This window comes from Phycisphaerales bacterium (assembly GCA_016716475.1).
GTDB lineage: Bacteria > Planctomycetota > Phycisphaerae > UBA1845 > Fen-1342 > JADJWG01.
This window is the reverse complement of record JADJWG010000001.1, coordinates 173,014-634,386: the sequence shown is the minus strand read 5'-3', so window position 1 is coordinate 634,386 and position 461,373 is coordinate 173,014. Positions and strand designations below refer to the sequence as shown.

At 64.8% G+C, this 461,373-nt stretch carries 383 protein-coding genes, 9 tRNA genes, 2 rRNA genes, 2 other RNA genes and 6 pseudogenes (2 of these 402 cut by a window edge); 212 read left to right on the top strand and 190 right to left on the bottom strand.

All coding sequences use genetic code 11. The annotated features are described in order from the left end of the window. The 3 genes from IPM18_02740 to IPM18_02730 all read right to left on the bottom strand — a co-directional run. Positions 1–275 carry the 5' portion of a Coenzyme F420 hydrogenase/dehydrogenase, beta subunit C-terminal domain gene (locus tag IPM18_02740; GenBank protein MBK9118506.1) on the bottom strand. 1,198 nt of this gene lie to the left of the window's left edge, so the window shows 275 of its 1,473 coding nt (coding positions 1–275); the start codon lies at positions 273–275; its stop codon lies off the left edge, out of view. A gap of 12 nt (positions 276–287) precedes the next feature. Then, positions 288–842, bottom strand: a complete 555-nt coding sequence (locus IPM18_02735) for a methyltransferase domain-containing protein (GenBank protein ID MBK9118505.1) — start codon at positions 840–842, stop codon at positions 288–290. A gap of 184 nt (positions 843–1,026) precedes the next feature. Beyond that, positions 1,027–1,983, bottom strand: a complete 957-nt coding sequence (locus tag IPM18_02730) for a glycosyltransferase family 2 protein (protein ID MBK9118504.1) — start codon at positions 1,981–1,983, stop codon at positions 1,027–1,029. Positions 1,984–2,165: 182 nt separating this feature from the next. Here IPM18_02730 and IPM18_02725 point away from each other — a divergent pair, with 182 nt between their 5' ends. After that, a complete protein-coding gene (locus IPM18_02725) occupies positions 2,166–4,367 on the top strand; it encodes a hypothetical protein (protein MBK9118503.1) in 2,202 nt (733 codons plus the stop codon). On the opposite strand, the gene IPM18_02720 is transcribed toward IPM18_02725, so the two are convergent. The 4 genes from IPM18_02720 to IPM18_02705 all read right to left on the bottom strand — a co-directional run bounded on the left by IPM18_02720 (position 4,322) and on the right by IPM18_02705 (position 10,123). Beyond that, positions 4,322–6,379, bottom strand: coding sequence for a glycosyltransferase (locus IPM18_02720; protein ID MBK9118502.1), 2,058 nt, complete (start codon positions 6,377–6,379; stop codon positions 4,322–4,324). The two genes, IPM18_02725 and IPM18_02720, sit on opposite strands and share 46 nt — an antisense overlap. Next, on the bottom strand, positions 6,376–7,740 hold the full coding sequence (locus IPM18_02715) for a methyltransferase domain-containing protein (GenBank protein ID MBK9118501.1): 1,365 nt from the start codon (positions 7,738–7,740) through the stop codon (positions 6,376–6,378). Before IPM18_02715 ends, IPM18_02720 begins: the two co-directional genes overlap by 4 nt. Before the next feature lie 111 nt (positions 7,741–7,851). Beyond that, positions 7,852–9,102 carry an ABC transporter ATP-binding protein gene (locus IPM18_02710; protein MBK9118500.1) on the bottom strand — a complete coding sequence of 417 codons (1,251 nt, stop codon included), beginning with the start codon at positions 9,100–9,102 and terminating at the stop codon, positions 7,852–7,854. Then, positions 9,092–10,123, bottom strand: coding sequence for an ABC transporter permease (locus IPM18_02705; protein ID MBK9118499.1), 1,032 nt, complete (start codon positions 10,121–10,123; stop codon positions 9,092–9,094). The genes IPM18_02710 and IPM18_02705 overlap by 11 nt, the downstream gene beginning before the upstream one ends. Positions 10,124–10,415: 292 nt before the next feature. On the opposite strand from IPM18_02705, the gene IPM18_02700 reads away from it, so the two are divergent. The 7 genes from IPM18_02700 (at position 10,416) to IPM18_02670 (ending at position 16,169) form a co-directional block, all read left to right on the top strand. Continuing rightward, positions 10,416–10,751, top strand: coding sequence for a SoxR reducing system RseC family protein (locus IPM18_02700; GenBank protein ID MBK9118498.1), 336 nt, complete (start codon positions 10,416–10,418; stop codon positions 10,749–10,751). Next, a complete protein-coding gene (rsxC, locus tag IPM18_02695) occupies positions 10,748–12,139 on the top strand; it encodes an electron transport complex subunit RsxC (protein ID MBK9118497.1) in 1,392 nt (463 codons plus the stop codon). Before IPM18_02700 ends, rsxC begins: the two co-directional genes overlap by 4 nt. Positions 12,140–12,222: 83 nt before the next feature. Beyond that, entirely contained in the window at positions 12,223–13,371 is a 1,149-nt protein-coding gene (locus IPM18_02690; GenBank protein ID MBK9118496.1) for an RnfABCDGE type electron transport complex subunit D, read from the top strand. Positions 13,372–13,396: 25 nt separating this feature from the next. Further along, positions 13,397–13,990, top strand: a complete 594-nt coding sequence (locus IPM18_02685) for an FMN-binding protein (protein MBK9118495.1) — start codon at positions 13,397–13,399, stop codon at positions 13,988–13,990. Continuing rightward, positions 13,990–14,610: an electron transport complex subunit RsxE gene (gene rsxE, locus IPM18_02680; GenBank protein MBK9118494.1), complete on the top strand. Its 621-nt coding sequence runs from the start codon at positions 13,990–13,992 to the stop codon at positions 14,608–14,610. The genes IPM18_02685 and rsxE overlap by 1 nt, the downstream gene beginning before the upstream one ends. After that, positions 14,610–15,245, top strand: coding sequence for an electron transport complex subunit RsxA (locus tag IPM18_02675; protein ID MBK9118493.1), 636 nt, complete (start codon positions 14,610–14,612; stop codon positions 15,243–15,245). The genes rsxE and IPM18_02675 overlap by 1 nt, the downstream gene beginning before the upstream one ends. Before the next feature lie 42 nt (positions 15,246–15,287). Beyond that, entirely contained in the window at positions 15,288–16,169 is an 882-nt protein-coding gene (locus tag IPM18_02670) for an RnfABCDGE type electron transport complex subunit B (GenBank protein ID MBK9118492.1), read from the top strand. Between the two features lie 33 nt (positions 16,170–16,202). Here the strand turns inward: IPM18_02670 and IPM18_02665 are convergent, their stop codons facing one another. From IPM18_02665 to IPM18_02565, 21 genes and pseudogenes are all read right to left on the bottom strand, one after another. Further along, on the bottom strand, positions 16,203–16,793 hold the full coding sequence (locus IPM18_02665; GenBank protein MBK9118491.1) for an NADH-quinone oxidoreductase subunit I: 591 nt from the start codon (positions 16,791–16,793) through the stop codon (positions 16,203–16,205). A 94-nt stretch (positions 16,794–16,887) separates the two neighbouring features. Then, a complete protein-coding gene (gene nuoH, locus IPM18_02660) occupies positions 16,888–18,249 on the bottom strand; it encodes an NADH-quinone oxidoreductase subunit NuoH (GenBank protein ID MBK9118490.1) in 1,362 nt (453 codons plus the stop codon). A 67-nt stretch (positions 18,250–18,316) separates the two neighbouring features. Continuing rightward, positions 18,317–19,918, bottom strand: coding sequence for a (2Fe-2S)-binding protein (locus tag IPM18_02655; GenBank protein MBK9118489.1), 1,602 nt, complete (start codon positions 19,916–19,918; stop codon positions 18,317–18,319). Between the two features lie 50 nt (positions 19,919–19,968). Continuing rightward, positions 19,969–21,423: an NADH-quinone oxidoreductase subunit NuoF gene (gene nuoF / locus IPM18_02650; protein ID MBK9118488.1), complete on the bottom strand. Its 1,455-nt coding sequence runs from the start codon at positions 21,421–21,423 to the stop codon at positions 19,969–19,971. Between the two features lie 29 nt (positions 21,424–21,452). Next, positions 21,453–22,025, bottom strand: coding sequence for an NADH-quinone oxidoreductase subunit NuoE (gene nuoE, locus IPM18_02645; GenBank protein MBK9118487.1), 573 nt, complete (start codon positions 22,023–22,025; stop codon positions 21,453–21,455). A gap of 109 nt (positions 22,026–22,134) precedes the next feature. After that, positions 22,135–23,394, bottom strand: a complete 1,260-nt coding sequence (locus IPM18_02640) for an NADH-quinone oxidoreductase subunit D (GenBank protein ID MBK9118486.1) — start codon at positions 23,392–23,394, stop codon at positions 22,135–22,137. Positions 23,395–23,585: 191 nt separating this feature from the next. Further along, positions 23,586–24,125 carry an NADH-quinone oxidoreductase subunit C gene (locus IPM18_02635; protein MBK9118485.1) on the bottom strand — a complete coding sequence of 180 codons (540 nt, stop codon included), beginning with the start codon at positions 24,123–24,125 and terminating at the stop codon, positions 23,586–23,588. Positions 24,126–24,156: 31 nt separating this feature from the next. Then, positions 24,157–24,759 (bottom strand): NADH-quinone oxidoreductase subunit NuoB, encoded by a 603-nt coding sequence (nuoB, locus tag IPM18_02630; GenBank protein MBK9118484.1) that lies wholly within the window; start codon positions 24,757–24,759, stop codon positions 24,157–24,159. Beyond that, positions 24,750–25,199, bottom strand: a complete 450-nt coding sequence (locus tag IPM18_02625; GenBank protein MBK9118483.1) for an NADH-quinone oxidoreductase subunit A — start codon at positions 25,197–25,199, stop codon at positions 24,750–24,752. The genes nuoB and IPM18_02625 overlap by 10 nt, the downstream gene beginning before the upstream one ends. 90 nt (positions 25,200–25,289) lie before the next feature. Further along, positions 25,290–26,039: a tRNA (adenosine(37)-N6)-threonylcarbamoyltransferase complex dimerization subunit type 1 TsaB gene (gene tsaB / locus IPM18_02620; GenBank protein ID MBK9118482.1), complete on the bottom strand. Its 750-nt coding sequence runs from the start codon at positions 26,037–26,039 to the stop codon at positions 25,290–25,292. A gap of 228 nt (positions 26,040–26,267) precedes the next feature. After that, the gene (locus IPM18_02615) at positions 26,268–29,993 is read right to left on the bottom strand and encodes a hypothetical protein (GenBank protein MBK9118481.1); all 3,726 of its coding nucleotides are present in this window, start codon (positions 29,991–29,993) and stop codon (positions 26,268–26,270) included. 290 nt (positions 29,994–30,283) lie between these two features. Further along, positions 30,284–31,669 carry a type II secretion system protein gene (locus tag IPM18_02610; GenBank protein MBK9118480.1) on the bottom strand — a complete coding sequence of 462 codons (1,386 nt, stop codon included), beginning with the start codon at positions 31,667–31,669 and terminating at the stop codon, positions 30,284–30,286. Beyond that, positions 31,669–33,120, bottom strand: coding sequence for a prepilin-type N-terminal cleavage/methylation domain-containing protein (locus IPM18_02605; protein MBK9118479.1), 1,452 nt, complete (start codon positions 33,118–33,120; stop codon positions 31,669–31,671). The genes IPM18_02610 and IPM18_02605 overlap by 1 nt, the downstream gene beginning before the upstream one ends. A gap of 14 nt (positions 33,121–33,134) precedes the next feature. Then, positions 33,135–34,205: a prepilin-type N-terminal cleavage/methylation domain-containing protein gene (locus IPM18_02600; protein MBK9118478.1), complete on the bottom strand. Its 1,071-nt coding sequence runs from the start codon at positions 34,203–34,205 to the stop codon at positions 33,135–33,137. Between the two features lie 913 nt (positions 34,206–35,118). After that, positions 35,119–35,262: pseudogene (locus IPM18_02595) on the bottom strand (prepilin-type N-terminal cleavage/methylation domain-containing protein). A 4-nt stretch (positions 35,263–35,266) separates the two neighbouring features. Continuing rightward, positions 35,267–36,295, bottom strand: a complete 1,029-nt coding sequence (locus tag IPM18_02590) for a type II secretion system protein (protein MBK9118477.1) — start codon at positions 36,293–36,295, stop codon at positions 35,267–35,269. Between the two features lie 78 nt (positions 36,296–36,373). Next, positions 36,374–37,630: a type II secretion system F family protein gene (locus IPM18_02585; GenBank protein MBK9118476.1), complete on the bottom strand. Its 1,257-nt coding sequence runs from the start codon at positions 37,628–37,630 to the stop codon at positions 36,374–36,376. Positions 37,631–37,798: 168 nt separating this feature from the next. Continuing rightward, complete coding sequence (gene tadA, locus IPM18_02580) at positions 37,799–39,541, bottom strand: Flp pilus assembly complex ATPase component TadA (GenBank protein MBK9118475.1); 1,743 nt, start codon at positions 39,539–39,541, stop codon at positions 37,799–37,801. 124 nt (positions 39,542–39,665) lie between these two features. Further along, positions 39,666–42,506 carry a hypothetical protein gene (locus IPM18_02575; GenBank protein MBK9118474.1) on the bottom strand — a complete coding sequence of 947 codons (2,841 nt, stop codon included), beginning with the start codon at positions 42,504–42,506 and terminating at the stop codon, positions 39,666–39,668. Positions 42,507–42,768: 262 nt separating this feature from the next. Continuing rightward, positions 42,769–43,107 (bottom strand): hypothetical protein, encoded by a 339-nt coding sequence (locus IPM18_02570; protein MBK9118473.1) that lies wholly within the window; start codon positions 43,105–43,107, stop codon positions 42,769–42,771. 48 nt (positions 43,108–43,155) lie between these two features. Continuing rightward, positions 43,156–43,482, bottom strand: a complete 327-nt coding sequence (locus tag IPM18_02565) for a hypothetical protein (protein MBK9118472.1) — start codon at positions 43,480–43,482, stop codon at positions 43,156–43,158. A 182-nt stretch (positions 43,483–43,664) separates the two neighbouring features. Between IPM18_02565 and IPM18_02560 the strand changes: the two genes are divergently transcribed. The 3 genes from IPM18_02560 (at position 43,665) to IPM18_02550 (ending at position 45,368) form a co-directional block, all read left to right on the top strand. After that, complete coding sequence (locus tag IPM18_02560; protein ID MBK9118471.1) at positions 43,665–44,234, top strand: sigma-70 family RNA polymerase sigma factor; 570 nt, start codon at positions 43,665–43,667, stop codon at positions 44,232–44,234. Positions 44,235–44,322: 88 nt separating this feature from the next. Next, positions 44,323–44,820, top strand: coding sequence for a zf-HC2 domain-containing protein (locus tag IPM18_02555; protein MBK9118470.1), 498 nt, complete (start codon positions 44,323–44,325; stop codon positions 44,818–44,820). Next, positions 44,817–45,368 carry a periplasmic heavy metal sensor gene (locus tag IPM18_02550; GenBank protein ID MBK9118469.1) on the top strand — a complete coding sequence of 184 codons (552 nt, stop codon included), beginning with the start codon at positions 44,817–44,819 and terminating at the stop codon, positions 45,366–45,368. The genes IPM18_02555 and IPM18_02550 overlap by 4 nt, the downstream gene beginning before the upstream one ends. Before the next feature lie 145 nt (positions 45,369–45,513). On the opposite strand, the gene IPM18_02545 is transcribed toward IPM18_02550, so the two are convergent. Beyond that, on the bottom strand, positions 45,514–45,987 hold the full coding sequence (locus IPM18_02545) for a hypothetical protein (GenBank protein ID MBK9118468.1): 474 nt from the start codon (positions 45,985–45,987) through the stop codon (positions 45,514–45,516). Positions 45,988–46,591: 604 nt separating this feature from the next. On the opposite strand from IPM18_02545, the gene IPM18_02540 reads away from it, so the two are divergent. From IPM18_02540 to yacG, 3 genes are all read left to right on the top strand, one after another. Beyond that, on the top strand, positions 46,592–49,078 hold the full coding sequence (locus IPM18_02540; GenBank protein ID MBK9118467.1) for a glycosyl transferase family 36: 2,487 nt from the start codon (positions 46,592–46,594) through the stop codon (positions 49,076–49,078). Positions 49,079–49,183: 105 nt separating this feature from the next. Then, positions 49,184–49,489 carry a hypothetical protein gene (locus IPM18_02535; protein ID MBK9118466.1) on the top strand — a complete coding sequence of 102 codons (306 nt, stop codon included), beginning with the start codon at positions 49,184–49,186 and terminating at the stop codon, positions 49,487–49,489. A 10-nt stretch (positions 49,490–49,499) separates the two neighbouring features. Continuing rightward, the gene (gene yacG / locus IPM18_02530) at positions 49,500–49,703 is read left to right on the top strand and encodes a DNA gyrase inhibitor YacG (protein MBK9118465.1); all 204 of its coding nucleotides are present in this window, start codon (positions 49,500–49,502) and stop codon (positions 49,701–49,703) included. A gap of 29 nt (positions 49,704–49,732) precedes the next feature. On the opposite strand, the gene ffh is transcribed toward yacG, so the two are convergent. Further along, the gene (ffh, locus tag IPM18_02525) at positions 49,733–51,160 is read right to left on the bottom strand and encodes a signal recognition particle protein (protein MBK9118464.1); all 1,428 of its coding nucleotides are present in this window, start codon (positions 51,158–51,160) and stop codon (positions 49,733–49,735) included. Positions 51,161–51,220: 60 nt separating this feature from the next. Next, complete coding sequence (locus IPM18_02520; GenBank protein MBK9118463.1) at positions 51,221–52,456, bottom strand: PP2C family protein-serine/threonine phosphatase; 1,236 nt, start codon at positions 52,454–52,456, stop codon at positions 51,221–51,223. A gap of 331 nt (positions 52,457–52,787) precedes the next feature. Here IPM18_02520 and IPM18_02515 point away from each other — a divergent pair, with 331 nt between their 5' ends. Next, positions 52,788–53,588: a sugar phosphate isomerase/epimerase gene (locus IPM18_02515; protein ID MBK9118462.1), complete on the top strand. Its 801-nt coding sequence runs from the start codon at positions 52,788–52,790 to the stop codon at positions 53,586–53,588. On the opposite strand, the gene IPM18_02510 is transcribed toward IPM18_02515, so the two are convergent. From IPM18_02510 to IPM18_02495, 4 genes are all read right to left on the bottom strand, one after another. Continuing rightward, the gene (locus IPM18_02510) at positions 53,536–53,976 is read right to left on the bottom strand and encodes a hemerythrin family protein (GenBank protein ID MBK9118461.1); all 441 of its coding nucleotides are present in this window, start codon (positions 53,974–53,976) and stop codon (positions 53,536–53,538) included. The two genes, IPM18_02515 and IPM18_02510, sit on opposite strands and share 53 nt — an antisense overlap. A gap of 244 nt (positions 53,977–54,220) precedes the next feature. After that, positions 54,221–55,372, bottom strand: coding sequence for a bifunctional diaminohydroxyphosphoribosylaminopyrimidine deaminase/5-amino-6-(5-phosphoribosylamino)uracil reductase RibD (ribD, locus tag IPM18_02505; protein ID MBK9118460.1), 1,152 nt, complete (start codon positions 55,370–55,372; stop codon positions 54,221–54,223). Next, complete coding sequence (locus IPM18_02500) at positions 55,372–56,214, bottom strand: DUF1571 domain-containing protein (protein ID MBK9118459.1); 843 nt, start codon at positions 56,212–56,214, stop codon at positions 55,372–55,374. The genes ribD and IPM18_02500 overlap by 1 nt, the downstream gene beginning before the upstream one ends. Positions 56,215–56,291: 77 nt before the next feature. Continuing rightward, on the bottom strand, positions 56,292–57,737 hold the full coding sequence (locus IPM18_02495; GenBank protein MBK9118458.1) for a hypothetical protein: 1,446 nt from the start codon (positions 57,735–57,737) through the stop codon (positions 56,292–56,294). A gap of 390 nt (positions 57,738–58,127) precedes the next feature. Here IPM18_02495 and IPM18_02490 point away from each other — a divergent pair, with 390 nt between their 5' ends. Both IPM18_02490 and IPM18_02485 read left to right on the top strand, forming a co-directional pair. Then, a complete protein-coding gene (locus IPM18_02490) occupies positions 58,128–58,928 on the top strand; it encodes a PEP-CTERM sorting domain-containing protein (GenBank protein ID MBK9118457.1) in 801 nt (266 codons plus the stop codon). Positions 58,929–59,490: 562 nt separating this feature from the next. Next, positions 59,491–60,525, top strand: coding sequence for an acyl-CoA desaturase (locus IPM18_02485; protein MBK9118456.1), 1,035 nt, complete (start codon positions 59,491–59,493; stop codon positions 60,523–60,525). Between the two features lie 53 nt (positions 60,526–60,578). On the opposite strand, the gene IPM18_02480 is transcribed toward IPM18_02485, so the two are convergent. After that, positions 60,579–61,352, bottom strand: a complete 774-nt coding sequence (locus tag IPM18_02480; protein MBK9118455.1) for a DeoR/GlpR transcriptional regulator — start codon at positions 61,350–61,352, stop codon at positions 60,579–60,581. Between the two features lie 141 nt (positions 61,353–61,493). On the opposite strand from IPM18_02480, the gene pduL reads away from it, so the two are divergent. From pduL to IPM18_02400, 16 genes are all read left to right on the top strand, one after another. After that, complete coding sequence (gene pduL / locus IPM18_02475) at positions 61,494–62,294, top strand: phosphate propanoyltransferase (protein MBK9118454.1); 801 nt, start codon at positions 61,494–61,496, stop codon at positions 62,292–62,294. Positions 62,295–62,324: 30 nt separating this feature from the next. Next, positions 62,325–62,624, top strand: a complete 300-nt coding sequence (locus IPM18_02470) for a BMC domain-containing protein (protein ID MBK9118453.1) — start codon at positions 62,325–62,327, stop codon at positions 62,622–62,624. Between the two features lie 31 nt (positions 62,625–62,655). Beyond that, positions 62,656–62,925, top strand: coding sequence for a BMC domain-containing protein (locus IPM18_02465; protein MBK9118452.1), 270 nt, complete (start codon positions 62,656–62,658; stop codon positions 62,923–62,925). A 48-nt stretch (positions 62,926–62,973) separates the two neighbouring features. Then, a complete protein-coding gene (locus IPM18_02460) occupies positions 62,974–64,149 on the top strand; it encodes an acetate/propionate family kinase (GenBank protein ID MBK9118451.1) in 1,176 nt (391 codons plus the stop codon). A gap of 12 nt (positions 64,150–64,161) precedes the next feature. Continuing rightward, a complete protein-coding gene (locus IPM18_02455) occupies positions 64,162–64,437 on the top strand; it encodes a BMC domain-containing protein (protein ID MBK9118450.1) in 276 nt (91 codons plus the stop codon). A gap of 27 nt (positions 64,438–64,464) precedes the next feature. Then, a complete protein-coding gene (locus tag IPM18_02450; protein MBK9118449.1) occupies positions 64,465–64,800 on the top strand; it encodes a EutN/CcmL family microcompartment protein in 336 nt (111 codons plus the stop codon). An 86-nt stretch (positions 64,801–64,886) separates the two neighbouring features. Beyond that, positions 64,887–66,368, top strand: coding sequence for an aldehyde dehydrogenase (locus tag IPM18_02445; protein ID MBK9118448.1), 1,482 nt, complete (start codon positions 64,887–64,889; stop codon positions 66,366–66,368). 96 nt (positions 66,369–66,464) lie between these two features. Next, positions 66,465–66,734, top strand: a complete 270-nt coding sequence (locus tag IPM18_02440; protein MBK9118447.1) for an ethanolamine utilization protein EutN — start codon at positions 66,465–66,467, stop codon at positions 66,732–66,734. Further along, positions 66,731–67,372 carry a hypothetical protein gene (locus IPM18_02435; protein ID MBK9118446.1) on the top strand — a complete coding sequence of 214 codons (642 nt, stop codon included), beginning with the start codon at positions 66,731–66,733 and terminating at the stop codon, positions 67,370–67,372. The genes IPM18_02440 and IPM18_02435 overlap by 4 nt, the downstream gene beginning before the upstream one ends. A gap of 54 nt (positions 67,373–67,426) precedes the next feature. Then, entirely contained in the window at positions 67,427–67,738 is a 312-nt protein-coding gene (locus IPM18_02430; GenBank protein MBK9118445.1) for a carbon dioxide concentrating mechanism protein CcmL, read from the top strand. A 2-nt stretch (positions 67,739–67,740) separates the two neighbouring features. Further along, a complete protein-coding gene (locus IPM18_02425) occupies positions 67,741–68,931 on the top strand; it encodes a hypothetical protein (protein MBK9118444.1) in 1,191 nt (396 codons plus the stop codon). Continuing rightward, positions 68,928–70,259 carry an SLBB domain-containing protein gene (locus IPM18_02420; protein MBK9118443.1) on the top strand — a complete coding sequence of 444 codons (1,332 nt, stop codon included), beginning with the start codon at positions 68,928–68,930 and terminating at the stop codon, positions 70,257–70,259. The genes IPM18_02425 and IPM18_02420 overlap by 4 nt, the downstream gene beginning before the upstream one ends. A gap of 42 nt (positions 70,260–70,301) precedes the next feature. Further along, positions 70,302–70,880 carry a BMC domain-containing protein gene (locus tag IPM18_02415; protein ID MBK9118442.1) on the top strand — a complete coding sequence of 193 codons (579 nt, stop codon included), beginning with the start codon at positions 70,302–70,304 and terminating at the stop codon, positions 70,878–70,880. A gap of 100 nt (positions 70,881–70,980) precedes the next feature. Continuing rightward, positions 70,981–72,057: a hypothetical protein gene (locus IPM18_02410; protein ID MBK9118441.1), complete on the top strand. Its 1,077-nt coding sequence runs from the start codon at positions 70,981–70,983 to the stop codon at positions 72,055–72,057. Positions 72,058–72,110: 53 nt separating this feature from the next. Next, positions 72,111–73,067, top strand: coding sequence for a prolyl oligopeptidase family serine peptidase (locus IPM18_02405; GenBank protein ID MBK9118440.1), 957 nt, complete (start codon positions 72,111–72,113; stop codon positions 73,065–73,067). Between the two features lie 64 nt (positions 73,068–73,131). After that, a complete protein-coding gene (locus tag IPM18_02400; protein ID MBK9118439.1) occupies positions 73,132–73,536 on the top strand; it encodes a hypothetical protein in 405 nt (134 codons plus the stop codon). A gap of 53 nt (positions 73,537–73,589) precedes the next feature. On the opposite strand, the gene IPM18_02395 is transcribed toward IPM18_02400, so the two are convergent. From IPM18_02395 to IPM18_02385, 3 genes are all read right to left on the bottom strand, one after another. After that, positions 73,590–75,023: an extracellular solute-binding protein gene (locus IPM18_02395; GenBank protein MBK9118438.1), complete on the bottom strand. Its 1,434-nt coding sequence runs from the start codon at positions 75,021–75,023 to the stop codon at positions 73,590–73,592. A gap of 95 nt (positions 75,024–75,118) precedes the next feature. Further along, positions 75,119–75,970, bottom strand: a complete 852-nt coding sequence (locus tag IPM18_02390) for a carbohydrate ABC transporter permease (GenBank protein ID MBK9118437.1) — start codon at positions 75,968–75,970, stop codon at positions 75,119–75,121. Continuing rightward, a complete protein-coding gene (locus IPM18_02385; GenBank protein ID MBK9118436.1) occupies positions 75,967–76,917 on the bottom strand; it encodes a sugar ABC transporter permease in 951 nt (316 codons plus the stop codon). The genes IPM18_02390 and IPM18_02385 overlap by 4 nt, the downstream gene beginning before the upstream one ends. Before the next feature lie 129 nt (positions 76,918–77,046). Here IPM18_02385 and IPM18_02380 point away from each other — a divergent pair, with 129 nt between their 5' ends. Beyond that, entirely contained in the window at positions 77,047–79,278 is a 2,232-nt protein-coding gene (locus IPM18_02380; protein MBK9118435.1) for a right-handed parallel beta-helix repeat-containing protein, read from the top strand. 92 nt (positions 79,279–79,370) lie between these two features. Here the strand turns inward: IPM18_02380 and IPM18_02375 are convergent, their stop codons facing one another. Together IPM18_02375 and metH are read right to left on the bottom strand one after the other, a co-directional pair. After that, positions 79,371–79,703 carry an RNA-binding protein gene (locus IPM18_02375; protein MBK9118434.1) on the bottom strand — a complete coding sequence of 111 codons (333 nt, stop codon included), beginning with the start codon at positions 79,701–79,703 and terminating at the stop codon, positions 79,371–79,373. Between the two features lie 301 nt (positions 79,704–80,004). Further along, positions 80,005–84,153: a methionine synthase gene (gene metH, locus IPM18_02370; protein MBK9118433.1), complete on the bottom strand. Its 4,149-nt coding sequence runs from the start codon at positions 84,151–84,153 to the stop codon at positions 80,005–80,007. Between the two features lie 39 nt (positions 84,154–84,192). On the opposite strand from metH, the gene IPM18_02365 reads away from it, so the two are divergent. The 4 genes from IPM18_02365 (at position 84,193) to IPM18_02350 (ending at position 87,677) form a co-directional block, all read left to right on the top strand. Next, positions 84,193–85,149 (top strand): tetratricopeptide repeat protein, encoded by a 957-nt coding sequence (locus tag IPM18_02365; protein ID MBK9118432.1) that lies wholly within the window; start codon positions 84,193–84,195, stop codon positions 85,147–85,149. 71 nt (positions 85,150–85,220) lie between these two features. Continuing rightward, positions 85,221–86,351, top strand: a complete 1,131-nt coding sequence (gene tgt / locus IPM18_02360) for a tRNA guanosine(34) transglycosylase Tgt (protein ID MBK9118431.1) — start codon at positions 85,221–85,223, stop codon at positions 86,349–86,351. Continuing rightward, on the top strand, positions 86,348–86,704 hold the full coding sequence (gene yajC, locus IPM18_02355) for a preprotein translocase subunit YajC (GenBank protein ID MBK9118430.1): 357 nt from the start codon (positions 86,348–86,350) through the stop codon (positions 86,702–86,704). The genes tgt and yajC overlap by 4 nt, the downstream gene beginning before the upstream one ends. A 25-nt stretch (positions 86,705–86,729) precedes the next feature. Beyond that, positions 86,730–87,677: a DUF58 domain-containing protein gene (locus IPM18_02350; protein ID MBK9118429.1), complete on the top strand. Its 948-nt coding sequence runs from the start codon at positions 86,730–86,732 to the stop codon at positions 87,675–87,677. A gap of 30 nt (positions 87,678–87,707) precedes the next feature. On the opposite strand, the gene IPM18_02345 is transcribed toward IPM18_02350, so the two are convergent. The 3 genes from IPM18_02345 to IPM18_02335 all read right to left on the bottom strand — a co-directional run bounded on the left by IPM18_02345 (position 87,708) and on the right by IPM18_02335 (position 92,953). Beyond that, on the bottom strand, positions 87,708–90,497 hold the full coding sequence (locus tag IPM18_02345; protein MBK9118428.1) for a hypothetical protein: 2,790 nt from the start codon (positions 90,495–90,497) through the stop codon (positions 87,708–87,710). A 113-nt stretch (positions 90,498–90,610) separates the two neighbouring features. After that, positions 90,611–91,837, bottom strand: coding sequence for an ABC transporter permease (locus IPM18_02340; GenBank protein ID MBK9118427.1), 1,227 nt, complete (start codon positions 91,835–91,837; stop codon positions 90,611–90,613). A 6-nt stretch (positions 91,838–91,843) separates the two neighbouring features. Continuing rightward, positions 91,844–92,953, bottom strand: a complete 1,110-nt coding sequence (locus IPM18_02335; protein ID MBK9118426.1) for a hypothetical protein — start codon at positions 92,951–92,953, stop codon at positions 91,844–91,846. Positions 92,954–93,162: 209 nt separating this feature from the next. Here IPM18_02335 and IPM18_02330 point away from each other — a divergent pair, with 209 nt between their 5' ends. Further along, a complete protein-coding gene (locus tag IPM18_02330) occupies positions 93,163–94,350 on the top strand; it encodes an undecaprenyl/decaprenyl-phosphate alpha-N-acetylglucosaminyl 1-phosphate transferase (GenBank protein MBK9118425.1) in 1,188 nt (395 codons plus the stop codon). On the opposite strand, the gene IPM18_02325 is transcribed toward IPM18_02330, so the two are convergent. The 6 genes from IPM18_02325 to IPM18_02300 form a co-directional block, all read right to left on the bottom strand. Beyond that, a complete protein-coding gene (locus IPM18_02325) occupies positions 94,347–94,754 on the bottom strand; it encodes a hypothetical protein (GenBank protein ID MBK9118424.1) in 408 nt (135 codons plus the stop codon). The genes IPM18_02330 and IPM18_02325 overlap by 4 nt on opposite strands. Before the next feature lie 41 nt (positions 94,755–94,795). Then, positions 94,796–95,257, bottom strand: a complete 462-nt coding sequence (locus IPM18_02320; GenBank protein ID MBK9118423.1) for a hypothetical protein — start codon at positions 95,255–95,257, stop codon at positions 94,796–94,798. A 19-nt stretch (positions 95,258–95,276) separates the two neighbouring features. Next, positions 95,277–96,611: an RHS repeat-associated core domain-containing protein gene (locus IPM18_02315; protein ID MBK9118422.1), complete on the bottom strand. Its 1,335-nt coding sequence runs from the start codon at positions 96,609–96,611 to the stop codon at positions 95,277–95,279. Positions 96,612–96,668: 57 nt separating this feature from the next. Further along, a complete protein-coding gene (locus IPM18_02310) occupies positions 96,669–97,397 on the bottom strand; it encodes a hypothetical protein (GenBank protein ID MBK9118421.1) in 729 nt (242 codons plus the stop codon). A gap of 113 nt (positions 97,398–97,510) precedes the next feature. Then, on the bottom strand, positions 97,511–98,797 hold the full coding sequence (locus tag IPM18_02305) for an RHS repeat-associated core domain-containing protein (protein ID MBK9118420.1): 1,287 nt from the start codon (positions 98,795–98,797) through the stop codon (positions 97,511–97,513). Between the two features lie 279 nt (positions 98,798–99,076). Next, on the bottom strand, positions 99,077–100,216 hold the full coding sequence (locus tag IPM18_02300; GenBank protein MBK9118419.1) for a 3-deoxy-7-phosphoheptulonate synthase: 1,140 nt from the start codon (positions 100,214–100,216) through the stop codon (positions 99,077–99,079). Positions 100,217–100,618: 402 nt separating this feature from the next. Between IPM18_02300 and IPM18_02295 the strand changes: the two genes are divergently transcribed. Next, the gene (locus tag IPM18_02295) at positions 100,619–101,953 is read left to right on the top strand and encodes a 2-oxo acid dehydrogenase subunit E2 (GenBank protein MBK9118418.1); all 1,335 of its coding nucleotides are present in this window, start codon (positions 100,619–100,621) and stop codon (positions 101,951–101,953) included. A gap of 135 nt (positions 101,954–102,088) precedes the next feature. Here IPM18_02295 and IPM18_02290 read toward each other — a convergent pair whose 3' ends face one another. Next, positions 102,089–102,379, bottom strand: a complete 291-nt coding sequence (locus tag IPM18_02290) for a hypothetical protein (GenBank protein MBK9118417.1) — start codon at positions 102,377–102,379, stop codon at positions 102,089–102,091. 7 nt (positions 102,380–102,386) lie between these two features. After that, positions 102,387–102,674 (bottom strand): hypothetical protein, encoded by a 288-nt coding sequence (locus IPM18_02285; protein ID MBK9118416.1) that lies wholly within the window; start codon positions 102,672–102,674, stop codon positions 102,387–102,389. 302 nt (positions 102,675–102,976) lie between these two features. Between IPM18_02285 and lpdA the strand changes: the two genes are divergently transcribed. Then, the gene (lpdA, locus tag IPM18_02280; protein ID MBK9118415.1) at positions 102,977–104,398 is read left to right on the top strand and encodes a dihydrolipoyl dehydrogenase; all 1,422 of its coding nucleotides are present in this window, start codon (positions 102,977–102,979) and stop codon (positions 104,396–104,398) included. A gap of 31 nt (positions 104,399–104,429) precedes the next feature. After that, entirely contained in the window at positions 104,430–106,253 is a 1,824-nt protein-coding gene (locus tag IPM18_02275) for a hypothetical protein (protein ID MBK9118414.1), read from the top strand. Between the two features lie 9 nt (positions 106,254–106,262). Here IPM18_02275 and IPM18_02270 read toward each other — a convergent pair whose 3' ends face one another. Continuing rightward, positions 106,263–107,612, bottom strand: coding sequence for a C1 family peptidase (locus IPM18_02270; GenBank protein MBK9118413.1), 1,350 nt, complete (start codon positions 107,610–107,612; stop codon positions 106,263–106,265). A 177-nt stretch (positions 107,613–107,789) separates the two neighbouring features. On the opposite strand from IPM18_02270, the gene rnpB reads away from it, so the two are divergent. Continuing rightward, positions 107,790–108,168: RNase P RNA component class A (rnpB, locus tag IPM18_02265), an RNA gene on the top strand. 87 nt (positions 108,169–108,255) lie between these two features. Here rnpB and IPM18_02260 read toward each other — a convergent pair. Together IPM18_02260 and rpsU are read right to left on the bottom strand one after the other, a co-directional pair. Beyond that, positions 108,256–111,138, bottom strand: a complete 2,883-nt coding sequence (locus tag IPM18_02260; protein ID MBK9118412.1) for a sodium-translocating pyrophosphatase — start codon at positions 111,136–111,138, stop codon at positions 108,256–108,258. Between the two features lie 318 nt (positions 111,139–111,456). Then, the gene (rpsU, locus tag IPM18_02255) at positions 111,457–111,648 is read right to left on the bottom strand and encodes a 30S ribosomal protein S21 (GenBank protein ID MBK9118411.1); all 192 of its coding nucleotides are present in this window, start codon (positions 111,646–111,648) and stop codon (positions 111,457–111,459) included. A 202-nt stretch (positions 111,649–111,850) separates the two neighbouring features. On the opposite strand from rpsU, the gene kdsA reads away from it, so the two are divergent. Continuing rightward, positions 111,851–112,672 (top strand): 3-deoxy-8-phosphooctulonate synthase, encoded by an 822-nt coding sequence (gene kdsA / locus IPM18_02250; protein ID MBK9118410.1) that lies wholly within the window; start codon positions 111,851–111,853, stop codon positions 112,670–112,672. A 182-nt stretch (positions 112,673–112,854) separates the two neighbouring features. Here kdsA and IPM18_02245 read toward each other — a convergent pair whose 3' ends face one another. Both IPM18_02245 and trxA read right to left on the bottom strand, forming a co-directional pair. Continuing rightward, positions 112,855–113,622 carry a 16S rRNA (uracil(1498)-N(3))-methyltransferase gene (locus tag IPM18_02245; GenBank protein MBK9118409.1) on the bottom strand — a complete coding sequence of 256 codons (768 nt, stop codon included), beginning with the start codon at positions 113,620–113,622 and terminating at the stop codon, positions 112,855–112,857. 37 nt (positions 113,623–113,659) lie between these two features. Further along, positions 113,660–113,995, bottom strand: coding sequence for a thioredoxin (trxA, locus tag IPM18_02240; protein ID MBK9118408.1), 336 nt, complete (start codon positions 113,993–113,995; stop codon positions 113,660–113,662). A 298-nt stretch (positions 113,996–114,293) separates the two neighbouring features. On the opposite strand from trxA, the gene IPM18_02235 reads away from it, so the two are divergent. The 3 genes from IPM18_02235 to rsfS all read left to right on the top strand — a co-directional run bounded on the left by IPM18_02235 (position 114,294) and on the right by rsfS (position 117,858). Beyond that, positions 114,294–115,901, top strand: a complete 1,608-nt coding sequence (locus tag IPM18_02235; protein MBK9118407.1) for a DUF1800 domain-containing protein — start codon at positions 114,294–114,296, stop codon at positions 115,899–115,901. Between the two features lie 31 nt (positions 115,902–115,932). Beyond that, a complete protein-coding gene (locus IPM18_02230) occupies positions 115,933–117,219 on the top strand; it encodes a DUF1501 domain-containing protein (protein MBK9118406.1) in 1,287 nt (428 codons plus the stop codon). A gap of 180 nt (positions 117,220–117,399) precedes the next feature. Further along, complete coding sequence (gene rsfS / locus IPM18_02225) at positions 117,400–117,858, top strand: ribosome silencing factor (GenBank protein ID MBK9118405.1); 459 nt, start codon at positions 117,400–117,402, stop codon at positions 117,856–117,858. A 173-nt stretch (positions 117,859–118,031) separates the two neighbouring features. On the opposite strand, the gene IPM18_02220 is transcribed toward rsfS, so the two are convergent. The 4 genes from IPM18_02220 to IPM18_02205 form a co-directional block, all read right to left on the bottom strand. After that, on the bottom strand, positions 118,032–118,712 hold the full coding sequence (locus tag IPM18_02220) for a hypothetical protein (GenBank protein ID MBK9118404.1): 681 nt from the start codon (positions 118,710–118,712) through the stop codon (positions 118,032–118,034). After that, positions 118,709–119,116 (bottom strand): hypothetical protein, encoded by a 408-nt coding sequence (locus tag IPM18_02215; GenBank protein MBK9118403.1) that lies wholly within the window; start codon positions 119,114–119,116, stop codon positions 118,709–118,711. The genes IPM18_02220 and IPM18_02215 overlap by 4 nt, the downstream gene beginning before the upstream one ends. A 453-nt stretch (positions 119,117–119,569) precedes the next feature. Then, positions 119,570–120,013, bottom strand: coding sequence for a hypothetical protein (locus IPM18_02210; protein ID MBK9118402.1), 444 nt, complete (start codon positions 120,011–120,013; stop codon positions 119,570–119,572). A gap of 285 nt (positions 120,014–120,298) precedes the next feature. Further along, entirely contained in the window at positions 120,299–120,673 is a 375-nt protein-coding gene (locus tag IPM18_02205; GenBank protein ID MBK9118401.1) for a hypothetical protein, read from the bottom strand. 358 nt (positions 120,674–121,031) lie between these two features. On the opposite strand from IPM18_02205, the gene IPM18_02200 reads away from it, so the two are divergent. From IPM18_02200 to IPM18_02170, 7 genes are all read left to right on the top strand, one after another. Then, positions 121,032–121,745, top strand: a complete 714-nt coding sequence (locus tag IPM18_02200; protein ID MBK9118400.1) for a hypothetical protein — start codon at positions 121,032–121,034, stop codon at positions 121,743–121,745. A gap of 648 nt (positions 121,746–122,393) precedes the next feature. Then, positions 122,394–123,716 carry a hypothetical protein gene (locus IPM18_02195; protein ID MBK9118399.1) on the top strand — a complete coding sequence of 441 codons (1,323 nt, stop codon included), beginning with the start codon at positions 122,394–122,396 and terminating at the stop codon, positions 123,714–123,716. After that, the gene (locus tag IPM18_02190; GenBank protein MBK9118398.1) at positions 123,671–124,261 is read left to right on the top strand and encodes a hypothetical protein; all 591 of its coding nucleotides are present in this window, start codon (positions 123,671–123,673) and stop codon (positions 124,259–124,261) included. Before IPM18_02195 ends, IPM18_02190 begins: the two co-directional genes overlap by 46 nt. Before the next feature lie 61 nt (positions 124,262–124,322). Then, positions 124,323–125,411 (top strand): cation transporter, encoded by a 1,089-nt coding sequence (locus IPM18_02185; protein MBK9118397.1) that lies wholly within the window; start codon positions 124,323–124,325, stop codon positions 125,409–125,411. 235 nt (positions 125,412–125,646) lie between these two features. Further along, positions 125,647–126,201 carry an LOG family protein gene (locus IPM18_02180; protein ID MBK9118396.1) on the top strand — a complete coding sequence of 185 codons (555 nt, stop codon included), beginning with the start codon at positions 125,647–125,649 and terminating at the stop codon, positions 126,199–126,201. Positions 126,202–126,320: 119 nt separating this feature from the next. Next, positions 126,321–127,187, top strand: coding sequence for an amidohydrolase family protein (locus IPM18_02175; GenBank protein ID MBK9118395.1), 867 nt, complete (start codon positions 126,321–126,323; stop codon positions 127,185–127,187). A 139-nt stretch (positions 127,188–127,326) separates the two neighbouring features. After that, positions 127,327–127,968, top strand: a complete 642-nt coding sequence (locus tag IPM18_02170) for a hypothetical protein (protein MBK9118394.1) — start codon at positions 127,327–127,329, stop codon at positions 127,966–127,968. Between the two features lie 91 nt (positions 127,969–128,059). On the opposite strand, the gene IPM18_02165 is transcribed toward IPM18_02170, so the two are convergent. Then, the gene (locus IPM18_02165; protein ID MBK9118393.1) at positions 128,060–128,269 is read right to left on the bottom strand and encodes a hypothetical protein; all 210 of its coding nucleotides are present in this window, start codon (positions 128,267–128,269) and stop codon (positions 128,060–128,062) included. A 275-nt stretch (positions 128,270–128,544) separates the two neighbouring features. Here IPM18_02165 and raiA point away from each other — a divergent pair, with 275 nt between their 5' ends. Continuing rightward, positions 128,545–128,865 (top strand): ribosome-associated translation inhibitor RaiA, encoded by a 321-nt coding sequence (gene raiA, locus IPM18_02160; protein ID MBK9118392.1) that lies wholly within the window; start codon positions 128,545–128,547, stop codon positions 128,863–128,865. Between the two features lie 8 nt (positions 128,866–128,873). Here the strand turns inward: raiA and argS are convergent, their stop codons facing one another. Both argS and IPM18_02150 read right to left on the bottom strand, forming a co-directional pair. Continuing rightward, positions 128,874–130,820 carry an arginine--tRNA ligase gene (gene argS, locus IPM18_02155; protein ID MBK9118391.1) on the bottom strand — a complete coding sequence of 649 codons (1,947 nt, stop codon included), beginning with the start codon at positions 130,818–130,820 and terminating at the stop codon, positions 128,874–128,876. Between the two features lie 9 nt (positions 130,821–130,829). Then, positions 130,830–130,985 (bottom strand): hypothetical protein, encoded by a 156-nt coding sequence (locus tag IPM18_02150; protein MBK9118390.1) that lies wholly within the window; start codon positions 130,983–130,985, stop codon positions 130,830–130,832. Positions 130,986–131,157: 172 nt separating this feature from the next. On the opposite strand from IPM18_02150, the gene IPM18_02145 reads away from it, so the two are divergent. The 7 genes and pseudogenes from IPM18_02145 to IPM18_02115 all read left to right on the top strand — a co-directional run bounded on the left by IPM18_02145 (position 131,158) and on the right by IPM18_02115 (position 136,716). After that, positions 131,158–132,588, top strand: a complete 1,431-nt coding sequence (locus IPM18_02145; GenBank protein MBK9118389.1) for an aldehyde dehydrogenase family protein — start codon at positions 131,158–131,160, stop codon at positions 132,586–132,588. Between the two features lie 221 nt (positions 132,589–132,809). After that, positions 132,810–133,190, top strand: a complete 381-nt coding sequence (locus tag IPM18_02140; GenBank protein ID MBK9118388.1) for a hypothetical protein — start codon at positions 132,810–132,812, stop codon at positions 133,188–133,190. 31 nt (positions 133,191–133,221) lie between these two features. After that, a pseudogene (locus IPM18_02135) lies at positions 133,222–133,668 on the top strand (hypothetical protein). A 29-nt stretch (positions 133,669–133,697) separates the two neighbouring features. Next, positions 133,698–134,303 carry a hypothetical protein gene (locus tag IPM18_02130; GenBank protein ID MBK9118387.1) on the top strand — a complete coding sequence of 202 codons (606 nt, stop codon included), beginning with the start codon at positions 133,698–133,700 and terminating at the stop codon, positions 134,301–134,303. A gap of 35 nt (positions 134,304–134,338) precedes the next feature. Then, entirely contained in the window at positions 134,339–135,148 is an 810-nt protein-coding gene (locus IPM18_02125) for a hypothetical protein (GenBank protein MBK9118386.1), read from the top strand. Further along, entirely contained in the window at positions 135,145–135,429 is a 285-nt protein-coding gene (locus IPM18_02120; GenBank protein MBK9118385.1) for an HNH endonuclease, read from the top strand. Before IPM18_02125 ends, IPM18_02120 begins: the two co-directional genes overlap by 4 nt. A gap of 492 nt (positions 135,430–135,921) precedes the next feature. After that, positions 135,922–136,716, top strand: coding sequence for a hypothetical protein (locus tag IPM18_02115; GenBank protein ID MBK9118384.1), 795 nt, complete (start codon positions 135,922–135,924; stop codon positions 136,714–136,716). A 25-nt stretch (positions 136,717–136,741) separates the two neighbouring features. On the opposite strand, the gene IPM18_02110 is transcribed toward IPM18_02115, so the two are convergent. Beyond that, positions 136,742–139,069 carry a CotH kinase family protein gene (locus IPM18_02110; GenBank protein MBK9118383.1) on the bottom strand — a complete coding sequence of 776 codons (2,328 nt, stop codon included), beginning with the start codon at positions 139,067–139,069 and terminating at the stop codon, positions 136,742–136,744. A gap of 477 nt (positions 139,070–139,546) precedes the next feature. Between IPM18_02110 and IPM18_02105 the strand changes: the two genes are divergently transcribed. From IPM18_02105 to IPM18_02090, 4 genes are all read left to right on the top strand, one after another. Next, positions 139,547–141,226 carry a sigma-70 family RNA polymerase sigma factor gene (locus IPM18_02105; GenBank protein MBK9118382.1) on the top strand — a complete coding sequence of 560 codons (1,680 nt, stop codon included), beginning with the start codon at positions 139,547–139,549 and terminating at the stop codon, positions 141,224–141,226. 190 nt (positions 141,227–141,416) lie between these two features. Beyond that, positions 141,417–141,758 carry a winged helix-turn-helix transcriptional regulator gene (locus tag IPM18_02100; GenBank protein MBK9118381.1) on the top strand — a complete coding sequence of 114 codons (342 nt, stop codon included), beginning with the start codon at positions 141,417–141,419 and terminating at the stop codon, positions 141,756–141,758. Positions 141,759–141,789: 31 nt separating this feature from the next. Continuing rightward, positions 141,790–142,251: an SRPBCC domain-containing protein gene (locus IPM18_02095; protein MBK9118380.1), complete on the top strand. Its 462-nt coding sequence runs from the start codon at positions 141,790–141,792 to the stop codon at positions 142,249–142,251. A 94-nt stretch (positions 142,252–142,345) separates the two neighbouring features. Beyond that, positions 142,346–142,831, top strand: coding sequence for a DUF1579 domain-containing protein (locus IPM18_02090; GenBank protein MBK9118379.1), 486 nt, complete (start codon positions 142,346–142,348; stop codon positions 142,829–142,831). 130 nt (positions 142,832–142,961) lie between these two features. On the opposite strand, the gene IPM18_02085 is transcribed toward IPM18_02090, so the two are convergent. Beyond that, entirely contained in the window at positions 142,962–145,820 is a 2,859-nt protein-coding gene (locus IPM18_02085; GenBank protein ID MBK9118378.1) for an insulinase family protein, read from the bottom strand. A 197-nt stretch (positions 145,821–146,017) separates the two neighbouring features. Between IPM18_02085 and IPM18_02080 the strand changes: the two genes are divergently transcribed. Continuing rightward, positions 146,018–148,066 carry a beta-galactosidase gene (locus tag IPM18_02080; GenBank protein ID MBK9118377.1) on the top strand — a complete coding sequence of 683 codons (2,049 nt, stop codon included), beginning with the start codon at positions 146,018–146,020 and terminating at the stop codon, positions 148,064–148,066. 19 nt (positions 148,067–148,085) lie between these two features. Here the strand turns inward: IPM18_02080 and IPM18_02075 are convergent, their stop codons facing one another. Continuing rightward, complete coding sequence (locus IPM18_02075) at positions 148,086–149,837, bottom strand: SpoIIE family protein phosphatase (GenBank protein MBK9118376.1); 1,752 nt, start codon at positions 149,835–149,837, stop codon at positions 148,086–148,088. 256 nt (positions 149,838–150,093) lie between these two features. On the opposite strand from IPM18_02075, the gene sucC reads away from it, so the two are divergent. Genes sucC through IPM18_02060 form a run of 3 tightly spaced genes read left to right on the top strand, consistent with a single transcriptional unit; the run spans position 150,094 to position 153,354 of the window. Then, positions 150,094–151,254, top strand: a complete 1,161-nt coding sequence (gene sucC, locus IPM18_02070; GenBank protein MBK9118375.1) for an ADP-forming succinate--CoA ligase subunit beta — start codon at positions 150,094–150,096, stop codon at positions 151,252–151,254. Between the two features lie 42 nt (positions 151,255–151,296). After that, positions 151,297–152,778 (top strand): bifunctional heptose 7-phosphate kinase/heptose 1-phosphate adenyltransferase, encoded by a 1,482-nt coding sequence (locus IPM18_02065; GenBank protein ID MBK9118374.1) that lies wholly within the window; start codon positions 151,297–151,299, stop codon positions 152,776–152,778. A gap of 9 nt (positions 152,779–152,787) precedes the next feature. Next, complete coding sequence (locus IPM18_02060) at positions 152,788–153,354, top strand: SIS domain-containing protein (protein ID MBK9118373.1); 567 nt, start codon at positions 152,788–152,790, stop codon at positions 153,352–153,354. 88 nt (positions 153,355–153,442) lie between these two features. Here IPM18_02060 and IPM18_02055 read toward each other — a convergent pair whose 3' ends face one another. The 3 genes from IPM18_02055 to trpB form a co-directional block, all read right to left on the bottom strand. Beyond that, the gene (locus IPM18_02055) at positions 153,443–154,480 is read right to left on the bottom strand and encodes a hypothetical protein (GenBank protein MBK9118372.1); all 1,038 of its coding nucleotides are present in this window, start codon (positions 154,478–154,480) and stop codon (positions 153,443–153,445) included. Between the two features lie 282 nt (positions 154,481–154,762). Next, a complete protein-coding gene (locus IPM18_02050) occupies positions 154,763–155,185 on the bottom strand; it encodes a hypothetical protein (GenBank protein ID MBK9118371.1) in 423 nt (140 codons plus the stop codon). A gap of 326 nt (positions 155,186–155,511) precedes the next feature. Beyond that, positions 155,512–156,723, bottom strand: a complete 1,212-nt coding sequence (gene trpB, locus IPM18_02045; protein MBK9118370.1) for a tryptophan synthase subunit beta — start codon at positions 156,721–156,723, stop codon at positions 155,512–155,514. A 250-nt stretch (positions 156,724–156,973) separates the two neighbouring features. On the opposite strand from trpB, the gene IPM18_02040 reads away from it, so the two are divergent. Continuing rightward, positions 156,974–158,464, top strand: coding sequence for a hypothetical protein (locus IPM18_02040; GenBank protein ID MBK9118369.1), 1,491 nt, complete (start codon positions 156,974–156,976; stop codon positions 158,462–158,464). Between the two features lie 157 nt (positions 158,465–158,621). Here the strand turns inward: IPM18_02040 and IPM18_02035 are convergent, their stop codons facing one another. The 3 genes from IPM18_02035 to IPM18_02025 form a co-directional block, all read right to left on the bottom strand. Further along, entirely contained in the window at positions 158,622–159,965 is a 1,344-nt protein-coding gene (locus IPM18_02035; protein MBK9118368.1) for an alpha/beta hydrolase, read from the bottom strand. After that, the gene (lipA, locus tag IPM18_02030) at positions 159,925–160,842 is read right to left on the bottom strand and encodes a lipoyl synthase (GenBank protein MBK9118367.1); all 918 of its coding nucleotides are present in this window, start codon (positions 160,840–160,842) and stop codon (positions 159,925–159,927) included. The genes IPM18_02035 and lipA overlap by 41 nt, the downstream gene beginning before the upstream one ends. Positions 160,843–160,925: 83 nt before the next feature. After that, positions 160,926–161,858, bottom strand: coding sequence for an MBL fold metallo-hydrolase (locus IPM18_02025; GenBank protein MBK9118366.1), 933 nt, complete (start codon positions 161,856–161,858; stop codon positions 160,926–160,928). 217 nt (positions 161,859–162,075) lie between these two features. Here IPM18_02025 and nrdR point away from each other — a divergent pair, with 217 nt between their 5' ends. From nrdR to IPM18_01995, 6 genes are all read left to right on the top strand, one after another. Continuing rightward, the gene (nrdR, locus tag IPM18_02020) at positions 162,076–162,585 is read left to right on the top strand and encodes a transcriptional repressor NrdR (protein ID MBK9118365.1); all 510 of its coding nucleotides are present in this window, start codon (positions 162,076–162,078) and stop codon (positions 162,583–162,585) included. Next, complete coding sequence (locus IPM18_02015; GenBank protein ID MBK9118364.1) at positions 162,582–163,178, top strand: hypothetical protein; 597 nt, start codon at positions 162,582–162,584, stop codon at positions 163,176–163,178. The genes nrdR and IPM18_02015 overlap by 4 nt, the downstream gene beginning before the upstream one ends. Before the next feature lie 377 nt (positions 163,179–163,555). Then, positions 163,556–165,625, top strand: a complete 2,070-nt coding sequence (locus IPM18_02010; GenBank protein MBK9118363.1) for a fused MFS/spermidine synthase — start codon at positions 163,556–163,558, stop codon at positions 165,623–165,625. A gap of 479 nt (positions 165,626–166,104) precedes the next feature. Then, positions 166,105–166,731 (top strand): protein-tyrosine-phosphatase, encoded by a 627-nt coding sequence (locus tag IPM18_02005; protein ID MBK9118362.1) that lies wholly within the window; start codon positions 166,105–166,107, stop codon positions 166,729–166,731. A 90-nt stretch (positions 166,732–166,821) separates the two neighbouring features. Then, positions 166,822–167,685 (top strand): endonuclease/exonuclease/phosphatase family protein, encoded by an 864-nt coding sequence (locus tag IPM18_02000; GenBank protein ID MBK9118361.1) that lies wholly within the window; start codon positions 166,822–166,824, stop codon positions 167,683–167,685. A 176-nt stretch (positions 167,686–167,861) separates the two neighbouring features. After that, positions 167,862–168,401, top strand: coding sequence for a hypothetical protein (locus IPM18_01995; GenBank protein ID MBK9118360.1), 540 nt, complete (start codon positions 167,862–167,864; stop codon positions 168,399–168,401). 7 nt (positions 168,402–168,408) lie between these two features. Here the strand turns inward: IPM18_01995 and IPM18_01990 are convergent, their stop codons facing one another. Both IPM18_01990 and IPM18_01985 read right to left on the bottom strand, forming a co-directional pair. Then, entirely contained in the window at positions 168,409–168,834 is a 426-nt protein-coding gene (locus IPM18_01990; protein ID MBK9118359.1) for a hypothetical protein, read from the bottom strand. Between the two features lie 950 nt (positions 168,835–169,784). Beyond that, on the bottom strand, positions 169,785–170,177 hold the full coding sequence (locus IPM18_01985; protein ID MBK9118358.1) for a transposase: 393 nt from the start codon (positions 170,175–170,177) through the stop codon (positions 169,785–169,787). A gap of 60 nt (positions 170,178–170,237) precedes the next feature. Here IPM18_01985 and IPM18_01980 point away from each other — a divergent pair, with 60 nt between their 5' ends. Continuing rightward, positions 170,238–171,062: a class I SAM-dependent methyltransferase gene (locus IPM18_01980; protein ID MBK9118357.1), complete on the top strand. Its 825-nt coding sequence runs from the start codon at positions 170,238–170,240 to the stop codon at positions 171,060–171,062. A 31-nt stretch (positions 171,063–171,093) separates the two neighbouring features. Beyond that, positions 171,094–171,843, top strand: a complete 750-nt coding sequence (locus IPM18_01975; GenBank protein ID MBK9118356.1) for a ThuA domain-containing protein — start codon at positions 171,094–171,096, stop codon at positions 171,841–171,843. 63 nt (positions 171,844–171,906) lie between these two features. Here IPM18_01975 and IPM18_01970 read toward each other — a convergent pair whose 3' ends face one another. The 4 genes from IPM18_01970 to IPM18_01955 form a co-directional block, all read right to left on the bottom strand. Then, positions 171,907–172,419, bottom strand: coding sequence for a type II secretion system protein (locus IPM18_01970; protein ID MBK9118355.1), 513 nt, complete (start codon positions 172,417–172,419; stop codon positions 171,907–171,909). A gap of 23 nt (positions 172,420–172,442) precedes the next feature. Beyond that, positions 172,443–173,786 carry an HD-GYP domain-containing protein gene (locus IPM18_01965; protein MBK9118354.1) on the bottom strand — a complete coding sequence of 448 codons (1,344 nt, stop codon included), beginning with the start codon at positions 173,784–173,786 and terminating at the stop codon, positions 172,443–172,445. Positions 173,787–173,968: 182 nt separating this feature from the next. Next, the gene (gene purH, locus IPM18_01960; protein MBK9118353.1) at positions 173,969–175,741 is read right to left on the bottom strand and encodes a bifunctional phosphoribosylaminoimidazolecarboxamide formyltransferase/IMP cyclohydrolase; all 1,773 of its coding nucleotides are present in this window, start codon (positions 175,739–175,741) and stop codon (positions 173,969–173,971) included. Between the two features lie 124 nt (positions 175,742–175,865). Next, positions 175,866–177,185, bottom strand: coding sequence for a PQQ-binding-like beta-propeller repeat protein (locus IPM18_01955; GenBank protein ID MBK9118352.1), 1,320 nt, complete (start codon positions 177,183–177,185; stop codon positions 175,866–175,868). A 256-nt stretch (positions 177,186–177,441) separates the two neighbouring features. Between IPM18_01955 and IPM18_01950 the strand changes: the two genes are divergently transcribed. Further along, positions 177,442–178,215, top strand: coding sequence for an OmpA family protein (locus tag IPM18_01950; protein ID MBK9118351.1), 774 nt, complete (start codon positions 177,442–177,444; stop codon positions 178,213–178,215). A gap of 152 nt (positions 178,216–178,367) precedes the next feature. On the opposite strand, the gene IPM18_01945 is transcribed toward IPM18_01950, so the two are convergent. Next, complete coding sequence (locus IPM18_01945) at positions 178,368–179,264, bottom strand: sigma-70 family RNA polymerase sigma factor (protein ID MBK9118350.1); 897 nt, start codon at positions 179,262–179,264, stop codon at positions 178,368–178,370. 132 nt (positions 179,265–179,396) lie between these two features. After that, a complete protein-coding gene (gene maf / locus IPM18_01940) occupies positions 179,397–180,035 on the bottom strand; it encodes a septum formation protein Maf (GenBank protein MBK9118349.1) in 639 nt (212 codons plus the stop codon). A 68-nt stretch (positions 180,036–180,103) separates the two neighbouring features. Between maf and IPM18_01935 the strand changes: the two genes are divergently transcribed. Together IPM18_01935 and IPM18_01930 are read left to right on the top strand one after the other, a co-directional pair. After that, complete coding sequence (locus IPM18_01935) at positions 180,104–181,012, top strand: deoxyribonuclease IV (protein ID MBK9118348.1); 909 nt, start codon at positions 180,104–180,106, stop codon at positions 181,010–181,012. 74 nt (positions 181,013–181,086) lie between these two features. Next, a complete protein-coding gene (locus IPM18_01930) occupies positions 181,087–181,860 on the top strand; it encodes a TIGR00730 family Rossman fold protein (protein MBK9118347.1) in 774 nt (257 codons plus the stop codon). A gap of 77 nt (positions 181,861–181,937) precedes the next feature. Here the strand turns inward: IPM18_01930 and IPM18_01925 are convergent, their stop codons facing one another. The 7 genes from IPM18_01925 to IPM18_01895 all read right to left on the bottom strand — a co-directional run bounded on the left by IPM18_01925 (position 181,938) and on the right by IPM18_01895 (position 190,906). Beyond that, complete coding sequence (locus IPM18_01925; protein ID MBK9118346.1) at positions 181,938–183,755, bottom strand: sensor histidine kinase; 1,818 nt, start codon at positions 183,753–183,755, stop codon at positions 181,938–181,940. Next, positions 183,755–184,483 carry a response regulator transcription factor gene (locus tag IPM18_01920; protein MBK9118345.1) on the bottom strand — a complete coding sequence of 243 codons (729 nt, stop codon included), beginning with the start codon at positions 184,481–184,483 and terminating at the stop codon, positions 183,755–183,757. The genes IPM18_01925 and IPM18_01920 overlap by 1 nt, the downstream gene beginning before the upstream one ends. 109 nt (positions 184,484–184,592) lie before the next feature. Further along, a complete protein-coding gene (locus IPM18_01915; protein MBK9118344.1) occupies positions 184,593–187,301 on the bottom strand; it encodes a cation-transporting P-type ATPase in 2,709 nt (902 codons plus the stop codon). A 123-nt stretch (positions 187,302–187,424) separates the two neighbouring features. After that, positions 187,425–188,303 carry an SDR family oxidoreductase gene (locus IPM18_01910; protein ID MBK9118343.1) on the bottom strand — a complete coding sequence of 293 codons (879 nt, stop codon included), beginning with the start codon at positions 188,301–188,303 and terminating at the stop codon, positions 187,425–187,427. Positions 188,304–188,660: 357 nt separating this feature from the next. After that, positions 188,661–189,449 carry a hypothetical protein gene (locus tag IPM18_01905; GenBank protein ID MBK9118342.1) on the bottom strand — a complete coding sequence of 263 codons (789 nt, stop codon included), beginning with the start codon at positions 189,447–189,449 and terminating at the stop codon, positions 188,661–188,663. Continuing rightward, positions 189,446–190,159 (bottom strand): PilZ domain-containing protein, encoded by a 714-nt coding sequence (locus tag IPM18_01900; protein ID MBK9118341.1) that lies wholly within the window; start codon positions 190,157–190,159, stop codon positions 189,446–189,448. The genes IPM18_01905 and IPM18_01900 overlap by 4 nt, the downstream gene beginning before the upstream one ends. Before the next feature lie 3 nt (positions 190,160–190,162). Next, positions 190,163–190,906, bottom strand: coding sequence for a hypothetical protein (locus IPM18_01895; protein MBK9118340.1), 744 nt, complete (start codon positions 190,904–190,906; stop codon positions 190,163–190,165). 497 nt (positions 190,907–191,403) lie between these two features. Between IPM18_01895 and IPM18_01890 the strand changes: the two genes are divergently transcribed. The 3 genes from IPM18_01890 to IPM18_01880 all read left to right on the top strand — a co-directional run bounded on the left by IPM18_01890 (position 191,404) and on the right by IPM18_01880 (position 193,683). After that, a complete protein-coding gene (locus IPM18_01890) occupies positions 191,404–191,832 on the top strand; it encodes a PEGA domain-containing protein (GenBank protein ID MBK9118339.1) in 429 nt (142 codons plus the stop codon). 51 nt (positions 191,833–191,883) lie between these two features. Continuing rightward, positions 191,884–192,792: a uracil-DNA glycosylase gene (locus tag IPM18_01885; protein MBK9118338.1), complete on the top strand. Its 909-nt coding sequence runs from the start codon at positions 191,884–191,886 to the stop codon at positions 192,790–192,792. Positions 192,793–193,005: 213 nt separating this feature from the next. Beyond that, positions 193,006–193,683, top strand: a complete 678-nt coding sequence (locus IPM18_01880) for a response regulator transcription factor (protein ID MBK9118337.1) — start codon at positions 193,006–193,008, stop codon at positions 193,681–193,683. A gap of 16 nt (positions 193,684–193,699) precedes the next feature. On the opposite strand, the gene IPM18_01875 is transcribed toward IPM18_01880, so the two are convergent. From IPM18_01875 to IPM18_01860, 4 genes are all read right to left on the bottom strand, one after another. Beyond that, positions 193,700–195,148, bottom strand: a complete 1,449-nt coding sequence (locus IPM18_01875; GenBank protein MBK9118336.1) for a cation:dicarboxylase symporter family transporter — start codon at positions 195,146–195,148, stop codon at positions 193,700–193,702. 93 nt (positions 195,149–195,241) lie between these two features. After that, the gene (locus IPM18_01870; GenBank protein ID MBK9118335.1) at positions 195,242–195,670 is read right to left on the bottom strand and encodes a VOC family protein; all 429 of its coding nucleotides are present in this window, start codon (positions 195,668–195,670) and stop codon (positions 195,242–195,244) included. 79 nt (positions 195,671–195,749) lie between these two features. Continuing rightward, positions 195,750–197,012 (bottom strand): phosphoribosylamine--glycine ligase, encoded by a 1,263-nt coding sequence (purD, locus tag IPM18_01865; protein MBK9118334.1) that lies wholly within the window; start codon positions 197,010–197,012, stop codon positions 195,750–195,752. Positions 197,013–197,031: 19 nt separating this feature from the next. After that, on the bottom strand, positions 197,032–201,204 hold the full coding sequence (locus IPM18_01860) for a protein kinase (protein ID MBK9118333.1): 4,173 nt from the start codon (positions 201,202–201,204) through the stop codon (positions 197,032–197,034). A gap of 179 nt (positions 201,205–201,383) precedes the next feature. Here IPM18_01860 and IPM18_01855 point away from each other — a divergent pair, with 179 nt between their 5' ends. From IPM18_01855 to IPM18_01830, 6 genes are all read left to right on the top strand, one after another. Continuing rightward, positions 201,384–201,689, top strand: coding sequence for a hypothetical protein (locus IPM18_01855; protein MBK9118332.1), 306 nt, complete (start codon positions 201,384–201,386; stop codon positions 201,687–201,689). Positions 201,690–202,048: 359 nt separating this feature from the next. Continuing rightward, positions 202,049–202,993 carry a hypothetical protein gene (locus IPM18_01850; GenBank protein MBK9118331.1) on the top strand — a complete coding sequence of 315 codons (945 nt, stop codon included), beginning with the start codon at positions 202,049–202,051 and terminating at the stop codon, positions 202,991–202,993. Between the two features lie 353 nt (positions 202,994–203,346). After that, positions 203,347–203,420: transfer RNA gene (locus tag IPM18_01845), tRNA-Arg, on the top strand. Positions 203,421–203,773: 353 nt separating this feature from the next. Further along, positions 203,774–204,391 carry a type IV toxin-antitoxin system AbiEi family antitoxin domain-containing protein gene (locus IPM18_01840; protein ID MBK9118330.1) on the top strand — a complete coding sequence of 206 codons (618 nt, stop codon included), beginning with the start codon at positions 203,774–203,776 and terminating at the stop codon, positions 204,389–204,391. Next, a complete protein-coding gene (locus tag IPM18_01835) occupies positions 204,384–205,379 on the top strand; it encodes a nucleotidyl transferase AbiEii/AbiGii toxin family protein (GenBank protein ID MBK9118329.1) in 996 nt (331 codons plus the stop codon). Before IPM18_01840 ends, IPM18_01835 begins: the two co-directional genes overlap by 8 nt. Positions 205,380–205,468: 89 nt before the next feature. Further along, positions 205,469–205,723, top strand: a complete 255-nt coding sequence (locus tag IPM18_01830; protein ID MBK9118328.1) for a hypothetical protein — start codon at positions 205,469–205,471, stop codon at positions 205,721–205,723. A gap of 319 nt (positions 205,724–206,042) precedes the next feature. On the opposite strand, the gene IPM18_01825 is transcribed toward IPM18_01830, so the two are convergent. Next, positions 206,043–207,239: a DUF1343 domain-containing protein gene (locus tag IPM18_01825; GenBank protein MBK9118327.1), complete on the bottom strand. Its 1,197-nt coding sequence runs from the start codon at positions 207,237–207,239 to the stop codon at positions 206,043–206,045. 168 nt (positions 207,240–207,407) lie between these two features. Here IPM18_01825 and IPM18_01820 point away from each other — a divergent pair, with 168 nt between their 5' ends. Continuing rightward, the gene (locus IPM18_01820) at positions 207,408–210,032 is read left to right on the top strand and encodes a serine hydrolase (GenBank protein ID MBK9118326.1); all 2,625 of its coding nucleotides are present in this window, start codon (positions 207,408–207,410) and stop codon (positions 210,030–210,032) included. Between the two features lie 139 nt (positions 210,033–210,171). Here the strand turns inward: IPM18_01820 and IPM18_01815 are convergent, their stop codons facing one another. From IPM18_01815 to IPM18_01805, 3 genes are all read right to left on the bottom strand, one after another. After that, complete coding sequence (locus IPM18_01815; protein ID MBK9118325.1) at positions 210,172–212,037, bottom strand: GNAT family N-acetyltransferase; 1,866 nt, start codon at positions 212,035–212,037, stop codon at positions 210,172–210,174. Positions 212,038–212,101: 64 nt separating this feature from the next. Then, complete coding sequence (locus tag IPM18_01810; protein MBK9118324.1) at positions 212,102–214,264, bottom strand: acetate--CoA ligase family protein; 2,163 nt, start codon at positions 214,262–214,264, stop codon at positions 212,102–212,104. Between the two features lie 263 nt (positions 214,265–214,527). After that, positions 214,528–215,970 (bottom strand): COX15/CtaA family protein, encoded by a 1,443-nt coding sequence (locus IPM18_01805; GenBank protein MBK9118323.1) that lies wholly within the window; start codon positions 215,968–215,970, stop codon positions 214,528–214,530. A gap of 208 nt (positions 215,971–216,178) precedes the next feature. Between IPM18_01805 and cyoE the strand changes: the two genes are divergently transcribed. The 5 genes from cyoE to IPM18_01780 all read left to right on the top strand — a co-directional run bounded on the left by cyoE (position 216,179) and on the right by IPM18_01780 (position 220,737). Continuing rightward, a complete protein-coding gene (cyoE, locus tag IPM18_01800) occupies positions 216,179–217,243 on the top strand; it encodes a protoheme IX farnesyltransferase (protein ID MBK9118322.1) in 1,065 nt (354 codons plus the stop codon). Beyond that, on the top strand, positions 217,230–218,354 hold the full coding sequence (locus tag IPM18_01795; protein MBK9118321.1) for a DUF3179 domain-containing protein: 1,125 nt from the start codon (positions 217,230–217,232) through the stop codon (positions 218,352–218,354). The genes cyoE and IPM18_01795 overlap by 14 nt, the downstream gene beginning before the upstream one ends. Positions 218,355–218,400: 46 nt before the next feature. Continuing rightward, positions 218,401–219,741 (top strand): RHS repeat-associated core domain-containing protein, encoded by a 1,341-nt coding sequence (locus tag IPM18_01790; GenBank protein ID MBK9118320.1) that lies wholly within the window; start codon positions 218,401–218,403, stop codon positions 219,739–219,741. Positions 219,742–219,877: 136 nt separating this feature from the next. Next, positions 219,878–220,510, top strand: coding sequence for a hypothetical protein (locus IPM18_01785; protein MBK9118319.1), 633 nt, complete (start codon positions 219,878–219,880; stop codon positions 220,508–220,510). 50 nt (positions 220,511–220,560) lie between these two features. After that, the gene (locus IPM18_01780) at positions 220,561–220,737 is read left to right on the top strand and encodes a hypothetical protein (GenBank protein ID MBK9118318.1); all 177 of its coding nucleotides are present in this window, start codon (positions 220,561–220,563) and stop codon (positions 220,735–220,737) included. An 87-nt stretch (positions 220,738–220,824) separates the two neighbouring features. Here the strand turns inward: IPM18_01780 and IPM18_01775 are convergent, their stop codons facing one another. The 3 genes from IPM18_01775 to IPM18_01765 are packed head-to-tail and all read right to left on the bottom strand — an operon-like array spanning position 220,825 to position 222,061. Then, the gene (locus IPM18_01775) at positions 220,825–221,091 is read right to left on the bottom strand and encodes a transposase (protein MBK9118317.1); all 267 of its coding nucleotides are present in this window, start codon (positions 221,089–221,091) and stop codon (positions 220,825–220,827) included. Beyond that, on the bottom strand, positions 221,061–221,381 hold the full coding sequence (locus tag IPM18_01770) for a transposase (protein MBK9118316.1): 321 nt from the start codon (positions 221,379–221,381) through the stop codon (positions 221,061–221,063). The genes IPM18_01775 and IPM18_01770 overlap by 31 nt, the downstream gene beginning before the upstream one ends. Beyond that, a complete protein-coding gene (locus IPM18_01765) occupies positions 221,375–222,061 on the bottom strand; it encodes a transposase (GenBank protein MBK9118315.1) in 687 nt (228 codons plus the stop codon). Before IPM18_01765 ends, IPM18_01770 begins: the two co-directional genes overlap by 7 nt. A 46-nt stretch (positions 222,062–222,107) precedes the next feature. Between IPM18_01765 and IPM18_01760 the strand changes: the two genes are divergently transcribed. The 5 genes from IPM18_01760 (at position 222,108) to alaS (ending at position 231,219) form a co-directional block, all read left to right on the top strand. Further along, complete coding sequence (locus IPM18_01760) at positions 222,108–223,742, top strand: hypothetical protein (GenBank protein ID MBK9118314.1); 1,635 nt, start codon at positions 222,108–222,110, stop codon at positions 223,740–223,742. Positions 223,743–223,766: 24 nt separating this feature from the next. After that, positions 223,767–224,510 carry a hypothetical protein gene (locus IPM18_01755; protein MBK9118313.1) on the top strand — a complete coding sequence of 248 codons (744 nt, stop codon included), beginning with the start codon at positions 223,767–223,769 and terminating at the stop codon, positions 224,508–224,510. A gap of 72 nt (positions 224,511–224,582) precedes the next feature. Further along, positions 224,583–224,843, top strand: a complete 261-nt coding sequence (locus IPM18_01750) for a hypothetical protein (protein ID MBK9118312.1) — start codon at positions 224,583–224,585, stop codon at positions 224,841–224,843. A 580-nt stretch (positions 224,844–225,423) separates the two neighbouring features. Further along, positions 225,424–227,739 carry a choice-of-anchor L domain-containing protein gene (locus IPM18_01745; GenBank protein ID MBK9118311.1) on the top strand — a complete coding sequence of 772 codons (2,316 nt, stop codon included), beginning with the start codon at positions 225,424–225,426 and terminating at the stop codon, positions 227,737–227,739. Between the two features lie 591 nt (positions 227,740–228,330). Next, the gene (gene alaS / locus IPM18_01740) at positions 228,331–231,219 is read left to right on the top strand and encodes an alanine--tRNA ligase (protein ID MBK9118310.1); all 2,889 of its coding nucleotides are present in this window, start codon (positions 228,331–228,333) and stop codon (positions 231,217–231,219) included. 62 nt (positions 231,220–231,281) lie between these two features. Here the strand turns inward: alaS and IPM18_01735 are convergent, their stop codons facing one another. After that, positions 231,282–233,924, bottom strand: a complete 2,643-nt coding sequence (locus IPM18_01735; protein MBK9118309.1) for an OPT/YSL family transporter — start codon at positions 233,922–233,924, stop codon at positions 231,282–231,284. Positions 233,925–234,317: 393 nt separating this feature from the next. Here IPM18_01735 and IPM18_01730 point away from each other — a divergent pair, with 393 nt between their 5' ends. The 6 genes from IPM18_01730 (at position 234,318) to amrB (ending at position 242,313) form a co-directional block, all read left to right on the top strand. Further along, entirely contained in the window at positions 234,318–235,040 is a 723-nt protein-coding gene (locus IPM18_01730; protein ID MBK9118308.1) for a YbjN domain-containing protein, read from the top strand. 38 nt (positions 235,041–235,078) lie between these two features. Next, positions 235,079–235,924, top strand: coding sequence for a diaminopimelate epimerase (locus IPM18_01725; protein MBK9118307.1), 846 nt, complete (start codon positions 235,079–235,081; stop codon positions 235,922–235,924). A gap of 175 nt (positions 235,925–236,099) precedes the next feature. Next, complete coding sequence (locus IPM18_01720; GenBank protein MBK9118306.1) at positions 236,100–238,073, top strand: hypothetical protein; 1,974 nt, start codon at positions 236,100–236,102, stop codon at positions 238,071–238,073. A gap of 54 nt (positions 238,074–238,127) precedes the next feature. Continuing rightward, the gene (locus IPM18_01715; protein ID MBK9118305.1) at positions 238,128–239,342 is read left to right on the top strand and encodes a flippase-like domain-containing protein; all 1,215 of its coding nucleotides are present in this window, start codon (positions 238,128–238,130) and stop codon (positions 239,340–239,342) included. Continuing rightward, positions 239,339–241,111 carry a hypothetical protein gene (locus IPM18_01710; protein ID MBK9118304.1) on the top strand — a complete coding sequence of 591 codons (1,773 nt, stop codon included), beginning with the start codon at positions 239,339–239,341 and terminating at the stop codon, positions 241,109–241,111. The genes IPM18_01715 and IPM18_01710 overlap by 4 nt, the downstream gene beginning before the upstream one ends. Then, the gene (gene amrB / locus IPM18_01705; protein ID MBK9118303.1) at positions 241,108–242,313 is read left to right on the top strand and encodes an AmmeMemoRadiSam system protein B; all 1,206 of its coding nucleotides are present in this window, start codon (positions 241,108–241,110) and stop codon (positions 242,311–242,313) included. Before IPM18_01710 ends, amrB begins: the two co-directional genes overlap by 4 nt. Positions 242,314–242,547: 234 nt before the next feature. Here the strand turns inward: amrB and IPM18_01700 are convergent. Both IPM18_01700 and IPM18_01695 read right to left on the bottom strand, forming a co-directional pair. Then, a tRNA-Val gene (locus tag IPM18_01700) sits at positions 242,548–242,621 on the bottom strand. A 102-nt stretch (positions 242,622–242,723) separates the two neighbouring features. Then, complete coding sequence (locus IPM18_01695) at positions 242,724–243,869, bottom strand: glycosyltransferase family 4 protein (GenBank protein MBK9118302.1); 1,146 nt, start codon at positions 243,867–243,869, stop codon at positions 242,724–242,726. 172 nt (positions 243,870–244,041) lie between these two features. Here IPM18_01695 and IPM18_01690 point away from each other — a divergent pair, with 172 nt between their 5' ends. Further along, positions 244,042–245,223: a glycosyltransferase family 4 protein gene (locus IPM18_01690; protein ID MBK9118301.1), complete on the top strand. Its 1,182-nt coding sequence runs from the start codon at positions 244,042–244,044 to the stop codon at positions 245,221–245,223. Positions 245,224–245,351: 128 nt separating this feature from the next. Here IPM18_01690 and IPM18_01685 read toward each other — a convergent pair whose 3' ends face one another. Continuing rightward, positions 245,352–246,245, bottom strand: a complete 894-nt coding sequence (locus IPM18_01685; GenBank protein ID MBK9118300.1) for a hypothetical protein — start codon at positions 246,243–246,245, stop codon at positions 245,352–245,354. Positions 246,246–246,587: 342 nt separating this feature from the next. Here IPM18_01685 and IPM18_01680 point away from each other — a divergent pair, with 342 nt between their 5' ends. The 6 genes from IPM18_01680 to nadB all read left to right on the top strand — a co-directional run bounded on the left by IPM18_01680 (position 246,588) and on the right by nadB (position 255,539). Further along, positions 246,588–248,285: a discoidin domain-containing protein gene (locus IPM18_01680; GenBank protein ID MBK9118299.1), complete on the top strand. Its 1,698-nt coding sequence runs from the start codon at positions 246,588–246,590 to the stop codon at positions 248,283–248,285. 156 nt (positions 248,286–248,441) lie between these two features. Further along, the gene (locus tag IPM18_01675; GenBank protein MBK9118298.1) at positions 248,442–250,121 is read left to right on the top strand and encodes a tetratricopeptide repeat protein; all 1,680 of its coding nucleotides are present in this window, start codon (positions 248,442–248,444) and stop codon (positions 250,119–250,121) included. Positions 250,122–250,546: 425 nt separating this feature from the next. After that, entirely contained in the window at positions 250,547–251,725 is a 1,179-nt protein-coding gene (locus tag IPM18_01670; GenBank protein MBK9118297.1) for an ATP-binding cassette domain-containing protein, read from the top strand. A gap of 164 nt (positions 251,726–251,889) precedes the next feature. Beyond that, entirely contained in the window at positions 251,890–253,233 is a 1,344-nt protein-coding gene (locus tag IPM18_01665; GenBank protein MBK9118296.1) for a replication-associated recombination protein A, read from the top strand. Continuing rightward, positions 253,230–253,805 (top strand): 5-formyltetrahydrofolate cyclo-ligase, encoded by a 576-nt coding sequence (locus IPM18_01660; GenBank protein MBK9118295.1) that lies wholly within the window; start codon positions 253,230–253,232, stop codon positions 253,803–253,805. Before IPM18_01665 ends, IPM18_01660 begins: the two co-directional genes overlap by 4 nt. A 51-nt stretch (positions 253,806–253,856) precedes the next feature. Further along, positions 253,857–255,539 carry an L-aspartate oxidase gene (gene nadB / locus IPM18_01655; GenBank protein ID MBK9118294.1) on the top strand — a complete coding sequence of 561 codons (1,683 nt, stop codon included), beginning with the start codon at positions 253,857–253,859 and terminating at the stop codon, positions 255,537–255,539. Between the two features lie 214 nt (positions 255,540–255,753). On the opposite strand, the gene IPM18_01650 is transcribed toward nadB, so the two are convergent. Beyond that, positions 255,754–256,686: a carbohydrate ABC transporter permease gene (locus tag IPM18_01650; protein MBK9118293.1), complete on the bottom strand. Its 933-nt coding sequence runs from the start codon at positions 256,684–256,686 to the stop codon at positions 255,754–255,756. Next, on the bottom strand, positions 256,683–259,130 hold the full coding sequence (locus tag IPM18_01645) for an extracellular solute-binding protein (protein MBK9118292.1): 2,448 nt from the start codon (positions 259,128–259,130) through the stop codon (positions 256,683–256,685). Before IPM18_01645 ends, IPM18_01650 begins: the two co-directional genes overlap by 4 nt. Before the next feature lie 251 nt (positions 259,131–259,381). On the opposite strand from IPM18_01645, the gene IPM18_01640 reads away from it, so the two are divergent. After that, entirely contained in the window at positions 259,382–261,853 is a 2,472-nt protein-coding gene (locus IPM18_01640) for a hypothetical protein (protein MBK9118291.1), read from the top strand. A gap of 108 nt (positions 261,854–261,961) precedes the next feature. After that, positions 261,962–263,556, top strand: a pseudogene (malQ, locus tag IPM18_01635) (4-alpha-glucanotransferase). 99 nt (positions 263,557–263,655) lie between these two features. On the opposite strand, the gene IPM18_01630 reads toward malQ, so the two are convergent. From IPM18_01630 to IPM18_01620, 3 genes are all read right to left on the bottom strand, one after another. Continuing rightward, positions 263,656–264,081, bottom strand: a complete 426-nt coding sequence (locus IPM18_01630) for a hypothetical protein (GenBank protein ID MBK9118290.1) — start codon at positions 264,079–264,081, stop codon at positions 263,656–263,658. 38 nt (positions 264,082–264,119) lie between these two features. Next, positions 264,120–265,403: a DUF362 domain-containing protein gene (locus IPM18_01625; protein ID MBK9118289.1), complete on the bottom strand. Its 1,284-nt coding sequence runs from the start codon at positions 265,401–265,403 to the stop codon at positions 264,120–264,122. Between the two features lie 192 nt (positions 265,404–265,595). Further along, the gene (locus IPM18_01620) at positions 265,596–267,806 is read right to left on the bottom strand and encodes a hypothetical protein (GenBank protein ID MBK9118288.1); all 2,211 of its coding nucleotides are present in this window, start codon (positions 267,804–267,806) and stop codon (positions 265,596–265,598) included. 221 nt (positions 267,807–268,027) lie between these two features. On the opposite strand from IPM18_01620, the gene IPM18_01615 reads away from it, so the two are divergent. Further along, complete coding sequence (locus tag IPM18_01615; GenBank protein ID MBK9118287.1) at positions 268,028–268,975, top strand: carbohydrate kinase; 948 nt, start codon at positions 268,028–268,030, stop codon at positions 268,973–268,975. Positions 268,976–269,012: 37 nt separating this feature from the next. Here IPM18_01615 and IPM18_01610 read toward each other — a convergent pair whose 3' ends face one another. The 3 genes from IPM18_01610 to tilS form a co-directional block, all read right to left on the bottom strand. After that, on the bottom strand, positions 269,013–270,026 hold the full coding sequence (locus IPM18_01610; protein ID MBK9118286.1) for a hypothetical protein: 1,014 nt from the start codon (positions 270,024–270,026) through the stop codon (positions 269,013–269,015). 71 nt (positions 270,027–270,097) lie between these two features. Beyond that, positions 270,098–271,441, bottom strand: coding sequence for a hypothetical protein (locus IPM18_01605; protein ID MBK9118285.1), 1,344 nt, complete (start codon positions 271,439–271,441; stop codon positions 270,098–270,100). Next, positions 271,438–272,946, bottom strand: a complete 1,509-nt coding sequence (gene tilS / locus IPM18_01600) for a tRNA lysidine(34) synthetase TilS (GenBank protein ID MBK9118284.1) — start codon at positions 272,944–272,946, stop codon at positions 271,438–271,440. The genes IPM18_01605 and tilS overlap by 4 nt, the downstream gene beginning before the upstream one ends. 208 nt (positions 272,947–273,154) lie before the next feature. Here tilS and IPM18_01595 point away from each other — a divergent pair, with 208 nt between their 5' ends. Genes IPM18_01595 through IPM18_01585 form a run of 3 tightly spaced genes read left to right on the top strand, consistent with a single transcriptional unit; the run spans position 273,155 to position 276,571 of the window. Continuing rightward, positions 273,155–274,606 carry a PDZ domain-containing protein gene (locus IPM18_01595; GenBank protein MBK9118283.1) on the top strand — a complete coding sequence of 484 codons (1,452 nt, stop codon included), beginning with the start codon at positions 273,155–273,157 and terminating at the stop codon, positions 274,604–274,606. A 45-nt stretch (positions 274,607–274,651) separates the two neighbouring features. Beyond that, positions 274,652–275,497, top strand: a complete 846-nt coding sequence (locus IPM18_01590; protein ID MBK9118282.1) for an outer membrane lipoprotein-sorting protein — start codon at positions 274,652–274,654, stop codon at positions 275,495–275,497. 48 nt (positions 275,498–275,545) lie between these two features. After that, positions 275,546–276,571, top strand: coding sequence for a UPF0104 family protein (locus tag IPM18_01585; protein ID MBK9118281.1), 1,026 nt, complete (start codon positions 275,546–275,548; stop codon positions 276,569–276,571). Here the strand turns inward: IPM18_01585 and IPM18_01580 are convergent. Then, positions 276,556–277,290 carry an HAD-IIB family hydrolase gene (locus IPM18_01580; protein ID MBK9118280.1) on the bottom strand — a complete coding sequence of 245 codons (735 nt, stop codon included), beginning with the start codon at positions 277,288–277,290 and terminating at the stop codon, positions 276,556–276,558. The two genes, IPM18_01585 and IPM18_01580, sit on opposite strands and share 16 nt — an antisense overlap. 165 nt (positions 277,291–277,455) lie before the next feature. On the opposite strand from IPM18_01580, the gene IPM18_01575 reads away from it, so the two are divergent. Continuing rightward, positions 277,456–279,762 carry a hypothetical protein gene (locus IPM18_01575; GenBank protein MBK9118279.1) on the top strand — a complete coding sequence of 769 codons (2,307 nt, stop codon included), beginning with the start codon at positions 277,456–277,458 and terminating at the stop codon, positions 279,760–279,762. 96 nt (positions 279,763–279,858) lie between these two features. On the opposite strand, the gene IPM18_01570 is transcribed toward IPM18_01575, so the two are convergent. After that, entirely contained in the window at positions 279,859–280,974 is a 1,116-nt protein-coding gene (locus IPM18_01570) for a methyltransferase domain-containing protein (protein ID MBK9118278.1), read from the bottom strand. A gap of 194 nt (positions 280,975–281,168) precedes the next feature. Here IPM18_01570 and IPM18_01565 point away from each other — a divergent pair, with 194 nt between their 5' ends. Further along, positions 281,169–281,771, top strand: a complete 603-nt coding sequence (locus tag IPM18_01565; protein ID MBK9118277.1) for a TetR/AcrR family transcriptional regulator — start codon at positions 281,169–281,171, stop codon at positions 281,769–281,771. An 81-nt stretch (positions 281,772–281,852) separates the two neighbouring features. Here IPM18_01565 and IPM18_01560 read toward each other — a convergent pair whose 3' ends face one another. Further along, positions 281,853–282,626, bottom strand: coding sequence for a PEP-CTERM sorting domain-containing protein (locus tag IPM18_01560; GenBank protein ID MBK9118276.1), 774 nt, complete (start codon positions 282,624–282,626; stop codon positions 281,853–281,855). Positions 282,627–283,082: 456 nt separating this feature from the next. After that, positions 283,083–283,526: a hypothetical protein gene (locus IPM18_01555; protein ID MBK9118275.1), complete on the bottom strand. Its 444-nt coding sequence runs from the start codon at positions 283,524–283,526 to the stop codon at positions 283,083–283,085. A gap of 348 nt (positions 283,527–283,874) precedes the next feature. Between IPM18_01555 and IPM18_01550 the strand changes: the two genes are divergently transcribed. The 3 genes from IPM18_01550 (at position 283,875) to IPM18_01540 (ending at position 287,738) form a co-directional block, all read left to right on the top strand. Then, the gene (locus tag IPM18_01550) at positions 283,875–285,077 is read left to right on the top strand and encodes an MFS transporter (protein MBK9118274.1); all 1,203 of its coding nucleotides are present in this window, start codon (positions 283,875–283,877) and stop codon (positions 285,075–285,077) included. An 82-nt stretch (positions 285,078–285,159) separates the two neighbouring features. Next, on the top strand, positions 285,160–286,110 hold the full coding sequence (locus IPM18_01545) for a DUF362 domain-containing protein (protein MBK9118273.1): 951 nt from the start codon (positions 285,160–285,162) through the stop codon (positions 286,108–286,110). After that, positions 286,107–287,738, top strand: coding sequence for a 4Fe-4S binding protein (locus tag IPM18_01540; protein ID MBK9118272.1), 1,632 nt, complete (start codon positions 286,107–286,109; stop codon positions 287,736–287,738). The genes IPM18_01545 and IPM18_01540 overlap by 4 nt, the downstream gene beginning before the upstream one ends. A gap of 66 nt (positions 287,739–287,804) precedes the next feature. Here IPM18_01540 and IPM18_01535 read toward each other — a convergent pair whose 3' ends face one another. Next, positions 287,805–289,508: a trypsin-like peptidase domain-containing protein gene (locus IPM18_01535; protein MBK9118271.1), complete on the bottom strand. Its 1,704-nt coding sequence runs from the start codon at positions 289,506–289,508 to the stop codon at positions 287,805–287,807. A 193-nt stretch (positions 289,509–289,701) separates the two neighbouring features. Between IPM18_01535 and IPM18_01530 the strand changes: the two genes are divergently transcribed. Continuing rightward, entirely contained in the window at positions 289,702–291,045 is a 1,344-nt protein-coding gene (locus IPM18_01530) for an L-lysine 6-transaminase (GenBank protein ID MBK9118270.1), read from the top strand. On the opposite strand, the gene IPM18_01525 is transcribed toward IPM18_01530, so the two are convergent. Beyond that, positions 291,034–291,882, bottom strand: a complete 849-nt coding sequence (locus IPM18_01525; GenBank protein MBK9118269.1) for a hypothetical protein — start codon at positions 291,880–291,882, stop codon at positions 291,034–291,036. The two genes, IPM18_01530 and IPM18_01525, sit on opposite strands and share 12 nt — an antisense overlap. Before the next feature lie 395 nt (positions 291,883–292,277). On the opposite strand from IPM18_01525, the gene IPM18_01520 reads away from it, so the two are divergent. From IPM18_01520 to IPM18_01485, 8 genes are all read left to right on the top strand, one after another. Next, on the top strand, positions 292,278–293,216 hold the full coding sequence (locus IPM18_01520) for a hypothetical protein (GenBank protein MBK9118268.1): 939 nt from the start codon (positions 292,278–292,280) through the stop codon (positions 293,214–293,216). 296 nt (positions 293,217–293,512) lie between these two features. Beyond that, complete coding sequence (locus IPM18_01515) at positions 293,513–294,538, top strand: hypothetical protein (protein MBK9118267.1); 1,026 nt, start codon at positions 293,513–293,515, stop codon at positions 294,536–294,538. Next, positions 294,501–295,682 (top strand): galactokinase, encoded by a 1,182-nt coding sequence (galK, locus tag IPM18_01510; GenBank protein MBK9118266.1) that lies wholly within the window; start codon positions 294,501–294,503, stop codon positions 295,680–295,682. The genes IPM18_01515 and galK overlap by 38 nt, the downstream gene beginning before the upstream one ends. A 10-nt stretch (positions 295,683–295,692) precedes the next feature. After that, positions 295,693–296,712: an anthranilate phosphoribosyltransferase gene (gene trpD, locus IPM18_01505; GenBank protein MBK9118265.1), complete on the top strand. Its 1,020-nt coding sequence runs from the start codon at positions 295,693–295,695 to the stop codon at positions 296,710–296,712. Positions 296,713–296,835: 123 nt separating this feature from the next. Then, complete coding sequence (locus IPM18_01500; protein ID MBK9118264.1) at positions 296,836–297,672, top strand: TraR/DksA C4-type zinc finger protein; 837 nt, start codon at positions 296,836–296,838, stop codon at positions 297,670–297,672. Between the two features lie 100 nt (positions 297,673–297,772). Then, a complete protein-coding gene (locus IPM18_01495; GenBank protein MBK9118263.1) occupies positions 297,773–298,534 on the top strand; it encodes a signal peptidase II in 762 nt (253 codons plus the stop codon). Between the two features lie 44 nt (positions 298,535–298,578). Then, positions 298,579–298,653: transfer RNA gene (locus IPM18_01490), tRNA-Pro, on the top strand. A 383-nt stretch (positions 298,654–299,036) separates the two neighbouring features. Continuing rightward, positions 299,037–299,258, top strand: coding sequence for a hypothetical protein (locus IPM18_01485; protein ID MBK9118262.1), 222 nt, complete (start codon positions 299,037–299,039; stop codon positions 299,256–299,258). A gap of 125 nt (positions 299,259–299,383) precedes the next feature. On the opposite strand, the gene IPM18_01480 is transcribed toward IPM18_01485, so the two are convergent. Continuing rightward, positions 299,384–299,466: transfer RNA gene (locus IPM18_01480), tRNA-Tyr, on the bottom strand. A gap of 184 nt (positions 299,467–299,650) precedes the next feature. Beyond that, positions 299,651–300,118, bottom strand: coding sequence for an SsrA-binding protein SmpB (gene smpB, locus IPM18_01475; protein ID MBK9118261.1), 468 nt, complete (start codon positions 300,116–300,118; stop codon positions 299,651–299,653). 74 nt (positions 300,119–300,192) lie between these two features. Between smpB and IPM18_01470 the strand changes: the two genes are divergently transcribed. The 3 genes from IPM18_01470 to IPM18_01460 all read left to right on the top strand — a co-directional run bounded on the left by IPM18_01470 (position 300,193) and on the right by IPM18_01460 (position 303,766). Then, positions 300,193–300,825, top strand: a complete 633-nt coding sequence (locus tag IPM18_01470) for a sigma-70 family RNA polymerase sigma factor (GenBank protein MBK9118260.1) — start codon at positions 300,193–300,195, stop codon at positions 300,823–300,825. Positions 300,826–300,834: 9 nt separating this feature from the next. Further along, a complete protein-coding gene (locus IPM18_01465) occupies positions 300,835–301,497 on the top strand; it encodes a hypothetical protein (GenBank protein MBK9118259.1) in 663 nt (220 codons plus the stop codon). A gap of 97 nt (positions 301,498–301,594) precedes the next feature. After that, positions 301,595–303,766: a hypothetical protein gene (locus tag IPM18_01460; GenBank protein ID MBK9118258.1), complete on the top strand. Its 2,172-nt coding sequence runs from the start codon at positions 301,595–301,597 to the stop codon at positions 303,764–303,766. 81 nt (positions 303,767–303,847) lie between these two features. On the opposite strand, the gene IPM18_01455 is transcribed toward IPM18_01460, so the two are convergent. From IPM18_01455 to thiL, 3 genes are all read right to left on the bottom strand, one after another. After that, positions 303,848–304,051: a hypothetical protein gene (locus IPM18_01455; protein ID MBK9118257.1), complete on the bottom strand. Its 204-nt coding sequence runs from the start codon at positions 304,049–304,051 to the stop codon at positions 303,848–303,850. Between the two features lie 149 nt (positions 304,052–304,200). Continuing rightward, on the bottom strand, positions 304,201–304,692 hold the full coding sequence (tsaE, locus tag IPM18_01450) for a tRNA (adenosine(37)-N6)-threonylcarbamoyltransferase complex ATPase subunit type 1 TsaE (GenBank protein MBK9118256.1): 492 nt from the start codon (positions 304,690–304,692) through the stop codon (positions 304,201–304,203). Further along, complete coding sequence (thiL, locus tag IPM18_01445; protein ID MBK9118255.1) at positions 304,689–305,639, bottom strand: thiamine-phosphate kinase; 951 nt, start codon at positions 305,637–305,639, stop codon at positions 304,689–304,691. Before thiL ends, tsaE begins: the two co-directional genes overlap by 4 nt. A gap of 202 nt (positions 305,640–305,841) precedes the next feature. On the opposite strand from thiL, the gene IPM18_01440 reads away from it, so the two are divergent. From IPM18_01440 to IPM18_01420, 5 genes are all read left to right on the top strand, one after another. Further along, the gene (locus IPM18_01440; protein ID MBK9118254.1) at positions 305,842–307,332 is read left to right on the top strand and encodes a DUF1570 domain-containing protein; all 1,491 of its coding nucleotides are present in this window, start codon (positions 305,842–305,844) and stop codon (positions 307,330–307,332) included. Between the two features lie 102 nt (positions 307,333–307,434). Then, positions 307,435–308,190, top strand: coding sequence for a CPBP family intramembrane metalloprotease (locus IPM18_01435; GenBank protein MBK9118253.1), 756 nt, complete (start codon positions 307,435–307,437; stop codon positions 308,188–308,190). A 137-nt stretch (positions 308,191–308,327) separates the two neighbouring features. Further along, the gene (locus IPM18_01430; protein ID MBK9118252.1) at positions 308,328–309,314 is read left to right on the top strand and encodes a hypothetical protein; all 987 of its coding nucleotides are present in this window, start codon (positions 308,328–308,330) and stop codon (positions 309,312–309,314) included. 98 nt (positions 309,315–309,412) lie between these two features. Then, the gene (locus IPM18_01425) at positions 309,413–310,000 is read left to right on the top strand and encodes a hypothetical protein (GenBank protein ID MBK9118251.1); all 588 of its coding nucleotides are present in this window, start codon (positions 309,413–309,415) and stop codon (positions 309,998–310,000) included. Positions 310,001–310,103: 103 nt separating this feature from the next. Further along, positions 310,104–310,199: transfer RNA gene (locus IPM18_01420), tRNA-Sec, on the top strand. Between the two features lie 59 nt (positions 310,200–310,258). Here IPM18_01420 and IPM18_01415 read toward each other — a convergent pair. Beyond that, on the bottom strand, positions 310,259–311,680 hold the full coding sequence (locus IPM18_01415; GenBank protein ID MBK9118250.1) for a DASS family sodium-coupled anion symporter: 1,422 nt from the start codon (positions 311,678–311,680) through the stop codon (positions 310,259–310,261). Here IPM18_01415 and IPM18_01410 point away from each other — a divergent pair. The 5 genes from IPM18_01410 (at position 311,679) to IPM18_01390 (ending at position 317,151) form a co-directional block, all read left to right on the top strand. Beyond that, on the top strand, positions 311,679–312,143 hold the full coding sequence (locus tag IPM18_01410) for a heavy-metal-associated domain-containing protein (protein ID MBK9118249.1): 465 nt from the start codon (positions 311,679–311,681) through the stop codon (positions 312,141–312,143). The genes IPM18_01415 and IPM18_01410 overlap by 2 nt on opposite strands. A gap of 42 nt (positions 312,144–312,185) precedes the next feature. Then, positions 312,186–312,551, top strand: coding sequence for a metal-sensitive transcriptional regulator (locus tag IPM18_01405; GenBank protein ID MBK9118248.1), 366 nt, complete (start codon positions 312,186–312,188; stop codon positions 312,549–312,551). Positions 312,552–312,733: 182 nt separating this feature from the next. Beyond that, positions 312,734–315,037: a copper-translocating P-type ATPase gene (locus IPM18_01400; protein ID MBK9118247.1), complete on the top strand. Its 2,304-nt coding sequence runs from the start codon at positions 312,734–312,736 to the stop codon at positions 315,035–315,037. A 105-nt stretch (positions 315,038–315,142) separates the two neighbouring features. Then, positions 315,143–315,913, top strand: coding sequence for an FAD-dependent thymidylate synthase (gene thyX, locus IPM18_01395; protein ID MBK9118246.1), 771 nt, complete (start codon positions 315,143–315,145; stop codon positions 315,911–315,913). A gap of 35 nt (positions 315,914–315,948) precedes the next feature. Continuing rightward, positions 315,949–317,151 (top strand): hypothetical protein, encoded by a 1,203-nt coding sequence (locus IPM18_01390; GenBank protein ID MBK9118245.1) that lies wholly within the window; start codon positions 315,949–315,951, stop codon positions 317,149–317,151. Between the two features lie 41 nt (positions 317,152–317,192). Here IPM18_01390 and IPM18_01385 read toward each other — a convergent pair whose 3' ends face one another. The 5 genes from IPM18_01385 to IPM18_01365 form a co-directional block, all read right to left on the bottom strand. Next, positions 317,193–318,680, bottom strand: a complete 1,488-nt coding sequence (locus IPM18_01385; protein ID MBK9118244.1) for an adenylosuccinate lyase — start codon at positions 318,678–318,680, stop codon at positions 317,193–317,195. A gap of 7 nt (positions 318,681–318,687) precedes the next feature. Further along, positions 318,688–319,875: an aminotransferase class I/II-fold pyridoxal phosphate-dependent enzyme gene (locus IPM18_01380; GenBank protein MBK9118243.1), complete on the bottom strand. Its 1,188-nt coding sequence runs from the start codon at positions 319,873–319,875 to the stop codon at positions 318,688–318,690. A 328-nt stretch (positions 319,876–320,203) separates the two neighbouring features. Further along, positions 320,204–322,006 (bottom strand): hypothetical protein, encoded by a 1,803-nt coding sequence (locus tag IPM18_01375; GenBank protein ID MBK9118242.1) that lies wholly within the window; start codon positions 322,004–322,006, stop codon positions 320,204–320,206. Then, positions 321,951–322,568, bottom strand: a complete 618-nt coding sequence (locus tag IPM18_01370; protein MBK9118241.1) for a hypothetical protein — start codon at positions 322,566–322,568, stop codon at positions 321,951–321,953. Before IPM18_01370 ends, IPM18_01375 begins: the two co-directional genes overlap by 56 nt. 75 nt (positions 322,569–322,643) lie before the next feature. Then, a complete protein-coding gene (locus IPM18_01365) occupies positions 322,644–323,558 on the bottom strand; it encodes a 23S rRNA (adenine(2503)-C(2))-methyltransferase RlmN (protein ID MBK9118240.1) in 915 nt (304 codons plus the stop codon). A gap of 783 nt (positions 323,559–324,341) precedes the next feature. Between IPM18_01365 and IPM18_01360 the strand changes: the two genes are divergently transcribed. Next, the gene (locus IPM18_01360) at positions 324,342–325,880 is read left to right on the top strand and encodes an OFA family MFS transporter (GenBank protein ID MBK9118239.1); all 1,539 of its coding nucleotides are present in this window, start codon (positions 324,342–324,344) and stop codon (positions 325,878–325,880) included. Between the two features lie 96 nt (positions 325,881–325,976). Here the strand turns inward: IPM18_01360 and IPM18_01355 are convergent, their stop codons facing one another. Then, positions 325,977–326,867 (bottom strand): type II secretion system protein, encoded by an 891-nt coding sequence (locus IPM18_01355; GenBank protein MBK9118238.1) that lies wholly within the window; start codon positions 326,865–326,867, stop codon positions 325,977–325,979. Positions 326,868–327,107: 240 nt separating this feature from the next. On the opposite strand from IPM18_01355, the gene IPM18_01350 reads away from it, so the two are divergent. Further along, entirely contained in the window at positions 327,108–327,674 is a 567-nt protein-coding gene (locus IPM18_01350; protein ID MBK9118237.1) for a hypothetical protein, read from the top strand. 37 nt (positions 327,675–327,711) lie between these two features. Continuing rightward, on the top strand, positions 327,712–328,884 hold the full coding sequence (locus IPM18_01345; GenBank protein ID MBK9118236.1) for an AGE family epimerase/isomerase: 1,173 nt from the start codon (positions 327,712–327,714) through the stop codon (positions 328,882–328,884). Positions 328,885–329,037: 153 nt separating this feature from the next. Here IPM18_01345 and IPM18_01340 read toward each other — a convergent pair whose 3' ends face one another. Next, positions 329,038–333,018 carry a PQQ-binding-like beta-propeller repeat protein gene (locus IPM18_01340; protein MBK9118235.1) on the bottom strand — a complete coding sequence of 1,327 codons (3,981 nt, stop codon included), beginning with the start codon at positions 333,016–333,018 and terminating at the stop codon, positions 329,038–329,040. 799 nt (positions 333,019–333,817) lie between these two features. On the opposite strand from IPM18_01340, the gene IPM18_01335 reads away from it, so the two are divergent. Continuing rightward, on the top strand, positions 333,818–334,096 hold the full coding sequence (locus IPM18_01335) for a hypothetical protein (protein MBK9118234.1): 279 nt from the start codon (positions 333,818–333,820) through the stop codon (positions 334,094–334,096). A gap of 76 nt (positions 334,097–334,172) precedes the next feature. Here IPM18_01335 and IPM18_01330 read toward each other — a convergent pair whose 3' ends face one another. From IPM18_01330 to IPM18_01320, 3 genes are all read right to left on the bottom strand, one after another. Continuing rightward, positions 334,173–335,939, bottom strand: a complete 1,767-nt coding sequence (locus IPM18_01330; protein MBK9118233.1) for a hypothetical protein — start codon at positions 335,937–335,939, stop codon at positions 334,173–334,175. Positions 335,940–336,352: 413 nt separating this feature from the next. Beyond that, positions 336,353–336,643 carry a 30S ribosomal protein S20 gene (rpsT, locus tag IPM18_01325; GenBank protein ID MBK9118232.1) on the bottom strand — a complete coding sequence of 97 codons (291 nt, stop codon included), beginning with the start codon at positions 336,641–336,643 and terminating at the stop codon, positions 336,353–336,355. Positions 336,644–336,667: 24 nt separating this feature from the next. Then, complete coding sequence (locus tag IPM18_01320; GenBank protein ID MBK9118231.1) at positions 336,668–338,137, bottom strand: hypothetical protein; 1,470 nt, start codon at positions 338,135–338,137, stop codon at positions 336,668–336,670. A gap of 265 nt (positions 338,138–338,402) precedes the next feature. On the opposite strand from IPM18_01320, the gene IPM18_01315 reads away from it, so the two are divergent. Beyond that, positions 338,403–338,837, top strand: coding sequence for a response regulator (locus tag IPM18_01315; GenBank protein ID MBK9118230.1), 435 nt, complete (start codon positions 338,403–338,405; stop codon positions 338,835–338,837). Between the two features lie 131 nt (positions 338,838–338,968). Here the strand turns inward: IPM18_01315 and IPM18_01310 are convergent, their stop codons facing one another. From IPM18_01310 to pgmB, 6 genes are all read right to left on the bottom strand, one after another. Beyond that, positions 338,969–339,886, bottom strand: coding sequence for a hypothetical protein (locus IPM18_01310; GenBank protein MBK9118229.1), 918 nt, complete (start codon positions 339,884–339,886; stop codon positions 338,969–338,971). 117 nt (positions 339,887–340,003) lie between these two features. Next, positions 340,004–341,827, bottom strand: a complete 1,824-nt coding sequence (locus IPM18_01305) for a hypothetical protein (GenBank protein MBK9118228.1) — start codon at positions 341,825–341,827, stop codon at positions 340,004–340,006. After that, entirely contained in the window at positions 341,787–342,980 is a 1,194-nt protein-coding gene (locus tag IPM18_01300; GenBank protein MBK9118227.1) for a hypothetical protein, read from the bottom strand. The genes IPM18_01305 and IPM18_01300 overlap by 41 nt, the downstream gene beginning before the upstream one ends. A 380-nt stretch (positions 342,981–343,360) precedes the next feature. Then, positions 343,361–347,530 (bottom strand): hypothetical protein, encoded by a 4,170-nt coding sequence (locus tag IPM18_01295; GenBank protein ID MBK9118226.1) that lies wholly within the window; start codon positions 347,528–347,530, stop codon positions 343,361–343,363. A 92-nt stretch (positions 347,531–347,622) separates the two neighbouring features. After that, on the bottom strand, positions 347,623–348,579 hold the full coding sequence (locus IPM18_01290; protein MBK9118225.1) for a hypothetical protein: 957 nt from the start codon (positions 348,577–348,579) through the stop codon (positions 347,623–347,625). 99 nt (positions 348,580–348,678) lie between these two features. Next, complete coding sequence (pgmB, locus tag IPM18_01285; protein MBK9118224.1) at positions 348,679–349,365, bottom strand: beta-phosphoglucomutase; 687 nt, start codon at positions 349,363–349,365, stop codon at positions 348,679–348,681. 519 nt (positions 349,366–349,884) lie between these two features. Here pgmB and IPM18_01280 point away from each other — a divergent pair. Continuing rightward, positions 349,885–350,841 (top strand): sigma-70 family RNA polymerase sigma factor, encoded by a 957-nt coding sequence (locus IPM18_01280; GenBank protein ID MBK9118223.1) that lies wholly within the window; start codon positions 349,885–349,887, stop codon positions 350,839–350,841. Positions 350,842–350,972: 131 nt separating this feature from the next. Here IPM18_01280 and IPM18_01275 read toward each other — a convergent pair whose 3' ends face one another. The 3 genes from IPM18_01275 to IPM18_01265 form a co-directional block, all read right to left on the bottom strand. After that, a complete protein-coding gene (locus IPM18_01275) occupies positions 350,973–351,371 on the bottom strand; it encodes a hypothetical protein (GenBank protein MBK9118222.1) in 399 nt (132 codons plus the stop codon). An 85-nt stretch (positions 351,372–351,456) separates the two neighbouring features. Further along, positions 351,457–352,788: a B12-binding domain-containing radical SAM protein gene (locus tag IPM18_01270; GenBank protein ID MBK9118221.1), complete on the bottom strand. Its 1,332-nt coding sequence runs from the start codon at positions 352,786–352,788 to the stop codon at positions 351,457–351,459. Then, the gene (locus IPM18_01265; GenBank protein ID MBK9118220.1) at positions 352,785–353,162 is read right to left on the bottom strand and encodes a hypothetical protein; all 378 of its coding nucleotides are present in this window, start codon (positions 353,160–353,162) and stop codon (positions 352,785–352,787) included. The genes IPM18_01270 and IPM18_01265 overlap by 4 nt, the downstream gene beginning before the upstream one ends. A gap of 380 nt (positions 353,163–353,542) precedes the next feature. Here IPM18_01265 and IPM18_01260 point away from each other — a divergent pair, with 380 nt between their 5' ends. The 3 genes from IPM18_01260 to IPM18_01250 all read left to right on the top strand — a co-directional run bounded on the left by IPM18_01260 (position 353,543) and on the right by IPM18_01250 (position 357,801). Further along, positions 353,543–354,151 carry a sigma-70 family RNA polymerase sigma factor gene (locus IPM18_01260; GenBank protein MBK9118219.1) on the top strand — a complete coding sequence of 203 codons (609 nt, stop codon included), beginning with the start codon at positions 353,543–353,545 and terminating at the stop codon, positions 354,149–354,151. 231 nt (positions 354,152–354,382) lie between these two features. Continuing rightward, positions 354,383–354,874 (top strand): hypothetical protein, encoded by a 492-nt coding sequence (locus tag IPM18_01255; protein ID MBK9118218.1) that lies wholly within the window; start codon positions 354,383–354,385, stop codon positions 354,872–354,874. Between the two features lie 119 nt (positions 354,875–354,993). Continuing rightward, positions 354,994–357,801: a serine/threonine protein kinase gene (locus IPM18_01250; protein ID MBK9118217.1), complete on the top strand. Its 2,808-nt coding sequence runs from the start codon at positions 354,994–354,996 to the stop codon at positions 357,799–357,801. Positions 357,802–357,831: 30 nt separating this feature from the next. On the opposite strand, the gene IPM18_01245 is transcribed toward IPM18_01250, so the two are convergent. Next, on the bottom strand, positions 357,832–358,437 hold the full coding sequence (locus tag IPM18_01245) for a septum formation initiator family protein (protein MBK9118216.1): 606 nt from the start codon (positions 358,435–358,437) through the stop codon (positions 357,832–357,834). Positions 358,438–358,551: 114 nt separating this feature from the next. Between IPM18_01245 and IPM18_01240 the strand changes: the two genes are divergently transcribed. The 10 genes from IPM18_01240 to IPM18_01195 all read left to right on the top strand — a co-directional run bounded on the left by IPM18_01240 (position 358,552) and on the right by IPM18_01195 (position 371,406). Further along, the gene (locus IPM18_01240; protein ID MBK9118215.1) at positions 358,552–359,391 is read left to right on the top strand and encodes a pantoate--beta-alanine ligase; all 840 of its coding nucleotides are present in this window, start codon (positions 358,552–358,554) and stop codon (positions 359,389–359,391) included. Positions 359,392–359,503: 112 nt separating this feature from the next. Further along, positions 359,504–360,706, top strand: a complete 1,203-nt coding sequence (locus tag IPM18_01235) for a prolipoprotein diacylglyceryl transferase (protein ID MBK9118214.1) — start codon at positions 359,504–359,506, stop codon at positions 360,704–360,706. A gap of 99 nt (positions 360,707–360,805) precedes the next feature. After that, positions 360,806–361,216: a DUF1844 domain-containing protein gene (locus IPM18_01230; protein ID MBK9118213.1), complete on the top strand. Its 411-nt coding sequence runs from the start codon at positions 360,806–360,808 to the stop codon at positions 361,214–361,216. A gap of 52 nt (positions 361,217–361,268) precedes the next feature. Beyond that, on the top strand, positions 361,269–362,336 hold the full coding sequence (locus IPM18_01225) for a hypothetical protein (protein ID MBK9118212.1): 1,068 nt from the start codon (positions 361,269–361,271) through the stop codon (positions 362,334–362,336). Between the two features lie 69 nt (positions 362,337–362,405). Beyond that, positions 362,406–363,218 (top strand): MotA/TolQ/ExbB proton channel family protein, encoded by an 813-nt coding sequence (locus IPM18_01220; GenBank protein ID MBK9118211.1) that lies wholly within the window; start codon positions 362,406–362,408, stop codon positions 363,216–363,218. Positions 363,219–363,253: 35 nt separating this feature from the next. After that, positions 363,254–363,745 carry a biopolymer transporter ExbD gene (locus IPM18_01215; GenBank protein ID MBK9118210.1) on the top strand — a complete coding sequence of 164 codons (492 nt, stop codon included), beginning with the start codon at positions 363,254–363,256 and terminating at the stop codon, positions 363,743–363,745. Then, a complete protein-coding gene (locus IPM18_01210; GenBank protein ID MBK9118209.1) occupies positions 363,742–364,197 on the top strand; it encodes a biopolymer transporter ExbD in 456 nt (151 codons plus the stop codon). The genes IPM18_01215 and IPM18_01210 overlap by 4 nt, the downstream gene beginning before the upstream one ends. 60 nt (positions 364,198–364,257) lie before the next feature. Further along, on the top strand, positions 364,258–366,981 hold the full coding sequence (locus IPM18_01205; GenBank protein MBK9118208.1) for a hypothetical protein: 2,724 nt from the start codon (positions 364,258–364,260) through the stop codon (positions 366,979–366,981). Positions 366,982–367,146: 165 nt separating this feature from the next. After that, complete coding sequence (uvrB, locus tag IPM18_01200; GenBank protein ID MBK9118207.1) at positions 367,147–369,219, top strand: excinuclease ABC subunit UvrB; 2,073 nt, start codon at positions 367,147–367,149, stop codon at positions 369,217–369,219. A 237-nt stretch (positions 369,220–369,456) separates the two neighbouring features. Continuing rightward, positions 369,457–371,406 (top strand): hypothetical protein, encoded by a 1,950-nt coding sequence (locus tag IPM18_01195; GenBank protein ID MBK9118206.1) that lies wholly within the window; start codon positions 369,457–369,459, stop codon positions 371,404–371,406. A gap of 107 nt (positions 371,407–371,513) precedes the next feature. Here the strand turns inward: IPM18_01195 and IPM18_01190 are convergent, their stop codons facing one another. Continuing rightward, positions 371,514–372,044, bottom strand: coding sequence for a hypothetical protein (locus IPM18_01190; protein MBK9118205.1), 531 nt, complete (start codon positions 372,042–372,044; stop codon positions 371,514–371,516). Between the two features lie 226 nt (positions 372,045–372,270). On the opposite strand from IPM18_01190, the gene IPM18_01185 reads away from it, so the two are divergent. The 11 genes from IPM18_01185 (at position 372,271) to IPM18_01135 (ending at position 379,522) form a co-directional block, all read left to right on the top strand. Then, positions 372,271–372,342, top strand: a tRNA-Thr gene (locus IPM18_01185). Between the two features lie 142 nt (positions 372,343–372,484). Continuing rightward, entirely contained in the window at positions 372,485–373,717 is a 1,233-nt protein-coding gene (gene tuf / locus IPM18_01180) for an elongation factor Tu (GenBank protein ID MBK9118204.1), read from the top strand. A 38-nt stretch (positions 373,718–373,755) separates the two neighbouring features. Further along, complete coding sequence (rpmG, locus tag IPM18_01175; GenBank protein MBK9118203.1) at positions 373,756–373,923, top strand: 50S ribosomal protein L33; 168 nt, start codon at positions 373,756–373,758, stop codon at positions 373,921–373,923. Positions 373,924–373,959: 36 nt separating this feature from the next. Next, positions 373,960–374,032: transfer RNA gene (locus IPM18_01170), tRNA-Trp, on the top strand. 91 nt (positions 374,033–374,123) lie between these two features. Continuing rightward, positions 374,124–374,591 (top strand): preprotein translocase subunit SecE, encoded by a 468-nt coding sequence (gene secE / locus IPM18_01165; protein MBK9118202.1) that lies wholly within the window; start codon positions 374,124–374,126, stop codon positions 374,589–374,591. Continuing rightward, positions 374,588–375,262 carry a transcription termination/antitermination factor NusG gene (gene nusG / locus IPM18_01160; GenBank protein ID MBK9118201.1) on the top strand — a complete coding sequence of 225 codons (675 nt, stop codon included), beginning with the start codon at positions 374,588–374,590 and terminating at the stop codon, positions 375,260–375,262. The genes secE and nusG overlap by 4 nt, the downstream gene beginning before the upstream one ends. Positions 375,263–375,327: 65 nt before the next feature. Then, complete coding sequence (gene rplK, locus IPM18_01155) at positions 375,328–375,777, top strand: 50S ribosomal protein L11 (GenBank protein MBK9118200.1); 450 nt, start codon at positions 375,328–375,330, stop codon at positions 375,775–375,777. A gap of 144 nt (positions 375,778–375,921) precedes the next feature. After that, positions 375,922–376,620, top strand: a complete 699-nt coding sequence (locus tag IPM18_01150; GenBank protein ID MBK9118199.1) for a 50S ribosomal protein L1 — start codon at positions 375,922–375,924, stop codon at positions 376,618–376,620. A 4-nt stretch (positions 376,621–376,624) separates the two neighbouring features. Beyond that, positions 376,625–377,173 carry a 50S ribosomal protein L10 gene (locus IPM18_01145; GenBank protein ID MBK9118198.1) on the top strand — a complete coding sequence of 183 codons (549 nt, stop codon included), beginning with the start codon at positions 376,625–376,627 and terminating at the stop codon, positions 377,171–377,173. Between the two features lie 152 nt (positions 377,174–377,325). Further along, complete coding sequence (gene rplL / locus IPM18_01140; GenBank protein MBK9118197.1) at positions 377,326–377,730, top strand: 50S ribosomal protein L7/L12; 405 nt, start codon at positions 377,326–377,328, stop codon at positions 377,728–377,730. A gap of 379 nt (positions 377,731–378,109) precedes the next feature. Then, positions 378,110–379,522, top strand: a complete 1,413-nt coding sequence (locus tag IPM18_01135) for a family 10 glycosylhydrolase (protein ID MBK9118196.1) — start codon at positions 378,110–378,112, stop codon at positions 379,520–379,522. Positions 379,523–379,721: 199 nt separating this feature from the next. Here IPM18_01135 and IPM18_01130 read toward each other — a convergent pair whose 3' ends face one another. The 15 genes and pseudogenes from IPM18_01130 to IPM18_01060 form a co-directional block, all read right to left on the bottom strand. Beyond that, complete coding sequence (locus IPM18_01130; protein MBK9118195.1) at positions 379,722–381,143, bottom strand: hypothetical protein; 1,422 nt, start codon at positions 381,141–381,143, stop codon at positions 379,722–379,724. Positions 381,144–381,555: 412 nt separating this feature from the next. Then, positions 381,556–382,053 (bottom strand): hypothetical protein, encoded by a 498-nt coding sequence (locus IPM18_01125; GenBank protein ID MBK9118194.1) that lies wholly within the window; start codon positions 382,051–382,053, stop codon positions 381,556–381,558. A 141-nt stretch (positions 382,054–382,194) separates the two neighbouring features. Continuing rightward, entirely contained in the window at positions 382,195–382,686 is a 492-nt protein-coding gene (locus tag IPM18_01120; protein ID MBK9118193.1) for an HNH endonuclease, read from the bottom strand. 290 nt (positions 382,687–382,976) lie between these two features. Further along, positions 382,977–385,082, bottom strand: coding sequence for an AIPR family protein (locus tag IPM18_01115; protein MBK9118192.1), 2,106 nt, complete (start codon positions 385,080–385,082; stop codon positions 382,977–382,979). Beyond that, complete coding sequence (locus tag IPM18_01110) at positions 385,082–386,143, bottom strand: PD-(D/E)XK motif protein (protein MBK9118191.1); 1,062 nt, start codon at positions 386,141–386,143, stop codon at positions 385,082–385,084. Before IPM18_01110 ends, IPM18_01115 begins: the two co-directional genes overlap by 1 nt. Then, positions 386,079–388,898 (bottom strand): Z1 domain-containing protein, encoded by a 2,820-nt coding sequence (locus tag IPM18_01105; protein MBK9118190.1) that lies wholly within the window; start codon positions 388,896–388,898, stop codon positions 386,079–386,081. Before IPM18_01105 ends, IPM18_01110 begins: the two co-directional genes overlap by 65 nt. After that, complete coding sequence (locus IPM18_01100; GenBank protein ID MBK9118189.1) at positions 388,882–390,261, bottom strand: ATP-binding protein; 1,380 nt, start codon at positions 390,259–390,261, stop codon at positions 388,882–388,884. The genes IPM18_01105 and IPM18_01100 overlap by 17 nt, the downstream gene beginning before the upstream one ends. Before the next feature lie 10 nt (positions 390,262–390,271). Beyond that, positions 390,272–391,498 (bottom strand): annotated as a pseudogene (locus IPM18_01095) (ISL3 family transposase). A 416-nt stretch (positions 391,499–391,914) separates the two neighbouring features. Continuing rightward, complete coding sequence (gene vsr / locus IPM18_01090) at positions 391,915–392,358, bottom strand: DNA mismatch endonuclease Vsr (GenBank protein MBK9118188.1); 444 nt, start codon at positions 392,356–392,358, stop codon at positions 391,915–391,917. Further along, on the bottom strand, positions 392,358–393,926 hold the full coding sequence (locus IPM18_01085; GenBank protein ID MBK9118187.1) for a DNA cytosine methyltransferase: 1,569 nt from the start codon (positions 393,924–393,926) through the stop codon (positions 392,358–392,360). The genes vsr and IPM18_01085 overlap by 1 nt, the downstream gene beginning before the upstream one ends. Next, positions 393,923–394,213 (bottom strand): HTH domain-containing protein, encoded by a 291-nt coding sequence (locus IPM18_01080; protein MBK9118186.1) that lies wholly within the window; start codon positions 394,211–394,213, stop codon positions 393,923–393,925. The genes IPM18_01085 and IPM18_01080 overlap by 4 nt, the downstream gene beginning before the upstream one ends. 249 nt (positions 394,214–394,462) lie before the next feature. Beyond that, positions 394,463–395,281: a DUF1738 domain-containing protein gene (locus tag IPM18_01075; protein ID MBK9118185.1), complete on the bottom strand. Its 819-nt coding sequence runs from the start codon at positions 395,279–395,281 to the stop codon at positions 394,463–394,465. 469 nt (positions 395,282–395,750) lie between these two features. After that, positions 395,751–397,508, bottom strand: a complete 1,758-nt coding sequence (locus IPM18_01070; protein ID MBK9118184.1) for an ATP-dependent helicase — start codon at positions 397,506–397,508, stop codon at positions 395,751–395,753. Beyond that, positions 397,493–399,232: an AAA family ATPase gene (locus IPM18_01065; protein ID MBK9118183.1), complete on the bottom strand. Its 1,740-nt coding sequence runs from the start codon at positions 399,230–399,232 to the stop codon at positions 397,493–397,495. The genes IPM18_01070 and IPM18_01065 overlap by 16 nt, the downstream gene beginning before the upstream one ends. A gap of 12 nt (positions 399,233–399,244) precedes the next feature. After that, the gene (locus IPM18_01060; protein MBK9118182.1) at positions 399,245–400,522 is read right to left on the bottom strand and encodes a DUF2130 domain-containing protein; all 1,278 of its coding nucleotides are present in this window, start codon (positions 400,520–400,522) and stop codon (positions 399,245–399,247) included. 560 nt (positions 400,523–401,082) lie between these two features. On the opposite strand from IPM18_01060, the gene IPM18_01055 reads away from it, so the two are divergent. Continuing rightward, positions 401,083–401,760, top strand: coding sequence for a hypothetical protein (locus IPM18_01055; protein MBK9118181.1), 678 nt, complete (start codon positions 401,083–401,085; stop codon positions 401,758–401,760). A 167-nt stretch (positions 401,761–401,927) separates the two neighbouring features. On the opposite strand, the gene IPM18_01050 is transcribed toward IPM18_01055, so the two are convergent. Both IPM18_01050 and IPM18_01045 read right to left on the bottom strand, forming a co-directional pair. Next, positions 401,928–402,878 carry a replication protein gene (locus IPM18_01050; GenBank protein ID MBK9118180.1) on the bottom strand — a complete coding sequence of 317 codons (951 nt, stop codon included), beginning with the start codon at positions 402,876–402,878 and terminating at the stop codon, positions 401,928–401,930. A 12-nt stretch (positions 402,879–402,890) separates the two neighbouring features. Beyond that, positions 402,891–404,597, bottom strand: a complete 1,707-nt coding sequence (locus IPM18_01045; GenBank protein MBK9118179.1) for a recombinase family protein — start codon at positions 404,595–404,597, stop codon at positions 402,891–402,893. Positions 404,598–404,949: 352 nt separating this feature from the next. Here IPM18_01045 and IPM18_01040 point away from each other — a divergent pair, with 352 nt between their 5' ends. Both IPM18_01040 and IPM18_01035 read left to right on the top strand, forming a co-directional pair. After that, positions 404,950–405,210 (top strand): hypothetical protein, encoded by a 261-nt coding sequence (locus tag IPM18_01040; GenBank protein MBK9118178.1) that lies wholly within the window; start codon positions 404,950–404,952, stop codon positions 405,208–405,210. A 171-nt stretch (positions 405,211–405,381) separates the two neighbouring features. Next, positions 405,382–406,548: a Fic family protein gene (locus IPM18_01035; GenBank protein ID MBK9118177.1), complete on the top strand. Its 1,167-nt coding sequence runs from the start codon at positions 405,382–405,384 to the stop codon at positions 406,546–406,548. Between the two features lie 174 nt (positions 406,549–406,722). Here the strand turns inward: IPM18_01035 and IPM18_01030 are convergent, their stop codons facing one another. From IPM18_01030 to IPM18_01015, 4 genes are all read right to left on the bottom strand, one after another. Further along, positions 406,723–407,121: a hypothetical protein gene (locus IPM18_01030; GenBank protein MBK9118176.1), complete on the bottom strand. Its 399-nt coding sequence runs from the start codon at positions 407,119–407,121 to the stop codon at positions 406,723–406,725. A gap of 237 nt (positions 407,122–407,358) precedes the next feature. Beyond that, positions 407,359–407,847, bottom strand: a complete 489-nt coding sequence (locus IPM18_01025; protein MBK9118175.1) for a site-specific DNA-methyltransferase — start codon at positions 407,845–407,847, stop codon at positions 407,359–407,361. Between the two features lie 233 nt (positions 407,848–408,080). Further along, complete coding sequence (locus tag IPM18_01020; GenBank protein MBK9118174.1) at positions 408,081–408,329, bottom strand: hypothetical protein; 249 nt, start codon at positions 408,327–408,329, stop codon at positions 408,081–408,083. 56 nt (positions 408,330–408,385) lie between these two features. Then, positions 408,386–408,589 (bottom strand): hypothetical protein, encoded by a 204-nt coding sequence (locus IPM18_01015; protein ID MBK9118173.1) that lies wholly within the window; start codon positions 408,587–408,589, stop codon positions 408,386–408,388. Positions 408,590–409,103: 514 nt separating this feature from the next. Here IPM18_01015 and IPM18_01010 point away from each other — a divergent pair. Continuing rightward, positions 409,104–411,716, top strand: a complete 2,613-nt coding sequence (locus IPM18_01010) for a relaxase domain-containing protein (GenBank protein MBK9118172.1) — start codon at positions 409,104–409,106, stop codon at positions 411,714–411,716. Continuing rightward, on the top strand, positions 411,706–412,110 hold the full coding sequence (locus IPM18_01005; protein ID MBK9118171.1) for a hypothetical protein: 405 nt from the start codon (positions 411,706–411,708) through the stop codon (positions 412,108–412,110). The genes IPM18_01010 and IPM18_01005 overlap by 11 nt, the downstream gene beginning before the upstream one ends. Positions 412,111–412,119: 9 nt before the next feature. On the opposite strand, the gene IPM18_01000 is transcribed toward IPM18_01005, so the two are convergent. The 3 genes from IPM18_01000 to IPM18_00990 form a co-directional block, all read right to left on the bottom strand. Beyond that, positions 412,120–412,332 (bottom strand): hypothetical protein, encoded by a 213-nt coding sequence (locus tag IPM18_01000; GenBank protein MBK9118170.1) that lies wholly within the window; start codon positions 412,330–412,332, stop codon positions 412,120–412,122. A gap of 191 nt (positions 412,333–412,523) precedes the next feature. Then, positions 412,524–415,718, bottom strand: coding sequence for a protein kinase (locus IPM18_00995; protein ID MBK9118169.1), 3,195 nt, complete (start codon positions 415,716–415,718; stop codon positions 412,524–412,526). A 2-nt stretch (positions 415,719–415,720) separates the two neighbouring features. Continuing rightward, the gene (locus IPM18_00990; protein MBK9118168.1) at positions 415,721–416,311 is read right to left on the bottom strand and encodes a sigma-70 family RNA polymerase sigma factor; all 591 of its coding nucleotides are present in this window, start codon (positions 416,309–416,311) and stop codon (positions 415,721–415,723) included. Between the two features lie 816 nt (positions 416,312–417,127). Here IPM18_00990 and IPM18_00985 point away from each other — a divergent pair. From IPM18_00985 to IPM18_00950, 8 genes and pseudogenes are all read left to right on the top strand, one after another. Then, positions 417,128–417,454, top strand: a complete 327-nt coding sequence (locus IPM18_00985; GenBank protein MBK9118167.1) for a hypothetical protein — start codon at positions 417,128–417,130, stop codon at positions 417,452–417,454. Beyond that, positions 417,451–418,302 (top strand): ParB/RepB/Spo0J family partition protein, encoded by an 852-nt coding sequence (locus IPM18_00980; GenBank protein MBK9118166.1) that lies wholly within the window; start codon positions 417,451–417,453, stop codon positions 418,300–418,302. Before IPM18_00985 ends, IPM18_00980 begins: the two co-directional genes overlap by 4 nt. Positions 418,303–418,440: 138 nt before the next feature. Beyond that, positions 418,441–419,937, top strand: coding sequence for a hypothetical protein (locus IPM18_00975; protein MBK9118165.1), 1,497 nt, complete (start codon positions 418,441–418,443; stop codon positions 419,935–419,937). A 74-nt stretch (positions 419,938–420,011) separates the two neighbouring features. Next, positions 420,012–420,602, top strand: coding sequence for a hypothetical protein (locus IPM18_00970; protein ID MBK9118164.1), 591 nt, complete (start codon positions 420,012–420,014; stop codon positions 420,600–420,602). A gap of 24 nt (positions 420,603–420,626) precedes the next feature. Continuing rightward, positions 420,627–420,794: a hypothetical protein gene (locus IPM18_00965; GenBank protein ID MBK9118163.1), complete on the top strand. Its 168-nt coding sequence runs from the start codon at positions 420,627–420,629 to the stop codon at positions 420,792–420,794. Positions 420,795–420,951: 157 nt separating this feature from the next. Further along, positions 420,952–421,668: a J domain-containing protein gene (locus IPM18_00960; protein MBK9118162.1), complete on the top strand. Its 717-nt coding sequence runs from the start codon at positions 420,952–420,954 to the stop codon at positions 421,666–421,668. A 233-nt stretch (positions 421,669–421,901) separates the two neighbouring features. Continuing rightward, positions 421,902–422,354, top strand: a pseudogene (locus IPM18_00955) (recombinase family protein). Positions 422,355–422,732: 378 nt separating this feature from the next. Beyond that, positions 422,733–422,897: pseudogene (locus IPM18_00950) on the top strand (recombinase zinc beta ribbon domain-containing protein). 473 nt (positions 422,898–423,370) lie between these two features. Here IPM18_00950 and ssrA read toward each other — a convergent pair. From ssrA to IPM18_00930, 4 genes are all read right to left on the bottom strand, one after another. Then, positions 423,371–423,725: a transfer-messenger RNA gene (ssrA, locus tag IPM18_00945) on the bottom strand. Between the two features lie 189 nt (positions 423,726–423,914). Continuing rightward, positions 423,915–424,367 carry a hypothetical protein gene (locus IPM18_00940; protein ID MBK9118161.1) on the bottom strand — a complete coding sequence of 151 codons (453 nt, stop codon included), beginning with the start codon at positions 424,365–424,367 and terminating at the stop codon, positions 423,915–423,917. 87 nt (positions 424,368–424,454) lie between these two features. Beyond that, positions 424,455–424,985 (bottom strand): hypothetical protein, encoded by a 531-nt coding sequence (locus IPM18_00935; GenBank protein ID MBK9118160.1) that lies wholly within the window; start codon positions 424,983–424,985, stop codon positions 424,455–424,457. A 93-nt stretch (positions 424,986–425,078) separates the two neighbouring features. After that, positions 425,079–425,711: a sigma-70 family RNA polymerase sigma factor gene (locus IPM18_00930; protein MBK9118159.1), complete on the bottom strand. Its 633-nt coding sequence runs from the start codon at positions 425,709–425,711 to the stop codon at positions 425,079–425,081. Positions 425,712–425,886: 175 nt separating this feature from the next. On the opposite strand from IPM18_00930, the gene IPM18_00925 reads away from it, so the two are divergent. From IPM18_00925 to IPM18_00880, 10 genes are all read left to right on the top strand, one after another. Further along, complete coding sequence (locus IPM18_00925; protein MBK9118158.1) at positions 425,887–426,606, top strand: hypothetical protein; 720 nt, start codon at positions 425,887–425,889, stop codon at positions 426,604–426,606. Positions 426,607–426,727: 121 nt separating this feature from the next. Then, positions 426,728–427,369 (top strand): hypothetical protein, encoded by a 642-nt coding sequence (locus IPM18_00920; protein ID MBK9118157.1) that lies wholly within the window; start codon positions 426,728–426,730, stop codon positions 427,367–427,369. A gap of 392 nt (positions 427,370–427,761) precedes the next feature. After that, positions 427,762–427,835: transfer RNA gene (locus tag IPM18_00915), tRNA-Ile, on the top strand. 160 nt (positions 427,836–427,995) lie between these two features. Next, a tRNA-Ala gene (locus IPM18_00910) sits at positions 427,996–428,068 on the top strand. A 294-nt stretch (positions 428,069–428,362) separates the two neighbouring features. Further along, a 23S ribosomal RNA gene (locus tag IPM18_00905) occupies positions 428,363–431,195 on the top strand. A 153-nt stretch (positions 431,196–431,348) separates the two neighbouring features. After that, positions 431,349–431,457: ribosomal RNA gene (gene rrf / locus IPM18_00900) — 5S ribosomal RNA — on the top strand. Between the two features lie 82 nt (positions 431,458–431,539). Continuing rightward, a complete protein-coding gene (locus IPM18_00895) occupies positions 431,540–432,328 on the top strand; it encodes an alpha/beta fold hydrolase (protein ID MBK9118156.1) in 789 nt (262 codons plus the stop codon). A 7-nt stretch (positions 432,329–432,335) separates the two neighbouring features. After that, positions 432,336–433,547, top strand: a complete 1,212-nt coding sequence (locus tag IPM18_00890; protein MBK9118155.1) for an aminotransferase class I/II-fold pyridoxal phosphate-dependent enzyme — start codon at positions 432,336–432,338, stop codon at positions 433,545–433,547. A 662-nt stretch (positions 433,548–434,209) separates the two neighbouring features. Continuing rightward, the gene (locus IPM18_00885) at positions 434,210–435,400 is read left to right on the top strand and encodes a hypothetical protein (protein MBK9118154.1); all 1,191 of its coding nucleotides are present in this window, start codon (positions 434,210–434,212) and stop codon (positions 435,398–435,400) included. Between the two features lie 302 nt (positions 435,401–435,702). Further along, entirely contained in the window at positions 435,703–436,182 is a 480-nt protein-coding gene (locus tag IPM18_00880; protein ID MBK9118153.1) for a hypothetical protein, read from the top strand. Here IPM18_00880 and IPM18_00875 read toward each other — a convergent pair. The 4 genes from IPM18_00875 to IPM18_00860 all read right to left on the bottom strand — a co-directional run bounded on the left by IPM18_00875 (position 436,179) and on the right by IPM18_00860 (position 438,193). Continuing rightward, positions 436,179–437,156, bottom strand: a complete 978-nt coding sequence (locus IPM18_00875; GenBank protein ID MBK9118152.1) for a hypothetical protein — start codon at positions 437,154–437,156, stop codon at positions 436,179–436,181. The genes IPM18_00880 and IPM18_00875 overlap by 4 nt on opposite strands. 188 nt (positions 437,157–437,344) lie before the next feature. Beyond that, positions 437,345–437,581: a hypothetical protein gene (locus IPM18_00870; protein ID MBK9118151.1), complete on the bottom strand. Its 237-nt coding sequence runs from the start codon at positions 437,579–437,581 to the stop codon at positions 437,345–437,347. After that, positions 437,554–437,904 (bottom strand): hypothetical protein, encoded by a 351-nt coding sequence (locus IPM18_00865; protein MBK9118150.1) that lies wholly within the window; start codon positions 437,902–437,904, stop codon positions 437,554–437,556. The genes IPM18_00870 and IPM18_00865 overlap by 28 nt, the downstream gene beginning before the upstream one ends. Positions 437,905–438,037: 133 nt before the next feature. Beyond that, positions 438,038–438,193, bottom strand: coding sequence for a hypothetical protein (locus tag IPM18_00860; protein ID MBK9118149.1), 156 nt, complete (start codon positions 438,191–438,193; stop codon positions 438,038–438,040). Positions 438,194–438,213: 20 nt separating this feature from the next. Here IPM18_00860 and IPM18_00855 point away from each other — a divergent pair, with 20 nt between their 5' ends. Beyond that, the gene (locus tag IPM18_00855; GenBank protein ID MBK9118148.1) at positions 438,214–438,915 is read left to right on the top strand and encodes an SOS response-associated peptidase; all 702 of its coding nucleotides are present in this window, start codon (positions 438,214–438,216) and stop codon (positions 438,913–438,915) included. A gap of 117 nt (positions 438,916–439,032) precedes the next feature. On the opposite strand, the gene IPM18_00850 is transcribed toward IPM18_00855, so the two are convergent. The 7 genes from IPM18_00850 to IPM18_00820 all read right to left on the bottom strand — a co-directional run bounded on the left by IPM18_00850 (position 439,033) and on the right by IPM18_00820 (position 444,365). Further along, entirely contained in the window at positions 439,033–439,233 is a 201-nt protein-coding gene (locus IPM18_00850; protein ID MBK9118147.1) for a hypothetical protein, read from the bottom strand. Between the two features lie 353 nt (positions 439,234–439,586). Continuing rightward, positions 439,587–440,417, bottom strand: coding sequence for a hypothetical protein (locus IPM18_00845; protein ID MBK9118146.1), 831 nt, complete (start codon positions 440,415–440,417; stop codon positions 439,587–439,589). Positions 440,418–440,419: 2 nt separating this feature from the next. Then, on the bottom strand, positions 440,420–441,259 hold the full coding sequence (locus IPM18_00840; protein ID MBK9118145.1) for a ParB N-terminal domain-containing protein: 840 nt from the start codon (positions 441,257–441,259) through the stop codon (positions 440,420–440,422). A gap of 15 nt (positions 441,260–441,274) precedes the next feature. Continuing rightward, on the bottom strand, positions 441,275–441,664 hold the full coding sequence (locus tag IPM18_00835) for a hypothetical protein (GenBank protein MBK9118144.1): 390 nt from the start codon (positions 441,662–441,664) through the stop codon (positions 441,275–441,277). An 87-nt stretch (positions 441,665–441,751) separates the two neighbouring features. Next, positions 441,752–442,168, bottom strand: a complete 417-nt coding sequence (locus tag IPM18_00830) for a ParB N-terminal domain-containing protein (protein MBK9118143.1) — start codon at positions 442,166–442,168, stop codon at positions 441,752–441,754. 2 nt (positions 442,169–442,170) lie between these two features. Then, positions 442,171–443,691, bottom strand: a complete 1,521-nt coding sequence (locus IPM18_00825; protein ID MBK9118142.1) for a recombinase family protein — start codon at positions 443,689–443,691, stop codon at positions 442,171–442,173. Positions 443,692–443,897: 206 nt separating this feature from the next. Continuing rightward, positions 443,898–444,365 carry a winged helix-turn-helix transcriptional regulator gene (locus IPM18_00820; GenBank protein ID MBK9118141.1) on the bottom strand — a complete coding sequence of 156 codons (468 nt, stop codon included), beginning with the start codon at positions 444,363–444,365 and terminating at the stop codon, positions 443,898–443,900. 133 nt (positions 444,366–444,498) lie between these two features. Here IPM18_00820 and IPM18_00815 point away from each other — a divergent pair, with 133 nt between their 5' ends. Next, entirely contained in the window at positions 444,499–444,774 is a 276-nt protein-coding gene (locus tag IPM18_00815) for a transposase (protein ID MBK9118140.1), read from the top strand. Between the two features lie 157 nt (positions 444,775–444,931). Further along, positions 444,932–445,258 (top strand): transposase domain-containing protein, encoded by a 327-nt coding sequence (locus tag IPM18_00810; protein MBK9118139.1) that lies wholly within the window; start codon positions 444,932–444,934, stop codon positions 445,256–445,258. A 164-nt stretch (positions 445,259–445,422) separates the two neighbouring features. Here the strand turns inward: IPM18_00810 and IPM18_00805 are convergent, their stop codons facing one another. From IPM18_00805 to IPM18_00785, 5 genes are all read right to left on the bottom strand, one after another. Continuing rightward, entirely contained in the window at positions 445,423–446,283 is an 861-nt protein-coding gene (locus tag IPM18_00805; GenBank protein MBK9118138.1) for a metal ABC transporter permease, read from the bottom strand. A 24-nt stretch (positions 446,284–446,307) separates the two neighbouring features. After that, positions 446,308–447,114 (bottom strand): ABC transporter ATP-binding protein, encoded by an 807-nt coding sequence (locus IPM18_00800; protein ID MBK9118137.1) that lies wholly within the window; start codon positions 447,112–447,114, stop codon positions 446,308–446,310. A gap of 31 nt (positions 447,115–447,145) precedes the next feature. Beyond that, positions 447,146–448,129, bottom strand: coding sequence for a zinc ABC transporter substrate-binding protein (locus IPM18_00795; protein MBK9118136.1), 984 nt, complete (start codon positions 448,127–448,129; stop codon positions 447,146–447,148). Positions 448,130–448,158: 29 nt separating this feature from the next. Beyond that, a complete protein-coding gene (locus IPM18_00790) occupies positions 448,159–448,461 on the bottom strand; it encodes a CopG family transcriptional regulator (GenBank protein ID MBK9118135.1) in 303 nt (100 codons plus the stop codon). Between the two features lie 105 nt (positions 448,462–448,566). Beyond that, on the bottom strand, positions 448,567–449,025 hold the full coding sequence (locus IPM18_00785; GenBank protein MBK9118134.1) for a transcriptional repressor: 459 nt from the start codon (positions 449,023–449,025) through the stop codon (positions 448,567–448,569). Positions 449,026–449,304: 279 nt separating this feature from the next. Here IPM18_00785 and IPM18_00780 point away from each other — a divergent pair, with 279 nt between their 5' ends. From IPM18_00780 to nadD, 5 genes are all read left to right on the top strand, one after another. Continuing rightward, positions 449,305–449,721 (top strand): hypothetical protein, encoded by a 417-nt coding sequence (locus IPM18_00780; GenBank protein MBK9118133.1) that lies wholly within the window; start codon positions 449,305–449,307, stop codon positions 449,719–449,721. A gap of 50 nt (positions 449,722–449,771) precedes the next feature. Next, entirely contained in the window at positions 449,772–450,449 is a 678-nt protein-coding gene (gene tmk / locus IPM18_00775; GenBank protein MBK9118132.1) for a dTMP kinase, read from the top strand. Next, positions 450,436–451,641 (top strand): DNA polymerase III subunit, encoded by a 1,206-nt coding sequence (locus IPM18_00770; GenBank protein MBK9118131.1) that lies wholly within the window; start codon positions 450,436–450,438, stop codon positions 451,639–451,641. Before tmk ends, IPM18_00770 begins: the two co-directional genes overlap by 14 nt. Before the next feature lie 410 nt (positions 451,642–452,051). Then, complete coding sequence (locus IPM18_00765) at positions 452,052–453,008, top strand: sigma-70 family RNA polymerase sigma factor (GenBank protein MBK9118130.1); 957 nt, start codon at positions 452,052–452,054, stop codon at positions 453,006–453,008. 151 nt (positions 453,009–453,159) lie between these two features. Next, the gene (gene nadD, locus IPM18_00760) at positions 453,160–453,786 is read left to right on the top strand and encodes a nicotinate (nicotinamide) nucleotide adenylyltransferase (protein MBK9118129.1); all 627 of its coding nucleotides are present in this window, start codon (positions 453,160–453,162) and stop codon (positions 453,784–453,786) included. 27 nt (positions 453,787–453,813) lie between these two features. Here nadD and IPM18_00755 read toward each other — a convergent pair whose 3' ends face one another. Beyond that, positions 453,814–455,283 carry an MATE family efflux transporter gene (locus tag IPM18_00755; GenBank protein ID MBK9118128.1) on the bottom strand — a complete coding sequence of 490 codons (1,470 nt, stop codon included), beginning with the start codon at positions 455,281–455,283 and terminating at the stop codon, positions 453,814–453,816. 490 nt (positions 455,284–455,773) lie between these two features. Between IPM18_00755 and IPM18_00750 the strand changes: the two genes are divergently transcribed. The 3 genes from IPM18_00750 to IPM18_00740 all read left to right on the top strand — a co-directional run bounded on the left by IPM18_00750 (position 455,774) and on the right by IPM18_00740 (position 461,190). Next, positions 455,774–458,146 (top strand): hypothetical protein, encoded by a 2,373-nt coding sequence (locus tag IPM18_00750; protein ID MBK9118127.1) that lies wholly within the window; start codon positions 455,774–455,776, stop codon positions 458,144–458,146. Between the two features lie 111 nt (positions 458,147–458,257). Continuing rightward, the gene (locus IPM18_00745; protein ID MBK9118126.1) at positions 458,258–459,184 is read left to right on the top strand and encodes an ABC transporter ATP-binding protein; all 927 of its coding nucleotides are present in this window, start codon (positions 458,258–458,260) and stop codon (positions 459,182–459,184) included. Between the two features lie 122 nt (positions 459,185–459,306). Beyond that, a complete protein-coding gene (locus IPM18_00740) occupies positions 459,307–461,190 on the top strand; it encodes an ABC-2 transporter permease (GenBank protein MBK9118125.1) in 1,884 nt (627 codons plus the stop codon). Positions 461,191–461,239: 49 nt separating this feature from the next. On the opposite strand, the gene IPM18_00735 is transcribed toward IPM18_00740, so the two are convergent. Next, positions 461,240–461,373, bottom strand: partial view of a hypothetical protein gene (locus IPM18_00735; protein ID MBK9118124.1) — the end only. It continues 637 nt past the right edge of the window; only the last 134 of its 771 coding nucleotides appear in the window; its start codon lies beyond the right edge, outside the window; its stop codon occupies positions 461,240–461,242.

Genomic DNA, 461,373 nt, shown 5'->3' with positions numbered 1-461,373 from the left:
GATCCGATCAGGGGGTGCTCGGGTTGGTGGCCGTGCAATACGTGGTTCAGGGCCGGGAAGTCGACGTAGCGGCCCGAGCATCCGGTGTAGCATTCGGCGTTGCAGTCCGCACACGCGTCGGTGCGTTGTGGCAGACAGTCGCCGAGCAGGTCGGGCACACTCAGCGCACCATGCGGGCACGCTCCGATGCAGGTCCCGCAGCGGGTGCACAGGCCGGCGTCGATGACCTCTGCTTTCAGAAGCTGGAAGTAGTCCACGGCGATGAATCCCAGCACCAGCGTGGCGGCTCAGGCCGGCGACGCGGGTGGTTTGCGACAAAAGTAGAACTGCCGAATGCCCAGCTCCCCCAGGGGCGTGCGTCCGAGCCAGCGGCCGAGAAATTCGTCCGCGGGCGCCAAGGCATCGGGGATGACTGGCAGAAACACCGTTCCGCGGTGTTCGAGTAACGTGAAGCCGGTGGCGCGTAGTTGGCGCTTGACCTGCCAGGACCACGGGAAACGGTGTGGGCCTTCACCATGATTCTCGAAAAACGTTTCGTAGAGGCGCAGCAGGGGTTCCGCCGAGCGCGAGGGGCAACTTAGAACCAGCTCACCGCCGGGCCGCAGGGCTCGATAGAGTTCGGCCAGAAACCGGGCCGGCGCCGGGCAGTGCTCAAGGGTCTCGAGCGAGAGGACCGCGTCATAGGCGCCGGACTCGACCGGTAGCGTGGAGAGGTCGGTCTGGTGAAAGGTCTCGCCGGGAAACCGCCGGCGGGCCTCTGCCACCATCACGGCCGACGCCTCCAGATGGAGGAACTGACCCTGGGGAAAGCGGGCGTGCAGATAGGGCACAGCTTCGCCCATCCGCGCCCAGATGTTCAGGAGGCGCGGCGCCGGGCCGCAGGTGAAGTAACGCAGCCCGTGGAGGAAGCGCTGGCGGTGGCCGTAGCCGATTTTCTCGTTGGCGCGGTCGTAGATCTCGCCGACGCGGTCCCAGTGATCTCGGACAGCGTGGATCGTGAACCCCGGGTCGGGCAGCGGTGCCGGATCAGAAGCGGTCATGGAGTTCTCGGCGAATCGCTGCCACCTGGTCGACGAGCAGCGCCATCATGAAGATCATGATGCCGCTCAGTCCGAAGATGACGGCCGTGGTCGGCACCGCGAGGCGGAAGAAGGCGAAGTTGATCCCCGTCATGAGCACGGCGAGAACCAGCAGCAGACCGCTGACGGGCAGGAACACGCGCAACGGGTCGAACAGGACGGTGAGGCGCAACATGAGCATCAGGGTCTGGGGTCCGTGAACGAGTTGCCGGACCGTGCTCACGCCGGCGCGTTTGCGCACATCGATCGGCACCCAGTGGATGCGCCAGCCGCCCTTGAGTGCGACGAACGTACTGGTCGTGGAGAAGGAGAAGCCCTCCGGCATGAGGTGCAGGTACCGCAACAAGCGCTCGCGGCGAAAGATGCGCAGGCCGGAGTTAACGTCGGGAATCTTCTGCTGAGCGAGGAAGTCGGCAAAGACCTGCAAGATTTTCTTCCCGGGGCGCCGGGAGTTGTCGACGTGCGATGTGCGCGTCCGGGCACCGACGACAAGGTCGTACTCCGGACAGGCCCGGAGCAAGGCCGCGACATCCTCCGCGGCGTGCTGCCCGTCACCGTCACAAAACAGGATGTACGGGCGCGAGACTGCCAGCACCCCGGTCTTCAATGCGGCGCCATAGCCGCGGTTCTGATCGTGACGCACGACCCGCACACCGGAAACCGCGGCTGCGAGTGCCGCGGTCCGGTCGGTCGAACCGTCATCCACGACGAGCACTTCGGCGGCCGGAAAGGCCCGCCGCAGGTTGGTGAGCGTAGCACCGATCGCGAGTTCTTCGTTGTAGGCGGGCACGATGATGCTGGTCGCCGCTGCGGCGTCGGGGGTCAACACAGCGGGGTCATTTTCATTCAACGCCTCAGAAGGTGTTCCGGAGGGTGTGGTGCTGGCGGGCGGTTGAGCGGTCATCGCGAGTCCATGACGATCCGGGCCGGAAGGAGTACAAGTGCCCTTACCCTTGGCGCCGAGCGATGATAAGAAGCTCTACCGAGAGCGTCAAACCGATGGCGCCGGACGGCGACATCGCGTAGACTTGGGGCGGGCTCGGCACCGCGGGTGCTTCGGAAGAACGGAACTTGTCGCAGGGCTCGATGCGGAACGCCACAGTACATAAGACGACCCCAGGCCAACGCGATACGGCCATTGCGATCGCCATCGCGTGCCTGACTGGAGTCGCGGTGCTGCTGACGCTCGCCGGACACGGTGCCGCTGAGTTCATCGGAGCACGCAGCGCTACAGCGTGGTTCCTGCTGGGCGCGGTGCTGGCAACGGCCGCGCTCACCGGGTGGGTGTACGTGGTGCTGCAGCGACGCGCGCGCCAGGCGGAATGCGCATGGGCAACTGCGTGGTGGCACGGCATTGTGTTGCTCGCAGCGGTGGGCTTCTACTTCGCCGTGCCGCTGCCTTCTGCGTTTCCGCCACAGGCAGCGCAGGTCGTGACGCTCACGGCGACCGGGGAGCATGTTGCTGAGTCCAGATCGGCCGAGGTGTGGCTGTTCGGGCTGGACCACGGGGAGCGACGCGTCTCCCTGCGCGGCTTCGAACCCGGTATCGGCTGGGAGGTGCGGGGGCGTGCGCTCGTGTCGTACCGAAATCAGCCGGCGACGATCGTATGGCGCGGCTACCTGCGGCCAGAGAGCGAACTGGTGTTAAGGCGGCACGCATGGTCGGGTGGTGTGCGGATTGCAGTGGACTCCGAGGTTCGGACGCTCGATCTTTACGCGCCGGAATCGTCGGAGGTGCGCATCCCGATCGGAGCGGGCCGTGCGCCGAGCGCCGCGTGGCAATTGTCTGTCGCAATGGCCGACATCTGGCTGCTCAGCATTGCCCTGTGGCTGGTTGGGGCGTGTCTGCTGGTTCGCCCGGATACCGCCGGGACAAAGGAGCCGCCGCGGTGGTCGTGGCTGGCCTACGGCGCTCCGGCGACGATCCTCTGGAGTATGTACCTGATTGCGTTCTGGCCGGGATGTCTGACCCCGGACTCGATTGCGCAATGGGACCAGATGTTGTCCGGGAACCTGCTCGATGATCATCCGTACGTTCACACCCTTACGATTTGGTTGATCACGCGCCTGTGGTTGTCACCGGCCGTGGTTGCGATGGTGCAAATTGGAGTAGCCGCGGCCGTGGTGGGGGTGGCGCTGCATGTGTTCCGGAAGGCAGGGGTCCCGGCCTGGGCATGTTGGGGAGCGGCTTGGTTGTCGGCGCTGGCGCCAGCGCAGAGCATTTTGGCGGTCACGTTGTGGAAGGACCTTTTCTTTTCCGCTGGGCTCACACTGCTCACGGTGCTGTTTGCGTTCGTGGCGGTGCAGCAGGGGCGTGCCCTGCGGCGCATCCCCGTGCTGGCGGGCCTCGTCCTGGCGGGGTTACTGGTCGCGTTGTACCGGCACAACGGGTGGCCGGTGGCGCTCGGCGCACTCGTCCTGCTCGCACTGGTGTATCGTCGCTCCTGGCCGCAGATGGTGGTCGTACTTCTGCTCGTGGGTGGCACTTGGTATGCGGCCAAGGGTCCGGTGCGTGCAGCGCTCGGCATTGCGCGGAGTCCGCTCGGCATCGAACTGCTGATGATGCACCATGTGGCCGCGCATGTGGCGGCCGGGACGACGACGGAGCCCGAGCGGGCGGAGATGACGGGGCTGTTTCCGGACTTTGACGAATGGCCGTACCGCGCGGACACGAGCCGGCCGTTTCTGTACGGCCACGCCCGGGGGATGGAAATCATCGGCCAGAATGCGGAGGCGATCCGTCGGGTCTTCTGGAGCACGGCAGCACGACGCCCAGATGTGAACCTGTGGCACGTGGTGCGGAATGCGGCACTGGTGTGGCGTGTGCAAACACCGCCGGGAACGCTCTATCCCATGTCGCCGGTGTGGCGGGATGGTCAAGAGTTACGGTATGTCGCGCGCAATACTGCCGACCTGCGTGAAGCTTCGTTGTCGCCACAACTGGCAAAGTGGCTGGCGCGGCAGGGGCAGTGGCAGGAAAGTACGTGGTTTACGGCGGTCTGGTGGCGGAATGCGTTGTGGCTGTACATCGCCCTGCTGGCGGTGGTGCTCGCAGCGCTGCGGCTGGCCGACGTGCGCCTGCTCGTGGTGGCGCTGCCGGTGCTGCTCAACGCCGCCATCCTCGTAGCAGGTGTGCCCACGAACACGCACCGTTACGCCTTCCCCGCCACGTGCATCGGCATGTTGCTCGTGGTTTGGCCGCTGTTGGCGCGGCTGCCACGTACCAGGGTGCCGCCGCAAACTCAGGACACGGACGCCGACGAGCGCGCCAGGCATGCGTCGAAGTAAGCGGCGAAACGCTCGGCCTGGTGGCGCCAATCCCAGGACTGGATCGCCGTGAGATTTTCGGCCGAAAGGGTTCGAAACAGGGTGGGGTTCGCGACCAGGCGACGGAGTGCATCCTGCAATGCCGAGATGGAACGCTCCGGCAGGATGAAATCGCGCTGTTGAGAGCCGAAGGCCTCGGGAACCACGCCGACATCGGTGGTAATCACCGGGACGCCACAGGCCATGGACTCCAGCACGGGATTCGGTGTGCCCTCGATCTTCGATGTGCAGACGTAGACGTCGATAGTGCTGTAGTAGTGCACCATTTCACGGTGCGGGATCATCGGACCACCTTCGGCGCGATCCGCCAGTTGGAGACGTACGGGCAGGCCCTCCGCAATCAGTTCTTCCACGGCCGGTCGCAGGATGGTCTGCACGCCCTTGAAATCTTCGAGCTCGGACGACCACTTGCTGTTTCCGGTCCAGCCGATCACGATCTCACGCTGACCGATGTCGTCGAAGCGCTCGGAATTCAAAGGGTAGAAGAGTTCGAGATCGACGCCGTCGGGCAGGACGGCCGCGGGACGGGGGAAGTCGGGAATGGCCTCGTAAATGCGTTTCAGACGCTCAGAGCCGACGTAATAACTGTTGACCACGTTGCGGTAGAGCGCCGCCCGGGCGCGCAGGGCCGCCGGCTCGAGGTGCAGGTGGTCGTAGATGCAGGTGGAAATGAGCTTGTCGCGGATGTTGCGCTGCAGGAAGTCGGCATGACGGCCCCCCAGGTATTCGACGTAGACGCGGGTATGCGGCTGTTCAAGCAGCGTCAGGTACTCGCGCCAGAACACGTGCACGAGGTCGCACTCGCGCGCCATCAGGAAGACATGCACCACGTTGTCGACGACCGCGGTGGGAATGACCAGAAACTCGTAGCGGTCGCTCAGGTGCCGGCAGAGCTGCTGGGAAATGTTCCAGAAGGCCCACCAGTCGGTGTCGGTGATGAGAGCGATGCGCGGTTTGCGCGCCACGGTAGCCGGGACGGGGGCCGGCGGTACAGGCACGTCTTTGGAGAGGCCGAGTTCGGCGTGCCGCGCGGCGAGCCAGGCGTCGACACCCTCATTCCACACTTTCATGTAGTGCTTGGTCTCGAGGTACTCGGCCGAGCGCCGCAGGACTTCCCGGGAGAAGCGTCGGCGTTCGTAACTGCGGTCGTCCTCGGTGTCCGGCGGGGGGTGGTCATGCACGAGCGCGACGCAGGCGGTGTTGCCTACTTTCAGGCCGTGGCGGAAGAGGCGAATTGAGAAGTCGATATCCTCAAATCCAACGAACATGCCCTCGTCATAGCCACCGACAGACTCGAAGGTGGCGCGTTGGATGACCGACGCCCCGCCGAAGAGGAAGGTCGACAGGAACGGTCCGGTCGGCGTGGCCTCGGGTGCGCCTTGGCGATAGGCCGAACCGGCGCCGATGGTCAACGCGCCGCGATCCACACCCGGGTAGAGGTGGCCACCCTTGGCGAAGAGCGTGCGGCCGTCGCCATCGAGCAGCGGGAGGTTGAGAAAGTGGCATCCGAGGATGGCGAGGTCACGCTGAATTTCGGTGAGCGGGTTTGCCACGAAGTAGATGTCGTTATCAAGGCACAGCACCCACTCGGTATGGACATGATCCATCGCACGATTGCGGCCGCCGGCCACACCGTAATTGTTACCGAGCTCGACGAGACGGGACTGAACGGGTAGCGCCCGCAGGCCGTTGCGCAGCGCTTCCAGCTCCTCGGCTTCCGAGCCGTTGTCAACCACAAGCACCTCGCCCGCGAAAGCGGAGAGGTGTTGACCGATCGACTGGAGCAGGCGCAAGGAGAGTTGCGCCCGATTGAGCGATATGAACGAGATGGTGAGGTTGCGGCCGTTGCGGCCGATATTGGGGCCCTGGGGCTTGTAGGCGTCGGCGGCCAGCAGCCGGTGATTGGGTTCGTACACGTAGGCGAACGTGCGAAGTCCGGGGATCAGTCCGTGGTGGGGGTCGGGGATACTCATGGAGTGGTCGAGTCTCCGGACAACGTCCGGCCGCGTAACCGACGCAGGATGTAGCCGCCTGCCCGGCGCAGCAGGTAGTAGGGTGAGGTCAGCAGCAGGCGTCGCGCGCGGGCGAGTTCGGACTCGAGGTTGGCGATGTGGGTACGCCACTCGGCGATGATCGTGGCCCGGTACTCCGCCTCGGCGGAGGCGGCGTTGCGTTGCTGTTCGAGATCGGCCGCGTGCATCTGGAGTGCATGGAGGGCCGTGGCCTGGGCTTCGGCCGCTCGCCCGCGCTCAAGAATCTGCTCGCGGATGTATTCGTTCTCGGCCTGTACCGCCGCGCAGCGCAGGCCCTGGTGACGGACCTCGCGTTCGAGCTGCTCGATGCGGTATTCGGCTTTGCCGACGGCCTCACGGTAGCGTTGTTCCCGCTCGGTGACTTCCTGCTCGCGGCGCAGGATTTCGGCAACTTCGCTCTCGTATTCGCGCAGTCTTTCGCGAGACAGCGCCAGGTCGCGACGGGCGTCGAACAGCTCGGACCGCAGGGCCACCGTCTCATCGCGCAGACTCTCGACCTGAGCGCGGCGGTGGGCCTGTTCGCTCGCATCCATCGAACAGGCGAAGAGGGTGGCGGTCGCCCCGGCCGCAGTGTCCTCCGGACCCCACAAGCCGAGAAAGTAACTGCACGTCCCCCAACGCACCTGCTCCTCGGTCGGCACCAGCAAGGCGTTACCAAGGGAGCGTGCTTCGAGCAGCGTGCGGACGGGCTGGTTGAGCCGCCCGAGCATGCGATCGTCGGGTGCGAGGTTCACGTAGCCCGCGACCGGTGTGCCGAGCAGGTACGAGCGCGCCGGACCGAGTACGTCTTCGGCCACCCGGCGGAATTCATCAAACGTATATTTACGTGTGTGAAAGGGGTTGTGTTCGTCCGGTGTGCGATAGTACCAGTGATCGTTGGGGCAGGAGAGGATCAGGACACCCTCCGGCCGCAGGAGTTGCTTGAGAATCACGAGTACGCGTGCGGGGTCGCGCAGGTGTTCAAAGGTTTCGAGTGAGACGATCAGGTCGAACTGACCGGGACTGAAGAGGGCCGGAAGGTCCTCGGCGGCGTGGCAGTGGTAGGTGATCCGCGGAGAGCTGAAGTGGCGCCGGGCGCTATCGATCGCCTCCGGTGAAATGTCGACCCCATGCACTACAGTGGCGTCCCACTGCTCGGCCATGAGGTAGGCGCCGTAGCCCTGGCCGCAGGCGATATCCAGGACCTGGTGCCCGGCGCAATGCGCCCGGGCGAGCAGGTAGCGGTTGAGATGGATGGCGGCCTCGATCGCCGTGTGTTTCTGACCGGCGTCGAAACTCAGGCGCTCCATGGCTGTGGACATACTGACCTCGCAGCGGGCCGCGCTTCAGGACGGCTCGCCCGGAACTCGGATCGAACCCGTCGGACATTGTCGGACACGCGCGCTGGGCCGACAAGGGTACGGTGGGGTGCTTCACCGGACTTGCTGTTGCGCATCCGGCAGGGTTCGCACCAGCCACTGCTTCGGCAGATCTACCAGCCCCACGGCTTGGAAGCGGTCGACCACGCGGAACGCACACACATGCTTGGCATCGGCGAGGATGCCGAGCCCGCGGTGGTCATTGATCGCGATACGCCACTTGTACTCGCCCGCGAGCAACTGAATCCGCGGGAAACGGACGATGACTTCGCCGGCGGGCGCTGCCGCATAGGGTGGCAGGCCCTCCATCAGCGTCGTGGTGCCATAGATGTAGAAGTCGTCATGGCGGTAAAGATTCACGACGAAGCTGATCTCGCTGGGAAAGGCGGTATCCAGCGCGACGTATCGCATGCGGAGCTGGATGTCCTGCCCGCTCTGCACCTCGGTCAGGCGCTGGCCGGCCGGGTTTTCGAGATGCACTTCCGTGATGCGGAAAGGTTGGCCGGGTGGGGGCGGCGGCGTGGCGGGTTCACTGGCGCCGTCGGTCGGGGTACGGCTGGCCGCGTTGACGCGCTCCATATCGGTGATGTACCGGTCGATGACTTCTTCGGCCTTACCGTAGGCGACGCGTTCGCCGCCGCGCAGGTAGATGGCGCGCTGGCAGATCGATTTCACCAGGTACGGATCATGCGAGACGAAGAGGATCGTGCAGCCGGAGTCGCGAATCTTGTAGAAACGCTCCACGCATTTCCGCTGGAACGCGGCATCACCGACCGCGAGGATTTCATCGACGATCAGGATTTCGGGATCGACATGAATCGCGACGGAGAATGCGAGCCGCGCGTGCATGCCGCTGGAGTAGGTGCGCACGGGCTGGTCGATGAAGGTGCCGATGTCCGCGAAGGCCTCGATGGCGGCGAAGCGCTCGTGGATCTCGTGATCACGCATGCCCAGCAGGGCGGCGTTGAGGTAGACGTTTTCTCGCCCGGTGAACTCGGGATTGAAGCCGCTGCCCAGTTCGAGCAGCGCGGCGACGCGGCCCCGCACCGACAATTCCCCGGTCGTGGGGGTCACCGTTCCGCAGATAAGCTGCAGCAGCGTCGATTTGCCGGCGCCGTTGCGTCCGATGATTCCCACGGTCTCGCCGCGGTAGACCTCGAGGTCGACCCCGTGGAGAGCCCAGAACTCCTGGTAGTAATTCCGCCGGCCGCGGAACAGCATCTGCTTCAGCCGGTCGATCGGCCGGTGATAGATGGTGTACGCCTTGCCCAGTCCGCGGGCGGCGATCACGCAGTCAGAGGACATCGGCGAAGCCCTTGCGGGTCTTGTTGAACCACATGAAGCCGAGCCACGCGACCCCCCACGCCAGCCCGGTGTGAAACAGCAGCGCCCGCCAACTCGGCCACACCCCTTTGAAAAGAGCGCCCCGGGCCTCTTCAATGGCCACGGCGAACGGGCTCAGCTTGTACACGATGTGCACGATTCGGGCCAGCCGACTGGGGGTCGGCGGCTCCGGCACGACGGCGTGCTCGATCCCAGCGGCGGTGTCGGCGGGGGCCTCCGCCGCTGGCACGGGCGGCGGCACCTTTCCGACGCGATTCAGCAGCACCTCGAGCGGATAGAAGACGGGGTTCAGGTACATCACGATCATCACGAGCACGGGGACGAACTGCTGAAAGTCACGCAGATACACGCCGACCGACGACAGGAACCACGTGAGCCCCAGGGTCAGCAGGATCAGTGGCAGCAATGCGAAGGGGGCGGCGATCGCGGTCAACGGTGGGATGCCGACGAAAACCAGGTACCCCACGAGCAGCGCGACCGAGCTGACCGCGGCATTGAAGAGCGCGACCAGCAGCGTAACCCAGGCGATGATCTCCAGTGGAAAAACAACCTTCTTGATGTAGGCGACTCGCTCGATCATCAGCCCCGGTGCGCGGTTGACGCACTCCGCGAACACGTTGAACAGGATCAGCCCGGTGAACAGCACGATCGCAAACACGCCCCGACCTTCGACAGGCACATCCCAGCGCAGCCCGAAGATCACCGAGAATACAAAGGTGTACACGGCCAGCAGCAGCAACGGCACGATCAGGGACCAGGTGAGTCCGAGGATCGAGCCACGGTAGCGGGTTTCGATCTCACGCGTCGCCAGGCGCTGGATCAGGCGCCGCTCCCGCCAGCCGCAGGTGAGCACCTCGAGCGGGTTGCACAGGATGCGACCAACATATCGGGCGGGTTGTCCGGCGACGGCCATGGAGTCGATTTCCTTCCGCGTGGCCAGCCCGAGACCGGGGACAACCGGGGCGGCACGCCAGCCGGTCATCGGTCCGCAGGTCAAACTGGGCGGCGGACACGGTGCCCACAGACCGCCCGGCGCGCCGGCCGACGGCGGCGGGCAGCGGTCGGAATCGTAGGGGGCGCAGGGGTCAGGACGCAAGCGTAAGGGGCATACACGGATCGCCCGCGGCGCGCAAAACCGGTGCGCGGCTTGACAAGTATGGCACACTTCCGGACAATGCTATCCGATAGGTGCTGATACGTCGCAGGTGTGCTGTGAAAAATTGCACAGCACATGGCGAAGGCCCGCCGAAGGCGTTGGCCGGTGAGGTTGGCCCATGAGGTTTCTCGAGAATTTCGGGCAGGGCTGCGGCAACTGCCACCATGGGGAGGGCTGCGGTGTCGACGTCGAGGCGGCCCGTGACGTGGATCTGGAGTGCCGCACGCAACATGGTGTGTCCCTGGCGCTGGCTACAGCACTTGTCTTCATCGTGCCCCTGGCGGCCGCATTGGCAGGCGCCTGGTGTTTGCCTTGGCTCTCACCCGTCTTGGGGGAGGTCGAGCTTGCCACGGCCGGGGGTGCGGTGGCCGGCTTCCTGATCGGCGTGGGGGCGGTTCGATTCCTGTTCCGGTGGTTCCGGCCGCGGCCGGTTGTGACGGAGGCGACGGAATGATCGCCACGCTGATAGAACGGTTGTCAGGGCTGAAGGCCTTTCCCCGCGGAATTCACCCGCCGCATCGCAAGCATTATTCGGAGCACGTGCCGATTGCGCTCTTCGAGCCACAAGGCGAGTTGCTGATCCCGATGTCGCAGCACTTGGGACCACCATGCCTGCCGATCATCAAGGCGCGCGACGAGGTGACCTACGGGCAGAAGATCGCGGAAATCGACCACCCCATCTCGGCACCGATCCACAGCTCCGTGACGGGTAAGTCAGGTATGGTTGCGGTCACCTTGCTGCCCGGGCCCGGTGGACGGCGGTGTGATGCGATCCCGATTACGCCCGCGGCCGAGGGGGCCGTACCGCCGGATTTCCTGGCAACCTTCCTTGACCGCAACTGGGACGGTGTGGAGCCCGCATCGTTCGACCCGGAGCTGATTCTCCAGCGCATCCGTAACGCGGGCCTGGTGGGCATGGGCGGAGCGACGTTTCCGACGTACTTCAAACTGAAGCGCAACCCGGCCCAGCCGGTGGATACGCTCGTGCTCAATGGGGCGGAATGTGAGCCGTACCTGACCGCAGATCATCGGCTGATGCTCGAGTGTCCGGAAGCGATTGTGGTGGGCATGCAGCTCGCGATGCACGCGGCCGGCGCGACCCGTGGGATTATTGCGATCGAGCAGAACAAGCCGGATGCGATTGAGGCGCTGCGCAAGGTAAGCGCCGGGCGCCCGGGACTGGAAGTGGCCATCTGTGCAACGAAGTACCCGATGGGCGGCGAACGGCAACTCATCCCGGCCGTAACGGGGCGGGTTGTGCCGAGCGCACCCAAGGGGCTGCCGCTCAACGTGGGAGTTGTGGTGATCAATGTCTCGACCGCCCACGCAATCGCCCGGGCCGTCGTGCATGAGGCCCCGTTCACGCATCGCGTGGTCACGGTAACGGGTCTGGGCGTGGAGCGGCCGGGCAATTTCCTGGTGCCGATCGGCACGAAGTTCTCTGAGCTGATCGAGCGGGCGGCCGGTGGTGTGACGGCCGCAGCCCTGAAGGTGCTCGCCGGCGGGCCGATGATGGGGCCGACGGTGCCGAACCTGGACGTTCCGGTGACGAAAGGGGTGGGCGGCATCACCGTGATGATCGAGGAGGAGACGGCGCACTGGCACGAAGGGGCCTGCATCCGCTGTGGCCGGTGCATCGACAACTGCCCATTGTTCCTCTCGCCGACGAAGATAGCGCACGCGATCAAGCACCGCGAGTACCAGCTCGCGATCGACTTCGACATGCAGGCCTGCTGTGAATGCGGCTGCTGCTCGTACGTTTGTCCGGCCCAGATCCCGTTGGCGCAATACATCCGGGCCGGAAAGAACCAGTGGCGCCAGATCCAGATGACCAAAAAGTAAAGTTGCCGAGTGCGGCCGGTGGCGGCGCGGGGCGGCGTTCGCTGACCGGTGACGGGCTGCCGCAGCCCGGGAAGGATCCGCAGATGAGCGAAACACCGGTTCCGGCCAAGCCGACGGCCCTGCCGATTCGTGCGGACGGCCCGCGTGGCTTCCTGGTGAGTTCACCCCCGCACGTCGCGGCGGGGGATACGACGCAGCGCATCATGTTCGATGTAGCGCTGGCGATGCTGCCGTTGCTGGCCGCGGCGATTCTGTACTTTGGAATCGGGGCACTCGTCCTCGTGGTGGTGACGACGGCGGGTTGCCTTGCGGCCGAGGCGGCGGGCAACTGGCTGCGCGGCCGCAGCCAGGCCTCGCTGGTCGACGGGTCGGCCCTGGTAACCGGGATGATTCTCGCGTTCTCGCTGCCGCCGGTGCGCGAAGGTGGTCTGAACTACTACATGGGTTTTCTGGGCGGGGCGGTGGCGATCGGGTTGGCGAAGTCGGCCTTTGGCGGCCTGGGGAACAACCTGTTCAACCCCGCCATGGTCGGTCGGGCGTTCCTGATGATCTGCTTCCCGGCCGCGCTGGGCGTCTGGACGGAGCCAGGGACGGGCCGGCTGATCGGCGACCCGAACATCGACGCGATCACGATGGCCACGCCGCTCCAGATCGTGAAGCAGTCCAAGCCGGAGTATGTTCCACCGAGCACGGGCGATCTGTTCGTCGGGAAGGTGGGCGGCTGCATTGGCGAGACCAGTGCGCTGGCAGCATTACTCGGCGGCTTGTACCTCGTCCTGCGACGGCGCGCGGACTGGCGCCAGCCGGTGTTCGTCCTGCTGGGTGTGCTCGCGGTCACATTGGGCGTGTATGTCGTGTGGCCGGGGGAAGTCGACGCGAAACTGCTGCCGGCACTGGCGGAAGCGAACGCGGCCGGCGAGCTGGCGTTCCGGTCAGGGCTGGGTTTGGCGGATACGTTGCGGATCGCGTGGACCGGCGCGGGCTACCAGTTGCTAAGCGGCGCCCTGTTATTCGGGGCGTTCTTCATCGCAACGGATTACGTGGGTGCGCCGGTCAACCCGCTGGGGCGTATCCTTTTCGGCCTGGGTGTCGGCGTATTGATTGCGGTGATTCGGCTATTTGGGGCGTATCCTGAGGGGCTGATGTTCGCGATCCTGATCATGAATGCCCTGACACCGCTGATCGAGCGGGTGACGACACCGACACCGTTTGGTGGGCATGTGAAGGCGTAGATGAGTTGAGAAAGGCGGTTACGCCGTGCAGAAGTTCATGCGGGAATCGTGGTTGGTCCTGGTACTGGGAACGGTCTTCGCCATGTTGCTGGCGGGCGCCCAGGCCCAGCTCCAGCCGCTGATCGATCAGAACCGGGCGGCGGTACTGAGCGAAGCGATTGCGGAGGTTGTGCCGGCGATGGACGCGGCCCGACCGCCGGAGAAGCTCGTGGTGGACCGGAATGACGTCTACCGGTGCTTCGACTCCAGTGGCCAGATCGCGGGTTACGCCGTGCGGGCTTTCGGGCCGGGGTTCGTCGATCGCATCACGCTGGTTGTGGGATTGAGCCCCGAACTCGACCGTGTGCTGGGTGTGCGGGTGATCGAGCACAGCGAGACGCCCGGCCTCGGCACGAAGATCAATCCCGGCTACCCGTTTCCGGAGCAGTTTCGCGAAAAGGGTGCCGACGTAAAGCTCGTCGTCGAGAAGCGTCCACCCCGGGCCCCGCAGGAGGTCGAAGCGATTACGGGCGCGACCTGGTCGAGTGTCTACGTCACCGACATCGTGAATGACGTCAACCAGCGCGTGCGCCCGGCCCTGCAGGCGCTGCTCGCGGCCGAGCCGGAAGGGAGCCGTTGATGCCCGCCACCACGACTCATTTCCAGCAGTTTCGCAGTGGGCTGCTCGACAACAACCCGGTATTGGTGCAGCTCCTCGGGATGTGCCCGGTACTGGCCGTGACGAGCAGCGTGGAGAATGGCCTGGTGATGGGGGGCGCCGCGACGTTCGTCGTCGTGATGTCGAACCTGATCACGAGTCTGCTGCGCAAGCTGATCCAGCCCCATGTGCGCATTCTCGTCTTCACGCTGACGATCGCGACGTTCGTGACCATCGCGGACCTGGTCCTCAAGGCATTCGTGTACGACGTGGCGATGAAGCTCGGGGCGTTCATCCCGCTGATCATCGTGAACTGCATGATCATCGCGCGGGCGGAAGTCGTGGCGATGAAGAACGGGGTGGCGCGTTCGCTCGCCGACGCCTTCGGCATCGGCCTGGGCTTCACGGGCGCGCTGCTGATTCTGGGCGCTGTGCGGGAACTCCTGGGGGCGGGCACGCTGCTCAACTTTGCGGTGCTGCCGGCGAGCTTCGAGCCGCACAAGTGGATCATCATGATCCTGCCGCCGGGGGCCTTCCTCACGCTGGGCGTGATCGTCGGGGTGGTGAACTGGCTGCGGCAGCGCGGCCGGGGAGGTGCGTAATGGACCTCGGGCAGATGGCGGCCATCTTTCTCGGTGTCGTGCTGGTCAACAACCTGGTGTTGTCGGGTTTTCTCGGCATCTGCCCGTTCCTGGGCGTGTCGCGGAAGATCGACATGGCCTTCGGGATGGGCTGCGCGGTGACCTTCGTGATCACCGTGGCGGGTGCGGTGACGTGGACCATCATGCACGGCATCCTCGAACCGCTCAGTGCGCTGCTCTTCCGTGACGCGGCGGGTGAGCCGATCCGTACCGGGCTGAACGTGCTGCAGTACGTGGCGTTCATCATGGTGATTGCTTCGATGGTGCAGCTCGTCGAGATGTACCTGAAGAAGTTCTTCCCGCCGCTGTACACCGCGTTGGGGGTCTTTCTGCCGCTGATCACGACGAACTGCGCGATCATGGGCGCCTGCCTGTACATCTACATGAAGCCCGAGACGCAGCCGTTCATCAACGCACTGACGTACGCCTTCGGCGGCGGGATCGGCTTTACCATTGCGATCGTGATGATGGCGGGCATCCGCGAGCACCTGCGCTTCAGCGATATTCCCAAGCCCCTGCAAGGGGCTGGCATCACGTTGCTGACCGCGGGGATTCTCGCGCTGGCGTTCGGCGGCTTCGCCGGACTCGGGAAGTAGGCCGCAGGCCGTGGCCCGCGCGGCCGCGGAGGAGTGTGTCGCATGTTACTGACCGTCGCCATGGCCGCGGTGATTCTTTTCGCCCTCACGCTGGTCTTCGCGACCCTGCTGGGGATCGCCAAAGACAAACTGCGCGTGGACGAGGACCCGCGCATTGCCGAGGTGAACGAGGCGCTGCCGGCCGCGAACTGCGGTGGCTGTGGTTTCGCCGGCTGTGCAGACTTCGCCAAGGCGGTGGTCGAGCAGCGCGTCGCGTGCAGCGGTTGCCCGGTAGGCGGGTCGGAAACGGCCACGCGCATTGCCGAAATCCTCGGCGTGGAAGTGATCGAGACGGCCCCGTACCGCGTGGTGATCAAGTGCGGCGCGCGCACCGAGGACAAGCTCGGGGGCGTGCAGTATGACGGTGTGCGGAGCTGTGTCGAGGCGAACGTGGTCGGCACGACGCAGGCGTGCGTTTACGGCTGTCTCGGGTACGGGGACTGCTGCACGGCCTGCGACTTCGATGCGCTGCATATGCAGGCGGGGCGGCCGGTCGTCGACTACGACAAATGCACCGGCTGCGGTGCATGTGTGACGGCCTGCCCACGCGACCTGATCGAGCGCATCCCGTTCAAGCAGGAGCGCATGCTGGTCGTGGCCTGCAACAACCACGAGCCCGCCAAGGCGGTCAAGGCCGTCTGCAAGGTCGGGTGCATTGGCTGCAAGATGTGCGAACGGCTGGCGAAGGGCATCTTCGTGGTGACGGACAACGTGGCGCACATCGACTACGAGACGTACACGGGCGCGGAGACGCCGGAGATCCAGAAGGTGCTCGACAAGTGCCCGGCCGAGGTGCTGGTCTACTTCGGTAAGCCGCGCCCGGAGCAGGCGGAGCCGGAGGCCGTCACAGAAGGCGCGTCGGCGGAGCGGGAAGCCGAGGCCTGAGCGGACGTGAGCCGGTGAGGTTGGCCGAAGGGATTAAACCTTCCGCGTGGCGTTCGGCTGGCCGACTTCCTTCGGCTGGCCGCCGGTCAGGCCATAGTCGGTCACCGGCGGGTTCTTCCGCGGCTTGGCGTCCCTGGTCATCTCGAAGACGTGCAGGAGCTTCTCCTTGTCGAAGATCAGCTCCTCGCGCGTGCGGCCGACAAGTTCGTAGTGCGGGGTCAGCTCGATCGCATCGACCGGGCAGGCCTCCTCGCACATGCCGCAGTAGATGCAGCGCAGCTCGTCGATGTCGAACTTGACGGGGTACTTCTCGCGATCGGGCCAGGGGCTCTCGCCGGCCTCGATGTGGATGCAGTGGGCCGGGCAGGCGGTGCTGCACATGAAGCAGGCCACGCAGGCGACGCGGCCGTCCGGATCCTTGTTGAGCCGGTGCACGCCGCGGTAGTTCTCCGTGCGGACCAGCCGCTTCTGCTCGGGATACTGGGTGACGGTTTCGTGGCGCCGCTTGACGTTGAAAGTGTGACGCAGGGTGGTACGGAGCCCGTCGAGGATCTGCGGCAGGTAGAGCCGCTCGGCGGGCGTCAATTGCGGGGGTTCGAGAACGACGATGTCCTGCTCACGCATGCCTGCACCTGTCTGCTGCGGGGGCGCCGAGCGCCGCGAGTCGCTATCCTGCCGGGGCCGATCAGACGCCTGATGCGGCCCGTGTCCTCTGATCCTAGCGCGCTGCCGCCGGCCGCACTTCCGGGGTGGGCAGGTCGGTTTGCCGGCCGGTGACGGGACTCCCGGCCCGGGCGACGACCAGCAGGGTGATGACGATCGTGAGGAGGTTGACGCCCAGCGCCGCCCACCAGACGCGCTGGAGGTTGAATGCGACCAGGACTGCAATCAGCGCCACGAGGAGGATGCCGATCGGCACGAGTCCCTGCCACGTGATCCGCATGAGCTGGTCAAAGCGGAAGCGCGGGATCGTCCAGCGGATGAACATGAAGAAGGCGATCAACACGGTGATCTTGGCCAGGAAGGCGCCGAACTTGATGAGCATCGCCCACCAGCTCACGTTCCAGGCGGTCGGCTCGATCGTGCCGTCCGGCAGAGTGGAGTAGAAGGACACGAACGGGAGCGGGGCCCAGCCGCCGAGGAAGATGGCTGCGATGAAGGCGCTCGCCGTGATCATGTGGGCGTATTCACCCAGGAAAAACAGGGCGAAACGCATGGAGCTGTACTCGGTGTGGAAGCCGCCGACGAGTTCCTGCTCGGCCTCGGCGAGGTCGAACGGGGCCCGGTTGCCTTCGGCAAACGCCCCGATCAGCAGCAGCAGGAACGGCACTGGGTAGAGGAAGATGTACCAGATGCCGCTGGCGGCCTGCTGGTTCACCATCTCGTCCAGTCGCAGCGTGCCGGTCGCGAGCAGCATGCAGAGCAGCGCGAGGCCGATGGGCAGCTCGTAGCTGATCATCTGGGCGGTAGCCCGCATGCCGCCGTAGAACGAGTACTTGTTGTTGCTTGCGTAACCCGCGAGCACGATGCCGTAGACCCCCAGCGATCCCACCGCCACAATCCACAGCACGCCGATGTTGAGCGCTGCGGCCTGCGTGCTCAGCGGGGTGGCGCTGGCCGGCATCCACGGCCACACGACGTAACCAGCCCACGGGATGATCGCGAAACCGAGCAGCGCGGTGATCATCGCTACGATCGGCGCGAGGGTGAAGATCGGCTTGTCGACGTGGTGCGGTGTGATGTCTTCCTTGAGGAAGAACTTGAGACCGTCCGCGATGGGCTGGAGCCAGCCCCAGTAGCCGACGCGGTTCGGACCGTGCCGGTCCTGGGTGAAGCTGGCGATCTTCCGTTCGGCGAGAATGCACACCGCGCAGCCGTTCAGGATGATGAACAGCATCGTCCCCATCACCACGAGCGGGAACCAGAAAGGATCCGCGAGAACCTGCTGTACGACGGACCACTGGACGAGGGTCCAGATGCCCACCACGGTGGCAGCGGGGCCCGCGACAACGACGAGGAACAGCAACAGCAGCGGGCTGCGGAGGGTTCGTTCCACCCGGTTGACTGTCAAATCCATCATGATGGCTCTACTTGTACCGCGGGGGTGGGGCGGTGTTAAGGGGGCCAAAACGGTTGCCGCCGCCGACTCAGTGAGCGTGCTCGGGCAGCGGGCGCGGTTCGAAAACATCACCCAGCGCGGGGACCGCAGCAGCCACGCTGGCACGCACCTTGTGCGATCGGAAGAGTCCCTCACCGCCGGCGAGCTCGAAGAGGAACTGGCCGTCCGGCTTGACGCCTTCGAGCGGGGGGATGGCCCGGTCGAAGGCCTGTAGCAAGCCGTCGCAGTTCATGAAAGTGCCTTCCCGCTCCGCCCAGGAGGCCGCGGGAATCTGGACCGTGGCGCTGGCGTCGAGACCCGAGGGGAAGAGGTCGTGCACGGCGAGGAAGGGAACCTTCCGCAGCGCCGTCACCGCCCGATCGTCCACCCACGCTTCCGGGTACCCGGCCGTGACGTACGCGGCCGCGACCTGGCCCTCGACCGCGCGGCCCAGGAACTCGGCGAAGGTGGACTGCGGTCCGCCGAAATGGGCGAGCACGGTCTCGATGCCCCTCCGGTTGGGGCACTTCTCGGCCATGATCTTGAAGCCCTTCGGGAAACACCGGTCCTGACCGGTGACCGGGACGTGACCGAGTACGAGGGTGGCCTGCGGAGCAAGGTCGCGGATGAACTGGGCGAGCAGCCAGGCCTCTTCACAACTCAGCATCGGACTGAGTACGGCGGCGACGCGCGCTCCACCGTCGCCGGCGGCCGCCTGCTCGATCCGGGAGCGCAGCAGGTCGGGCAGCGCTTCCCACGCCACCGGGGCGAGCGCCGTGCCGTTCCGGGTACGCGGCTGGGACAGGCGGTCCGCGCGATAGATGAATTTCCAGCCGAACCGGGCTTCGTCACTGATCCACCATTCGTTGACGCGCTCGTTGAAGCGCGGCCGGATGCGGTGAATGCCCTCGGCGTTGTGGTCGATCCAGATGGTCTGGCCCCGACTGTCGACCGGGCTGACGGACTTGGCGTGCTTCAGCAGCCAGACGCGCTGCTTGAAGAGGAAGCCCTTGTCGAGCAGGGCGCCGACCGGGCAGAGATCGACGACGTTGCCCTGGAGCGCGTTCGCGAGGGGCGCACCGGGGAAGACGTCGATCTCCCCGCGGCTGCCGCGGTTGATGACCTTGAGCTCGCCGGTTCCGGCGATCTCGTCGGTGAAGCGGACGCAGCGTGAGCAGAGCACGCAGCGGTCCTGGTAGAGCAGGGTGTGCGGGCCAATGTCCTTCTTCGGGTTCTTGTACTTCTCCTCGACCATGCGGGAAGTGGCGGGTCCGCCGGACTCGGTGTAGTCCTGGAGGTAGCACTCGCCGGCCTTGTCGCAGACCGGGCAGTCCAGCGGGTGGTTGAGAAGGTAGTACTCCATCACGTGCTTGACGTTGTCGCGGACGCGCTCCGTATTGAAGCGGACCTCCATGCCGTCCTTCACCGGTGTCTGGCAGGAGGGGAAGAGCTTCGGCACCCAGACGAGCTCTTTCGTCCGGGGGTCGGGCATCTTCATCTCCATGAGGCAGAGGCGGCAACTCGCGACGATCGACAAGCCGGGATGGTAGCAGTAATGGGGAATGTCCTGACCGGCTTCGAGGGCGGCCTGCAAGACCGGGATGTTCTCCCGGCAGGCAACTTCCTGTCCATCGATGATGATCTTCGGCATGACTCGCGACTGCCTTGTGTGCTCGCTGGAGGAGCGGCCTGCACAGAACGCTAGTGTGCTGCGCCCGCGTACTTCTCCGGATGATAAAAAGTCCCGCCCGTCGGAGCGACGGCACGACCTTGCAGGATCGGCAGGTCGTAGGCAGCGGGGTTGATCCGTTGGATGTATTTCGCCGCGGCGTCCGGCGCCTGGGCGGCGATGTGGGCCTCGAACTCGCGGCGGAACTTCTGGACAAGAGTGCGGAGCGGCCACGCGGCCCCATCCGGCAGGCCGCAGATGCTCATCCCGGGCATCATGCCCATGTTGCGCGTGATCTCCTCGATCAGGTCGAGGTCGAGCACCCGGCCGGCCCCGGCGCGGATCCGTTCCGCGATGCGCTGCATCCAGGCGGTCCCCTCGCGGCACTGCGTACACTGCCCGCAGGATTCGTGGGAATAGAACCGGGCGACGTTGCGCAGGACGTCTCGCATATCCGTGTCTTCGTTCACGACCACCAGGGCGGCCGTGCCGAGCCCCAGCAGGTCGTACCGCCGCACATCGTCGAAGTCGAGCCGGCAGTCCAACTCGTCGTAGTCCCTGGCAAGCTCGACCTGGCCGGCCTCGGGGTGGCGGGGAAAGATGTCGCCCCGGATCACACCCATCGAGAGGCCCCCCGGGAAGACCGCCTTCACCTTCCGTCCGCCGCGCATGCCCTGGCCGAAATCCTGGCCGTAGATCAACTCGCGGACGCTGACTCCCAGCGGGGCCTCGTAGCAGCCCGGACGGTTCACCGGGCCGCTCACGCAATACATCTTCGGGCCTTTGGAGTTTTCGGTTCCGATTGACAGCCACCAGTCGACGCCACGCGTCAGAATGTGCGGCAGGCAGGCCAGCGTCTCCACGTTGTTTACAACGGTTGGCTGGCGGAAGGCGCCCTCGACGGCGGGGAAGGGCGGCTTGATACGGGGCCAGCCACGCTTGCCCTCCAGACTTTCGATGAGTCCGGTCTCTTCCCCGCAGACGTACGCCCCGGCGCCGCGGTGGATGTAGCACTCGAGGTTGTAGCCGCTCCCGAGGATGTTCTGTCCGAAATAACCGGCGGCATAGGCCTCATCCAGGGCCTTCTGCAGGATGTGGAACTGCTCGGTGAACTCGCCCCGCATGTAGATGTAGGCCACCGTCGTGCGCGTGGCGTAACCCGCGATCAGGATGCCTTCGAGCAGCATGTGCGGGTCGGTTTCGATCGTAATGCGGTTGCAGAAGGTCGGCGGTTCAGACTCGTCGGCGTTGATGCACAGGTAGGTGACCTTGCGATCCTTCGGCAGAAACGTCCACTTCACGCCGGCCGGAAAGCCCGCGCCACCGCGGCCGCGCAGGTTCGCTTTCTTCACCAGCTCGACCAGCTCGTCCGCGGTCATCTGGAGCGCTTTGGCTGCGCCGGTGTAGCCACCGGCCTGTTGGTAGACCTGCAGAGAGGTGCTGTTGGGCACGCGGTAATGACGCATCAGGACGGGTTCGAAGGCCATGATGGCTTCCTCTCGCGGGGTACGGCCGGTCAGGCCTGGACCGGTCGGTCGTAAAGGTCGCTCCGCGGCATTGCGAGCTTGTCGTTCTGCGGGTCGGCCAGCAGCTTGTCGAGTTCCTCGACCCGTACACACTTGTGCATCTTCTCGTTGATCTGAAGGCAGGGGGCGTAGTCGCAGGCCGCGAGGCACTCTTCGGTCATGAACGACCACTCGCCGTCGGCCGTCGTTTCGTGGTCCCTGATTCCCAGCTTTTGCTCGATGGCGGTCTGCAGGGCCTGGCTGCCCAGCAGTTCACACGTCAGCGAGCGGCAGAGCACGATCGTCTTGCGCCCCTTCGGGTGCGTCCAGAAGTGCGTATAGAAACTCACGACGTCGAGCACGGCCGCGGGCGGCACCTCCAGCAGGCCGGCAATGTCGCGCATGGCCTGGATTGAGACATACCCGAGCTCGTCCTGCGCGATGTGCAACGCCGGCAGCATGACCGCCCGCTTGGTTGGGTAACGGGGAAAAAAGGAGCGGATCTTCTCCTGTGCGGCCGCGCTGAGGGCGGGACCGAGGTGACCCTCGGGAACGGACTTGCGATCGAGAGTCTGCCAGCTCACATCCATCTCCATCGTGCCGCGACCCGCTCGTCAGGTCGAACCACATGCCGGCGGCGCGGCGCGGTGCCGGCACGGGTCGTGCGCCAAGGGTTGGTGGGGCGATGCGTGCTCACCGATCCAGCTCCGCGGCGATGATGTTGAGACTGTTCAGCACGGCCGGCACGTCGCTGATCTGGTGGCCAACGATCATGTGCGGGAAAACCTGGTAGTTGATGAAGCTCGGCGGGCGTGTGCGGGCCCGCCAGGGAACATTCGTGCCGTCGCTGACAACGTAGTACCCCAGTTCGCCGTTCGCCGTTTCGTTGGCCGCATACGCCTCCCCGAGAGGCGGTTCGAGACCACGGTTGGTCATGACCTTCTCGAAATGGTGGATGAGACCCTCGATCGAGAAGTAAATCTCGCGCTTGTCGGGCAGCGTCATCTTCTGAGCGGGCAGTGCGTTGATCGGCCCCTCCGGGATGCGGTCGAGCAGTTGCTCGAGGATGCGGCAGGACTGGCGGATCTCCTCCATGCGGATCATGAAACGGGCGTAGACGTCGCCGCCGTACGCGATGGGCACCTGAAAGTCGACCGCCGGCGCGCCCCGGCCGTCCCAATTGTCGGCGTAGCAGAGGTACGGTTCATCCTTGCGCACATCGCGCTTCACACCGCTGGCGCGGGCGACGGGGCCGGTCAGCGACCAGTTCACCGCGTCGTCGTGCGAGATCATGCCGATCCCTTTGGTTCGCTCGATGAAGATGCGGTTGCGAAGCAGCAGCGCCTCGATGTCCTTCAGAGCAGTCGGCACCCGTGTGCGCAGGAATTTGCGCACGCGTCCGGGCCAGCCGGTGGGAATGTCCTGCGCCAGGCCGCCGACGCGCGTGTAGCTGGGATGGAAGCGCGAACCACTGACCTCCTCGATGAGGTCGTAAAGGAATTCGCGCTCGTTGAATCCGTAGAGGAAGGCCGTCAGGCCGCCGAGGTCGAGCCCGCTCACGCCGACGTTCAGGAAGTGATCCTGCAGCCGGCCCAACTCGCACAGGATCGTGCGGATGGCCTTGCAGCGCGGCGTCAGTTCAAGGCCGAAGAGCTTCTCGACGGCCATGTGCCAGGCGATGTCGTTCGAGATCGGGCAGACGTAGTTCATCCGCTCCACGACGACGACGTACTGGTTGTAGTTCAGGTGCTCGCCCAGTTTTTCAAAGCCGCTGTGCAGGAAGCCGATGTCGGGAATCACGCTGACGATCCGCTCCCCTTCCAACTCCATCACCAGTCGCAGCGTGGTATGGGTGGCCGGGTGCTGCGGGCCGAAGTTGAGGGTCCAGCGGTCTTCGCTGCCGGCCTCACGCGTGAGAGTCGTCGGTTTGCCCAGATCGTATGAAACGGACATTGCAGCATCTCCGCAGGTCGCGCCTGCTCTCTCGATGCGGTCACGCACACGCGCTGCTTCCCGAAGCCGTCACGCCGGTGGTGGGCCGGGCTACGACACCCGCCGTCCCTCCAACTACCGCTGGGGTTTCGGCTGGCGGTGCGGTAGATCGCAGCCGACCGACGTTTCCGCCGGCCGGTAACTTGCACGCCTCACGCACTCTCGCGCGTGATGACCTCGAAATCTTCGCGCTCCCCTTTTCCGTGCAGGGGGTAGTCCTTGCGCAGGGGGAAATCCTTGAAATTCTGCGGCAGCAGGATGCGGCGCAGGTCCGGATGCCCTTCAAATCGCACGCCGAACATGTCCCACACTTCGCGCTCCGGCCACTCGGCCCCGCGCCAGAGACCGGTCACGCTGGGCACGGTGGGCTGCGGGTCGTTCACGAACACCTTGAGCCAGAGCCGCTGGTTGTGCGTGTGGCTGAGCAGGCAGTAGGTCACTCCGAAGCGGTCCTCGCACGCCGGATCGGGGTAGTTCAGGTAGTCCACGCACGTCAGGTCCGCCAGTTGCTCAAAGCGGCAGCGGGGATCGTCATACAGGAAGCGCGCCACCGCCAGCAGGTGTTCTGCCGGAACACGCACACAACACTGGTCCGACCCGCGCCCGTCGAGGTACGTCACCAGCGGCTGCCCCGCGAGTCCCAGTTCGGGGAAGCGCTCCTGGAGTGCCGAGATCACATCGCCCGTCGCCATGTTCCACCTTCTACTGCCTGCCGCTCCGGAATCAGTTGCCGAAGCCCGCGCCCAGTTCGACCTGCGGCTGTCGCGCCGGTTGCACCGTCAGGCCCAGCCCACGGCCACGCTCGGCGCTCGACTTCACGCCGTCGGCGCTGACGATCTTCTGAATCAGCATGATGCCTTCGAGCAGGGTTTCCGGCCGCGGCGGGCACCCCGGCACGTACACGTCCACCGGCAGGAACTGGTCGATGCCCTGCACGACGGCGTACGTGTCAAACACTCCGCCGGTAGAGGCGCAAGCCCCCATCGAGATCACCCACTTCGGCTCGGTCATCTGCACGTAGATCTTCTGCAGGACGGGCATCATCTTCATGGCGACGCGGCCGGCGCAGATCAGCAGGTCGCACTGCCGCGGCGTGAAGCGCATGGCTTCGGCGCCAAAGCGCGAGATGTCGTACCGGCTGGAGGCGGTCGCCATCAACTCAATGCCACAGCAGGCCGTGCCGAAGGGCATCGGCCAGAGACTGTTGCGTCGTACCCAATTGATGCCGTGCTTCTTGATGAGATCTGTCGCCGCATCGAGTCGCGAGAGCGTCACGTCGCCCGGCAGGTCCGCATTTGTCAGCTCGGCTGCACGCTTCAATTCCATTTGAACACCCCGCGGCGCCACTCGTAGACAAAGCCGACCAGGAGCAGCGCGAAGAAGATTCCGATCGCCGTCAGCATGTACATCGGACCGTAGCCCGCCGCCGCCATCTGACCGGCCCAGGCCGCGTGGGCGCTGCCGGCTTCGGCGTGCAGGCGGGGAGCCAGGACGCCCCAGGGGTAGAGGAAGACGATTTCCACGTCGAATATCAGAAACAGCACCGCGATCAGGTAGAATCGGACGCTGAACCGCCGACGGGTATCGCCCATCGGCTCCATGCCCGATTCGTAGGTCGCGTTCTTCACGGGGCCGGTGCGGCGCGGCCCGAGCAGCAGACTCGCGACCACCATCCCGATGGCCAGCACGGTTGCCACGAGAAGCAGCAGCCCGGCGTGGGCGTAGCCCTCGGATGCAAGCGGTGTTGTTACAAGTGTGGCGAGCATCATGTGCCTGAGTCTATGCGGCGCAGCCGGTACCTGCAACGCGCGCACCAAGCGCGAAAGGATTGGCGCCCGACGGGCAGCCGGGGACGGCTACGTTCCCTGGTTTCCGGTGGGGTTGCGCCGGGCCCGCGCCGTGGCCCGCCGCTGCTCATAGACCTCCTCGCACTCCGGGCGGCGGAGGTAATCCGGCAGGATTTCCTGCCCTGTGCGGTAGCGCCCGGCCGCGGCTTCGGCCAGCGCGAGGGTCAGCAGGGCTTCGGCTTGCGGGCCCCAGGTGCTCACGGGCAGGAGGGCTGCGCCGCTCTCCACCAGTTCGCTGGCGTGCCGCTCCAAGCCCTCCCCGAGCACGGCGTCACCCGGAATCAGCCGGCTGCGCCAATCGGCCCATGGCAGTAACGCCGGTGGTTCGGTGGCGGTGAGCATGCCTTCCGCGGACGCTGTGTAGCAGGCCGCGAAGACCAGGCCTTGGCGGGCGTCGAGCAGTACGCGGAGTGGTGTGCCCGGGCGTGTGTGTGGCAGCGCATTTTGTGCAATGACTGCCAGGGTCGAGACCGCGACGACACGGCACCCGGTGGCCAGCCGCCACAGGCGCGCCACGGTCGCACCGATGCGTAAACCCGTGAAGCTGCCCGGTCCCGCGGAGTAGCACAGTAGTTCGATGTCCACCGGGCGGGCCCCGACGTCGCGCAGCAGGGTGGCGATGGCCGGGAAAAGCTCAGCGGCGTGGCGCTGAACGGGGGACAAGGCCCGCGTCAGCACCGCCCCGCGACCGGTCCGCAGGGCTACCCCGCCGGCCCGGGTGGAGGTTTCGATCGCCAGGATGCAGGGGGACACGGACACGGGCGAACTCGCGACGGTCACCGGAAACTGGGCACACGAGAACAAAGGAACAGGGTAGCCACGGTGAGGCGCGGCGGCCAGCGAGGCCGTGCGGGTGTGTGTTGCGTGCGGTCCCCTCCCCAAAAAGGACGCGACCGCCGGCCAGCGCAGCCAACGGTCGCGTGTCGCGTGCGGTCCCCTCCGTTTGCAGGGAACCGCGCGCCACAGGAGGCAGAGAGCTCGGAGCGCCTACTGGTCGAACCGCGTGTTGAAGTACGACACCTGCCGGGCCCCGATCGCCTGCGGCAGGCCGTCATTCTGAAGCACGACGAACTCGTCCACGATGCCATCGTTGTCGCTGTCGCGCTCGATCACGCGCGGCAGGGTGTTCGTGCGGTCGAGCGTGACCTGCACCCGTACGCTGGCCTGCGGATTCTCGCGATCGTACAGCGTGGTATACACGGTGAACACGTTGCTCCGCGTCGTCAGGAACAGCGTGTCGAGCAGCATCAGGCGGCTGACGGCCTTGAGATAATCGCCGCCCGCGATCGGGCCATAGGTCAGCAGGGCTCCCTGCTGGTCCTTCTCGTAGCCGTCGATGCCGATCACGTTCAGCAACTCGCCGACGGTGAGGAAACCGCGCGCCGCCGTGGAGGGTGGCAGGCCGCTGTCCCGCAGGTTCGGATCATCCGGATCGTACGTGGCGCCGCGGATCGGACCGTAGTTCACGCCGGTCTGGGCCTGCGCCCGGTAGCCATAGAGCGAGTAGCCGCGCGCATGGGCGTACGCAATCCGGCCGTCGGGCACGCCGTCCTGCGTATCGAGGGCGGAGGCATACTGCATGCGATCGCGGTACGCCGCCGCGGCCTGCGCCAGCACTGGTCCCAGACGCAGCCCCTCGCCCGAACCGAGCACGAGCGGGGTGCGCGGGAAAGTGAAAGCTTGCAGCGCCGGGAAGCGCGCCTGCCCGTCATACCCTTCGCCGGCCAGAATCCCGGAATCAGGATCCCAGAACCACGGCGGGATGACCTGGTTGTTCGGCAGGTTGAAATTCAAAGGCAGCCGCGCCGTCGGATCAAACGGCCGGGCGGCCGGGCCGACCATCGGCAATTCGGCGAGCACGTGCCACGGGGCGACGTTGATGTCGATCCGGCCGGGGATACGGTACGGATCGACGCGCTGATTCGTGTAGCCCCCGTCTACGTCGAACAGCGTGAAGGTGTCGTGCACCAGCATGCCCCAGGGTACCCGGTCGTTGCCGATGAAAGTCCCTGATGCGGGTTCCTGCCGATTGTCGAGCACCGGCATGAAGCCGAAGTCCGCCGGATAGACGGGGCCGCTGAGGCCGTTCTCGTTGCCGTAATAGTTCTCCAACAGCTCATACAGCAGCTTCGGGGCGGGATGTTGGGCCACACTGCCGCCGTCGACCGTGATGATGTGCGATACCCGCGGCACAAGGTGGAGAAAGCCGAGCGTCGGGAAAGACGCCGGGCGCCACGCGCCATGAATCGGGATCGGACTGAGACCCGCGTTCATCGTGTACAACGGGATGCTCGGGCCCGGGGTTGCATTGGACGGCAGGCCGTCGATCGCGTTGCCATGGCCGGTCCCCAGCGCCGTGGCCGGCCCAATGGGGGCGCTCGCCGAGGCGTTGAGATTGAGGTTGTCCGGCGGGAACGCGACGACCATGCGCCAGCGCGCGGGTCGGCCCGCCCGCTGCCCGAGCCACGGGTCGAAGCGCATGTCACGCCGCATGTCGAGTGACCACTCGATCTGCGGGTCCACTTCGGTATCGGGGATGTTGGCATCGCCCGAGCGGAGCTCCATCTCGTCGACCTGGTACCAACCGTCGTATTCGGGCAGCAAGGTGCGGAGCGATTCGGCCTGCCGCCACAGCTTCACCCGGATGCGCGCCCCGGCGTTCCGGTAGGGGATCTCCTCGGAGATGCGGCCGGCAACGTTCGGCAGCGTGTCGAAGAACGTATTCGAGGTGTTGTTCACCGCGAGTACGACGAACGAGCGGCCGGGCATCCGCGTTGCGGGCAGGTGCTCGCTCAGCCGGTGCAAGCGGGTGAACTGGGGGCGCTCGCCGATGGGGTCGAACTGGTCGTTGATGCTGATGGCGTAGCGCGTCAGGTCGAGCTGCAGGTCGGTCGCCGTGGAACCCGGCTGGGAGTCGTAGGGGTTGTACAGCTCGAATGCGAGGGCCACCGCCGGCCGGACCGTCTGCGTCGGGCCGTCGGACGAGGAGGTTGGCTTGTTGTAGACGACGACCCGCGAGATGAAGGGCTGCGGCGTGTAGCCGACGTAAACGTGGTTCCCGCGGATGGCATAGGGCGCGTCGGGGTGGCCCGCGTTGTCGCGCGGGGCGGCGAAGGCGAGCGTGTTCACCGCCAGCATGGCGGCGTGCTGCACGCGGGCATTGCCGGTACCGACAAGCGTCTTGAAGCTCGTGCTGTTGTGCCCTTTCAGCATCTCGTGGTAGTAGCGCAGCAGGTCGCGCGTCACCTCGAGCCCGTCGTAGGCATTGTCGTTGCTGGCGATGAAGCGCGCATTGCTCGCATTGAATGCATTTGCCAGGCGCCACAGCGGGAACTTCACGGTCCCGGGCCGCAGGGAAGGCGGCAGGCCCAGGAGCGTGTCCTGGGCATAATTGGACGGAAAGACCCGCGCCAGCTCATCGCTGTAGTTGTACAACGTGAAGGCCTGCCGCGCGGCGTACTGCGCGCGCGGATTCGCCAGCCCGGTGCGCACGTAGCGGTTGTAGCGGTACGGATCGACCGCCGCCGCGGCGGCCCAGGCGATCCAGTCGTCCCCGCTCGCCAGGTTGAAACGCTGTGACGGCTCCGGCCGGCCACCGTTCCGGAAGACATTGAACGTGTACGGATAGCGATTCTGCAGATCGAGCAGCGCTTCCGGCACCAGCTCATCCCGCGCCGGCGGCAGCATGCCGCGACCGCGCAGAATCGGTTCAATCGCCTCGGCCGAGCGGTGCATGTTCAGCAGTTGCAGGTCCGTGAACAGCGTGCCGCCGTCGCGCGAATTGCGCAGCCAGTCGAACATGTGGCCGGTGAAGCCATAGTTCCACTGCGTCGACAGCGCGCCGATGTTGAACCCGCCAGGAAACTGCGCGCGGGCGGCATCGGCGGGACCGGTGAGTTGCAGCATGCCGCCGTGGGGTACGACCCGCACCGGCACCACGAGCTGCGCCGAGCGGTCGAACTGCCGATAGCGCAACGTCATTTCATCGACGTTGACACTCGGATTCGGGTTTACGTTGATGCGCGCCGGGTCAAGCCCGCTCGCCGTGGCGAGCCGGCCGGCGATTGCGTTCACGATCTCCGTCGCCGGGGCGGAACCCGCGAACAGGGCATCGGGAATGCCGTCGCCCGTCGCATCCATCTCGGGATAGCGGGCATTGCCGACGGCGTCGGGGCTGGGGCGGTTCGCGGCGAGCAGGTTGCTGGCATCGCCCGGGCGGGCGAGCACTTCCGTCCATGGTTCGGAGGTGCCGGTGCGGCCGATGTTCCGCATGAGGTCGGACGTGCGACGGGCACCACCGGGCTCTGCGGCCAGACTCGTCACGGCACCATAGCGCATATCCTCGGGGTACAGAGGCCCATTCAGCCGCCAATCGCGCGTCGGGTTGCGTACGGGCTCCGGTGCGGCACGCCACGGATCGCCGACGAGCACCTTCGTGTTCGAATCGATCGCAAATTCATACGCGGGCGTCTGGTGGTAAGCGCGCCCGATGACACCGGCACCCGGCTGACCGGCGGGACCGCGGATGTGCGCGGCCACGAGGTCCACCACGCCCTGGGCCATTTCCTCAACGCGGTCGCCGCGGGCGCTGAGGCGCTCCCGCTCGCGGTCGAAGAACGCGAGGAGGATGTAGGCCGAGACGATGACGAAGAGCATCGCGAGGAGCCCGACGATCATCAGCAGGACCGTGCCGCGGCGGCGAGTAGGTTTCACGAACAACTGCATGCGTCACCTGAGCGGGGGCGGCCGGTGCCGCCAATCCTAGTGCTGTTCGCCTGCCAATTTGCTCGGGCGGGCACCCGGCGGGGTAGCAGGCCCGCGCGGGCAACCGACCTTACTTCTACAGCGCTGCATTGTGAGCAGGAGGGTCAAGGTCCAAAGTTTCCTGCACCAACCTTCTGCAACGTCTTGTATTGAACTGACTTGTGATTCGGTGCGGCGAGCCAGCAGGGCCCGGCCCCGAGCGGCGGGGACCGCCCGCGGGTCCGAATTCCACGTTCCGATCACTCGAACCTGTGCACGACACTGCGGACGATGGCTTGTGATGGGTCGAGCCGACCACGGGCATCGACTACCCGCACTGTAATGCGAAGTGCATATGGCCAAGTCCGGATAATACGCTGCTCCAAGGCCCCGTCCGGCGAAGTATGGGGCGCCTCGGTCTGCTGGTCGAGTCGGCCAAATTGCAGCAAACGATTCAACGGCCGACCGTCGCTCCCACGTTGCGCCGCAATCAGCAGTCGATTCTCCTCACTGTCGGGTACAAAAACGTAGGTACGGTCGGGTTCGATGGACATCCAGCGCGGCATATCCGATCGGCGGCTGTAATTCTCGTTGTTCGGCCGGGGGGAGGAATAGACCACGCTGTTCCGCGGATCCTCGGGCATGAGGAACTCGACCTGGAACCAGGCACAGCCCGGCAGCATATGGACCGCGAGATTGCTCTGCAGCTCGAGCGGGACTTCGTCGAGCACGGTCGCGAAGTGGCGATTCCGCCCGGGGTTCGTGTCGACATACATCAAGCGGTCGAACTTCTGCTGAATGAAGGTCCACTCGGACGGCGTATACGGGTCGCGCAGGGCGCCATTCCGGCCGAAGACGGGTCCCAGCTCGTAGTTGAGCATGGGCAGGTCGAAGTCGAGCACATCGCCCGGCAGATTGTTCGTTGCGGCGCCGAGGGACAACCGCTCGCGGTCGCCGGCGTTGTTGACGATCGTCTGGTTGAAGGCATAACGAAGAATTGTCGAGCGCCGCGCCAGGTGCCACTGATTGGCCGGCAGCGGACTCGGCGTGTTCTGTGGCACGCTCGCGATGTGCTCCAGACTGCCGAGATCCGGCCAATCGTAATTGCTGCCGTTCCATTGGGCTTGGCCGCGCGCCGCATGACCGTAGACCACGAAGTTCGGCGCAAACCGCACTCCGTTGAGATAGGGGTCGTTTGCGTCCGCATTCAGCGCCGGTGCCTGCGACGCCAGCGGGCGCTGCGTGACGAAGGCGAGTAGATCGATGCGCGGGTCGCTGTACTGGGCGTTCTCGACGGGGTTGTAGGCCGGGTCGTAGCCCTCCGCCAGACTGCGGTTGCCAACGAGCTCCCGGTAGTAGCGACCGGCTTCGCGATCGGCAGCCGTAAGGTAGGCCGCCTGTTTGCGGCCGTGCAGAATGAGCGGGCCCGCGGCAGGATCGACGTGCCGCAGGTCTTCCTGGATCTGGCGCAGGAACTGGCGCGTCCAGTTCTGCACTTCCGAATAAGCGGCGGCCTGCGAGGCGGTCCGTGTCGTGACCGCAAAGACGGTGGCGACGGCCGTCATGGCGATCGTCAGCACCGCGAGCGAGACGAGCAGTTCCACGAGTGTGAATGCCCGGCGCATGCCACTTCGGCCGGCAGCCATCAGGGGACCTCCCGCAATGGCACGACGCGCCGGCCCCAGGCGACGATCGGCGAGGTATCGGGGTAGACGGGACTGTTGTTGCGGAACTCGGTTACCGCCGGCGGAATGATCCAGACCGGCCAGTTGAGATTCGTTGCACCCTCGGCCTCGTTGATCCACGGATAGAAGCGGTTGTTGCGGACGACGATCTCCCAACGGTTGCCGGCGGTCAGTTCGCGCCGTGTGACCTCGTAGATCGGCAAGACATCCGGCGCGTGGGGGACAAAGCCCGCCAGTTGGATCTCCGTGCCGGGCGACGCGTCGAGACTCGTGGGGTTGCGGTCGTTCACCGCGGGGATGAGCAGACTCCCGGGCGGGATGAGGTCGCCGATCGCGCGGCTGGCGATGAACTTCAGTTCGGGCGGCGGGTTGTTGGCGAGCGCATCACGCGGGGCGCGGCTGGCGCCTTCGTAGAAAGACGATGGCGGAACCGGCAACTGCTGAAAGGTCACCAGCCACGGCGTCGGGGCGACGCTGCCACCGTCCGACAGGTAGTTGGTGTTCATGTTCGTGCCGGCATTCTGCGGCGCCTGGTGCAGGAACCGGGATTCCTGACTCGGGAGGCGGGCCGCCACCACCACCACTTCGTACAAGGTGGGGTCGGCACCGCGCGCGTAGGAGACGCGGCGATAGAGGGCGGTGTAAACGATACGACGCTCATCGAGCGCCTTGCGCGTCTCCGCCCCGGCGGGCCAGCTTCCGCTGGAGGACGTCGCCAGCACGGGACGACGCTGGTAGATGTTGGTGTTCCAGGAAGTTGTGAGGGCCGCGTTGGCCGGCCACGGATCGGCCGGCACCGGGGGAAACACCGTAGCCACACAGGGCAGCGCGGCGCCCATCCAACCCTGGAAATCAACCTCGCGCAGCCACTGGCTCGAGGGTGAAGGGGTGAGTCCGACACTTTGCAGCCACCAGCGGGCCGCGATCTCGTTGCACAAGAAGTTGTTGCTGTACGGGCGGTACTCGTCGCCCGGGTTGCCGCCGCCGAGCCCGCCGCGGATGCTGTGCACGAAAATGGGACGAACCTTCAGCAGGGGTTCCCACCAGCCCTCGCGCGGGGCCCATTCACCGGCGGCAACCGGGTTGCCCTTTGCATCGATCAGTCGCCCGTTCGCATCGCGCGGCTGGAAGATGACGGGTACCCGGATGGGGTTGTCATTGTGGTCGAGTACCGTGCGATGCAGCACCAGGTTCTGTGCCAGCAGGTCCAGACCGTGGTCCACCGCGGCCTGACCTTCGGCCATGTTCACGGTCTCGCGCGTGTAGCGAATGCCCAGCGGCAATGCCGCTCCGATGACCAGCAGACCCATCGCAAGGATTGCCAGCGCAATCATCAGTTCAGCCAGACTGAAGCCAGACCGGCTGTGGCGGGCACGTCGCCGCAGTTTTCTATCCAGCGCATGCGGCTTCATGTCCAGCAACCTCTTCAGCTCGGGCGCCGTGCGCCCGGCAACAGGCCTCCGCTCAGACGGTGGACCAGGTAGGGTCGCCCATCCTCGCGCAGGTAAGACTGGCGCGCGGCGCCGTCGGCCCCCGCGCCCAGCGCGGCGAACGGTTCACGGCGATACGTCACCACACCCGAGAAGCCGTACCGCATGTACGGAGGTCCACCCGGGTTACGTTCGAACATGTCGTAGCCCTGCTCCACGTTGGGGAACGGGGCAAAGGCATTCAAGGCATACGGCTGCGGCAGCCCGGCCCGGACTCCGATGTCGGGTGCGACGACGATCAGGAAGTCGTCAGCGTTGAGAAAGTCGCCGCCGTCGGTGTTGCCACCGTCACGATCCGCGCAGAAGCGAAACTGGTTCACCTGCCCGTTCAGCACAAACTGGGCGCCGCGGTTGGCGAAGGTGCGATAGCCGCCGGCCCGGTTGCCCACGGCGCCTGCTACTCCGACCGCCTCGATCGGCGCCGCCCACACGTCGGCCGGCATCCGGGTGACCCCGATCGTGTCCCCTGCGACTTGGGCGCGTTCAAAGTGCTCGCGGAATTCGATCGCGAAACTGCCGGTGCGCTCGATCTCGGTCGTGCCGACGTAGCGGTAGAGCGCCAGCATCTGCCGCGCGCCGCCCCCGTCGGCCTGCTCCTCGGGTGAGGCCCAGTTACCCGGGAAGAAGCGCACGGCTGTCATGGCCTGGTCCGCCTGGGCGAGGTAGAACGCGCGGGTCGTCATCCCGTTGATGAGCTGCTCGGCCTGCGTGCGGCGGGCCTGCTGGCCCATGGCGCTGAGTCCGGGAATCGCAATCGCGAGAATGAGGACAATGATCGCCAGGACGATCATAAGCTCGACCACGGTGAAGGCCCGCGAGAGCGAGGGCCAGGCGACGAAGCGCCCAGGGGGTCGACTGACGGCCCCCCCAGGGCCGCCAGGGTACGAACCCACGGAGGCAAAAAATGAGGGCCTGGCCTGGCCGCGGTTCCGCGATCCCAGCGCTGAGATCAGGGCCGGCTTGGAGCACCCCTGGGCCTTCGTCGCCTTGTTCCCTTTATGATCCAAACGTTGACTCCGTATCCGCTTACGCTTCGTCGACCCTATTGTAGAACCTGCCACCTGTCCGGTCGGTCACCCCCTACGGGATGTAGCCGTAATCCTCGGACCGCAACCCGTTGTTCCAGCCCGCCCGAGCCCGCACCCAGCCGGCGTTGGCACGCCCAACCCCGAGCATCTGCCCCGTGACCGCGTTCACCGACGCCACCGGGTGCGGCAGGGAATCCGTCCAGATCTCCTGGCCGGCGTACTCCTGCAACGCTGTGTCGGCGTTTGAGGCGCGCAGGGCGACTTCGTACTGTTCGCGTGTAATGCCCTGCGAGCGCAGCACCGGCATTCGCTCAGCGACGCGCCAGCCCGGGCTGCCGTTGGGTAACAACGCGTATTCGAGCCGGACATACAGCAGGTAGTCGAGCGGCACCCCCCACGCATCGTGCAGCCCGAGTACGCCGACACGCGCGTCGGTGGGATCGCCGGCCTGCGTGTTGAAATACTCACCGGCCGGCAGTCCGGTCACCAGTGGGCGCTTCGCATCGTCGGGTACTTGGGCGAGCGTCTCGGGGGCGAACACACTGAGATAGGCCCAGAGGGCGCGGATGTCGTCGTTGCGGCCGTCATTGCCGAGGATGACTGGTGCGCCGGTGGGCAGAGTCAGGTCGCGACGCAACCGGTCCTGAAGCGTGTAAGGCCCGGACCACAGCATCGTCAGCGGCTCGACTGCGCCGCGCACGTGCGTTGGCAGGGCACCGCCGGCCAACTGGTAGGGTGGGTAAGCGCCGAAGGTGCTGTTGTTATGCCGGTCGTAGATGTCCCGCAGCGGATGCACTTCGGCGAACTGGTCGATGGCGAGCTTGGTGCCGCGCATGATGTTGCGCGTATAGTTCGAGCGCTGCACTCCCATGAGCTGCGTGCCGACGATTCCGACCATCGCGACCAGGATCGCGATGATGGCGATGACGACCAGCAATTCGATCAGGGTGAACGCGCTGCGCCGTCGCACCGGTCCACGGACCGGTCGGGCCGACCGGGTTCGAAGCTCGTCAGGCGTTCGCTGAGGCGCTCGCATGGGCTCACCGCGCGTCCGGTTCGAAGTTCGTGATATCGTCCTTGGAGCCGAAGACGCCGTCGGGGCCCGCCGTGATCAGCAGATAGCCCTCTGCCCGTTGTGGCTGGAAGCGCGCCTTCACATTGCGGTCACGGATGTAGCGGGCAAAGCTCGGTTCTGTGAGGTCATCCTGCGCCGCATTGGCGCCGGTCGGCAGGTTCACCCACGGCAGCCGGTGCCGGCCGCCATCCGGATCGTCGAGCATGAGGGTGTACTCACCCGGGCTCGACCCGCTGGGCCGGTTGCCCGGATTCAGCAGCGCCCAATTATCCTCGAGGTAGAAGATTGCGCGGGCATCGGCCTGCCGGTCACGTGCGGCCATGTTCCGGCCACCTGCGGAGGCGCGGAAATAGAGAATGGGTTGGCCGAACGAATCGAGGTACATGGGGTACTGCCGGACAGCCGTGACGCCGGCGCGCAGCTCGGCGGGCACGCGGAAAGTACCGTTGGTTTCCCCCGGAGGCGTCAACGGGATGCCGGAGGGATCGATGTACATGAACCGCGTGTGAACGGGCTCACCGGCGCGGGCATGGCCTGGCGGGTAGAGGGCGTAGGCATTGCTGTCGCGGGCGGCCTGGTTGCCGCTGTTGCTGCCGCTGGCCCGGGCCCAACTGGCCTGGCCGAGCTTCGGGAAGCCGGGCGTGCCGAGCAGGTCCGCGCCGGAGAGCGCCCACACCAGCAGGCCGGCCCCGCTGATCGAAATCGGCTGGTTGGTGAAGGGGCTGGTGACACGTCCGACACCCATGCCGGAGTCCTCGTCGCCGTCGGAGTAGGAGGGCGGGAAAGTTCCGCCGATCTTCTGCTCCCCGCGGAAGGCCTCGAGCCCGGTTTGCAGGGTCTGGAGCGAACCCTTCGTCTGGGTGTTGCGGGCAGCGCGGCGCGCGGCGCCGATCGTCGGCACCAGGATGCCGATCAGCAGGGCGATGATTGCGACCACTGCGAGAAGTTCCACGAGTGTGAAGGCCCGCCGGGGGGCCGTTCTGTTTCGTTGCATGTGCACAGTCCTCATGCTGCGGTGCCGCCCCGCGGGGCGGTCCGGTCCATCCCTTCCCACGCGCCGCACGCGCCGCGCCTAGCCCATCACCGACTGGATCAGCGTAACCAGCGGCAGGAACAGGGCGACGACAATGAATCCGACGATGCCGCCCAGCGCGACCACCATGATCGGCTCGAGCAGACTGACGAGCGACGCCACGAGCACGTCGACCTCGTCGTCATAGTTGTCGGCCACCTTCATGAGCATCTTGTCGAGTTCGCCGGTCTCCTCGCCGACGTCCACCATGTTCACGACGATCGGATCGACCGTCTTGGAAGCCCGCAGCGGGTTCGCAAAGGAATCGCCCTCGCGAATCGAATCATGCACGCGCTGGAGCATCCGGGCATAAATCTCGTTGCCGCTGGTGGCCTTCGTGATCTTCAGCGCCTCGAGAATCGGGACACCGGCCGCGATCAGCGTACCCAGCGTGCGGGTGAAGCGGGCGATCGACGACTTGCTGACGAGCTGTCCGAGGACGGGAACCCGGAGGGTGGCCACGTCGACGGCGTAGCGGCCCGTCTCCGACATGCGGATCACCTTGAAGATCGTCACGAGAAAAATCGGGGAGAGGGCGATCACAACCCAGCCGGGTGGTGTTCCCGTGGCAAACCACGCCGAGAGGTCGATCAGGAACTGCGTAACGCCGGGCAGCTTGGTGCCGAAGTCGGAGAAGATCTCGTTAAACTTGGGCACCACCTGCACCATGATGAAGGTGACGATGCCCATCGCGATGAAGATGACGACGCTCGGGTAGATCATCGCGCCGATGATCTTGCGCTTCAGTTTGGCGGCCTTCTCCAGGAAGTCCGCCAACCGCTGCAGAATCACGTCGAGCACGCCGCCCGCTTCACCCGCCGCCACCATGTTGCAGTAGAGCCGGTCGAAGGCCTTGGGGTGGCGACTCATGGCTTCGGAAAGGGTGGCGCCCCCTTCGACATCCTCGGTCACCTGCTTCAGGCAGCTCCGGAGCATGCCCGGCTTCTGCTGCTGCTCGAGAATGCGAATGCTTCGCAGGATCGGCAGGCCGGCGTCCTGCAGGGTCGAGAGCTGTCGGGTGAAGGCGGTGAGCTGCTTGGTGCCGACCCAGCCCAGACCGGTGCCGGCCGCTTTGCGCTGCCGCGGGCCCCGGCGCGCTTGGGCGGCCCGCTTGCGGTCCATTTTTTCCACGACCTTGGTCGGGAAATAGCCGAGCCCGCGGACACGGGAAACCGCCTCCTCCTTGGACGGGGCCTCAATCTCGTCCTTAACCTCCTGCCCGGAGGAATTCAGTGCTTCGTACTTGAAAACGGGCATGCTCAGTCTCCCAGCGACTTACACGCACTCTATCCGCGCGGCCCGGAACCGCGCACGGACAGATACTCCTGTCGCCAGACATTATCTCCGGTACCAAGTGGCCGCCCATCTGCACCGTAAAGTTCAGACGGCGTGATTTCAAGCGTTATCGGACGTCTGGTCGCGTTCTCAGGCCATGACTTCTTCGGCGAGCGTTTCCCGCACAATCTCGTCGATGGTCGTGATACCGTCGTAGAGCAACATGAGGCCCGCCTCACGCAGGGAGCGCATGCCGCGCTTCCGGGCTTCCTGCCGGAGAAGCTGCGTCGAAGCGTGCTTCATCACCAGTTCGCGCATGTCGTCGTCCATCACCATGATCTCGAAGATGCCGCGTCGGCCACGGTAGCCGGTCTGGTTGCAGTACTCACAGCCACGCCCATAGAAGAACGTCCGACCCGCGATTTCCTCCGGTCGCAAACCGAGTTGCATGAGTTGCTGCTCGGTCGGTTCGTACTCTTCTTTGCAGTTCTCGCAGATCTTGCGGACCAGCCGCTGCGCTACGATGGCTTCCAGGGTCGCGGTGAGCAGGAAGGGTTCGAGGCCGAGGTCGAGCAGACGGGCGATCGAACTGGGGGCGTCGTTGGTATGGAGCGTGGTGAAGACCAGGTGGCCGGTGAGAGAGGCCTGCACGGAGATCTGCGCCGTTTCGATGTCGCGAATTTCACCGACCAGGATGATATCGGGATCCTGCCGCAGGAAGGAGCGCAGGCAACGCGCGAAAGTCAGCCCGATCTCGGAGCGAATCTGGCACTGGATCATGCCATCGATGTCGTATTCGACCGGGTCCTCGCTCGTCAGGATCTTCACGTCGACGGTGTTGAGCTCACGCAGTGCGGAGTAGAGCGTAGTGGTTTTACCGGAGCCGGTCGGGCCCGTCACGACGATGATGCCGTGGGGTTTGCCGATGAGCTGCCGGAAGATGTTCATTTCCTCGTCGCGCAGACCGATCTGGGCGAGGTCGAGGTTGACCTGGCTGCGGTCGAGCACGCGCAGCACGACGCTCTCGCCGAACATCGTGGGCAGGATACTGACGCGCAGATCGACCGGGCGGCCTTCGACGAGCAGTTCGATGCGGCCGTCCTGCGGCATGCGGCGCTCGGCGATGTCCAGGTTCGACATGACCTTGACGCGGGATGAAATGGCCATGGCGACGTGCTTGGGTGGCGGCATCATCTCGAACAGGACGCCGTCGATGCGGTAGCGCATCTTGTACTCGTCCTCGAATGGTTCGAAGTGCACGTCGGAGGCCTTGTCACGAATGGCCTGGAGCAGCACGAGGTTGACCAGCTTCTTGACACCGGCACTCTCAGCGGCGTCTTTGAGTGTTTCGAGATCGATGCTCTCACCGCGATTGGCAAGCTGCTGCACGCTGTCGTCGGCCCCGAGCTCATTGATGACGTCGGTGAGACTGAGTGCGGCCTCTTCCGGGTAGTACCGGTTGAGGGCTTCGGTCATGTCTTCTTGCGTAGTGATGCGCGCGACGACGTTGAAACCCATCAGGGTTTTGAGGTCGTCCGTGGCGTGAAAATTGTCCGGGCTGGCGAGCGCCACGCCCAGCGTGTGCGTATCACGGTCGTATTCCGTGGGGACGACGCGGTAGGCATGGGCCATTTGCGCCGGCACCATGTTGATCACGCTTTGTTCAATATCGATGTCGGCGAGGCGAATCGACTCCATCCCTACCTGGGCCGCGAGCGCCCGGTGGACGTCCTCCCTGGCAACCACGCCCATTTCGACCAGCAACTGGCCCAAAGGACCCCGCCGCTTTTTCTGCAGTTCCAGCGCCTCGGAGACCTGGGCGCGTGTCACCTTACCCATCTTGATCAGAATGCGACCGATCGGACGGCCGCGAAGTGACGAGATGGGTGGCATTCCGGGTTCAGGCATACAGCATGTCTCCCGCTGGTCTGAGAGGCATTATACGAGCCCATCCAGTCGGCACAAATCCATGGCGACCGGCGGTCGCCGAAAGTCGCAGCCCGACTGCAAGGTCACATCAGGTAGGTGACGACGAGGTTGTAGGTGGTACGGCCGACCGCAAGGCGCGGTAGTAGGCCTCCAACAGCTCCTCGTACTCAGGGGGGAGGTTGGCCTCAGCCGGTCGGGTGCGCTCGACGGGTATGTCGCCTTCGGCCGGGGCGACAGCGCGAGAGAGGTCGGCATGTACGCCGCGGCCGGCTTGGCGTGCTTCGGTGCCGAGCTCGGTAGTGTGTCGTAGATGGCGCGCCACATTGGCCTCGCGCGCTTGAATCGCGAGCACGTGCAGGCGTTCGAGGCGTCGCAGGAAGGCCGCGGCGCGCTCGGCCGACCAACCGGCCGCGATGAGCTGGTCCGTCGTCGGTGGATCACCGCGGTCCATGCGGTCGAGCAGCTCAAGCACTGCGGCCCGCCCCGTATCGGGGGTGTCGCTGGCGGTGGGCTCGCGTTCCGCGGGTGGGGCGAGGTTGTCCGGCGGAGGCGTGGGGGGCGTGGTATCAGGCGGCGCGGGTGTGTTGGTTCCGTCGGGCCGTGGTTCCGTGGCGCCACCGCCGCCCGCCGAGGTTGGGGTGCCGTCCTCTGACGCAGTTCCGGGTGCCGGGTGGCTGCCTTCGCCTGGCGGAGTTTCCGGTGGCGAAACCGGACCAGGGTTTGTGGTGGCATCATCGGGTACTGGGTTGGGCTGTGGGGACGGTGCGGGGCTCGCGGGTTCCGGGACATCGGGGGACGGCACCTGGCCTGGAGTCGCTGCCGCAGACGATTCCTTGCTGGGGTCCGAGGGGGTCTCGTTTGTGGTTGGCGCTGGTGCGCTTACGGGCGTGGCATCTCGTTCGGCCGGCTCGGCCGGGCCGTTCGGCTGGGGCAGTTCCGTGGGACCCGGGGTCGCCGGGCGTTGATCGTCCGGCTGATGGGCACGGCTGGCATCCTCGGCTTCGTTACCATGCTCCTGGACGAACTCGTCGAGCGCGGCATCGAAATCGGGCTCTGCCCCAGCAGCGCCCGCGCCGTCGCCCTGCTCATTGCCGCTTTCGGGTGCCGGGTTGGGCGGCTCTGTAGCGTCACCCTTGTCCTCTGGCGGCGAGTCCTCGCCCGTCGGTTCATCGGGTTCACCACCCGAGGATGCCTGCTTGGAATCGTCTGTGCGCTCCGGCTGAGCACCCGTGCCGACGGGATCTTGTCCCGTTCCAGCGTCCGAGCCGTCGCCATCCTCCACAGACTCGGGCCCGTCGGGACCGGCGTCGTCGGAGTCCACAGCGGGCTCCGCTGCTGCGCCGCCAGGGTCGCCGGGCTGCGTGGCCGCGGGTTCGATCGCGCCGGACCGCACGAGTTCATACACGTCTGTCGCGGTGGTCTGCGGGGCCGGACGCCCGTCGGGCAAGTGCCGATTGTCTACCGCTTCGAACCACGCCCGCGCCACCCCATCCTCGGGCAGCGGCAAATCGGCCACGCGCACCACCCCGCGCACGCGGGAGGCAAGTTCCGATGTGACGGCGATGCGGGTCCGTTGACCATCGCGCTCCAGCACGAGATGGACCGCCGCGCCGACATCATCGCTCGCGGTGACCGTGATCTCGGGGAATGTACTGACGTCGATGACCCCCGCAGGGATCTGCTCCGCAGTGGGCGCGACGACCGCGATGGCCGGCGGCAGATCGGCCACAACGTGGATGCGTTGCTCAGCAGTGTAGCCCACATAGTCCCAGGTGTCGCGAAACTCGATGGTGTAGTCGGAGCTGGCGCGCAGGAACAGGGTGGCCTCAGCCAACGCGGAATCTTCCACCTCAACCCGCATGCGCGTCCGCGTCTCACCGTCGGCGCCACGCATGCGGACGATGGCACTCGCCAGGGGGGTGTTCGCGGTCAGGCGCAGGCGGACGGTAGATCCGGCCAATGCCGTGAAACTCCGCGTATCGGGTTGGGCCGCCGGCCAACCGGTGTATGCAGGTGGCGTGACCGTCATTTCCAGTGCCACCAGATCGGGCTGCGGATGAACACGCACCGTGCCCGCCAGTGCTGCATCGCCCGCCCGACACCGGAAATGGACATCGCCCTGCACCTCCACCGGGGCGAGGACGAAAGACCAGGTGCCATCGTCCGCGGGCTCCGTGGCGCGGCGCGTTCGCAGGACAGAGCCCTCCGGATCGAGCAGATCGAGCTCAACCGCGGTGACGGGTTGGCCCCGCACCGCGAACGCCAGCTCAAGCGGTTCGCCGACGTGCGGACCATCGGCCGGCGTCGGGCGCAGCCACTCGATGCGGGTGGCCGTCGGTGCGGCGACCTCGGCGCCGAAGAAGCGCGCCAACGACGGAGCGGCCGGTTTGGGGGCGAGCAGGAGGTACAGAGTCCACGCCGCAGCTACGAGCGTGGCAAGGACCGCGGAGCGGCCGGTGAAGCCCCAGGTGGAGCGTCCCGGGAGGTCATGGTTCACGAGGTCCCGCGCAGCTTGCAGAAGGGCGGGCTCGATGGCATAGGTCACACGCTCGTCCGCGCGCAACAGCACCGCGTTGACCAGCGAGTTATGCCGGATGTCGGCGGACCGCTCCAGACTCTGGGCCAGGAAGACGGGATTCCAGCGCCACCGGCAGGTCCGCAAGAGCGCGGTACCAACCGCGAGGATGATGGCGCCGGCCCAGAGCAGCAGACTGCCACGTAAGATGGCGTGCGGCCAGCCGCCCGGCAGCAGGTGGTCCCCCGCAACCATGACGAGTGGCCACGCGGCCGCGAGGATCGCCCCCTGCATGCAGAATGCCAGAAACCACTGCCGTCGGAGCGTCTGGCCATGTGCGGCCACAACGGCTCGGAGAGCGGCATCGTGCTGCGCGGAGACAGCGGCTGGCCCGTGCGGGGTGGCAGTGAGCATGTCAGAGGATTGTAACCTGCGGGCAAGGCCGATCGACGGTCTTTCTCGGAGACGGCGTGCTGACTCGATAGAATAGGGCCCGGATTCGACGAGCCCGCGCCGCAATGCGGTGATTCGGTGAATGAGGCGATGGGTGAACGAAAGAAGGCGGGCTACCCGGCTTGAACGTCCACCATCCTGCGGCGCTGGTGGGTAAACACCTGTGCCGGCACGGCAGTTGCTCCTGCCGTGCCGGCACTGAAGCTGTACCTGACCAGCGTAACTAACGCCCGCAAAGGCGCACGGTCACCCGCTGCGCGACGAGTATGTCGTCGACGAATTGTCCACAGGCGGCGACGGTCTGCCCAACCACGAGGTCGCCAAACGCAATGGAGCGGCCATTGCGCTGCAGCCAGGTTTCCGCGGTCACCTGGACAGTGGTGGCTTCGATCGTGAATTGCAGCGTGGCGGCGTCAATCGCCGTGATCACACCCTCGATGCGCGTCCCGTTGCCGGGACCGTTGCAGCGCCCATAGCCACGGCCGCGCCCGAGTTCAGCAGCCAGCCCAAGCTGGGTGCTGAGCACAAGGGCAACTACAAGTAGGCAGCGTGGATTCAACATGTTGTCGACTCCTTCCCTTGTCTGCGTGGAATCGCGCGCGGCATACGCCTATCCACCGTTGCCGCAGCTACCGTCCTGATACTGGTTCTGCGTGCCGCCCCCCTGACCGTTCGAGCCGTTCGGCGTGGACGACCCCGGACCCGGTCCATTGCCTGGAGCGCCCCCGTAGCCGTACTGGTTCCCGTCACCGGTGCCAGTGCCATCCTGGAGCCGGAGCTGTTGCCTGATCTGGAGCAAGTCCCCCACGCCCGCCGGGTTCGGGTTTTTGGCCGTGAGCAAAGTCTTCGCGGCGGACGAGAGGTTCTCCATGTCGCAGCCCGCGGTGAGCAGGAGCACGGCAGTGGACAAAAGTGCAGGCAGAATACAACGCTTCATGAGAGTCTCCTTGTGACTGGGCCCGCGCTGCACGGCTGCCGGTCGCTACGAGCTGTCCGGATGCTTGCGGTGTCGAGTTGCGGGCCGGACAATAAAAACCACTGCCCGTTCAACGCCGCAGCTCAGAGAATTCCTGCGGTTCAAGATTTGAGGCATAACGAAAATTCTGGAAGCGGGTATTGATGATACCGGGCGGCTCCGAGTCCGAGCACTGTGACGATGCTGCGGATGAAGCATTGATCGCTGCGGTGGCGCTTGGGGACCATGCGGCGCGCGAGGCGTTGGTTGCGCGGCACCGGCCGCGCGTGGTTCTGCTTGCATACCGCTTCACGGGCCGCTGGGATCTTGCCGAAGACCTCGCCCAGGAAGCGTTTCTGCGGATATTCCGGGCCGCGGCAAGCTACACTCCGCAAGCCCGCTTCAGTTCCTGGCTGTACCGTCTGGTCGCCAACCTGTGTTGGGATCAGCGTCGGCGAATGGCGCGTGAAGTACGGCGTCTCGCCCGTGCAGCCCAGCAACGTTCCGGGACAGTCGCTTTATCTGACCTCGATGCTTTTGAGCGCGCCGAACGTGTCCGCTTGGCCGTGGCAGCGCTGCCCGCTCGTCAACGCCTGGCAGTTGTCCTGCATCGCTTCGATGGCCTGTCTCACCGCGAGATAGCGGAGGCATGCGGTTGGACCGAAAGCGCCGTCGAGTCATGTCTCGTACGGGCCTACGAACGTCTCCGGAAGCTGCTCTCTGACCTGGAATGACGAGCGCCAACCCGGGCGGCCGGAAACGGCCACCCGCGACCGCAGGTAGATGACGTCGAACGGCGTATTACTACTTGGAGTAGTGCCGATGGAGCATCTTAGTGAGTCCGACATCATTCGATTCGTCGCCGGTGAGCTCGACCCGGTGCGCAGTGCTGCGGTACGGGCGCATCTTTCGGCGTGCGCTGCGTGCGGTAACCGCTGCCGGGCGCAGAATGAGCTCTGGGCGACGCTTGGTGCCTGGCAGCCACCTGTGCCCGTGGCAACCAGTACCTGTCCGGTGGAGCGTGCGCTGCGGATAAGGCCGTCGTTGATAAGCATGCATCCCACGGCCGCATGGCGTGCCGCTGCCGCCTTACTGATCGGAATCGGTCTCGGCCATGGCACCGCCTGGTGGTTGGCACCTTCCCGGCACTCTGTGATTGAGCAAGAGCCGGCACAGGATGCAAAAGCGATGGCGGAGGAAGCTGCGCTGGCCATTGGCGTTGAAGTTTATGAGCGTCCTACGGCGGCCGGGCTGTACACCACGCTACTCAATTTGCATGCTGCCGGGGATGAGTCGGTCGTTGCCGAGGAACACTCATGAACCGGTCGAGCATCCTGTATTCAACGCTACTACTCCTCTTCGGGGGCGCGGGTAGTTTCTGGGCGACTTCTGCCTGGCAGGAACGTCAAGACCACCAGGAGGTCTCATCCTCTGAGGAACTGCCCGATTCGCCCCTGACCGCCTGGCTGCAACTGAGCCCGGAACAACTGGCCGCCATGGCAGGGCCGTATGCGGAATTCGTGGCGGAGCGCAAAATCCTCGAGGAAGAGCTCTCACGCGAACGAAAGAAGCTGGCGGAGCTGTTCGAGACTGATACGGCGTCCGATGCAGAAATCCTCGCCCAGGTGGACGCTGTAAGCTTGGCACATGTCAAGCTCGAGCGGCGCGTCGCAGAGCATCTTTTGACGCTGCGTCCGCACCTGACGTTGGACCAGCGTGCTCGCCTGTTGGGGCGCTTCGCGGAGGGTGTACGTTTATCCGAGGGTCAGCGCTGGCGACACGGGCGTAATGAGGAATCGACCAGTGAGCGGGGTGGTGGACCTCCGCCCGGCCGCGGTGGCCGTGGACGCTACCGCGGGGCTGAGTAGTGCATGCTGTTGTGGGTTCAGAGTGAGTCGCAGAGCGCGAGTGTGCCGTAGTGCGTCGATCGCGTGTTCAATCGTCACTGGTGACATGGTCGTACTTGGTGAGGTCGATTACGACCGATCCTCCGCGGTAGTGAAGCGCACGGTTTCAAGGTGCTGCTTCTTGGGTCACCGGCACCCGATCAGGATCGTGCCGCACCACCTGTCCGACCACCCGTGCCGGCTGCTGCTTCGTATCCAGGTCGAATGCCAGGATCACGCCCTGCCGATACGGCCAAAGGGGCTTGTGCACCTTGATCCCTGACTCAAGCGTCGGCCATGAATCCCAACACACGAAAACCAACGTCGGGTTGGGCCAACTACCCTGTTCGACGGTAACCACTTCGAACCGTGCCACAATCCACGAATACTGCCAGTCGCCGCGCGTTCTCTTCCAGAACTCATCACACCCTCGAAGTGACGCTACGACGCGCGTATCTCCGGCTGCGACGCGGTCAAAATACCAAGGCCAATGATCCGGCAGCGCAGCATTTACGGTCGGCCAGGGTCGGGGTGGGTATGGCGGCCCGCTCGAACGGCATCCCGCCATCACCAGCAGGGTGCCTGTAACTACTGTGGTCATCAGCACCGTCTGCAACTTGTAACCGCATGGAAATACGACGTGCATTGCGAATCTCGCTCGACATCCAGTCCCTCCGGCATGCTCTTGGATGCCCTGGTCCCCGGCCGGGTTCCTGCGTAAGGCCAGATATTGAGTTTACATCGAGCGAACGGTCATGCTGTCGGTCGAGTAGATGCAGACGTTGGGCTCAGGATCTCCGGTGCTCGACATCCCACGTCACCACTCATCTCCATCCGTCGACACAGCCCATGCGCTCCTTGGGGGATCGCGGGACACCCGCCCCATCTCCGTGTTCCGCTTTCATAACAATCTCGTCCATGCGATTGTCCACGACCGCATTTTCCTTACATACACGAGGCCGAGGCAGGATTCCTCTGGCGCCTGCGTGTCGGTCTGGGCGAAGCCCCGGGGGGTGTTGATGAATACAGGGTTGATTCTTCGGAGTGCAGTGGTTATCCTGAAAGCGCTTTCAACGCGCCTGCGGAAAGTGGAGATAAGTAGGTTACTCGTGGGTGATCTGCTGGAATGAACCGGTTTATGCTCTGCACGACAGGCCCGCCACTTTCGCGCATGCTTGAAGAACCGTCTTGGAAGGATCGCTCGAATGACCTCCGCCAACGTCGTTCCCGCCGGTGTACGTGCTGAACGCACCGGTTTTGCTCCGAATCCCTACGGCTATTTCACGCCGGATGGGCGTGAGTTTCGCATCACCGACTGGCGCACACCACGCCCGTGGGCCAATATCATTGCTAATCCGCGTTTCGGACTGGCTGTGAGCCAGACGGGCAGTGGTTTCACCTGGGTCGACAATTCGCAACTCGCGGTGCTCACACGCTGGCAACAGGATCTCACGGCAGACTGTTCGGGGAAGTTTCTCTACGTCCGGGATACGGAGAGCGGCGCTGTATGGTCCCTGTCGCCGGCGCCGACCTGGCCGCGCTATGACACCTTCGAATGCCGTCATGGCTTGGGTTACACGCAGTTCGTGACCGAGTTGGGGGGCATTCGAGCGACCTGGACGCTGTTCGCACACGCGACAGACACGGTCGAACTGTGGCGCGTGGAGCTTGAGAATCGCACCGAACGGCCGCGGCGGCTTGAACTGACCGCCTACCTGGAGTGGAATTGCGGTGTGCTCCCGTCGCCGCGGCGGGAGTTTCACAAGCTCTTTCTGGAGAACGCCTTCGACGCCGAACGGCGCGCGATCTTCGCCTGGAACCATATGTGGGAAGTGCCTTCGGCGCGCTTCGGGCACTGGAACACATCCTTCCCTTACGTGACCGCTCTGGGTAGCACGGAACCGGCCCTGTGGGCGCAGGGGGAGAAAGGAGCGTTCACGGGGCGCTACGGCGACCTGCGAAATCCGGAGGCTTTGTCCGCCGACCAGTGGCAGCCGGAATTCGGTCGACACGGCGATGCGATTGCTGCGCTGCGGAGTGCGGTCGAGTTGCGCCGCGGGGAGCGCCGCACGGTCGGGTTTGCGCTGGCGGTGGGCTCTTCCCAGGAGACGGCCGCGGATTTACTGGATCGGTCGCTGGATGCTGCCCGCATGGATGCGGAGTTGAGTCGTGTGCAGAACCAGTGGCGGGAACTGCTTGCGACCCAGCGGATCGAGACGCCTGACGTGTCCGTCGATGCGCTCACCAACGACTGGACCCGCTACCAGACAATTTCCGGACGACTGTGGGGGCGCTGCGGGTATTACCAGCAGAGCGGCGCATTCGGCTTCCGCGATCAGTTGCAGGATTCGCAGGTCTGGCTGACGATCGACCCGCAGCGCTGCCGCGAGCAGGTGCGTCTGCACGCCGCGCACCAGTTCACGGATGGCTCCGTCTACCACTGGTGGCATCCGCTCACGGAGCAGGGCCACGTCACGAAGATGACGGACGACCTGTTGTGGCTGGCATTCGTGACGGCCAATTACATCCGCGAAACAGGCGATCTGACGATTCTCGCGGATGAAGCGCCCTATCTGGATGACGCACGTCCGACCCCACTGGTGGACCACGTGGAACGAGCATTCGCACGGGTCGCGCAGCGCACCAGCTCACGCGGCCTGCCTTTCATCGGTGCCGGTGACTGGAACGACGGCCTCAGCGCCGTTGGTCTTCAGGAGCGCGGCGAGTCCATCTGGCTTGGGCAGTTCCTGGCAGGGCTGCTCGCGGATTGGGCAGAGATCTACCGCCGCATCGGCGAGCCCGGCACCTTTACCGGAGGGGCGGCGCAGGCCCAACAGCTCTCCCCGAGCGTACCGCGGGAGCGCGCCCTGCAACGAGCGGCGGAACTGCACCATCAGCGGGCGGCACTCCTGGCGGCGCTGAACCACCATGGCTGGGATGGGGAGTGGTACTATCGCGCTACGTTGGATGATGGCAGCAAACTTGGCAGTGCCGAGAACCGCGTGGGACGGATTTTCCTCAATACCCAGACCTGGGCGATTCTCAACGATATCGCGTCGCCGGACCGCGCGCGGCAGTGCTGGGACGCCGTCTGTAAGCACCTCGTTACCGACGCCGGCGCCCTGTTGCTTGCGCCAGCGTTCGACCAGCCGGTCAGTGCGATCGGCTACATCACGCGCTACGCTCCCGGGCTGCGCGAGAATGGTGGCGTTTACACGCATGCCGCCACGTGGGCGATCGCCGCGGCCGCCAAAATGCGGGATCATGAGCAGGTGGGGCGGCTGCTCCAGGCGATCAATCCGATGCGCAAGGACCCGGAGCGCTACTGGGCCGAACCGTACGTGCTGCCGGGCAATGTCGATGGTCCGCAGTCGCCGCATCATGGCCGGGCGGGCTGGACGTGGTATACGGGGTCGGCACAGTGGTTGCACCGCATCGTCACGCAGTGGGTGCTGGGGGTGCGGCCGGAGTGGGACGGGCTGCGTTTCGATCCGGTGCTGCCGGCCGACTGGGCCGAGGCGTCGATGACGCGTTTCTGGCGTGGCAGCACCCTGCACATCCGAATTGAGCGGGCGGCGGGGCTGGCGGCCGGGCAGGTGGAGGTGACGGTTGACGGGACGCGGTTGGCGGGTGCGGTGCTGTCGCCGCCGCCGGCCGGTGGGACGCATGTCGTGCAGGTGCGTATTGGCTAGCAGAGCGGTCAGGACACGGAAAACTAGATTTACTTGCACTGGTCGGCTGCGCGGGCTATACTTCCGGTCAGGGCCGCCGGGGTGCGGCACCACGGAGGATCTCCGATGCCGTCCGGTGGATTTCAATTGCCTGAGCTGATGTCGCCACGGGAGGCCGCGGCATGGTTTCGTCGCTCACCGTCGTGGCTGCGGCGGCAGCGCGACCTGGTGCGGTTCCCGAACGAGTCGGCCCAGCCGCTCTACCACGTCGCGTTGTGCCGGGCATACGTCCTGGGGGTGGTCAGTGGGATCTGCGGGGCAGAGCTGCGACGCCTGCAACTGGCGGCGCTGTCGGTCGCCTGCGGTGTCGCGGTTGGGGAGACGGGCGCGTTGGCGGAGGGGCCGGCTTGCGATTCTCGGGCGCGCGACTAAAAATCTCAGCATGGCGAGCTATCCCTGTGCAACTTGCGGCCACCCGGTGGAGTACGAGGGGGCGCTGCCTGCGCGATTCCCATTCTGCTGCGAGCGCTGCCGAATGGTCGATCTGGGCAAGTGGTTGCGCGAGGAATACGCGATCGATCGGGATCTGACGCCAGAGGACCTGGCGGAGTTCGGGGAACGGCTGCCGCCCGAGTTGCGGAAGTAACCAGGCGGCAAAGCGGGACGGCCCGAGGTTCAGCGGCGGCGGCGGCGTTTTTTGTCAGGCCGCTGGGGGTTGTAGCGCGTCGATCCCTTCTTCACCTTCGGCATGGTGCCGCCGGTCAAGGCGCCCATCTGACCGAGTTGCTGCATCATCTTCAGCTTGCCGCCCATGCCTTGACCGGCCATCAGCTTCATCATGCCGCGCATTTCGCGGAACTGCTTGCAGAGCCCGCTGACTTCCTGCTGCTCCACGCCGGCCCCGCGGGCGATGCGGCGGCGCCGCGAGGCCTCAATCAGGTCCGGATCCTTACGCTCGCGCGGGGTCATCGAGTGGATGATGCCCTTGACCCGGTTGAGCTCTTCCTCGGGCATGTCCAGTCCTTCCAGGGCCTGTCCCATGCCGGGGATCATCTTCATGATTGACTTCATCGACCCCATGTTGCGGATCTTGTCGAGTTGGACGAGGAAGTCGTCGAGCCCGAACTGGCCCTTGGCCATCTTCTCCTGCTGGGCCAGGGCCTCTTTCTCGTCGAACTGCTGCTGGGCCTTTTCGACGAGTGAAACGATATCGCCCATGCCGAGGATGCGCCCGGCGATGCGCTCGGGGTGGAACTCCTCGAGCGCGTCCAGCTTCTCGCCGACGCCGATGAACTTGATCGGCTTGCCGGTGACGGCCTTCACGCTGAGCGCGGCGCCACCCCGGGTATCGGAGTCGAACTTCGTCAGGATGGCGCCGTCCAGTTCGAGCCGCTGATCAAAGGACTTTGCGGTATGGACGGCGTCCTGCCCGGTCATGGCGTCGAGCACGAGATAGATCTGGTGCGGGCTGGTGGCTTTCGCAACCTGCGAAATTTCCTCCATCAGCTCGTCGTCGATCGCCAGGCGACCGGCGGTATCAAGGATGACCACATCACGGTCGAGCTTGCGCGACTGGCTGACCGCGTTACGGCAGACCTTCACGGGGTTCTGGTGGTCTCGCTCGGTGTACACCGGGACGCCCACCTGCTGCCCGAGCACTTCGAGCTGGTCGATGGCCGCAGGACGCTTGAGGTCGGCCGCAACCAGCAGCGGCTTCTTGCCGCGCAGCATGCAATAGCGGGCCAGTTTGGCGCAGGTGGTGGTTTTGCCCGAGCCCTGCAGACCCGCCATGAGGATGATCGTCGGCGGTGTGGAAACGAACGGGATGCGCGTTTCGATCGGGCCCATGAGCCGTACCAGCTCATCATGCACGACCTTGACCATCACCTGCTCGGGCCGCAGGGTGCTGATCACTTCCTGGCCGAGCGCTTTCTGAACGCATTCGTCGCAGAACTTCCGCGCAACTTCGACGTTCACGTCCGCTTCGAGCAGTGCCGTGCGCAGCATGGCCATCGCTTCGCGCACATTGGCTTCGCTGATCCGGCCGCGCCCGCGCAGACTCTGGAAGACGCCCGCCAATCGATTGCTGAGAGCTTCAAACATGCCGGTAGTGTAGGCCGCGGCGCGGGGGTGCTCAATGCGGTCGGGTGCGTGAGACGGCGGTCAGACCGGCGGGCGCTCTGGGAGGGGCCCGGTCAACGGGAAGGGGGTGGCGGTACCCATCTCGACCACCAGCAGGGTCATGTCGTCGTGGGGGTGCAGCGAGCCCTCCCGGCAGGCGAGAAACTCGCGCGCGCTGCCCACCAGCTCGGCGGCCGGGAGTTTCGCCCAGGACAGCAGGTACGGGCTGAAGCGCGGCATGTCACCGTCGGTTCCGGGAGTGAGCAGGCAATCTTCGATGCCATCGGTATACAGAACGAGTTTCTGCCCCGGGGAGAGCGTGAAGCTCGTTTCCTCGAACTCGACCGGGATATCGGCAATCCCGAGCAGACTGCCGCTGGAGCGCAGCTCACGTACCGCACCGTCGGTGTCGACCAGCAGCGGGTATGGGTGTCCACCCCGCGCGAGGCGGCATTGGCCCGTCCGAGTGTCAATCGTCAGGTAGACGGCCGTCACGAACTGCGCGTTTGGCAGCTTCTGGCGCAGCAGGCAACGGTGCAGATGGTCCAGTGCGGCTGACGGCGGCACAACCACGTAGTGGTTGCCCGTGATGCGCTTGGTCACAAGGGCGTAGCGCAGGAACATCGTCAGGAGGCCGGCGGCGACACCGTGTCCCATGGCATCCGCGAGGAAGACCCCGACGGTGTGCTCGTCGATGCGGAAGACATCGTAGAGATCACCGCTGACCCAGGTGGCGGGCTGGAAGACGAACTCGAAGTGCAGCGGACCGACTTCGGGCAACTCGCGCGGCATGAAGTCGCGTTGCAGCCGACCCGCCATGCGCATTTCCTGGTCAATCTCGCTGAAATAACGGTTGAGCTGCTCACCGAGCCGTTGCAAGTGCGTCAGTTCACGCTCGAGGGCATGCACGAGTGGACTGTACTGCACGAGTGTCCCGACCTTGCCGGCAATTTCGTCAACCGAGGCATCGGCGGCGACCCATTCGATCAGGGGGCCACCTTCGCGCCGCAGCGCTGGATCTCCGCCGCAGACGACGGTCGCCACGTGCGTACGCACCAGTTCGCGCAGCACGGGTGTGAGCGGGGTTGCTTCCGCGCTGTGCTCGCGGCCCAGTAGGAGGACGGCCACGTCGCTGCCGGCACGGGCAGTCGCGATTTGACCCGCGTCCCGGGCAGGTACCGCCAACGGCGCAAGGCCGCATTGCGCGAGCCGGGCGGCGAGTGCGTTACTTTCGGCACCACCACCGTCGAATAGGTATACGCGCGGCGCTTGTGACATGGGCAGCGGAGAGTTCGGCTCGCACGTAGATCGGCAGCGTGATCTCCAGATCGCGCCTTCACCGGCGGGAGCGCGAACCGGCTCCCATATGTGCCTTCGACGTGATCGGGGGGCAGCTTGATTGCAACCCCCGGGTGGAACAGGGCGTCTCATAAAGTGGGCGACAGTCGGCACGCCGGTGATGCGAATGAGTGTGCCGTACCTGGTGAGCTGGCCGCGCAGGGGCCAGGCCCCCTACGGCGCAGGGTGGATGACGAGATGGCGGGACTCGCGAGCTGGGCAGTGGGCTCCTACACTCACCGCGGGGTGTGCCCCCCAGCAGGAGGATCGCATGCAGATCAAGTTCGTGAAATCGCTCTGGGGCTATGAGCCCGCCGCCGCCACGCTCGAGCAGAAACTCGCCCGGATCCGGACCGCGGGCTACGACGGGGTCGAATGCCCCTGCCCGGAGGTTTCCGCTGCCGAGTGGCAGGAGCTTTGTGCGCGGTACGGGTTGACGTATGTCGGCATGTTCTTTGTGGACGACATCGCCGGCTACCGGAGAGAGCTGGAGCGGTTGGTGCCCTACCGACCGGTGTGTGCGACCCTGCATGCCCTGCGTGACCGCACGCCGTTTGACGAAGGTTGCCGCTTTCTCCGCGAAGCGGTCCGGATCGAGGCGGATCTGGGCGTGGCGGTGGCTCACGAAACGCATCGCGGCCGCATGTTGTGCAACCCCTGGCAGACGTCCGCATACCTCGAGGCCGTGCCGGAAGTGCAGATCTGCGCCGACTTCAGCCATTTCTGCAATGTCTGCGAATCACTGCTCGACAATATGCAGGACTTTCTCGAAGTGATGATCCCCCGCGCAATCCACATCCACGGGCGCATCGGCTGGGAGGAAGCCGCGCAGGTGAACGATCCGCGCGCGCCGGAGCATGCACACCGTGTCGCGCGCCACGAGGAATGGTGGGACGCGATCCGGGCTGCGGGCGCGGCCGTGGGACGCACCCAGCTTACCTTTGACCCGGAATTCGGTCCGCCCGATTACCTGCCGACGCTCCCGTGGACCCGGCAGCCGGTAACGGACCTGTGGGAGATCAGCTTGTGGATGGCCCAGCGGATGCGGGCGCGCTGGAGCAGTGCGACGTAGGCGTTGGAACACAGGTGGCTAGCTTCGAGTCGCATTCCTGAATGTGCTGCACGACCCAGTTGCGGAGAAAAGCGAGTGTTTCGGACTCGATGCTGCCTGCGTTGCGTTGCATGCGCAGCTCGAGGTCCAGGATCTTGTGTTCAAGATTGCGGTGCTCAATGGCATGAGCTTCGTAACCCGGGTACTGGGCCGAGCGCATGAAGTGTTCTTCGTTGCGGAAGTGCTGGACGGCGTGGCGCACCAGTTCACGCAGGATGCGCTCTTGAACATGCAGCGAGCAACCCTGCGTGATCGCGTCGTGCAGTTTGCTCAACTGCGCAAAGAGCGCCTGGTGCTCACGGTCAAACCGCAAGATGCCGATCGAAAGCGTTTCATCCCATGCGAACAACGGCCTGAATCCTCCACGGACTTCAATCCCGTTGCAGCCCTGGACCCCCGGGCTGCACCTGAAGCCCAGATCGGCAGAGTGGCCGCGCTTCCTGAGAGCCACCGGGCGTAATTGCTCCCGGAACTGATAACAAATGAATTCCAAGGGTACGGCGTTAGACTCCCTGGTGCGCGCGGTGGCAGTGGATGGCAGGTTTCGCTGGGGGTGTTTCGCAGGTTTCACAACGACCGAAGCGCGCCTTGGCCTAACACATCTGGAGTCCGTGTTCGGCGGCGCGCCGCGGTTGGAGTCGCCCCTGCACCAGCCACCCGTGGCCGAGCCGGCGCCATGTTGGTGGGCTCGCGAAGCGCTGCGCATCGGCCACGGTCGCGACACCCTGGCCGCCCACCGCACCCGGGGCCCCGGCTCCGCCCAGCAGCAACGGGGCGAAGTATGCGTGCAGCTCGTCGGCCCAGCCACCATCGAGGAAGGTGCCATGGACGGCACTCCCGCCTTCCACCAGTACGTTGGTCATACCTGCTTGGCCACAGGCGTCCAGCACCGCGCGCACCCCCACTCGGCCACGGTGCAGAGCCACCCGCGTGACCCGACAGCCGAACTTTTCAAGCTGCTGTTGGCGCGCCGGGCTGGCATTGCGGCCGCAGAAGACCCAGGTCGGGGTTGCTGCTGCGGTCCGTACCAACTGGCTGCGCAGCGGCGTCCGCAGATGCGTGTCGAGCACGATGCGGGTAGTGCTGCGCCGCGGACGTACGAAGCGGCAGGTCAGCAGGGGATCATCGCTGAGCACCGTGCCGACACCGACGATGATGCCGTCCATGTTCGCACGCACGCGATGCGCGTGTTGGCGACAGTGTTCATCGCTGATCCAGCGGCTATCGCCCCGGTGCGTGGCGATGCGGCCGTCGAGTGACTGGGCCCACTTGAGGATGATCCATGGCCGGCCGGTGCTGACACGCTTGAGGTACGGGGCATTGAGCGCCGCGGCCTCCGCCGCACACAGGCCCACCTCCACCGTGACTCCCGCCGCGCGCAGCGCCGCGCATCCACCCCCCGCCACACTGGAGAAGGGGTCCGTGATGGCCGCGACGACACGCTGGATCCCCGCCGCGATGAGGGCGTCGGTACAGGGCGGGGTTTTGCCGTGGTGACAGCAGGGTTCGAGTGTCACGTACGCGGTGGCGCCGTGGGGATTCACCGCGCAATGGCGCAGGGCCTCCACCTCGGCATGGGGCCCCCCGAAACGCCGGTGGTAGCCCGAGCCGATCCGCTTCCCGCCGCGCACCAGCACGCAGCCCACCATGGGGTTGGGTTCCACGAAGCCCCGACCGCGCCCGGCGAGCGCAAGCGCGTGCCGCATCCATGCTTCGTCGGAGGGAGTAGAACGCGGCTTCGGCATCAGGAGGCCTCACCGCCCCGTCCCTTGCGATCGCGCTGTTCGCGCTCCTGCGGCAGCAGGAAGTCGTTCTCCGTCAGGCGCACCGTGGTGTCGAGTTCGGCGTACGTATAGGACGCATCGAGCTGGCCATTGGCCAGGCGCAGGACGGTGCCGAGTGGCAGATCCGTGGCGACGTCGATGTAGAGTTCCTGGGTCGGTACGGGGAACTTGTTCGGGTTGTATTCCAATCGCAGGCGATGAGCGCGCCGCCCGGTGCCGGCGTGGGTCACGACACCCTCGTACACAAGCAATCCGTCGTCGCGCGCGGCGGTGAAAGTGGCGAGCGTACGTTCCATGAGCAGCTCGAGGCCGAAGTCCGTGACAGGGCGGCGGGCCTCGCCGAACATCGCGGGCACGTTGACCGCCACCCGGTTGACCTGCGGCGGGGGCAGCAACGGTGGCGACCAGCGGCGCGTCACGAAGCGCACCTGGTCATCGAACTGCCCGCGTACAAAGACACTCTCGCCGTACTTCACGTCTTCGTCGAGCCACTTCATGCGAACGCTGAAGGGTGCGCGGCGGAACCAAACCTGGATGCGCTCCGGGGGCGTCAGCGTGCGCAGCAGGCCGCGTCGCTCCTGCCGCGTGAAGACCAGCGTGTACTCCGCCAGCCCAGTGCAATTCAGGTACACGGTGCGCAGGTAGGTGCGGGGGTCGCGCCGCACCACCTCCGCCCGCTCTTCGGCTTCGGCCGCAGTGAGCTCCGTCGTGATCGGACGCACCGGCTCGGGTGCGGTCCCACGTTGTGCACACCCCGCCAGGCAACTCAACGCCGCCCCAACCACTGCGATGACAAGCCGCATGTCTGCGTCCCGTACCTTTCCACTGAGGAGGAACATGAAACCCGCGAACCAGGTGCAAGAGTACCGCTTTCTGGCGTTCACCGCGCGGGTGCGGCGGCCCGCTCCGGTGGCAGCGGCCGGAGTCCGGCCGGCGCGCGTCGCGGAGATGGCGGTGCGGGTTCGGCGACCAACTCGCGCGCCAGTCGTAGTGGGCCGTCCTGGTCGGGTCGCCAACAGAACCACACCCCGCGTATGCGTCCGTTGCGGTCCACTACGCGAACGAGCGGCGCGAGTCGATGGAGATCCGCGTCGGTGAGGCCGTCGGCCCAGAGCAGTGGCCGGGCCCAGATCTGCTCCAGGTCCGGCGCGCACTGCGCCGCCGTGGGCTGCATCTGCTGGGGATCGCGGTGGATCGCGTAGCCCAGCACCTGCACGTCACGCTCGCGCAGCGCTCCCAGTGCTGCGAGAGCCCGTCGAGACGCCCGCCCCTCATCCCAGCAGATCTCCAGGACCACCCCGCGCCGGAGCTCTTCGCTCGTACGTGCCTTGCCCGCCAGGTCCGGGAGGGTCCATGGTCGCACTGGAGTGCCCGTCCAACGCTGGACCAGCCCGGCGTCTCGCACGATTGTGTTCTGCTCGCGGTACAGAGCGGACCGGCGCGCCGAGGCCAGCTCCGCCAACGGGGAGCCGTCGGCCGCGTCTGTGTCGGAACCGAACGCGGCCCAGATTCGGTCGAGCTGTGCGAACGTGGTGGCACGCTGCTCGGGTTGCGTGAGGAGTTCACGCAACAACCGATCTTCGCTTCGCCAAGTTTGAAGCAATCGGTCTGCTTCGCGCTGGCGGCGTTCAGCCCACGCGGGTGTCTGTCGTCGTGTGCCGATCAGGCGCCAGGTGTGACGTGTCGTTGTGCCGGTGCCCTCCGTGAGCCAACTGGTGCCTGAGATGGCCTTCTGCCCGTCCCACGCAAACTGTCCTCCGCCGACGGTGCCACCGGGGCCGCAGGTGGATTCGGTCATGCTGAAGTTGATCTGCGTTGCTTCCGGGGCTGTCACTTCACGCGCGCGCTCATAGCGATACTCGTAGCCGCGCACGTCCATGGCGGCGCCCCACGCGGTCGTCAAGCCGCCTGCGATTGGAAGGGGGGGCAACACCTCCAACAAGTGGGCGTCGGGCTCGAGGCGCGCCGCGAGCTCCGGCGTCACGGTGTAGCGGCCGGCGGCATCCATCTCGAGCAGTATAGCCCCATGCAGCGCGGGGAGGTTTCCGGCGGCCACCCGGTGCCAGTCAACGAGCATACGCAGGCGGTCCCCGCGGCTGCCCAGGCACCACACGCGCACACGCGTGTTCTGGAAACCCGCGCCCGACGCGACTGATTCAGCAGGGACCCCGGGTGGGTCAGAAACGGCCCGGTGCTCATATACGAACAGATCGCCAGATTGCAGGGCGTAGCGCAAGTCGCTCGCAGTCGCGGCAGCGCCGGTGATTGCGAGAAGCACAATCGAAAGCAGCCGGCGTGATTCGAGAAGCCCGCTGGGGGAGGTCACGGGAGCGTACGTGGGGCAATACGCTCTTCCTGAGTCCAAAGGTGGAAGCATGGTGGTGGTAGCGTAGCGTCGGGACGGAGTGGTCGCACGGGCAGCGGCGGGCGCGGGCCGGTTTCTGACGATTGGGGTGGTGGTGGTCGTGCCGGTGCCGGCATTCCCAAGAGGCCGCCAGGGGATGACGTTGCAGGGCGTGGGTGTACCGGTAGTTTTCGGACCATGCGCGCGGCGTTTCGTAATGGCAGCATTTGTATTGAGTTAACTAGCGGATGTGGCTATGATGCAGGGTAGTCGAGGCCGTCCCACGAGAAAAAACACGTCAACAAGGGCCTGTGGCGGCTCACGTGGATCGATGGCCGACAATCTCAGGGCTACATTCACAGGAGGAGTGACATGAGAGGACTTACTCGGAACGTGGGCATGACCGTCGTGCTCGCTGGTGTGCTCGTGCTGAGCGCCAACGCCAGCATCTACAGCACGAGCTTCGAAAATCCGCCGTTTGCGCTGGGCAGTATCGCCACCCAGGACGGCTGGGTAAACGGTTCGAGCTCAGGAAACTCGCAGGCGATCCAGAACAGTTTTGCCCGGACCGGCGCGCAGAGTCTGAAGTGGGACAACAGCGGCGCGCTCAACAGCTTCTACAGCGTGCGCCGATCGTTCGACGGACAGAATGGTGCGATCTCCCCGGCCACGCCGCTGGAGATTTCAGCGTGGGTGTATGTCGATCAGAGCTCCGGGTTGGACCGCCTGTACGGCGTGTACGCGGTAAACTCAGGCGCGGGAACGCTGGGCAGTACGAATCTCGGACTCACCATCAGTGGCAATGGCACCATTCGGGCCGGCACCTCGTGGTCCTCCACGTACTCGGGTGTGGGCGTGTTCACCGATCCGCGACTGGTTGGCAACTGGGTCAAGGTTGTCCTGACCTATGATGGAGTGGGTGGCGGCGCGGCGGTCTACGATGCCAGTCTCACCGAGATCTGGTCGGCCCCGTACGCCGCGGTGAACCTCGTCAACTCGAATGGCGCCGGGCTCAACTCGTGGAATATCAACCTCGGTGCGGATTATAACGGTACGGTGGCACGCGCCGGCATCGGCTATCACGATGACCTCCAGGTCCGCGTGGTGCCGGAACCGTCCAGTATCCTCGCTTTCGGCGTGGGTCTGGTACTGCTGACATTGCGACGCCGCTAGTCCGGATCTTGTCGAAGAGTGCATCGACTCGCCCTCTTTCGTCGCTACGTGCGGCCAGAGAGGGCGTTTTATTGCGCGCGGGCTTGACCTGGGACGTTTGTGTTAGGCCTAACCTGCGACGGCCTGGCAGGGTAGGTGGAACATGATCGACGAGTACCGACGACCAAACCCCTTGCATGGCGGGCAACACGGCGCTAGCATCCGCGGCTCGTAGCGGAAACAAGCCCGTGTTCGCCTGTTTGTCCGCAGCCAGTGCTGCGGAGGACGAACCGGACGACCGGGAGGGGTTGCCGCCTTGACATCCGGGAATGGCGGTTGAGTCCTGAACTCCCCCCCGGAACCGAAGAGGTACCTGCCACTTGCGGCGGGTAGCGTTCCGACGGTCCAGTACACACGAGGTACCATGACGCTGACAAACGGCGCTACGGAGGGCAACGGCGGAACCGCTGCGCTCGCCGGCCGGCCACGTTTTGCCGGCCGCGATCCTTTTCGGGTGGCACTGCGTGGGCGAGTCGACGGGTACTTTGCGAGCCAGGGCTGTCGGCCCCGGGATGCGGGGCGGATGTATGCGAAGTCGGTCATCGTATTTGTGGTGGTGATTGCGGCCTACAGTGCGCTGGTATTCGGGGGACCGGTGTGGTGGGTCGCGTTACCGATCGCGGTATTGCTCGGGCTGGCGGTGGCGGCGGTGGGTTTCAACGTACAGCATGACGGCAGCCACAAGGCGTACTCGGAGCACGCCTGGGTGAACCGGCTCGCGGCGCACACTCTCGACCTGCTGGGTGGCAGCTCGTACATGTGGGCCCGGAAGCACAACGCGATCCATCACAGCTTCACGAACATCACGGGGCACGACGACGACATTAACGTGGGGTTTCTCGGGCGCCTGTCACCCCACCAGCCGCGGCTCTGGTATCACCGGTTCCAGCACCTCTACCTGTGGGTGCTGTACGGATTTCTCGCGGTCAAGTGGCACTGGTACGATGATTTCAGAGATGCACTTCGTGGGCGCATCGGTGTTCACCAGATCCCGCGCCCCCAGGGGCAGGCGCTGCTGATGCTGCTCACCGGCAAGCTCGTGTTCTTCACGTTGGCACTGGGGGTGCCGATGCTGTTTCATCCTTGGTGGCTGGTGCTGGCGTTCTATGGCCTCGTGTCGTTCGTGCAGGGGGTGGTGTTGAGCGTCGTGTTCCAGTTGGCCCACTGCGTCGAAGAGGCCGAGTTTCCACTGCCGGCCACCGCCGACGGCCAGATGGTTTCAAGTTGGGCTGCGCACCAGGTGGAGACCACGGTTGACTTCGCACGGCAGAACCGGCTGCTCTCGTGGTACGTGGGTGGACTCAACTTCCAGATCGAGCACCACCTGTTCCCGCAAATCTGCCACGTGCATTACCCGGCCCTCGCTCCGCTGGTGGAGGAAACCTGCCGGGAGTTCGGTGTGCGTTACCGCGCGCACGCGACACTGCGTGCAGGCATCGCTTCGCACTATCGCTGGTTGCGGCGGATGGGGCGCCCGGCGACGGACTTGGCGCCTGCGCCGGTGACGCCTGTCTTGACACCACCGATCGTCGCGCCGCCCCCCAGCGCCATCGCCTGATCCGCAACAGTTAGGCGAATATCCGCATGCGCGGGATCATGCCGCGCTGAATGCTATACGCGTGGAGCGCGTTCGACTTCGAGGCCGGCCGCGCGCAGGGCGATGAGAAAGCTCTCCTCGGCGTCGGCGTCTGTGAGCACGACGTCGACCTCCGTGAGTGCGGCCAGTCCGACCACCGCGCGGACGCCGAGCTTGCTGTGGTCCGCCAACAGGAAGACCTTGTCCGCGCGCTCCATGAGTTGCCGTTTCATGCGGGCCTGCTGGTCGTCCACCTCGCTCAACCCCCGTTCCAAATCGATCCCGCGTGTGGACATGAACAGCTTGTGAATATTCAGCCGTTCGAGGCCGTGCTCCGCGAGCAGACCGGTCCAGGAGCGCGAGCGTGGATCGAGCATTCCTCCGGTGGATACGACGCGGGTATTCGTGGAAGTACTGAGAGCGGCCGTCGCAACCAGCGAGTTCGTGACCACGGTCAGAGGCCAGTCGGGAAGGCGGCGCGCCAGTTCAAAGACCGTCGAACTGGCATCTAGTCCTATAATATCATTCTCGGAGATGTAGTTAAGAGCGTGATGGGCGATTGCGACCTTCAATTCGAGGTTGGCAGTTTGACGGACTTCAAAGGGTAGATCGCGACTGCCGCCGGCGATAGCGGTGGCGCCACCATGAGTCCGCACGAGGCGACCGGACTCTTCCAGCTTCTGCAAATCCCGCCGGATGGTCTCCTCCGTCACATGCAGGGTTTTCGCAAGCTCAGAAACGCGCACGGATTCCGCTTGGGTGAGCAGTCCGAGGATGCGGCGGTGGCGCTGGGGGGGCAGTAATGCCATGGCTTCACCCATGGGAGCAAAAAACCGGGTGTTCTTGGATTCCACAGTTGACTATGCCCGTTTATAGTGTTATTTATTGTTTTTATCAACGTATACACTGCGTATTTCTGTGTTTTGAATCCGATTATCTTTGGAAGCACCATGACGGCCCGTGTCTCACCACCCCTGCTGGAGATCGACCGCGACCGTGTTGCGCGGATTGTCGCGGACGTGGTTCGCGATCGGCTGGGGGTGCGGCGGCGCGCAGAAGAGCCGACGACGGAACATCGGCCGGTGGCGGGCGTTTGCCCGCCGCCGCGCGAGGGGATGGCGGTGAGCCCGGGGTCCCAGCGCAGGCCGGGTGCGCGTCCACTGGTCGTGAACATCTCCGTGCGGCACATGCACATCACACAAGAGCACCTGGAGATTCTGTTCGGACCTGGGGCGGAGCTGACACCGTTGCGGTGGCTGTATCAGGAGGGTCAGTTTGCAAGCGCGCAAACGGTGGACCTGGTCGGTCCGAAGCGGCGCATGCTGCAACAGGTCCGGATCCTGGGTCCGGTTCGGCCGGCGACGCAAATCGAACTGGCGTTCTCGGACGCGATTCTGTTGGGGATAGATGTGCCGGTACGGATGAGCGGCAAGATCGAGGGCACGCCGGGCTGCATCCTGCTCGGACCGCGCGGACACCTCGTACTGGAGCAGGGTGTGATCCGGGCCCAGCGGCATGTACACATGGCGCCGTCCGATGCGGCGGATTACGGGGTAGCACACGGCGCCGGGTTGGATCTTGTGATCGAGCACCCGACCTGCGGTTTGCGCCTGGGCGGGGTGATGGTGCGCGTCGATCCGCGCTTCAAGCTGGAAGTGCACCTGGATTCGGATGAAGGCAATGCGTGTGACTTGCCGGGTGCAACGGGCGTGCGGCTCGAGCGCCCCGCACACGGCAGCGTGGTGGAGTAGTCGCCCCGACATGGCGACAGGAGAACTGTGATGGCGGCGATAGCGGCATTGGGCATGGTGGAGACGCGCGGACTGGTCGCGCTGTGCGAAGCGACGGACGCAATGTTGAAGACGGCCGACGTGGAGCTGCTGGGGTGGCGCAAGGTCGGCAAAGGACTCGTAACGGCCTTTGTCGCGGGCGAGGTGGCGGCCGTGAAGTCCGCGATTGCGGCTGGGGAAGCGGCGGCAGCCAAAGTCGGTGAGGTGACGGCGACTCACATCATTCCGCGACCCCACGAGGAATTGAGCGGGCTGTATCCGGAGACGAAAGTGAAGCGGGGCGCCAAGTAGGCCGCCCACCAGGCGCCATGGGAGCAGGAACATGCAGGAATCACTTGGATTCATCGAGACGATCGGCACCAATGCGGCGGTGCGCGCGACGGATGCGATGTGCAAGGCGGCGAGTGTCCAACTCGTGCGGCGCATCGAGATCGGCGGGGCGTACGTCACGATCATCATCAAGGGGGATGTGGGCAGCGTGAAGGCCGCCGTTGATGCTGGTGCGGAGGCGGCCCACGAAGTGGGCGAACTGGTCGCGGCGCACGTGATCCCCCAGCCCCACGCCGCGTTGCTGGCGACATATGGCGAGTAGACCACGGGGCACACCGGTGGGATGGCGCAGCGCCGGCATGGTAGGGCCATGAACATCCTCGTGGTCAACATCGGCAGCACCTCGTTCAAGTTCCGCCTGTTCGACATGGCGGATGAGCACGTCATTGCGCAGGGGGCGATCGAGGGGATCGGCCGGTCCGAGGCGCAGGTCGCACTCTGGTGCGGTGCCGGGACTGCTGAGCAGGGCGTGGCCCGTGTCGCCGATCAGGCGGCGGCCGTTGCGCACTGCCTGGCGGCGCTGCAAGGGTGGCAGTTGCGAATCGATGCGGTCGGTTTCAAAGCTGTGCATGGTGGCGACTTGCCAGAAGTCGTACCCGTGTCGCCGGAGGTGCTGAGGGTCATGGAGACTTTCGCCGACGCGGCGCCGGCGCACAACCCGGCTTACGTGGCGGCGATGCGGGCCTGCGCGGCGCAGGTGCCGGGCGTGCCGCTGGTGGCCGCCTTCGAGACCGGCTTTCATCGCACGATTCCCGCGGCTCGCACGACCTTTGCGATTCCGCAGGAATGGACGGAGGCGTACGGCGTGCGGCGCTATGGCTTTCATGGGGCCTCGCACCGCTATGTCGCGGAGTACTGTGCGCGGGAGTTGGGGCGTGCGGACCTCCGCATCGTGTCGTGCCACCTGGGCGGCAGCAGTTCGGTGTGTGCCCTTGCAGCGGGGCAGAGTATGGCGAACAGTTTCGCGCTGACGCCGCAATCGGGATTGCCTCAGAACAACCGCGTGGGAGATTTCGACGCGTACGCGCTGCTGACGCTCCGGGCGCGCACGGGCCTGGATCTTGACACCCTCCTGGCGCGGATGGCGCGCGAGGGCGGGCTGCTGGGCATCAGCGGCGTGAGCAATGACATGCGGGAGGTGCTCGCGGCGGCCGCGGCGGGACACGCCCGGGCGGCGCTCGCGCGGGATGTATTCGTGGAGAGCGTGCGAGCTTACCTCGGATCGTACCTGGTGGTGCTCGGTGGACTCGATGCGCTGGTGTTCACCGGCGGCATCGGAGAACGCTCGGCGGAGATTCGGGCGCGAGTGTGTGCCGGGCTGGCATTTCTTGGGATCGAACTGGACTTGGAGCGCAACGCGCAGGCGCAGCCGGATGCGACGCTGTCGCGCGACGGTCTGGCGGTACGCGTGCTGGCGATTCGAACGAACGAAGAGTTGATCGTGGCACGACAGACGCGGGCGGTGCTCGCGGCGGTGGCCGCGTAGAAGGAGCAAGCGATGGCGAAGCAGGCGCTTGGATTGATCGAGACGCGCGGCCTGGTGCCGGCCGTGGAGGCCACGGATGTGGCACTCAAGGCGGCGAACGTGAGCTTGGCGGGCTTCCGCACGCCGGGGTCAGGATTGGTCAGTGTGGCGCTGGTCGGAGACGTGGCGGCGGTGCGGGCGGCCACGGAGGCCGGTGCGGCCGCGGCTGCGCGACTCGGCGAGGTGCTATCTGTCGAAGTGCTTTCGCGGCCGCATGATGAGATCGACAAGCTGGTGCCCGGCAAGTAGCGCCGCGGGGCGTGAAGGAGCAGCGTGATGTTCATCGGCAAGGTCACCGGCCACGTGGTGACGACGCAGAAAGAGCCGGCCATGGCGGATGCCAAGCTGCTTGTGGTTGAAGCCTACAACGCAGCCGGGGCTGGCACGCCCGGGCTGCGTGGCACGGGCAAGGTGCTCGTGGCGATCGATGCGTTGGGAGCCGGTCTCGGCGAGTTTGTGCTCGTGACGCAGGGCAGCTCGGCGCGCTTGTCGGAGCGCACGCGGCAAATGCCGGTGGATGCCATTGTGATCGGGCTTGTTGACAGCGTACGGTTGGGCGAGCGCGTGCTCGGGCGGGCGGAGCTCGACGAGAGTCACAAGGGGCCGAAGTGACGGGCGCAACCAGCAACCTATGCTTCTACTCCTTGCACTTCGTGTGCATGGTGATGTGGGTGCGGGTGCGAATCTGCAGGTGAACCATGCGAAGTGTTGACGGCACGGTGAACGAGGCACTCATCGCGGACGTCGTAGGTGAGGTCCTGCGGCGATTGGGTACAGATGCGCGGGGGGTGGGTGAAGTGCGCGAAAGGATTTCTTCTCCGGCGGCTGCCGCAGCGAGTGGAAAACAGGCGGCAGTAGGTTCATTCGGCGTGTTCTCTGGGGTGGATGCCGCGGTGGTGGCGGCGGGCCTGGCGCAGCGGAAGTTGGCACAGAGCCCGGTCGGGGCGCGGGCCGCGGCCGTGGACGCCATCCGGGCGGTACTGCGGCGCGACAAGGAGGAGCTTGGCCGCCTGGAATTCGAAGAGACGCGCATCGGCCGGCTGGCTCACAAGTTTGAGAAGCTCGATCTGGCGGCATCCGTGCCGGGGGTCGAGCTGTTGCGGACCGAGGCGACCAGCGGCGACCACGGGCTGACCGTCACCGAGTTTGCGCCCTACGGCGTGGTAGGTGTTGTGACGCCCGTCACGCACAGCGTGCCGACGCTGGGATGCAACGCCATCATGATCGTGGCCGCGGGTAACGGGCTCGTGTGCAACCCGCATCCGAATGGGGCCCGGTGCGCGGTGGAGGCGACGCGGCGGTTCAATCAGGCGATTGTCGAGCAGATCGGCATCGACAATCTCGTTTGCACGATCGCGAACCCGACGCTCGACACCGCCGGTGAGATATTCAAGCACCCGCAGATCCAGATGCTCCTGGTGACGGGCGGGCCGGGCGTGGCGCGGGCGGCGCTGGCGAGCGGCAAGCGTGCCGTCGTGGCCGGGCCGGGGAATCCGCCGGTGGTGGTGGATGAGACCGCCGACCTCGACAAAGCAGCCCGTGGCATTATCCAGGGGGCCGGCTACGACAACAACCTCCTGTGCATCGGGGAGAAGGAAGTCTTCGTCGTACAGGCGGTGGCCGAACCGCTGCTGGCGGCGCTCGCGCGGCACGGGGCGCACCGGTTGTCGACGGCGCAGATGGATGAGCTGGCGACCCGCGTTCTGCATCGCGATGAGACGACCGGCCACTGGCATGCGCGAAAGGAGTACATTGGTCAGGATGCGGCGGTACTTGCGGAGGTAATCGGTGTGCGGATCGACCGCGCGGTGCCGCTGCTGTTCGGGCCTGTGGACGAGCGAAATCCGCTGCTGCCCTGCGAGCAGATGATGCCGTTGTTGCCTGTGCTGGCGGTCCCCGACGTGGCCACAGCGATTGCGAAGGCGGTGCAGTACGAGCACGGCTTCAAGCACACGGCGATGATCTGGTCGCGGGACGTGGAAACGCTGACGCAGATGGGGCGGGCGTGTGATACGACGTTGTACGTGAAGAACGGGCCGTGCATGGCCGGGTTGGGTGTCGGCGGGCAGGGCTATTGTTCGTTCTCGATCGCCTCGCCCACGGGCGAAGGCGTGACGAGCCCGCTGTCCTTCACACGCTACCGGCGGTGCGTGATGGTGGACAGTCTGCGGATTTTCTGAGAGTGCGTGCGGCGCTGAGGGGTGGCGCTGGGCTGGACAGGTGAACGCTGGCAGTGGTGTTCCTCGGGGAACAGCCGGGTGCGCGAAGGAGTAGATGTGTTACTGGGACGTGTCTGTGGACATGCGACTTCGACGGTGAAGCACGCGTCGCTCGCGGGCGTGCGGCTCGTGCTCGTACAGCCGGAGCGGTCACTCACGGTCGAGCCGCTGCTGGCGCTCGACCGGCTCGGCGTGGCGTCCGGTGACCAGGTGGTGATCAGCAGTGACGGCCCAAGCGCGCGGGAGTTCGTGCACGATGCGACCTCGCCGGCGCGCTGGACCATCGTCGGCATTGTGGATCCGGTGCAGAGAAAGTGGGCACGATGAAGCGGTCACTGGTGACGGTAAAGACGCTGACGGCGCAAATGCGCGCCCAGGGACGCATTGAACTGCCGCCTGGTGCGCTGATCACCCCCGCCGCGGCCGACTGGTTGCGCGGCACGCGTACACCGGTGCAGCCCGCGCCCGCCGCCGAGGTGACCGTGGACGCCGGGCCGCGGGTGAACGTGGTGGGTGACGCGGCGAACCCGGTCGTGTCGATGCTGTTACCCGCCCTGGAGCGGCGGCGCAATGTGCGCTTCCTGCCGTGCCACGGCCACATGACGGGACTGCTGGCCGCGATCACCGTGGCGAGCGAAGACCTGGCGAAGTGCGCGCAGCGGCGTGCGATCGCGTTGCTGCGTGACGGGGCGATCGTGAACTGCGTGGCGAACCACCAGCTGGGCGTACGTGCCGCGCTCGTCACCCGGCCGGCGGCTCTGTACGAACTGATGCGCCGGTTGGGGCTGAACTTCCTGATCCTGGAGACGGAGCGGCTGGCGGTACGACAGATGCAGGCGCTGATGGATACGTTTCTCGACGGGGAACTCGGCCAGGAAGCGGTGATTGCGGATGTCCTGGACGGCCGGAGGCCTGCACCGACGCCGCACATCGCAGGGCCGCACACGGAGCGCGTCGTATGCTGACTGCGGAGCGCGGCAGACCGGGTCCTGCGGCCGACACCTGCGGGGAGTACTGACATGCGAATCGGCGCAGTGATCGGCACCGTCACACTGTCGCACCGGCTGGAGAGTTTGGCCGGTGGTCGGCTGCTCCTCGTTCAGCCCTTGGGCGCGCCCGCGCTTGCGCTTGCGGGTGCGGGCGCGGCAGTGGCTGAAGCGCTGGTGGTTTATGACGAGTTGAACCCCGGACTGGGAGCGCGTGTCGCGTTCAGCGAAGGCCGTGAGGCGGCGATGCCGTTTCACCCGCGACCGGTGCCGATTGATGCCTATTGCGCCGCGCTGCTGGATGCCGTGCAGATCGAACGGGTGGGTGTGGAGGAGCACGCGTGATGGTGGAGAAGTCCCTCGACTGCAAGCTCGCCCGGATCAAGGCCGATCCGGCGTGCCGTGATTTCATCCTCGCGGATGCGAAGGATGCCGACATGGCCTTTGGCATCGCGGCACCCGGCCGCAGCCCGGAAATGCACACCCACGAGGGGCGTTATCGCAGCTTGGCGGAATACCGCGAGTGTATACGGGCCGTCGTGCAGCAGGGGCTGGTGGACATCATGCTGATGTCAGCCCACACGAACGCACTGCTGACGATCGAGGAGCGGCTGTTCGATAATTCGCCCATCACACCGGCCGCCCGGGCGAATGACACGAGTGACATCCATGTGGTACGTGGCGGCGTTTATCCGGCGCAGCCCTCGTGGCCGTTCCAGACAACCACGATCGACCACATCCAGTGCGGGCGGGTGGAGTGCCAGGACGAGGAGCGGGTGCGCGGCGCAAGTCTTGGACTCTACAGCGTGACCTTCAACAACGACCTGGCACTCGACCAGGCGACGCTGGCGGCCTACAAGGCCTTTCGACTGGAAGCTGAGCAGAAGGGCTTCCGCCACTTTCTGGAGGTCTTCGATCCCAACGCGCCGCAGAACGCGCTCGACCCCGCCCGTGTCGGAGCATTCGTGAACGACATGATTGCCCGCATGCTCGCGGGTGTGCCCCCGGCGGGGCGCCCGGTGTTCCTGAAGATGGTGTACCACGGGCCCAGGTTCACCGAGGAACTGGCCGCCTATGACCCGACACTCGTGATCGGGGTGCTGGGCGGGTCGGCGGGGACGACCTACGACGCCTTCAAGCTGCTCGCCGAGGCCCAGAAGCATGGTGCCCGTGCGGCACTGTTCGGCCGGAAGATTAACAACGCCGAGCACCAGCTCGCGTTCGTGGCCATGCTGCGGCACATCGCGGATGGCGATCTGACGCCCGAAGAAGCGGTGCATGCCTATCACGGCGTACTGGAAAAACTCGGGGTGCGCCCGCACCGCGCGCTCGCGGACGACTTGCAGCTCACCGACGCGACGATGAGCTACGGCGGGGCGCGCGGCCGTGTGACGGTGCCGGGCTCCCGGCCGGGCGGGAATGGCGTGGTCCGACCCGCGCCCGACAAGCTCGACCGGCCGGTCGTGGCGGCCATGAACGGGGCCGAACGGCTGGCCTACTTCCGGCAGCGGATCCGCGGCACGGGGGACGGGCGATGAGTCTGAGTGCGCCGCAGAAGGCAAAACGGCTGGCGCGCCTCGCCGGGCACGGTGTCGTCGGTGCCGGCGGCGCGGGTTTCCCGGCGCATGTGAAGCTCGCGGCTGAGGCGGAGTGCATCATCCTCAATGCAGCCGAGTGTGAGCCGCTGCTGCACAAGGACAAGGAGGTGCTGCGGCACTTCACGGACGAGGTACTGGAGGGCCTGCGACAGGCGGCCGAATTGGTCGGGGCACGCGATCTCGTGGTCGGCGTGAAGGGCAAGTACGAGGATGTGATTGAACACATCACTCCGCGGCTGCCCCCTGGGGGCCGCATCGTACCGCTGACCGACAGTTATCCGAGTGGTGACGAGTTCATTCTCGTCTACGACGTGACCGGGCGGGTGGTTCCACCGGGCGGGCTGCCGTTGGCGGTCGGATGCGTTGTGATCAATGTCGAGACCGCGTTGAATATCGCCGCGGATGTTCCAGTGACGACGAAATTCCTGACGGTCGCGGGTGCCGTGCAGACGCCCTGCACGGTCCGTGTGCCGGTGGGCATCACCTTTCGCGAAGTGGTTGCGCTGGCGGGCGGCGCGACGGTCGCTCAGGCGCGGCTGCTGAGCGGCGGCGCGATGATGGGGCAGGCGGTGGCGTGGGAGGATCCGATCCCGAAAACTTGTGGTGGGCTGCTGGTACTGCCGCAGGACCACTTCCTGGTGCGGCGGTATGACCTCCCGTGGAAAGCGATCGCTCAGATCGGCGCGAGCGCCTGCGATCAGTGTTCGTTCTGCACGGAGTTCTGCCCGCGCTACCTGTTGGGTCACCCGCTTGAACCGCACAAGGCCATGCGCGCGCTCGGGTTCGTGGAGAATCTCGAGCCGCAGGTCCTTGGCACCCAGTTCTGCTGTGAATGCAACCTGTGCACCATGATGGCTTGCCCTGAGGATCTCGACCCCAAGAACGTCTGCACGCACAACAAGCGGGCGCTGGCGACCGCCAAGCAGAAGTGGCAGGTCGATGCGCACCCCTACCGTGCAGCACTGCACCTGGACAACCGGCGCGTGCCGATCAGTCGGTTGATTCACAAGCTGGGACTGCGGGGTTTCCGCAACGAGGGGCCGCTGGTGCCGAGTGAACTGCACCCGGTGCGCGTGCAGTTGCCCCTGAAGCAGCACGCGGGACCCCCGGCGCGACCGGTCGTAGTGGACGGGGATCGTGTGCACGTGGGTGATTGTGTCGCGGAGCCGGCCGCGGGAGCGCTCGGCGCTACTGTGCATGCGTCGATCGGTGGTGTGTGCCGGGTGCTGCCGGATCGGATCGAAGTTATGGCTGCCCCGGGGCACTGACAGCATCCGATGTGGGCCGCTGTGCTCGAACGGAGCCCGAAGATGATCGAATCGGTCGCGTTGCTCGAACTTACCTCGATCGGCTATGGCTTCGTCGCACAGGATGCGATGCTGAAGGCCGGCGACGTGCGGCTGCTGCTGGCGCGGACGATCTGTTCTGGCAAGTATTTCATCGCCATGACCGGGCGCGTGGCGGAGGCGACGTCGGCGGTGGAGGCGGGCATCGCGGCGATTCCCGATGGCCTGATCGACCACGCCGTGATCCCGCGTGTGCATCCGGCCGTGTTTCGGGCGCTGGGCCAGGCGGTCGAACTGACGGTGCCGCTCGCGGGCGGAAAACAGCCCGAGATTCCGCGGGCCCTCGGCATTGTCGAGACCTTTTCCGGTGTCAGCGTGCTGGAGGCGGCCGACGCGGCTGCGAAGGCCGGGAACGTCACACTGCTGCGAATACACCTCGCCATGGCGCTCGGTGGCAAGGGCTACCTGCTGATAGCGGGCACTGTCGGAGATGTGCAGGCGAGTGTCGCGGCCGGGGCGGAGGTGGTACGGCGCAAGGGCCTGTTGGTCTCAGCGGTGACCATCCCGGGACCGTCGCGCGAGCTGTTCGCGGAATACATCTGACGAACGCAGCGGCCCGCGCATGCCTGGGAGGGGTTCGGTTACGCCGGGGGCGCGGTATCCTCCCGCGCGGCGGATCGTCCGCCTGGAGGAACGGCTGCACATGACCGCTTCGCGTGACCGTCTGCTCGCCGCGCTCGAACGCCAACAGCCCGACCGACTGCCGATGATCGACCTGACCTACTGGCCGGAGACGCTCGAGCGCTGGAAGCTTGAGGGTTATCCACCCGGCGCCGATCCCGCGGAGTACTTCGGTCTCGACCGGCTCGTCTGCATCAACGACCTGTTTGATCCCTCGTTCGGACTGCCCGAGCGCACACTCGAAGAGACGGTCGAGCAGCGCATCTACGTCGATCGCTACGGCAAGACGATGAAGGAGTGGCGCACGGCCACCAGCCCGCCGAGCATCCTGGCGCCTGCCCTGCGGACACCGGCAGAGTGGGTGGCGCTGAAGTCACGGCTGACTCCGGGCGATGACAAGTTCAACAATCCAGAAGCCGAGCGGCAATACGCGGCTGCGGCGGAGGCGGGGGAGTTCCTGGCGATCACGCCGGCTGAGCCGTTGTGGTTCGTTCTGGAACTGACGATGGGCTTCGAGTTGGGGCTCGTTGGGGTGGTGCGGCAGAAGGCGCTCATCGCGGACATGGTGGCGACGTACACGGACTACCTCGTCGCCATGCTGGATCGCACGTTGGCGCGCGGGTACCGCTTCGACGCCCTGTGGTTCTGGAGTGACCTGTGCTATCGCAATGGGCTGCTGCTGTCACCGCGCAGCGTGCGCGAACTGGTGCTGCCGCACTGGGTGCGGCTGGGGTTGTGGGCGCACGACCATGGGATGAAGTTCATGTTCCACTGTGATGGTGACGTCGGGCAACTTCTGCCGTTGCTGCTGGAAGCGGGGCTCGACGCGATTCATCCGCTGGAGGTGCGGGCGGGGAACGATGCCCGTTCGTACAAGCGGCTGTACGGCGACCGGCTGTGCCTGATCGGCAATATCGACGCGGACGTTATCGCGACGAACGACCGGGCGGCGATCGCGGCCGAGGTGGCGGCGAAGGTGCCGGTGCTGGCCGAGGGCGGCGGATACATCTACCACATCGACCACTCGGTGCCACCGACGATCTCGCTGGAGAGCTACCGGTACCTGCTGGAATGCGTGCGGCGACATGTGCCAGCGTGAGCCGGGACAAGGTACCCGTTTCATTGGGGCGCGGAGCAAAGTGGGAGCGTGACATGGCCGCATGGTTGTTGGGGCTGCGGGTGTGTGGAACCGGGGATCCGAGGCGACGGGTACCGGCCAGTATGCCTTGCTTCAGTGTCCTGTTGCTCTTTCTGTCCGGGTGCGCGCACACCCCGTGTCCGGTCTTACAGTCTGCGGCGATTCGGCGTGAGACCCTGACGCTCGAGTCGGGCGGGCCGCGGGTGGTCATCCAACTCGCCTATCGCCCCGGGATTGTGGCGCGGCACCCGTCGATCCTGATGATGGGGGCACTCGCCCCTGATGAACTGCCGGAGTGGAGCGCGGACCTGGTCGATGCAGGGTTCATGCTGGTGGCCTTCACCGTGTACCACGAGCCCGACCCCGACCCGACCCGCCGGCCGGTGTGGCTGTTCTGGGATCAGCGCTTCGCCCATGGCTATACGCTCGGTGGGCAGCGCGCCCCGGTCGATGCCGCCCGCGTGATGGATTTCCTCGCGCAGCGGCCGGATGTGCAGCCGGACCGGTTTGGTTGGTTCGGCAGCTCGTCGACGGGCATCCCCGGCCTGGCAGTGGCGACGCGCGAGCCGCGACTGGCGGCGGTCGTGGCATTCGTCAGCACCGGTGCGTACCGCCAATGGTTCGAGACGTGGCACACGAACGGGCTCTGGCAGGGGGTGACGCCGGAGCTGTGGCCGGAGACGGAGGAGCTGCTGCACGAGCACGATCCGATCCGGCGGGCGGCGGCAATGTACCCGTGTGCAGTGCTGCTGGTCTGTGGCGCCGAGGATCCGATCGTCGATCCTGACACGGCGCGGGCGTTCTTCGCTGCCGCCCGGCCGGCGTACGCGGCCGATCCGGAGCGGTTGCGGTTGGTGGTCTACGAGGGTTTTGGGCACAACCTGCCGGTGGACGTGGTGCGGATGTACGCGGAGCACTGGTTCCGGATGTACCTGCAACCGCAGAACGCCGCACCCGTAGCGGGCAAGTGAATGCGCGGCGTCACAAGAAAGCAGGAGGGCGGGCGAATCAGCATGGGAAGGGCACCCAGCGCTGGTGGCAATCCTGGGCGGCGCACTGCTGGTGTTCGTGCTGTATCTCCTGTGGTGCTTGCCGGGCTTGCCGGTTGGCGTGCGGGGCCTGGCGCTGCTGCTGGGGCCGTGGTTCGGGGGGCTGATCGCGGGTACGCGCGGACCGCGGCCGGTGTTCCAAGGCGCGGCGGCGTGTGCACTGGCCGTATTGGCGTGGATGGCGGTGGGCGCTTGGCGCGCCGGTCCAGCCGAATCACCCTGCGAAAGCGGCACCTGGAGCGAGCTTGCTGCGGTGACGGGTGAAGCGGCTGCGACGGTGATGCTGACTCTGTACGCGGCTGGGGCTGGCGCACTGGCGGCGTGGTACCAGTCGCGTGGGGGGAGTGCGAATCACCCCGGGGCGCCCGGAGACCACCGGGAGACGGAGTGAATCAGCTCACGGCCGGCTTCATGAGCTGAGTGCGTTTGTCCCACTCACCGCCATTATCTCGAGTGGCGGACCACGGCCGGTAAACCGCGCGCGGCGCGGTCGCGGTCGATGATCGCGTGCGTGGCCCGGACGGCTTCGTCGAGTGCTGCCTGCGGCGACTTCTCCCCGCGCACCGCGTCGATGATGGCGCGCGTGATCTGGGCCTCCAGGTCGGCCTGGTAGGGTGCGAGCACGAGGAAGCCCGGCCGCTCGCCCGTTTGCGGGTCCGGCGTGATCGCGTATTCCAGCCAGGCCGCACGGTCGGCGAAGCGCTCCGGCGGCATGGGCGGGACGAGCACGGCGCGGCGGCCACCCTCGGCCGCGACGGTGCCGGCCGTGCTGCGGAATTCATCGGACCGGATCACCGAGAGCCGCGCCGGGGGCGCGACGCGCAGCATGTTCCAATAGGTCAGCGATTGCTCACGGTCGGTGAGCCAGCGGATCATGCGCCACGCCATCTCCGGGTTGCGGCTGTGAGCGCTGATGCACCAGATTACGGAGCCGCTGATCACGGCGCGGCGGCGGTGGCGCGGCAGCGGAGCGATGGCGAAATCGAGTCCGGGGTTGTCGAGCTCGATGTTCGGTGCGCGCCAGCTCCCGTCGAGCAGCATCGCCAGCCGCCCGACCTTGAAGAGCGCATCCGGACCACTGGCAGTGTCGGCCATTTCGTAGGAGCGAATCGGGGCGTTGCGCGGCACGAGCGTGACGATCAGCTCCAGCGCCTCGACTCCTGCAGGGGTGTTGATCAGGGCGGTGGTCTGGTCTGGATCCCAGGCCACGGCGCCGGCCTGGTAGAGAAAGGTGAGGAACGGCCAGGCCCACAGATCGAAGGCGATGCCATTCTGCGTGACACGGCCGGTTGCATCGGTGAGCGTCAGCAGGCGGGCGGCGCGGCGGAGGTCGTCCCAGGTCCAGTCGGCGTGCGGGTAGCTGAGCGGGTCGTCGGGGTGAGCGGCGTTGTGGGCGTCGAAAAGCGTCTTGTTGTAATACAACCCGTACTGGGCATTGTCCGAGGGCAGGGCGTAACGCACGCCGTCGATCGCCAGCGCGTCCCAGAGCTGCGGAAAGTAGTCGGTCTGCTCCTCAAGGGTGAGGCCGAGAACCGGGTCCGCGATGTACTCATCGAGAGGTCTCACCATGCCCTTGGAGACCATTGCGTGGTAGACGTTGATCGGTGTGCGCATGACGTCGGCGCCGCGACCGACGGCGTGCCAGGCCTCGTACTTGGGGATGACGTCGTAGTAGCGCTGGTAGTTGACCGCCAGGCCGGGGTGGCGGGCCTCAAAGCCGCGGGCATAGTGATCTTCGAACAGCAGATCCTCGAATGGCATGCCCCAGACGGTCATGAGGAGCTCATGCGACGGGTCGCGTAGTGTCCGCTGCCAAGGCCAGAGCGCCGCGGCCGTTCCGAGGATGATGACGATCAGCAGTGTGTGACTGGAGCGCATGGCGGTTCCTGTTGGAGATCAGTCCCTTTCCGCGCAGCACGTGCCGGGGGCGCGTGCCACCACGCGTGCAGTGCCGGGACGATTTCGGACCATGATCACTCCTTCACGCCCGTCAGCGCGATGCCCTGCACAAACGCGCGCTGGAAGATCAGAAACACCACGATCATCGGTACGGTGATGATCGTGGCGGCCGCCATCTGCATCGGCCACGAGTCCCCGTACATGCCGCTCGCCAGGGCTGCGACCGCGAGCGGCAGTGTAGCCATGCGGTCGGAGTCAATCACGATCAGCGGCCAGAAGAACGAGTTCCAATGCGCCATGAACGTGAAAATCGCGAGCGCGCCGAGCGCGGGGCGCACCGTCGGAAGCACGATATACCGGAAGAGTTCGAAGTCGGAGAGGCCGTCGAGCCGACCGGCGTCGAGCAGACTGTCGGGCACGCTGATCATCGCTTGCCGCAGGTAGAAAATGCCGAAGGCGGACGCCAGGAACGGGACGATCAGCGCCTGGTAGTTGTCGACGTAGCCGAGTTGCACGCAGAGGATGTAGACGAAGATGAAATACACCTGGTACGGCAGCATCAGCGTGGCGAGCGTCAGTCCGAAGAGAATCCGCCGGCCGGCAAAGCGCAGCTTGGCGAACGCGAACCCCGCCAGCGCGTTGTGGAGCACTGAGACCACCGTGACCACGACGGCCACCAGCACGCTGTTGAGGTAGTAGCGGTCGAGGCGCGCGGCCTGCCACGCATCCACGTAGTTGCCCCACTGCCACGAGCCGGGGGCTCCCGGCGGCAGCCAGCGCGGGGTCTCGGCGATGGCCTGCGTACGCGTCTTCAACGATGTGGAGACCATCCACGCGAACGGCAGCACCATCGTCGCGGCCCCGGTGTACACCAGCACATGCACCAGCAGCCGGGTGAGACGGGCGGGTTGGCGTGGCCGTGTCATGCCCGCCCCCCCCGGCGTTCGCGCCGCTCGCGGAGCCACCACAATTCGAGCACCGTGATGACGGCGGTCAGCGCCAGGATCACGGCGCCGATCGTGGCAGCATAGCCCATCCGGCCTTGGGTGAATTCGCGGTAGAGGTACAGGTTGAGAACATCCGTCCAGTTCTGCTGGGTGCGTCCGATCATGACGTAGACGACGTCGAAAACCTGCAGCGCGCCGATCATGCCGGTGATCAGCAGGAACACAGTCATCGGACGCACCGTTGGCCAGGTGATGCGCCACAGCGTCTGCCACGGGCCGGCACCGTCGACGGCGGCGGCGTCATAGAGTGCCCGCGGGACGTTACCGATGGCGGCCAGGTACAGCACCACCGAGAAGCCCAGACCGCGCCACACGGAAACCGCGATGATCGTGGTCAGCCCCCAGGGACTGTTGCCCAGCCAGTTGGGCAGGGTCAGTGTGATGCGTTCGCAGGGCCAGCCGAGCGCATGCGGGATATTCAGCAGCCGTTCCAGTGGCGGCAGCAGCGGTTCGACGGCGTGGTTCAGCAAGCCGGCATCCGACGGTTCCAGCACCCACCGCCAGATCAGTCCGATCGCCACGATCGAGATCACCATCGGCAGGAAATAGAGGGTACGCATCAACGTCCGGCCCACGAACCATTCGGCATGGAGGGCCGCGGCGAGGGGAAACGCGAGAATGACGGTCAGAGGCACGGACAGGGCGGAGAAGATCAGCGTATTCCGCAGGGCGAGGTGCAACGTCGGATCACGGCTGGCGGCGATGAAATTGCTCAGCCCGACAAACCGTGGCGGCGTGCCACCACTCCATTCAAAGGCGCTGAGTGCCAGACCGGCCACCGTGGGCAACGCGGTAAAGAGAAACAGGATTGCCAGCGGGAAGGCGACAAACCCCCAACCGGAAACGGATGGCCTGCGGGGATTCAACACGTGCTCCGGCCGGGGAGAAAAAAGCGAGCCCGAAATCGTCCGGGAGCCCGCACAATTTGAACCGCTTCAGTATACTGCCCAGAGTGGCATCTGATGCGGGGAGCACAACCCACTGGATGGTGTCGTATGCTGAAGATCACTGTACTGCTCTGGGCCGCGACAACGGCGACCGTAACGGACCTGCCCACAATCACCCTGCGCGCGGATGACACGCGGATCGATCAATCCTGCCGCATCGAGATCCCTGCGGGAGTCGTGCTGCAGGATGCAAACGGCGACGGTGTCCTGCATATTGTCGCGTCTGACATTGTGATCGAGTTTGCTCCCGGCGCCCACCTGCGCGGCGCCGCGCACGACGCCGATCCGGATGCCTACGAGGGCTTTGGTATCCGGATCGTCGACCAGCGGAATGTAACGATTCGCGGGGCGCGACTGAGCGGATTCCGGGCGGCCATCTGGGCGACTGCCGCCCCGGGGTTGGTCCTGGAAGACATCGACGCCTCCGATAGTCGCCGAGCGCGACTGTTTTCGGAACGGCTGATGGAGGCCGGGCAGGACTGGCTGCGGCCACACGACAACGACGACAACACCTGGCTGACTCGGTATGCCTCCGCCCTTTACATCGAGGACTCGGATGAGGTGATCGTCCGCCGGTGCCGCGTCTGGCACAGCCAGAACGCTCTCTGTCTGGACCGGGTGAATGGCGCCCGGATCTACGACAATGACTTCTCATTCAACTCGGGGTGGGGGCTCGCCTTGTGGCGGTCGAACCGCAACGTCATCTCGCGGAATGCGATCGATTTCTGCGTGCGGGGGTACAGCCACGGGGTGTACAACCGCGGGCAGGATTCGGCGGGGATCCTGGCGTTCGAACAGAACAGCGACAACATCATTGCGGAGAACTCGGTCACACACGGGGGCGACGGCTACTTCGGCTTCGCCGGGCGGGAAGCGATGGGGCAGGTCGATCCGCCGAGCACGGACTTCGATTACAAGCGGCGCGGCAACAATGACAATCTGCTGATCGCGAATGACTTCTCGTATGCCCCGGCGCACGGGATTGAACTGACGTTCTCGTTCGGGAATCGCTTCTTGAACAACCGCATTGTCGAGAACGCCATCTGCGGCGTATGGGGCGGCTACTCGCAGGATACGTTGATCGCCGGAAATACTTTCGAGCGGAACGGTGACATGGGTTACGGGCTGGAGCGCGGCGGTGTGAACATCGAGTTCGGTCGCGGCAACCGGATCATCGGCAACGTGTTTCGCGACAACTACTGCGGTGTCCATCTCTGGTGGGTGCGGCGCGGGCGTCCCATGTCCGGGCCGTGGATCACGGCGAATCTCACCGGCTCAGACGGCAACCTCATCGCGGGCAACACCTTCGAGCGTGACCGGCTGGTGTTCGACCTGCGCGGTGACGGCGAGGTGACGCTCGGTGCGAACAAGCTGGTAGAAATTGGAGAGCGCTTGCAGGCGACGCCTGAGACGCGCGTGCGAGAGGATGCCGAGGCGGCCCCACCGTCGTTCGAGGTCCCGGATTACCCGGTCTTCGGCACGACCCGTCCGGTGGGTGCGCGGCCGGAGCTGCGCGGGCGACAGAACATCATCATGACCGCGTGGGGGCCGTGGGACCACGTCTCACCGCTGGTGCGGCTGGCCGAAGATCGCGGCCGGGCGCACTTGTATGTATTGCACAACATCCCCGCCGACGCGCGTGTGACGGTCAGCCCGGAGAACCTGAAGGTGACGCGGGAGAGCGGATTGTCCGCAGACGGCATAGCGCCCGCGGGGACCATGGTGCGCGTGGAGTCCGCAACGGATGGTGTGTTTCCTTACACGCTGCGCGTAGCGGCAGGCGACCTGCGCATCGAGCAGCGGGCGACGCTCTTGGCGACGACGTGGCAGGTGGAGGTGTTGGCTTCCGCGGCGGACAGCGAGACCGATGCGAATTGGCGCGACGTCGCCGAGGGCTTCACGGTGCACCGCAGCGCGGTATCGCCGCTGGAGTTCGTGCGGGTGCTGCCGTCGGTCACGGACAACCCCGATCTGAACCTGCGGCAACGGCGTGCGGCGCATCGCTATGCCCTCGTGGCGCAGACCCGGCTGACGCTTGAGCCCGGTGCCTGGCGTTTCGAGGCCGTCAGCGACGAGCCGGTGCGCATTCGGGTGGACGGCGAGCTGGTGGTGAACAGTTGGGAACGACACTGGGGTCCGCGGCGTTCAACGGGTGTGCTGCAAGTCACGGAACAGCGCAGGGTGGAAGTCGTGGTCGAGCACTTCCAGCGCGAGCGCCTTGCGATCCTGTCGATCGGGGTCGTTCCGGAGGAGCAGTCCGTCGCAAAGGGGCAGGAGTAGCGGAGCGGATGGCAGGGGGGCTGGACTGAACCATAAAAAAACGAGAGGCCACCGAAGCGGCCTCTCGTGTTCAGTTCAGGTCGGTTGCCGGCCTACCAGCGGCGTCCGCCGCCACCGCCGCCGCCACCGCCGTAACCACCGCGGCTGCCGCCACCGGAGCGCCCACCGCCACCACTCTCCTTCGGCTTGGCCTCGTTGACGGTCAGGGAACGCCCCTCGTGCTGCTGGCCGTTCAGCGCGGAGATGGCCGCCTGGGCCTCCTCGCTGGAGCTCATCTCGACAAAGCCGAAGCCCTTGCTGCGGCCGCTGTCGCGGTCGGTGATGACCTGAGCCGACTCGACCTGGCCATGGGCGCCGAAGAGTTGCTCGAGATCCGAGCCCGTGACCGAGTAACCGAGGTTTCCGACATACAATTTCTTGCCCATGCACATTTCTCCTGTCATGGCGCTGCTGACCCGCATAGATTTCCGGGTCTTCCGAATCGGGCCTACAGTGGCCCTGAGGTAGGAGCAGGCGATAGTGGCAAGAAGGGGGAAGAGCTTTCTTGGGGGAAGCCGTTGTCTTTCAAGCCGGTCGTCAGATCCACCTAAGTAGTCAAGTGTACGCCTTATGGCGGCGAAAGCAAGGGGATTGTGGAGAATTTCGTGGTGCCTGCCGCGCACATTGTGCGCGTGCAGTGGGCGACCTGCTCACGCGCCCCCCTTTGGCGGGCCGAGCCCGCGCTGGCTACCGCACGTTGAAATAGCGCGCCTCCGGGTGATAAGAGATCATCGCGCTCGTTGATTGCTCCGGATCGAGCTGGAATTCCTCACTCAACGTGATGCCGATCCGCTCCGGCCGCAGCAGCTTCATCAGTAGTACCTGGTCCTCGAGCCGCGGACAGGCCGGGTACCCGAAACTGTAGCGACTACCCTGGTACCCTTGCTGAAACAGCTTGCCGAGATCGCGCGCGTCGTGCCCGGCGGCACCCAGTTCAATCCGCACCTGCTTGTGGATGTACTCGGCCAGTGCCTCGGCCAGTTCGACGCCGAGGCCATGCAGGAAGAGGTACTGCTGGTACTCGTTGCGCTCGAACCATTCACGCGCTACCTCGCTGACACGCTGGCCGGCCGTGACGATCGAGAAAGCCACCACATCCACCGAGCCGCCGCTCCGCGGTCGCCAGAAGTCGGAAAGACACCAGTAGGGTGCCTTCTGCTGACGTGGGAAGGTGAAGCGCCCCAGTTCCGGTCCGTGCAGTTCCGGGCGATCCAACTCGAGGGGCGGCGGCTCGTAAATCACGAGATCGTCGCCGTCGGAGTTGCACGGCCAGTAGCCGTAGACCGCCTGCGGTCGGAGAATCTCCTCGCGCTCGCAGCGTTCCACCAGGTTGCGGTAGATCGGCCGTATCTCGCGATCGACATACCGTTTCCAATCATCCGCAGCGCGGCGTTTCTTGCGGAAACCCCACTGGACCTGGAAGAGCATGGTTTCGTTGACGTAAGCGAGGGGGGCCTTGAGTGCGATGCGCTCCAGCACGCGCGCGCCCCAGAAGGGGGGCCGCGGCACCGGCAGCGTGTGACCCAGAACGGAACGGCGCGGCTCGGATACAGGGCGGCCGGTGTCCGCTGCCGCTTCCTCCGCAAGAACGGCGGCCCGTGCGGCGACCTCGGCCGCGGCGCGCTCGGCGGGATCGACCGGTTCGCTTTCGACCGGTGCCAGGCCGTAGCGCTGCTCAGCCAGCACCCGGATCTGCTGAGGGGTTGGAACGTCGACGGGCGCTCCATTTTCACCTCCGCCCGCTGAGACCCCCGGAACCTCGGCGGTGGCCACGATTTCGGCCATCAGGTTGAGGCCGTCGAAGGCATCCTTGGCGTAATACAGCGGACCGCGATAGACCCGCCGCAAGTCCTCCTCGACGTAACGCCGGTTGAGGGCGGCACCGCCCAGGATGACGGGCACCGTGATGCCATGCTCGTTGAGGACCAGCAGGTCTTCACGCATCACGACGGTTGACTTCACGAGCAGACCGCTCAACCCGATGGCGTCCGCGCGGTGCTCTTTCCAGGCCGTGATGATGTTGTTGATGGGTTGCTTGATCCCCAGGTTGTAGACCGTGTAACCGTTGTTCGTGAGCAGGATATCGACGAGGTTCTTGCCGATGTCGTGCACGTCGCCGCGGACGGTTGCGAGGACGATCTTGCCGCGCGAATCCCCGTCGACCCGCTCCATGTGCGGTTCGAGGTGTGCTACGGACGCCTTCATCGTTTCGGCGCTTTTGAGCACGAAGGGGAGCTGCATCTGTCCGGATGCGAAAAGCTCACCGACGACCTTCATGCCGGGCAGCAGGAACTCGTTGATGATGTAGAGGGGCTGGTACTTCTGAAGGGCCTCATCCAGATCGGCACCGCAGCCCTGTTTGACGCCGTCGATGATGCGCTGCTTGAGGCGCTCTTCGACCGGCAGGCCGGCAATGGGTGCGCGTTCGGCGACCTCCTCGCCTTCGGCGAAAAGCCCGATGAAGCGCTCCAGCGGATCCCCGTTATCGCGCCGGTCGTAGACCAGGTCGAGGGCCGCCTGCCACCGCTCGGCGCTGATCTGGTTGCGCGGCATGATCTTGCCGGCGTGCACGATCGCAGCCGTCAGGCCGCGGCGGCACGCTTCCGCGAGAAACACCGAGTTTAGCACGACGCGCGCTGCGGGTGCCAGGCCGAAGCTGACGTTGCTCACGCCGAGGATCGACTGGCAGCGGGGGAACTTGGCCATGATGCGCTCGATGCCCTCGAGTGTCTCGAGCGCGAGCCGGCGATCCTCCACATTACCCGTCGTGATCGGAAAGGTGAGGCAGTCGAAAAAGATGTCCTCCTCTGCAATCCCGTACCGGGTCGTCAGCAGGTGGTGCAGCCGGCTCGCGATCTCCACTTTGCGAGCGGCCGTCTTCCCCATCGCTTCGACCGGGTCCTCGTCGATCGTGAGCGCCACGACGGCCGCGCCGTACTGCCGCAACAGTTTGCAGATGCGGGCAACCTTCTGCTCCCCGTCTTCCAGATTGACGGAGTTGACAATGCATTTGCCGCCGGCGAGCTTCAGCCCGGCCTCGAGCACCTCCGGCTCGGTGCTGTCGAGCATGAGCGGAGCGTTCACATCACTGCCGTACTTGTCGATCACGCGCTGCATATCGGGCACGCCGTCGCGGCCGACATAATCTACGCAGACGTCGAGGACGTGGGCGCCTTCGCGCAACTGCTCCTGCGCCAGCTCGACCAGCGCATCGACGTCGCCTTCCACCAGCAGGCGTTTGAACTTTCGTGAGCCGTTGGTATTGCAACGTTCACCGACGATCAGGAAGCTCGCCTCCTGCCGCAGCGGTACAGCGGAATAGAGACTTGTCACCGCGGGCTCGCGATCCAGAGTCCGGGCGCGTGGCCGGGCATCGCGCAGGGCTTCCGCCAACGCGCGGATGTGCGCCGGTGTCGTTCCGCAGCAGCCGCCGACAATGTTCACCCCGTCGGTGTGGACGAACTCAACCAGCCACCGCACCATCTCGGACGGGGTGAGCGGGAAGTGCGGCCGGCCGTCCACGACCTGCGGTAACCCGGCATTGGGCAGTACGCTCAGCCGGCGGCTGCAGGACCGCCCGAGATAACGTACGTGGGCACTCATCTCCTGCGGGCCGGTCGCACAATTGAGGCCGATGACGTCGACTTCCGGAAACGCTTCGAGCGTCGTGACGGCGGCCGCGATGTCCGTCCCCATCAGCATGGTGCCGGTGGTTTCCATCGTGACCTGCGCCATGAGTGGCAGGCGCCGGCCGGTCTCCTCAAAGACGGCGCGGGCGGCCTGGATCGCCACTTTCGTCTGGAGAATGTCCTGACAGGTTTCGATGAGCAGGAGGTCTGCGCCGCCGTCGATCAGACCGCGCATCTGTTCGTGATAGCTCGCCAGCAGGGTGTCGTAGTCGATCTGGCGAAGGGAAATCAGCCGTGTCCCTGGTCCGACGGAGCCGGCCACGAAGCGTGGCCGGTCCGGTGTGCGAAAGGCGTCACAAGCCCGCCGGGCGATGCGGGCGGCCTGAACGTTCAGCTCATAGGTACGTTCGGCCAGGTCGAACTCGGCCAGCACGATGCGGTTGGCGCCGAAGGTGTCCGTCTCGACCACATCCGCGCCGGCTTCGAGGTAGCTGCGGTGAATCTGCTCGATGCAGTCCGGCCGGGTTTCGACGAGGATCTCGGTGCAGTTCTCCAACCCGCGGTAGTCGGACAGGGGCAGATCGAGAGCGTGGATGCTGGTACCCATGGCGCCGTCGAAAATGACGATACGCTGGTCCAGCAGGGCGAGAAACTCGTGGTGCGGATCTTTCACGCGGGATGGCTCCCAAAGGGTGGTCGGTTTGCACAGGGGCTGGGGCGGCACTGTCCATGGTTTCCCAGCGCCCGGCGGCAAACTGCGGGCGAGGGGCTTGCGGCCCGATTCAGGAAGTCTATTATAGTGGGTTTGCAAAACCTGATGCAATCCAACGCCCAACCTGCCGTCTGGTGGAGGCCCGACCCCATGACGACCGAGACCGTCGATCTGGCTGCCTTCTTCGATCAGCCCAACCTCGATTCCGCGGCGATTGACCACTACGCGGACGCTGCTCACGTATCGTTCCAACAGCGGGAGCGATTTGAAACCCTCGTCACGGAATACGGGGTGCGGGTCGAACAACAGCAGGGGGATCCCCTCCGGCTGGCACTCGGCCTCGTGATCCTCGGCAAGTTCGGCCGAGCGCTGGAGGTCTTCGCGACTACGCCGGCCTCGCGGGAGCGCGATTTCTACGCTGCACACGCCTGTACCGCCGTCGGCCGCTGGGACGCCGCCATCGAACACTTCCGCCAGGCGGCTCGCCAAGGGCATGAAGCCCTCGCTATCGACCTCCAAATTGCGGAGGTGTTGGTGCAGGCCGGCCGGCTCGACGAGGCGGCCAAGCTGATCGAGAAGCATGCCCATGCCGGGCAGGACCGGGCAGACTGGTACGTGGCGAGCGGCTTCCTCGCCGAAGCCCGTGGCGAGCGGGAAGCGGCCTTGGGGGCGTATGAGCGGGGCCTGACACTTGCACCGGATGATCCGGCGGTCTTCTTCCGCGCGGCCCGGGTGTATGACCTGTGCGGCGAGGATGCGAAAGCCCTGCAGTTGTACGACCGTCTCACGCGCCGCCCGCGTACCCACATCAATGCGCTGCTCAACGCCGCCGTGATCTACGAGGATCTCGGGCGTTACGAGGAGGCGGTGCACTGCCTTCGTCGCGTGATCCGGGCCTATCCGAACCACACGCGGGCGCGGCTGTACCTGAAGGATGTCGAGAGCTGCATCGAGATGGTGATCGACGACGCGGTCGAGCGTCGTGATGACGTTCGCACGCGCCTGCTTGATACGCCCTTGAGCGAGTTTGAACTTTCCGTGCGGGCGCGGAACTGTCTCAAGAAGATGAACATCCGGACGGTGGCCGAACTTGTTCAGCACAGCGAAGCCGAGTTGTTGGCGTACAAGAATTTCGGGGAAACCTCGCTGACCGAGATCAAGGCCCTGCTGACGAAGAAGGGGCTGCGCCTCGGCCAGCAACCGGATGAGGTCATTTCGCCGGATTTGGTACCCGAACCGGAGCCCGAGCCGGTTGTGCCCCTGCCGCCTGGGCAGGCCGCGGTCTTACAGAAGCCCGTTTCCGAGTTGGAGCTTTCGGTCCGGGCGCGGCGTTGTCTGCAGCGGTTGAACATCCAGACGCTCGGTGACCTGGTGACATTCTCTGAGCAGGAATTGCTCGCCACCCGGAACTTCGGCGTGACGTCGCTGAACGAAATCCGCGCCCGGATCGCCGATTTTGGGCTCGATCTCGCGACGAAGCGGCCGGAATAGCGGCGGCATTCATCCGGGGGCCGGCCGTGCGGGTTGCGGTCCGCGGGACCGGGTGGTAGCGAAGGCGGCCCGTGCGCGACGGCTTCTCGTTCACTCTCACCCACACCTGCGGAGCGGCCCGAGCCGGGCTGCTGCGCACGCCGCACGGCGAAGTAGCCACCCCCGCGTTCATGCCGGTTGGCACGCGGGCAACCGTGAAAGGGCTCACGCCGGCGCAGCTCGCTGACACCGGCACGCACATCGTGCTCGCGAATACATATCACTTGATGTTGCGGCCGGGGGCCGAGGTGGTGGCGGAACTGGGCGGGCTGCATCGGCTCATGGGGTGGGACGGCGTCATCCTGACGGACAGCGGGGGTTTTCAGGTCTTCTCATTGGCCGATTTGCGGCAGATCGACGACGACGGTGTGCGGTTCCGCTCGCACATCGACGGGACCTGGGTGCATTTGACCCCTGAACGTGCCATGCAGGTGCAGAACCAACTGGGCGCCGACATCATCATGGCGTTTGACGAATGCCCGCCGCTGCCGGCCGCTGCCGCGGGATTGCGGGCGGCGGTCGAGCGCACGGTCGGGTGGGCGGTGCGCTGCCGGACTGCGCATGGTCGGCCGGACCAGGCCTTGTACGGCATTGTGCAGGGTGGCCTGGAGGTCCCGCTGCGGCGCGAATGTCTTGAGCGCCTGGTCACGCTCGGCTTCGACGGCTATGCGCTGGGTGGGCTTTCGGTGGGTGAGCCCCCGCCCGCGATGCACGCACTCCTGGCTGAGTTCGCCCACGAACTACCGGCCGACCGGCCGCGTTATCTGATGGGTGTCGGTACGCCGCGCGACCTGGTCGTGGCGGTTGCGGCCGGCATCGACCAGTTTGATTGCGTGCTGCCTACGCGAAACGGGCGGAAGGGATACGCGTTCACGAGCGTCGGTCCGGTTCGGCTGCGCAACCAGGTGCATCGCAACTCGTCCGAGCCGCTGGACCCGGCTTGTGCGTGCTATTGCTGTCAGCGGTTCACGCGGGGCTATCTGCGGCACCTCGTAATGGCGGGTGAGGTGCTTGGAGGGACGCTCGTTTCACTGCATAATATCGCATTCTACCAGTCGCTGATGCGGGCCCTGCGCGCCGCGATCGTAGCCGGCGCGCTGCCCGAGTGGCAGCGGGCCTTTGCGGCAGGTCCGCTCGGAGCCGAGATAAAGGAAGACGAATGATCGCCTGGTTTACGATGCTCGCTCAGTCCGACACCGGCTCCGCCCAGCCGGGCGCCAGCGGGACGGACATGTTCCTGCGCATGTATCTGCCGCTGATCCTGATCTTCGTAGTGTTCTGGTGGATCATGGCGCGGGGCAAGAGCAAGGAGCGTCAGCGTTACGAGGCGATGCTCAATGCGCTGAAGCGCAACGACAAGGTGCAGACCATCAGCGGGATCATCGGGACGGTCGTGGAAGTGCGCGACAGCGAAGTGGTACTCAAGGTCGACGAGACGACCAACACCAAGATGCGTTTCAACCGCTATGCGATCAAGGAAGTGATCGGCGAATCGGCGGGTGAAACCGGCCGCTGAGGCCACCGCGCGCCGGGAGCTCTGCTTGAATCCGCTCGCGCAGTATCTCGACCCTGCCCTTGTCCAGCAGATCGGCCGGCTCGACCTCCAGGCCCGCTGCATCGTCGAGGGCTTCCTCGCCGGGTTGCATAGCTCGCCGCTGACGGGCTTCTCCGTCGAGTTCAGCGAGCACCGCCGCTATGTGCAGGGGGACGATCCACGGCTGATCGATTGGCGCGTCTTCGGCCGTACCGATCGCCTCTTCGTCCGCACCTATCGGGCGGAAACACACCTTGCCTGCCACTTGTTGGTGGATGTGTCCGCGAGCATGGGCTACGTCGGTCCGCTCGGACCGCAGGCCCGCTCCTCTGGTCCGCGGGCGGTGTCCGCCTGGCCGCAGCCGCCTGCGAAACTGATGTACGCGAGTCAGCTTGCCGCCGCGCTCGGCTACCTCGTGACGCGCCAGCAGGATGCCGTCGGCCTGGCCCTGCTGGGTGAAGGTCTGCAGCGCTTCATCCCGGCCCGGACGCGCAGCGGCCACCTGGGCCGGCTGCTGGCCGCGCTGAGCGCGGTGGTCCCACGGGGCACGACCGGACTGGCCGGTGGTGTGCATGCCGCTCTGGAGCAGATTCCGCACCGCGGTCTGGTGGTGGTGCTCAGTGACCTGCTGACCGAGCCGGAAGCGGTGCTTGCCGCGCTGCACCATGTGCGTTTTCGCGGCCACGACCTGATCGTGATGCATGTGCTCGATGCCGCGGAGACGCAGTTCCCCTTCGAGGGTACGCTGCGGCTCGAGGATCCCGAGACCGGACAAACGCTGATCGCTTCGGGTGAGGCCGTCCGCGCCCGTTACTGCGCTGCCGTGAAGGAGTGGCGCACGGAGTTGCGCGCTCGAGTTCACGCCCTGCGCGCGGATTATGTGCCGCTCGACACGGCGATGCCGTTCGACCGGGCGCTCGTCGAATTTCTCCAGCAGCGCAGTCGTAGACTCTGACGGCCTTGCCGCCGTCGGTGTCACCCGCGCTTAGTCCGGGAGACGGAACCGGGGACCTCCGGCGCGCTCGCGACCGTCATCCGGCGCCAGACGCACGCGCAACTCCATGGGACCGGACTGGGGGTTGAACGTGACGCTTTCCGCGTCGAGTGCCAGGGCGTCGGCACCCTCCAGCCCAGCCACTCGCCGACCCGCGACGCGGACGAACAGGCGGATGCGTTCGGGCGGCTGCCGGGTCGGGGGCACGAGCCGGACCCGGCAGGTGTCGCCGTCGCGCTGCCATCGCACGGAAACTTCGCCGAAGGCGGTCGGGGCGCGCTCGATCGTCACGGGTTCCGTGGTCGCGAGCCAGCCCTGCGGCAGCGCCGGACCGAGGTGCAGTTCGGTGCCGCGCTCGCGTACCAGCATCATGCGCAACAGGCGGAGTTGCTGCGTTCCTGAGTAGAGGTGCGGCATCGTGGGTGTCGGCTTACCGGTGGTGATCTGAGTGACCTCCACCCCGGCGTAGGTCTCACGACTCATGCCGTGCGCCAGTGTGCCATACCATCCCAGCAGAACACGGCGCACGTCGCCACGGTCGAGGCAGTGCAACCAGTAACCGTAGGTGTACGCATGGTCGATGCCTTCGTCGAACTCGCACATCCCGAGGATCAACCCGCCGTGCCGCTCGAGCGCGTTCGCCACCAGGCGTGCCCGCGGATCCTCGGCCGGCAGAAACTCCGTCTCGAGCAGCATTGCCGCGACAAGCCCGTAGTAACCGCCGGCGCGATAGCCAGTGCTTTTCAGAATACGCTGCGTGTCGGGTTCCATCGGCAGCCACAGATGGCCGTCGTGCTCCACGACCGCGGCCTGCATCGATGCGAGGATGTCCTGACGGTAGCGGGCCGCTTCCGCCGTCGCGGTAGCGGCCAGCTCGGTGTTCCCCGCCGCTTGCAGCAGCGCTGCGCCGTGCTCCAGGCCGACGCAGCAGTACGCATTGGCGTAGTAGTTGTACGTTTCGTCCGCATAGTCCGCGTAGGGTCGATAGCGGATCAGGCCCCGTACCAGTGGAAGGGCTGCCTCCGCGGAAGTCGGCCGGCGGGCCTGCTGAATCCAGGCGCACATGCGTGCGACGTCGGGCGCGACGCTCCGTGCCCACTCTACATCGCCGGTCAGGCGAAAGTGCTCGTGCAGTGCGAGCAGCAGCGCGCCGTGATCCGGCAAACCGTAGCGCACCGCGAACAGTCCGTCCGGCCGGATGCGACTGACGAGACCGCGCAGGTAGCGTCGGGCGTCATCGTGCCGCCCCCAGAGGTCGAGCGCGTGGCAGTACAGCGCCGCGCTGTAGCCGAAGGGCTCCTCATAGAAACCTGAACCGTCGTGCGGCGTCGGTCGTCCGTCGATGGTGTCCACGATCAGGGCGTTGTAGATCAGCCAGGACCGGTGCGCCGCGTTCACGCGTGCTTCGGGCGTCACCAACCACAGACCCGCTGACAGCCATTGCGGCCAGAATTTCTCGGCCTCGGCGAGCCGTGCGGCATACGCATCGGGCGTAATCCATTCGATAGGGCTCAAGAGGGGGCTGGGGATCCGGGCGGCGAGTGTGGTGGTGGCGCCGGGCTGGAGGGTGATCTGCACCGGATCAGTCGCGAAGCCGAGGTCCGCGGGGCGCGTCGCGACGCGCGCCTCGCTCGCGGAGGCCGCTGTGCCGAGGTGGGTAATCTCCCAGCGCACGAGTGCGGCCAACGGAGCGTCGATCGAGAACCCCTCCGACAAGCCGAACGCGGTCTGCCGCACCTCGAAGTCGCCTGCCCGGCCGGTGGATATGACGACCGGCAGGTACTTCCCGTGCAGGTGTTTGCTCTCCGGCGTGGTGTACAGCCGATCCGGCGGTGTGCCGAGTTCGAGAAACGCCGTGCGACCGGTTTGCTCCCAAAGGTCGCTTTCATCGGCGAGCTGAATCGTGCCGTCGTATTCGATCCCGATCTCGAAACGGTGCTCGGGTACACCGGAGGATTCGCGTGGTTCGCGGATCGGTCCGAACAAAGCTGCGACGGCGGCAAAGTCCGGTTCCGCATCGCGCGCGAGGAGCGCGGCTCCGAGCGGATCGGCGCTCTGCTCCGCTTGTGCGCGGCGTTCGGAAGCAAGGATCTTCTGGTGTGTCGGCGGTGTGGCGCTGACGCTCACGCGGCAAATCCACGACTCCGCGAAAACCCCGCGTTCCCCGTAGTCCGCGTTGAGATGGGGCTGATCGGTGCCCGTGCCGTACCCCTTGCCAACGATGAGCAACTCCGGTGGTCCTTGCAGGGTCGCCGGGCGGTCGATGAGCAGCAGGAGGCGTGGGTCCGCGTCACCGCGGTCAGGGGCGGCGAGGAAGCGGAGGCCGTCCTCGGCGAGCTCAATGGCGACGTGGTGCCAGGAGTCGTACGGGCAACGCTCCAGGTCGAACTCCTGCCGTTGGCCGTGCGTGGTCACACAGGCGTAATAGCGCCCATCCCCGCGTGTGATTACGGCGAGCTGGCACCAGTCACCCGGCCCCCAGTAGAGGAACAGAGCGTTCGCCCAACTGATCCCATTGCCAGGCTTCAGCACGGCCGCCGCCCGGATCAGGTCACACCCCAGGGGCCGCTGGAGGTGGGCGTAGGTGTTCTCCGCGGCGTGAATGCGGACCATGCCGTCCACGAGGGTCAAGCTGTTTCCATCTGACACATCGGTGCGCCACGCGGGCGCCAGGGTGTCGCCGTCGAACTCATCGAGCAGCGGTAGCGGGATGGGCGTGGCGGCATCAGGCATGACTTGCCCGGTGACCAGGAAGAATGACAACAGAGTCCACGTGAACATGCGTTATCCTTGGGCAGGGCTGTGCCAGTGCACAGCGAACCGGTCCCCGTTGATCCGTGTTGGCGGCAAGGTGCGGGCAGGGCATCATGGGAGCTTGCGACGGCACGGCGCCGTTACTCGTGGCGCAGCGCATCCACGGGATCCAGGCGGCTCGCCTTGAATGCCGGGTACAGTCCGCTGACGACGCCGACGATCGTCGCGGTGGCGAGCGAGGCGATGATCACGGTCGAGTTCACCTCGGTCTTGAAGTCGAGCAGTTTCAGCACGCTTTGCATGATGTCAGCGAACATCCAGCCCAGCAGCAGGCCCAGCCCGCCGCCGAGCAGACTGATCACCAGCGCTTCGATCAGAAACTGAAGCAGGATATCACTGCGGCGCGCGCCCACCGCCATGCGTACACCAATTTCGCGCGTCCGCTCGGTCACGGAAACCAGCATGATGTTCATGATGCCGATGCCGCCGACGAGCAGACTGATACCGGCGATGCTGTAGAACACGACGCGCAGAATCAACATCACCTGGGTGATGTTCTGCAGCGCTTCCTCCTGGTTCAGGATGCGGAAGTCGTCCGCCTGCCCCGGGCGGATGCCGTGCGACCGGCGCAGCGAGCGCTGCACGTTCTTCTGCATCTCCGCCAGCCGCTCCGAATCGGACACGGCGATCGTCAGTCGGTTCAGCCATGGGCGGTTGAAGAAGCGCCGCAGGCCGGCCTCGATCGGGATAAAGACCGTCTGGTCGGCGTTGAGGAAACCGAGACTGCCGCGGCGCTCCATGACACCGATGATGCGGTAGCTCACGTTGCCCACGCGAATCGTCTGCCCCACCGCATCCGCGCCGCCAAATAGTTTTTCCGCCACCTTGGAGCCGAGCAGGGCCACCGTGGCGTCCGGATTGGTGACCTCGCTCGGGGCGAAGATGCGCCCGCCGGTCTGGGGCTTGTATTCGTGGATCTCGAAGTAGGCGGCCGACGTTGCGAGGACCGTCGCCTCTTCCGTCTTCTGGAAGTACCGCACCGTGGCTGCGCCGATCGCCTCCGGTGCAACACGGTCGAGGTCCTCACCCAATTCGCGCAGCAAATGGTCGATGTCGCTCATCTGCAGCGTCTGCGCCATTCCGGCCGATTGACCGCCCACCTGCACCTGTTCGGGAAATACGAACAGCACATTGGCGCCCAGCGAGCGAAAGCGGCTGAAGATGTCCTTGGACGCACCCTCCAGGATGGACATGGCCGCGACCACGGACGAGACGCCGATCAGTACCCCGAGCGTGGCCAGGAGCGAGCGCAGGAAGTGCGAATCGAGACTCCGCAGCGACGTCATGACGAGGCGCAGGTAGAACATGCGTTCCTAAGGCCGGGTTTTCCCGCGGTGCCTCCCGGTCGCGCCGCGCCAGCCCCCCAGCAGCGCGAGCCCGGCGAGCAGTTCGAGTCCGAGCATGCCGCACAGCGGCAGGGCGGGGAACAACGGGGTCGGTGGCTCGAACGCCGGGGCCCCCTGGGGGGCGCCGCGCTCCGCTTCAATTGCGTTCACGACGCGGGCCGCGCCGTCGCGATCCATCGCGCCTTCGAGCACTTGCATGACCGCTTCCAGCGGTAACCCGACGATCGCAACGACGCCGGCGCCGCCCGGTTGGTTCGTCAGGCGCGCGGTGACGGTCGCTTTCAGGCGGAAGGGCGTGCCCACCGTCGCGGTATAGTTGTAGTTCAACGCGATACGCGGAAACACGAACACGCGCAGTACGCCCAGGCGGGCGTCGAAACCGGCCAGGTTGAGGTCGAACACACCACTCGTCGGCATGCGCCCGGTGGCGGTGATGCTGACGCCGCGGTTGGGCTGCCCCGTCACCCGGTAGGCGCCCTGAAAGACGGTCTCGCTCGCCTGCCCGTCCTGTTCCTTCTCGATCTGCACGTCGAATACGATCTCGGCGCCCGTCAGGTCGCCCACGTGCGTGTCACCGAAAACGGCGAACGCGCCATCGAGGTACAATCGTCCGGTGGCGCGGGCGCTTGTGCCCACGGGGGCCAGCCCGAGCTCACCGAAGTTGTGCACGATCGCGCGCGTCTCAACAAGGGTGGCCTCTCCGACGTAGTTCACATCCTCTTCGAGACTGTTGAGTGCGATGCTCAATGCGAATTCGGCTGGGTTGCCGCTTGCGAAAGTCGTCGGATCGGCAAACTGCGCTGCCACCGCCGCCGCCGTGACCGCCTCCAGGTTCAGTTCACGCAAAGCGCGTTGCACCGGCAGCGGGCTCTCGGGAAAGCTGCCCGCCTCGCTGAGCGTGCGTTCCGTGACGCCGGCGGCGACGCGCTCCAGGCGCACAGCGACCGCCCCCGAGACGCTGACCAACTCCGCGGCGGCCGGTGCGCCGATCAGCAGCGCCAGCAGCAGGGCGTGCGGAAATCGCTGTGTCGGCCGGGCGGCCGACCGACGGGTGGTGGGCGGATTCCACGGGAACATCGCAGTTCTCCTTCGGCGCGGGCTGTGCGGAGCGGCGCTCGGCCCGCTGACCCCGCCAAAGGATAGGCCCGCCACGCTGCCCAAACAAGCGGTCCGATACCTGCTCCGGGCGACCCCCGCGCCGGCCGGGAAGTTTGGATGGTTTACCCCCGACCCGGCTCTGGCTCGCCCTTTCCGTCACCGCGCCCGCGGCTATACTTCCGGGCATCATGCACGCGTTTCTAGCTCTCCTGCAGCAATACCAGTATTTCGCGCTGCTTGCCTTTGCCGCGGCCGTGTTTCTTACGCCCGTTGCGATGCGGTTGGCGCAACGCTACGGGGTGCTCGATATCCCCGACCAGGTGCTCAAGCCGCATGCCCGGCCGACGCCCTATCTCGGGGGGACGGCCATCGCCGCGGCTTGGGCGCTGACGCTGACGGCCGCCATGCTGGCCGGGGTGGTGGCGGACTGGCACCGGTTGTTGCCGATCCTGCTGGGCGGGCTGGCGATGTCCGTCCTCGGCCTGGTGGACGATGTACGGCAGGTCTCGCCGAAGATCCGGCTGCTGGTGGGGACGGTCATCGTGCTGGTTACGATCCTCGCGAGCCAGGCCGGTGTGCGCGTCGCGGAGGCCCTGTTACATGGGGCGCGGACGGTGACCGGGTGGGAGTGGCTCGTCGTGCCGGAACTGGTCGGCGTGGTGCTGTCGGTGGCGTTCGGCGTATTCATCGTGCTGGGAGCGTGTAACTCCGCCAACCTGATCGACGGACTGGATGGGCTGTGCAGCGGGGTGACCAGCATCATTGCCCTCGGCTTTTTCCTGTTGGCGTCGCACCTGGCGGTGTGGGAGTACAGCGCCACGGGGGACCCGCTGCGGCTCATCCTGGCCACCGCGATGTTCGGCGCCGCGCTCGGCTTTCTTCCGTGGAATTTCAACCCGGCGAAGATCTTCATGGGGGATGCGGGCAGTGTCCTGCTGGGCTTCAACTGCGGCATGCTGATGCTGCTCTTCGCCGAGCGCCCGGGTGTGCTGCGCTGGTTCCTGGGCGCGCTGGTGATCTTCGCGCTGCCGGTCTTCGACACGGCCCTGGCGATGTTCCGCCGCTGGCGGGCGGGGCGCTCGATCTTCGAGGGGGACCGCAGCCATTTCTACGACCAGCTTGTGCAACGCGGGCTCAGTGTGCGGCAGACAGTCCTGGTGTGCTACGCGCTCGCGATTTTCTTCGCGGCCTGCGGCCTGCTGGCGATCTGGATGCACGGTGGTGCGCCGGGCGAGGCGGGCCCCGTGATCCGCACGCGCTACCTGGTGTTGCTGTATGTTGGGCTGGCGGTCGTGTCGGCGACCGCGGCCTGGCGGGCTGGGCTCACGAACCCCGAGGAGCGTAAGGGGCGGCGCGCGGACGAGTCCCAGTCCTAGCCCGGGTGGAGGCGTGGCGGTGGCAGTCCGCCGATCGTCCCGGCCTGCTCGAACAGCCAGGCCGACGCCCGGCCGCCCTGCGACCCGCCCAGGCCCGCGAGGTCCAGGCCCCAGGACAGCGCCCGCAGCGGCTCGTCCGGCTCGGCCGCCAGGATGTCGAACTCCAGCAGCATCCGCCACCCCGACCAGAGGAACCGGCGATCCAGCGACGGAGTACCCGCCCAGCCGCTCGCCTGCTCGTCCCACGGCGTCACGGTCTTCCGCACCCGCCGCCAGGATGAATCATACCCGAAATCCACCTGGCTCATCCCGGCCGCCTCCGTGCCCGCGATCGGCCGGGCCGCCACGAGGCGGTTCTCGGCATCCCAAGGAACTGCAACCGGTCGCCGCGGCCGCCACCTCATCGTTTCACCCACCTCGGCTCGCTTGCGGAACCACACAAATGCTATCCAGTGGATGCCGGAATCATGCTCTGGAGGTCCTCTGCGAACATCAATAGAGCATGTCGGACAACCAACACGCCCGTGAAGGAGGCGCGAAAGCCCGATCCAAGCGCTTCTGCGAGAGGTCCTCCGCGACTCGAGGGGAATGCTGGCCAAACTACATCTGCCTGAATCTCGAACCACTCTCGCGTGCCGGGGACGCCCCGCACGCGCACGATCACCGCTCCTTCGGCATCGGACAGACATGCTTCGCCTACCAGTGCGCGCGCTAATGCCGCAGACTGTCGCCTGAACTCTGAGACCGTCTCGTCGGTTGCATGGAACTCGAGGGCGATCGCGCCAGGCATAGGGCACCGAATCTCCGCGCGCACGCGCACGATAAGATCGTCGCGCATTACCCTCTCGATTGCGAAATCCAGCTTTGCCGGTGCGTCAGAGTATTCACCGTGTAGTTCAATCGACATGGGCATCTCCGAGGCCGACTCAAGGCGGGGGTGGCTGTTCATAAGCTTTGCCCATTCCCGTGCGATGTGCCTTAATGCACATGGTACCACTTCGAATAGTGTGGCAGCAATTGCAGCATGAGATCGTATACATGCGCGCCACACTCGCTTCCGGATATCCGCGCACGGTGATAAAATTGACCCAGCAGTAGTACACGGTACCTGACGATCCCAGACGTGCGCAGAGAGTTGATGGACCTCCGGGGCGGCAGTTTGCGCTGATCGGACGGCTCTTTTGCGCCTCCTGTGCGGCTTTCAGAAGCACGACGGGCTCCGGCGTGCTGTGGCCCGTGCAGTACGGCCACGAAGGGTGTCTGCTCTTGCATAGCACACGGCAGCACCGGCGCGCCGCTTCTCGTGCAGCGGACTTCGTAGCCTCCACAGCCGCTTGTGCCGCCGCCCTTAGGGCATCGTCAATTGCCTGCCGACATGGAGGCGATGCCAGACATGCGGCTAGGGTGAGCCCGAATGATGCGGCGACGGCTTGGGCCGTTGTCAATGCCGCACCGCCAACAATCACAACCGGCACTGCTCGTCCGTCCGGATCATACAGCCCCGCAGGGCCGTTCAGGGCATATACAAAGAGATGAAGCCCCCCCTCCTCCTCAATCGGATCCCTCGTCAGCCACCGCCCCATGCTCGCGGAGTACGGCCGGAAGAGCCAATTTCCCAGCCCCGTTTCATCGTCCCACTGCTTCGTGCTGAAGCGCCAGGCGTTGTCGGCGGCGTAGTCGCCCTGGGCCTTGGTCACGCCGCCGTAGGGGTCGTACTCGTAGCGGGCGGCGAGCGCGGCCCCGGGCTGCTGGGCATCGTGCGACCAGTCCACCACCTGCCCCACGTTGCCCAGCGCATCGTACAGGTAGACGTAGTCCACCGGATCGGCCGGCGACGGCCCGCCGCTCAGGTCGTACTGCCGCACGGCCAGCAGCCCGCCGATCGTGCCCGCAGATTCGAGCGAGTTCACGGCGCCGTTCAGACCCGCGAGGTCCAGGCCCCAAGTGAAACTCCGCAGCACGGCTTCCCCGCCGCTCGCCGGCACGTCCGTCTCCAGCAGCATGCGCCAGCCGGACCAGAGGAACTTGCGGTCCAGCGCCGGCGCGCTCGCCCAGTCGCTCGTCTGCGCGTCCCACGGCGTCACGGTCTTCCGCACCCGCCGCCAGGACGAATCATACCCGAAATCCACCCGGCTCATCCCGGCCGCCTCCGTGCCCTCGATCGGGCGCACCGTCACGAGCCGGTTCTCGCCGTCCCAGTCGTAGGCGACCGAGGGACCGGTCCAGCCGGCGGCCGTACCGTAGCCGGTGATGTCGGACACCGTGACCACGCCGTCGCCGTTGAATGCGCGGGTGCCTGCAAGGCGTACGTGGCGGTGTCACGGAGGCACCTGGTGCCCTGGACGGTTAGCATTATGTTGCCGCTCTTGGTCGTGACGCCGCAGCGCGATCGTGTCAAGCACTTTCTGCGCAGCACGCGAGACTTCCGCATCAGCTGATCTCGTCGCTTGCTCAAGGAACGTAATCGCCTTCGCGCGATGAGTTTCGATCTCAGCGAGTACGCTTGCTGCCTCCACTGCGTGGCGATCGGCTGCTCCAAGCCGCGCCACCAGATGATCCAACGCTCCGTCCTCCTCTCTCAGTGACCAGATCTCCATGCCTGCGAATACTCTTACCCATGCGTGTTCACCGGCTGCCGCGACAAGAAGCTCCTCGACTGCTTCGCTTAGCAGCCCCATGCGCGCCTGCTGCTTCCCCAGCGTAAGCCGCGCGGCTGGATGCTCAGACTGCTCCAACAAACAGACCATCCTGTCGCGGTAGCGCTGACTCAGATCAGCATCTTGTTCGCCCAGAAGATAATCCCATACCAACCATTCCGTGAAGTCGATCTCATCCACGTGATCACACACGTACTCTAGGTACTCGCTACTTTCGAGAAGCAACAGTATGTAACCAATGGTCTGCCGGCGTTGTAACTCCCGCGTGCTACGGAGAATGCCGACGAGATTCTCGCGCGACGAAGCAAAATCCTGTGCCCGGAGACGCGCATTCACGGGGTGGGTGGCGAATCGGCCGCCAATATCACTTACGCTGATTAGAGTTGTCATACGCAACTCGGAATCAAGCGGGTCGCGTGCCTCACACCCACCGCCGCAGCCCGTGCACCAAAGGGCCGCGACACAAGCGAGAGCAAGTACTGACCAATTGTAGTCTCGCGTCGTCATGGACAATCCTCGCAACATGCGTTGAGTATCTGCGCATTGAGTCCATCCGGGCGTTGCCCAGTTAGGAAGACATTCTCGACTTCGCTTGAGACTGTTGTCGCTTGACCCTCTGCCGACAGAGTAGCCGTACCAATCACATTCCAGAAAGTAGTTCTCCGTTTGCAGTCGACGGTGAATGTCATACGAGCGTTTGATGTGTAGCGGAGGTCGAATGGGATGATACTGTAGAGCTCGTTGACGAAATCCCAGAACCCGCGAGGAGCGCGCCCCATATCTGTTGACACAACGCCGTCGATTGTTCCGATTACGTAGCCGCGTTTTCGTATCAGGTCATCGCGCGTGTTGCACGCAGTTACGATGTCACTGCCGCGAAGCAGCTTTCGGTAGCCCTCAAAGACCGTCTTTCCAACCCATCCAATCCAAACGCCCATGATCTGATTCTGGATGAGATGCTGCGCTGCCTTGAGTCGGTAACCCGCCATTTGCTCCGGTGTGTATCGCCCCTGAGCGATGTTGGCGCGGAACGCATCCTTGGACACCCATTTGCCCGTCAGGACGTCGCGAATCTTGCTGCCGCGACCGCTCGGATCGATCACAAACCACCGGCGACCGTCCGTATCGACGTAGAGCGTAACCTCGTTGCTGAGAAATGCGTACAGATTCAGGCCGCCAGCTTCTTCAATTGGATCCTCGCTCATCCACCTCCCGATCACGGCGTCGTAGTACCGGAATCCCCAGTACCCCAGCCCCGTCTCATCGTCCCACTGCTTCGTGCTGAAGCGCCAGGCGTTCTCGGACGCATACGGACCTTCGGCCTTCGTCACGCCGCCGTAGGGGTCGTACTCGTAGCGGGCTGCGAGCGCGGCGCCGGGCTGCTGGGCATCGTGCGACCAGTCCACCACCTGCCCGACGTTGCCCAGCGCGTCGTACAGGTAGACGTAATCCACCGGATCGGCCGGCGACGGCCCGCCGCTAACGTCGTACTTGCACACGGCAAGCAGCCCGCCGATCGTCCCGGCCTGCTCGAACAGCCCGGCCGATGCCCGGCCACCCTGCGACCCGCGCAGGCCCGCGAGGTCCAGGCCCCAGGACAGCGCCCGCAGGGGCTCGTCCGGCTCGGCCGCCAGGATGTCGAACTCCAGCAGCATCCGCCACCCCGACCAGAGGAACCGGCGATCCAGCGACGGAGCACCCGCCCAGTCGCTCGCCTGCTCGTCCCACGGCGTCACGGTCTTCCGCACCCGCCGCCAACCCGAATCATACCCGAAATCCACCCGGCTCAACCCGGCCGCCTCCGTGCCCGCGACCGGCCGTCAATCACCCGCTGATCCTTCCGACCGTTTTGCAGAATGAGCGGGAAGGACTATGCTACTCCCCAAACCACGGCCGGGCGTGCCGGGCGGTGCCTTGTGCGGTCGGCCCGGCTTCCGGGTAGCATACACCGTTTCGACGCCGGCCGGCGGACCCTGTGCCGACGGATCCGGCGCCCCGGACATCCGAAGCGAGACCCGGCGGCACCGCGGCCACGCGTTCGTGGATCTGCGCGGGTCGTCAACGGGCGGCTAGGGTGCGAGCCGGCGGTGCCCTTCGCGCAGCAGTCGCTCCGTCTCCTCCCACCCGATGCACTCGTCCGTGATTGACACGCCATGTTGCAGTTTGGTGCGGTCACCGTCGAGCTTCTGACTGCCAGGGAACAGGTGGCTTTCCAGCATCGCGCCGATCAGGTGCGGGCTGCCTGCCAACCGCTGCTCGATCACGCTCCACCACACCTTGTGCTGGTTCTGGTACTTCTTGTCCGCGTTGGCGTGGCTGCAATCGACCATGACCGCCTCGGGCAACCCGGCCGCGCGCAGCGCCGCTACGGCCTCGGCGACATGGGCCGCATCGTAGTTTGGGCCGCTGCGCCCGCCTCGCAGGATGATGTGGCCCCACGGGTTGCCGCGCGTATCGATGACGGCGGTCATGCCGTTCTCGTCAATCCCGAGGAAACTGTGGGAGTGCCGCGATGCCGCGAGCGCATCGAGTGCCACCTGTAAGCTTCCGTCGGTGCCGTTCTTGAGGCCGACCGGCATCGACAGACCACTGGCCATCTGCCGGTGGGTCTGCGATTCCGTCGTCCGCGCTCCGATCGCGCCCCACGACACAAGGTCGGCGGTGTACTGCGGGATGATCGGGTCGAGCATCTCGGTGCCCGTACCGAGTCCAAGCTCCGACACATACAACAGAATCTTGCGGGCGCGCCGGATCCCGGTCTCCATGTCGAAGGAGCCGTCGAGGTGCGGATCGTTGATCAGGCCCTTCCACCCGATCGTCGTGCGTGGCTTCTCGAAGTAGACCCGCATGATGATCAGCATGCGATCGGCGAGATCGTGTGCCAGCACCGCCAGACGGTCGGCATACTCGCGGGCCGCATCATCGTCATGGAGCGAGCAGGGGCCCACGACGACCAGCAGCCGCGGGTCCCGGCCGGCAAGGATGCCCTTGATCGCTTCGCGTGATTCCACGATTGTGCGATTGGCGGCCACCGTCATGGGCAGGTCGCGCTTGATGTGCCGAGGGTACACCAGGGTTCGCGTGCGGATGACGTTGAGATTCTGCGTGGGCTGGGTGATGCTGGGCGTCGGCTCCTCGGGCCACTGGCCGACCGAATGCCGTACGCTGCCGCCCCACCCGCCGCCACGACGTCTCGCAAGTTCCCGCATGACAACTCTTTAGCGCGCGGGCGTCACGGCCCGACCCACACAGGTCGGCGGCCGCGAAGGGCCCGCTGAACGGTATCCAGCCCCACCATGACATTATGCGGTGGTAGCGGGCCGGGGCCAAACAAAAATCTTTCAATCGTTTCGGACCATACGGGCATGAGGGTAATGACGCGCACTGCCGGGTGGCCTCCCTTGCCCCCCGACCTCCGATCCTCACCGCCCTTGTGACCGTCCCGTCTGGCTTCTGAGCTGCTGGCGGGTCCCCCCGGCCGGTGGGAATTTCGCGCGGGAGCGATACAATGCCCGGTCTTCGGCTTCCGGGTCTACCTGCCCCGCCGGGCCGGTCGGTCGCGATGCGGCCCACCAGGCCCCGGGCGCGATCGTTGAAAAGGGACGCAGCAGATGTTCGAGTTCAAACTTCCGGATTTGGGCGAGGGTGTCCACGAGGGGCAGGTCGTCAACGTGCTGGTCAAAGAAGGTGACATAATCGACGAGTACCAGCCCATGCTGGAGGTCGAGACCGATAAGGCCGCCGTCGAAATTCCCTCCCCCAAGGCCGGAACCGTATCCAAGGTTCATGTCGAGCCGGGTCAGACCGTCAAGGTGGGCCAGGTGCTGCTTGCCATCGACGATGGCGCCGCAACCAAGACAGGGCAGAAGGGAACCCCGGCCGAGCCAACCGCGAAGAGCGCCAAAACTCCGCAGGAAACAACGGCCCCGTCCAAGGCCGGCAAGCAGGAAGCCCCGACCAGGGAGCACGCTAAAGAAGAGCCGCAGGAAGCCCCAGCGAAGTCCGCTCGGACAGCCGTCACGCGCTCTTCCGACGAGCCGGTCGCAGCCGCCCCGGCCGTACGGAAACTGGCCCGCGATCTCAAGATCGACATCCATCTCGTCACTGGAACGGGTCCGAACGGCCGTGTCCTGAAGGAGGATGTTGAACGCTTTGTCCAGGAGGGTGGGACGGCTCCGGTGGGCGCGTCGGCGGGGTCACCCGGCCTGCCCGCCATCGACATCGAGCTACCCGACTTCAGCAAACATGGGCCGATCCGTCGTGAAGCCGTGCCGCAGATCCGCAAGACGATTGCCCGCCAGATGACGAGGGCCTGGCTGACCGTGCCGCGCGTGACGCACTGCGACACGGCGGACGTAACGGAGCTGGAGCGCAATCGTAAGCAGTACAATACCGCAGCGCGCGAAGGGCAGGCGAAGCTCACCATGACGTCGATCGTCGTGAAGGCCGTCGCGGTCGCCCTCCGGTCGTATCCCAACGTGAACGCGAGCTACGACGCGAAGACCGAGGAGATCATCTACAAGGACTTCGTGAATCTCGGTATTGCGGTCGATACTCCCCGTGGGCTGGTCGTGCCCGTGTTGAAGGATGCAGACAAGAAGTCGCTGCCGCAGATCGCCATCGAGCTTGGTGACATCAGCGACCGGGCGCGGAGTGCGAAATTCGAGGTGAACGATCTGCGCGGTGCGACCTTCAGCATCACGAATGTCGGCGCACTTGGCGGAACGTACCTCACCCCGATGGTCAACACGCCCGAGTCGGCGATTCTGGGGCTCGGACGGGCGAAGCTGGAGCCGGTCGTCCACGACAACCAGATCGTGCCGCGGCTGATCATGCCGCTGTCGCTCTCCTTCGACCACCGCATCATCGACGGCGCCGATGCCGCCCGCTTCACGACCGATGTGATTCGCTCGCTGGAAAACCCGCTGCGGCTCATCAGTCTGTAGTCGCGGAGGTGCAGGGCGTTCGGTAGAGACGTGGTGGCTGGCTGCGGTTGCCGGCGGCAACGCACTGAATACCGCAGGGTGTCCGCCGCATGTGCGCAGCCAGTCCGCACGTGATGGCCTGCTACAAGCGCGCCGTCACTCCTGCCCCTCTTTCCACATCGCGTGCAGGACACCCACAACCACCTGCGTCGCGTCCGCCGGAGTCTGCGGATTCGCCTTCTTGAACGGCTCATGGTGGGAATTCAGCAGGAGCGCGTCCGCACACATTCCCGCCTGCGCCAGGACGTAGAGGTGAATACCCACCACGCGCCCCTGTCCGTCGACAAGGTACTCGGGCAGAACGGCGTAGTCCGTGTCGATCGGGTGTGCGGTCAGCCAGGCCTGGAACTCGGCGAGACTGTCGCGCAGCATCTTCGCCTGGTTCATGCCCGGTTTACCGCTGAGCGGGGATCTCCGCCTGGCCGACAGTCACCGCGCCGAACTGCTCGGAACGCAGGTACTCGGCGAGTGTCTGCGCGGCCGCTGTGTCGTAGCCACCCTGCCGACCGTCGCGCAAAAAGGCGGGAAAGACCGTGAAGCTGGTCGTACCGAGTTGCTCATGCAGCTTCGCATGCGCACCATCGTCGACCACGCCACCGCAACCACCGAGGATGAATGCCGTCGCGCCTGTGAGCAACAGCAACAGGCCACCGGTAGCCGCCACCATTTTCCTGGATTTCATCCGTGTTCTCCCATGAGGGGGTAAGGGGACCGGTATCAAGTATGCCACGAATTCGCACGGGTGGTGTTGGAAGGTGTGCGACGAGTGTAGAAGGTGATTCAGGGGGCCGGGCGGCTGGGTATTCAGATGAGCGCGCCGGCCCCCCGGTCGATTTCCGCGCTGCTGCCGGAAAGCACGCGGCGCGCGCCCTCTGCCGCTCCGCGACCTTACACGGTACCATGCCCGGTCCACCGGGCGGGGTGGGCCGGATACCGCGGCCGCCACGGGCATTGTCCCACGAGAACGGCGGCCTTCACAGGAGGATGAGCGTGGTAGTTGGTGAACTCACGGAACAGACAGACCTGCTGGTCATCGGTGGTGGTCCGGGTGGCTATGTGGCGGCGTTTCGGGCGGCCGACCTGGGGCTCGAAACCACCATCGTCGAAACGAACCCGCTGCTTGGGGGCGTTTGCCTCCGCGAGGGCTGCATCCCGTCAAAAGCACTACTGCACGTCGCTCACCTGATCGACAGTGCTGCGCACGCGCGTGATTTCGGCCTCAAGTTCGGCGCGCCCGAGATCGACCTTGCGAAGCTGCGCGGTTGGAAAGAAAGCGTGGTTCAGAAACTCTGCGGCGGAGTGAACCAGCTCGCCAAGGGCCGCAGTGTTCGGATCATCCAGGGCACTGCCCGTTTTGAGGATTCCAAGACGGTGCGCATCGAAGGCGGCGAAGTGAGCCGCCTGAAGTTCAAAAACTGCATCATCGCCAGTGGTTCACGCCCCAAGCGCCTTCCGGAGAAGCTCCTCGCGGCGGATTGCGTGATTGACTCGACCGGTGCGCTCGCACTGAGCCATGTGCCGAAAACGCTGCTGATCATCGGGGCCGGTTACATCGGCCTCGAACTGGGACAGGTCTACGCCGCACTCGGCAGCCAGGTCACCGTGATCGAAGCATTGGACCGCGCGCTCGCGGGTGCGGACGAAGATCTTGCCCGGCCGCTGCTCCAGCGCCTCAAGAAACAGTTCGTGGCGCTGCACACCGGCGTCAAGCTGGAGGGCGCCCGGCGTATCGGTGACGAGATTGAAGTGCGCTACACCCTCGGCGGAAAGACCGAGACGCAGCGCTTCGCACAGGTACTCGCATCGGTGGGGCGCCAGCCGAACACCGACCGGCTCGGTCTCGAAAACACCAAGGTGGTCGTTACCGAGCGCGGCTTTATCGAGGTCGATGAGCAGCGCCGTACGGCCGACCCGAAGATCTTCGCCATTGGCGATGTCGCGGGCGACCCCATGCTCGCCCACAAAGCCAGCCGCGAGGGCATTGTCGCGGCCGAGGTGATCGCCGGCCACAACACCGCCTTTGACGTGCGGGCCATTCCGGCGGTGGTGTACACCAGCCCGGAGCTCGCGTGGTGCGGACTGACCGAGGCCGAGGCGAAGGCCGCCGGCAAGGACATCAAGGTCGGCAAGTTCAATTGGGGCGCGTCGGGCCGCGCCATCGCGATGGGCCGGGCCGAGGGCCTGACCAAAATCGTCGCGGATGCTACCTCTGGCCGCATTCTGGGGGTCGGCATCGTCGGTGAGCACGCCGGCGACCTGATCTCGGAAGCGGTGCTCGCGCTCGAGATGGGTGCAACCGCCGAGGACATCGCGCTTGCCATTCACCCGCATCCGTCCACCTCGGAGACGGTCATGGAAGCGGCCGAAGGCGTGCTTGGCAGTGCGATTCACATGTTGAAAAAATAACCCACTGCACAGCAACAAGGAGCGCCTGAACGTGGGAACGTGGGTACGAGGGTACGAAGGGGCGCGACCTTTGCTTCTGCGGTGCCCCGCCGCACTGCCGCTTTCTCTGGCGGTTGCCGCAGCCCTTTGGGCAACCGGCTGCGAAACAACCGGTCCCGTATCGACCGACGGGGACGGGGCGGGTGGGGTGCGCCTCTCGCCGCGCCTGCAGCGGATGCAGCGCTATTATCCCGACTTGGCCGGTGGTCGCTTTATCAGTCTGGCGGATTTTGAAACTCCCGGTCAGGAGCTGCTCTTTCGCACGGTCGACGTTCACGGCGCCGACACGAACACCCAACCCGCGCTCTCCATTCTCCGCAGCCGCGACGAAACCGGCGCCGGCGGTCTCAAGGCCATGCTACGGCCGGGCGACATAGTAAGATTTGACGGGCGACGTTCGCGGGAATTGGCCCTGGTGCGGGACTGGCAGGCCTACCCGCTGCTGATCGCCAGCGTGTTCAGCCCGGCGGAGGGCGTACTTCTGGCAGTCGGCATCGAGAGCGGCAGCACCAGTGTGTTGCGGTGGGAGCAGGTCGCGCGGCTCGCGAACGGCTGGAACCTGCTGCGCATCGATGTCGCCTCGGTTGGGGCGCGCATCCATCTCACCGATGTGCGTGCCATCACCTTCCACTTGCCGGAAAGCACGCAGGACACGGACCTCTACATCGACGACGTCGTGCTCGCCGACAACACGACCGACCGCAGCCCGGTAGACACTACCGGCGGCGGGTTGTACGCCCGGGAACGCGGCCGCCGCCTGTATGTCGGCTTGCGCGACCGCTTCGAAATCGGCTTTCTCGATGGCCGCATCGTGGAGTGGCGCGCCGGCGGTGAACCGCGCAGCACCCGCGGTGCTCAATTTGTACAATCCGAGAATCTCGCCGACGAGGACGGGCTCGGACCGCTGCCATTCGTCGTGGGACCGGCGGAGTTCACGGAACCCCAGCCGCGGGCAGTCTTGCCCAGCCCCACGGTGGCCGAGTGGTGGTCGGCGCTCGATGCGCAACAGCTTGTGGAGGCGTCCGCTTTTCGAGTAGTGGTCGCGGGCGGTCAGCGCGCTGACACTACTGAAGCGGCTACCGGCGGTCACACCTGGCGCTACGTCATTTACCCTTGGGGCAGTGTCTATGTTGAAGTGACCACGCGCCTTGCGCCGGAGGCGTGGGCCCCGCCCTCACTGGGCTATCTTGTATCCGTTCCCGTGGAGCAGGGTTTCCGCTATGTTCCGCCGCCTGGTGCCGGCCCGGCCGTCGAGTCGACCCAGTTCGTACTTTTCAGCCGGCCCGGCCGTGACAAGGCCGACCTCCTCTGGACCTGGATGCCCGACCTCGGCCGCCAGCGCGCCTGGCCGGATCCCGCGGCTCGGCGAGTCCGCGTGGTTGCCGGGATACTGCCCGCCGATGACGAAGTGCGAAGCACGCACCTGCTGCGAATCTGGCCCTGGGACATCGACGATGCCCCCGAAGCGGCAGGGCTCGCGAGTGATTACCGCACGCCGGCTGAACTGCCGGTGCGCACCGGTCGCCTGGTGACGGATGCCTCGGGGGATCAGGACGGCGATGGATTCAACGAGGCCGAAGGGTGCTACGAGCTTGCCCCGGAAGGGGGCGTCCTGCGGGTGACTTTCGAGCCCGGCCGACACGTGCGGTTCGATCCCGTGCTGCGTGTGCATGAAACGGCCCATCGTCGCTGCTGGGTTTACGCCCGCGGGCGCGCCGTCGACACAATCGGTCGCGATGCAGCAGGCAATCTCCTCATCTGGCTGGAGCGTACGATTTCCGCACCGCTCGCCATCGAGGTCCACCTCGGAGAGTAGCGCTCGCGCCTAGCCCGCCAGCGAGCCCATCGGGTCCCACGCCGGCAGCACGATCGGCTCCTCCTCGAATGCGGCGCGCAACTCGTCCGGCAGGTAGCGCCGGTGCGCGGCGATCTCGAACATGTGCTCGTCGAACCAGGAGTCATTCATGATGAAGAAGCCTTTCTGTCCGAGCTCGTCGCCCCAACTGTTCTCCACCCGCCAGCGCCGCGGTCGACCATCGACCACGTCCACGCCGGTGAACAGCATGGCGTGGTTCATGGCCGTCTCGTGATACAGCAGCCGCTCGGCCTTCGTCAGTGAGAACGTGGTGTTGTAGACGCCCGCGAAATCGAACAGCCGCTCGTCCCACAAACCCAGGTCGCGGCGCATCATCTTGCCGGTGTCGCAGCCAAACCAGACCGGTTCACCCTCGACGATGGTGCGCTGGGCGATTTCCTTCATCAGGGCGATGTCCACGTTCAGATACTTGACCCTCCCGCCGCCGACTACATTGCCGAGAAACTCGACGGTGTAGGTGCGGCCCATCGGGCTCGTCGGGCGGGGGTCATGCACCAGACACACGTACTCGTCCAGCGGCAGCTTGACGTAGCGCTGGGCGAAATCACGCGGCGTCAGCTCCCCGTCGCGGTGGAAGCCGCGGTCCTTGTCCTGCCATTGCCACAAAAAACGCTCGGGCGGCGTACCGAGGTGAATGCAGAGGATGCGGTGCACGGCCGCGAGAATCCCATCCTTTTCAGTCCGCAACCCAGCCGTGTCCGTGCCGGCCGCGTGGGCGTTTCGCAGCGTGCGAGCCCCCTCGCGCAACTTCGCGAGCAGCGTGAGGTTCATCTGGCGCGTATCGGAGGAACTGTGCGTTTCGGGCATGAAGACCTTTGGGCACACCCCATGCTTCTGCACGACATTGACGAACATGTTCCATTGCCCGCCATCGTCAAGCGGCCGGTCGAGCAGGTAGGCGACGGTGCGGTCGTCGAGCGGACGATCGGCGGTGGTGAGGATGGCTTCGAGGAAGTGGTTGGCCCGCTCCAGCTTGTCCCAGAACAGCGTGAAGTTCTGGCTGAATTCAAAGTTCTTCACATTGAGCTGGCGCAGCGCCCCGGCGCGGAACAGGTTGAGGCCCGCGAACATCCAGCAGCGCCCCGACATTTTCTGATTCGTCGCCTCCCAATCGTCGAGCAGGTGGGAGAAGCTGTGATCCATCGTGGTCACAATGCGGCGGTCCAATGCCACGTCGACCACCGGAACCTGCGTCACCGCGTTCTGGGCGCGGCGGGCGGCCGGGTCGGCTTCGAATGCGGCAAAGAGCGCATGAATGCGGTCGGGTGTTAGCGCGGCCACCGGGTCATGCAGCAGCATGCGGTACTCCTCAGCAGGGGGGTTCATGTCGTTGCGGCATTGTACGGGATCAGGGCGGGGACACTCCTGGAATCATGGTCACACGAGAGGATTGCGCTGGGGGGTGGCGCCTCCAACAGGCGACCCGGTTGAACCCGTCCACGCAGCCCTGTGAAACGTGGTACAATCTGCCTGCGTGGAGTGGGCCAGGCGACCGCCGGAGTGCCTCGCGCACACCGGAGGAAAGTCCGAACTGGACAGGGCACGGTGGTGGCTAACGGCCACCGGGCGCGAGCCCAGGGAAAGTGCCACAGAAAACACACCGCCGACGTATGGCGCTGCGGCGCCGTGCGGGCAAGGGTGAAAAGGTGCGGTAAGAGCGCACCGCGCGACTGGTGACAGTCGTGGCAGGGTAAACCCCACCGCCAGCAAGCCCAAATAAGGGGCGATGAGCCGGCCCGGCTCGCTACCCAGCCCCGGGTAGGGTGCACGAGCCCGTCGGTAACGGCGGGCCCAGATGAATGGTCGCCACCCGCTCCGGCGGGGACAGAATTCGGCTTACCGGCCCACTCCGCGTTTCTTGTCTTGCCTGTTCATCCCGCGCAATACAGCGGCAGGCCGCGTCAAATGACGCAACCTGCCGCGTGTGCCAGCTTGCGCTGCGCTACCCGAGTTGCAGCCACTCGCCGATCTGCGGCGCGTATTTCACGATCAGGCCTGCGAATACGACCGACACCATGCTCATCAGCTTGATGAGGATGTTCAGACTCGGTCCCGAAGTGTCCTTGAACGGATCGCCGACGGTATCACCCACAACGCCGGCCTTGTGCACCTCACTGCCCTTGCCGTAGATGATCGTTTCCGGGAAGCCCGCGGCCACCGCCTGCTTCGCCCGGCTCACCAGTTCCGCCCGGATGTTCTGCGGCAGCCGCTCCTGCACCGCCGGGTCATTGATGACCTCCACGGCCGTCAGTTTGCCGAAAGTTTCGATCAACTTTTTCGCGTTGTCCCAAGCACCACCGGCGTTGGCCATGAAGATTGCGACCGCGAAGCCGCTCGTCAGGCCGCCGACCAGCAGGCCCATCACACCCGGCACGCCCAGCACCAGTCCAACCGCCACCGGTACCGCGATCGCCAGCAGCGACGGCACGATCATCTCGCGCTGCGCCCCTGCCGTTGAAATGGCCACGCAGTCCGCGTAGTTCGGATACCGCTGCCCATCGACGTCCACGCGTCGTGGCCAGTTGTCCGGATTCTGCACGAAGGCCTCGTCCTTGCCGCTGTTCCGCAGGTACTGGCGGATCTTCTCGAACTGTCGCCGACACTCGATCATCATCCGGTTGGCTGCGCGGCCCACCGCCTTCATCGTGAGGGCGCAGAACAGGAAAGTCAGCAGCACACCGGCGAAGGCGCCGCACAGCACGCGCGGATTCATCAGCGTCACGTTGTAGAAAGTCATGAACTGCTGCATGGACGCCTGCCGCACCGGTACGAGCTTCAGTTCCGCATCGCTACCCGGCAACGGCGTGAGTCGCACGTAGCCGTCCTCTTTACCGAGTTGGTGGCCAAGCGGGAGCCGTGTCCGGCTCTCCTTCATCGCTTTCATCTGGTCCAGGGCCTTGTCGGGCAGTTCGTCCATGTTCAGGATCATGTACGCCTTGAACGCGCCGATCTCATTGCCGACGCCGATCCGGCTCGCGAACTTGCCGTGCCCGATGTAGAGGGCCTCGTCGGGCACCGGCCGTGTGAATTCGCTCGCCACGACCGCCCGCGACTCGAGCAATTGCCCCGTGCGCACCTCCTCAATGTACGCGGCCAGCAACGCCAGCGCCGTCAAGGCCGCCGAGCCGATCGCGAAACCCTTGCCGGTTGCCGCGGTGGTGTTGCCGAGCGAGTCGAGCGCATCCGTCCGCTTCCGGACTTCGGGCCGCTGGCCCGTCATCTCCGCGTTCCCACCGGCGTTGTCCGCAATCGGTCCGTACGCATCTGTCGCCAGAGTGATGCCGAGTGTTGCGAGCATTCCGACTGCCGCAAAGCCGACACCGTAGAGCCCGAGCATGAATTCACTGGCACCCCCGGCGAGGACGAACGCCGCCATGATCGCAATGATGATGGTCAGCAGCGCCGCCCAGGTGCTCTTCATGCCCTCGGCGATGCCCGCAATGATGATCGTGGCCGGGCCGGTGATGCCTTGCTCGCTGATCCGCTTCGTCGGGCTGTAGTCGTAGCTGGTGTAGTATTCCGTGGCCTTGCCGATGATCACGCCCGCAAACAGGCCGCTCACCATCGCCAACCAGATGCCCCACCATCGGACCGTGTAGAGTACTTCTTCGCCTTCTTTGACTTCGATGTTGCCCAGCAGCAGCCAGCACACCAGCGCGCCGGCCACCGCGATCATCAGACTGCTGCCGTTGATGCCGCGATTGAGCGCGCCCATGAGTTGGGCCATGTTCGCGCCTTCCTCCGTCCGCACGAGGTAGATCCCCGCGATGGACAGCAGGATGCCGATTCCCGCCAGCAGCATCGGTGCAGCCAGAAAGCGGATCGCCGCCTCCGCCTGACCCGCGCCGCCATGTCCAAAGAGCGCGGCGGCGGCCGCCACGCCGAGCGCTGCCGTGGCAAGGATCGAACCCGCATACGACTCGTACAAATCCGCGCCCATGCCGGCCACGTCGCCGACGTTGTCGCCAACGTTGTCCGCGATGGTGGCCGGGTTGCGCGGATCGTCCTCCGGGATCCCCGCCTCGACCTTGCCGACCAGGTCCGCGCCGACGTCGGCCGCCTTGGTGTAAATCCCGCCACCGACGCGCGCAAACAGCGCTTGTGTTGAGGCCCCCATGCCGAAGGTCAGCATGATGACCGTGATGTCGTTCAGCGAGAGCGCACGCGCGAAGTAGTACAGACCGATGAACCAAGCTGTAATGTCAAGCAGCGCGAACCCCACCACCACGAGCCCCATCACGGCCCCCGCACGGAAGGCCACGCGCAGGCCGTCGTTGAGACTCTTCCGGGCGGCCGCGGTGGTGCGATTGCTCGCCAACGTCGCGGTGCGCATGCCGAGGTAGCCGCACAGGCCGCTGAAAGCCCCGCCAGTCAGAAAGGCAAACGGTACGATTTCATTCTGTACACCCAGCCCGTAGGCCATCCAACCCAGAATCGCCATCAGCGCCACGAATACGATGGCTACGACGCGGTACTGTCGCCACAGGTACGCCATCGCACCCTCACGCACCGCATCCGCGATCTCGATCATCTCGGGGTCGCCCGGGTCCGCGGCGCGCACTTCAAGGTAGAACTTGCGCGCGTAGACAAGCGCCACGATCGCCGTAATCGGCGCCAGCCACCACACCCAAGGGATCATCGGGCGTGCCAGCTCTTCAGACATGGCGTGCGCGTCGATATCACCATTGGTCGTGACGACTGGTGCGGTCGGCACGGTCTCCGGCTCCGCCTGCGACCAGCCGCGCTCCGGCAGCCACAACAGCGCGGCACCCACACACAGGAACCACAGGAACGTTGAGCATCCAGGGCGAGACCATCCAGACACAGCCGACTCTCCTTCGGCGGCGCGGGGCCATTCGGGGAAGCGCACTCCGCAATCACCTGCCCGTGCCGTTGCGACTCACGCGCCACGTCGCATAGCCGGGCAAAAGTCGCCGGACAGTAACGGATATCATTAGCGAAATAAAGGTTTTGCCCGCCCGGTTTTCATTGCGACGTGAAAAATTATGCGCTGTGAAGCTCGTCACAATTCTCTTGCTGCCGAACCCCGCCCCCCTTGCCTGCGCAAAAAAAGAAGCCAGACTCAGGCACACTTAGGCCCAAGTCTGGCGGCATGATATCGTGATTGGCCAGCCGTCCCCGCCTAGAGCAGCAGACTTTCCTTTGCAATGCGCTTCATCGACTTCCGGGTCTTCCGGCGGCGGCGCTCCGAGGGCTTCTCGTAGTAGCTGGTACGCTTGATATCCCGTGTCAACCCCTCTTTCTCACAGAGCTTTTTGAACCGGCGCACCATCTGCTCGACCGACTCGTTCCCGCGCACCTTGACCCGAATCATGCACACCCAGCCTTTCGAAGGGGCGGACTCCCTGCCGCCCCACCTGCGTCGCTATGACGAACCCACTATCCGAGATCCGGATCATACCCTCACTGCCTATACCCGGCAAGCGCTCCGCGGCCATGTCGCGAAGCCCGGCACGCCAGGCGCGAACCGCCCGTGATGGGTGCCCCTGAGCGGACCCATCCGGTACACTGCGGCCATGTCCAACCCAACCACCGCTCTCGTCGGCGAACACCGTGTCGGCCCAGGTCAACCCCTGTTGCTGATCGCCGGCCCCTGCGTCCTCGAATCTGAGGACCACGCCCTGTGGCTTGGCAGTCAGATCGCAGCGATCGCGCAGCGCCTTGGGCTTCCCTACGTCTTCAAGGCCAGCTTCGACAAGGCCAACCGGTCCAGCGTGCATTCATTCCGCGGCCCCGGCCTCGACGAAGGCCTGCGGATTCTGGGGCGCGTGCGGGCCGAACTCGGTGTGCCGGTGCTCTCCGACATCCACGAACCCCACCAGGCCGGCCCCGCAGGCGAGGTGCTTGACGTCCTGCAGGTCCCCGCATTTCTCTGCCGCCAGACAGACCTCCTGCTGGCGTGTGGCCGCGCGGGCCGCTGTGTGAACGTGAAGAAGGGGCAGTTCCTCGCGCCGGAGAAGATGTCCCTGGCGGCTGAGAAGGTCCGTGAAACCGGCAACCCGAACGTGCTCCTGACCGACCGTGGCACGTTTTTCGGCTACGAGCGACTGGTCAATGATTTTACGGGACTCAGTGTGATGCGCGCCATGGCCCCCGTGGTATTCGATGCCACCCACTCGGTGCAATATCCAGGCGGCATTGGTGCTGTCACAGGGGGCCGACGCGAGTTTATCCCCCTCCTGGCGCGGGCGGCCGTGGCTGTGGGCATCGATGGGCTGTTCATGGAAGTGCACGAGGATCCGGACCACGCCAAAAGCGACGCGGCTACGGTATGGCCGCTCCAGGAACTCGAGACGTTGCTCGGGGACCTTCTGCGTATCCACAGCGTACTGAGCTGATTTTTTGGGTACCTAAGACTCTGAAACGAAAGAAGTAAAGAGATTTTTTGCAAATCGATTGATCAAAAAGATTTGCCATACCGCACCATTTGAGGTACTCTTTGATTGTAAGGGACGGAGGATGGTCGTTTCGACGACAGTCGCGTGTGCCTGCTCCGGGGTGTCAAAGGGCAGAGGCGAGCTTAGGGCTCGCCTTTTTCATGCGCTCGCACGTTCGTCCAGGCCGCCCACACTGCCGCCACAAGCGTTGCGGCCGTTTCGACACGCAGGATTTGCGCCCCTAGTTGGACCGTCGGCACCTCTGCACATCGCGCGAGCTCACACTCGGCCGGGCTGAATCCACCTTCCGGACCGATGAGCACACCGCCGTGCGGCTCGGTCAACGGGAAGTTGTGCAACCAAGTCAAGAATGGTTCTGCCTCCGGTGACGGGACGGCCATCGCAAGGGCGCCAGGTGCTACAGAGGCGAGAATCCTGGGCAACGTTGCACCGACTCGGATGTCCGGTACCCACGCCCGCTGACATTGTTTGCAGGCCGCAATCGCCGTCCGGTGTAGTTTTTCGACGTGTTGCGGACCGGTGCGAACAACGGAACGCTCGAAGTCAACCAGGATCAGCGCAGCCACCCCGAGCTCCGTGGCCTTCTCCACCAACCACTCCGGCCGGGCTCCCTTGCAAGCCGCCACGTAAAGAGTCAAAGCAGGGACGGGGTAGGGGATTGCCCTCCGCTCCACGAGGGTAACCGCAACTAAACAACGCCCCTTACGCCGTGCCGAGTCGCCGGGGGCCGACTCGAGCAGGCCGGTAGCCGTCTGTCCCCGACCGTCAAAAAGCACCACCTCCGCCCCATTCCGCAACCGCAAGGCATGCAGCGCGTGGTGTGACTCGGCGGCCTCGAGCACGACCCGCTGCGCGGAGAGATCGTCACAATAAAACCAAGGAGCCGCCATGCGGCGATCCCCGCCCCCCCCGGTCGGGCTGCAATGGCTAGCCGGCCAAGTGGGCTTTGAGCGTCTCCTCGTATTCCTTCTTGTGCTTGGCACCAATGATGCGGGCGACCTGTTCACCCTTGTGGAATACGAGAACCGTGGGAATGTTGCTGATGCCGTACTGGGCGGCGAGCTCCTGCGCAGTATCCACATCGACCTTGCCAATTTTCGCCTTACCTTGGAAAGATGTGGCGAGGTCGTCAATCACGGGTGCCAGCATGTGACACGGCCCGCACCACGTCGCCCAGAAGTCGACCAGTACCGGGACATTGGACTGCAGTACCTCGGCCTCAAAATTATCCTGGTTGAATGTGAGGGTGTTTGCTCCGGCCATTCCTGACTCCTGCGTCTGGCCTGCGTGGGGGCACGCAGAGGGTTGCTTTATCGGAGATAAGTGCGTGACCCGCGATTGTATTCCGCCCCTCCGACAGGGTCAAAGGACGGGTCTTCATTGTGGGTCACCGCCAATGTCGCTGCCGGGCCGGGCAATAGGGTCTCCGCGGCGCACGTTTGGCTCGGCAGACCGACGTACACGCAACACCGCACCGGGTCCGTAGTTTTTTCGGTTTTCGCTTCCCAGGCGCCCGTCAGCGACTACGCTTTTTTTGAGGCACCTGCGTTCGAGGGTTGCTATGCTTCATCCCACCCGTGTGATTCTGCCGATCCTGCTCGCGGTGGCCGCAGCATATGGGCAGGGCGGCTTCCTGCAACCACTCCCCCGGAACCAGTGGGACCGCGCCGCCGCCACGCATCTGCTCGCGCGGGCCGGTTTTGGAGCGACCCCCGAACAAATCGAGCGCTGCTACGCGCTGGGACTCGAAGGCGCGGTCGACGCACTGCTCAACTACGACGCACTGACTTACACGCCGCCCCCTCCGGAGCTTCCGTCGATCATCCGGCAGGCACCGGGGCGGACGATCGTAACCATGAACCCCGAGCAGCGCCGTGAAGCTGCGCAGGAACGAATCCGCGCGGAGCGCATCGGTCACCAGGAAATCCGCCTCTGGTGGTTGGAGCGCATGATTCAATCGCCCCGGCCGCTCGAAGAGAAGATGACGCTCTTCTGGCACGGTCACTTCACCAGCGGGGCGCGCGAAGTGCGCCGGGCCCAGTTCATGCTCGAACAGAACGAACTCCTGCGACGCCACGCCCTGGGGGACTTCCGCAGTCTGCTTCTTGGTATCAGTCGCGACCGGGCCATGCTCGTGTACCTCGACAATGCGCGCAACCGGCGGCAACAGCCCAACGAGAACTACGCCCGCGAACTTCTGGAGCTCTTCACCCTCGGGGAGGGGCAGTACACCGAGGCCGACGTGAAGGCCGCGGCCCGTGCTTTCACCGGCTGGACCTTCGACGACGACGGCTTCGTGTTCCGCCGCGCCCAGCACGACGACGGGCCCAAGACGTTTCTCGGCAAGACCGGCCGCCTGGGCGGCGAGGACGTCATTGACCAGATTCTGGCACACCCGGCATGCTCGCGCCACCTCGCCCGCAAGCTCGCGGAGTTCTTCGTGACGCCACAGCCCGAGCGCGAACTGGTGGAGCGACTGGCGGCCCAGCTGCGCCGCCACAACTACGCACTCAAGCCGGTGCTCCGTACGCTCTTTCTCAGCCGCGCGTTCTACGCACCCCAGGTCCGCGGTGCGCTCGTCAAGAGTCCCGTCGAACTCATCGTCGGGACCGCCCGCCGCCTCGGCGTACCCATCGAGCGCCTCCGTGATGCGGAGCGGACACTCGCAGCGCTCGGCCAGGAACTGATGCAACCACCGAACGTGAAGGGTTGGAACGGCGGCTCGCACTGGATCAACACGGCGACACTGCACCTGCGCTACAATGCGATCGGTAACCTCATCCAGGGCGACGGTGCTGGGCGCCGCCCCGCGCGGCCGGCTGCCCACGATGAGGATCTCGCCGACGATGAGAGCCCGGAAAGCACCATGGCCGGGCCCGGCATGCGTGCCGGCGGCGCGGGGGGACGCTCGCGGCTCACCGCCGGACACCAGACCGCGTACGATCCCCTTTCTGTGCTGAAGGCCCGCAACCTGACCACGCCCGGTGAAATCGTGGACTTCTATTGCGCACACCTGCTGGCCCGCCCCCTCTCAGCCGCGAAGCGCCAGGCCCTCATGGACTACCTCGATCAGGAAGGCCGCTTTCACGTCGCGGCTCGCGAGGCCGCCACCCAGATTCGCCAGATGATTCACCTGTTGTGCAGCACGCCCGAGTTCCAGATGCACTGAGCCCCGGCGGCCTGCGCAGCGGAGACCCGTCATGGTTCCCGACTCGATCTTTACGACCCGCCGCGACTTTCTCTCCGGCAGTCTGCGCTTGCTCAGCGCCTCGGCCACCCTCCCGCTGTTTCTCGGGCAGACAGCGAGTGCGCTACCGCAGACCGCCCCCCGCCGTGGGCGGGAGGATTCACAGCGGGTTCTGGTCGTGGTGCAGCTCGCGGGCGGCAATGACGGGCTTAACACCGTGATTCCCTATGAGCACGAGCTGTACTACCGCTACCGCCGCCAGCTCGCGGTGCCGCGCAACGACGTGCTCGCGCTGGCGAACGGCGTCGGTCTGCACCCGTCCGCGGCGGGACTGAAGGCGTTGTACGACGTCGGGCAACTCGCGATCGTACAGGGCGTGGGCTATCCCAACCCGAACCGCAGCCACTTCGTAAGCATGGACATCTGGCACACGGCCGATCCGCAGCAGCGCCGGACCCAGGGCTGGCTCGGGCGCTACATGGATGCCTGTTGTGCCGGCAGCGACCCGCCGGCCCCGATCCAGGGCATCGCCCTGATGCAGGAAGCCCCACTGGCTCTGCAGGGCGACACGTTCACCGCGCTCGCGTTCAGCAACCCCGATGAACTCGTGTGGCGCGCCGGGCGGCGCGATCCGCGTGCCCAGGCCACCTTTGACCAACTCAACAACCGCACCGGCGACATCCCCCAGGATGGTCCGCAATTGGCCCGCTACCTGCAGCGCACCGCGCTCGACGCGCAGCTCGGTGCGGACCAGATCCGCTCCGCCGCCGGCAACACGCGCATCGGTCGCGCACCGCGCGGCCCAGGTGGCAACCCCCTCAGCGCGCAATTAGCGCTGGTCGCCCGGATGATCCAAGCCGACCTGCCGACACGCATTTACTATGTGTCCCTCGGTGGGTTCGACACACACACGGGCCAGGCCGGCCGCCACCGCACCTTGCTCCAACAACTCGGCGATGGGCTGCAGGATTTTCTCGATACGCTGGCAGAGGCCAAACTGCTCGACCGTGTGCTAGTGCTCAGCTTCTCCGAATTCGGCCGACGCGTGCAGGAGAACGCCAGCGGAGGGACGGATCACGGCGCGGCTGCACCGGTGTTTTTGTGCGGGTCCAAGGTGCGGCCGGGGCTGCACGAGCCGCACCCCGACCTCGCGAAACTGGACCGCGGCGATCTCGCGTTTGGCGTCGATTTCAGGCGCGTGTACGCGACGATCCTGCGCGACTGGCTGGGCCTGCCGCCGCGCGACCTCTCGAAGGTGATCGGGACGGGCTACGCTCCGCTGCGGCTGCTGAAGGCCTGACGCCTGGGTGTAGTGCGCACACAACACGGACGATCGCCCGCAAGTCCCCGTCCGGGAGCAGGGCTCCGTCATCCGCCCCCTGCGCCATGGGGTGCGGCGCCCTTCCGCCGCGGCGTGCGTTCCTGCCCACCGCACAGAACAGGATTGGCTCGCCCGGCCCGCAGCGTCTAGAATGCCCACATGGAAAGCGTGGACTGGCTGAATCCCGACTTGGCAAAACCGCGGAGCGACACAGCGCCGGAGGCGCCCCCCGCGCTCGCGCACGACGATGCTGAGGGCTTTGCCGTCCATGCCGCCCGCATTGCGGCCGGCAACCGGATCGAGAACGTTGTGGTCCTCGATCTGCGAGGGCTGAGCACGCTGGCCGACTACTTCGTGATCGGCACCGGGACATCGAATCGCCAGATGCACGCCGTGCTCGACGACATCCGCGTGTTCGCAAAACGCGTCGGCCGCCGGCACTTTTCGTCCGCCGATACTGCCACCAGCACGACTTGGGTACTCGCCGACTACGTCGACGTCGTCATCCATCTATTCGACGATGACCACCGGGACTACTACGACCTCGAGGGGCTCTGGGGCGACGCGAAGTCAGTGCGCTGGGAGCCGGAGAACACGGACACGGGGAACAACCCCTAGCAGCCCTGGCAGAACTCGCTTTCTGCGGGCGGCGACGCCACAGCGCGCGGCACCGCTGACATGGGCCGACTGCGAGATTTGTGCGGCAGGTACTCGTGGCGACAAGGCCAACGCCCGCGCCAAGCGTGCAGATCAAGCAGATCGAATTGCACAGGCGCTCCCAAGTATCCCAGTCAGAATCTTTCATGCAGCGCGACACAGCGGCCTGAGCCCGGCTCTTGGAACAATACAAGCGTGCCACCATTTGTTGCGCCCAGAGCGAGAACCACGGGGTGCTCAAGCGGCCGAATCCGCTTCCACGAGGAATATGCAAAGCTCGTCCAGGCCGGAGAGCCGAAGATGTCGAGCGCCTGCGCCCAGCTCCCGCCGGCAGCTTTCCAGCGGTGCACTAAGTAGCTGTCGGAGGTGGGTGGGTGCGCCTGCACGAGTGCCTGAAGTGCGGCCGCGTCGGCCATGAATTCGATGATCAGCACGTGCTCACCCGGACCGCCCAGATAATGTCTCCAGATGCGCACGTCGTGAACGCCGTTCGGGGGCGCCATCTCGAACGCCTCGCGGAAGGCCCAATCCGGACCCACACCGAAAAAAATCCCGGTGGTCACTCCTACTACCATCGCCGTCAAAACGCGCACGACAAACCGCGGCTTGAACACGCACAAGAGGTAGTCGACCACCAAGGCGGCCAGCGTCGCCGGGAAGATCACGAAGCACCAATTGTTTGTAACGAACAACGCGCACACGGCAGCGATCAGGCCTGTCAGCAGGCGCAGCACCCCGGACACGAACCATCCATGCGACGGCAGGCGCGGCGGTGACTCGGTGATCAAGATGGGACCGTCAGCGTCAGTCGTCATGCTTTGCTCTCTATCAACTTCAATGTGCTAGAGAGCGGCGTACCGCACTCCGGACACCGCCCGCTGACGTTGCCGGTTAGGTCGTAGCCGCAGGCCTGGCAGTGGCCGGACAGGGGTTTGCGAAACGGCCCCCACCAGAGACCGCGAGCCGCCCAGGCCACCACGACAAACGCGATGGCCAGCGGTGTACCCACGTCCCACGGCGTACGCTGCCAGGCGTTGTATGCCATCCCGATCGCCGCCAGACCGACAAACGGTGCATGGACCCACTTCCACGAATTTCGTGTGCGGCGCAAGAAGGCGAGTCCGGTCAGCATGCTCGCAAATCCGACGCAGTGGATCGTGATGGCGACCTGAAGCCGATCCTCCGGGCTGTAGGAAGCGAGCGCTCCCATCGCTGTCATGACTGCTCCGAGCAGCGAAGATCCCCACAAGGTGAGAGGCACGAATCGTGTAGTCGCGCCACGTTTCATGACCTGTCCTTGCACTTCACGAAGTGCGTATCAGGTACCGGGCACCGCCCACTAACGGCCAGATTGTAACCGCAGCATTTGTAATCACCCGTCTGCAATAGTTGCGGTGGGGAGGGGGGGGAGTTGGCCGGTTTGCAGGTAGGTTCGCTGGGACTGTCCGATGGTCCTCTGCGAGTCGTGGCCGTGGCTAAGCTTTGCTCGAATGTGAACGGCGGAACGTTTCAGAAGGTGAACAGATCGTTGCCCGACCGCATGCCGGGACGGCCGCTTTACCCAACTCACAAACGCCGGCGGGCAGGAGCGATGGGTGAGGGCATTCGGTTGCCGTGCGGAGGTAGTGTCAAGTCCTGTGTAAATTGAATCTGGGGCATCCGTCACGTTCGTTCACGCCGCATGGGTCTTCGCCTTCGCCTTCACCTTCGTCTTCACCCGGCGGTTCTTTCCTTCCGGCAGCGGTATCTGGGCACACGGTGCCGCCTCGTGCCGCCAGTTCTGCGACAGCCGCATCAGCACCTGATGCACCGTACACGCCGCCTTGGTCTCCTTGAACCGCTTGGCCGCGTTCGTCCGCAGCCGTACGCCCGCAAACGGCGACTCGATCACGTTCGTCGTCCGCAGGTGGACCAGTGCGGCTCCGGAAACGCGTAGAACGTCAGGCAGCGATCCAGATCGTCCCCAGACAGTCCGCCGCCCGGTCAGCCCGCCCGACGGAAGTCCGCGATCACACCGGCCGCCAGCTTCCGCCGCCACCTCACTTTCCGCCTGCCAGATCGCCCGCAGTCCGGGGTCGCTCTGCTCGGCCTTCGGCAGCTTGTCGAGCACGTTCATCGTCTTGTGATTCGTGCAGCGCTGCTGGGCCGAGTTCGACTCTGCTCGTTCACCGCCGCCCACAGCCCCAACGCCCCGTCCGCGATCCAGCAGCCCGGCTGTTCAGACCCCGCTGCGGCAGTCCTTAGCAACTCGCCCCAGCTCCGCTCGCGATACCCCTCCGCGCGCGAGCAAGTGCTTCTGCCCCTCCGTATCCGCCCGATCAGCACCATCAGGCAGGCTTTCCGTACCCAGCCCGGCCTCAGGTAAATCCCGTCCGCCCAGATATGACGAACTTCCGGCCGCTCAGTCCTGCCGGTCGAACGCCGCGTACTCGACGCGGAACCGCTGGTCAGCCGACTGATCGTGCTGGGCGACAGCGCGTCGTCCCCGCCAGCAGCCGCAGGCCCGAAGTCCCGCGTCGCCAGGCCTTCGATGAACAGCCGCATGAACGTCTCCTCGATCGTGTCGCTGCGACGCTGGTACTGCGCACGATCTTCGATTCGAACGGCCCGCCCGGCGGGATGTCCGCACCCGCGGGACCTCCAGCGGCACCGTGCCGCTGCCCAGCGTCAGCCGCCGCGGCGTGGTCCCGTGGTAGCCGCGGAACTCGCCCTGTCGCTGATACCGGTCGCGCTGGAGGTAGACGTTCACCTCGTCCTCCAACGCCGCCAGCAGCATCTGCCGGGCCCCCAGCCGGGCCAGTTCCTCGACCGGTCCCGAACCACCTGCACGGCCTCGTCCGCCCCGCCTCGTCCCGCCGCTTGACGCTCGATCCTCGTCCGGTTGTAGTAGCCATCGGGCTCCTCCTGGGAAACGACTCTCGTTTCAAACGCACCAGCAGGATGCCCCACGTTCTCAATTTCCACAAGATTTCAGGCTACCTCGCCGTGCGTGAGGTGGGCCCACAATCAGACTGTGTGTGCATGGACCATTGGGGACACAGTTGGTATCTTCCAGCATGTGGGGTCGGTGGGACGACCGTCGCAAGTCACCGGGCGGGTAAGCGCGGTGAAGCTCTAACAGAAGGAGGAAGGGTGTGGAAACTCTACGTCGATTGGCACTGCCGGTAACGGTCTGCATGTTTACTGCTTATCCTGCTGCTGTTGCGGGGATTGCATCCGTGGCGCCGGACAGCACTGTAGTGGCCGCGGTTGGCACCGTTCCATACGATCCGTCTCCCGTGGGTGGGATACTCATTGTGGCTCCCCCGGCGCTGCCATACGCGGAGACCATGGTGTTGACCAAAGGGGGGAACACGATGGAGGTGGGCGTAGGCATCAGTTACACCGGACTTCGCATTGATTTCAATAGCATGCTGAACGCTGCGCAGGGCGATGCGAGCTCGCTAGGTAGTATCTTCTTCACTGTGGATCGCCCCACTCCGATCGCGTTGCGCGGGCAGTTTACGGGACAGGGGGCCTTGGATATGACCCAAGGACTTCTGTTCCAGGAGAATTCGCAAACGTTGTTCGAGCAATTGAGCTTCAACCTCGGTGCAGCAAACACAACCCTGAATCTCGGCACAGTGGATGGGCCGTTCGGGTACGTGGTGGGATCTTTGGCGCATACGCTTTTGCCCGGACGTCTGTACGAGATCGGATTCATCTTGCAGGCGCTCAAATACCCGGGTGGGGGCGGTAGTGCTGTCGGTTACTTTGAACTGGTAGTCATCCCTGCTCCTGCGGCAGTGTGGCTCGGAGTCCTCGGCCTAGCTGCAATCGGACGACGTTACCGCCATGCTGCTTATTGACGGGCGCCGAAGTAATAGAACAACGCTTTTCCATGGCGGTGTGGACGCATTCGGCTTGGTAGAAACCTTGGGCCGTTGCGAATCGGCAGGGAGTGCTTCACAGGTAAGATCATAGCAAATCGTTCATCACCGAGCGTGTGCCATTGCCGCCGGTGGCACAGTGCCTTGCTCTTGTAGTCCTTGTTCAGAAACCCGCGGGATTCAGATCCGGGCTTTATTGCCGGGCAGGAAACAAAGTTGGGTGGGGTGGGCGCCGGAATACCGGCGCCCGCCTCTTCGTCCACCGCGAAAGTCTAAAGCGCCGTTGAAACCGACCCCTGGCCACTATGGAAAAGCGGTCAGGCGTCTTTCCTCCCAATCACGGTGTCCTATTCACCCAGTACGTTGCTCCCCCGCGCCGTCCAATGACAGCCCGGCGATGGTGGACCTTGGCCGCGCGCTTGTCACGGTCCTCACAAGAGCGCACCGCCATCGGCCATTGAACGGATGATGTTGCAAGCCCGCGTGGCTCAGTCATACAATGCCCGGGGAACCAAGCCCCATGACACCCAGTGCTCATTGGGTAGGGCGACAGCGCCTCGGTTTGCTTCCGGTGAAGTCGGGCGCGGGGACGAGCGTTCGATCGTAACCCTTATGTAAGGGATGCACATGGGCGGAAAGCACAGTCGCCCCGTTCTTGGGGCGGCGGGACTCCTCGTGACGGCCGTCGCGATCACGTCGGCGCAGCAGGTGCCACCACCGAATCCTGCAGCACCCGTCGACTACCTGGCGTGGCTCAATACGGGTTTCACGCGCAACCTCAAGGAGAACGCGGCCGAGAGCTACCAGGCGGCGGCCACCGCGCTCCAGGATGCCGACGAGTTACGCGATGCCCTCAACAACCATCCCAAGAAGTGGACGGAAGCCCAGCGAACTACCCTGCGGGCCTGGACCGCGGCAAACGCGGGTGCGCTGGAGCGGTTCTCGGCAGCAACCGGGCTTGAAAAGTGCTATTTCATCGCGACATCCCGAGATGGCTCCCTGCGGGGTGTCCAATTTCCGGCGCTGGGACGGTTCCGGCAACTCGCTCAGGGCGCGACGATAAGGGCGCGGTTGAACCTCCTCGAGGGCAAGCCGGAAGGGGCTGTTGAAGACACACTCCGAGTCCTGGCGCTGGCGCGGCATCTCGAGGAACAACCTTTCCTTCATTTTGCCTTGCTCGGGGCAGGTTTGCGCGGCTTGGCGTATGAGACGCTGTTGCTGATTCCGGAACTGGCACCTGAACAGGTGGACTTTACGACGATCACTGCACGCCTGGCGCGCGAAGACCCCGAGCTGCGCACCTGGCAACGCGCGCTGACCATCGAGAAGGTGACTCTTTGGGATCACTTCCAGCGTAATCTTTGGGACGCTGACGGCGACGGGCTTTTTGAAGAGCTGCGCGATCCTGCCCCGACCGCCGCCGGTAAACCCGCGCACATCGTGCTCGACCCGCCTCGTACCTTAGAGCAGTTGCTGGAACCAGTGAACGCGTGGTATGCGCGCGTGGATGAGTTGTTCGCCAAGCCGGACAACGTGGCGGTGGTCGCGCTGGCAGATCGTCTGAAAGAAGACTGGGACACCATCGACGGCGGTGCGCTGAGTGAACTTGGCATGGGCGTGATACCACACGCGACGGTCGCACGCTTTGAAGCGGTGGGCTGGCGACGCGGCACGCACCTCGTACTGCACCTCCACACCTACCGCGCCCGGACGGGTGCTTGGCCGCGCGCCTTGAGCGACTTCGCGCCACGCGAGGATACGGCGCTCTCCCTCGATCCTTTTTCGGGGAAGGCGTTCCGCTACGAGCTGCGCGACGGTGAGCCCCTGCTGTACTCGCTGAGTCGCAATGGCCGGGATGACGGCGGAAAGCCGAGTGACAGCACCGCCCAGTCCCAGCGAAGGACTTGGAGATCAACTGGCGACTTCGTTTTCTGGCCGCCGCCACAGTGACCCCCGTGTGGCAGCGCATCGGCCCTGACACCCTGATCTTTCGCACCAGCCCCGGCTGGTACGTAATGGCAGTCGGGGTCCTTTTCATCGCAATCGCGCTGTACCTGCTCACCCAGTATCCGCTCTTCCCGCCCCTCGAACCGCCCCGTGACAGCCGGGCAATGACGGACCTGTGCGGCGCATTACCCGTGGCGGCACTCTTCGCCAGCGTCGGCTTGCTGTGCGCCTTCGGTCATTTCGGCTTCATCATCGACGCCCGTACGCGGACAATCCGGAAGTGGTGGGGCCTCGGCCGGCCACTCTGGCACCGTACCCACGCGCTCACTGGTTTCAACCATGTACGCATCGGTTGGAAGCCACCACGCTACTCCTTTGTTGGGGAGCAATCAATGTTCCTCGTGTCATTGGGCGGGTTGGGTACCGGCCGCGGGCGGGTACTCAGACTGGTGGCCTGTGCCGACGAGCAGGCAGCGCGCCGCCTTGCGGCCGCAATCGCGCGATTGCTCGACCTCGTCCTGTGCGACGACACAGGGTGTCCAAGGTAACCATGGGGCGCGCGGCTGGCCACGTATTCGCACCCCCGCTCACCGGCGTTATCATCCCGTTGTGAACGCGCATGCCCGCGAAGATCCGAACGGCGCCCAACCCGCTGTCGAACCGTGGCCACCTCCCCTGGGCGCAACCCCACGGACCCCCGACCAGTTGCGCCGCCGGGCCGTCCTCCTCTGCGTGCTGACAACCACGGTGGTGGCCGTGGTTGAACTCACCGTGGGTTGGTGGTTCGGCTTGCTGAGTGTCTTTGCCGAGGGTCTCCACACGGCCGCCGATCTCGCGGATTCGTTGGTGGCGCTGGTACTGGTCTCCCTGGCCGCCCGCCCGCCCGACCGCTGTCACCCCTTCGGCCATGGCAAGTATGACAGTCTCGCCGGCATCATCGAAGGCTTCTGTGTCATGGGGAGCGGTCTCTGGGCGGGGGTCATGGCGGCGCGGGCCCTGCTGGGCATCGCCGTCTGGGAAGCCAACCCGTCGTGGGTCGCACTGGTGGCGATGGGCGCCGCGAGCGTCGCCTACTGGTTTGTCTCGGGCTTCGTACTGAGGATTGCCGTCCGGACCGGCTCCCCGGCCGTGTATGCCGAGGGTGTCCATCTACGCACACACGTGTATGTCACCGGTGGGGTGCTGGCGGCATTAATCGTATCGGCGAGCGCCCGAGCGCTGGGTTGGTACGCGGCGCCTCTGATCGACCCCCTCGCGGCCCTGTTGCTCGGGCTGGTGCTGATCGGCATCGGTGCGCGGGTCGTCCACAAGGGCTACCGCCAGATGCTCGACGCTTCGGTTCCGCCCGCGGACCATGACCGTATTGTCGCGTGTCTGAGTGAGTTCCGGCACGAGTTTGTTGAGGTGCATGCGCTGCGCACGCGCCAAGCGGGTATAGATCGTCATGTGGACATCCACCTGGTCGTGCGGCCGGGTGCAACCGTTGAGGCGGCCCACGATCTGGCACACCGCATCGAGAACCGGATTGTCACCACCTTGCCGGGTACCCGCTTCCTCGTGCATGTTGAACCCGCTACGGCGGAGCTGCTGCGCGGCTACGAAGAGCGTGGCGGCACCGGCGTCATCATCGAGGCGACAACCGGACAACCCGCGCCGGAGGCCAGCCATCACCGCTACCCCGACGCCCACGGCTCGTAAGGTGCGGCGTAAGTGTCTTCATGAGCCGCAGCACCAGTAAAGAGTGCGACCGGGATCGGCATGATTACCGCCCACGGGGTTGCGCGCGAGTCATCATGCCCGACTGCACGTGCACGGGATCTGCCTTGGCAACCGGTGTGGACGCCGTTTACACTGCCCGGCAGCTTGGGGATAGCACGGCGGCTTTCGTCCGCATTACCCCAGGTACCATCGAGCCCAACCCAACGGAGCCCCCGTGCGACCCCGACGCACCGTCACCATCTTCGGCAGTAGCCGCCCCGTACCCGATTCGCCCGCCTACCAGGCGGCGTACGAGCTCGGGCGGACTGTGGCCGAGGCCGGCTGGGCAGTTTGTAACGGCGGCTATGGGGGGACCATGGAAGCCAGCGCACGCGGGGCCCGCGAGGCCGGTGGCCACACAATCGGTGTGACTTGTACGGCCCTCGGTCGCCGTGGCGGTCCCAACCGCTTCATTTGCGAAGAAGTTACGACCCTCGACCTTTTCGTTCGGCTACAGGAGCTTATTCGGCGCGGCGACGCCTATGTCATTCTCCCCGGAGGAACCGGCACGCTGGCCGAACTTGGCCTGGTCTGGGAGCTCGTCAGCAAGCGGATGGTGCTTCGGCCGTTGCCGCCGATCCTGCTCGGGGATTACTGGTGGGGGGTCGTGCAATCTGTACATGAACTCGGTGACGGTGTTGCACCTATTGTGGTTGCGTCACCGTCCGACGCAATCAGTCGTATCCGTGCGGCTTGGGCGGGTGACGAATATCCGTCAGTCACGGCTTGACGGCGCAGCGCTGCGGTTGCTAATCTAACCGCAACATTTAGCGGAAAGCCCCCAGGGCGGCGGCGCGACTCGGCGCGGAGTGCGCGTGGCCATACCCTTGGTGGCTCGTGAGTTCACAGATGATTGTTGACTGCCACACGCAGGTTTGGGATCCCAGTACGGAGTTTTCGCGGGTTGCTGCCGCACCACCTGTGGAGGCCGATGAGGAGCGCCATCTGGAGGCCTCAGACCCGGTCGACAAGTCGATCGTGCTGGCCTTCAAGAGCAACTATCTCGGGGCGGAGATTCCCAATCGTTTCGTATCCGAATATGTCCGGCGAAACCCCGCCAAGATGATTGGCTTCGCCGGTATTGATCCGACGGACCGCGCGTGGCGCGACGCGCTGCGCGAGGCCCAGGAAGACCTGCAGCTCAAGGGGGTGCTTATTTCCCCGGAGATGCAGAACTTCCATCCGAGCAGCACGGCTGTGATGAAGCTGTACGAGGAGTGCATGCGGCGGGGCATGCCGGTCGTGTTTGAACAGCACCATCGCAACCCGGTCGGCAAGCTGGAGTTCGCTGAGCCCATGCTACTCGACGAAGTAGCGCAGGAATTCCCCGATTTGCGCATGGTGATCAGCCGCATGGGTCATCCATGGGTCGAACAAACCGTGGTTCTGCTCGCCAAGCATCGGCATGTGTATGCCGATGTAGCCGGCCTGCTGCCCCTGGCTTGGCGGTCGTACACGGCGTTGCTGGCGGCGCACGAGTACGGTGTCATGGAGAAATTGCTGTTTGGCAGCGACTTCCCCTATCGTTCACCGGCCGCCTGCATCGAGGCGCTGTACTCCGTCAACCAGTTCTGCCACGGCAGCAATCTGGCACCGATCCCGCGGGAGCAGCTTCGGGGCATTGTCGAGCGGAATGCGCTCGACCTGCTCGGAATTCAGGGATCGGCAACACCGGCTCGTCCGGCCCGCAGTGCGATCTTTGCAGATGATGAGTAGGCCGGATGACCTGCTCAAAGGCCAGACGGGCGAGCCGTAGGGGTTGTGCATGAGGGATCGACCGAATATGTGTGAGCGCAGCACCGCGAGTCCCTCCCGCCCTCCATTCCCATCCCGTTCCATCCCCCTCGTAGTGCCGTTGCTCGTGTTGCTCCTGTGGGGTTGTGCGGCTTCGGAAGTGCGGCTCGTCTCCTACCTCGATCCGTATTTTCCCGAGACTTATGAGTTGCGATTCGACGAGGTCGTGTACTGGCAGAGCGCCACGGGCGATCTGCACATCGTGGCCGTGCGGGTGCCGCCAGGTCGACGCGGCGCAACTCCGGCCGAGGAGCCGCCGGTCGATGGGGCAGCGGGGTCATCCGCCGGTATGCACGACGACGTCGTCCTCGTGGCGGATGAGAATGCGCCAGAAGCTGGAGTCCTGGCATGGCCGCCGGCGGGCGAGGTAGCGCATTACCTGTCGCTGCGCATGTTCTGGCGGCCTCAGCCGGGAAAAACCCCTGCGAACTCGACGACCATGAATGTGATTCTGCAGTACGTGGTTGCGGGACCGACGGGGGCGCTGGCGTACACGGGGACGGGTTTCGCGTACCCGGAGGGCGACGCGGGTAGAACGCTGCGGATCGCACTGGAATCCGGCCGTTTGCAGCTCGAAGCGCGGAGCGGAGACCTGCGCGACGGGCTCGGCAATGTGCGCATCACAGGCCAACTTCTCGCGCGCCACGACCGCGCGCAAGCCGCGAGCTGGCTGCGTGAAGCGGAATTGCATGCGGGCAGGTAATGTGTAGGCCCCCACTCGGACACAACCGCCCACCCGCGCGCCGACCTCGGGCGCCGGTCTGATTGGTTTCACCGGCCTGCGATGGTTCTCATTACCGCACCTTGAGATTGAAAACGGCCAGTAGTCCCCCGGCCGCCATCAACGTCGCCAGGCCGAGCACGAAGGTGAAGAGCATGGCTGGGTGCTCCAGGAACGGCAAATGCACCAGCAGGGGGAAGCTCATGAGGCCGAGACTCCCCACACCGGCGATCACGAAGCCGGTGTAGAACCAGCGCTGCCGTGTCAAGGAATTCGTCTCCATGCCGCACCTCCTGCGGTTTGCCCGCGCCGGGCCCGGATCGCCCGTGCTTTGCTGCGCCTGACCTCTGGAACGCTTCATTGCCCGGGTATTCGCAGCGTAGCCACCATCCTTCCGCGGTTGCCGTTACAAGTTTCTACGGGGATTGGAAACGGAGGTCGCAAGGGGGGTTGGGAGGGCGGGGGGAGGGCGGCGGCCGGGGGGCCCCGCAGGCCTCTTCGCCCCACACCGCTTCTCCGCCCCTACAATCAGGGAGTCTCTGTCACGAAGGAGTCTCCATGGACCTGCACATCGTCGCGCGTAACGTGGACCACGCCGCCCCTCTCCGCCAGTACGCGGAGGAGAAGCTGATTTCGGCCACGGAACGGTTTCGTGAAAACCTGCTCGCAGCCACGGTTCGACTCGAGGATGAAACCGGTCCCGCGAAGGGCGGCGTCGACAAGGTCTGTCACATCGAGTTGAAGCTTCGCACCGGTGAGATCAGGATCAAGGAGCAGGGCGAGGATTTCTACGCGACAATTGACGTTGCACTTGACCGCCTGCGGGCAGCGCTGAGCCGCGAAGTGTCACGCGCGAAGCGCGGCATCGCCGAGGGTTAAGCCCGGCGCTACATGCGCTCGACAACCGGGATCCCGAGCAGTCCCAAACCGAGTCGCAGTGCGCGGGCTGTGAGGTCGCACAGGCGCAGACGGCTGGCGCGGAGCGGGGCCTCCGCCTGTAGCACGGGGCAGGACTCGTAGAACCGCATGAAATGGCCGGCCAGGTCATACAGGTAGCCGCACAACGTGTGCGGCAGCAGGTCGGACGCGACCGTCTCGATGGCGTCGGGAAGCCGCGCGAGGTGCAGAGCCAGTGCACGCTCCGCCACATCGGCCAGCATGAGCGTCGTGCCGGGAGCATAGGGATCGACGTTGCCGGCCTCGGCCAGGGCGCGGCGGTAGATCGACCGGATGCGGGCATAGGCGTACAGCATGTAAGGTGCCGTGTTGCCCTGCAGCGCGAGCATGGTGTCCCAATTGAAGACATAGTCGCCGTTGCGATCGCGGCTTAGGTCGGCGTATTTCACGGCGCCGATTCCGATCCGGTGTGCAACGAGTTGCCGCTCGTCGGCGGGCAAGGCGGCGGATTCGTCGCCGCCGGCAGCCCGCTCGTCGAGCAGCCGAAGGGCGCGGGCCACGGCTTCATCGAGCAACTCGCGGAGCTTGACGTTGCCCCCCGCGCGCGTCTTGAGCGGTTTGCGGTCGGGACCGAGGACGGTGCCGAAGGTGACGTGCTCAATGGAGACTTCGGGGGTGATCCAGCCGGCCGCGTGGGCGGTCGCTCGCCACATGTCGAAGTGCAGTTTCTGGCGGGCATCCGTGACGTAGATGATGCGCTCTGCACCGACCCCGCCGGGGAACCGTAATTCCTGGATCCGATAGCGCACGGCGGCCAGGTCGGTCGTCGCGTAAAGATACGCGCCGTCGGACTTCTGAATGATCAGTGGCAGGATCTCGCCATCAGGATTCTTGAATTGTGGCGTGCCGTCGGCGTCGTAAAGGAACACACACACGGCGCCCTGGTCGTCGCGGACTTCGGCCCACGGGGCACCGCGGCTGTGCGGCTCGACCGTGGGCGCTGGCAGCGTACGGCGTAGCTCGGCGATCAGCGGCGCCAGTCGGTCATTGTAGAAGCTCTCGCCGCGCACCTCCTGCGGATCATCCGCCCGCAGCAAGACACCCAGTTGTGCGTAGAGCACGCCGACCGCGTCCAGACTGACCTTGCAGATCATTTCCCAGAGTTCACGGGCCTGCGGATCGCCCGATTGGAGTGCCGTCACGGCGCGGCGCGCTTCATCTGCGAACGTTGCATCCTCGGTGAAGCGCGCCTGGGCCGCGCGATAGTCACCCTCGATCTCTGCCAAGACATCGTGGTCCGATGCGGGAGTTGGCAGCGGGTGTTCGCGGTACCAGCGGATGAGGATGCCGAACTGCGTCCCCCAATCCCCGATGTGATTCTGCCGGATGACCGTATGCCCCTGAAACCACAGCACGCGCGCAAACATGTCGCCGATGATCGTGCTGCGCAAGTGCCCCACGTGCATCTGCTTGGCGATGTTCGGCTGCGAGTATTCGACGACGATGCGGCGCGGATGTGTGACCGGGTCGATACCGAAGCGGTCGAACGACGCGCTGCCGGGATCGTACGCACGTCCTGTGATGGTCTCAGGTGGCGCCGCCGGAGACGGAGGCACGGTGGATAGCAGACGCGCCAGGAATTCGTCGGCCAGCCGCAGGTTGATGAAGCCCGGTCCGGCGATCTCGAACGCTACGGTGATACCAGCGGCGGCGAGCGCCGGCGCCACCGCTGTGACGATGCGCTCGGCAACGTCGCGCGGCTTGGCACGCAGCTCCTTCGCCAGCGTCATGGCCGCATTGCACTGGTAGTCGCCGAATTTCGGGTCACCCGCGGGGCGCAGCAGGGCCTGCGCAGGTGCAACCGGCCGGCCCGAGACCTCGGCCAGGGCGTCTGCGAAGTGCCGCGCCAGGCGGTTCAGCAGCGAGTCAAAGCCCATGCAGGGAAGTTAACTCCGATCGGCGGAGCGCAGGATGCCCTCGGTCAGCCGCAGCGAGCCGCCGATGATATCGCCCACCTGGGCGACGGCCCGCTCCGTGAGGGGTACTCCGAGCAGAAACGCGCACAGCGCCGCACCCCAGGCCCGCAATTTGTCGAAACGCATACGAATCGCTCCTAGGTCGGATCCGAGTTCGCCGCCATACCAGCAGAGTATCCCCACAAGCATCGCGCGGCAAGGTCGGGAGGAGCGCAGGTGCGACCGGGGCTGCACGCGCGCGGCAGTCCGTGCCGGCCCGCCGACGCCGTATGATTGGAAACGGCATAGGAGGTATGCGATGCTGCGCGAAACCTATCCCTGCTACGTCGCCGGCCGGCCCGAAACAACCGGCGCCGAGCTTACCGTCACGAACAAGTACTCCGGGGCGGTCGCGACCCGCGTCACCCGCGGAGACCGCGCCACGCTGGAGCGCGCCATCACCGCGGCCTATGAAGCCCGTGCCGCAGCGCGCCGGCTACCCGCCTGCGCGCGACAGCAGATCCTCCAGCACATCGTCCGCCGCGTAACCGAGCGGCATGAGGAGTTCGCCGGGGCCCTCGCGATCGAGGCCGGCAAGCCGCTGCGTGACGCGCGCGGCGAAGTCACCCGGCTGGTTGACACGCTCCGCATCGCCGCCGAGGAGGCCGTACGCATCGGCGGGGAGTGGCTGCCGCTGGACATCAGCCCGCGGGCGGTCGGCTACCAGGGCCTCGTGCGGCGCTTCCCGGTCGGCGTGTGCGCGTTCATCACACCGTTCAACTTCCCCATGAACCTCGTCGCCCACAAGATCGGCCCGGCGATCGCGGCCGGCTGTCCGTGGGTGCTCAAGCCGGCTTCGGTCACACCCGTCGGCGCGGTGCTGCTGGGCGAAATCCTCGCCGAGACGGATTGGCCGCCCGCGGCGTTCTCCATCGTGCCGTGCGCCGCGGCCGACGCCGGCCCGCTGGTGGCCGACCCGCGGATCGCACTGCTGAGCTTCACCGGCTCGGCCGATGTCGGCTGGACACTGCGGTCGCAGGCCGGCCGCAAGCGCGTCGCGCTTGAGCTGGGCGGCAACGCGGCCTGCATCGTCGACCGCGGCGTGGACCTCGACCACGTCGCCGAGCGGCTGACCTTCGGGGCGTTCTACCAGTCCGGCCAGAGCTGTATCAGCGTGCAGCGCGTCTTTGCCCACCGCGAGATCTACGACGAGCTGCGCACGCGCCTCATCAAGCGGGCCGCGGCGCTGCGCATGGGCGACCCGCTGGACGAGGAGACATTCCTCGGGCCGCTCATCAGCGAGATGGAGGCCCGCCGCATCGAGCGCTGGATCGGGGCGGCGGTCGCGGCCGGGGCGCGTGTGCTCTGCGGCGGGCGGCGGGAGGGGGCTTTCGTGGCGGCGACGTGGCTGGAGAACGTCGACCCGCGGCAGAAGGTGAGCTGTGACGAGGTCTTTGGCCCCGTGGCGACGCTCACGCCGTTCGACGACTTCGCCGCGGCCGTCACCGCCGCCAGCGACAGCGAGTTCGGCCTCCAGGCGGGCGTGTTCACGCGCGACCTGCACCACGCGCATTACGCCTACGAGGAGCTGGAGGTCGGCGGCGTGATCCTCAACGATGTACCCAGCTTCCGCGTCGACAACATGCCCTACGGCGGCGTCAAATCCAGCGGCCTCGGCCGCGAAGGCGTGAAGTACGCGCTCGAGACGATGACCGAGCGGAAGCTGATGGTCTTACGCGACGCGCGGTGAACAGGGAGCATCGGCGTCCCGGCTGGGGTGGGACAGGCAGCTTGCCGGTGATTGAGACGGGTGGGCCAGGCATCTGTTCGGTTACGGGTGAGGTCGGCATCCGGCAGGCCCGGCGGTGCGCCCGCGCGGCGCAACTCCCCTCCCTTGCAGGGAGGGGCCGGGGGAGGGTGGTGCGGCGAAACTTTGTTGACGCCTCGCCGTCTGTGGGGCATCCTGTCCGCATGGCTCGCAAGCAGGGGAAACCCGCCGCACCGTCCGCCGACACGCCGCCCGCGCCCGCCGCCCCCGCCGGCCGGCCGTCAGCGCTCGTGGACACCCGCATCATCTACTGCGGCGACTGCCTGGAGCAGCTCCGCAAGCTGCCCGCGGCGTGCGTCGATCTCGTGTACATCGACCCGCCGTTCAACTCCAACCGCAACTACGAGGTCTTCTGGGGCGAGGCCAAGGAGAAGCGCGCCTTCGAGGACCGCCACGCCAGCACCGCCGCCTACATCGACACCATGCGGCCGCGCTGCGTCGAGCTGGCGCGCGTGCTCAAGAAGACCGGCAGCTTCTACTACCACTGCGACCGGCACGCCTTGCGACGAATGTCGCTGAGGTGACAGCCAACTTTGGTCCCGAGGGTTAATCCTCATGCGGCGAATGGCAAGCAACTCCCCCAACCCGAAGACCGAACCACTGAACCGCTCCCTCAGCGCCGCCAAGTCGGCCAAGCAGGACGAGTTCTACACCCAATACGTCGACATCCAGAAGGAAGTCGAAGCCTACCTCGAATACGACCCGAACACGTTCAAGGGCAAAGTCGTCTACTGCAACTGCGACCGGGTAGGCGAAGCCTCCCGTGACCCGTTCGAGAGCAACTTCTTCAAGTACTTCGCCGCCAACTTCAACAAGCTCGGCCTCAAGCGGCTCATCTGCACCAGCTACGACGGCTCGCCCCTCGCCGGGCAGATGACGCTCTTCGACGAATACAACGGCGGTGAAAATGGGGGCAACGGCCACCGCAAGAAGCCCAAGGCCATCGCCGTCATCGTCGACCGCGTGAAAGACGAGTACGGCGACGGCGCCGCCAACGTGACGGCACCGATTTCTAAGAAAGGCTGAAAATAATGTCGACGACTTCCGGATCGAGCAACACCAAAGACGTCTTCGACGCCGCGAAAGCGATTGTGGCGGCGCTGGACGGGATGACAAAGGAGCATCAGACACTCGCGATAAAGTTCGCGGTTGAGACGCTTGGGTTGCAATCACCGACAGCGGCGGTATCGCCGCCAACATCTTCGGCGTCTGCGGCTGCAACAACCGCGACAACCCCGTCGGGTGGAGTAGCGCATTCGACAGATATCAAAGCATTTACTGTTACGAAGGCGCCGAAGAGCGATCAGCAGTTTACCGCGGTCGTCGCCTACTTTTATCAGTTTGAGGCAAAGCCCAACGAACGAAGGGACACGATAGACGCGGAGGTTATGAAGGAGGCTGCCCGTCTTGCGGGGCGTCCGCAAGTTCAGCGCTGGAGCATGACCCTTACAAACGCAAAGAACGCCGGGTACCTCGATTCAGCAGGTGACGGAAAATACAAGCTCAGTTCAGTCGGAGAAAATCTGGTCGCGATAACGTTGCCAGACAATGGCGGCGCACCTGCCAAATCAAGACAGAAATCCAAGGCCAAAACACCTCAGAGAAAGGCAAAAAAGACAACGAAGAAGGTCAAGTAAGTCGCGGCTCCAGTGATTGAAAGGAGTTCGCGCTCATGCCAACGGTTTGCGATGCTCTTGACGCCGCAATCAACGAAGCCACAGCCGCCGCCGCCCGCGTGCGCAAGATTACATCTCTGCAAGTGCGCGTCGTTGACGATGTCGCCATGCTCAAGGCAACCGCCCAGACATGGTTTAATACTCACCGTCCCGTGGTGACTTCCGGTGCGCCAAGCGTTGACCTCAAGGCAATAGACCAGCCGTTCACCGCCGTGCTTGACGCGACCGCGAAACACGCTGTGAAGAACACGTACCTCGTGGCACTCAAAGATGCGAAGGCGGCGCTAATCACTGCCCGCGCTGCGGCGCTCGTTGCTCCCGCGTCTGTTCCCGTTGCCATCACCGACGACCTCGCCCCGGATTTCTCGCCCTTGGCGGGAAATCAGCAGATGCGAGACATTCTCACCCGCCGCTGGCATGAGTGCGCGAATTGCGTCAAAGCGGACGCGCACCTCGCTGCCATCGTGATGATGGGCGGCTTGCTGGAAGCGCTGTTTGTCGCACGCGCGAACAAGATGACCGACAAGTCGCAACTCACATCGGCCAAGAACGTGCCAAAGGACAAGACTACGGGCAAAACGACCGAAATCGATAAATGGATGCTTGACTCGTACATCAAGGTTGGGCATGAGCTCAACTGGATCACAGAGTCAGCCAAAGATGCCGCAGACACGCTCAAAGAGTATCGCAACTTCATCCACCCGGCGAAGGAACTGCGCTATGGCGTCACGCTTGGACTCAACGATTCGTCGATGTTCTGGCAGGTTACCAAGGCGCTCGCAAGACAACTCCTATTGAGCGCATGAGCCTCGGCGGTTCGACCGCCAAGAAGCTGCCCGCTGTCCGCGTGTTCGACGAGAAGACGAAGAAGGTCGCGTACAACAAGCAGACGCAGGCGGTGAAGGGCAAGAACAAATCCAACTGCCCGCTGTGCGCGGTGGGCGACAACGCCAACAAGGCCCGCATCTACAAGCTCGACGAGATGGACGCCGACCACGTTTCGGCGTGGAGCAAAGGCGGCGATAGCTCCGCCAAGAACTGCCAGATGCTCTGCACCACCCACAATCGGACCAAAGGCAATCGGTAGCGGGAAGCGTGGGTTGGTGTTCCTTCGCAGGCCACCATCCGGCTGCGGGCGGCTAGATCGCAAACACCGCCCGCCTGGGGGCGCCGCGCGCCGCTCCTTGGGTCGAGTGTCTGCCCGCGGCGGGCAGAGTGTCGACCCTTGCTGGGAAACGGATCCGTTCCCGACGCTTGTGGACGACACCACTCCCAAGGGTTGTGTCGGAACCCATCCTCATAAGGGGCGCGCTCCTGGCGGTCCGGGTAATGTCCATGGGATCTCCGAGAGTACGCACGGACCCGCTCCGGCCGTGGCTGTTACTCCGGCAGCGCTGTCCACGGCCCGTTGCGCTGGTCGCGTGGGTTACCCGAGAGAAAGAGAAGCTGGCGGCGCGGTCCTCGGCGGCACAGAATTGGGAAATTCCGTCCCGAGCGGTTGAACGGCCGGGCTGGTGGTATGGCGGACCCCGGCGGCGGTCCCGCCGGGCGGGTGAGGGTTCCCGTGTTCAGCGGGCAGATGATCTCCGGGCCTCGCATCGGTGTGCTCCTCTCCGAGGAGCTCGCGTGGTTGCGGGCGCACCGTGAGGATCCGGACAAGAGCCGCAGGGAGGAGTTGTGCGGCTGGTTCGTCCTGTGGTGGGCGGTGTTTGCGCCGGAGGTGGTGCGGAGCACGGCCGGCGCGGACCTGGCGGCTTTGTGTGCCGAGTGGGATCTGCGCGACGAGTACGATCCTGCCCGCTGGCGGCACACGGTGTTGCCCGCGACGGCGCAGTTTGTGATGTCGGGCGAAGCACAGCACCTCGCACCGCTACACGCCGGGCTGGACCATCCGGATGCGGAGTTGCGCACCCTCTCGCTCGCGGCGGCCGCTTTCGTGGGGCCGCGCCTGCTCGTCGCGGCCGCGGACGTCACGCATCGTCTGCGGCACAACCTGGGAGCACTGCATTCCGTGCCCGAGTCGCTGGGCGTGGCGCTGCTGTTGGACGGAACCGCCGAAGAGAAACGTGCGCTCCTGAGGGGCTGGCTGTTCAGCCGGAAGTTGTGCGCACCGGCCACGGACGAGTTGCGGGCGCTGCTGGCGGGTCGACCGTTGGGGAACCCCTGTGCCGAGCGGTTTCGGTCGTTGGAGCGGTACGTGCTGCTGAGGGCGCTGACGATGGTGCCCGGGGCGCCGGGAACCACCGCGGAGCCGGGCGCAGCGCGGCGTGCGGAGCCGCCCGCGTCACAGGCACAGGCGGGTCCGACGTTCGATCAGCTCTGGGAGCAGTTACGGCAATACGCGCCGCTCCGGGCGGAACTCGGCCTGGAGTGAGTGTTCGGGTGCGGCCACGCCGGCGTTACGGGCAGACCATCGCGGCCTTGATGCGCGCGATGAAACCGCTGAGGTCGGCGAAGTTCACGGTGCCGTCGCCATTCGTGTCGCCGTGGAGCCACGGGCAGGACGAGGACCAGTGGTCCGGGCTGCCGGCCTTGAGCGCGGCGATGAACGGTGAGATGTCGGCGAAGTTCACCAGGCCGTCACAGTTCAGGTCGCCGGGGCAGGGCACCGGCGCGCCGTCGCAGGAGAGTGCGTGGTAGGAGCCGGGTGTTCCGATGTCACCCGTAGTGGCGGCGAAAGAGCCGAACGCATCCGCGAGTGCGGACAGTTCCCAGGCGTGGACGTCGTTGAGGCCGAGCGCTTCCCGGCAGGTCTGGCCACTGCGGTTCTGGGTCCGGATGCTGCCGGGGAAGACCTGGTCGCCGTAAGCGAGCCGGTCGACCAGCACGCCGTCCGCATCATAGAGGTTGAGTTCGTCGTTGCGACCGATGTTGTGCCCGCTCACGCTGCCGAGTTCCCCGACAATCTTGACTTGTGGCCCGAGTCCCCAGGCGGCACGGAAGCTCTCGGCCGGGCTCTCCGTGAGCACGACCGATTCGCCCGGTTGCACGAGCCCAAAGGCGCTGAGGTCAAACGCGCCCGGGTTGCCGTGATCGTCGTCGAAGCTCCAACCGGTCAGGTCGACCGGCTCGTTCGAGCGATTGGTGAACTCGATGAATTCGCCGCTGGCACCCTGGTACATCCACTCCGTGATGCGCATGCCGCCGGTCGCTCCGAAGGTGTATTCAACATAGAGCGGGTCCCACTCGGTGCGCTCGGGCAGGAAGGTGAGCGAGGCGTAGGCGTTGGCCGCGGTGGCCGCCACGTAATACGCGATGCGTTCGCCGCCCGAACCGACCACGGGTAGCGGGGCGGTGTAGGTATCCGGCTCCAGAAGCACCATCGGTGTGCGGGCATACGGGCTGGCGGGATTCGGCCGATAGAAGAGCTCGACTTTCGCCACAGCGCTGCCGGCGGGAGTAACGTGGGCCGTCACCCACACCTGGGTACCCGGCTCCGGCGTGGCAATAGAGGGTGTGACCCCATCAATCGTCGGACCGGTCGCGGTGAGTTCCGCGTTCAGGTTCAGAAAGGTCACGCGCTGGTTGACGAACTGCTGCAATCCGATGACGTTGCCACCGGCCAGCCCGGCGTAGGGCATGTTCACCGTGCTGGTAAAGTTGTTCTGGAAGAGCGTGTAGGAGTACAGCTTCTTGGGGTCGGCTTCGACCGCGGGTGCGATCAGGTTCCGCAGCGCGGTGAACTGGGGCTCGAAGTAGTCCCAGCGGAGAGCGCGTCGCGCGGTGCGATAATGGGCCATGTAGCGCTGACGCAGCTCGGGCACCGCGAGCACATGGTTCAACACGGGTTTATTGAGGGCCGTGAAGTTGCGGGTCACGGTCCAGGTGGTTTGGGTGAAGGTCTCGTTCGCGTCGCGCTGCAGGAGGTGCATGCGTCCGTCGAGCGGGTCGCGGTACGCCATGAAATCCGCACCCTTGTTGATGTAGCTGTCATCGTCCGTCAGCAGATTCTCGAGCACGACCGACCAGATGGAAGGGTCGATGGCGAAGAGGGTGTCAATGTTCGACCAGGTCGCCAAGGGCTCGTTGGTCACGGCGTTGCAGACCGCGATCAGCGCGCCCCAGGGGTCTTCCAGCCCGCCGTCGTTCTGGATCTCGTAACCGGAGTAGCCACTCGGGGAGCTCCCGTTGTAGCGGAGTCCCGGGCCGTTGGGATTGTTCGCACACTTGATGCGCAAGCCGTCGGCATCCGTAAAGTACCGGCTGAGCATCGACTTGTTCGGTTGCTGGACATTGATGTATACGCCCCAGTTCTGCCCATTGAGTGAGAGCAGAACATGGTTGGCGCGGGGGTTGGGGATGAACTGTGCCACGTAATTGTTGTAAACAACTTCGCGGCAGAACGTCGGATCGCGGAATCCGTTGTTGAGGTTGAGCGTGGAGTAGCCCATCAGATTCTGATTCTCATCCACCGCGTCCAGCCGCACCTTGAGGGAAAACTTCTCCGAACCCGGAGGCAGACCGATGTACGAGGTGTTGCCGCGAATTCGAACGCCCACATTGGGGTAGGTGATCCCCTCCACTTCAAGATCCGCGAGTATCTCCGTTTCCGATGTGTAGTTCTGCCTCAGCAACGACAGCCAGTTGGCATCATGAAACGTGATGTTGAGCGTGCGTAGCACGGTGGTGTCGTACAGGTCCTGGGCCGCGGTAAACGGTGGCCCGGCCAGAACGAAGAGCGTGAGCGGCCAGAGCAGGCCGCGGGCGGAACACGGTGACGATGGCACGGGAACTCCTCCGGAGGGCTCGCGGTAAGTTCGGGGCTGCGGAATTCCCGCGTGCGAGCCGTGCGGGCTTCCAGAGCGCGAGACGTTGCCCGAAGGGAATTATTGCAGGGTGGGGGGCCTCAATTCACATGGCTGCTTTTGTAACTCAATTCTGACTGCACATGCACGGGGTTGTAGCTGGAGAACACAGTTATAGGACGAACGAGGCGCCACTTGGACAGTGGAATGGCCCCGGGGGCGGAAACATGTTGACGTCGGAGGGGATGCGCCGAAGAATATGGGATGGAGCGCGGTGTCGTGATCGCCAAAAAACCGGTCACGGAACCCCACTCGCCGAGAATGATTCGAGGCAACTGCGGTCGGTCGAGCAGAAATTCTCGACTTTCATCCTAGTCCTTCTGGCATCATGCCGGCCGGACCGAGTTGCGGGATCGAAGCTGTGCCCGCGCGCTCGTTTTCGCCAGGAGGTGACTGTCCATGGACCGGTACCACTCGCCCGCCATTGCAGATCTGGCCCAGCAGTTGCTGCGTGGCCCCAAGCGGCTGCGGCTCCGCCAGTTGTTGGGCATTGACTTCCTGCTCACGCTCCTTGAGAACGACCACGGCTACCCATTCGATTTCGTCTGCCAGGCCCTGACCGGGTACCGCCCGAAGGACGGCAGCGTCATCCTGATGGGTGAGGAACTGCTTGGCGATCTCGTGCTGCTGGCCGAGAATCTGAGTGACGATGCCGGCTTGGCGGTCGAGAGCTGGCGCGGGGCGGTGTACACTGTTTCCGAGTTGGCCGCACGGTTTGATGTCAGTACGAAGACTATCTTCCGGTGGCGGCGGCGCGGGCTGATCGGCTGGAAATTCCGCACGCAGGGCGATCCGCGGCCGCGACTCCTCTTCACAGAGTGCAGCGTTCGGCGGTTCGTTTCTCAGAATACGGGGCTGGTGAGTCGCGGCAGCAACTTCTCGCAGCTTACGCCGGACGAGCGTCAGGCGATCGTTGCACGAGCGAGTGAACTGGTGGCGGCGGGGCACCGCACGGTCAACGCCGTCGCGCGGGAGATCGCCAGCGGGACCGGCCGTGCCGTCGAGACGATTCGCCTGATTCTGAAACACTACGATGAAACCCATCCCAAGGCGGGGATCTTCAACCGTCCACTGCTGGATGTGGAGGTCGACGACCAGCGTCTCGCGGTGTGGGAGGCGTATTGCGACGGGGCGACGGTGGAGGGGCTCGCGCGGCGATTTGAGCGGCCGGTGGGCTGGATCTACCGAGCCGTGACGCAGATGCGGGCGCGGGAGCTGATGGCCCGGGCGATCGAGTATGTGCCGAGCGACGAGTTTGATGCGCCCGATGCGGAGGAGCGCATTCTACACACGGAACCGGGCGAGCCGCTGCGCCAGGCGCTGTCACGCAGTGAGCGGCGCGTGCCGGAGGCGCTGCCACCCTATCTCGCGAACCTGTTCCGTATCCCCTTGTTGACGCGGGCGGGTGAGCAGACGCTCTTCCGGCGGATGAATTACCTGCGCTACCGGGCGGCCCGGCTTTCGGCGGCGCTCGACCCCGAGGCGGCGACGGCGCAGGAACTGGACCACATAGAGGATCTGATTGCGCAGGCCGAGGCCCTGAAGAACGACATCGTGCAGGCCAACCTGCGACTGGTGGTCAGCATCGCGAAACGGCACCTGAACGGGCAGCACGACATGTTCGAGCTGATCAGCGATGGGAATGTGTCGTTGATGCGGGCGGTGGATAAGTTTGACTACGCGCGCGGCTTCAAGTTCAGCACGTATGCTTCTTGGGCCGTGATGAAAAACTTTGCGCGGTCGATTCCGGAGCAGCGGCGGCACCTGGAACGGTACCAGACCGGGTGGGACGAAATGCTCGAGACTTTCGGGAGCGCCTCCCAGGTCGAGGAGGAGTCGGATCACCTGCGGGCGCTGCGCGGCACGGTCGGGCGCATGCTGGCAGCGCTCGACGATCGGGAGCAGGTGATCCTGCGGCAACGTTACGGCCTCGACGGTGGGGGTGTCCCGCAAACGCTGGAGCAGATCGGGCAGCGGTTCGGCGTGTCGAAGGAGCGCATCCGGCAGCTCGAAGCGCGGGCCATTACGAAGCTGCGCGGTGAGTTTGAGTCGGACGTGCAGCAGTTGCTGGGGGCCTAGGTTGGTGCGACCTCCAGGCCCTCGTCAAGCCGCGCCTGCGCATGGGCGTGGCCCGGGGGCGCGTGCTGACCAAGGGCAGCGGAGGGGCAGGTGCAGCCATGGCGGGCCTGTGTACGGCATGCGCCGCGCGCTGGTGGTGAGCACCCAATTGCGTCCTTGACGTATTCTCATATGGGACTATATTAGAAGTATGCCGCGGGCCGCGACAACGACGGATGTCTTCAACGCGATTGCCGAGCGTCGGAGGCGCGAGATCATCGCACTGCTGGCGGTGCGGGCGCGGGCGGTCGGCGACTTGGTCGACGCGCTGGGGTTGCCGCAGCCGGCCGTCTCGAAGCATCTGGGTGTGCTGCGCAAGGTTGGCCTCGTGCGGGTGAACCGCGCGGGACGCCAGCGTGTATACACGTTCGATGCGGAGGTGCTGAAGCCGGTGCACGACTGGGTCAAGACCTGCGAACGGCTTTGGAGCCAACAGCTTGATCGAGTCAAACATCGGGCTGAGCGTCGGGCGGCGGAACGATTGGAATCCTGAGGGCTGATGGGGGTGGGCTGGAGGAAGGACAATGTGGACGGACACCGCGGGGCCGGCGTTGAGCACGCTGCATATCCACCGCGAAGTGGAGATCGCCGCGCCGCCGGACATTGCGTTCGAAGCGCTGTTGGAAGAGTTGGGGCCCGCGGGCGAGATGCCCGACGGCCAGCCGTTTCCGATGAAGATCGAGCCGTGGCCGGGCGGGCGCTGGTACCGCGACCTGGGCGCTGGCCGCGGGCACTTCTGGGGGCACGTGCAGGTCATCAAGCCACCGGGGCTGCTGGAGATCTGCGGGCCCCTGTTCATGTCGTATCCCGCAATTTCGCACGTGCAATACCGGCTGACGGCTGAAGGGGAAGGGACGCGACTGCGCTTGGTCCACCGGGCCATGGGGCAGATTCTGGACGAACATCGGGAGGGTGTCGTGACGGGTTGGGAGTACGGTTTGGGGCGTGTTCGCGAAATCGCGGAGCAGCGACAGGGGCGCCGCTGAGGGTCAGGCGCCTGGAGTTTCATTTCGGGCAGTTTGCAGAGGCGCGGCGCGCGGCCAGCCGCAAACCAATCTTTGCGTGAAGGGAGACAGCACGATGATGGTTGAACCGCTGAAGGAACACGCGTGGTTGCAGAAGTTCGTGGGAGCGTGGAGTTACGAGGGGGAGGCGTTCATGGGGCCGGATCAGCCGCGTGCAAAGTTCACCGGGCGGGAGAGCGTACGGTCGGTCGGTGGGCTGTGGATCGTCGCGGAGGGTCGCGGCACCATGCCGGGCGGGGGCGTGGGGACGGCGCTGCTGACCGTCGGGTACGACCCTCAGAAGGAGCGGTTCGTCGGCTCATGGGTTGGGTCGATGATGGCCAGCATGTACGTCTACGAAGGGCGCCTGGACGAGTCCGGCACGGTACTGACGCTGGAGGCGGAAGGGCCGAATTGCGTGGACGAGGGCAAGACCGCGAAATACCGGGACATCTACGAGTTCAAGAGCGCTGACGTCCGGATGCTGCGGTCGGAGATGCAGGGCGCGGACGGCCAGTGGCAGGAGTTCGTACGCGCGGAGTACCGGAGAAGCTCAAGCTGACTTCGGGAGCAGGGTGAACCGGGAGGGCTCCGGCGCCGGCCGCGCCCCCCGGGCGTACAACCGCTCCCTCGCGCCACCCCCCCCCGACGGGGGCCGCGGCGCGCCGACCGGTCTACTCTTGCCTTTGGCGTCAGTCGGCGGGGGCCGGTTCCAACTCGGCCTTTGGCTCCGCCGGAGTTGCGGCTGTTTCGGGTACGGCCGTGACGCGGAACTGCCGCGCTGACGTGTAGTACTTGCGGAAGGTGTCGCGCACCTGCTCCGCGGTGATGGCCTCGTAGGCGGCGGGGATGTTCTTCAGGTCCTCGAGTCGCCCTTTGTGCAGATCGAACGCGCTCAGGCGGTCGAACCAGAAGCTCGGTTCCTTGAGTTGCTGGTCGAGCGAATTCAGCGTCTGTCGCAGGGCCGTGGCGAGCTCCTCGGCGCTCGGACCGTCAGCCGCAAAAGCGGTGAAGATCTTCTCGACCTCGGCCACGACCTCATCGGTCTTGGCGGGGTCGCACGGTGCCCCGCTGAGGAAAGAGCCGGCATCGTGGTAGACCGGGTCGGGGCTGTGGGATGCGCTGATCGAGTAGACCAGCGCCAATTCCTCCCGCACGCGCTTGATCAGCCGACTGTCGAGCGTGTTTTGTGCAAGGTTGAGAGCACGGACATCCGCGATGTTTTGCGCGTCGGCCGCGACGAAGCCCGTCAGCGCGAAGCCCTGCGGGGTAATGGTGTCGACGCGTACGTGCCGTACGAGTGGTCCCGGCCCACGGTCGCGCAGGGTGCGCAGGGGCTCGAGGTGTTCGGCCGTTCGCGGCCTTTCGCCGAGGGATGCCACGTAGGTTTCGAGCAGCGGGAGGACCGTTTCAAGGGGCACTTCGCCGACGATCGTGACTTCCAGGGGTGCAGAGCGGGCGATGCGGTGGAACCATTGCTGCGCCGCTTCCAGCGTCAGCGCTTCCACCTGCTCGACCGCAGGTAGCAGGATGCGGCGCGGGTCGCCGCCGCTCACCGCCTTGACGAACGTTTCAAGAGCGACGAACTGCGGCATACGGCGCGCCATGGCGAACTGCTGCAAGATCTGTTGGCGCGTGTTGTCATAGGCACTCTGCTCGAGCTTACCGCTGATGAGCAGAGCATGGGCAAGCTGGAGACCGAACTCGAGATCCTGTGGTGAGCCGCGGAGGGTGACCCGCAGGTGGTCGTTGGCCGGGGCGGCGCCGATGGCGATGTTGCGACCGGTCATCAGATCCTGGAGCGCGGACGAATCAAGCCGGTCGGTGGCGGGTTGGGCGAAGAGCCGCGACGCGAACAGCGTAATGCCGGCGTTTGCGGACGTCTCCTCGATCTGACCGCCGGCCAGCGCGAAGCTGACGAGCACGAGATCTTTCTTGTAGTCCATGAAGCGGTAGTGGAAGCGGACGCCGTTGGAGAGCCAGCCGCTGACGATCTGCAAGTCCTCGTCGCGGGTGGTCTCGGTAACCTTGCCGGGCACCGGCGGTTGGGCAAGCAGACTGTCCGCCGCGGCGACATCCGCAATCTGCACCGTGCTCCGCGCGAAGGCCGCGCGCGCCGCGGCGAGCACCTCGTCCTCCGCCGGCAGCTTGATCCCGTCTTTCTCCGGCAATGTGACCACGTACGCGAAGGCCTGGGGGGAGTAATGCGCCGCGAAGGCGGCGTTGAGCTCCGCGAGCGTGATCGTGGGCAAGAGCTTCTGGAGTACGTCCAGCTCCTGCTCGGCGGAGAGCACCGGCTCACGCGTGTTCACACCGGCCAGGATGCGGAACAGCAGGCCGCGGGCGTTCTGCGTCGGTTCCTTGCGGACGGCATCTTCGGCGCCGGAGAGTACTTCCCGCTGACAAAGGTCGAATTCACCGGGCAGGAAGCCGTGCTCGCGGGCACGGCGGATCTCGAGGATGACTTCCGCGAGCATCTTCTCCCAGGCGTCCGGTTCGCCCGTGGCCGAGCCACTCACCAGCACGGCGTCGTTCAGGAAATCGCCGACGGACACCTGCGCGGTGCGATAGGCGGCCTCGCCGCGCTGGACGCGCTGCGACAGGCGTCGATTGAGCATCCAGAGTGCCAGTCGGTCCACCAGCTCGACGCGGGCCTGTGCGATTGTGGTGGTCGGCTGACGACCCGGGTGCAAGGCATACAGGTCAACATTGCCCTGGGCGTGCTCCGGGTCCGTGATGATGAAGGCCCGCTCCGTCTCGAAGGGCCGCAAGCCGGGGCGCGCCTGATCTGCCGCCGCGACGGTCGCCTCGTATTGGCCGAACCACTTCTCCAGCAGCGGCAGGTAGGGCTCCGGCTCGGCATCGCCCACGAGAATGACAGTGATGTTCTGTGGCCGGTACCACGTGCGGTAGTACGCCTCGAAACGGTCGCGGTCCGCATTCTCGATGACTTCCCGTTTGCCGATCGGCAGGCGCTGGCTGAGGTGTGAACCGGCAAAGACCCGCTCGATGAACTCATCACGGATGCGCTGCTGGGCACTCATGCCGGCCCGCAACTCGGAAAGCACGACGCCGCGCTCGCGGTCGATCTCCGCCGGCAGCAGCAGCAGGCGGAAGGCGTAATCGCTGAGGACTTTCAGAGCGTCCGCCACCTGCGGTTCGGTGGCATCCGGCAGGAACAGCATGTAGGCCGTCTGATCGAAGCCGGTGAAGGCGTTGAGGTCGGGCCCGAACTGCATCCCGATGCGCTCGAAATATGGCACGAGTTCGCCCGGTGCAAAGTGTTCGGAGCCGTTGAAGGCCATGTGCTCAAGGAAGTGTGCCAGGCCGCGTTGCTCCTCGGTCTCGTTCAGGGAGCCGGAGGCCACATGCATCATCAGGGCCATGCGACCAGGTGGGTTATCGTGCTTGCGATACTTCCAGGTGACACCGTTCGCCAGCTTGCCGGAAAGAATCCGGGCGTCGCTGGGAAGCGGGTCGGCGGCGAATAGGGGCATGGCGATGGCCAGCGTGGCCAGCCAGACGAGCGGACGAATTAGGCGGGTCTTCATGGAAGCGCTGTTCCTGCTGCAGGGGAGAAGCTGCGGGGATGAATGGTGCCGCGCAGGAGGACCGAGACGTCTCGGTCGGACTCCCTGTCTCCCATCCGGGCGCGGAGTATACTCATGCCTTCACGGTCGCCCCGGGGTCGTGTACAAGATGCGACAAAACGGTGCAACGGTGGTGGCGGGGTTGACAAGGAGCGGCGATGCCAGTGGTGCAGATTCAGAACGGGGCGTACCAGGTAGGTTCAGAGCGCGTCCCGCTGTTCGCAGGGGAGGTGCATTACTGGCGGCTCCATCCCGCGCGCTGGCGCCGTGTGCTCGAAGCGACGCAACGGCTCGGAGTTCGTGTGGTCGCCACCTACGTGCCGTGGGAATACCACGAACTCGCGCCTGGCCAATTCGACTTTACCGGCAGCACGGAACCGCCGCGCAACCTGGTTGGTTTCCTGGAGCTGGTGCAATCGCTGGGTTTCTGGGTCCTGATTCGTCCAGGACCATTCATCTACTCCGAGTGGACCAATGCCGGCGTGCCGGATCGTGTCGTACGTCTGCCGCGCATCGGGGAGTCGTATCGGCGCGAAGCCCGCGTGTGGATGGCTGCGGTGACGGCCGCATTGCGGCCCTTCCTCGCGACGCAAGGTGGCCGCATCCTGTCCTGGATGACCGATAACGAGATGGACATCTTCTCGCACTGGTTCGAGGATGAGAGCGGGCTCAATGGGAGGCCCGTGCCGGGTTTCTTCCACGACTTCCTCCGCAGTGCCTATCGCGATGTGGCGGATCTGAACACGGCGTGGGGCACGGCATATGCCCGGATCGAGGATGCGCAGCCGTACGCGGTACGACTGAACAGTTTCGACCCGCAGGGGTTGACGCGCCACAAGGACTACTGGCGGTTCCAGCACTGGGCCACGGCGGAGGGCTTGCGCTGGCATGCGCAGACCTACCGCGAACTGGGGGTCGACGTGCCGCTGGTCGCAAACTATTACCCCGGGGGTGACGTGCAGAACTGGCGCGAAGTGGCGAAGACCGTTGATTACACCGGCATCGACTGGTATCCCCGGAACGAGTTCGGTGGTGAGCCGGAAGAGCACCGGCTCTTCCTCGACACCTGCCGCTACCAGCGCGTGATCTCGACCCTGCCACACGTCGCGGAATTGGAGTGCGGCGTCTGGCACGGCTACCACGAGTATGTCGGCGTACTTACGCCGAATCACTACCGTCTCCTGGCCACGTCGCTGCTGATCGCGGGCGTGCACGGGTTCAACTGGTATATGCTGGTCGGGCGCGACAACTGGTACTACACGCCGATCAATGAGCGTGGTGATGTGCGGCCGGAACTGGGCGATGTCTTACGGCAGTTCCACGCGCTGGCAGCGGAGATCGATCTGCCGACACTCCGCAAGTGCACCGACACCGCGGTGATGCTCGAACCGTTGCAGGTTCCGACGGACCAGGCGTACGCTCGCAACCCGGTACTCAGTGCGCTGCATGCGGCCGATGTGGATTTCGAGTTGTACGACCCCGAGTTGGGGCGAATCGAGCGGCCGTTGCTGTACTATTCCGGGGCCGACTGGCTGGCGACACAGTCGCAGCAGCGACTCGTCGATTATGTGGAGCGGGGCGGCACGCTTGTGCTCTGTCAGCAGTTCCCACAGCGGGATGAGCGGTTCAGGCCGCACAATGGCTTGGAAATCGCGCCACCGGATCGCATCCTCTCGCCCTTGGGCAAAAAAGTCGCGGTGGAACTGGGAGCCGAGCGGCCGGAGTCGGATGGCGCGGTGTGGGTGTGGGATCGGCCTCCGGGACAGCCGGTCTGGGGCACGCAGACGGCCGGTCAGCAACAGGCCGTCGAGAACGCGGACAAGTGGATGACCGGCTACATCGGGAAGCGCTGGGTGTGTGGGTATGTGGAGCCGCGGGGAGCCGGGCGCGTGCTGATGCTGGGTGTGCCGATGAATGCGGCGATCGTCCGGGCCGTGCATCGCTGGGCGGGTGTGCCGCTGTTTGCGCAGGCGGAACTGCCGGGGGTAACCACGGCGCTCTATTCCACGGCGGGCTCTTGGGTGCTCGTGGCAACGAATCTGAATGCGGCCGAATCCGGTGTGCGTGTACGGATGGAAGGTGTGCCGCTGCCGGCCGAGGTGACGGTGCGGGACTTGTGGACGGGCACCGAGGAGCGCATGGCTTCTGCCACGCTGTACGTGCGGGTGCCGCGACGCAGCGGTGGCACATGGTGCATTACACCCTGATGCGTCACGTCCGCGGCGGTTACGTGCGCGGGGGGCGCAGCCGTACGGCGACGAGCGTCAAATCGTCGGACTGCTCTGCCAGCCCGACGAACCGCCGTATGTCCCACACGATATTCTGCAACAGTTGGGACGGGGCGTGCGCGCCATAGCTCCGCAACGCGTGCCAGAGGCGTTCGCGGCCGAACTCCTCCCCGTGGAAGTTGCGGGCTTCGATCGCGCCATCTGTATACAGCAACAGCAGGTCGCCGGGCAGCAGTGCCATCGTGTGCTCGCGATAGGGTACGTCGCGGCGGATGCCCAGCACGAGGTCGCCCTCCTCCGCCGGGAGGATCTCACCGGCGCGCAGGATCAGGAGCGGCTCGTGTCCCGCGCTGGCGTAGGTTACACATTGGCGTGCCGGGTCGATCGCCGCTAGCAGCACCGTCATGAACTCACCCGGCAGCGTGTCCCGCTCGATCTGGCGGTTGAGACGTGTCAGTAGTTCGCCCGGACCACCGCAGGTTTCGGCCATCGCCCGCAGGGCACCGCGCGCGGCGGACATCAGCAGCGAAGCAGGCACGCCCTTGCCGGCCACGTCCCCGACCACCGCCGTGAGCCGTCCGTCGGGTAATGTCAGAAAGTCACAGAAGTCGCCGGCGACCTCGTAGGTCGGGTCGAAGGAGACCGCCGTCTCGAGTGCCGGGTGGCGCGGCGGTGGCACGCGGATCATGCGTTCCTGCAGATCGCCGGCGAGCTCGAGCTGCCGCTGCATGGTCGCGTTGCGCAGGCGCTCGTCGACCAGTTGCGCGTGCACGACCGCAGTCGCGGCCTGGTAGGCCACGGCGCGCAGCAGGTCGCGTTGAGCTTTGCGAAAGCGTCGCCGCGTGTGGGTGTATACGCGGATCAGCCCGACCGGATTGCCACGGTAAATCATGCCCGCGGTCAGCATGCTGGCGATGCCGGCGCGGCGCATCTCGTCGGGGTAGAGCACGCGCGGGTCGCTCGGGGCATCCTCCACGTACACGATGTGACCGCGCAGGGCCTCGTCGCTGATCGTGCCCGTCGTGCGCGTGACGAGCCCTTTTTGCAGGTAGTCGTGGGGCAGGCCATGCACGCTTTGGAGCGTGAGCTCCTGAGTCCGGGCGTCGTACAGTCGAATCGTGCAGTAGGGGCAATCCATCACGCGGGCTGTTTCCAGCACGATGCGGTCGAGCACTTCCTGCAGGTCGGCCTCACCGGTCAGCAACTCGGCGATGTCGCCGACCAGTGCCACCTCATCCGTCATCGCCAGCAGGCGCGACTCCCGGCGACCCCACGCGGCCAGTTGCCGCGCCCCCCAGCGGGCCGTAATCACTTCGTGGGCTGCGCCGCCGCGATCGAGCGTGGGCAGTTCTTCCCATGCGGCACGGAGCCGCGCGAGCGTGATACCGTGGGTGGGGTCGGGTGGCGTCCAGTCCTCGACCGGCGGCAACTCGACCCGGTACTCGCCGACACCGACGTAGCCGGCCTCATGCTCGTCGATGTAGATCGGTGCAACGACGTACCAGACCCCGTGGCTCTCCACGAAGGCCACGTGTCCCGGCGGATCGTGGGCCGGCACACGCTCGAGTTGCAGTGGCGCCGGCAATTGCGTGAGTACGTGGCCCGTGAGCCGCGCGAACTCGTTGTTGCTGCGCGTGGACACCAGCAAACGGCCGTCGTCGTCGTAGAGACAGACGCGGACACGCCCCGTGCGGGCCATGCCGCTGGCGAAGTCTTCGAGGGCTGAGATGTCGATGATCTCGCGCAACATGCCGAAGTCCGATCTCCGGGTAGTCCCCGTCCAACGGGTCGCCCCGCCGCACGGGAGCGATGGAGGCCGGATTATTGCGGCAGAGTGAGGCGGGGAACAGGGCCGGGTTCGTGCTCAGGTGGCAAAGGGACCCAGCGCCGGTCGTGTCCGACGGCCCACGAGGCCGCGTTGCTTCAGTTTCCCACGTTCCGCGGCTGCGGTAGACTGCCCGGGCGGCGGCGGCTCGTGGTCGCGCCATTGATGGGAGCAAGTCCGCATGAAAGTGCATGAATACCAGGCCCGGGCGCTGCTGCAGGCGGTAGGCGTCCCCGTTCCGCCGAGTGAAGTGATTGAGCGCCCCGCGCAGGCCGCGGAGGCCTTTCGCCGTATCGGTGCCCCGACGGTCGTGGTGAAGGCCCAGGTACATGCCGGCGGCCGCGGCAAGGCGGGCTATGTGAAGCTCGTCCATTCCCCGGAAGATGCCCAGGCGCATGCGGCCCGAATGTTTCGTGAGCCGATGGTTTCGAAGCAGACCGGACCCGAGGGCATCCAGGTCCGCAAGATCCTGCTCGCGGCGGCGGTCGATATTTCGAAAGAGTATTACGTCGGCGTGGTGCTCGACCGGGCGCGGCGGGTTCCGGTGCTGATGGCCAGTGCCGAGGGAGGGGTTGAGATCGAGGAGGTGGCCGCCCGTAATCCCGAGGCCATCCGCAAAGCGTGGTTCCATCCACACCTCGGCCTGCGCTCATTTCAGGCAACCGGCCTGGCGGCGGAGATCGGTCTGACGGGTGCCGCCGCCAAAGCGGCGGCAGACATGATGATGAAGCTCGCGAAACTGTTTCTGGAGCAGGACTGCTCGCTGGCGGAAATCAACCCGCTGGTGCAGACGCCGCAGGGTGAAATCCTGGCAATCGACGCAAAATTCAACTTCGACGATAACGCGCTTTTCCGCCACCCGGACCTGGAGGCACTCTTCGACCCGCACGAGGAAAATGCGGCCGAATTGCAGGCCAAGGAGCACAATCTCAGCTACATCGCGCTGGATGGTAACATCGGCTGCCTCGTGAATGGGGCCGGCCTGGCGATGGCGACGATGGACATCATCAAGTTGCACGGTGGCGAACCGGCGAATTTCCTCGACGTCGGTGGCAGCGTGACGCCGGAGGGGGCGGTGGAGGCCTTCCGCATCATCCTGGCCGACGCACAGGTGAAAGCCGTGCTGGTGAACATCTTCGGCGGCATCGCGCGGTGCGATGTGATCGCCGATGCACTGATTCAGGCCGGACGCGAGGTCGGTTTCAAGGTGCCGGTCGTGGTGCGGCTGGAAGGGACGAACGTGGAAAGGGCGCGGCAGATGCTCAAGGAAGCCGCAATTCCGCAGCTCAAGCCCGCCGCCGACCTGACGGACGCGGCCAGGCAGGTGTGCGCGGCAGTGTGAGTTTACACGTTGCCGTCGCGGCCCCGAAAACTGAGAACCACAATGCCCACTGACCTGCTGCAACTGGTGGAACGCTTCCCCGGCCAGCGCGTCCTGCTCGTCGGCGATTTCATGCTGGATCGCTATATCTTTGGTGATGCCGAGCGCATCAGCCCCGAAGCCCCCGTGCCCGTCCTGCGTGTCATCGAGCGCCAGGACCGCGTGGGCGGTGCCGGCTCGGTCGCGCTGAATGTGGCCGCGCTCGAGGCCAAGGTAACGTGTTGCGGCCTGCTCGGGCACGACCCCTTCGGAGACCGGGTCGAGACTGCCCTGCGCGACGCCGGCGTCGACACGCGTGGCCTGCTGCGCGTCGATGATCGTCCGACGATTACGAAGACCCGGCTGGTCGGTCTTGCGGAGCATCGCCACCGCCAGCAGATCCTGCGGGTCGATGACGAGATCATTCGTGCGCCGACCCCGACCGACGAAAGCCGTCTGTGCGCTTTTGCCGCCGGCGCCGTAGCGCAGGCCGATGTCGTCTGTCTCGAGGACTACGCCAAGGGTGCGCTGGCGCCGGCCGTCTGTGCGGCCGTGATCGCCGCGGCTCGGCAGCACAATCGGCCGGTACTCGTCGATCCGGCTCGCGGGCCGGTCTGGGAACGCTACCGCGGCAGCACCCTCATCACCCCCAACCGCGCCGAGTTCGAAGCCGCCTGCGGCCGCCGTGTGGCTGACGAGGAACTGCCGGCGGCTGCGGCTGAATTGCTGGCGCGCTACGACCTGGCGGCGCTACTCATCACGCTTGGGCGTGACGGGGCGATGCTTGTTCGGCGCGCAGGGGGCGCTGAGCGTTTTCCGACTCGGCCGCGCGCCGTTTATGACAATACCGGTGCGGGTGACGCGGTGCTGGCGATGGCGGCGGTGGCAGTGGCGGCCGGGGCCACCTTTGAGCAGGCGACGGTGCTGGCGAACATCGCCGGCGGGCTGGAAGTGCAGAAGTTCGGCTGTGTTCCGATTGCTCGAAAGGAAGTGCTGGACGAATTGACCCGCTCGGCCAGCCGGGCGCGGGGCAAGCTGCGGTCCCTGCCGGAGTTGCAGGCTGAGCTCGATGCCCGGCGGCAGCGCGGTGAGACGATCGTGTTTACAAATGGTGTCTTCGACCTGCTGCATCCGGGGCACGTTGAGCTGCTGCAGCGTGCCAAGGACGAGGGCAGCGTGCTGGTCGTCGGGCTCAACAGCGATGTTTCGGCCCGAGCGCAGGGTAAAGGTGACGACAGGCCGATCCGCACGCAGATCGACCGCGCGCGCATGCTCGCGGCCCTGGAGGTGGTGGATTACATCGTCCTGTTCGACGATCCCTCGGTTCGGACGCTGGTGGCGGCCTTGCGTCCAGAGGTACTCGTCAAGGGTGGCGACTATGCGGTGGAGCAGGTTGTAGGGCACGAGATCGTCCAGGCGGCCGGCGGCCGCATCGTCGTGGTGAACTTCGTGGACGGCTTCAGCACCACAGCCGAGCTGGAGCGCATCCGTCGGGTGGGTGGTTGAGGAGTGGCGATGGTCCGTGATTGGGCAGCGGTGGTGGCGGAGCATCAGCGGGTTGTTGCGGAGCTGGTCGGGTTCGGCACCGCACTCGATGCCATCGTGACGGCCATCACAGAGTGCCTGCGGTCCGGAAGTCGCGTGTACACTTTCGGCAATGGCGGCAGCGCGGCTGATGCGCAGCACATCGCGGCTGAGCTGCTCGGGCGTTTCAAACAGGAACGGCGGGCGCTCGCGGCCCTGGCGCTGACGACGGACAGCTCGACGCTGACAGCCATTGCGAACGATCTTGGCTATGACCGGATCTTTGCACGGCAGCTCGAGGGGCTGGTGCGGCCGGGGGATGTGGCGTGGGCGCTGAGCACAAGCGGCATGTCGCCGAACATTCTGGCCGGGGTGCGGGCGGCCAGGGAGCGCGGGGCGACAGTGATCGGATTTACCGGCGCGCGCGGTACGACCCTCGCGGCGGAGTGCACGCATGTCTTCTGTGCCCCCCATGTTTCCAGCGACCGCATCCAGGAGATGCACCTGCTCGCTTACCACTACGTGTGTGAACGCGTGGAGGAGTTGCTGAAGGAATAGGCCGCCAGGTGGGCTCGGAGTGCGGTGGGGCGTTGTAGTGTCACCTGCTACAGGGAAGCCAACCGACCGATCTGCCCCACTTGCTCGGCTAGCCCCATGACCACGCGAAGCGGTCCTTGAAATGGTGGTAGAACAGGCCGATGGCGCGCATCGTGACCACCGTCAGGAACACCGCTACCATGTTGATCACCACCAGTTGCAGCACCCCTCCGTCGATCATTTTATTGAGGGTTGACGCCACCAGCATGGGCGCGAAGTACGTCAAGTAAACGAGCCCCACCAACACAAGATAGGGCAGTGCCACACGCAGGACGGTTCGCAGCATCAGGTCTACTCGCAGCAACGCCGCGAAGCCACCCACGGCGACAACCAGCACCAGCAGTGGGTAGAACATGAGACCCACCAGCAGTGTCACGACCGCTGCCAATCCGAACGGGCTGGCGGCGCTCGCAAAAAACACCTGTACGAGGCCGTCGTCGGCACCTTCCAGTAACTCGCTGGCGGTCGAACCTGCTGCGAGACCGAGTGCGACCAATACCAGTGGAGGCAGGAAAATGACCGCCCAGACGGCGAGCATCTTGAGGAGCGGAACGATCACATCGCCGACCAGACCCTCCGTCAGGGTGAGTGCAGGCAAATCCTCCTCGCGTCCCGCTGCGCCGTTAACCGCGTTCAATTGGAACGAGTAATACCAGCCAGTGCAGATCAGGTACCCCGGCAGGGCGAAGCACAGCCCGAACATTCCGATGAAATCACCAAGACACACGATGAACAGAACCACCAGCACCGTCACCAGATCGTGGAAACGCAAGGGAAACGCCGCCGATCGCCCCACATCACGCCACCAACCCCCCCAGGCCTGCTTTAGCGGTACCAGGTCACCCTGGGGCTCCCGGGCTGCGTATTCCAGTGTTTGCGTCGGGATGGCCAGCGGTGGAGTGGCCGCGTCGGCGCGTGGGTTGGCCGGCGCCAAGGCCGCCGCGCCACGCTCGCTTCCCAGCAAGTCGTCGAGCGAGAGCTGTTCACTGCTGTCCGCGATGGCATGGGACCGTGCGGTGGGCGGGAGGTGCGCATCTCCAGTGCCTTGCACCGTGCCACCGGAGGACGGAATAACCGGCAGGCGCATAGTCGCTCCGCACGTTTTGCACCGGATGCGCTTCCCACTGGCAGTGACGGGCACCTCGTACTTCTGCGAGCACTTCGGGCAACGAACCTTTGGCATGCCGCACCCCGCGATCAGATTCTGTGTCGATCGAATCTCCCACTGCGACGAGGGTCGATCCAATCTCAATTATGGCCGTAGTGCGGACGAATCACCATTGCAATTCGGGTCTTGGTTTGTAATCACAAGAGGAGCATCGGCCCCCACGAACCGGCGGGCGCGCGGCCCCCGCCGCGCACCCGGCCGTTACAGCGCCTGCCGGCCGCGCCGTCCACGCAGTTGCCAGACGGCTACCACGCCCACCGCCAGCAAGAGCAGGGGCGCGGGCTCGGGCAGGCGGAGCATGCCGGCTGGCAGCCCCATCTCGTCTTCCGCGTAGGCGATCGTACGCCGTGCGACGCGGCCACCGTGTGCCTTGGCGCTTCGCAGCCAGCCACGACCGAGTGCCACGGAGTTCACCGCCTCGCAGGCCGGTGCCAATGGCCCGCCGACCTTACCGTCACCGCACAAGGGCTCCTGTGCCACGTTGCTGGTATTCCACAGCGCGGGCCAGTTCGCCGAGGTGGTGTGGATGGTTCCCTCGATGCCGGGTTCTGCAGCGGCGAGCAGTGTGGCCGTAGTGAGCGCTGCCAGCGTCGCCAGCGAAGACACAGGGGCCCATGTTCGCATGGCCGGACCTCGTCGGCTACCCGCCACTTCACACCGTGGCGCCCCGGCAGCACCGTGCCGTGGGTTGCGCGCACCGGGCTCCGTGAGCCGCCGAGCAGCGGGCATCCAGTGGAGGATTCAATAGGAGTTCCCCCGAAGGCAAACGCGCTGGGCTGGTCCGCGAAACACCCGGGACCAGCACGGCAAGCCGCGCTCCTATCGGCCCAGGCCGAGCCCGGCGGCCACTTGTGCGGCGGACTACTCGTGTAGCTGCTCAGAAACGGCCGCTCATATCGGGTCTGGGAGCAGCGGCGTCCTGCGCCCGGATGCTCATGTGCGGCTGTGCGCTAGGCGCCGATGGTCTGTCCCCGCAGCCGTGCCACCTCGACGCAGTCCTTGTCTCCGCGCCCGCTCAGGTTGATGACCAGCAGCGCGTCTTTCGGCAGAGTCGGTGCGATCTTCACAGCGTGAGCCACCGCGTGGGCGGTCTCCAGTGCTGGAATGATCCCCTCGGTGCGCGATAGCAGTTCAAAGGCGTCGAGCGCTTCTGCATCGGTGGCAGCCACATACTCGACGCGCCCGCTCTGGTGCCAGAAGGCGTGTTCCGGACCGACGCCCGGATAGTCCAGTCCCGCGGACACGGAGTGTACCGGCAGCGTCTGCCCATCCTCGTCCTGCAGCACGATCGTGTGCATTCCGTGCAGCACCCCTGGACGGCCACAGCTCAGCGTGGCCGCGTGGCGCTGTGTACCGATTCCATCGCCGGCGGCCTCCACCCCGATCAGCCGCACACCCGCGTCCTCGATAAAGGGATGGAACATCCCCGCGGCGTTGCTGCCGCCGCCCACACATGCCACCACGACATCCGGCAGCCGACCGCAGCGCACCCACATCTGTTCCCGCGTCTCGCGGCCGATGATGGCCTGGAAGTCACGCACAATGGTGGGGAAGGGGTGCGGTCCCATGACGCTGCCGATAATGTAGTGCGTCGTTTCCACCGAGGCCATCCAGTCGCGCATGGCCTCGTTGATGGCATCCTTCAGTGTCCGTTGGCCGCTTTCCACCGGCACGCACTCGGCTCCTAGCAGACGCATGCGGTAGACGTTGAGGGCTTGTCGCCGTACGTCCTCCGCGCCCATGTAGACGCGGCACTGCAGGCCGAGCATCGCACAAGCAGTGGCCGACGCCACACCGTGCTGACCGGCGCCGGTCTCGGCGATAACGCGTGCTTTGCCCATCCGTTGCGTGAGAAGTGCCTGCCCGAGGGTGTTGTTAATCTTGTGCGCGCCCGTGTGGTTGAGATCTTCGCGCTTGAGGTAGATGCGTGCGCCGCCGAGTTGGTCGCTGATCCTGCGTGCGTAGTAGAGAGCACTCGGGCGCCCGGCATAGTGCGTCAGGTACTCCTGGAGCTCGTCCCAGAAGGTCCGATCATTCCGGGCTTCGGCGTACGCCTGCTCAAGTTGCTGGATGGCCTTCATCAGGACTTCGGGTACGTATTGGCCGCCGAACGGGCCGAAGCGGCCGGGCGGGCTGGGGGTGGAAGCGGTGGTCGCGTGCATGCTGAGGTTCCTCGGGCGCCGCCTGGCGCTGCGTGCCATTGTAGTCGCGGTGTGCCGGGCGCGCGTGCACTGCGTTCGGTCGTAGGCGAATCTTCGCGGATTTCGTTGCGGCTGCTGTGGTGGTGCGGTAATCTGAACGAGACCTGCCACGGGCACGATCGCATTGAACTCGGAGTTCGCCCGGCACGCGCGGAGGCCGCCGTGGCAGCATGTCCCCATTGCTCCGGTACGGGGCTAAGGAGGTAAAAGGATGAGGATGCATTGGCACCGGTCCGTCGCCCTTTGGGCTGCGCTGTGCAGCGCAGCGGTAGTCAGCGCGGACATTCAGATGGATTGGATCGTCCTGAGGGGCCAGCCGGTCACCGATGAGATCTCGGTGACGACGATCGACAACCTGTCGGTCAACAGCCACGGTGAATGGGTCGTCCATGTGAACACCACCCCCGGCGCTGTCCGACACATTCTGCGCGGCTATCAGTTCGGGCCGTTCTTCTCGTACCTGGCGGGTGGCACACCGCTTTCGGCACCCCCGGGCACGTCGATCAGTACCGTGTTCCAGGCGCTCGAGCTCAACGACAACGGCAACATCGGCTGGAATTTCTCGCTCACCGGTGCCGTGACGACCTCGACGGATTCCGGCATCTTCCTGAACACGACGCTCGTGATCCAGGAGAGCGACATCTCCCAGGCGCCGCAATTCACCCCTGGCACGCCGTACATCGGCTTCTTCCGCCCGAAGATCAACAATCACGACGAGTTCATGCTGATGGCCAGCGTGGATGATCCGGCGATTGCAACGACCGTCGATCGTGCGCTCGTACTGGTTCGCAACCCGACTGGCGCCTTCACCGAGCAGGTGATCTGGAAGGAAGGCGACATCCTGCCGGGGCAGGTCAATCCCGTTGCGGACTTCAACACCGCCGAGGAGCAGTGGGGCTTCAATGACAACGGCGACGTGCTTTTCTGCGCCACGCCCATGAATGCGATTTACCTCAACGATGTCCTCTTGGCGCAGCCGGGGATGGATTCCCCGGTCGCGGACCGACCGTACAACCTGACCAACAGTCGGCCGCGTGGTTTGAACAATCACGGCGACTGGGTGCTGCGGGCCACCATCACGGGCGATACGGCCACCAACGAGATTCTCGTCAAGAACGGAGCGGTGGTCGTACAGAAGGGGGATTCGTTCCCGGCAATCGCCCCGTATGAAATCACCAGCTTCGGCGGCACCACCTCACCGCTGCTCATCGACGACCTCGGCAACATCTACTGGTACGGTATCTGGAGTGATCCGGACACGGCCCGCAACGAGGGCTGGTTCCGCAATCACGAGCTGATCATCCGCAAGGGTATGACCTTCGGGGCCGTGCCGCTCACCCTGCTCCGCGCCATCCAGGCCGGCTTCGCAATCAGCGACAATGGTGAGTGGATGATTGCCCGCGGCCAGCTTGAAGGCGGCCTGGACGTGGCGCTCCTCGTGCGTTTCCCGCTGCCCGCCCCGGAGAATTGCCCGGGTGATGCCAATGGCGACGGCGTGGTGAATTTCGCCGATATCTCGCCGTTCATCGCCGCCATCAAGGCCGGCAGTGCATCCACCTGGACGTGCGACCTGGCGGCCGGCTTCGGCCCGTACCTCAACAGCGATGCGAATGGCGATGAAGTGGTGAACTTCGCCGACATCTCGCCCTTCATCGCCCTGCTGAAAAACCCGCCGGATCCGTGTGTGAGCGTCTGCCCGTAGTCAGCACACCGGTGGATCTGCTCTACCGGCCGGTCGCGCCTGCGAGTGCAGGACGCGACCGGCCGGTCGCTTAAGCACTACTCTTGGGGGTTGCGGCGCGGATGGAAGGCGACGCGAAGGGGGGTGCAAGGGCGGTGGTGGGAAGCTGGGACCGAGATCACTGCCCCAGGGGTTGCAGGCGGTAATAGAAATTGCGTTGCAGACCACGACACTGCTTTTGCGCGGCATCGCTGTCGGCCTCGTCGTCCGGCACGCCGCATTCCGCGCGCCAGTCGCCCTGGTCGAGCACCGCCTGGATGTCGGCCAGTACACGCGGGCTGCGGCTGTGGTAGAGATGGCCGAAGAAATCGCGGTCGAAATCGGTCACATCCACGATGTCGACGCGCTGCAGCAACTGGAGATCCGTGTGGGGTAGATCACGCTGCCCGATACGATCAAACCCGTTCAGGTGGCTGGAGAGATTCAGGGCGCGGTCACTCCGCGAGATGTAGAGGGTCAAGCGCTCGGCCGCGACGAGCAGTGATGGCAGGTAGTCCCGCTCGAAAATGTCCGCATCGAGGTCGCCGGCGGCGAGAATGATCTGGCTGAATGGTCGGCCGCGCCCGTCGGCGGCCTCCGCGCTGGCAAAGGGGAGCCAGCCAACCCGCGTCAGGTAGTCGCGGATGCTGCGCACCACGACGCGCGCCCCCATGCTGTGAGCGCACAGGTGAATACGCTCCGCACCGCTATCGCGCACGAGTTGATCGAGGAAATCAGCGAAGTATGGTGCGGTCCATTCGGCGTTCGCGCCATCCACCAGGTAGCTCAAGACCGAGCCCTGTGTCGACCAACTGTACACGATCGGCACACCGTCAAATCGGACGTCATGGGCGACCTGGGCCGCGGTTTGGATTGTCTCCTCGAAGGTGGTTGCAAAGCCATGCACGAGTACGGCGACCTCGCGTCGTGGTGAGTGTGCAACGCGTTCGCGGAGACGCTGCCAGAACGCCTCTGCGTCGCGGCCGCGCCGGGCATCGTGCAGCACCGTCACGGACTGGAGGACAACGGCTCGGCGGGGATCCCCAGGGCCGAAGCCGTGTTCCACGAGGCGACCGCGGTAATGCTCTCGAGGGATACTCACCAAACCATAACCGTACGAAAGCCGCCGTCCGCGCTGCGGGCCGAAATCCGGCCGGTCCCGCTCAGGCCGTGGCTGTCGGTCGGTCGCGAACAGCACTTCGACTTCTCCGAACTCGGCATCCGGGCCCGGCATGGTGCCGAGGGCGGGGGGAATCTGCAACTCAAACTTTTCGCGCGGGTAAGCGCTGCAACCGACGAGAAGCAGGGCGAGACCCCAGAGCGCGTGTGCAGGGTGATTCAGGCGCCGGCCCACTCGGGGGCCGCGGTAGCAGTGGCAGAGCAGCCCCGTGAAAGGGTGCGGTTCCGGAGCGCTGGCCGGTGTTTGCGGATCGCAGCGGTGTTTAGAGCGTGGGACCCGCACGATCCCCATCGGTCTGGTCATAAAGGGTCTCGGCAAAGTAGCTGCTGCGTACGAACGGGCCGCTGGCCACGGCAGCAAAACCCAGTTCCTTCGCAGCAGCACCGAGCTGATCGAATTCCTCGGGGGTGTAGAACCGCGCGACAGGCGCATGCGCATCGCCGGATGACGGCTTGAGATACTGCCCCACCGTGAGCAGGTCACAATTCACGCTGCGCAGATCACGAAAAACCTGCAGCAACTCCGCCGGTGTCTCCCCCAGACCGACCATCACGCCGCTTTTGGTCTTCAGGTCGGGGCGCAGCAGCTTGGCCAGACGCAGAGTCTCGAGGGAGCGCGCGTATTTCGCCTGCGGGCGCACCACCCGGTGGAGTGCCGCGGTGGTCTCGATGTTGTGGTTGAAGACCTCGGGTGCGGCCGCGGCCACCGTGCGGACGAGCTCGGGCCGGGCCTTGAAGTCGGGTGTCAGCACCTCGATGGTGACCTCCGGCAGGCGTGCCCGCACCGCCGTGATGCACTCGGCAAAGTGCCCCGCACCCTCGTCCGGCAGGTCATCCCGCGCCACCGAAGTGATGACCACATGCCGCAGGCGCAGGTGCTCCGCAGCTTCTGCCAGCCGCTCCGGCTCCCGCGGGTCGGGGGGGTCCGGCTTGGCGGTGCTGACCGCACAGAATCGGCACCGGCGCGTGCAGCGGTCACCGAGGATCATGAAGGTGGCCGTGCGGCGTGACCAGCACTCGGTCAGGTTCGGGCAGCGCGCCTCGACGCAGACCGTGTTGAGCTTCAGGCCGTTGATCAACTTGCGCGTCTGGAGCATGGCATCGCCGGCCGGCAGTGGGCGTTTCAGCCAAGGTGGCAGGCGGCGCTCACGCTCCGAGCGCTGTACCAAGGGCAGGGGCATCGTACTCATGCCGCGATTGTAACAAGCCGGATAAGCAGTGGCGACGGACGGCCGGGTTCAGCCGGGGTTTCGTGAGTATCCGGTCACGGTTGCTCGTCACCCGCGCCCGGCGGCAGTCCGGCGTCCGGCCCCATGGTCCGGCGGCGGCCTCGTGGTCGGTGCTCCATGAGAAAACTGACGCGCTCGCTGTCCTGCTCCCCCAGTTCGCGCAGCAGTGCCCGGCGCGCCGTTGCCAGCGCGGTTCGTCGAGACAAGTGAATCAATACGATGCGCTCGTTATTCAGCCGGGCCACCACTGCGCGCAAATCACTGATATGAAGGTGGTTGCCGGCGCGTGCCCGGCGACGGTCCTCGCCCTCGATGAACGTGCATTCCAGCAGCAGTATGCGGGCGTTGCGGACGTAGTCCAGGGCGAGAAAGTCACCCGGAGCCGTGTCACCACAGTAGGCCACCAGCGGGAGCTCGACACGACGCGTAATCTCGACGCCCTGCCGTTTAAGTTCAACCAATTGCGGCCCGGCGAGTTGCTGGTATTCGTCGATCAGCTTGTGACGGACCTCGATGGCCGCGTAGCCCAGCCCATCCACGCGGGACCCGTCATGGCGCCGGCAGGGGTGATTCACCAGGAACGGGCGGACAACGAGGTTACGCCGTAATTCGACATCCACACCCGGTTCGGCGGGATACAGATTGGCAGGGGGTTCGTGGCCGTCGATGTCCGCCCAGACGCGCAAGAGCCGCTGAATGGGTTCGAGCAGCGGCGCGGGTGCGTAGAGTGATCCGGGACGGTTGTCGATGAACATCCGCTGGGAGAAGTAATAGGCCACACCGGCGGCGTGATCCATGTGTCCGTGGGAGAGGAACACATGGTCCACGGCGAGGGTTTCGCGGGGTGCGCGACCTAGATCAAAGGTCAGGTTGAGCTCGGGGGCGACGACAAAGGTCTCCTCCCCGGCCAGCGAGGAGCCGACGAGGCGAAGGTCGTCGTGCACGAATTCGGCCAAACGGGGCGCCATGGGGCTGCGAGTTATAACGAGGGCCGTCACGAAAGTCTCGTAAATCGACGGATAATGTTTGACACCCTCTATCTTGTAGTTTAAACTTCCCAAAGTAACAACCTGTTGGGCATCATGCTCGGAAGCAAGGTGCCCGGCCGGTGCCGGCGCATGGCCGAGGACCAAGTGGGTCCGGCGGGCAGTGCGGTCGGTCAAGTCAAGCGGGAAACGGGACCCGATGCGGTGTCCGTTCTGCAAGGAAGACAACGACAAGGTGATCGACTCGCGGTCGTCGGACGGCGGGCGATGCATCCGGCGTCGGCGGAAATGCCTGCAATGTCGGCGGCGCTTCACGACGTACGAGCGCGTCGAGGACTCGATCAAGCTGGCCGTCATCAAGCGCGACGGCTCACGTGTGCCCTACGACCGGAGCAGCATCCAGAAAGGCATCGTGGCAGCGGCGTACAAGCGGCCGATTTCCTCCGTGCAGATCGAGCAGGTCGTGGATGAGGTGGAGGAGTACGTCGTTTCGACCTTTGAAAAGGAAGTATCAAGCCAGACCATTGGTGAGAAGATTGCGGAAGTGCTGCGGCGAGTGGACAAAGTCGCGTACGTGCGGTTCGCCAGTGTGTATCGGCAGTTCGAGGATGTGGGCGAGTTCATCAACGAGGTGCAAGACGTAATCGAGCGGTCGGCCAGCGACATTCCCGGTCAGCAGGACCTATTTGAAGGGGAAGCGGGCCAGTGAGAAGCAGCAAGAACATCGTGGTGACGAAGCGTGACGGCACCCTCGAACGGTTCCATGTTGCGAAGCTGACGAACTGCTTGGCGCAGGCGATCGGAGCGCATGCCTACGACGAGCGCCTGGCTGGCCCGTTGGCGCGGGCGGTGGCCATGCATCTCGTCGACTGGCAGGAGCCGTCGCCCCCCACGACGAGTTACATCTACCACTGTGTGCGCACCGTATTGCAGCAGACTGGGTTGAGCGAGGTGGCGGATGCACTCGCGGACCACCGCCGCCTGCGGCGCATGCGTCGCAGGCGGATTCGCGTGATCGAGCCCGGTCGGCCGGGGCGCGGCGAAGCGTGGAACAAGAGTGCGATCGTGGGCACGTTGCAGCATCGTTTCGGGCTGCGGCACGCGGTCAGCCGCTTCATGGCCGGGCGAATCGAGGCGCAGATTTTTACACTGGATTACCGGGTGGTGACGCGGCCGTTCCTCGCGGAATTGGTTCGGAACGAAGTCTTGGCGTGGGGCCTGGCGGACGAACAGGTATTACAGGAGAACCCGGACTCCTGCACGCGGTCGCCGGACCCGAACGCGGTATCCGAGGAGAGCTGAAGCATCCCAACGAAAGTCGCGGCAGTGCGAACGCGATCCTGAGTCGCGCCACGGCTGGAGTCGCCGTTCGCCGCCGCGAAGTCGCCATGATGGCCATGGGCCCGATCGTGAACATGGATCGTTTTGCCTGCGTGGTGAGTCACAAGATTCGCTGTCGCAGGTCGCGGCGGGCCCGCTGTTAAATCTCCGTTCCCCCGAAAGGGCGAGTCGAGTCCCACCTACGCCCAAAACTCGGCTCGCCCGCTCCTTTGGATCACCTGGCACGCGGTCCCCCGCCCTCGCGGTCATGCAGTTCGTCACAGGCCGCGTTGCCCGGCGCGCCGCGGACCCGTACACTCGCCGCACTCGAGCGCCCCCGACAAGACGAGGATCTCGATTTGCGTCCGCTCCACGGCTATGCCATTGCCATTTCCACCGGGGCCTTCCTGCTCTTTCTCGTTCAGCCGTTGATCGGCAAGTACGTTCTGCCTTGGTTTGGCGGTGGGCCAGAGGTCTGGAGTGCCTGCCTGCTCTTCTTTCAAACGCTGCTGCTCGCAGGTTATACCTATGCCCACCTCAGCGCTCGTTACATCCCTCCGGCCTGGCAGGCCCTGGTCCACTTCGTCTTGCTTCTGGCTGCCACACTTACCCTGCCAATGATCCCCGCGGCCCACTGGCAGCCGCCGGACAGTTCCCTTCCGATCCTGCGCATCCTGTTGCTGCTCACCGCGACCATCGGTCTACCCTACTTCGTACTGGCGGCCACATCCCCGTTGATGCAGAGCTGGTACACCCGCACATACGTCCAAGCGGTACCGTACCGACTGTACGCCCTTTCCAACGCGGCCTCGCTCGCGGCACTGGCATGCTACCCTTTCCTGCTGGAGCCGCTGCTGCCCCGGGTACAGCAGGCCCACGCATGGTCGCTTGGCTGGGGGGTCTTCGCGCTTGCATCGGCTTACTGCGCTTTCATGATGTGGCGCAGCACGGTTCGCGGTTCGATACCGGCCGCACCAGGCCGAAAGGTGTCTGCCTCCCAGGCGTCAGACGCACAGTCGGTCCTCACCGCCGCCGCGCGGCTGCTCTGGCTCGGATTGCCAGCCGGCGCAACGACCGTGCTGCTTGCGACCACCAATGTAATCTGTCTTGATCTGGCTGCGACTCCGTTCCTGTGGCTGCTGCCGTTGGGACTGTACCTGTTGTCGTTCATTCTGTGCTTCGATCATGAGCGCTGGTATGCGCGAAGGTACTTCCTGGGCGTGTTCATCGTGGGTGTGCTTGCCGCGCTCTGGCTGGTGGCCAATCCGGGGGTGTTGCCGATCGGCGCACAGATCGTGATTCATCTGGGCACGCTGTTCGCATGCTGCATGGTGTGTCATGGAGAACTTTACCGGCTGCGGCCGGCCGCGAGCGGCCTGACGGCGTACTACCTCACAATCGCGGCGGGCGGCGCGCTCGGGGGCCTGTGTGTAGCGGTGTTAGCGCCGCTGCTCCTCAGCAGCTATGTCGACCTGCACCTTGGGCTGCTGGCATGCGGCTTGTTCGTCCTGCTGGCCGACCGCAGCCCGGTACTGCGTGAACGGCGGATCTGGTACGGGGCGCTCATCGTGGTGGCGGGTCTGGGGGTTGCGCTGGTAGAGCAAGGTGTGCTCGGAACCCGGCACCGCGATGTACTCGCGCAGGTCCGGAACTTCTACGGCGTCCTCGCGGTGAAGGAGCGCGACGCGGGGAATCCAGTGTTGCATCGCCGCCTGCTGACGCACGGAACCACGATTCACGGAGTGCAGTTCCTCGCGCCGGAGCGCCGCGCTGAAGCGACGGCCTACTACCGTCCGGACAGCGGCGTCGGGCGCGCGTGGACGCACCTGGCTGAGCGGCCGGCACTGCGCGTTGGGGTGGTTGGGCTGGGTGTGGGCACACTCGCCACGTACGGGCGTGCGGATGACCTGCTGCGCTTCTACGAGATCAACCCGGAGGTGACGCGGCTCGCGCATGCGTACTTCACCTACCTGGCGGACACGGCCGCGGCAGTGGAGATTGTGCATGGGGATGCGCGTTTGAGTCTGCAGCGCGAGCCGGCCCAGCATTATGACTTGTTGGCGCTGGATGCCTTCTCGAGCGACGCGGTACCGCTGCACCTGCTGACGCGCGAGGCGTTCGAGCTCTACCTGCGTCATCTCGCGGACGACGGTATTCTGGCTGTGCACATCTCGACGCAGTACCTCGATCTCGAGTCGGTTGTGCTGCGTCTGGCGGACCATTTCGGCTTGTCGGCGGCATTGATCATCTCGCCGGGTGACGAACTGCGGGCTCTGCAATCGTCGAGCTGGGTGCTGATGGCGCGGCGTGCAGAGTTGCTGGAGGCGCCGCTCATCCGCACCGCCGTCGTGCGACCGCCGCGGGACTTCCGCCGTGTGTCCCTGTGGACGGACGACCATGTGAACCTCTGGCAGGTGCTGGGGCGTTGAGGCCTCGCACAGGCCCGGAGAGCCCCGCGAACGAGGGCATCTCGCTGTAAATTCGGTGTTAATCTTGCGCAAGGCGGGCTTTGCGCAGGCCATCCGCGTTTTTCGAATTTCATGCTGCGCTTGTGAATTGCGTTTTACGCATGTCCTTATGAGGCCCGGGGATGTGACCCGTCGGCCCGCGCCCCAGCGGGTCGACGGAGCACAGGGGGGTGCGTCCGTTGCGGGGCGGGCTCTCTCGACCGCGAGAGAGCCCGCCCAGGTTGCCCTGCCCATCTGGACTGTGCACTCACAGGCCGCTGCCTACACTCACGCGCACTGTGTGGTTGTACGCGGCGCCCCGTGCGCCGGCCCACGGTATCCTGCCTGATCGCCGGAGTGCTACGCTGATGTTCGGTTTAACAGTTGTATTCGCTTGGGCGAGTTTCGTGCCGGGTTGCGCACTGCCGGACGACTCGTCAGGCGCAGAGGTGGCCAGGACCATGTATCCAGCGCTGCAGAGCTTCCTATCTGCCCGCGGAGGCGAATTCGACCAGATCTCCGTCCCGCGCCAGGAACGCCTTCGTGAATTCGCGCGGGAGATCACGCGCCAGCTCACGAGCGGGGAACCCGGCCGACTCAACTTCATCTGCACGCATAACTCGCGGCGCAGCCACATGGCGCAGCTTTGGGCCACGGTCGCGGCCGCCCACTTCCATGTAGCACGGATCCACACTTACTCCGGCGGCACCGAGGCCACCGCATTCAACCCACGCGCCGTGGCAGCGCTGCAACGGGCGGGGTTCCAGGTGGTCCGAACCACGGAGGATGCAAACCCGATCTACCATGTGCGGTTCGCCGAAGAGATTCCCCCGCTGACGTGTTTCTCGAAGGTCTTCGATCAGGCCCCCAATCCGCGGGAGAACTACATAGCCGTCCTGGTGTGCTCGGAGGCGGACGCGAGTTGCCCGGCGGTTGCAGGCGCATCCACCCGCATCGCACTGCCCTACGACGATCCGAAAATTGCCGATGACACGCCGGCCGAGGCAGCCCGTTACGATGAGCGCTGTGCACAGATCGCCCGCGAAATGCTGTTCGTCTTCGCCGAGATACACGCTGCGCGGCAATGAGCAGGGCGGCACAGCGCGCGCTGGCCGCTCGCCCGCGGGACCGCGGCATGCTACGCTGGGAGAAGGACGGGGGCGTGCGGAGTGACGGACATGCGCTGTATCCCTGGCCTGCTTGGCCTGTCCTTGGCGGTACTGGCGGGTTGCCAGGCGGCAGCGCCCCTCACCGTGTTGTGCTTCAATATCCGGTTCGACAATCCCGCGGACGGTCCCGATGCCTGGTCCGAACGCCGTGGGCAGGTCTTTGACTTCCTGCACGAACGTGACCCGGATCTCTGTGGCCTGCAGGAGGTGCTCATCCGGCAGCGCGACGAACTGGTTACCGCACTGCCGACCCACGACGTCGTCGGTGTCGGCCGTGACGATGCCGCTGTGCAGGGCGAGTTTGTCCCGATTTTCTTCCGGCGCACACGCTTCGATCTGCTTGACCACGGCCACTTCTGGCTCAGCCCCACCCCGGACGTGCCCGGCAGCCGCGGCTGGGATGCGGCCATTACGCGCATGGCGACCTGGGTACGGCTGCGCGACCGGGCAGCCGGGGGACGAGAGCTCTTTGTCCTCAATACGCATTTTGATCACCGCGGACCGGAATCACGATTGGAAGCGGCCCGCTTGCTGCGGCAGTGGGTCGAGGCGCGCGCTGGGGCACCGGTCATCTTGCTTGGAGATTTCAACACAGCTTCCGATTCGGCCCCATATGCGACCCTCGTCGGTGGCCGGGACACCGCTGCCGGCGCGACGCTCCTGCACGACCCGTTTGTTGTGCTGGGCTCGCCCTTTGCGCAGCTCGGCACTTTTCACGCCTTCGACGGCCAGCCGCGGGGCGGGCGCATCGATTGGATCCTGCATACGGTGCATTTCGAGGCGACGACGGCCACGATTGACCAGCGCTCCGTGGATGGGCGCTACCCGTCGGATCATTTCCCGGTCGTAGTTACACTACAGTGGCGACCGTAAGCAGGGGTGGTGCACTCCGGCGATGACGGTCCCACGTGGTCACCTAGTTTCCGTGCTGGATGGCGGTCCTTGAGCGCCGCTGCGGAGCCGCAGTACTCTGCATGCCCCGGTTGGGGATTGTTCCGGAATTTTCGTTCCGTAGTGGGGCCGCCGTCGTAGCCCGCGGGAGTGTGATCATGCGAAACCTCGGTTGGTGGGTGGGCATAGCGGTATTCGGAGCCGGGACCCTGGCCGTGGGATGGGCGGGTGTGGCGGCTGACGGGCAGCAGGCGCCGGTAACGCAGCCGGTCACCAACGCGAGTCCGGCCGCCCTGGCCGAGCTGGAGTCACTGGGTTGGCTAGCGGGTACCTGGGAAGGCCCCTATCGCGACGGAACGTGGGAAGCGGTTTACTCCAGCCCGGCCGGTGGCGAGATCGTCAGCGCGAACAAGGAGATGGCCGGCGGGTGCGTGCGGATGTTTGAGTTTGAGCGTTTCCGGGTGGTGGGGGCCGAAGTAGCCATGACGCCGTACCCCTTCGGGCGTCCGATGGGTGACTTCCATCTCCGTGAGCATGAGCGCACAGCGCGACGGGTGGTGTTCGAGAACCCGGAGAATGACTTTCCACGGGAGATCCACTACGCACGACCCGCGGACGATACGCTGACGATTGAGTTGGTGGGAGAGCGCAGCGGGGAGCCGGTGCGGCTGGGCATGACGCTGAAAAGGAAGCCCTGATTGATGGTCAGGATTCGCGTGGTGCAGGCCCGTCTGTACGTTCGACTGGGGCGGGTACGGTGTCACCTTCCTGGGTTGAATCCCGCGTGATTCGCACCCGCAGCGGCACAACCGTCCGATCCGCGTAAGCGAGCCCGACGATCTCGGCCAGGTCTCCGACGCGGACCTCGGCGAGCGTGGCAGCGCGGTTGTTGATCGTGATCTCGCAGTCATCCGGAATCCGCTGCGTGAGCAGGGTGATCGTGTGGCCCTTTTGTGGGTGGATGAACTGGATCTCGCCGGTCCGTGTGGCGACGTCGAGCTTGGTGATGGTGGCCTCGGGTACCGTGTACTCTCGGGCCCCGAGCGATTGAGAGACAAAAATGCCGGCCCAGGCCACGATGAGCAGTGCCAGGGCGGCGAGGATGATGTAGCGGGGTGACGTAAGTTTCACCAGGGGATTCCGTTTACGGCCATCAGAGTTCCCCCGACCAATGGCAGCCGGGAGAGCGCAGGATCTAGGGAGTGATGATCCACGGCTGCGCGCGTTGCGTCAAGCCGATAGGGGAGGTGCTGGCACCGTGGCCGGGGTACGATGGCGATCGCGGGTGTTTGCGTGGGACGGTGGGGAGCACGCGCCGTCCCGACGGAAAGGGCAACCGGATTGAACGAACTGCGTATCTACAAGAGGTAGTGTCAAGTCCTGTGTAAATTGAATCTGGGGCATCCGTCACGTTCGTTCACGCCGCATGGGTCTTCGCCTTCGCCTTCACCTTCGTCTTCACCCGGCGGTTCTTTCCTTCCGGCAGCGGTATCTGGGCACACAGCCGCCTTCAAGTGCCGCCAGTTCTGCGACAGCCGCATCAGCACCTGATGCACCGTACACGCCGCTCTTGGTCTTCTTGAACCGCTTGGCCGCGTTCGTCCGCAGCCGTACGCCCGCAAACGGCGACTCGATCACGTTCGTCGTCCGCAGGTGGACCAGTGCGGCTCCGGAAACGCGTGAACGTCAGGCAGCGATCCAGATCGTCCCCAGACAGTCCGCCGCCCGGTCGTAGCCCGCCCGACGGAAGTCCGCGATCACACCGGCCGCCAGCTTCGCCGCCACCTCACTTTCCGCCTGCCAGATCGCCCGCAGTCCGGGTCGCCCGGCTGCTCGGCCTTCGGCAGCTTGTCGAGCACGTTCATCGTCTTGTGATTCGTGCGCGCTGGGCCGAGTTCGACCTGCTGTTCACCGCCGCCCACAGCCCCAACGCCCCGTCCGCGATCCAGCAGCCCGGCCGTTCAGACCCCGCCCAGTCCTTCAGCAACCGCCCCACCCGCGATACCCCTCCCGCGCCTCTGCCCCTCCGTATCCGCCCCGATCAGCACCATCAGGCAGGCTTTCCCGACCCAGCCCGGCCTTCAGGTAAATCCCGTCCGCCCAGATATAGACGAACTTCCGGCCGCCCGATCCTCCGGTCGAACGCCGCGTACTCGACGCGGAACCGCTGTGCAGCCGACTGATCGTGCTGGGCGACGGCGTCGTTCCCCAGCAGCCGCAAGGCCGCTCGAAGTCCCGCGTCGCAGGCCTTCGATGAACAGCCGCATGAACGTCTCCTCGATCGTGTCGCTGCGACGCTGGTACCGCACGATCTTCGATTCGAACGGCTCCGCCCGGCGGGATGTCGCGCACCCGGGGACCTCCAGCGGCACCGTGCCGCTGCCCAGCGTCAGCCGCCGCGGCGTGGTCCCGTTGCGGTAGCCGCGGAACCCGCCCTGTCGCTGATACCGGTCGCGCTGGAGGTAGACGTTCACCTGTCCTCCAACGCCGCCAGCATCCTGGGAAACGACTCTCGTTTCAAACGCACCAGCAGGATGCCCCACGTTCTCAATTTCCACAAGATTTCAGGCTACCTCATCTACAACGAATGGGCCCAACTGTACGACGTGGCATTCTCCTGGGATGTAACCGCGGAAGTCGCGTGGCTCGTGCAGCGCCTCACGGCGGGCGACCGTGTGCCGGTTGTACAGATTCTGGAACCGGCCTGCGGGTCGGGGCGGCTCTTCCCGGCGTTCGCGCGGCATGGCATCGAGATCGTGGGCATTGAGCGGTCACCGGTGATGGCGGCACGTGCGGCCGCACGCATGCGCGCCCTGGGACTCCCGCCGGCCGAGGTCCTTGTGGCCGACATGGCGCGGTTTGAACTGCCCCGGGGGGTTGACGGCGCGGTGTGTGCACTGGGGTCGCTGAAGTACCTGCAAAGCCGCGATGCGGTTCTGTCGCACCTGTACGCGGTGGCGCGACACATGAACGCCAACGCGCGCTACCTGGTGCAACTGGACCTGATGGACACCGGGGTGTCAGTGGACTACGCCGTGAGCGACTGCACGACATGGGAGGCGGAAGTCGATGGCTTGCGCGTGCGAACCACGTGGCGCTACGTATCATTCGATGCCGGCAGTGGCCGACAGACGGAACGTTGTCGCTTTGAAGTACTCGCCGGACCCGGTGCGGGTCAGGTCGTGGAAGAGGAGCACGTCCTGCGTGTGTGGAGCTGGGAGGAATGGGGGGCGCTGGTGGCCGCGTCGCCCTTTCGGCTAGCGGGCGTGTATGATGGACAGGCCGGGTACGCGCCATTGCCACTCGATGCCCGGATCGAGCGCGCGGAGCGTGTGTGGCACGAACTTGTTCTGGCCTAGGCGCCCCGTCCGGGTGCCGACGGAGAAGACCATGAGCACGAAGAAGTTGCAGGTCCTGGTGTGGGATGAGAACCCGCCGCATGCGCCCAAGGCACTCTATCCGCACAGTCTCCGGGGAGCGGTGGCGGACGGGCTGCGGGATCTGGGCAGCGAGACGCTCGATGTCCACACCGGCCACCTCGACGAGCCGTACCAGGGGCTGCCGAGCGGCGTACTGCACGACATCGACGTGCTCGTGTGGTGGGGTCATGTACGGCACCGGGAGGTGGAGGATGCGCTGGCCGAACGCATCGCCGAACGCGTCTGGCACCATGGCCTGGGCTTTGTCGCACTGCACTCGGCGCATTACGCGAAGCCCTTTCGAACGGTGCTGCGCTGCACGGGCCATCTCAAGGGGGGGTGGCGCGAGGATGACCAACCCGAGGACATCCGCGTGTGTGCGCCACACCATCCAATCGCCCAGGGCATACGGGATTTCACGCTCGCGAAAGAAGAGATGTACGGTGCTCCGTTCGACGTGCCGCCGCCAGGCGTCGTGGTTCTACAGTCGTACTTTCCGGCTGGGGGCGAGTACTTTCCATCGGGCATCGCGTGGACGGTCGGTGATGGGATCGATCCGCAGTTCGAGTCGGGGCCCGGTGGTGGTGTCGGGCAGGGTACCGGTGCCGGCCGGGTGTTCTACTTCCGCCCGGGGCACGAGAGCGTGCCGACGTACTTCAATACGGATGTGCAACGCGTGATCTACAATGCTGTGCGATGGGCGGGCAAGGCGGAGGGGTAGCGGCCCGTCGGCAGCCAACGATCGCCCTGCTGCCGCGCATGGAGGGGCCATTCGGATCAATAATCAATAGGTTGCAAACGGTCGTCCGGCCGTATCAAGAGCGTCCGTGTCCGCGGTGATCATGCCCGTTGTCGGGTTGTAGCGCCACCCGGCCGGTTGCGGATCAGCAGGGTGCTCGGCGCCTCCCGCGATGCGCACGTGGTTGAGGTTCGGCAGCGCTCCGACTGGACACGGCGGTACTCCGTCGCGCAGGTACGGCCCGTAGCAGAAGCGCTCGCTGCGTTGTTCAGACACAATGCCGTCCGCATCGGTGAAACCCAGCAACTGGGCCGCAAACGTCTCCGGTGCTCCGGCCGGGTTGCGACCATCACCTCTGGTCGCGGGAAAGGCGTCGTGGTCCTGGTAGTAGCGCTCGATGGCGATGCGGAGTACCTTCAGGCGTTCGCGCAGCAGGGCGGCATCATCCGGCCCCTGCGCGGCGCGCCCAAAACGTGGCAGTGCGAATGTGGCTACCAGACCCAGTACGGCCAGTGCGATGAGGATTTCGACGCGCGACCAACCGGTACCGTGAAACATGGTGAGCTCTCCTGCGGTCTGCGTCAGACGCGGCCGCCGTGTACGACCGGCGGGCCGTCAACGGACGCGGCCGGCGTTTCGAACAGGTGGCCGAAGCGCGTCTGGAATGCGAGCGGTTCATCCTGGCGGCAGCGGTTCAGCAAATCGAGGAAAAGCTGGGTCAGTTCCGGGTCGGTCACAGTCCCGCTGCCCGTGCGTAACAGTTGGAGTGCGTCTTCGTATGAGAAGGCCGCCCGGTACGGACGTGCTGTCGTCACCGCGTCGAAAATATCCACCAGGTGAATGATGCGCGCTTCGAGCGGCACCTGGTCGCCGCGCAGTCCCTCGGGATAGCCGCTGCCGTCATGGTTTTCATGGTGATAAAGCACCGCGTCGAGCACGGGCTCAAAGCGTGCCACCGGTTTGAGCACCTCGTATCCGATGCGCGTATGGGTCTTCATCAGCTCAAACTCGGCCGGCGTGAGTTTGCCCGTCTTACTGAGAATTTGCTCGGGAATCCCGATCTTTCCGACGTCGTGCAGCAGACCCGCCCATTCGAGTGTCTGAAGCTGGGCGCGCGGCAGTCGGAGCGCTTCCCCCATCATCTGGGCAAAGCTGCCAACCCGTTCCGAGTGCCGCGAGGTATAGTTGTCCTTGGCATCGATGGCGTTGACCAGCGTGCAGACCGTTTCGACCGCCGACCGTTGCAGGTGGCGTACCAGCAGGATGTGACCAAGCGCCTGCCCTCCGTAGCTCAGCACGGCGTCAGCCGCCAAAACATCACTGTCGTCGAAAGGGGGTGCGTTTGCAGGCCGCAGCAGAATCAGTACGCCGGGTTCCACATCGGCGCGCGGCAGGGCCCCAACGAGGGCGTGAGCGCCACCCAGTGCCGCGGCCTGGTCACCCGTCAGTGGCGGCGCCAGTACACGTCGGGCGCGTCGGACGGTTTCGACGTGCGGCCCCAGCGCCGCCCGCACGCGCCCCGGCGGTAAGTCCCACCCGCAAACCTCACCATCCAAACCGAACTTCCGGCAGCAACCCGCCCGATCGACGAATGCCACCGACGCCCGCAGCAGCGCCGCGAGTCGGCGAAACAGCAGTGTCTCGAGTGCATCGGGCTCCTGGCGATCAGCCATCTGGGTGCTGATCTCGAACAGCAGACTGAGTTGCTCCTGGCAACGCTCCATCTCGCGTGCCAACCAGCGCTGCTGCGTGTCCACCTGGCGCAGTTGGGCCGCCCAGGCCGCCGGAGCGTGCTCGCGTGGCGGCTGCCCGGTTGGGGACGGTTCCCCGGTCGGCGCCTGGGTATTGTCGGTGCGATCGAGCATGGCGCCGGCCAAGTCCCCGATGTTGCCACTCGGCTTGGCCAGCCACCAGCGGCCAGCCATCGGTTGTATCGCTCGCGGCCGGGTGGGGCTTCATGTGTGCGGACCAGACGGGGCTGAGGTGCGCATGCGGGTTGAATCTGGGACGTCCGGCCCGTGCGCGGTCGGATAATCGAGCCCCGCGGCGCGCGGGTGGCAACTGCGGGGCCGCGCCGCGCGGGTTGCCTGTGCGGAGTTGGGGTGAATCAGTGTCGAAAATGCCGGGTGCGCGTGTAGACCATCGCGACGCCGCGCGCGTTGCACACTGCGACGGTGTCCGCATCACGCTTGCTGCCGCCCGGCTGGATCAGGGCCGTGATACCGGCAGCGATGAGGATTTCCGGACCATCCGCGAAGGGAAAGAATGCGTCCGAGGCCGCGACGGCACCGGGCAAGGCGTCGGCGTGGCCATTTTCCCGGGCGAGCCAGGTTGCGAGGCGGCAGCTCATGACGCGACTCATTTGACCGGCGCCATTGCCGAGCAGGGCGCCGGCGCGGCAGAGGGTGATGGCGTTGCTCTTGGTGTGCTTGTTGATCAGCCATGCGAGGCGCAGGTCGGCCCACTCGCTGGCGCTCGGGCTGCGCTCGGTGGCGACCTCCCATTCCGCCTCATGGAGTCCCAGCGCATCTGCTTCCTGCGCGAGGACACCCCCGGCGATGGATCGAAGCAGCGGCAGCGTGGACAGGGGGGTGGTCAGGTCGCCCACGGGAAGCAGCCGTACGCGGCGTCCCCAATCCTTGGAGGGGTTACCGGCCCGCTCGCCTCGGATCACCTCCAGCGCCTCGTTGGTGAACGATGGCGCGAGCCACACCTCAACAAAGAAGCCACCGGGGGCATAGGCGGCTCCACGGTCCTTCAGCGGCTTGCCGAAATGTCCATAGGTCTCAAGCACCAGCGCCGCGAAGTCCGCCTCCACTGGAAAGTTGACGGCCAGGATGCCACCCATCGCGGCGTTGGGGTCGCCCAGATAGGCCCGCCGATACGCCTCGATCGCTGTCGGTGCGACCCCCACACCGCACGCATTGGTGTGCTTGACGAAGACGCAGGCGGGCTGCGGTGCAGTTCCTGCGGTTGCGGTGGTGTGTCCTGGCGTCGCGCGGGTCAGTTCCGCGCACAGGCCGAGCGCAGCGTCCGCATCGAGGTAGTTGTTGTACGAGAGTTCCGTTTCGGACTTCAGCAAGCGGGCCGGATGTGCTGTATCCAGAGGAGTATCCTGCGGCAGCAAACTGAGAGTGCGCGGCGCCTCTTTGCATTCACACGGTCGGAGGACACGCGCGGCCTGGTGCGGATTCTCACCATAGCGCGGCCGGTCCCACACGTAGAAGGGGAATTGCTCCACCTCCTTGTCCGATTCGAATGCGGAACCCAGGTAGCGCGCGACCGCCGCGTCGTACGACGCAACCTGTTGAAAAGCCCGCGCGGCATATGTACGCCGCAACCCGGCCCAGCCCTCCACGGTCATACTGCCGTCGCGCAGCGCCTCGACCGCGAACTTCCGGTCGGCTGGATCAGTGAGTACAAGCACATGTTCGTGGTTTTTCGCGGCGGCGCGCAGCAGTGTGACCCCGCCGATGTCGATCATCTCAAGGGCTTGGGCCAGGTTGCAGCCCGGATCAGCGACGGTGCGCTCGAAAGGGTAGAGATCGACGATTACCAGATCGAGTGGTGCGATACCGTGCGCGGCGAGCTCGGCCAGGTGCGCCGGGTCATCGCGGTTTGCGAGAATCGCGGCGTGAATATGGGGATGCAGCGTTTTGACGCGGCCGCCGAGGACCTCGGGGAACCCGGTCACTTGCTCCACCAGCGTGACGGCCAGGCCGGCCTGACGCAGTAAACGAGCGGTGCCCCCGGTTGAAACCAGTTCGACACCGAGATCCTCGTGCAGGATCCGGGCGATGTCCTCAATACCAGTTTTGTCCCATACGCTGAGCAGTGCCCGCCGTATGGCGGGGACTCCGGAGCGGACCGTAGCTGTCATCCCTTGACCCTCGTTGCTGCGTGCGGGTCTACCCCTAAATAAAGCACGGCCCTCAACCAGGCGCGCCCCAATTGAAGAGCAGTTTCGGTCGCTGCCCGGCGATGGGATTGAACCCGTGTGACCGTCAGTTTCCTGCCGGACCGCGAAACTCGCGCGAAACCCGTGAGCGACCGCCCACCGGTGTACCGGTCCGCGTCGTTTCGAAGGGGTCGGTCCCGAGCGCGGGCGGTTGCGCCGGCGGTGCGGGGGGTGGCTCGAGCATTCGATCTGTCTGGCGAGCTTCGGTCCCCAACGCAGTCAGCAGATCTTCCTGCGAGAGTGGCGGCAGGCCGCGTGGCCGGGCACAAAATAGCCGGCCATCGGGTGACGCCAGGAAGAGGGTCTGGGCGTCGGCTGCGGGCAGTCCGAACCGAAAGCCCGGAACCGGTACCGATCCGGATAGAATGCCATCGCTCAAGTTCGCCCGCAGCAGGCGTTCGTCTCCGGAGAGCGCAAACAACTGGTCGCGATGCACCGTCAAGGCATAACGGGCCTCTGGCAGGCGCCACCGGACCCGGTCCTCCACCACAGCGATCGTTTCACCCTCGATAGCGGCCAGACCGTCAGCACTCGTGAACTGGAATAACACGCGCTCGACGGGTGGTGTTGCCCGTGAGAATGTCGGCACGACCGGGGCCTCTTCGAGCGGGCCGGCGAGGCGCGCCCGCCAGCGCAACCGGCCGAAGTTGGGGTCGAACAGGTACAACGAAAAATCACGGCTGGCGACATAAACGCCTTCTTCCCGTGCAACGAGCGGGGCGACGACGGAGGAAAGTGTGCTGGCTGGACCAGACCAGCGGGCCGTCTTGTCGACCGCGCCGCCCGCATAGATGCGGCCCGCATCGTTGGCGAAAAACACCTGGTCACCGAAGACCGCCGGGGTCGAGGTGATCGAGTCCTCGACCAGTGCCCGCCAGCGCATCAGCAGCGTTTGGCTGTCGAAAGCATACAGTTTGCGGTCGAGTCCGCCGACGTAGAAGAGCCGGTCACCGTAGGCCGCCACACCCGTGCTGCCGGCGAAACCGAGGTCGCGGCGGGCGAGCGGCTGGCCGGATACTTTCTCATAGAGCTGGAACTCGAAAGGAGTCGCGAAGACTACCCGATCACCGACATGCGCCGGGCGGCGGTGGTCGTACCCCGCGCGGGTAATCGGGCGCAACCAGCGCAACAGGCCGGTCTGGGCGTGTACCGAGAAGACGTAACCGTCATTCGTGCCGATGTACAGGTGATCATCAACGAGAAAGCCCTGCGTGACCCGCTGGCCGGGCTCGAGCGGGAGCTGCAACTGCCAGTATTTCACCAGCCCGAGACCATGCAGGCCGTCGGAGGGGATGAAATCCTGCTGGGCGAGCGCGGCGGGCAGCCCTACGGCGAGCCAAAACGAAACAAGCAATGCCTTGCGCATCGTGGCCTTCCCGGTTGGGTGGCGGGACTCACCAAGGAACCGATCGATCGCGCGGCGCGACCCGGTCTCGACCCCGCCAACCTGTCTGCGGAGGGTAGTATACCGTCGGGTCTGCCGTCAACTGCAATCCGCAAGCCGTCTTGCGTGCGGCGCGCGGGCGACATATCCTGCGGGCAGCGCGGGCGGAGCCCGACCGCGCCCGGTTTCCCGGGCGTCGCAGGCATGGTGGCCATCGATGTTGATGAAGGAGAACACGATGAGGATGGCGCGGCGAGTTGTGTTCGGAACGGTGGGCTTGGTGGGGCTGGCGTTGCTGGTGGGCTGCGGCCCCGGTCCCGACGCCGGGCGTATCGAGTATCTGCAAAGCGAGGTTTTCCGCCTCAAGAATGAGAACGATCGACTGGCGGCGGAGAATGCAGACTTGCGCGCGCGCTATGCGCAGGCGATTGCACAGCGTGATGCGGCGCAATCTCAGCTCGCGCAGCTCCAGGCAGAGTTGGCCAACCTGCGCAGCCAGGAACGCCCGACCGAGACCGACGGTTGGACCGAGATGGGTGACTTTGCCTGGCAGGATGTCGGCTCTGACTTCCTGTTCGACTCGGGTCGGGCAACCCTGAAGCAGGAGGCCCGGGCCCGCATTCAGCAGTTGGCGCGCGACCTCCAGACACGCTATGCCGATCGTCTGGTGATTCTCGTGGGTCACACGGACACCGATCCGATCCGGCGCACGGCAAACCTGTGGGAAGACAACCTGCACCTGAGCTGCGCCCGATCGATGACCGTATTCCGCGAGTTGCAGCGACTGGGTGTGAGCCCCATCCGCCTGATGGCAGCGGGCCAGGGTGAGCATAATCCGCGTGCGTCCAACGCGAACGCGGCCGGTAAGCAGCAGAACCGCCGGGTGACGTTCCTCGCAGTACCGATGCCTCCGACGACGACCGGCACCGGCCTCCGCGGACCCGTCACGCTGCCGCCGGAGAGCGGTGGCGGAATTGAGACCGCACCGAGCGACAACGTCATCATCAAGTAGCGGGCACCGACCGGGCTGCGCCGCGCGTCCGCGGTGCTTCCGGGGGGGAACAGGCGGGCGGCCGTGCTGTGCGCCATGGGCGTGCAGCACGGCTGACTTTTTGCGCTCCCAGGGTGGGCTGAGAAACAGGGTGGGCTGAGAAACTACGTCGGCTAGAGATACTGCTTGACGTGCTCTTCGAGCTTCCGCTTGGCCTCGCGCTCGATCTGCCGTACACGCTCGCGTGTCAGGCCGACCTCCACGCCGATTTCCTTGAGTGTCATGCGTTTGCCCTTGCGGTCCGTGAGGCCGTACCGCAGCTTCAGCACCAGCGCTTCGCGCTCCGTAATGCGGGCGAGCATGTTGCGGACGAATTCATCGTCGGATTGCGAGAACAGCGCATCAAACGGCGGCGGAGTGCGGGTGTCCTCGAGCGCTTCGTTGAGGGTGTTCTCTCCATCCGCGGTCGCGGTTCCCTGCACGCGCGAGGTACAGGCGCGGATGGCCATGGAGATGGCCCGTGCCTTGCGCGGCGTGATCTTCATGTGCTCGGAGATTTCCGCCACCGAGGGCGGGCGCTTGAACTGCTCCTCCAGTTCCCGCATGGCCAGGCGCATCTGCCCGATCTGCTCCATGAGGTAGCTGGGAATGTGGATCATCTGCTGTGAGCTTTGCACCGCGCGGCGAATGGCCTGGTCAATCCAGTAACCCGCGTAGGTGCTGAAACGTGAGCCCACCTCGGGATCGTACCGGTCGACCGCGTTCATCAGGCCCACGTTGCCCTCGTTGACGAGGTCTTCCATCGGCAACCCGCGATTACGGAAGTGCTTGGCCACGCTGATGACGAGTCGCAGGTTGGCCTGGGCCATCTGGTCACGGGCGGCGTTCGAATCGCGTTGGATGCGTTCGTATTCCCGCACCGAGATGGTTCCGGCCGCCAGGCGCACCTCGGCATCGGCCCGTGCCCGGATGCGATAGGCGAGTTCGCGCTCTTCCTCGGCTGTCAGCAGCGAAAACTGCTTGATCTGCTTGAGGTAGTCGCCCAGCGCTGAGTCGAGTTTCGAAGCCATGACACCATCCACGGACATCTGGTCCGCACAGACACCGCTGTTGCAGCCCCCACGGGGATATCGGCTGGGCAGCGGAGCCCGTTCATCTGCTCTGTATGATATCCGTACGAGGGGATCGCGGACCAGCCATTATCAGCCGCGCGCGGTGGAACGCGCGCCCCGCGCGGCGGCGGTCGGATCTACGTCCGAATTGCGGTGGGGGATGCCGGCGACCGTCAACAGGCGGGCAAGTCGCTCGAGCGGCAATCCGACGACATTGGAGAAACTGCCTTCGTAGCGGCATACGAGCCGGTCACCGATGTCCTGGATGCCGTACGCGCCGGCTTTTCCGGCCCAATCGCCGCCCCGCAGATAGCTTTCGCGCAGGACTTCGTCGTCACGCATCCAGACGCGCGTCTGATCGGCCTCCAGCAGCCGCTCTGACGTTGGTTCCAGCCGCACCAGGGACACGCCGGTAATGACGTCACTGGGTTCGTGCGCCTGCCGGATGAGCATCCGCCGGGCCTCGGCTTCGTCGGCCGGTTTGCCAAACAGCTCATCTCCACAGACGACGAGCGTGTCGGCGCCAAGCACCCACTGGTCGGGATAGCGTTCGGCCACACGGCGGGCCTTGAAATAGGCGAGCGCCTGCGCCCAAGTGCGCGGCGTCGAGCGCGCCGGCCGGCGCGTGGGTTCCGGCAAGGTGCAGGGCGCGACGTCAAACTCCGTCACGAGCTGCGCGAGCAGCTCCCGTCGGCGCGGACTGGCAGAGGCAAGAATGAGCGTAGCCATCTCGACGCTCCTGCGCCCCGTCGAGTGTCGATTGACCGGTGGCGCGGATCGCAGTACGAACAAGTCCCATGACGAACACCCGCGTAGATTCTAGCACCAAGGGGTCCGAATCCCAACGGCACCGCTTCGGTGCCCACCTCTCCATCGCCGGCGGGATGCAGAACGCTTTGCGTGCTGCCCAGGACGCCCGCATGGCGGTCGTGCAGGTCTTTGTCAAGAATCAGCGGCAGTGGCGCGGAGTGCCGCTCAGCGCTGAGGATGTGGCTGCCTGGCACACCCTGCGGAACGCACCCGGATTCGGACCGATCATCGCGCACGCTACCTACCTCATCAATCTGGCCTCGCCCGATCCGGTGCTCTGGGAGCGCAGTGTGACCGCTTTCGCGGATGAAATGGACCGCTGCGACCGGTTGGCGATCGCCGGACTTGTGGTGCATCCGGGCACGCCCACGGACGGAGACGTCGCCGCCGGGGTGCGGCGGGTGGCGGCCGCGCTCGACCGCCTTCATGGCGAACGGCCGAAGCAGAGCGTTGAAGTCCTGCTCGAAACCACCGCGGGCCAGGGGCAGACGCTCGGACGCCGTTTTGACGAGTTGGGCGCGATTCTCGCGGCGCTGCGGCACCCGGAACGCGTTGGCGTGTGTGTGGATACTTGTCATGTTTTTGCAGCGGGTTACGACCTGCGTACCCAGGACGGCTACGCGGCCATGCTTGCGGAGGCCGAACTCAGTGTGGGGCTCCACCGGATCCGCTGCTGGCATTTGAACGACAGCAAGGCGGATTGCGGGGCGCGCGTGGACCGGCACGAGCACATTGGCAAGGGGTTCCTCGGCACACGCGGCTTTCGCCACCTGCTCCACGATGCGCGTTTCATCGGACTTCCGATGATTCTTGAGACCCCGAAGGGTACGGACGCGCGCGGCCGCGACCTGGACCGCATCAACATCGAGCGTCTCAAGCGCATCGCGCGACGCTGACCTGCCGCCCGATCCAGTTGTGACTAAACTTGCACATGGCGACGTAGTGCGGACCGCAGTTGAGGAGTGCCACCATGACGCAGAGCCCGCTTCCGTTTCGTAATCCGGCCGAAGACACCTGGCGCATCTTCCGCATCATGGCGGAGTTCGTCGAGGGTTTTGAGGTGATGGCCCCGGTGCGGCCCGCGATCTCGATCTTCGGCTCGGCCCGCACCGATCCCGGTCATCCCTACTACCAGCTTGGTGTGGATTGCGGCCGCAGAGCGGTGGAGCGGGGCTTTGCGGTGATCACCGGCGGCGGCCCCGGCATCATGGCCGCCGCGAACCGGGGTGCCGCCGAAGCCGGCGGGCAGAGTATCGGCTTGAACATTGCGTTGCCGCACGAGCAGGCGCCGAACCCGTATCAGAACATCGCGCTCGACTTCCATTACTTCTTTGTCCGCAAGGTGATGTTCCTGAAGTACGCCGTCGGCATGATCTGCCTGCCCGGCGGCTTTGGCACACTGGATGAGTTCTTCGAGACCTTGACACTGGTGCAGACGGGCAAGGCCCCGCCCATGGCGGCGGTGCTGGTGGGGCGCGAATTCTGGGGGCCGCTCGACAACTGGATCCGGCAGACGTTGCTGGAAAAGTACGGGAATATTTCCCCGGGTGACGAACAGCTCTACCAGATCACCGACGATCCGGATGAAGCCGTGCGCATCGTGGCCGACGCATACGAAGCGGACTGCCGTGCGCGGGCCGCAAGGGGTGAACCATGCCCGGAGTGGCAGCGTGCCATGGAGGAGCGCATGACTGCCGAGGGCACGGTCTACGGTGTGACGCCGAAGAAAACGCGCGAGGGGTAACGAGAAAGTCCGCGTCGCCCGACCGCCTGGCGGGGCGCATCCGTCCGCGCCCCCGACGCGCGCGGGGCGGTTCCGCGTCACTTCGACCGTCTTCGCGGCAACTCCAGTTCAAAGCACGCGCCCTCATGGGCATGGTCTGTCACGAGGCGCAGCTCACCTCCCAGGCGCCGCGCCAGTCGGCGGCTCAGTGCCAGTCCGAGGCCCACGCCCGGTTTCGCCTCAGCCGCCGCAGACGCCGACTTGTGGAACGGGCGAAACAGTCGATTGCGCTCCGCCCGCGGCACGCCGGGACCATGGTCGCGGACGGCCAGCCGGACGTGTTGCTCGTCCGCAGAGCTTTCCACGTGCACCCGTCGCGCGGGACCAGCGCTCGCATACTTGCAGGCATTGTCGACCAGGTTGAAGAGAATCTGCTCCACGGCGAGCGGATCAACACACACTGCAGCGTGCTCCACGCCGGTTGGCAGGCACAACTCGACAGTCAGCCCGGCCAATCCGGCGCGCTCTACCAGGCGCGGACGCATGCGCTCGAGCAGGGTCGCGATGTCGATCGTCTCCTGCGTACGGGCGGTTCGGCCGCGCTCCAATCGGGCGTAGGCGAGCACGTTCTCAACGAGGTGTGAGAGTCGGCCGGCCTCGGCACGGAGTGTTTCCAGGTATTCGCGGCGGCGCTGCTCGTCGGGGATCAGCCCGCCAGCGAGCAGTTCGGTATAGAGCTGGAAGGTTGTCAGAGGCGTGCGCAGTTCGTGCGTGACCGCTGACACGAAAGCGGCGCGGCGCTCGCTCAGTTGTACCACTCCGACCACGAGCCCCCCGACCGCGAGCAGCGCGACGACAATGCCGCTCCACACCGCAACGAGCATGAGCCCGGTGGAGGACGGGGCGGGAGGCAGTGCCACGGCCAACGGTCCGGGTTCGAGCAGTACCGGCAGCGTCGCGAAACGCCGGCCGCTGGATTGCCCCGTGGCGGTGGTAGTGCGCGGCGCTGGCACCAGCGAAGCCGCGGGGAAGAGGTCTGCGATCTCATCGCGCAACGTGTCCGCCAGGGCCGGCCAGCGGAGCCAGCAGCCCTGTAGCACGGGACCGCCTGGAAACTGCACGCGCCGTACAAGCAGCAGCTCATTGTCCAGCCATACTGCGGTGAGGGGTACGGTGAGGACAGCGCCGTCGGGGTTCCCGGCCGTGCTGCGATTAACAAACGTGTTTCCAAGGTCCGATTGGAGGATGTTGTAAACCGTCCGGTCGCGCGCCGCCTGTTCCCGGACGCCCGCGGCACGCTGCGCCTCGAAGTTCTGCGCCACAACCTGCTGAGGGCCGGCGGTCTGCCCGGTGATCTCTTGTTGCTGCTGGACCGGATTCTGCAGCGCAAGCAATGGCGCCGCCTCGTCCGGCAGTTGCGCGCTGAGTGCTGCGTAGGTCACACGCGGACGCAGGTCATCGAGGTCGGCGCCGGCCGACGAGATCGTCTTCTGCGGGGCGTAGTTGCTCTCCGCGAGTGCGCGTGCGGTGCCCGCGGGCACTTGTGGTGACCGCAGAGCGTCATTGGCATCCAGCTCAAAGTGGAGCCGTATGTAGCGCGATGCGAGCCCCAGCAGCGGCGACGGCCGCAAGACTTCCACCGGAGCACCTTCGTGGTCAGCGGTGGTGACCTGCTCACGCACGAGCGGGACATAATCTGCGGGTGGGCGCGCGTTTTCCTGCGCCAACAGCGGGACCACCAGCGAATCCAGTCGCCAAAGCGCAAGCCGCACGTGCTCCTCGAACTGCGCTTCGTTGCGGGCGCGACCCACGGCTTTCTCGAACCGCAGGACGAGCACACTCTGCCACGCGACCAGGCCCACAAGCACGACCGCGCAGGTTCCCAGGATCCCGAGGGTGAGTCCTGGCCGATTCATCACGGCTCCTCACCGGCAGGGGCGTCGGCTGGTGTACGCACTGCCAGCTTGTAGCCCAGTCCCCGCACGGTCACGATCACGCGCGGCTCTGCGGCATCGTCGCGGAGCTTCTCGCGCAGGCGGGCGATGTGCATGTCAATGGTGCGTGTTGCCAGGCCGCGCGGGTCGAGGCGCCAGACGCGTGCGAGAATCTCATCACGCGAGAGCACGCGGCTGGGGTTCTCAGCGAGGTAGCGCAACAGCTCGCACTCGCGCTCGGAGAGCTCCACCACCGCCCCATCGGCGAAATGCACCTCGCGGCGTGCCAGGTCTACGGCCGCGTTGCCGAGGTTGAAGTGGCTGACGGCCTGCGGGCGCTCCGGGGAACGCCGCAGGACGGCAGCGACGCGCGCGAGCAGTTCCTGCACGCTGAATGGCTTGACAACATAGTCGTCAGCGCCGCGGCGGAAGCCGGCGAGGCGGTCGGACTCGTCGCCGCGCGCGGTGAGGATGATGACGGGGAGGGTCGGTCGCAGCGTGCGCAACGCGGCGAGGATGTCGAGTCCGTCACCGCCGGGGAGGACGAGGTCGAGGAGCAGCAGGTCGAATTCGGCATCCACCGCGAGTTGCCGACCGGTGTCGCCGCGGCCCGCTTCGAGCGTCTCATAGCCCGCGATCTGCAAAGCATCGACGACGCCACGGCGAATGGCGGCGTCGTCCTCGACGACAAGTACGCGCGGTGGGGGCATCGGCTGGGCTCCAAAGGGAAAAGCGCCGGGCGGCGGCGCTTCCACCAACCTAGAGGATACCGCGCCGGGTTGACCTCGTGCGTAACAGCGGCGCAACGGGGTCGTGGGCTCACGCTGTCCCGCGGCGGCGCATGATCCACTTCTCCAGCTCCACGATGAACAGGACCGTCACGGCCACAGCGATCAACAGAAGCCAGTGCCGGAGCGCCAGCGGTTCCGTGCCGAAGAGCTGCTGCATGAACGGTGCGTAGGTGAACAGGATCTGGAACAGCACCACCAGCCCGATTGCAAGCAGTACCGGACGGCTACCGAACAGCCCCCGCGCATTCAGTACGGGCGCGAAGATGAAGCGTGTGTTGAGCAGGTAGAACGCCTCGAACATGACCATCGTGTTGACCGCCACGGTCCGCGCCAACTCCTCGGTGGCACCCTGGGCCTGCAACCACGCGAACATGCCGAACGTGCCAGCGCACATGATTACCGACACCAGCCCGATCCGCCACAGGAAGTACGCGCTCAGCAAGCCCGCGCGCGGGTCCCGGGGATTCCGCTTCATGACCTCCGCCTCGGGTGGTTCGAACGCCAGCGCCAAAGCGAGTGTCACCGCGGTGATCATGTTGATCCAGAGCACCTGCACTGGTGTCAGCGGCAAGGCCAACCCCAGCAGAATCGCGAAAAAGATCGTCAGGGCCTCGCCGCCGTTTGTCGGCAGGATGAAGAGGAGCGCCTTGCGGAGGTTGTCGTACACCGTGCGCCCTTCTTCGACCGCGTGTGCGATGGAAGCGAAATTGTCATCCGTGAGCACCATTTCGGCGGCCTCCTTGGAGACCTCCGTACCCTTGATGCCCATCGCGATGCCGACGTCCGCGCGCTTCAGCGCCGGCGCATCGTTGACCCCGTCGCCCGTCATGGCGACGACCTCCCCGCACGCCTGGATCGCCTCAACCAGCCGCAGCTTGTGCTCTGGGCTCACACGCGCGAAGACCTCGACGTCAGCGGCTGCTTTCCGCAGATCATCCGGCGCAAGCTCGTCGAGCTGCTGGCCGGTGAGTGCGTGCTCTCCGTCACCGATCCCCAGCTCACGGCCGATCGCGCGGGCGGTCAGCGCGTGGTCCCCCGTAATCATCACGACGCGAATACCGGCGGCGTGACATTGCCGGACGGCTGCGATGGCCTCCGACCGCGGCGGATCGATGATCCCGAATAAACCGAGCATCGTCAGCCCGTGCTGCACCTGCTTGAAGTCCAGCGAGTGCTGCTCGGGCTGGGCGACACCGCGGGCGATGGCCAGCACCCGCGTGCCGCGGGCGGCCAGCCGGTCGGCCTCCGCCTGCCAGAACGCGGCGTCAAAATCCTGCTCGCCGTCTGGTCCAATCTGCCGCGCGCACATCTCGACCAGGCGCTCCGGACCGCCCTTCACCAGCACGAGCGCACCACCCGCGGGGTTACGGTGCAACGTGGCCATGAAGCGATTCCGCGACTCGAACGGGATCGCGTCGCGCGTCTCCCATCGGCGGCGCTCCGTTGCGGGGTCGAGGCCGGCCTTCATCGCCAGCGTCAGCAGCGCCCCCTCCATCGGGTCGCCCTCCGATTGCCAGGCGCCGTCGCGCTCGATGACATCTGCATCGTTGCACAGCGCCCCGGCGCGCAGCAGTTCCTGCATGACCTCCGCTGAGCTCTCGGCGGTCTGCCCCTCACCGGCCCGCACCGCGCCTTCCGGGGCGTACCCCACACCGGTGATCTCCCACTCTCCCGCACGCGTCACGACCCGCGTCACCGTCATCTCGTTGCGTGTGAGTGTCCCGGTCTTGTCCGAACAGACGACGGTCAGCGCGCCGAGCGTATCGACTGCCGGCAATCTCCGGATGATGGCATTCCGGCGGGCCATGCGTTGTACACCGATCGCCAGCACGATGGTCATGATGGCCGGCAGCCCCTCGGGTATCGCGGCCACCGCCAATGCGACTGCCGCCATGAACATTTCCACCGCCGGCGTCCCGCGCGCGAAATAGCCCAGCGCGAACGTCAGCGCCGCAAACACCACGATGACCATCGCCAGCACATGTCCGAACTGACCCATCTGCCGAATCAGCGGGGTGGTGATCATCTCCGTCTGCGAAACCAGCGCGCTGATCTTGCCGATCTCGGTTGCGTCCCCCGTCGCGATGACCATGCCCTTGCCCGTGCCGCTCGTGACCAGCGTCCCGGAAAACGCGACTCCGTGCCGGTCGCCGACGGTCGTCATCTCCGGCTGGGCGGCGGTGGCTTTCTCTGCCGGCACGGATTCACCCGTCAGCATCGCCTCATCGATGCGCAGCTCGCGCACCTCCAGCAGCCGCAGGTCGGCCGGCACCTTGTCGCCGGACCGCAGCACGACGATGTCCCCCGGGACCAGGTCTTCCGCCGGCACCGTTTGACGCTGCCCGCCGCGCACCACTGTCGCGTTCAGCGACAGCATGCGACTGATGGCCTCGAGTGCTTTCTCCGCCTTGCCTTCCTGTACGAACCCGATCAGCGCGTTGACGACTACCACCGCAAGAATGACGCCCGTATCGATCCAATGCTGCAACAGTGCCGTGGCGAGCCCCGCAATCAGCAGGATGTAGATCAGCACATTGTGGAATTGCTGCAGGAAACGCTGCCAGGCAGGTGTACGTTGCGGTGGTCGCAGCCGGTTGGGGCCGTAGGTGCGCAGCCGCGCGGCGACATCCTCCGCGGACAGTCCTTCGAGACTCGTTGCGAGCTGTTCGAGGGCGGCTTCCGGGGCGAGTGTGTGCCAGGTGTTGTTGTGCTGTGATTTCTGCGTCGACATAGCCATGACTGCCCCGCTTGAGTGAGTAAACACACGCTACCCCCGATATCAATCCATAGCGCGCCGGTGCGATGTCGGCAAGTTGGACGCACGGAAATCCACTGTCATCGAGCGGCCCGGTGCGTGGGATCAGGCGCCCTGTTTCTCTGCATTGGCACGGTCGTCTGACACCAGGCGCGGCGGAACCGCAGTGCCCGCCAGCAGGCCGCCGTCCACCGTGAACTCCGCGCCGGTTGTGTAAGCCGACTCATCGGCCGCGAGGTGAACTGCGAGCGCCGCGACCTCCTCCGGCTGCCCGAAGCGTTGCAGCGGTGTATCGCGCGTGTACTCGGCCATCCGTGCGGCCCGGTCCGGTCCTGCACCCAAAAGCGGCTCCCACATGGGTGTCAGAATGGCCGCCGGTTGAATCACGTTGCACCGGATGCGCAGGCCCTGTTCCGCGCAGTACAGCGCGACCGACTTGGTATGGTTGCGGATGGCGGCCTTGCTCGAGGCGTATGCCACCGCACCAGGAATGCCGACCACACCCGATCGTGAGCCCAGGTTGATGATGGAACCCGTCCCGTTGCGACGCATCGCGCGGATGCCGTAGCGGCAGCCAAGAAACACGCCATCGAGGTTGGTCGTATGGACTTCCCGCCATGCGGCAAGAGTCGTATGTTCGGGGTCCTGCGGTGCCGTGCGCTCTTCAAACCCCGTGATGCCGGCGTTGTTGACCAGAATGTCGAGCCGGCCGTGCTGTGCGAGTACCGCCGCAGTGACGCGTTCCCAGTCGTCTTCGTGGCGCACATCCAGCCGGGCATATTGTGCCGTGGTGCCGAGTTCGGAAGCCGCAGTCGCACCCATACTGTCGCGGATGTCCGTGAGCCACACCATGGCGCCCTCGGCGGCGAAGGCGTGGGCGATGGCGGCGCCGATGCCGCGCGCGGCTCCGGTGACGAGCGCGATCTTGTTCATCAAACGTGGTGGACGTGCGGTTGATCGTGGCTCGGGATTCAAGACGGACATCAGCGCGCTCCTCGTAGTAGAGGGTTGGGTACGTTGTCCGACCGCAGCCAGTAACCAGGGGGAAGGGAATTTATCGCGGGATACCTGGGCAAGATAGTACCGGGAGTGTTCCCGGAATTATGGGGTGGATCAGCAGAAGTGTGATGACCATGAAAAAAGGGCCCCAGATGAGCATGCGGCTACATCCGGTGACCCTTGCGCTGGGATGGGCTATCAAGGCGTTCCACCCCGTTAAACAATCGGCCAGCTCGAAGGTGTCGCCGAGCGTGGTAAAAAAAGGTCCTGCCGCATGGGTATTCCCGCGGCAGGGCCGATTGAGCTTCTCCTTGGTGGTTATCGGGCGATTCGTGTGGTGCCTCAGTGGTCACTGGCCGGGCGCCGGCTTGCGGCCCATTGCAGCCGATGCAGCCGCTGCACCGCGCTGGCCAGCCGTTGCAGCACGAGGCGACCGTCCACCGTCACCTCCAGACCCACGAATTGCAGTGCGACGCTCAGCATGCCGAACTGCTCCGGCCGGGCGCCGCGATAGTGGGCATCCACCAGGATGGGGGGGCGGCCGTCGGGCAGTTGAAGTTCAACCCCGAGGGTCAGGTCCTCGCGCCAAGTGGGTGCCTGGGGTTGATAGAGTCTCACCAGTGTGCCGCCACACGACAAATCGAGCAATTCGCCGGGCACAACCTCCAGCGCGTTGCCCTGTGCGGTGGCCCGGGCCGCAACACCTCCGGGCCACATGCTCGCGAGTAGTGTGGTTTCCGGGGGGATCGGGGTACGCAGGTAAGCGCGCCGTTGCAGCTCGGTCATGCTTTCGGGCCAGCGGTAGCGGACTGCCGGCACGCGCTGCTCGTTCTCGAGCGTGAAGTGCCCACGGGCTTCAACGATCGTGCCGAACAGCAGTTTGCGGCTCTTCTGGCGGAAACTCACGCCGACGTACTGACCCGGTGCCACCTCGGGCAGCGGCTCATCCTCGGCAGGGTGATGGTCGAGTACAAAATACTGCCCGCGCGCATCACGCTCCAGGAAGCGCGCCTTGAAGGTGTGCCACTCGGGCCCGCATTGGAGTGTGAGGACAGCGAGAGCACGCTCCTGGACCGCGCGGTCAAAAATTGCGGCCGTGTCGGGTGGTGCGAGTATGCGTCGAGGTCTCATAGCTCTCCTCCCCGCTCCGAGAGTCGGGCGGCTTCGTCATCGATGGCGGCGGCAATTCGCGCGACGGTCCCCTCATGGCCTTGAGAAACAAACTCCAGGCCGACGATCATGTGGCCCTCTTCGCCGCAAGGCGTCTTGCTGCAGACGGCCGCGGGCAGCGTGAAGAGGTCACTGCACCACGGAAGTACGAACTCGATTTGAAGCTCATCACCGATGAGAAGAAGATCGTCGAGTTCCCGGCTCACCACGCGGCATCCCAGCCCCTGTGGACCGATATTGGCGAGAATCGCGACATAGGGCGGGTGCTGACTGCCGAGCGTCAGGCGGACCGGTACGGGCTCGGTCGGGTTGCGGCGAGCGAACCGGCGCCGGTTGGCGACCTGGATGGCGCTGGGCACGGCCAAGGTCAGTCGGCGCGGCACGCGGGAACTCTGCACTTCGAGGAAATACGAGGAAAACATGCAAAGTTGGCCGCTCAGGATGGTGCGCACATCGCACATGGCGCCGACGAGGAGGTCGAGGGCGGGCACGTGGTCGCAGTCATGCAGGTCGATCTGGAGGGCCTCGTCCTGGCGCCCGGCCAGCGTGCCCCAGAGCAGTTCGCTGCACTGCTCGGGCCGTGGCTCCAGTTCCAGTTTGGCACGGGTATGGACGGCTTGCGCCAGGACGCGCGCCGCCTGTCGGGCCGTAAGGTCGAGTACAACGACCATCGACTATGCTCCTTCCCGCCGGGCGGCTCGCAAAGCCGCGCGGCTGGCAATGAACTCGGCGATCGCGTCTAGTTGTTGACGGTGCGGGGTGGGGTCCTCCCCGGCAATGAAGCTGCCGCCGAACGAGGTCTCGCTCGTGGCCGGGTTGTGTCGCACATGGGCGATTCGCACCACGAACTCGAAGCGCCGGCTGAGACCGGGCAGATCGAAGCAGGTCCAATACAGCGCGCCACGCTGAATGGTCATGGCGGACACGCCCCGCGCCCGGGCACTCAGTCCACCGAAGGAGATGTTGCTGAGTTCGGCCGCAATGTGTCGGTGGTCGTCGGCGACACTGGTACACTGCAGCGGGACGGGCGTGGGGCCGCCCAGCACGAGGCGATTGCGCCGCCGTTCCTCCCGGCGCTCCACCCGCAGCGGCAGGGTCAGCTTCAGGGCTTCGATATCGCCACCGCCAGGGGCGAGGTGCCACACGCGGCCGCAGGTCTGGCTGCGGAAACCGAGTGTACGATTGTCCCAGGCAAAGAGGCCGTGGACAGGCGTACCGTGCACCGTAAGCGGTCCGAGCCCGGTCGTCGGCCACGTGACCAGCAGGCCATCGGGCTCGAGCGCCAGCAGCGTGCCTTCGATGGCGCGGCCCTGCGACTTGTCGGCCGGCAGCAGGAGGACGCGCTGGCGCATCGCGCAGGCCCGTTCAAGCACCTCGAGTTGGGTGCGGCGTCGAGTGAGTGTGAGCGTTGCGGGCATGCGTCCTCCTTCTGTACCGCACGTTCCGGTGGTGCTTTCGTCCCGCGGTTGCGCGGACTTGACTCCGCAAGCCCATTGCGGACAGGCCGGACGTTCGGGGGAGCGTCAAGCGGAGTATTCGAATGGCTGCAGGTGTGGGCAAGTCGAACGGGGTTGAGGGTGTGCACTATCGGAACCCATGCCGCGCGTCCCGAAAGATGCCGAATGCATCGGAGTGAGCGAAAGCCGGAACGGACGCAGATGCAACTCGGACGCGTCGTGCCCACGCGATGACAGCCGGTGTAATGCGGGTCGCAGAGGGCTGGAGGTCCCAAGCGCTATGGCGCACTGTTACGTGATAATCAGCGCGCGCGTCGCCATGATCCCCGGTGCTAGGCGGATAACGGCGTGCTGCCGGGCTGCGGATATGACGCCCACGCACTTGGCCGGTAGAATGCCGGCGCCGGAGTGGACGCGCGCGCGGCCCACCGGTTTACGCGCCACGAGAAGGACTCGGCATGATCGGAACCACGCGCGGCAGGCGAATCTGGACTTTCGCGGGGATGCTTTCCACGGGGCTGATCTGCACGGGCTGCGTCGAGCGGATCGGGCGCATCGACACGCGGCCGTCGGGAGCGTTGGTCTTCGTCAATGACGAGGAAATCGGGGCCACTCCGGCGCAGTTCAGTTTCACCTGGTACGGTGACTACGACCTGGTCTTTCGCAAGCCAGGTTACGAGACGTTGAAGACGAACCATCGCCTGGAAACGCCATGGTGGCAGTACCCACCGGTCGATTTCCTGGTGGAGTGCCTCTGGCCGGGGATGATTCGGGACGTACACGATTTCCCGGTCTACGAATTGCAGCCGGCGCAGCAGCCGACGACGTCCGATCTGGTAGAGCGGGCCGTCGAGTTGCGGTCGCAAGCCGGGGACGAGGCCCCTTGAAGCGTGTTTGCGGGTGGCCCATTGAAGCGCAGGAGCGCCGTGGCAGTGGATATGCAATCGGAAGCCCTTCGAAACTGGCTCCGTAACGAGCAGCGGCTCGGAATACCGCTTTACCCGCTACCGGCTGACGAAGCGTCCCGCCGACTGCGGGCCCTGCTTGGCCACTCGTGGTCGGCTCCTGTTGCCGAGGCCGTGGCTACTCCGCAGCGCAGCAACGGGCAGGGGCAGCCGGGGGCGGTGCCGCCGCCCGCGCGGATCTCCGGCGGGAGAACGGCCGGTGGCAGTGCGGGGGGACGCATCGGAGTGGTGGATGACGTGGATCTCCCGCCTTTGTGTACGCGGGAACTGAGCGTCTCGGAGGCCGCGGCCGCGCTCCAATCGCTGGACGAGGGGCTTGTTCGCGGGTGCCGGAAGTGCCGACTGTTCGAGGGCCGTACGCAGACGGTCTTTGGAGTGGGTCGGGTTCGCCCGGAGCTTGTGTTCGTGGGCGAGGGACCCGGGGCCGACGAGGATGCGCAGGGCGAACCGTTCGTGGGCCGCGCCGGCCAGTTACTCACGCGCATGATCGCCGCGATGTCGTTGACGCGCGACCAGGTCTACATCTGCAATGTCGTCAAGTGCCGCCCTCCCGGCAACCGCACGCCCGAAGACGATGAGATGGCGGCTTGCAGTCCCTACCTGTTCAGGCAGTTGGCGATTCTACGGCCGAAGGTCATCGTCACGCTGGGTCGACCGGCGTCGCAGACGCTGCTGTCCACCAAGACCCCGATCGGAAAGCTGCGTGGAGTCTTCCACGACTTTCCGCCACCGGAACTGGCGGCTTTCGGCCTGCCCGTAGCGAAGCTCATGCCGACATTTCATCCGGCGTACCTGCTGCGCAATCCGCCCGCGAAGAAAGAAGCGTGGGAAGACTTGCAGCAGGTGATGGGCCTGCTGGGACTTCAAACGCCGCCGCGCTAGGTTTCGTTTCGCGTAGGGTGAGGGTGGCCGAGCCATTGCCTTGGTGTGCTCGGGGGCGGCGTTCGCGAGAACGAGGAGTACACCAGCACAGGGGGAAAATACCCACTCGCGTTCGAGCATCGACATGTTATGCTCGTGAATGGTTGGAGAGCGCGGGCAGCGGCCACAAGGCGGTCCTGAGTTGGTCTGCCGGCTCTCCATGGGGGTCTGGTCATGTCGACAGACACGCAGGAAAACCCAGCCCTATCGTCGTCGGACCGCGCCGGACCGCTCATTCAGATTGTGGCGCGCCATGCGCTTGATCGGGCGGCCTATCGGGTCCTGCTCGCTGCGTATGGGCAACCGTGGGTGCTGGCCGACGCGGATTTCGGCGCACCACAGAACCGGCCGACGCCGTGCGGCCAACCGCAAGTCGTCATCTGCATTGTGGATGCGCCGCGGGCGGAGGCGCTGGAAGTGCTGGAGCGCATCCGGCGGCACCATCCCGAGGCCCGGCTGCTGATTGTCTCCGGCGCGACGGATGCGGGTCACATCTCCTGGTGGAGCGGCTGCGCGCTCGATGGCTATGTACCGAAGGATGTCGAACCGCAGGACCTCTGTGCCGCCGTTTGCGCCTTGCTCAGGCGCGAGACCTGGTTCCCGGCGCACATCCTGTCGCTGCTGGAGCATGGTCGGCGCACCGCAGCCCACGCGGCGCGCCTTTCGCGACGCGAGGCGGAGCTGTTGCCGCTGCTGGCGCGCGGCCTGGCACTGCGTGATGCGGCGGAGTTGATGGGCATCAGCTACAAGACCGCGGATTCCTACCGTACAGGACTGCTGCGTAAGCTCGGGGTGCGTGACCGGGTGGAGCTGGCGCGCTACGCGATCCGTCATCACCTCGTCGAACCCTGAGCCGCACACGCGCGGCTCAGGCCAGTGGGGGACCACTGGACCCATGCTCCAGCCGGTCGACCACGATGGCACCGACCGCGTCGCCGAGGACATTGGTCGAGGTACGGAACATGTCGAGCACGGCATCAACCGCGAAGATCAGCGGGATGTAGTAGATCGGCAGGTTGACCGCGTTGGCGACGATCACCATCGTGACGAGGCCGGCGTTGGGTACGGCCGCGGCGCCCACCGAGGCCAGGACAGCCGTGATGAAGATGAGCAGGGTAGTCATGGCGGTCATGGTGATCTGTACATCGTCGAGCCCGCCGAAGATCTGAATCAGAAAGATGATTGCAACCCCTTCGTAGAGCGCGGTGCCGTCCATGTTCATGGTAGCGCCGAGCGGCAGCGAGAAGTTCGCCACCTTGGGCGATACGCCGAGTTTGCGGGTGACGCAATTGATCGTCACCGGCAGGGTCGCTGCGCTGGACCGCGTCGAGAACGCGATCATGTAGGCCTCGCGCAGGCCCTGCCAGAGACGGCGCGGACCAATGCGACCGACCAGCGCGCAGATCGCGAGCAGCAGCAGAATGTGCAGCCCGATTCCGCCGATGACTGTCGCGCAGTACCAGCCCAGACTGACGAACACGCTCGGGCCGGTATCGGCGACCAGCTTGGCCACGATGCAGGCGATCGCGATGGGGGACACGGACATGAGCCACTGCGTGATCTGCATGATCACGCCGTTGAGCCCCTGGAAGAACTGCACGACCGGCTGGGCGGGGGCGCCAACGAAGGAACACGCGATGCCCAGCAGCAGCGCGAAGCAGATGATGCCCAGTGCATTCGTATCAGCCAGTGCGGCGAAGGGATTCGACAGCATCGGCGCCAGGATGTCGTTAATGAAGATCTCCCCGGGAGTCCGCTGTTCGGCGGCCCGGATGGCACGTTGCTGTGCTTCGTAGCGCGAGCCCTCTGCGCCGGCCAGTTGCCGCTGTCCCCGCAGCCAGGCGACGTACTCGGGACGCGGGGTGCCGGCGCCGTCGAGGGCCCGCTGACCACTGATGTCCGCATAGCGCTCCCGCAGCGTGGACTGCTCCGACAGGGCCCGGTCACGGGCCTCCTGGGAGGCGGGACGTTCACCTGGGCGGATGATCAGTACGGCCGCCAGACCGATGCCGACCGCGAGGGTGGTGGTCAGCATGTAATAGACCAGAGTCTTCCAGCCGATCGAGCCGAGTTGCCGCAGGTTCGGCAGACTCGTGACCCCCGCCACGATGCTTGCAAGGATCAGCGGCGCGATGATCATGCGCAGCAGGCCCATGAAAAGCGTCGGCCCGAGCAGGTCGAGTGTCCACAGCACCGGACCATGCCACGCGGGGGGGGCCGTGCCGGACTTGGCTGCGACTTCCGCAACTTGCCAGAGCCCGAAACCCACCGCCACACCTGCCAGCATGCCGAGGAAGATGAGGTTGTGCAATTTCATGGTACGGCCGGTCCTCCCGGTCGGTGGCCTGGTCATCAGACAGGAACGTGCCTGGTCGCGCGCGGCCCGTGGCACGCAGACCCTGGCGAGCAGTCAGGTTACTTCCGACGCGGTGTCGAGCGCGCGGTCGTCCTCATCCTCATCGAGTTCGAGCAGCTCAAACAGGTTGCCATCGGGATCAGCGAGCGTGACGATGCGCAGATTCTGGTAGCTTTCGATGTCGTCGACCTGTCGGCCGCCGTGCTCGATCAGACGCACGAGTGTCTCGTCGAAGGTGGTCGTGGTAATGTCGAAGCGGACAGTCGGATATTTCGTGCTCGGGAGGCGCTCGCCCTGCGGCCAAGGTTCGACTGGGCCGAGCAGCCGAATGGAAGTGCCGCCGTCGGGGAAGTTCAGCCGTGCATAGCCCGCATGGGTGCTGACTTCCTTCTCAGCCACTTCGAGCCGCAGGCCATCCGCCCAGAATCGCAGGGCAAGCGTGAAGTCGCTGACGTAGATGTGGATGTCACCGATGAACAGCATCGCAGCATCCTCGTACGGGGACGTGAATGTAACCGCGGAAGCGGTGCACGGGAAGGAGTGTGGTGGAAACGCGGCGCCCTCAATCGGCCGCGGGCTGTCCGATGTCCGTGCGGAACTGCGCACCATCGAACTGGATACGGGCGACCGTCTCGTACACGCGCGTGTGTGCGGCCGAGAGCGTATCGCCCAGCGCCGTTACACCCAGCACACGGCCGCCCGCGGTGACGAGTTCGGAGCCGCGCTTCGCAGTCCCGGCGTGGAATACGATGACGTCGTCGGTGGGCTCCGGAATGCCGCGAATCGGCACGGCAGGGGTAGAGACATCCGGGTAGCCGGCCGCAGCCATCACCACGCACAAGGCCGGTCGTGGATCCCAGCGCACCTCGACTTGTTCGAGCTGGCCGGTGACTGCGGCCTCGAGCAGGTCGAGCAGGTCGGATTTCAGCCGCGGGAGGATGACCTGAGTCTCCGGATCACCGAAACGGCAGTTGAATTCGAGCACCTTGGGGCCCGCGCTGGTCACCATCAACCCGATGTAAAGTACGCCGCGATAGGGCATCTCCTGCCGCACAAGGCCGTCCAGTACGGGTACCAGGATCTGTGATTGCACCTGTTGCACGAGTGCGTCGGTGAGCACCGGTGAGGGTGAGAACGCCCCCATGCCACCGGTATTGGGGCCCGCGTCACCGTCTCGGAGGCGCTTGTGATCCTGGGCGGTCTCGAGCAGGTACGACGTGTGGCCGTCCACGATTGCCAGCAGTGATGCCTCGCGCCCGAGCAGCCGCTCCTCCACCACGATCTGCCGGCCGGCCGCGCCGAACTGACCATGCACCAGCATCTTTTCCGCTGCGATGAGACCATCAGACGGATCTTCGCAGACGACGACCCCCTTGCCCTTGGCGAGTCCGGCGGCCTTGATGACTACGGCGTCGTCGCGTGAGGCGATGTACTGCTGAGCGAGCTCGAAATCGTCGAAAATGCGGGCTTCGGCCGTCGGTACGGCATATTGGCGCATGAGCTGTTTGGCGAAGGCCTTGTTGGATTCCAGTTCCGCCGCTGCCTTGCACGGGCCGAAGATGCGGTGACCCGCTGCTTCAAACGCGTCGACCAGGCCCCCGGCGAGCGGATCTTCCGGGCCGACGATCGTGAGATCGATTTTCTCGCGGCGCGCAATCTCGAGAGCGCGGGCGATGTCGTTGACATCGCCGCGCACATTCGTTCCCAGCGCGGCCGTGCCGGGGTTGCCTGGCAGGATGAACAACCGCCCCAGCCGGCGCGAACGGCGCAGAGCGTGGCACAGGGCGTGCTCACGGCCGCCCGAGCCGATCACGAGAACATCCATGCAAACTCCTTCGAAACAGCTACCGCGGCGTGCTGTCATTCCGAGTCGGGCGGACCGGGACGGCCGGTTCCGGGCTCTGCCCGATCAGCATTGCGAGCCGGTAACGCGCCCAATTCGACGGCCATGCGTCGCGCGCCAAGTCTACACAGCGTTGGTAGTGTACCGCGGCCGTCTCTGGCTCGCCGCGCAGTCGGGCCAGTTCACCGGCGAAGAAATGCTCGTCGTCCTGGTACAACAGCGCCCTTTGCCCGACGGCGGCGACAATGCTGTCGACGGCTGCGGCGAGCGCGCTGTCTCGTTCGATGCCCGTGATGCTGCGGGCGATCACGCTGGCAAAGGTCGCCGCGACCAGATCCGGTTTACGCCCGCGCGCGTCGGGGTCGCCAATCCGGAGCGCGACGCGACGGGCTTCCTCGAGGCGGTCACTGGCCAGCAGCGCCGCGACACGCTGAAGCGCCACTGTGGCCGCACGCTCGGCATCAAAATCATCGAGCAGCAAGACCGCCGCGTAGCTCGCCTCGGCGCGGGCGGCGTCCCCCGCGAGATATTCGCACTCGGCCAGGCGCAGTCGGCTGAAAGCGTCGAGGCCGAAATCGGATTCGGCGTCGGCTGCCCGAAACCAGTCCAGCGCGAGGGGGAAGCGTTCGCCTTCGTAAGCCGCGTGTGCGAGGCGTGTGGAAATGGCCGGTGTGGCATGGGTCAGCGCGGTTTCCCACCACAGCGGCGGAATTGCAACCGCCGGGCGCCGCAACGCGGCTTCGAGCACGGCCACCTGGGCCTCGTAACCACGGGCCGGGGCCTCATGGGCCAGGTCCGTTGCCGCCCGCCACGCCGTCGCGAATTCGGCTTGGGCCAACGCGCCGGAGACCTGCGTCTCGCGCGCGTAAGCGCGGTTCCGCTCAATGACGTCGTCGGCTTCGGCGAACCGGACCTCGAAGATACTGCCGGCCTCTTCGATCAGCAGGCCGTCATCGGTGCGGCCAAACCACGCGGCCAGGGGCCGCGGGCCGGCCGCGGGCTGTGACCACGCGGATAAAGTTTCGCCGTCGACCGGGTCGATCAAGCGGATCTCGCCGGTGACCTCACGCACCAGGAGGATTTCGTCCCGCGGGTTGAAGGCGAGCGCGCTCACGGGTGCGTTCAGTGGGATGCGGTGCTGCACCTCAGAGGTGGCGACGGCAATGATGCGCAGCACGTTGTCCTCGCAGGCAACGGCGAGATGCGCGCCTGAGCGACTGAAGGCGACGCGCACCGGAACCCCATCCAGCGAGAGCCAGGGTGTCGTCGGTGCGCCTCGATCCGCCAGGTGTTCGGGGTCTGCACGCAGCAGGTGACCGTTGGAGCGTACCACCAGCAGGTCGTGCGAATCGGGGAAGAACGCGAGCTCGCGCACCGCGGCACCGACAAAGTCTATGGGGCGCGGTTCCAGCGCTGTGGCGTCGATCTCCTCGCTTTCAACAGGCCAGCGGCGCAGCGCGATCTGCTGTTGATCGCCGAGGGGGGTCCGCGCAAGCAAGGCCAGCAAGCGTCCATCATGACTGAGCGCGACCCGTTCGGCCGCCATCAGCCGTTCGTGTGACCAGCGCAGCGTCTGGAGGGCATCAAGCTGCGCATCCCAGAGGCGGATGGTAGTGCGGTCGCGGACGACGGCCCGAGTGCCGTCCGCACTGACGGCGAGGGATGTTTCCCCGCCGCCGAAAAGTCGCGGCCGCAGCAGGGTCCGGGGGGGTTCGGAAGCGTCAGCACGGACCGCGACGACCCAGTCGCGCGGCAGGGCCAGGAGTGCCAGCATTCCATTGGCGGACACGGCCCAGTCGTTTGCGACACTCGCCTGGATAAGGTGGCGCTGGGCGGTCTCGTCCGGCCGTGACCAGTAAGTGACCGAGGTCGCACCGTCGAGCGTCAGCACGGCGCTGCGTTCCGGTTGCAAACTAAGCTGCTGGAGACCCGGGGTACTGTAGCTCCACCGGCCGATCTCCACGCCACCGCTGAAGACTGCGAGCATTCCATCCTGGCGGCCCACGGCCACCGCCGAGACGCCGCTGCGCAGATCGAGTGTGGTCCAGCCCGGCTCGACATCCTGGAAGCGCGTCCAGCGGTCCAGGGCGAGATCGCCGGCGAGCGCGACGTAGAGCGCATCCGCCAGCACGGCCAGCACCTGCTCGCCATCAAACCGGACTGCGATAGCCGGCACGTTGCCGCGCCAGACCAGTTCGGAGCGTTGTGCGTTGGGGTCGTTCAGGCGTACCCATTCGACCCCCGCGGTTGTGATGACCGCGAGAGCACCGCGGATGGGGTCGTAGTCGCTGAGGGTTGCTCGCGAGACCGGGGTGCCGCCACGGTAGTCGGAATTCGGTGTGTCTGCCACGTTTCCCTGTAGCAGCACCGCACGACTCTCCTCCGGTTGCGGGCCGAAGATGAGCGCCCGGCGTCCCAGCAGCAACGCGACCCGCGCACCCCCGTCGAGGGCAAACACGGACTGCGGGGTCGAATCGAAAGGGAGGTGAACGGTCAATTGTGGCGCGAGTTCTCCCGGCCGCCAGACCCGCACCCAGCGATCGCCGACGGCTGCAAGCGTGCCGTCGTCGCGCAGGTCGAGAAGCTGTACGGGTCCGGGGACGTGCACGGCGTGCAGCGTATGCCCGTCCAGCAGTGAACGCACGACGATCGTGCCAGGGGTCGGGCAGACCGCTGCGAGGGTGCCGCCGCTCGCGAGGCGCGTAGGTCCGTGGGACTCAAAGGCGAGGCGCTGGGCACCGTTGTCCGGAGTCTCGAGGTAATAGCGCCGCAGAGCCCAGGTGGCGGCCGGTCCGGGAGCGACCTCATAGGCCTGCCAGTAACTGTCGCGTGCTTCGCGGAAGTCTCCCCGGACCAGGGCGAGGTCGCCGCGTTGAATCTGCTGTCGCACGAGGGCGCGGCGCAGGCGCTGCTGGGCACGCATCGCTTCCTGAAATGCGCGTTCCTGTGCGAGCGCCAGGTCGCGGGCTTCAGCGGTGCGCGCTTCGGCCTCGCGGGTCTGCGCGTCGGCGCGGCTGCGGGCCTCGCGCTCGGAGGTGAAGAGCGCGGCAAACGTGATCGCGAAGCCGATCAGCATGCAGACAATCAGCGCAGCCGTGGCCGCTTGCAGGCGGTAGCGCCGCAACGCCTTGCGGAACATGTAGAGGCCACTGGCGCGCTTGGCCTCGATGGGTTCACCGTTGAGTCGGCGTCGCAGGTCGAGTGCGAGTTCGCCGGCGGTCTGGTAGCGCCGGGCGGGCTCCTTCTCGAGGGCTTTGACGAGGATCGTGGCGACCTCGTCGTCGAGCGCCAGACGCGGGCCTCCCACGACCGAGCGTGGGTGGACCGGGTCATCGTGGGCGATGCGGTTGAGAACTTCACCGAGCGGCCCATCGACGCTGTAGGGTGGGCGGCCGACCAGCGCGTCGTAGAAAATCACGCCGAGCGAGTAGACATCGCTGCGGACATCCACGTCGTGGTGGCCGGCGGCCTGCTCAGGCGACATGTAGGCCACGGTGCCGATGAGCTGTCCGCTGATGGAGAGTACCTGGACCGTGGACTCGCCCGTGTGCATGGACTGCACGGGCTTGGCGAGGCCGAAATCGAGGATGTGCGGTTCGCCCGCTTCGTCCACGAGGATGTTGGGGGGCTTGAGATCGCGGTGAATCACGCCACGCTGGTGGGCGAAATTGACCGCCTCGGCCACCTTGGCAAACAGCGCCAAGGAAGCTTGCAGAGACAACCCGCGCTGGGCCACGAAACGATCGAGCCGCAGGCCGTCGATGAACTCCATCGCGAAGTAGTAGCGGCCGAGACTCAGACCCGAATCGAGGATGGTGACGATATTGGGGTGCCGCAGGGAGGCCGCCAGCTCAATTTCACGTTCGAAACGGCGCCGGGAGGACTCGCCGGCGAAGGGCCCTTCGAGCAGCACTTTGAGCGCCACTTGCCGCTTCGTGCCAAGTTGCAGAGCCCGGTAGACGACACCCTGACCGCCGCGGTGCAACTCACCGAGCAGGGCGTAGCCCTCGATTTGCGGGCGCTCCAGGCCGCTTGTGGTGTAGTCCCCGGGAGTTCCGGAATTATCCGAGACGCGCGTCGGCTCATCAGCATGCGAACCACTGCCCGTCACAGGTCCGTGATCCGCGGCGGGGGCACTTTGCGGCTGATCGGTGTTGTCGGGTGTCGTCGTCATCGTTTGGCAACCAGGGACCCACGGGTGCTCAGACCCGCGCGACAGGTGAAGGATTGTACCCGCCCGGCGCGGTGCGGCTGCGGCGGAATCCATTCCGCGCACACTTGCCGTTCGCCACGCCGGCGGGCACAATGGAAACCTAGGAATCAGTGCACTCCTTGATCCTCGTGAGGTAGCCCATGGCCCGTAAACCCCAGATCAACTTCCAGGTCGACGAAAGCATGAAGCGCCTCTACGAGGAGGCCCGTGTGGCGGGCCACTGGGTCACACGCTGGTGCGCTGCCGGGCTCCTCATGATGGTCGAGCGCCCCGAGTTGCGGGTCGACGCATTGAAGCGTTTACGCGACTGGGAACTGGAGTACGGGTCCGCCTCCGAAGACGAGATTCGTGACTTCGTGCAGGGCGCCGAAGACGCAATGCAGCGTGCTGTTCTAAATAGTCGGCGAGCCCCAAAAGCTCGGCCGGGCCGATCAAAGGCAAAATGAGCGTGATCCGCCCAATCAGCGTGTCGGGCTCGTAGGGTGCGGGTGTGAGGCGATTGCTCTGCGTACGCGATGCCATGGGGCACCTCCTGCGCCGGCCGCGGTCAATGCCGGCGCGCACACGCCGACCCTGAGCGGCGAATGTTCGGGCGGCACGCCCTCCTTGGCGTCCGATTCCGTGGCCAGCCACGCCCGAATTCATGGATCCGGTGGGAAGCATTCGCAACCGCGAATCTGCCTTCAGTGTACGGTTATTGTTAGGTATTGTCAAGGTACATTTTCGTCGCGGGGGATGCGTCCCCGGCGTTTCACCCGCGTAGCATCTACCGGCGGGTGGGCGCCCCGCGCGGAGCGACCGAATCATGGCTGTAGCGACGGCTTGGCGACGGCTGCACACGAAGTCACGGTGGGTGCGCTGGCCACTGAAAGCACTCACGTTCGCGATTGTCCTGTTGTTTGTGCTGTATCCACGGATCGATCTTCTGCCGACATTTCTCACGCGGCTCGCCAACCTCGAACGTGTCCTGGAGCCGGACCACCCCTACATCGTGGCGCTGGCGGCGGAAATCCGCGCGGAATTGCCGGCCGACGCGGGTGTGGCGCAGGTCACGGCCGTGGTGGAGCGGGAGGTGGTGCGGCGGGTCCCGTATGCCTTCGACTGGGAGACATGGGGTGTGATGTGTTTTGTGCCCACGGTCGCGGAAGTGGTTGCGTTGGGTCGGGAGGATTGCGACGGCCGGGCAGTCGTCGCGGCGTCCGTACTGCGTCACCTCGGTTATGAAGCGTGGCTGGTTGCGGATCTCAAGCACATGTGGGTGCGGGCACGGAAGCCCGGCGCCGACGGGCCCGCGCGCGAGCTGATGGGGGCTGGCGCGGGAGAAGTCACGTTGGCGAGTCCCGCTCCGACCGAGGATCGCACCGTCTGGCACCTGACCTGGGGTGCTTTACAGAATCTCGGTCGCGGGCTGACCTTCGGGATTGCCGTGTTTCCGCTTGGCAGGGAGTTGGTCTTGCTGGTGGTGCTGCTGTTGCTGACCTGGCGGCCGGGGGTGGGGGCACCCAGCGTCCTGCTCAGTGCCGCCCTGGGGATCGGAGGCCTGCTCGCCCTGCGGCTGGTGGGCGCACTGGCCGAACTCACGCCCCTGATCCTCGCTGCACAGTGGGCCGGGGCGGCGGCGGTTCTGGCCGGGTGGCTTTGGCTGGCGTGGGCCCCTGCGCGTGCCCCAGGCACCTTGGAGGCGTGCATCACGATCGAATCGCAGCCCGCGCCGGCGCGACAGAAAACGGTTTCGCATACGCCGCCCTGAAGCGGTGTTGATGAAGGCAAAGAGGTCGGTTGGAGTCTTCTTTGGAGAGTCATGGCGCTGACCGTTGCGCTGGGATGGGAGTGGGCGGTCGAGCAGGGCATGGACAGCGTTACCTTCCACCTCTACCCTGATTTCAGCGGCACTGCCCGGTTTGTTCGCAGGTTTACGAACGCAGCAGGTCGACTGGAGCGGGTTTCGTGGGCTGCTGTTGAGTGCGTTTTGCCAGGACGACCACCGGACGCGAACCGCCTGCATCGAACTCCATCGAGTGGAATCCGAGGCCACTTCCGGTGACCGTGGCCGGCGAGTCGGTAAAGGCAGTAGTTTCGCAACTTACTCTTGTGCATGAATTTGCGCCCGTAGCTCAGCAGGATAGAGCAGCGGTTTCCTAAACCGCAGGTCGGAGGTTCGAATCCTCTCGGGCGCGTTTCACTCTCTCTCGGGGAATTCGCTGTAACGCTCTTATTGGCGCGCTTGGCAGCGTGATTGACCGACTTCACGGCGGTCGCGATCAGTCGCAGCGATTCACGATCGAATTCACCCGCAGCACCGATTGCAGTCGTCACCATGCCAGTCTCCTTTGTGACCGCCGCCGACTGCCGGCTGAGCGGACGCAAAGAGACCGGCGTGGACTGCTGTTTTTTGTCAGGCGTCCAGCGTGGACCGCGAAAGCTTGAAGGCTGGGGGTGGGGAGGGCCAATTATCGGGACTTGAGGATTTCCGGCCCTTGACTCTGTAAGAAAAACAGGGTATTTTTTCTTACACGACCGAGGATGCACCGTGCCGCAAAGCGTTGAAGAGAAAGCAGTTAAGCGGATTGAGCGGGAGGGACCCGGATGGGCGTTCTCGCCGAATGATCTCGCGCCGCTCGGAAGCCGTGCGGCGATTGACCTCGCATTGCACCGCCTGACCCGAAAGGGACGAATTCGCCGGGCGATTCGCGGCGTCTACATTTACCCGCGCCAAAGCGAGCTGCTCGGCAACGAGCTTGCCCCCGACGTGGACCAGATCGCGCGCGCACTTGCGCGCAAGTTTGGCTGGCGCATCCAACCGAGCGGAAGCGCCGCCCAGAACATCATCGGCCTATCGACTCAAGTGCCGGCATCGTTCGACTATCTGTCGGACGGGCCGGATCGTGCGTACCAGGTTGGAAAGAGCAAGCTCCAATTTCGACACACGGCTGCAAAGCAGATCAACCTCAAGCTGCCCGAGAGCGCACTCATCGTGCAGGCGCTAAACACGATGGGGCAGGAGCGGCTCACACCCGTCATCAGACGTAAAGTGCGCCAATGGCTTGCACCGGAGCGGCGTTCCGCCGTGCTTTCAGACACCAAGTTCGTCACCGGTTGGATCTACGAGGCCATCCGCGGGATCTGCGCGGAGGACGATGATGGATAAGATCGCTCGGCTTCCCGCGGAGCAGCGACAAGAGCTGTTTGGTGCAACGGCCACGAACCGCGGTTTGAACCCGGCCATCGTCGAGAAGGACTTCTGGGTCTGCTGGGTGCTCCGCGCGCTGTTCACCGACGACGCCATGAAGAAACGCGTCGTATTCAAGGGCGGCACGTCGCTCTCGAAGGTCTTCGGCCTGATCGACCGGTTCTCCGAAGACATCGACCTGGTACTCGACTGGCGGCTCTTCGGATTCGGCCAGAGCGCCACTGACCCATGGCAGCAATTTACGTCAAAGACACAGCGCGAGCGCTTCAACCGCCAGGTCAACGAAGCCGCCGCCACGTACATCGCTAGCACACTGCTCGCTGATCTCGCAGCGCTGTTACAGGTATGTCCCGGCGTGCTCCCCTCGCTTGACCCCGATGCCCCGCACGCCGTCAATGTGGCCTATCCGGCGGCGTTTTCAGAAGCGTATCTGCGGCCGATGGTGCGACTGGAGATCGGCCCGCTCGCGTCCTGGATTCCGTCGCATCCTTACACGATCCGCCCGTACGCGGCCGACGAGTTCCCGAACGTGTTCGAGCAACCTGATTGCCCGGTTGTCGCCATCGATGCCGAGCGCACGTTTTGGGAAAAGGCGACCATCCTCCATCAACAAGCTCACCGTAGCGATCTGATGCCGTTGCGATACTCACGGCACTACTACGACATGCATCGACTCGCGCTGAGTGCAGTGCGCTCGGCGGCCCTTCGCGACTTGCAGTTGCTCGCGGATGTCGTCGAGTTCAAGCAGCGGTTTTATCCGAGTTCCTGGGCGCGCTATGAGGATGCGAAACCCGGGACGCTTCGACTCGTGCCGGCGGACGAGCGTCTCGCCGAGCTTCGACGCGACTATCGCGACATGCGCCAGATGCTCTTCGGTGATGTGCCGGAGTTTGATGAGATCGTGGTCTCCCTTCGCGAGCTGGAAGCGACGATCAACCGTCTTTGAACGGTTTGACGTCGTCCAGTTTTTCTGCGACAAAACTTGACATGCTGCGCGGGTCAGCGAGGGCAAACGCAAAAGTGATGAGCGCCACGATGGCAATGCAATCACGATTCCGGCTTGGCCGGACGATTACGCCGAACGCTTTCGAGCGTCTCGGCCATAGCGGCAAACTGTCGAGCAAGCGCGAGCAGTGCGATGCGGCTTGCGGGGTCGAGTGTCTGCCAGAGTCCACTCAACTCCACGAGCTGATCGTCGATTCCGGCGTGCTGCTCGGTAAGGGTATCTCGGCTTGCGTCGCAAGTTCCGCTATCATCATTCGTTACGTTCGACTCAAGCGGGCTTCCTAAACCGCAGGTCGGAGGTTCGAATCCTCTCGGGCGCGTGGCTCTGGCGGGCCCAGTTCATTCCGCCGCGAAAGGTAGGAGACAGGGTGTCACCGCCGATGAGGCCGTTGGGGTGTCTCCGGCCGGTGGATGGCTCTCGCGAAACCCAGGCGGCGCTGCTGGCAGAGCGTCGGTGGAAACGGGTCGTGGCCAGGGAACTGCGGAAGCCGGAGAGCATGAAATTGCGACTGCGATATCTGCCGTGGCCGGAGGAGCGAAACCGTTATTCCGACCTGGCGACGAATGTCGCACTACGAAGGTAACAGCTCACTCGCGACCCGGGTCAATAAAGCAGGTATTTCTCCCGCTGTGCGCGGAACTGCTCTACACCGCTGTTCCACACCGCGAGGATTTCGCTCAACGGCCGTCCCGCCTCGAACAGCTTACGGATCTCGTCGGTCCCGCACACCTTGTCGAACATGTCGTCGCGCTTCGCCCCAAACCAGCTCTTCTCCGGGTGCTGCGTGCGCACCGCGTCCATGATGTGGAACTGGATCGGCGTCAGGGCCACGGCGTCGCGGTCTGTAAACAGGATCTGCACGCCGCCGCACGTCTCCTTCGCGAAGCGGGCATAGTACGGTTGGAAATAGGCCGGTCGGAAGTACACCCCCGGAAGTCGCCGCCCGTTCAGGTCGTCGGCGAGCCGGCGGGCATCGATCCACGGCGCGCCAGCCAGTTCGAACGGGAGCGGATACCCCACGCCCTCGCTGAGCAGGTGTAGTTCTCCCATGATCCCGGTGGCGGCGTAGTACAGGGCCGTCTCGGACCGCGGCACATGCGGCGAGGTCGGCACCCAGTTGAGGCCGGTTTCGTCCCACCCCATGTCGCGCCGCCACCCTTCCATCGGAATGACTTCCAGTTCACATTGCACCCCGCCGGGCAGCCAGCCCTCCCCGTTGATCATCCGTGCCAACTCGCCCACCGTCAGTCCGTGCACGTAAGGAATCGGCAGATGCCCCACGAACGATTGGAATGTCAGGTCGAGTGGCCGTCCTTCCACACGCTGGCCGGTCAACGGGTTGGGCCGGTCCAGCACCACGACCTTCTTCCCATGTTCCGCAGCGGCTTCCATCACCACGGCGAGCGTGCTGATGTAGGTGTACGACCGCGAGCCGATGTCCTGGATGTCGAACACCAGCACATCGACATCCGCGAGCATTTCCGGGGTGGGCTTCCGCGTGCGGCCATACAGCGAATAGACGGGAAGGCCGGTCGTCGTGTCGCGCGCATCCTCGATCTTGTCGCCGGCGGGAACCTCGCCACGGACCCCGTGCTCGGGGCCGTATAGAGCCACCAGCCGTACGCCGGCGGCCTGATGCAGCACATCGACGGTAGCGCGCAGATTGTTTGTCACACCGGTCGCATTGGTGACGAGGCCGATGCGCTGATTCTGCAAGGGTGTGAAACCACGGGCCGCGAGCACGTCCACCCCGAGCCGTATGCGTGCCGGGGGGGCGCCGGTCGGCTGGGCCGTGGCCATGCCGGGCAGGATCAGCAACATGCTTACGACAAGCCCACCCGCGCAGCGTCGCCGAAACGGAAGGGGAAACGTGGTCATGTCCGGACTCCTCCTGGGCGAACGCTCGACGCGCTTCGGAGCGGTCGGTATCGTCGTTCGGTCGAATTCACGCACAAAGGGTAGCCGACCATGGACCGTTTGACGACAGGCACAGTCCTGCTGGCGACCGCGCTGCTCCTGCCCACGACGGGCAAAGCCGCGCCGCAGCCAGGGACCCCCGAAGAGCCCACCGTGTTGGAGCAAGCACAAACCCTGATCGACGCCGGCCGCTTTCGTGACGCGGAAAACCTCCTGCGTCCACTCCTGCGGAACCCCGAAGAACCGGTGGTGGATGACATCGCCGTGGCGCTTGAGGTCCTGCGCCGTATCCGCCTGGACTATGCCCTCGCCCCCGAGGCGCTGCTCGAACGAATCCGGCGGAGTGTGCCGGACGCGACCGCTGCCGACATCGAACGGTGGCGCGCCAGCGGCGCGCTGCAACACCGAGAGATCGACGGGCAGGTGCGGTACTTCGGGCGCGAGCCCGGCAACCTGTTCCGCTTCACGCCGGAGGCCGCGGCGCGGCGCACCCCCGTGCCGCCACCCGCGAGTGCGAAGTTCGATTTGCCGGCGCATCTGGCGCGCCTGCTTGTGGCGGCGCGTGACGAGCGCGGGTTATCGGATCGCCCGAACCGGCAAGCCGGGCTGACGTATCCTGTCCACCACCGCGTGACCTACGAAGTACGTGTGCCGGAAGATCATCCACGGGTGAAGCCCGGCGCCCGGGTGCGTGCGTGGCTCCCCTTTCCGCAGGAATACGGGGCCCAGACCGCGGTCCGGCTCATTCGCTCGGAGCCCCCCGGCGCCACGGTGACGCCCAACGGAGTACCGCACCGTGCCGTCTATTTCGAGCACACGCTGGCCGCCGGGGCGCCGGCGCGATTCCTGGTCGAGTTCGAATACACGATGCATGCCCAGGTCACGGACCTCGACCCGGCGCGGGCCACTGCGCCGGATGAGCGCAGCGCTTTGTACCGCGAATACACCGTCGCGCGCCCGCCGCACATCCTTTTCACTCCGGAAGTGCGTGCCCTCGCCGCCGAGTTCAGCCGCGCAGAGCCCAACCCTCTGCTCCGCGCCCGGGCGATCTTCCGCTGGGTCGCACAGAACATCCCATGGTGCGCCGAGATGGAGTACAGCACGATTCCCAGTCTGTCCGCGAAGGGGCTCACCGCCCGCCGCGGGGACTGCGGCGTCCAGGCGCTCGTCTTCATCACCCTGTGCCGCGCGGCGGGTATCCCGGCACGCTGGCAATCGGGTTGGCAGACGCTCCCCGACGACTGGAACATGCACGATTGGGCCGAGTTCTACATCGAACCGTGGGGCTGGTTGCCGGCCGACCCGTCGTACGGACTGCAAACCCACCCTGACCCGGAGGTGCAGGAGTTCTACTGCGGACGGCTCGATCCCTACCGGCTGATCGTGAACCTTGACTACGCCTGCCCGCTGACTCCGGAGAAGACGAGCTTCCGAAGCGAGCCGAACGACTTTCAGCGTGGCGAGATCGAGATCGACGGCCACAACCTGTATTTCAACGAGTGGCGCTGGAGCTTCGCCGTGGAAACCGAGCCGCTGCTTGGCGGCTTCGGGACCCTGGAGGAGCTGCTCGCGGCCAGGGTCCCGGCGGCCCTGCGCGCGGGCGGCATTTCCGGTGCCGTCGTCGCCGTGGGGCAATCGACACCGACCGGTTTCCGCACCTGGCAGCGTGCGTACGGTCATCTCGCGCGGGAGCCCGAACTCGAAACCATGCCAGAGGACGCGGTGTTCGATCTCGCTTCACTCACGAAGCCGATCGCCAGCGGAACGTCGCTGCTGCGCCTCGTCGAGCAGGGGCTTGTCGACCTCGATGCCCCGGTGAGCCGTTACCTGCCCGACTTTGCGGGTGAGTACAAGGACACCGTTACCGTTCGGCAGTTGATGTCACACACCTCCGGGCTGGTTCCCTATCTGGATGCCGACACCCGCAAGCGGCTGCAGGAGGAAGCCGGCTTTCCCTGCCCCGATGCGACGCGGGTCGCCATCCGGCAGTACCCGGCCGGGCGGCGCCCGGGCGAGGTGGTCGTCTACAGTTGCCTCAACGCGATCCTGTGCGCGGAGATTGTCGCCGCGGTCAGCGGGCGCCCATTGGACCTGTACTTCGAACAGGAAATCGCCCAGCCGCTGGGCCTGTCCAGCACGCGTTTCTGCCCGCCGCCGGAGTGGGGTCCGCGGCTCGTTCCCACGACGCGCGCGGCGTACGGTCGCGGTCCCGGCGGCTTTCTCCGTGGCCAGGTACACGACCCGGTCGCTGCGCTTCAGGGCGGCGTCTCGGGCAATGCCGGCTTATTCGGCAGTGCCGCCGACCTCGCACGCTTCGCACAAATGCTGCTGAGTGGCGGGGAACTCGACGGCGTGCGTATCCTGCGACGGGAAACACTCGCTGAGGCGACGCGGGTACAGACGACCGGTCTTCCCAGCGTCAAGGGCACACCGGATCGACGCGGCCTGCTCTGGGATCTCTACCTGCCGCTGCCGGAGAGTCCCGGCCCGCACGCGCCAAGCGCGTTCGGCCACACGGGCTACACGGGTACGGCCCTCCGAATCTACCCCGAGCACGGTACCTACGTGATCGTCCTCGCGAATCGGGCCCACCCGGACGACAAGGCGACCGTGGAGGCATTGCGACAGGCGGTGTGGAGTACCGCCATTCGTACGCTCATGGACGCACCGCGCTGAGTACCGTGCGCCGCGGGTCCCGGATCGGCTTCGAGTGCTGCAAGCGGGGCAGCGCGCAGCTCCTGTGAGAGTGGCACTGAACCGCGACGCATCCCGCCCCGGTTCGGGTTCCGGTACGCCGGTTCCCGACCGCGGCGCGCTACTCCCGAATGTGCATCACCACGCGCACCACGTCGCCTTCGTTGATCGTCTCGACCACGAAGCCCGAGCGGTGGAAGATCTTCAGCATTCCGCTGTTCTCGACCAGCACGTAGGCGTGGAACTCCGAAATGCCGCGCTCCCGCGCGATCTGCACCAGCCGGTTGAAGAAGTATGTCCCGAGGCCCTTCCGCTGCCAGTCGTCGCCCACGGCGAAAGCGACCTCGGCCGAGCGTCCCTGTGGATCGGCCATGTAGCGTCCGACCCCCACGACGCGCTCGTCGCCGGGCTCGCCGACCAGTGCAATGATCGCCATTTCGGAGTCGTAGTCGACCGTGCAGAACACCTGCATCTTGTTGTGCGGCATGGACTTCAGCGCGGCATGGTAGCGTAGGTACTTGGTCTGCTCGCTGAAGCGATAGAACATGTCCCGCATCTGCGGCTCGTCGTCGGGCCGGATCGGGCGGGCGAAAATCTTCGAACCGTCGCGCAACGTCACCTCTTCCTCGTATTGTGTCGGATAAGGGGACTGCACCGGTGGCATGATCTGGTTGGGGTACACGATGTGGCGGCGTTTCGCCGCATGCAGCAGTTCCGCGCGGTAATCGGGATGCGCGATGCTGATCAGCGACATGGCGCGCTCACGCATGTTCTTGCCGTGCAGGTAAGCCACGCCGTATTCGGTCACCACGTAGTGCACATCGCCGCGCGTGGTGATGACCCCCGCCCCTTCCTGCAGGGTCGCGACGATGCGCGAATGCAAACCTTCCGGCGTGTCGGCCGTGCTGGGCATGGCGATGACCGGCTTGCCGCCCTTGGCGAGTGCCGACCCGCGGATGAAGTCGGCGTGCCCGCCCAGTCCGCTGTAAAGCTGCTGGCCGCGGGAATCGGCCACGACCTGCCCGGTGAGATCGACCTCGATGGCCGCGTTGATCGCGACCATGTTGTCGTGTCCGCTGATCACGAACAGGTTGTTGGTGTATTCCGACGGATGCATTTCAATGGTCGGGTTGTTATCCATGAACTCGAAAAGCTCATGGCTGCCGGCCGCAAAGCTGGCGACAATCTTGCCGGGGTTCTGGGTCTTGTACTTGCCGGTAATGTTGCCATTCTTGACGAGCGTCAGCACGCCGTTCGACATCATCTCGGTATGAATGCCGAGATCGTGCTTGTCCGTCAGCATCGCCAGGACGGCGTCCGGAATCCGGCCGATGCCGAGCTGGAGCGTGTCACCATCGTCCACCAGCCGGGTGAGATTGGCGGCGATGCCGCGCATCACGTCGTCGGGTTCGCCGAAGTCCGGCCATTCGAGCAGGGGCTCGTCGTGCTCGACGAGACAGGTCATGTCACGCACATTCAGGTAGCAGTTGCCGTGGGCGCGCGGCATGTGGCGATTGACCTGCGCCACGACCACGCCGGCGGTCTCCACGGCGGCCTTGGCGATGTCGACCGATACGCCGAGACTGCAGTTGCCGTGGTCATCGGGCGGGCTGACCGTGACGAGCGCGACGTCGATCGGCAGGCGCCCGGTGCGGAACAGGTTCGGAACCTGCGAGAGGAATACGGGGGTGTAGTCGGCCCGCGCCTCGTTGACGGCATGGCGCAGACTGTTGCCGATGAAGAAGGCGTTCGGCCGGAAGTTGTGCGCGATACGCGGCTCGGTATACGGCGCCACGCCCAGCGTCAGCACCTGCACCAGTTCCGTATCCGTGAAATTGTCGGCCAATTCCGCCATCGCCCGCACCAGTGCCTGGGGTTCACCACAGGCCGAGCCGATGAAGACACGATTCCCCGGGCGAATGCGACCGACGGCCTCTTTCGCCGTGACGAGCTTGTCGGCGTACCGTTCACGCCACTTATCCGACATGACAGCGTTCTCCCATGTGCCGCGGCAGCCAGCGGCCACCGCGGCAGAATCCGCGTTCGCGGGTCTACTCCGTAAGAATCAGGCGGGCGTCGGCCACCGTTGCGCCGGAACCCTGTGCGTATACCATGAGCGGGTTGATATCGAGTTCCTTGATGCGCGGGTGGTCGGTCACGAGTTGCGACAAGCGCAACAGGCACTCGGCGACCGCGACCTGGTCCGTGGCCGGCTCCCCACGGAAGCCCTCCAGCAACTTGTGTGACCGGATGGACCGCACCATTTCCTGCGCGACGTTTTCACGCAGGGGAGCCAACCGGAAGGCCACGTCCTTGAGCGCCTCGGTGTAGATACCGCCCAAGCCGAACATCAGCAGCGGCCCCATGTTGGGATCGCGCGACATGCCGAGAATGATCTCCTTGCCCTTCGGCAGCATCTGCTGTACCAGCACGCCCCAGATCTCGGTCTGGGCCCCCATCTTGTTCTTGACGGTGGCCACCATCTCCTCAAAGGCCGTCTGCACCTGGGCCGCGTCGGCCAGCTTCAGCCGCACTCCGCCAACATCCGTTTTGTGCAGGATCTTCGGGCCGCAGATCTTCAGAACGACCGGGAAACCCAGCTCGGCCGCGTAACGGGCCGCCTCGTCCGCCGTGCGCGCCAAGTGGTACTTCACGATCGGGAAGCCGTAAGCGCGGAAGACCTCCAGCGCCTTCAACTCGACCAGTGTCGTACGCCCGGCGGCGAGTTCCTCATCCAGGATTTTCGTAACCGCGGGGGCATCGACGTCGTTGAAGCGTCGATAGGTAAGGTGCGGCTGACGGGCCCACTCGGCAAAGCGGCACTTGGCCGCCATGGCCCGCATCGCATCTTCCGGGAAGGCATAGGCCGGCACCCCGCTCTTGCGCAGCAGCTTCACGCCGGCGTCCACGTCCACCAGCCCCATCAGGCAACCCACGATCGGCTTCCCGCAGAAGCTCTTGGTCTCGCGAATCACGTCTGCGATTTCGGTCACGTCGGTCATCGTCTGCGGCGTCACGATCACCATGATCTGGTCGACGTTCTCATCTGCGGAAACCGCATCCAGCGCCGCCCGGTAGCGGTCGTGCTTGGCGTCCCCGATCACGTCGACGGGATTCTTCAGCGCGGCCGTGGGCGGCAGCGTGTAACGCAGCGACTTGAGCGTGTACTCCTGGAAACGCGGCAGCGTCATGTGATTCCGGATGCACGCATCCGTCGCCATGATGCCGGGGCCACCCGCGTTCGTAACCACCGCGGTGCGCCGCCCGTGCGGGAGCGTCGGGTCCACGAAGACCTCCGCACAGTCGAACAGTTCTTTGACGGATTCCACCCGCTGGACGCCCGCCTGTCCGAGCACGGCCTCATAAACCTCATCTGAGCCCGCCAGGGAGCCCGTGTGGGAGGCCGCTGCGGCCGCACCTTCGGACGTGCGCCCGGTCTTGATCGCAATGATCGGCTTGGCGTTTTGGCCGTGCGTGATGCGATGGCAGGTTTCGATGAACTCCTGACCGTGCGAGAGCTCCTCGACGTACATCAGGATGGCCTTGGTGAAGGGATCCGACGCGAGCGCAAGCAGCAGGTCGGTTTCCTTGACGCCGGCCTTGTTGCCGAAGCTGACAAAGCGCGAAAAGCCGATCCCGATGCCCTTTGCGTAGTCTAGCAATGCCGTACAAAGTGCCCCGCTCTGCGAGATCAACCCGAACGGACCCGCTTCCGGCATCCCGCGGCCGAAGGTCGCGTTCATCTTCACATCCGGCGCTGTGTTGATTACGCCAAGACAGTTCGGACCCACGATGGTCAGGCCGCGCTCCGCAGCCAGGGCCTTGAGATTCTTCTCGCGCGTGACACCTTCTCCACCCACCTCCTTGAAACCGGCCGAAATCACGACGAAGTGCTTCGTGCCGCGGTTGGCCATCTGCTCGACCACGCCCTGTACGGAGGGTGCGGGAATCACCAGCACGCCGAGGTCGACGACGTCCTCGATTGCTTCCGGAGACCGCACGCAGCGGTTGCCGAGAATGGCCTTGGCCTTGGGGTTGACCGGGTAAATCACGCCGGTATAGCCGCCTGCGATCAGGTTCTCCATGATCGCATTGCCGACCGAACCGGTCGTGCGCGAAGCGCCCACCACCGCGATCGAACTTGGGCAGAACAACGGTTCCAGGTCAATATTGGGGGTTGCGGTGCTCTGGGGTTCATGCGCAATCTGGGTCATGTCATACAACTCCTGCGGTTCCCGCCGCGTTCCACGCTCCAGCCGTGCCGCGGCCGCAAAGCTGGAGCGGGCAGCATCCAGGTGCGGACGGTGGGTTTTCTCGGGCAGTCGTCGCGGCGACGCTGTCCATGGCAGACCGGCGAGCATGGCCGACCAGCCACGAAGAAGATAAGAGTATACCCAATTCCGTTATGTTGCAAAGTCCGGGCCCGGATTTCGTCCCACCGCCCCCGCCGGCCATCCTTCCGGCACCACGGCGCGCCTTACGCAGTTATTGCGCTCGGCTGCGGCCGGGCGACCCGGTAGTTCCACAGCAGGATCAGCACGGCGAGTCCCAGCAATGCCGCCGCCGTGACCTGGTGCAGCGTGGTAATGCTGACGTCAAGCGCGGTCGGCTCGGTATGGGCTTCGTGGTTGGCCGTCACGACCAACGCCAGCACACCCAGCACCACCTGCACACCCGCCAACCACATCAGCAGCACACCCAGCCGCCGAATACCCGCGAAACCGCGGTACAACCCCCAGGCGCGCACGCCCACCGCCAGCGCCAGCAGTATGACGACGACCGCCAGCGTAATGTGGATGTGCAGGGCGGCCTGACCGATGCGCGTCAGTGTCGCAACGTCCACACTCAGCCCGTACTCGAACCGTTCCAGCGTCCAGGTGAAGTGCCGCACCAGCGCTCCGAGCACGAGTTGCACGATCAGCAAGATCACCAAGGCGATCCCGAACACGCGGTCCGTGCCCGCGAAGGGTGATGCTTGCGGCTGCGGTGCTCGGTGCCACATTTGGGACCGCAACAGCGCCGCCGCCACCAGCAGCGCGAACACAATCTGCCCGAAGACACCATGAACGATCGCCAGCACGATGCTGGGTCGCAGGTCGCTTGGGTCAGCGCTCAGCGTCAATACACCGGTCACACGCAGACCACCCAGCACACCCTGCCCGACGACAAGCAGGAACGTCCCCCACAGCCACCAGTGCAACCATTTGCGTTGCTCCGTCAGGGTCGCATGTAGCGCCATCACCAGGACACTCAGTCCTACCAGCGAACCCAGCAGCCGGTGCGCGTGCTCCAGAAAGATGCCCCCCGTCATTCGCGATAAGGGGTACAGGAACATGTTGTACCCCTCCGTGTTCGGCCAATCCGGCACAGCCAACCCTTCGTCGTAGCCCGTGACGAGCCCTCCCGCGGCCAGCAGCACGAAAGTCGCCACCACCACCACGGCCCCGAAACTACCCGTCCAGTCCACCTGCTCCTGGGTGGACCGGAGCCGTCCGACCAGGGCTCCCAGCGCCGCCAGCAGCATCGCACCGGCCAGTGTTCCCGGGACCCAAAGCACCGCGCCCATTCGAATCGCGCTGGGTGTGTCCCCGCCGATCAAGCTCCCCACCACCAGCAGGTTGATCAACCCCGTAATCATGCCCGCCCAAACCGCCCCGCGCACCCCCTTACGGCTGAATCTCCCAAAGAGGAAACCGCCCACGAGCTGCAAAAGAACCAGCAGGAAAAAAAGCACTGGCGCCGGCAGCGCATCTCCGAACAGCCGCGTGAAATACGCCACCGCCCACATGGCCACCGCGGTCCCGAAACCCACCGCGAGGATGTCTGCATGTCCGGCCGACGGAGCGGGAATCCGACCTGCAACCGTGGCGTAAGGTAAGGGCTGTTCGACCGTTGCCGAAGTAGTGGGGGTACGGGTCATTGCGGGTGTCCAGAACTCCACGGGGGTAGGATGGGATTCCGGGACGTATACGAACGTCCGGCCGTTGCGGAAGGATAGTCGCCCGCGCTGCTTGGCGATACCGCGGCACCGGGCGCCGCTCCGCAAACGGCGTCCAACCCGCTCCCCAGTGCCACCGCCGTCGACTACAATCGGGAACATCTGCAACCGTGTGTACGGGAGTGCTTTCTTGTCCGACCCCACCGCCACCGTGCGTATCGACACCGGGTCATCCGCCGACGCGCCGTGCCGCGCCGCCCTGACGGTGCCGATCTGCCTCGAACTCAGCAAGGCCCGTCTCAGTCTCATGGTCGCGGTCAGCGCCGGCGTGGGGTTCATCCTCGCCAGCGGTCCGAGCATCGCCTGGGGGGCCCTCGGCTGGACCGTACTCGGCACCGCCTTATCCGCTTTTGGCGCCAATGCCCTCAACCAGTGGATCGAAGTCGAGCGTGACGGTCGCATGCAGCGCACCGCCGCGCGTCCCTTGCCCGCCGGCCGTGTCCGGCGCGGCAGCGCCCTGCGGTTCGCCCTGGCCTGCGGCCTCGCCGGCCCGCTGATCCTGGCGGTAACTACGAATGCGGCCGCCGCCGGTCTGGCGCTGGCCACGTTGCTCATCTACGTCCTGATTTACACGCCCCTCAAGGTGCTCTCGCCGCTTAATACGCTCGTAGGTGCCATCGTCGGCGCCTTGCCGCCGCTGATCGGCGCTGTCGCGGCCAGCGGCGTGATCCCCACTGCCGGGTGGGTACTCGCGGGCATTCTCTTCCTCTGGCAGATTCCACATTCGCTCGCGCTCGCCTGGATGTACCGTGCGGATTACGAGCGCGGCGGTTTCTGCATGCTCCCCGTGCTCGATCCCTCCGGCCACCTCACCGGCTGCGTGACGGTGATCTATTCGCTGCTGCTGCTGCCCTTGCCGTTGTTGCTCACGCTGTACGGCGTAACCGGGCCATTTTTCGCCGTCGGGGCACTGCTACTCGGGCTCGCCTTTCTGGTTTGCGGCGTTGTGCTGGAGCGCGCCCGCTCCGCCCCCGCTGCCCGCCGCGTCTTTCTCGCGAGCGTGCTCTACCTGCCGCTGCTGCTTGGCTTGATGGTTGTCGATCGGCAGGTACAACCGGCGTCCCCCGGCCCGAGTTCGCCCGGCTCGCCCCGCGTTGAGCGGCGCGCACCCGATGTCACCGCGGCTGAGGTCGGCCCGCTGGCGAGCGACATCGTCATCGGCCGACTTGAGGAGGCCCGCCTTGCCCGCGCCTGACCCGGCCGCCGCCCCCCTCCCACCCCGCCGCCTGCTCGATTTCTGGAGTGGGGGCTGGGTGCTCGCGCTCGCCGCCATCGTTTGCATCCTCGTCGTGATTCAGTGGAGCCAGCGCGCGCTCCAACGGCCGACACTCATCGGCGACGGCCGCCATGTCGCCTCGTACGGTTTCGACCTCACGACCTGCCTGCTGCCCCGCGACGAGCTCGTCGCGGCCGGCTTCTCGAAGGACCGCATCGCCGCGCTCGTCGATCCCCACGTACTCACGATCGAGGAAGCGCGCGAGTTCTCCCGTGACCTCCGCAAGGCGCAGCACCAGAAGTTCCTCGTCCCCACCGATCGCGTCATCGGCGTCGTCGTGAACGGTGCGGCCCGTGCTTACCCGCTCAAGCTGCTATCCTGGCACGAGGTCGCCAATGACACGCTCGGCGGCCGCCCCATCGCCGTCACCTACCACCCACTCTGTGACAGCGTCGTCGTCTTCGACCGCCGTGTCGGCGCGGAGGTGCTCGAGTTTCGCATCAGCGGCCTGCTCTACAACTCGAATCAGTTGCTCTACGACCGGCGCGCCGACCCGACCGAGGAGAGTCTCTGGAGCCAGCTCCAGTTTCGTGCCGTCACCGGCCCTGCCGCCGCGCGCGGCGCCACGCTGGAACGCATCCCTGCGGTGGTGGCCCATTGGTCCGACTGGGAAGCACAGCACCCGGACACCACCGTCCTCGACATGGTGCGCACCCAGGCCAAGCTCTACAAGCGTTCCTACCAGCCATACTTCGACTCCGCCGACGTGATCTTTCCCGTCACCCCGTTGCCGCCGGCCGGTTCGCGCGCCCCGAAGGACCCGGTGCTCGCGGTGTTCACCACGGACGGCTGGCATAGCGTCGCCCTCGCGGAGATCGCCGCGCACGCAACGGCCCGGGGCGAAGATGGTGCCGCCCGCTGGGCCACCGAGCTCGGTGGCACACCGGTCCACCTGCACTACCGGCCGAAGCCGGCCGTCGCCTGGGCGACCGCGCCTGATGGCACCCCGCTGGATAGCGTCTCCGCCCTGTGGTTCGCGTGGTACGCTTTCCACGAAGCAGCGATTCTCTCCTCCACTCCGGACCCATAGAGGAACGGCCCCGGAGAGATAGGATTTCGATTGGGGATCAGCCGGGTTGAGCCGGGTGGATTTCGGGTATGATTCATCCTGGCGGCGGGTGCGGAAGACCGTGACGCCGTGGGATGCGAACACGAGCAACTGGGCGAGTGCGCCGGCGCTGGATCGGAAGTTCCTGTGGTCCGGCTGGCGACTGCTGCTGGAGACGGACGTGCTGGCGAGCGGCGGGGAAGCCGTGCTGCGGAAGTTCACCTGGGGCCTGGACCTCGCGGGTCTGAATGGCGCCGTGAACTCGCTGGAGCAGGCCGGGACGATCGGCGGCCTGCTGGCGGTGCGGAAGTACGACGTGAGCGGCGCGCCCGAGCCCGACGATCCGGTGGACTACGTCTACCTGTACGACGCGCTGGGAAACGTCGGGCAGGTGGTGGACTGGTCGCAGCCGACCAATCAGGCCGCCGCGGCCGTCGTGGCGCACTACGAGTACGACCCCTACGGCGGCGTGACGAAGGCCGATGGCGCGTACGCGTCAGAGAACGCCTGGCGCTTCAGCACGAAGCAGTGGGACGATGAGACGGGCCTGGGAAATTGGCTCTTCCGGCCGTACTCCGCGAGCATGGGGCGGTGGCTGACGAGGGATCCGATTGAGGAGGAGGGCGGAACGCACTTGTACCAGTTTGGCGGCAATCGTAGTATCAACGCGATTGACGCCTCAGGCCTCACCCACGAGGATCGGTGGATTCCGGAACCAAGCCTGGCTGCATACGGCGGCGGACCAACGCTCGGAGACCTCTTCACAGACACCCGATTTCCGAACTGCCACAGCGAGCGATGGGAATTTCGTCTTGACTCCCCCAGCGGCCGAGACAATTGGCTCATTTCACTGCTCAAGCAAAAGCTGTCAGAGCGCCTTCGCGTGCGATTGCTGTTCCAGAAGCGGGAATGCTCGTTCTGCTGTCCCGCCGGTACCCTTCATGCTGGACAATGCCGCTTTAGTAGCTCCGAGTCTTGGTCGCTTGCCGTGGAATTGCGCCATATACCGCCCGGTGTCGGCGACTGGGCTTATGGCTGGACTGCATCAGCGGGCGTTTCAGGCAGTGTCGGGATTCTTTGGGACGGGTGCAGCGATACCCGATCGGGCTACGGATGCATTGAGGGAAGGGGCTGCGTCGGGGGCATGCTTCGTGGCAAAGGGCCCGGACTCGTTGTAGAGGGCATAGTCGAGGGCTGCGTGATAGTCAAATTGTGCGCGGCGTCGGACGGACGTGTGACGATCCAAGTGTGTAGTAGCGCCCGTGCGGTCGGTCGCGGTGAGCTACTAGAGTTCTTCCGGTATTCTCACACCTTCGAGCGATATTGGTGCTCGAGTCCACGCCAGCTCGCCGCAATCGGTGGCACATAAATCAGGGTTGCAGTGAGATTCCCGTGTGGCGAGCGACGCGTCGTGCGAACTCCTTCATGTTGGCGCAGGTTGCTCACGAAAAATCTGGATGTCTCGAAGACTACGACCTACAGAGTCGTAGAGAAGGGGCTCCGAAATGCCCTGGCTGCCGGGCGCAATAGAGTTCTATATAAGCGGTGCATGGCACATCGCAGGCGTGGCGGTCGGTGCCATCGGGATCATCGTGGCGAAGCACTCGCAGATGAAGGCAGCGCGAGTCCTTCGTGAGCGTGGTGCCGCAGGGTTCATTCGCACGCGCACTGGTAAGCGAGGTGTTCTTGATTCGGTGTGCATACGCCCTCACCTCGGGATGAGTGCCTTTCTTCTCGGGCTTGCTGCGGGTAATCTTGCGGCACTCGCCTTTGACGATGCAATTGGGCCCGAGCCAATCGTCATTGCGGTTGCGCTGAGTGCGGCGCTCCTCATTGCCAACACTAGGTGGAGCATCGAGATAACGCGGCGAGACGGATACTACGTGGTTGAGTCTCGCAGGTTGCTCGGCTCGTGCGTGCAACGGCGAGCCGTCGTCGTGGGTTGCACAGTCCAATTCAAAGTCGCCGAAGTCGTTGATGGCGATGCAATGGCGGTGATCCTCAAGGTCATCGCAGACGATCGCGCCCCTATCGACCTGATCTCTCACGATAATCCATTTTACCTGTGGATGCCACCGTTGGATGACCTGATTCGAGCACTGGCGCGAACATTTAACGATCGCTACGGAGGCGTCTAGCCCCTGAACAAGCGTGAATTCTTTCTTTCGGGTACAATGACCGCAACGAGTTGACCGATTCCGACCGCGGCGACGATGTCTGGGGCTATGTGTACGACCCGGTCGGGAACCGGGTCACGCACGAGCGGCAGTACCGCGACGACCAGGACCAGCTCGTCCAGCTCGCGATCGGCTACGTGGCGAATGCCCTGAACCAGTACGAGACGGCCGCGATCAGCGGGAGGTAGTGTCAAGTCCTGTGTAAATTGAATCTGGGGCATCCGTCACGTTCGTTCACGCCGCATGGGTCTTCGCCTTCGCCTTCACCTTCGTCTTCACCCGGCGGTTCTTTCCTTCCGGCAGCGGTATCTGGGCACACAGGTGCGCGCCTTCAAGTGCCGCCAGTTCTGCGACAGCCGCATCAGCACCTGATGCACCAGGTACACGCCGCTCTTGGTCTTCTTGAACCGCTTGGCCGCGTTCGTCCGCAGCCGTACGCCCGCAAACGGCGACTCGATCACGTTCGTCGTCCGCAGGTGCGACCAGTGCGGCTCCGGAAACGCGTAGAACGTCAGGCAGCGATCCAGATCGTCCCCAGACAGTCCGCCGCCCGGTCGTAGCCCGCCCGACGGAAGTCCGCGATCACACCGGCCGCCAGCTTCCGCGCCGCCACCTCACTTTCCGCCTGCCAGATCGCCCGCAGTCGCGGGGTCGCCTCGGGCTGCTCGGCCTTCGGCAGCTTGTCGAGCACGTTCATCGTCTTGTGATTCGTGCAGCGCTGCTGGGCCGAGTTCGGACTCTGCTCGTTCACCGCCGCCCACAGCCCCAACGCCCCGTCCGCGATCCAGCAGCCCGGCTCGTTCAGACCCCGCTGCCGGCAGTCCTTCAGCAACTCGCCCCAGCTCTCAGGCTCTCGCGATACCCCTCCCGCAGCGCGAGCAAGTGCTTCTGCCCCTCCGTATCCGCCCCGATCAGCACCATCAGGCAGGCTTTCTCCGTACCCAGCCCGGCCTTCAGGTAAATCCCGTCCGCCCAGATATAGACGAACTTCCGGCCGCTCAGATCCTGCCGGTCGAACGCCGCGTACTCGACGCGGAACCGCTGTGTCAGCCGACTGATCGTGCTGGGCGACAGCGGCGCGTCGTTCCCCGCCAGCAGCCGCAAGGCCGGCTCGAAGTCCCGCGTCGCCAGGCCTTCGATGAACAGCCGCATGAACGTCTCCTCGATCGTGTCGCTGCGACGCTGGTACTTGCGCACGATCTTCGATTCGAACGGCTCCTGGCCCGGCGGGATGTCGCGCACCCGCGGGACCTCCAGCGGCACCGTGCCGCTGCCCAGCGTCAGCCGCCGCGGCGTGGTCCCGTTGCGGTAGCCGCGGAACTCGCCCTGTCGCTGATACCGGTCGCGCTGGAGGTAGACGTTCACCTCGTCCTCCAACGCCGCCAGCAGCATCTGCCGGGCCCCCAGCCGGGCCAGTTCCTCGACCTGGTCCCGAACCACCTGCACGGCCTCGTCCGCCCCCGCCTCGTCCCGCCGCTTGACGCTCGATCCTCGTCCGGTTGTAGTAGCCATCGGGCTCCTCCTGGGAAACGACTCTCGTTTCAAACGCACCAGCAGGATGCCCCACGTTCTCAATTTCCACAAGATTTCAGGCTACCTCATCAGCGGCGGCGCCCCGGGGAAGGCGAAGTACTATCATGATGAAGACGGCAACCTGACCATGATGTCACTCGCGGGCGACATGAACTGCGACGGGGTCGTGAACTTCGCCGACCTCTCGCTGTTCACCCAGGCGATCAAGTACTTTGCCGGCACCGAGACGTGGCCGTTCACCTGCCCGGCCCTCAACGGCGACCTGAACGGTGACGGGACCGTGACCACCGCGGACCAGTCGATGTTTATCGCGGCGATCACGGCTGGCTGGACCGGACCGGCCACCGCCTATGATTGGGACGCCGAGAACCGGCTCGTGACGGTGCGCCCGATCGAGGGCACGGAGGCGGCCGGGACGAGCCGGGTGGATTTCGTGTATGATTCGTCCTGGCGGCGGGTGCGGAAGACCGTGACGCCGTGGGACGAGCAGGCGAGCGGCTGGGCGGGTACTCCGTCGCTGGATCGCAAGTACCTCTGGTCCGGCTGGCGGCTGCTGCTGGAGACGGACGTGCTGGCGAGCGGCGGTGGAGCCGTGCTGCGGAGTTTCACCTGGGGCCTGGACCTCGCGGGCCTGGGTGGCGTGGTGAACTCGCTCGAATCGGCCGGGACGATCGGCGGGCTGCTGGCCGTGCGGAAGTACGACGTGACCGGCGGTCCGTCGCCGGCCGACCCGGTGGACCACGTCTACCTGTACGACGCCAACGGCAACGTGGGGCAGGTGGTGGATTGGTCGCAGCCGGCCGGTCAAGCGTCCGCCGCCATCGTGGGCCACTACGAGTACGACCCCTACGGCGGCGTGACCAAGGCCGAAGGCGCCTACGCTTCTGAGAACACCTGGCGCTTCAGCACGAAGCAGTGGGACGACGAGACCGGGCTGGGGTACTGGGGGTACCGGTACTACGAGCCGGTGTTCGGGAGGTGGATGTCGCGGGATCCGATAGAGGAACGCGGAGGCCTGTTACTCTATACGTTTGTGTCAAATCGTCCCGTTGGAGGCATCGACGCTCTCGGTCTTATTGATAGTGTTACGATGTCCGCGCCGAAGATCGTACTTACGAGCAGCACCATCGCCGAAGGCGCTGGACTCCTCGGCATCGCGCCCGAAGTCGCCTTAGGACTAACCTTCGCATACCTCCTTGCGGAGCAGATTCGCCGCGCGGCGGAAGTGCGTGATATTACGCTTCGGCGTATCCCGCCAGCACCCTGCAACTGCCCATGTGCGGCCCGCTATTGGCCGACAACGCTAGGAAGCTGGATGTTGCTTGTAACTCCCGGAAAGGACTGGAAGACTTCGACCTTCATTAACCACTTGGCGGCAGCGCTGCACCAGCAGCAGTTTGGCACTGCTGCGCACATCGCAGTACTGAATGCAGCGCGCTCCCAGATTGGCGAGCCGCCCCTCACTAGAGCTGATCACTATACGGAGACGCTGGGCTACTGCAATGGCCTTCGCAACGGATACCAGGCTTTGGCGAAGTGTCTGAGGAACAATTTCAACTGCTCTACGCAGTGGGGCACGCAATGGGAGCCGCTCTGGCAAGTTACCCAGGATGCCGCCCGTATATGCCAGCAGCTACGCCGAAAGGCCCCAGGACCCTGACGCGATCATTCATGGAGCCAGTCTGTGACTCTCGAGCAGATCACATCCGATCCGACGATCCGGCGAGCTGCTGCATTGACGACCGAGGATGACTGGAAGACGATGGACTTGCGCCAGCTGTGCGAGCTCCTAAACAGCTATGCGTGGGAGCGATCCGTATGGGCAGTTGCGGCGAGCATTCAGCGGCTGCTCATGCGGCAGGGCGATGCCACGGTCCTGAACTACTTGCATCCGCATCTATTGGTCAGTGTACAATCATGGCTGACAAACGAGCACGCTGTACCTGCCGCAATTGAATCGACGCTCGCCCGAGGCATCCTGAAGCTGAACGATCAATTGGCCGAAGTATTTGGAGTCGCGTCGCGCGGACTCGTCGGGGCATCGCTACTGCTTTCGCGGGATGCCGAACTTCTGCGCGCAACCAGGTATGCAACAGCGTCCTGCGAGTTCGGTCTTGGGGCGCTGTTGGAGGCGTGTCGCGCAGCCGAGCAAGCGCCACCCGTGGAATCGCTGTACGGTGAGGAAATGCTTAGAGCATCAGGAATTCCTGCATCCTTGGATCGGCGGCTCGACCCGGTCGCGGCGGTCTTCTGTATTGCAGAATATATGCCGTACCTCCGTCATATCGAATGGTACGACCTTCGACCAGTTGGACAGTACTCGGCACTATGGCATTTCGATCTTGGGTTGGTGTGTAAGCGCCTGACGGAGGTTGAGCGCGCTGCGGTTCTCAAAGCGCTTCCACTCGTAGGTGAACTCGCCGATTGACGAGGCAGGCGGGTAGGTGGGCTGCGGTACTCCGCTGCCCACCGTTCCGCCGCAACGAGGTGCGAGGGTGTGATGTCCGAATATCGACGGATGTTCCAACCCGGCGGCGTGTTTTTCCTCACGCTGGTCACGTTTCGCCGGGAGACGCTGTTTGCCGACTCGCAGTCCTCGTTCTTTGCTTGGCGGCGGCGGTTGCGGGGTGCTACGGGCTGCGATGAGGTGCGGCTTGCGCCGGCGGCGCATGCCCCGTCCGCGGACACGCGGTCCGGGGCCCGACGCTACCTGTGGCACCTGTGGCGTGCCCTAGAGGCGGGTGCCGTGTTACATGAATGAACCCTCTGCGAAGTTAGACAGGCGGGCACAGGCATGATATCATTCATGTAAGCTCTTACCCACACAAAACATCAGCGCCTTACATTGGGGCGCTCGGGTCAAGAATACAACCTTCGGCGGTTCGGTCTCATGCGATGACCGCGCCAAATCACGATCATCGACTGCATCTTTACCAGCCGGGTAGCCCACTGGGACTCGACACATGGATCCCCGTGCGGTTCCGGGATCACGGGGACAGTCCGGACCCTGGTTGCGATGGAGGGCGGCGTGCGCAGTGCGGCGAAACGGTTCGTGACGCGCGCGCTCCGCTGGACGGGGCCGGACACGCCGGCGGGCACTGGCTACGAATGCGTGAGTGCCGGCTTTGCAGGCGACGTGGACCTGTCTGTCAGCGCTTTTGTCGCGTTTGCGTACTTAGTGGGGATGCAGTTGACGAAGCACTGCACGCGCACTGGTTGAAAAATCACCAGCAGTGGCCGGCGACTGCATATGCAACGAACTACGGCATCTGCGTGGGGAATCACAACAGAACAGCCGGGGGTGCGGCAATCATGCATGCCAATCTCAAAGGAGAAAACTCATGGATCCGTTCCGCAGCATCTGTTCTCGACGCGCTCCATGTCCGACAAGGACATGGTTCTACACCAGAACCATCCTTATTTCGATTATTCTGCTTACGCAACCGGTGCAAGCCGATCCCCCGCCGACGCGCCCGGCCATACCACCAGGTGGGGATAACAGCATTCCGCACGCCGAGGGGACCCGAGCGCTCACCACACAAGACCTCAACGCCGGACTGACCCCCGCGAATCTCGTCACGGCACTACTTGGCCCCGGTGTCGTCGTCTCGAACATCACATTCACTGGTGCAAATGCAGCGGCTGGCACGTTCAGCGGCGGCACGGGGATTGTTGGATTCGAAAGCGGCATCATCCTGAGCAGCGGCCGCATTGCCTTCGTAGGCGGACCGAACACGCAGGATGATGTAAGCGGTGTTCATGCGGGGCTCGGCGATCCTGATCTGAACGGGCTGATTCCGGGTTATACCACATTCGACACGTGCGTTCTGGAATTCGACTTTCAGTGTACCTCTACGCAGACCATCCAGTTTCAGTATGTCTTCACTTCAGAGGAGTACAATGAGTGGGTCGATTCGTCATTCAACGACGTGTTCGGCTTCTTTCTGAACGGGGTTAACATCGCCCTGGTTCCCGGCAGCCAGGGAATGCCGGTCAGCATCAACAACGTGAATTGCGGCAACCCATTCAACCCACCCGGCGGCAGTTACTGCAACCTCTTCATCAACAATGATTGCGATGACATTCCGCCGGGCAGTTATCCTTGCAGCGGTGCCCGTGATACCCAGATGGACGGATTGCTCGTGGTCCTGACGGCCACCGGCACGCTGAACCCGGGTGTCAACCACATCAAGCTGGCAATCGCGGATGCGGGTGACCAGGTACTCGATTCGAACATGTTCATCCAGGGGCAGAGCTTCGTATGCGGGAGCCCAAGCGGCGCCTGCTGCGACACCAACACGCTCCAGTGCACTGACAATGTTCTGGAAGTCAACTGCCAGGGTCCCGGGCAGGTGTGGACCATCGGGTTGAATTGCGATCAACTGAGCCCGCCCTGTCCAACTGCAACCCAGCCCGATGGGAAGGACTGCACCAACCCGATTCCGATCACCGCACTGCCGTACTACGATACCCGTACGACGAGTGACAAAAGCAATGATTACACCGATACATGTCTCGGCAACTACGACAACGGGAAGGATATACTCTACGAACTCACGATTACAAACACACAGTGCGTAGACATTACTGTGACTGGTGCAACGCCGCAGGATAACTGGATTGGCGTAGCGGTGGATACCCTCTGCCCGCCGGACGCATCGTGCTACGCGCTGGCGACGAGCCAGGGATCCGTGGCGACCATCAGCAATCTGACCCTGGTACCCGGCATGTACTATCTGATGATCGACCGCTGGCCGCAGGGGGATGACAAGCTGGATTACACGCTGAGCATCACAGACTGCTCCGGCGCGCCGACGGGCGCCTGCTGCAATCGCACCACGCAGGTCTGCACCGAGAACGTCCTGGCGGCCAACTGCATGGGGCCAGATGAGGTGTGGAGCGTCGGCATGTCCTGTGGCGATCTGGATCCACCTTGCGCAACGGAGGTTGATCCGGACGGTCAGGATTGTGAATTCCCGCTCTATATCACAACAATACCGTTCGATGATGTCAATACCACGTCCGACAAGAAGGAAGACTACTCCAACACCTGCCTGGGAGTCTATGATGACGGAGATGACATTATCTACGAGATCATCCTGACCAGCGCCCACTGTGTCGACGTGACGGTGACAGGGGCCACGGCGGTTGATCACTCCATCGGAGTGATGGTGGGCAACGTATGCCCGCCGGGGCTCTCTTGCCTGGCCTCTGCGAGCACGACGGGAACCGAAGTAGCCATCCGCAACCTGTCGTTGTCCCCTGGTACTTACTACCTGATGATCGATCGCCGGCCCGACGACGAGGGTTATGCGATCCTGAACTACCGCCTCAGCATTGCGGAATGCCCGGCGCCAGCGGGCGCCTGTTGCTTCCCGGGCGGCCAGTGCGCGGAAGTGTCTGAGGAGGACTGCACAAACGCCGGTGGCCTGACCTGGGAAATGGACGCTCTGTGCTCGCCCAACCCATGCGTGGTCGGCGATGGAGACGGCGACGGCGTTGTGGGCCTGGCGGACTTCACCTTGCTGGAGGACTGCCTGACCGGACCAGGTAACGGCCCGGTCGACAACGGGTGCAGGGCGTTCGATCTGAACTGGGACGACGACGTTGATTTAAGCGACTTTGCCGGCTTTGCAATCGCCTTCACGGGCTCGTAGGAGCACGGCGACTTTGGTGTGATTCTCCAGGTCCCGTGCAACCGATCGCGGGCAGGTGTGTTCCAGCGGTGTCCCTTGTGAGGGCAGCAGGGCGGTTTCACGGCCTGACCAAGTTCAGTTTCTCGGGGTCCTGCCGCCCGCCCGGCCTGCGGTGGCAGTACCTGCGTGTTGTATGGCCACGGTGATTCTGTGAGGACTCGATTCGGTCCGAGCACTCTATTATCGGTGTTTACCAAGATTCTCACTGGCAGTCAGTTTGGCCGGCAAGCCGCAGCGCCACCAGTGGCTCGGTCGGCCAACTGTTTCAGGACCCGCACGGATGGGCCTGTGCACGCTGAGTCGGCCGCGTTCCAGCGGTCTATGATGGAGTGACAGGCAGGACGCTTGTCGGACTCCTTCGCCTGACGTGCCAGGCAGACTTTCGCGAACCGGAGCAAAGGCCAGTCACGGAAACGTGGCCGGCCTTTTCTCTTGCGCCTTCGCCCACGGCCCGGACCGGGGGTTCAAAATCCGCCCGCCGAACGTAGAATCCGCCATTCGGCCCGCCGCGTGCGCGGCCGCAGCACCTGAAAACCATGCAGGACCGCCGCCGTGTCGAAAACCGCCGCCGAGATTCGCCGCGAGTTCATCGAGTTTTTTCAGCAACGTGGACACGAATTTGTGCCCAGTGCACCGGTCGTGCCGCATGACGATCCGACGCTGCTGTTCACGAACGCCGGCATGAACCAGTTCAAGCCGCTTTTCCTGGGACAGGCCACCGCGACGTCCGCATTCGGCCGGCTCAAGCGGGCGGCCAATTCGCAGAAGTGCATTCGCGCCGGCGGCAAGCACAACGACCTCGACGACGTCGGCCACGACACCTACCACCACACCTTCTTTGAGATGCTCGGCAACTGGTCCTTTGGCGACTATTTCAAGGTCGAAGCGATCACGTGGGCCTGGGAGCTGCTCACAAAGGTCTGGGGCATGGCGCCTGAACGCTTGCACGCCACGTATTTCGGCGGTGACGCCGACGAGGGGCTCGCCCCCGACGAGGAAGCCCGCGACCTGTGGCGCGCGTTGTTGCCCGCGGAGCGCATCCATCCCGGAAACAAGAAAGACAACTTCTGGGAGATGGGTGACACCGGCCCATGCGGCCCGTGCAGCGAGATTCACATAGACCTGACCCCCGACCTCAGCGGCGGGGGACTCGTAAACGCGGGTGATGCACGCGTCATCGAAATCTGGAACCTGGTGTTCATCCAGTTCAACCGCGGTCCCGATGGGAAGCTCACGCCGCTACCGGCCAAACACGTGGATACGGGCATGGGATTCGAGCGGGTCGCCGCCGTGCTCCAGGGGCGCAAGAGCAACTATGAAACTGATGTGTTTGCGCCGATTTTCTCCGCGATCCGCGAAGTGACCGGTGCGCCGGCTTACACCGGGGCGCTGCCGACCGACCCCGGCGTCGACCCGGCACGCGCACTCGTCGATGTGAGCTACCGCGTCATTGCCGATCACATTCGCACGCTGACCTTCGCCATCAGCGACGGCGCCGTTCCGGACAAGGAGGGGCGCGGCTACGTCCTGCGGCGCATCCTGCGCCGCGCCGTGCGCTACGGTTGGCAGTACCTGCACGTCCATGAGCCGTTTCTCTATAAGCTCGTGCCCGCGGTTACGCACGTGATGGCCGACGCTTTTCCCGAGCTCCGCGCCAGGCCGGGCGAGGTGATCGCGGTCATCCACGAAGAAGAGGCCTCATTCGGCCGCACACTTGAACGTGGGATTGCGTTGTTCGAGGAGGCCGCGGCGAACGCCGAGCAGCGTCACGCCGCCGTGGTGCAGGGCGTAGATGCCTTCAAGCTCCACGACACGTACGGCTTTCCGATCGACCTGACCGAGATCATGGCTGCGGAGCGCGGGCTGCGGGTCGACATCGGTGAGTATGAGCGGCTCATGGAGGAAGCCCGCGCGAAAGCCCGCGCCGGCGGACGCGATGACACGCGCGAGTTTGTCCATCTGCCGCAGGAAATCCTGAGCCGCATCCGCCCGACCGACGATGCCGCGAAGTACACCCACACACGCCTGGCCGCGCAGGTGACCGGCATCATTCGTATGACGCCTGAGGGTGTACCCGTTCTGCTTGGTGCCGGGGAAAGTCTGCGGCCCGGCGATCGGGCCGCCGTCGTCACCGACCACACCTGCTTCTACGCCGAGGCCGGTGGTCAGGTCGGGGACCTCGGCGAGATCGTCGCGCCCGGCCTGCGCTTCGAGGTGGAAGACACCCAGCGGCCCGGCCACTACGTGCAGCACGTCGGCACCCTCGTGCAGGGCGCACTGGTCCCGGGGGCCGCGGTCGAGCTGGTCGTCGACCCCAAGCGTGCGGCGATCATGCGCAACCACAGCGGCACCCACCTGCTCAACTGGGCCCTGCGCGAAGTGCTCGGTGAACACGTCCAACAGAAGGGCTCACTGGTCGATCCCGACAAGACCCGCTTCGACTTCTCCCACCCGCGGCCCCTCACACCCGAAGAGCTCGACCGCATTGAGCAGCTCACCAACGAGCAGATTGCCCGCGATTTACCCGTCTATGCCGCGGAAGTGCCCCAGGAGGAGGCCCTGCGAATCCGTGGACTCCGAGCGGTCTTTGGTGAACGCTATCCCGACCGCGTGCGCGTCCTTTCCATCGGTGCACCCGTCGAAGAGCTCCTGGCCGATCCGGAAAGCGCCGCGTGGCGCGCCTACTCGATCGAATTCTGCGGCGGCACCCACGTCGCCCGCACCGCCGAGATCGAGCACTTCGTCCTGACGACCGAGGAGGGCATCGCGAAGGGTATCCGTCGCATCGTCGGCCTCACCGGCGCACCCGCCCGCATCGCGGCCGAAATCGGCCAGGCGCTCGAACAACGCGCCGTCGCCCTGCTGGCCGGGCCGCCGTCGGAAATTCCGGCCGGGCTCGCGGAGCTTCAGAACACGCTCCAAACGGCCACGCTGACGGCCAGCAGCCGGGTTCGGCTGCGCGCGCAGGTGGCCGCGCTTCAGCAGGTTGTGAAGCACGAGCAGAAGTCCGCGGTGGCGGATGCGGCCGGTGTCGTGCTCGCGCGCGTCGCGGAGGTCGTGTCCGAGGCGGAGCGCATCAGCGACACGGCCATCGTCGTCGCGGAGTTCCCCGACGTGCCGCTCGAGGCGCTGAAAACCGGCGCCGATGCCATCAAGCAGCGTTGCGGTTCGGTGGCAATCCTGCTCGGCGTGCGCGTGGCAGCCACGGAGGAGCAGCCGGCGAAGGCGCTGCTGCTCGCCGCGGTGACGCCGGATCTGGTTCCGCAGGGTCTAAAGGCGGGCGACCTTGTGAAAGCCGTCAGCGGACACGTGGGCGGTGGTGGCGGCGGATCGCCGACCATGGCACAGGCGGGCGGCAAGAACCCAGACGGTGTGCCGGCGGCGCTGTCCGTGGGCGCCGCGTGGTTGCGTGAAAAGCTGCGGGCCGGACGCCCGCAGTAACCGGCGTTGCCGTGCGCTCGCGTGCCCGGCAACGCTCGGTATTCCGATCAGAGCTTATCACGCTACGCGGTCCCAAGCAGGATATCGCGCACGCCCAGCGATACCGCGGTCAGCGTTTCACCCGCGACGATGCCCGCACAGATCACCGTCAGGAAGCGCGCCGACCAACTCTTGAAGCACTTCGACACAATCAGGCCCATCAGTCCGCCGATGAACATGGTCGTGCCATAGTCGGCCGGCACGACCAGGGCGAGCCCGAGACTCGCGGCGCTGGGCACCGCGAGGTGGTACTTCTTCGGCACGAGCTTCTCGGCGATCGGCAGCACCACGCCCGCAGCGGCGGCGATGAGGATTGCCGGGACGACGCCTGGCGGCAGCGCTGCGAAGCCGATCATGAACAGCTCAGCGACTGCTTTCCATGTCGCGACGGCCGGGGCCGGCCACTCGGGCGTCATGAGCATTTCGCTGGGATTCGGCACAAGCACCAGATAGATGGCGGAGCCCGCGACGGCACCGGCAAAAGCACCGGCCGTCTGGGCAAACACCTGCCACTTGGGTGATGCTCCGAGCAGCATGCCGCACTTCAGATCGTGCAGCAGGTCGGCGCACTGGCTGGCGGCGCCGCCGGTGACGTTGGCGGCCATCAGGTTGGGCGCAGGGTTACCGGGCACAAGCGCCCCGAACAGCAACTGCGTGACCTTGCCCATGGCGCCCACCGGCGTCACGCTCGTTTCGCCCGAGACGCGCGCTGCGACCAGGGCCAGCACGAACGTCAGCAGCACGCCGAGCGTCCCCACCCACAGCATGATGCCGAAGAACGAGTATTGCAGCCAGACGGACAGTCCCAGCGCCACCACCAGCATCACCACGAACCAGTTCCGCGCCACCTCACCCGTCTCGACCCGCGGACCCTCCGGCGCACGGTGGCCGAAGCCCGTCATCGCCGCCAGGACGGAGCGCCACGAGAACGAGAATGATACGAGTGCCGAAACCACCATCAGTGTGACGCCCGGCCAGAGCAACCATACGACCATGTCGTTGTAGGAAGGTTGAGCTGCTCTGATTTCTGTGCCTCCCCGCAGGGCAGTGAGGGTTGCCTGCCAATCCGGCGCATCGTCACCTAACCAGGCCTTGGCGGCCTCCCAAGTCTCCTTGGTGGGGCTTCCATGAACCCTCAGCGCGTGCTCGGCTTCGAGGAATTCGAAATGCGTGGTCAAATCCGCCGGCACGGGCTGCGGTGGCACAAAGTCGCGCGGGCTCAGACTTGCGAGTTGCTCAAACGCCGAGCGGAACTTCTCCGCTGCCGCCGCCCGGCCGATATAGTCGCGACCCTCCACCAGCCAGCCCCACGTGTCCTCCATCCAGCCCAGCGGGGATGTGCGGCTGTGGACCGTGATGTACTCGTCGAGGTTGGCGAGAATCCGGTCGCGCTGCTCCGCGGGGACGGGCCCGTGCGCTACCAGCTTGCCGCCGGTCTTATCGAAGGTGATGCGGCCGCCGTCCGGACCGCCGATCACGAAGTCCTTCGGCCAGCGCGGCAGCGGGGCGGTGCGCATGCTGCGCCGCGTGGTGGTGTACGAATGCGCGGCGACCAGGGCGTTGCGCTGCTCCTCGGCAAAATGCGACGCGATATACAGCCGGTCGATGGCCTCGCGGAAAAAGGGATCCGGGTGCAGCGCCCGCAGCTCTTCCAGTTCCGCGGACGTCATGACGCCCGCATGCACCAGTGCTCGTCGGCCCGGGTTGTACTTGAGATAGCCCTCCGGCTCGGACTTGAAGTCGGTAGCCGGCTCAAGGCCCGCGGGAACGATCGGGAAGGGATATGAGGCGGCCAGCCGGATCGAACCATTCGAGATCAGCGGCGGCGCGAGGAAGCCGTACGCCACAACGCTGCCGATCAGCAGGGAGAGGCAGGCGCGGAATCCGATCAGCGCGCCCACGCTGTAGAACAGCGCGGTCGGCTGTAGTCCGAAGCCCAGGTGTGACGCCTTGAAGCCGCCCAGTTGAAGCTCACCCATCTTGAGCAGCGCTTGGAACTTCGCCGCCGTGATGGTCCCGGCATGTTCGTAGAATTTGATGCCCCCCGCCAGTACGGCGGCCGCCGCCAGTGTGCCCACGCGCACCAGCGCCTCGCTGCCTTTGGCGTACATTTCGCGCAGCGTTTCCGCGCTCGCGATCCCGAAGGCGAACGGGAGCTTGTCCACCAGCAGCATTTGACGCCGCACGGCAATGCCGACGGTGATTCCGACCAGCATGACCGACATGCACCACAACGCCAGCCAGTGCCAGTCGAGCGTCGGCTCGTGCGTGATCATCGCCAGCGCAGGGATCGGTGCCACCAGTCCCGCCGAAGACACCGCGGCGCCGGACGAGCACGCCGTCTGATTGATGTTGTTCTCGAGGATACCCCACGGGCGGACGCGCCGCGCGGTAGCGTGGTGGAGCATCATCCAGAAGCCGTAGCTCAGCAATGCCGCCGTAATGGACATGTTGAAGCCCCAGCCGATCTTCAAACCTGCGTACACATTGCAGGTGGAGAGGATCGCGCCCAGGAACATTCCCGTCAGCACCGCGCGCAACGTGAGCTGCGGCGAGGTCAGGTCGAGCGGTGCCGGTGCGTCGTGACTCGGCGGCGGAGCCGACTCAGCTTGCGACTGCGTTGATGTATCCGTGGTGGGGGGCGAAGAATGGGGTGGTTGTGCCACTTTCTTACTCCCGGCAGACAATTGTGCTGTGCGTTAGCGCTTGCGGCTGTCGGAGAGGGCCCGGTTCGGGCGATGCGGCGCGCGGTAACATCCTACCGAACCTCCGCGACCACGCGGGCGGAGGCGTTGCGCAAAGCGAGGCCCCGATCCTGTGGTTGGGGCGAATGGTACGAAAGGGTCGGCGTGCGCGTCAACCGTGCTCGACTCACACTGCTCGGATTGTGCTTCTGAAGCGTGGTAAGCAGTGTGTATAAAAATGGTTACGCTGATGTAGAACCAGCGGAGCACGCCGCCGCTCCGCTTGACCCGCGCGCCAACGGGGCTAGACTACTGCGTGAGCTGGTAGTGCCTTAATTTCAGATTCAGCGGGCCCACGGAGCCCACTTGGGACTCATGCCTCCATTCGCGCAGGTCACCGTGTTCGTGCTTTTGCTGGTGGCCGGCACCTACGTGGTCGTGCGATTGGTCGCGCACCTGCTCAGCAGATCGCAGGTCCGCCGTCGCCGGTCGAGCCGGTCTGAAGGCCGACGTGGACCGGTGGTGCCAGCGTTGGCGCGCACACCTGCGGCAAGTGCCGCGGTCGGAGCCCAGGCGGCGAATGGGGCCACGCGCTCGCCGGGTGTGGCGGAAACAGGACGCATCGTGAGCAGCACGAACATGATCATGGAGTTGGTCCGCGGGTATCTGGATGCGGACGAACTCAACTACCGCGTGGACGAGGACCACGGCGCGGTCGAGTGCGGCTTCCGTGGCGAGGCGGCGCTCTATGCCCTGCGCATTGCCACGGCCGGCGAACCCGTCACGCTCGGCGTGATCGTGCGTGTCCCGCTGGTGGTGCCGGAAGCCCGCCGCGCTGCCATGGCGGAGACCTGCACGCGCATCAACCACGGCCTGTTGCTCGGGGCGTTCGATCTGCATATGAGCGAAGGGCTGTTGCGCTTCCGCAGCAGTGTCCCGATCGGGGACGGGACGCTCACACGCGACCAGTTTTCACGTCTGCTCTACACTTCCATGGCGACGGTCGACCGTTACTTCAAGGCCTTCGCTCGGCTGCTCTACGGGGATGACCTCTCACCGGCCGAGGTTGTGGCCGAGATCGAAATGGCGGACGACTAGGCCCTCCGGGCCCGGCGGAACGGAGTCGCTGCATGTCGCTGCGCTTCATCAAGATGCACGGGCTCGGCAATGACTACGTCTACATCGACATCTTCGAGCAGCACGTCCCACATCCGGCAGACCTCGCGCGCCGCATGAGCGACCGCCACCGGGGCGTAGGGAGTGATGGCCTGATTCTGATCGCACCGCCGCTCGACAAGAGTGCCGAAGCGCGGATGGAAATGTACAACGCGGACGGCTCGCGCGGGCGCATGTGCGGTAACGGAATCCGCTGCGTCGCGAAGTACTGTTGGGATCACGGACGGGCACGCCGCAATCCGCTACGCATCGAAACCGACGCCGGTGTGCTTACGCTCGTGCTCACACTCGATGCCGAGGAGCACGTTACTGAGGTGCGCGTCGATTTAGGACCGCCGATCCTCGTGCCGGCCGATATCCCGGTGGCGCTACCGGTCGAGCGTGTCGTAGATCACCCGTTCGCGCTGGATGAACATACGCTTGCGATGACCTGTGTGTCGATGGGTAATCCGCATGCGGTGTTCTTTGTCGAAGACCTCGCGGCTGTTCCCCTGGCGCGCTGGGGCCCCCAGATCGAGCGCCACGCCCTTTTTCCACAACAGGTCAACGCCCACTTCGCGGAAGTTCTGCGGCGCGGTCACTTGCGCATGATCACATGGGAGCGCGGCAGCGGTATCACCCAGGCGTGCGGAACCGGAGCGGCGGCGGTCTGCGTAGCCGGTGTGCTGACCGGGCGCAGCGAGCGGTCCGTGGAGATTGACCTTCCGGGCGGCCGGCTGCACCTGGTGTGGGACGAGGTGAGCGGATCGGTCCTCAAGACCGGCCCAGCCACCGAAGTATTCCTCGGGGTGTGGCCGGGACAATAAAGGCAAATGGCCCTGGGGGGGCCGCCGCGCGGTCCGCTTGACGCCCGCACGACACGCTCCCATTGTCTCGACCATGCGCCGAGCCGCCCCGCAAACTCCGCCCCCACTGCCAGTGCCCGGGCCGGATCTATGGCCTGCTTGGGCAACCTGGCTCGTGCCGTGTGGGGGGGCTGGGGTGATCCTGGCCGCACTTGCGCCGTTCGCGTTGTTTGTGGCGTTGTACGATAGTGCCGGTGCCGTCATCGTTCTGGCCGCGGCGGCGGGGTGGGGTGCGTGGCCGGCGCGGTGGTTGCTACGGAGGTCGGAGTTCACACGCCCACAGGCGTTTTGTGTCGCGCTGGCGCTGGGCCTGGGCGTCCTCGCAACGCTGGTGCTGGCGGTCGGGATGTTGGGCTGGTTGCGCGCGGCAGTGGGCTGGGGCCTGGTGGTCGGTGGCGCCTTGTTGGGCATCGGAGCGCTTCGCCAGTCCGCCCGGAGTCAACCGCGCGGCGCGGCGCTACCTTCCCCTGCGGGCGAGCCCCGTTCTGCCGTCCTCCTGCGCGGCCTGTTCGCGCTGCCGCTGGCCGTGCCGCTAGCGATCGGGTTGTTCGGGGCGACGCTGCCGCCAGGGGTGTTGTGGGCGGGCGAGGGCGGCGGATACGACGTGCTCGAATATCACCTCCAGGGGCCACGCGAGTACTTCGACGCCGGCCACATCCATTTCCTCCCCCACAACGTCTACACGTCCTTTCCGCAGCAGATGGAGATGCTCTACCTGCTGTTGATGCTGTTGCATGGCGACCCTTGGAGTGCGGCGATTCCGTCCCAGTTGCTGCATCTCACCTGCGGTCTGCTGGCGGTCAGCGCGCTCGCGGCATTCAGCCCGGCCGGCTGGGGCCGCTGGGCAGTCGTTTTGTGTACCGCATCGGTTCCGTGGCTCGCCTATACCGGTGTGCTGGCCTACGTCGAGAACGGGATGTTGTTCTTTGGAGCGGTGGCGGGGGGGGTGCTGTGTGTGATGCTGCCCGAACGCGCTGGTCCATCGGCGGCAACCGCGGCGCCTCCTCTGCGCCTGTTGTTCGTGGCCGGGCTCTGCGCCGGCTTTGCGGGTGGCTGCAAGTACACAGCGCTCGTGCTGGCGGCGATCGCGGCCGCCGTGGCGTGGGGGTGCGCGGCGCGTAGCCGGCGGACGATGGGCTTCCTGGTGTTCGTGTGTGGTGCCGCGTTGGCCTTTGCTCCCTGGGCGGTACGAAACAGCGTTTTCACCGGCAATCCGGTCTACCCCTTCGCCTACAGCGTTTTTGGCGGGACTGCGTGGAGTGCCGCGCAGGATGAGCAGTGGCAGCGCGGGCACGCCGTGCAGGAAGGTGGGGGCACGCTCGCGGTGCGGCTTCAGATCGCCTGGCGGGAGCTGGTCACCGCGCCGCAGTTCGGCGGCCTCATTTTCGCGGCCGGGCTGCTCGCGACCGGGGTTGCGCGCACCCGCCGGACCGTCTTTGCAAGTGTGTGGGCGCTTTTCATGATCCTTGCGTGGTTGACCTTGACGCACATGCCAGGTCGCTTCCTCGTGCCGCTGCTGATCCCCCTTGCATTCCTCCTCGCCGAGGCCACGACACGATTCTCAGGTCCGCCTGGAGCGCGGCCTCACCACGCCCGCATCGGAGCGCTGGTCGTGCTTGCGGTCGGCCTGGCGCTTTATCACGGCGTTTTGCTCAGCCAACTGTTTGCGGCCGAGCAAGCGCGCTGGGAACGTGGCCTGCAAACGCCGCTTCGGTCGCTCGTGGGTCAGACCAGCTTGCTTCGCGAGGTACACTGGCTGAATCGGGCCGTACCGCCCGACGCGCGCGTCCGGCTGATCGGCGAAGCCCGCATTTTCTACATCCAGCGGGCCGTCGACTATGCGGTGGTGTTCAACCGCGATCCATGGGTCACCGCGGCGGCCGATCTTCCCGCGGCGGATGCGATCACGGCCCTGCGTGGCGGGGGCAGTACACACGTGGTATTCTCATGGGACGAAATCGACAGGTTGCGCGGCACGTATGGCTTCCCCGAGCATGTCACGCCCGCTTGGGCGGACGCCCTGGAGCAAGCGGGCTTGGAGCGGATCCCGCTTTCGGCTGAAGCATTCCCCGCTGGCGTGGCGGTCTACCGGTTACCGCCGCGCGAATAGTGTGGACCTGCGGCGAGCGCCCCGCCTGGTTCCTGAATCTTTGAGTACCTCCGTATGAAGAAACGCCGCTCCTGGCTGCTGTCAACTATCCGGCTGGTCATCTGTATTGCCGCGATCGGCTACCTCGTCTACAGCGTGCCGTGGCATGACCGTGTCCGGCTGGGCCATGCCGACGGACCGCAAGTGCGCCTGCTGACGGAGGAGCCGGGCGGCTTCCGGGTGCAGCATGACGGCCGGGAGGTGGTGCTGTCCGCGACGGAAGTGCATCACGTCCAGGATGCGGCCGGCCACCCCGTGCCCGACATCGAACTTGGAATTCCCCGCGTGGTCCGCAGTACGCACCTGGGGCTGGCGCTGACAGCGATCGCGATCTTCGGTCCGGTCTGGTTCCTGCAATCGTTCCGTCTCGTGCTGATGGTGGGTCTGCAGGGTGTGCGACTGCGCTATTGGGATGCAGTCAAGCTCACCTTTGCAGGCAATTTCTTCAACTTCGCATTGCCCGGCAGCACCGGGGGGGATCTCGTCAAGGCCTATTATCTTACGCAATACACCCATCAGAAAGCCGAGGTCGTCACGAGCATCGTGTTGGACCGCATTGTGGGCATGGTTGGCATGTTCACCATCGCGATCGGAGCACTGTTGCTCGCGTGGGATGCGGCCGCTTTCGGAGATCTGCTGTTGCCGCTGGCCGTGGTGGTGCTCGGTCTGGTCGGTGTACTCGTCACTATCTTCAGCCGTCGGCTGCGCCGTGCGCTGCACCTCGTCGATCTGGTTCGCATGCTGCCGCTGAGCGAGCTCATCCTGCGTATCGGTCGGGCGGCGACAGCACTGGCGCGCCATCCCTCCCGCGTTCTCAGCGCCTACGGCGTCACGCTTATCATGCAGGCCATCCTGATGTTCAGTGCCACCGTGATGGGCTACGCGCTGGGAATGCAGGGCAGTGTGCCGTACTTCTTCGGTTACGTGGCGATCGGCTTCGTCGTCGGCGCCGTGCCACTCGCACCGCAGGGCATTGGCATCGTGGAGGTCGCCTACGTGCGATTCTTCACCCTGGGTGGTATCAACACGGCTTCGCAGGCCGTCGCCCTGGCACTGGGCGTCCGGCTCATCCAGCTCGTTTGGGCCATCCCCGGGGTGCTGGTCCCACTGCTCGGCGCGCATCGGCCGCGCCCGGAAGAACTCGCAGCGCTCGAAGCCGAAGCCGCTGACGCTGCCGCGGCCCTGGAGCGCTCCGCCCCGCGGGGGGACTCGGCGGAGGCGACCCTATGACGCCCGCACCCGTGCGCGTGCCGCGACTCTGGGAACTGCCGCTGGCCGGGCTTCTGCTGGCGGGCTTGATCGCCGGACTGCACGGCCCGACCCTGAACGACGGCTTGTTCATGGACGACTACGCGCACTTCCGTCAACTGCGCGAAGCCGGCTGGTCGTTGGCGGAGCTCTCGGCCGCCTGCCGCCTCGAGCTGGTGGGTGGGATCGCCGAAGTCTGGTGGCTTCCGGAGACCACCCTGCGGTTCTTTCGGCCCGTGTCTTTCGGACTGCTCAAGCTCACCTATGAGCTCTCCAACTGGAATCCAGTCGCAGCGCACGCCATGTCGCTGGTATGGCACTGGGCGGTCGTCATGCTGCTGCTGGCTCTGCTGCGGGGTGTGCTGGGGCGCTTGTGGCTCGCCTGGGCGGTGGCGGCGATCTTCGCGGTACACCCTGGCCATGTGGCCACCGTGCAGTGGATCGCCTGCCAGACCGAGTTGATGGTCACCTTCTTCGCACTCGGCGCCACGCTCTGCTTTGCCCGCTTCCGTGGCTGGCCGGGCTTCGCGCAGCCCGCAGACGCCGGCCGCGTCCGGCAGGTGCTGTGGCTGGGCGCTGCGCTCCTGCTCTTCGCGCTTGCGCTTGGTTGTCGCGAGAACGCTATCATGCTGCCCGTCGTGCTCGCGGCCGTCGAGCCGGCTCTACGTTTTCGGCGGAAGATTGCGGCGTTGACCGCTTATGGTCTGCTGGGCGCCGTGGCACTGGGTTATCTTGGGTTGCGCACGGTGATCCTCGGCGGCGTCGAGCTGCCGCCACCGCCCTACGTGACACCGCCAACCGACCCCGGCTTCCTGCGCTTCATCGCGGACAAATTGCTTTACTACCTTTTGGGCGAGTTCTTCGTCGCACCGATCATCCCCATCGGCGGCCTGCCTTATCTTCAGGAACGACCGCTGCTGTTCTATTCCGCGGCGGCGGCGGCCCTGCTGTTCGTCGGTGTGACGGCCTGGCGGTACCGCACGCGTATCGAATTGCTCGGTCCCGTCTGGTTGGTTGCGTTCTTTCTCCCGCTCCTGCCGGTGTTTGCAGCGCCGCACCACCTCTACCTGCCGGGGGTCGGTTGGGCGCTGATTGCGGCGGTGGTCTTCCGGCGCATTGGTGGTTTCAATCTCCGCGGGGGTGCGCCACCGACATGGCGGCGGCGGGCGGTGCTTTGGTTCTGCCTCGCCGGCACCGGCGGCGGCTTTGGAACTTGGACCTACTACAGCAGTCTTGTGCTTGACACCGGCGCCGAGGTCGAGGATTGCGTGATATCGGAAATCCTCCGCGCCCCGCGGCCGCTACAGAATGGTGACACGCTCTATATTGGCAACCTGCCGCTGTTGGCCCATTACGTGAAACTCGGCATCGAGGAGCGCACCGGACTGCGTGACCTGCGTGTGATTCCGCTTACCTGGTCGCCGCGGTTGCTCGGGCTGGTCGGAACTTTCACCCAGACCGAGTTGAAGCTGCATGATGCCCACACGCTCGAAATTCACGTCAGCGACGACCGCTACTTCGCCGATGTCCTCGGCCGGCTGGTACGCACTTCGACCGGACCCTTGCCGGACATGGTCGATCGCACCGCCGACCTCGGTTTCCGCGTCGAGGTACTCGAGCGTGATGCGCTCGGAATTCGCGGACTCCGCTTCCATTTTGACCGGCCGCTCAATGCGCCGGACATCCACGTGTTCTGGGGTTCCCGCACGGTCTGGGCACTGCAGCTCGACCTCAGCGCGGTGACGCCATGATGCCCGAGACCGTTCTACCCGCACTGCGGCCGGTCGAACTGCTGCCGATCGAGGAATCCGCGGGTGAACCGCGCCTGCTGGTGCACGACCCGGTTCAACTCGGCCCGCATCCGCTTGCGGTGTCGTTCGCGGGTGCTCTCATCCTGCCCTATCTGGATGGACGACACACGGTGGCCGATGCCGAGGCCGGCTTTCTGCGACAAACCGGGCAGACCCTGCCCCGGCCGGCACTCGGCGCGCTGCTCGCAGCACTCGATGCCGCTTTGCTGCTTGACAATGAGCGCGCCGCGCTCGCCCGCGCGGAACGCCGTGTGGTTTATGCGGCGGCACCGACGCGCGACAGCCGCGACCGCGATCCTGAGGCGAGCGAGCTCCGTGCTGTGCTGGCAGCCATCCTGTCGACCGGCACGGCGGAACCGGTGGCTCACTTGCGCGGCCTGATTACACCGCATCTCGACTACCGCCGCGGTGCTCCGTGCTACGCGGACGCCTATGCGACACTTGCCACCGCCGGGCTCGCTGAGCGCTATGTCATTCTCGGTACGAACCATTGCGGCGAGAGCGCCGCGGTGGTGGCGACGGAGAAAGATTTTGAGACCGCCCTCGGCCGTGTCACGACCGATCGGACATTCCTCGCGAATCTCGAGCGGCGCGTCGGAACATCCCTGCGGACCTGCGAGTCGGACCACGCCTCTGAGCACTCGATCGAACTGCAGGTGCACTGGCTTCAGCACCTGCATGGTTCCCGGCCATTCGAAATCGTACCGCTATTGTGTCCCGATCCGTGTGGTCCGACGGGGACGAAACCGGCCGACGGCCACGGACCGGATTTGGCGGTGGTGGCGGCGGCGCTCGGAGAACTGCGCGCGGACGATCGGCGGTACACAGTACTCATTGCGGGGGCGGATCTGAGCCATGTGGGGCAGCGTTTCGGAGACCAGGAACCTACCACGGCAGCGTTCCTCGCGGAGGTCGCGCACCGCGATCGCGAATTGTTGAACCTGCTTTGCGGCGGGCCGGCCGAGGACTTTCGCACTGCGCTGGCCGCGACGGAGAACCCGACGCGCATCTGCAGTGCCGGTTGCCTCTATGTCCTCCGCCACGCGCTGCCTGCGAGCGACATGCGGATCCTGCGTTATCACCAGGCCGTGGATTACGAGGCGGAAACCCACGTCACCTGCGCGGCGGGCATCCTCACGTAGACCATGGTCGAATCACCACGGTCTGCGTCGAATGTTGCAGCCCTCTCCGCCCCCCCCATTGAACGGCGGACACTACGGCACTTTTCCGGTGGTCGGTGACCGAGATTCCGAGCGGTCGAGGCATTGCAACTGCCCAGCGGTGCACTGTGCGTCCGCGCAATCAACGTGAACTTGCAGTCGCCCCCTATTCCGGGCGTGGTCTCAGAAGCTCTTTGTTTACAAGCACTTCTGAAATGGGCGGCAAGGGACTCGAACCCCTGACCCTCTCGGTGTAAACGAGATGCTCTAGCCAACTGAGCTAGCCGCCCGCGCTCCACAACCCTCTACTGCCGGCTGTGGACTCTGCTGGGGACATCATAGCGGCACTCGGCCGCAGTGGAAATCTGCCCATCTGCCTCCCATGCAATTTGTCAATGGTCCAGGCCGCTGCGCTGCCGGCTGAGGAGCTCGCGATAGCAGTTCATCCAGGCATCCCACACTTGCCGCTGGTCAAAGTTCTGCGCAACCCACACGCGACCTGCCGCTCCCAGCCGGGTGCGGAGGGCCGCATCCGCGAGAATCTGCTCTAGTGCGGCGGTGAGGGCCGGCACGTCGTGCGGTGGCACACATAGTCCCGTCTCGCCTGGCCGCACCGCGTCGCGGCAGCCGGTGGCCGTCGTTGTTACGACTGGCAACCCGAGGGCCGCGGCTTCCAGCAGAACCATGCCGAGCCCTTCCCGGTAGCTGGGCAGTACGATCACATCCGCGGCCGCCAGGTACGGCACCGGGTCTGCCTGCCACCCCACGTGGTGGACGCGGGGCGAGGTCGAAAGATACTCGATCACCTCAGCCGGCGGCCGGTCATGCGCTTCGTAATCGCCCACCATCAGCAGTGTGAATTCGCGGCCACGCTCTTCGAGGTGACGTGCGGCGGCGACCAGCTCTCCCAGGCCCTTGTCACGCGTAAAACGGCCCAGGAAGGCGAGCGTTACCGTTGGGGAGCGGATGCCAAGTTGTGCGCGGATTGCGGCGCCCGCTGTCCTCCGGTCCGGGTGAAATCGCGCCAGGTCGATTCCATTACAGCTCCCGGCACCAAGCACCCGAATCCGCTCCGGTTGCACCAAGCCGTCAGAAATGGCCTGTGCGCGCGCGGACGGTGATACTGCGAGAGTAACGTTGGCAAGGCGGCAGGGCACCCCTGTCGACCAGCGCACCAGACGGCCGGATAGGCCCGATTTCCCCTCGTAGGCGAGACCGTGGAGAATATGGACAATCGGCCGCGTACCCGCCAGGTGTGCTGCGAGAGAGCCGACCAGCGCGGCCTTTGGTGTGCCGACTTCGACGAGATCGAAGCGCTCGCGACGCAGGAAGCCAGTGATGGTCCAGAGCGCCCTTAGGTCGGTGGCCGGTGTGATGGCCCGCGTGAGTGGAGCCGTCCAGAGGCGCACGCCACGAGCCCGGATGGCCGTATCAAGCTCAGAGGGCGCACATACCACGGTGATGTCGAAGCCGTGCGCGCGCAGGTACTCGAGTCGATCGCGGTAGAGCACCTGGATGGAACTGCCCACGGTCGTCATGACGCAAAGTCGTACCGGGCGCGCCGCCTCATCGGGCGGAGGCGTGGTGGCAGGATGTGCCGAAAGGGTCATCGTGGTGATAGACTAGCGACCGGCCGGGTCGTGGGAAACGTGGAATAGGCACGATCTCGCCCGCAGGGTCTCGGGCGGGTTCACGGCATGGAGCAGCGGCGTGCGTGTGCTGGTAGCCCTCGAAGCCCGCTTTCATCGCACGCTCGACGGCGCTATCTGGTCGCCGGAGGCGTTCGACTATGGCTTCTGGCGGCGATATCTCGGAGTCTTTGAGCAGGTGGCCGTGGTGGCGCGCGTGCAGGATGCGGCGGCGGCACCCACCGGCAGCCGGCGGGCGGACGGCCCGGGTGTGAGCTTTATCGCAGTGCCGTATTTCGTAGGGCCCTGGGAGTATGCGCACCGGCGACTTCGCGTACGACGGGCCATCGCCGAGGCGCTGCGGCCCGGAGATGCGGCCGTGCTCCGCGTACCGGGGCAGGTGGGCGGCGTGCTGGAAGGGTTGTTGCGGGCGCGGCGGCAGCCATTCGGGGTGGAAGTGGTGGGGGATCCATACGAGGTCTTCGCGCCCGGTGGCGGGGTACGGTCGCCGCTGCGCCCCTGGCTGCGCTGGTGGGTGCCACGTGTCTTACGGCGGCAATGTGCAACGGGGTGCGCGGTGGCGTATGTGACGGCGCGGACGCTCCCGGAGCGTTACCCGGCCGCCGCTGGGGCCTTCGTGACGACGTACTCAAGCATCGAACTGGACGATGAGGCGTACGTCACAGTTCCGCGGCCCGTCCGGGCAACTGGGTCGTTCGAACTGGTCTTCGTGGGATCTTTGGAGCAGCTCTACAAGGGTCCGGACGTGCTGATCGACGCGGTTGCAGCGGTGGTGCGGGCCGGGCTGGATGTGCGTCTGACAATGGTTGGGGACGGGCGGTATCGACCGCAACTTGAAGGGCAGGTGCGTCAGCACGGGATCACGGGCCGGGTACGGTTTGCAGGACGGCTGCCGGGCGGGGCGGCGGTGCGGGCGGTGCTCGACCTGGCTGATTTGTTCGTGCTGCCTTCGCGGACGGAAGGTCTGCCGAAGGTGGTTCTGGAGGCCCAGGCGCGTGGGTTGCCGTGCATCGCATCGGCGGTTGGCGGAATTCCGGAATTGCTGCCGGAGGCGGACCTGGTTCCAGCAGGGGACGTGGCGGCGCTGGCGGCGCGGATTCGGGATGTGCTGGGAGATGCGGAGCGCCGGGCGCAGATGGCGCTGCGGAATCTGGAAGTAGCGCGGCGCTATCACCGGCAGGTGCTCGACGAGCGTCGGCACGCGTTTCAGGAGGCGGTTTGGGCGGCAACTTCGTCGCCGTAGGTGGAAAGAAGCGAGGGAACGCCGCGGCGCCCTTTGGCACCGCGGCGTTCCCTTGTGAGATTACAGCCACGGCCGCACAGGTGTTATCCGAGTGCGACCCGGCGGTCAGCATTTCGAGCCATTGCCTGTTAGGCCATCTGTTCCACGTGGCGGCGGAGGCGGGCGATCAGGCCGAGTCCCAGCGCGCCGAGCAGCACCGCGCCGGGGGCGGGGATCACAGACCGCACCAGCGAATCCGTGTACACCCCGTCGCGGTCCTGGACGGACGCGATCACCAGGTCACCAGGCCGAGGCGTCAGTCCTCCGAACCCACCGGCCGTGCGATCCAGCAGCGAGACATTGAGCAGAATCTGCCAACTGAGCACATGCCCCAGGGTGGTGTCGTATTCCCAGATCACGCGCGCGACGCGCTTGTCCGGCGCGCTGGTGCCGTTGCGGCTGATGTGGTTGTCCTTGTCAAGCAGCATCAGTTGCCCGTTGTTGCCTGTCCAGGTCGTGTCGGTATCCTGCGAGAGCAGCGGATTCGTCGCGTGGAAGTAGCCCGAGGTGCGGACAAAAACGCCACCCGTACCTGCAAGTGCGGTGCTTGCGGCGCCGTTGCCGGCGCCCGGCGCGATGGTGCTGGTGGAGAACGTCGCGGCGCTCGTGCCGAACTTGGCGATCAGCTTCGGTCCAAGGGCCTGTGACAATTGGGAGTTGACCGAATTGCCACTGATGCTGCCCCAGCCGGCGCTGGCCGCCGAGATGCCCGTGAACACGCCGCCGATACCCAGCACGGTGTCACCTGGCAGCCATGAGTAGCCGCCGTCGGAAATCGCCAGGTTCGAGCCGTTGGCGACATGGATCGCGCTGCTGTAGATGTTGTACCCGTAGTTCGCAGTGCCGCGCGAATACACACCGTTCGCGAGTGAGTGGCCGTGCAGTGTCCACCCATCCGCCACCGGGTTGCCGGTGACGACGCCGGCCGAGGCCGACGCCACCAGCGCAGCGACTAACAAGGTTGCTCCGAGAAACTTCCGCATTGCTTCTTCTCCTCACTGGGGGTTAATAAAACTTGCTGGTTTGCACTCCACTCCGAGAACGAATCCGCCCGCTCTGAGGGGGGGTAAAGTTGTTCAAATGCCAACTGCAAATCTACCCGAGCGTACTCGCCGACCATCGTGGGCTCAAGAAGTATCTACTGGATTTTCGCTTGATCTTCGTCACTTGAGATTCCCCGCGCAGACGCGCGCTGCAATCCGCCAACTCACTTGGTTTTTTCGGACCTGTCGGCAGCGTGCGGTAGAGGTTACTTCGACGATCAAGCCGGCACCGATACAATGCGCGCAGGAAGGATCGTTCCATTCGGTGATACAGAGGAAGCGATGCAAACCAGCAAGGCCGTGTGTACATCGGGTCGCGCCTTGGGGGCCGCCGCGGTTCTCCTGCTTTTCATCAGCCCGGTGAACACCGTGGCCGAATCCCCCTGGCTCTACGGCATTCACTGGTACGGCGACCCGGCCGCCGCCAATGTTGAAGCCATGACCGGTGGCAAAGGCATCTGGTCGCTCGAAACCGTCCTCACCAACAGCGATTTCTGGTGGGGGCCCGTCTGGCAGCGCGACAATCGCTTCCATACCGCCGTCTCCCGTGGGCATACCTTGATCGTGCGTGTGCAGCGCAACTGGGGCGAGAACATCCCCTTCACGCAGAACCTGACGCAGTACCTCGTGGATGTGCAAACGGCCGCGCAGCAACTCGCAAACGTCGCCCACATCTGGCAGGTCGGCAATGAGCAGAACATCCTCGATGAATGGGGTGGGCAGGTCCTTTCGCCGGCCGAGTACGTGCAGCAGTACCGCCAGATACGTAACGCTCTGCGGGCCGTGCCGAGTCCGTTGGGACCGCAGATCGTTCTGCTGGGGCCGGTGTCGCCGGGCGGCGTGATCCCGGGCGTGCGGCACATGGATGGCAACGCGTACCTGGCGGCGATGTGCGACCTGCTGACGCCCGACGAGGTCGACGGCTTCGCGATCCATGCGTACGCCGCGCCCTGGAACGATGCGACGATTTCACGAGGTGAGCTGCAAGCGGGCTACATCAGCCAATTGGCGGTCATCCGCAGCCGTGGTTTCGGGGACAAGCCCGTATACCTGACCGAGTGGAACCGTGGCGTGAACGTCGGCAACGCCGCGAGCGAAGCCGCCAGCGCCCAGTTCCTGCATGGCGCCTTCGCGGATCTGCATGCGTGGAACCAGACGGCCGGCGCGCATCCGATCGTTACGGCCAACTGGTTCATCTACCCCTATGATGCCGGCGCCTGGGCGCAGTACTCGATCGAGTACCTGCGCACCATCGGCCCGCCGGGGCCGAACAATGACCTGTGGGATGCCTTCCAGTACGCCTGCACCCTGGATTACCCGGCCGGCAGTTCCACGCCTTTGTATACCCCCGCCATGCTGCCCGGATTGCCGTCGGGGCAGAACATCAGCGGCAGCGCGGTCGCCGTGGCGACGGATTCGGGGGACGGAATGAAGGCCATTGACGGCGTGATTTCGTCGGCGAGCCGCTGGATCTCGAACTCGCTGCCCGTGCCGCACTGGCTGCGCCTGGATCTGGGTCGCCCCCGCGTGCTGAACGGATTCGTCGTCTACCACACGAGCGCAACGGGCGATTCCCCGGTGTTCGACACCGAGGCGTTCATGTTCCAGACCGCGGACAGCCCGCATGGGCCGTGGCAGATTCACAGCATGGAGTACAACCGCCCAGCGCAGGCGAGCACGGCCCGCACTTTCATCACGCCAGTCACCGCGCGGTTCGTCCGGCTGGTCATCAACGACGCTGGGCTGGACAACCTGACGCGCATCGCGGAATTCGAGGTTTATGCGACCAACCCGGCAGGGGACTACAACGGGGACGGCACGGTAAATGCGGCCGATCTCGGACTGCTGTTCTTCTGCCTGCGAAGTCCGGATACGCCGTATGTCCCGGGGCACTTCTGCCTGGCGGGGGATACGGACGGCGATCATGACGTGGACCTCGCCGATTTTGCAGTGATTCAGGTGATTTACGATCTTCCGTAATCGGGGTGTTCCGAGCGTTGTTGCCCGATAAGGGCTCATCGCAAACCGGCGGCGCACGTCGAATGGTCAAGTCATCCCCGATGGGGGCTTGTTTCCGCGACAGACATTTCACACCCTTTCCGGGTGGGGTCGGTGTGCCCCGCACGGAGCGTCCACATGATCGTCGTGGGTACAGCCAGTTCGACCGGCAGCGCTGGTTGGGGCGCTCCGACCACCGGCTCCCCACTCAGCCGGGCCTCCACGTCCGGTAAGCGCACCAGCCCCTTTACGCCCGCGACCCTCGTGCGGTTCGACGGCCAGGGGATCGCGGCGGACACGCTCGGAGGCAAAGTGGATGTGTTTGCGGGGCTACGCCAGGCGGTGCATGGTGGTGTCGCACCGGCGGACACACCTGCACATCCACAGGCCGCTGCCCACGGTCGTGCCTTGAAGGCGGGCTTCGAACGGCTGGAAGGGGGCGATGCAAGTGGCGCTGCGCAGGTATTTGAAGCCGTACTCGCGGAGAACCCGCGCCATGCGGTTGCCGTCCAGGGGTTGGGGCACGTGGAGATGAGCCGGCGGCGGTACGCGGAAGCGGAGCGACTGTTCCAGAAAGCACACGCGATGGACGGGCAGGCGGGGTACGACCATGACGTCCGCAATGCGCGGATACTCCAGCGCAGCGACGAGGACGTGTTCCGCCAGGCCCGCGCGCTGCTCGCGGCACCGGCTCAACAGCAGGAAGGGGTGCGCCTGCTGGTCGCCTTGACCGAGCGCAATGGTGAACACACCGCGGCGCAGATCGCGCTCGGAGATGCGCTCCTGAGACAGGGCGATCCGCTGAACGGACTGCTGCAATACGGTAATGCGGTGCGCAGCGCACAGCCGGATCAGCTTCGCCAGCTCGAAACGAAGCTGACCGAGCTTGCGCGGCGTTCGCAGAATTCGGCGTTTCTGCAGCAACTGGTTGGCCGGATCTACCTGCGGCAGACACGCTTCGACGCGGCGGCTACGGCATTTCAGCAGTCGGCGCAGCAGGCGGGTACGGAAGCGGGGGTGCGTCGCGATCTCGCAACCGCGTACGTCGGGCTCGGGCGAGAGGCCCTGGAGCGCGGCGAATTGGCGCGTGCTCACACACATCTGAACCGCGCCCGCGATCTCGACCCCGGCTACGCCGAAGCGCGCCGCGTACAAGGTGAAACCTATCTCGCGCAGGCGGAGCAGCAGGCCACGCGGGGGCGCTACGACCAGGCAGCGCAGGAGTACCGCCGCGCCGCGGACTTGCTGTCCGGGGCGCCGGAAACGCTACGGGCACGCGTGGCCCGGGGTGCGTACTCCGCCGGACGCGTGCTGCAATCCCGCCGGGAAGCGCGCGCTGGGGAGATCAACGCCGAGCTGGTGGCGTACCAGGTGGCGTACGACATGGCGCGCGACAACCGCACCTATAAGGAGACGCTGGCGAACGCCCGTTTGGCGCAGGGCGAGCAGCTTGAAGCGCGCGGCAAGCTCCGCGAGGCGACGGCGGCGTACCTGCGGGCGGCGGACCTGTATCCGCAGCAAGCGACCTATCGCCAGCGCGCGATCGACACGCTGGTCGTGTTCGGCACCCAGCAACAGGCCCACCTGTTCTTTGATAACGCCGTGGATGCGTTTCGGCAGGCGTTCCGACTCGATCCGCAGAATGCTGCCCTGCGGCAGCAGCTCGCATCGGCTTACCACGCGCGGGGGCAGGACCTGCTGGAACTCGGCCGGACCCCTCTTGCCAGAAGCGACTTCCGGGAAGCGCTGCATCTCTTCCCCGACAACGAAGCATATCGTGCGAGCTACCTGTTGGCCGGCGGCACGGACGGCGCGTAGCGGACCGAGACCCGTGTGCCGCGGTATGCCGCCGATTGGGGACAGGTGGGGGCATGTGCAGACCGTGCTCGGAGGGGTATTGACGGCCCGTTACGTGTGTCCGGCGGTAAAAAACGGGTGGCGGCTGTACTGCACAGCCGTCCACCCAGAGATGATTCGTCGGCTCCGCCACACCCCGTCGGCGACTTCGGGTCGCCCAGCTCGGTGGCTGCCACGGCCGAATCACACCAAGCATGCGAAATAATTGGCGGCTGTGGCAAGTCACGAATGCCGGTTTTCCGCGCCAAAGGAGCCCCCGGCAGCGCCCCCGGAGCTTGGGGGAACAGACCGGTCGGGACTCGTCTTGCCCAAGGGGCGCAGGCCCCGTATATTCGAGGCATCTGCAACAGCTCGGCTTTCATTGGTGTTTCGTATGTGAGGCAGGCATGGCCGAGGTTCGGCTCTCCAACGTCACCAAGATTTATCCCGGCGAAATCAAGGCCGTCGACAGCATCAATCTGCTGATCCAGGACCGCGAGTTTGTCGTCCTTGTCGGCCCCTCCGGTTGCGGCAAGAGCACGACACTGCGGATGGTGGCCGGGCTCGAAGACATCACGGCCGGTGAGATCCGCATCGGCGACCGGGTCGTCAATGGCGTGGCCCCGAAGGATCGCGACATCGCGATGGTCTTCCAGAACTATGCCTTGTACCCGCACATGACCTGCTACAAGAACATGGCGTTTGGTCTGCTGTTGCGCCGGAAGTACGGTGCGTGGGACAACCCGCTCGGCTTCCTCGTGGCCAACGGGCTGTGGCGCAAGGCCCGCGAAGAACGCCGCGACATCGATCGCCGCGTGCTCGAAGCGGCCGACATCCTCGGGATTCGCGAGTTGCTCCAGCGCCGCCCCCGGGCGCTTTCCGGTGGCCAGCGGCAGCGCGTGGCCGTGGGGCGGGCGATTGTCCGCAATCCCAAGGCATTCCTCTTCGACGAGCCGTTATCCAACCTGGATGCAAAACTACGGATCGGCATGCGGGCCGAGATCAAGCGGCTGCATCGCAAGGTACAGACCACCACGGTCTATGTGACCCACGATCAGGAAGAGGCGATGACACTCGGCGATCGTGTCGTGGTGATGAAAGACGGGTTGATCCACCAGGCCGCATCACCCTACGACGTGTACGAGCGCCCCACCAATCGCTTCGTGGCCGGCTTTGTCGGGACACCGCCGATGAACTTCCTCGCCGGGCGCCTGGAACGTACTGGAGACGCGCTGCACTTCAATGACGGGGCCTGCAAGCTGGCGATCGCCCCCGCGCACCGTGAGCGGCTCGCGCCGTTCGTAGATCGCGAGGTGGTGATGGGGATCCGCCCGGAGGCCCTGCAACCCGCCGGCGGACAACCGGCCGACCAGGTGCTCGACGTGCAGGTCACCGTAGTCGAGCCGCTGGGCGACCGCACGGACGTGTATTGCGGTACGCCCCGCCATGAGCACCTGATCGCCCGCATCGATGCCCGCAGCCGTGTGGACGAAGGCGCGCCGGCGCGCCTCCATGTCGATATGCAGCGCGCGCACTTCTTCGAGCCGGGTGAAGACGGCCGCAACCTGACGCTCAACGGGCAGTAGCAGCGCGCCCCAGACACCCTCTCGCCTTCGGGTTGTGGTCGGAAGAGAGCCCTGCTTCCGCAGTTACGCGATCCTCCCCCACTCCACGAGTGCGGCGCGGTTCCAGCATTGCCTCAAGACTGTCGTAAGGGCCGCACGTGTCGGACTCGCTATACTGTGCGGTCATGGACCTGTTTGCCGACCAGCGCGCCGCGGCATTTCACAGCGTCGAACCACTTCCGGTGCGGATGCGCCCCCGTACACTCGACGAGTTTGTGGGGCAGGAGCACTTTGCTGCACCGGGCAAGTTGCTGCGGCGCCTGTTGGAAGCCGATCGGCTCACCAGTGCGATTCTGTACGGGCCGCCGGGGAGCGGCAAGACGACCCTCGCACGTCTGATCGCCACGCAGACCCGGGCGGAATTCACGACGCTGCATGCGGCCGAAGCCGGCGTCAAGGATGTCCGGCTCGTGCTCGAGGCGGCCCGCGCGCGGCTCACCGCCAAACGGCAGCGGACCGTCCTGTTTCTTGACGAAATCCACCGGTTCAACCGCGCGCAGCAGGATGTACTCCTGAAGGATGTCGAGGAAGGGGTGCTGGTCCTGATCGGCGCGACAACCGAGAACCCTTTCTTCGCGGTTAATTCGCCACTCATTTCGCGCAGCCAGGTCTTTGAATTTCGGCCACTGACACCGGAGCAGCTCGTGACACTGTTGCGCCGCGCGCTCACGGATGAAGAACGCGGGCTCGGACGGACCGGGGCGACCTGCGACGAGGAGGCCCTGCGATTCCTGGCGGAACGGGCCGACGGTGACGCCCGGCGCGCGCTAGCGGGGCTGGAGGTGGCGGTGCTGTCGCAGACCCGCGCGCCCGCGAAGGCACCGCACGTCACGCTGGAAGTAGCTGCCGAGTCACTCCAGCAGAAGGCCATTCATTACGACGGCGGGGATACGCACTACGATGTGGCTTCGGCGCTGATCAAGAGCATGCGCGGCAGCGATCCGGATGCGACCTTGTACTGGTTGGCGCGGATGCTCGAAGGCGGGGAAGATCCGCGTTTCATCGCCCGTCGCATTGCGATTTGCGCCTCCGAGGACGTCGGCAACGCCGACCCGCAGGCGGCCGTACTGGCCGCCGCAGCGTTGCAGATCACACAGCTTGTGGGCTTGCCGGAGTGCGAGTACGCGTTGGCGCAGGCGGCGGTTTACATCGCTTGTGCCCCGAAATCGAATGCGGTGACCCTGGGCATTCATGCCGCCCGGGAGGACGTGCGGAACGGGCTGACGCTGCCGGTGCCGCCGCATCTGCAGGATGCGCACTACCCCGGCGCGGCGCGCCTTGGGCGGGGCCAGGGGTACATCTATCCGCATACCGATCCGCTGGGTTGGGTTCCGCAGGACTACCTCGGTACACACAAGACGTATTACAATCCGACGACCCGTGGCCACGAGGCGCAACAGGCGGCAGCGCTGCGGGCGTGGCGCGCGGAGTATGCCCGACGGGCGGCTGACGAACGAGCGAAGCGTTGACCGTGCGGAAATCCATCCTGCGTCAGGAACTGCGCCAGCGCATGGCGACCCTGGGGTCCGAGGTGCGCGCCGCGCGCTCAGCGGCCGCTTGTCGGCTGCTTTGTGCCCAAGACGAGTATCGGCGGGCCGATGTCGTGATGCTGTTCCTGGCCGGTCCGGAGGATGTCGATGCGCGGCATGTCGCCTTGCAGGCCTGGGCGGACGGCAAGACGGTACTCGCCCCCCGCGTGAGCTGGGACCAGCGACGCATGATGCCGGTGGAGATTCAGTCGCTGGTCAGTGGCGTTGAGGCCCGCGCCATGGGGATTCGTGAACCGGTCGAAGGGATGCCGGCCCCCATCGCCGACATCGATCTTGTCGTGGTGCCGGGGCTCGGCTTTGACTCCGCCGGCAACCGCCTTGGCCGTGGGCGCGGCTTCTACGACCGTTTCCTGTCGCACCCGGAGTACCGTGGGGTCTCGTGTGGTCTGGGGCTCGAGGAACAGGTCGTCGAAACGATCCCGGTCGGACCGTCGGATGTTCGCATCGACATGCTGGTGACGGACGTCACCGTGCGGCGATTCAGTGCCTGAGCAGCACTGCGGGGTGAAGCCGGTGGAGTGCGGTCGCAGGCGGAAAGTGACATGAGCAGTACCATCGGTCGACGGCGCTACCTGACGAACTTCGAGCCCCACCGCGTGCCGCATCTTTTCGCCGACACGCTGGTCATTGGCGGGGGGCTGGCGGGTCTGCAAGCTGCGCTCCTGGCGGCCGAAGCCGGCGACGTGCTCGTCGTTACGAAGGACCAGGCCGAGCAGTCCGCCACGGCTTACGCGCAGGGGGGGATCGCGGCCGCCCTGCAACCGGGCGACACCCCCGCGGAGCATGCCCGCGATACGCTGGCGGTGGCCTGCGGGCTGGCCCACGAAGAGGTGGTGCGGAGCGTGGCAGCGGAGGCCCCGGCGGTCATCGCGGCCCTGGCCCAACTCGGGGCGCGTTTCGATCACGAGGGTGCGGCACTGGTGGCGGGGCGCGAAGGGGGCCACTCGCGGGCGCGGATCGTCCATGCCGAAGATGCCACCGGCCGCGAGATCCTGCGCGTGCTGCTGGAGCGGGTGCGCGCGCATCCGCGCATCCGGGTCTTTGAACGCTGTTTCGCGCTGGATCTCCTCACCCATGCCGGGCAGGGCGTGGGCACGGTCACTTCTCACCCGAAGTATGGTCACCAGATGTTCTGGGCGACGACCACGATCCTCGCGAGCGGCGGCTGCGGGCGCGTCTACCGTGAGTCCACCAATCCGCCCGTTGCAACCGGTGACGGTCTCGCGATGGCCTTTCGAGCCGGCCTGCGGTTGCGCGACCTGGAGATGATCCAGTTTCACCCGACAACGCTCTATGTCGCTGGTGCGGCCCGCGCGTTGATCAGCGAGGCCGTGCGGGGCGAAGGTGCCTATTTGGTGCATCGTGATGGTCGACGGTTCATGGCCGCGTACGATGAGCGCGGTGAACTGGCCCCGCGCGACATCGTGAGCCGCGCCATCGTCGCGGAGACCCGGCGCGTGCAGGCGCCCTGCGTCTTTCTCGATGTCCGCCACTTCACGCCCGGGCACTTCGCGGCGCGGTTTCCGAACCTGGACCGCCTCTGCAAGCAATTCGATCTCGATCCGGAGCGCGACCTCATTCCCGTTCGGCCGAGTGCGCATTACTGCGTCGGTGGCGTCGTGACGGACGCGTCCGGGCGCACGTCCCTGCCGGGGGTGCTCGCCTGCGGCGAAGTCGCTTCGACGGGGCTGCACGGCGCCAACCGCCTGGCGAGCAATTCACTGCTCGAAGGACTCGTCTTCGGCCGGCGTGCCGGAACGCTTGCTGCGGAGCGCGCTTCCGCGGCCGATCGTCTCCAACGGCCGCTGCCGATCAGCCACCTCCTGCCGCCGTCACCGCGCACGGAGCTCGACCTGGGGGATGTGCATGACAGTCTTACGAGCGTCATGTGGCGCAATGTAGCGGTCGAGCGGAGCGGAGATCGGCTGCGCGAGACCATCGAGATTCTCTCACTCTGGGCGCGCTACACGATGGATAAGGTGCTGGACGAGCCCAAGGCCTGGGAAACGCAAAACCTGTTGACGGTGGCCTATTGCATTGCGATGGCCGCAGCGACGCGTTGTGAGTCACGTGGCGTGCACTACCGGGTGGACTTCCCGCAGGCCAGCGCGGCCTGGCGCTGCCATGTGGACCTCGTGCGATCCGACGACGGCGTACAGGTGTCGACCAGCCCGTTGGGTTCACAGAACCCAGACCCCAATCCGTCGTCCCCCTTAGGCACGTAACCCGTGGCAGGCCGGCCACTGTCGCGGCGTCAGAACCTGCCGACCTGCAGTCGCCAGCCCGAACGGCCGCATAGCATGAGTTGAGCCGAGCAGATTGACCCGATGGGACTGAACCGAGTTGCGCCCTGAGCCAGATCAATCCTCTCGGCGGCGGGCACGGATGCACACCCCACCCTCCAGTAACTGCAAACCGCGCCCGGGCTCCACTCCTCGTCTACCCCTTCACCCCGCCGAGCGCCAGGCCGCCGACCAGGTGCTTCTGGGCGACGAAGAACAGCACGATGCAGGGTAGCATTGTGACAATGCTCGCAGCCATCAGTAGGTGGACCTGGTTCACACCGCCGTACTGATTGCGGAATGAATTGAGCGCGAGTGCGAGCGTGTAGTTGTGCTCGCTGTGCAGATAAATCAGCGGGCCGAGGAAGTCGTTCCACGCGAACATGAAGGTGAAAACCGCGGTCAATGCGATCACCGGCCGGCAGAGCGGGAGCATGATCTGCCACCAGATGCGGAGATGGCCACAGCCGTCCACGCGGGCGGCCTCGACCAGCGCCTCGGGAATCTGCGCAAAGAACTGTCGGAAGAGGAAGATGTAGAAGGCGTTGCCGAAGAAGGCGGGGACCCACAGTGGAAGCAGTGTGTCAATCCAGCCGAGTGCGCGGAAGAGAATGAAGAGCGGGATCATCACGACCTGCGCCGGCAGCATCATCGTGGCGAGCATGAGGATGAAGAGCGGGCCGCGGCCGCGAAAGCGGAGCCGGGCGAAGGCGTAGCCGACGAGACTGCTCGACAGGACCTGGCCGACCACGCAGAGCGTCGTCACGAGCACGGTGTTCGCGACGGCGTCGAGGAAGCTGTACCAGCCGCGGGCGCCCATCTGCTGCAGCGCGAGCGGGTAATTCGTGAAGTTGCCGAAGTCGGGTATCAGCCGGAAGCCCTCGGTACTGACCGTGGCGCGGGCGGCTTCGGCGGGACTGGCAAAGCTGACCACGAGCATCCACCAGAAGGGGAACAGCAGCACGACCGCGCCGCCCATGAGGAGGGCGTAAACCAGGACCACGCCGGTGCCTCCGGGGGAAAGCGCAGGGGGCGTGGTCGCCCTGGGCAGTGGCGGCAGCGGCCGGGCCATGGGGAGGTGCGCGCTCATTTGAGGGCCTCGTAGTAGACGAAGCGGCGACTACCGCGCATCACCAGCAGCGTCAGGCCGAGAATGATCAGCAACAGCACCCACGCCAGGGCGGAGGCATAACCCATCTCATGGTGTACGAAGGCGCTCTGGTAGAGGTAGAGCACGTAGAACAGGGTGGCGTCGCCCGGGCCGCCGCCGGTCATGATGTAGGCCTGTGTAAAGACCTGGAACGACCCGATGATCGCCATGATGGTGTTGAAGAAGATTACCGGGCTCAGCATGGGCAGCGTGACGTTGCGGAAGCGGCTTGCGCGGGTGGCACCGTCGATGCTTGCGGCCTCGTAGAGTTCCTGCGGGATGCCCTTCAAGCCGGCGAGATAGATCACCATCGTGCCGCCCAGCGTCCAGAAACTCATCAGTGCGAAGGCCGGCGGCCCGAACCACGCCGCATCCTTGTCGAGCCACTGCGGTGCATGCACGCGCGGGACCACCGTGGCGACACCCTCCGCGTTGAGCACGGTCTGCGCTCCGAGGACATCAGTCAAGCGCGCATCCAGCCACGCCAGCGGGGGTCCGAGGTATTGGTTCAGCAACCCGAAGTCACCGTCGAACACCCAGCGCCACAGGATCGCGACGCCGACGCCGGCGAGTACGCTCGGCAGGTACCAAGCGCTGCGAAAGAAGCCGGAAAGGCGCACTTCATTGTTCATGAGGACGGCGGAGCCAAGCGCCAGCAACTGACCCATGGGGACCGCAAGCAGGGCGTAATAGCCGGTCACCCGGAGACTGATCCAGAACTTGGGGTCGTGCCAGGCCTCGGCGAAGTTCCCCCACGCCAGCCAGCGGGCCTCAGTGAGGGGCGTCAGTCCGCTCCAGGCGGAATACGCGAGCAGCAAAGACAGCACGATGGGCCCGAGCAGGAATAAGGTGAAGCCCAGTACCCAGGGACTGACCAGGGCGTAGCCCCACAACTCTTCGCGCATTCCCGCGGGTCCCGGGCGCCGCCGCCACCAGATCACCGTGGCCAATACCGCCAGCAGCAAAACAGGCAGCGTGATGCCAAGCGCAAGTTTCCTCCACGGCATGGGTTGCAGGTCGGTGCGGTGCAGCGGCTTGGCCTGTTGCCGCAGCCATTCGTCCTCAAGTCGGCTGATCGCCTGGGTGAGTGTGACCCCCCCCGTGCGCAGGGCTTCATCGAGGCGGTTCTGAAGCGAACTCTCGAATTGCGGGTTCACCGGCCAGGGCAGCGGCTCGGCATACTCCGCTTGTGAGAGGAAAGCCGTGTCGCGAAAGGGTGGCTGGGTCGGGTCGATGAAGGCATCGCTGTAAGCTACGGCGCGCAGGGTTGGGATGGCCAGGCCGAGGCGCGCGGCCTGATCCTGACCGTCGGCACCACAGAGAAATTTCACCAGTTCCCAGGCGGCCTCAGGATGCTCGGACTGGCGAGCGATCGACCAGGACACCGTCAGGACCGTGTTCGCCCGCTGGGTACCGCGCGGTAGCGGGGCGAAATCCCATTCGAAGTCGTCAATCTTGCGGTACTGCGGAACGACCCAGCGGCCGAATGGTCCCGCCATGCCGACGCTGCCCGTCAGGAACGCGCTTTCGCCCTGTGCGACCTGGCTGCGCCCGCTCGTGAGCGTACGGTCTTCCTGGAAGCGCCAACTTATGATCTGCTCGAGGGCGCGCATCGTGGCCGGCTCTCGCAAGAGCGAGATTCGGAGGTCGGACGTGGCGATTTCCGCCCCGTAAGTATGCAGATAGGTCCGGAGCATGGCCGGCCATGTCACGAACTCGGCCCCCGTGATGCCGGGCAGTTCCGCGAGACGGCGGGCCGTGGCGGCAAATTCGTCCCACGTCCAATCATCGGTGGGCTCGGGCAGGTGGGCCTGTTGAAAGAGGGTCTTATTGTAATAGAAACCGATGGTTGTGAAATCCTTGGGGATGCCATACAGCGGGCCGGACCCATTGGCGGTACCGTCGAAGCGGAAGGCGGCCACGGTCGCGGGGAAGAAATCGTCCAGGGTCAGCGTGGACCTTCCGGCGGCGCGATCCTCCGCGATCAACGGTTCGAGAGGCAGCAACAATCCGGGTTTACAAAAGCTGCCGAGCCGCTCGTATCCCATGTAGAACACGTCGGGAGCGACGCCGGCCGCCATCATGGTCTGAAGCTTGGTGTAGAAAGATGCGGAGTCGCCCGGGTTGATGCGTTCGATGCGGATGTGCGGGTGCTCGGCTTCGAATCGCCGCAGCAAGTCGGCTACAATCTGGTCTTCGAGTGGCCCAGCGCCGCCGGCCCAGTGCATGATCCGCAGGACGATCTGTGAGTCGGAACCTGGGGAGATTCGTAAGGGGCGCGTCGCGACCCAGAGCACCGACCAGAGTAGAATCCCGGCGGTGAGTACGGCCAGTGTGAGTCGCAGAGCTTGGCCGATCGAAGAAGCAGCTTGGGTCTGGTTCATTTCGGAAAAGACACCGCGCGGCGGTGCAAACTCAGGGTACGGACATGTCGAGCTACGTTCTGCCTGGAAACTCGCGCTCAGACTCTGACAGGCATGATAGCAGCAAGCGGGACGGACGGAGACCCATCCCTGCCGCTGCGCGTGACGAATTGCCCGTCCTGGACCTGTGTCCCCCGAGGCCCGCTTCCGCGCCACCATACACCGGTTCGAGGAGTTCTGTCGGGACGACCCCCAGCCCGCACCCTCGCTGGATGGTGGGGCTCGCCCTGTTGCTCGTGGCGGCACCCGGCTGCGTGGCAGCGCTCCCCGCCGTGGATGAGTGGCCGCCGGCGCCGGCGCTCGTGCTGGAGCGCGAGAGCGATCCCGGCAAGTTGCCGCCCTCTGTTACAGCCGAACCCCTACCCGATGGCCGCTGGCGGTGTATGTTCCGTTTCACCCCGGGGCCTGGGCCGCGACAGGTGGCATTGGCAGGAACTTTCAACGGATGGAACCCAGCAGCCACGCCATTCACCGGACCGGACGGCAATGGCCGCTGGTCGGCGACGATCGAACTGCCGAGTGGGCCGCACTTCTACAAGTTTGTTGTGAACGGGACGGATTGGCGGCCGGATCCGGAGAACGCCGATGGCGAGCCCGATGGTCACGGCGGGCGTAATTCGGCGCTACGTCTGGGGCAGGTGGCGAACCTCACCGCATCGCCGGCAGTGCTTGGAGATGGGGTGATCAATGCCCTCGCGCTCGAGCACCGGCAGGATACGCCGCTGTACTTCCAGCGGACGTCCGACCATGAGCTACTGTTGCGGCTGCGGACGCTCGTCGATGATGTGGAAAAGGCCGCTGTTTCGGTACAAGGCGGTGGACTTTTTGATATGACGATGGTCAAGACGGCGGCCCCATTTACGTGGTGGGAGGCCCGTGTTCGCTTGCCGGAGGTGACCGCGCAGCCGCCGGTCGCGGCTGACGGTAAGGAGCCGGGCGGCTATCGTTACGCCTTCGTGTTACAGGACGGAGAGCTGCGAGCAAGTTCGCCGCAGACATACGGAGTGCCGCTGGTGGCCGACGCAATATTCAGAACGCCGGATTGGGCGAAGCATGCGGTCTGGTACCAGATCATGCCCGATCGTTTCCGCAATGGAAACCGTGCGAACGATCCCGACCCGGTGCATCCCTGGACCAGCGAGTGGTTCAAGCTGCAGCCGTATGAAGAAGCGCGGACCGGGCAGACGTTCTACAATTGGATCGTGTTCGACCGGCTGTATGGCGGCGACTTCGACGGGCTGGAGGAGAAGCTGCCGTACCTGAAGGAACTGGGCGTCAATGCATTGTACCTGAATCCGGTGTTCATCGGTGACAGCCACCACAAGTACAACGCGACGAATTATCTGCACATTGATCCCGCCTTTGGCCCGGGGGATGACGACTACGAGGAGATCGCAGCGCGCGAGGATCTGCGCGATCCTGCGACGTGGGAATGGACCCGGGCGGACCGCCGGTTTCTCGCGTTTCTGAAGGCAGCCAAGGCGCAGGGCTTCCGCGTCATCATCGACGGGGTGTTCAACCACGTGGGTACGAAGCATCCCGCGTTCGTGGATGTGCAGAAGCGCGGGCGTGCTTCGCGCTACGCGGACTGGTTCAATGTCACGAGCTGGGAGCCGTTCGAGTACACCGGGTGGGGCGGTTTCGGGGCGCTGCCGGAATTCCGCAAGACGGCCACCGGGCTCGCGAGCGAGTCGGCCAAACAACACATTTTCGATGTGACGCGACGCTGGATGGCGCCGGATGGAGATGTGAGCGCGGGGATCGACGGCTGGCGGCTGGATGTGCCGAATGAAATTCCGATGCCGTTCTGGGTGGAGTGGCGTGACCTGGTCAAGGCGATCAACCCTGACGCTTACATCGTCGGCGAGATCTGGGACCGGGCGGACGCGTGGCTCGACGGCCGGCACTTCGACGCGGTGATGAACTACACCTTCGCACGCGCGGTTGTCGCGTGGGTGTTCGATCGGAAGACGAGCATCTCGGCCAGCGAGTTCGACCTGCGACTGCGCGAGCTGCGGCTGGCGTACCCGCACGAGGCGACACTGGTTCTGCAAAACCTGATGAACAGCCACGACACGGACCGGATTGCGTCGATGGCCTTCAATCCGGACCGCGCGTATGACCATGCGAATCGCGTGCAGGACAACGGTCCGAACTACAACAACGCGAAACCGGATGCGGAGGCGTATGCCCGGGCGCGGTTGGCTGCGCTGTTACAGATGATCTACATCGGTGCGCCGATGGTGTATTACGGCGATGAGGTGGGGATGTGGGGCGGGGATGATCCGACCTGCCGCAAGCCCATGCTGTGGGAGGATCTGCAGCCGTATGAAGCGCCGGAAGAAAACTACGTGCTGCGCCCGCAGCTTGAGCACTACCGGCGGATTATTGCATTGCGCAAGGCACACCCGGCCCTGCGGACGGGCAGCGTGCAAACGTTGCTGGCGGATGACGACCGCAATGTCTGGGCGGTGCTCCGCAAGGATGCCGATGAGCAATTGATCATCGTGGCGACACCCGCAGCGCAGGCGCAAATGGTCGAGGTGCCCGTGCAGCCGAACGCGCCGCGCCGTTGGCAGGGTGTCTTCGGCACGGAGGAGACCCTGGAAGTCGTGGACGGCAAGCTGCGGCTGAAGGTTCCGGCGCTGGGTGGCATCGTGCTGCATGCAGCGACGCCAAAGTGACTGGCACGGATGACATGCTCGGCGGTCGTTGTCATACGCGATGTGGCCAAGGAAGTGGGCCGGCAGCGGACGAGGATCCGTCACATTGGGGGTGAGTCAGGCGGCACGATGAGCAAACGCCCGACGGGCTCGGATTCCGCGCGTGGGAGGAAGGGCCGATATACCCTGAGTGACCGCGCCGCCGGCCTACTCCTGCACCCCACCTCTCTACCAGGGGGCTATGGCATCGGCGACCTCGGCCACGGGGCGCGTACTTTCGTGGACTTCCTGCATGCGGCCGGATTGCGGTGGTGGCAGATGCTGCCGACGCAGCCGCCCGGACCGGGAAACTCCCCGTACAGTGCCACCTCGGCATTCGCAGGCAACCCGGCACTGCTGGCGCTCGAGCCCCTGGTCGAAGAGGGCTTGCTTGTGCGGCGCGAACTCCCGCCGGTGCCCCGTGGGCATGCCGACCGGGTGGATTTCCGCCTCGCTGCCCGGCTGAAACGCCCGGCATTGCGTGCGGCGTTTGCGGAGTTCTGTGCGAATGGTGGGGCGGTGAGCACCGCGTATCGGCTTTTTGGTGAGTCCGCAACCGCGTGGCTGTCGGACCATGCTGACTATGTCGCCATCGGGCGATCGCAGCGTGGACGGACATGGCTGCAGTGGCCCATGGGGTTGCGGGCGCGGCGCGCGGGTGATCTGCGCGTGGCGCGCGCGCGGCTGGCGGAAGCGATTGGGTACGAGACCTTTCTTCAGTACCAGTTCGATCGACAATGGCGGACACTGCGCGCGTACGCGCATGATCGTGGCGTCGGTCTGATCGGGGACATCCCGATTTTCGTCGCGCATGACAGCAGCGACGTCTGGTCCCAGCGCGCGCTGTTCGATCTGAGGCCGGATGGGCGACCTCAGACGGTCTCGGGTGTGCCGCCGGACCTGTTCAGCCGAACCGGGCAGCTTTGGGGCCATCCCCACTACCGGTGGGCGCGGCATGTTGCGACGGACTTCACCTGGTGGGTGGCGCGATTCCGCCGCCTGCTGGACCACTTTGACGCGGTCCGCATCGACCATTTCCTCGGCTTCAAACGCGTTTGGGCGGTTCCCGGTGGGGCGCGGACGGCGCAGCGCGGCCGGTGGGTCGCAACCCCGGCGAGGCGCTGTTTGCCTCTCTCCGTCGGAAGCTCGGCCGCCTGGAGATCATCGCGGAAGATCTTGGTTTGCTGACCCCGGAAGCGGCCGCGCTCCGGGATCGCTGGGGATTTCCGGGCATGCGGCTTTTGCACTTTGCGTTTGGTGAAGATGATGGTGGAAGGTACCACCAGCCACATGCGCACCCACGGAACGCGGTCGCGTATCCCGGCACACACGACAACGATACGACGGTGGGTTGGTTCAAGGAGTTGCGGCGCGCGTCGCGGCGATCGCGCGGCGAGCCGCACGGGAGCGCGCTCAGCGCGTTTCAGCGCCTGTTGCGGTACGTGGGTACGCGGGGGGCAGAAATCCACTGGGACGTGATCCGGCATGTGTTCCTGTCGCCCGCAAACACGGCCATCGTGCCGGTGCAGGACGTGCTTGGGCTCGACGAACGCGCCCGGATGAACATCCCCGCGACACCCCGCGGCAACTGGGCGTGGCGCCTGCGACCGGGGCAACTCACCGCGCGTCACGCAGCGCGGCTGCGAGCATTGGCGGAGGCCTATGACCGGAGCAGGCCGGTGTAGGAAATCGGATATCCGGGAACGAAGCTTGCCTCGGCGCAGGTCGCAGTCGGGTGGAGAGCTACAGAGGCAAGGGGCGCCGTTCGGCCAGATGTGACCGCTTCAATACAACGGATGTACCAGAAAACGCCCGCTGTCGGCCGGATCATAGTAGGCCCAGGGGGGCTGACGGTTGGGGTGGTCCCAGCACTCGCCCGTATCACAATCGATGCTGAGGATGGTGCGGCCGGAGTGTATATCCACGATCCAGGCGCGACAGCGTGTGGCGTCGAGAATGGCCTCGTAAAGCGCGTTGTCCGAGCCGCGGGCGTCACAGTCGAGGAGGACATGGCCGTCGGCCTCGGTGCAGCCCAGCGCCAGCCGGCGCGTGGGGCGGCCGAAAACCGACGTCGTACGCAGCTCGAAAGACACGCTGCGCTGACCGGCGCAGAGTACGCCATCGCGTTCGGAAGACTGCGTGTTGGACCAGGACGCACATCCGGACAGGACCAGGACACACAGGGCGATTGCGGCAGCGCGCCAGGGCATGACGAGTTCTCCATGGGGGGGACCACCGTCCCTTGGCTTCACGAGTGGCTCGGGGCGGACACGACCTTGCGCCGGCGGTTGCTGAACTCCGGTGCCTCGCGCACACACGTGCCAAGAATTTGCAGCGACTTGGCAAACGCGGTCCAGCCGGTGCGCGTCAGCTCGGCCGGGTTCAGGCCCACGTTGGGATAACCTTGCTCGTCGGCGATCACCTGCTCCCAGTTGCGGAAGAGGCGGCCCCACGGGCTGTCCAGCACTTCGGCCATCAGTTTTCTGGCTCGCGTGGGGTACCAGAAACTGTCGTGATATATGACGCTTGCGATGTACGCCCATGGTGCGAGGATCGTCTTCAGCGACCACTCTATGGGTTTCTTGAGCGGCCCCCAATAGATTTTGTGCTGCATGCTGCTGGCAAAGGTCATCTTCTGATAAGGACCGGCGAAGTGCCAGTTCTCGGCGGCCGCGGCGGTATCGCCGACGATCTCGATTTCACGCGGGTCGCCGCATCCGAGGCCGGCCTCGTGAGCAAGGCGGATGAACTTGATCGAAAGGGGATCCAGCCCCATAAGCTTGGCGGCGACGGCATCAATCGCAACCTGGTCGGCGCTGGCGAGCAGCACGTCTTTCGTGTAGGGCACCATGCAGCGCGGACCGGGGCCATCCCCGGCGAAGGTGCCGTCCATCACGGCAAAGACACCGCGGTGGATCTTCTTCTGGATCATGAGCAGGTCGACCAGCGTTTCGTGAATGACCGGATGTGTCCAGTGGCGGCGCTCGTTCAGGAGTCCGCCGAATGCGTTCTTCATCGCACCGGTCGTCGTGGTGAACACATGCGTCTTCACGGTCGGCAGGTGGATGATGTTCTCGCCGAGGAAGCGCCGCGGAATCATGAAGCCGTCGGGATAAACCTCGTTGAGGCAGAGGAATTTCTTGGTGAGGTCGCCGACGGCATCCTGGATACGGATCCAGTCCTCCCCTTCATACAAGTGGACGTTGCGCAGGCCGTGGGCTTCGAGCACGTGGATGTGCTTGTTCTCGCGCTCTCCGAGGTGGGCGTCGATGACCACCGTGCGGTTATGGCAGCCGTGGAGGAGTTGGGGGTTGTAGCCGTCGCGCAGCATGGCCCGAATCACACCGTCAAGCTGCCAGGGCGTTGTGCTGCTGCCGGGAAAGAAGAAGTGCCACGAGATGTTGATCTTGAGGGCGGTGTCGGCGTCTCGAGCAACCACGTCCTGGTAGCCGGCGAGGTTCATCAGTTCGTGATAGTCCCGCAGCACAGTGGCCGGGGTGGTCTTCAGCAGGGCGACCTTGGCTTTCGACATGTTCGCTGGGGCTCCACATGGGGATGTCCGCGATGACCCGTTCGTGGGATAACGCAGGCGCGGATGGGATTGTAGGGGGCGATCCGTATATGGGACAGGACCACCCGCGCGGGTCGGTGGCACGGGAGCCCCGCCGGTCAGGCGATGCCATGACCCGCTCCACGCAGAGACACGGACTCCGGTTGTCCCGTGCTACGGCACGGTTACACAGGGTGGGACACTGCCCTTGATCTGGGCGATGAAGCCCGAAATGTCGCCGAAATTGACCAGCCCGTCGCCAGTGAAGTCACCGTTCTCGTACAGGCAGACGCCGTTATCCGGATCGTACTCCCAATCGGCCGGATCGGCGGTCTTGATGGCCGCGATGAAGAGCCCAATGTCTGCAAAATTGACGAGGGTGTCACAGTTCATGTCGCCTGGGCATAGATTCTGAAGCGGGGGCACGACCGTGAGTCCGGCGACGTCCCAAGTCTCGTCGGCCTGGAGGACGCCGAGCGCGGTCACAGCGCCGGAGACAGGGTTGATCGTATAAAGATGGCTCGAGACCTCGAAGAAGTCGTTTCCTACCTGCCGAAAGCCCTGCAGCGCTGCGTAGAGTGTGCCGTCCGGTGCCCAGTCCAGCCCGGCTTCGAATTGCGTTTGGAAGCTCACGCCCGTGAGCGTCTTGCGACTCAGGATCGTGTTAGTTGCCAGGTCGAACTGCACCAGCTCGGTTGAGAATGAGCCGAGAATGCGCGTTGCCCAGACCTGCCCCGGGGGGAAGGGCAGGTCCGTCCCTGCCGGTACGACGGCCAGCCCGTTGATGGCTGGCAGATTCAGGAAGTCGTGGATATTCAACACTGTGCCGGTGATGGGATCGGCTTCGAGAATGCGACCGAGCGCGCTGGTTGTGCCGCCAATGAAGACAGTCTGGCCATCGACGCTGTAGGTGAAGCCGGCAATGCCGTTGCCGAGGTAACCGGTGCTCTCGATCAGGGTTTCGTCACCGACGAGAGCGAGTGTCCGCAAAGCATTGGTCAGGTTGTCGTACCCCAGCAGGTGGTCCGTGCCCGGTCTGTAGTCGAGCCCGCCCCAATTGAAGGGATCCGCGCTGACAATCCCCAACAGTCGCACCGTGGCCGGTGCATCCGCCCGCAGTGAACCCAGGCGCCCGCGGACGATGCCTGCAGCGTTGAAGAAGCCGCTGTCCTCGAGGATGAGCAACTCGTGGTCAGCCGAGCGTCCCCCCGTAAGCAGCCCGGTTTCTCCGGAGGTTTCCGCTGGGCGGGCCGCGCCCCGCATCAGTGCGAGCGCCTCGAGATCCTGCTCGGCCACCGCACGCGGCAGGGCAAGCCAATCTGCCGTCGGCAGTGGACCGTCCAGGCCGCGCTCGCGGGCCACGTCCGCCGAGGTGATCCCAGGGGCCGGGTCGCCGGGGTGGACCGGCCGTAGATCGATCAGCGCGGCGCGCACGGCCTCAGGATCGACGATGTCGGCCAGGGCCCGGTCACCGGGCAGCGTGACCCGCTCGATGAAGCGCATCTCGCTGCCGGAAAACTTGGTGCTCAAGACCGTCCCGTCACGCGAGAACTCATGCACGCCGGAATTGGAAGTGCACAAGATGTTGCCGTTGCCGAGCTCGATGACGCCGCGGAAACCGCTCAGCCCGGGTGGCGTGTACTGGGCGAGCAGGGTGCCGTCGGCCGTGTACTCAGCAATATAGCCGCCGCTGAAGACGGCCACGAGAATTGTGCCGGTGGCGGTACGGTTCAGCTGCTGGGGAAAATTCGTGCCGAAGGCAAAGACTTCCGCGAAAGAGCCGTCCAGCGCGAAACGGGCAATGTAGTTATTGATGTCATTGGCGACGAGAATCTCGTCCGCAAGCACCAGCACATCGAACGGGCCGTCGAGCCCCCCTTTGCGCATGAAGGCGAAGTCGTCGAGCTTGGCGCCCGTCTGCGCCGCAAAAGTCAGCACATTGTTCTTCGAGCGCGCCAGCACATTGCCCGTCCCGCTGTTGGTTACCAGCACGTCACCCGCGGGGGAGATGTCGATCCCGCGGATGTTGCTGAGCACGAGCGCGTCAAGCGTTCCCGCATTGCTGAAGATGCCGACGAACTGGTTGTCGAAGGTGAATTCCGCCACCAGACTGCGCAACTGGTCGGCCACAAGCAGCGTGCCCCAGGGCGAGCGGATCGCGTTGAGCGGGCGGTTGAAGATCTGCACGCCGTTGACGCTGCCGGGGTCGGTGATGAAGTTGGGGTTCAGCAGCGTGCCGTCGTGCGGATCGAACGCCATCACGCGTCGGTTGTTCGATGTGGAATCCGGAATCAGCAGCACATCCGCCGCAAAGAGCGGTGCCACGGTGATGAGCAGCACGACACCGGCCAGCCGCCGGGGGTTGGGACGCTGCGCGCTATACATGCTTCACCTCCTGCTTCCTGGTAAACCCACCTGAGGGCGAAACATCATCGTAGAAGATGGACACGCGCGGGTCAATCAGAATCTGGCCGGTGCGCACTGCCATTGCGGCGTGGAACATGGCCACCCTGCCACGTGAGCCCCGCGTTGATCCGTTCGGGCGTGCAGGGCCGGGAGCGCATACCATCGGACGTAATCACCGCAGTGTTTCCAGGAGGACGAACATGGTACTTCCCCAGCATGCAATCCCGACCGGGGAGGATTCCCGGCCGCTCGTGCTGGGGATCGGTGAAGTGTTGTGGGATTGCTTTCCCCATGCGCGTCGGCCGGGGGGCGCGCCGGCCAACGTGGCCTATCACGCTCGACAACTCGGCCTTGACGGCCGGGTGCTCTCGCGGATCGGTAACGATGCGGATGGGGCCGCGCTGCGTGCTTACCTCGCCGTGCAGGGCCTCGATGTGGCGACGTTGCAGTGTGATCCGACACATGCCACCGGTACGGTGACCGTGCACACCGACCACACCACCGGCCCGGCGTACACCATTCACACCGCCGTCGCCTGGGATGAGCTGGAGTGGACGCCGGAGTGGGAACACCTCTGTGCGGTTGCGCAATTCGTGTGTTTCGGCACCCTCGGACAACGCAGTTTGCGCAGTCGTGCGACCATCATGCGGGCGCTCGAGGTGGCCGCAGGTGCGACACGCGTCTACGACGTAAACCTGCGACCGCCATTCAACGCGGCGGACGTGGTGCGAACGTCGCTGGCGAGCGCGGACGTAATCAAGCTGAATGATGCCGAGGTCGCGCCGGTCGCGGCTCTCTACGGCCGGGAAAACGCGTCCCCGGCGGAATTGTCGGCCGCGTTGTTAGCGCAGCCGCGGTGCCGGTATGTGTGCGTCACGCACGGCGCCGCGGGTTGCACGGTCTACACGCGAGCGGGCGCGGTGGCCGTTCCTGGCCTGCGTGTGCGCGTGGCGGACACGGTCGGATCGGGGGATGCGTTCACGGCCGGTTTCATCTACGGCCTGTGGCGGCGCTGGTCGACGGACGCAACGGGGCGGTTCGCGAACCTGATGGGTGCGCTGGTGGCCAAGCACGCCGGAGCCATGCCGTCGGTGAGTGCTGCGCTCGGGCGCCTGGTGCAGCGTATCGAGCGTGAAGCCGTGCGTTGAGACGGCCCACGACCGAGTCGGATGGGCGGCACGCGGTTCAACCGCGAGGTGTTGACGACGGCCCTGCGCCCCGCGTTTCAGCCGGTTTCGTGATCTCGAGCAGCCGCACGAGCGTGTCGGCCCGACAGCCGCGGGCACGGGCCTGTAGCAGCGCGGTATGCGCTGCCTCTACCGCGCCGGCCTGGAACCGGAAGAAGCCGAGCAGGAACCACTCGTCCCCCGTGGCTGAGTGGCGCGCCGTCACACGTTCGGACAGCGCGTCGATGTGGTCGGTGAACTCGTCGGGATCGGGGTAGTAATCGGCCAGTTCGAGCCGCAGCAGTGCCAGGCGCGGCTGCAGTTCCAGGGCGCGCAGGAGGGCTTCGGCGGCTGCGGCATCATGGCCGAGCGCCACCCGCGCCTGGGCGAGATGCAGACGCGCGACCGGGTCACCGTGATTCAACTCCGCGGCCAGCGCAAACGTCACGAGCGCTTCGCGATACTCCCCGGCGCGAAGCTCCGCGACGCCGTCCTGGTTGGCTTGGGCATTGGCGGACAGCAGGCGCTCGCCACGCCGCTCGAATTCGACCATGCCCCGCGCCTCGGCCTCGCCCGCGCGGCGCTCCTGACGAGCGGCGCGCTGCAAGGCACGCCATTGCCGTACGGCGTTGGGGTTGTTCAGGTCAAGAAACACGAAGTGCCGAACTTGCCGACTGCGACCCTCCGGCCAGTACGCATCCATGAGTCGATAGGCGGGGATTTGCGGTACGCCGTGGCGCCATTCGACCATGCGCTGGGCATCGTCCAGGGTGGCGAAGGTGTGCTGCTCGGAATCCCGCGGAGTGAGCACGGAGAACTGGGGCTGCTCATCAGCGGCGGCGGGGGGGCGGGCGGCCCGCACAACGAGCACCGCCGGCCGCGGCGGCATAGCGTCGGGCTGCCCGGTGGGGGCGGCGCGCGTCGTAGGCCCGTCGGGTTCGCGCTGAGGTTCACCGGCCATGGCAGGAAGAAGCAGGGAAGCGGCGCAACCGAGCGCCCCGAGTTGTCGCAGTATGCGCAGCAACGGGCCCATCGCCATACCTCCCATGACCGCCGACCGCCGACCACCGCGACCCCGTGGTGCCCGGCCGCGTCGCGCCCGAATTATACCCCCGGCGGGCGCGGGCGTGACGATTCGCTCGGTCGATCGTCCGGGCCGCCTGCCAGAGCCGCGTGGTGGTTCACCCACTGCGGCAGAAGACGACCGATTGCCAGCGCGCCCGCGATCGCCAGCAGCGGCATCAGAGGCACACGGTACCGCACACTGCCGATGTACACACAGTGCAACAGCGTGAAATAAACGGTTGGCAGCCAGACCAGCAGATGCAGCGTGAACTGCGCCGGCCAGCCGGAGGATCCGCATTCGACCTCAGCGGGCGTCCCGGCGCTCGTACGCGGGCGGCGGCTAGTGAGCAGCAGTGCCGCGAGTGCGCCGCCGACCACCACGAGCGTGTAGCCGGCGCCAACCCACCCCTCCGGAGCGTTGCTGTGTTCGGCCACGTTGGGAAACGGGTTCCACGTGCGGAGGAGTTTCCACCCGGCAAGTTCGAGTGCACGGACCGGGTTGGAGCGCACCTCCGCGACCGCCAGGGCGCGCAGGCGGGCATCGCGTTCGAGTTCACCCAGCGCAGCGAGGTCGGGCATGTGCTGGAGAAATTCCTGGTTGCTGCTGCCGTCGGCCTGTGGACCGAGCGCATCGTAAAGCGTAATGCCGCCGTTGGCTGACAACCACGCATAGCCACCGAGTACGTTGTGATTGCGCAGGCCCCATGGCAGCAGGGCCGCCACCAGGAGTACGGGGCTGAGTGCAAGCGGGAGGACCAGCCGGGGGGACCACCCGGCACACCACCAGGTGACGAACCAGAGCGCAGGTAGCCACAGGGCCGCGGACGGGCGACACATCAGGGCGAGCACGCCCCAGGCAGCGACACCCAGCGCGTGCGGCCAGAGCGTTTCTTGCAGCCGGGCAGCCGCAACCAGGCGCCAGGCCGCGAAGGTCAGCATGACGGCGGCCAGTGTGAACAACACCTCGGTCAGCAGCAGATTGGCAAAGAAGACGCCGTAGACGTCGCCCGCCACAAGCAGCCCGGCGGCAACTCCACAGCGTGGTCCGGCAGCCGCGGTCGCAAAACGCGCCGCGGTGAGCGCCGTCAGTGTGCCGAGAATCGCCTGCGCATGGCGCGCCGCCAGCATTCCCGCGGCGCCGGCCCAGGCGAACGGTGCGAGAAACAATGGATAGGCCGGCATCCGTGGGGCATGCAGCCCGTTGTCAGTCACGAACGCGCCCCTGGTCATGAGATTGGCTGCGAGTTGCCAGTGCACGCGTTCATCGTCGAAATAGAAAGTGCCCCCACCGTGCTTCCAGACATTTGCCTCCACCCACCCGCTGCGCAACAGGAGGGCGATCGCTGCGATTGCAATCAGCCAGTGGGGGCTGAGCCGCCTCACGCCAGAGGTCTCGCAGCGCCGGTCAGCGGCGAGAGGGTGAGGCGCAGCGCGCGGGTGGTTTCCGGCGTGAGCTTCGCGCGTTCATCCATGCGGAAGGGCATCACCCACAACGGACCCTGCTGGTCACAGAGAATCCCCGTCCGGGCGCGTAACTCCGGATCGACCTTCTGCTCCCCAAAGAAATCGCCCACCGACTTCGCACCGGGAGCGCCGAGGGGGTGGAAGCGATCACCGTCCTGCCGACCACGCACGAGCAGTGGCGGCCGGAGCTGGGCCAGGTCAAACCACTCTTCGTGCCGGTTTCTCTTCGCGCGCACCTCGGCGAGCGTCTCCGGGCCGACGTCACGTAACTCGGCACACAACACCTGGCGCAGTACGGGCAGCGAGGTGATCCCCGGGCAGGCCACGAAGATCGTGCCGAGCTCCGGTGCGGGCTCCGGATCGGACTTTGGACGGAACTCGAGCCGATCGTATTGCTTGCGGACGATGACCGGTCCCGGCAGGTGAATCTCCTTGCCACTGCCCGGGTCCTCGGCGAGCTTCAAGACCGATTCGATGTGCTGAAAGCTCAGGTCCTGTTCGCCCTCCACGATGCGGCCGAGCACGCGCCGCACGACTTCGGCCTGGATGATGCGCTGCTTGGTGAGAAACGCACGCGTGTTGAGCACGATGTGCCGGGGCCGTTCGGAGATCACGAGCGACTCGAAGGTGCGCCGCGCGGAATCTTCCAGGTAAGTGCCGAGCAGGCGGGCATGTTCAGACAAGCGTAACAGGGCTTCGGACACCTGCGGATTCAGTTGTTCCGCGAGCAGCGGCATGACCACGTGCCGGATACGCCCGCGCGTGAACTCGGACGAGCGGTTGGTGCTGTCTTCGCGGATGTGGAGTCCGCGGGTGCGGCAGAGCTCCTCGATCTGGGCGCGACGTTGTCCCAGCAATGGGCGCACCAGGCGGATGTAACTGTCCGGCTGAATAGGGCGGATATCGTGGATACCAGCCAGCCCGCGAAGGCCGGTGCCGCGGCAGATGCGGTGGAGGACGGTCTCGGCGTTGTCGTCGGCGTGGTGGGCGACCGCGACCAGTTCACTGCCGGTTTGCAGCGCAGTGCGCTCGAGGAATTCGTAACGGCGGCGGCGAGCCACCTCTTCGGTGGACCCGCCCCCACTCGCGACCTCTCCACGAATGTCCCCACGCTCCGTCGTGCATGCCAGGCCGAGGGTTTCCGCCTGCTGGGCGACGAACTCGGCGTCGGCGTCGGCCTCCGCCCCCCGCAGACCATGGTGAAAGTGGGCACAGTGCAGTTTCCAGCGCAGCCCGTCGCGCTGACCGAGCGCCTGGAGGGCGTGGAGCAGCAGAGTGGAATCTGCACCGCCGGATACGCCCACGACCCAACTCGCCCCCGCGGTACGGAGGCCGCGGACTTCCAGCCAGTGCTGCAATTCGCTGAGAAAAGCGTCCCAATTCACGGTGCGGCGAGTATACAGAATCGACCTTGCGGGGAACAAGGGAAAACATGCTCGGGATAGGCGCAGCCGGCGCCGGTGTGGACCGCAGCTTCTGCATGTGGGGCACCATACTCAGCTCGCGGCTCCGGTCGGGACGTGGGAAGTTGTGGGTAGGTGTGCCCGGCACGGTCGGGATCGTCTACAATCGCGGGACCGGTCCTGGGAGGCCGGAGGTACAGACACGTTCGGGTCCATTCTCGGAGCGATGATGACGCTGACAAAACGCGCCGTCGAACGCCGCCTGTACGGCTGGATGTCGGCCGCGACCGTAGTTGCTTTGCTGGCGGGCTGTCAGTCCGCCCCGGTTCGCCCCCCCGCGGAACCGTCCGCGCCGGCCAAGCTTACGGCCGAGCAGCGGCAACTCAACGTCGAAGCGTTCGATGTGGTCTGGAACCGCGTGAACACCATGCATTTCGATCCCGACTTTGGCGGCCTCGACTGGCAGGCCGTCCGGGACGAGTACCGACCGCGCGTCGCATCGGCCGAGACCATGGACGAGGCCCGCGGCCTGATGAACACGGCCCTAATGAAATTCGGCATGAGCCACTTCGCCGTGCTGCCGGGCGAACTATTCAGGCGTACGGCTGCGCCGGCCGAGCGGGACGAGTCTGGTGCCGCGCGCCCCGAAACCGGCACAGCCGCAGCGCGCCGCGAAACGACCACGGGCGACGGCGAGGAAAGCGATCTGGAGGATGGCGAGCTGGGCCTCATCCTGCGCGTGTACGATGGGGAGATCCTCGTCGTCGACGTATTGCCCGAATCTCCCGCGGCTGAGGCCGGTGTGAAGCCCGGCTGGGTGGTGACCGCCGTGGATGGGCGGTCCGTTCGCGGGTTGGTGGAACGAATCGAAATGCTGGATGACGGTGGTCCGGGCTATCAGCTCACCGCGAGCCGCCTTGCCACCAACCGGGTAACACGACGGGTCGGCCAGGGTGTTCGTGTGACGTTCCGTGTGGGGGACGATGCGGAGGTTGAGTACGAACTGATTTGTGCGGAACGGCAGGGTACGCCGACCAGCTTCGGCTATCTCGAAAATCTGCGGCTGCGCATTGAGACGCGGCGCTTGGCAGGCGACATTACTTACATCGGGTTCAATTGCTTCTTTGACCCGCCCTTGCTTTTGAGTGGGGTGGAGCAGGCCCTCAAGGACTGTGACCCCTGCGCCGGCATCATCCTGGACCTGCGTGGCAACCCCGGCGGCATCGGCGGACTCGCGATGGGCATCACGAGTTGGCTGATCAGTGGGGAGAGCAAGACGCTGGGCACGATGCGGACCCGCGGCTTCACTCTGAACTTCGTGGCGTTTCCACGCCCGCGCGCGTTCCTGGGGCCGCTGGCGATCCTGGTGGACGAGTGCAGTGCATCGACAGCCGAAGTTCTGGCCGGCGGGTTGCAGGATCTGGGGCGGGCGCGGATCTTCGGGGTGCGCACGGCCGGAGCCGCGCTGCTGTCTGTGATCGAGTCATTGCCCAATGGTGACCGTGTGCAGTTGCCGATGGCCGATTATGTTTCGGCCGGTGGGGCGCGGCTCGAGGGGCGCGGCGTGCTGCCGGATGAGGAAATCCGGCCGACTCGGGCCGCGTTGCTGGCCGGGGAAGACCCGGTCGTGACCGCCGCCGTGGCTTGGCTACAGGCCCAGAGTAGCGCTGCTGCCAATTGATCGACAAGGGGCAGGGATGTTCAGAACTCCAGAAAGGAATTCTTGATGAAACGGCGATGTTGTCAGGTTGGGATGCAGGGAATGATGCTGGTGGCACTGGCCGCCGTGCTGGCGCCGGCTGCCGCGCAGGACGCCCGCCCGGCGGAGGCCGCGGAAAAGGCGAAAAAGGCCGAGCAGATCATCGACAAGTGGATCGAGGCCCAGGGTGGCCGAGCTGCGCTCGAGAAGATCAAGACTCGCGTCACCAAGGCGAAGTTCGAAGTGGTGGGGATGGGGATGACTGGCCAGATCACCACGCAGGAGGCGCAGCCGCACAAGCAGCGCGTCGAACTCGACATGGCCGGCATGGGCAAGGTGCTGCAGGGCTCCGATGGGGAGTTGTTCTGGGAAGTTTCCATGATGGGACCGCGTATCGTCGAGGGTGCGGAGCGGGATTTCCAGAAGCGGCTTTCGGGCATGCATGCTGAGCTGCGTTGGAAGGATCTCTACGAGAAGGCGGAGTATGCCGGCGAAGAGGACGTCGAGGGCCAGGCGGCCCACAAGGTCGTCATGACGCCCAAGAACGGTCCTGCGGTCACGCAGTATTTCGACAAGGACAATTACCTTCTGCGGAAGGTGGAGTTGACAGCGCCGACGGCCATGGGGGATCTGCCCATGACGATGCGCTTCGAGGACTACCGCCGCGTCAATGGCCTGATGATCGCCCACAAAGTCACGCAGACGCTGCAGAACGTGCAGAGCATGACGCTGACGCTCGAGAGTGTCGAGCACAACGTCGACCTGCCGGCCGATACATTCGCACTGCCGCCGGAGATCGTGGAACTCCAGAAGGCGAAGGCCGCTGGCAAGGACTCGAATTCGGACGCAGAAACCAAGCCCGAGGCGGAATAGCGCCGGCGCGGGTGCCTGTGGGGGGCGCCCTCCTGCCGGGTTCGAACCATGAAGCACGGCCTGTCCGATGGAGCGCCGACAAAAACAGACCGGCGGCCGGAAGCTGTACCCCAGCGCTCCGGTCGCCGGTTTTCGCGCGCACTGGGTACGGCACTGGCGGTCCTGCTGTTCGGCGGTGCTGTCTGGGTACTGCAGCGGGAGCTGCGCGATCTGCGCATCACCGATCTGTATGACCACCTGCGCACGCTGTCGGTATTGCGGGTGGGGGCCGCGCTGTTGGCGGGTGTCGCTGCTTATGTTGTCCTGACGGGGTACGATGTCCTGGGCTGGATGTACGCCGGCCGCCGCTGGCGTTATCCACGCCTGGCATTCACCTCGTTCATCGCCTTCGCGCTCAGTATGAATCTCGGTTTTCCGCTCGTCACGGGCACAGCGGTGCGGTACCGCCTGTATACGCCGCTTGGATTCGGCCCGCTCGATCTGACCCGGCTGGTTGCCATACTGGCCGTGACTTACTGGCTGGGTTTTCTGTTGCTCGGGGGGGTGGCTCTGCTGCGGACGCCGGGCATGCTCGTGCAAGCGGCGCACTTGCCCACGGAGTGGGTGTATGGACTGGCCTTGCTATTCCTGCTGATCGTGGCAGTCTACGTCGGTTGGTGCTTCGCGAAACGACCGCTGCATTACCGCCAGTGGGAGTTTCGCGCGCCGCAGCCGGCGCTGCTCCTCGGACAGGTTGCCGTGGGTTGCGGGGATTGGTTGGCAGCCGCGGCGGTATTGTACTGGGTGCTTCCGGCTGATGCGGGGCTCAGTTATGCGGGTGTGCTGGTGGTGTTTCTGCTCGCTCAGATGCTCGGGATGGCCAGCAATGTCCCCGGTGGCTTGGGGGTGTTTGAGGGAACGGTGCTGGTGCTGCTGGACGGCTGTGTGACGACGGGCGCGCTGGTGGGGGCGGTGCTGCTCTACCGGGTAATTTACCTGCTGGCCCCGCTGTGCGTTGCACTCGCGCTGTTGGGGTGGCACGAGATGAGTGGTCGGCGCCGGGGGGCGTCGTGCGCAGTTCACAGCCAGCCGTAGTGCCGTAAGCCCTCGCGGATCCCCGCAGCGTGTTTGGCGCGGGCGTGGTAGATGTGGGGTTGTTTCTGGCAGGCCAGTTCCGGGGACGCGTTTCCGACGACGATCGCCCGGAAGCCAAGGTCCGCGCGCATCATGTCCAGGTCGTTGCCGGTATCACCGGCCGTGATCACGGCGTCGGCCGGCAGTTCCCACGCGCGGGCGAGGTAACGCAGGGCCTCGCCCTTGCCGGCCCGGGCGGGGATCAGATCCAGATACTCGCCGGCCGAGTGAATCACCTTTGCCTTGAGACCGTGGGCCGCCAGGCGCCCGCGAATCTCCTGCAGGCGGGGCGCCACCTGCGTATCGAGGTGATAGCTGCATTTGAAGGGGGATTGCCATTCGTCGGCTTGCGGCCGCGCCATGGGTATGTCACGCATGAGCCGGTGGATCGCGCCGTGATTCCAGCCGCGCCCGATCACGCGCTGCCAATCGGTGTCGAGCACGTAGCGACCATCCTGCCAGGTGAAGATTTCCGTACCGACCATGCAGAGACAGGCATCCGCTTGGTAAGTCCCCGGCTGTCGGGCGAAGTATGCCTCGATCGAACGCAAGTGTCGCCCCGTGGAGAAAGCGACCGCGATACCGGCGGACCGCAATTCCTCCCAGAGGGACCTCATAGCCGAGTCATCGCCGAGGAAGGTGCCGTCGAGGTCCGTCGTGAGCAGGCGTTGGATCGGCATGGTGGGTTTGCGTCGCTCCTGATTTTCCGGGTACGGAAAGTCTTCATGATGACAATTCCGCGCAGGGGCTGCAATGGCTGAGAGCACCGCTTGCGGGCCCGTAGGTCGGACAGGATACTGCCGTGGACCGGTGATCCGGGGTGCCGGTCGCCTGGGGAACTTAGGATGGCTGCCCAGCTACCGCTGCTCATCGCGTTCGGGCTGCTTTTCGGGACGGGGAATGGCGACCCCGCTACTCCCGTGCTTCGCCCACAGCCGTTCGCGATTACCGTCATGGATTCCGAAACCGGTCGTGGCGTGCCGCTGGTCGAGTTGACTACGACATACGGCCTGACATTCATCACCGATAGCGCCGGACGCATTGCGGTCGATGAACCGGAACTGATGGGGACGCGGGTGCACTTCTCGATCCGCTCGCACGGGTACAGCTTCCCGGCGGACGGGTTCGGCATAAGGGGTTCTGCGCTGGAGATCGTTTCCGGCGGCGCGGCCCGCATTGCCGTGATGCGGACGAACCTTGCAGAGCGGCTCTACCGCGTGACCGGATTCGGAATCTACCGCGACAGCGTGTTGCTCGACGAACCGGTACCGGTGGAGCACCCGTTGCGCAATGGCCTCGTCACCGGACAGGACTCCATTCTCGTGGTGGACTATCGCGGGCAGCGCTACTGGTTCTGGGGTGATACCGGCTGGCCGGCCTACCCGCTGGGGAACTTCGGAATGTCCGGCGCCGTGACACCTCCACCGGGCCCGGAACTCGACCTCGAACACGGCCCGAACCTCCGGTATTTCGTCGATGACCGTGGTTTCAGTCGTAAGATGGTGCCCCTCGAAGAGCCCGGGGCCGTGTGGGCCGGTCCTTTCATGGTGGTACGTGATCCACAAGGTCAACCAGGCCTGTTTACCCCGTTCTCACGAATGCGGTCGCTTGCGGAGCGGCTCGAGCTGGGACTGCTGCGCTACGATGACCAACGTGAGATTTTCGAGCGCGTGGCTACTTGGGATCAGAAGATGCCGGCTGCACCGACCGGGCACGTGCTGCGCCTGGCGGGCCCGCAGCCGGACTCTGAGCAGCATTTTTACTTCACTACGCCTTTTCCGGGACTGCGCGTACCCGCGACCTGGGATGCGGTGCAGGAGCCGGCGGCGTACGAGGGGTTCACCTGTTTTGCGGCCGGTGCCCGATACGATGAAACAACACCCGCGGAAGAGCGTACGCTGCCTCCGGTGGAGCGCGACCCCACGGGAAGCGCGAACCTGGTGTGGCGACCGAATACGGTGCCGTTGACCGTGAAGTTGCAGCAGCAACTGGTGGAGGCAGGTACGCTGCACCCCGCAGAACGCGCGTTTGTCTTGCGCGACGTGGAAACGGGCCGGGAGATCACGACCCACGGTGGCACGGTGCGCTACAACGCCTATCGCCAGCGGTGGGTCATGGTCGCACTGGAGATGGGCGGAACGTCGCTGCTCGGTGAAGTTTGGTTCGCGGAGGCGGATACCCCGCTGGGTCCGTGGGCGTACGCACGGAAAATCGTGTCGCACGACGACTACTCGTTCTACAACGTGATGCACCATCCGGGGTGCGACAGCGCGGATGGCCGGCGCATTTACTTTGAGGGTACGTATACAGCCATGTTTTCGGGGGCGAAGACACCGACCCCGCGTTACGACTACAACCAGGTAATGTACGCCTTGGCGCTGGACGACCCGCGCCTCGTGCTGCCGATACCGATTTATGCAGAGTCTTTGCCGGACGGCAGCGTGCGGTATCACGAGCGTGCTTCGGTTTGCCGTGGTGTGACGGGAACGCTGCGCGTCGCGCTATTCGTTTTGCCGCCTACGGCGTCCGTACCGGAGGGCGTGCTGCTCTATGCCGCGCCGCTTGAACCGGGCCGCACGGCCGAGCGGCTGACCTTGGATGAAAATGTGGAAGGAGCTCGACCGCTGGGTGTTGTGGCGCCCCGGAGGCCGGCTGCGGATCGGCGACCCGCCCGGCGGTACTGGCATCTGCGCTTGGCGGGCATGGAGTCGGTCGGCGGTACGTACACCGTCTGGCTCGCGCATCCCGATAGCGACATTGCAGAGGCGACCAACTCGGTGTCACCTGTCGGGCGTCAACCCCGCACCAGGGTTGAGCAGGAGCACTGGGTTCACGATGAGGTGCGGCTGATCCTCGCTGTGGAGGGGGCGCGCTTTGCGCTCACCGGGACATTCCACGAGGGCCGCATCAGCGGAGAGTGGCAAGGCCTCACAGCCGGCGGCGCGCCTGGCGGCACCCGCGGCCGCTGGGACGCCGAGCCGGCGATGGAGCCCTTGCATCGGACGCTGCGCGGTGGATTGCGCGAGACGGTGCTGCCGGGCGGGGCGGATACGGCTGATCCACAGCGTGTTCGTACCTGGGAGAATCCCTACGGTGAACGCGTCTGGCCGGCGGAGTGGTTCCTCCTGCGCGAGGTCGGCGGACTGGAGTGAGTCGCGCGGGCGGCTCCCGTTACCTTTGGGCACGCGCTGCCCGCCGCCCGCGCTCCAAGCAGGCTCACTCTGCTCCGCAGCAGCGTTGCCATCAATCTAGGATGGATAAACGACGAAGTAGGCGTTGATGAGGTCGTGTTCCAGACGCGTCTTCTCGATCCGCTCGAAACCGGCCTCGCGCAGCATCTTTTCCGCGAGCTGTTCGCCCCAGGCCGCGCCGAGTCCGGCACCGCCCTGCGCGAGCGAAACCGACATGCAGTGCATGCAGGAGATCGTGTAGACGAGCGTGGCCAGTTCCCGCCCGATGTTCTCATGCACATGGCTCGAACCCGCGATATCCTGCATCAGAAACACACCCTCCGGCCGCAGTGCGCGCCGCACGTTGGCGAGCACCTTGGCCGGGTCGCGTTGGTCGTGGATCGCGTCGAACGCGGTAATCAGGTCGAAGTGTGCTACGGTGTCGATCTGAGATACGTCACGGACGGTGAGCGTGACATTCGGCAGCCCAGCGGCCTGCGCGGCCTGTGTACCGGCTGCGACCGCGTCCGGACAAATGTCGTAGCCGACAAAACGGCTGCGCGGAAACTGCTGCGCCAGCAGAAGCAGCGCGCGGCCCTGCCCACAGCCGATGTCCAGCACATCGATCCCGGCTTCGAGCCGCGCGCGTAAGTCATCGACCAGCGGCAGTATGTGGTCGAGCAGAGCGGCAACGGTCGTCTGCGCACTTTCCTCGGCCATCACATCGTGGAAACGCGGGTAATCTTCGTAGGGGACGCCCCCTCCGTGGCGGAAGCAATCGACAATGCGGCTCTCGACCGAACCAAGGACGGCGATCCACTGCATCATGGCGGACATGTTTGCAGGAGTGGCTGTGCGCGTGAGGCGGGCAGCGTGCTCCGGAGGCAGGTGATACGTCTGCTGACCCGGGTCGTACTCGACGATGCCGCCCGTGACCAGGGCGCCGAGCCACTCGCGCACGTAGCGCTCCTGCAAGCCGGCCGCCTGGGCAATTTCGGCTGGCAGTGCGGGCGGCAACTGTGCCATGGTGTCGAAGAGTCCCGTGCGGTGACCGATGCTGAGCATCAGGGCCAGGGCAGACTCGTTGATGGTGCCTACAAGCCGCTCCGTGAAGCGTTCCAGGCGGGCTTGGTCGAGCGCCGTGGCGGGCGTCGCCGCAGGCGCAGCGCGGGTGGGGATCTCGTTTCTGAGCATGGGTTGATTTCCTCTTCGGCCTTGGACACCCAACACCTGGGTGATACCTCTTATACTTACTGACCGGTAAGGATATGTCAAGTTCAAATAGACTAATTTATTCGCGTGATCGGTTCCACATGATGTTCAATGGGTATGATATTAATATACAGAACGGTCATGATGCTACCTGAGCTATTTTGCAGGAGGTTGTCGTGCCTGCCAGTCGCCGTGACGAGTTGATCCAAACTGCCCTGCGCGTGTTCTATCGCGATGGTTTCCGTGCTACGGGGATCGATGCCCTCCTCAAGGAGGCCGGCATCTCGAAGATGACGCTCTATCACCACTTCCGCTCGAAGGATGAACTGGCGTTGGCGGTGCTGCGCCGCGAGGACGAGCAGGAGCGGAACGCCCTGATCCGCGAGGTGGAGCGCCGTGCAAAGTCCCCCCGCGAGCGGCTGCTGGCCGTGTTCGACGCGCTGACGGATTGGGTGCTGCATCCGGATTTCCACGGGTGCATGTTCATCCATGCCGCAGTGGAATATCGTGATCCCGATTCACCGGTGCGACGGACGGCGGTAGCGCACAAGGAATTCCTGCATGCCTACCTCCGTGCCTTGGTCCAGGAGGCGGGCTATGCCGATGCGGATGAACTGGCGTTGCGCCTACTCGTGCTGATCGACGGGGCCGTCGTTCTGGCGTATGTCGTGGGCGCATCAGATTCGTGCCGGTTGCATGCCGCCCGGGCGATGGCTTCGGCCAAGGGCGCCGCCGCCGAACTTCTCTGCACGGCCAAGCGCGTTGTGGTCACAGGATAGCGCCAAGTGACACCGGCGACGCGGTTGCTGTTCGCCCGCGCGTCACCGGTGTCACTATCTTTCCTGAAATCAATCCTCCATTCAGCGGCCACGGCGCCGCAGTCCAAGCAGGGCACCCAGTCCGAACAGCGCAGCCGTCGTGGGTTCGGGGATGATGGTGCCGAGGTTGACGCCGAGCCCGTCGCCGGAAGTCTGGTCGATATGAACCGTAAGGGTGCTCACCGCGTCGTCGATGCGCACCAGTGCAAGGCCGGTATTCCACCAGGGGTTGGCTCCACCCGGTCCGCTGACCGAATTCATCATCGTGAAGCTGCCCGCGCTGGGGGTGAAGAGTGTCGGGCCGAAGTTCTGGGCACCCGTCCAGTCACCGAGATGTGTGCCATTCTGCAGCACGGTTGCGACCGAAATGGTATTAGCGGGATTCTCGCCGGGGTTGGCGTCACGGCGGCCAAGGCCCTGCACGCCGAGGATCAATGTGCCCGCCGGCACGGTACCGGGGAACGTGTAGGTCACCGTCCATGTCGAGATCGGCAGACCGGAAACGGCCAGGTTGGTGCGCCCGAGTGTTTCCTCGGGTGTCCAGGCATACGTATCACCGGCAAAGGCGACCGAACCGCCACTCAGCGCTGGGACGGAAACGCGCGCCTCGTTGAAGTCCGGATTGGCGGAATACGTCATCTGCACGGTGCCGATCCCGGGCAGGTTGTAGTTGCCGGCGAAAGGCGGGGCCGAACCGAAAGGTGTCGGCGCGAGTGACATCCAGTTGACGTTGTAGTTCGCCGCGACAGCGCTGGATACGACACCGACGAGAACCAGACCCAAGCACACGACCATCCGACGGCGACGAGAGTTCATGCTTTGCACTCCTTGCAGGTACGTGGACCGGAGACCCGCACAGGCGGGACTCGACCGGGCACCACCGCGCGGCGCTACACGCACCGCCAGGGGTCCTACGGTGTATCCGTCACGAGTGGCGGAATCTCCACCCGGCGCCGGAATTTTGCGTGGCTTCCGCGACGTACAGTGAATGACTTGGCAGGCAGTACCAGGTGGATCTCTGGCCGGCGCACAAGACCTGGCGTTGTCCCGTGAACCTTATGCGGTCCGACCTCGACGTGCTGGGACCGACCCGTCTGCTGAGTACGACGGAACCTGGCCCAAGTTCGCAGTACGGTGTGGTGTAACCCGTCAAGATCAGGTGTGGTTGTGCGAAGGGGCGACCGCACAACCGCGTACCATTCGGCACGATACGCATGGTATCGTGCCTGCGACTGGTGCCACGCAGTGGTGCGGTCGCGAATCCTCGCTCGTTTATCTTCGGACGCGACCGATCACGCCTTGGAGATCACCGTAGGTCTCCTCCAGTTCGGCTGTGTCGGTTCCTAATACCCACAGCCCCATCGGACTGAGCCACTGGGCATCCGTCTTGATGCGGGCCATGTCATTGGTCGGCGGGATCTTGACGATCACGCGTGTGCGGTAACGTTCCTTCTCGCTGCCGTGCTGCGTGTACATCCAGCCCGTGCGCATGTACCCGCTGTCCTTGTCGAGGTATTCGATGTCATGCTGGAGTGCAATGACATCGGCGATCGACTGCCACGCGCCATCGCGCGTGAGCTCGGGGCGAAACTCAACCACCCGCCAGTCCGCTTCCGCCGTACGGACGAAGCTGGACGGGGCGCACCCGAGCAGCGCCGCCAGACAAGCGCCACCCGTCAAGAGGACCGTGAGGGGACATCGTGCGACTCTCATCATGAGCGTCTCCTCCGCTACAGTGTTACCCCCGTTTTTTGTGCACGTGAACGCGCTGGCCTGCGCAGGCACAGGGCTTGCACACCTACGAAGTTCAAGGTGCCGTGATTCATCAGACGACCTGACGGAGGCCATAGATCGAGTGCGAGATCTTCCCGCCACCTTCATTACATGCGCGGAAACTCGTAACGAAGCGCAATACTCCCCCAAAAAACAATTCCGCGCGTACCGGGGAGCGGTGGCGACTCATTCCTTCACGCGTGAAAAGTGCTGCACCGGCCACCATGCCCGGGTTCCCACCTTTTTGACCGCCCCGCTGCGTTGCCCCTGACGAGCGGCTACCATGCCTGCATGCCGCCGCTGGCCGCCGCTGCCATCATCGTGTTCTGCGAAGGTCTTGTGCTCTGGTCGGTGTTTCCGATCCTGAATTTCTACTGCGCAGAGCTGGGCGTTCGTGAAACACACATCCTCCCCTGGGTCGGCGTGCTCCTCATGCTGCAGGGCGGACCCAAGATCATCTCGAATCCGATCTTCGGCCGCCTTTCGGACCGGATCGGCCGTGGGCCCCTGATGGCAATCGCCAGTCTGGGCAGCGTGAGCGCTTCCATCCTCTGGGCGCTCGCACCGAATGTGTACTGGCTTGCCGCCTCGCGTGCCGTGGCCGGCATTTTCGGGGCCCAGGCCGTGCTGGCCTCGGCTGTGGTCGCGGACCATGCGGCGCCCGAAAAGCGCGGCATAGGAATGGGTATGATCGGGGCGGCGTTCGGTTTGTCGATGGTGCTGGGGCCGCTCTATGGGGGGCTTGTCAGCGAGTATCTGTCCTTTGCGGCGGTGGGTTGGATCGGGGCCGGGATCCAGTCGGTCGCAGTACTGACCGCTGTGACCGCGTTATCGTGGAAGCCCGTCCACCAAACGGTGCGCGTCTCCGGATTGGTACCCTCACGGTCGCTGTGGGCTCTGCCGGGAGTCCTGCCGCTGCTGGCGGCGACGTTGTTCATTACGCTTGCATTGGCGCAGGTCACGACCACGTTCCCTGAGTTCAGTCGGAAGGTCTACTCTTTCTCGCCGCAGCAGTCGGGCTACGCATTCGCGATCCTCGGGTTGATCGCCAGTCTCGTGCAGGGCGGCGGCCTGCGCCTGCTGCTGCCGGCCTTCGGAGAGCGCCGCGTGGCGCTGGCCGGATTGTTGATGGTCGTGGTGAGCATGCTGGGGATTGCCGCACAACCGCAGGTAGTGCTTTTGTGGCTATGCCTGCTGCTACTGGGCGTCGGGATTGCGCTTGGGACGCCAACCATCACTTCGCTGATCTCGCAGTGTGTCGATCCGCAGCGCCAGGGGGCAGTGCTGGGTCTGCACCAGGCGGCAACCTCGCTCGGACGCACTCTGGGAGCCGGGCTTGCGGGGGCTGCCGCCGCCCTCCACCACGCCACGGCACCATATTACGCCGCTGCGGTCCTGACCCTCATGGGCGCCGTCCTGCTGACGCAGTTCCGGACACCGGTGGCGCGCACCGTCGATGGCAAGCCGGCCACTGAGACCCTGCTGCCTGAGTGAGCGTTTTTTCCTTGCATCTCGAGGCCCGTGAGGGCAAAATACCCCCACTGGATACACATATCTCCTTTTTGGAGGCACTTGCATGTCCGCACCTACCCGTCGCGAGTTTCTGGCACGTTCCGCCGCACTCGGCGCGGCCGCACTCCTGCCGCGTTTCGCGCTCGGTCAAGCTGCGGCTCCGCAGGCCGCCACGGCGCCCGCGACCACGTTGCCGCCTGATATGACGATCGCGCGGTGGGGCGGAACGGAAGTTCCGACGGACCTACCCGTGAAGCTGGTTCGCGAGGCGCTGGGAGCGCTGGGTGGCATGGGGCGCTTCGTACAAAAACAGGCCGTCGTCTGGGTCAAGCCGAACATCGGCTGGAACCGCAAACCGGAGTTCGCCGCCAATACCGATCCGCAGGTCGTGGGCGAGATCGTGCGCCTGTGCTTCGAAGCGGGTGCGAAGACAGTGAAGGTGGGTGACTTCACCTGCAACGAGGCGCGGGCATGCTACGAAAACAGCGGAATCGCGCCGGCCGCGCGGGCGGCCGGTGCCCAGATCGTCTACCTCGACAAGAGCCGATTCCGGGACATGACCATCGGTGGGCGCCGCTTGAAGGAGCACCCGGTCTACCCTGAGATCGTGGAATGTGACCTCGTGGTGAACGTGCCGGTGTGCAAGCACCACGGTTCGACGCAGGTTACGCTCGCGATGAAGAACTACATGGGGGTCGTGGAGAACCGCGGTTTCTTCCACCAGGACCTGCCTACGACGATCGCGGATATCACGCGCTTCATGAAGCCGCGGCTCTCCATCCTGGATGCCGTGCGCGTGCTCACCGCCCGTGGCCCGACTGGCGGTCGCCTGGAGGATGTGAAGACCTTCAACACCGTAGCAGCGAGCGTGGACATTGTGGCGCTCGACGCCTTCGGAAGTGAGTTACTCGGGCACGATCCGGCGAAGATCGGCACGGTGGCCATGGGGGCCGAATACGAACTCGGTCGCATGGACTACCGTGCACTGCAGCTGAAGGAATTGCAGGTCGCGTGAGCCGCTTCCGTGTCCGCACACCCACGGTTCGCCTGCGCCGCACGGTGCAACTCCTCGTGTTGGCGTTGTTCCTCGCGGTCGTGTTGGCGGCGCGGCCGCAACCGGGGCAACGGCTCCCCGTGTGGTTGGAGTCCTTTTTTCACCTGGACCCGTTGATCCCGGTGGTGACTGGGCTGGCCGCCCATGCGGTGCAATGGGCGTTTCTGCTGAGCGTGGTCACCGTGGTGGTGACCGTGCTGCTGGGGCGGGTTTTCTGTGGCTGGTTCTGTCCACTGGGCACGGTCCACACCCTGGTCGGCCGCTTGTTCGAACGGTGGCGCCCGGCGCGGCAGCGCGAGCACTGGCACCGCGGGCAGCTCGCCAAGTACTACGTGCTGGCGGCCCTGCTCGTGCTGGCGCTGTTCGGCGTGCAGTGGCTCGTGCTGCTCGACCCGCTTGTGATCCTGTATCGCACGCTGACTGTCGCCTTGTGGCCCGCGGCGCAGGGAGGTGTGGAGAGTACCGCCACCGCGATCTACCAGGCGGATCCCGGTGTCGGCACGTGGCGCGTGACGTCCGTCACTGAGCCGGTGTACCGCACCGTGCGTGACTTGCTGTTTGTGAAACAGCAGCAGTCCTTCCCGAATTCCGGCTTCGTGCTGGGGTTCTTCCTTTTCATCACCGGTCTCAACTTCGTGCAGCGCCGCTTCTGGTGTCGCTATATTTGTCCGCTCGGAGCGCTGCTCGGGTTGCTCGCTTGGCGCCCGTGGCTCGTGCGCAAACTCGATACGGGTGCGTGCAACCAGTGCGACTTGTGCGGCCTGACGTGCCACGGCGCCGCCAGCACCGGCCCGGGCACCGGCTGGAAACCGCAGGAGTGCTTGGGCTGTCTGAATTGCACTTCCGCCTGTGCGGCCGGGGGGTTGAAGTTTCGCTGGGAGTTGCCATGGCGGCACGGCCTGGCGCCGGAGCGGGTCAACTTGTCCCGGCGTGGTATGTTGGAGGCCGCTGCGGGTGGCGTGGTCGCGGCGATGGTGTTGCGCGCGTCGCCGCAAGCGCGCGGGGCAACCTTTCACCCACTCTTGCTGCGACCGCCAGGGGCGGCGGATGAGGCGGACTTCCTGGCGCGCTGCACGGCTTGCGGGCTGTGCATGAAGGTCTGTCCGACAGGTGGCTTGCACCCCACGCTGTTCGAGGCCGGGTTGGACGGGCTGTTCACGCCGCGCCTGGTTCCCCGGATCGGTTACTGCGACTACGAGTGCAATGCCTGTGGTCAGGTCTGTCCGACAGCCGCGATCAGACCATTACCTTTGGCCGAGAAGAAGGCCGTACGCCTTGGGTTGGCAGCGTTCGATGTCGGGCGATGCCTGCCGTATGCATACGGCAGAAACTGCATGGTATGCGAGGAGCACTGCCCGGTGCCGGACAAGGCCATTTACTTCGCACCCGTGACTGTAACCGGTCGCGACGGCGTGCCCACCGAGCTGCTGCGCCCGCACGTGGACCCGGCGCATTGCACGGGCTGTGGCATCTGCGAAAACGTGTGCCCGTTCAAGGATCAACCGGCGATCCGAGTGACCAGCGCGAACGAGTCACGCCATGCCGCCAACCAGCCCATCCTTGGTAGCGGCAGCGGTTACCCGTTCTAGGTCCGCGCCTCTGATCGGTTGATCGCGCGGTGCGCGACCGGCACAGGGTGCCTGCCCGTCGCCGTGCTAGCGTCGATCGCCGCGGATTACGACAATCTTCCGATCGCCGACGCCCTCCTCGATCACCAGTTCAATCTCCTTGTTGCGGGGCACCGCCGCGAGGATTTCCTGCAACTCGCCCACGGTGCGGACCGGCTGGCCATTGCACTCCGTGATGAGGTCGAACTGCTCGATTGCACTCGAGCGGGCGCCGTTCGCGTCGAGTCCCCAGACCACAACACCGCGGGCTTTGTCCGAGTGGCCGATACCGTACAACTCACGCAAACTCGGCCGGAACGTGCGGGCCCAAACGCCGAGTTCATCCACGCGACGGCCGCTCTCGCGCGCGTTGAAACGCCCGGCGGTGAGGTCGGCGGGTTGCAGCCCCATCTCGACCGTCAGCTCGAGTTCCTGTCCCTCGCGCAACAAGCGGAAGCGCGCGCGCTCCCCCGGCGTCAGGTCGGCGACGAGTGTGCGGAAGCGCTCGAGTCCCGTCACGGGGATGTTATCAATGGCGAGGATCACATCGTCGGGCTGGAGGCCCGCCGCGCCGGCCGGAGCGTCGCGCATCACGCGATCGACGATCACGCCGCGTACCTGTGTCAGGCCGAAGACGTCCGCGTCGGCACGGGCCACGGGCACCGGCACGATCCCGAGATAGCCACGGCGGACTTGGCCGGAGTTCTTGAGTTGCTCGGCGATGCGGCGCGCGCGGTTCGACGGGATCGTGAACGCGATGCCGGCGTTGACACCGTCACCGCGTGTGGCGATCGCGGTATTGATGCCGACGACCTCGCCGCGCAGGTTGAGCAGGGGCCCGCCGGAGTTTCCGGGGTTGATGGCGGCGTCGGTCTGGATGAACTCCTGGTATTCGATGTCGATCATGCTGCGGCGCGTACGGCCGACGGCGCTGACAATGCCGTGGGTGACGGTTTGCTGCAGGCCGAACGGCGAGCCGACGGCCAGCACCCAGTCGCCCACTTCGAGCTCGTCGGAATTGCCGAAACTGAGCGCGTGCAGATCTTCCGCCGCGATACGGATGACGGCGAGATCGGTCTTTTCGTCCGAGCCGACCAGTTCCGCGGGGTATTCACGATCATCCCACAACAGCACGCGGATTTCGGAGCGGCCGTCGATGACGTGGTGGTTGGTGAGAATGTAACCGGCTGCATCAATGACGACACCGCTGCCGGACGCCGGTGAGCGGAACCAGCGACGAAATGTGGGCGGAAGCTGCTCGACATCGTCCTGCTCCCACAGGTCGTTGAGCTCCTGAAGCTGGCGCGGTGTCAGGGCATCGATGAGCAACTGGTCCAGGGCCTCGTTACTTTCGCGATCGGTGCCTTCCTTCAGCCACGCGTAGATCTGCTCACGCGGTGCAAGCTCGGCGCCGTTGGCGCGTTGCTGCGTGTCCAGCAGTTCGGCGTAGTAGCGGAAGCGCGCGTCGCGCTGGCTGCTGTTCATGGCGGTGGCCCGACTGCCGCTGACGGCGATATGCACCACGGCCGGTCGGGCGACATTGGACACCAGCTTGAACGCCCGCGATACGGCGTGCACCTCCGGCAACTCCGCGTGCAGCTTGGCGAGGTCTTCACTGCTGGCCTGGATGCGCCCGCGCTCGACGGCGTACGCCAGCCGCGAAACGATCCGATCGCCGGTGAAGATCGCGGCCACGAGCAGGGCCGCCGCCGCCCACCAGGTCAGCGGCAGCCGCGAATTCGGTCGGGTCATCAACGGAACTCCTTACCGGACCTGCCCGCGTGGTCGCCGCGTGGCTCGGCCCTCTCCTATTATTGGCTGCCGAAGTCGTGTTGCGCAAGAACCGACAATCGGGACAGGCGGGGGTTCCGCTGCCGGACGGATTTCGGCACAATGCAGGGTCCGGCGGAACGATCGGCCGGCACCAGCGACAGGAGAACGCTTCATGGCCCTAACGCCCGTCCACTCCGCCGTATTGCCCCACGAAGCCCTTGATGTGCTGCGGCGTCACCTCCGCGTGGATGGCTTCCCGATCGTGCTGGATCTCGAAGGGAGCCGCGGCAGCCGCATCCGGGACGCAGTCACGGGCGTCGATTACCTTGATTTCTACTCCTATTTCGCCTCCTACCCGATCGGCTACAACCACCCGCGGCTCCACGACCCCGATTTTCACGCCCGCCTGCTGCCGGCGGCCATCACCAAGCCCGCCAATTGCGACATTTATAGTGTCGCGTATGCCGAGTTTGTACGCGCGCTGGAGGAGGTCGGCGGGCTGCCCGGCATGGAGCACTTCTTCGTGATCGACGGGGGCGCGCTGGCGGTCGAGAACGCATTGAAAGTCGCCTTCGACTGGAAGGTCCGCCGCAATCTGGCCGCCGGTCGGGGGGAACTCGGCCACAGAATCATCCACTTCCGACAGTGTTTCCACGGCCGCAGCGGGTACACGCTTTCGCTGACCGATTCGCATGATCCGCGCAAGACGATGTACTTCCCCAAGTTCGATTGGCCCCGCGTGCTCAATCCGAAGATCAATTTCGCCCTCGCCGAGCCGGAACGCACGGCGGATGTGGTGCGCCGGGAAGCCGAGTCCCTGGCCGCGATCCACGCCGCGCTGGCAAAGTATCCGCATGACATTGCGGCCGTCATCATCGAGCCGATCCAGGGCGAAGGCGGAGACAATCATTTCCGCCCGGAATTCCTCCGCACGCTGCGAACCCTTTGTGACCAGCACGAAATGCTGCTGATCTTCGATGAGGTGCAGACAGGGTTCGGCATCACGGGGCGCATGTGGGCTTGTGAGCACTTCGGCCTGCAACCGGATGTGCTGTGCTTCGGGAAGAAGATGCAGATTTGCGGGCTGATGGCCGGGCCCCGGGTGGACGAGGTGCCCGACAACGTCTTCCAGCTCGGCTCGCGCATCAGCTCGACATGGGGCGGCAGTCTCGTGGACATGGTCCGCGCGACGCAACTGCTCCGGATCGTGCAGGAGGAGGATCTTGTCAACCATGCGGCCGAGAGTGGCAGCTATCTGCTGGAACGGCTGCACGAGCTCGCTGCTCAACATGCCGCGGTGGCAGGGGTGCGTGGCCGTGGACTCATGTGCGCGTTTGACCTGCCTGACGGCGAGTATCGGAAGCGGGTCATCGACGCGTGCTTCGATCGCAAGATGCTGATTCTGCCATGCGGTGAGCGCACGCTGCGTTTCCGTCCGGTGCTCGATGTCGAGACCGCCGAGCTCGATCTCGGGATTCACATCCTCGATGAGGTGCTCCAAGCGCTATCCGCCTGAAGTGTTGTATTCATCCGGAGCCGGGGCGGTATCCGAAGAAGGGGGGGCCTGCACCCCCGGGACATACGCGCCGGGCAGGTGCGGCTGAGGATCGAACCCCAAGCCGGCGGCGGCGTAGCGCGCGGCGAACTCGGGCAGATTGCCTGCCGTCACGAGATGCGTGGGAATCGTGCGATTGGTACCGGCGGCCTCGGGCCGGAGAGTCAAGGCAACTGCAAGTTCGGCGACCACAGCGCCCACTTCCGTATCCAGCGGTCCGACCAGTGCGGCAGCCATGCCCGGCTGCTCGGGTGTGCCCAACTGGGCCCACAACACGGGAGCGGCCGAGAGCGTAGCAAAGCGGAAGCCCGTGTTGATCTCACGAAGCTCGCGCAGCCATCCGGGCGGGGCGTGCAACCACGGGGCCGGATCGAGTGTCACAAGAACACCGCAATGCCGGAACAGGTCGAGGGCCTCCGCGATCACCTGCATCTGGGCCTCGATACTGTCGCCCGCGTGAAACTCGCGCAACAGTGTGAGTGTGGCCGACCGCTCGGCCGATCGAAACCTACGGTGGGCCTGCGTGGCGACGGGGCTGACACCTTCACTGTGTACGAGCACGTAACTGCGGCGCTCACCGGCGATCTCCGCCAGCGCGGCACCGAGTTGTTCGGCGGCCAGAGCGACTTCAATCTGCACATGCCGCGTGGCTCGGGGGTCAGGTGCTTCCGGCCCAAAGGTTACGGTGAGGGCGCCGCCTTCCTGCAGTCGCCGCAGGGCATCGTCTGCGCTGGTTGCGTTCTCGACGTACAGGCAGATCACCGCCGGTTGGCGGCGGATGGCGGCGTCGACCGCCACAGCAAAGTCATCAGCCGCCGGTCCGGCAGGGCTTAGAAATTCGGCGTGGAGCAGGGGGGCCCGCTCCAAGGCCGCCCGGGCGCCGGCGTGGATGCCCGCTGCTTGTGCATGGCCCGAATAAGGTCCTATAAATACAATCTTGGAGCCCCTTTGCTGAGAGAAAGAGGGCTCTTTCCGGTCACAGGCCGCAGTGGTGAGGAATGTCAGCAATCCACAGACGAGCCATCGGTGCCAATGCGGCGTAATAACCCCGCAATTGTGCTTGGGGTGGTTGGGCTGCCGGTGGGCGTAGATCATTGAGTCTCCGTGCCACCCCGATTTGCCGATGGCGGTATAATAACGCAGGAGTGTCGCGAGGGAATTCTCGCGCCCAGTCAGCGATTCGGAGGCAGGCGATGCGCGCAGCACTTCTGACGAGCTTGTTGTTCAGCGGTCTGATGGTCGTGCCCGTGGCGTGGTCGCAGACGTCAACGACTACCAACAGTACGACAACCAATTCGACTACTGACAAGGCCGACCCCGCGACAGGTACGCCGTCCGAAAACGTTGGTGGTGGCCGCATCTCCGCGCGGGCACCAGGCACGTGGGTACGAAATGCCCTGAATCGCCACAGCGAGTTGCACGCGGACCGACTGGGCAGCGCGCGCAACGGCGAGGCCAGTCAGGAATCCCAGCAGCGCTTCGGGACAGGGAGTGGGACGGGCACTACCACCTCCGGTTCAGGGCTCGATCTCCTGAGTCTCGCGTCAAACTTTCTCAGTGGCGGCGGGTTGCAGTCCCTGACCGGTACGGGCGGTCTCGGCAGTCTGCTCGGCTCTCTCACCGGCACCGGCAGCACGCAGACAGGCACCGCGCAAAGCGGTAGCACAATCGACCCGACGACCGGACTCGACACCAGCGGCATGACACCAGCCGAACTGGCGGCGTTTCAGGAACTGCTGCGCCTGCAGCAATCCCAGGGCAGTTCGCAAAGCACGCTGAAGACGATCAACACCACCGGCACGGTGGAGACCAAGGTTGCTGACCGCGCGCAGACCACCCAGCAGCAGACTGAAACACCTTTCCGCATTCGCTGGTCGAATGCGATGCTACAGACGCTCTTCACCTCGTTGGCGGTCGGCTTGCAATCCAATGCCTTCATCGAGGTGCTCAAGGACGCGCTGCGTCCGATCATGTTGCCGCCGGCCAATACGGATAACACCAATGGCACGGACAACGGCGGCACGGGTGGCAATGGGAACAACGGTGGCTCGAACGGCGGGGGCAATGGCGGCGGGATCGAGGACCTTCCTCCGACCAACCCGGGCAATAACGATGGTGGTTCGACGTTATAGCCAACGTGCCCCAGTGCAAGAAGAGTGCGCGAATCTGGCCACATCCCGGATGCCCCATGGCACTGTGATGGGCAGCACATCTGAAGTGTTCGTTCGTACGGCCTGACATTTCCGGCCGGTCGACAAATCCGAGTTGCGGGCGTTGCCTTCGCTGGACTATGCGTGCGCGCAGCCCGATGGATGGAATGTGGCCGGATGGGGCCGTGGCCCAGTAGCCAACCAGGCGAGCCCCGCGCTGGCGCCTCCTAGTTTCGTAGTGCATCCGGCGCGCTCCTGCGAGGTGTCCCATGCTTGACATGTCTGTGGGAACCGTGAAACTGCGGCGGGTGGCGACTACGGTGCTCGTGGTGACGCTGCTTGGTGCCGCGGGGGCCTGCATCCTTGGGGTCGTGGAATGGATCGGCCATGGTAACCGGGGACTGGGCCTGGCGCTGGCGGGCAGCGGTCTCGCATGTCTGCTGTTGGGGGTGCTGCTGTATTGCCAGTTGCTGCTGATCCTCAAGTTTGTGAGCTACTGCTACCGCGCCTATGACACGCTGTTGGAGTCCACTGACCTGCTGCGGCGGCAGGAGACCCATGTGCGGCTGATTGCCGACAACAGTTCGCTCTCGGACTGGGCCAAACGGCTGGTCTACCGCGAAAAGGATTATGAGTTCGTCCGCGATACGATCCAGAGTGCGCTTGTGCGCCAGGATTGGGAACTTGCCGAGCATCTGATTCGCGATCTGGGCGAGGAGCTCGGCTACCGCGATGAGGCGGCCTATCTCGACGAACGGCTGGAGGAGGCCCGCCGGTCTACGACCGAAGAACGGGTGGCAGCGGCTGTGCATCGCTTTCGCACGTTGTGTGGAGAGCGGAAATGGAGCCAGGCACAGGCAGAATTTGAGCGCATGGCGCGGCTGTTCCCGGACAGTAGCGCCATTGCCGATCTACCGCAGGAGCTGGAGGAGTGGCGCAGCGAGGTGAAGCAGCAATTACTCCGTGAATATGACGAAGCCGTCCGCCACCATGACATTGACCGTGCTCACGCTCTGCTCTACCAGCTCGACCAGTACCTGGTGGCGCAGGAGGCCGAAGCCCTGAAGGAATCGGCCCGCGGGGTGTTCAAGGCCCGCTTGGAGCGACTGAAGACCCAGTTTACAATGGCGGTTTCGTACCGCCAGTTGCCCCGCGCGATCGACACCGGGCAGCAGTTGGTGCGCGAGTTCCCTAACAGCGGCTACGCCCAAGAGATTTCCAAGCTGCTTCCGATTCTCCGGGAGCGCGCCAAACGACAGAGCGGACATGCCACAATCGCCACTTCAGGGGTCGTCGGTTCATGAGGCCTTCGAGCATCATTTCGCCCGGCCCCCCAGCGTGCTGGCCCGCGCCCCGGGGCGCGTGAACCTGATCGGAGAGCACACCGACTACAACGAGGGCTTCGTGCTCCCCATGGCCCTCGAGCAGAACACTTGGGTGGCGGTAGCCCCGCGTAGGGACGACCGGCTCCGTGTGGTCGCCATGAATATGGCCGGCGCCTGTGCGGAGTGGCCGCGGGATGCCTGGCAACGCGAAACCCTCCCGACCTGGACAGCGTACATCGCTGGAGTCGCCGTGCATCTGCAACGGCGGGGCGCCGTGGTGCCGGGGGTGGATGTACTGATTGCGAGCGATGTGCCGGTCGGGGGCGGTCTGTCGAGTTCCGCCGCGCTGGAGGTGGCCACCGCACTGGCACTGGGTGCGCTCGCTGAGGCCATCCCGGAGGGGACGGACCTGGCGGATCTGGCCCGGGCTGTGGAGCACGAGTTCGCGGGTGTACCGTGCGGGATCATGGACCAATACGTCAGTGTTCTTGCACAAGCCGACCACGCCTTCCTGCTGGACTGCCGCAGCCGCACATGGGAGCACATTCCACTGCGACTGGGAAGTGCCGTTGTCCTGGTGATCAATTCTGGTGTTCGCCACTCACTTGCGGCCGGAGAATACGCGCTCCGACAGACGCAGTGTCGCGCGGCGGTCAGCTATTTCCAGCGCCTTGATCCCAAGATTCGTGCTCTGCGCGACGTATCTGTGGGCTTGGTGCCCGCGCATGTGGAAGCACTGCCGCCGGAGGTCTTCCGGCGGGCGCGCCACGTCACCACCGAGGATGTCCGGACCCAGGCCGCGGCCCGCGCGTTGCAGGCCGGGGACCTCATCACCCTCGGCCGGCTGATGGTCGCGTCGCACGAATCCCTGCGGGATGACTACGAAGTTTCGTGTGATGAACTCGACCGGCTCGTAGCGATTGCGCGGGCCGTGCCGGGGGTCTATGGCGCACGCCTGACCGGGGGCGGCTTCGGTGGCTGCATTGTCGTGATTGCGGAAGAAGCGGCGCTTCCCGCGATTGAATCCGCAGTTCGCACGCAGTACGACGCGGCGGGTTTCGGCCCGGCTCATCTTACACCAACCCGCCCCGGCCCGGGCGCTGCGCTGGTGCACTGCGATTGAGGAACTGCGCATGACCCTGTCGGAAGTGCTGAGCCATCTGATTGCGCGCCGCGACCTGACCTTGACCCAGGCGCGCGAGTTGTTCGAAGCCCTCATGAACGGTGCGCTGGACGAGCCCGGCATGGCGGCCATCCTGGCGGCACTCGCCACCAAGGGAGAGGCCGTCGCCGAGATCGTGGGCGCCGCCGAAGCGATGCGCGCGCGCGTGACTCCGGTCCGCGTGCCAGCCGGTGTGCCGGCGATCGACACATGCGGTACGGGTGGCGACGGCCAGCCGGTCTTCAACGTCTCCTCCACGGTCGCGATCGTGGCCGCCGCCGCCGGAGCCGTCGTCGCAAAGCATGGCAATCGCAGCAACGCGCGACCGAGCGGATCGGCGGAGGGCTTGGCCGCGCTGGGTGTGCAGGTGGAGGCGGAGGTCCCCGTCCTGGAGCGCTGCCTCGCCGAGGCCGGGGTGGCGTTCCTGTATGCGTTGAAATTACATCCGGCGATGAAGGCGGCCGCCCCGGTGCGACGTGCCCTTGGCGTGCGGACGATCTTCAATCTCGTGGGCCCCCTGACGAACCCGGCCGGAGTGCGGCGACAACTGCTGGGTGTGAATCGTCCGGAACTCGTGGAAACGATGATCGGCGCACTGCGAAACCTGGGTGCGGAGCGGGCCATGGTCGTGCATGGGCTCGACGGACTCTGTGACCTGAGCTTGTCCGGTCCGAGTCTCGTAGGACGCTGGGATGGGCACCAGGTACGGGTTGAAACCGTGGACGGTAGCGTCATCGCGGCACCACCGATTGCGACCGAGGAACTGTACGTTGCATCGGCCGACGAGAGTGCAGCGCGGATCCGGGCTGTGTTGGCGGGGATGCCGGGGCCGGCGCGAGAAATGGTAGTCTTCAACACGGCTGCGGCGTTGTGGGTGGCGGGACTCGCCGAGGGCTGGGATGATGGCGCAGCTCAGGCACGGGCGGCGATCGATGCGGGCGCAGCGCAGGCCACGCTGGAACGCTGGATTCGGGTCTCGCACGGGACTTAGCGGTTTGACAGGCACGGGGGAATCGCTATAATTGATGGGCTCGGATAGCTGTTTCAAGTTCCAGCGCCACAAGGGATTAGGTGTGGCGAGGACTAGCCCGTGCGGGCTGTCGGGAGCGTGGCGGTGGCCAAGAAGACCACGAAGAAAGTGGGTCCAGCGGCAGGCGCGAAGGGCGGCAAGAGCGCGAAGCGCTCGGGAGCGCCGGGTGCCACTCCTGCGAAACGCAGCAGCCCTGCCCGCCCCAAGGCCGTCAAAGCCAAGACTCCTGCAAAAGCAGCTCCTGCCAAAACGAAAAGTAGCCCGGCCCGCGCTAAGGCGGCGAAAAAGGCCGTGAAGCCCAAGCTCACGGCCAAGCCCCACGCTTCCCCGGGAACCCAAAGCAAGGCCGCCAAGGCAGTTGCCCCCAAAGCCGCCGCCAAGCGCGTGGCCAAACCGAAGCCGGCTCCGAACAAACTCCGCGCATCGCGGGAAGCAATTCCTCCGAAGAAGATCCTTCCGCCGCCGGTGCCCCACCTCGATGAGGAGGCCGATGGCGATGAAGAAATCGTACTCGCCGCGCCGGTTGAATCGCCCCTGACGAGTCGCGAGCGCGAGCAGTTCCGCCAAATGCTGCTCGAGAAGCGCGCGGAAATTCTGGGGAACGTCACTACGCTGCATCGCGAAGCCGTCAACAAGGATCGCGCGGATGCTGCCGGGGACGTTTCCGCGATGCCGATTCACATGGCCGACATCGGCTCGGACAACTACGAGCTCGAGTTCACCCTGGGGCTGATCGAAGGGGAACGCGCGATCCTCCGCGAGATCGAAGAGGCCATCGAGCGCCTCGACAAGGGAACATACGGCGTGTGTCTCGCGACCGGAAAGCCGATCGGCCGAGCGCGGCTGAAGGCCAAGCCGTGGGCGAAATACTGCTACGAATACACCTTGGCCCAGGAAAAGGGCCAGATCCGCAGGTTCTAGTTTCTTGGCTGATCCCACTTCGACGATCCCGCCGCAGGCACCGGAGGGTGGCGCCGCAGGTTCTGCGAGAGCCGCCCAATCCACAGCCGGTGCGTCCACCTTGGAAGGTAGTGCGATTCGACACCCGGGGGCGCATGTGGTCCTGTGGCTGGTCGCGGTGGTCGGCTTGGCAACCGATCTGATTTCGAAGGAGTGGGCGTTTCACACGCTGCGGCAGGGCGGTGACGAGGTTGTGATCCCACACCTGCTGGAGTGGCATACGACTTTTAATCCCGGCGCGCTCTTCGGGATCGGCCAAGGTCAGACGGAACTCTTCCTGGTCGCGTCCGGGCTGGCGCTGCTGCTCGTGCTCTGGATGTTCTGGCAGAGCGGCCCGCGGCAATGGCTCGTGCATATTGCACTCGGCGCGATCGTTGCGGGGGCGCTCGGCAACTTCTATGACCGCGTCTTCGTACGTCTTGTGCCCCAGGTCGTACTGACGGCCAACGGTCCCATGCCACTGTATTTCGAGGTCCGCGCGGAGCCGGAGAATGGGGTGCTCGTGCTGACGGAGTATCCCGCCACGGCCGAGTCACTCGTACGGCATGTGTCGCTGGAGCGGCAGGACGAACTTCCGCGGCCGGTGGGCTACGTGCGTGACTTCATCAAGATCCCCACGCGCTGGTTCGGGGGCCGCGAATTATGGCCATGGGTTTTCAACGTAGCGGACATGCTGCTGGTGGGAGGCGTCAGCGTGCTGGCGCTGCGGATGCTGCTGGAGCGAAAAGAGCAACCGGTGGTGCGGGCGGGCGCGCCTGGTGTACTGTTGAGTCGCGATCCCGAGCCGGGGGACCACGCTGGGCCGGAACGGGAATCATCTTGACCGCCAGGGACGTGCGGCCTATGGTGGTACCTTGCTGGATACGCCGGGGCGTGGCGCAGTCTGGTTAGCGCGTCTGCATGGGGTGCAGAAGGTCGCAGGTTCGAATCCTGTCGCCCCGACTTTTGCTCAAAACGAGCCCTCCGGCCAGCAGGTCGAAGGGCTTTCTCTTTTGTATACAAAGAGTTACGTCGCTCAGAGTGCGGTTCAAACTCACCGCGTCGAGGATCTCGCGCCGCGTGGCGTAGTTTGAACCGCGCCAGAGATCGATCGCGCGCTGGGCGAAATCGAAGAGGGCCATGGCCCGGTTGATGGCCCCCTTGTCCAGCCGCGTGACCCCCTCCAGGGCCTCGGTCACCCGGGCCATGTCACCCTTCAGGTCGTCGGATTTGGCCCGCAACGTGGCCTCGTCGATCGTGCCGGCGAGGTACGCATTGAGCAGCCGGTCCTGCATGTTCTGGACTTCGCTCAGCCGCTTCGTGAGCTGCGCGGTCTGCTGCGCCTGGTGCGACGCGAGGTCCGCGAGGATCAGGGTGAGCGTCTTGCAGATCAGGTCGCGAACGCCGCCGGGGCCGATGCGCAGCGTCGCGAGATCGGCCAGGATGGCCTCTTCGACGTCGGTCTCACGCCAGCGGAGCCGCGGATGGCCCGGCGGCGGGGCGTTGTTGGCGCAGCGATAGTAGACGTGCTCGTTGACGCCGCCGTCCTTCAGACCATTCACCACTAGCGCAACCAGTACGGCGGCATGAATGCGCAGGGATGGCCACGGCCACAATGAGGTCACTTAACTGCACGGCATCGCACATTTCAGAATGTGGCAGTAAGTGCTGCAGGGGGGAGGATTTGTGATAGTGGGCGCGGCTGGATTCGAACCAGCGTAGGCATACGCCAACGGGTTTACAGCCCGTCTCCTTTGGCCACTCGGACACACGCCCGTAACAGCTCCGAATCGGCCGGTGGCTGACTCGGGCCGCCGGCGGTGCCACCGTAAGGCGCGGCGGCACAGCGAACGACGAATAGTAGCTATTTCACCCCTGGGCTGCAAGGCGGAGAGCGGCAGCGGGCGCACCGCGGGACGTGAAGCAGCGGGCACCGTCGAGGTCAAGAAAACCGACGCGATCAGCGGCGGCGGCGGAGTTCGCGGTCGATGTCGCGGCGCTCGTCCCGCTGGCGGATCGTATCGCGCTTGTCGCCATGAGTCTTGCCGCGGGCAAGGGCGAGCTCGATCTTGAGCGTGCCGCGCTCGTTGAAGTACATTTCGACCGGGACGATGGTCAGACTCTTCTGCGTAACCTTGGCAGCCCATTTGCGTAATTCGCGGCGGTGGAGCAGGAGCTTGCGGGGCCGGGTCGGGTCGTGTTGAAAAGAAGGCCCGGCATGGGTGTACGGCTGTATATTGCAGCCGATGAGATAAAGTTCAATCCCGCGGAAGTGGGCGTAGGCCTCTTCGAGTGAAGCCCGGCCGGCGCGGACGCTCTTCACTTCGGTGCCGAGCAGTGCGATCCCGGCCTCGATGGTTTCAAGCAGGTCGAAATTATATCGGACCTTGCGATTGAGGATCCGAGGTGGTGGTGGACGGTCAGCCATAGGGAAGGTAAATTTAGAGAGCGGCGGTCCTTGCTGCAACTGTCCGGGGTGCTGTTGGTACAAGGTGGTGGCGTTTGGAATTCGAAGCGCATGAGTTGGCGAGCCCGATGGCCAGGACCGACGAAACGCGGCTGGTGCAGCGCGCCAAGCGTGGAAACGCGGACGCCTTCCGGCAATTGGTGGAGGCGTACAAGGACCGCCTTTTCTCGTTTGTCTGGCGGATCATCCGCAACCACCACGAGGCCGAGGACATCTGCCAGGCGGCGTTCGTGAAGGCCTACGAAGCACTTCGGAGCTATGACGCGAAGTACGCCTTCAGTACGTGGCTTTTCACGATCGCGTATCGCCTGTGCCTGAATCACCTGCGGAAGCGCAAGACGGTCGGCACCGAAATCGACTTTGCCCGTGTGGACGGGCGGGCAGAGGATGTGGCCAGCACCGTGGCGAACACGGAAGAGGCCCGGCGGATGCGCCAGGTCATCTGGGCGGCCGTGGGCGAATTGAAGCCCCAGCAACGCGCCGCGGTGGTGCTTTTCTACCGCGAGGGCCATAGCTGTGAAGACATCGGCTTGGCACTGGACATCCCGGCCGTGACCGTGAAGAGCCACCTGCATCGTGCCCGGGCCCGGCTGCGGGAGCTGCTGAATGAGGAATTGCTTGGCCACGCGGGTGTGATCCGGTTTCTCCAGGACGAGCGGCATGCGTGAGTGGAAGATATGAACTGCGTGGACTGTGAACAGCTATTCGACGCCTACCTGGACGGCCAGTTGGCTGGTTCGTTGCGGTTGGAGTTCGACGCGCACCGGCTGCGGTGTACACGCTGTCAGCAGCAGTTGGCGCTGTTGGAGTCGCTGGGCAGCGTTCTGGCGACTGACAGTGAAGTCCCGGTGCTGTCGGGAGACTTCACGGATCGCGTGATGGCCCACGTACAGCGGCCGCGCCGTTTCCTGCGGCTGCCGTTGCGGACGACGGTGGTTTCTGCGGCGATCGTGCAGGCGGCGGCGGTGCTGGGATTTGCGGTGCTGTGGAATCGTCCGGGTGGGTCACCGGCGCAGAGCGGGGCGGGGGCGTCGACACGGATCACGGATGTCGTATCCCTCGAGCAGGCCGTGGATCCGGAGTATCAGGCGATCCATGAGCTGATCGTGCGTGGTGTGGAAGAGTACGTGTACGACATGCACGCCGCGGGTCAGAAGGTCACGATGGACCTTGCCAATCTGGCGCGGTACCTGAACATTGCACTCCCGGAAGATGTTGCCCGTGAGACCACGCGCTTCTCGACAGCGGACCCGTGGCAGTTGCTATGGGGGCCGCTGCAGCCGCAGCAAGCCCCTGAGCCGGCACCGCCGACGGGTGGCGATCAACTCATCTCGCTTTGATTCAAGTTTTGTGGGCATGGTTGGCGGCGCAGCAAGACGCGCTGCGGCAGGCGCAGCGCGTCGGGTTGCGGACGGTGGTTCCTTGCTGATTGACAACATGCTACGTAGCCGTGGGGCCGTGACCGGCACATTCCGGCGGGAGTGCAACCACGGAGTGGCCGTGCTTCTGGGGGCGGTGTGTGCAGTGGGGCTTGGGGTGGGCGCAGTGCCGACATGGGGGCAGGGCGGTCTGGCCGACCGGGTGCCGGCGGATGTCGGGTTGTATATCGAATTGCGAAACGCGGCGGACCTGATCGCCCCGCTGGTGGAGCCGGAACTATGGCTGAGTGTTGCCGCCTTGGCGGGGCAGCCGGCGAAGCTGCCCGACACCGTGCAATGGCAGGAGCGGGTTCGTCAGACACTGGGCATGATGCCAGCGCAGGCCGTGCAGGTGCTGTTCGCGCGGGAGGCGGCCTTTGCGGCGGCGTCGCTGCGTGATACGCATGATGCCGTGATCCTATGCCGGCCGAGCGAGGCACCCCGCGACCTGGTGGCGCGCTGGAATGCCCAACCGTTACCGATGGCGGGACGGACGGCGGTATACCGGTTGCCCAACAACGTCGGCGTAGCGGTTCACGATGAACTCCTGGTGTTTGGGGATCTGGCAGCGCGGGGTTTGTTCGAACGCGTCGTAGCACGGCTGGATGGGGCCGAGGGGGTGGCGCTGGCGGATGACGAGGTCTTTCGCCGGTTGAGTGCGCGGGCGCCGCGGCGATCGGATGGCATGCTGTTTGCGCGCACGGGTGCGCTGGGTAGTCCGCTGGTCACCGTGGGTTCTGACCCGGCGGAGCCGAGCGGGGCTGACGCTGCGGCTGTCACGCAGCCCGCCACGGCACCTGGGGTGGCAGAGTCCGCCGCCACCGCGCCGGTGCCGGCCACGGGTACGCCGGCGTGGCCGGATGTGCCACGCATACTGCGTGGGTCGCGGCATTTCCTGCTGGCCCTGGAGCGCGATGGGGCGTTGCTGCGCATCAGTGCGGTCGGCGATGGGGTAGTGGGGGTGCGGCCGGCTGACCATGGGCTGCGCACAATCACGGCGAAGCTGCCTGAGCGTACCCTGTTGTCGTGGGCTGGACGACTGGACTTGGCGGCGCTCGCAGCGCGGGCGCTGGAATTGCCCGAGGGCAGCGTGCTGCGCGTGGCGTACGAAGTTCATCAACGTCCTGGCACGGTCGAGCGACTCACGGAGGCCCTGGACGCCTCGGTTTGCCTCGCTGTGGGCGTGGTGGCGCCGGGGGGACGTACGCTCGCGGCGCCGCCGGTGCCGGCGGTCGCGGCGATTCTGGGTACGCGTGACGCTGCGACGGCGGAACGGGCCTGGAGCGATCTCTTTCACCACTCACTGGCGGTTTACCGGTTGCTGGCACTGACACTGCCGAATTCTCCTTCCGTCCCCGATGTGGAAACCCTGGTATTTGATGACGTGCGGGTCGAACTGCTCAATCTGAGCTTTGTGTTGGGACCCACCCCGGATGCGACGGCGCTGGGAGAGTTGCACTTATGCTGGGCGATGCACGAGGGGGCGCTGATTGTCGCCTCACATGTGGACTGGTTGCGGCAGATCGTACGAGCGCGCCAGGGGCACGGCGCAACGCTTGCGCCTGTGCTGGAATTGGTACGTGGCGGCGCCGCAGGCCGAGAGGAAACCGTCATCACTGCGCAACTGGGACCGGTGGCGGATCTCGGTCAGATGTGGATCGAATGGCTGAACCGAGTGGCGCCAGCGGTATTGCACGAAAACTGGTGGCGGAACTACCAACCCGGGGGGGGCCAGGTTTCGCTCGGCGTGCAGGTCATCGTCGATGTTGAGCAGCGCCGCCTGCGCATACATTCGGTCCATCCCGGGGGACCGTCGGATGGCGTTCTACGGACCGGTGATGCGATTGTTGGGATCAATCGGGTGCGTTTCGCAACGGACGATCCGGTGCGGGAAGTGCGACGGGGCCTGGCGCTACGCCCCGATGCGCGGTGGGTCGATCTACTGGTTGAGCGCGAACGGCGCGTGCTGGCGCGGCGCGTGCGTCTGCCCTTTGTCGATCCGGTGGAAACGCTGCGGCGTCTGATTGCTGCGGGTTCGCTTCTTCAGCGGGTCGTTTACATCGACGACGTACCCGATGCATCTGGGAGTCGCGGTCAACTCACGCTCGAGATGCGACAGGGGGCGAAGCCACTGATCGACTTCGGGCAACTCGGAGTGGACCCGGGGGACGGTCAGCCCACGAAGGAATGAGGGCGGAATCTGACGTGCAGGAAGCTCCCGCGCGGCTGCGGACGACCCCCTCCGATCGGTTATACCGCAACGCGGCCGTGCTTAGGGAATGTAATAGCGTGTCAGGCGGGTGGACTTCTTGTTCATGATGACGAGGTTCACGTCATCACCGAGCGCCCGCAGGTCGATTTCCATCCGCTGTGTGGCGTCGGCCCAGTTCTCCGCACCGGTCCGGGTCATCGTTGCACAGCCCGTGAGGAGCGTTGCACCCGCGGCCAGAAGCCCGATCAGAAGCCAATTTCGCATAGGTCACCTCGTACTGCCGTGGGAGTCCGATGCACGCCTCGGCTCCGATGGAGGGGCCCACCGGCCACTCATGTGTTTAGTTTTGACTGAGCAAGGTGACCTGTCAACCGGCTGCGGAGCGACTCGTGGGTCGGGGGACGGGTGGGCTGCTACGACTGTGTAAGTTCCCACCCCGCGCACAGCTCGGTAAGCCGACGAGCATCAGGCCAAGCCACAACCGCCTGACGGGTGCGGTCGGGCATGTGCCCCAGCGCGATGCGGCAGGCCTCGGGCGGGATCAGTTCGGGCACGCGATCGGCCCACTCGATTGCAACCGCACCGAGCGGATCCTCCCGCAGGTCTTCGAAACCAAGTGCGACCAGTTCGTCGGCCCCACTGAGTCGGTAGGCGTCCAAGTGGTACAGCCGGAGTCGTCCGAGGTATTCGTGTACCAGGACATAAGTTGGACTTGCGATCGGCTCGTCGGACGGGACCCGAATGCCTGCGGCAACGCCCTTGATCAGGTGTGTCTTGCCGGAACCCAGCAGGCCGGTGAGGGCGAGGACGTCACCGGGTTGCAACAACTCACCGATGAGACGTCCCAGGCGCAGGGTGGCGCCGGGGTTGGGCAAGACCAAGCTCCATGCCTGATCCACGGTCACCGGAAATGCTCCCAGCCCATTTCAGCGACGGGTGTGGCGCGGCCATCGTGTTCGATGAGTTGGATGCCCTTCCCAGTCACGCACCGGCCGATGGGGAGTAGTCCCAGTGCTCGACAGGAATCTGAATCTGCAGTGGGAGGCAGGGCCAGCAGCAGTTCGAAGTCCTCGCCGTCGTGCAGGGCGTGTTCGCGCGGTGTTCGATGATCCTGTGCTGCGAGTGTGTGGGCATCTGCATGTAGGGCACAGTCGAGTTCGGTGGCCACCAATTCGGCGCCGCAGCCGGAAGCTTCGAGTAGTCGGCCGAGGTCGATGGCGAGGCCGTCGCTGATGTCCATCATGGCGGTCGGGTGCAGGTAGCGGGCGAGCTCAGCGGCCAGGGTGACACGCGGCTCGAAGGTGAGATGCCGACCCAGGATCGAGCCCCCGAGTGGGCCGCTGACCCAGAGCAGATCGCCGGGGCGCGCGCCATTGCGGCGCACGGGTGAAACATCGTCCCATGGGGTTGCGAAGACTGTGATGCTGATGACCGCGGGGTGGGTCCAACTGTTAGTGTCACCACCGACGATAGCACAGCCGAACTCGTGACCAAGGTCGGCGATTCCGCGGTGCAGATCGAGAAAGGACCCCGGGGGCAGGTCGCGCGGCAGGGCGACGGAGCAGAGGGCGGCGACGGGACGCACGGCCATGGCGGCACAATCGCTGAGGTTCACGGCGAGCGCCTTGCGACCGATGAGCTGCCAGGGGTGGATACGGGTGTCGAAGTCGACCCCATCCATCACGGTATCGACGGTGGCCAGGAGCATGGGCTGAGCACAGATCTGGGCCATATCGTCGCCAAAGGGGATCTCGGACGCCGTCTGGGCGGGTGTCCCTGAATAGAGGAGGTCGCGGAGGGCTTGGACGAGGGCCCGCTCGCCAGGCATGTGCGCGCCGGGCGGTGGGATCATGGCACGATCTGTGGAGGACTCGGTCACAGGCAGCTCGGTCGGGGCAGGCGGGTGCCGTCAGTCGCGGAACCGTTGTGCGATTTTGGTTGCATGCGGAGCAAACACCGCAATAATGATATACGAAGCTATCCCAGGTCCGCATCCGGATCTGGAGGTGGCGTGTTTCACGAAGAATCAGCAGTTCGATGCGACAGGTGCAACGATGAAATGGATGCTCTGGGGCGGCGGGCGGATGGCCTTGGTTGTGGCACTGATGCTGTGCATGCCGATGGTGGTATTTGCCCAGAGCAAGGAAGGGGACTACCGCATCCGCCTGCATAGCGGTCGGATTGTCGAGGGGAACGTCACAGAACGCCAGGACGGCACGCTCGAAGTGACCACGAAGCATGGCATCATGGTCATTGTGAAGGCGAACGAGATCGCGGAACTGGTGCCGCTGGGCCAGGTCCACCGGCCGGATCGGACCGTCGTGACCCGTGACCCGGCGGGCGCGTCAACGGGTGCGGCGGAGCGGGCGCGTGCGATTACCGACGAGGAGATCGAAGAGATTCTCTCCGGCATCGTTGCGCTGGTGGACGAGAGTGAGGGGGCGCGCGACCCGCGCGACCTGCTGGCGCCGTTGCCGGTCGATGAAGATTCGGTCCGCGACATGATGCTGAAGGCGGGTTATACGTGGAAAGAAGGCGTTCCAATCGAGCAGCAGGATAACCTGCTCGTGAATGAGTACTACGTGATGCTGTACACCGGGGCACGGGATTCGGCGCGGCAGCTCCTGGGGCGGCTGAACACGGTGTGGCGCTGGAACGCGCGGTACATGTCGATGCTGGAACTGCCGGTGCACCAGCCGGAGTCGAAGCTGGAAATCTACTTCTTCGGCACCTACAAGGAGTTTGAGTCGTACTCGATGTCGCGCGGCAGCCCGGTTTCGCCGGGTGTCCTGGGTTACTACAACCCCGAATGGAACCGTTCGCACTTTTACGATCTGATGACGTGGCCATTCATCGCCCCGCTTGTGGAGCAATTCAAGAATCCACAGATTCCGTGGCGCGAGCGACAGTATGTGCAGAACCGCATTCGGCGCTACGTCGAGTACGGCAACCAGGGCACCGTCCAGCACGAGATCGGTCATCACATTCACTTCAATATCGGCCTGTTCCCCCGGGACGGTCTGAAGCGCGAAGCGAGCATCCCGATCTGGCTGGTCGAAGGCACAACCATGATGTTCGAGGTGCCGCCGGGCGGTGGCGGGGCCAGTCTCGGGGCGATGAATCACGAGCGGCTGTTCCAGTTGCGGCAGATGTTTGGTTGGGAGCCCCTGACCCCCGAAATGTGGAAGTTGTTCCTGATCGACAACGCGTATTGGCGCGGTGCCGGTGGCTGGGGTGAAGGAGCGTCGTACCCGCTCGGCTGGATCATGGTGTACTACCTCTACCGGGAGCACCGTCCGCAACTCGCGAAGTATGTGCAGCGCGTTTTTGGCCGCGAAGAGGCAATGACCAAGACGGAGCTCGAAGCGGAGTTGGCCGAGTGCTTCGGCGTGCTGGATAAGAAGTGGTTTGACCGCTTCTACATTTTCATCGACCGGCTCGAGCTCAAGCCCTCGCTGGTCGGGCCGACCGACGAGGATGCGGCGCGGCAGCAGAACCTGGAACGGCGCTCGGCGGGTGGCGGACGGCGCGCTTCGCGCGGTTAACACCGTTCGAGCGTCCCACACGATGCGCCGTACCCTGCGGGGTATGCCGGACCGCGGGGGCACCGGGTGTCTGCCGGGCCGATCGGGCGTAGGATAGGGGGGATGGGCACGGCGCGACGATTCGTGGCACTGCTGCTGACGGGGTCTGCCGCACGCGCGCGGTGGCGGTTTTACATCCGGTCGACCTGGCGGCCTTTGCACGCGCTGGTTTTCCTGCTGCCATGGGTGCTGCTCTATGAAGTGACGGCCGGGCAGATGATGGGCGGAGCAACGGGGACACTGCTAGCGCACACACTGGTGAACCGGGTGCTGGCCTGGGTGGGGCTGGTGGGGGCGTGGCTGCCGGCGGCAGTGCTGGTCGCAGTGCTGCTGTGTGAGCACATCGTGCGGGGAGATCGATGGCAGGTGCGGTGGTGGGCGCTGCCGTGGATGGCGCTCGAGAGTGCGCTGCTGGCGGTGCCGCTCCTGGCGTGGAGCGCACTGCTGGGGCCCGGGTCAGAAAGCAGTCTGACGGTGTGGTCGGCGCGGCTCGTGCAGGGTCTCGGGGCGGCACTCTACGAGGAATTCGTATTCCGGTTGCTGCTGCTGACGTTCCTGGCGTGGTTGCTGTTGCAGGTCGTAGGGTTGCCAAGGCAGGTAGCGCTGATGGGCGCGGTGGGTTTGGGAGCACTGGTCTTCGCGTGGTGCCACTTCGATCCGATAGGGGTGGACGTATTCACTTGGCGTGCGTTCTGGTTCCGGCTGGTAGCGGGGGTGTATTTCGGCTGGCTGTATGCGGTGCGCGGGTTGGGTATCGCAGCCGGGGCGCACGCGGTGTATAACGCACTGGTGGTCACGATGTGGGTGCCGGGAGGATAAGCGATCATGCCGGGTAAGGTGCTGCCGGGGTCCAGGCAGGAGTGGCTTTGCTTACCGGGATCGCGGTCAACAGCGGCGGGGCGGGCTGTCCATTCCGCCGGGTCGATGTTGCGGGTCATCGGTGGAGGTGCGTGAGGATGGTCATCAAATCCGCCGGAAGTGACGATGCGCCGGCCGTACGGCTGAAGAGGTTCTTCCTGAAGGGCCTTGTCTGGTCGCTGGCAAGTTGTGCGCTGCTGGCAGTTTTCCTGCTGCTGCTGGGTGAATTCAACGACTTCACCGGGCGGGTGCTGGGCACGCTCCTTGCGCTCGCGGTACATAGCGGGCTCGCGTTGGCGTGTGCCGCCGGGCTGGAGCGGAATCTCTGGCCGGCGCTGAATCGTCTTGCGTTGGGCTTGTTCGCTGCGGCATTTGCGCTTTACATCGGATGTCTGTGGTGGCCGTATGCCAGTTGGGAGCGGTCGTTTCAGGCGGCCGGCACGACACTGCTCCTGGTAGCGGCGTACATCGTAGCGATCCCTGGGGCGACGCTGGTCGACCAGGGGCGCGACCGCCAGCTTGGGGTAGCAGCGCTGGTGGCGGCGGGCTTGGCGGCGGCGTTGTCGATCACGTGCATCTGGGGTGAGGACGTCGATGCGATCTGGTTTGCGAAACTGACGGCGATCGTGTGCCTGACCGCGTTCACGCTGGCTGAAACCTGCCTGCTGGTACGCGTGCCGCACGGCGGCTTGACGGGGGTGTTGCGGATTGCGACCGGTGCGGCGGCGTGGCTGCTGCTCGGATTCATTGCGCTCATGATCGTGACGGAGACGGTCGAGGAGCTGCCGTTTCGCATCGCGGGTTCGCTCGGGGTGATCAATGCGACCGGCGCGATTGCGTTGCTCATCCTGCTGCGGTTGCGGCGGGTTGAGCGTGGCGACCAGTTGGCGACGGTGCCTGCGGAACTGGACTTGATCTGCCCACGCTGCACGGCACCGCAGCACGTCAGCACGGGCGACAGCCGCTGCAGCGCCTGTGGCCTTGGCTTCCGCATCGAGGTGGAGGAGCCACGCTGCCGGAAGTGCGATTACCTGCTATGGAAGTTGCCGGAGCGTCGTTGCCCGGAGTGCGGTACGGAGTTCTGAAGGGGTGCGGTCCGCAGCGTTGTTACCAGCCCGTTGCGCCGGGACGGCCGTGGCGCGCCCATACTCGACCCGGCCGGGCACAAGGAAGGAGCCCCCGTATGAGTCGCCCCACTCACCACACGCCTCGCAGGCATTGTCGCGCCTCCTATACCGCTCGAATCGGCGCCATGGCGCTGGTCGCGGCTTGGGCGGCCGGTGGGAACGGTGAACCGCCTGCAACACAACCGGTCATTGCACCGGCGGCGCTCGTGGCATGGAGTGGCCCCCAGTGCAACGTCACGGAGCGCGCCACGCTGCGGATCGATGCCCACGACGCGTGGGTAGCGCTCTGGCGCCGTGCCCTGCCCGATACCAGCCCGCGGGATCACCTGGAACACCCACTCGTGCCGGAAGTGGACTTTGGCCGGTGCACGGTGCTGGCGTGTTTCGACGGGGCCGGCTGGAACGCGAACGGTCTTGTGCTGGTGAGTGTCGAGGAACTGGAGGCCGTGGTACGCGTGCGGATTGACAAGCGGTCCTACCAGACGTCGGGGATGGGGCCGGGCGGCGGCCGCGTGCCGGTGACCCCGTACGGCCTTTTCGTCGTGCCGAAACTGCCGCGGGATGGGCGGCCGGTGGTGGTGGAGCAGAACGTTCAGAACCTGATCGGCGGGCCGGCGGTGTGGCGCGAGCGGGCGCGCCTGTAAGTGCGAGCTGGAGTTGTGCTTGTCAGCGCGGGGCGGGGGGTCTACGCTGGGAGTGTGGCCGGCATGCGGGCCGCGCCCGTGCGGGCGGCGGTGGCCGGTTGCTGGGAGTGTCCGTGCGCCTGGTGGGCACCGCGGCCTTCAAAGCCGTTGAGGGGTCGCACCCGCGATCCCTGGTGGGTTCGATTCCCATCCACTCCCGTGCGGGCCGATTGACACTGCCATAGTGAGCCGGCGGACTGCCTGTGTCTGGGCCGCCGATCACGCCGGGCGCGGGAGCCAGGGACTGACGACCGCGAGTGCGGCCATCAGGACGGCGAGGCCAATCGCTGAGATCAAGGTCCCTACCAGCACCATGTCGCGCGTGGAGACCGTGCGCGTGGCGAAGGCGATGGCGTTGGGTGGCGTGCTGATAGGCAGACTCATCGCGAGGGTGCAGCCCAGCGCCACGGCGACGGCGCCGAGTTGTGGCGACAGCATGGTGATTGAAGTTGCAATCGGGATGAGCAGGTTGGCGGCCGAGGTGTTGCTCATGAAGTTCGACAGCACCAGCGCGACGCCGCACAGCAGCAGCAGGACGAGGAAGATCGGCAGCAGGTGGAAGGGAATCTGCTCGACGAGCACGCGGGAGAGACCGGATTCGTGCATGGCGACGCCGAGGGTCAGGCCGCCGGCGACCAGGATGATGACGTCCCAATCCAGCTTCTTGAGATCCTCACGGTTGATGATGTTGAAGGCGGGGAACACCGCGACAGGCAGCAGCGCGACGACCGCGGCCGGGATGCCGTGCAGCGGCTGCGTGAGCCAGAGCAGGATCGTGGCGGTGAAGGTGGTCACCACAATCGCGAGAGCCGGGGTCACTTCAAGCGTGGCGGGGAAAGTGATCTCGACGGCTATGGCACCCGGACGGAAGATCAGCAGCAGGGTGCCCCAGAGCAGCAGCAGCAGGATCGCCGCGAGGGGGAAGCCGAACAGCATCCACCCCAGGAAGGTGATGGTGTACTCCGGGCCGAGTTGCTGGAGCACACTGGCCGCGACGGCGTTCGGCGGCGTGCCGATCAGGGTGCCCATGCCCCCGATGTTGGCGGCGAAAGGTACCGCGAGCACGAGCATCTTGCGCACCGGTGACTCACGTTCGAGATGTCCGAGCAGCGGCGCGACGATGGCGAGCATCATCGCGGCCGTGGCCGTGTTCGACATGAACATCGAGAACAGACCGGTCGTGAGGATGACACCCAGCAGGAGGGAGGCGGGGCGCGTGCCGAACGGGGTGATGAAGGCGCGCGCGAGACGGATATCGAACCCGTGTTTCGTGGCCGCCTGCGCGAGGATGAAGCCGCCGAAGAAGAGCACCAGGACGGGGCTCGCGACGGGGTTGATGAAGTTCTGCCAGGTGGGAACTTGCCCCTCCCCCGGATCCGCCGGGCTGCCGAGCAGGTAGACGGACAGCACGATCACCACGATGGACGTGGCGAATGCGGGGATCAACTCCGTGACCCACAGAGTGGCCGCTGCTACAAAGATCACGAAGCATGTGCGTGCCGCCGCAGCGTCCAGACCGGGAATCGGCAGAAACACGGCCAGCGTGGTCAGCGCGATGCAGAGCGCTGCACGCAGTGCGACGCCCCAGCTCAGATCGATGACGACACTGCGCCGGGTGAACTTGACGCTTACGGTCCGCATGGCACCAATCCTCGCGCGGATCGCGGTGGCACAAGTTCCCGGTCCCGACCGCGAAAACACCGGACAATACCGCGGCCCGGCCCGGCTGCAAGCGGTGGACGGCCGGGTGCGGATCAGGTGTGCATGCCGCAGCGCGGCCGGTGCACGGGTCGCCCCGGCGTGTGTGGACGAGGGCGGTGTGACGCGCCGTGGGCGGACTGGACTATATACCCTATGGGGGTATAATCCGGAGGAGGCCGAGATGGATGTGATGATGAATGCCAATTTGGTGATCGAAGGGATGTCGTGTGAGCACTGTGTGCGACAGGTGACCAGGACGCTCGAGGCGGTCCCGCAGGTCGTGGTGCGCAACGTGCGAGTTGGGAATGCGGAGATCGGCGTGCCGGATGAACGTACGGCTACGTTGGCCGCCGAAGCGGTTGCCACGGCGGGCTATCCGGCCCACGTGGTGGCGCGGGACTGAGTCGTGCGCGGTTTTGAAAGTCACGAGTGCCAGGAGTTCGAGATGCCCCCGAAAGAAACGCAGGCGGCCCTTTCTGTGCCCGCGTGCGGCTGTGCGATCGCGGAGGGGGCGGGGGGGGCGCGCAAGGCCGTCGGCGTCGATCCGGGCATCAAGGCCGCGAACCTCGTGCGCCTGCGGCGGGCCGAGGGACAGGTCCGCGGCATCATCCGGATGATCGAGGAGGATCGCTACTGTGCCGACATCATCACCCAGGTGACGGCCGTGCGCGCCTCGTTGCACGCAGTTGCCCAAGGGCTGCTACAAAACCACGTACGGCATTGTGCGCATGCGGCGCTGAAGAAGGGTCCGGACGAGGCCGCGGCGATGACGGCGGAGCTACTAGCGCTGCTGGCGCGTATGGCGCGCTGAATTGCAGAACGAGCGCGAACCGGAAGGCCGAGGGGTCCGGGGCCCAGCACGGCACGGTGGCGCAGGGTTATCGAGTGGCTACGGTCGGGGCGCACAGCATTCGGATGATTGGATCCATGGGAAAAGCAACAGACGAATCAGGGCAAGTCGGTCTTGTCGCCGGCACTGCTCGGCCGAGAACGATGCGACTCGAGCTGCTGGTCACGGGAATGACTTGCGCCGCGTGCGCGGCGCGCATCGAGCGCGGTTTGCGAGTGGCAGCCGGCGTGCGGGAAGCAGTCGTCAATTTCGCCACCGAGCAGGCCACGATCGAGTTTGACGTTCATGAGACCGACGTGAACCAACTCGGCGACGTGGTCGCAGCGCTGGGATATGGCGTGATTCGGCCGCAAGCGACGAGCGCTGTGAAAACGGAATTGGATTCAACGGTCGGGGGGCAGCGTGAAGATTCCGTGACCGACCCGGCCGAAACACTGGAGGCGGAACGTGAGCGCGAGTTCCGCGACCTGCGCCGCCGCTGCATGCTGGCGGGAGTGTTGGCGCTGCCCGTATTCGTGCTCGCGATGTCGCACGGACAGATTCCTCTCTTGCAGGCGTGGTGGAACCCGTGGGTCCAATTCGTCCTCACGACACCGGTCGTGGCGTATTGTGGCGCGGGGTTCTTCGTGCGGGCCTGGCGTGCGTTGCGGCACGGTGCAGCGGACATGAATACGCTGATTGCGCTGGGTACGGGAACGGCTTACACCTATTCGGTTGCGGCCGTGCTCTGGCCGGGGCTGTTCGTGGGGCACGCTGCGGAGGGAGCAGCGCACGGTCAGGAGGCACCGGTGTATTTCGAAGCGGCGGCGGTGATCATCACGCTGGTGCTGCTCGGCCGGCTGCTGGAGGCCCGCGCCCGTGGTAGGACCGGGGCGGCGATACGCCGACTGATGGACCTTCAGCCGCGGACGGCACGGGTGCTGCGCGCCGGCCAGGAACAAGATGTGCCGATCACGGCGGTTGTGGTCGGGGATCTACTGCTGGTGCGGCCGGGGGAGAAGGTTGCGGTTGACGGTGTCGTGGAAGCGGGGAACTCGGCGTTGGACGAATCCCTGCTGACGGGTGAGAGTCTGCCGGTCGAGAAACAAGTTGGCGATGAGGTCTTTGGCGGAACACTGAACACGGTCGGCGCATTGCGCTACCGCGCAACGAAAGTCGGGCAGAACACTGCGCTCCAGCAGATCGTGCGGCTGGTGCGGGAGGCGCAGGGGCACAAGGCCCCGATCGCGCGGCTGGCCGACGTGGTCAGCGGCATCTTCACGCCGATCGTGATCGGCATCGCGATGTTGGCGTTCGTAACGTGGATGCTGGTGGGTACGGGTGATACGCGACTGCAGATGGCGTTGTTGGCGTTTGTGTCGGTGCTGATCATTGCATGCCCGTGTGCGTTGGGGCTGGCCACACCGACGGCGATTCTCGTCGGCACCGGGCGTGGCGCGGAGCAGGGGATTCTGGTGAAGAGTGGCGCGGCACTGGAAGCAGCGCGCGGGCTCGATACGCTCGTGCTCGACAAGACCGGGACGCTCACCACGGGACGGCCGGCACTGGTCGGAACCCTGGCTGCGGATTGGGTAGAGCCGCGCGAATTGCTGCGGTTGGCCGCCGGGGCAGAACGCCACAGTGAGCACCCCCTGGGTGCGGCCGTTGTATCCGCGGCGCAGGAGCAGAAGCTCGCGCTGGACGAGCCGGTGGATTTTGAGGCGCGTGCGGGGCGGGGGATATCCGCAACCGTGGCGGGGCGGCGTCTACAGATCGGAAGCGCGCGGTTTCTTACCGATGCGGGTGTCACGACTGAGTCGGTGGGTGCACGCGCGGCGCGCGAGGCCGAGCTGGGGCGCATGCCGCTGTTCGTGGCGATCGACGGGCGCTTTGCGGGTCTGCTCATCGTGGCGGATGAATTACGGCCGGAAGCCGCCGAGGCGGTAGCGGCGCTGCGCGCGCTGGGGCTTGAAGTGCTGATGGTCACGGGGGATCAGCGCGGTACCGCGGAGACGGTCGCGCGACAGGTGGGCATCGACAAAGTGCTGGCCGAGGTGCTGCCGGCGGGCAAGGTCGAAGCCGTGCGGGCGTTGCAGGCCGCAGGGCGACGGGTCGGCATGGTGGGCGACGGGATCAACGATGCGCCGGCGCTGGCCCAGGCGGACGTGGGCATTGCCATTGGAACAGGCACGGACGTAGCGCTGGAGGCGGCGGATCTCACGCTGATCCGAGCTGACCTGCGTGGGGTGGTGACGGCGTTGCGTCTGGCGCGGGCGACGCTAAGCACAATTCGGCAGAACCTGTTCTGGGCGTTCGTGTACAACGCGCTCGGGATTCCGGTAGCGGCCGGCGTGCTCTATCCCTTCACGGGCTGGCTGCTTTCGCCGATGCTGGCGAGCGCGGCGATGGCGGCGTCGAGCGTGTCGGTGGTGACGAACTCGCTGCGGCTGCGGTCGTTCCGGGGGTAGGGTTACGCGGCGGCGCCTGTGCCCCTACAATGCCGGGCGCTGGGTGTGGCTCCGTGGTCGGTACATACCGGCCACGGTCCTGCGCCAGGTTCAGGAGGAGTGCGTATGAAATTCATCCGCGAACCCCGCGTATACCTCGTTGGCCGACAGGAGGTTGACTCCGCCGGACTCGACGCATTCATTGCCGACTGCGAGACGACGTGGCAGACCGACACCGAGATGGCGGCCGAGAAGCTGTGTGAAGCCGCCGGCCGCATCTGCTACATGTCATTCGGCAAGGGCCGCAAGTCGAACCAGGAGTACCTGAGCCATATTATTGAATCGTTCCATGGGTCGGTGCTGGAGCACGCAGTCTGGAATTTCATCATTACCGGTGTATCACGCACGTTCACCCACGAACTGATTCGCCACCGCGCGGGCTTCGGCTACTCGCAGCTCTCGCAGCGCTACGTGGATGAGTCGGACACCGACTTTGTCGAGCCGGAATGCATCGCCGCAGATCCCGAACTACACCGCATCTGGGTGGGTAGCATGGAGCAGGCCCATGCGGCGTACTGCCAACTGGTCGAGAAGCTCATGGAGACGTTCGCAACCGAGCCGGACAAGACTCTGCGGCGCAAGCTCGCGCGACAGGCCGCCCGCAGTGTCCTGCCCAATGCGACCGAAACGCGCATCTTCGTAACGGCGAATGGACGGGCGCTGCGGCACTTCATTGAAGCCCGCGGCAACGAGCACGCGGAGGTCGAGATTCGGCGCGTGGCCATCAAGATCCTGCGGATGGTGCAGCGGGAATCGCCGGCGCTCTTCGGTGACTACACGATCGAGCGCCTGGCGGACGGGACCGAAGTCGCCCGCACGAACTACCGCAAGGTGTAGTCCCCGCGGTCCGCTTCGGCCCAGGAGTCATTGCCATGCAGCGCCGTCGAGCGGTTTCCCCACTTGGCCGACTGATCGTCACCGGTGTTCTGGTGCTGGCGGCGGCAGCGCTCGCCGTGGCCGACCTGGCGGACGTGTATCTGCGGAATGGGCTGCGGTTGCGCGGCGAAGTGACGGTGACAGCCGAGGCCGTGGTGGTCCGTAACGCTGCGGGGGAGGTGCGGTTCGACCCGGCCGACGTGGTGCAGGTCGTACCCGTGACGCCTGCCCCGGAGACGCAACCCGGCACGCCACCGGTGACCCAACCCCTGCCCCCCGCTACACAGCCGGTGACACGTCCGGCTGAGCAGTCCGATCCGCCCAGTTTGCCCGAGGTTGGTGAGGAACTGCCCGAGCCCGAAGGCGAGCCAGTGCCGGAGGTGGCCACGCCATTGGCGCCGGCGCCGGCAATCTCGGACGAGGACATTCAGAAGCTCAAGCTGTTTGAGCTGCGCAGCGACCTGCGTCGCGAGGAATTGCGTGTACGATTCAAGCGCAGCGGGCGCCAGCGGGAACTCGCGATCGAGGTGCTGGAAGAGTTGCGGTTACGACCGGACTTCGATCGCCGGTGGGAAGAGGTGCTGACGCGCGGAACGGTGGAGGAAAAATTCGCGTTGATCCTGCGAGAAACGGGCTACAAGTATGCCGACCGGATCGAGATCGTGAACGACCCGGAGGTGTTCCGTGTCTTTCGCCGCCGCGTACTGCCCATGCTGACGCGCGGTTGCGCGGGTTCGGGTTGTCACGGCGGGGTGCATGCCCGCGAGTTTCGCTTTCCTGGGGGCGCGACCAGTGGCGAGCAATATGCGTACGCCGTGTTCGCCCTACTCGACCGGATGGAGACGAGTAAGGGGCCGCTGATCCATCGTGACCTGCCAGAGCAGAGTGTACTGCTTTCCTTCCTGCTGCCGCCGGAGGAAACGATTCATGGGCATCCGCCGGTGGGGCGTGGGCCGCGTTTCCGCCCAGTGGCGCGCCGCCCGGATGATCCGAACTACCGAGTGGTGCTGGACTGGATCGACTCGCTTGCCATGCCTCGACCGGACTACCAGTTGGCATACGAGCCGCTGTACCCGGGCCGCGGGGTCGGGTGGGCGGAAGCGGGAATTGAGCAGGCCGAAACGCGTGCGGCGGAACCCGACGAAGCCGCGCGTGATGGCGGGGAGCCGACCCCGTCAACGGGTCCGGCCACTCCTTAACCGGGCCCGTGTACCGTTTGCGTGGCTGTCGATGTGCCCGCCTACACGTGCAGTTCGACTGAATCGATTGCGTCGCCCTGCCAGCGTTTCAACAGCGGCCGCACGACTTTGCGGAGGTAGTCCCGGGTCTGCTGGGCGGCGAGACCGGTATACCGCCGGGGGTCGAGCAGCCGGTCCCACCGCACGCCGTCAAAGGCCGGATCCGCCTGCAGCCGGGTGACGAGGTCATTCGGCCGTCCGTACTGCTTGACTTCCTGCCCTGCGGCCTGGGCATGACCACGAATGCGCTCGTGCAACTCCTGGCGGTCGCCGCCCAGGGCGACGGCGTCCATCAGGATGTCCTCGGTCGCGATGAAGGGCAGCTCCGCCTCCACGTGCTTCGCGATCATGGCCGGGTAGACCACCAGCCCGTTGCAGATATTGTGCAGCAGCACCGCCAGCGCGTCGGCCGTGAGGAAGGCCTCCGGCATGACGAGCCGTTTGTTACTCGAATCGTCGAGGGTGCGCTCGAACATCTGCGCAGCGAGCGTCATCGGCGGTGAAGTGGCAAGACTCACCAGGTACCGCGCGAGGCCCGTCGCCCGCTCGCAGCGCATCGGATTGCGCTTGTAGGGCATGGCGGAACTGCCGACCTGTGAGCGTTCGAAGGGCTCCTCCACCTCCTTGAGCATCGCCAACAGGCGGAGATCGTTGCAGATCTTCTGCACGCCTGCCGCGAAAGAGCACAAGGCGTGTAGCACATCGACATCGACTTTGCGCGAGTAGGTCTGCCCGCACAGGTCCACGGCCGCGCCGAAGCCGAGCCGCACAAGAAAGCTGCGCTCCAGCTTGCGAACTTGGGCCGGCGTGCCGAGCAGGCGCAGGAAGGAGGCCTGTGTACCGGTTGCGCCGCGCAGACCGCGGGCCCGGAGGCCGTTCGCGAGCTCCTCAAAGCGCAGCGCATCGGCGACGAGATCCTGTAACCAGAGCGCCGCGCGCTTGCCGACCGTCGTGAGCTGTGCCGGTTGGAGGTGCGTGTATCCCAGCGTCGGCAGATCGGCATGCTGCTCGCAGACGTCGGCGAGCACTGCCAGCACCGGCACGAGGCGACGACGCAGGAGCACAAGGGCCTCCCGCAAGAGGAGCAGATCGGCATTGTCCACGACGTCCATGCTCGTCGCGCCGAGGTGCAGGATGCCGCGCGCCGCGGGAGCCGCGTCGCCGTAGGCATGGATATGTGCCATCACATCGTGCCGCAGGCGGCGCTCGTACTCGGCGGCTGCGGTGTAGTCGATCCGGTCGACCGCTGCGCGCAGGGCGCGAATCTGAAGTTCACTGATCGCGAGCCCGGCTTCCCGCTGCGCTTCCGCCAGGGCGAGCCAGATACGCCGCCAAGTCCCGTAGCGGTGGGCGGGGCTCCAGATTGTGAGCATCTCCGGGGAGGCATAGCGGCTGGCGAGCGGATGCTCGAAGTCGGGCCGTGGCGGCGCGGCCGAACTGGGCGTGGTTCGGTCACGGGTTACCGAGCGGGACTTCTGTTTGCGTGCCATAGTAGGGTTAACCCTCCAGGGCCTGCGCGAGATCGGCGAGCAGGTCGGCGGTGGTTTCAAGTCCAAGACTGAGGCGGATGAGCCACGGGGCGCGGCCGTGGGGCGCGCTGAAAAGCAGCTTCGCCTCACCGCCAAGGGCGAGACTTTCAAAGCCGCCCCAACTGCACCCCAGGCCGAACAGCCGCAGACGATTGAGGAAGCGGTGGGTGGCGGCGCGTGACTGTTCCCGCAGTTCGAAGCTGAGCACACCGCTGAAGCCGCGCAGTTGCGAACGTGCTCGGGTGTGGCCGGGATGCCCCGGCAGTCCGGGGTAGTGGACAGCCGCGACGGCCGGATGGGCGGCCAGCAGGTGTGCGACCTGCAGCGTGGTGTCCTGGTGCTGACGCATGCGGACCGGCAGGGTGCGCAGCCCACGCAGCAGGAGCCACGCAGCGAATGGATCGGGCGTGGCGCCGAGCCATTCTGTTTCGACTGCCACTCGGCGTCCGAGATCAGGGTTGCGCCCGATGACCGCACCCGCGACGACGTCGCTGTGGCCACCGATGTACTTCGTAGCGCTGTGCACGACGAGGTCGCAGCCGAGTTCGAGCGGATTCTGCCAGTAGGGTGAGGCCCAAGAGTTGTCGTGGATCGTGAGGATGCCGCGCGCCCGAGCCGCCGACGCAAGAGCGGGCACATCCAGCACGTCGAACCGCCCGGAAGTCGGGCTTTCCAAGTAGAGCAACCGAGTTTCCGGGCGCATTGCGGCGAGATAGGCCTCCGTCTCCACGCCGGGGACGAAGGTGGCGGTCACGCCGAAGCGCTGCAGGTAATCGGTGAGGTACCGCCTTGTGGGAAGGTAACAATCGTGCACGCAGACGACATGCGCACCTTGACTCAGCGGCAAGTTGATCGCTGCGGTAATTGCGCCCATGCCGGAGGCGCAGACCCGTGCCCAGGCGCCGTGTTCCAAAGCAGCGAGTTTGCGCTCCAGCACGGTTGTCGTCGGGTTCGCTCGGCGCGTGTAATCAAAGTGGGGTGGTTGGGGGTCGTCACGCGTTTCGAACGCAGCCGCATCGGGATAGACAAAAGTGGAAGATTGGATGAGGGGTGGAGCCGCCGGACCCGCGGAGCGGCGGTCTTCGGCGAAGTGCGCACAGAGGGTCTCGAAGCCGACCTCGTCGGAAAGGCGCGGTGCATTCGGGTTTTCGTTCACGCGCAGCTCCTGAAACAGGTGGCCGGGGCATTGCACCCGTTGTACCGGTGCAGGTGCGCAGATTCGACGCGCGCCTTCCGGCGGTCAAGCGCCCCAATGTGTTTTGGAGCCGGCTGCGGGTGCGAAGGCCGCGACATTCGGCAGTAGCTTCGCAGCGCGCTGCATGACGATCTCCTGGAACCCAAGCCGCCGACACGCGATGGCCGTCTGCTGTGGCCACGAAGGATTCGCCACAACTTCCCGGTAGGCCGGACCGAGTTCCCGCCGTAGGCGGAACAGCCCCGGCGGCACGGGGAAATCGGAGCCGAACAAGAGCTTGTGGTGCAGTTCAGGACGGCGACGGAGTGTCCGGAGGTAGGCCACCTTGCCGAACGAGCAGAGCCGCCGAGATGTCGGCATACAGGGGCGCATCGGCGAACTCACCCGCGAGGGCTTCAAGCAGCAGGCGGTGATCGCTTCGTGGACCCCACGGCGTGGCGGGCGTTCCGACGTGGGCAATGATGGTGGTCGGCATGCGGTCGTGGCGGCGCAGAGCGCGCAGCGCGGTGCGTAAATCGGCGAAGCGCTCGCCACGCGGGTATTGCATGGTGAGTGTGAATTCCTCGCCACAATGGATGAGCAGCGGCAGGCCGAGGTGGGCGCAGCGCTCCATGGCCGCGTGGGTGCGCGGATCATCGAACGCGATTCCATGGTGTGATGGAATCCACTTCAGCAGGCACGCACCACCGGCAAAGACTTCATCGATGAGGTCTGGCGCGTGGGGACGGTAGGGGTGGACGGAGGCGCCGAAGAGGAAACGGTCCGGAAAGCGCCGACAGCTCGCGCGCACGAAACTGTTCGAGGAGTAGATATCACTGCCGAAACGAGTTCCCTGGGCCGGCAGCAGAGGACATTCTCCGGTTTCGGTGATGGCCGCGTCGAAAGCGAGGAGTACAAAGCGGTCGATGGGCCCCGTTGCTGGATCAAGGTGTGCGTGGAAGTCGTGTGCGAGTCGCGCATCCAGCTCCGGTCCCGCCGGCGGCAGACCCTGCCACCAGCGCACCAGGCGCCAGGCGGGACGGGCCAGGGCCCGCGGTGAGATGCAGGAGTCGAAATCGGTGGGACGCAGGGTGGTCACCGCGGCCCCGGTATTCTCAACCCGCTCCGGTTCGAAGCTGAAGCGGTCTGGTGCCGTTGCGGCGCGGCGCGAGAAGGTGTAATGGCAATGCACATCGAGGATCATCGTGGCGGTGGCCTTTCCTCGTGCTCCACGGGGTGTGCCTCCGCCCAGTCGGCGAGGTCGTCGGCCAAGCTCTCGGGGGCCGGTCGTCGCGCGGTGAGTGTACGCAAGTCCGTCCGCTCGAGTCGCGCCGTACGCCGGGTCCAAAGCCAGGCGGCCACCAGGCCCCCGGCTGCCCGCGATGATCAGCCAGACCCACGGCCGGGGTGGCGCGGACGTGGGCACATGTTGGCCGATGGCGGAGGGTCCGGGGGCCACGAGAAGCAGCGCGGGGCGCGGCCGCCCGGCACTGTCGAGATATTGCCGCACCATGATGAAGTAACCGGTGACGGTGAGGGTGGCTCCGAGTGGGAGGTCGGTAGCCGGCTGGGTGAAAATGAGCGTTGCGGTAAGCGGTTGGTTGGGGCCGGTCAGCTCGATTTGCGAGAGCAGGCCCAACTCGGGGATGTTAGGGAGTCGGTAGGGGTCTTTGTTTGCCGCGACGATACCAGTGAGTGTGATCGGGCGACCGCGAAAGGCGCGTGGCTGTTCTTGCAGCAGGCGCCAATCAGCGATTTCGGTGGGCGGTTCAACAAAGCCCGGGGAGAGCGGATGGGAGTGGACGAATCTGGCAACCGCGTAGAAACCCGGGTGGTCGAAGTGCAGCGCGAAGTCCTCGATGGATTCAAGTTGCGTGAGCACGGCGGACGGCAGTTCGTGCTCTAATGGTGTGGTATGGTCAGAGAGTGGAGTGGGTGGGCTTTGCAAACCGCCGGCCGTTTTCAGCGTCGCTTGGGGCTGTACGAGCAGCGTGAGCCAAAGGCCGAGGAGGATGAAACCGGGGTGCGGAGTGGCACGCTGTGCACCGTGTCCGCGTTCAGTAGTCGAATCCATCGTCCCACGGAAAATCCGGCTGCGTTGTCGGGAACTCATCGTCCGCCTCATCGGTCGAGGGTTGCCGCTCCGGTTGAAGCATGGCGGGTGCGAAGACCATGCGCAGCTCACCCTCCTCCTCGAACACCAGGATTGCAAGCCGATTCTCGTCACCGCGGCGGAGGGCAATCGGCTCACCAGGGCGGAATTCGACGCGCACGACTACGCGATGGGTTCCCGGCGGCAACTCAGGGTGTTGGAGCGGCTCGATCTCCTCGACGGTCAGCCGTTGCAGACCGCCCAGGGCCTGCTCGAAACGGCTGCGACTTTCTGGGTCCGCGCGGCGTGAGACGAGCCGGCGATAGCCCATGTAGTCGCCGGCGAGCGACGTTTCGACGAACTGCCGCAGGAAACGGCTGACTGCGGGGTAGCGTTCCTCCAACCCGGCGTCGAGTGTGTAATCAGGCGCCGCCGGTGCGGTGGCAGCCATCGTCGTGGCATTCGGCCCCGTGGCACCTTGGGGTCGCTCCTCCTGGCGCTTACAGCCCAGCGACAGAAGGGGCAGCGCTGCCGCGACAAGCGTTACGAGGAGGACCGTATTCTTCCGGGAAACTCTTCTCATCACGAGGGCATGTTATCGCAAGCCGTCCTTGGCCGCGACGCGCGATTGCGGATGACCAAGGGGCAGTGGGTCACCTCAGGCGACCTGCCCACAGGTGCTCTCACCAGGTGACTGGGGCAGGGGTACGCCCAAAGAGTGGCCCAGTTCCTTCCCGGCGGGGCTCCGCGACTTCCGCACGCGTGTGAACTCCCGGTTGCCAAGTTGCCCACACGCCGCCATCAAGTCACGCCCCTTGGTAAGCCGCCGTTTCACGCCCTGGCCAGCACCAGCGACCCAGGCCATGAACTGCACGACCGACTCATCCGTAGGCGCCGGCCAGGGTGAATTCCGTCTTGGGTTGTAGGGTATCAGGTTGAGCATGCACTTCAGAGGGCGCAGGTAGTCGGCCACCTCCAGGGCATGTTCCCGTCGATCATTCACACCGGGGATCAGCACATACTCCATCATGAAGAATTGGCACTTCCGCAGGGGGTAAGCCAGCAACGCATCGCGGAGGACGTCCATCGGCTCGAGCTTGTTCACCGGCATGAGCTGCGAGCGAATCTCGTCATTCGGTGCGTTCAATGACACGGCGAGATTGATCCTTCGCCAGCCCTGCGCTGCGAGGCGGCGTATCCCCGCGGTCCGGCCCACGGTGGATATCGTGATGCGGTCGGTTCCGAAGCACAATCCGCTGCGATCGCGCAGGACCCGTACCGCCTGGAGGACATGCTCGATGTTGTCGAAGGGCTCGCCCATCCCCATGAAGACCACGTTGCGCAATCGGTGGCCGAACTGCCTCCGGGCTTCTGAGACTTGCCCGACAATCTCGGCCGCCGTGAGGTTACGGATGAGGCCGAGCTGCGCAGTTTCGCAGAACTCGCAGCCCCGCGCGCAGCCCACCTGAGAAGACACACACAGTGTGCGCCAGAGGCCCCCGGTGCGCATCATCGGAACAACGACGCTTTCCGTCTCGAGCCCGTCGGCCATCTGCTGGACGAACTTGGTCAAGTCACCGTCCACATGGGACCGAACAACCGGGCGTAAATCGGCGCAGAGCGGCTCCTTGGTTGTTGGGGCCGGCTCCTGGGACGATGCGGCCACCGTTTCTGTGGTTTCTGCACCCGCGGCGCCCCACATCAATCGCCGGTACTGCTCTCTGAGGACAGGCACGTGGTGTGGGCGAGGTTGCAACTTAGTGACAACCTCATCGAAGGTCAGGCCCAGGATTTCGAGCGCGCAGCGATCGCGAGTACTCCAGTCCGGTCTGGCCGCCCCACAGCGGGTTGCGGTTTGAACCCTTGACGGGTTCCATTGTAGCGGCCACGGGGGCCCCTTGGCGCCGACGCGGTACGAACAGGGGTGTGCCGCGCTGCTTGAGGGGTGACGCATACAGAGCCGGATGAACAATCGGCTGTGCCGTACACCGGCGGAGCAGGCCGATGGGTGGGCCGGTCATGATGATCTTCTAGTCGCCCGGGCCGGCGTCGCTTCCCACCTACGCGATATTCGGGTATACTGGTCGGAGTAGCGGAGTAGGTCTGTGCCGCGCGGCCACCGGCCGGGTCTGCGGCTCAGCGGGCCGCGCACATTTCTTCGGCCGGGCGTTATGTGTGGCGCTTGGCCTGCCCAGCCGGCCCCGCGTGCCGCCTTCGGATTCGACCCCACTTACAGCCGTTCGCCAGACAACGCGATACACCGGCGCCTGTTGGAGGCGCCGTCACCGGCAACATCTGCCCCGCTTGCGGTCGCTGTTCGGCGGCCAGGTCGGGATGCTCAGAGTGGGAGCCGCACATGTCTGACGCACGGTCCTCGGTTGCCTCACCCCCCATGACCCGCTGGTTCGTGCTCATCGGTGCGCTGATGATTCAGCTCATCCTGGGCACGTTGTACGGGTACAGCATTTTCTGGGAGCCACTCCAGCCGATCGTCTTTCCGCCAGATGCGGCCTGGGCTGGCAGTGAGGCGACAGTAGCCCAGCGGACGGCTGCCGAGCAGGGGGCGCTCAAGTATGCGTTTTCGATCTGCATTCTCGCTTTCGCAGGGACGATGGTCTTCGCCGGTCGCGTGCAGGACGTGCACGGACCGCGTGTCACCGCCATCATTGGCGGGGTCTTGATTGGAGCGGGTTTTCTGTTGGCCGGCCTGATGCAGTATGAAGCGGTGTATTACGTGGCCCATGTGGGTCTGGTCGCGGGTGTGTTACTGATGCTCCTACTCATTTCCGAGGCCGTCTTCGGCCGCTCCGCCACGTCCGAAAGCGCGGTTGTGCGGAATCTACCGTGGGTGCTGTTTTGCGCGGTGACCGTCGCGGGGGTGCTGGTGGGGGTGCAATACGTGGGCAAGCTCGGAACGGTGGACCGCCTGCTGCTGCTGTGGGGGACGGTCGGTTTGCTGGCCGGTGCGGGTATCGGTTTCGCGTATGTGTGTCCGATCGCCGCTCTGATCAAGTGGTTCCCCCAGCAGAAGGGGCTCGTGGCCGGTGTAGCGGTCGCGGGCTTCGGATTCGGGGCGTACGTGTTTGCGCTCAGAGGGTGGGAACTCGGCGCGCTGGGCTTCATCCAGGCCTATGGAATCGAGCGCTTCTTCCTCGTCCACGCGGCCGTATGCTGTGCCATCATCGCGCTCGGCGCCCTGCTGCTGCGGAACCCCCCGGGGAGCGTCACGGTGCGCGGCGCAGTCGAGAGCGACTGGCGCGGCACCCTGCGCAGACCGGCGTTCTACATACTCTGGATGATGTATTTCAGCGGAGCGCTCGCCGGGTTAATGGTCATCGCGATCGTGATGCCGTTCGCGGGTGCCCAGTTGGTCGCCGCGAACCCGGGCGCGGATGAGGAGCTGCGTGCCGCGCTTCTGCTGCGCGGTGCGGCCGCGGTCGGCTGGTTGGCGATCTTCAATGCCGTCGGGCGCATCGTGTGGGGGCTGATCTCGGACCGGGTCGGTCGAACGCCGGCCTTTGTGGCGATGTTCACGTTCCAGGCCGTGGTCATGTTCCTGCTTGGATACGCCCAGACCGAGCTCACCCTCGCCGTTGGTGCGGCCCTGGTAGGATTCAATTACGGGGGCTGCTTCGCACTGTTCCCCTCCGCAACGGCCGACCTGTTCGGCGCGAAGAATCTCGGCGCGAATTACGGCTGGGTCTTTACCTCCTACGGAATCGCGGGCCTGGTAGGGGTTACGGCGGGCAATGCGGCCCTGGCCCGTACACAGAGCTACACGGCGGCGTTCGCCCTCGCCGGCGTGCTGTGCCTGTTGTCGGCGGTGCTGGCGATCGGGCTGCACGTCGGCCGCCAGCGGGCAAACCTGCCGAGCACGGCACCCGCCCCGGCGTGAGAAACGCCTCCCAACCACGCACCGCGCAGGCGCGCCACAACCGGCGCGCCTGCGCGGTGACGCACTCTGTGTATCGTCATCTCCACGGGTGGCTTTCTACACCTCCCACGGCCAGATCTGCGGGCTACTGGGGTGAATCTTGAAATCCACGTGCTCATCCCAGGCGAAATAGGGGCTGGCGGGATTGTCGGCCGGATCGAAGCCGAGCCCGTTCCACAACGCGTTGTCTCGGTAAGCGTCCTGCGGACGCAGGCGTTCGCCATGACCATCGGCAAAGACGGCCGAAGAACGCCCGAGGTGCCGCTCCGACAGGTAGGTGCGGTGATACTTCCAGGCGTAGGGTTCGAGCACGCCGCCACTGAGACTTGTAAGCGTGTAGGTTGGGATAAAGGTGGGATCGAGCAAGTAGCCGTGGTTGCCCCAGCGCTCAGGGTCGTTATCGCCCAGCGGGGCTTCCGGCTGCCACGGCAGATCACGGCCAGTCCCATCACAATCGCCGAACGCGATCGTCCGGGCCGGGTTGCGCACTTCACGGATCGGGAACGCTTCCCAGGGGCGGTACTTGTTGTGCGGCTCGGTGTTGTCCCTGACGCTGCCGAGGTACTTGTAGTTGTAGCCGTACGAGTTGTTGCGCCCCACTTCCCACCAATCCGGCACGGCCGGGCAGCGCTGCACCTTGAACCCAGCAAGGTAATCGGCCATGACATGGAACCAGCGCAGCCGTGAGCCATCCGCCAGGCGCCATTGGTGAGCAGGAAAGTTGCCATTCTCGTTGTGGTAGAGCTGCATCCCGCGGCCCAGTTCCCGGCAATGCGCCAGACACTGCACGGCCCGGGCCTGCTGCCGTGCGCGGCCGATCGTGGGCAAGAGTATGGAGATGAGCATGGCGATGATGGCCACGACGACCAGCAGTTCGATCAGAGTGAAAGCACGAGGCAAAGCCCGCCCACACCGGCCGCCTGCCGCAAAGTTCGCCACGCTTGTCATACCTAAATACCTCCCGTTGCCCGCGCTGAAACCAACCTTCAGCTCCGGATCCGCAAGCTACTCCCGCCGCGCTGCGATTGTCAATCTGAAAGTTTTTGCCGGTCCGTTCGGCGCTGGGTGACAACCGGGGCGACGGCTGGCCACGGGCCGGGCGGGCACTATACTGGCGGGCGCGGCTGCGCGATGGTCCTGGCGGCGGACGGCGCGGGCGCACTTCCCGTGTACGGAGCCGATTCTTCCATGCATGCCCCTGCAATTCTTTCACTGCGCACGCTACGGTATCTCGCCAACCTCTGCGCCGTCACCTTGTTCATGGCCGGACTCGGGGGCTGTGCGACCACCGCACCACAGGTCACCGACGGTGAAATGGAAATGGTGGCCTACTACGAACTCGTCGTGCCCACTCGGCTGGAGATTCAGCGTTACCTGACGCGCCCCGTCAGTCTTGCTGGGGACGGGGACGCCGACGCACTGCGCGTCCTGCTGGCGGTTTATGACGCCAGCGGCGACCTTGCGAAAGTCTACGGCCGCTTCCAGTTTGAGCTGGAGCAGCGGGCACAGCGCGAAACCATCGGCCGCCGCGTGGCACTGTGGCCGATCGTGCTCGACACGCCGGAGCTGATCCAGCGCTACCGTGACTACCCCTCGCCCTATTATCTCTTCCCGCTTGAACTGACCCACAAACCACTGCCGCCGGGGCAGTACGTGCTCACGGTCCGGCTCTTCCTGCCGGGCGATCACCGGATCATGGATGTGTACGAATTCACCTTCGACGGCAAGCACGCGACCCCGCTCGAGCCGCACTGAATCCGCGGCCGGCGCACTGCGGCGGAGGGATGTGCCGATGGATCGTGCCCGCCTGGTTGCGCTGTGCGACCTGTACGCCCATGGCCTTGCGGATACCGTCGCGTTTTGGGAGCGCTGCGGAGTCGATCGCGAGCAGGGGGGTTTCTTCACCTGCCTGGACCGCCGCGGTGACGTGTACGACACGGACAAGCCCGTCTGGTTCCAGGGTCGTGCCACCTGGCTTTACGCCACGCTCTACCACCGTGTTGAACCACGCCCGGGCTGGCTGGCGCTCGCCCGTCATGGTTACGACTTCCTCACCCGCCACTGCTTCGATGAGCAGGGCAAGATGTACTTTCTTGTGGATCGCGCCGGCCAACCGCTGCGCATGCGGCGGTACGTGTACAGCGAAGTTTTCGCCACACTCGCATGTGCCGCGCTGGCCGAAGCCACCGGGGAGCCGGAATTCCGTATGCAGGCCGTGAAGATCTTCGGCCGTTTCGTACACCACCTGCGCACGCCCGGTCTGAGTTTACCGAAGACGAACCCCGACGTGCGGCCGGCCAAGGGGCTGGCTCCGCTCATGTGCCTGGTCAACCTGGCAGATACCCTGCTGAGGATCGACCCGGATGGGCCGTACGAGCGTCTCATTGACGAGGCCGCCGAGGAGATACTGCGAGAATTCGTGCGGCCGGAGCTGCGCGCCGTGCTCGAAACCGTCGGCCCCGGGGGAGAGCGTATCCCAGGCGCCGAAGGTCGCACGATGAACCCCGGCCATGCGATCGAGGCGGCCTGGTTCCTGCTGGAAGTGGCCCGACGGCGCGGGGATGCGGCCCTGGTGGAGCGGGCGCTGCCGATGATCGACTACAGTCTGGAACGAGGTTGGGATCCCGACTTCGGTGGGTTGCTATATTTCGTCGACGTCGAGGGTCGGCCACCGACGCAGCTCGAACATGATCTCAAGCTCTGGTGGCCGCACTGCGAGGCGCTCTACGCGACGCTGCTCGCGTGGCACATGACGGGGCTGGCAAGGTTCGCGGAGTGGTTCGAGCGGCTGCACGCCTGGACCTTCGCACACTTCCCCGACGCCGAGTTCGGTGAGTGGTTCGGCTACCTCCATCGCGACGGCAGCGTCTCGACGCCACTCAAAGGCGGGATCTGGAAAGGGCCTTTCCACGTGCCGCGGGCCCAGCTCTATTGCTGGAAGCTGTTCGAGGAACGACTCCGCTGAGGGGACATCCGGCACGCCGCTGCGCCCTACCGCTTTCCCACTTTTCCACGCGCAACAAAACAGCAGGCCGGTGGTGTGTCACCACCGGCCTGCCGTGTTTCACTTCACCTCACGCCCTGCGATTGCACAAGGCGTGTTGCGATGCGGTGACCCTTACGGGCACGTGCTGACGCACGGTGCCGGCGGGGCCTTCAGCAGCGCGATGAACGGCGAGATGTCGGCGAAGTTCACCGTACCGTCACCGTTTGCGTCGCTGTTGAGATACGGGCCGAAGCCGCCGCCGATGTTGCAGGTCCAGTTGCCTGCACTGCCGGCCTTGATCGCGGCGATGAACGGTGAGATGTCGGCGAAGTTGACCACGCCGTCACCGTTGGAGTCGCCCGGGCAGATCTGCGGGATGACCGTGCAGGTCGTGCCGTCACCCTGGTAGACACCGCCTGCCAGGTTGCACGCACCGGCCGTCAGCTCGGCGCAGGTGTTATCCGGGAATTCGCAGGCACCGGACGGCGGAACCGCGCCGACGAAGATCTCCAGATCGCGGAGATCCACGAAGTCGAGGGTGCTGCCGCCCCAGTTCGTGCCGTGGAAGTTCACGCGGACAACGCGTGCCGGGTTGAAGCCCGAATCGCTGAAGAAGGCCGTCACGGCCTCATTGGCCGCGCTCTCGACCAGACCTTCGACCGTCTTCCAGTTCGGATACTTGTCGGGGTCGTTGTGGAGATCCGGACCGTACAGCAGGCCGATGCAGCGCCGCAGGCCGTTCGCGTCGACGAGCGTCGCGAAGATCGCGGCGTCGTAGTACGGGCACGGCGGGGAAGCGCCTTCGCAATTCTCGGTCGGGCCGGCCCAGCCACCCTCACCCTGCGAGTAACGGGCGGTAAAGCGGACACGGGCACCCGGGTGGGACAGGTCGACCTGGCCGAAGCACGCATTCGGCAAGCTCACGCTGGCCGCATGGAACCACTGGCCGGAGCCGAAACCAGACCGGATTTCGACCTGGGTGTAAGCGAAGATGCCTTCATCCACAAAGAACGGACCGTCTGCGGCCTGGCCGCTGTTCACCGAGAACTGCGACGGCACCGGCCGGAAGATTGCATCCCACTCACCACCGAAGCCGAAGTTGATCTGGTTGTCCATCGCGATTTCAACCGGCAGCGGGTTGGCGCCGTTGATCGTGATACGGACGGTGTCCGAGCCGGTAGCACACTGGTCGTCGATGGCGACCAGCGTGAAGTCGTACACGCCGTGCATCAGGGCGACGGTGGGGCTCTGCTGATTCGAGATCTCGACACCGGCCAGACGCCAGCTCCAAGCCGTGATGTTGCCGGCCGCGCTGCCCGTAAGCTGCACGTCGATTGGTGCACAATTCGGCTTGTTGATGGTCTGGTCGTTGCCCGCGTTCACCACGATGGGCGGCGGCGGGGGTTCGGTGCTCCAGAGCACGTTCGTCGGATTCGCCGTGGGCGATTCCGCACTCGACGCACCCTGCTTGATGTACACCTCGCCATCATGGAAGGTGGCGGCTGTGCCGACGGTGCTGAAATCGGGCAACTGGTCGGCCTTCCACCAGCCGTCCGCGATGTCGTACACCGCGTAGATCCGGTTGGACGTGCCGGCGAAGCCCTCCAGACCCGTGTCGTTGGCGCCCACGATGTAGAAGAGGCCGCCTTCGTCACCGACGAGGCCCTTCCAGTTCGGAGGCAGCGCGGCCAGCGCGGAGCCCTCACCCGGAGCATACGGCAGCGGGCCGAGGTCCTGGGCAGGCAGGCGCTTGTTGGTCTCGAAGTTCGTCCAGATGGCGCCCGGGCCACCATCGGTGCAGTTGTCCGGCGTGCCACCGATCGTGCCCAGCCACAGGTTCAGGTTGGCCGTGACCAGGTTGGCAGGGTCGAACCGGTAGAGCCGGTCACCCGTGCCGCGCGGCAGGGCCGGCGACTGGTCGTTCTTGATCGAGTAGACCCAGCCATCGGCGCCGACGGCGAGCTGCACGACGCGGCTGTGCCACCAGGCCGTCTCGCCGAGCAGCGAGTCCTTTGCACTGGTGCGAGCCACGATGTAGTCGTCGAGGTTGTTGACACCGATCACGCAGGTCGGGCCACCGAGGTTGGTGTCCTGGGCGTGCCGGTTGCCGATCAGCATGCCGTTCGCGATGACCCAGCCGGTTTGCATGCCGGAGCGTCCGCCGCGCGGCGTCCAGGTGTTCGTATTCAGGTCGTACGTCACGAGGACCGTCTGGGTGTCGGGCACGGTGCCTGCACCACAGACCCACGGCGTCGCGGAGGCGTCGATGTTCCGCACCGTGATGATCACGTTGTTCGTCGGGTCATACGCCATGCCACCGCTGTGCTGCTCGCCGAGCATGGTGCCCGGGGCCGTGGCAAGCTCTTCCCACGGCGCGTTGCAGCCGCCCGTGGTGCGGAAGAGCTGACCAGTGCCATGGTTCAGGTAGTACAGGTACGTGCCGTCCGAGCGCAGCGAGTTGTTACGCGCATGTCCCACAACCGGGGTCGTGAGCTGCGTGAACTCGAGGCCCACCGGCAGGAAGTCGGTCACCGTGATGGTGAACGGATCGGGGAGACTGATCAGGCCGTCATTGTCGATGACGGTCAGCGAGCCGTTGATCGTCGTGTTCGCCGGCAGCGTGGTCGTGATGACCGCGTTGGGCGAAGTGACGATGCCCGCCGCACCGAGGTTCCAGCGATACGCTTCGATCACGCCGTCCGCATCGGTGCTGGCGCTGCCGTCGAGAACGACGGGGAAGCCGCCCGGCACGCTGGCGGGGACGTTGGCCGCGCTCGCGACCGGCGGGACGCTGCCCGCGGCGCTGAACTTGAACAGGCCGTTGTTGCCGAGCTGGTAGACGGCGCCGGTCTCATCGATCGCCGACGCGGAGCCGCCAAAGCCTTCGGCGGCGCCGATCGGACGGATCGAGCGGATCATGGCGCTGCTGCCGAGATCCTCGATGCCGTACATCGTGGACGAGCCCTGGCTGACGGGATAGATGAACGTCCGGCCGGTGGCCGTGTTGTGCGCGCCACTCATGTAGGTGAGTTCGCCGGTTTCGCCAACGTTGAACTGCCAGGCGACCTGGTAGCTGCCGCCGAGGTCATCGACGGCGACGACGATGCCGCCGGCGCAGGCCAGGTAGACACGGTTGATGACGCCGCCCTGGTTGCGGTTGACGACGACGGGGCTGGCGATATTCGCGTTCACCGCGGCATCGTTTCGCGAGAGCGACCAGGCAAGGCCCGAGCCGTCCGTGCGGACCGCGTGCAGGGCTGGCGCGCCGCCGTCCTGGGCGGTGTTGAAGTACATGCGCGTGCCGTCGGCGCTGAGCGCGCCCTGGCCGTTCCAGCCGACCGTGGCCGGTGCGAGCGAGGTGCTCGACTCGACCGTCGCCGAGGTGCCGTCATCACGGATGATGTGCACTGTCGTCGGCAGGTTGTTCATATACGCGATGCGCTGCTTGCCATCCTGGCCGACCCACAGCGGGCCAAACTGCACGAGGATGGACTGTCCCGGAACGGCCACCGTCCAACGGTGCGCGCCGGTGTCGGCGTTGAACGCGGACAGGTGGAAGGGACCGTTGCCCGACTCCGCCTGGCGGACCGACGCGTAGAGCGTCTGCGCGCCGCCGGTCAGGACCGAGCTCAGGTGGATGCTGCGGAAGTTTTCCGTCCGCGTCGGATCATCCATCTGGTACAGCGGCGTGGTAAACGCCGGTGTGCCGACCGCATTGAGGTCATACGCCTTTACGGTCTGACCATCCGGAACAAAGACGCGGTTCGTCGTCACCAGCGGGCCCGCGCGGAAGTTGCCGCCGACCGGGATCTGGTGGACGAGTGCGCCCGTGGTCCGATCAATGACGTTGAGATTGCCGGCGCCATTCGGCCGGTAGAAGGCGTAGCCGTTATCCGATAGCACTACGCCGCCGTTGCTGCCAACGCCGATCGCACCGACAAACCAGTCGATGCGGCCGGCCGGCCCGCCAAGAGTTGCATTGCTGACCGCCTTTGTTGTTCCGCGCCCGCCGCCAACGGCTGGCCAAACGCTGGAATTCAAATCGGCGAAAGCAATGCCGGCGCAACACAGTACGCCGACAAGGCCTGCCCATCTTGCCCTACACAACATCATGCGTCCTCCTTTGTCTGGCCCTCGACCAGAAACCGGAACAGGGATCGGGGCGAAAGCTGAGTGAAAACTCGGGGAAGAGAGGGAAACGTTGAAATGAAACGGTTCTGAGCCGGGGCGAACCCGGCAACCGTGGCAGTCAAACTGACCGGTCGCTCGGTGGAGCAAGGCGCACCCTTCTGACCTGCCGCCGTTGGACGCCGCCGCGCACGCGTCCGCGCTCGGCGCAGACGCTCCAGACTTGATCGGTACCACGGCGCATCCGCTTGATGTGCGAAGGTCTGATAGGCCTCCACGTCGCGGGCGCCGTGCGGCGAACGTGCCTCACAGCAGGGTGTCGCGTTTCGCTTCTCTCGGACGCCATCGCACCAACCTGTTGAGCCGGTGCCGATAGCAACTCCGTTACAACTACGTTCCTTTATACTTGACCTTTCGACCCGAATCAACATCGACCTCCGCGAATCCGCCGACAGACCGCCAATGGGCGACCGGCCGGCGCGCGTGCGTACACACTTCTCTCGGCGTTTGCGCGCACGAACGCACACGAATTCGCGGTGCTGCGCCGATCGTCCCGATAATCTTGTGTCTGCGCACCGCCGCGCGCCCATCCGGACCGGTCACGTCCGGTAACGATGCGCAGCAGTAAGTCCGAGTCGGTATGCAGTCCCCGACGGGGCCGGGCTGATTTGTGCAGCGCAGATTTTGCCACCGGCACCGATCTTTCACACACTTCCCGTGAAGGACCTGCTCTGGTGGGAGACGACGGCTTCCGATCGGCCCAGCGCCGGATCGGAGAGCAGCCATGATCGGACAAACGCTGCCGCCAGTCACCGCACTGCCGGTGGCCACCACACCACATCTGCCGACGCGTTCACCGCCGGAAGTTCGGACCGTGGAGCGCTCCGCGGAAACAACGCGGGTGCGTCCCGAAGGTGGACCACCGCACGGAGTGCACCAGCCGTCCTTGCAGAACCTGGTGCGCTCGGCACAGGCGTTCGCCAACGTGTTGGCGCACACCGGTAACGTCTACGTCGCTTCGACGGTCAGTGGATTTCGGGTGCCCCTCGACGTGTACGCGTAGCGTTGTGCAGCCAGTTGACGGATTCAGTGCGTAACCCGGCGACAGCGCGGCGCGCTGCTGGGTCGCCGCGAGGTGGCTAGGCCACGCTCAGCACACGCCGGTGCGTACAGGCACGGCGCACCGCTGGGAACACGAAGCGCTCGGCGACCACATCCCAACTCATGGACCGCGCCAGGTCATAACCGAGCTGCTGCAGGCGGGCGCGCTGCCCCGGCTCGCGCGGTAGTCGTTCGTTCAATTCGTGCGCGAGCTGCTCGGCCAGTTTCGCCTCCACTTCGCGCCGCTCGGCGGCGCCGAGCGTGACCGCATCCCGCACCGCTCGAGGCCGCCGCACCAGGTCGATGTAGTTCGCGAGCAGCACATTGCCGGCCCGCCTGGCCCCCAGCGCCATCTTGACGAAACCGGCACACCCGCACGACGTGCTGACGAGGCAGATGCCGCCGTAAGTGAGCGGCTCGAGTGGCGAGATCCCGAATGGCTCGTAAAGACTCAGGCCAAATTCCGCATCGGTGCCGCGCCGCAGATCGAGGAATGTCACGTCTTCAGGCACGCGCTGCCCGCACAGCGCCCGCTCAAAGCCGAACTGGTTGAGGTACACGATCTTGATCTGACGGGCGCGGGCGTTGAAGGACTGCACCCAGCGGTAGTACTCGGCTTCGCCCCCGGTCAGGTCCGGCTCGCCTTCGCGGTGCGCCAGCGGCCAGTCCCACTCCTGCTCCATGCGGAGGATCTGTTCCGCCGGTCGCCGCGGAAGTTCCGTCGAAAGCGCCAGCAGGACCGCTGTCTCGCCAGTCGCGCGGAAGCGTTCGTCGAGCGCCAGCAGGACATCGATGTCGCGCCAGAGCGCCTTGCTGCGCGCCAAGCGCGTCACGCGGGTAAAGATCCAGTCGGGCTGCCAGCCCAGCAGTGCCTTGAGGTACTGGCCGAGCCGCGCCCGGCTACGCGTCCGCTCGTCCTGGTTGCTCGAACTGGCGGGGATCCCGTTGTAGCACAAGGTGATGTCGGCGTCGTCGAAGTGTGGGCTGATGAAGCGCAACTCGTCCACGACGTGGTGCCCGACGGCCAGGATGCCATCGCAATGCCGGGCCGCTTCGACCACAGCGTGCTTGAAATAATCGTCCTGCGGCCCAAAGACCTGCTCAAGGTACAGCCCGCTCTTGCGCCCCAGCTTCATGGCATTGTAGAACATCACGTCGTGCCCGGCGTGCCGCTCCACCAGCCGACGCACGGTCGCGACTTCATGCGCATAGAAAAGCGTGCGGTACCGATCCGGCTGTGCGGCCTGCAACGCAAGGGCCGTCGGCACCCCCATGAACTCGTGTGCGAACACCACGGCCGGCACATCCGTGGTGCCCAGCTTCAACGCCTGCAAAGCGGCTACGGCCGGCGCCGCCAGTTGCACATACTGCTCGTAGTCCCAGATGTGCTCATAGGGGTCGGAGCGCAGCCCGAAGTGTTCCCACAACAGCCCCTTGGTTGCATTCACGCGCGCCCGGTGAATCCCGCGCAGGTCGATCAGGAGCACCTCGACGATCGTACGCCGCGCCGTAGGTTCGTCCTCGATCGGACGCCGCCCGTAGGCGATCCGCACACCGAATTCGTTCTCGACCTGCCGCAGGGCCGACGCAAACGGCCCGTCGTAGAGGTGGTCGAGCGAGGAGTATTCCAGCACCCCGCCGGGCCCGAACCGCGCTACGTTCTCCGGATAAAAGAGCGGGCAGACGAGCACCGTGCGGCCGACACCGTCCCGATAGGGCCGGCTGTTGATCAGGCCTTCGAGAACGGTTCCGATGCCACCAACTTTGTAGACCGCCTCGTGCGTAATGTGAATGGCGTTAAACATGGTGGCCGAGTGCCCTTCCGTCGCTGGATACCCGGCACAACCGTGATCGTCGAGAGGGACGGCTCCCGGAGCCGCACAACCATCGCCGGAGCGACGCTGACAGATGCTATCACGAAACCGAGTGTATCCCCACCCGGTGTCTGGCTCAACGGTCTATTGTGGCAGTGTCTGAGAACCCGCCCACTTGGAATGCCGCGCAGGTAAGGAAGGGGTGGAGCCAGGATGGGCGCAATCGGCATCTGGTTGAGCGAAACTCAACTGCACCGAGGCACCACGGGAAGAGATCCCCATACCCCACTCGAATAGGGGGGGAAAGGCGGGAGATGGGCATTCATCAGGTAACTGCCCCCCCGCCCCCTCCCTGCAAGGGAGGGGCGTATCTACTGCCCACCGCGTAACGACCCGATCCGGCGCTAGGCCGAGGGGGCTGCGGCCGCCCGCTGCTTCAGTTCATTCAGCTTGCGCATGAGGCGACTCTTGCGGCGAGCGGCGGCATTCCGGTGCACCGTATTACGGGAGCCCTCGCGATCGAGAACCAGGCAGGCCGCGCGGATCGCTTTTTCGGCCGCATCGACGGTACCGTGCAGGACCTGTTCCTGGCAGTCGCGCAGCTTGGACCGCACGGTACTGCGGCGGGCCCGGTTAATGGCGCGGCGCTTGCTGTTCTGCCGGATGCGCTTCTTGGCGGAAAGGGAATGAGCCACAGATTTACCTCGCTGGGGGGTCGTTTAGTTACTCTTGTTGAGTGTTTCCAGACGCTTGCGGGCGTCGCCGTCCATGAAATTGTAATCCTGCCGCAGCAGTTTTCCGAACGCGTCTTTGGCACCGGCCACATCTCCGGCCGCTTCACACGCCCGGCCAAGCCAATAGAGCAGTTCTTTGCTGTGGTCGTCCGTCAACTCGTAGGCATCCGCGGCCTCGCGCAGTACGTCACGGGCCTGCTGGGCATTGTCCTTGGCCAGGAACGCCTGTCCCATGTAGAGCTGGCACTTGTGCCGTGCCCGGGGGTCGGCCTGCGCTGCTTGCAGCATGGGAATCGCTTCGTCGAAGCGCTCGGCCTCGAACAGTGTCCGTCCGAGCTGGTACTTGAGCCGCAGGTCAGTTGGATACTCGCGGACGCGTTCTTCGAAGACTTCCAGGGCCGTTTCGCGCTGCTCGAGAGCCGCAAGCCGGGCCTGCTGAGCATCATCTTCATGGCCGGACGATCTCGCCCGGTCCCGTAATGTGCGGACCTGCCGCGTCAACTGCCGCAGGCGAATATCGTCGGCCTTGAACTTGTGCGCGTAGTTGCGGCTTTCTTCGTACTGCTTGAGCAATACGGAGACGGCCTCATCTTCGTACTTCTTCCGCTCCGATCGCACCAGCGTATCGACGAAGGCGTTGAGCCGCGGAACCGAGGTCGGATCGGCTTCCCACTCCTTCCGGCGGGTGTCCACCACTGAGGCGAGCGTCTCATCGGCCTGTTGGCTACGGTCCTGATCGTGCAAGAGCTTCTGCGAGTCAGCGTCGCGGAGTGATTCACGAAACGTATCGGCGCCCTCGTACTTACCGCGGGCGATCGCCAGCTTCCCCGCCAGCTCGCGCTGTTCACCGCGCAGCTCTTCATCGGCCGGTGTCCGGGCGATCAGGTATTCCAGTGCTTCGACGGCCTGCGTCAACAAAAAAGTTTCGCTCGGATTGTCGCCGCGGCTGCTGGCGAGGGCCGCGGCCTCGACGAGCACGTCGCGGAAGGTCTTGAACTTGGCCTTGTTGGGCTTCTTCTCCTTGCGAAGGGCTTCGAAGACCACGGGGGCCGCGAACTTGGCGGTTTCGATGAGGCCCGCTTTGACCGCATTCTTGAGCAGGCCCTCGGCGTAGGTGCCGTTGAAAGGGTCCATGCTCAGGAGTTTCTCGGCATTCAACAGGGCCTTGACCGCATCGCGACCAGACATCGAGGATTTCATACTGTCCATGAATGAGGGCTTCTTGCCACCCGCCTGTGCCCGCTGCACGGACAGCGAACGCAGCGGCATGTGGCCCTCTTCCACCGCTTCGGACCAGAACCACAGGCCAATGAGATAACACTCGATGGCGTAATCGTAGTTACGCTTTTCCCGGAGCTCACCGGCCCGCTTGAACCACTGCCGGGCTTTGGATTTATCGCCCTCGCTGACGGTGGGGGCGGCGGTCGGATTGTCGCGGTCTTCTGCTTTGGCCATATCGTGGCGATCGGGGCGGTCGTTTTGTGAATCCCTCGCCGCCAGCGCAACGCGGGCGCGTGACGGTCTAGGCCGAGTCCAGCAAGTATAACGGATTCGCCCGCCACGTAAACCCCGGCCCAACTGTCCGGGTGTCCACGTCGGATACCCCTGGGCGGGGGGACGGCCGAGCGGTCCGTCCGCCCGTCGGCTGCTGAACGCGCGGTTTGCAATCCCGGCCGGGGCGCGGGAAACTCCCTGTTTCCTCCAGCATGGGAGTGAACAGATGCAGCCAGCCACCGGTCGCGACAAGGTACTGATCGCCGACGACAACCCACAGATCCTCGAATTGCTCGAGGCCTACCTGGAACCGCTCGGACTGGAGGTGCAGGTGGCCGGGGACGGGGAGGCAGCCCTGGCAGCGGTGGAGCAGAGCCCCCCGGACCTGATTCTGCTGGACATCATGATGCCGAAACGGAGTGGCTTCGAGGTTTGCCGGTTGTTGAAGGATGATCCGCGTTACCGCGACATCGCGGTAATCATGGTAACGGCACTGAACGAGGTGGGCGATCTGGAACGGGCACGCGAGTGCGGGGCCGACGATTACCTGAGCAAGCCAGTCAACAAGATCGAACTCCTGGATCGCGTGCAGAACCTGCTAAAGCTGAGGGCGCTCAAGCGCGGCTCGCGGCGGGAGTCTGGCAGCGAAGGCGGGGTGTAGCGGAATCGAACGTAAGTGAGGTGGGGGAGTCGTTTGCGAACTGCCGGCGATGAACTGGTCGCAGGTCAGTGACCATGTGAGAGGGGTGCGAGACGATCGTCCGCTCCGGTCTTGTGCTCGCATGCCCGCAGTCACACGCCGCCAGGCTCCACCGCCACGAACCGCACCCAATCGGACGGCAGGCCCGCGCTCTTCAGCCGCACGCGCCACAATTCGACATCCGATCGCAAGGTGCCGCGTGTTCGGATGCTGAGGGGTGCGATTGAATTCTGCGCGTGTGTGTGTCGCAGGATGTCGAGCAGGTCCTCGGGTGGGCAGTAACGACCCTCCAGATGCGCATCGCCGAGCGCGTCGAGCTCCACCGCGGGGTGCAGTGCCGCTGCAGCGCGGATGCGCAACCGCACCGGGGTACCCTCCGGTGGGACCGCGGGTGTATGCACCTCTGCCCATAGGGCGCCGTAGCGACTGGGGAAGCGGCGCGAGTAGGCGATCAAGCTGTCGGGGAAATCCACCAAGGCAATCCCGACGCCGCTGCGCTGCGCCGCGAGGTCGCCGTCCGAAAGCCGCAAGGAACCGGCGAAAATCCAAGGACGCGGAAGCGGTGTGCGCCCGTACTCCACGGCGCGCAGCCATTCGTAGGCATCGGCCTCGTGCTCCACGCCATCGGCCTGCCACCTTACGAGGAGGTCGAGGCGCGCACCAGAGGGATCGTCGAAGCGTCCGGCGGCCTCGTTCCAGCGGGGCGGATTGCCCGGTTCCAAACCGACCAGTCCGAGGGCGAGAAAGACGTGCAGCGCGGCCGCCTCGAACCGCAGGATGCTCTCGTGCTCCTTGCCCGGCCAGCAGGCGAAGAATTCGAGCGGTCCGGAACGGAGCACGACCCGCGTCTCAACCTCAACGGTCTGCGCCGTCCAGTCAATCCACACACCCGGCTGGAATGGCCGAAGTGTGGCCGGTGGTGTTGCAGCCGCCGTGGAGGGGATTGTGTCCGGGGGACTGGGGAGTAAAGCGCCCGCACCGAGAACGACGAACAGCAGGCCGGAACTCATGTCAACTCCGTTGGGAGCGCGGGCCCATGACGGGTCGCAGGCGAAAAGCACACGCCCGCTGCCGAAACCGGCAACGGGCGTGCATCCGCAACTCCTCAAATCGGCTAGCGGACGGTTTTACAGGGGCGCCCGCGTCAGCGTCGGGAAGGCGTCGTCCTCGGCCTCCTGCTGGATGATGATCTTCGACTTCACCAGGATCAACAGGGTGCGCGTGTCCTTGACCAGCGTCTGGTTTGAAAAGGCACGCTTCAGCACGGGGATCTTGCTCAGAATAGGTACACCGGCATCGACTTCGACCTCACCGACCTGCTTCAGCCCGCCCAGCAGCACGGTACCTCCGTCGGGAATCGACACGGTCGTTTGGACGACAGCGAAAGACGTTTCGGGCAGCAGGATGAACGCCCCAGGGGAGTTACCACTGGCGCGCTGCACTTCAAACCGTTCAAACGTCGGCTCATCGCGCTGCTGCACGCGGAGCGAAAGTGTCACGTACTTGCGGTCCGCGCTGATGATCGCCTCGACCCAGATCGACACGCCCGCTTCGGCTTCTTCAATTTCCGGCTCGAAACCGACCGCACCTTCGGCCAGACTCGGCCGCAGACTCGCGACGTACGAGCGACTTCGACCAACGGCAATGGTAGAGGCCTGGCCGTTAAAGAGCACGAGGCGGGGGGCCTGCACGATGCTGGAGCGTTGATTGGCCTGCGTAGCGCGGATCAGGAAGTCCACCTGGAGGTTGTCAAGGAAGGAGCCCGCAATGCTCAGGGCCGGGGACAGGGCAGCGGCCGAAGCAAAGGAGCCCGGTACGCCGGTGCCGATGGTCGGCGTCACCAGCGCGAGCGAATTCTGCTGCGCCGTGATCGGCGTCATGGAGCTGATTTGCGGCAGGATGCCGGTGCCGGTGGGTACAAAACCGGCCTGCCCGTAGGGCTGCTGGGGAATGGTGCCGATGTTGAGCGGCACGCCGAAGTTGGGCACGGCCGGAATCACGCCCGAGCGTGAGAATCCGCGCGGGATCAGGGTGACGGCGCCCGTGGCGGGATCGGTGATCACCCCGCCGGTGGGTCCGATGGCCGGGTCAAAGCCCGCGCTGCCCTGGTTGAAGACGAAGTCAAGATCGACACCGAACTCCTCGAGGAAGTTGGCGACGACGTTCAGGAAGCGTGTCTCGACGCTGACCTGCAAGGCCCTTGAGGCCCGTAGCTGCGAGAGCAAGTCCGCAACCTGGCGATGGGCATCCGATGTATTGTAAACGATCAACTGGCCGCTGAGGTCGCGGATGGAACCATCGCCGCCACCGGTTTCGCGCCAGGAATCCGGCTCAACGGTCTGCCGGATGATGTCCATGATTTGCTGAACGAGAGCCCCACCCGGGCCGCCGCCGTATGGATCCTGGTCATCCTGACCCTGGTCCTGCTGCTGGTTGCCCTGGCCGAACATGCCACCGCCGCCGCCACCGCCGCCGCCCTGGCCGAGACCCTGGGTCACGTCGAAACCCTGATCCTGTCGGGCACGCGGAAGACGCACAAGCAGATCGCGAATGTCGTAGATCAGCACGAGCTTGTCGCGGTCGAGTTTTTCCTTTGTGGCAATCCGCAAGAGGCCGTCGGCCACGGTGAAAGCCACCGGGGTATCGCGACCGACCTGCGAAAGAACCTGCCGCAGCACCTGGCGGAAAGACACGTTGCTGAGCTGAAGAGTGATTGGCGCATCGCGTTCGATGCCGGCGTCAACTAGGTCCTGCCACTCGACGACGAGGTTGACCTTGGTGAGCTCGCCCAGGAAGTCCATCACCTGCTCAAAAGGCGTCTCGGCGAAGCGTACCTCCGGCAACTGAAGGTCGAGTTGGCGATTCAGCTCGACATCTTCGAGGTCCTGGCCGGTGCTGACGCCGAGAGCGTCACGCCGCGCGGAAAGCGCGAGCCAGTTGCTCGGGTACATGACATCGACATCCCATGGAATGAGGGCGTCTTCCGCGGTCTGGAGGGCCGAGGGGCTGCTGCCGTCCGAGATCCCGCTGCCAGCGGTCCTGACGGGCGACCGAAGCCAGGGTCTCAGCCCACTTGAGCTGCATCTGCGCTTCGATGCTGGTCGGATCGATGACGAGCACCTGCCGCAGTACGTCGGCCGCCTCGTCGAAGCGGCGCTCGGCGCGGAGCTGCTCGGCCGAGGTCAGCAACTGGGCGACCTTTTCGTCGCGGGCACGCCGTTGGGCCTCGGCCCGAATCCGCACACGCTCTGCGACTTCTTCCTGGGTCTGGACGTTCTGTTCCTGCTGGAACTGGCGGGCGCTGCGATCGACCTCGTCGCGCAGGGCCACAATGGCAGCGCGGGCGTCTTCGTACTTCGAGAGTGGATCGGCATAGCGAGCGCTTTGCTCGATGGCCTGCAAGGCCGTAACAACATGCCGCCGGGCGGATTCGAAGTCCTTCCCGGCCATGGCCGTGCGGGCGTTCGCTGCTTCACGCTCGGCTGCCGCCACCGCCCGTTGCCAGAGCAGATCGTTGCGCAAACGCATTTCGTCTGCGGGAGTTGAGAGCGGGCGTGGGGCATCCGGCGGTGAGAGGGTGGGCGGCACGACGTCGGCGATCGGTGCATCATCTGCGGGAGTGACGGGCTCATCCGCCGGTTCATCCACCGGTGCCGGGGGTTCCAAAGTGCCGGTTGGCTTTGCAGCGTCGGCCAGGCGCTGCTTTTCGGTGATGCGTGCGGCCTGCACCTCGATGTGCTCGCTTTGGCTCCGGGGCGCATAGCGGTTAGCCCGGACGCTCTCATACAGCGCGAGCGCGGCCGCCCACTCTCCGGCCTCGTAAGCCGCATCCGCAGCCGCGAGATCCTGAGCGGCTTTTTCAGCGCCCTGAATCGCCAAGGGGAGCTCCTGCAAGAGGTTCTCCAGCTTCTGCTGGGCCTCCGCGGAGAGCTCTTCCCGCTGCACGGTCAGAGCGACCTCCTGAGCCGCCGTATACTCTTGTTTCTCGAACAGGTCGAGCGCGACCTGCAACTGTTCGCCATCGTCCGCGGCTGCGGCCAACGGGACGACGGCCACCGCCGCGACCAGCACGGCGACCTTCCAGAAGCGCACCACCTCTGACATCTGGATCTCCTTACGTTGCAGGTACCGGCCGCAGTCGTGCGGCCAGCCCGTCACCCGGGCACCTCCAGGCGCTTGCTCCAGGCGACCATCCACACACACCGAGCCACACACAACCGGTCGGGATGGATGAAACGTATGAGGCCGATTTTGGGCGTACCTTGTGTGGCTCCCACCGGTTCGCCGGTTTGGGCGGAGTCTAGCCCGCCGAGGATCGGGACGCAATAACATGCCACCGTGTAACTGACGCTGGGACGCCGAAAAAGTTCCCGCAGCGATACGGGATCCGCAGGTCGACGAAATTCCGTCAGTGAATCGCCTTGATTCGTGAGGGGTATTCGCGGCTCACGCCTGAGCGGGGTTCGCACTCCCCTTCGGACGGGCTACGGAACTTCCTCAACGAGCAATCGCAAATCGCCGGGGTCCGTTCGTACCTGGAACGTACCGTTGTCGTTCGTGCCGGCGGGTGTCGGCAAGGCACAGTCCCCCGGCCGTACCACCGCGAGAACATACTCCCACTCGTAATTGTGACTTGGGCCGGGGCGCACGACAAAAGTCAAGGCATCGCCATCGTCAGGGCCACGTTGCCAATTCGAACGGCCGCCGGCGGGCAGGAACGACGCGGGCTGACAGGTTGCGGGCACCCGCTGGCGCCAGCGGAGTTCACCGGTGATCGCCGCGGCATCGACCTGCTCGATCACATGCAGCAACTGCCCCGGTCGCAGAACCATGCCGGGGCGCCAGGTCTCCTGTCGCCAAACGCGGGGAGTGCTCGACCCCAAGGGCTGCTCGAGCCGCGTACCGAAATCATCGTCGGTGCGGTGGCCTGTGCCGCCCCCATTCGTCTGTGGCGTACGGACGATGATGGTCCGAAAAACGGTAACCGCAGCCGTGTCAGGTGTCGGAACCGCCTCCGGGAGAACAGCGACGGCGGCGGCCTGTGCTGTGGCCAGCAATTCGCCTGAGGTGTCGGCCCCGGTGTAGACGGAGGCGCTCACGTCACCCTCGGTCGCAGCTTCTGCGACGAAACGCAGCAGCACGCGCGCCTCGGAAGACGCAGCTAACTGCAATGGGATCACAAGGGGGGCACGCTCGACAGTAACCCAAGGTTCGTCCGCCACGCGGTAGGCGTCGATCCGCAAGCCCGGCGGGGTTGTGATCGTACTGGTGGACTTGATGGCGTCCGAACGTTCGTTCAGGATCTCCATGGTGCCGAGAGCCCGATCGCCAACCGTCAGCGGAGTCGGCAGCGCTAGTTCGAGGTGTACGCGTCCAGGTGTGGCCAGCAGCGCTTCCGCCACACTCGCACCGCCGAGCGGATCCAGCGCGACAACCTGCAGGCGGAAGTGACCGCGGTAGTGCGGTTCTGGCACATGCAGATTCGCTGAACCATTCTTAAGGCGGGTGATCTCGTGCCAGAGCGGGGTTCCCGCGAAGAAGGTCTCTCGCAAGGTCGTGTCGAGCAACAGCTCGGGGTCGACTTGCTGTGTGTCGGCCCCGTCCGCAGGCAGGATGGCCTCATGGGGACCACCCATTTCTAACTGTGCCCGGACGAGTTGCTCGTGTGGCGCCACGAAGCCGTACGCCGCACCGCTCTGTCGACCGTCATCGAGGCGGGCATACACGGGCGTGTCGTCGGGGGGGAACGTGCCGTCCGGCCGCGTGAGGCGGATCTGTACGGCCGATCCGGGCCAGGGTTCGTTCGCCGGTTGAAGCTGAAGTTCAAGCCGGTGCGCGGCGGAAGGTTCACAACGCACGGTTGCCACGAGGGATGGGCGCTCCAAGCCGGTGAAGAACAGGCACCGAGTGGGGCGCAACGCGTTGTGCGCCACAGGCAGCCACAAGTCAGCGTCGCCGGTGGGCGTGTACACCGTTGCAAACGCAAGCGGATCGCCGTCCTCTACAACGACGAGCCATGGGCCGACCGTGGCGCCACGGATGCGAATCCGTACGGCTGATTCGCCATCGATGAAGGTGCGCTCAGCGCTGAACTGAGGTGCCTGCGCAGCGGGTGTCGCGAGTGCGGCAGGGGCGACTTCAAACGTATCCTCCGCGACGAGCGGCGGTCCCGACACGCGCTCGATACGCATGCTGGCGGTATAGCTTCCAGGTGCAGCCGGGGACCAGGGACCAGTGGCGAGCCCGCCTTCATGCGGTCGCAGTGGCAGAGTTGCAACGACTGCATTGTCCAGTGTGATCGTGACAGCAGCCGGATCTTGACGAACAACTGGATCAACGCTGAACCAGCCGACGATGAAGTGCTGCCGCGGCGGGTGATCGGTGGGCACCCTCAACAACCAGGCATGGCCATTCGGATCACCGCCATGCACGGCATGGGTGGACCAGGTGTTTTGGTGGCCGGACCAGTCGTTCGCACTGGCCCGGAGACTGTAGGCGACCGGGGTAAGGTAACTGCCGAACTCCGGTTCCGCCGCCCGCAGGGCCTCCGGCGAGAACTCGAACGGTAGTCGACCACGGGCATCGCCCCAATCCGCCTGGCGCAGGACGGCAGCGACCAGCCCCGGATTCGGCGGGCCGCTCTCGGGCAGATGCAGGGCATGCACTTGCACATCCATTCGGAGGTGGGCCGCGGGCGTGCCCCAGGCATAGGCGGCCGTCATCGTGCCCTTGAGCGGTGTCAGGAATCCTGCGGAGTGTGGAGGGGTAGAGATGCGCACGCGCAAGGGGGATTCGTGCGAAGTGGCAACGGCCGCGGTGACGCGCCCCAGGGGGTTCGGCAGGACACGGCCATCCTGGCGCAGGGTGAAGCGCAGGTGCGAGCGCTCCCATTCCGCGTCGACCGGGAGATCGAACTGGAAGATGCCGTCGGGCTCTGCCAGGAGCGGGAGATCCAGCACGATGTCATCCAGCGCGTTGGTGGCGATCAGGTCGAGTTGCAGGTCTGGCAGTTCCGCATGACCGAGCGGAGGGAGCAATTGCCCTGCGAGGCGCAGTCGTCCGTCCGCCGACACCACGCCTGGCGCGGAGGCGAGCGCTGCGTAGGGCACGGGTGAGCCGGAGACACGTTGGCGGTCAAGAGTGCCCCGCAAAAGCGCAATGTCTGTGCCGCGCTGGAGCAGTGCCAGCCAGCGCTTGTCGGTGAGCACGCCGGCGTCGCCGGGAATCGGCATACGCAAAGATTCTCCGGCGGTGCTGTACTCGGTAGGGAAAAGCGACCGTTGCAGCCAGAAGCGCAGCTCGAGCGGCGTCGGAGTTGTGCTCGATTGACCGGAGGGGGGTGCCCAGAACAGCAGGTGGCGCGCGCCAGTGAGGGCGAGGGGCCGCAGGGGCGTGGCAATGAGTAGGCGCTTGATTTCTACGGGGCGGCCGGCGCCGTCGGTGCCGGTAAGTGCGATCACGTAAGCGCCCCGCGAAAGCGTGAAGTGGGGCGAATCATCCCCGCTGCCAAGTTCGAACCAGCGGTACGGAGCCGCATCCGGCACGGTGTGCGACCAGTGGTAAGCCAGCGAGCCCGCCGTCGGCAGGGTGCTCTCGTCACCGCGCTGCTGCGGATCTGCGAGCCAAGTGGCGAGATCAAACTGCCGCACTTCGAGCGTGAGGGTATGGCAACCACGCGCCCGCACGACGGGGTAGACGGGCTCGCCGGGCAGGACGTCGGGCGGGATGTGCAGTGCCACCGCCGGCCGTGCAAGCTGGTGAATCTGGCGGTCCGCTGCACGACCCGCCTCGGGCGGGGCGTTGCGAGACAACCAACCATAGAGTGTCAGGGCTTCCGCCACGCGATCCGTCTTGACGAAATGTTGTGCCAGGCACAACGCGGCGCGGGCGCTGGCCGGAGTCGGCGGGTCGGCGCTGGCGTGCTGTTGGAGCAGGTGTTCGGCTTCAGCGACGGTCCCCTGGGAAAAGTAATACTCGGCCAGGACGAGATCGAACTGTACGACCGTCTCGGCCAGCCCCGGCAGGGACCGCAGACGTTGGCCAATAAGTGCAAGCTGCGCGCGGCGCAGGGCGTCGGCCGCGGCGGAGCTGGCCGGAGGCCGAAGGGCGAAGCGTGGCGGTGTCTCGTGCCATTCATTGTGCAAGGACCAGGTCTCGGCCAGCGCCAGCAGGGCGGCCCCGAGCCGGGTCGTCTGTGCTGCGTGTTCGAAGCCCTCGGCCGCGAGCGACAGCCATTCCAGCGCGGGACCGGTTTCGGCCAGCGCTGCGAGCGCGATGCCCAGCGACAATTGACACTCCGCATCCTGCAGTACTCTCGGGTCCTCACCCGCAAGCTCGAACAACCGGGCGCGTCCCTCGACGCGGTCGGCCCGGGCGGGCATGCGCAACAGTGCCAGGGCCTCAAGCAGCGCGCCATCGAAACGCGCGGCGTGGCTGGCTTCACTGCTACGCAGCGCGGCGGCCGCCTGAAAAGCACCGGTGAAATCGTCGCTGCGGTACAGCAGCAGCGCGGGGGCGGCGGCGCGACTCCAGACGCGCGGTTGGGAGTCTTGCGACGCGGCCACAGGCAGATCGACCGCAAGCAACAGTACAGTGTAAAGCGCGCCGTGCGATACGCGCCTTCGTCGCAAGGAACCGATTGCGAAACCAGGCATGCAGTCTCCAATCCGCGGGGGCATTGCGCTCGTGGGCATGTCGGTGCGTAGGGAAGCACGACACACCGTGGACATTGTCACATAGGGGTCAACTACCGCAAGCGCACAAACCGCTCGACAGGCAGGCCGGTCGCGGCGGCCAGGGTGCGGATTTCTGTGATGAACCGCATGCCGTCAGTGTAGTAACCGGCAGTGGAGCGCAGTTCCGGCAAGTGCTGGTTCCAGTACGCATTGAACCTTGTCATCAGCAATTCGCGGAGGTACTTCGCCAGCATGCTGGCCAATGCGATCGACAGGTGGTGATTCTCGCCGCCGACACTGAAGTCGATCGTCCACGCTGCGGTACCACACGTCAGTCGGTAGGCACTACAGGCGTCGCCGGTGGCGAGCACGGCGAGGTGGTGTTCGGGGAAGGCCTGCATGAGCACCCGCCGATAGTCGCTCCGTCCGCCCAGGCGGTCGACATGAATGTACAGCGGTGTTGCGCCGGCGTACCGCCCAGCTTGGTCGATCAGCCGAAGTACGCTCTCCAGCAGTATTGCGGCCTTGTTACCCGTCTGCTCCACGCGCCGGTTGTAGTGGTCCTCCGGCATGACGGCGGCATGCAGCCCGACGCAGCGGTAATGAGCCGCGGCCATGGTGGACGCGAGGCGCTGGGCAATGCCCTCGTAGGCCGAGCCGTGTGGGTCAAGCGGCAGGGGCAGGGAGGTGAGCTCAGCGTACCACGGTAGTGCGGATCTACAGTGCGACCAGTTGGCGACTTCCTGGAGCAATTCGGCTGCGTTGGAAATCTGATGACCGGCAGCACGGGTGAAGGCGAGTACGCTGCGCTCCAACACACTGGGTCCGCGTTTGCGGTCGAAGACCTCCTTGGAGTCGGCCACGTGGAGCCGCGCGGCCGTACGGTCGGCCTTCTGTGAGACGGCGGCCGCGAGCCGTTCCCAGCCGTCTGCTTCTGGGGTGTCCGCCTCCCAAAGGGTGCTTGCGACCACCAGTGGGCCGAGCAGGGGGCCGTAGCCGGCCTCGTCAATGCCGAGGATGAACACCACGTCGAGGGTTTCTCCAACCCGTCACGCCGCAATTGCGTGCGGCGTTACCGAGTTACCGGAGTGTAGATCATCCGCGCGCCAGGGCAAACGACGACAGGGCTACGGCCGGACGAGCGCAAGCACGTGCTCAGGGTGGAGATCCCCGATGGTTGCGACGACGAGATCTGCGCCGGTCAGACGCTGAGGTGGACCGATACCAACAACCCGCATGCCCGCGGCGCGTCCGGCGGCCACACCCGCCGCAGCATCCTCAACCACCACACAATGGCAGGGAGGTACGTCGAGGGCCGTGGCGGCGGCCTGGAACACCTGGGGGTCGGGTTTTGAACGTTCCGCTTCGTTCGCATCGACCACGGTATCGAGCAGCGGCCGGAGACCGAGCCGGTCCAGTACCTGCCGGGCGTTCCGACTGGAGGATGCCACCGCGAGTCGCGCGCCGGCGGCGCGAAGGTTGGAGAGTAGTGTGGCAGCTCCGGGAAACGCGTCCTGCGGCCCCAACTTGTCGACGAGAGCGAGATAGGCGGCATTCTTCTGGTCCATCAGTCGATGCCGCTCCGTAGTGCTGAGCGTGTCGAAGTGGTCGCCCGCGAGGATCGCCAAACTGGCCGGTCGAGCCAGGCCGCGGAGGCGGTCGTTGACGGTCCGGTCAAAAGGGACGCCGAGTTCGGCGGCGACCGGGATCCAACTCCGATAGTGGAGTTCGGCCGTGTCGGTCAGGACTCCGTCCAGGTCAAAGATGACGGCGGGTGGCTGTAGTGGAGTCGTACTGGGAATGGGCTGGTTCAAGTGGTGCTTTCAAAAATATCTGAACTAATTCACTTGTTAAGGCAAACGCGAAAGGGGAGCAACAGCGTAATCGTGCTTCCAATACACTTTATTATGGGGCGTTGTTTTCAATGCTCCTGCCTGAGAATGCTGTTTGGGCGACGAAATCCGACACCCGACAGCCCGCAAATCTTGCGTATGGCTCAATCCACAGTACACTTGTAATCAGAACTCAAATGGTGCGGTAAGTACTGGGCCGCAGGGCCAGGGTAAACCCCGGCGCCGGTCGGTGGCAAATGTCGCTGTCAAGCACAAGCGACGTCACAGGGCCACAGCTTGTTTGGACACGGCGCGCCCGTCGAATCAGCGGACCATTGCGGGAATGCGGCTCGCGTGCAAGTGGTTTTTGAGGGAAACGGCGACCCGGAGGCAGGTTTCGTACGTAAAGGAAGGACACGGGCAGTCGGCGCGGGCGTTGCGGGCCGACTGGGATGGGATGCAGGACACCCGGTGTCGGTCTGGCAGGAATGGAAGGGTATCATGACGAAGGGCAACACGGCTACGCTCGCGACCCGCTCCACAACCATCGTACGGAAGCTGACGCCGGCGGCGAAGCTACCGGCCGCCGCGACCCTTCGGTGTTTCTCGGAGGACGAGTTGCAACGCCTGCAGCGCTGCTTGTCCGAGGTGATCGAGTGCGTCTGGCACCCGAGCTTTCGGCGATCGACGATGCCCGTGATCCATGAAGATGAGCCGCGTATCGGCGTGGTCAACGAATCCGGCCTGACCGAAGTGCTGACGGCCGCGCAGGAGCGGTACATCTTCCAGAAGTTCAATTACGCCCGACACCGGGTCATGCTGATCCTGCGGCGCTTCAAGGGGCAGCGCCTGACGAAGGCGGCGGCCCGGGAGCTGCTGAAGTGGGATGCCGTCACGCAAGCCGCCCGCACGGACATCGTGCGTTCGAACACTTCGCTGGTGCTGGCGATGGCGCGGCGCTCGCGGAACAATGGGGTCGAGCTGGGTGAGCTGGTGAGCGAGGGTAACCTCGCACTGCTGCGCTGTGTCGACAAGTTTGATGCGGCTCGCGGTTTCAAGTTCAGCACCTACGCATGCCGGGCCATCCTGGCGAGCTTCGCGCGGGCCGGGACGAAGGCGGCGCGGCACCGCTCGCAGTTTCCGACGCCGTACGACCCGGCGATGGAGCGAAGTGACTTCCTCGAAAAACGCCGCTCCCAAATCGAGCACGACTGTGTCGACGAGCTGAAGCGCATTCTGTTCGACAATTCGGCGGATCTGAGCCAGGTCGAGCGCAAAGTGCTGACGGCCCGGTTCTCGCTCGACGAGAGCGAGGAAAGTGCCGCGGGAAGGCGGAAGACGCTGGACCAGGTGGGCGACTTGCTCGGCGTGAGCAAGGAGCGCGTGCGGCAGATCCAGAATCAGGCCATGATCAAGCTGCGGGCCGTGCTGGAAGAACGGATGCTGGTCGCGTCGTAGGGTGGATGGGTGCTTGTGAACCTGGTAGACCCGCTGATGGTGAGAGACTCACCACGGCGGGTCTGTATTGCGCGCTGGGGCCGATCGAACAGGTGGTGTGATCTTTCGGGTCTGGTGGCCATTTGCAGCCATCAGGAAAGCGGCGTGTTCTTGCCGTGAAGAGCGCGGTAGGCGCCCGCAAACAGCAGCAGGAATACCAGGTCGAACAGCGCAAACGGCTTCCACATCCACGGGATTCCGGTCGTGAACCAGTGAAAAAAGACCACGCCGCAGAAGGCCGTTTTCAGCAGGATGCCATAGGGGATCAGGTTCAGGTTGCGCAGCGGGTCACGGGCAATGGCGCTGAACATGAGCGCGAACACAATCAGCAGTGCCGCCGGAAACTGGACGTAACCCGGGTGATTCGGCGGCGTGACGCCGGCATAGTCATAGACGGTGCCGGTCGCGAACAGGAAGGCCAAGCCGAGGATTCCGTCGTACACTGCCGCGATGCCGAAGAGCAGTGCGATCAGGGGTAAGCGAACGGCCATCGTGAAGTCTCCCTGGCGACCAGCGGCGGTCGCGTGTAACTGCGCCTTGGATGCATTGGAGCTGAGACTAGTGGCGCGACAGGTCTCAGGCGAGCGGCGCTCTGTGCGGTCGCCCCCGGGTCCGAAGCATGCGTTTGAAGTTGCTGCGTCGCCACGTCGTGAACTCGTCGCTGTAGAGATCGACGACGAGCTTCTTGAAGCCCGCATCGAGTTCTTCGACCGACATGCGCAGCGGGCGGTAGTTGATGTCAAAGAGCGTGCACTTCTTCCAGTTCGATGGTTCGAGCAGGCGGCCTTCCTGCTCCAGGCGAGCGTACAGCGGCGTACCGGGAAAGGGCGTCATGAGGGTGACCTGCACTTCATACAGACCCGTATCCCGCACGAACTCGGCGACCTGACCGAACGTGTCCGTCGTCTGCCCGTCGAGCCCGAGGACAAAACACCCGTTCACCGTGATGCCACGCGACTGGATGGCACGGATCGCATCCCGGTAGCGTGGGTAGCGTTTGCGCTTCCAGTCATTGCGCAGCTCAATCCCGCCAAGGCCGTCTTCGGTCGGGCTCTCGAGTCCGATCAGGATCTGCACACAGCCGGCCGCCTGCATGAGTCCCAGCAGCTCATCATCCTCGGCGACAGAGATATCGGTCTCGGTGAACCAGCGCAGGCCGCGGTCGGCAAGCAAGGGCAGCAGTTCCTTCCAATAGGTGCGGTGCACAAAACTGTTGTCGTCGGCCAGCTCGATGAAGGGTCGCGGCCAGAGCGCGCGTATCCGGTCGATTTCGGCGAGGACCCGGGCGATCGGTTTTTGCTTGTAACGCCGCGTGAGCAGGATCGAGCTGGCGCAGAAGTCGCAGTCATGCGGGCACCCCCGACTCGTCTGCACCGTAAGGCGGTTGTACCGCGGCAGGTCGAGCAGTTCGAATGCCGGTAGCGGTGCATCCGCAAGGTCGAAGGCCACGGCGCCGGCGTCGTAGCGCGGGCGCAGGCGGCCGTGTTCGGCGTCCGCCACGATCTGAGGCCAGGTGACCTCGCCTTCGCCGGTGACGACGACGTCACCATGTTCCGCGGCCTCGTCGGGGCGGGCAGTCACATGCAGTCCCCCAAGGACCGTGGGTACACCGAGGGCGCGAAAGCGTCGCGCCAAAGTGTAGGCCTCGTCGATCTGGGCGCTGAAACTTGAAATGGCAGCCAGATCCAGACCGGTGGGAAGTGCGGAAAGAGCGCGCCCATCCGGCACCTCATAATACTGCGTGCGATGGCGGGCTGGAGTCATGCCGGCAAGCGTGAGCAGGCCGAGACTCGGGAGTGAAGCAATGGTCTTACTGCGCTCGACGAAGCCCGGCAGCGTGAGCCCCAGTTCGAGCAATTCGGTGTTGCAGGCGCGAATGCCGCTCATGGCGAACAGGCCGATGTTCATAAGACCAGCATCCTCCACGTTACCAGACCGAGTCCGACGGTCGTGGTCAAGGCCGGGATGAAGAAGAGGTGGCGGCACTGAATCTTCCACGCCGAGAGGTAGCAGACTGTCGGCATGGTGGCGAGACCCACAAGCAGCAGCACAGAGGCCGCCTCGAGTCCGGTGTCGCGTGTAAGGGTCCGTGCCGTGAGGGCGAAGGCCAGGTTGAGCAGGCCCAGGCCGAAAAAGGAGATGTGTCCAAGCCGCAACATACGCCGCGGCCACGAATCGTACCCACCCAACCAGTCCGGACGGTGGAAAAAGAGGCCCGCGGTAATCCCCCCAGCGGCCCCGAGGAAGAACGCTAACCAGGCGGCCTGCAAGTTGATCAACATGTCAGCTCCCCGCGGAGTTTCTGACTTTTGAATGGAGCCCGCCGACTTCGACCAGCGCGCCCCACGTTCATCACCATGCCACCGAACTCCGGAAATGGGCCTTCCCTGAGCCGGGGGCGTCCCCTGACCCTGTTCATGACAAAGTGTACCCCTGGGTCGTGGGCAGGCGAAGACTGGGACCGGTAGCGCCGACAGGTCCGCACAATTCCGCAAGAACGGCTAGCGCTAAGCCGTATGGTTATACATGTCGCGTTCTGTCGGGAACTGTTGCTCAATTGACGGCCACTTGGACTGCGGTACGCTTGCATTCGGGTGTCAGGGCTGTTGTGAATTCGGCCAAGGGCTGCGGGGCCAACTGCAACCCTCCGGGAGTGCGCCGCATGGGGATCAGTCCGGACGAGCGGGTCGCGCGTGCCGCCCGTGGTGATCATGAAGCCCTGGCGGAGCTCCTGGAAGAGGTGGGGCCCGAGGTGCGCCGGCGCCTTTCCATCAGCCCGCTTTGGCAGGCGGCGATCGAAGCGGCCGACGTCATGCAGGTGACGTATCTGGAGGCGTTCCTGCGGGTGGACCAGTTGCGGGGAGAATCTACCGAAACCTTTCGCGCCTGGTTGACGCGCCTCGCTGACAACAACCTGCGCGACGCAATTCGCGCGCTGGAGTGCGCCAAGCGGCCGGACCCACGGCGCCGTGTCGGCCATGACAGGTCGGAATCCATGGCGTCTTTAATGGACGAAATCGGTGGGGTGGAACGAACCGCGAGCCAACACATCGCCGAACAGGAGGCCGAAGTCGCCCTTCGCGCGGCCCTGGTCCGCCTTCCGCGGCTGTACCGGCTGGTGGTGGAGCAGTACGACCTTGAAGGGCGTGGTATCCAGGAAGTGGCGCAGGAACTCGGACGTTCACCCGGGGCGGTCTATATGTTGCGGGCCCGCGCGCACGACCGGCTGCGCGAATTACTCGGTTCAGGTTCGCGGTACCTTGGCTACTAGAGGAACCGGACAACCGTGTTGGAACCCCGGTCAAAAAAGGTGGGCGGAGTCGATTGTGAAAGCCGTCCTGGTAATCAAGTGGCGTGTTCAGGAAGTAGAGCGGCGGTGGTCGCCTGACGAAATCTGACAAATATCGCGTGACCAGACCCCGAATCCCCCGCCCGGTAGGTTGAGGGCTGCTCAAGACCTGCCGACGTGCTGTAACCCGTTCCGGGAGAAGGAGTAACGCACATGACGTCCAGGTACGGTGAGGGGCTGACCGCGACACCGGCAATGGCGGCAAGAGAGCTGGGTGGGTCATGGTCGCGACTCCGATGGGAGCGTGGCGGGGACTTCGCGCTCCTGCTCGGTGTGTTCTGCTTTGGTTTGAGTGTGGGCGTCGCGCTGGATGTGGTCAGCGTCACGCGGACTGAAGAGGATATGCGGTTGGAAGCCATGGAACTACCGCCGGCGCTGGTGGAGTGGCGCGCACGGGATGCGGCAGGGCAGATGGAGGAGTCCATCACGACGCCGGCGGCTATTCATGTGCGTAGGACTGAAACGGATCACTGGCGCAGCGGGCGGCCAGCGCGCGTGCTGCTTGCGGATCGCGGCGAAACGGTGTTGGTCTCGGGCAGGAATCCAGGAGGGATGGTGCCTGGGGCGGATGCTGGTGAAACCTTCTCATCTGCCGCGCCGCCATCGGGAGGTTCGGTCCCGGTGTCACGGCACTTGGCGTGGTAGGAATGGGGTGTGCCAAGCGACCCCCAAGGTTGGAGTTTGGAGCGCACGGCCCATGTGAGGTGTCGGGTTGCCGGGGATTCCCTCTGGGCAGCACCTTGCGGTCCCCAGGTGAGGCGCGCATGGCGCGGCAGTACGAGCCAGCAAGGCGTCCGGAGGATACGTTCACTTCGGACGCCGCATTGATCGAGGCGGCCCGGCGCGATGTCGCCGAAGCCCAAGGCCGGTCGGGCCCGCACGCCCCGACCGAAATCGACGCCCGGTTCGCGAGCGTGACGCTCGTCTCCCCTGCATCGTCGAACCAGGGTTTGGCCGGGCCGCCTTCTGATTCACTGCCGGGGTACGAGTTGCGCCGGGAGGTGCATCGCGGGGGCCAGGGCGTCGTGTACGAGGCGCAGCACACGGGCACGAAACGGCGGGTGGCGATCAAGGTGATGTGCGAGGGGCCGTTCGCTGGGGTTGCGGACCGGGCGCGCTTTGAACGCGAAGTACGCATCCTCGCGCAGCTCCAGCATCCCAACATTGTAACTGTGCACGACACCGGCTTGGCGCATGGTTGCCATTATTTCGTGATGGACTACATCAGCGGGCAGCCGCTCGATGTGTATATGGCCAGCGCGGATCACTCCGTGGTGCAGACTCTGCGGTTGTTCCTGAAGATCTGCGCCGCGGTGCATGCCGCTCATGTGCGTGGCATCATCCATCGCGATCTGAAACCCAGCAATGTTCGCGTGAACCAGGACGGTGAACCGCATGTGCTCGACTTCGGGCTCGCGAAGGTGACCGCGGCCCCCGACGAAGTGGCCGTGGTGACGCATGCGGGTCAGTTCGTGGGCTCGGTGCCGTGGGCAAGCCCGGAGCAGGCCGCCGGGTTTTCCGATCGCGTAGACGTGCGCTCGGACGTGTACGCCCTCGGGGTGATTCTCTTTCAGATGCTGACGGGGAAGTTTCCGTACGAGGTGGTCGGTGGCCTGCGCGACGTACTGGACCGCATTCTGCTCGCGGAACCGCTACGGCCCCGACACCTGCGCCGCGAGGTGGACGACGAGGTCGAAACGATCGTCCTCAAGTGCCTCGCGAAGGAACCGGAACGGCGCTACCAGAGTGCGGGCGAGCTGGCGCGCGACATCGAGCGCTACCTGCAGGGCGACCCGATCGAGGCCAAGCGTACCTCCTTGGCCTACGTCCTGCGGAAACAGATTCATCGTTACCGTGGACCGGCGGTGCTCCTCGCGCTGTTCCTCACGCTGCTCCTCGGGGGGTTCTTCACATCCCTGACCTACTGGATGCGGGCTGTGAATGAGACGCACCGTGCCGAGAACGCGCTCGCAGCGGCGGTCCAGGCGCGACATGAAGAAGCACTGCAACGACACCTTGCTGAGCAGTCCGCTCACCGCGCAGGCGCGGAGGCGGCCAAGGCCGCGGCGATCAATGCCGTGCTGGTGGAGATCTTGAGCTCAGCGGATCCGGCCCTGGCGCGCGGGCGTGATGTGACCGTGCGTGAGGTATTGGAGAACGCGGCGGACCAGCTGGACGATGGCGCGCTGCGGCATGCGCCGGAGGTGGAGGTCGCGGTGCGCACGATGCTGGGGCAGGCGTTTCGCGCGCTGGGCCACTTTCAGGCCGCGGAGACGCACCTGCGGGTAGCGCTGACACTGCACGGGGAAATCGCGCCGGGAGAGTCCGCTGTGCGGGCCGATCGCTTAAACGATCTCGCGATCTGTCGCCAGCTCCAGGGAGACTTCGCCGGAGCGGAGGAGCTCTTTCGCGCAGCGCTGGGGCTGCGGGTGGAACATTTGCCCGGGACTGCCGCCCACGCCGAGAGTCTCAACAATCTCGCGGTGATCCTGCAGCTCATGGACCGGCTGTCGGAAGCAGAGCCCCTCTACCAGCAGGCGCTGGAACTGCGTGTGCGCCTCTTGGGGCCGGAGCACATTGATGTAGCGACCACCAGGCACAATTTCGCTGCATTGCTCGAGGACCGTGGAGACTACACCGCAGCAGAGCCGCTCTTGCGCGGGGCGCTCGCGGCCTACCAGGCCCGTTATGGCGATGAGCACCCGCGAGTTGCGACCTTTCTTCACAATCTGGCCAGTCTGCTCGCACGGCGGGGTGCGTACGAGGAAGCCGAAGTGCTGCACCGGGAAGGATTGCGCGTACGGCGCCTGCTGTTTGGTGAGCAGCATCCGGACGTGGCGGCCAGTCTCAATAACCTCGCGGTTTTTCTCCATCGGACGGGGCACCCGGCTGACGCCGAGCCACTCTATCGAGATGCGCTCGAGCTCCACCGGCTGTTGCTCGGTGCCGAGCACCCCGCCGTGGCCACGGGCATGATGAACCTGGCAAGCGTACGTGAAGAACAGGGCGATCGAGACGGGGCGGAGCCGCTGTACCGGGCGGCGCTCGAGTTAAGGAGGCGCTTCGCAGGTGGCGAACCGCGCCTGGCGGTGGCCGTCACGTTGCTGTTCTACGGGCGTTTTCACCAGCGGGGCGGACAACTGGCCGCAGCGGTCAGTATGTATCGTGAAGCACTGGAAATTCGCCGGCACGTTCTGGGCGATACCCATCCGGAGGTAGCGGAAACCCAGTGGATGCTGGGGGGTGCGCTCGCGGAGGGGGGAGAATTCACCACTGCGGAGACACACCTGCGGCAGGCGTACCAGATTCGGCGGTTGCGACTGCCGGAGGAAGTCGGACGTTTTGCGCTCGTTGTCCGTGACCTGGCGGCCGTACTTCTATTGCTTGACCGGTCCGAAGAAGTGGTGGCGCTGGCCGATGAGTGCGAGGCGGCGCTGCGTCCGGCCGCGGACTTATTCGGGGCGGGCGAGCTTACGCAGGTGGTGGAGCTCTTCGAGCAATTGGGTCGCGCCGGCACCGCTGCGGAGTGGGGAAAGCGTAACCCCAGTCGAAGTGTGCAAGGCCCGTTGTGAGTTCGGCCGCATACCGCTCAGGGTGGTGTATCACGCCTCGAGTGCCGTATCGGTGGACTGGGGCGGTTGTCGGCGGGGTGCGACTGCCGCGCGTGGGCGCGTATCCCCGAGCAGGACGAGGGCGCACAGGATGAGGCCGCCGCCCAAGGCCATGAGCGTAGGGCGCGTGTAGGGGTCGACGAAGAACCAGATGCGGGGGTGGCGATCCAGAGTGAGTTGGACGAAGGTTGCGAGGTCGGGTTGCGTGCCCGGCAGGTGCGTCGGCGGTAAGAGAGCGGGCATGAGCCGTGGGGTGGCGGGTGGTGCGACGGGGTCGGGCAGCACCAGTTGGCCGTCGGCGAGCGGCACACCGGTGGCGAGGCCCTCGCGCGCGAGGGGCCCGGCGCTGTAGCCGAATTCGCGCTGTGCGATCCGCAGGATATATGCCGGGTCATTCTGGAGAAAGTCAATCTGTTTCTCAGCCACGACCAAGCGGTCACGCAGTTGGGCAAGCTGCGCCTGGCGGGCGTGTAGCAACTCGATTTGGGCCTGGCGTTCGAGCCAAGCGGGCAGAAGCAGGCAGGGAGCGAGGACGAAGCCCCCGGCGAGGAACATGCACCAGAACAGCGCCGTATTGAGGAAGTGGCCGCGGGCCATCAGGATCATCCATGATGTCAATTGGTGGTGTATTGTAAGGCGCAGTGGCGGGTGGGGAAGGGGCCAGCGGGTTTCCGACGTGACAGTCGGGCCGCGAAGCGGTGCAATGTGCGCATGGAAATCACACGCGACATTCGGTCGGCGCGGATAGCCGTTGCGGCCGCTCGGCGGGCGGGCCGTTCGATTGGCTTTGTCCCGACGATGGGCTACCTGCACGCGGGGCATTTGGCGCTGGTGGCGGCCGCCCTGAGCGACGGCACCTTTCCGGTTGTGAGCATCTTCGTCAACCCCACGCAGTTTGGACCGCAGGAGGACTACTCCCGCTACCCCCGGGATGAGGGGCGCGATCTTGAACTCTGCCGTACCGCGGGCGTCGAACTTGTTTTTGCGCCGTCGGTCGAGGAGATGTACCCTCCGGATACGGTCACAACCGTGCGCGTCGCGCGGTTGACCGAGACGCTCTGTGGGCCTCATCGCCCGGGGCATTTTGAAGGTGTCGCCACGGTTGTGGCCAAGCTGCTTCACATCGTGCAGCCCGACCGGGCGTACTTCGGGCGGAAGGACGCCCAACAGCTTGCAGTCCTGCGGCGGATGGTGCGCGACCTGGACATGCCGGTGGAAGTCATCGGCTGTCCGACCGTGCGGGAGCCGGATGGGCTCGCGATGAGCAGCCGCAACGCATACCTGCGGGGGGGGGCGCGAACGCGGGCGCTTGTGTTGTGGCAGGCCCTGGAGGAAGCCCGGTGCCGGATCGAAGCGGGGGAGACCGACCCGACGGTAGTGCGGGGTGCGATGGAAGCGATCGTCTCCACCGCGGCACCTGAAGCGATTGACTACATCAGTCTGGTGGACCCGGACACGCTGCAGCCGGTTACGGTGGTGCCGCGACCGGTGCTGGTGGCTTTGGCGGTGCGGATCGGTGGAACCCGATTGATCGACAACGTCACCGTGTAGGCGTGGAAAGAGGTATGTGCTGGACCGGTGTGTCTGCCGCGCCTACGATGCGGCCGTTTCCGGATTTGCCGGTTGCGGTGAAGAGGTTGAGTTTTGGAGGGCCACGACGCCCATGATGCCGATTGTCTGGACGATCCCGGGGGTCAATCTCGCGATTCCGGGCTATGGCCTGATGATGATGATCGGCATGTTGCTGTCGATCCTCTGGGCCGTCAAGCGTGCGGAGCGCTCGGGCGCCAACCCGGACGTGGTGTTGAACTGTGGATTCATTGCAATCTTCGGCGGCGTGGCGGGCGGGCGGCTGATGTACGTGATCCAGTACTGGAACCAGTTTGCGCACCGCGGGTCACCGTTGGATGTGGTCTGGGCCATGCTGGATGTGAGCAAGGGCGGACTGGAAGTCTACGGCGGATTCATCGCGGTCACCGTGTTTACGCTCCTGTACCTGTGGCGTTACAAACACTCGATCCGCTGGTACCTCGACATCATGGCGCCATCGGCCGCGCTCGGCATGGGGATTGGTCGGCTGGGGTGTTTCCTCAACGGCTGCTGCTTTGGGGGGGTGTGCGAGCTACCGTGGGCGGTCGAATTCCCCTATGGCAGCAGCGCACTGCACCAGCAGTGGAAGGAGCAACGCAGCGGGGCGGCGGTACCGCAGCAGTTGTTGATTTTTGGTTCGGAGGGCTCGTTTCAGAGCGGTGAAGTAGCGGCGCTGATTCCGCGCGAAGTTCTCAGTGTAACGGAAGCCGGTCTGGAGAAGAGCCGGGCGGCCTTGCGGGAGCGCCTGCAAGAGCGAGAGGCCGCGCGAGTGGCGCTGCAGGCGGCGGAGAATGAGCAGGCCCGGCAGGTGGCGTTGCGGCGCATTGAGCGGGTGGACCGGGCGATCGCATCTGACCCGAACAGCATTTTTCTTACGCAGTTGCAGCGGCACAATCTGACGCTGGTTCAGCTTCAAGACTTGGCGCGGGCGCATCACTCGCTGCCGGTGCATCCGACGCAGATTTACTCGTTCATCACGCTGGGCTTGTTGGCGGGGGTCCTGGGTGCGGCCTATTGGCAACGGCGGGCGGACGGGCAGATCATCTGCCTTTTCCTGCTGATCGAGCCGTGGACGCGCTTTACGCTCGAGTTACTGCGCGCGGATAACCCGCAATATGGGCGCTTGACGGCCTCGCAGTACATCGCCCTGACACTCAGCGTGGTCGGCCTGCTTGGGCTGATCGCACTCCGTTACACGCGGCCCCGCTCGCCTTTGGCTGTTGCTTATGTGCCGGAGAGCGAGAAGAAAGCGCGCGCCCCGCAAGCGACAGGGTGAGGCGTGAAGAGTTTTGGCCAGGCCCCGGATACTTGCGTTGTTTCAAGTGCGTGACGCGAGTATAGTGCGGCCGGGGTAGCGCAACTTGGCAGGTGCAGCATGCCGGAACCGGAAAAGAAAATCATCGTTGACGACGACTGGAAAGCCGAAGCGCAGCGTGAGAAAGAGCGCCTGGCGCAACAGGAGGAGGCCGCCCAGGAGTTGCCGGACCCGAGCTTCCCGGAATTGCTGAACATGATCGTGATGCAGGCGGTTGCGGGCATGGGGCTGATGGCGACGCCGGACGGGCAGCGCATGCCGCCGAACCTGCCGATTGCCAAACACTTCATCGATATGCTCCAGGTGCTTGAGGACAAGACGAAGGGCAACCTGACGGACGAGGAGAAGCGGCTTCTCGACCAGGTGTTGTACGAGATGCGCATGACGTTCGTGCAGGTGGCGGGGGCTGGAGGCGTTCCGGGGAGTGGGGTGCGTCCGACGGCGGTACCGTCTCCGCTGGACCCGGCCTGACGACGCGTTTATGGAAGAAGCGGCCGCCGCGGCAGTACGCAGGAGCGGACCGATGGCCACGAAACCACAGGTGCCGGGAGCGCCGCCCCCCCCGGGCGATACGTTCGCGGATCGCGAACAGCGCAACCCGTTCTTCCGCGCTGTGATGCACCTTGGTCTGCCGGTCGTGGTGAGTGCGGCGATTCACCTGGCATTCGTGGGGGTTCTCGCGTTCAAAACCTTTGAAGCGCTGGGCCCGACCCGGGTTGAAATCGGCGAGTTTGAAGGCAGCGTGGTCGATCGCGATGCCTTCGCCCGCGCGTTTCAGTGGGATAGTCAGGCCGCGCTGGATACACCCCTCGATCCACTGGACGACCAATCGCTCGAAAGTCTGCTTTCATTCAGCGATGTGAGTGCGCCGGACTTCAGTGACCTCAGCAGCGCGGCGGCCGGGGCTGGAAGCGGCGACGGCGGACTGGGTATCGGCGATGGCCCCTTGTCCCTGATCGGCACGGGCGGGGGCGCCGGCGAGTCGGGCACGGGCGGGCTGGGGGGTGGCCTCGGGGGCGGGGGCGCGCGTCTCGGCCAGGCCGGCATGTGGGATCTGAGTATCCGGGCGAACAAGGTCGTGTTTGTGGTTGATTTCTCCGGCTCGATCATCCCGACAGTGGCGGACCTGCGCCGCGAATTGAAGCGCTCGGTGAGCCGCCTGCGGCCGTCGCAGACGTTCGGGGCGATCGTGTTTTTCAGCGAGAACGAGCAGATCCGCACGGAGTCGTTTCGGCCGAAGCTTGAGCCGGCGACGGAGGAGAACCGGCGCGAGTTCTTCCGCTGGATCGACGGAATGCGGCCGCGCGGCCGGACCGAGCCGCTGAACGCCTTGAAGCGGGCGCTGCTGCTGGAGCCGGAAGCGGTGTTCTTCCTGTCCGACGGGCTCTTTGATGATCGGGTCGTGACGGAGGTGGAGGCGACGAACCGGACGATCCGGGCGCGTATCTACTGCCTCGTGTTCGATGAGATTTTCTTCGACGATCCCCCCGGCACCCAGCGCGAGACGACGGGTGTCCGGCGGTTGAAGCGGCTCTCGGAGGGTAGTGGCGGAGAGACGAAGATCGTGACGAATCGGGATTTGATGCAGTGAGGAGCCGAGCTCCAAAGATCGAGGTCCCCGCGCGTTGAGAGCGGGGCCGGGTTGCCAGTGGGAGAGCGCATGAAACGGTCAGGTGTGCGACGAGGTCATTTCGCGGCATGGGGTCTGCTGCTGTCGGCGGGCGCGGTGCCGGCCTGGGCCGCGGAGGGTGGCAAGTCGTTTCTCGACATCTTCTGGGAAGGGATCGAGATTCCGACTTACTTCATCGCCGCAGGATCGGTTGCGGCGATTGCGTTGATTGTGGAACACTTCGTCGCTGTACGGCGTGCGACGATCGCGCCGCCGCAACAGGTGCAGTGGGCGCGGGAGCAGATCGAGAAACGCAACTTCCGAGAATGCCTCGACAAGCTGCGGGAGAGCCACACCTATTTTGCACAGACGATGACCGCGGCATTGCAGCACGCACGGCACGGCTTCGACGCCATGCACGCGGCGGCGGTGGAGAAGTCTGGACTGCTGGGAGGCAAACTGTTCCGCAAGGCGGAGTACCTCAATATTCTGGGCAACCTGGGGCCGCTCCTCGGCCTGCTGGGCACGGTCTGGGGCATGATCGAAGCGTTTGGCACCCTGGGCGCGAGTGGCGGCCAAGCCGACGCGGCGGGACTTTCCGAAGGTATTTCGAAGGCATTGGTGAATACACTCGCGGGGCTCGCGCTGGCGATCGTGGGCATCGGGTTCTTTGGCCTGTGCCGGAACCGCATCGAATCGCTGACAGTCGGCGCGACGGTGGATGTGCTCGACTTGCTGGAGTACTTCCGCCCGTCCGCACGCAGCAGCAGCGGCGGTGAGCGGGCGGCCACGGCACCGGCGACGACCAAGGCGTCCCGCGGCGCGGGTGTGGCCCCGGCGCCGGGCACGGCCGAAGGGGAGTAGGCCGCGGACCGGTTCGCGAAAGGAGCGCCGCAAGCATGATGCGTCCGCCGAAGCCGACCAGCATGACGCTGAACCTTGCGCCGATGGTTGACGTGCTGATGTGCCTGATCGTGTTCTTCCTGCTGGCGGCACACATCGTAGCCGCAGAAGCAACGGTCGTGGACGTGCGCGATTTGCCGCGGGCGCTGGCGGCGCAGGAAGTGGATTCCTCGGACCTCGGCAACCGCGTGACGATCAGTGTGCGGCGCGTGGCTGACGGGGACGAGGTGGCCGAGTACGTCGTGGCCGACTGGGATGGCGAGCGGATCGTGCCGCGCGCCCTGCGGCCGGCGGACATTGAGGCATTGCTGAAGCTGCGCGCGACTCAGGCCGTCGCCCGGGGAGCGACGCTGCGCTGCGTGATTCGGGCGGATCGGATGGTGACATATCAGCACGTCGAAGTTGTGCTGCGGGCCTGCGGACTGGCCCAGGTGAGGGACGTGGTGTTTGCCGCCCGGATGGACGGCGACGGGGAGGGTCCCCCATGAGGAAAGCCCCGGAGCCGGCTGGCGAGGCCATCCCGAATCTCGCCCCGCTGGTCGACGTCATCATGGTGCTGCTGGTTTTCTTTCTGCTCATCATGTCGTTCGAACTGGTACGGCAGGGCATTCTCAGCACAGAGCTGGATCCGAGCAGTGGTCCCGGCGCCGGGGCGCGGGTCGAGGTGAATCCCACGATTGCCGTTTCGCTGGGAGGTTCGAGTGACGAGACGCTGACGATCCGCGTGCGGGACGAAGCGCTGCCGTCGGCTGATTTCGATCTGCTGCGGCGGTACCTGCTGGATCGTCGGCGGGCGGGCGCCGATCCGAAGAATCCCGTGGTGATCGTGGCCGAGACGCAGGTGCGCTGGCAGTATGTCATCCAGGCGATGGACGCGATTGTGCGGGCGGGCTTTTCGAACGTGCAGTTCGGCGTGAGTCTGCGCCCGGGGAGCGTCTGATGGCGAATGCGGCGCACATGGCAGACCGCTGTGGGGCTGTCTGGGGCTGGGGAGCAGGGTGTGAAAAAAAGTAACCGCTCAAGTTGGGCTGCCGGGTGGGGGGCGATGTGGCTCGCGTGGGTAGCAAGCATGCCGGTTGCGGCCCAGGAATCGCCGGGGGCGCCGCCGGAGGTGGAGCAGGCCATCCGCAGCGGATTGGTCGAAACCCTCGAGGTGCAATTCGGCCCGGGTGCTACCCCGCAACAGAAGCACTGGCTGGCACAGGCCCAGGCGAACCGTGCGCGTCGAGCGCGCGGCGAGACGGACCGTGCGCAGGCGTTCGAACAGGCGGAGCGGCGCTACAACGACTGGATCGATGCCCTCGTCCGCGCAGCGGAACGCGGTGGTGTTCTTGACCGGGTGCGTGTTGCGGCTGCGCGGACGGAGTTGGCGGGTCTGCTGCTGGGGGGGCCGGCGGCGCGCGAACTCGACGAGTTTGAGTTGTCGCTCGGGCGCCGGGGGGATCGCGCGCAGTTGACATCGGTGCTCGAACGGGCGCGCGGGATGTACGATGCAGCGCAGCAGGCGCTCGACCCGATTTCCCGGAACATCGCGGCACACGAGGACGAACTGCTCGCGGCGGGCCTGTACGACGTGGTGCAGCAGGCGCGGCTTGACATTACGCTGAACCTGGGCTGGTGCTATTACTACCTCGGGGTGCTTGAGGAGCGCGACGGGGAGCAGCGACGCACCCGGCTCGCCACGGCCGAGCGCAATTTCCAGGAGCTGCTGAACTCGGGTCAGTCTGGACCGATGCGATATCTCTGTACCCTGGCGCTGGCGATGTCACAGCGCGAGCAGGGCAAGCTGGTGGAAGCGGAGCGCAGCTTCGCCTACGTGTTTCAGGATGATGTGGCGCCGGCCCTCGCGGCCCAGGCGCGGTATGAGCTGGCGCGGACACAACTGCGCGGTGAAAAATTCGACGAGGCCCGGACGACGCTGCGCCCGCTGGTGGACAAGGATGCGGAGCAGCTCTCGGCCGACGAGCGCGCGGCGCGGTTCTACATCAACTTGGCCCAGCTCTGGGACGCCAACAGCTACCTGCTGGAGGCGGATGCTTCACGGCGCGAGGCCCGCAACAGCCCGGCCGCTACGGCGCTGCTTGCCAAGGCCCAGCGCAGCCGCGAGTCCGGGCTCGCGAAGTTCCGACGATTGGCGCAGCGTGGTGGGCCATGGCCCGCGGTCGTGCAGATCTATATCGCGCAGAGCGTGGACCTGCGGACCCCGCTGGGGGAGTTGAGCGAGCTGGAGCTGCTGTTCACGGCGTCACAACTGATCGATGCCAAGCGCTACCCGGATGCGCTTGTGAGGTTGGGCGAGGCCGCGGCGCGGGCCAGTGAGGATGCGACGCTGGCGGGTGAGATCCTCTTCGAACTTGGCCGGGTGCAGTACCTGCTGAAAGACGAGCGCGCGGCCGCGGAGGCCTTCGAGCGGCTCGCGACAGAACACGCGAGCCACCCCAAAGCGGAACAGGCCGCGACCTTTGCGTACCCGCTGTGGGGGAAGGTGGCGGAGCGCAGCAAAGCGTCGGCGGATTACGAGCGACTGATCGCGAGTTTGCAGAACCTGCTGGCGCGTTATGCGAACCACCCGCGGCGGGACGAGGCCTTGTGGCTGCTGCCGGTGGCGCTACAGGCGGCGGGGCGGTTTGAAGAGGCCGCGGCGGAGTTTGCCCGCGTGCCGGAAGCGTCTCGCTATCGGGAGGAGGCCCAGTACCGCAGTGCAGTTTGCCGGCGGCGCGCGGTCGAGGCGAGCCGCGGACAGGTGGAGGGCGAATCGTTCGCACAGGCGGCGCAGCGGGCGGCGGAGGCGCTGCGTCAGTACGCGCGTGCGGCACGCGAGCGGGCCCCGCAGGCCGTCGATCCGAGAGCGGTGCTGCGCTGGGCGGCGGATGCACAGATCGCGGCCGGCGAGTTGCTCGCTGGGCCGGGTGTCAGTGCCTACGACCTGGCGTTGGCCGCCGTCGCGGACTTCGAGCAGGCGTTTCCCGAGAGCGACCAGGTTGGCCGCGTGCTGGCTGTGCGCATCCGGGCGTACCGCGGGCAGCGCGAGTTCGAACGGGCCGCCGCCATCGTAGCCCAGTATTTGCAGGCGGCCGCGCCAGAGCAGGTGGGTGCGACGCTGGCGACCCTGGCGCGCGGGATGCAGGAGGAGGTCGAGCGGCTCCTGGGGGACGGCGAGCGGGCGTCCGCGGAGGCGCTGGCGCGCGATGCGGTCGCGACCTTCGAGGAGTTGGAGCGCTGGGTTTCAGCGGATGCCGCGCGCGCCGGCAATCGCGATGCGGTGCGCAGCGGCAAGGCACGGATGTTGTACCTGGCGGGCGACCTGGCGCTGGCGCTCGAACTCGTGGAGGCACTGCTCACGGAGAGTCCACAGAACGGTAACCACCTGTTCCTGCGGGCGCAGGTATTAACGGCGGCGCTGCCGGCAGAACCCTCGGCGGCGGAAGCCGAGGCGGCGCGCGAGGCGTGGGGGGTGCTGTTACGGGATGCGGCGATTCGGCAACGTGCACCGGAGCAGTACTGGGAGGCGCGCTACCACTGGTTGCGGCTGACCCTGGCGCGGGGTGCTGCCGCGGATGTGGAGACGGCGATTGTGCAGGAGCGGGTGTGGTGGCCGGAACTGGGCGGCGAGCCGTGGCAGGGACGCTTCGCGGAGTTGCTGCGCGCCGCGCGCACCGCGCAGGGCAAGCCCGCGGAGGAACCACAGCCCGCGACGGCACCGGCAGAAGCCGAACCGGCCTAACACGAAGATTTCACGGGGACACGGCTATCGGGTCCGCTGCACATGGGGCGGGTTGGGTGCCGCGTTGCCTGTGCCGCTCTGCATTTCTACTTGTTACCCGCTTCCCATTCCCTGCGCTCGGTATAATGCCCTGTTCGGCCTTTGTACGTCCAACGGGAGTGTGCCGTGAACGCGTACAGAATCGTCAGTCCGTTTCAGCCCCAGGGCGATCAGCCGCGGGCGATCGAGCAGATGGTGCGCGGATTCCGGGAGGGGAAAGCATTTCAGACGCTGCTGGGTGTCACGGGGTCGGGCAAGACGTTCACGATGGCGCACGTGCTGGCGCAGCTCGGGCGGCCGGCCCTGGTCATCTCCCACAACAAGACGCTCGCGGCGCAGCTTTTCGAGGAATTCCGTGAGCTGTTGCCGCACAACGCGGTCGAGTATTTCGTCAGTTACTATGACTACTACCAGCCCGAGGCCTACATCCCGCAGCGCGACATTTATATTGAGAAAGATGCTTCCCGGAACGACGATCTCGACCGGCTGCGGCTGGCGGCGACGAGCTCGGTCGTCTCGCGGCGTGACGTGGTGGTGGTGGCGAGCGTTTCCTGCATCTTCGGCCTCGGTTCCCCGGACGAGTACAAAGCCAGCGTGGTGAACGTGCAGGTCGGGCAGACCTGGGAGCGTGACGAGTTGCTGAAGAAGCTCGTGCGCTTGCAGTATGACCGCAAGGATGTGGAGTTGGCGCGCGGCACCTTCCGCGTGCGGGGTGATGTGATCGAGCTGGCCCCGGCCCAGGAGGAATTCGCGATCCGCATCGAGCTGTTCGGCGACACGGTGGAGCGCATGGCGTACATTCATCCGCTGACCGGCCAGATCCTGCAGGCGCGTGAGCAGGTGTTCATCTACCCGGCCGTGCATTACGTGCTGCCCGAGGAGAATCTCGAGCGGGCGCTGGCTTCGATCCAGCAGGAACTCGACGAGCGTGTGCTGCAACTGCGGCACCAGGGGAAGCTGTTGGAGGCGCAGCGGCTGCTGGCGCGTACCAAGTATGACCTCGAGATGCTGCAGGAAGTGGGGTATTGCAGTGGGATTGAGAACTACTCGCGGCACCTGAATGGAACTGCGCCGGGCGCGAAACCTTACACGCTGGTGGACTACTTTCCGCCGGATTTCCTGTTGATCATCGACGAGTCGCACGTCACCATCCCGCAGATCGGCGCGATGTTCAACGGAGACCGGGCGCGTAAAGAGGTGCTTGTCGAGCACGGATTCCGGTTGCCGAGCTGCATGGACAACCGGCCCATGCGCTTCGCGGAATTCGAGCAGATGTGGCATCAGGTCGCATTTGTCTCGGCGACGCCGGGTCCGTACGAACTGGAGAAGTGCGGCGGCGAGACCGTCGAGCAGATCATCCGGCCGACGGGACTGGTCGATCCGCAGATCGAGGTGAAACCCGCCCGCGGGCAGGTGCCGGACCTGCTGGAGCAATGCCAGCAGCGCGTGGCGGCCGGACAGCGTATCCTGATCACGACGCTGACCAAACGGCTGGCTGAGGATCTCTCGCAGTACATCCAGCAGGCCGGGTTGCGCGGCCGATACCTGCACAGCGAGATCGACACGCTGGAGCGTGTGGAGATCCTGCGCGAGCTGCGGCTGGGCAATTTCGACGTGCTGGTAGGCGTGAACCTGTTACGCGAGGGGCTCGACCTGCCGGAAGTGTCCCTGGTCGCGATCATGGACGCCGACAAGGAGGGCTTCCTGCGCAGCGCGACCTCGCTCATCCAGATGATCGGGCGCTGTGCCCGCAACGTCGATGCCCGCGTCATCCTCTATGCGGATCGTGTAACCGCCGCGATGCAGCGCGCCATGGACGAAACCAGCCGGCGGCGAGAACGGCAGGTGGCCTACAACCAGGAGCATGGTATCACACCGGACACTGTGCGCAAGGCGATCCGGCAGGGCCTGATGACCGAAGTGGCGGCGATGCGGCGGGTGCGCGAGGCGGTCCACGCCGACGAGGGCGACTACGACCGCGAGGAACTGCTGCGGCAGCTTGAATCGGAGATGCTGCAGGCGGCCGAGGAACTCGATTTCGAAAAGGCGGCCGCCCTGCGCGATCACATCAAGGAACTGCGCGACTCGCCGGAACTGCGGGTCGCCGCGACCAAGGCGCGTCCAGCCAAGGCGTCGAAGCCTCGTGATGAGGAGGGCTGGAAGCCCCACCGCCAGTACAAGCGGCCGGGCAAGAAGTGAGGTGGGCCTGTCGATACTTGTGGGGAGGGGCGCAGAATCGATCCGCCAGGTTTGCACGCTTGTCAGTGGCGGTAGGATATCAGCGGCCGAAGGTCGGTCCGGCTGTGGGCACGTCGCCCCGGTTCCGGAGCGTCCGGGCGCATCAGACCTGTGGCCGGCCTGCGTGGCGGCACCGGACAATCCCAAGAAGCAAGGAGCGCGCGCATGGTGAGGAGCACGGCTCAGAGGTGGCCCGCGATGATCGTCTTGGTGGGGCTGGCGTGGCTGGTGGGCAACGCGGCGGCCGCGGATGTGCAACCGTTCCGCTTGTCGGAGGCGGTTCCGGCCGACGTGATGGCCGTGATGCAGTGGCGCGATCATGACGGCCGCAAATTTGTGCGTGAGCAGTACGCACGCGTCTGGGCAGCGGTGGAGCGCCAGGGCTTCGAGCGCGACCTGAAGCGGCTGTTGCGGACGGATGTGGAGCGTCGGCAGGGTGATCTGACCGCGTTTGACCTGATGTGGGACGAGCTGGCGGAGCGTGCGACCCGCGTCCGCTGGGCGGAGTTGTGGGCGCGGGAGGGCGCGCTCGCGATGAAGGTCGGCTTCCCGACCGGGCTGGAGGCCCTCGGACTGTTTCTGCCGGCGCCGGACAAGACGACCGACGCGTTCGAGCCGCTGGAGAATCTCTTCAAGGGACTGGTCAAGCTGCTCCCCGAGGGGCAGCTCGAATTGCGCTCGGAAGGTGAGGGGCGGCGCGTTGTGCATCGCCTGCTGGTGGCGAACATGGTTCCGCCGCTTTCGCTGACACTGGCGCGGCACGACGAGGTCATCCTCCTGGGCATCAACACCGCACTGGTGGAGCAATCCCTCGCGCTGTTGCGCGGTGAGAGCCCGGCCGAGGCCGCGAGCGTCAAGAGCAGTGCACGGATCACCGGCGCCCTTGAGAAGCTGCCCTCCGCTACCGATTCGTATACCTTCGTGGATGTCGCCCGGATGATGCAGGAACTGCGTCAATTCGCGACGATTACCGCGCAGGCGTTCGAGCCACTGCCGCGCGACGGCGGCAGTGATGCCCCGGCGACCCAACCGGTCAACCCGCTGGGCTTCCTGCCGAAGCTCGTCGACGCGGTAGATGTGTGGGAGTACACGGCTTCGGTGCAGTCCACCGACGGTATGAAAACCACCGCGGAATCCGTCACTCTGCTGCGGGCGGCCGCGCGCGAGAAGCCGCTTTTCCAAGCACTGTACAGCAATCCCGTGCTGAAAGAGCCACTGAAGATGATCCCGCAGCAGGCCACGTCGATGTACGTAACCAACGGGATCGGCGTGCAGGTGGCGTACGACTGGCTCATCGATTTTGTGCAGCGCGAAGTCCCCGAGGGGGCCGCGATGATTGCGGAGATGCGGGCCCAGCAGGACCTGCTGGGCTTCAACCTGGAGAAGCTGCTGCTGGGTTGGCCGAGTGGTTCCTTCGCGACTTTCTCCGCGAACCTGCGCTCACGGTCGTCGACGGATTCGGTCTGGATGCTCGGTGTGCGCGATGCGGAGGCGGCCCGCGCTGCGTTGGATTTTGCGATGAATCAGCTTGCGCCGATCATGGAGCAGCAGCGGGGCAGCATCGAGGATCACCGGATCGGCGAGGACGCCGAATTCAAACTGCTCATTCTGCCCATGATGATGAGCGCGATGCTGGGGCAACCCACCTTGGGAGTGTTTCAGGACCAGATGATCGTCGGAAACTCGCCCCATGCCGTGGAGGCGGTGGTGAAGGCCGCCAGGGGTGAACAGCCCAATTTCGCTGAGAATGAGCAGTTCAAGACCGATGGGCTGCCACTCCGCGGACCTGTTACCGCAGTGCAGTTCAAAAACCTCACGCGGTACGGTGAGGAACTGTCGACCATGTTGAGTCTGCCGACTCTGGCTCAGATGGCGCTGCCGGCGCAGGTTGCACGGGAACCCATGGTCGTCACCGGGTTCAGTTTGCTGGTCAAGGCCGCCAATGTGGCTCGCGAGTTGAACTTCTACCGCTCGAGTGCGGCAGTGACTACCCAGGAGGAGCTCATCAGCCGCACACAATCGGTTACGCATTACCAGGAGCCACCGGCCCCCCGCACACGCACTCGGCCGACGACTGAGCCGTCACCGACTGAACCCACAACCGAGCCGGCGGCCGAGCCCGAGACCGGAGGGAATGGTACGCAGTAGCATCCCCCGGATAAGGGAGTGCGAATCACCCGATGGCAGCGGTGCACACCCCGACGGGCGCGCATCGCTGCCATCGCCCCGTTCGGGGATAGGCACAGCCGGGATGACTACCAGGGATCATCATCGTCGTCGGTGCGACGGTCGGTCCGTGTCGGAAGGTCGTTGGGCTGGGGCGCGACATGGGCACCTCGGCAAGTGGGACAGGCCCCTGGCATGCCATTCAGAAATGCCACCCAGCGGCGACAATCCGAACACCGCGTGGCGCGGTAGGTGGTCTTCTGCGAGCAGCTAGTACACGTTATGGGCCAGTCGTTGAAGTTCAATGCCTGCTGCGTTTGCCCGGATACGCCGCAGGCCGGGTTGTTGCAGATCGTGTACAGCACGGCGGTCTGTGCAGTCGCGGACCGGTTACGATCGCCGGGGGGGGCGAGGCCGTCGATCAGCCATTGAACCAGGAAGAAAGCAAGCAGGGCGAGAATGATCAGGCCGGCCAGTCTGGGAATCGGGCCATGCCAGAAGATGCCGGGGTCTTCACGGTAGCGAGTACGCCAATCACGCCAACGTTGGGGCGCCTGGGTGAGTCCGTCGCGCAGTTGATGGGGTAATTCAGCAAGTTTCCGGCGGAGGACGGCAAGCATCGGGGGCCTCGTCCGAACGTGGGTCCGGTGCGGAAACGCCTGCCCCCAAGCGTTCGGGTGCCGCACAGGGGCTTCCGAGCCCCGCTCTTATACCATGTCGGGGCGGGTCGGAGCCACATTTTTCTTTTTGACAAGCTGGCGGCGCCATTTACAATGCCTCATTCCGGTCGACCCGTAAGGGCCGGCCGGTGGGTCTGTTGGCGATCGCCAAGCGCAGAACGGGCGTGCTGCTGTAGCTCAGTGGTAGAGCGCCTCCTTGGTAAGGAGGAGGTCATGGGTTCAACCCCCATCAGCAGCTTTCCGGACGGCTGTGGATCACCAACGGGACCGGTCGCGAAATCGCTGGTAGAAACAGAGGACGAGTCAGACCCCAGGGCACGGTGGCCGCAGACGGCCACACCGGGAGCGGACTCCCCCCGGTTGACGAGTGGAGAGCTTCAATGGCGAAGGGTGTATTCGAACGTACCAAGCCGCACGTGAACGTCGGGACCATCGGTCACGTCGACCACGGCAAGACGACCCTGACGGCTGCCCTGACCATCGTGCAGGCAGCGCGTGGTCTGGCTCAGGCCAAGTCGTATGACGAGATCGCGAAGGCGTCCGAATCGGACGGCCGGCGTGACCCGACAAAGATTCTGACGATCGCCACGGCGCACGTCGAATACGAGTCGGAGAAGCGGCACTATGCCCACATCGACTGTCCGGGTCACGCCGACTACGTGAAGAACATGATCACGGGTGCGGCCCAGATGGACGGCGCGATCCTGGTGGTCAGCGCGGCTGACGGTCCGATGCCGCAGACGCGTGAGCACGTGCTGCTCGCCCGCCAGGTGAACGTGCCGGCGCTGGTTGTGTTCATGAACAAGGTGGACTTGGTCGACGATGATGAATTGCTCGAGCTGGTCGAGATGGAAGTGCGCGAACTGCTCAGCATGTACAACTTCGACGGCGACAACATCCCGGTTATCCGGGGATCGGCCACGCAGGCGATTCAGGCCGCGGTCGACAAGAAGCCCGAAGGCTTCCAGCCGATCGTGGAGCTGATGAACGCGCTCGACACCGCGATTCCGGAGCCGCAGCGCGAGCAGGACAAGCCGTTCCTGATGCCGGTCGAAGACGTGTTCAGCATCAAGGGCCGTGGCACGGTCGGCACCGGCCGTATCGAGCGTGGCCAGATCAAGGTCGGCGAAGAAGTCGAAATCATCGGACTGCACGCCGAGAAAGGCCGCAAGACGGTCGTCACCGGTGTCGAGATGTTCAATAAGACGCTCGACTCGGGCATCGCCGGCGACAACGTCGGACTGCTGCTCCGCGGTGTCGAGAAGAAGGAGTTGGAGCGTGGGCAGGTGCTGGCCAAGGCCGGCAGCATCACCCCGCACACCAAGTTCCTCGGCGAGGTGTACGTGCTGAAGAAGGAAGAAGGCGGCCGGCATACGCCGTTCTTCCCGGGTTACCGCCCGCAGTTCTACTTCCGCACGACAGACGTCACCGGCTCGATCGTCGAACTGATCGGCCGCGACGGCAATAAGGCGGAAATGTGCATGCCGGGCGACAATATCCAGATGCGGGTCGAAATCCAGCACCCGATCGCGATGGAAGACGGCCTCCGTTTCGCGATCCGCGAAGGCGGCCGGACGGTCGGTTCGGGCGTGGTGACGAAGATCCTGGAGTAACCGAGCGGTCGCAACCGCGGGTGTGCGGAGAGTGAGCGATGGCGAAGGCGCAAAAGAGAGAGTCGGTCTGGCTGCAGTGCACGGAGACGGGCGATCTGAACTATCGCACGACCGTCAACGTGCAGGGCGGCGTGCCGAAGCTGCAGCTCGTCAAGTACAGCCCGCGGCTGCGGAAGCGGACCATGCACAAGATCAAGCGCAAGTAGTCGGTCGGCAATTCAAACGGATGCCCGACCGGCGGAAGGAGCGTAGCTCAATTGGTAGAGCACCGGTTTCCAAAACCGGCGGTTGGGGGTTCGAGTCCCTCCGCTCCTGATTGATCCGAGCGGCGTGCGGGACCGTGGCACGGGCGCCGATCCGGTGGGGCGGGTTGCCCGAAAGACCCGCCCGGAGCAGTGGCGAAACTATGGCAGAGCGCGTACACGAAACCCCGGTCGGCGGTGGCACGCCGTTCAAGATTTACAAGTCCGGCCAGGGACAGTACGTCCGCTGGTCGACATCCGCCGGCGCGGGGCTCCTGGCCCTGGCGGCGGCGAACTTCGTACGGGAACGCCTGACGGTGGTTGACAATGTCTGGGTGACGACGCTCGTGCCCGTACTGGTACTCGTGGCGCTGGCCTATCTCATATTTCGCTTTGTGGGCCAACATGCCCGGGTGGGCGATTTCCTGATCGCCACCGAAGGCGAGATGAAGAAAGTCAACTGGTCCAGCCGGAAGGAAGTGTGGGGTGCGACCAAGGTCGTGATCATTACGGTCCTGGCACTGTCGATCCTGCTGTTCGTGGTGGACCTGATCTTCATCCTCATGTTCAGTGGCATGGGCGTACTGCGGGTGGATATCCTTCAGGACCTCTTCTCACGCGGACAACCATGACGAACTTCGCCGACGATGTCGAAACCACGCCTCCGCCGGAAGTCGTACCCGCGGCTGTGCCTGCCGAAAGCACCCGCCCGGAGCGGCCCGCCGCAAAGGAAGAGGTGCCGATCGTCCAGCCCGGCATGGGCTGGTACGTGCTGAAGGTGGCCTCCAACAAGGAGGACCAGGTTCGTGACGCCCTCGAGCGCAAGGTGAAAATCGAGCAGCTGGAGAAGTGGGTGGGCCGGATCCTGGTGCCGACCCAGCGAGAGAAGCGGGTGCGCGGCGGCACCTCCCGGATCTACCATCGGAAGCTTTATCCGGGCTATGTTTTCGTGGAGATGGCCACCGATCAGGATGGCCGCATCCCCGAGAACGTCTGGTTCGTGATCAAGGAAACGACCGGGGTCGGTGACTTTATCGGTTCGGGCGGCAAGCCCTCGCCGATGCCGATGTCGGACGTCGAACAAATGGTCGCGGCGGCAATCAAGCCGGACGAAGGTCCGTCGCTGGCGAACCTGGCATTCAAGTCAGGCGACCGCGTGAAGGTGACGGAAGGCCCGTTCGAGAATTTTGAAGGCACGGTGGACGAGATCAACAGCCAGAAGGGGACCGTGCGTGTGATCGTGGCGATTTTCGGCCGGCCGACGCCGATCGAGATCGAGTACTGGATGGTGGAGCCGCTGTAGCGGCCCGCGGTAAGAGGCAAGCATCCCCGGGTGGGGGGCGGGTGTCAGGCCACAGGAAGTGAACGATGGCGAAGGCGATCATTGCCAAGATCAAGTTGCAGGCCCCCGGCGGAAAAGCCACACCGGCACCGCCGGTCGGACCGGCGCTCGGCCAGCACGGTGTGAACATTGCGCAATTCGTGCAGCAGTTCAATGAGCGCACGAAGCAGATGGACGGGATGACCTGCCCGGTCGAAATCACCGTCTATAAGGACAAGAGCTTCGAGTTTGTCGTCAAGAGCCCGCCCGCCGCGGTACTGCTCGTGAAGGCGGCCAAGCCGCTCGATGCTTCGCAGGCCGTAGTAGAAAAGGGCTCCGGTGAACCGAACCGCACGAAGGTGGGGCGGGTAACCTCGGCGGACGTGCGCAAGATAGCCGAGACAAAACTGAAAGACCTCAATGCCTTCGATCTGGACGCGGCGGCGAAGATCGTCGCGGGTACGGCCCGGTCGATGGGCATCGAAGTCGTCGACTGAGCGCGGCGCGTCACCCCTTGGTGGTTGACGAAGCTGCCGGGATTCCGCGGGCCCCCCCTGGCGGGCGGGATCGATTCTTCGGCGGGGATGTGTGACAACCTGGTTGGCCTTACCACGGGCCGCAACAGTAGTGGGAGCTTGAAAATGCGATTTCGCAGCAAGCGGTACAAGAAGGATCTGGAGAAGATCCCGCCGGCGCCGTTACCCCTCGAAGAGGGGATCAAACGCCTCAAAACCTACACCAAGACCAAGTTCGACCAGACTGTCGATCTCGTCTGCCACCTCGGGATTGACCCCCGGCAGGCGGACCAGATGATTCGCGGCTCCCTGAGTCTGCCCAAGGGCATCGGTGCGAAGAAGCGCGTGATTGCCTTCTGCCAGGACCAGGATGCCGAGGCCGCCAAAGCCGCCGGGGCGATCGAAGCCGGCGGCGATGAGCTGATCGACAAGGTATCCAAGGGTTGGATGGATTTCGATGTAGCGGTTGCGCACCCGTCCATGATGGGCAAGGTCGGCAAGCTGGGTCGTGTCCTCGGTCCGCAGGGTAAGATGCCGTCGCCCAAGAGCGGCACGGTGACACCGGATATCGCGACGGCGGTCAAGGAGTACGCTGCCGGCAAGCTCGAGTTTCGCAACGACAATGGCGGCAACGTGCATGCCGTGGTCGGCAAACTGAGCTTCAGCGACGAGGATCTCAAGGAGAACATCGTCGCCTTCGTCGATCACATCAAGCGTGTCAAACCGTCGGCGGCCAAGGGCCAGTACATCAAGAAAATCTGCATCAGCGGCACCATGACGCCCGCGGTCATTCTCGACATGGCCGTCACGGCGGGGACGGAGTAAGCCCATGAGCAAGCTCGTCAAGGAAATGATGACCCGCGATCTGGCGGAGCGCTACGCTGAGTCAGACAATGCGGTCTGGATCGAACTGGTCGGCGTGGACGGCCTCACGACGAACGCGTTTCGGCGCGACCTGCGGGGCCGCCGGATGCAGATGGAGGTTGTGAAGACCTCGCTGCTTCGCCGCGCGGTCAAAGGTCGCCCGCTGGAGCCGCTCGCGGATAAGCTGCAGGGGCCGGCGGCACTCGTCACCGGTGGTGATTCGCCGATCGAGGTGGCGAAGCTGCTGGAGGAATGGGCCCCCAAGTTCCCGAAAGACAGTTTCCGCCTGCGCGGTGCGGTCATCGACGGTGAGTACCTGGACGAGCAAAGCGTGCAGGGCCTTTCCAAGATGCCGACCCGGGCTGACATGCAGGGCCGTATCGTCCGCCTCATCCTGACGCCGGGTGGCAACGTGATCGGAGCGGCGCTCGGTCCAGACGCTGCCGTGGCCGGCCTGCTGAAGACCCTGATCGAGAAGCTTGAGAAGGGCGAAGCCGTCGCGCGCGTCGGATAGGACATCGACGCGGCCGCTGCACCGCAGTCGGCCGCCGTGATTTGTGACTGCTGCGATGCGCATCTGAGTGCTCCGCGAAGCGGATGAAATGGAGCCAATGGGGCTCCAGCTATCAGGGCGGTCGCTGAACATCAGAGGTTGGAGTTTTCATCATGGCAGAAGCACCCACGGTAGACGCCGCGATCAAGGACATCGGCGACAAGATCGCCGGCCTGACGCTGGTCCAGGCGAAGTCGCTGGCAGACTACATGAAAGATACCTACGGGATCGAGCCGGCGGCGGGCGGTGCGGTGATGGTGGCGGGTCCGGGCGCAGGACCGGCGGCCGCAGCGGTGGAAGAGCAGACGGAGTTCAACGTCATTCTTGCGAATGGCGGTGACAAGAAGTTGCAGGTGATCAAGGTAGTGCGCGCCGCGCGTCCGGACCTGGGTCTCAAGGAGGCCAAGGCCCTGGTCGACGAGGCGCCGAAGCCACTGCTCGAGGCCGTCAGCAAGGAAGATGCCGAGAAGTGGAAGAAGGAGCTCGAAGAGGCCGGCGCAAAGGTCGAAGTCAAGTAACACTTCGCCTGCCCGAGTTCGGTACAGGACGCTCGAGAAAGCCCGGCGTTGCCGTCGGGCTTTTTCGTTGCGCCCGAATCGCCCTAGAATGCCGGCCCGACGGCGTGCTTGGCGCGCCAAAAGGGCTTGGCTTGCGGCGCGCCAGTGACGCCGCCCGGCTGCACAGGAGCGAGTATACATGTGCACTTCGCAGATGACAGGCCACCGGGTGCGGCCAGTGGGCTGCAAGGTTGCGGCGCGTGGCGGTGGACGCGGCCTCCTGGCGGTGTTCGCAGCGGTCGGACTTGCGGTCGTGTTCCAAACGGGCTGCTCGCAGCGCCACGCCGAGCCCGAGCTGCAGGGCCGGCCGGGTGTGCTTGCGTCCACCCGCGCAGCGCCCATGCCGCCACGTGAGTTTCGCGCGGTCTGGATCGCCACGGTCGGCAACATCGACTGGCCTTCGCGCCCCGGGCTGTCCACGGAGCAGCAGCAGAGTGAATTGCGTCGCCTTCTTGATCTCGCAGCCGAGCTGCGACTGAACGCCGTCATTCTTCAGGTCCGCCCGATCGGCGACGCCTTCTACGTGTCGCGCACCGAACCGTGGTCGCAATATCTGACTGGTGAAATGGGCCGTCCACCGGACCCGGTTTACGATCCGCTGGCCTTCGCCATTCGCGAGGCGCATGATCGCGGGCTCGAACTGCATGCGTGGTTCAATCCCTTCCGAGTGGGCCTCGGCGGCCGCCAGCCGGCCGCAGCGCGCCACGTCACGCTGCAGCGGCCACAATGGGTCCGGCGCTACGGCGACAAGCTCTGGCTCGATCCCGGAGAGGCGGCAGCGCGCGCGTACGTACTGCAGGTGATTCGCGATGTCGTGCGGCGGTACGATCTGGACGGGGTGCATCTCGACGATTACTTCTACCCCTACCCCGAACGGGATGCGAGCAACCAGCGGATCGCCTTTCCCGACGATGAGACCTTCACCCGTTACCGGGCGCGGGGCGGTACCCTGGCGCGCGACGACTGGCGGCGCGAGAATATCAATACATTCGTTGCCGATCTCTACCGGATGGTGCGTACGGAGAAACCGCACGTGAAGGTGGGCATCAGCCCATTCGGAATCTGGCGAAGTGGGCATCCGCCGCAGATTCGCGGGCTGGATGCCTATGCGGAGATCTACGCGGACGCGCGGCGGTGGCTGGCGGAGGGCTGGCTCGACTACTTCACGCCGCAGTTGTACTGGCGGATAGCGCAGCCGGCCCAGAGCTATCCCGTCCTGCTGAGCTGGTGGGCAGACCAGAACACCCGCAGCCGGCACCTATGGGCGGGGAATTTCACGAGTCGCGTTTCCGACCGAGAGCAGAACTGGCCGGCGGAAGAGATCGTGCAGCAGATCGCCCTGACACGGACCGAGTTGCGCGCAGGCGGCAATGTGCATTTCAGCGCACGGGCGCTGCTGCGGAATGCGGGCGGCATCGCCGACGCCCTGCGAACCGGGCCCTACCGCGATCCGGCGCTGGTGCCGGCGTCGCCGTGGCTGGCAGCAGGCGCACCGGCGCCCCCGGCGGCCGCACTGTTCGCGGTGCCCGAGAGCGAGAACGTGCGGGTGACGCTGAACGCGGAAGGGGGCACCGACCCGCGCTGGTGGCTGGTGCGGGCGCGGTATGGCGGGGCGTGGTATCTGCGACTGGCCCCTGGGGCGCGGCGAGCGCTGCTGCTCCCAGGGCGGCAGGCGGAGGGAGTGCTGGAGATCGTGACCGTCGCAGCGGTGGATGGTGCGGGACAGGTGAGTGTGCCTGTGGTCATGGAATAGGATTGGGGGAGGCCCGGTGATCCGATGCGGTCGCCGCTGACGGAGTGCGGCAGCGCGGCGGCTGCGCATCCGGAACAGCTTATGCCCGATGGATGGGGCACTCAATCGCTGCGAACGGGAAGCATTGCGCGAACATGACTGACCAGACCCGCCCTGAACATGCCGGCATGGAAAGCGCAGGGTAGGGCGCAGGCGGCTACTAGTTAACGATCGCACTGTCATCGTCGTGCGGTTCTGCGAGGCGGGCGCGAAAATGTGACGTACGGAGAACCGCCCCATGCCCGTCGGCGGCGAGGCCGAGCTTGCGTGCGGAAATGTCGAGAAGGTACGTGCGGGTGCCCCAGTCTACAAGCATTTCATCACCGTTCGGCAGCGGTATGGCGCCCATAATGGGGGCGTACATGTGTGGGGGAGAGAGGCGGCTGTACCAGTGACTAATGGCGAACACGAGCTCATCGTCACGCATGACGCGAATACCGTCGATGGTCCAGGGAGAGCATAAGACCTTGTACTCGCCGACACGATAGTGGCCACCGCCGAGGACGCCGGGATTTTCCCGGCCGTATACGACCGCCAACTCGTCCAGTGAGGGCGGCTCTTGGCGGCGGTGGCGGAGTCCGAACGGGGGCCGCGCTGTGAACACGAACACATCGCGCGTCTCCCGGCACGTCGCGAGGATGTCATCCCCGTCGGCGGACCAGGCGATGGCTCCCGGCGCGGGAGCTTCCGGTAGAGTACCGACGGTGGCGACGTCCCCGGTCTCGCCGTCGAAGGCACGGATGCGCCATAAGTGTTGGTACGGCCCAGAAGCCGGTTCGTCATGCACGGCCTCGAGAAACGCGATTCGTCGGTTATCGGGTGAGATCGCGACGTTCTCCGTCGAGGCAGTGCGAAGCGTGGTGGGCAAGTGGTGCGGCTCGTCGTCGTGTTCGGGGCGGTATAGATAGAGCCCGCCTCCGCGTGCGGTGTAGGCGACGAGCGATTCATCCGCGCTGATCAGGAACGAATGGGTCGGAAAGGGCACGAGCACGTGGGCGTCGCGGTCCGCGACGCTGATGCGCTTGCGCATAACGAAGCCAGTCGTGCGATCGATGTAGTAGAGGACTTCGCCGGTGTTCGCGGACCATCGGACATCGTAAGTCGTTTCGAGGCCGTCGAGGGGTCGCCCGTAAATATAAACCAGCGGTGCGATGACGAGATACGTGCAGAGGTTGGCCACCAGCACGGCGCTCAAAATCCGGCCCGTGCTGCGCTGGACGCGGGTGCGAAACACACGACGGCGGAGCCACGCGGCTTCGGCGAGCACGGAGAACGCGAAATAGGCGGCAATGGAAGTCAGCGCGGCGGCTGGGTACGCGCGCACCAGGTCGGGTACCGAGTGCGTCCTGCCGATGTGGCCGAAGGTGGCATCGACCGGGATGAAGACCACGACGCCGGCAAGTGTCGAGAGCATGTTGGCGGCAAGGACGGGTACGAACACTCGGCGGTAGGGGGCAGCGAGAACGACACGGAACACGAGCGATTCGGCTAAGGCGATGAGGAGGATGACGGGCGCGAGGACAATCACGCCGAAGAGCAGCACCAATTCGATGCCGATTCCGTTGGCGAGCAAAGCGGTCATGGGCGCTCCCCTGCGTCACGGACTGCAACGCTCACCATTCTACCACTAGATGACCGGGGACACAGACGCGGAGCGCACGAAAAGGCCCCACCGGGGGACGGCCGGCGGGGCCTAGTCGGGGAACTGGAGCCAGCGAAACGCCAGTTGAACTCTTTGTAGGGGCAATTCGGGCCTGGGAGCCTGCAATCCGACATTTGGTTGCCGTGAAACCGTGAAAAGTCAGCCATCCACGAAAAGGTCGGCAGCCCCGCAAGTCCCTCGTCGATTCGGAGTAGATGGCTGCCATGCTCTGCCCGCATGGGGCTGGTGATGACTGAGGGCTGATCCAAAAGTCCATTCGTGTAGATTTCTGGGAGCAGTTAGAGGAATCGGCTTTACCGTAGGGGTGACCCATCAGCACCGCAGCCTTTGGTCAAAGCCGAAAGAAGTCTACGATGGCATCCGCTTCCGCCACCGCCCCACGAGTACGAGCTTCCACTGCGTAGCGTCGCGCACCCGCAAGTGTGACCTCCGATTCCGCCGCTAGCATCTGGCCCGAAATCAAGCGGTCATACACCGTTTCAGGATAATCGTGAAAGACATCACCGCGGCTAATATGCTCATGCTCGTGCCATGCGTAGTAGCGTTCGACCTCTTCCCCGTCGAGGCCGAATGGGGCAGCACGAGGAGGGTTACTCAGGAAAATCACATATGTGTCCTGATCCCGCATAACCGTTCCATCAGCGGTCCCTCCAACTATGCGCTCGAAGTCCATCTGGGGAACGCGTGTTACACGAACTTGACGATCGTTGACTGGTGGCATGGGCTGTCCCGCCAAGCCGATTGCAGGGGTCGCTGCTTGGAGGAGTCTCTCTAGCGCTTCGTTCTGCTGTCGAATCGCATCTTCTAGCGTTGGAATGCTGCCTTCCACTATCTTTTACTCCTTCAGTTTTGTGGCCCCTGCCAGCCGCTTACCAGTTTTTACCGGATCTTGTGTCCCAGTTTAGCACCAGCGTGTACCACATTGCGAACAGTCAAGAGTAGCGGATTGTACACTGCGCTCTGATTGGTCTTAACTGATAGAATTCTTGCCTAGACGAGCTTTGGCAAGTTTGGCTGCGACTTCGTCAAGGGTCAGGACGACGCTCCGGCGTCGATGCACCATGCAGTGGCAGTTGGCGCAGAGGACAGCCAGATCGGTCCGTGGGTCAGTCTCCCGCTCCTCGCCTGCGTCGTCTGCCAGCATGCGCAGATGGTGGACGATTGCGAATCCTCGCCCCCAAGCGCCATATGTCTCCTCAAAACTGAAATCACAGACCTGACACCGGTACCCATGGATACACAGAGCGGCATGCCGGAGCGATGGATCACGCTCGATTCTGTTCGTGACAATGGCCCGTCGTCCACCCTCCGTACGCACACTGACCTCACGGGACTCCGGATCGGTCTCAGCGAAGAGATCAGAGAGTACTTCGTTGGATACGGACGCTACGCCAGCATCCACGAACTCCGCTACCGCTGCCCACAGTTCCTGCTCTGTGTGTCGATCCCATGCCCGCAACACCTGTGCTGCAGCACTCGGAAGCTCGGCCGGTTCTCGATCCGCAGCATCGCGACGCCATCCCACGCGGCCGGATTGGACATGTCCGTCAAAGGTGTCTCGCGCATTCTTCAGGCTGTTTGCGAAGCTCGACAGTGTTCGCCCCTCGCCCAACTTGCGGTAAAACATCGCATATGCACGGTTCCACTCCAGTACCTGCAGTTGTGAAGGCGGAGACGGGGTTCCATCACCTGTCTGTACGCCGAACCTCGACAGAAAGTAGCCCACGAGCCACATTTTTGGTGACCTGCGCATCATGACGCTCGTGCCTCATTTTCACCATTCTGCTGAGCGAGCTGTTCAAGCAATGCGGGAGTCAATTGCTCATGTCCGAATCCCAGTCGCCTTGCCTCCATGAGCACCTTGCGCCCCTGAGTGGCCTGCTTGATCGACGGCTTTCTGTTGCGGCCGGGCAATGTACCTAGAGAATACGCCAGGCCCCGCTGCCATCCGAGCAATGTGTCGGTGTCCTTGGCCCACTTCGCCACTGCAAACCAGACATCTGCTGGAACTTCAGCTACCACTCCCACGACAAGGCGTTCAGCTGGCGAGAGTGCATCAGTCGGCACTGCTCCGCTTTGCGGGGCTGCTTCAAGACCGGAAGGCAGAGTCAGATCCACATTGAGATTTAGAAGCTGTGACCAGCACTCGGGCCGCTTGCACCACTCGGTGATGTTCCGGTTAGCAGGCGGGTTCGTAACAGCCTCACGAACTGCCACGAGCAGCGTCTTAAGGGCTGGCAACAGCTCGTCTGGAACGCCTTGGAGTTCCCAGATGTCGGTCCACGGGAGCCGGCGCTGCGATCGCTGCGACAGAAGCGCCACGGCGTATGTGACCACCTGAGCACGATACCCCTTGTAGTCGAGTTCGCCATACAGCGTCTCGGCAGTCCGGAACAGGATTGCAAGCGACACAACCCGTTTGAACTCGGTCAGATCCGGTACGGGACGAGACTCCCGGCTAAGCCTGCTCATGAATTCAACGAAGCACTTCTGGGCACCGCGGCTCACCAGAGCCGGTTCCTGATCCCAACTGAGAACGAACTTCGCAACGTCAGTCTTGGCGATCTTCTGCTTTGACGGGTTCTCGACGCGGAACTTTCTGCGGCCTGCCGGTGTACCTGTCGCTGCCAGCTCATCCGCATACTGGCCTCGGGAGCGTTCGTAGAACCAGCGGGTTCCGCGAGGGGACTCGGCTGTGGGTGCGAGCCAGGTGGTCCGCGAAAGCTTCTGCAGTTCTATATGCCAGGGATGATTCGCGTGGAAATCAGCTTCCTGAATGCGGTTCTGGGTATTCGCGTACTGCGAGATTCGCGGGACGAGCTCAGCCACACGCTCCGACGGAACGATGGTCAGCTTCATGGGGACGAAGACATCCGACAGATCGGCCTCTCCCTTGCGCACACAAGCGGCGACGGAGGCCGTTGTCTGTCCGCCGTTCACAATCTGGAACTCGTGTACGGCAGTAATCCGGGCCAGGTCACTGCTGGTGCCATCAAGATCAACACGGGCCGCAGTAGCAGACAGGCCGTTGTTGTAGGCAAGAAATCGATGTGGCTCATTGAGCAGCGTCGTCCGTATTCCCTTGTTGACCTTTCCGGTGAACTGCAGGAACGAGCGGACATTGCGTTCAAGGAGTCGCGCACGATACGTGTTGTAGATGCCCGCAAGAACGGGAGCATGTATGCAGGTGAGCAGCACACGGATCCCGTCTGCGCCCTCTTTGGTCAGGAGGCACGGCAGGGACTGGCCATACTCCTCCAAGAAGTTGATCGAAACCGTCTCCCCGCTTCCTGCACCGCAGGTTCGAGCGAGGCGCACCACATCCCATACCTCCCGCCGGTAGCTGTCCTTGCTCTCCGAGAATGCGGCACGATCCGATACTGTCCCCGTTGCAATCACATGCAGTTCGATCTGACGCCCGGCGGCTTCGCATTCCTTGATAAGCTCAACCAGCTCACTGGCGGCCTGAGATGGCTCGAGGGTGTCGAGCTTACCCTCTCTTGCGCGCTTCACAACTGATTCGAGGCGGCGGAAACCCCTGTCCAACGCCTCCTTGCCGACCGATGTGACCTCGGCATCGTCGCCGAGCGGAATGGATTCAGTGGCGTCAACGCAGTAGAACAGCGAGAGAATATCATCTTCGGTATCGCAGGCGTAAGCGTGGCATTCAGCTGCAAAATTCGATCCTTCCTGGAACAGGTAGGATGATCTCGGATCGCTGACCACGCCCGCATCCTCCAAGTAATTCAGAATGGTGGCAAGCAATGCGGAGAGTCGCAGCCCGCCATGCTCCGGATCGTGCGCGTGATCGAAGGCATCAGACAGCAGTGTGTTCAGGAACCGCTCGGGAGTGGACATCAGCTTACGGCCTCCAGTGTGCTCGCCGGCGGCCCGAGTACTTCATCTGCGGAAACCTCGTAGCGGGCGAGTGCGCCGATCGGAATGGCAAAGCGAACATCCTCCACGCCCGCCGGAACGGCCAGCGGGCGGATGCGTGGAAAGCCCTCATCTACCGCGAAGACATGGACAGGGCCGATCGAGAAGCGGTCTGTGTATGTCCGGGCTTGAGATGCAAGATAGCCGTAGGAGGCGAGCAGGTCTTCCAGTTGGGTGATGCCACTCTGCTGAGATGAATAGGTATCGCAGATCAACCGAATCACTTCAGGAAGTGTCCGCCCGGCATCGGTCGGGGCCAGCCGAACCGCACACAGATGAAGCGGTCTCTCCGGACTCGGTTCAAGCTGGGCCGGGTCATTGATCCGCAGGGAGGGACCAGCCTGTACCTGATAGGTTTTCACTTCCAACGAGCTGTTGTCGAGCTCGAAGTCACGGATCGAGTCCAGCGGAGCACGCCAGGCGGCCAGAGCGTTCAGGAACCCGATTCTTCGCGAAAGGCGTCCCAGGACTGCAAGTTCTCCGATCAGACCGCGCACTTCTTCGTCCGTAAGCGATCTGCGACCCGAATCGACGAAACGACGCCACCTTGCGATGCAGCGGTTGATTGCCTGCACAGCCTGATCGGGGCTCGATGAATCCGATACCGCCGCAAGAATCTCATCGGCCAGCATGGCGAACAGATCATCGAAGCTTGTATCCATGAGGTTGATCGCAATACCGATGTGTCCATCCGGGAGACCCGGAAAGGCGGCAAGCACGACCTCGAACGCCCTCGTCGAAAAGCTGGAAAGAGCCCGAGGCCGGATGGCTGCGGGCAGTTCTACGACCAGCGCCGGGTTCTGGCCCGGCTGCTGTAGCGCAAGGAAGACGCGAATCCCGGGTCGGGATACCCGCAGCTCAAGCGCGTAGCCTGGATCGCTCGCAGGAACTGTACTGAGACGCATTCGCTGCCAGTCATCAAGTAGCGTCGGCATCGCCATCCTCCAGATCAAACAGTCCGTACTCCCGTCGCCATGTTTCATTGACGGTGTAAGCCAGTGGCTGAGCAGTTGCCGACTCAGGGAAGCTGATGGCCGCCGAGGGAATGAACTCCACCGGATTGTCTGGGTTGGGATCCTTGATGAGATAGAGCATCAGATATCCGCGTCCCGATGAACCCCGGACTTCTCGAACTTTTTCCCGTGCAGGAGAAGTCGGCCGCTCATCAGGTTTGTTACGCGGCGATGGTGACAGAGCGAGAGCCTGTGCATACTCCTCCTGCGTCAGATCAGCTGCTTCGTCCGCAGAGCCTACGACCGCCTGAGTGGCAAACCGATCTGAAGGAATGGGTGCATCCTTCGGGCCGCGGATGACCCGCGGAAACTCAACTCCGGCAATCGTCACTTCCCCTGCGGGGCTGTTGCCCCGTGAAATGACTGCAACCGTCCAGCTGTGCAGCTCACCCTGTGTGGCTCGTTCCCGGATGTAGCGACGGAGGGCATCGCATCGTCCGAAGAAGCTGGGTGTTGAAATAGCCTCGTACTTCTCGAGGAACTCAAGTACCGTGGCCACCGGCACATCGCTCCAGAGGAAGTGTGACGAGTTCCTTCCTCGCACTGATCTTGTGAAACCCGGGCCGACTCGCTCTATGAGGGTTCGTACCGCCTCCCTGTTGGCATCACCCTGCGGGCCAACTCTCTGGATCTCAAGCGCCTGCACGAGTTCGCCAGCGAACCGGACAAAGACCTTTTCTCCATCGCGGATCTTGTTAGCCGCCGTGATCAGAAGCCCATCGGACGGTGTCCGGACCCGCAGACCGAATTCTTCGGGTGTCTTTCTGGCTTCTGCCATCCGATCAAGCTCGGCGCGCAGATCGTCCATTGCAAGAGCGATCTCGCGGAAGGCAACATGGAGTGAGTCCGTTGTATAGACCCTGCACAGGTCGGCATAGCCTGGTCGATAGCCGAACCAGCGGCCCATCTGCATGAGTGTGTCGAACATCTTCGAGGTACGGAGAAAGTAGCTGACGGACAGTCCCGCAAGAGTGAGGCCCCGGCTCAGCTTGTCCCCACCTATGGCAATCACCCAGAGGCCCTCAGGGGTGCGCGAGTATGCAAGAGCATCCGTGGAGCTTCCGTTCACCTTCATGATCTGAATGCGATTCAGGGCATCCGGGACCTGCTCCCACACCGCATCAAAATCCGGAAGAGGCTGGCATCTGTCGCCGAGTGCCGTACTGAACGCGTCGTGGTGACGACCCTCCCGTCGTTCCCAGATATCGCGGAACACGGCTCGCATTTCTTCTACATTGGCCGTCGCTCCCAGAGTCACTACATTACGGAGCGTGTTCACCTCCTCTTCGATCTGCTGAGCGACTCGGTCCTGAACATTGACGAAGCGTGTTGCATGGACGAGCATCGTACTGTGCTCGGCGTTCTGCCCCCGAACGGTGCGAGCCGCACAGACGAGCACAAACAGCCGGATCGCTTCGCACAGTGTCGCCGGCAGCGGGCCTGGGACATGACCGTTCTTGTGACCATCGGGAAGCCAAGGGGCAGAGTCATTGACAGGCACATGCATCGGCAGCGGAAGCTGTGCAGGCAATCCGACGGATTCGTCGCCGGGATGCCCGAATACGAACGATGGCCCGATATAATCAGATGGTGCCTTGAGATTGACGACAAATGACCTGGGGAACAGATCATCGCCGTATGCACCATCGGGTGGGCCCGACGGGATGAAAATATTCGCAAATGGTGTGGCGGTATAGCCGACAAATCCCACCCGGTCGAACGACAACAGCAACTCACGGATGAGCCGGTTGATGGTCGTCGGATCTTCCTCGGGGTCGTTCGTGTTGATGGAGGCATGGTCTGCCTCGTCATCAATAACCAGAGCTGGTGCGTGGATTCGGGCGGTTTCGCCCGGGCCGGCGTTCTGTGCCCGCAGCCAGTCTCGCAGATTGGTGAGGATGCCCCTGTTCTTCTTGACCACAATGACCAGTCGGGTGCCCGGGCTCACACGAAAGCCGATCTGCCTGGCGATTGTCGTTCTGAAGTCGCCATTATCCGCTGATGTTGTGCAAGTCAGGATAGTGAACGGAAGGTCGGCGTGGCCACGCTCAAGGTCAAACCGGCCCACTCCGATGACAGCTGCACCTTCCGGAGGTCCCTCTCCACGCCGCGCCGCCTCCAGCAGTGCGGCGCTATCGATTCCGATCAGATCCTTGTCAAGCCGCTCATGCGTCTGACTGCGAAGGCTCTTGTGAATGCCAGCGAGGACAATGACGATCTGGTAGCCGGCATCGAGTGCCTTGGCGATCACCGATGTGTAGTGTGTTGTCTTGCCCGACTGGACATGGCCGACCACCAGGCCGCGACGATCCCAGGGGCCGTCACGAAGCGGAGACTCCAGCCGTTCAAGCGTCTGATCGGTTGAACGATCGAGTTCTCTCAAAACGGAAGGGGCGAGATGCGATTCGAGTCTCAGATACTCTGACAGGCGAGGCCACAGACGCCAGCCTGTACGATCGAGCTGGGGAAGCCAGTCTTCGTGGCCACTGTCATCGTCGAGCGTCGAAGCCGCGCCGATTCGCACCCGGACCCGGCGAAGAGCATCTTCGATGATCGCTGCACGCTCAGTGCGCAATTGCTCGAACGGCCCGATCATCAGACTGTCAACCGCACTTTCCACCTGTGCGACTGTCGGCTCCTCTGCGCCGCTGAACCCGCGCAGAATCAGGTCAAGAAAATTGTCCTTCGTGAACACTGCTGCAAATGGATCAGGCGCTGTGGTCATTGTTGCTCTCCTTTGTTGGCAGTCTCGCTGAAGGATTCTGTAGCGCTCGCAGGAGTGGCTCCCGGAAACGCACAAATGGCTCAGCCGCCAGCACTGTGTCTCGCGCGGCCACAGGAGAGCGTCCGGCACGGATCAGAAACTGTTCGGCGGCAATTACAAGCTCGATCAGGCTCTCCACGCTTACGGATGCGGGATCTGCAGAACCGTCAATCGCGCGTGAACGCTCCTGAAGCATGGTGGCTACGGGAATGGACTCTTCCACGAGCTCCAGCACACGATCCAGCAATCGGTCATGATCGCAGCCGGAATGCAGAAGCGCCCGGATAACCGGGTGAGAACGATCAACGCGGTAACGCACTCCGGACCGTGTTTCCTCCCGCTTCCACACATAACGCTGCGGCGGTGCTTTGGTCGGAGCCTGCCGTTCACCGCGGTACCTGTAGACTTCGGCGGCATCATGGCGTACTTCGCGAGCAATGCGCTTGAAGTCATCCCGAAGAACGGCAGGTGCCGCTACATGGGACTTCATCACATTCAGATGCCATTCGGCATCCAGCCCGTTCGGCAGGTCTACCTGAATTCGTGCCAGCTTGAAATGGTCCTCCTTTTTAAGCTGCAGATTGAGCCATGTCCCCGGCACGATCAGTCGCCTGCAACGGTAGATGAAGAACCCTTGGTGCGAGTTCCAGCCGCCGGGCCCGGCAGCGGCGTCGTGTTCATCATCTGTAAGCCGGCTGTGGTGTGGCAGCACATATGGAGTAACATTGATGTCCAGCGCATTCAGGCGCAGTGTCTCAGTTGGGAGTTTGGTTGACACCTGCGTCAGGAACGGATTCCAGCCCTTCAGGGTGGTCTGCCCGACTGTGATCGACACGCCTTCTTCGATAAACCTGTGAAACACCATGGACAGATGCAGACGCACCGCTTCCAGGGCACGTCCCAGGTGTTCAACAGCCCGTGCGGGGTCACCGAGCAGGAACGCGGACCTGTCGAGATCCTCTATCACCACAGCGGTGCCATGTGGAAGCGAAGCAACATGATCCACATAACGGCTTGCTGCCTCCCCAGGATTTGTCAGCAACTGCCACCCGCTCGATGCAATATGGCGCAGATCCCAGCGTCGGATGATCGGTGGTGAATCAGCCGATGGCTTGGTGATCACAGTGACACAACGACCCTGTGACAGCGAAGCTGTCTTGAGGCCGAGTCCGAAGCGCCCCAGATCTCCTGCTTGCCGAGCGGAGATCGGTCCACCTGTTCCCATCCGCATGGCATCCCGCAACTGCTCTACAGTCATCCCCTTGCCGTCATCGATCACGGCAATATGAGAAGCATCACCCGCAGCTTCCAGTTGGATACGAATGGCCTCCTCGCTATTTTGTGTGGGTAACCTGAGCGATGGCCGGCAGCTTGAAGTCGAGTTTTCCGGCGATCAGGTAGACCATGGTGATCAGGTAGTGGGTCGAGCGGAAGCCGCGGGCTTTTCTCTTGGCCGACTGGATCAGGCTGTTGATCGCCTCCAGCGGTCCGTTACTGATTCGCGAAGTGAACCAGCGCAGCACGCCGCCCAGTGCTTCTTGATCGTCTTGGCCGCCTTGATCATGGCCGGAATCCGGCTGTGGGTGGCCAGAGTACCACTGCTTGAGCAGCGGTTCAGCCTCTTCCACGGTGTCGCAGGCGAAGAGATCCTGGAAGACACTCTTCATGTGCGTGGCCCGCACGGTCGCCAGCTTGCTGGCGCAACTCGTCAAAGACGCGGGCCTGCTTCTCGGTGCGGTTCCAGTCGTTCTTCAACCAGACGTAACGCGTGCCCTTGAGTTCCGGGTGTGTCCGCTGTTCCTCACGCCGGACCTGATCGACCGCAGCCCCAGCAGCTTCATCAGGTGGAAGTTGTCGAAGGTCAGTTGGGCCTCCGGGAACTGCTCGCGCAGACCGTTGATGAACGCCGCCGACATGTCCAGGAGGCTCCTCAATCTGCTCGGCCCGCCCGCCGTGAGCCTCCAGGTCGCGCTGAACGCCGCGACGGTCCGGGCATCCTTGCCTTCGGTGGCGAACAGCACCCGGCTTGGCTCGTTGCCCAAATCCATGAACACGCTGATGTAGTTGTGGCCGCGCGCGGGAAGTCTCGTCCACGCCGATGGCGGTCACCGGCGAGAAGTCCGCCGCGGCGGGCCCGCTCGACATAGTGCTGCAAGACCCGCCACACCCGCGTGTCGTGCTCACCGATCAGAACGGCCACCTGCGCGGCGTCATGCCGCCCTGCACCAACATCAGGATGAACGCCTCCATCAGCAGCGTAAAACCCGAACCCGGCCGCGACCACGGCACTTCAACCGTCTTGACCCCGTGGTCCGGACACTCGACCCGCGGTTGCCGGGCGTCAATAGCGTCTTGTGCTGAAAGAAGTTCAGGTGCCGCCAGGTCCGCTCCGTGCTGTCGTAGGCCCCGCAACCGGCGCGTCCGCACTCCGGGCAAGCGAAGCGGCTGCCGGAAGGGAAGTCCAGCCAGAGTTCCAGCTGCTGCCGGTCCCCGGAAAACTCGATCTTGCTGACGACCCACGGCTCGGCCAGCCCCAATGCCACCCGGAACAGCTCCTGCATCTGATCGCATCACTCGGCTTCCTTGCAGTCTGGCCGCGAACTCTCCGGCGGCTTCCTTCTCACCGGAGGAAAGAAGCCGGGGTTCAGGGGGCAGAGCCCTGGCGGGGTTTGGGGCGAGCCCCATCGGATGCCGCTGCGGCCGCCTGATCCGCCGCATCCTCTCCGACCGCCGCCCGATCGAAAAGCGCCAGACCCCGCACAACTTACGTCACCAAGCTCACGGTCTTACCCACACAAAACAGCGAGGAGCCTACGAATGTTGGTTGCTTCCGCGGTCAAACTGTTGTCGAGTAGATCGGCGAGAGCTGTTGGCAATGTGTAGCCGAAGTCGCGCAGCGACTCTGCCAGGCTCGCAGGATCCGGAGGAACATTCTCCCCGAGTGAAACAGCCCCTTCAACGGTTCGCCTTGTCCGACTCACCTGGCCCCCCTCTTCCCTTGGGTCCGCCGATCCTGGTGTATAAGACATTCCCGAAGTCTCGCTGCGAGTTGCTCCATATCGCGGAGCTCACACTCCCAGACGACAAGCACACGCCATCCTGCCGCTTCGAGCTCTGAGACGACACGGGCATCACGGGCCTGATTGCTGCGGAACTTCTCAGACCAGAACGCTTGCCGGCTCTTTGGTGTATATGCGAACCGGCATCCGGCGTGACGATGCCAGAAACAGCCATGAACAAACACAACACTGCGGTACCGGGGCAGAACGATGTCGGGAGTTCCCGGAAGTGAACGCTGATGCAGACGGAACCTGAATCCCTCTCTGTGCAGCAATGACCGGACGGCTCGCTCAGGACCGCTGTCCTTGCCGCGAATTCGCGACATGTTCCAGCTGCGGTGCTCTGAAGTGATCCGATCCATCAGAAGTTGGCTCCTGCCGCTTTGAGAACATCACGGACGATTTCGCCGATCTGGTGGGCTAGCAGAGGCGGTACCGCATTGCCGACCTGCACATACTGGGCAGTCCGATTCCCGCAGAAGAAGTAGTTGTCAGGGAATGTCTGCAGACGAGCTGCCTCCCGGACCGTCAGGCTCCTGCATTGGAGTGGATCTGGATGAATGTAGTAGTGGCCGTCCTTGCTGATATGCGACACTACAGTGGTACTTGGGCGAGAACTCACCTGTACTCGGAAGCGGTCGGAAAAGTGACCTCCATTCGTGATTGCATCTCCTACATTCACATGATCCGGAAGCAGGTCAGTTGGGAAGTGTTTCAGTGACGGTGACCGGCCGTGATGCTTGGCGTAGCAGGCGGCATAGAAATACCGGAAGAGATCTTTCTGCATGTGCGAGCGGCTGCTGTGATTGCAAACGCCACCGATGCGAGTGTCGGAGAACCAGTCGTCGGCGTATGTCGTGCTCGCATCGCAGGCGATGAACTCGCCACCCCGATTCGCTCTCGGAAGTGCGATCTGTGTCAGGGTGTCACAAATGAACTGCGACAGGGATTCGCTGTCTGCCTTTCGCGTGCCGATGTTCGCCCAGCGGCTGCCTACCTGAGACTGCAGGAGCGATCTCCATGCATTGCTCGAATCCTGCTTCTGTGGCGAGATCCCGCTGCGAAGTCTGGGTAGTGAACCGATGACCGATGTGACTGATATGGGGCGTTGCCGGGTGAGTATCCGGGGTTTGATGCCTACCAGGTCGTCGCGGATTCCCAGCAGGATAACCCGATGCCGCGCCTGCGGAACTCCAAATCGCTCTGCCTCAATGACTGCACCGCGCAATGTTCCATTCTCGAATACATGATCTTCAACCAGAGAATGGATTCGGTACCCGCCATTCCGTACATGGCTGCCATTCCTGCCTCCGCGTGCAACTGCACTCGCGGGATCTCGCAGGTCTTCCAGAATGCGGTGAAATACACGCTCGTTGTTCAGAGTAGCCGAGAGCAGACCCTTGACATTCTCCATGATGAACACGGCAGGTCTGTGCTCTGCGAGAATCTGCAGGTACTCGACATAAAGCCGCTGGCGTTCGTCCTTGGCAGGGTCGTACTCGGGATTACCCTGGTTGCGCGAACGACCGGCAATCGAATACGCCTGACATGGTGGACCGCCAATGAGTACCCAGCTTGTATCAATTCCGAGCGAAGCCTTGATGCGTTTGCGCACCTGTCCAGGATCTTCACCATCCTGACCAAGTGCAGTATGCCATGAGCGTTCCTCTGCACATCTCGCCTCATGAGGGTATGCAGCAAAGAGTTCCTCCTGACTGATCTCACCCCGAAGCAGGCGATAGTATTCATCGGGAGCTCCATCTCGAAACTGGCGGAAGAATGTCCGTAGTCGCAGAGTTGCGTGCGCTTGTGCATCCTTTTCGATGGACAGCATCACCTCGAATACGGACTTCCCTTTCTTATCCGTTACAGCTTCGAACCCTTCACTGAGACCACCCGGGCCGGCAAAAATATCGATGACTTTGATCATCGCCTGCGCCCTCTCGAACGATCGCGGTCCGATGTACCGGCGGGCCCTGTTCCTTGTCTGCTACTGGAAGCGGCTTTCTGGATGAGTAGATATCGCCACCCTTGGTCGCCTCTCTCCGCGCGAATGTCGTATCCTCGCTGGCGAAGGGCAGTCACATCACGCGACACCGTTGGGATCGAGACGCCCAGTTCCTTAGCGATCATCGGAGTCGAGTAGGTTCCCTTGCGGATCATGCCAAGCACCGCCTCCAGGCGTCGTTCGATGTCAAGGGATCGTTGGTACAGCATCCGCGGGGCCTCCTGACCTCCGCCACCTATCTATCGGATCATGATAGACATGTCAACCGGGCGTGTTCGCCACTTGCTCGGATGGGGTAGAGCACCAGGCTTGATGTGGAGGTGGTACGCTTCCGCTCCACTTATCCGGTGGCTTAGTCCTTTTGGCTGCTCGCCTTCTGGTGTCCCCCGCTTGGCGGTGAGGTCGCCCCAACAAGCAGAAAGGCACCCCGGCTGATGCCCGCCGGGGTGCGGTGAGAGTCAGGCGGCCTGCGACTGCTCGTCCGGAGCGCCGTGGAGGGCCGTGATGATGTCGGTGGCCGTCTTCTGGATGCGGTCCAGCGACTCGGCAAGCGTCTTCGTCTCACCGTTATAGAGTTGGATGTAGTCGCTGGCGGCGGTCCCGTTTTCAAGGCCGATGGCCTGGCAGATGACGAAGGCGACTGCTTCGGCCTCGGTCTCGCGGACGGTCTTGCTGGTCGGACGGTCGTCGCCGCGGTGGAGCAATTCGTGGGCAAGCTCGTGGACGGTGACGGAGAACTCGTGGGCCGGCTCAAGGTCGGGGCGGATGCTGATGCGGCCGCCGCGTGAGACGCCGTCGGCCCCGAAGGGCAGGTCGTCGCTGTCGATCGTGATGCCGCGCTCGGCGATAATCTCGCGAAGGCGGCAGAGGTGATGGCCGGGTTCGCCGCTAATTTGGGACGGCTCGGGAAGCGCCTCGCCGTCGGTCTGGGACACGTCGAAGACGTAGACGCCACGGAATCGCAGCGCGGACTGCGGCTGCTCGCTGTCTTTGGCGTCCTCATCCTGCTTGCGGATCAGCATCGGCGCGATGATGACGATGCCCTTCTCGCCCTTCTTCACGAAGCGGCCCAGCTGCTTCCAGGTGTTGAAGCCGGCGACATGGGTCGCGTCGGGCATCTGCGAGAGGATCAGCATGACATTCCCGAAACTGTACTTGTGGAACCGCGCGAGCATCGCGAGGTAGCGGGTGAGTTCTTCGCTTCGCCCGCTCTTGAGTGCTTCGGCGAGTTGTTCGAGGGCTTGGTCAGCGACTTTCTTGGCTTGTTCGGCTTTCATGGTTTGCTCCTTTGCCGGGGCCCGCGACGTGCGGCCCCTTCGCAAGCACGAGGGGCCACTCGCGGGTGGCAAAGGAGCGAGCGGTGCGCAGGCCGACAGCCCGCTGGAGAGTCCCGCAAAGCGGAGCAGGCTGAATGACGGACGGAACCCGCAGGGCGGCGATAGCCGCGTCCGGCGTGAGGCGTGCAAGACTTGAAGGCGGGAAGCGCAGCGGTGGCTGCTGGAGCACCGCGGGGAAAGCTCAAACAAGTGAAGTCGCTGACAGCCCATACGGAGCCGAAAGATCACCGAAGTGAACTCACCTGCTCGTGTCGAGCAGCCCGGACTTCCGAGAGAGAGCCAACCCTAATAGACTTGTCTGAGGCGAGTCGCCAGCGGGCTCGGATACGACCGCGTCGTTGAATTAATGGATGAGAGCGCCGGTCCTGCGCCGGTCCTGCGCCGATGCTGCGGCGATAGAGCGAACATGTCACAGAAGGGCTGCTGCAAAGCCGGGTTCTGCAGCGAAGCGTGTGATGCGGTGACCAGCGCGGTGACACAGCAGTAACACCTTGCGTGGGCGTGTGACGCCGACATAGAGAACTCGCCGCGACTCCTCGATGTCGCCGCGTGCATGCGGGAACTGGCCGTCCTGCAGCTCAATGATGCACACAGCCTCGAACTCCCGGCCCTTCGCGGAATGGAGCGTGAGCAACCGAAGGCTCCCGTCGGGATGAGCAAAATCACCGATGTCGTCGACAGTCAGGTCGTCTGGGTCGAAATCGCGACTGCGGTGAATGTCGCTGATGATCTCGGAGGCAGATCCTTCAATGGCGGCAGCTCCCGTCTCGCCGATAAATCCATGCTCTTGGAGGATCTTGACGAATGCAGGCGCAGCCGCTTGCAACCAAGCGATTGCCGAGGTGTTGCGGTCACGGAGCTCGCGACCGCAGAGAACCAATCGCATGGCTGCGAGCCGACCGGAACGATCCCAGATGTCATAGCGCGATTTCCCCTCGGTTTGTTGTATCGTGTGAAACAACTGAACCTGTACGCGGTGAAGGAGCTCAGGCGCGGGCGCAGCAATGTATGCACAGAGATACTCAATCAGGCCGGAGAAGAGCCTAGCCCGTCGGTAGGGGCGCGCGCCAGGTCCCGAGACGGGAACCTCTAGGCGTCGAAGTTCCCGGGCGACGGGAAACAGCATGTACCAAGCCGGCGCAAGAACTGCCGCATCAGTGACCGCTATGCCCTCGCGCTCCAATAGAGGAAGGAAGCCACCGACGACGGCATCGATAGAGGAAGCGGCGCTCAGGGTGCGGGGATGACATCCGCAAGCGGCATTGGGACCGACGGCCACCATTGATGGGTCCCTTTCACAAAGCGCCTCGCCGAGTGTCACGATTCGGGCGCTGCTGCGCCAGTTTTCGTGAAGGGGAAAGTCCGTACGCGCGTTGAGGTGCCTGGCGAGCTCGAACATGCGCTCGGGCTGGGCACCGGCGAAACCCATTATGGACTGAAGAGGGTCGCCCACGAGGAAGAAGCGGCTTCGCCGCGCATCTGCCAGTCGATGCAGAATCTGAACCTGCAGAGCGTCAGTATCCTGCATCTCGTCGATAAGGATTTCTCGATACCGGGACGAGATACTGCGGGCAAGATGTGGGTGCATTTCAAATAGTTGGTAGGTCAGGTAGGCGATGCTCGGAAAGTCAACCAACTGCCTCTCTGCGAGCAATTCCCAGAACCTCCGCACGCACTCGTCCGTAAGCGCAACATCCGTTGGAATCAGTGGCTCGCCTGCGGCACCGCGGCGAACCCGCTCAAACTCGTTCACATTCCCGTGTCCACGCATAGTATCCGCGATGGCCTGTTGCCCGGCTTCGGAAAACTCGGAGCTCTCGGGCGCGGCCACGGCGAGTCCGCTCTCGTAGCCACCCAGCAGGCGATGATGATGGCGGAGTACCGCCTGTAGACAGAACGAGTGAATCGTGCCCAAGTCGCAGTAATCGGCGTCCTCGGCGCTCACAAGAGACTTGAGCCGACCCTCGATTTCGTGGGCGGCGGCGTTGGTATAGGTAATGCACGCTATTCTGCGGGGAGTTCCACGAACATGTTCGATCGCCCGCAGTAAGCGCGCCACAATGGTTCGTGTCTTACCGCTGCCTGGGCACGCTACGACCAGTACGTGTCGTATTTCCTCTTCTACGGCTGCACGCTGTGCTCCCGTAAGCTTCATTCCGTCACCCACGCGATGGCGGCCTTGATGTACTCCGGTGCATCGGTTGCGGCATGCATGTGCTTCGACAGGACCTGTGCGAAACGCCCCTTCGAGCGATACTCCGCCGCGTTCAGAATGCGCTCTCCCAGTGCGTCAAAGTCGATCGGATCAGCCTCCAAGGCTTGTCGCAGCCTTCGCGTGCGCAGCTCAACCGCCGCGAGGCTGAGCGGCTCGGTCATCCCGTCGATGGCCAACTCCCGTTCAAGCGTAGTGTCGCCCGCGAAGACCTTCACGAACTCGTTCTCGTGCTCCCCCAGATTTCGCGGAGGTTCACCTTCCTCAGCCGGTTCATCATCGCGGTCGGTAACGACGGCGCATCGCTTGCGAACTCCGTCGGGGCCAAAGAGCTTGGCAAAGGGCGCGAAGTGAGTTCCGAAGATTGGCACAACTGCAACGCCGTGCCGATCTAGGTCGATGTCGCACACATGCTTTGCAATCATCGGAACGAGAAACATTTCCGCCGGTCCCTCAACCAAGATCACCCGTCGTGCGAACAGCAATGTGGACTTTGTCGCATCGAGATAGCGATTCAGGTCTGCACGATCCGTCTCGCTGAGGTGATCAGCCGCATGCGGAACATGAGCATTGATGTCTCCATCGTCGCCTACCGACAGAAGGATGTATGAGTTTATGTCAGTGGCCGCTGTGATGTGGGTGCTGTGAGTGGTGATAAGGACTTGAACTCCATTCGATCCAAGAGTTTCAAGTAAGACTCGCTGAAGCTGCGGGTGAAGATGAGCTTCGGGCTCTTCCAATAGGATGACCGCCCCTGCACACGCGTCTGCATCAACCCTGCTCTCGAAGTACTGGAGCAGCAGCGCAACGTACAGGACATTGTTGAGTCCTAGTCCGTTCTGGGCTGGCTCAAAGCGTGAATGACTGTCGCTGGTGAGAAGTACAGTGAGAGCTCGTTCGATCGCCGAGAATGATGGGCTGCTCATGCCCAGACCGATTGACAGCTTGAATGCTTCGCCTGCGGTAGTTGAGAGACGCTCGTCAAGCAGATCACCGATTTGCTTGATAGTATCCGTGGATGCGATCTCCGTGTTAGCATCCGAGAGAATCTCTACCAGTCGTTCTTGTTCGTCTCTCGGCAGCTTGAGGGAACGGATGATCCGGCGCAACGGAGATTGCCTGGAGGATTTGAGGTCCGCGACTACATCGCGCAACGCGTGCAGGAACACCACCAAATAATCGTTCAGGTCGGAGATGCGGATGCTCCGGCCGAAATCCTCGTCCCATTCGATTGTTGCCGGATCTTCGTCTCCGCCACCAGTGATCTCCCAGCGGTAGTCGTCGATGGTCAGGTCTTCTGCGTCGCGTTCCTCGGCTTCAAGAGCAGCACGCGCGATCGGGCTGGGACGGAATCGGTAGGTGAGACGTGCGAGATTCTCATCGACCTTGAAGAAGGCAGCGAAGGCGGAGGCATCTACATCGTCCTCAAAATTACTGAACTCGACGGCAACGACTACCTGAAGTGGATGTTCTGACGCCACAGAATCAGTCACATCGGCGAGCGTCAGCTGTCTTGCGTAGCCGGGTAAGTCGCCATCCAGAACAAGCCGTAATGCATGCAGAAGATTGGACTTGCCTGCATTGTTCTCCCCGATGATGCAGGTGACGCCAGGACGCAACGGAACATCAATCGAAGTGAGATTCCGGAAATTGCGAACAACCAATCGACTAATGTGCATAGGGATTTCTCGCTACTTGTCATTTCCGTCGCCAGCGGGCAGGAGTGTCGGAAGACTAAGACCTTCTATCTCCTGAAGCGACTTCCCTGCAATCCCCTGCAGGTCGCCGTACATACCAGCTGTCGATTCGATGACGCCTCGAATCTGCTCTTCGCGTTTCGCCCACAGTCGCGTCATAGTCTTGCGTTCCTTGTCGAGGTCGTCCTGCATATCGCTGAACTTCTCGACGATGGCCTGCACGCGATGGCGGAAGCGAGGGCCGGTCAGGTACTGATACACAAGCTCCATCTTGGTCTGCTGGCCTTCGCCCGCGGTGCGTGATGCGGCGAGTTCGATGAGTGAGTGCCGAAGAGCAATCGCTACCGGCAATGCGCAGCGGTATGAAGTGATCCACACGCCGTCGATCAGGCTGAAGGTATCGATATCTTTCGGCAAAGCTTGGCTGACGATGATGGCGAGCTCTGCTTTAGCGGAGCGCTGGTCTTCGCGAAGCTTGGCAAGCCAGCTGTCGGTCCAGTTCTTGGTGCGCTTTGATTCCCAGAGGATGGCACCGCATGGCTGCCCCATCGGGCCTGCGACACGATGGATCGCATCCCCACCGTGTTCACCTTTCGGGACCGGCTCAATGGAATCAAAGGGGAACTTCTCTCGGAGCATCGACTCCAGTTCGAGTTCCTGCACCTCACCTTGGAGTTGCTGGGACCCCTGTTCTGCTCGGCGCCGGAGTTCCTCGATCTGCTTCTGCATGGAAGCTATCGTCTGTTCCTTCTCGACAACCTTCAGCTTAAGGGACTCTTCGGCCTCCTTCTTGGCCTGTTCGCGTGTGACAGTCAGTGACTCCTGCACGCGTGTTTCGATGGTCAGTTCCATCTCGCGCTTGGCATCGTCCAGCTCGCGCTGTTTCCGGATCAGTTCGGCTTGGGCTTTCTGAGCTTCCGCAAGCTTCTGGTCGCGTTGCTTGAGAACATCGTTCAGTTCAGACAGCTCTCTTGTCTTCTGCTCTAAGTCTGAGCCGATGGCGACCCGAGCCTTCTTTGCCTCCTCCGCTGCGATGGAAGCTCGCTCGGTTTTCAGCCTGGCTGTAATCTGATCATCGATTTCCTCTTGCGCTTTGGCTACAGCTGCCTGCTGCGCTTTGACCGTGGCTTCGCGTTTTGCGATGTCAGCGTCTTTGCTGGCGATCTGCTGCTCGTACTGCCTGCGCGTGGATTCGATAAGCGGGGCCGCCAGTGATTCGGTCAGCTTGATCTCTGTCTTGCAGGATGGGCAGACGATGGTTGGCTCGGTCATGGGCACCCGTTGCTTTCTGCCACAAGGATATCCGGAAACCCACGCCAAGGTTGGATTTTGGCCGGGAGAGTGGCCGATGCGGCCCGGCCGTTGGTTTGTCCCTTCCGGAGTAGCACCGGTCGAGGGGCTCTGTCAACGGCGGACCGACTTGAGTACGGCCAGCGGATCGTCCCATTCCAGGGCATCGCACCAGTCGAGAAACTCGATAGGGTCAAGGCGGCGCTGGCCGGTCAGGGTCTTGTGGACCGTTGTGCGGGGTTTCCCCAGCCTCTCGGCGAGTCCTCTCACTGACAGTTCGAGTTCGTCCGCCCGTTTCTGGAGCTTTCGAGCAAGGGCTTGGTACGCGCTGTTCTGAAGCGGCTGCTTCGGAGGCAGAGAGTTCGAATTTTTCCGGGGAGACGCTGGCACACCAAAGGAAAGCAGGTATATTGTAGTGTCCCCAAAACAGGGACGGTCGGACATCTGTCCATCCTTGCCCGAATTCTCGGTCATTCACGGAGTCTGCCAGCTGGCTTGCGTACGCCAGCAAGACTCCTGGCATCACCTCTGGAGATCGCGAGATGAGAACCGCATCACATTCACTGATCGTGGCGACGCCGCTGGCTGTCGTCTTCGCCGCCGCCGCGCCATCCGCCTCGGCAGACATCATCGGAGTAGACGGGGATGCCACCCTCATCCCCCGACCGGCGGATGCCACCCTGGGCGCGCTGGAAAGCGACAGCACCGCGTTCGTCTGGAACGAGGCCCAGGGTGTTACGCTGGCGGCTCCGATCACCATTGATGCGTCCGCCCCTGGTCTGTACGATTCCGCTCTTGCTTTCGAGTTCGGGACGATCCCCGCAGGGTCGGTGGTCAGTAGCCACCTTATTCACTTCGACACCATCGGCAATGATCTTCACCATGTGAGCGGCAGCGTGATGTTCGATGCCGATATTATCGGCGTCATCGCGTGGAACAGGCCGGACGAGCGCCATCTCGGTGAATCCGATTCGGCGTTCGGACTGGATACCTTGCTGGAGTTCGGGCGTGACCGGCGTGGCCTGTTCGACACGGGGGATGGGACGACTCCAGGAGAGGAGTCCTTCACGATCTCGCCGGACGGACGCTTGCTCTCATTCACCCTCGGGGTGAGCTTCCCCTATGACCACATCCGCGTCATCACGGCGGTTCCCTCGCCTGCCACGCTTCCGGTGATGGCTGCCTTCGGGATCGGAGCCCTTCGTCGCCGACGGAAGTGAATCAGTTATCCACAAAACTCAAGGACCAGCTACAGGAAGTGCTATAGGTATCTGCTACAGGTTTTGGGGGGGCGATTCAGCGCACTCCCGATTCCCGTGAGGGGGGCGATGCAGCGTACCAGGGGGAGTGATTCAGCGTGGATAGCCCGGCCAGCCAACCGGCTTGCTCACAGGGTGAATCGCAGCTTTGTTGGCTGCATCGGCGCCCGTGACCGGTAAAGCGTGATGCCCCCGATCACCTCCGCTACACGGGCGTCCGGGTAGACCACCAAGGCCTGCCGCAGCGCCTGGCGGAACTGCTTCTTGAAGTCCTTGGCGCTCCGGTATTCCTGGCCGAACTGCTCGTACAGGTTCCTCCAGCTGAGCTTCGTGCCACCGGCTCCGGCTACCCGCCGGAGCCGGTGTGCCAGCCAGGCGTAAACATCGAGCGCCATGGCTGAATGGCGGAGTGCCGCCAGAGCCCTCGGGTCCAGGGGCACGGCGTGCTCGACCAGCGTGCCGTAAAACTCCTCCGACAACTCAAGGACGCCGGGCCACAATGTCCCTTGGCCGCCGTCCTGATGCAGCCACGCCTCGAATCGGCGGATGGGCTTGGCATCAACCGTTGTCACTCGTCCCTCGGACTGCATGCCCAGAGACAGACGGCAGGCGGCGAGTGCCTGGATCTGGCGTTTCAGAGCCCGGTAGCCTCCCCTCGCCCCGCCGCTCGTCTGCATACCGAGTGTCGTCAGGAACTGCCGCGTGCTGTGGCCCACCTCGACGGATCGGCTCCGGGTCCGAACGGCTTCGGAGCTGACATGGACCATGACCAGCCGGGGTATCGCCCCGCAGGGAAGCGGCTGCTCGATCCAGTTTGATCCGTCCCAGAGCTTGCCTGCCTCAATGAGGATGGACGCATGGCCGTTACGTCGCTCAAAGGTCCTTGCATGGGTGAATCGTCTCGGCATTCCTATCTGACACAGCAGGGAGTGCAGGAAGTCCACGCGCGGCGACGGATCGCTTCGGATAGCAACTGCGGCATCGGCCAGCCGCTGCGTCAGCGAGAATGGTGGTGTGTCTCTGTGAGCGCGCCCCGAATGACGCGCATGCGCGACGCTGTGCGATCGAGTACCTGGCATGGTAAACGTCCGTTAGCGTTTCGCGGTCTGGTTGTTCTTTCGCTGCGCGGATGCGCGCCTTCGATGTCGCGGACGGCCTTGAAATCCGCACTCACTGTACCTTAGCGGGACGAATGTCGATTCAAGACGTTGCATACCCCCGCAACCACCTGAATCGAAACACGAATTCAAAGAGTTAGCTACTGCGGTCTGTGCGTAATCCGCGAGTTCCGCCTCCAGGTACTCGCCTCTGCGGTGAATGGTGATGCTCTCGCCAAGGATCGACTTCAGGATCTCGCGGGCTGGATCGACATGGTCATCCAGTCGCCGCTCCAAATCGTTGATCGCTGACTCGAACCGTTCGACGGCTCTCGGCAGGATCGCAGACACCTGCCAGCGTGCCGCTCGTTCAAGCTGCCGCTTGAATTCGGCCACTTCTGCGTCAGCGCTTTCGAGCGCCTCTCTGGTGCTTGCCGTCACAATACCCTGCTTGATCGCGTTGAGCAGGTTGTCCCGAGTCCGGGTCGCGGCCTTGAGTTTCCCTTCGATCTGCGCGGCATGGTCTGAAGCGTTGTAGGACTCGATGAGCTTCGCCGCCGATGCCTTGAATGTCTCCAAGCAGCGGGGTGCTCTGAGTCGCTCCTTGACGGAAGTCAGTATCCGCTCTTCCACCACCCGCCTCGACACCGTCAGGCTGTTGGAGCAGACCGTCGGTCCTCGAGTCTTGTGGTTGGCGCACCCGTACCGTCCCCCGCCGGCGGCGATGACGATGTTGCCCCCACACTCGCCGCAAAGCATCATGCCGGAGAAGAGGTACTTTCTGGCGGCCGTTCCGTGCTTGCCGATACCGGACGCGCGCGTGCGGCGCTGGCGTTCTCGTACCGCATCGAGCACTTCCTCGGGCACGATCCGAAGCTCGGGGCGCTCGGTGATGATCCAGTCTTCCTTTGGTCGCTCGCGGTAGGTTCGCTTGCCGGTGTCCGGGTGCTTGACCCACAGACGCCGGTTCCAGGTCAGCGTGCCGCCATACATCTCATTCTCAAGAATCACCTTGATCGCGCTGAGTGCCCAGTGCGAACCTCTGGAGGACGGGATCTTTCGTCGGTTCAGCTCGCTTGCGATCCACTTGTAGGAGTATCCGTTCGCGTACCACTGGTGTATCTGCCGGACGATCTCCGCCTGAGATTCGTCGATCTGGTACTCAACAGCAATTACGGCGGGTCTGCCGTGCGCGTCTTTGCGGACTCCGTCTTCGATCGGCACATTGCGGTAACCGAAGGTTCGGCCTCCGCAGTTGTAGCCCTTGAGTGCCTGGCCGGTCATGCCGCGGTGCGTGCGCTCGCGAATGTCGTCCAGAAATAACTCATTCATGAGCCCCTTGAATCCGGCGTGAATCTTGTGCCCCTTGCGATCGCTGTCATACCCGTCCGACACGCCGATGATCCGGATGCTGCGCCAGGTCAGACGGCGGAGCACGCCCTTCATCTCGTAGTCGTCGCGGGACAATCTCGACAGGTCGTCCACGATGAGCATGTCGAACTTCCCAGCCATCCCGTCCTCCAGCATCATCTGGTAGCCGGGTCGGGCACGCACCGCGCCGGAGATCGCCTTGTCGTGGTAAACCTCGGCGATGGCGATGCCCTCGCGTTCAGCGAACTGGGTGCAGTTTCGCACCTGGTCGTCGATCGACGCTTCGCGTTGCCGGTCCCTGCTGTACCTTGCGTAGATTACTGCGTGCATGATTCCTCTCTGACTGTTGTTGCCGGATAGCGCGGACCTCCCCCAGGTAGCTCTCCACTTCGATCTCGGCGATGAGGTGGATCAACCTGTCGAGTGGCGACATGAAAGTGTTGTTCCTCGTCTGTGTCATGCTCCCGCTCCGCGTTGTTGGACGGGGAGTCGTGCCACGCCATCCCATGTCGAGCAATAACGGAATTGTTGGATGATTCCAATCCAAACCCTGACACTGATCGCGCAAAGTCACAGCATGCCGCACCTGCGCCACACCGCTCAGCAGCACAAGTGAATTCGTTGGCAGCGTCCAACAAATCAGCCGTTGACCGCTCCGCCTCGTCGCATTATTTGCGAGTGCATGATTGACGAAGATTTTCAACTCAAGGTCGAAGCGTTCATCCGGCGTCACGATCTCTCGCCCACCACTTTCGGTCTCTGGGCCATGAACGACTCGCGGTTCGTATTCGATCTCCGTGACGGTCGCCTCTGCTTCGGAAAGACGATCCGTCGCGTCTACCAGTTCATGGACGAATACGAGCGGAAGCAGGAAGCCAAACGGTTGCGGCTGGCTGTGGAGAGCAGCCGGATGGACGCGGGCGGAACTGACTCCGTGGGCTGATTCAAAGTTCAATTTTGAATCCGCCCACACAGAGGGCTGCCCGGGGGAAACCACTCGCTGGCGGGTGCCGGGGCCATTTCGGGAGCCAATTAGAGCCATTGAGCGATACGGACCGTTGCTATCGCTCAAGAACCGTGCTATTGTGAGCGATAGAGAGGCGGTCTATCGCTCATGAAATGGAACTGGCAGCAACCCGATTGGCCCCGGTTTACCTGGGCTGAATCCCGGCTGGAGAAGGCCGAGGAACGGTTTCTGCTGACCGGCGGCCAGTTTATCGGCACCGTTCGGCATCTGGCCGAGGAAGACAGGGACCTGCTGACCGTCGAGGCTATGAGCGACGAAGCGGTCACCACCTCGCGCATTGAGGGCGAGATCCTCGACCGCGACAGCGTCCAGTCCTCGATCCGCCGCCAGCTCGGCCTCGCCGGTGACCGGCGGAGCGTGAAGCCTGCCGAGCAGGGCATCGGCGAGATGATGGTCGACCTCTTCCGTCACTTCGCCGATCCGCTGGAGGATGCCACGCTCTTCGCCTGGCACCGCATGGTGACGCACGGCCGGACCGACCTGCGAGATATCGGTTCCTACCGCACGCACGCCGAGCCGATGCAGGTCGTCTCGGGGCGGATCTACGAACCCAGCGTTCACTTTGAAGCACCGCCTTCCCAGAGCGTGCCCAAAGAGATGGCCGGCTTCATCGACTGGTTCAACCGCACCGCGCCCGCCGGGAGCGAGCCGCTGCCCGCGCTCACAAGGGCTGGGATCGCCCATCTGTATTTCGAGTGCATCCATCCCTTCGAGGATGGCAACGGCCGTATCGGTCGTGGCATCGCGGAGAAGGTGCTGGCGCAGGGGCTCGGCCAGCCGACGCTGACCGCGCTGGCCGCGACCATCCTTGTGCGGCGCAAGGCGTACTACGAGGCGCTCGAAGCGGCAAACAAGCGTAACGAGATCACACTGTGGCTCGGGTGGTTTGCGGGCATCTGTCTGGAAGCCCAGCAGCGCACCATTGCGCATGTCGAGTTCCTCATCGACAAGACGAAGCTGCTTGATCGACTGCGCGGCAAGATCAACGAGCGTCAGGAGGCGGCCTTGGTGCGGATGTTTCGTGAAGGACCGTCCGGATTCAAGGGTGGACTCAGCGCCGGAAACTACATCAGCGTCGCGAAGGCGTCACCAGCGACCGCGACACGCGATCTGGCGGAGCTGGTTGACATGGGCGCACTCACCCGCACCGGCGAACTGAGGCACACGCGATACCATCTGGCTATTCCCCTCAGACCGGTGCCGATGATCACGCTCAACGCCGAGGGTGACATCATCGCATCGAAGCCGGGATGAATGATCAGTTTCACGGTGAAATCCAGCCTAAGCACCGCTTAGGGGAGATGTCTGACACCAAATTGAAGCGATGGTTTCATCCGACGATACGCAGCAGCGTGCGAAGCGGGGACGTTCATTCGGCTGTGCAATCAAAGCCAACCCGGCCCCGTCAGGAGCCGGGTTGGCGAGCCCTTAGTGCTCGGAGGGCAGGTAGAGCGTCCAATGGCGGCCATCGAACCCAGCCCAGATGCTTACAGCGTCGAGCGGGAAGTCGGTCCACGGGATGACCTTGCTGACGAAGGGCGGAACGCCATCATCGGCCCGGGCGGTCAGTTCCGCGGTACGGTCCTCGCGGACTTCGAGCTTCCAGAAGTGCAGGCTGAGCACCCGGTCGTCGGACTTGCCAGCCTTGGCAACAGCGCCCCCGGCGATCGCCAGCGCGATCTCGTCGATGAGCCAGTAGGCCCCGGCTCGCTCGGCGAGGTATTGAACTCCGGGCGTGTAGATGACGCCCCGGGCCAGCGGGTGCCGGAAGCGGTCGAGGTCGCCAGTGAACTGGCGGAGGTCGGCATGGGTGAGCGGTGTGTTCATCGGTATGTCTCCTTTCGTGGTTGTGTTGACCGATGCACACCGGACGGCGGCCGCGGCAAGCCGCCGCGTCAAGGGGATGGTGCGGGCAGGAGCGCAGCGACAACACGGTCCCCTTGAGGCCGAAGGCCGCACGCGGGGGCGGCGGACGCCAGGATGGGCATCAACAGGTCAACCCGGCCACGCAAAGAAACCCGATGACTGAACACCGCGACATGTCGGCACGGCGGAGTTGCGGAGCTATCGCTGCGTCGAGCAGGCTTCGGCAATCCGCTTGCACGCGTACTCGAAGTAGACCGGGTCACGCTCGATGCCGACGAACCGCTTGCCCGCGAGCAATGCGGCAACGCCGGTGGTCCCGCTGCCCATGAACGGGTCCAGGATCGAGTCGGCACGGATGGAGTCGCAGAAGTACCGCACCTGCTCCAAGGGCCTCGGGCACGGCACGGGGTTCTCGCCGCGATAGCCCTTCCACGGGCGAAGATCGGCGACATGCCAGTCGCGGGGCAGTTCGTCCTTGAGCAGTGACCTGCCGCTCCAGAAGATGACCGGGTCCCAGCTCAGGCATCGTTGCCTGCCGCGCTGCGGGTACTCCTTGCACGCGGCGATGACGCGGAAGCCGGTCGGGAAGTAGCGGTGCCAGGAGCCGATGGTCAACGGGCTCTGCCACATGAAGCACGGCCCGTCACCCGTGATGCGGACCAGTTCCGGGACAAGCCGCGCCATCATGGCGTCGTACTTGCCGGGAGCGTCGTCGTAGCTGCGGTACTCGAAGCCGATGCCGTAGGGCGGGTCGGTGACGACCGCCCCGATGCCCGAGAGCGTCGGCAGAATGTCGAAGCAGTCGGCGCGGTAGAGCGTGGCGTTGCCGATGACACGCCTGGTGATGCCGGTCGGAATGGTCACTGCTTTCCGTTGAGCCGTCGCACGGGCGGCGTAGAACGGATTGATGGCGGCGCGGCTCATGGCTGCACCTCCTCGCGGAGTTCGCACTCGAAGTGGTAGCACGCCTGGGTGATGACGCCGCCCGGCTCGAAGCCCTGCTGTTTCGCGTAGTGCAGAAGGTCGGCGATGAAGTCGCTGATGGCGGTCTCCAGGTCGCCGCGATGCATGGTGTCGGGATGATCGCCGCCGTAGGTGCGGGCGGTGAAGACGGCCAGGGCGTCCTTCGCCCATTCGGCCCGGTCGTGGTTGGTGGGTTCGCTGGTCATGGTGAGTCTCATTTTAAAGGGCACGGGCGGGCCCTTCAGCCCGCCCGTCCGGTGGTTCAGTCCTTCTTCTCGCTCGCGACGCGGAGCGTGATGCGGCCGTCGAGCGGCACGACTTCGAGCTGGATGTTGAATCCGTTGCAGTCGCCGTGTTGCCAGGCGGCTCCGATGCGGGTCCAGAATCCCTTCTTCCCGTCGCGGTCGCGCACCTGGTAAGCGACATGGCTCGGGGCCTTGGAGGCGTTGGTGTTCTTGTCGGTCATGGTGAAGTCTCCTTCTGCTTGGTTTCCGGCCGCGCCCATCGCGGCCTGATGGCACGCGGGAAACGGCCGCCCCCAGCCGGAGCGCCCCCCCGGGGCGCGTCGCGGTCACAGCGGAAAGTGGGAGGGACCCAATGTCTGCAACGCAGTGAAGATGTTGGGAGGACCCGGCTTTCTGCTTGACCGGGCCGGCGGCGGCTGTAGCGATGCCGTGAATCAGGTCGTGCTGGGTGCAGGAACCAGCGGGAAAGAAGACGCATGACCGCCGAACCACCGCCGATGGTCGGGCATGTCGCGGATGTGCAGCGCAGCGCGGATGGGATGTGACCCATGTGTGTCGTCAGGCTTGCGACGCCAACCAACATCCGGCATTCGTACCGCGCAGGCCTCGTCCGTTCGCGATGAAATCATGAACCAACGGACGGCGCTTGCGCCCGTGAAACCGTGAAAGAAACGGCTCCGACCAACGAACCGACCGTTGACCGTTCCGAATGATGCGTAGGACACTGGTCATACCATGCTGCGCATCATCCAGAACAACACGCCCGCCGGTGCAAAGAGCTACTACTCAACCGCCGACTACTACGCGGAAGGACAGGAACTCGTCGGGCTCTGGCGGGGCGATGCCGCTGCAAGGCTAGGGCTTTCGGGCAAGGTGCAGCAGGCCGACTGGGATGCGCTCTGTGACAATCTCAATCCGGCGACCGGCGAAGCTCTGACGCCGAGACGGAGAGCCGATCGGCGTGTCGGTTATGACTTCAACTTCCATGTGCCCAAGAGCGTGTCGACCCTTTACGGCCTGACGCGCGACGAGCGGATACTGGACGCCTTCCGCGAATCGGTCGGCGAGACGATGCACGACATGGAGTCGGAGATGCAGGCCCGCGTGCGTGCGGACGGCCGCAACGAGGATCGCACCACGGGCAACATGGTGTGGGGCGAGTTTGTCCACTTCACAGCTAGGCCTGTAAACGGCATTCCCGATCCGCACCTGCACGCGCACTGCTTCGTCTTCAACGCCACCTGGGACCATGATGAATCGCGGTGGAAGGCCGGCCAGTTCGCAGGCCTCAAGCGCGACGCCCCGTATTTCGAGGCGGTGTTCCACTCACGTCTGGCACGGCGGCTCCAGGAACTGGGGCTGCCGACGGTGCGCACCCGCTCCGGCTGGGAGATCGCTGGCATTCCTGACACGGCCATTCAGCGGTTCTCGCGGCGCACGGCTCTCATCGAGGACGCCGCACGCGAGGCAGGCGTCACCGACCCGGAAGCCAAGGGTGAACTCGGGGCAAAGACCCGTGAGCGCAAGGCCAGGAACCTGACGCTTGATGAACTGCGCAGGGAATGGCGAGATCGACTGGAACCTGCGGAAGCGGCTGCCCTTGCTCTAAGGGCCGGTCACATTGGTGAAGAGAGCTATCCCGAGCAGCCTGCCGCCGCCCGTGAAGCGGCCGACCAAGCCATCGGCCACTGCTTTGAGCGAAGCGCGGTGGTGCCGGAACGCCGCCTCCTGGCCGACGCCATGAAGCGCGCCGTAGGGATAGCTTCACCGGAAACCGTTACGCAGGCGGTGGCGAAACGCGGGCTCATCATCGCCGAGCGCGACGGGCGCCGCCTCGCCACGACGCGCGAGGTGCTCGCCGAAGAATCGCGGATGCTTGCCTTCGCACGCAACGGACGCGGCACCTGCCGTCCCCTCGCCCCGGAGCATGCCATCCATCGTGAATGGCTCAATGACGCCCAGCGGAAAGCCGTCCGCCATGTCCTGGAATCCCGCGATCGCGTCATCCTCGTTCGCGGAGCGGCCGGGACGGGTAAGACCAGCATGATGCAGGAAGCAGCGGAGGGAATCGAATCTACTGGCACGAGGGTGTTCACCTTCGCACCCTCGGCCGATGCCAGCCGGGGTGTGCTGCGCCAGGAGGGTTTCGATGGCGCGGATACCGTATCACGCCTGCTCGTGGATGAGCGGCTCCAGGCGGAGATTCGGGGGCAGGTCATCTGGATCGACGAAGCCGGACTGCTGTCGTCCCGGATGATGGCGAAAGTCTTCGACCTCGCGGGCAAGCTCGATGTACGGGTCGTGCTCTCCGGTGACCGTCGCCAGCACGGTTCTGTCGAGCGCGGCGCGGCCCTGCGACTGCTGGAAGAGGAAGCGGGCATCAGGCCAGCCGAACTCCGTGACATTCAGCGGCAGCGCGGCGACTACAAGGCGGCGGTCGCGGCTCTCGGGGACGGCAGGACCGATGAAGGATTCCGCCGCCTGGACCAGCTTGGCTGGATACGCGAGGTCGGCGATACGGACCGCTACCGGGTGCTGGCCGAGGACTACGCGGCCATCGTGAAGCAGGGCAAAACAGCGCTGGTCGTCTCGCCCACGCATCTCGAAGGCGAGTGGATCACCGGTGAGATCCGTGAACGACTCCGCCATGCCGGAACACTGCGGGGGGGCGATCGCAGCTTCACTGTGCTGGAGAGTACGAACCTCACCGAGGCGGATCGCCGGGACGAACTCAACTACTCGCCCGGAGGTGTGCTGGTGTTCCACCAGAACACCAAAGGCCATCGCAAGGGGGATCGGGTTGCGGTCGGTGACGCCCCTCTCCCCCTGGACCAGGCCGCCCGCTTCCAGCTCTTCCGAACCGGCGAGCTGTCCCTTACCGCTGGCGACCGCATCCGCATCACGCGCAACGGCACGACATTGGACGGGAAGCACCGGCTCAACAACGGGGCCATCTACGAGATCAAGCGATTCGATGCAAAGGGCAACATCGTGCTCGCCAATAACTGGGTGGTATCCCGTGAATACGGCCACCTGGCGCATGGCTACTGCACGACCTCGCACGCTTCGCAGGGTAAGACCGTGGACCGGGTGCTCATCGGGCAATCGTCGGACTCGCTGCCCGCGTCGTCACGCGAGCAGTTCTATGTGTCGGTGTCGCGCGGCCGCGAACAGGCGACGATTTACACCGACGATCGCGAAGCTCTTCTTGCCGCCGTGGACCGTTCGGATGATCGCATGACGGCGACGGAACTCGTCGCGGGCCGTTTGCGCCGGGAACCATACCGATCCCCTGAAACAGCGCCGCATAGGCCCGCAGGCCGGGAGGAGATGAGCCATGAGCGATGACGCGATGCTGTCCCGCTATCTGGGCAAGTCGATAACTGATGCTGATCAAGGAGGAACTGAAGGCTCTGATGACTGCCGAGCCTTCGGATGGCTTCGGGGCGTGCGGGATCGAGCGACCATGCTTGAGCTGCGCCGTAAGGACGGCAGCATCACCGCCATCGGCTACGCCTGGCTGGAGCGGGTCGAGTTCGACCCGTCCGAAGGCATCACGCTCACGGTGGCAGACCAGAAGATTCGCATCCGCGGCCGCAACCTCAACAGCGAAGTGCGCCCGTCCGTGAGGCTGTTCGAGGGCCTCACCCGCCACCGCGTGCCTTGGCTGCGGGAGGCGGACAGAGGTGCGGACATGCAGGCAGGCGATCACGATACCGTCATCGAGCGCATCGAACTCTGAGAGGCGTCGTCAGCGGCCGCGACTGCACCGACGATGGTCGTGGTCATGGACGCGGTTGAACTCGCGCAGGATCGACTGGAGCATCTGGGCTGCGGATGCCGCCGCCATGACGCCCATGCACACCATCGCCACGCGATTGAATACGACCGCGTCCTCCCTCGGGGCCGACCGGGCCATCTGCTGGGCGGTATTTGCGACATGGAGCGGGTTCGGGGTGGTCATGACATCCTGCATGCTGTGGGCATCACTCAAGGTAGCACGGCCAAGGCCAACCGGACAGAACGGATCTGTTGGACGCAGCCTATGTGGGTCATTCACATACCGACCCTTCCACCGCACGGCGGGACGCTCCGTATGGCGGCGGTCCTCCGCCGACTATAATCCGAGCGGCGGTGGAGGGCAGACCCTCCGACTCACCGCTTCCATGCTGCAACGCGCGCATCAAGGTGGGCTGCCAGTTCCGATGGGTCCACCGGCAAGCCGGAAGCCGGGACGGTCAGGATCGGCTCGTCATCTTCCGAATCAGCGACATAGACCCGCAGGATACCTTCATCGAAGGCGTAGAAACGACGGCCGTCACCGGAGGTCGGCATCACTTTGGGCGTGGTTGTTGAGTCGGCGGTTCGGATCTGACCCGAAGCCAGCTCAGCAACGAGCGTCACCTGGTGGTCATCGAACGACTGCATGGTGACGAGGCTGCCCGACGCGTCGAACTTCAGGCCTCGCGCCCCCTGATCAGCACGGAGCACCCAGCTTGAGGATGCGAGGTCCCAGACGGCGAACTGCTTGCGAGCGCCGAGAGCCAGTCGCTCGCCGTCCGGGCTGAACATGAGTTCAATGATGCCGAGAATAGCAAGTTGAGCCGTCTCCCGGCCCGAGCCGGTCTCGACGACAACCGCGGCGCTTGCGATGCTGGCGGAAGCGAACAGGCTCTCATCGGGCGAGAAGCACCACGGAACGATGTGGGTCCCCTGCGGGTAAGGAATGGTCGCCAGCCGCTTCGCACGCTGAACATCCCATAGGAAAACAGTGTCGTCAGAAAAGTAGGCGGGTCTCGCCCAGTCCGCCGACCGACTCCCCCGGAAAGCGAGGAAACGCTCGGTCGGGCTGTACAGCACTTCTCCCGCGCTTGAAGTGCTGCCCATGTGTCCGACCAGAATCCGGCCATCTGCATCGAGAAGGGAGACGCTCCCGGTGTCGGGGTTGAGGCGGGTGCGCAGCCGCCCGGATGGGCTTTGCGTCGAGCCGTACTCTCGTTCTTGTTGCCACGGCTCGGAGTATGTGGACGCGCTGGTTTTGGCAGTAAATGGGCTTGTGCCGGATCTACGGTCCCAAACGCAGATCGTTCCACTGCGTGTTGCCGCAACAGTGAGGCGCGTCCCGAATCCGGCGGAAACGAGTGTGTCCGTGGCACCGAGCAGTTCGCGTGGGTCATCCGATGTCCTGCCTGGGTGTACGGTCCAGACGCGGACGACATTGTCGGAGCACCCCGCAATCAGCTTTTGTCCATGCATATAGATGCTGGTTGCTTTGAAACGGTCATCGAAGGGCGTCTGCCTCGGCGTATCGTCGAACGCACCCTGCGCCGGCGATGACAGAAGCCGGATGGACCCTTGACCCAGCATCGCCCCGATAACCAAGCCTTGGCGGCTCGTCGGCCACATACGCTGGGCTGACCGTGAGCCTCGCTGCGAAGCAGTTCCTGAAGAAAGCCACACCGAACGGCGGATCGTCGTATCCGTCGTCTCTATGAACCGGTCGTTGTCGCTGAAATGCAGCCGGGTGACGGGGTGTGAGACCGCAGGTGGGTAAGGTTCATTGGGATCAATCCCACCACCGGCCCCGGCTCGTGCTCCGGTTGACAAATCCCAGCACACCCAGCTGCCGTGGTATCCCCCGGCAACCACCCGGGAGCCATCCGGGCTGAAAGCCACAGCTTGCCCACTGATGTCGCCATTGTCAGTAACGGCAAGACGCTCGGCTCCGGTCGTGGTGTCCCAGACGCGCAGATACGCCAAACGGTTCTGGCCACTCGTGACATAGCATGTCGCCGCGACCAGCTTGCCATCCGGGCTGAACGCCACGGCGTCGCACGCCTCAACAAGCGCTTTGGCGCTCTGTCCCTGCCTGCGAGGGCCGATCTGGAACTGGAACAGGCGATCGCCAGTCTCCAGGTTCCACAGGCTGGCGTGGACCATGTCCGCCGTTGCCAGCAGGCGGTCGTCGTCGGTGATCGCAAGACAGCGGATGCCCGGCTCCGCCTCGATTCGATGACACAAACCTTGAAGCACCTGGTCCCAGTAGTACCACTCCAGTCCTCGGAGATCCTCCCCGCCCTCAACAGGGCGATGCCGGTGGAGTAGCTCCTCCATCCGGCTCACCTCATGAGCCTCCCTGGCGTACGCCACATCGCGCATGTCGGCGACATACTCGCGCATCGCCTTTCGTTTGACCGCAAGATCGGCCGTGACTTCTGCATGGTCGGCCCGGCCCTCGGCATCGACCAGATTCGTTTCGGCCCGTGTCGCTCTGTTTGCATACAACCCGGCTGACCAGATACCGGCCGTCGCCAGGACGAGCAGCACAAGCATGGCAGCCGCCTGTAGCGGTCGGCGCTGTGCCCGTCGCCAGAGCAACTTCATGCCTCCGGGCAAGCAGGCTTCTACGGGTCGTCCACTCTCGAATCGATTCAGATCGGCGGCGAGTTCGGCGGCCGACCGGTAACGATCATGCTGGGATTTTTGAAGGCAGACCAGGCAGACGAGATCGAGGTCTGCTGGGACCAGTGGATTGAGCACCGACGGAGGAATGGGTTGGTCCCAGGCGATCTGCGTTTTAATATCGCGGTTCGACCGGTCTTGTCGCGGGAACGGCGTGCGTCCGGTGAGGGCCTGGTATAGGGTCACGCCGAGCGCGTACACATCCGTCGCGGCCGTGATGTCCCCCAGCACGGGATCGATCTGCTCCGGAGGCATGTAGGGCTGCGTGCCGATGACATCCTCTGTGCCGGAGATGCCCAGCGGCGCGTTGGTGGCCTTCGCAAGGCCGAAATCCGCGATGAACGGCTTGCCCGTCTCGCGCTCGATCAGGATGTTCTCCGGCTTGATATCCCGGTGTAGGTAGCCCTCCTTGTGAGCGACATGGACGGCGTCGGCGATCAGGCGGACCAGTTCCACTGCCCGCGACACTTCCAGCGGATGCTTGCCGATGAGCCGCTGGAGGTCCGTGCCATCCACGAATGGCATGACGATGAACGGCTGCCCGTGCACCATGCCCTGGTCGATGACAGGCAGGATGTTGGGGTGTCTGAGTTCAGAGCCGATGCGGGCTTCAAGTTCAAACCGCTGGCGTGCGGATTCATTCTGGAGCCGATGTCCAGCAAGAACCTTGATCGCGCATGTGTCCCATGTCCCGTCGTTGTGGGCAAGGAACACCTGGCCGAAGCTTCCGGCACCAATGCAGCGCAACAGGGTGTAGCCGCCGAACGCCTGAGGGAACAGCGAATCGTCCGAAGCCGCCGAATCGGCGTGCGACATGACCGCAACCGTGGACCAGCCCGGTGACTCCGACGGGCGCGGATCTGGCTCGGGAGTGGCGTGCTCGCTCATGGTTATCCGTGGCTGGAGGCGAACTGGTATGCCTGGCTGCTTCCGAGCATCTCGCGCATGCTTTTCAGGGCTCTCCGGTACAGGCCGTCAACCTGTCCTGGGGACTTGTCCAGTGCGTCGGCTATCTCGTTGAATGTCTGTTCGAGGACAATACGGCGCAGGATGATGTCTCGTGCCGACACATCCAGCTTGGACAGGCAATCTTGAACGGCATCCAGTGACTGCTCCTTCCCCACGGTACGGCTGGGGGTATGGCCATCGCGCTTCGCCTGCTCCAGAACCGCATCTTCAATGGCAGGCAAGTGTGTCTTGAACTTGCGTGCCCATTTCCTGACGGTATTTCGAGCGATCGCGTTGATCAGCTTCCGCATGTCACCTTTCAAATCGTCGGTTCGCTGCTCAAATTTAGCAAGTGCCGGACGACACTGGATGACGACCTCCTGCACGATGTCCTCGGGCGACACGAACTGGTGAAGGGCGGACCCCTTCATCATCTCTTTCACCACTGGCAGAAGGCTGTCCAGTATCTCGATGACAAGGGCATTGATCTCCGGGTCATCGTGAAACGAGCCTTCCGGTTTCTCCATCGTCATGCCGTTCCTCCGATGCCATTGGCGGCCAAGCACTCAGAAAATCTTCAACTCGCGCGCGGGAATCGGGCAGCGCGCGCACTGGAATAGTGACCGAACTCACTCAACCCGGAGTAGTCATGCTGCATCGCTCCATCCAAGTCCTGCTTCAATCTGACGGAGAATGCCCCGTGTGGGTCGCAAATGCGACCATGATCGCCAGGAAGCTGGATCGACTGACTCCTGACCTCGACCGCCTATTTTACCGGGATCTGTCTGTCCCCGGCATGCGGCGTTCGCGAGCCGATCCCTCGGGTCGGACCGGGTCTCCTATGAGCTCGAATTGGGTCAGAGCGCGGCTCGAGAAGGTTCGGGATGAATGGCCCCGGATCGCCCGTACTTCCAGACGAAATCGCCCTTGGTCATCATCGCGGCCTTGGACATCAGCCACCATAATCGCTGGCTGCCCCGTCTTAGGGCAGTTGATCGCCAGCCCTAACGATTTTAGGGTTGCATTCGCATCGGCGCAGAGCTGCCGTTTTTCATCGAGATTGTCCTGCGGGGTCTGTTCGAGCGCGGCGTTGAACGCTGGGCCGAAGGCAGCTGCGAGTTCCTGGTGGAAGGCCGTCCGAAGTTCGCGAAGTCCCTCGACTTGCCTCGTGTAGTCGCGTGAAGGGTCAGTGAGTACGCGATCAATCATCGCCCTCAGCGTCCGTCTCACATCCTGATTGTCGTCCGACACCGCACCTCAACACACTTGCTCAAACAGCCAGTGTGCCAGATATCACGCGCAAATGCAACAGGTTGATGTACTGCTGCCGCGAGACAAGGAGAACACAAGTGATTGAATTCATTGGATTGCTGAAGCTCGTTGTGGGTTGTTCGTCGCTGCTGTTTCTGGCCACATTGGTACTCCTCGCACTGCCTCAGAGCCGCCTTCGTGCCACCGGCCTTGAGATGGTCAAATGGGCCTTGGTTGCAGGACTGGTCCTGCTCATCTTTTCACCGCTCGATCTTCTGCCTGGCCTGCCGATCGATGATGTGTTCTACCTGATCGGCGTTATCCTTGCTGGTAAGTCTGCGTTTAGCAGCAGAGACACTCGCCTCCTCTACACGCAGGCTGAGCAGGCCGAACTCCGCAGCCGGGTGGATGGAGGACGGTCATGAGCCGCATACTGGACCTTGCCTCCCTGGCCGGATCGATTCACTCCGTGAAGGTGAAGGACATCGTCCGGCGGCCCCAGGTGCGGGATTGTCGAAGTCAAGAAGACAGGTTGGTGCTGGCGCAAAGCATCGCGCAGAACGGCATCTATGTACCGCTGATCGGCCATTGGGAAGATGGCCAACCAGTGCTCGATGACGGCTACGGACGGCTGGAGGCCGCCGAGTCCGTGGGCTTTGACGCCGTTCCCATGATCCTTACTGATCGTGTGCCCACACCGGCCGAGCTTATCACGCTTCAACTCGTGGTCAACACAGCGCGATCGGATCTCACAGTTATGGAGAAGTCGCGAGCGTACGCCCGGCTGATGCAGGAGACCGGATGGTCAGCGGCGGAAATGTCCGTAAAGCTTGGGAAGCCGTCGCCATCAACGATCTCCAAGCTGCTCACACTTCAGCTACTTCCAAAGGAGGTTCAGGACTTGGCGGACGCTGGTCGTCTTCCTATGAGCAGTGCCTACGCCATTGCGACCATAGCGGATGCTGCCGAGCGTGCTCGTCTGGTTCAGGGAGTAATCGATGGCAAGCTCACGCGTGATCAACTTGTCGCAGAATCGAAGATCGTCAAGAGCGGACGCCGTTCGACTCAGTCTCGCCAGCCGCGACAGGTGAAACGCGAGCGCGTCCTTATCCGACTCGGGGAAGGACGTTCCGTGTCTCTCTCTGCTCCGAGCATCACGGCTGAGGACATCGTGTCCTGGCTGACAGAGCTTGCGGAGCGGATCAGGAGCGCCGGTGTCGATGGTCGTCCGCTGGCAGACATCGTGGCCGAAGTGTCATGCAAACCCAAGTAGGGGGTTCAGTCATGGAACTCGTCATTGTCTTCGGAATCTTCCTCGTCGCCCTGGCGCAGAAATCGTCGGCCGACGGAAAACAGAAAATCCTGGAGTCAAAGGACTCCTACACACGCAGGATCTGAACGGAGTACACAGATGTTTGGCTTGTCGGGAAGAAGCCGGCGCAAGAAGGAACGACGCGATACGCTGAATGCACCGCTCCTGCGTTGGGCTTCCGGAACCATTTGGACCGTGCGCGACGCACTCGAAGGGACACTCGCCCTCGGGGCAACCGGCTCGGGAAAGTCCAGCGGAAGCGGACGCTTCATCGCCCAGGCCATGCTTCGGGCGGGGTTCGGCGGGCTCGTTCTCACCGCCAAGCCGGATGAGCGGAGCGTGTGGGAGCGTTACTGTCATGAGACAGGTCGGTCGGACGATTTGATCGTCTTTGGACCGGATACCCCGCACCGGTTCAATTTTCTCGATCACGAGGCGACGAGACAAGGCAGTGGAGCGGGTCTGACTGAGAACATAGTCAGCTTGCTGGCGACGGTTCTGGAAGTCGCCGAGCGCAACTCGGCGGGCGGCAGCGGCCGCGATGACGAAGGCTATTGGAAGCGCGCCAATCGGCAGCTCTGCCGGAACATTGTCGATCTTCTCCTCCTCGCCAAGGGCCGTGTGACCGTGCCCGACATGTACCGGGTGGTGGTATCCGCTCCGACATCGGCGGACCAGCTCGCCTCCGACGAATGGAAAGAGCAATCCGCGTGCTTCCGATGGCTCAGCGAAGCCGACGCGAGGCACAAGACGCTGCGTGAGCGGTCGGATTTCGGGATCGTCGCCGATTACTGGCTCCTGGAGTTTCCGGGGCTCAGCGACAAGACGCGCAGCGTGATAGTTTCGACCTTCACCTCAATGGTCGATGTACTCAACCGCGGCATTCTCCGCGAGCTGTTCTGCGAGGACACAGACCTGGTGCCGGAAGCAACCCAGGATGGCCGGATCATCCTCATCGATCTGTCCGTCAAAGAGTTCGCCGAGGTAGGTGTCTTCGCCCAAGTGCTGTGGAAGCACGCCTTCCAGCGCTCCATCGAACGCCGCAACATCGCTGACAGTCCTCGGCCGGTATTCCTGTGGGCCGATGAAGCGCAGCACTTCGTCACCTCGTACGACATGCAGTTCCAGACAACCTGCCGCGCTGCGCGTGTCGCCACCGTCCTGCTCTCGCAGAACTACAGCAACTTCATCGCGGCGCTCGGCGGCGGGGAGAAGGGTCGCGCCGAGACGGACTCGCTGCTGGCTAATCTCAACACGAAGGTGATGCATGCCAATGGCGACCCGGTGACGAACGAGTGGGCTGCGGGTCTGATCGGCAGATCCCGTCAATTCATGGCCAGCGGCAACACCAGCTATTCGGCCGAGGACGAGGCCAACGCCGCCATCGGTATGAGCTGGCTGCCCCGCAGCGGCAGTTCTTCGGCGGGCTTCTCTGAGGTCTTCGAGTACGAGGTCCAACCACGCGAGTTCACGCGGCTACGCACCGGCGGGCCGGCCAATCGCGGCCTGGTCGATGCGATCGTGTTCCAGAACGGAAAGGTATTCAAGGAGTCCGGGCGCAACTGGTTGCCCGTGACTTTCAAGCAGCAACTCTGAGCGGGAAATCAAACCGGAGAGCAACGGGCGGGTTACCGCCGGCGCGATGACTGCGCGCACACCTAGGAGTCACCATGAACCAGCAACAGGCCCCGTCCACGATCGATCATGTCCGACTCGGCCTCACGGCCTTCGCGTTTCTCTGCCGCGCGCTGGCGTTGTCGGTCGAGGTCTTCCTGCACCGGGTGGATTCCTTCGGCGAGCGGTATATCGGGCTCCAGTCTGCACTCACCTGCCTGCTGATCCTGTTCTTTCCAGCGTTCTGCAATCCGGCAAACGACCCGACACCGATGTTCGCCTACCTCGTCTGCTACCTGTTCATGACGCTGTGCATCCGGGCACGCATCCAGATCCGCAGACGCAGCGGCAAACCACAGCCGCACAGCTACTACACCGGAAGACCGCTGCTCATGGGCATCTTCCGCCGCACAAGCGAGGAAACGGTCAAGACGCTCATCGAGCCCCTGACTGTCTTCCTTGCCGGTGCGTTCGTGATGGAACTCAGTCCGACTCTGGGCGGCTATCTGATGTGCGCTTCCGCCGGACTCGTGGTGACCACCAAGCTCATGGTGGATGGAGAGCGTGAACGCGCCATCAGGATGAGCGACTCATACATCGACCAGCGCGCAGCGGCGGAGCGTTTCCGTTCGATGCGCGGCGATTAACCAACAGCCCGAAGGAGACAATCCATGACACGCGACAACGACACTCCCAAGATCGGCGCTGGACACGCCTCGGCGATGTTCAGGCAGGGCCTCTCTGAACTGCGCGGGGCGCTGTACCCGGAATCCAATGTGGCGCAGCCGACGGTGTACGGCATCTACGGCACGAAAACGCCCGGCGAGGTCATGCAGTAGAAGCAGGGGGAGCAGCGCGATCCCGATGAATCGCCCTCCATCCTCGACGAGCGACTGAAACAGGCGGAGCAGCAACGCGACGCCGACGGTGGCCGTGAGCCCGAATCACCCCAGCATGAGCGCGAGTAACTCTGCCCACCATGAATGGAGAGCAGTCATGTGGATCGTGAGCATCATCGCCGCTGGAGTCATCGCCTTGTGTCTGTGGTTCATGAGGATGGATAAACGCAGAGCGTATGTGAGGCAGCGCATTCCTTTTGGTCTGACACCGCGAGAGATCGAGTGTGCCATTGTGCAGTTGCAGGGGCAGCCGACGGAGCGGCGCTACAGCGTCGATGGTGCCCTCACGCTGACCTACCGCTGTGGCGATCTGCGAGTCGTTGAAGCACACAAGGCCACGGACGACATGTGGACGGAGTGGATGCCTTTCGAGTTCGTGGTGACGGCCAAGCTCTTCGACAATATATCGCTCGTGGGTCTTCACATGCTCGTTCCCTCACAGGTCACGCTGTCGATGGAAGTCATCAAGTCGTTCAAGCAGTTCGCGGCCACCGAACTTGCGAGCCTCGTGGCAGTATTGGAGCGGGCCGAGGCTGAATGGGCGCGAGAACACCGGTCGAAGGCTCCGCATCAGGAATCGCAGAATGCTGCTCCGGTGACATCGACGGATGACAGCAATTTCGACCTGCTCGGTCTCAAGCCCGGCGCGACTTGGCCTGAGGTGCAGGCCGCATTCCGCACCATCTCCATGCAGTTTCACCCGGATCGCATGGTGGGGCTGCCCCCTCACCTCGTCGAACTCGGCACCAAGCGTTTTAACGAGGCCTCGGTCGCCTACCAGCGGCTGCGAGTGCAGCTCGGATCGCAAGCCTGAGGATGGAAACCGTGCCGGCCAGACGCCTCCAGACCGAGCCAGGCGGGCGTGGGGAAACCCCGCAGCAGCCTCTGCCGCCGGGCACGCCGGAGTGGATCACGCCGGAACTGGTGGATCGCACCATCCGGGTCTGGCAGCCTTTCTACGGGAAGGCGCAACTTTCCCCCGCCGATGCCGTACAAATACTTGTCGGTACGGGGCGGCTCCTGGCCGTCCTCGACGGGAGATGAGTCATGAAGCAGTTCGTCGCGTGGGCACGGGTGAGTTCGGCCCGTCAGAAGAAGGAGGGCTTCAGCCTGGAGGACCAGGAAGCCCGCCTCCTGGAGTTCGCCAGTCGGCTGGGCGGCAGCGTCGTCAAGCTCTTCAAGATCGCGGAGACCGCCTCGAAGCGCGATGAGCGCGAGACCTTCCGCGAGTTCACGGCGTATGTCGAGAAGAACGCCCTTGTGCTGAGCGGGATGCTCTTCGTGAAGGTGGACCGTGCCGCCCGGAACATCCGGGACTGGGCCGACCTGGAGGCGCTCGCCGAAGAGACGCATGTGCCCCTCCTCTTCCCTGACCAGCCGACGGGCGAAACCCCCGCGGGCCGAATGCAGCGGCGCATGTCGGCGGTGTTTGCCAGCTACCAGACCGACCAGCAGGCCGCCGACATCAGTTCCGGCATCCGTCGCCGCGTCGAGAGCGGCCTGCCGATGGGACGCCAGTATGGCTACCGCAATGTCCGCATTCACGGGCGCAGCATCGTCGAACACGATCCGGTGAATGGCCCGAAGGTGCGACGCATCTTCGAGATCTTCGCCTACCAGCCGCACACGCTCATGACGCTGATCGACGCCCTCGCCCGGCAGGGCATCATCTACACCGACCGTCATCCCCGCTTCGACAAATCGGTGCTGTACCGCATCCTGAACAATCGGCACTACATCGGCGAGGTCAAGTTCAAGGGGCAGTGGCATCCCGGCTCATTCGAGCCGCTCATTGACCGGGCGACCTTCCAGGCGGCGCAGGACCGGTTCAGCGGTCGGGTGATCCGCAAGCCTGAGATCACCTTTGCCGGCGGGCTGATGCGGTGCTCCGTCTGCGGCCATGTGGTCACCGCCGAGAAGAAGCGGAAGACCTCCCCGGACGGCACGGTCCGCGAGTACAGCTACTACCGCTGCTCGCAGTACAACCGTCCCGGCCATCCGCGGCTGCGTCTGCCCGAGCGGGCCATCAACGACCAGTTCCTCGATCTCTTCGATCGGCTGCATATTGCCAGCCCGGAGGTCCGCGAGTGGATCAAGGAGGTCATCCGGGCCAGAGCAGGAGCCGACCGGGAGCAGAACGCTCAGCACCGGGCCGAACTGGAGCGTCAGAAGCGGCAGGTCGAGGCCAAGCTCAAGACCCTGCTCGACCTGCGGATGGATGGGGAAATCACCGCAGACGACTACAGCGACAAGCGGGCCGAGCTTCACGAGCGGGAGTCGGCGATCCGCCTCCAACTGGAGACGACCGACCTTGATGACCGCCAGGTGGCGGACCTGGCCATCGCGGCGTTTGAACTCTCGCAAAGCCTGAAAAACCGCTGGAAAAACGCGGATTACACAGCAAAACGCACCATCCTGGAGATCCTCTGCCAGGAGGTGCGTTTGAACTGCGAAAAACTCGAGATTTCCCTGAGAAAACCGTTCGATTCGCTGATCGACGGTGATCTCGTGTCAAAAAGTGGAGGCGGGGGGAATCGAACCCCCGTCCCGAAGCATTTCAGCCAGGGCCTCTACGTGTGTATTCGATCTATTGTTTTTAGACCCGTGTGCAGCCGGTCGACAGGCCGCATTCGGGGCGAGCCAGGTGGTTTCTCACGTTCGCATCACCCGGCGGGGATGCGCACGCCAGCCTGCTGTCTTCGTCGGAGCGCCTAGCAGGCGTCGCCGTCCGACGCACGGCCTACTTGTTAGGCCGCGAGACGATAGCCATCATTGGCATCTAACAGTTGTGCCAGGTGTTTTACGAGGCCTCCTGACAACCTCGACACGCCACCCTGACCTCAACCTGCCCGGTCGAAGCCAGTCGCCCCCGGAGTGATAGGGGACAGTTCCGTCGCCACTCGGTTTTCAAACAGCATAAAGCGGTGCCAGCCGCGGCCGCACCGTCCCCACCCAATCCTCAGTATAGCATCGGTTGCGTGCCATGGCGCGAGCACGGTTTGCATGAGTGTGTCACCATGGCGCAGGAGTATCCACTTGTAATGATGGCCACTGACGGTTTCAAGCGCCGGAAACGGCCACGATCAGTTCGTCACCTTCGCCGAGCGAGAAGCCACCGGAAAGCTGGTAGCGGCGGGCGTCCACGGTCACGGTTGTGTTCAAGCGGCGCTCACTTCCTTGGAGGACTTCAACACGCATCGTGATGCGCTTGCCGTCGTTCCTGGTGGGCGTGATCTTCGCCGTGTAGCCGCCGGTAAGGGCGGTTGTGTAGGCCTCGCCGATCTTGGTGCTGCCGCCGGCGCGCCGCTCGAGCTTGAAGCCCGTAAAGCGGAACTGACGCTTGAGGGTGTCGGCGATGCTGCGCAGTTCCGGCGAAATGTCGGTGTTCTTCGTCGTGGCGCGGATCGCGAGCACCTGGATGTCCGCGGTCTTGCGCTCCTCCTGGGCGGTTGCCATGCCAGCGCCACTGAACAAAAGCGCCGCTAGGAAGAGCAAGGTGCGTTGGGTTGTCATGGATTCCTACTCCTGCGTGTGCCCTTCGAGAGAGTGCTTCCTCCGGACTGGACGTTGCCTGAACTACCTGCGCGCCGCGGCCGATAGTTAACTTTCCTGCGGCAGCACCCAAATGACCTGCACACTGTTGTTGCCGCCGGTCGCGAAGATGAACGAAGTATCCCCGTCGTACACCTCGACCTGCTGAATATCCGCATCCGTAGCGAGTTGAATCGGCCAGAAGTCGGTGGTCGTCGATTCGCTTGGGGCACCCAGGCGCCAGCCCAGCGTCAACAACAAGCACGCGGCCGCGGCCATGACGGGTTGCCAGAGCCGCAAAATGAGCGGACGGCGAGCGCCACGGGTGTTCCCCGAGCGGACCTCCGCTGCCACGATCCGGTCCCACATGCGATTCCACGCGGCCGGTTCGGGTGATTCCACCACCTCCCATGCGGCAAGCTGCACCGCAAGATTCGCCGGCGGTGCCGGTGTGCGATCCGCCAGGCGCGCAAGCAGTTCGGGATTGCACGCGAGCGCGTGCTCGAGTTGTGCGAGCAAGCGCTCATCCAAGCCGGCCGGATCCCCGCTCTCAAGAGCGGCCAATAGCTGGTCCAGATTGTGCGGATCGAGCGCTGGCATCACAACTCTCACATTCCAATGGCCGACGTCCGCAGGGACCCAGAAGCCCCACAGTCCAGTGACCTCATCTTAACTACGAGCAACCGGACACACTTATTCTCCCAGGTTGTTCCCTTTTGTGCCCCTGCCGGCGGGGGCAAGGTCCGGTAACTTCTCATGCAGCCGCCTGCGAGCATGGAACAAACGGCTCATCACGGTCCCGATCGGGATTTCCACGGCCGCAGCAATCTCCTGGTAGGTCATTTCTCCGGTGGCGTACATCGAAAACACGGTTCTCTGGTCGGGCGGCAAGGCCTCGATAGCGGTTCGCAGCCGCGTGGCCAATTCTGCTGCCTCCAATTCCATCTCCGGTTGGTCGGCCGGGTCGTCTGACGCCAACTCGAAGCGCCGCTCATCCTGATCATTACCGGCATCCAGCGGCACCGCGAGCCGTACCTTGCGTGCCCGTAGCAGGTCAACGGCCCGATTGCTCACGATCCGCAGGAACCAGGTCTTGAAGTTGGCGCCCTGCTGAAACGAATCGAGCCGTTCGAACGCGCGGATAAAGGAATCCTGCACGACGTCCGCCGCATCTTCCGCGCGGGCCGTAATGCGCAAGGCCACGCGGAATGCTATTGCGCGATACTCGTCAAAGAGCGCGCGGCGTGCGTCGCGGTCGCCTGCGGCCGCAGCCGCAACGAGGCGCATTTCGGAAGGAGAGACGTTTGGCGAGCCGGGCTTATTCATGTGAATTCTGAAAAATTTCCGCTGGGGGCAGCATAGCGGGCGGAACCGGAAATTTCCGCCCTTGGCCTGAATATCCCGCCCGGGCCGGGCGTAAGCGAATCGCCGACGGTGAGCAGGCACGCAGCCGACGGCGAGCAGAACGAACCACGGCCTTCACGAATAAAGGAGATCAGTCATGCGTCGGTTCCTGGCAGCTTCGATCGGTTTCTCTCTGATGTGGGCGTCGGCTGCGATGGCCGGAGAGGCCATTGCGATTTCGACCAGTTCGAACGGTGGTCGGGCGAGTGCAACCGCAACCGCGATCGGCAATGCGGATTCGATTGCGATCGCCGGTGCGACCCGCGGTGGTGTCGCCATTGCGAATAGTGACGCGATTGGTGAGCGGAACGGCTACGCCAACAGTCGTGCGGTTGCGACGGCGGATCGCGGCGTCGCTCTGAGCAACTCGCTGGCGGATGCCCGTGGCCTCCGCGGCGGCAGTGCGGTCGCGGACAGCGAAAGCATCGCGGCGGCGATCGGCGGCCGGGCAGTCAGCAACAGTGAGGCGGTGGCCCGTGGCACGCTACTGGGCCATGCTGAGAGTCGCTCGACCTCGACGGCCCTGGGTGTTTATGGCACCTCGATCAGTGACAGCCGGGCGATCAGCAACGGGTCGTTTGGTGGTGTCGCTTCGAGCCGCAGTGATGCGCTCTCGGATGCCCGCGGCGGTCTGGCCGACAGCCGCAGTCTGGTGGTCAGCGATGCACACTTCCGGGCTCGAGCCGAGGCCGATGGCTTGGCGGTGAGTCACGGTGGCGTCCTGCGGGTGACGACCTCGAAGGTGCGAGTCGAGGCGAGTGCCGTGCAGATGGGCAACAGCCGAGCGAGCGCGGTGAACATCCGGTTGGGACGGTGAGTGGGTTGATGGATGGGTTGTGGCGGAGCGTCGAACTCCGCCCGGCCTGTCCGAGTGCGGCGCAAGCCGCGAGTCGAATCCTGAACAGGCGATGGAACGAGATTCCTCGGGAGAATGAGTCATGAAGCGCATGCGATACAGCGGGTTGGTGACTGGACTGATGATTGGGGTCGGAGTGAGTGGTGCGTGGGCGAGTGAGGCACAGACCTCCGCCTCAGCGACCGGGGGAAGAAACAACGGTGCGGCGACTGCGACCGCCCGGTATGACGGGCAGGTTGGTTTCGCCCGTACCGACACGAAGACGGGCAAGGTGAACCTGGCTCGCGGCGTTGCAGTGGGCGTCGATGCCAATGGGCTGAGTCTGTCACTGAGCCATGCGATTGCCCCACAGCACGGCCCGGCCATCGCGACCAACTTCAACATGAGCATCGGACGTGACGGTGAAGTGAACCACAGCGTCGGCAGTGCGGTGGCCACGGGCGGGAGCGGGCGCACGGTGATGGCGGGTGGCCAGACCCAGTCAAGCGTCCCTGGGCGTGTTGCGGTGGTGCACCAGCCCTCGGCCTTACACCCGTCAACGGTGCCGGTGGGTGGAGTGGTTCGGTTGCGATCCGGTCAGCCGATCGCACAGCACACGGTGATGGTGCAGCCGTCGCATGGTGGATCTGCCACGTCGATGGCAGGTGGAAATACCAGCGGAGGCGGCCGAGTGACCGCAAAGACCCAGAGCAGCAGCGTGCGACCGGTGATTCGACTGCGGTAGAACGCCGCGACCGAATGGGCGGTGGAAAGGGAGAAGTAATGCATCAGGCGATCCTTGGGAGTCGCCGGCCGGACTGAAAATGACGAAAACGGGCGCCCGTGGACAGCCCGAGGCCGCGGGCGCGACCGCCCCATCCGTGTGCGTTGCACGGGTGGGGTCCGGCCGTAGGCGGGGCCTTGGGACGGGCGTAGAAGGCGGGGGTGCGAAATTTTCCATAGAAATGGTTTTCGCAGGCGTTGACAGCCGACGAGAGCATGCTACAGTACGCAGCTCACCGCTCGGAACTGGAAGCGGTGAGGAGTACTGCCCGGCGAGTCAGAACGGGCTTGGTGTGGGACGCACGTCGGGCTCTGGCGGCCGGCCGCTGCTGGCAACGGGGCAAGGCGCCGAAAGGGCTCGTAGCTCAGTTGGTTAGAGCGCGTCCCTGATAAGGACGAGGTCCCAGGTTCGAATCCTGGCGGGCCCATGCGAGCCGTGGATGGTCAGCGTGGAAGACCTCTTCGCGGTATTGCAGACGGTGGCAGTGGTAGCTATTATCGGGTTCCTCGTGTGGCGCATGGGGCGCGGCGGCGGGACCTGAGGCCGCGGTGGATGTGACTAGGCGTGGCCTGGTCAGCGTGTTCCCCGGGGCCGTAGCTCAATCGGGAGAGCGCCGCGTTTGCAACGCGGAGGTTGCCGGTTCGATCCCGGTCGGCTCCAGTGCGAGGATCGAGAAAGTGGGGGCGTGAGCTTCCTGGCACCTGCTGGGTGTCCGGAAGCCCGCGAAAGCGGCGAGCCGGTGGCGAGAGCGGCCGGTTGTTGTTTGACAAGTTCATAGGTTGGGTTAATTCGTCAGGTATCGAACCGGACGGAAGAAGAGTCGGTTCTGTGCGTTTCCGGGTAACCGGAGGCGTGCGGAATAAGGATTCATTTCGTTCTCTCTGAATATCTGTCCCGCTGTCGGAAGTCGTTCCGGCCTGGGACAGGGTGCTGGCCACAGCCATTCATAAATGTGGTCAAGCTACTAAGGGTGTATGGTGGATGCCTAGGCGTGCAGAGGCGATGAAGGACGTTGTAGGCTGCGATAAGCTCCGGGGAGCCGCCAAACAGGCATTGATCCGGAGATTTCCGAATGGGGCAACCCGGCTTCACTGCGCAAGCAGATGGAGTCACCTGCGGCTGAATGCATAGGCCGTACGGAGCGAACCCAGAGAACTGAAACATCTCAGTACCTGGAGGAAAGGAAATCAACCGAGACTCCGTGAGTAGCGGCGAGCGAAAGCGGACTAGCCCATGAGTCGTCGTAAGCCGAGCTGAACGATCTGGAACGGTCGACCACAGAAGGTGACAGTCCTGTAAGCGGCCAGCGAGCGACGGCGATCGAGTAGGTCGGATGCCGTGAAACTCTGACTGAACATGCGGGGCCCACCCTGCAAGGCTAAGTACTCCTGCACGACCGATAGAGAACAAGTAAGGCGACTGAAAGGTGAAAAGCACCCCTTCTAGGGGAGTTAAAAGTACCTGAAACCATGCACCTACAAGCTGTAGGAGGCCGATTCCTTCGGGACGGCTGACTGCGTACCTTTTGCATAATGGACCGGCGAGTTACCGTATGCGGCAAGGTTAAGTGCTTCCGGCACGTAGCCACAGCGAAAGCGAGTCTGAATAGGGCGTCTAGTCGCATGCGGTAGACCCGAAACCAGGTGATCTACCCATGGCCAGGTTGAAGGGACGGTAAAACGTCCTGGAGGACCGAAGCCGTAAACGTTGAAAAGTTTTGGCATGAGCTGTGGGGAGGAGTAAAAGTCTAATCAAACCTGGAGATATCTGGTTCTCCCCGAAATGTCTTTTGGGACAGCCTCGGGCCACTACACCGTGGGGGTAGAGCTACTGAATGGAACGAGGGCCCTCACCGGGTACCTCCTCCAATCAAACTCCGAATACCACGGTGACTATCCCGGGAGTGAGACTGCGGGCGCTAACGTTCGTAGTCAAAAGGGAAACAACCCACATCGCCAGCTAAGGCCCCAAAGCTATGCTGAGTGCATAAGGAAGTCCGTCTTCCGTGACAGCCAGGATGTTGGCTTAGAAGCAGCCACCATTTAAAAAGTGCGTAATAGCTTACTGGTCGAGAGGATGGGCACCGATAATGATCGGGACTAAGCCTAGCGCCGAAGCTGCGGGCTCCGTAAGGAGCGGTAGGGGAGCGTACCACAGGAGATACAAGCCATACCGTCAGGAGTGGTGTCGGCCTGTGGTAGTGAGAATGCCGGTATGAGTAACGATAAAGAGGGTGAGAATCCCTCTCGCCGTAAGCCCAAGGTTTCCTGGGGAAGGTAATTCCGCCCAGGGTTAGTCGGATCCTTAGTCGAGGCCGAAAGGCGTAGACGATGGGCAGCAGGTTAATATTCCTGCACTCCGTATGAGGTCGAAGCGACGGGGACGTCGTTCTAGAGCGTGGCCCACTACGAGAATAGAGGGTGCCCGCAAGGGTGAGGCCGCTTGGTTGCCAGAGCACGCAACGGAACGACCGAGAAAAGCCGTCGTGGACAAAATGCGGATCCGTACCAAAACTGACACAGGTGGGCGAGGAGAGTATCCTAACGGCGCTCGAGAGAACGGTCCTTAAGGAACTAGGCAATTTGACCCCGTAAGTTCGCGATAAGGGGGCCCTCCCTCGTAAGAGAAGGGCGCAGAGAAACGGCTCTGGGAACTGTTTATCAAAAACACAGGTCTGTGCTAACTCGTAAAGAGGACGTATACAGACTGACGCCTGCTCGGTGCCGGAAGGTTAAGGAAGCAGGTCATCCGCAAGGTGAAGCTTGCAACCGAAGCCCCGGTTAACGGCGGCCGTAACTATGACGGTCCTAAGGTAGCGAAGTTCCTTGTCGGGTAAGTTCCGACGTGCATGAACGGCGTAATCACTGGAGCAGTGTCTCAAGGACCGACTCGGTGAAATTGAAGTCGCGGTGAAGATACCGTGTACCCGCAGCAAGACGGAAAGACCCCGTGAACCTTTACTATAGCCTGGTATTGGTAACTGATATCACATGCGTAGGATAGGTGGGAGGCGTTGATCCGGCGGTTTCGGCCGTCGGGGAGCCATCGTTGAAATACCACCCTTGTGCTATTAGCTACCTCACCGCGACCCGTGAATCCGGGCGCGGGACAGTGCTAGGTGGGTAGTTTGACTGGGGCGGTCTCCTCCCAAAGAGTAACGGAGGAGTGCAAAGGTCGGCTCAGCACGGTTGGCAATCGTGCGCAGAGTGTAAGGGCAGAAGCCGGCTTAACTGTGAGAGAAAAACCTCAAACAGATGCGAAAGCAGGCCCTAGTGATCCGGTAATCCCGTGTGGAAGGGTTATCGCTCAACTGATAAAAGGTACTCCGGGGATAACAGGCTGATGACTACCGAGCGTCCATAGCGGCGTAGTCGTTTGGCACCTCGATGTCGGCCCATCGCATCCTGGGGCTGTAGGCGGTCCCAAGGGTTCGGCTGTTCGCCGATTAAAGCGGTACGCGAGCTGGGTTCAGACCGGCGTGAGCCAGGTCGGTCCCTATCTGCTGTGGGCGTATGAGTCTTGAAGGGCCATCACTCTAGTACGAGAGGATTGGGTGGTACATGCCTCTGGTGTACCTGTTGTCGCGCTAGCGGCACAGCAGGGTAGCTAAGCATGGATTGGATAAACGCTGAAAGCATCTAAGCGTGAAGCCGTCCCTGAGATGAGGACTCAGTGCTCCCTTCGGGTGAGCTGAAGACCCCTGGAAGACGACCAGGTTGATAGGCCGGATGTGTAAGGGCAGAGATGTCCTCAGCTAACCGGTACTAACGGTCGAGGGCTTGACCGCATTTATGAATTGCTGTGTCCACCGCACGCACACGCGTTCGGCGGCACATGCAGGCACCGAGAGAGAACGGTGCGCGACCTGACGAAACCCAACCTTGTGAACTGGCGTGCAATCGCACCGACGGATCCTATCCGTACGGTGTGCACATGATCTGCCGGTGAGCATACGTGCGGGGCCACACCTGATCCCATTCCGAACTCAGCAGTTAAGTCCGCACGGCCGATGGTAGTCCTGATCGGGCGAGAGTAGGTGATTGCCGGCTTTTTGGGCCCGGTGTTCCACACGGAGCACCGGGCCACCTTTATGCGCTGAAAGTCGTATGCGTCTCAATCGCGGAGACTTCTATGCGGGTACGGGCTGGGGACGGGATCGAACTGTCGGTGGTCGAGCACGGGCAGGGAATGCCCGTTCTCTTTATTCATGGCTTCCCGTTGTGCGGAGAGTTCTGGCAGCCGACTGTCCGATGGTTGCAAGGTTATCGGGCGATTCTTCCCGATCTCCGCGGACACGGGGCCAGTGCAGTCTCCGAGCAAGCTTCCATCGAGCAGTACGCCGACGATCTCATCGCGGTGCTGCAGGGGTGTGTAGGGCGTGAGCCGGTTGTAGTTTGCGGCCTCTCCCTGGGCGGCATCATTGCGTTGGAGCTCGCTACCCGCCATCGGGAACGATTGCGCGGGCTGGTGCTGGTCGATTGCCGGTATCTTGAGGAGACGCAGGAAGGCCGCCAACAGCGCGAGACGCTTGCCGATCGCGTTTTGAACGAGGGCGTGGAGGAGCTAGCCGGGGAGATGGCTGGCCGACTTTTCGCTCCCGGCGCTTCTGAAAAATTACGAACGGAGTGGCGGGCGCGCATGGCGGCGACCCATCCGAGGGGAGTGGCTGCGGCCGTACGTGCAATCGCTGCGCGCCGGGACTACGCCGGCCTGCTTGCCACACTTGCTGTGCCGACCCTCGTGGTCTTCGGTGCGGAGGACATCGTGACGCCACCGGTGATCGGGCACGAAATGGCGCGGGCGATCCCAGGTGCCACGTTTGTCGAGATCGAGGCGGCAGGGCACCTGCCGCCGATAGAACAACCCGAGCGGTTTGCAGGTGTCCTGCAGGAGTGGCTCGATGCCTTACCAGGGCGATGAGTGTGCGATGCTACCCAGCGTGGCAGTCGAGGGGCCTGTTCGGCCGGCCGTGCGAACAGGAAATATCCGCTATGCGGTCCGGGATATTGCGGTCTTGGCGGAAGAGGTGCGGCGATCCGGCAAGCCGATGTTGTACCTGAATATCGGGGACCCCAATGCACACGACTTCGCACCGCCGGAGGCCGTGGTAGAAGCAGTCTGTCGTGCACTGCGCGATAACCGGAACGGCTACGCGCCATCATCGGGGATTCCGGAAGCGCTCGAAGCGCTGCGGGCTGACGCCTGCGCCCGGGGGATGCGCGGGGTACAGCACGCTTTCATTACAAACGGCAGCAGTGAGGCGATTGAGCTCGCGCTCAGTGCGCTGGTCAATCGTGGCGAGAACGTTCTGACTCCGACCCCCGGTTACCCGCTGTATACGGCCCTGCTTGCCAAGCTCGAAGCGGAGAATCGGCCGTACTTCCTGGATGAAGAGCGCGACTGGGCGCCTTGTGTTGAGGACATGGCCGAGAAGATCGATACCCGTACGCGCGCGATCGTGCTGATCAACCCGAACAATCCGACCGGCGCATCGTATACGCGGAGTGCCCTGGAGCGCATCGTCGAACTGGCTGTGCGGCACAACCTGGTATTGCTTTCCGATGAGATCTATGACCAGCTCGTGCTGGACGGTGAGCCGCACGTCCCCACTGCGGCACTACGCGACGACGCCAAAGTTGTCACGTTCAACGGCCTCTCCAAGGCCTACTGCTGCCCCGGGTTTCGGCTCGGCTGGGGGCTGGTCAGCGGGCCGGCGGCGGAGGTCGGGGACTATTGTGAGGCCATTCGTAAGATGGAGCGCGCCCGACTGTGTGCCAATCATGCCGAGCAGTACGCAATCGCTCCGGCCCTCGCGACCCCGGCGGCGTATGGTCAAGAGGTCCGCGCGAAGCTGGCGCGCCGCCGCGACATCACCTGCGCCCGGCTGAACGCCATTCCGGGGATTTCGTGTGTGCGGCCGGGCGGCGCTTTCTATGCGTTTCCGCGGCTGAATCTGGATGTCTCGGATGATGAGTTCGTGGCCGAGTTGATTCGACAGACGGGCGTGGTGCTGGTGCCGGGCAGTGGTTTCGGTCAGCGACCCGGCACGCGACACTTGCGGGTCGTATTCCTGCCGCCCGAGGAGCAATTGCACCTGGCGTTCGACCACATGGCGGGGCTCGCGGCGCGCTGGCAGTAGTCGGCAGTTCTCAGATTCGAGGCCGCCGGCCACAGGTTCACGGGCGACGGACCGTAAATCAGCGAAATTGTGCTTCCGTCGATGCGCCGCGCAGCTTTATGATGCATGCATCGGGGGGCAGGCCGGCATGGGACCGTAGGCGGGGGAGGTCGTGCGTCGGAGCGTGAAAAATGCTCGGACAAATAAGGGGCAAAAAGATGCGGATGTCACAAACCCGGAGCGCGGCCGGGTCTGTGGTAGTCCTGGTACCCGGGCTGGTGGGTGGCTGGGGGGCGGCAGCAGCGGATGGTGGTGTGCATGGCGATTCCTCCCTTGCATGGAAAGACTGTGCCCGGGGGTTCAGTGCGACATGCCGGAGTCGAACTCCAGCTCTGGCGCGTGCGTGGCGGGTCACACGATCAGCATGGGCTTCAAGCGGTCGGAACAACACTACCCCGACAACCTGGAGGGTGAAGGCGTCGTGAACTTCATGAACTTCGCGGACTTCGCGAACTGTGTGGCACATCTCCCCGTTCATTGTGCTGCTGACAACCAGCGGGCCATTGCCAGCACATTTACGGTTGAGATAAGACAGGCCGCAGAGCCACCTGCACCAGGCGGATTGCGGAAGGTGCCTGTCAAGCGGCCTGGAAAGTCAGTCTTCGGACTGAAGGAGAGAAGCCATGTCATCGTCTCGTCAGCATCCTTGTACGCAGCAACTGGGCCGCCGGACCGCATGGATCCTGCTGTTCCTCTGTGTCAGTCCGAGCGGTTTCGCCGACTTGGTCATCTCGGATGGTTCAGATGGACCATTCGCGCCCACGGGCAGCCAGACGATCGTGCTCGACAACGTCGCCCCGGATGGCGTGTTCAACTTTACGACGATCCATATTCCACCAGGCGTCACCATCCGCTTCGCCCGCAACACGCTGAACACACCGGTGTTTTTCGCGGCGACCGGCGACGTCCTGATCGAGGGGACCATCGATCTTTCGGGTGCCAACTTTGACCTGAGCCCGGGACCGGGCGGGTGGTGGGGCGGGCCGGGTAGTCCGAATGCGGCCGGTACAGCCGGAGCAGGTCCGGCAGGCGGTGGCGGAGGGCCGGTGACGACCAATCAGGGTAACGCCGGAGGCGGTGGCGGCATGGCTACGGCGGGCCTCAGGGCCACATCACGCACCGGCTCCAACCCGGCCCCCGGCGGACCGGCGGTGGTGCGGCCGTCAATGGCGCCGGGGTGGACCGGCGGGGGTGGTTCCGGCGGTGGCGGTGGGGGTGGGCGGTTATTCTTTGGAGTGGATATTCCTGGTGGGGGGGGCGGCGGGGCGGGTGGGGCCTTGCAGATCTCGTCGCCCGGCACGGTGACCGTCACGGGTACGCTACGGGCAAACGGCGGGCACGGGTCGTGGGCGTTTGCGAATGTCTTCGCCCACGGGGGACCGGGTGGCGGCGGTTCCGGGGGTCATGTGGAGATCTACGGCGCCGCAATCGTCATCGCCGACACGGCCCAATTCGAGGCGCGTGGCGGCGCAGGCGGCGGTTTGAGCACAGAGCCGGTTCCGAACGATCCGTTCTACTTCTCGAGTGGCGCCCATGGCGGTCTTGGGTACATCCTGCTGATGGCCGATGTTGTGGCAATGGATCCGAACGCAACGTTGGATGGTGTTGTCATTGCGGTGGGCTGTTCCTTGGCAGACCTCGACGAGAGCGGCGCTATCGACTTTGGTGATGCCGGGCTGCTCATGGCGTGCGTGCTTGGGCCGGACGTCACGGTTGGCCCGGAGTGTGAGCGGTGCGACTTCTTCCAGGATGGGGACGTGGATCTGGCCGAAATCGGTGTGCTGCAACTCTGTTTCGGAGGGAGCGCTCGGTAGTAGCACTACACCGCAGTGAAGTAGCGGACCCCACCCGTGGTTGATGTAGAATGCCGAATCCGCCTTGGAACCCCACGTCTGCCACGGCTGGTCGTCGAGGTAGCTGTACAGCGGCACGGCCTGCTCGTGAATCTCGATCTGCAAGCGGTCGAAGCCGACCGCGACGAGGGCTTCGATCAGGGCCGCGCGGTCCTTGAAGCCGGGGGTGCATTCGACGTAATGGGACATGGGGGAACCTCCTTGCAGAGGGTGGTATCATGCTGGTCTGGTAAGCCACTGGAGGCTGTAGAGGAGGATCTGGTGTGCCGGACTATTTCACGCACTACTGGAATACGGCCACGTGCGAGTTTCAGCAGGCTGGGCGTCCGCTCCATCACACCGCGGGTAACGATTTCGCGCACAAGCATGTGGCGCCAGGGGACTATGTGTACGTCGTTAACATCCTGCGAGGCCGCTTACGGATCATCGGTCGGATGCAAGTTGCCCGAATCGTCAATTATGACGAGGCGTGTGAGCTGCTTGATTATGACCCATGGGACGCAGACGAGCACTGTCTCGCAGTCCCAGGTTCGGCGACGACTGTGAGGCTCGATCGGTTCGTGCCGATTGAGCTGGTTCGCCGCCTTCGATTCGCTCGTACAGATAACAGCATGGTGCCGTTAGCTTTCAGGGACCGCGACGCTGATTTGCTCGACCAGCAGACGCTACGGGCAGTGCGTCGGCTGACTCCACAGTCCGCAGCGCTGCTGGACGGAATCCTGGATCAGGAACAACCGCACTAATCCAGTACCACCCGCCGCTTCAGCCGCCCGGTCAGCGCCGACACGCTGCCCGGGTCGAGCAATTCCCGCTTGAGCGCCGTGCACGCCGCGCTGAGCTTCTGCGCCAGGTCCGGCTGCTCCTTGAGGGTTTCTCCGGTCAGGCCGAAGAGCTGGCTCTTCAGCTCGCCGAGCTGCGCGGCCGTCTCGCCGTCGCCAAAAATGTTCATCGCGTGGAAGTGCTCGATCTTCCGGCGGATGGCCTGCAGCGTCTTGCCGTGCACCTGGCCGCCGGCGTCGATCACCTGGTCGCAGAAGGCCGCGACTTCCTGCCGGAACGCGAGCACGTAGTCGGCCGCGAACTGCCGGCACTCGCGCGTCAGATTCTGCTTCATCTGGGCGAACTGCTCGCTGCGCAGCTTGCGGCGGGCCAACTCGGCCTCGATGTCGTCGACGGCGAGCGCGCTGGCCGCCCCGGCCACCTTGAAGGTGTGCCAGTCGAAGGCGAACTTGCGGCGCAGGGCCGCGGCCGGCGGGTAGGCGGCATCGGGCACGTCGGGATGCCGGAGCTGCCACTCGGAGCGGAGATCGGGGTACTGGGCGAGGAACTCCTCGACCGCCTGCTCGAACGCGGTCTTGAGGGCCGTGAGCCGGTCGATCAGCTCGGGCACGTGCTCCCAGGGCACGAAGTGGGCACCGGCCGCGGGGAACGGCCGGGAGTACTTCGCGAGCTGGTGGCGGGCCTGCTTTTCGAGCTGCTGGAAGAGCTTGCGGCCCTTCGCGGGGTCGATGAGTTCCTTGGAGCCGAGCGAGGCGATTGCCTTGCGCTCGAGCTCATGGGGTGCGAGGTGAAAGTCCTGGGGCTCGTTGCCGATGCGGCAGGACCAGTACGAGGTGCGGATGACGAACAGGCATCCCAGCTGGAAGAGGTGGATGGGCTGGTCGCCGTTGTTGGCGACGGGGTGATCCTGTGGGGCAGGCGCGGTGAGAGTGGACATGGGTGTCCTCCATTCAGGTAACGGGTTACACGTTGTGAGAAGCGCAAACGAAACGGTGTGGTCAGGGGCTCATGCCGCCGTACAGGCGGTAACTCGACGGCGAGCAGAATCGCAGGAGTGGCGACGTGGCGTCAGATCTTGTCGGGCATGGAAATGAGAGGCGGTCATGTGCGCCGGCGGACTCGTGGTCAATCGAGCCCACGCTCCTCGATTCCCGGGAAGCTGTAGATTGTCATGCGCTGGGCGCCGACCTCAAGCTGTTCGGTGCTGATCCGCAGCGCTACTGCGGCTTTGGCATCGCCCCATGCCCCATGAGGCGCGCAAGCCGATAAGGCAAGCCATGGTTCTCTGAGCCGCTTGGTGAGACGGGCGCGGTGCCATGTGTTGAAGTTCACAATCACAAATACGTCAGGAGAATGACGCACCGCACGGTCCATATCACCGCGAGTACAACCAGGCTGGCAGCAGCAGTGATGATCGCCCTCTCGCGAGTGAACAGCGAGCCCCCGAGAATCACCGGTGACGCAAGCGCTGCAGCCATCCCAAGCATGTCCATCGTCGCGCCGAACAAATAGCGCTTGCCGGGAATGCGGTAGAGCATGTCAGCGGTCGACAACCCCAGGAGCAACCACGCGGCCGCACAAACGAGCGTGACGCTGGCCTGAAAGGGGGTCCATAGCCGCTCGGCTCTCGATGCGTAACGTAGCGTTTCCGGCTCTTCGGTATGCTCTCTTCGCTCAAGCGCCATCGTTAAACCTCGATTGACTGCATTCTTGCGTGCGCAGTGTCGACGTCAAGCGGCACCACGTGAGATGGCGGGGGTGACAGCATTCAATGGCTCAAACCGTCACCCGCCGCTTGAGCGAACTCCCACCCACCGGCTATGCCGCGGCATGCCCATTCCCCGCCGGCTTGGTGTGGCTGTCGAGCCAGTGGGTCATCTCGGTGACGGCCTCGGGATCGGTCTTCGACAGTGGCCGGACCTCGGGGATCGCGGCCACAAGGGGAGTCGCTTCGACCATCGCGGTCAAGTACAAAGTACGGCATAATCCAATCCATGTGCGGCCGATACACGTTGATCTGCAGCGAGCGGGAACTGGTCGAAGTTTTCGATATAGCCCCGGGTGCGCACCAAGTCGCGTTGCCGCCCCGTTTCAACATTGCCCCTTCGCAGGACGTGCCTGTCATACGCATCATCAAGCAGGGTGTGGGCCGGGAGCTGCATCAGGTGCGCTGGGGGTTGGTTCCAAGCTGGGCCCGTGATCCGATGGTCGGCAACCGCATGATCAACGCCCGGTCCGAGACCGCGGCGCAGAAACCTTCGTTTCGCGCTGCACTGCGCGCGCGTCGCTGCCTGATCCCCTGCACCGGTTTCTATGAGTGGCAGCCGGTTGCTTCAAGGGTGGGCGCGCGGGGGCAGCGCAAACAGCCCTACTACATCTGCCGCCTCGACGGGGGCCTTTTGCCCCTCGCCGGATTGTGGGAGCGCTGGCAATCGTCCGTTGGCGAAGTGATTGAATCCTGTTCGATTCTGACAACCGAGGCGAACGCGCTGCTTCGACCACTGCACGATCGCATGCCCGTGATCCTCCCGCCGGAGCACTTCGCGCTGTGGCTGGATCCCGCTGAACAGGATGTACGGCTACTCGAGCCGCTGTTGAAGCCGTTACCCGAAGCGGGGCTGGTCGCCTACCCGGTGGGCTCGCAGGTGGGTAACCCGCGGAACAACGATCCTTCCTGTATCGAGCCGGTCGGCTGAAGCGATCGTCAACTCCCTGCGGGTTTGATTGGTGCTGGCCAGTCGGACATTCATCTCGCACCTGGTGCGATCGACCTGGATGGTGCTTCCACCCGGCAGAGGTGTCGCGGGCGGTTCCTACACCTTCCCAAGGCCCTGCCGATGAAACGTAATCATCAGCGGCCGCACATCATAAGTCAGCCACCCCAGCGAGCACTCCACAAAGCCAGCGCTTCGCAGGATGCTCCGCGTATCTGCGAGACCCAGTGAGCACCGCAGGCACCGGGACAGCCGTTCGCGAATGTCCTCCAGATCGACGTGTAACAGATACGTGGTCATGGGAGCACCTCTTGTCGCCCGGACCGCGCCCATCGTGGTCCGCCTTCGACAGAACAGACGGTCAGCCCGTGCCCGGCATTCAAACGCGTCGCGAAGCCCGGCGAAATTCCCCACCAGGCAAACTCGTTTCTGAGAAACCCGGCGGATAAACATGACACTCGTACCGGTGGGCGACTCGCAGTACTCGCCCGAGACGAGCCCGAACCTGCGCGTCTTCCCATGCTCTGGCTCAGGGCCCACAGGTCAAAAAGTCTGAGACTTTGAGACTTTGGCGCGCAACTCCTTTGCACACGCGAACTTGGCCAGTCTCAAAATGCTGTATTTCGCACTTTCGCAGAGACTGCCAACTCACGTTATGGCCTCGCTGAGGGCTCCGTCTCCGACGGCGCGGTAGCGCCGCGCCAAAACTCCTCCGGGTTCAGGCCGGCGCTGGCCAGCGCGTTGCGCCAGTTGGCGAAGTTTCGTAGGGCGGCCCGATAGAGCCCCGGATGCTCGGCGTAGACGGCCAAGGCGTTCATCTTCTTTCCGTCGCGGAGGCGCGCTAGCAAAGCGTCGACCACAATCTGCGCCGTCCAGCGCTGCCGGGCCGCTGGGTCTGGCGCTCCAGCGCCGGTTTCGGCGGATCGTGCGGGCACTGCCGCCGCGCGCGGCGCCGGCGTTCGGATGCCGGCGGACTCCAGCGCGGCGCGCCACGTGCCAAAAACCCGCTTGGCGGCCGCCGCGAGCGACGGCGGCTGTACCGTCGTACTGCCCAGTGGCGCGTTCTTCAGCGAGCGCTCCAAGATCGCCTGGATGACCGATTCGCGCGTCCAGGGCGGGGTGCGCTTCTGTACCACGAGCGTCACGCCAGCGGTCGCCACGGCCTTGGGCCAGCTGCCAAACTCGCGCTCGGCCGCCTTCATCAAGCCGCCATGCCGGCGCCGCAGTTCGTCCTGCCCCAGGCGCCGGCTTTGATGCGCAATGGCCACGATGACGGCGAGGATCTTCTCGCGCGGCCAACGCACCAGCGCCCGCACGCGCGCGGGGGAGATGCCCGCCGCCAACAGGGCGTGGTGCCACGAACCGAACAGCCGCCCGGCGGCCTGGTACAGCTTGGTCTCCACATCGTTGGAAGAGAGCCGGCGGCCGCGCGCTTCGTGGGCCAGCAACTCCCGGATGACACGTTCGCGCGTCCAAGTCTCCATAGCTACCCTCGTGCGTCCGCAATAATCGCCTCGAAGCGCGCGACGAGCGGCGCATGGTGCTGATCCAGGTGTGCGCGCACCACCGCGTTCGTCAGCAGCGATCGGGCGTAGATCGCCAGCCGCAGCAGGTCCACGGTGTACTGCTTGTAGAGCCGCGAGTAGAAATCGTGCTTCTGTTCCGCGTCAGTGAGCTTCTTCAGCAGGTCACTCTTGCGCTGGGACGCCTTGACCCAGGGATTGTGCTTGTGGCGACGCCGCGTGTCCCGCTGCCCCGGGGGCGTCTTCAGTATCAGACTCCGCGCAAACGCGACGCTGAAGTCCTTGTAGCCGTACATGGCCGTCAGGATCTCGTGCTGCCGGGCCGGCTTGACGTGCGTGAGCTCCATCGCGCACGTGCGCGTGATCGTCCCCGCGTCGTACGCGGTGGCCACTTCCGGGTGCAGTTGCTTGAGCAGCGTCTTCTTGATGCGATGGGTGATGGTGCCGATCCCGAGCGCCGCGGCGATGGACTGCTCGTCCAACTCCTCGAGCGACTTCTCGATCATCCGATGTTCCTGGATCGGCGAAACGCGATTCACCATACGATTGCCGGTGAATGCTTCCCGGCGTTCGGCCAGGATGCAGGGCACGACTTCGACGCCCATTTCCAGCAGGGCGCGATAGCGCTGCGCGCCGTCGATGATGACGAAGTCCTCCCCTTCGGGGTAGACGAGCAACGGCTCGATCAGGCCGATCGCCTTGATGCTGACGCGAATGCGGTCGAACTCCCGCTGCGTGACCTTACGTTCGCGCAGCGGCCGGAGTCGGATGATGGGGATGTCGCGGGCGGGTGTCATGTCCATGGGCGATCCTCGGCTTCACTGCGCGCCGACCCCGGCGTAGGTCCCTGCCAATTCGGGACGCTCGCTGAGCCCCTCGGCCTGGAGCAGCTCGACCAGGGCGGCATCCTTCCACAGCTGCGCCAGGCCGTCCAGCAGCACAAACAGTCGCGACTCCTTGTCCTGCGCCTCGCGCACGTAGGACTCTTTTGCCTGCGTGGCGTGCGCGATTTCGCTCGCCAGAGTCGTCACGGTGTATTCGGCGTTGCCGTTGTGGCCCTCCTTGCGCCGGCGGTCCAGACGTGAGTTGATGATCGCTCGGGCCTTGCCGAAATTCTGGCAGTTCACGATGCCGCGGTCGAACGCATCCATCAGCACGTTCTGGATGGCGGCGTCCTCCGTGCTGGCCACCAGCACCGCGAACGACATGGGGAACACTTCCTGCTCCACCCCCACAATCAGACGCTCCTCGCCGTTCTCCACCAGCTGGATGTACTGCCGGATGTACTCGACCGATCAACAGGCGACTTGGGCGATCTGCTCAAAGCTCCAGCCTTCGTCATGCAGCCGCTTCAGCTCGCGGGCAAACTCCATCGTGCCCGGCCGGCTCCGCGCCAGGTTCTCGACCAGCGACTCCAAATACGCCTGCTTGCGCGTGCAGGTGACGATCTCCGCCCGAATGTACGTGCGGCTGAGGCGCTGGTGGGCGATGAGCCGCCCTTCGCCGCAGATCAGCTCGTAGCGGCCGGTCTTGGCGAGGAACTTGTCGTTCACGCGAATGTCCTTGAGCTGGCCGTTGGCCTCGATGCTCTGGATGTTCATGGAGAACTGCTTCTCGTCGCGGTTTCGCGAGTTGATCACCTTGATCTTGTCGATCGGGATCAGCTCCCGGCGGCGGTCTTTCATCAGCAAAATGGCGGGGCTGGCGTCCATGTTCATCTCGCAAGCTGGAAGATCACGTCCAAGCCACGGTGGCCGTACAGGTCGAGCCGTGCCTCCGAAGTACTGAACAGCCGAATGCCGCGGCGCTCGACCAGCAACCGCGGCAGGGCCAGATAGCCGAGGATCTCAGGACCCTGCGGGCCGGACACCGGCACCCCCAGCGTGATATCCACGACCGCCCGTGCGTCCGGGCGAAAGTACCAGTAGTGGCTGTAGCCATGCGGCACGGGCATGGAGGGTTGGATCAGGACGGTGAACCGGCCGTTGAGCACGAGGAAATCATCGTAGGCCTCGACCTGGGTGACCAGGCGGCGCAGCTGGGCTTCTACATCCTCCTTCACGGCTCGCAGCGCGTCACCGAAGACTTGCTGGTAGGCCGCATCCAGAGATGAAAAGTGCTTTGCGTACGTCGTCGCCGCCGGCGTGTTGGGCGCCGCCCGCAGCAGCGCCGGCCGCACCTGCGCGTGCTCCGTGAGGACATTTCGCAGCCGGTCCAGCATGTACTCCGGCGTGTAGCGCAGGGTGGCCTGCGCGAGTAAGCGCTGCGCCTCGTCAAAAATCCCGCGCTCCACCAGGGGATCGAGCGCGCCGGGCGACTTGATCCATCGGTCTTTGGGGTTATGCCGCGTGGGCGTCTTCAGTTTCTGCGTGGTGCGGTTGTAGATGAGCGTGCCGACGTAGAGCTCGTTTAGCAGGATGTGGCGGACCTTCCCGCGGTCCCACTGGCCGCCGCCCGGCGAGCGCACGCCGTCGCGGTTCAGCTGCTCGGCGATGACCTGCATGCTCCGCAACGTCTGTGTGAACTCGCGAAAGATGCGCTGCACCGTCGCGACGTGGAGTTGCTCACCGGGGGCTAGCGTCACGCGCTGGTTCTGAATGCTCTTGCGCTGCCCCGGCGCCAGCGTCTGCACAGGGTGCCGCACCTCGTCCAGCAACAGGCGTCGCAGCGCGTACGGGGGCTTGCCACCGGCCCAGTAGCCCTGCTCGCTGATCTTGACGCAGCCGCGGAAGACCTTGTCGCTCAGCTCCTTGCTGTACTGCGCCGCGCGGAACCGCTCGAACTGGACGCAGACCTGATAGAAATGGTCGTTCGGCTTGGGCTTGCCCAGCGTTGTATAAATCACCTGCTTGCCGTGACGCTTGCACTCGGCGCTGTAGGTCGCCGACAGGTCGATGTCCTGGAAGCGGCCCCAGCGGCTCACGTCGAGGCACAGCACGAAGTCAAAATCGTGACGGGCCTTGACCCAATTCTCCATCATGTCGTTGAAGCCGTCGCGCCCCTCTGCGGTCAGGCCGGATTTGCCGCGATCGGCGAAGTCGTGCACGATCTCGACGCTGTTCTCCCGCGCCCACTGCTGCACCTGCTCCTGCTGGATGGCGACGGAATTCTCCTGCCGGTCCTGGGCGGAATGTCGGTAGTAGGCCACCGCACGAAAGCGTGGGACTGGCGCCGCGCCCGGCGCTTCGGGGCGTACCCACCACGGCAGTCGACTGCTTGCTGCTTGTTCCGACATGCATACCTCGCTGCACGCGCGGCATCGCGCTGTTGCTGCTACTCTGTTCGCGGGCGCCGCCCGCGTGTGATCGAGCATCGGGGAAAACGTCGCCGCGCTCTTGGCCGATCCGCTGTTCGCCCTGTAAAGGTCCGAACCGGCGTTACCCTACCTGGCGGTTGTGCTATCCCGGGGTGCAATTGTGTGCCATTTGCGTGCCATTCCGGTCACTCGCGACCGTTCAGAATCAGCCCATACCGGCCGCCGGTGCCGTGGATCGCAGCCGCCAGATCGTGCATCCCCGCGCGGTCGAAGCGCTGCCGTAGTCGATGAACGGCGCTGCGAATCGTGTCCCCGGATTTGACCCCCTGCTCCCAGACATCATGGAGGAGCTGGTCGGCGGAGATATACTGGTTCGGATGTCGGGCCAGGCGCGCCGCCAAGCGGAAGAGAACCGTGTGCCGCAGCGGACAGGTCCTGCCGCCCCACGACACCGTGAACGTGGAATCGTCGACGAGCGGGCGCGCGGCGCTCTGCGGCTCGTTCGTTGGCAGACGTCGCCCGCGAGCGGCCTGTGCGTCGAGTTCGCCACGGACCAGCGCGCGAATTTCGTTGGCGCAGATTGCGGCGGTCATGAGCGTTTCGGCCAGTTGCGTCGACAGCACGGCGAGACGTTGGAGCTTGTCAGCGTTCATGGCGGCCTCCAAAGCGGGCGGCTCCGGTCGGCGTCCCGGCCCAGATGCACCACAATGGCGCGCGGCATGTCGGTGGCCCGGAATGCGTCTAGCCGCCCGGCAGGCGCCAGCGTCATCCAAACGTGTCCGCTGAATGACCCGCATCTACGCGCCGGGTTTTCGGCATGTCATGCTGGGGGTCATGAGCAAGGCGAGGAAATCAGACGCGGCCGTACGCTGGCGTGAGCTTGTGCGCGGTCAGGCCGCGAGCGGGTTGTCGGTGGCGGCGTATTGCCGCCGGGTGCGGGTGCCGCCGTCCTCGTTCTATGCCTGGCGGCGGGAGTTGCGGGACGCAGACGCGCAGCGGAGCGACGCCATGACCTTTGCCGAGGTGCGGGTGGTTGCGCCGGTCGGTGCGCGGAACAGCTAGGACCGTGTGTCGGTGGCGGGCGCCACCCTCGAAGTGCGTCTGTCGGGTGGATACCACATTGTAGTGCAGCCGGGATTTGATCGGTCGACGCTGTTGGCGCTGGTCGCGGCGCTGGAGCGTGGCCACGGAGACCCGCTCCTGGGCAGGTGGACCTGTGATGCACCTGCCGTCGCTGGCACAGCTGGACCGTGCGACTCAGACGCGGAACTGGCTGTGCCTGGCAGAGCAGCAGATAAAGCGGATCGCGTTGCTGCGGAAGAACGCGCTCTTCGCGGGCTCGCCCCGCGGCGGCGAGACGGCCGCGATCCTCAGCACGCTCACCAGCACCTGCCGCCGGCACGACATCAACCCGCAGGCCTACCTCACGCAGTTCCTCGCCAACCTCCCCGACACGCCTGTCAGCCGGCTGGACGACTGGCTGCCGGACCATTGGAAGAAAACGTCAGCCACCCCACCCGCATCATCATCCCCCGCACAACCCTGACCGCCAACTCCGTCGCCGACAGCCGGGGCGCGGTTCGTCCAACGGACACGTTGTTCCATGCGTCGTGAGAGGGCCACGCGCCTTCCGCGAGTGACCGGCTCAGTCCCCGGCTGTGACGTGCGGTGCGCACAGCGCTGCATAAGCCCGAATGTTGCGGCGGCTGGCTACGCTCGGACGGGCACCCGGCGTCGCGGCCACACTCGGAATGCAACCACCACTACCAGGTACAGTGCGCCGGCCAGCAGGATCGTCGTCGCCCCCGGCGGTAGGTCGGGCACATAGCTGACCGCGAGCCCCGTTGTCGTCAGCCCCATGCACAGCAGTGTTGCGAGGACCATGAGCTGCCCGAGCGTCCGCACAAAGTGTCCCGCGATCGCGGCTGGTAGCGTCAGCAGGGCGATCACGAGCACGACGCCCACCACGGTGGTCAGGAGTACGACCGTCACGGCCGTCAACATCAGCAAAGTGATGTAGTAGGTCTCGACATTGATCCCGCGCAAGCGGGCGAATTCCTCGTCGAAGCATACGGCCTTGAACTGCTGGTAAAACAGCAGCCCGACGCCGACGACCAGTACGTCGAGCCCGACTAGCAGCCACAGGTCGGACTTCTGTACCAGCAGCGCGCTGCCAAAAAGGTAGTTGGTCAGATCCTGCTGGTAGCCCGGCGTCAGCGCCATGAATACGACACCGATCGCCATGCCCACGGCCCAGAGGGCCCCGATCACCGTGTCCTCCCGCTGCCGGGCCCGCATGCTGACGAATCCGATGATCGCCGCCGCAAGGAGCGCGGCTACGAAAGCGCCGTAGAGCGGGTTCAGCCATTCCCAGCCCTGCGTAACCTGCAGGTAGTACGCGGCCCCGAGCCCCCCGAGAATGCAGTGCGCGATGCCGCCGGCCATGTAGGAAATGCGCCGTACCACCACGTAGCTGCCGATGATCCCGCACGCCACGCTGGCGAGCAGGCCGCTTAACAGCGCCGTTTGCAGGAAGGCGTATCTCGGCAGGTGTTCGAAGAATTCCAGCATGCCCGGGGGCCTTTCCTGCTGAGATTAATGCCGGTGGCCGTGGTCGTGGTCCGCATGATAGTGATGCACGAGCTGCACCCCCGGGCCATAGAGCGCCCGGATGGAATCACCGGTGACTTCCTCCGCCCGGTGCAGAACCGCCGTGCGGTTGACGCAGATCACCGTGCGTACATGCCGGGCGACGAAGCCCACGTCGTGCGATACGAGCACGATCGTCAGCCGCCGGTTGAGCTGGGTCAGCAACTGGGTCATGTCGTCCTGCACGAGCGGATCGAGATTCGCGGTCGGCTCGTCGAGCAGCAGCAGCTCGGGGTTGCAGGCGAGGGCCCGGGCGATCAGGACACGCTGTCGCTGGCCGCCGGAAAGCGCTGCAAAAGGTCGCCGCGCGAACTCAGCCATTCCGACCTCGCGCAGGGCTTCGTCCGCGCGGGCCACCGCCCGTCCGAAGAACGGTCCCAGGTGCCAGTTGTGCAGCAGGCCCATGCGGACCACATCGCGTACAAGGGCGGGGAACTGTGGATCGAGTTGCGTGTATTGCGGCATGTAGCCGATGCGTCGCCGCGCCGCGATTGGTGGCCGCCCGAACAGATGCACCGCGCCGCTTTGCGGTTGCAGCAAACCCAGCATGAGGCGCAGCAGGGTGGTCTTGCCGCCGCCGTTGGGGCCGACGATACAGGCGAAGTCTCCCGGCGCGAGCGCGAACGAAACATCCTGCACGACCGGCACGGCGCCGTAAGCAAACGAAACGTTTTGTAATTTGACGACCGGTGCTGCAGTCACCAGGGGACTGGTCCTTTCCACGGCGGGGTGGTCTCCGGTGCATCCTGCCATCGCGGCGGTGTCGCTCACGTGTGCGGGGCACCTAATCCTTTTCCACCACGGGGGACTCAAACTTGTCGCGGATCTTCAGCGTGATGCTCCGCAAATTCACCAGGTAGTCGCGCGCAAGTGGGTCCAGTGTAACGACGACACCGTCAATGGCGTCCGCCACGGCCTTGGCCGAACGCGGTGAAAACTGCGGTTCCACGAAGATCACCTTGACGCCCGCCGCGCGGGCCCGGTCAATCAGCATCGCAAGCTGCCGCGAGGACGGTTGCTTGCCATCCACCTCGACGGGCACCTGCTTCAGTCCGAACTCGTCCAGGAAGTATCCGTACGCCGGGTGGAAGACGAAGACCTCTCGCCCCTTGAACGGTTGCAGCACCGCGGCGATCTCAGCATGCACGGCATCGAGGTCACGCTCGAAGGCGGCCAGATTCAGTTTATACAATTCCGCCCGCGCCCCGTCCGCGGCGCTCAGGGCTTCCGTGATCGTCTGCGCCTGAATCTTCACCAGCCGCGGATTCATCCAGATATGGGGATCGGGTGCGCCGCTGAAGTGATCGTGCACCGCCCCGTCGCCGTGCTCATGCCGGCCGCGCGGGGCCTGCTCGTGCCCGTGGTCGCAGTCGGCATGCAGTTCGGCGGCCGTCATGCGTCGCAGGGCGATACCGCGGCGTGTATCCACGAACTCCATGTTCTTGAACATGCCCCTGAGCTTCGGCACCAACGCCCGTTCGACCTCGATGCCGATTGTGAAATAGAGCTGCGAAGCTTCGAGTGCGGCGACTTGGCGCGGCGTCGGCTCGTACGCGTGCGGGGATTGGCCCGGGCCGACGACGACGGTGACCTCGACATGTTCGCCGCCGATACGTTCCACGAAGTACGCCTGCGGGGCAATGGTGACCGCCACCTTCAGCCGGGCGGGGCGGGTTGTGTCCTGCGCGTGTCCTGGGACCGGTGCGCTCAGCGCGAGCAGCGTTGCCCAGCCGGCGGCCCATCCTGCCAGTGTTCGAATGGATTCCACGATGGCTTTCTCCAGTGCAGGGTGGTCAGTCACGGTGTACCGTGGGTGACGGTGGTGTCGGGTTCCGTGGTGCCGGGGCAGACGAGGTGAATCTCGTGGCAGTCCCCACACTCGCGGAGCTTGTGCGTTTCGGTGAATGAGTCCCAGTGCCGCTTCTGATTCGGTGTCAGCACCCCGGAGCCGTGACAGAGCGGACAACTATTGTCGAGCGCGGCGAGGATCGCTTCGCGGATAAACTCCGAGCGGTTGGGAATGTTCTTCAGGGCGTCGAGCAACGCGCTGTCGGCCTTGAAGGTAATCACCGCTTCTTTCTGATGGTGCGGGGAAGGCATAGTGATTCCTCGTCCGGCGGCCGAATCCTGGCCGCACGAACATTGTATTACACAGTATTACGATTATACCAGCGAATTTCTACAGCGGGGGGGGCCGGTGGATCACTACTGAGCGGCTGTCCGGATAGGGCTGGGCGAGGTTCCTGGGGTCGAATAGGTCGCCTGTTCGCCGGGTCGTGGATGGGCAGCGCTTTGACAGCATTCATCGCAGCGACCGTAGAGGACGATGTTGTGATCCTCGACCACGAAGCCGCTCGGAACAACGTCGGTGAGGAGGTCGGCCCGGCAGACCGTCCGGAATGCGCGCTGGCAATCCTTGCAGAAGAAATGGTGCTGGTTCCGGGTGGTTGCCAGCTCGTACCGGGGTGAAACTCCCGGCAACCGTACAATGCGAAGCCAATTCTCTTGTGTCAGCAATTTCAGGGTCCGGTAGACCGTGGCGATGCCCAAGCTGGACCGCACACGCTGGGCCTCCGCCAGGACCTCCTGCGTCGACAAGGGACGCGTGGCGCGCTTGAAGATCTCGCGGATGATGCGGCGCTGGGTGGTGTTGCGGACAGGCACCGGGGGCTCCTGAGGATCCGGACCAGAATTGCTAAGCCACTCTCAGTATGGTCGCAGAATTGCACCCGTGTCCACTAAACGGGTCATATTCTCCTTTTTTCAAAAGGTGATTGCTATGATTGAAAACGGGTTTGCGCGCGGGACTTGGCGGGAGCCCGTGGCGTGATCCGATCGGTGCAGGACTGCCACCGGGAACGTTTCGGAGCGGTATAACAGGGGCAGTGACCGGGTGGTTCGGGTTTCGTCGTGGTCAGGCCCACCGGGCACGTGGGAGCGAGCATGCGCACGTACGCCTTCTCAGCGAAACGCGTCGGCTGTGTCGTGGTGGCGATGACGCTGTTGGTCCTGGGGGTAGGTTGCCGACCACTCGGGCCCGATACGCCCACCATGCAACGGATCGAATCGGCGGCGTTCATCATCGAATTCCCCAACCAGCGTCTGGACCTGCTGAAACGCATCGCACGGCAGCCGGACTTGCTGCCGCACGAGCAGATCTATCTCGTGAACACAATCATGCCGATCGGGTTCAGTTCCGATCGAGCGGATGCACTGCTGAACCTGATCGAGAACCCGTGCTGTACCCCGGAGACGATGGCCCACATCCGGCGCTCCCTCAAGATCACGCGAATGTTCGGGAAAGACATCGAACGCGTATTGCGGGCCCTTGATCAAGCCGAAGACCGCACGCGCACCTGAGCCCTCGGCCCCCGTTGCCGCAACGGCTGCTTTGGAATAACGTCCGAGCCATGAACCTCGGCGGCAAGTTTCTCGTGATCGACGGTCCGGATGGCTCCGGAAAAGGCACGCAGCTTGATCGGCTGGCCCGCTGGGTCGGTACCCAGGGGGGCACGCCGCGGCGGGCCCGCGATCCCGGCGGAACGGAGATCGGCGACCGTATTCGGCACGTGCTGTTGGGCTTCGACCTCAGCCAGATGGACCCGCGTTGTGAGGCCCTTCTCTTCATGGCCTCACGGGCGCAATTGCTGGCGGAGATCGTACGGCCGGCGTTGCAGGCCGGTGAAACGGTGGTGTGTGACCGTTTTATCTCGGCGACCTGTGCGTACCAGGGTGCGATCGGCGTGCCGGCGGGGGATATCGTCGCCCTGGGTCGGTTGGCGGTAGAGGATACCTGGCCGGATTTGACCATCGTGCTGGATGTGCCGCCGGAGATTGGTTTCGGGAGGACGGGGCGGAAGCCGCATCACGTCGCGCGCCGCGGGGATGTGGGACAGCTCAGCATTTTCGAAGGGGCGACGGCCGATGCGATGGAGCGCCGGCCGCTGGAGTACCACCGGCGCGTTCGGGAGCTGTTTCTCGAGTTGCCGCGGTTGTACCCGGCGCCGGTGGTGATCATTGACGGACAGCGTGACGAAGCGGCTGTCTGGGCGGATGTGGAACAGGCGGTGTGCCGTGCGCTGGGCTGATGTTTGTCACCAGGACCGGGCGGTATCTATCCTGCGGCGCGCCCTCGCCAGCGGACGTACACATCACGCCTACCTCTTTGCGGGGCCGGAGGGCGTGGGGAAGGAACTGACGGCGCGCGTGCTCGTCGCGCGGCTGCTGTGCCTCGCGGACGGACTCGCGGCCGATGGGGATGCCTGCGGCACCTGTGTCTCGTGCCGGATGCTGGCCAGTGGCAATCACCCCGACTTCCACCTGATCCACCGGCGGCTGCACAAGGTGCATTCGGATCCGGCCGTGCGGCGGAAGAAGGGGCTTGGTCTCGGGATCGAAGTCATCCGGGAGTTTCTTCTGACCCCGGCGACACTGAAACCGAGCCAGAGTCGGCGGCGGGTGTTCCTGATTTGCGAAGCCGAGTTGATGAACGAGCACGCGGAAAACGCGCTGCTGAAGACACTGGAGGAACCGCCGGGAGCGGCCTGCCTGATCCTGCTGACAACGTCCGCGAGCCGCCTGCTGGCGACGATTCGGTCGCGTTGCCAGCAAGTGCCCTTCGATCTGTTGCCGCAGGCGTACGTGGCGGAGGAGTTCGTGCGGCGACTAGGGCTCGCATCAGATGAAGCTCTGTCGTTGGCCCGGTTGTGTGGCGGGCGGCTGGGCGTCGGATTGCGGTGGCATGCTGCGGGATTGCTGGCGGCAGTGACGGCGGTGGGGGCGGCGGTCGCCGATGCGACGCAGGAGCGGCCGGAGGTTTTCGCGAAGCGGCTGCTGGCCGTGGCGACGGAACTGGGGGCGGCGTTACAGCAGCAAGTGGAGGTTGAGCAGGGGGCTACCGCAGTGGAACTGACCCCTGAAGGCGAAGACGAGGCCGAGGATAGTACTCCGGACAGCGAAGAGCGCACCGGTTCGCGAAAGGGCGGTGAGAAAACGTCGACGGATGTGCTCCGGAGCGGACTCAAGCTGGTGCTGGCGCTGGTAGCAGCGGTCTACCGGGATGGGCTCTGCACGGCCGCCGGTGCGGCGGAGCTACGCGTCTTGCCGGGTCTCGTGGAGTTGAGCGGCCGCCTTGCCGAGGGCTCGAAGGAGCGTTTACAGCAGGTGATCGAGGGCGTCAACGAGGCGGAGTTGATGGTAGATCGGAATGTGGCGCCGCAATTGGCGTGCGAACGGCTCGGGGTGGTGTTACGGGGTGAGGCACAGGTCCCAAGTGTCTAGCTGCCGAGCGGTCCTGCTGAAAGCGTTGTCTTCCAGGGCCGAAAATGCTGGATACGGCCGAAGTTGGCGGACGTTTGCCGGGGTAAAAACAGTGGATTTCCACAGTACTTGCCGGATCGCGTGAAAAAACGGGGGGGACTCCAGTCGCTGACGGGGTTTTATTGCTCACCGTGCGCGTGTGCCGGAATTTCTTGCCGGGTCATTTGACGAAGCGTATACTTCCCCCAGCTCCCCAACGCAGAAGCGCTCGGTTGTTGTAGCTGGGATCTCCGACCGGGCGCCCGATTCCGAGAACCGAAGGCATTGCGCGACGCTGGGATGGCGTGCGCCGTGCGGACACGCATGCTGGCACCTGCTTCGCTGCGCCCCGCTGCGAGGTCGGACCCGCATGGGATCGGATGGGTGAAGCGATGCCTCCACGTGACGCGGAAGCGGTGAGTAGCAGCAACCTGCGGAAGCTCAAGCCCCTGGCCAAGCTGCCGGCCAACGCCGTGCAGCAGACGCTGACGCCGGGCGAACTGCGGCTCCTCAAGCATGTCCTGAGTGAATCGATTGAGTTTGTCGGCCACCCGCTGTTACAGGGGCCCGAAGGAGACAACCTGCTGTTGCGGCCGCTTCCGGCCGCTCGGAACGACGACAGCGGGGTCTACGGACTCGACGGCGCTGGTGAGATCATCACGAATCTCGAGCGCGAGACGTTCCTCTTCCTGAGATTCAACTACTGCCGGAAGAAGCTGTTTGGGGTATTGGAGGGCTTTGCCGGCCGGCGACTCACGGCGGATGGCGTGCGAGATGTGCTGCACTGGTACGGGGCAGTGGTCGAAGTGCGCGGCGAGATCGTGCGTGAGAATCTGCCGCTCGTACTAGCTATGGCGAAACGCACGCGGATCACCGGCGTGGACGTGACGGATCTGATCAGTGAGGGCAATCTCGCACTGATGCGCGCGGTGGACAAGTTCGACAGTGCCAGGGGCTACCGCTTCAGCACGTATGCCTGCCGGGCGATTTTGAAGAGCTTTTCACGCGTGGCGTCGCGGGCGGCGCGGCACCGGTTGCGGTTTCCGACGGAGTTTGATCCCGCGCTGGAGCGCAGCGACCTGATGGAGCGGTCGCGGATCGCGACGGAAAATGACTGCGTGCAGGAACTCCGCGCCATTCTGCAGCACAACGACGCGCTGCTCAGCGAGGTGGAACGGACCGTCATTCTCGCACGCTTTGCGCTCGATAGCGATGCGGACACGCGCAAGGCGAAGACTTTGGAGCAGGTCGGCTCGATGATCGGTGTGACGAAGGAGCGTGTGCGTCAGATCCAGAACAAGGCGCTGGGCAAACTGCGTCTGGCGCTGGAACAGGCGGCCTTCGCGTAACCCGCCTGGCCCCCGACACCCGTCGGGGGCGCCGGTGGGTGTGCTGCAGATCCCGGCCGGGAATCGGGTGGTGCGTTTCCGCTTTCGCGGGCCGCGGGCCGCGGCAACAATGTCCATAGGTGCCCAACGGGCCCCGGAAGGACATGCCGTCGTGGAACGCCTGCTGCTCTTTGGTGGTTCGTTCGATCCCGTGCACCACGGGCACCTGATTGTGGCGCGGCACGTCGCCGAGGCCCTGGGCCACGGGCGTGTCCTGCTCATTCCCTGTGCCACGCCACCCCACAAGCAAGCCCGGAACCTGGCCACCGCGGCCGACCGTGTCGCGATGTGCCAGGCGGCGACCAAGGATGAGTCGCTCTTCGCGGTGAGTGACTGGGAGACGAAGCAAACCGGCACGAACTACACGCTCCACACGGTGCAGCACTTCCAGGCAGCGCTTGGGTCACGGGTGGAATTGTCCTGGCTCCTGGGGCTCGACAGTCTGTGCGAACTGGACACCTGGTATCGGGCGGATGAACTTGCGGACGCCTGCACGCTCGTGACGGCCGCCCGGCCGGGTTTCGTGCCGCCCGCGGCCGGTGAATTGGAGGCCCGCTTTACCGCGGCTCAGGTGGCCCGGTTGCTCGCCCACATCGTGCCCGGGCCCCAGATCGACATTTCCGCGACCGAGATCCGCGCACGCGTGCGGGCCGGACGGAGTATCCGCTACCTCGTCCCGGAAGCGGTGGCCGATTACATCGCCGCTCACGCCTTGTACGCTGCCGACGGGGCGGGCTGAGTCCCACACCGGCCCGGTGAGGTGCCGCTAACGCTCATCGCTCCCGGCCGCGAGCGCCGGTGCGGCTCCGGTCGGAGTGGACTCGGTCGGCGCGACCGTGGCACCATGGGCTCCATCGCGGAAGATGCGAATGTGGCGCCAGGCACCGCGCTGCCACCGCAATCGGACGAGAAGCCCAAGCACAATGATGTACAGCGAGCACGTCATCCAGGGCCCGTTCAGGCCCAACTGCGGCACCCACCAGGCGACCCCAAGCCCGCCCAGGATGAAAATGAACCAGCAGCACAAACCCATGACGATCGCGGGCCACCGCGTGTCGCCGGCGCCGCGCAGCGCATTGATGTAGGTGATGGCCATCGCATCGAAGACCTGGAAGATCGCGCACCAGACCAGGATGAGGCGCCCGGCGCTGATGACGGCGGGGTCGCCGCCAGCCGCGAGGAGTCCGGTCAGGGGACCCCCCGCGAGGAGCATGAGCAGGCCGACGAGCCCCATGTAGACACCGGTTACACGGAACGCAATCGAAGCGCGCCGCAGGGCCAGTTCCGGTTGGCCGGCGCCGATGGCATGCCCCACCTGCGACGTCAGCGCGAGGGCGATGCCCACCGCCGGCATGAACGACAGGTGCATGTACTGGATGCCGATGTTCGTGGCCGCGAGCACCTCCTGCCCGTAGCGCGGAATGATCAGAAGAATGAACACGGCCCAGGCGCCGATGTCCACCAGCCAACCCAGGGCCGTGGGGGCGCCGATCCGAATCAGCTCAACGGTCTTGTGCCAGTCAAAGGCCAGTGCCCCGCGCGTGCGGAAACGCTCGTGGAACTCTTGCAGAAACATCGCGCTGGCGAGCACGACCAGGCGTGCGAACCAGGCGATGATCGTCGCGAGGGCGGCCCCAGCGATCCCCAGTGCGGGGAAGCCCAGGTGGCCGAAGATCAGCACCCAGTTGCCGAACACATTGACCAGCACGGACACGAGCACCGCCACGAACGTGAGCCAGGGCCGACGAATGCCGCTGAAGAACCCGTCGAGTCCGGTGCAGATGATCACGAGCGGGACCGACCACAGCGCGATCTGGACGTATTCAATCTGGAGGGCCGCGACTTCCGGCGTGTGCCGCCCGATAGCCGCGATCGGCCCAAACCATTGCGGCACCGTCAGCACAATGGGCAATTGCAGGATGCTGTAGGCGAGGGCCACGTAGATGGATTGCCAGGCATAGGCGCCGGCCTGCTCCGGCCGACCACGGCCGTCGGTCTGCGCAACGAACGTCTGCACGGCCGTCGCGACGCCGTTGCCGAGGCAGGCGACGGTCCAGACCAGCAGGGTGGCAGGCGAAATGGCCGCCTGTGCCGCGGTGCCGAGTTTCGACACCATGACGAAGTCGATGAAGCCAATCAGCATCCGGGAGACCATCATCAGGATGATGGGCAGCGCCAGGATGAGTAATTCGACGGTTGGCCCGCGCGCGTGCTCGGCCGGCAGCGCGGGATTCATTTTCTGGATCTCGGACACGGTCAGTTACCCCAGGCAGTATCGTTGCAGAAGATCGTATCGGAGCGGCTGGTGGGCCGCCGCCACACAGCGAAAGCGCCGGACACCGCGTGCGCCCGGAGACAGCCAGCCGTAATTCGCGAGTAAAGGGCAGCTAACGCGGGGGCGTGCGGTCGGACCGTGGCGCGTCGGGACGCTCCGGCAGGGTATCTCTGGGAGTCATGATCATGGCATCCACACCTTTCCGACCCGCTGCGGGGTTGGCGGCGAAGCCCTCAGAGCTTCTGCGTAAGGAACTAGTATTGCGGCTTGCCGTCTGGGGGTCAAGGCACAGGGCGTTACAGGAATATCGGAAGGTTGGCATGGCATCGGCCGGGGGTTTCTGTACGATGCCAACAAACCGGGGACAGTCCCGGTCGGAGCACATTCCCAGCGGGTCCGAGTACGTGGGGTGCCTTCCCGGGGTGCCTCCGCAAACCAGGGTAGGAAAGGCGTGAGAGGCCAACAATCCTTCATTGGAATCGCGCTGCTCCTTGCCGCTGCGGTCGCCGCAGCGCCTGCGCAACTCGTCCAGGGCGTCGTGGAGGGGATTGGTTTCCCGCACGCCACCGGAGCGGTGATTCGCGAAGGCCAGTGGCTCCCCGTGCGCGTGGCTCTGCAAGTGCAGGGCAGTGGAGTCTTCACGGGCGAATTGGCGCTCGAGGCGACCGACCTCGACGGTGACATCGTGTCGTACCGGCAGGCGCAGGTGACGGTGGCGGGTGGGGAGGGCGGCCCGAAGCGATTCTGGATGTACGCGGTGGTCAACCATGCGCCCGACCTGCCGCCGCACGTGGAACTGCTGGACCCCAGCGGCACCGTGGTCAGCCGCCTGCCCATGCCGCTTCAGCAGCAGGCCGTCACGGCCTTGCATGCCAACGATCTGCTGGTGCTTGATATCAGTGCGCAGCGCGTGACGCGGCTCGGGTTGATCGATCCCAGCGCGATCGCTGGGTTTGCCGGTGAGGGTACCCGGCCGTACTACCGCGGCGTAATCGTTGCTTCGATGCCGGCGAGTGAAATGCCGGATCGGTGGCTCGGGCTCGAGGCCGTGGATGTGATTGTTTGGGACCGGCCATCGCCGGAGGCGCTGTCGATCGCCCAACGTGATGCGCTATCGGCTTGGGTGCGCGCAGGTGGACAACTGATCATCGGCATTGGGGACCGCTGGGAAGCGCTGCGAAGAAGCGACCTCGCAGATCTGCTGCCGCTCGAAGGCGATGGCCCCATTGTGCAGGTCCGCCGACTGCCGGTTTTCATGAATCGTGTACTGGCTTCTCCAGCACCGGACGCACAATTCCCCGACCCGATCGCGGTCACCACGGCGCAGCCGCGCCGTGACACGACCGTGACCCTGGGTGATGCCGCACCGGGCACACCGGCACTCTCATTGATTTCGATGCGTTATGAAGGGTCAGGGCGTGTGGTGGCGGTTGCGGCCGGGTTGCAGGATCTGACATCGGTCCCCGGGGTGACTCCAGGGCGCGTTTTCGGGTTACTGCTGGAACTCAATTCCTACACACCCAAGTTTCTCGAAGCCCAAAGCCGGGCGGCGGGCTTCGGAGACATCAACCAGCAGTACGCGTATCGACCCGTGGTGCTTCCGATCAGCTTCAGCACGGCGACCGCGGTGCGGGGCTTCCTCGCGTTCATCTTTGTGGCGGCCTACATCCTCGCGGCTACGCTCGGGACGTGGGTTTTTCTACTGCGGCGGAAGCTGACTGCGCATTGCTGGCCGGCGTTTGCGACCGTCGCGATTGTCGCCAGCGTGCTGAGTCTCGCTTCCGTCGGGGCGCTGCGCGGATTGTCGAGCGGCCTGCAGACTTTCGCGGTGCTCGATGTGGACGGAGAAACCGGCTTGGCCCGGGGCCGCGTGCTGTTCGGCTACAAGAGCGCCGTGCGCGATTCGGTCGGAATGCAACTAGGCGGCGAGCCGAGCTTCGTCCGGCCGCTCGCCGCGCCACCGGACCTCAGCAGCTCCTATGTGACGCCGGAGCGGTACGTGGCGCTGCCGTCGCAGGGGCGGCTGCAGGGCGTGGCGATGCGGGCGACGCTCAAGCAGTTCGAAGGGTTCTGGAGCGGTGAGCTGAAAGGCCGTTTCCTGGCGGATCTGACCGCCAACCGGCGCAGCGGACGCTTGACGCCCAACAGTTGGCTGCGGAACGACTTCGATTTCCCGATTGATGGTGGTGTGTTGCTCTACATTGATCCGCGGCTGAATGACGGTGCCGTGGGTGTGCCGTGGCGGGTGGCGGGCTGGACGCAGCGCTACCCATTGACGGAAGAGGTGGGCGGAAAGCTGGACCTCGCAGAGTGGCCGCCCGCGGTCAACATCCTGGCAGTTCCCTTCGGGCGGATTCTACCCGGCGAGACGGCGCAGCAACTCGGCCAGGCGTGGTACGAGCGCGTGGACAACCTCTATGCCGGGTGGTCTCGGCGCAGCAACTTGCTACGCAGCGAGATGCCGGACTTGCCTACACTGTACGATCAGCAGTTCGGCTGGGCCGGAACGGGCCTGCTACCGGGCATGGGAGGCGGCTCGACCGGCCCCCGTGAAACGCTCCTGCTCGCGGCCACGCGCAACTACTACCTGCACAACAGCGGGCGCGGCCAGTTCGACACCGTCGGCCGGAACTTCAACTTACGGGGGTTGCCCAACGTAGATATTTCGCATTGGCTGATGCGCGGGCAGGCCGTGCTGCTATGTTGGAGTGAACAACCGGCCCCGGTCGAAGTATTGCGGAATGGGCAGCGACTGCGGGCGGGCGGTGGGCTGGCGGTCTACCGCCTGCGGGTGCCGCTGCGGTACGAAAGCAGTCCACCCTGATGGGAGCGCGCGCGTGAAAGCGAAGTTCAGGCAGAGCAGCGTCGATCCGTCGCTCGCATGGGGCGGGCCCGCGCGCCGCACGGTGCCGTGCGCCGGGGGACTCGCACCATGATCATCCAGACCATCAACCTGACGAAGCGCTACGGCAAGCTGGTGGCGCTGAACAACCTGCACCTCGATATCGAGGAGGGTGAGTGTTTCGGGTACATCGGACCCAATGGGGCGGGCAAGACCACCACGATCCGGATCCTCGCGACGCTGCTCCAGCCGACCTGGGGAGAGGCCCGGGTTTGCGGGCATGTCGTGGGGTACGAGTCGCGCAAGATCCGCCCGCTGATTGGCTACGTGCCCGACTTCTTCGGTGCGTACGAGGACATGGTCGTCCAGGAGTACCTCGAGTTTTTCGCAAGCGCGTACAACATCACGGGTCGGAAGCGTACGCAGATTGTGGGGGACGTGCTGGAACTGACCGACCTCGGCTACAAGCGCGAAGCGCTGGTGGACTCCCTGTCGCGTGGCATGAAGCAGCGCCTGAGTATTGCGCGCGTGCTGCTCCATGACCCGAAGGTGCTGCTGCTGGACGAGCCGGCGAGCGGGCTCGATCCGCGGGCGCGGATCGAGATTCGCGAGTTGCTCAAGGAACTGCACCGGATGGGCAAGACGATCATTATCAGCTCCCACATCCTGCCGGAGCTGGCGGACCTGTGCAGCAGCATCGGCATCCTGGAGCGGGGGGAGCTACTGTTCCATGGCTCGGTGCGCGAGGCGCTGCGGCGGGCCCGCATCGGAACGCGCGTGCACGTGATTACGCCCGATGATCAGGAGCAGGCGCGCCTGGTGCTCGAGGGGCTGCCGAACGTGCAGGAAGCGGCACTCGACGATGGCAAGGTGGTGCTGACGCTGGGGACCGACACGACCGACTTCAGTTTCATCGCCGAGGCCCTGCTCGCGAAGCGGCTGCGGATCCACGAAATTCGGCAGGAAGAGGTCAACCTGGAGACGGCCTTCATGCGGCTGACAAAAGGCGTGGTGCAGTAGGATGGACCCAAGGTGACAGGACCGCAAAATGAAAGCGGATTGCACCGATCTGCCCAGGCCGCGCGGCGGGGCTTGCGACCGGCGGCACCGGTTCCTTGGACCCGGTTCGCCAGGATTCGGCCATGACGGTATTGCATGACATTGGATTGTGGCTGTGGCACCTGCTTCCGGGCAACCCGATCCTGACGCGCGTCGTGGCGACCGGCGGGAAACGCACGCGGCACCTCTGGGCGCGGGTGGCCTACCTGATCGTCCTGGTGCTGGTGTTCGTCCTGGGCGGCGGCCTGCTGATCGGCGTCGGCGGGCAGTCGCTCGCGGAGCTTGCCAAGCAATCCACCCGCACCTTCATGGCCGTCAGCGTCGTGCAACTCGTCCTGATGAGCTTCATCGCGCCGATTTTCTGCGCCGGGGCGATTACCCAGGAGAAGGATTCCAACACCTTCCACATTCTCCTGACAACGCCACTGAGCAATGCGCAGATCGTCCTCGGTTCCCTGTTCAGTCGGCTGTTCTTTGTCTGGGCGCTGTTGCTGGCGGGGCTCCCGATCTTCTGCATCACGATGATCTACGGTGGTGTCACCACCAAGGAGATCTTCGAGAGTTTCGGGTTGGCCGCCTGTACCGGCCTGGTCGCGGGTTCGATCGCTATCATGATCAGCTTCCTGAAGATCGGCACGCGACGGACCATCTTTGCGTTCTTCGCGGGTGTTGCGCTCTACCTGCTGGCGGTTGCGGCCGTAGGGCTGTCGCCCTGGGGGCAGCTACCGGAGGCCCGGCCCGCGAAGGTATTTTTCGACGGCTTCAACCAGTATCGCATGAGTGTGCTCGCGCCCGTCCATCCATTGCTGGCACTGCTCGTCGTGACGGGGCAGACCCCGGCCCCCACGCTTGGCGAACTGGCCCGCTTCGCGCGCCCGATCGCGTGGTTGTTGGCCTACCCGCAGTACGGTTACATGCTGCTGACGACCGGTGCTTCCGCGGCCATGATCCTGCTCAGTCTGATCTGGGTGCGGCGCGGGGCCCTGGAGGGGGAGAACTCGTTCTGGACCGCTTGGCGCGAACGGTTTCGGCCACGGGGTGACGGGGAGCGGCGGCGCCGGCCGCGGCGCGTCTGGAACAACCCGATCGCCTGGCGTGAGGCGGCGACGCGCGCTTCTGCCGGTGGGCGGTCGCTGCTGCGGCAGCTCTTCATCGTGATCGGTCTGCTGCTCGGCGTGGGCCTCGCGGTGAGCTACGCCGCCGGCCAGTTCGGTCCGGCCGCGCAGGCGGCGGCGAGCGCGCGGGCGTTCCTCATCCCGCTCGTGTGGATTGAGTTGGCCGTGATTCTGCTAGTGGTGACGACCACCGCGGCTACGACACTGACGCGCGAGAAGGAAACGCTGACGATGGAACTGCTGCTCTGCACGCCGCTGACCAGCAAGTACATCATCGCCGGCATGCTGCAGGGGCTTGTGCGGCTGGTGATTCCGCTGATTGCGGTTCCTGCCGTGACGCTTGCGGCGTTCGCCGTGGTGGACCTGCTGCAACGGCCGGCACAACCGGTTGCGGCGATCGAAAGCGTCTTCCTGATTCCTTTGCAGATGGTGGCATTTGCAGCCGTCGCGGCGATGGTCGGTCTGCATTTCTCGCTCTTGTCGAAGAAAACTGTTCAGGCGGTGATGCTCAGCGCGGCCATTGTGCTGACGTCAGCGGGCCTGCTGTCCGCTTGCGGTCTGGCCGTACGCGCGAGTAATGAAGTTGTAGCGGGAGTGTTTCTGCCGTTTACGCCCCTGTGGGGAGTAGAAGCGCTGATTGACCCGTGGACAGCGACGGAAAGAGTCGCGCGGAGCAGTGGGGGTTGGGGCGCTGTCGCAACCGGGCCGACACCATCTCAGTATGCTGCGTTCCGCTTGACGCGGTTGATCTTTACGCTGGTGGCCGTCGGAATGTACCTGGGGGTGACGATGGCGCTCTACTCGAATATGGTGCGCAACTTCGACATGACAGTCAGGCGGCAGTCCTCTTGAATGCGGGTCCGCTGTGCTTGCCGAATTCCCGCCGTAGGGGCCCCGACGCTTACCGTTCACCTTTTGTGCCGGTTTCTTGGGTGATCTCGTCGTCATCCGCGGGGTTGTCCGCTTCTTCCTGCCGGCGCCAGGCGGCAACGGCGTTCGGTAACCCTTTAGCGGTACACAGGGCGGCGACGACCT

Bases quoted from the DNA above. Each gene is read 5' to 3' on its own strand.
- IPM18_01615 (MBK9118287.1), top strand. From the start codon at position 268,028: ATGGTACTTCCCCAGCATGCAATCCCGACCGGGGAGGATTCCCGGCCG.
- IPM18_02675 (MBK9118493.1), top strand. From the start codon at position 14,610: ATGGACCTCGGGCAGATGGCGGCCATCTTTCTCGGTGTCGTGCTGGTC.
- tadA (MBK9118475.1), bottom strand. From the start codon at position 39,541: ATGCCACCCATCTCGTCACTTCGCGGCCGTCCGATCGGTCGCATTCTG.
- IPM18_02705 (MBK9118499.1), bottom strand. From the start codon at position 10,123: ATGACCGGCTGGCGTGCCGCCCCGGTTGTCCCCGGTCTCGGGCTGGCC.
- IPM18_02665 (MBK9118491.1), bottom strand. From the start codon at position 16,793: ATGCGTGAGCAGGACATCGTCGTTCTCGAACCCCCGCAATTGACGCCC.
- IPM18_01945 (MBK9118350.1), bottom strand. From the start codon at position 179,264: ATGGCTTCGAAACTCGACTCAGCGCTGGGCGACTACCTCAAGCAGATC.
- IPM18_02690 (MBK9118496.1), top strand. From the start codon at position 12,223: ATGAGCGAAACACCGGTTCCGGCCAAGCCGACGGCCCTGCCGATTCGT.
- IPM18_01875 (MBK9118336.1), bottom strand. From the start codon at position 195,148: ATGAAATTGCACAACCTCATCTTCCTCGGCATGCTGGCAGGTGTGGCG.
- IPM18_01010 (MBK9118172.1), top strand. From the start codon at position 409,104: ATGCTGCGCATCATCCAGAACAACACGCCCGCCGGTGCAAAGAGCTAC.
- IPM18_02490 (MBK9118457.1), top strand. From the start codon at position 58,128: ATGAGAGGACTTACTCGGAACGTGGGCATGACCGTCGTGCTCGCTGGT.
- IPM18_00825 (MBK9118142.1), bottom strand. From the start codon at position 443,691: ATGTCGGAACAAGCAGCAAGCAGTCGACTGCCGTGGTGGGTACGCCCC.
- IPM18_01595 (MBK9118283.1), top strand. From the start codon at position 273,155: ATGACGCTGACAAAACGCGCCGTCGAACGCCGCCTGTACGGCTGGATG.
- IPM18_01295 (MBK9118226.1), bottom strand. From the start codon at position 347,530: ATGCCTGGTTTCGCAATCGGTTCCTTGCGACGAAGGCGCGTATCGCAC.
- IPM18_02075 (MBK9118376.1), bottom strand. From the start codon at position 149,837: ATGTTGCGCGAGATCATCGACATCTCAGCCCTCGAAGACTTCGCCAGC.
- IPM18_00975 (MBK9118165.1), top strand. From the start codon at position 418,441: ATGTTTGGCTTGTCGGGAAGAAGCCGGCGCAAGAAGGAACGACGCGAT.
- IPM18_01530 (MBK9118270.1), top strand. From the start codon at position 289,702: ATGGCCCTAACGCCCGTCCACTCCGCCGTATTGCCCCACGAAGCCCTT.
- IPM18_01150 (MBK9118199.1), top strand. From the start codon at position 375,922: ATGCGATTTCGCAGCAAGCGGTACAAGAAGGATCTGGAGAAGATCCCG.
- purH (MBK9118353.1), bottom strand. From the start codon at position 175,741: ATGACAGCTACGGTCCGCTCCGGAGTCCCCGCCATACGGCGGGCACTG.
- IPM18_02445 (MBK9118448.1), top strand. From the start codon at position 64,887: ATGCGAAGTGTTGACGGCACGGTGAACGAGGCACTCATCGCGGACGTC.
- IPM18_02270 (MBK9118413.1), bottom strand. From the start codon at position 107,612: ATGCTGCTGCATGACCCGGTGGCCGCGCTAACACCCGACCGCATTCAT.
- IPM18_02295 (MBK9118418.1), top strand. From the start codon at position 100,619: ATGTTCGAGTTCAAACTTCCGGATTTGGGCGAGGGTGTCCACGAGGGG.
- IPM18_02390 (MBK9118437.1), bottom strand. From the start codon at position 75,970: ATGACACGGCCACGCCAACCCGCCCGTCTCACCCGGCTGCTGGTGCAT.
- sucC (MBK9118375.1), top strand. From the start codon at position 150,094: ATGAAAGTGCATGAATACCAGGCCCGGGCGCTGCTGCAGGCGGTAGGC.
- IPM18_01570 (MBK9118278.1), bottom strand. From the start codon at position 280,974: ATGCTCAGAAACGAGATCCCCACCCGCGCTGCGCCTGCGGCGACGCCC.
- IPM18_02195 (MBK9118399.1), top strand. From the start codon at position 122,394: ATGGGCGGAAAGCACAGTCGCCCCGTTCTTGGGGCGGCGGGACTCCTC.
- tmk (MBK9118132.1), top strand. From the start codon at position 449,772: ATGAACCTCGGCGGCAAGTTTCTCGTGATCGACGGTCCGGATGGCTCC.
- IPM18_02235 (MBK9118407.1), top strand. From the start codon at position 114,294: ATGCTTCATCCCACCCGTGTGATTCTGCCGATCCTGCTCGCGGTGGCC.
- IPM18_01970 (MBK9118355.1), bottom strand. From the start codon at position 172,419: ATGTTTCACGGTACCGGTTGGTCGCGCGTCGAAATCCTCATCGCACTG.
- vsr (MBK9118188.1), bottom strand. From the start codon at position 392,358: ATGGATCGGATCACTTCAGAGCACCGCAGCTGGAACATGTCGCGAATT.
- IPM18_01670 (MBK9118297.1), top strand. From the start codon at position 250,547: ATGGCCGAGGTTCGGCTCTCCAACGTCACCAAGATTTATCCCGGCGAA.
- IPM18_01105 (MBK9118190.1), bottom strand. From the start codon at position 388,898: ATGACCACAGCGCCTGATCCATTTGCAGCAGTGTTCACGAAGGACAAT.
- IPM18_01440 (MBK9118254.1), top strand. From the start codon at position 305,842: ATGAAATGGATGCTCTGGGGCGGCGGGCGGATGGCCTTGGTTGTGGCA.
- IPM18_00940 (MBK9118161.1), bottom strand. From the start codon at position 424,367: ATGACAACCCAACGCACCTTGCTCTTCCTAGCGGCGCTTTTGTTCAGT.
- IPM18_00810 (MBK9118139.1), top strand. From the start codon at position 444,932: ATGCACCTGCCGTCGCTGGCACAGCTGGACCGTGCGACTCAGACGCGG.
- IPM18_02040 (MBK9118369.1), top strand. From the start codon at position 156,974: ATGAGGATGCATTGGCACCGGTCCGTCGCCCTTTGGGCTGCGCTGTGC.
- nuoF (MBK9118488.1), bottom strand. From the start codon at position 21,423: ATGGCCTTCGAACCCGTCCTGATGCGTCATTACCGCGTGCCCAACAGC.
- IPM18_00895 (MBK9118156.1), top strand. From the start codon at position 431,540: ATGCGGGTACGGGCTGGGGACGGGATCGAACTGTCGGTGGTCGAGCAC.
- IPM18_01465 (MBK9118259.1), top strand. From the start codon at position 300,835: ATGAACTGCGTGGACTGTGAACAGCTATTCGACGCCTACCTGGACGGC.
- IPM18_01050 (MBK9118180.1), bottom strand. From the start codon at position 402,878: ATGCCAGGTACTCGATCGCACAGCGTCGCGCATGCGCGTCATTCGGGG.
- IPM18_01355 (MBK9118238.1), bottom strand. From the start codon at position 326,867: ATGACAAGCGTGGCGAACTTTGCGGCAGGCGGCCGGTGTGGGCGGGCT.
- IPM18_01075 (MBK9118185.1), bottom strand. From the start codon at position 395,281: ATGAAAGCCGAACAAGCCAAGAAAGTCGCTGACCAAGCCCTCGAACAA.
- IPM18_01520 (MBK9118268.1), top strand. From the start codon at position 292,278: ATGCGCGCAGCACTTCTGACGAGCTTGTTGTTCAGCGGTCTGATGGTC.
- IPM18_01240 (MBK9118215.1), top strand. From the start codon at position 358,552: ATGGAAATCACACGCGACATTCGGTCGGCGCGGATAGCCGTTGCGGCC.
- IPM18_01455 (MBK9118257.1), bottom strand. From the start codon at position 304,051: ATGCGAAATTGGCTTCTGATCGGGCTTCTGGCCGCGGGTGCAACGCTC.
- thiL (MBK9118255.1), bottom strand. From the start codon at position 305,639: ATGATCCCACCGCCCGGCGCGCACATGCCTGGCGAGCGGGCCCTCGTC.
- IPM18_02570 (MBK9118473.1), bottom strand. From the start codon at position 43,107: ATGTTGAATCCACGCTGCCTACTTGTAGTTGCCCTTGTGCTCAGCACC.
- IPM18_01515 (MBK9118267.1), top strand. From the start codon at position 293,513: ATGTCTGTGGGAACCGTGAAACTGCGGCGGGTGGCGACTACGGTGCTC.
- IPM18_02165 (MBK9118393.1), bottom strand. From the start codon at position 128,269: ATGGAGACGAATTCCTTGACACGGCAGCGCTGGTTCTACACCGGCTTC.
- IPM18_01350 (MBK9118237.1), top strand. From the start codon at position 327,108: ATGCATGCCCCTGCAATTCTTTCACTGCGCACGCTACGGTATCTCGCC.
- IPM18_01020 (MBK9118174.1), bottom strand. From the start codon at position 408,329: ATGACCAGCGAACCCACCAACCACGACCGGGCCGAATGGGCGAAGGAC.
- IPM18_02035 (MBK9118368.1), bottom strand. From the start codon at position 159,965: ATGACCAGACCGATGGGGATCGTGCGGGTCCCACGCTCTAAACACCGC.
- tuf (MBK9118204.1), top strand. From the start codon at position 372,485: ATGGCGAAGGGTGTATTCGAACGTACCAAGCCGCACGTGAACGTCGGG.
- IPM18_02730 (MBK9118504.1), bottom strand. From the start codon at position 1,983: ATGACCGCTCAACCGCCCGCCAGCACCACACCCTCCGGAACACCTTCT.
- IPM18_01685 (MBK9118300.1), bottom strand. From the start codon at position 246,245: ATGCGGAAGTTTCTCGGAGCAACCTTGTTAGTCGCTGCGCTGGTGGCG.
- nuoB (MBK9118484.1), bottom strand. From the start codon at position 24,759: ATGGAATTGAAGCGTGCAGCCGAGCTGACAAATGCGGACCTGCCGGGC.
- IPM18_01305 (MBK9118228.1), bottom strand. From the start codon at position 341,827: ATGTACCCGAGCAACTGGCTCGCGCTTTCCGCGCGGCGTGACGCTCTC.
- IPM18_00875 (MBK9118152.1), bottom strand. From the start codon at position 437,156: ATGTCCACTCTCACCGCGCCTGCCCCACAGGATCACCCCGTCGCCAAC.
- IPM18_01965 (MBK9118354.1), bottom strand. From the start codon at position 173,786: ATGGCTGGCCGCTGGTGGCTGGCCAAGCCGAGTGGCAACATCGGGGAC.
- IPM18_01130 (MBK9118195.1), bottom strand. From the start codon at position 381,143: ATGACCGCTTTGCTCGCCAACGGAATCGGCATCGAATTGGTGCTGCTC.
- IPM18_01260 (MBK9118219.1), top strand. From the start codon at position 353,543: ATGGGGATCAGTCCGGACGAGCGGGTCGCGCGTGCCGCCCGTGGTGAT.
- IPM18_01375 (MBK9118242.1), bottom strand. From the start codon at position 322,006: ATGAGTTCCCGACAACGCAGCCGGATTTTCCGTGGGACGATGGATTCG.
- IPM18_01675 (MBK9118298.1), top strand. From the start codon at position 248,442: ATGATCGTCGTGGGTACAGCCAGTTCGACCGGCAGCGCTGGTTGGGGC.
- IPM18_01255 (MBK9118218.1), top strand. From the start codon at position 354,383: ATGACGTCCAGGTACGGTGAGGGGCTGACCGCGACACCGGCAATGGCG.
- IPM18_02535 (MBK9118466.1), top strand. From the start codon at position 49,184: ATGCCGTCCGGTGGATTTCAATTGCCTGAGCTGATGTCGCCACGGGAG.
- IPM18_01955 (MBK9118352.1), bottom strand. From the start codon at position 177,185: ATGCGCAAGGCATTGCTTGTTTCGTTTTGGCTCGCCGTAGGGCTGCCC.
- IPM18_02470 (MBK9118453.1), top strand. From the start codon at position 62,325: ATGGCGGCGATAGCGGCATTGGGCATGGTGGAGACGCGCGGACTGGTC.
- IPM18_02605 (MBK9118479.1), bottom strand. From the start codon at position 33,120: ATGAAGCCGCATGCGCTGGATAGAAAACTGCGGCGACGTGCCCGCCAC.
- IPM18_01810 (MBK9118324.1), bottom strand. From the start codon at position 214,264: ATGACCCAGATTGCGCATGAACCCCAGAGCACCGCAACCCCCAATATT.
- IPM18_01590 (MBK9118282.1), top strand. From the start codon at position 274,652: ATGAAACGGCGATGTTGTCAGGTTGGGATGCAGGGAATGATGCTGGTG.
- lpdA (MBK9118415.1), top strand. From the start codon at position 102,977: ATGAGCGTGGTAGTTGGTGAACTCACGGAACAGACAGACCTGCTGGTC.
- IPM18_00850 (MBK9118147.1), bottom strand. From the start codon at position 439,233: ATGACCACGTATCTGTTACACGTCGATCTGGAGGACATTCGCGAACGG.
- IPM18_01315 (MBK9118230.1), top strand. From the start codon at position 338,403: ATGCAGCCAGCCACCGGTCGCGACAAGGTACTGATCGCCGACGACAAC.
- trpD (MBK9118265.1), top strand. From the start codon at position 295,693: ATGACCCTGTCGGAAGTGCTGAGCCATCTGATTGCGCGCCGCGACCTG.
- IPM18_00820 (MBK9118141.1), bottom strand. From the start codon at position 444,365: ATGAACGCTGACAAGCTCCAACGTCTCGCCGTGCTGTCGACGCAACTG.
- IPM18_01235 (MBK9118214.1), top strand. From the start codon at position 359,504: ATGATGCCGATTGTCTGGACGATCCCGGGGGTCAATCTCGCGATTCCG.
- IPM18_02455 (MBK9118450.1), top strand. From the start codon at position 64,162: ATGGCGAAGCAGGCGCTTGGATTGATCGAGACGCGCGGCCTGGTGCCG.
- IPM18_01645 (MBK9118292.1), bottom strand. From the start codon at position 259,130: ATGAACCAGACCCAAGCTGCTTCTTCGATCGGCCAAGCTCTGCGACTC.
- IPM18_02205 (MBK9118401.1), bottom strand. From the start codon at position 120,673: ATGCTGCTGGCGGCGTTGGAGGACGAGGTGAACGTCTACCTCCAGCGC.
- IPM18_02335 (MBK9118426.1), bottom strand. From the start codon at position 92,953: ATGTTCCCGTGGAATCCGCCCACCACCCGTCGGTCGGCCGCCCGGCCG.
- IPM18_02635 (MBK9118485.1), bottom strand. From the start codon at position 24,125: ATGGCGACGGGCGATGTGATCTCGGCACTCCAGGAGCGCTTCCCCGAA.
- IPM18_01030 (MBK9118176.1), bottom strand. From the start codon at position 407,121: ATGAACACACCGCTCACCCATGCCGACCTCCGCCAGTTCACTGGCGAC.
- IPM18_01825 (MBK9118327.1), bottom strand. From the start codon at position 207,239: ATGGCCACGGCCCAGCCGACCGGCGCCCCCCCGGCACGCATACGGCTC.
- IPM18_00925 (MBK9118158.1), top strand. From the start codon at position 425,887: ATGCGTCGGTTCCTGGCAGCTTCGATCGGTTTCTCTCTGATGTGGGCG.
- IPM18_01250 (MBK9118217.1), top strand. From the start codon at position 354,994: ATGGCGCGGCAGTACGAGCCAGCAAGGCGTCCGGAGGATACGTTCACT.
- IPM18_01110 (MBK9118191.1), bottom strand. From the start codon at position 386,143: ATGAAACATGGCGACGGGAGTACGGACTGTTTGATCTGGAGGATGGCG.
- trxA (MBK9118408.1), bottom strand. From the start codon at position 113,995: ATGGCCGGAGCAAACACCCTCACATTCAACCAGGATAATTTTGAGGCC.
- IPM18_01880 (MBK9118337.1), top strand. From the start codon at position 193,006: ATGTCGACAGACACGCAGGAAAACCCAGCCCTATCGTCGTCGGACCGC.
- IPM18_00790 (MBK9118135.1), bottom strand. From the start codon at position 448,461: ATGCCTTCCCCGCACCATCAGAAAGAAGCGGTGATTACCTTCAAGGCC.
- IPM18_00930 (MBK9118159.1), bottom strand. From the start codon at position 425,711: ATGAATAAGCCCGGCTCGCCAAACGTCTCTCCTTCCGAAATGCGCCTC.
- IPM18_00890 (MBK9118155.1), top strand. From the start codon at position 432,336: ATGCTACCCAGCGTGGCAGTCGAGGGGCCTGTTCGGCCGGCCGTGCGA.
- IPM18_01400 (MBK9118247.1), top strand. From the start codon at position 312,734: ATGCGACTCGAGCTGCTGGTCACGGGAATGACTTGCGCCGCGTGCGCG.
- IPM18_02330 (MBK9118425.1), top strand. From the start codon at position 93,163: ATGCACGCGTTTCTAGCTCTCCTGCAGCAATACCAGTATTTCGCGCTG.
- IPM18_02565 (MBK9118472.1), bottom strand. From the start codon at position 43,482: ATGAAGCGTTGTATTCTGCCTGCACTTTTGTCCACTGCCGTGCTCCTG.
- IPM18_02380 (MBK9118435.1), top strand. From the start codon at position 77,047: ATGCTGAAGATCACTGTACTGCTCTGGGCCGCGACAACGGCGACCGTA.
- IPM18_02065 (MBK9118374.1), top strand. From the start codon at position 151,297: ATGCCCACTGACCTGCTGCAACTGGTGGAACGCTTCCCCGGCCAGCGC.
- IPM18_01425 (MBK9118251.1), top strand. From the start codon at position 309,413: ATGAGTCGCCCCACTCACCACACGCCTCGCAGGCATTGTCGCGCCTCC.
- IPM18_02420 (MBK9118443.1), top strand. From the start codon at position 68,928: ATGAGTCTGAGTGCGCCGCAGAAGGCAAAACGGCTGGCGCGCCTCGCC.
- IPM18_00855 (MBK9118148.1), top strand. From the start codon at position 438,214: ATGTGCGGCCGATACACGTTGATCTGCAGCGAGCGGGAACTGGTCGAA.
- IPM18_01860 (MBK9118333.1), bottom strand. From the start codon at position 201,204: ATGACGACGACACCCGACAACACCGATCAGCCGCAAAGTGCCCCCGCC.
- IPM18_02025 (MBK9118366.1), bottom strand. From the start codon at position 161,858: ATGGCGCCCCGTTTGGCCGAATTCGTGCACGACGACCTTCGCCTCGTC.
- IPM18_02050 (MBK9118371.1), bottom strand. From the start codon at position 155,185: ATGCGAACATGGGCCCCTGTGTCTTCGCTGGCGACGCTGGCAGCGCTC.
- IPM18_01210 (MBK9118209.1), top strand. From the start codon at position 363,742: ATGAGGAAAGCCCCGGAGCCGGCTGGCGAGGCCATCCCGAATCTCGCC.
- argS (MBK9118391.1), bottom strand. From the start codon at position 130,820: ATGGGCTTTGACTCGCTGCTGAACCGCCTGGCGCGGCACTTCGCAGAC.
- IPM18_01580 (MBK9118280.1), bottom strand. From the start codon at position 277,290: ATGCCGATCCAACGCCTGCTCACGACGGACCTCGACGGCACCTTCCTC.
- IPM18_01710 (MBK9118304.1), top strand. From the start codon at position 239,339: ATGACGCCCGCACCCGTGCGCGTGCCGCGACTCTGGGAACTGCCGCTG.
- IPM18_01245 (MBK9118216.1), bottom strand. From the start codon at position 358,437: ATGGCCCGCGGCCACTTCCTCAATACGGCGCTGTTCTGGTGCATGTTC.
- IPM18_01905 (MBK9118342.1), bottom strand. From the start codon at position 189,449: ATGAGACCTCGACGCATACTCGCACCACCCGACACGGCCGCAATTTTT.
- IPM18_01060 (MBK9118182.1), bottom strand. From the start codon at position 400,522: ATGACCGAGCCAACCATCGTCTGCCCATCCTGCAAGACAGAGATCAAG.
- IPM18_00840 (MBK9118145.1), bottom strand. From the start codon at position 441,259: ATGGACATGACACCCGCCCGCGACATCCCCATCATCCGACTCCGGCCG.
- IPM18_01265 (MBK9118220.1), bottom strand. From the start codon at position 353,162: ATGTTGATCAACTTGCAGGCCGCCTGGTTAGCGTTCTTCCTCGGGGCC.
- IPM18_01980 (MBK9118357.1), top strand. From the start codon at position 170,238: ATGCCCCACGTTCTCAATTTCCACAAGATTTCAGGCTACCTCATCTAC.
- IPM18_01275 (MBK9118222.1), bottom strand. From the start codon at position 351,371: ATGGCCGTTCGCTTACCCCTGATCGCACTGCTCTTCGGCATCGCGGCA.
- IPM18_02085 (MBK9118378.1), bottom strand. From the start codon at position 145,820: ATGAAGACCCGCCTAATTCGTCCGCTCGTCTGGCTGGCCACGCTGGCC.
- IPM18_02560 (MBK9118471.1), top strand. From the start codon at position 43,665: ATGATACCGGGCGGCTCCGAGTCCGAGCACTGTGACGATGCTGCGGAT.
- nrdR (MBK9118365.1), top strand. From the start codon at position 162,076: ATGCGGTGTCCGTTCTGCAAGGAAGACAACGACAAGGTGATCGACTCG.
- IPM18_01215 (MBK9118210.1), top strand. From the start codon at position 363,254: ATGATGCGTCCGCCGAAGCCGACCAGCATGACGCTGAACCTTGCGCCG.
- trpB (MBK9118370.1), bottom strand. From the start codon at position 156,723: ATGCACGCGACCACCGCTTCCACCCCCAGCCCGCCCGGCCGCTTCGGC.
- IPM18_01015 (MBK9118173.1), bottom strand. From the start codon at position 408,589: ATGACCGACAAGAACACCAACGCCTCCAAGGCCCCGAGCCATGTCGCT.
- IPM18_01390 (MBK9118245.1), top strand. From the start codon at position 315,949: ATGCAGCGCCGTCGAGCGGTTTCCCCACTTGGCCGACTGATCGTCACC.
- IPM18_02625 (MBK9118483.1), bottom strand. From the start codon at position 25,199: ATGCTCGCCACACTTGTAACAACACCGCTTGCATCCGAGGGCTACGCC.
- IPM18_01330 (MBK9118233.1), bottom strand. From the start codon at position 335,939: ATGTTTAACGCCATTCACATTACGCACGAGGCGGTCTACAAAGTTGGT.
- IPM18_02300 (MBK9118419.1), bottom strand. From the start codon at position 100,216: ATGCGGGAACTTGCGAGACGTCGTGGCGGCGGGTGGGGCGGCAGCGTA.
- IPM18_00740 (MBK9118125.1), top strand. From the start codon at position 459,307: ATGACGGTATTGCATGACATTGGATTGTGGCTGTGGCACCTGCTTCCG.
- IPM18_01320 (MBK9118231.1), bottom strand. From the start codon at position 338,137: ATGGCCAAAGCAGAAGACCGCGACAATCCGACCGCCGCCCCCACCGTC.
- rplK (MBK9118200.1), top strand. From the start codon at position 375,328: ATGGCGAAGGCGATCATTGCCAAGATCAAGTTGCAGGCCCCCGGCGGA.
- IPM18_01430 (MBK9118252.1), top strand. From the start codon at position 308,328: ATGGTCATCAAATCCGCCGGAAGTGACGATGCGCCGGCCGTACGGCTG.
- IPM18_01785 (MBK9118319.1), top strand. From the start codon at position 219,878: ATGCCCTGGCTGCCGGGCGCAATAGAGTTCTATATAAGCGGTGCATGG.
- IPM18_01005 (MBK9118171.1), top strand. From the start codon at position 411,706: ATGAGCGATGACGCGATGCTGTCCCGCTATCTGGGCAAGTCGATAACT.
- galK (MBK9118266.1), top strand. From the start codon at position 294,501: ATGCCACAATCGCCACTTCAGGGGTCGTCGGTTCATGAGGCCTTCGAG.
- IPM18_02715 (MBK9118501.1), bottom strand. From the start codon at position 7,740: ATGTCCACAGCCATGGAGCGCCTGAGTTTCGACGCCGGTCAGAAACAC.
- IPM18_02230 (MBK9118406.1), top strand. From the start codon at position 115,933: ATGGTTCCCGACTCGATCTTTACGACCCGCCGCGACTTTCTCTCCGGC.
- IPM18_01310 (MBK9118229.1), bottom strand. From the start codon at position 339,886: ATGAGTTCCGGCCTGCTGTTCGTCGTTCTCGGTGCGGGCGCTTTACTC.
- IPM18_02725 (MBK9118503.1), top strand. From the start codon at position 2,166: ATGCGGAACGCCACAGTACATAAGACGACCCCAGGCCAACGCGATACG.
- IPM18_01550 (MBK9118274.1), top strand. From the start codon at position 283,875: ATGCCGCCGCTGGCCGCCGCTGCCATCATCGTGTTCTGCGAAGGTCTT.
- rpsU (MBK9118411.1), bottom strand. From the start codon at position 111,648: ATGATTCGGGTCAAGGTGCGCGGGAACGAGTCGGTCGAGCAGATGGTG.
- IPM18_01220 (MBK9118211.1), top strand. From the start codon at position 362,406: ATGAAACGGTCAGGTGTGCGACGAGGTCATTTCGCGGCATGGGGTCTG.
- IPM18_02590 (MBK9118477.1), bottom strand. From the start codon at position 36,295: ATGCAACGAAACAGAACGGCCCCCCGGCGGGCCTTCACACTCGTGGAA.
- IPM18_01360 (MBK9118239.1), top strand. From the start codon at position 324,342: ATGTCTGACGCACGGTCCTCGGTTGCCTCACCCCCCATGACCCGCTGG.
- IPM18_01915 (MBK9118344.1), bottom strand. From the start codon at position 187,301: ATGGCTATGTCGACGCAGAAATCACAGCACAACAACACCTGGCACACA.
- IPM18_00780 (MBK9118133.1), top strand. From the start codon at position 449,305: ATGCGCACGTACGCCTTCTCAGCGAAACGCGTCGGCTGTGTCGTGGTG.
- IPM18_02090 (MBK9118379.1), top strand. From the start codon at position 142,346: ATGATGGTTGAACCGCTGAAGGAACACGCGTGGTTGCAGAAGTTCGTG.
- IPM18_00765 (MBK9118130.1), top strand. From the start codon at position 452,052: ATGCCTCCACGTGACGCGGAAGCGGTGAGTAGCAGCAACCTGCGGAAG.
- IPM18_01415 (MBK9118250.1), bottom strand. From the start codon at position 311,680: ATGCGGACCGTAAGCGTCAAGTTCACCCGGCGCAGTGTCGTCATCGAT.
- IPM18_01850 (MBK9118331.1), top strand. From the start codon at position 202,049: ATGGCTGTAGCGACGGCTTGGCGACGGCTGCACACGAAGTCACGGTGG.
- IPM18_02395 (MBK9118438.1), bottom strand. From the start codon at position 75,023: ATGCGCTCCAGTCACACACTGCTGATCGTCATCATCCTCGGAACGGCC.
- IPM18_01585 (MBK9118281.1), top strand. From the start codon at position 275,546: ATGAAGCACGGCCTGTCCGATGGAGCGCCGACAAAAACAGACCGGCGG.
- IPM18_02540 (MBK9118467.1), top strand. From the start codon at position 46,592: ATGACCTCCGCCAACGTCGTTCCCGCCGGTGTACGTGCTGAACGCACC.
- IPM18_01025 (MBK9118175.1), bottom strand. From the start codon at position 407,847: ATGATGGCGCGGCTTGTCCCGGAACTGGTCCGCATCACGGGTGACGGG.
- IPM18_00815 (MBK9118140.1), top strand. From the start codon at position 444,499: ATGACCCGCATCTACGCGCCGGGTTTTCGGCATGTCATGCTGGGGGTC.
- IPM18_01900 (MBK9118341.1), bottom strand. From the start codon at position 190,159: ATGGTCGTTGTACTCGACCTTACGGCCCGACAGGCGGCGCGCGTCCTG.
- IPM18_02485 (MBK9118456.1), top strand. From the start codon at position 59,491: ATGTATGCGAAGTCGGTCATCGTATTTGTGGTGGTGATTGCGGCCTAC.
- IPM18_01080 (MBK9118186.1), bottom strand. From the start codon at position 394,213: ATGCTGTACCAACGATCCCTTGACATCGAACGACGCCTGGAGGCGGTG.
- IPM18_02460 (MBK9118451.1), top strand. From the start codon at position 62,974: ATGAACATCCTCGTGGTCAACATCGGCAGCACCTCGTTCAAGTTCCGC.
- IPM18_01610 (MBK9118286.1), bottom strand. From the start codon at position 270,026: ATGGGCCCGTTGCTGCGCATACTGCGACAACTCGGGGCGCTCGGTTGC.
- nusG (MBK9118201.1), top strand. From the start codon at position 374,588: ATGACGAACTTCGCCGACGATGTCGAAACCACGCCTCCGCCGGAAGTC.
- IPM18_02655 (MBK9118489.1), bottom strand. From the start codon at position 19,918: ATGCCGAAGATCATCATCGATGGACAGGAAGTTGCCTGCCGGGAGAAC.
- IPM18_01935 (MBK9118348.1), top strand. From the start codon at position 180,104: ATGACGAACACCCGCGTAGATTCTAGCACCAAGGGGTCCGAATCCCAA.
- IPM18_02245 (MBK9118409.1), bottom strand. From the start codon at position 113,622: ATGGCGGCTCCTTGGTTTTATTGTGACGATCTCTCCGCGCAGCGGGTC.
- metH (MBK9118433.1), bottom strand. From the start codon at position 84,153: ATGCCCTTGGCGAGCCGCCTGGCGGAAGTGTTCGATGGCGGCGTCCCA.
- IPM18_02325 (MBK9118424.1), bottom strand. From the start codon at position 94,754: ATGAGGTGGCGGCCGCGGCGACCGGTTGCAGTTCCTTGGGATGCCGAG.
- IPM18_02125 (MBK9118386.1), top strand. From the start codon at position 134,339: ATGCCAACGGTTTGCGATGCTCTTGACGCCGCAATCAACGAAGCCACA.
- IPM18_02210 (MBK9118402.1), bottom strand. From the start codon at position 120,013: ATGAACGTGCTCGACAAGCTGCCGAAGGCCGAGCAGAGCGACCCCGGA.
- IPM18_01190 (MBK9118205.1), bottom strand. From the start codon at position 372,044: ATGCTTGCCGTCCTCCGCCGGAAACTTGCTGAATTACCCCATCAACTG.
- IPM18_02285 (MBK9118416.1), bottom strand. From the start codon at position 102,674: ATGAAATCCAGGAAAATGGTGGCGGCTACCGGTGGCCTGTTGCTGTTG.
- nuoH (MBK9118490.1), bottom strand. From the start codon at position 18,249: ATGATGGATTTGACAGTCAACCGGGTGGAACGAACCCTCCGCAGCCCG.
- IPM18_01545 (MBK9118273.1), top strand. From the start codon at position 285,160: ATGTCCGCACCTACCCGTCGCGAGTTTCTGGCACGTTCCGCCGCACTC.
- IPM18_01225 (MBK9118212.1), top strand. From the start codon at position 361,269: ATGGCCACGAAACCACAGGTGCCGGGAGCGCCGCCCCCCCCGGGCGAT.
- IPM18_01995 (MBK9118360.1), top strand. From the start codon at position 167,862: ATGCGAAACCTCGGTTGGTGGGTGGGCATAGCGGTATTCGGAGCCGGG.
- IPM18_02320 (MBK9118423.1), bottom strand. From the start codon at position 95,257: ATGTCGATTGAACTACACGGTGAATACTCTGACGCACCGGCAAAGCTG.
- IPM18_02100 (MBK9118381.1), top strand. From the start codon at position 141,417: ATGCCGCGGGCCGCGACAACGACGGATGTCTTCAACGCGATTGCCGAG.
- IPM18_00990 (MBK9118168.1), bottom strand. From the start codon at position 416,311: ATGACGATGGAGAAACCGGAAGGCTCGTTTCACGATGACCCGGAGATC.
- IPM18_01835 (MBK9118329.1), top strand. From the start codon at position 204,384: ATGGATAAGATCGCTCGGCTTCCCGCGGAGCAGCGACAAGAGCTGTTT.
- IPM18_00805 (MBK9118138.1), bottom strand. From the start codon at position 446,283: ATGCTGGAATTCTTCGAACACCTGCCGAGATACGCCTTCCTGCAAACG.
- IPM18_00845 (MBK9118146.1), bottom strand. From the start codon at position 440,417: ATGGAGACTTGGACGCGCGAACGTGTCATCCGGGAGTTGCTGGCCCAC.
- IPM18_02150 (MBK9118390.1), bottom strand. From the start codon at position 130,985: ATGCGTTTCGACAAATTGCGGGCCTGGGGTGCGGCGCTGTGCGCGTTT.
- IPM18_01280 (MBK9118223.1), top strand. From the start codon at position 349,885: ATGACGAAGGGCAACACGGCTACGCTCGCGACCCGCTCCACAACCATC.
- IPM18_02105 (MBK9118382.1), top strand. From the start codon at position 139,547: ATGGACCGGTACCACTCGCCCGCCATTGCAGATCTGGCCCAGCAGTTG.
- IPM18_01830 (MBK9118328.1), top strand. From the start codon at position 205,469: ATGGCAATGCAATCACGATTCCGGCTTGGCCGGACGATTACGCCGAAC.
- IPM18_02640 (MBK9118486.1), bottom strand. From the start codon at position 23,394: ATGTCCGTTTCATACGATCTGGGCAAACCGACGACTCTCACGCGTGAG.
- IPM18_02465 (MBK9118452.1), top strand. From the start codon at position 62,656: ATGCAGGAATCACTTGGATTCATCGAGACGATCGGCACCAATGCGGCG.
- IPM18_02670 (MBK9118492.1), top strand. From the start codon at position 15,288: ATGTTACTGACCGTCGCCATGGCCGCGGTGATTCTTTTCGCCCTCACG.
- IPM18_01460 (MBK9118258.1), top strand. From the start codon at position 301,595: ATGCTACGTAGCCGTGGGGCCGTGACCGGCACATTCCGGCGGGAGTGC.
- yacG (MBK9118465.1), top strand. From the start codon at position 49,500: ATGGCGAGCTATCCCTGTGCAACTTGCGGCCACCCGGTGGAGTACGAG.
- IPM18_02115 (MBK9118384.1), top strand. From the start codon at position 135,922: ATGATCTCCGGGCCTCGCATCGGTGTGCTCCTCTCCGAGGAGCTCGCG.
- IPM18_01270 (MBK9118221.1), bottom strand. From the start codon at position 352,788: ATGAACATCGGCCTGTTCGCCATGAGCGGCATTCGCGCCTGCAACACC.
- IPM18_02000 (MBK9118361.1), top strand. From the start codon at position 166,822: ATGCGCTGTATCCCTGGCCTGCTTGGCCTGTCCTTGGCGGTACTGGCG.
- IPM18_01535 (MBK9118271.1), bottom strand. From the start codon at position 289,508: ATGACCCGACCGAATTCGCGGCTGCCGCTGACCTGGTGGGCGGCGGCG.
- IPM18_00995 (MBK9118169.1), bottom strand. From the start codon at position 415,718: ATGAGCGAGCACGCCACTCCCGAGCCAGATCCGCGCCCGTCGGAGTCA.
- raiA (MBK9118392.1), top strand. From the start codon at position 128,545: ATGGACCTGCACATCGTCGCGCGTAACGTGGACCACGCCGCCCCTCTC.
- IPM18_02700 (MBK9118498.1), top strand. From the start codon at position 10,416: ATGAGGTTTCTCGAGAATTTCGGGCAGGGCTGCGGCAACTGCCACCAT.
- IPM18_00800 (MBK9118137.1), bottom strand. From the start codon at position 447,114: ATGGCAGGATGCACCGGAGACCACCCCGCCGTGGAAAGGACCAGTCCC.
- IPM18_01115 (MBK9118192.1), bottom strand. From the start codon at position 385,082: ATGTCCACTCCCGAGCGGTTCCTGAACACACTGCTGTCTGATGCCTTC.
- nadB (MBK9118294.1), top strand. From the start codon at position 253,857: ATGAGCAGTACCATCGGTCGACGGCGCTACCTGACGAACTTCGAGCCC.
- IPM18_01230 (MBK9118213.1), top strand. From the start codon at position 360,806: ATGCCGGAACCGGAAAAGAAAATCATCGTTGACGACGACTGGAAAGCC.
- amrB (MBK9118303.1), top strand. From the start codon at position 241,108: ATGATGCCCGAGACCGTTCTACCCGCACTGCGGCCGGTCGAACTGCTG.
- rpmG (MBK9118203.1), top strand. From the start codon at position 373,756: ATGGCGAAGGCGCAAAAGAGAGAGTCGGTCTGGCTGCAGTGCACGGAG.
- IPM18_02080 (MBK9118377.1), top strand. From the start codon at position 146,018: ATGCCAGTGGTGCAGATTCAGAACGGGGCGTACCAGGTAGGTTCAGAG.
- IPM18_01745 (MBK9118311.1), top strand. From the start codon at position 225,424: ATGGATCCGTTCCGCAGCATCTGTTCTCGACGCGCTCCATGTCCGACA.
- IPM18_01045 (MBK9118179.1), bottom strand. From the start codon at position 404,597: ATGCACGCAGTAATCTACGCAAGGTACAGCAGGGACCGGCAACGCGAA.
- IPM18_02175 (MBK9118395.1), top strand. From the start codon at position 126,321: ATGATTGTTGACTGCCACACGCAGGTTTGGGATCCCAGTACGGAGTTT.
- rsxE (MBK9118494.1), top strand. From the start codon at position 13,990: ATGCCCGCCACCACGACTCATTTCCAGCAGTTTCGCAGTGGGCTGCTC.
- IPM18_02450 (MBK9118449.1), top strand. From the start codon at position 64,465: ATGTTCATCGGCAAGGTCACCGGCCACGTGGTGACGACGCAGAAAGAG.
- IPM18_01300 (MBK9118227.1), bottom strand. From the start codon at position 342,980: ATGTCAGAGGTGGTGCGCTTCTGGAAGGTCGCCGTGCTGGTCGCGGCG.
- IPM18_01815 (MBK9118325.1), bottom strand. From the start codon at position 212,037: ATGTCGGATAAGTGGCGTGAACGGTACGCCGACAAGCTCGTCACGGCG.
- IPM18_01885 (MBK9118338.1), top strand. From the start codon at position 191,884: ATGCAATCGGAAGCCCTTCGAAACTGGCTCCGTAACGAGCAGCGGCTC.
- IPM18_01630 (MBK9118290.1), bottom strand. From the start codon at position 264,081: ATGCCCTGGCGCGCTGCCGCAATCGCCCTGTGTGTCCTGGTCCTGTCC.
- IPM18_01925 (MBK9118346.1), bottom strand. From the start codon at position 183,755: ATGAATCGGCCAGGACTCACCCTCGGGATCCTGGGAACCTGCGCGGTC.
- IPM18_01930 (MBK9118347.1), top strand. From the start codon at position 181,087: ATGACGCAGAGCCCGCTTCCGTTTCGTAATCCGGCCGAAGACACCTGG.
- IPM18_02005 (MBK9118362.1), top strand. From the start codon at position 166,105: ATGTATCCAGCGCTGCAGAGCTTCCTATCTGCCCGCGGAGGCGAATTC.
- IPM18_02345 (MBK9118428.1), bottom strand. From the start codon at position 90,497: ATGTTCACGTGGACTCTGTTGTCATTCTTCCTGGTCACCGGGCAAGTC.
- IPM18_02515 (MBK9118462.1), top strand. From the start codon at position 52,788: ATGCAGATCAAGTTCGTGAAATCGCTCTGGGGCTATGAGCCCGCCGCC.
- IPM18_01085 (MBK9118187.1), bottom strand. From the start codon at position 393,926: ATGATCAAAGTCATCGATATTTTTGCCGGCCCGGGTGGTCTCAGTGAA.
- IPM18_02735 (MBK9118505.1), bottom strand. From the start codon at position 842: ATGGGCGAAGCTGTGCCCTATCTGCACGCCCGCTTTCCCCAGGGTCAG.
- IPM18_01950 (MBK9118351.1), top strand. From the start codon at position 177,442: ATGAGGATGGCGCGGCGAGTTGTGTTCGGAACGGTGGGCTTGGTGGGG.
- IPM18_01405 (MBK9118248.1), top strand. From the start codon at position 312,186: ATGCCCCCGAAAGAAACGCAGGCGGCCCTTTCTGTGCCCGCGTGCGGC.
- maf (MBK9118349.1), bottom strand. From the start codon at position 180,035: ATGGCTACGCTCATTCTTGCCTCTGCCAGTCCGCGCCGACGGGAGCTG.
- IPM18_02220 (MBK9118404.1), bottom strand. From the start codon at position 118,712: ATGACGACTGACGCTGACGGTCCCATCTTGATCACCGAGTCACCGCCG.
- IPM18_02435 (MBK9118446.1), top strand. From the start codon at position 66,731: ATGAAGCGGTCACTGGTGACGGTAAAGACGCTGACGGCGCAAATGCGC.
- IPM18_02405 (MBK9118440.1), top strand. From the start codon at position 72,111: ATGGCCGCATGGTTGTTGGGGCTGCGGGTGTGTGGAACCGGGGATCCG.
- kdsA (MBK9118410.1), top strand. From the start codon at position 111,851: ATGTCCAACCCAACCACCGCTCTCGTCGGCGAACACCGTGTCGGCCCA.
- IPM18_02710 (MBK9118500.1), bottom strand. From the start codon at position 9,102: ATGTCCTCTGACTGCGTGATCGCCGCCCGCGGACTGGGCAAGGCGTAC.
- IPM18_02215 (MBK9118403.1), bottom strand. From the start codon at position 119,116: ATGACAGCGATGGGAGCGCTCGCTTCCTACAGCCCGGAGGATCGGCTT.
- IPM18_02375 (MBK9118434.1), bottom strand. From the start codon at position 79,703: ATGGGCAAGAAATTGTATGTCGGAAACCTCGGTTACTCGGTCACGGGC.
- IPM18_01560 (MBK9118276.1), bottom strand. From the start codon at position 282,626: ATGAACTCTCGTCGCCGTCGGATGGTCGTGTGCTTGGGTCTGGTTCTC.
- IPM18_00960 (MBK9118162.1), top strand. From the start codon at position 420,952: ATGTGGATCGTGAGCATCATCGCCGCTGGAGTCATCGCCTTGTGTCTG.
- IPM18_01805 (MBK9118323.1), bottom strand. From the start codon at position 215,970: ATGACCCGTACCCCCACTACTTCGGCAACGGTCGAACAGCCCTTACCT.
- IPM18_01345 (MBK9118236.1), top strand. From the start codon at position 327,712: ATGGATCGTGCCCGCCTGGTTGCGCTGTGCGACCTGTACGCCCATGGC.
- IPM18_02550 (MBK9118469.1), top strand. From the start codon at position 44,817: ATGAACCGGTCGAGCATCCTGTATTCAACGCTACTACTCCTCTTCGGG.
- IPM18_00980 (MBK9118166.1), top strand. From the start codon at position 417,451: ATGAGCCGCATACTGGACCTTGCCTCCCTGGCCGGATCGATTCACTCC.
- IPM18_00920 (MBK9118157.1), top strand. From the start codon at position 426,728: ATGAAGCGCATGCGATACAGCGGGTTGGTGACTGGACTGATGATTGGG.
- ribD (MBK9118460.1), bottom strand. From the start codon at position 55,372: ATGCCGAAGCCGCGTTCTACTCCCTCCGACGAAGCATGGATGCGGCAC.
- IPM18_02430 (MBK9118445.1), top strand. From the start codon at position 67,427: ATGCGAATCGGCGCAGTGATCGGCACCGTCACACTGTCGCACCGGCTG.
- IPM18_02555 (MBK9118470.1), top strand. From the start codon at position 44,323: ATGGAGCATCTTAGTGAGTCCGACATCATTCGATTCGTCGCCGGTGAG.
- IPM18_01335 (MBK9118234.1), top strand. From the start codon at position 333,818: ATGATCGGACAAACGCTGCCGCCAGTCACCGCACTGCCGGTGGCCACC.
- IPM18_02290 (MBK9118417.1), bottom strand. From the start codon at position 102,379: ATGAACCAGGCGAAGATGCTGCGCGACAGTCTCGCCGAGTTCCAGGCC.
- lipA (MBK9118367.1), bottom strand. From the start codon at position 160,842: ATGCCCCTGCCCTTGGTACAGCGCTCGGAGCGTGAGCGCCGCCTGCCA.
- IPM18_01695 (MBK9118302.1), bottom strand. From the start codon at position 243,869: ATGACGACCGTGGGCAGTTCCATCCAGGTGCTCTACCGCGATCGACTC.
- IPM18_01035 (MBK9118177.1), top strand. From the start codon at position 405,382: ATGAAATGGAACTGGCAGCAACCCGATTGGCCCCGGTTTACCTGGGCT.
- pduL (MBK9118454.1), top strand. From the start codon at position 61,494: ATGACGGCCCGTGTCTCACCACCCCTGCTGGAGATCGACCGCGACCGT.
- IPM18_01435 (MBK9118253.1), top strand. From the start codon at position 307,435: ATGGGCACGGCGCGACGATTCGTGGCACTGCTGCTGACGGGGTCTGCC.
- IPM18_01650 (MBK9118293.1), bottom strand. From the start codon at position 256,686: ATGAGCGCGCACCTCCCCATGGCCCGGCCGCTGCCGCCACTGCCCAGG.
- rsxC (MBK9118497.1), top strand. From the start codon at position 10,748: ATGATCGCCACGCTGATAGAACGGTTGTCAGGGCTGAAGGCCTTTCCC.
- IPM18_02120 (MBK9118385.1), top strand. From the start codon at position 135,145: ATGAGCCTCGGCGGTTCGACCGCCAAGAAGCTGCCCGCTGTCCGCGTG.
- thyX (MBK9118246.1), top strand. From the start codon at position 315,143: ATGAAATTCATCCGCGAACCCCGCGTATACCTCGTTGGCCGACAGGAG.
- IPM18_00885 (MBK9118154.1), top strand. From the start codon at position 434,210: ATGTCATCGTCTCGTCAGCATCCTTGTACGCAGCAACTGGGCCGCCGG.
- IPM18_02585 (MBK9118476.1), bottom strand. From the start codon at position 37,630: ATGCCCGTTTTCAAGTACGAAGCACTGAATTCCTCCGGGCAGGAGGTT.
- IPM18_01195 (MBK9118206.1), top strand. From the start codon at position 369,457: ATGATCGTCTTGGTGGGGCTGGCGTGGCTGGTGGGCAACGCGGCGGCC.
- IPM18_01000 (MBK9118170.1), bottom strand. From the start codon at position 412,332: ATGACCACCCCGAACCCGCTCCATGTCGCAAATACCGCCCAGCAGATG.
- IPM18_01135 (MBK9118196.1), top strand. From the start codon at position 378,110: ATGCCGCCACGTGAGTTTCGCGCGGTCTGGATCGCCACGGTCGGCAAC.
- IPM18_02140 (MBK9118388.1), top strand. From the start codon at position 132,810: ATGGCTCGCAAGCAGGGGAAACCCGCCGCACCGTCCGCCGACACGCCG.
- IPM18_01340 (MBK9118235.1), bottom strand. From the start codon at position 333,018: ATGATGTTGTGTAGGGCAAGATGGGCAGGCCTTGTCGGCGTACTGTGT.
- IPM18_01975 (MBK9118356.1), top strand. From the start codon at position 171,094: ATGAGCACGAAGAAGTTGCAGGTCCTGGTGTGGGATGAGAACCCGCCG.
- IPM18_02610 (MBK9118480.1), bottom strand. From the start codon at position 31,669: ATGGCTGCCGGCCGAAGTGGCATGCGCCGGGCATTCACACTCGTGGAA.
- IPM18_01055 (MBK9118181.1), top strand. From the start codon at position 401,083: ATGAGAACCGCATCACATTCACTGATCGTGGCGACGCCGCTGGCTGTC.
- IPM18_01555 (MBK9118275.1), bottom strand. From the start codon at position 283,526: ATGATGAGAGTCGCACGATGTCCCCTCACGGTCCTCTTGACGGGTGGC.
- secE (MBK9118202.1), top strand. From the start codon at position 374,124: ATGGCAGAGCGCGTACACGAAACCCCGGTCGGCGGTGGCACGCCGTTC.
- IPM18_01040 (MBK9118178.1), top strand. From the start codon at position 404,950: ATGATTGACGAAGATTTTCAACTCAAGGTCGAAGCGTTCATCCGGCGT.
- IPM18_01750 (MBK9118312.1), top strand. From the start codon at position 224,583: ATGTCCGAATATCGACGGATGTTCCAACCCGGCGGCGTGTTTTTCCTC.
- ffh (MBK9118464.1), bottom strand. From the start codon at position 51,160: ATGTTTGAAGCTCTCAGCAATCGATTGGCGGGCGTCTTCCAGAGTCTG.
- IPM18_02130 (MBK9118387.1), top strand. From the start codon at position 133,698: ATGTCGACGACTTCCGGATCGAGCAACACCAAAGACGTCTTCGACGCC.
- IPM18_01385 (MBK9118244.1), bottom strand. From the start codon at position 318,680: ATGGCACGCAAACAGAAGTCCCGCTCGGTAACCCGTGACCGAACCACG.
- IPM18_01640 (MBK9118291.1), top strand. From the start codon at position 259,382: ATGGTGGGGCTCGCCCTGTTGCTCGTGGCGGCACCCGGCTGCGTGGCA.
- IPM18_01895 (MBK9118340.1), bottom strand. From the start codon at position 190,906: ATGCCCGCAACGCTCACACTCACTCGACGCCGCACCCAACTCGAGGTG.
- IPM18_01920 (MBK9118345.1), bottom strand. From the start codon at position 184,483: ATGCCCCCACCGCGCGTACTTGTCGTCGAGGACGACGCCGCCATTCGC.
- IPM18_01820 (MBK9118326.1), top strand. From the start codon at position 207,408: ATGGACCGTTTGACGACAGGCACAGTCCTGCTGGCGACCGCGCTGCTC.
- IPM18_01760 (MBK9118314.1), top strand. From the start codon at position 222,108: ATGCCCCACGTTCTCAATTTCCACAAGATTTCAGGCTACCTCATCAGC.
- yajC (MBK9118430.1), top strand. From the start codon at position 86,348: ATGATCGCCTGGTTTACGATGCTCGCTCAGTCCGACACCGGCTCCGCC.
- IPM18_02310 (MBK9118421.1), bottom strand. From the start codon at position 97,397: ATGACAACTCTAATCAGCGTAAGTGATATTGGCGGCCGATTCGCCACC.
- rplL (MBK9118197.1), top strand. From the start codon at position 377,326: ATGGCAGAAGCACCCACGGTAGACGCCGCGATCAAGGACATCGGCGAC.
- purD (MBK9118334.1), bottom strand. From the start codon at position 197,012: ATGGATGTTCTCGTGATCGGCTCGGGCGGCCGTGAGCACGCCCTGTGC.
- IPM18_01910 (MBK9118343.1), bottom strand. From the start codon at position 188,303: ATGTCCGTCTTGAATCCCGAGCCACGATCAACCGCACGTCCACCACGT.
- IPM18_01855 (MBK9118332.1), top strand. From the start codon at position 201,384: ATGGCCCGTAAACCCCAGATCAACTTCCAGGTCGACGAAAGCATGAAG.
- IPM18_02520 (MBK9118463.1), bottom strand. From the start codon at position 52,456: ATGTCACAAGCGCCGCGCGTATACCTATTCGACGGTGGTGGTGCCGAA.
- IPM18_01680 (MBK9118299.1), top strand. From the start codon at position 246,588: ATGCAAACCAGCAAGGCCGTGTGTACATCGGGTCGCGCCTTGGGGGCC.
- smpB (MBK9118261.1), bottom strand. From the start codon at position 300,118: ATGGCTGACCGTCCACCACCACCTCGGATCCTCAATCGCAAGGTCCGA.
- IPM18_00835 (MBK9118144.1), bottom strand. From the start codon at position 441,664: ATGTCGTTCGCGGTGCTGGTGGCCAGCACGGAGGACGCCGCCATCCAG.
- IPM18_02500 (MBK9118459.1), bottom strand. From the start codon at position 56,214: ATGCGGCTTGTCATCGCAGTGGTTGGGGCGGCGTTGAGTTGCCTGGCG.
- IPM18_02720 (MBK9118502.1), bottom strand. From the start codon at position 6,379: ATGAGTATCCCCGACCCCCACCACGGACTGATCCCCGGACTTCGCACG.
- IPM18_01715 (MBK9118305.1), top strand. From the start codon at position 238,128: ATGAAGAAACGCCGCTCCTGGCTGCTGTCAACTATCCGGCTGGTCATC.
- IPM18_00935 (MBK9118160.1), bottom strand. From the start codon at position 424,985: ATGCCAGCGCTCGATCCGCACAATCTGGACCAGCTATTGGCCGCTCTT.
- IPM18_02055 (MBK9118372.1), bottom strand. From the start codon at position 154,480: ATGCGCCTGCCGGTTATTCCGTCCTCCGGTGGCACGGTGCAAGGCACT.
- IPM18_01890 (MBK9118339.1), top strand. From the start codon at position 191,404: ATGATCGGAACCACGCGCGGCAGGCGAATCTGGACTTTCGCGGGGATG.
- IPM18_02095 (MBK9118380.1), top strand. From the start codon at position 141,790: ATGTGGACGGACACCGCGGGGCCGGCGTTGAGCACGCTGCATATCCAC.
- IPM18_02145 (MBK9118389.1), top strand. From the start codon at position 131,158: ATGCTGCGCGAAACCTATCCCTGCTACGTCGCCGGCCGGCCCGAAACA.
- IPM18_02340 (MBK9118427.1), bottom strand. From the start codon at position 91,837: ATGTTCTACCTGCGCCTCGTCATGACGTCGCTGCGGAGTCTCGATTCG.
- IPM18_01145 (MBK9118198.1), top strand. From the start codon at position 376,625: ATGAGCAAGCTCGTCAAGGAAATGATGACCCGCGATCTGGCGGAGCGC.
- IPM18_02480 (MBK9118455.1), bottom strand. From the start codon at position 61,352: ATGGCATTACTGCCCCCCCAGCGCCACCGCCGCATCCTCGGACTGCTC.
- IPM18_01620 (MBK9118288.1), bottom strand. From the start codon at position 267,806: ATGTATAGCGCGCAGCGTCCCAACCCCCGGCGGCTGGCCGGTGTCGTG.
- IPM18_00965 (MBK9118163.1), top strand. From the start codon at position 420,627: ATGACACGCGACAACGACACTCCCAAGATCGGCGCTGGACACGCCTCG.
- IPM18_02415 (MBK9118442.1), top strand. From the start codon at position 70,302: ATGATCGAATCGGTCGCGTTGCTCGAACTTACCTCGATCGGCTATGGC.
- IPM18_02575 (MBK9118474.1), bottom strand. From the start codon at position 42,506: ATGCTCACTGCCACCCCGCACGGGCCAGCCGCTGTCTCCGCGCAGCAC.
- rsfS (MBK9118405.1), top strand. From the start codon at position 117,400: ATGGAAAGCGTGGACTGGCTGAATCCCGACTTGGCAAAACCGCGGAGC.
- IPM18_00830 (MBK9118143.1), bottom strand. From the start codon at position 442,168: ATGGACGCCAGCCCCGCCATTTTGCTGATGAAAGACCGCCGCCGGGAG.
- IPM18_01870 (MBK9118335.1), bottom strand. From the start codon at position 195,670: ATGCTGTTCATCGGTGACATCCACATCTACGTCAGCGACTTCACGCTT.
- IPM18_01575 (MBK9118279.1), top strand. From the start codon at position 277,456: ATGGCTGCCCAGCTACCGCTGCTCATCGCGTTCGGGCTGCTTTTCGGG.
- IPM18_00970 (MBK9118164.1), top strand. From the start codon at position 420,012: ATGAACCAGCAACAGGCCCCGTCCACGATCGATCATGTCCGACTCGGC.
- IPM18_00865 (MBK9118150.1), bottom strand. From the start codon at position 437,904: ATGGCGCTTGAGCGAAGAGAGCATACCGAAGAGCCGGAAACGCTACGT.
- IPM18_01625 (MBK9118289.1), bottom strand. From the start codon at position 265,403: ATGTCGAAAGCCAAGGTCGCCCTGCTGAAGACCACCCCGGCCACTGTG.
- IPM18_02410 (MBK9118441.1), top strand. From the start codon at position 70,981: ATGACCGCTTCGCGTGACCGTCTGCTCGCCGCGCTCGAACGCCAACAG.
- IPM18_01665 (MBK9118296.1), top strand. From the start codon at position 251,890: ATGGACCTGTTTGCCGACCAGCGCGCCGCGGCATTTCACAGCGTCGAA.
- IPM18_01730 (MBK9118308.1), top strand. From the start codon at position 234,318: ATGCCTCCATTCGCGCAGGTCACCGTGTTCGTGCTTTTGCTGGTGGCC.
- IPM18_00755 (MBK9118128.1), bottom strand. From the start codon at position 455,283: ATGAATCCCGCGCTGCCGGCCGAGCACGCGCGCGGGCCAACCGTCGAA.
- IPM18_01370 (MBK9118241.1), bottom strand. From the start codon at position 322,568: ATGAGAAGAGTTTCCCGGAAGAATACGGTCCTCCTCGTAACGCTTGTC.
- IPM18_01765 (MBK9118315.1), bottom strand. From the start codon at position 222,061: ATGGCTACTACAACCGGACGAGGATCGAGCGTCAAGCGGCGGGACGAG.
- IPM18_02545 (MBK9118468.1), bottom strand. From the start codon at position 45,987: ATGACCACAGTAGTTACAGGCACCCTGCTGGTGATGGCGGGATGCCGT.
- IPM18_02060 (MBK9118373.1), top strand. From the start codon at position 152,788: ATGGTCCGTGATTGGGCAGCGGTGGTGGCGGAGCATCAGCGGGTTGTT.
- IPM18_01410 (MBK9118249.1), top strand. From the start codon at position 311,679: ATGGCACCAATCCTCGCGCGGATCGCGGTGGCACAAGTTCCCGGTCCC.
- IPM18_01065 (MBK9118183.1), bottom strand. From the start codon at position 399,232: ATGCACATTAGTCGATTGGTTGTTCGCAATTTCCGGAATCTCACTTCG.